Source organism: Colwellia chukchiensis (assembly GCF_002104455.1).
Taxonomy (GTDB): Bacteria; Pseudomonadota; Gammaproteobacteria; order Enterobacterales; family Alteromonadaceae; genus Cognaticolwellia; species Cognaticolwellia chukchiensis.
This window is the reverse complement of record NZ_NBOC01000002.1, coordinates 1-394782: the sequence shown is the minus strand read 5'-3', so window position 1 is coordinate 394782 and position 394782 is coordinate 1. Positions and strand designations below refer to the sequence as shown.

The window sequence follows — 394782 nt, the reverse complement described above, 5'->3', positions numbered from 1 at the left end:
GAGCAGATATAAAACACTTCATACTTCCAGATAAAAGAAAGCACCGAACGTTTCCACGTTCGGTGCTTTATATTCCGAGCCGATATCCGTTGCGATATAAGGAATGATCCTTATCCGAACGGCATTAACTCAATGAGTGGCTTTATATGCATTTAAATACTGTCTAGCGAGAAAACTGACTAGCCTTAAATATCGGGAAACAGTCAAGTGAGAGGTTACTGGCCTTTAACTTCTGATAAACCATTAAATACCGCTTTATCACCCAAAAATTCTTCAATACGTAGCAACTGATTGTATTTAGCAACACGGTCTGAGCGACATAGCGAACCGGTTTTAATTTGTCCTGCCGCTGTACCTACCGCTAAATCAGCAATGGTTGCATCTTCAGTTTCACCACTGCGATGTGAAATAACGGCAGTAAAGCCGGCATCTTTTGCCATTTTAATGGCGGCAAGCGTTTCTGTTAATGAACCAATTTGGTTAAATTTGATCAAGATAGAGTTGCCAATACCTTGCTCAATACCGCGGGCTAAAATTTTGGTGTTCGTCACAAATAGGTCGTCACCAACAATTTGCACTTTATCGCCAATAAGATCGGTTTGGTATTTAAAACCATCCCAGTCTGACTCGTCTAAACCATCTTCAATTGACACTATCGGGTATTGCTCACACAGACTCGCTAAGAAGTCTGAGAATTCATTAGCGGTAAATTGCTTACCTTCGCCAGTCAGGTCATAAATACCTTTTTCCGCGTTGTAAAACTCAGAGGCCGCACAATCAAGCGCAAGCGTTACATCTTTCCCTAATTCATAACCAGCATCTGCTGTCGCGACTTTAATTACCGCTAGCGCTTCCGCGTTTGATGCTAGGTTTGGCGCAAAGCCGCCTTCATCACCAACGGCTGTGCTCATGCCTTTTGACGATAATACTTTTTTCAAAGCATGGAATATTTCAGCGCCCATTCGTAAGGCTTCAGAAAAGCTTTTTGCACCAACTGGTTGGATCATAAACTCTTGAATATCCACATTGTTATCAGCATGCTCACCACCATTAATGATATTCATCATAGGTAAAGGTAATGAGTATTGACCCGAGGTACCGTTCAGATCAGCTATATGTTCAAATAACTGTACTTTTTTCTCCATTGCTGCCGCTTTCGCGTTCGCGAGCGACACTGCAAGAATAGCATTGGCACCAAAGTTTTCTTTGTTTTCCGTGCCATCTAAGTCAATCATGATTTGGTCAATATTCGCTTGCTCAAGGGCATTTTTACCTATCAGCGCTTTAGCAATATCATTATTAACGGCAGCAACGGCTTTTAATACGCCTTTGCCTAAGTAACGGCCTTTATCACCGTCACGTAATTCTAGAGCTTCACGAGAGCCGGTTGATGCGCCAGAAGGAGCAGCTGCGCGTCCCCATGCGCCAGAGGCTAAATAAACGTCGGCTTCTACGGTTGGGTTACCACGAGAATCCATGATTTCGCGAGCGATTATTTTACTGATGTTCGACATTATGTTCCCTATTCCTTATTTACTGCCATTGGCAGGCTATAAACGATAAATTAAAAAGTTAAATTCAGTGATTTTCTTAGCGGTTAACCGGAATCAAAACTCACGGCAACTAAAAACAAAACCGCAGCAATAAGCTACGGTTTTGGTCAATACTTGTTAACGGGTTTGTTGCTTTTGATGCGCAAAGGCGGCAGCAATAAAGCCCGTAAACAGTGGGTGGCCATCGCGAGGTGTCGAGTTAAACTCAGGATGAAATTGCCCAGCAATAAACCAAGGGTGATCGGGATTTTCAATCACCTCGACTAAACTCTTATCGGTAGATAAACCCGAGAACACTAACCCTGCTTGGCTTAATTGTTCACGGTAGTTATTATTTACCTCAAAACGATGACGGTGTCTTTCATAAATGGTTTCACTACCATAAACGTCATAAGCTTTAGTACCTTTTAAGATATGACACAGCTGTGAGCCTAAGCGCATCGTGCCGCCTAAATCAGAATCGGCACTGCGATATTCAATTTTACCTTCATCATCTAGCCATTCATTAATTAAACCCACGACAGGGTGCGCTGTTTCAGCGTCGAACTCTGTGCTGTGAGCGTCACTTAAACCAGCAACATTACGCGCATAATCGATTAAGGCTACTTGCATTCCTAAACAAATACCTAAATAGGGTATTTTGTTTTCACGGGCATATTGCGCGGTTAATATTTTACCTTCAACTCCACGCTCGCCAAAACCACCAGGGACTAATATAGCGTCAAGGCCGTCAAAAACTTCAACCCCTTTCGATTCAACATCTTGTGAGTCAATATAGCGTATTTTAACTTTTATTTGGTTTTGAATACCGGCATGCTTTAAGGCTTCATTGACCGACTTGTAAGCATCGGGTAACTCAGTATATTTACCCACCATACCAATGACTACTTCACCCGATGGGTTCGCTTCTTTATATAGTACCTGCTCCCAATCGGACAAGTCTGCTTCTGGAACATCAAGGCCAAAACGATTAACCACTAACTCATCCGCACCTTGAGCCTTAAGGAGCGCCGGCACTTTGTAGATGGAGTCAACATCGCGCATCGAAATAACGGCTTTATTCTCAACGTTAGTAAATAACGAAATTTTAGTACGCTCGTTGGCTGGGATTGCACGCTCGCTTCGACAAACAAGAATATCAGGAAAAATACCAATCGAGCGTAATTCTTTAACCGAGTGCTGTGTTGGCTTAGTCTTAATTTCACCAGCGGCGGCAATATAAGGCACTAAGGTTAAATGCATAAACATTGCTCGTTCACGCCCTAGTTCAACACCTAATTGACGAATTGCTTCTAAGAATGGTTGCGACTCAATATCACCAACAGTGCCGCCAATTTCTACCATGGCGATATCATAGCCTTCTGCCCCTTCAATGACGCGACGCTTAATATCATTGGTAATATGTGGGATCACTTGAATGGTAGCACCGAGAAATTCACCTTTGCGCTCACGAGCCAGAATATCTTGATAGATACGACCGGTAGTGAAGTTATTGCGTTTGGTCATTTTGGTGCGAATAAAACGCTCATAGTGGCCTAAGTCAAGATCTGTCTCTGCTCCGTCTTCGGTAACAAACACTTCACCATGCTGAATTGGGCTCATCGTCCCTGGATCCACATTAATATAAGGGTCAAGCTTTAGCATGGTAACTTTTAAACCACGTGCTTCGAGAATTGCCGCCAATGATGCTGCAGCAATACCTTTACCAAGAGACGATACAACGCCGCCAGTAACAAAAATATATCTAGTTGTCATGCGATACCCAGAGTCAGGAAAAACAGAAATTTTGCACTAAATTAAGTTAGTTTTTGATAAACCAATCAATTTAGTAGGACGGGAAAACATTATACTTAAAAGCCATGTTAACGACAATATCAATGTCGCATCTAGTTGCACATAATTTACAATCAAAACAGATTTTAGCCGACAATGGTATTTATCTGTAGAAAAAACCAGTAGACTACAGGCTTTGTTAAACCGTTTTCGTTACCTATTTACATGTCCCAATTAAATTACATGTCCCAATTAAAAAATGTTTTTCACGCCATAGATGCCATCAACCAAGCGGATACCAACACCACAGTTGTTGACGGTGTTAGCCACCCTAAAGAATTGTTATATGGTCAATATATGTCGGCTTGCCTCGACACCTACTGGCCAAATGCCAGCGAGCAGTTAAAAATTGCCGCTCGTGCCCAACATGTAAAACGTTGGCAATTAAAGCGCGCTGACTTTCCTAGTGGCAAATCAGGCTACCTTGCTTGGCGCAAAGCCTTAGGGATTTATCACGGCGCTACCGCAAAAGCGGTTATGTTAGAGCACGGCTACAGTGAAGAAGATGCCAATGCCACTGCTCGCATTATCCGAAAAGAAAACTTAAAGTCTGATCCTGATACGCAAACCTTGGAAGATGTCGCTTGCTTAGTATTTTTACAATATTACTTCGAAGCATTTGCTGCCAAGCACAAAGAAGAAAAAATCATTCGCATTCTGCAATTAACTTGGCGAAAAATGTCTACCCAAGGTCAAGAAATTGCGTTGAGTTTATCGCTACCAACACAAACCGGTAAATTAATAGCTCAAGCCTTAGCCTAACCTTGATTTATCAGGCGTTATCATGGGCGCAAGTTATTCTCTCGCTGAGCTTGTGCCCGCTTTGTTTTCGCTGAAATTGGCGCATTATTGCCATCTGAGATAGGTAAGCGCCAGAGAAAGATAAAAGGCCATAGCACTAAGCCGACAACGAGCAGTTTCAGCCATAGTGCTGGCAGAACATAGCAGGACCAAGCTACCGCAATTATCATAGAGCTAAGGGCAATTATTTTCGCACGCTTTGGAATACTGCGTGACTGCTGCCAATGGTAAATCATAGGTCCAAAAACTTTATTGGCCAATAACATTTTATGCATACGCGGTGACGACTTTGCAAAACAAGCCGCAGCCACCAGTAAAAACGGTGTGGTAGGTAGCAAAGGTAAAAAAGCACCAATAAAGGCCAAGGCGACAAAAAACACCCCCGCTATTTTTAATAACATTTTTAACCTCATAGTACGTTGTGCACAAATAAAAAGCGTCATCGTTAGTAAAAGATGATACTAACATAGACCACACGGCTTTACTCAAGTACTAAAGGTTTTCCCGATAAGCTGCCGCGCCACTTTTGTCGACCTTTTACTAACAGCAGCTCGCCATATTGGCCATGTTTAATACTGCTATCAATGGCAATAACTTTGCCCTGATATCGCGTTGTGACCTGTGACTGGGAAGTATGCCCTACCACTAAGTGCTCTACGTCAAAGTGCTTAAGTAAGAGCGCGATTTCTGCTGCACTGGCGCCTTTATCGCTTTCGCTGCCTTTAAAATAGCCCCGATACCAAATAGGCCCATTGCGCTTGTGCAGGTACTCACTCCAACCACTTCTGGGCGTCGTTAACTCAGCTTTAACAAGGTTGGCTTTAAAAACTTGATTTATCGCTTGTAATGAACGTTGTTCAGTCACTAACGATGGATGAAAACCACCATGGGTAAATAACATATTATTAATTTTCACCAGTACGGCTTTGGTGCGCAACCAATCGCCTAGCACAGTACCTTTACCATAGAGCTGTTGATAAGCGATATTTAAACGCTTGCTGACGTGTAGATATTTGTCATGTACATAACGCAGGTCACCGTTTAGCACCATTACCTCATGATTACCCAATAATAAGTGAAGTTTACCGCCGGCTTGCTCTGCTTCTTGCTCAAGACGATACAAAAACCATAAGATTTCGGTAACTTTATCTCCACGGTCAAATACATCACCTGTGATAACAAAATGGCCATTGCCAAACGACCAATGCCCTTGCTGATCAACAATGTTGTTATTTTTTAATAAGCGTAACATCAGTTGATATTGGCCATGAAAATCACTGCTAGCAGCAACGGAAAAATCACCTTGATATTCAAGTACTGTCTGCTCTAAAAAATGGCTGCGATCTAATGTCACCGGCTCTTGACAATAGGCCAGTACCAGAGGCAAAGTTTGCGGGTCAAAATATTGCGTTACTTTTTCACCGTTACATACCCATAACGCGGTTAGCTTATCGTTATCTTTAAAGACAAACGGCCCATCATTAAGATCTGATACCAGCGCCTGAATTGGCTGGCTGTCGGCGGCCAAAACGGATAATGGCTGTTGCTGTGCCTTTATCGACTTACTTGCCACCGTTAACGTTACGGCATTTGCAGCAGCGGCACAGGCCAAAAGCACAAACAAAGTAACTAAGGTGACGCTATTTTTATTGAAAAGCATACGCTCTCCAGAACTGAGGTTTTGAAAAGGTAAACTTCGTTTAATCGCGAAGTTTAACGTGTTGGCGCTTTCCCGTTACGGAAAACCGCCATATGTATAAATGTGCACTTCCATGTGCTTAAGTTGGTTGAATTAAGTGCTCATGTTAAAACTTAACTTCAGCACCAGCATAAAAGAAACGCCCCATGCCACCGCCATACTCACTGTCATAATTACCACGACCACCCAAAATAAACGCGCCATTTTCATCAAAAAGGTTGTTAACACCAGCAAACATGCGTAACTCGGCGCCATTTGATAGGTCTGTCGCGTAAGAAACTGACAAGCTATGTTTAATATAGGAGCTGATTTTATAAAATGCCGGATCTTCAGGATTCTCAACACATGACGCCTCACCGGCTAAACATGCGGCTTCATTTTCAAGAAAAATTCCCCCTTCGCCAGCTTCATCTAATGCGCCATAGTAGCTTTCTTTTCGATCTAAGCTGTCAATAACACGACCTTTAAACTTAGTGCTCCAGCGAATGCGCCATGCATCATCGTAATACCAAGTAAATGACACTGACGCCTTGTCCGCAAAAATACCGTTTTCTAAGTCGCCAACGTAGTGGTTAGTTTGCGTGCCATCATTGGTCTGAAAGGTTTTTGAATGCTCAATAACATGGGTGTAATCTAACTTAACTTTTAAGTCCCCCATATCGCCTAGGTTGTAGTCATAAGCTGCAGCAATGTCATAACCACGAGTTTGCACTTGATCGACATTGTAAGAACGTTGCAGTATTTCAATAATGTTACCTTCACTGTCACGGGTAATGTCATTACAAAAATTATTCTCTGGGCCAAATGCCAGTTCAGAGTTATAACATTGCTCAATAATGTCGGCATTATCAATTTGGGCAATAGCATCATCAATCTTAATATTATAATAATCTATGGCTAGGCGAAAACCGGTTAAAAATTCTGGTGCGATAGAAATACCTAAGGTATAGGTATCGGCGGTTTCTTCGCTTAGCTCAGTATTACCGGTATTAGGTGAGTAACTATTGTTAGCATCTTCAAAGACAAAATTGGCATCTTCTGCTATTAATGCGGCAATGGCGGGTTCTAATCGACAATTATCATGCCCGGTACTGGTTGATGTTGCACTCACACCATCACAAATATCGTCAAAGCTGTCATAGTCTCCACGCGGCGGCGACAATAATTCGGTAATTGTCGGTGCTCGTTGTGCACGTGAGTAATTTGCGCGCAACATATAACCTTCCACTACTTCCCAGGTTACGCCGGTTTTATAACTTTTAACTAAGTCTGAGCCTGACCAACTGTAATCAGCAACACGCGCCGAAAGTTCTGCGGTGAGGTGCTTCGCTAATGGTTGATCTTTTAACAGCGGTACGGCCGCCTCGGCAAACGCCTCTGTGACCTTAACTTCGCCATAAAATGCCGGTACCACATTGAAGGTAATGCCGCCATATTGCTGCTCAGCACTGGTTTGAAGATCTTGCTTGTCTTTGCGGTACTCAACGCCAAATACCGTTGCTACCGGCCCTGCGGGCATGTCAAATAAGTCTCCTGCGATATAGCCGAGCACATTTATTTGTTCTATCTCTGTGCTTATGGTTGGGTTTGAGCGAATATAATCTGCCGCTTCTGGGGTAATTGCGCCTTCACCAAACAAGTTTAGCGGAACACAACCCGCCGCTCTAGCGGCCTCATCTTTACATTGAATTGTGCCATCAGCTAATTTCTCCGCTTGTAAAGCGGCATTAACTCTGATGGTGTTTAATTCGTTATAACGGGTTTGATCTTGTGTTGTACGCCCATAACCTAACGAAAGATCCCAGTCCCAGTCACCGTCAAATATTGTCCCTTGCAAACCCGCCCACGAGCGAAGTGTGGTGCGCTTATTATCGGTTTGAATTTCACCCACCTCGCCAAAACGTCGGTCCCAATAGATGCGATCTTTATATAAGCCACTATTGGCAATTTCATCAGGTACAAACGGATTATCAATTGGAATATAACCCGGCCTTACCCGCCCTGGAGCGCCGGTTTCTGGATCTATGGTTAATGCATAAGCACTTTCATATTCATCTTCTGGTGACTTATTATTAAGGGATTTATTTTCACTGTACTGCACCTGAAAGTTAGCTTGAATATCATTAGGTAGTTGATAGTCAAATTTGAACGCCGCCGACGCAGCTTGATCTGGCACTTTTAACATCACGTACTGCGCTGAGTTTATTCCAAACTTTTCTTCATTACCTTTCCAGTCATCTCGCAATGTTTGCCCGTCATACCAAAACTGAGTGTCGTTGCGACTTGACTCACCAAATACGCCGCCTAAAGTGCCATCACTTCTGTTACGCCAGTCGGCTTTAGTAATATCTCGCATACATTGGAAACCATTTTCAGTCAGCATTTGATTACACATTTGCTTAGCATCGTAACGATAAGCATCTTCTTGTTGCGCGCGTTTTCGATCATAAAAGCTAAGGCCTCGCTGCTTTTCGAAACTGGAGCTGAAATACATATAACCTAAGCCATCAGCAAACTCGGTGCCATAATCTAAATCAATAGAGTACTCTTCACCACCGCCTTTAGCGCTTTCACCTGCCCTGACTTTAAACTCAAAACCTTCTTTGTCTTGTTGGGTAATAATATTAACCACACCTGCAACTGCATCTGAGCCATAGGCGGCAGAAGCGCCACCAGTGATCACTTCCACACGCTCTACCATACCCGAGGGAATGGTACTTAAACTGACATAATTACCACTGTAACTGTTTGAAACGGTACGACGTCCATCAATCAAGGTGAGTGTTCGGCTGGTACCTAAATCACGCAAGTTTATAGTCGATAACCCTGTTGCCGAAACATTAGACTGACTATTAGAGTTACTTACGCCTTCTGAGATTTGTGGCAACTCTTCAACTAGCATTTCAGATAGCGAACCTAAGCCAGTATCCTCAATGGCATCTTTGCTCATCACTGCTAATGGAGTCGCGACACTAAAACTATCACGGCGCAAACGTGAGCCAGTTACCGTGATTCTTTCTTCAGCATCTTTTTTCCCGACAGTTTCGCGTTCTGTCGATGCGATTGTCGATTTTTCAATTGCTTGCAGTGCTTGGGCATTTTCTGCCAAAGTACTGGGTATAAAAGTGGTTGCAGCACTAAAGATAGTACTTTGAATTGCTATGGTGAGAAGTTTCTTATTCATCTCGGCTCCCGTATTTCATGTTTTATTTTTTTAATTTGTCTGCATAACCTGTTAATTAAACGACATTAACATTGATTTTTTATGCCTTGGTTCACCAGTGTTTGCCCGAGTTAGCGATAACACACAGCTAAAGTTTTCCAGGCAAACTTTGTTTTATGAAATATCACCACTAACTACAATCTGCGCTAGCTCGTTTCTATATCTATTTAACATCTACCTACATATTAATATTTATATTCAATGACTTACGGTTAATCCTTGCTAGTTTTTCTCGACAATTAATATTTTGATTATTGACACCTTATGACGATTAAAAACATGAATTTGATTGTACAAACTGCCGCAAATGGTTATGCTTAAATTCACAGTATTGTTAGCCATATCGCTAGCTCTCATCGCTTGCTTTAGCCATTTTAAATTATCAGGACCGCTATTTTTTAATGAAGTATGAGCAACCCTTCTCCATTGCTAATTACCAAATTCAACCACTAGAATATGCCATTCAGTTGGCTGATGGCGAAAAGCAATCACTGCAACCAAAGTTTGTTGAAGTCTTGTGCTATTTAGCCGAGCAATATCCACGAATTATTCCTCGAAGTGAGCTCATTGACGCCGTTTGGGCGGGAAATAGTTATGTGGGTGAAAAAGCCTTAACCAATGCCATTTGGCATTTAAGACAAAGCTTAAAAGATGATAACAATGAAGTCATTGAGACCATACGCAAAGTGGGCTATCGACTATTGATAGAGCCAATATGGCTAGATAAAGTTGTGCTAAAATCTCAGCGACCAGACAGTACTCAAGCAACGCCATTGGTTAAGTTTAGCCAGACGTTGCAACGTAAGTACGCGGCCGTGTTTTTGGCCTGTGCCATTGCGCTTGTCGCCTTTTACGTTAATAAAAATAATAAAGGTCACTACCATGGCGCGCCAACCGTAACACAAATTACCAAATCTCCAGGCAGTGAATTATTTGCCTCTCCTTCACCGGATGGCAGATATATCGTCTACAGCTGGTCTGACAATAACGGTGCAGCAAATTTATATATGAAGGATACGCTCCAGCCCGAACTACCCGCTAAGCAACTAACCTTTGACAGTGATAAGGAAGGCTTGTCAGCCTGGGGTAAAAAGGGTGAGTATTTATATTTCGCTCGCAAAGGCCGAGGTAAGTGTGACATCATCAAAATGCATGTCACCAGCCAACAAGAGCAGGTACTAGCAACCTGCTCTAGAAAAGGAGGCTATTATTATTTAGATGTATCTGCGGATAATAAAATACTGGCTTTTCATGGCTTTGAAGCGCCCGCCGATACCCCTGGCATTTATTTTATTGAACTTGATAACCCCGCGGCAAAAGCCGTACGTTTTTCTTGTTCGAATAACTGTGGTTATAGTGATCGTGACATGGCTTTCTCACCTGATGGGAAAAGCATCGCGGTATCAAGGCGAAAAAATCGTTTTAGTGAAAATATATTTTTGGTGGATTTAAAAACTAAAAATGCCCGAGCATTAACCGAAAACGAAGAAGATATTGTCGGCTTAACTTGGCACCCTGACGGCAAAAAGCTGGTTTACGCCGCACAAAGATCCGATGTTAGAGACGGTTATATTGTCGATACGTCATCGCTGCATGTAGACAAGTTAGGCTTGGTTGGCTTTAGTTACCCAGCCATTGCCAAAGCCAGCGGCCAACTTTATTATCAGCAAAGAAAAGAACAATATTATATTGCGAGCCTAACATTAAATAGCGACACCACCACCTCGCCTTTTCCCGTAATTCAATCAGAATTTAATCATCTCTACCCTGACTATTCTAGGGCAGCGAACAAAATGGCTTATGTATCCAATGAATCAGGAAATTACGAGCTTTGGGTAGCAAATAGTGATGGCAGTGAGCGCAAAAAACTTACCCATTTACAGCAAACAATTCGCTACCCAAAATGGTCTTTTGATGGTAAAAAAATTGCATTTTTGGCTCCGACAGCATCAGGTGACGGTGATCGTATTTATATTTTTGACTTAATCAGCAATACCCTTAAGGACGTACCAAGCCCATTTAAAAAACACAACCTGCCAACTTGGAGCTTTGATGATAGTGCCATCATTTCTGCCATTTATACTCAGGAATTTACCGATCTTTTTAAAATTGACATTAACACTGGTCTGGCACAGCGGCTCACCTATGATGGCGGCCGCTATGGGCTAATGATAGCTGAAGATACTTTACTCTATACCAACTTAAAAGCCGGCTTATGGCAAAGGCAACTAGACTTACCAGCGTCAAGTAAGCCGATAATTAAAATTGCTGCTGAGCTTTTTGATACCCGTTATACTTGGAGCTACTATGATAATAAGGTTTATTTTGGCCAGAAGCAGTCACATCATCTACAAGTCGCCTCTTATGATGTTATAGCACAGCAGCTAACCCCGATAGTGCGCTTGCCATTAAAGGCTTTTGATGACTCAAGTGCACTGTCGTTAGTTGCTGAGCAAAATACCTTATTGTTCACTCATGCCTTGTCACCACAATCAGATATCAAAATGCTAACTCATCCATTACTTGATCAGCCTTAGAGGCGAAACAAACAGGATTTAATCATTATTCGCGGGCGTTACTTTCTTTTATAGCCCACTAGCTGTATTTGATTAGCCGCACGTTGGCTTAGGCTATTTCATGATTGGCGCACCGAAAACACTAACAATAGCGCGGGTCTTTTAATCGAATACCAATAAAAATAATCAAGAACTTTCGCCGTGCCGGAGTGTCAGATGGCGATAGTTCCTAACGCAGTAATTACGTCTTCGCCTAACGTCATACTTGCCCTGCTGATAATAAACGTAGCGCCTAATCAAAGCGGCCTGAACTTTTTTGCACAACACAAACACTAATCGCCAATTCTTTTAGCTGTCTTGTTGTGCCACTGAGCCTTTAACGCTCGGTATTCCAACTAAAAAAATACGCGCCTAAGCTTAAAAATAATGTACTCATGATCACTAAAATACCTAGGTGATAACTAATATCGGCTAAGCTTGCCCCTTCAGTGATAATTTTTCGCGCGCCAACAACTAAATGCGTTAATGGTAAAAAGTCTGCAAAAACTTGTATTGCTTTTGGCGCCCCCTCTAAGCTAAACCAAACCCCTGAAAGCAGCATCATTGGCCAAGAGCTTAAATTTAATAAGCCCCCGATAAGCTCCTCACTTTTACTGCGACTGGCCACTAATAAGCCTAAGGTTATTAAGCTAAATGCACCCAGTAGCGCAATAATAAACAAGTCTAGATAACTGCCTAACATGTAAAAATCAAAGAAAAAGTTACAGCCAATATAGACCACAATAGCCATAAACATCACAATAAACAGTCGCGACACGAGTTGTGCTGAAACAAACTCTAGCGCGGTAAGGGGAGTTGCTTTCAGCCGTTTTAATACTGCATTTTTTCTATACCTAACAATAACATAGCCAACACCAAATAAGCTGCTAAACATCATGTTCATACCTAAAATGCCAGGCAATACCCAATCCAAGTAGCGAATTGGTCTACCTTGAGTTTCAAGGCGCTGAAAGTCTAGATGACTATTTAACAATATTTTTTCGACTAAGTAGCTTTTTGGCGCTTCTGCATTTACCCAGTATTGTTGACGATTAAAATCTACTAACAAATCAATTTTGTGTTGTGCTAGTTTGATTTTCGCGGTTGAGGACTCGGTATAGTCAATAAATTGAATATATTTTGTCGTTAAAAACGGTGACGGATGCTCAACCAAATTAACAACACCAACCTTATAAGCCGCTTTATCATTGTCTGAAAACACCAATGACAATCCCAACAGCATTAAGATAGGGAAAAATAAATTCCATCCCAATGACGCGCGATCGCGAAAAAACTCAATATTGCGAGCTTTAACAACCGCATAAAAACGTGAAATATTTAGCATATTAATCCCGTAATGAATGGCCAGTGAGCTTTAAAAATAAGTCATCTAAATTAGGCGACTTAATGTGCAACCCAGTTAGTGAAATTTTTTTTGCTAGCAATAACGATAAGGTTGCTTCAACATCAGCGGTGGTAATTTCAACTTGTTGCGCATTGATATGCCAACCGTAGTGCTCAACAAGTGCATCAGGTACCTGTATGGCAGGTAAAGAGATAAACACCTCTTGAAAATGTTGGTTTAGTAACTGCCTAGGTGAGCCTCGCGCAATAACCTTACCGTGATCCATAATCAACACATCGTCACATAACTGTTGCGCCTCATCCATATAATGAGTGGTTAACACTACGGTTTTATCACGCGCTTTGATATTTTTAATTAATTGCCAAAAGTTTCGCCTAGCTTGTGGGTCAAGCCCAGTTGTTGGCTCATCTAGAAAAACAATATCAGGATCATTAATTAACGCTAATGCCAGCAATAGGCGTTGGCGTTGACCGCCTGATAGCAGCCGATTATCGCGATTTAAAAATTCACTTAAATCACACAACTCAACCAACTCACTAATGGCAATTGTATGCTGATAAAAAGAGGTAAATAAATTTAACGTTTCTTGTACGCTTAAAAAGTCTTGTAATGCCGTGTGTTGAAACTGAATACCTATTTGCTGTGACATTGCAGCATTAATGGCTTTATCGTAATAATAGACCTGTCCTTCGCTTGCCTTGATTATGCCTTCCATGATTTCAATGGTAGTGGTTTTGCCCGCACCGTTTGGCCCAAGTAAGCCAAAGCAAGTCCCTTTTTTTATGGTAAAGTTAACTCCGTCAACCGCAATGACATCTTTATATTTCTTCGTTAAATTTTCAACGCGAATTACGTCTTGCATGACCAACTCCACAACCTTGCTTAACTGAGTATTCACTAAAATACTAATGCAGGCTTACACCTTACCCTTAACAAGAAACCTAAGTAAATCGAAAGTTATTGTTTTTTTACTTAACCGCTAATTCACCCATAAGATGAAATAACTAAGGCATTGCGTACACCACAAACCTTGCACACCCTAGATGCAAATAATTATCATTTGCAATTAAGTATAATTTTTATTAAAGTGATTTATAGGCTCATTCTACAAGGACAAAATCATGGGATTTAGACAATACAGTGCAGGCGTTAATGGCAATGCTCAGCTTGAAATTCCAGCAAGTTTATTCGCGCAATTAATTCGCTCTGGTGCCTTAACAGGAAACAATGTTAAGTGCTTAGATAACAATGCTCGAAAAACCTTATGGCAGTCACTACTTAACTTAAGTGTCACGTTGCCGCGCACGGAGTCACAGTATGAGTACTAGGCTTAATACTATTGATATCAATGAATTAGAAAAGCGTCTAGTGGCAACTATCGTGAGCTATCGCCAGTGCTATAATCAAGCCTTATTAAGCAAAATATGCGTCATTATTAATGCCATCATGCAACATCAAGATTTTATCGATCTCAGCAAAACACCAGGCAGTTACTATAAAGTGAGGGCTTATTGGTTATCCCAATGTCGCTAGACACTAGGATAAACGCGGCGCCTGGTGGCGACTTATATAGTTGATCAGATGCTGCGTTAAGGCCTTTTTGCCGCTAAAGCCATATTGCTGACAAACCTGCGCAACGCTATGCTTTTGCAATATGCGCGCAATTAGGGGTAATACATCGGGATCAAATGCTGTGGTGCAATGCTTTAGCAACCAGCTATGTAGGCTATAAACACAGCTACTAAACTGTCGCTGCGCTAAAATAAAGTCGCTGACACTGTGCAGCACACTCGGACTAAGCGTTTTGGCTTTTAACGCTTGATTGGCGTTTAGTATTTGCCAAACTAAAGTTGGCGCTAACTGCTTAAACTCATCGGTAAGCCAATGGTCAAATTGCATATAGAAAGCTTCAACGACAGTCGTTTGAAACACTTGTGCATTGTTATCGAGTGCTTTTAGCACTAAACAAGAATGCTCACCACTGGCTTGATCTTTATTAAAACCAAGCCGCGCTACAGCAAAACCTGCTTGTATCCAAAACGACACTAAACTGGCATTAGCCGCAAAGCTCGCACCGATAAAATGACCCGCTTGTGCGCATATATCTTGCTCAATTTGCCTTAAAAAATACTGGCCTAAACCGTTACGCTGCCACTGTGGATGAATAGCAATACGCATTATACGTTGATAGCAATAATTAAAACTATCTTTAGTACCGCAATGAACCAATAACGACTGCGGGATAAATTGATCGCGCAATCGTCGCTGACTAGCCTGAACGCTTTGGATCTGTTTTTCACTCGCCTGCCCTTCTTGCATCAACAATGCCACCCCGAGCACAGCATTTGCGCGTGTTAAAACAAATAACGACACTGCCGAGTTATTTAACAACAACCTTAAATCACTGGGCGATGTTTGGTAATGGGCGGTGACCAGTACTGCAAATATTTGCCGCAGCAGACCTTCATTGTCGAGCAACTTGGCGACATCTAACCGCTGAACACTCACATCGCCAGTGCTTACGCGCGTAGTTTCTAGCTGGTCATAAATCGGCAACTGTGCGTTTAGCAAACAACTATCAAATATAAACTGCTCTAAAGGGTCATCATTGGCCCAGCGAATTGGCTCTTGAATATGTAATTGCCGCCAGTTTGGCCTGAGCTTTTGTAATACACGGCGAAATTGTATGGCAAAACCACGCCCAGCACCTTCATAACCGTGAATCGTGCTGGCAAATATCAAGCGGTGGTAATGGGCTAACAATTGTTGTAATAGATAAACAGGTAACGCAGCTGCCTCATCAACCATAACAATACCGGCTTTAGGGTGCTGCTGTAACAGTGCATCAAACGCATGAAATTCAATGCAACCATTGGCATGTTTGATGCGGTTTTTTTCGTGTTCAATATTGCCTAGTTGCTGTTCAAGTTGAGAATAAAATACTCGTAACGCTTGTTTATTGGCGGCGGTAATAATAATAGTTAATGGTTGCTTAGCGTTAAGTAACATTTGCGTCGCCGCCAGCGCTAAGGCAGTTGATTTTCCTCGGCCGCGATCTGCAGTCAATACTAGCGGTCTATCTCTGTGTCCCGTCAGCACTTTTAACATTGCCTCAACTGCGCACACTTGCTCTTGAGTAACACAGCCATACGGCAACTTTTGCTTGAGCGAAGTGTCGTTGCCAGCGCGTTTTGAACCTGTAAAGCCTTTGCTATCCCCCCCCATTATGGTGGGTAGCTCAATATCTTGTTGACGTATTAAATAACAATGATTGCTTTGTATTTGCCGGTAAAATCGTTGGAAAAAGTAGTCATTACTAAATACTGTATTACTTACTTGCCCCTGTACTTGACTCATTAATAGTAACAACACACCGCCAGCGACTATCGTGCCAGACAACGCCGCAACCGCGTCAATATCAACGTTTTTTTCAGCACCTTCGCCTTGGCTCGATACCTTAAACACCACAGCCTGTTGCTCTGTACCCAAATATTGACGATAGCTTTTGCTATCAACCGCCGTTAATTTTGCGCCAGCATGACCTAGCGTTAGATCACCGTAAACAAGACCTTCTTTATTACTGCTATCATTTGACGATGCCAAAAAGCACTGACGAATGCTGAGTTCAACGTGCGCTACTAGCCAGTTTTCATCTCCTTGCAATACCACTAAATTTCGCCATCGACGGGCTAACGCTTGTTGCTGTAGTTGTTGATACCAGATTGAGTATTGTGTTATCGACATTAACCTTTAACCATTCGCTGTATATCGGGTGAGAGCAAGTAAGACAAGTCTAACAGAGCACTGTACAAAGCTAAATAACTCACCATGAGTATATTTGGCTCATAAAATCAGCAGCTAGCACAAACCGGTAAATATTTTTGTTGAAATGAATATTTAATTAGTTGAAAATCCGCCGCGAGTTGCCTATGTTCAATGAAGAAGTCGTCAATTTATAGCCGCGATATAGCAATTGCTAATCTTTAAATCTCGTGACGATCACATTCGATGCAATATTGGTAATAATTCCCCTGTATATCACATTTGACGAGAATTAAACGGCCACTTAGCCACTACAGACTGGCATTGCAGCAAGCACTGCAATGGCGTAGGTATAAAAATATGACTGATGAATTAATAGACGAAACGCCCCCAGAAGACGAGCCTGATGGTTTCGAGCAAGATTTACCTAAGAGCGAAAAAGCCGCCCATACCTGCGAAGTTAGAAAACGCATCGATGAGTTACTCGAGCGAAAACGCCTAAAAGCCTTACTCGATGACTCTGAAGACTGGGAGCTGTAATTATTAGCTGAATGGAGCAATAAATTGACACAAATAAATGCCAATTTATTGTTAACATTCATCCAATATTACCCTAGGCTTCAGCCCTAAAACTGCTATTATAACCCCCTATATCCGACACTTAATTACCGCCATTATGACATTTATTGAAAAATTGCGTTGCTTATTCACCTTTGGCCAGGGTGTAGCCTTACCTTTACCAGAAATCGACACAAATGCCGATCCTATGGCTTTATTCAAACTCTGGTTTGATGAAGCAAATAAATCCGGTATTTTATTACCTGAAGCTATGTCAGTAAGCAGTGTAAACCAAGCAGGACAGCCCAGTTGCCGTATGGTATTACTCAAAGAATATGATGACGATGGTTTTGTCTTTTATAGCAATTATGGCAGCCGAAAAAGTGCTGAATTAAATGCTAATGCTAAGGTGGCACTGCTGTTTCACTGGAATGTTCTACAACGCCAAATTCGTATTGAAGGCAGTGTAGAAAAAGTCAGTGCTGAGCAGTCAGCAACGTATTTCCACAGCCGTGATCGCGGCAGTCAAATTGGCGCATGGGCATCACGACAAAGCCATACGCTTGAATCAGACACTGAGTTAGCAGCGCGAGTTGATTATTATACCAAAAAATTTGCCGGTAAAGCGGTGCCGTTACCTGAGTTTTGGGGTGGGTGGCGAGTTAAAGCACATTACCTAGAGTTTTGGCAAGGACGTGCAAATCGCTTACATGATAGAGTGTGTTTTGAGCGCACGGATAATGCTTGGCGTAACTTCAAATTGCAACCTTAAACACGGTAAAACAACAATAAAAAAGGCAGCTTAGCTGCCTTTTTTCTGCTTAATTAACCGTTAACCTACCAACGCCAATAAGATGCCCGCCGCTACCGCCGAGCCCAAGACACCGGCAACGTTTGGCCCCATGGCATGCATTAACAAAAAGTTATGAGGGTTGGCTTCTAGCCCTACTTTATTCGCAACACGCGCTGCCATAGGTACAGCTGAAACACCAGCCGCACCGATCAGTGGGTTCACTTTTTCTTTTGAAAGCTTGTTCATCAATTTCGCCATTAATACCCCTGTTGCCGTGCCAATAGAAAATGCCACCGCCCCTAAGGCGAGAATACCTAAGGTTTTTGTATTAAGAAATTGCTCGGCACTTAATTTAGAGCCGACACCTAGGCCTAAAAATATCGTCACAATATTGATCAACTCATTTTGTGCAGTTGAACTTAAACGGTCAACCACGCCACACTCTCGCATTAAGTTACCTAAACAAAACATCCCCACTAACGGCGTGGCGGCTGGCAAGAAAAATATCGTCATTAATAATACGCCAAGAGGAAAAATTACTTTCTCAACTTTCGTAACATGGCGTAATTGCGCCATCTCAATTTTACGTTCCTGCTCTGTGGTTAATGCCCGCATAATTGGGGGTTGTATAATGGGCACCAAAGCCATATAAGAGTATGCTGCAACCGCTATCGCGCCGAGTAAATCTGGCGCTAATTTTGATGCTAAAAATATTGCCGTTGGACCATCAGCACCACCAATAATGGCAATAGCTGAGGCATCTTTCATAGAAAAATCTAAGCCGACAAAGTTAAGTGCGATAGCGCCAAATAAGGTCGCAAAAATACCAAATTGTGCCGCTGCACCTAACAAGAGTGTTTTCGGGTTAGCAATCAGCGCGCCAAAATCCGTCATGGCACCTACCCCCATAAAAATCAATAATGGGAAGATGCCGGTATCAATACCGACATAGTAGATATAGTGTAATAGCCCACCAACTTCAGAAAAGCCGGCAACTGGAATATTGGTTAAAATGGCACCAAAGCCCATAGGCACTAATAATAACGGTTCAAAATTACGGGCTATCGCCAAATAAAGTAAACTACTACCCACCAACATCATGATCACTTGACCTAATTCAAAGTTAGCTAGGCCAGTGGACATCCACAATACTTTTAATGATTCCATCAGTTATCCTATTTCATGCTTAGCAATGTATCACCGACAGCAACAGCGTCACCTTCACGGGTATGAATGGCTGCAATTTCACCTGCGACACTGGCGCGGATTTCAGTTTCCATTTTCATTGCTTCCATGATGATCACAACTTCCCCAGCCGCTACTTCATCCCCTTCATTAACCAAAACCTTAAAAATATTGCCGGCTAATGGTGCCTTTAATGTTTCACCGTTGGCGGTACTTTCCGTGCTAGTCGGCGCAGCAGTGCTCGTTTGAATATTTTCAATGGCGCCGCCGGCAGCAACCACAACATCATAAACTTTGCCGTCAACACTAACCGAATAACTTTCTGGTCCAGTATTGGGACTATTTTTACCTTGTGCTGGTGCGGGGGTTGTATTTGCCGCTGCTTTAGTTGGTGCTGGTTCAAAAGCATCAGGATTATTACGGTTTTCTAAAAATTTCAAGCCAATTTGTGGGAATAACGCATAAGTAAGCACATCGTCTATGCTGTCATTGGCTAGGCTAATATTTTTCTCATCCGCAATTTGCTGTAACTCAACCGTTAACTTATCCATTTCAGGATCAAGTAAATCGGCTGGGCGGCAGGTAATTGCTTCTTTTCCATCGAGTACACGCGCTTGTAAATCTGGGCTAACCTCAGCAGCAGTTTTACCGTATTCACCTTTTAACACCCCGGCAGTTTCCTTGGTGATTGACTTATAGCGCTCACCCGTTAAAACATTCAAAACCGCTTGCGTGCCAACGATTTGCGAGGTTGGTGTCACTAACGGAATATAACCAAGATCTTTTCTCACTTTAGGTATTTCAGTTAATACCTGATCGAGTTTATCTGCAGCACCTTGCTCTTTTAATTGGCTTTCCATATTCGTTAACATGCCACCGGGCACTTGAGCTAATAATATCCGCGCATCTATGCCCTTTAAGCTGCCTTCAAACTGTGCATATTTTTCGCGAACTTCGCGAAAATATGCCGCTACTTCTGCTAACTTAACCATATCTAGACCAGTATCACGCTCAGTGCCCTCTACAATTGACACTACCGTTTCTGTGGGTGAGTGACCATAAGTCATACTCATTGAAGAGATCGCGGTATCAATAACATCAATATCACTGTCAATGGCTTTCATATGTGTGGCAATGCTTAGCCCGGTTGTGGCATGACAATGCAATGCTATGGGTAAAGCGACAGTTTCTTTTAAGCGCCCGATCAACTCTGCCGCGTCATAAGGTTTTAACAAGCCGGCCATGTCTTTAATGCATAAAGAGTGCGCGCCCATATCTTCAAGCTGTTTCGCCATCGTTAACCAACCTTCAAGCGTATGTACTGGGCTTTCGGTATAACTAAGCGTACCTTGGGCATGGGCACCAACTTTTACCGCTGCTTTAATCGAGGTTTGTAGGTTTCTAACATCATTCATGGCATCAAAAATACGAAATACGTCAATACCATTAACATGTGCACGTTCAACAAATTTCTCCACCACATCATCGGCGTAATGGCGGTAACCTAAAATATTTTGTCCGCGAAATAACATTTGTTGCTTAGTTTTTGGCATTGCCTTTTTTAAGGCACGAATACGTTGCCAAGGATCTTCACCTAAATAGCGGATACATGAGTCAAAGGTCGCACCACCCCAGGACTCAATGGACCAAAAACCAATTTCATCCATTTTAGCAGCGATGGGTAGCATATCCTCCAATCGCAAGCGAGTAGCAAGTAACGATTGATGGCCGTCACGTAAAACAACTTCTGTGATTCCTAAGGGCTTGGTCATGATTAAATCCTATTTCTGTGTTGATTGTTGTTGACGATATTGCGAAACAGCAGCAGAAATGGCAGCCACTACTGCTGGATTAATGCTACCGTCTGTTTTGTTATTGTTTTTTTTACTTGTAGGCCGGCTTTTTACTATGGTATCTGGATATTTTTTAGCTAACTTAACTAGTACAACGTTAATAAAAACAATCAGTAAGCCTAAAAAAGCAAAGACAAATATCATACCGGCCAACATTAACGTGCCAGCTTCAAGAAATAGCGCTTGATGATTTTCCATTTCATACTCTCTAGTAGTTTTTATATAATTAGAATAATCACTCCAATGTACAAAAAGCAAACACATTTTCAAAAATGTGTTAAATATAATAATGTCAAGTGATAAATACCGATAAAAAGCGCTAAATTTAATAACATTTCGCTATTTTTGTATAAAAAATAGTATATCAAGCATTTTGTATACATATGAAAAGTCTTTCTTCATAACTATGTTAAGAAGAAAAAACAACACGTTATACTGTATGCAATATTCGATAACATAACCAGTTCGTCAACTTCTTACTAGCTAAAAACTTTGGGCAATATTGAGAATGTTTCGTTAAGGAGGTGCGACATTAAGCGCAATAACTCAGCAATGTGAGTATAGATGAAAAAAAACCAGTCATAAGACTGGTTTTTTCAAGGTGGCGGACGCGGCAGGAGTCGAACCTGCGACCGCCTGGTTCGTAGCCAGGTACTCTATCCAGCTGAGCTACGCGTCCGCAATAAACATATTTATTTTTTATATCTCATATTTAGGAGATAACAAACCTTAATTATCGTCGAGTTCGTCGCTATTTGCGTTAGATAAGTTATCTAGCGCAAATAGCAACTACTAGTCAGTGCTTGAAGGTTAAGCACTTAAATATCAACACTAGCAAGCAGTAGACGAAAAAAAACCAGCCATAAGACTGGTTTCTTCAAGGTGGCGGACGCGGCAGGAGTCGAACCTGCGACCGCCTGGTTCGTAGCCAGGTACTCTATCCAGCTGAGCTACGCGTCCGCGGTCAATCGTTATTTTATATCTTGATTCAAGATAGACAAACATTAAATTACTATTCAATATATGTCACATATTTATTTTTTAATTAGCTTTAATACTAGCTAATCTTTTTTCTTTAGCCACTTAAAGAAAAGTGGCGGACGCGGCAGGAGTCGAACCTGCGACCGCCTGGTTCGTAGCCAGGTACTCTATCCAGCTGAGCTACGCGTCCTAATTTAAACTTATTTTTTATATCTCTAGTTTAATAGATAATGAACTAGCTACTATTTCCTTAGGTAAACGACCTAGTAAATAGTCTTTACGTTCATACGAGCTATTGTAATATCGATGCTCCAACGATGCCAAACAAAAAGAATGGCGGAGAGGGAGGGATTCGAACCCTCGATCCGGGATAAACCAGATACTCCCTTAGCAGGGGAGCGCCTTCGGCCACTCGGCCACCTCTCCAATGGGTGCGAATAATAAGGGATTAAAAAAATAAGTCAAACTTTTTTCGGCATTTATTTCTATTTTTTAACTGTTTGACGAGAATTCAAACAACACGCTCATTTTTCAAACATTCATTGACAAAAAAGTGATAAATAAAATCACAATATATTTAAATGACAAGATCAAAAAAGCCGACTATCGTCGGCTTTTTTAAGTAAAGATACTAATCGAATTTATTGCCTGATGGCTCTGACTCGCCTTTCTCAGATTGTATTCTCATATATATTTCTTCACGATGAACTGATACTTCCTTGGGTGCATTGACACCAATGCGAACTTGGTTTCCTTTTACCCCTAACACTGTCACTGTGACGTCGTCTCCGATCATCAAAGTTTCACCAACTCGACGAGTTAAAATTAACATCTTAATTTCCTTTATGTATAAAAACGAGATCCACTAAATATATATAAGCTAGTCACAAATTAAATTTAGTCTAATTTTTACAAAAGCGCACTAAATATCACAATAAGTTACTAAAATTCATATCGAACATGGCAAGCCTGCACACTTTTGAAGTGAACTGTGAATAAAAAAATAACTTATTTTAAAACTTAGTCGGCATTTGTAGTAATAAGTGTGCATTTTAACAATCTTGTTGAAACAATAAACACTCTATTCGTAGTTTTTTGTAATTATAAGTAAGTTTATTTCAATAAAATGACTTGTTTTTACATTTATTAACACACTGTTTACAAATAGTTCAAATTAGGTATTTAATAGCGCTTAAGCAGACAAGGTATTTTCAAGGTTAATAGTCAGCTAATCTAACCAATCTACTTTTTACTTGCTAAGCAAGTTTGATCACCCTTGATAACGTAAAGCCTAAATTAATTACTATTTCAGGTGCGTAGAGGCCTAAAATAGACAAATAAATATCACTTATCGATAAATTGTTTATAAAAAAGCAGCGTAAACGCTGCTTTTAAATAATACATAGTTTTTCGCGCTCAAGCGCGCCAAAGCATGACTTTAGTTTAACTTATCTTTTAACCAAGTTTCTGCGGCGGTTAGCGCTGCCGCAATGTTTTCTGGTTGACTACCGCCAGCTTGCGCCATATCTGGGCGGCCACCACCTTTGCCGCCAACTTCTTGTGCGGCGATATTAACGAGTTCACCGGCTTTAACTTGTGAAACTAAATCTTTACTCACCCCAGCAATTAAGCTGACTTTATTATCATTGGCAGTTGCGAGTAAAATGATGCCAGAGCTCATTTTATTTTTTAACTCATCAACCATACCGCGCAATGATTTAGCTTCTACACCGTTTAAATTAGCGATCAACACCTTCACACCGGCTATTTCTGCTGCTTGACTGATAAGGTCAGCGCCCGCGTGACTGGCAAGCTTTTGTTTGTATTGAGCTATTTCTTTTTCTAACTGCTTATTGCGTAAGATAACTTGCTCAACTTTACTTGCCACATTGTTTTGGTCAGCCTTAACTAAGGTGGCAATAGCGTTAAGCGTTTGCTCTTGTTGCGCTAAGTAGTTTAGTGCCGCGATGCCAGTAACGGCCTCAATTCGGCGCACACCTGCAGCGATACCTGACTCTGCCACTATCTTAAATAAACCAATATCGCCCGTTCTTTCAACATGGACACCACCACAAAGCTCAGTGGAAAAATCACCTAAGGTTACAACGCGCACTTCATCGTCATATTTCTCACCAAATAAAGCCATTGCGCCCTTTGCTTTAGCTTCGTCAATTGCCATTAAGCTAGTTTCGCGCGCTAAATTACAGCGAATTTGTTCATTCACCATGTTTTCAATGGTGCTTAATTCTTCTGCTGTTACAGCTTCAAAGTGCGAGAAATCAAAACGGAGCTTTTCAGCGTCACATAATGAGCCTTTTTGCGTCACATGCTCACCTAAAACTTTACGCAAGGTAGCGTGAAGTATATGGGTAGCCGTATGGTTTTTAACGATTGCCGCACGACGTTCGGTATTGATTTGTGCTTTAACACTCTGGTTGAGGCCAATGTCATGATGAGCAATACCTTGATGGGCAAAAGCATTACCTAATTTAAAGGTGTCTGTAACTTCAAATTTACCGTCACCAATAAATAGCACTCCGCTATCACCCACTTGACCACCCGACTCAGCATAAAAAGGCGTTTTATCTAACACCACTATGCCACTGTCACCGGCATTTAACTGGGTAACTGAGGACTCACTGTTAAAAAGCTCAATAACTGTCGCTGTCATATCACTTTGGGTATAGCCGTTAAATTCCGTATGATGTGCTGATTTTAACGCTTCATTGTAATCTGTACCAAATTGACTCGCTTTCTGGGCGCGTGTACGTTGCTCAGCCATCGCGGCATCAAAGCCGTCATGATCTATTTTAATATCGCGCTCACGGGCAATATCGGCGGTTAAATCGGCTGGAAAACCATACGTATCATACAATTTAAAAACGTCAGCACCGGCGATGGTATCCCCTTTAAGCGTAGCGAGAATGTCTTCTAATAGCGTCATCCCCCGATCAAGTGTACGGCCAAATTGTTCTTCTTCAATGCGTAAGATTTTGGCAATCGTTTCCTGTTGCTGGACCAATTCTGGGTACGCTTGCCCCATTTGCTCGGCGAGAGAGGCTACCAATTTGTGAAAGAAGAATGACTTGGCTTCTAATTTGTGGCCATGGCGAACAGCGCGGCGAATGATGCGGCGCAACACATATCCGCGCCCTTCATTTGACGGCATAACACCATCAGTGATCAAAAAGCTACATGAGCGGATATGATCGGCAATAACACGCAACGACTTATGTTCTAAATCATCACACGCAAGCAATTTAGCGGTATCGCGTATCAATGCTTGGAAGATGTCTATCTCATAGTTGCTGTGTACTCCTTGCATTATCGCCGAAATACGCTCTAACCCCATTCCTGTATCTACTGACGGTTTGGGTAAGTTTTCCATGGTGCCGTCAGCGTGACGGTTATATTGCATAAAAACTAAATTCCAAATCTCGATAAAGCGATCACCATCTTCATCGGCAGAGCCAGGCGGTCCACCGAAAATATCTTCACCGTGATCATAGAATATTTCTGAGCATGGGCCGCAAGGGCCGGTATCACCCATCGACCAAAAGTTATCCGATTCATACTTTTTATCCGCTGACTTATCACCAATACGGATAATTTTTTCTGCTGGTACACCTATGTTATTTAACCAATAATTATACGCTTCATCATCACTTTCGTAGACGGTCACCAAAAGCTTTTCTTTTGGTAAAGCTAAAACTGTTGTTAAAAACTCCCACGCATAAGTAATGGCTTCTTCTTTAAAGTAATCACCAAAACTAAAATTGCCGAGCATTTCAAAAAAAGTATGATGACGCGCGGTATAGCCAACATTTTCTAAGTCATTATGTTTGCCGCCGGCACGCACACAGCGTTGTGAGGAAGTCGCGCGACTATAGCTGCGCTTGTCAGTACCAAGGAAAACATCCTTAAAAGGCACCATGCCAGCGTTTGTGAATAATAAAGTTGCATCATTACCTGGCACAAGCGAGCTACTCGCTACGATTTGGTGCTGTTTAGCTGCATAAAAATCTAAAAATGCCTGACGCAATTGGGCACTAGTCTCAATCATTTGAATTTCCAACTTTTCGAAAAATTAATTCTGTTTACGCGTGTAATAGTGTCATGATCTCATCTAATGAGAAACCACGCTGTTGCATAAAGCGCAATCTTTTTGCTTTATCTTTTTGATCTTTTATCAGGGACGCACCAAAGCGCTTATTATACGCAAGCTCTGCTTGAAGATACCAATCTATTTGATAATTTCTTGCTAATTCTTGGGCAATATTTTCACTAACGCCCTTTTGCACTAATTCATTTTTTATATAGGTGTAACCATAACCTTTCTCGACTCGGCGCCGAAACACGCTGTCGGCAAAGCGCTTATCATTCACATAGTTTCTGGCTATCAGGTCGTCTAAAACAACGTTTATTTCATCACTTGAATAGTCACGCAAGCGCAGTTTTTGCGCTAACTCGTAATATGAATGCTCTCGACGAGATATTAACGCCATCGCTGTTTTTAAAAGTGCTTTATTCAATGATAAAAGGCTCTAAATGTTTTGATTAACTTAGTATAATTTTGCGCAACATTTTACCTGTTATTGGCCCGCAAACAACCACAGTAAACTTTTTGTTGTTTTCATAACAGGTAAAAAGATTGTAATCAGGGTGATAAGTTTTTACATTATGTTAATGATCGCGCAAACTAAAGTTAACGTGCGGCGATAAACAAAAGCAATAGTAGTACTCAAAAGCTAGTATTTGCTCTTAATAAAAAACAGGGACCTGTATGACGGGACAAATTAACAACATGCGTTTAATTTTGGTTATTTTATTTAGCTCACTATTTTTACAAGCTTGCGGCGGCTCAGATGAAAAGGCGCCAGTATATAGTGTCAGTACATCCATATCATCGGTAGCCTTTACCAATGAGTTTTTACAGCAAGAAACTCACAGCATTAGCATTGAGGTAAATTTTGATGGTAATGGCTTATTACTCGGCTTTGCACCCACAGCAAATCCCGTCAGTTGGCTTGAGTATCGTGTTGAAAACTTAACCGACAACTCGGCCACTATTCATATTGATGTGGTGAATGCTCATCGAGTAGCTCCCGATCTCTACGCGACTACCTTAAGGCTATCAAGCGGCGATACAACAACCACAAACCTTGCCCATGCCGATATAAACGTTTCATTATTGGTTTGGCAGATGCTCAGTTTTGCGGATACTTATGGTGTCGACAGTATAGCTAGCAAGTCAATTCAATTAAGTGCTAGCGAAGATAATTTAACGTTAACAAGTTCGGTTCCTTGGCTTAATGTTGAAAAAAGCTTTGCTGATGGCGTTACCACAATATTAGCAACCCCTAAACTCAGTGACTTAACTAGTGCCGGCTTGTACGCTGGTACTATCGACATCACAAGCCCATTAGGAACTACCAGTTACCCTGTTGAATTAGCGTTAGATAATATTCATTTATTTGCCGATAGCGCCACGATTGCCTTAGCTGAAACCGCGAACATTAGTAACAAACAAACCACCATCCATATCAATTCAAACAGTGTTTTACCTTGGGGTTGGCAAGCAAGCACCGACGCTAATTGGTTAACCTTAACGCCAAGCCCTGAAACCAATCAATTAACTATCCTTGTCGATAGTACCAATTTAGCCAATAATAGTACTAGCCTAGCCAGTATATCCATTACACCAAATCAACAAACCACGGCGATTGGCGACACCATAAACGTTAGTTTTTATAAGTCAGATAAGGTAACTGAAAACACCACACTTGAGCTTGACGTCAATAATAATGGCATAGTGATCGACCCCTTATTACCACAATATTATGTCGCAACAAGCAATGAACTTCGCAGTTATCACTTATACAGTAATGAATTACTCTCTACTACGGTGATCGCACCAGAAGAAACCCTGTTAGAACAACTAATTATTCACCCTGACGCGAGCATGCTGTTAGCAAAAGCCGTTGAAACTAAGGTTGTTGATGAAGATACCAATGAAATAATTACCCATAGGTACCAAATAGATTTAGCCGATATGAGCGTTGTTGAATTAGACGACGTAAATATCAATAGCGAACCCGTGAAGTTCATCCGAATTGACGGTCGTTACTTTGTCACCACGTCAATCTTAGAATATGCTGACCAAAACCTTAACCGGCTAGGGTTTAATAATGCCAACGCCTTTTTGGCCCGTGCGTTTAATGTTGCTGAGCAAACACAAAATTTATTTGCCCTTGATATCAGCACGCCTGAAGAACAGATGTCAATCAAACGCATAAAAGCTAAGGTTAATGATTTTGGCCGTATTCCTATCACTACTGAAATTAGCCACAGTTATCGTCCTGAGCTGTTAGCAGAAACCGATCAAATTAGTGATTTTTTTGTAACTGCTGATGAAAAAGATATTTACGCAATAAGCCCAACTAGCCAGTGGATAAGTTTTAATGGTGACACCTTTACTGATAATGGCGTGCTAACTAGCGATGAAGCAATCACTAATTTAGCGCTCGCTTATAGTAAAAACGATCGCCCGCATTATGTTAGGTTTGAGGCTGAGCAAGGTTTCAAGATTGACGTTTATAATCAACAACAAACCATTGCTAATAGCATTGATTTAGGCACTAAACAGCCAAGTCAATTACTGATTGCCAATGGTGATAGTCGAGCGTTATTACCATCAGCGGCCGCTAACAGCATCGATGTTATTACCTTAAGTCAATTTAGCAGCTCAGCAGATACCTTATTATTTAGCAGTAATTTTGGTGACACTAATATCCCACAACAAGAGCTGATACTCGCAAATATTGGTGCAGGATGGCAGGCAACAGCAAGTGCACCTTGGTTAATACTAACAACACAAAGTGATGAAAATGGCGAGTCAATACTAATAGATATTGATGAAAGTTTAATCACCGGCTGGGGCTTAATGACCGCAAGTATCACCATTTTTGACCCAGAAAGTGGCACAACAAAAGTGATCACGGTTGAGCTAGCCATAGATGCAATTAGGTTAAGCAGTAATTACCCTGCGCTTGCTTTCAATAGCTTAGCCACTGAACAAACACTAACCCATACGGTGAATATATTATCAAACAGTGAAAGTAACATTGCCTGGCAAGCCAACACTGACGTCAATTGGTTATCTTTAGCTGCCGATGCCGACAATAACACTTTAACCATAACCGGCGTGCCCGCTAATATCCCAACAGATGGCTTACATACTGCAGTTATCACACTGTCATCGATTGACGCAGATGCAGCGCTATCAGGCAGCATTAATGTTACTTTCAATAAAGGTGCCGATGATAGTACCGACATTGATATTTCAGATATTAGCTATAATAACGCCGGCATAGTACTCGACCCCATGAGGCCTTATGTTTACATTGCTAGCGGTGACAAACTCAACACTTATCATGTCATTACCGGCGCCTTAGTCAATTCGACCGCATCACCGTTAGCCAATGTTGATTTAACGCATTTAGTTATTCACCCTGATGGCTCAATGTTATTAGCCTCAAATAGCGAGAGCTATTTCGATGAAGACGGTAATGAGCAAAGCCGAGTTAATCATTATCAATTTGACTTAAGCACTTACCAGTTTAATCAAATTGACAGTGATCTTATCACGATTGAATATCGTCCTATCATGATCAAAATGGTTGCAGGTGCGCCAGTAGTGATCACCCAAACTCTGGAATTTGCTGACCTTAACTTAGTGCGTCAATATTGGGATCGAGAAAATACTTTTTTCGCCTCGACTATCGCCCAAGCAAGCAACACCGACCTAGTAATGGCCTTGAACCCTTCAACAACCTCACTCGAGCGCTTTAAGTTAACTTATAATGCTTATGCAAGTGATATGGTCACCGCTATTAAACAGCCTAGCTACGTCAATAGCGCGTTTACTAACTTAGCAGCATTTGCTTTAAGTGCTAATGGTTTGACCATTTATACCGCTAATAGTGTAAGTGAATGGGCGGTGTTTGATGGCAGCAACTACACTGATAATGGCCTTCTGCATGGCAATGCAAATGTGCAAACGTTTAATACCACCATAGATACAAGTGACAATAGCTATTACTACCGTTTTGATCCGAATCAAGGGCTTACTTACAGTAAATATAATGGAGCGCAAGTCGAGCTTTGGTCTGAGGTCATTGCCAGTGGTTCAGCAGAAAGTTACCTCATGCCTGATTTTCAGCGACTGCTAATTTATGACGCAGCGACAGCGACGTTAAGTTTACGTTCCCACCCCTAACCCCGAGTAGCTAATAAAACAAACTACACTCCTGCATAAAAAACCGCAATCGCAATAATGCGGTTTTTTTTATGCTTAATGACCTAGCTCCAACGCCTTTAACACTGGCGATTTAAAGCAAATAAAAACAATTTCAATCAGAGTTATCACCAGTAATTTCATCAACATACTGGCTAATCATTAAGGCTTAACTATACTGAATAAAATTACTTAATTGTTTACGAGCTATAGGTAAATTCTGCGGCTAAATACATACTCAAGCAGCGATTAGTATTTTTTGAGAAACAGAGCTAAGTCAGTACTTAACTTTTTTGATTTTTTTAACTTTTTTTGATTGAAATCAATAGACCATGCTGATATATTCGTGCCCATAGCCCACAGTTTAAAATTATGCCTGACACTTGTATTGAAATGTTAGGTACAGGGCTTTAAAAAATAGGTGTTTTTTTGCATGACGATTTTTTCATCTTTACCTGTTAGTCAACAGGTTGTTGCGGAATCCGGACATCGCTTTGATGCCAACCGCCATTGGGCCGCTTCGTTAACACTAGGTTTTGGTAGCCACCCTACAAATAACAGTAATACTCGCATTACCCGCATGAACCATGCCCGCCATTATGGGCCTTTACGCGTGCAACGACCTTTTTATCCAGAAGGCCGTGCCGGATGCTGCCATGTTTATTTATTGCATCCACCCGGCGGCTTAGTGAGCGGCGATGCTCTGAAAGTAGAAGTCAATGTCGCCGAAAATGCACATACCTTACTGACAACACCGTCAGCTAATAAGCTGTATAAAGCCGACAGTAATGATGTTGCTTGGAGCCAGAATACCATTTTAAAAGTGGCTGACGGCGCTATTCTAGAATGGCTGCCACAAGAAACACTGGCTTTTGACGGCTCTATTGGCGTACAAAACTTTAATATTGATTTAGCGCAACATGCAAAATGCATAGGTTGGGAAATTCTTTGTTTGGGCCGCCCGGCAAGTGATCTACCTTTTGTCAAGGGGCATATAGAGCAGCGCTTTCAGCTTAGTCAAAACGATCGACCATTATGGCTAGAGCGTCAGGCGTTAGATCCAAACCATCGCCGGTTTTCCGGTAAATGGGGACAAGGCGGCACTACAGTGCACGCAACTTTGTGGACTGTTGGCTTAGACGATCCGAACGAAGCCATTATGGCATTACGAGAACAACTACCTGCCACTAATCAATGGGCGGTAACCTTTAGGCGTGGCGTACTGTTATTGCGTTACCTTGGTCATGAGCGGAACCAAGTCTGGGACTTGTTCCAACAAGCTAGAAACATTCTTCGCCCTTTACTTACTGGGCATCAAGCGACCACTCCACGCATTTGGTTGACATAGTTTTACAGCACAAGCTTCTCTTGGCTGTAGTAGAGAAAGCCCTGCGCATCACAGCCTAGGGTATTAACAAATGACACAATCGATTACGACTAAGTAACGATAATAGTAACAGTAAAGTTAGTTTAAAATTTTTGCACTTACTGTTGCGCAATTGCTTTAACACCGCAAACTTTCAATATAGCGGATATGACGAATTTTATTTTTACGCCGTTGCCTTAGATGTTGGCAAGTACTCGTTGCGTCTACAAAACAATGACCCTTAACAAAGTGACATCGAAAACAAAGGAGTTAGCGATGGAATTGACACCCAGAGATAAAGATAAATTAATGTTATTTACGGCCGGGCTGCTAGCCGAACGCCGCAAAGCCAAAGGATTAAAACTCAATTATCCAGAGGCGGTAGCTTTGATCAGCTGTACCATCATGGAAGGTGCACGAGAAGGTTGCACCGTCGCCGAAATGATGTGCGCAGGACGTGAGATTTTAACCCGTGATGACGTTATGGACGGTGTCGCGGAAATGGTCGAGTCTGTGCAGGTTGAAGCAACTTTTCCTGACGGTACTAAACTAGTTACTGTTCACAACCCTATTGTCTAAGGAGACCATCATGATCCCTGGTGAATATCAGTTACAAAGTGGAGACATTGAGTTATGCGTTGGCCGCGAAAGCATTTCAATTAGTGTCGCAAATACAGGAGATCGCGCTGTGCAGGTTGGCTCTCATTATCATTTTGCCGAAACCAATCACGCGCTGCGTTTTGATCGTGAAAAAGCCTATGGCTACCGCTTAGCAATTGCTGCAGGTTTAGCTATCCGATTTGAACCGGGCCAAAGTCGCGAAGTCGCTTTGATCCCATTTTCAGGTGCTCGCCAACTTTATGGTTTTCATGGTGATGTAATGGGGCCAATAGATAAAACGCCGACACAGGAGAAAGAATAATGAAAGTTTCCCGTCAAACGTACGCCGATTTATATGGTCCAACAACAGGTGACAAAATCCGCCTAGGTGATACTGAGCTTTGGATAGAAATAGAACACGACCATACGCATTATGGTGAAGAAGTGGTTTTCGGTGGCGGTAAAGTCATCCGTGATGGTATGGGGCAAAGCCAACGCTGTGACGATGCAGTAATGGATACCGTGATCACCAATGCGATTATTATTGATTGGTGGGGTATAGTCAAAGCCGATGTCGGCTTAAAAAACGGCCGCATTGCTGCCATAGGTAAAGCGGGTAATCCAGACACCCAGCCTGATATTGATATTGTCATTGGTCCAGGTACTGAGATTATTGCCGGCGAAGGCAAAATTCTTACCGCGGGCGGAGTAGATACTCATGTGCATTACATTTGCCCGCAACAAGTTGATGAAGCGCTAATGAGTGGTCTCACCACTATGATTGGCGGTGGCACAGGGCCGGCAACAGGCTCGGTAGCAACAACCCATACCCCAGGGCCTTGGCATTTGGGCAAAATGATGCAAGCGGTTGATGATTTACCGATTAATATCGGTTTTCTTGGCAAAGGCAGCGCCAGTACGCCAGAAGCTTTAGAGCAACAAGTCGAAGCGGGTGCCATGAGCTTAAAGATTCACGAAGATTGGGGCGCAACCCCTGCCGCTATAAGCAATGCGCTTGATGTCGCTGACCGGTATGACATACAAATCGCGATCCATGCCGATAGCCTTAATGAAGGCGGCTTTGTGCAAGATACGATTGCAGCATTTAAAGGCCGCTGTATCCACACTTACCATAGCGAAGGTGCTGGTGGTGGTCATGCCCCAGATATCATCGTCGCTTGTTCTATGCCTAACGTTTTGCCTTCGTCAACCAATCCAACTCGGCCATACACTATTAACACCATTGATGAACATCTAGATATGTTAATGGAATGTCACCATTTAGACCCTAATATTCCAGAAGACGTAGCTTTTGCTGATTCTCGTATTCGTCGTGAAACTATCGCTGCCGAGGATATCCTTCATGATATGGGGGTAATTTCTATGATGTCATCAGACTCACAAGCAATGGGACGTATCGGTGAAGTAGTTTGTCGCACTTGGCAAACGGCACATAAAATGCGTGTTCAGCGTGGTCTATTACCAGAGGATGAAGCTCGCGGTACCGATAATTTTCGCGTCAAACGCTACATTGCAAAATACACCATCAACCCCGCCATTACCCACGGTATAGGCCATGAAGTAGGCTCTATTGAAGTGGATAAGTTGGCTGATTTAGTGCTTTGGGATCCGGCATTTTTTGGCGTTAAACCGGCTATTATTTTAAAAGGCGGCATGATAGCTGGCGCCGCTATGGGGGATCCAAACGCCGCCATTTCGACACCACAACCTGTACACTATCGTCGCATGTTTGGTGCCCTCGGTAGAGCAGCTGCCGCAACGCGCATTACCTTTGTCAGCCAAGCGGCAATGAACACTGGATTAGAGGAAAAGCTCGGCCTTAAAAGCCAGCTCGTCGCAGCAAAAAATGTTCGACAAATGCGTAAAAGCGACATGAAGCTTAATGATGCTTGTCCAGAGATCACTGTCGATCCACAAACCTATGAAGTACACGCCGATGGCGTATTACTGACTTGCGAACCTTCGACTGAGTTACCACTAACTCAGCGTTATCACTTGTTTTAAATCGTTGTTAGGATAAAAAATGCTTGAATTAATCAAAAGGCTTGATGCCGATATTCAGTGTGACATAGCTGATACTTTAACTTTGCCTTATGAGTTGCGAATTAGAGGCCGCCTAAAAGCGACAACTGACGCCAATCGCGACGTTGGCTTGTTTTTGGACCGAGGCCCAGTACTGCGACACGGTGCGTTATTACAAGCACGCAATGGCGAAGTGATTAAAGTTTGTGCTGCTAATGAAGATGTTACCACAGCCTATATCGACAATGGTTTGCCATTAGCACGACTATGTTATCACTTGGGTAACCGTCATGTATCACTGGCCATTGGTGTCGACGATGACGGCAGACATTGGGTGCGCTTTCCACCCGATCATGTACTTGAAGAATTAGCGACTTTACTGGGTGCCTCATTGGTACACCATCAAGCGCCTTTTGATCCTGAGTCTGGCGCCTATGCTCACGCAGGTCGGGAGCATAGTCATGATCACACATCTGCTAGGGCCCATGATCATGCACACTAACCACCAAGCCAATAAGGCCGACGACTTAGCATTATTAGGGTTAATGCAACTTATAAGTCCTGCACTACCGATAGGGGCTTTTGCTTGGTCTCAAGGTTTAGAAAGTGCTTTAGAGCTTGGTTGGGTGCGTAATGAACAAGAGTTAGGGCAATGGCTTGAAGGTGTGTTAGATGATGGCTTAAGTCGTTGTGAATTACCTATATTAGCGCGACTACAAAGTTGCTGGGCCAAAGGCGATAGCAAGGGCCTAGCTTATTGGAATGAATACTTACATGCCAATCGAGAAACCGCAGAGTTAACTGATGAGGATACCCGACTTGGTCTAGCGTTAATGCGACTACTCACTAGCTTAGCGATAGCCCCTAAAACAAGTGATGGCCTGCCTTCGTCACCTGGCTATGTCACCGTTTTTGCTTGGGCAGCACACAAAAGGCAAATACCTGTACGCCAGAGTATTCTGGGCTTTGCTTGGGCTTGGTTAGAAAATCAATTATCGGTGGCATGTAAAGCTATGCCATTAGGTCATACTGCAGCGCAAATTTTAACCGAGCAATTACGTCCTAAGTTAGTGCTTGCTGTCGATTCAGCCTTAGCATTACCTGACAATGAAATTGGCCCAATAATGCCTGGTTTAGCGCTAGGCAGTGCTTTGCATGAAACCCAATACTCAAGATTATTTCGAAGTTAACAAATTACACTTATAGAAGGATAATAACTATGACACACTGTTTAAGAATTGGCGTTGGCGGGCCAGTTGGCTCAGGCAAAACTGCCCTACTGCGTCAGTTATGTAAAGCCCTTAAAGATCACTACAACATTGCCGTGGTCACCAATGATATCTATACCCGAGAAGATGCTGATTTTTTACTTAAACATGATGCATTGCCAGCTGATCGTATTTTGGGCGTAGAAACCGGTGGTTGTCCCCATACGGCTATTCGCGAAGACGCCTCAATGAACCTAGCCGCGATTGACGATTTACAAGCGCGTCACCCAAAACTAGAGTTAGTGTTAGTGGAGTCTGGCGGTGATAATTTATCAGCCACCTTTAGCCCTGAACTCTCCGACCTCACCTTATATGTTATTGACGTTTCCGCAGGCGATAAAATTCCACGTAAAGGCGGACCAGGCATTACTAAATCCGATTTACTAATCATCAATAAAATTGATATCGCCGACTATGTCCATGCCTCATTAGATGTTATGGAACGAGACTCTAAAAAAATGCGCGGTGAACGCCCATTTGTCTTTACCAATCTATACGATGGCGTTGGCTTAGAAGAAATCATCAGTTTTATCTTAAAGCAAGGTATGTTGCCAGAACGTAGGCCTGAAAAAATGGACTGTACCGCCTAAAGCGCTATCACTTAAAAAATAACAATTTAATAACTTTTTAGTCAATAGAATAAATATTTGGAGAACACCATGAAAGTCATCAACAAAGTAATCATGTCGCTAGCCTTTTTGCTAACTGCAAGTACCGCAATTGCACATCCAGGACATGGCGCAGATATTCACAGCAACTTTTTCAGTGGCTTATTACACCCGCTTATGGGACTTGATCACCTGCTTGCCATGGCAGCCATTGGATTTTGGAGTATTCGTCAAAATGCCGTGATGAAACGCAATACACCGTTATTTGTCGTCGGTGGTATGGTGTTAGGTGCAGCGCTCGCTTGGGGCGGCTTGAACTTAGCTGGCATTGAAATGGGTATTGCCATGTCGGTACTACTAGCGGGCATTTTAATTGCCACCATGACCAGACTACCTACCGCAATTGGTGGTGTGTTGGTAGTGATGTTTATGATCACACACGGTTATGCCCATGGCACAGAAATGGCAGTAGGCTCTAGCTTAGTTAGCTATATGGCTGGCTTTGTCATCGCCACTTTAGTCATTACCTTTATTGGTCGCGGTTTAGGTGCTCTGATGTTAAAAGCCGACAATCGCATCAGTCGCACGCTAGGTGGTGTTGTTGCGGTTATTGGTGGCGTACTCGCAGCGGGATAAAACTTAGCCATTAATCCTTTACTCCCCATGAGGATAATTTGATGGCTAGCATGTTACTAACAAGAGTAACGCTAGCCAGTTAAATTCAATCTTTATCGACTAATCGCGGGTTATCGACTGCCGTTTGATCAGCCGCGATTAGAATTCCTTAACTATTTTTTAATGACATAACCTTGCGTCTGAATTGTGCGTGGCGATAAAGCCGCATGTAATGGCTGCAACGTGGAGCGAGCAAAAATGACTGCCAAGATCATAAAAGTATCAAGAAATACAGACCATGCCCCCAAAAGCGCTGTCGCAACGCAGTCGGTAGCATTTTCCCATTACAATAATATTTCAGCGCAACTGCCGCTTGACCCTAATACCAATAAGCTTGTGGCAGGTGATATTAGCGCACAAACTAAGCAGTGCCTAAGCAACCTTAAAGCGATCGTTGCCAATATCGACCATAGTATGGATGATGTTGTGAAAGTGAATATTTTTTTACAAAACATCGCAGATCTCGAGGCCGTAGATAAAGTTTATCAAACTTTCTTTTCCAACTACCTACCAACGCGTAGCGCAATTGCAGTGGCCGCATTACCCCTCGACGGTGCGCTAATACAAATAGATGCCGTGATCTCAAATGGTGAAGGTACACCGCCGCAAGAACCCAGTGCGTTAATAAAGCTCGACCGCAATACCACAAGCGCCCCGCAAAGCTCAGTATCAACACAATCGGTCGCTTTTTCTCATTACAATAACCTGTCTGCACAATTACCAATAGATGCTAAAACAGGCCAACTCATCGCCGGCGATGTTAGCGCGCAAGCGGAGCAATGTTTAAAAAATATCCACGCTATTTTAACCAATATCGAGGTGCCGTTTGATGACATTGTAAAAATTAACATAGTGCTGACTAAGGCCTCAGATATTGACGCCGTCAATCAAGTCTATCGCACTTTTTTTCCAGACTCGGCTATTGCCAGAACACTAAACTATCTACCAGCGCGAACGATTACCATAGCGTCAGCCTTACCTATGGGCGCATTAGTGCAAATTGACGCTGTAGTGGCTCATGGCGATGGTACACCTCCGCAAGCGGTTGAAGACAGACACAACATAGTGATCCGAGCACATAATACCGACAAAGCAGCTCAGTGCTCATTATCAACTCAAAGTGTTGCCTTTTCTCATTACAATCATATTTCAGCACAGCTTCCCCTAGATGCAAAAGCAGCTCAGTTGGTAACAGGCGATACGCAAGCACAAGCAAAACAATGCTTAAGTCAGCTCAAGGCAATAATCGAAAGCATTGACCACGAAATGGACGATATCGTTAAATTAAATATTCAGCTGCAAAACATTACAGACTTGGCAGCCATAAACGAAATTTGCCCCAGCTTTTTTAGCCATGAGTTACCGGCAATCACCACCTTTGCGGTTGCCGAAATTGCACTAGGTGCGCAGGTACAAATGGATGCCGTTGTTGCAAATGCCGAGGGCACGCCCCCTGGTTAAAAACAGCGCTGATAGCGCGCAATATTATTTCCAATACCGCTATACTGTGTTAATTTATACTGCTATTTATTATTACTGGTAACAATTATGCAATGGGAAGGTATTAGCGAGTTTGTTTATGTCGCCGAAAACGAGAGCTTTACCCTCGCGTCAAAAAAAATGGCAATCTCAACCGCGCAAGTAAGCCGCCAAATTAGTGCTTTGGAAAAGCGCCTGAATATAAAACTATTCTATCGAACCACACGCAAAGTATCTTTAACCGAAGAAGGCCGTGTTTTTTATCAACATTGTCGCAGTGTACTTGACGGTTTAGATGCCGCCGAGCGAGCTATCACTAACTTACAATCCAAGCCACAAGGTAAAATTAAACTGACTGCTCCCGTGACCTACGGAGAGCAGCAAATATTACCTTTAGTCAATAACTTTATGCAGCAATATAACGAAATAGAGGTGAACGCCTACCTTAGCAACCAACAAATAGATTTAGTCGAGGGAGGCTATGATTTAGCCATTCGTCTGGGTAAGTTAAACGATTCAACTATGATGGCTAAAAAGCTCAGTACACGCACAAACTACCTTTGTGCTTCACCCGCTTATTTAGCTAAACATGGTAGTCCACATTCATTGTCTGAACTCAGTAGCCATAGCTGTCTATTAGGTACCTTAGACTTTTGGCACTTTCAGGGGGCAAAAAAAGAAAAAAACCTGCGCGTCTCTGGCAGGCTACGCTATAACAATGGGCTTGGCTTAGTCGATGCAGCTTTAAAAGGTTTAGGTATAGTGCAACTACCTGATTATTATGTACAAGATTATTTAAGTAGCGGCGCTTTAGTTTCTTTACTAGATAATTATCGAGTGCCAGATGAGGGAATTTGGGCCGTCTATCCACAAAACCGGCATTTATCACCAAAAATAAGACTGCTAGTTGATTATCTAACTGAGCAATTGATTTAGCATGAGTCAGAGCTAGCGCAAATCCGCAATCAGCGTTTTTAGCCACTTTTCTTCACTAATAAATGCCCACGACAAGTGTTGATACTGCTCGCCGATACCTTGAGCAATAATATCCTGCTCTGACATCCCTGCGGCAAGTGCCACTTTGACTTTATCAATACTAAAGGCAATCATAGTGGCAAACGCTTGTAAGTCCGCTTTAGTGCTCAGTCGGCCATGCCCGGGAATAATAACCACATCATCAGGCACACTGTCTAACATCTGTAATACATTCGCTAAATAGCCACTGACACTACCACCACTGTTGAGATCAACGTAAGGAAAGCCAACTTGAAAAAACAAATCACCGGTATGTAATACATTGGCTGTTTTAAAGTATACATAAGTATCGCCGTCAGTATGCCCTTGCGGTAAGTGTTTTAACTGCACTTCTTCTTGAGCAAGATATATTGTCAGCCCCTCTTGATAGGTTACAACAGGTAAGCTCGAAGCTTGATGCTCACTTGGTTGACTTAAACGCTGGCGAACATTTTCATGAGCAAAAATAGGTGCATGCGCGCCAAAGTAGCTATTTCCCCCCGTATGGTCGCCATGATAGTGGGTATTGATGACGTATTTAACCGGCTTATCTTCGATGCTTTTCATTGCAGCCGCTATTTTTTCCGCTAACGGAGCAAATTTGTCATCAATTAAGATTAAGCCTTGCTCGGTAGCTAACACACCAATATTGCCACCGGGCCCTTGTAGCATATAGACATTATTGGCTGCAGGCTGCACTGTGATCACTGCATCTGCCATATTGGCAGCGCTCGTTGACGCACTTAATAATAAGAGCAACAACACTTGGGCTTTTTTCAGCATAGTTTCCTCGTAATATATTCGGCAGCAGCTAAACACTTTGCAACATTCTATTTAGCTCTTAGCCTAGATAAATTATGTAACATTCAATAGTCTTGTCACTGTACTTAAGCATAGCGACAATATGGCAATAAACAATATTGTTTCGGCATAAGCACTGTCACGCAGTAACCCCACTTATAAAGATGCTAGTCTTGCTTAAAAATGCCTTACCAAGCAAACGCGACTTGCTCAGCATTATTTTGTGCTGTTGTTAAACCAAGGTGCAAACCTAGCAACCTTACCGATTTCCCCTGTCCTCGCGCCACTGCAATGCTGAGTAATTGTTGTAATATTTTAATGTTCAACTCAGCGATAGCATAATCTTTGGTGGTTTGTTGAAAATCTGAAAACTTAACCTTGACGCCAATCCTTGCTATGCCTTTGTGCTGAAGGTGCTGCTGGGCTCGCCGCTTTAACTCTGGCAATAATATATGCTGTAATACCTCCATAAGAGTTGAAAGCTGATCAATATCTTGCGCAAATGTCCTTTCAACGCCAACCGATTTTCGTACTCGGTTGGTTACCACAGTGCGTTCATCAACTCCGTGACAGCGCTGCCAGAGTAGTGCCCCTAGCTTACCGTATCTCGATATTAAATACGCTTGAGAAGAGTTTTTAATATCTTGGCCAAGTCGGAAGTTATCTTTTATTAGCTTTTCATTAGTGACTTTACCAACGCCAGGAATTTTCTTTAACGCCATAGTATCAATAAAGTTGTCGATCTGATCAGGAGCGATGACATAAATACCATTGGGTTTATTTAAATCTGAGGCGATTTTAGCTAGAAACTTTAATGATGACACCCCTGCCGAGGCGGTTAGCTTTAACTCTTGAAATATGCGGCGGCAAATATCTTTTGCGATGAGAGTTGCAGAGCCGGCAAACATTTTACAGTCAGTGACATCTAAATAGGCTTCATCTAAGCTCAATGGCTCAATAAGATCAGTGTAGCATTGAAAAATTTTTCTTATCTCAGAGCTTACCGACCGATACACTTGCATGCGCGCGGGTAGTAAAACTAAATGCGGGCATTTTTTTAACGCTAATGCAGTCGGCATAGCACTACTGACACCATAAGCTCTAGCAATATAATTGCAAGTTGATAAAACCCCGCGAGCGCCTCGGCTACCACCAACCGCAACGGGTTTATCAGCCAACTCTGGGTTATCTCTAATTTCAACAGACACATAAAATGCGTCCATATCAACATGAATTATTTTTCTCAATTTAGTACTCGACATCACAGCCAAAACACTGTTTAAAAATACAGCTAATTTAACGGATTTTCAATGATAATCTTCTGCCGCTCTTTGCTTGAATCTAGCTGATAGTAAGGCTTGTCTGAGTAACAAATTGCCAATAAAGCTAGCGCGTAGTCGAGCTCTGCCTAGCGAACAGAACTCTCTACACCGTTATTAAACGCTGCGCGGTTAGTAGTAGAGGCTGCGCTCAAGAAAGTGATGCCCTGAGCGCACAGTAAGCTTAGCCATTAATTAGAAAGTGCACGGCTATACTTGCCGCATAGCCTAGTGCTATCACCCAACTCCATTTTAAATGGCCCATAAATGAATAAACGCCTTTAGTCTGCCCCATTAATGCCACACCTGACGCTGACCCTACCGACAACAAGCTGCCGCCGACACCAGCGGTCATGGTGACCAATAACCATTGCTGCAAATCCATGGCTGGGTTCATGCTCAATACCGCAAACACTACAGGAATGTTATCCACTATGGCAGATAATACGCCAACCGCAATATTGGCGTAGGTTGGGCTCCAGTTGCTGTATAGCGCCTCTGACACTAAGCTTAAATAGCCCATAAAGCCCAAACCGCCAACACACATCACCACACCATAAAAAAACAACAAGGTGTCCCACTCGGCACGAGCAATTTTGTCGAAAATATCAAAAGGAATAATGTTGCCAAGCGCTTTTAGTGCTTCTTGATCATTTATTGCCTGTGCTTTGGTGCGTTTTTTATCTAATGAACGCGGCAAACTGATGCGTAAATAAAAGCCTAAAAACTTTAAATAACCTAAGCCCATCATCATACCTAGCACCGGCGGCATATTCACCACACTGTGGCACAAGACCGCCGTAGCTATGGTTAAAATAAACAAGACAACAATACGTTTTGCGCCGCGCTTAACTTTAAAGCCTTCATTAACAACCGGCGTTGATTTAACATTTGAAATAAAAAAGCTCATGATAACGGCAGGCACAAGAAAATTAACCAGCGAAGGAATAAACAGTACAATAAACTGTTCAAACTGGACTATCCCTGACTGCCAAATCATTAAGGTTGTGATATCGCCAAAAGGACTAAAAACGCCGCCCGCATTTGAGGCAACGACAATATTAATACAGGCGATATTAATAAACTTTTTATCGCTTGCCGCCACTTTTAAAACAATGGCACACATCAACATGGCAGTGGTTAAGTTATTCGCAAATGACGATATGGCAAACGCCAGTATGCCAGTTAACCAGAATAACACGCGCAGGCTTAGCCCTTTCGATACCATCCATAATCGCAGGCTATCAAAAATGCCACGCTCTTCCATCGCATTGATATAGGTCATGGCGACGAGCAAAAATAACAGCAATTGCGCGTACTCTAATAAATTATGATTAAAGGCATGCTCTGCCTCTATTGGGATACCATGTTGTGTATATATCCAGCCAATCAACAACCAAATAATACCAGCCGCCACCAACACAGGTTTTGATTTTCGTAAATGAATCACATCTTCACCAATTACCAAAACGTAGGCGATTGAGAAAATAATCAGTGCGGTAAAGCCCATAACGGAATGGGTTAAATCGATACTACCAGGACCTGCAGCCCAAGCAGTCGTAGAAAGAAAAGAAAGCATCAACAGTAGTGGAATTTTTTTCAACATAAGTAATAAGTACCTAAAGAACGAAATAATGTTCTAGCTATTACTGGTAACTAACAATTATAAAATTGTGTATTGCTTTAGTTAGGAGTAATCATTACGTTAGTTGGCGTAATTAACTGCAACCTTAAGCTAAAAAACGACTATGTTGATGGTCAATAGCGAACTAACAAGGAAGCATTATTATAAAGGCAGAGGAGGAATTTTTACTTATATTTTTTTTGATTTTTTTTGCGATAAATCATCATATAAATAATGATTTATCGCCATTGCTATATAGCGCAGCACGAACAGCAGCTCTCAGATAACGAGCGCTTGTTGATATCAAATGTTGTGAAAAACAAACACCTACATCAAGCCGTTATTCATTTACTTTTTGCGTGCATATCCAAGCTATTATTAGCAAACTTTGCTCACGATATTTTTATTGTTATTAAATGTTTTTAACATTAATATCACCCGCCGCTAAGGCCGCTTGGCGTTCACGTTCTTGACGCTTTTCACAAGGATTATCGCAATTGCAGGCTTTTTCAATGCCTACACTCGCTAAACCACCACAGCTGCCGGCAAGTGATTTCTTTTGAAAAATATAACCTACCGCCATTGCCATAACAATAACGAGAAAAAAACCTAACGTGATAAAAAATATGGCCATAATATTTACTTACTGAATTATTCCAATTGAATGATTAACGCACAACACCCTATTTAAGGTATTGCATGAATTTTACCGTGCTTTGCTCAACAAAGCCATCATCGGTTTTAACAATAAAATACGCCGCCAGATCGTTCGCCTTTGCAAAAGCCAGTGCCTTTTCCTCTCCCATCACCATCATCGCGGTTGATAAGCCATCTGCGGTCATGGACGATGGATGTATCACGGTTACCGAAACTAATTTATGATTAATGGGCTTACCTGTAGCAGGATCAATGATATGAGAAAAGCGCTGCCCAGCAACTTGAAAGTAGATGCGATAATCACCCGAGGTTGCCACCGCATTATCTTTTGGTACGATAATTTGATGTACTAAACGCTCATTCGTGATTGGCTTTTCAATGGCAACATGCCACAGCTCACCGGTATGTTTAAAACCTTTTAAGCGCATTTCGCCGCCAATTTCCACCAAATAGTCATTGATGCCATTCGCTTCAATATACTCGGCAACCAAGTCAACCCCATAACCTTTAGCAATGGTTGATAAATCAACATAAAGATCCGGAACCGTTTTCGCTAACATGCCGTTTTCAAAAACTAACTTATCTAAGCCGACGCCGGCTTTGGTGCGCTTTAATAATTCTTGGCTTGGGATGGTTTCTGGGCGAAATTCTGGGCCAAAACCCCATAAATTAACTAATGGTCCAACCGTGACATCTAAAGCGCCATTACTGAGTCGACCAAGACGGATCGCTTCTTTCAGTACTCGTGCTAAGCCCGTAGAGACTTTAATAGGTTCAAGCGAAGTCGCGTGATTAAACTTTGATAGTTCGGAGTCAGCAATATAAGTCGACATCTGCTGATTTAGCTCTAATAGTGCAGCATCAATGCCTTGTTGCAATTTTTCAGCATCAATATTGTCAGCCACGAGCTTAATATTATAAGTCGTGCCCATGGTATTGCCTTGGAGTAAGTACTCTTTACGGCCAAGATCATTACTTGGGAAGCATCCCGCTAATAGTATTAGCGTCACCCAGAGTATAATTACGTTTATTTTTAACATCACTCAATTCCGAAATAATTACTTAACTAAGCCACTTTAAGGAAAGTGGTTTAGCAAAATAATCTGCTAAACTGTCAAGGAAAAAGGCGACCTAGGTCGCCTTTAATTTCAATTGTTGAACAACCATACTTTAACGCTTACGGTTGACTAACTGACCGCCTTGCTCAACCCTAGCGCTAGGCTAGTGTTGATTCGCTTTGCTATAACCTGAACTAGCAAAGTGAGTAAGCGGAGTAATAATTAGCCGCCAAAATCATCCAACATAATGTTTTCATCTTCTACACCTAGGTCTTTCAACATATGAATCACAGCGGCGTTCATCATTGGTGGACCACACATGTAGTATTCACAGTCTTCTGGCGCTTCATGGTCTTTTAAGTATTGCTCGTGCAAGACATTATGAATAAAGCCAGTTAATCCGTCCCAGTTATCTTCAGGTTGTGGATCAGACAAGGCAACATGCCACTCGAAGTTGTCATTTTCAGCCGCAAGACCGTTGTAATCATCTTCGTAGAACATTTCACGCTTAGAGCGTGCGCCATACCAGAACGACATTTTACGCTTAGACTTAAGACGCTTAAGTTGGTCAAAGATATGCGAGCGCATTGGCGCCATACCTGCGCCACCACCGATAAAGACCATTTCATTATCCGTATCTTTCGCGAAGAACTCACCAAATGGGCCTGAAATAGTGACTTTATCACCCGGCTTTAAGCTGAAAATATAAGATGACATTTTACCTGCTGGCAAATGTAAACGACCAGGAGGCGGCGTAGCGATACGCACGTTTAGCATAATAATGCCTTCTTCTTCTGGGTAGTTTGCCATTGAATATGCACGCAAGGTGTCAGTATCAACTTTTGATTCAACATCAAAAAAGCCAAAATGTTCCCAGTCACCGCGGTACTGTTCATCAATATCAAAATCTTTATATTTTACATGATGAGCAGGGGCTTCAATTTGAATATATCCACCGGCGCGAAACGGTACTGACTCGCCATTAGGTATTTTTAATTTAAGCTCTTTAATAAAGGTTGCTTTGTTATCGTTAGAGATAACTTCACATTCCCACTGTTGAACACCGAAGATTTCATCTTCAAGTTCAATATCCATATCTTGCTTAACCGCCACCTGACAAGCTAAACGACAACCTTCTCGGGCTTCACGCTTAGTAATATGGCCTAATTCTGTAGGTAAAATATCACCACCACCAGAATGCACTTCAACGCGACATTGGCCACAGGTACCACCACCACCACAGGCCGAAGGTACGAAAATACCTTGGTCTGCTAGTGCACCTAAAAGCTTACCACCGGCAGCTGTTGTAACGGCTTTTTCTGGATCGCCGTTAATGTTAATCGTAACGTCACCTGAAGACACTAGCTTAGATTTAGCGAATAAAATCACCATTACCAAGGCAAGTACTATCACGGTAAACATCGATACGCCGAGAATAATAATTTCCATCGACTTTTCCTTTAATCTTTTCTAAGGGTTTTAGCTAGCAAAGTAACCTAAATGGCCAAGCTAACTAAAACCGACATTAACCTAAAGTGAAATACCACCGAAAGAAAGAAAGCCAAAGGCCATCAATCCTGCAGTAATAAACGTAATACCTAAACCTTTCAGGCCATCAGGTACATCTGAGTATTTCATTTTCTCGCGCAGACCCGCCATCAGTACAATAGCTAACATCCAACCCACACCTGAGCCAATGCCGTAAACAACACTTTCGCCTAAGGTTAAGTTTTTTGCCACCATAAATGAAACACCACCGAAAATGGCACAGTTAACTGTGATTAGCGGTAAGAAAATACCCAGTGCTTGATATAAAGCCGGGAAGTATTTATCTAACACCATTTCAAGTATTTGTACTAGTGCTGCAATCACACCAATAAAGGTAATGAATGACAAGAAACTTAAGTCGATGGATTTCGCTGGGTCAGTTACCCCCATCAAACCGTCTAATGCACCGGGTGCCAAAATCGCTTGATAAATGATTTGGTTAACAGGAACCGCAATACCAAGTACCACCACAACGGCAACACCTAGGCCAATCGCCGTGCTCACTTTCTTAGAAACCGCTAAGAAAGTACACATACCAAGGAAGAAAGTTAATGCTAAGTTCTCAATAAAGATAGTTTTAATAAATAAACTTAAATAATGTTCCATGACAGCTTAGTCCTTCTCAACTTGTTCAGGTTTGTACTGGCGAATTGCCCAGATAATTAAACCGATAATGAAGAATGAGCTAAATGGTAAAACTAACAAGCCATTACCTTGGTACCAACCGCCATTTTGAATCAAAGAAAACACTTCAAATCCAAATAGAGTACCAAAACCAAATAGTTCACGGAAAAATGCCACAACAATCAATACAGCGCCGTAGCCCATACCGTTACCAATACCATCTAAGAAGCTCACACCTGGCTTTTCTTTCATGGCAAAAGCTTCAGCGCGTCCCATAACAATACAGTTAGTGATGATCAGTCCGATAAAGACCGATAACTCTTTCGATAATTGGTAAGAAAATGCTTTTAGCACTTGGTCAACGACAATTACCAAAGATGCAATAATCGCCATTTGCACGATAATACGCACACTCGATGGTATTTGATTACGGATCAGTGAAATAAACAAGTTTGAAAAACCTGTTACTAACATTACCGCAACCGTCATAACCAAGGCATTCTGTAACGAACTTGTAACCGCTAGCGCAGAACAAACACCAAGCACTTGTAATGCGATTGGGTTGTTATCAATGACCGGCCCAAATAAAACCTTTTTAGTATCTGTCGACATTAGTTCAGTCCTCCAGCGCGATAGTTAGTAATAAACGGGCCATAGCCTTCTTCACCCAACCAAAAGCGCAATGTGTTTTCAACACCGTTACTGGTTAATGTGGCACCAGACAAGCCGTCTACACCGTGCACATCGCCCGCTTTAGCGCCGCCTTTAACAATTTTAATGGCTACATTGTTTTGCTCGTCAAACATTTTTTTACCTGGCCATAATGCTTTCCACTTAGGGTTAAGCACTTCGGCACCAAGACCAGGAGTTTCACTGTGCTCAGAGTAAATTACGCTTTTTACGGTATTTAAATCCGCTTCTAGACCAACAAAGCCATACATTAGGTTCCATAGGCCAGCACCAACAATAGGTAATACTATAGTTTCTACTTTACCTTGTTCATCTTTGACAAAGTAAACTACAGCGTTATCAGCACGGCGATTTAAACCAGCAATGTCATTTTCAGGCTTAGTGCTTTTTGCTGGGTCACGCGCATCAGCACGCTCTTCAAACATATTCACATCACCTTCAACATACTTACCGCTTGCTAAATCAATCATTTTCGCTTCAACGCGCTGGTTGTAAGTACCAACAATATCTTTACCTGCGGCTTCTAAAAGACCCGCAGTTTCAAGAATTTTAGTTTGCTTATCAAGCAATTTGTTTGCGGTTTGTAACGGCTTTAAACTAACAGCCGAAATTGACACTAACGCGGCACAAACTAAACAAACAACAAAAACAAAACCAATCGTTTTGCCAAACGTTTCTTTATTACTAGACATTGCGAGCAAGCCTCCGTTTGATATTCTTTTGCACGACAAAGTAGTCGAAAAGCGGGGCAAATAGGTTAGCAAACAAGATAGCTAACATCATACCTTCTGGGAACGCTGGGTTAACCACACGAACCAGTACCACCATGATACCAACTAAGGCACCAAACCAGTACTTACCAGTATTAGTAAATGACGCCGACACTGGGTCAGTGGCCATAAACATCATACCAAAGGCAAAACCACCGGTTACTAAGTGCCAGTACCATGGCATCGCAAACAAGGCATTCGTATCACTACCAATAGCGTTAAATAGCATTGCTGTAACTACCATACCGCCAAACACACCCAGTACGATGCGCCATGAAGCGATACCTTTATAAAGGATATAAGCACCACCAAGTAAAATCATTGCTGTCGATACTTCACCAACCGAGCCAGGAATATAACCCCAAAACGCATTCCACCAGTCAGCATTGATGCTATATTCAATCATACCTTGGTTAGCAGCACTTAAGGCTGTTGCGCCTGAGAAACCATCTGCAGCAACCCAAACCGCATCGCCAGATATTTCACCCGGGTAAGCAAAGAATAAAAACGCACGGCCCGCTAACGCTGGGTTCAAGAAGTTTTTACCTGTACCACCAAATATTTCTTTCGCAATAACAACACCAAAGGTAATACCAATAGCGGCCTGCCATAAGGGAATTGTCGCTGGTAGGATCAAGGCAAATAGGATCGAGCTAACAAAGAAACCTTCATTAACTTCGTGTTTACGCACAGTGGCAAACAACACTTCCCAGAAGCCACCAACGATAAAGACAGTGGCATAAATAGGTAGGAAAAACACAGCGCCATAAAACATCATACTGAACCAACCAGATTCAGTAGACAAGCTACCGCCTAAAACTTCAAATAAACCTACTTGCCAAGTATCAGGTAAAGCATAACCCGCGGCTAAGGCTTCGGTCGCTTGAAAACCTATGTTGTACATGCCCCAGAACATGGCCGGAAATACGGCTAGCCAGACAGTGATCATAATACGTTTTAAGTCGATACTATCACGAACGTGCGTACGACCTTTACTGACATGACCTGGAGTAAACAAACCTGTGGCAATGGCTTCATAAAGCGCATACCAAGTTTCGTATTTACCGCCTTTTTCAAATTGCGGTTCGATATCTTCAATAAACTTTTTCAAGCCCATGACTAACCTTCCTTCTCAATTGTGGTTAGGCAATCACGAAGAATGACGCCGTAATCTGTTTTGCCTGGGCAAACAAATGTACACAAGGCTAAATCTTCTTCATCAAGCTCTAAGGCACCCAGTTGCTGTGCACCATCGGTATCGCCAGCACATAAATCACGTAATAGCATTGTTGGTAGTATATCTAGTGGCATAACACGCTCAAAGTTGCCAATAGGTACCATAGCTCGTGGACTACCATTACTAGTTGTGGTCATATTGAATAACTTCTTCGGGAAGAAGTGTGACATATAGGCACGTGTGACCGAGAACTTGTTCGGGCCAGGATACATATAACCAACAAACTCTTTTTCTCTGCCTTCAAGGATCAAAGAAATCTGCGTATGGTAGCGGCCTAGGTAGCCGTGAACGCCTGAGGCAGTAGAGCCTAACAACAATGAGCCTGAAACAACACGCAACTCACCATCAATACTCTCACTTGCTGTCAGCTCTGTAGTGCTTGCACCTAAAATGGTGCGAACTAAACGAGGGTTTTTGGCGGCAGGTCCAGCTAAAGAAATGACGCGGTTAGTGTTTAACTCGCCGGTGGTAAACAAGTTACCAATAGCAATTACATCTTGATAACCCGCATGCCATGCCACTCTTTCAGCACTAACTGGCTTTAAAAAGTGCATATGAGTGCCAACAAGACCGGCTGGGTGCTTTCCTGCAAATTCGTTGACAACGGCCGTGGAATTAACAGCAATATCACTGCCTGGAGCTTTACTAACGAACACCTCACCATCGGTTAAACGCGACAGCACGGTTAAGCCATTGACAAAGGCTTCACTTTGTTCAGCAATAATCACAGCTGGATCTGCCGCTAATGGGTTAGTATCCATCGCACTAATAAATATGGCGATAGGCTTGCTCTCAAGCGTTGGCACCTTACTAAAAGGACGGGTACGTAACGCTGTCCACAAACCGGAGTTAACCAAGTTTGTCACGACATCTTCACGGGCAATTGAGTTCAGTTCATTAGCAGCATAACGCGTAAATGTTTCCTGCTCGTTGCCAGCAACCTCGATGACCACCGATTGCAATACGCGCTTTTCACCACGATTAATTTCTTTAACAACACCTGATGCTTGAGCTGTGAATTTAACGCCTGGGTTCTTTTTATCTTCAAAAAGTACCTGGCCTTTTTTTACGCTATCTCCAACCCTAACGAACATGGTTGGACGCATACCCACAAACTCTTCACCTAGTGTTGCAACAGTTTTGATGGACGGACCATCATGGATTACCTGCTGGGGGGCACCTGCTACAGGAACATCCAGACCTTTTTTTATTGTAATCATAAACACTTGCACTACTTTTGATGGGAGTATCAAAACCAAGTATTGCTTCAGTTAACTAGGCTTAGATATTGTCAAATTGCACAATAAATGCCGTTTCCTTAAGCAAACATAGGTTTCAGTGTATTTCAGTAAAGCGTCATTTACGTTAGATAAATTAACGCCTACCGGCTCTAGTTAAAATTTCTGGCGCGATTCTAGCACAAAAGGATATTTTGATTCTATCTATCGCACGACAATAAATACCAATTTAGTCGAATAATCTTTATTTCGCGCAATAATAGCGAAAAATATGCTAAATGCTGAAAATTTCGCGCTAAGAAGTAAACAATTCTTTTTAATTTCGTTTATCTAGCTAGTATTCAAACAACACGGCGCAATAACCAAATTTTGTCGACCGTGGCTATGAATGTTAGAAAAAAACCGACAAGCAGGTCGGTTTTTTTCTATTATTTTCAACGATAATAGGAGAATAGCCACTTACGCGTTTGCATATTCTTACCTTAAAACCTTAGCCTACGAAAGTAAGTTGTTAATGCCAACTTCTGGACTAATATCTGCATCATAGTCGACACCATCTACGCCAAAACCAAACAACTTCAAAAACTCTTGATGATAACCTACATAATCCGTTAATTCGTCAATGGTTTCAGTTTCAACGCTATGCCAAATATCCGTAACACGCTTTTGTACGCTATCTTCAAGCTCTTTGTTGTTTTGGCGTAGGCGTCCCGCTTCATCTAAGGTTGGGTTTTCACCATAAATATTTTCCCTAAATAAGCCTTGAATTTGCTCAATACAGCCTTCATAAGTGCCATCAGCTTTCATGACTTTAAACATGGCTGAAATATATAGTGGCATAATAGGGATCGCTGAACTTGCTTGCGTTACCACAGCATTAAGTGAGGTAACATATGCTTCGCCGTTAATTTCAGCTGTGGTCGCTTTGATGGCCGATGAAGCTCTATCTAAGTCTTCTTTAGCACGACCTATTGTCGCGTGACCATATATTGGCCACGTCAATTCTTTGCCAATATAAGTATACGCAACCGTTTTAAAGCCTTTTGCTAGTACACCTGCATCCTTGAGTGCGTTGATCCATAACTCCCAATCGGCACCGCCCATAACATCAATCGTACCTTGTATCTCAGCTTCTGTTGCCGCTTCTACCGATACTGAGTCAATAATACGCTTGGTCGTATTTAAGTTTTTCGTGGTCACGCTTTCACCGATCGGCTTGAGAGTCGATGAATACACTTCACCGGTATCAGGATCTGTGCGGCGAGGTGATGCCACGCTATAAACAATAAGGTCAATTTCACCTAACTCTGCTTTAATAGTCTCGATCGCTTTGGCTTTTATTTCATGTGAAAACGCATCACCATTAATATTTTTTGACCATAAACCGGCTTCATCAGCAGCCGCTTGAAATGCCGCCGTATTGTACCAACCTGCAGACGCCGTTTTTTTGGCTGTTGGTGGCTTTTCAAAAAACACGCCAAGTGTTTTCGCGCCATTGCCAAACGCTGCAGTTATGCGCGAAGCTAAACCATAGCCGGTCGATGCACCTATAACTAATACATTTTTCGGCTTAGTCGCCGCTTGCGGTTGACTTTTAACATAAGCAATTTGCTCATTAACATGGGCAGCACAACCTGCGGGGTGAGCATTAGTACAAATAAAACCACGAATTTTTGGTTTAATAACCATAACAGTACCTTCTTTAATATTGCGCATAATCCCACCTTATTACCCCAAGGCAATAGGATTATTGATTATGACCAACAACAATGTGAAATTGAAAAACGCTAAGTTAATTAAAAATCAGCGTAATTTACGATCTAAATTTAAAGTCGCTAACTAAAATTGCCGACTAGTTTACTCTTGCTAGCCCCGTTATGAGGTGTGACCAGTGGTCATATTTAGCAATTAAACAAAATAACCATTAAATCCACGTCATTACCTGTGTTGATAATACGCTTGCAAGGTTAATTGATTGTAGTCACGCATCGAGGCTAAAAATTCACTGTATGACTGCCAGACGCGAGCAAAGTCTTGATCTGCTTTGACTTGATCTGCAATCAAGGCATCGGTTTGACGTTTTAGTTCTTGCAGCACTTGAGCTGGAAATTGTCGAACTTTTACCTTATGTTCTGTTATCAAGGTTTTTAGCGCTGCATTATTTCGGGCATTAAACTCAGCTAACGTCGACTCATTAACCGCCTGCGCAGCAACTTCAACAATGGCTTGTAAATCAGCAGGTAAGTCATCAAATGCTTGTTGATTTATTAAAAACTCCAAACCTGTGCCTGGCTCATGCCACACCGATGAATAATAAAACTCGGCCGCCTGATAAAAACCAAACGCTAAATCATTGTATGGGCCTACCCACTCGGTGGCATCAATAGCGCCACTTTGTAACGCCGAAAATATTTCACCACCAGTTAAAGTGACAGGAATGGCGCCAGCATTTTTCAGCACCTCGCCAGCAAGGCCTGGGATACGCATTTTTAAGCCCTGTAGATCGGCCACTGAGTTAATTTCTTTCTTAAACCACCCCCCGAACTGTGGGCCAGAATTACCGCCAGGTAATGGTTTTATGCCAAAGGGTTGGTAAAGCGCTTGCCAAAGCTCCATGCCACCACCGTAATGCAGCCAAGCGTTGAACTCTGTCGCTGTCATACCAAATGGAATGGCACTAAAAATCGGGGCGGCGGGTATTTTTCCTTTCCAATAATAGGCGCCGCTATGTCCCATTTCAACGGTGCCCTGCGACACAGCATCAAACACTTCAAAACCAGGTACTAACTCCCCTGCACCATACACCTTGACTGTTAGTCGGCCATTACTCATCGAATTGACATATTGCGCAAACTTTTCGGGTGCCATACCTAAACCAGGAAAATTCTTGGGCCAAGAGGTAACTAACTTCCAGTTGTAAGTTTTTTGTGTTTGAGCAGAGCTATCAGCATTGCTGTTGCTTTTTTGTTCACCACAAGCGGTTAGAGTTAAAAGCGCGATCACAAGTAAAGCCGATGAAGGGGCAAGGAATTTGATCATAAATTTATCCATATATCTGGTTCGGTAGCCAAGTTACTAACCTTGGCCAATAAGCTAAAATACCCAGTAATATTAACTGGATAATAATAAAAGGCGCAACGCCTTTATAAATGGCCGAGGTAGCGACTGACTTATCTGCTACACCACGCAGATAAAATAACGCAAAACCAAACGGTGGCGTTAAAAATGAAGTTTGTAAATTTACGGCTATCATAATCCCTAACCACACAGGATCTAGTCCCATAGCTAATAACACCGGCGCCACAATCGGCACCACCACAAAGGTAATTTCGATAAAGTCTAAAATAAAGCCCAATAGAAACATCACCAGCATCACGATTATAGTGGCACCAACGACACCGCCAGGCATTTGCTGAAATAAGCCATGTACTAGCTCTTCACCGCCAAAACCGCGAAACACTAACGAGAATAAACTAGCACCAATTAAAATCAAAAATACCATAGAGGTGATTTTAACTGTGGTCTGCATGACTGCATTTAAGTGCGGTTTGGTGAGTTGTTTTTTGTAAATGGCAAGCAGGAGCGCTCCCATGGCACCAACCCCAGCAGCCTCGGTCGGCGTAGCATAACCAAATAAAATTGAGCCAAGCACCACCGACATCAGTAATAGTGGCGGCACAAGTGCAGATAGCAATAAAGCGAGTGTTAACGGCTGCTCGGTAGGTTTTATGGCTACATGCTCAGCTTTGGTAATAACACTTGGCTTAAAGCACGCCACGCCAAGGCAGTATACAATATAAAGTGCCACTAAGATTAAGCCAGGGATAACGGCACCCGCGAATAGGTCGCCTACAGACACGGTTTTTGGGTTAAACACCCCAAGGGATAATTGCGCTTTTTGGTAAGCACTTGCTAACACATCTCCCAATAACACCAACGCGATTGACGGCGGTATAATTTGCCCTAACGTGCCAGTTGCGCATATGATGCCAGACGAGAACGCTGGGCTATAGCCGCGCTTTAACATCGTAGGTAGCGACAATAAGCCCATAGTGACCACAGTAGCGCCAACAATTCCGGTACTCGCGGCGAGCAGCATACCAACTAAAATCACTGAAATCGCTAAGCCAATATTAAAGCGACCAAACAACAGCGCCATGGTATTAAGCAAATCTTCGGCTATTTTTGAACGCTCCAGCATCGCCCCCATAAAAACAAATAACGGCACCGCTAATAGTGTTTGGTTGTTCAATACACCATATAAGCGATTGGGCAACGCATGTAAAAATGAGCTTTCAAAAATACCAAAACTTAAGCCAATACCAGCAAATAATAACGCGGTTCCCGCAAGTGAAAGCGCCACTGGGTAACCTAATAATAAGACGCCACAAACACTGATAAACATCAATAAGGCTAAATATTCCATTAAATCGCCCCTGTGTTGGTGTTGCTGTGCTGAGTCGGTTTTGCCTTAGCTTGACATAAGTACAGCAAGTTACGTGCTATTTCTGCAACGCCCTGTAAGCTTAGCGTGGTGGCTAACACTAAAATAAGCGACTTATTTAGATAAACAATAGCCAAACCACCGGCTTCAGCAGACTGCTCCATGATTTGCCAAGATGAGATAACGTAATCAAAGCTAATAAAAAAGATAAACAGGCAAACCGGCATTAATAAAAACACACTGCCCAATAAGTTTAACCACGCTTTTTGCTGCGCAGAATAACGCTGATAGAAGATATCAACACGCACATGCCCATCATGTTTAAGGGTATAGGCAGCACCGAACATAAAAACTATGCCATGAAAGTATAAAACTGACTCTTGCATGGCAATCCAACCTAAATTAAAGCCATACCTTAGCACCACTATGCTAAAGGTCAGTAACACCATGGCGAGAGTCAACCAAGCCACGGTTTTGCCGAGCATTTCCGTGCTTAGATCTATTATTGTAACTAATTTTTTTGCCACCGTTAAAAACATAACTTTTCACTTTTTATTATTGTTTTAAAGTTAATAGCCCACACCATAGCTGCCATCGCTCATCCTTATTCAGGTTCAAAAGTGCTTAGGCTGACGCAAGATTATTGTGCTAGCGAGTTGCGGCACAGCAACTAAATTGGCGCGTACTTTTGCCGGCATCTAAGCGTCAACAAATGACGCAAACTCTCAAATGGCATAAAATGATGTTACACCGCGCCTTTATCAAGACAAACCATTGCAATAAAAATACCCATAAACTACCCACTTATCTTTGTATAACAGCTTTACTCAAACACGGGCCTTTTACTGACCACCACCTAAACATTTAGGGGATAATGGCGTATGCTCGGCATAATAGGTTTCCCACTCTTTTTCAGTATAGGTATGTAGTGCTAATGCATGAATACTCTCCGCCAGCTCTGCCGCTAATATCGAGTTAATGGCGCGATGGCGTTTAATTAAGCGCTGACCTTCGAACTGCTTGGAAACTATGATCACTTTAAAGTGTGACTCGCTGCCCGGTGGCACATTATGCTGATGACTTTCATTGATAACATCTAGATGAAGCGGTGAAAACGCAGCAAGTAGTTTTTCTTCAATAACAGCGGCTATTGTCATGGTAAATCCCCTGAAATTTGATCGGTTAATGGATCAAAATTAATTTAAATCGTTGCCGTTAATTATGCCATCTATCGTGACGACTAACAGCGTTATTTTTTAATATATTCTTTGCAATTCAGCAAGTGATTATCGCCCCTGTCCCATAATACTGCGAAAACTTAAATTAATACGCGGCGCTATACAATGCGCTCTTTTAGGTAAACAGTGTTGCCAATACTGCTGAGTTTCGTGGCGCATGATCAATAAGCTGCCTGAACTCAAGATCAGTGACTTTTTCAAACCCGACGCTTTATGTTTAAGTTGAAATTCACGGCTAGCCCCCAAGGATAAAGAAGCAATCGTTGGTGCAGTGCCAAGTTCGGGTTCGTTATCACTATGCCAAGCAACACTGTCTTTTTCATGCCGATAGTAATTAGCCAATACCGCATTAAACTCTTGCTGGCAATACTTGCTCACCTTTAGCTTTACATCTAATAAACTGGCGGTCCAAGGTTTGGCTATTAAGCACATTGATGAATAGCAATAGCTTAGATTTTTATTGCCATACCAAGCTTGTAGTCGCGGCAAATGAGTATGTTTACCAAACAGGGTTATGCTGTCTTGACGCCATCGCAAATTATGTTGCAAGTCGGTAAACAGATCAGCGGCCGCTTGTTGAGAATAAAAGTGTTCAATATATTCAATATCAGCATCGGGCAGGGTAATTTTCATCTAATTGACTCCAACCTTGTTTTGCTCTCGCTAAAATTATCACTAATATTCGCTTTGATACTAGCTCACGGTGATAAACTTTGTCACAATATCAGCTACGCCAACCCAGCAGTTACCGCTATGATCAGCCCATTTATTATTAACGACAAAAACCTTTTTCTCGAGCGTTTTCCAACCGGACAAGTGAACCGAAGCCTACAAGCGTGGGATGCAGCAGACGAATATTTGCTCAATTATTTACAACAAGAGCAACTCATTAATAGCCAACAAAAAATCTTAATTTTTAATGATAACTTTGGTGCCTTAAGCTGTAACTTGTCTCAACAACAAGTGTATTGTGTTAATGATTCTTTTTTAAGTCAGCAAGGTATTGCACATAATTTAGCGCAAAATGGCTTATCAGATAATAATATCACGCTTTTAACTAGCCTAGATGCTCTGCCAACAGACATCACAATTGTTTTATTTAAAATTCCAAAAAATAAAGCGCTGCTCTGTTATCAGTTAAGTCAAATTAAACTGCACTTGCCTGCTGAGGTGATTTTTATCGCCGCTGATCGCGCAAAAGAAATTCACAGCTCTACCCTCGCCTTATTTGAAAAGTACTTAGGCAGCACTAAAACATCATTAGCGGTAAAAAAAGCCCGTCTCGTTTTTAGTCAACTCGATAATGAACAAGCCGCTACTGCGCCAACTCTGACCTCATGGCCGCTCGAGCACACGCGCTTTACCATACATAATCACGCTAATGTTTACGCGCGCAGTAAACTGGATATTGGCGCGCGTTACTTTATGCAAAACTTACCTGAAGTGAAGCCTGCAACGCAGGTGATCGATCTTGGGTGTGGTAATGGCGTTATCGGCTTACAGCTATTATCGAAACAGCCGCAGGCACAGGTGCACTTTATTGATGAATCATTTATGGCCATTGCCTCAGCACAGTTAAATATCAGCGAAAACTTACCAACTGCCGTTGCCCAATGCCAGTTTCAAGTAAACGATTGTTTAACCAATATTGACGGTGGCAGTGTCGACTTAGTGTTGTGTAATCCGCCGTTTCATCAACAAACAGCCACCACAGATCACATTGCTTGGCAGATGTTTAAAGATAGCCACAGAGTCTTGAAAAAAGGTGGCGAGTTACGCATTATTGGCAACCGACAGCTAGGTTACCATATCAAGCTAAAGCGCATTTTTGGTAATGAAAAGCTTATTGCAAGCAACGAAAAATTTGTCACTATTTCTGCTATAAAACGTTAATTATTCCGGTAAAAACTCACAATGAAATCAGTTATTCTCAAACTACTTATATTAAGCACGACAGTTACCTTACTTGCCTGTAGTACACCTATACAACAGGTGATTGTTAGCCCTGAATTACAGTTGGCCAACAGTAATGTATTTCAGCGCCAGCCAGTACAGTTGTCGGTGCAAGACTTACGCACCTCTAATCATATTGTGCAAATTTCGCGACCTGATAAAGCCGCGCAACTATATTCTGCTCAACAACCGATTGCAGAAGTGATTAACGCCTCATTATCGACGGCGTTTAAAGCAAACGGTATGCAAATACAAGCACAGGCCAATACACAGCTAGACGTGATTATTGATAGTGCCATCATCAAGGTCGATCAGGCGATGCTAAAATATAACGCCAGTAACCAAATGATATTACGAGTGGTCATAAGTAACCATAAGGGTAACTTAACAAAAACCTTTAAAATTACAGGTAACAGTAACGGGCCATTAACCGCAGACTTGGCAGTACTAGAACGAGACTTTAACCAACAACTTGCTAAGCTCTTAACGCAAATAGTGCAAAATCAAGAATTACAGCAATTTATTCTATAGTTTAGCCAGCAGATGAGAACCCAAACAATGAAAATGCTTTCCTTCATATTCCTGCTTTTTTCTGCCACTTTAACTGCAAAAGAAGCTTTGATTGACCCGGATAATTTATTTCCACAAGTTAAGCTTGAAACTTCTATGGGCACTATTATCGTTGAGCTTGATAGAGTACGAGCTCCCATTACAGTCAATAACTTTTTAAATTATGTGGTTAGCGGTGAGTATGACAACACAATTTTCCACCGTATCGTGCCTGAGTTTATCGTTCAAGGGGGTGGCTACAGCCAAGACTTTGTCATGAAAAAAGTATACTCGAATATAGTTAACGAAGCCGGCAATGGTTTAAAAAATGAAGTCGGTACTATTGCCATGGCCAAAGAAAGCCGGCCTCATAGCGCAAATCGCCAGTTTTTTTTCAACCTTGGTGACAATCGCAGTTTAGATCCCGGCAGAAAATGGGGTTACGCGGTGTTTGGTGCTATTATTGAAGGCCAAGAAGTGCTTGAAGCCATGGCCTTAGTCAAGACCGACTACAATGAGCATATGTCGTGGGAAGACGTACCGGTTGAGCCTGTGATATTAATCAAAGCGAGCTTACTACCAGCAACTTAAAGCACTATTTTTTCGTTATTTTTTGTCTAATCAATGGTGTTTTTATTAAACACTTAGGTACTTTTATCCACTAACAAAGCCCTTGCTGGGTTACATTTTAGTAACACTTTTCACGGCGCATAACTTTGACAACTGGCATTTTATCTACGATAACTAAACCAAGTTAGACTATATATCGACGTCATCCTGTTTGATATTTTCTTTATCAAGTCACATTATGCGTTAGACAGCAAAAAGGAATACCATGATAATTGAGCAGTTTATCAATGAAAAAATTATCCAAATAAAGGCCTATATCACCGCGGTTATCAATCACTCTTTGCACTATACTGAGCTTGATTTATTCGTTGAAAATACCATGGCGGAATGGACCTTACTGCAAGTTTCCGATGAAACGCCAAGTAATGCCAGAGAGCGCGTTTTTTGGCATATTATGCACGCACTGACCCTACACAGCGCCAATGAGCTTGAACATGATTTATATTTAAGAAGTGAAATATCAACCTGTTTAGATTTTTTCACGGGTGTTGGCAGTTATCCCATTGACTGTATTGGCTGGCGACCTATTCCATAAAATACCTTGTTTATGCTGACTTAGGCCAGTAACTAACCAATTTTCCGCCATAAAACAGTCTAGATTTAAGATTAAACTTCTGTTTACTAATACATTTTGATAGCCTAGCAACACGGTTTTCTCGCATTCACTAGGCATTAAGCAATGCAATCATCCCCGCAACCTCCAAGCTTTAAAGCAGCAATATTTAACCGCCGAATGCTGATCTGTATATTTACCGGATTCAGCTCTGGCCTGCCGCTTTTTATCCTCTATCAACTGGTGCCTGGCTGGCTGCGCTCAGAAGGCGTTAGCTTAACGGAAATTGGCTTGTTTTCATTAATTGGTATTCCTTATGTTTGGAAGTTTATCTGGTCTCCTTTAATGGACAGGTATTCGTTACCTATTATTGGTCGACGCCGTAGTTGGATGCTATTAACCCAAGTGCTTTTACTGTTTTCCATCGCTGCCTTTGGTTTTGTTGACCCTGTGATGAACATTTGGAGTGTTGCTTATTTAGCCGCTGCCGTGGCATTTTTTAGCGCCAGTCAAGACATTGTTCTTGATGCATACCGACGTGAGCTTCTGCCAGAGCATGAGCTTGGCTTAGGCAACTCTATTCATGTGCAAGCCTACCGCCTATCGGGCTTAGTTCCCGGCTCTCTCGCCTTTATTTTGGCCGATCATATCAGTTGGCAAGCGGTATTTATTATTGTCGCCGCCTTTATGTTCATTGGCATCATATTAAGCCTAGCGATTAAAGAGCTGGAACATTCAGCACAAACGCCGAAAACCTTACAACAAGCGGTAGTGTTGCCCTTTAAAGACTTTATTAACCGACAGGGGATCAAGTCAGCGTTACAAATTTTACTATTTTTATTTTTATACAAATTAGGTGACAGCATGGCTACCGCATTGCAAACACCGTTTTTTATTGATTTAGGCTTTAGCAAAACTGAAATTGGTGTGGTGGCAAAAACGGCATCTTTAGTCGCCATGACCATAGGATTGGCCGTTGGCGGTATCGTGATGATCAAACTCAGCATCAACCGCGCCCTATGGTTATTTGGCGTCGTACAAATTGTCAGTATTCTGGGTTTTGCGGCACTGGCAGAGATTGGTCATAACACCTACGCTTTGGCTATTGCCATGGCATTTGAATACTTAGGAGTCGGTTTAGGTACCGCAGCATTTACCGCTTTTATTGCCCGGACAACAAACCCAGCCTTTGCCGCTACGCAATTTGCCCTATTTACCGCGCTAACGGCATTACCTAGAACCTTTGCCAATGCCACTACCGGCGTCATTGTTGAGCAAATAGGTTGGACTAACTTTTATTATCTATGCACAGTATTAGCGATCCCAGGTATGCTAATGTTATTAAAAGTAGCCCCGTGGCGCGAAACGGTAAAATCAGACTTGCAGGAGCAAACATAAGCATGATTAAACTCTTTTTTCTTATACCCATTGTCATGTGTGCAATTTGGTATTGGTATTTAAGTAGCCATAATTATACCGTTAAACAAGGCTTAAAAGGCTTTGGCTATATTTTTGCGTTTAATGGCGTGATAATCGCTTTTTTTATTTTGATGCTATTTCTCACGCGTTAGCCGCTGCTCCACAAAAAAAGCTGGCTATGCCAACCAAGTTATCGCCAACAGCACTCTGGCGCGCAAAGCCCGACAACGGCTAAATACATAACGAATAAAGCGCTGATGGCAGCGCTTTGCTAAGGGCATTAACAATAATGGTCTTAAAAAATAGAACGAAAACCTGAACGCGCACCGCCACGACTCGAGCGACGATTTCTGATTCGGCTATGCAGCTCTCGGCGCTTCGCCTCTAACCACTCTTCGCGTGTAACCACCGCCATGCCTCGACGACCTTCTTCTCGCGTTCGGTATTGGCAAAACTCTAAAAACGCTTCAATATCGTCTTTGAGCTCTTCAGCAACCAGTTCGATCATGATGGCATCATCTAAAAAGCCTAAGGCTGGAATATGATCAGGAACTAAGTCTTCCGGATCGCTAAAGTAAGCTAGCGCACTTAAAACATCTGCACGTTCTTCATCGGGTATTTTCCATTCTGCATCCTCAATCATAGCCACCAAGGTTTCCAGTTTTTGAATTCTCTCACTGACAAACGCTGGTACATCACCGTTCACATCTTGGCTGAGCTTTTTTGCATTCGCTAAAATTTCCGCTTCTGTTAATTTTTTTGCTCCTGATTTTGTTTGTCGCATAACATTGCGAAAGTGCTCTAAATCGGACTCTTTCAACTCAAAGGTAACTTCAAATGCCATTTTAACTCTCCTCATATTTCGCTGGTATTTTGCGCAGCAACCTTCTAAATCTAACAGAAGATCATAAATACACCACTTTAGTTATACATTTTATCGCCAAAGCAGCATCTAATTGCCCTATTAGCAGCATGCATTAAGCTGAGTTTCATACTCATACTTACAGCCAGAGACGAAAAAAAAGCACCTACCGGTGCTTTTTTCAAGTCGTTACATAACGCACTTGGCGCTTATTCAGCAAGTGGCCGCATATGTGGGAATAAAATAACGTCTTTAATGGTCGGTGAGTCGGTAAACAGCATCACTAATCTATCAATACCAATACCTTCACCTGCGGTAGGCGGTAAACCGTATTCAAGTGCTTGGATATAATCAGCATCATAATGCATAGCTTCGTCATCACCCGCGTCTTTACCCGCCACTTGATTCTGAAAACGTGCCGCTTGATCTTCTGCATCGTTAAGCTCAGAGAAACCATTCGCTAATTCACGGCCACCGACAAAGAATTCAAACCGGTCGGTAATAAAAGGGTTTTCATCATTGCGACGTGCTAAAGGCGATACTTCCCATGGGTATTCAGTAATGAAGGTGGGCTGGTCAAGCATATGTTCTGCAACTTCTTCGAAGATTTCACAGATATATTTTCCCGCACCCCACACTTTAGAGGCGTCCGTTTCTTTAACACCAACGGATTTGGCCATGGCTTTGAGCCCTTCGAGGTTTTCTTCTGGGTTACGCAATATATTTTCATCTAAGTCTTTGCCGTATTTTAAAATGGCATCAACCATAGATAAACGAGCAAAAGGCTGACCAAAGTCATAAAACTTCTCTTCAATAACCTCGCCATCAGCATTTTTAACCGTATTACGAATAACCGACGTACCCATAACGTCTTCAGCAAGCGTGCGTAGCATTTCTTCGGTTAAGTTCATTAAATCATGATAATCGGCATAGGCTTGATAGAATTCTATCATGGTAAATTCTGGGTTATGGCGCGTTGATAAGCCTTCATTACGGAAGTTACGATTAATTTCAAAGACTTTTTCAAAGCCGCCGACCACCAAACGCTTTAAGTAAAGCTCTGGCGCAATTCGCATATACATTTGTATGTCGAGGGCATTATGATAGGTTTCAAAGGGTTTAGCCGAGGCACCACCTGGAATGGTTTGTAGCATAGGCGTTTCCACTTCCATAAAGTCACGTTCCGTCAAGAATTTACGGATACCATCGACTATTTTTGAGCGAATTTTAAAGGTATTACGCGTATCTTCATTGATGATCATGTCAACATAACGTTGGCGATATTTGGTTTCAACATCGGATAAACCATGGAATTTTTCTGGTAATGGTCGTAACGATTTCGTTAATAACTCATATTTATCCATGTTGACATAGAGATCTCCTTTACCTGACATATGCAGGGTACCCGTTACACCAATAATATCGCCGATATCTAACGTACCCCAACGCTCTTTAATATCTTTTTGCACAGTTTTATGGGCATAGGCTTGAATGCGACCTGTCATGTCTTGTAACACTAAAAATGGACCACGTTTGGCCATAACACGACCAGCAATACTGTACTCTGCTGTTTCAGCTTCAAGCGTTTCTTTGTCTTTCTCACCGTGCTTAGCTTGTAAATCTGCAGCATAGTGTTTTCGATTAAACGTGTTAGGGTGGCCATTGGCCGGACAGTTTTCTCGAATTTTTACTAATTTGCCACGACGCTCGGCAATCAATTTATTTTCGTCTTGGTTTGCTTGATCAGTCATTTTATATCTCGTGTTAAAGTCATATGGCGTTTAACTAAATCATTACATGGTTAAGTTTTACCATTTCGGTTATCTGCTGTGTAAAGTTTATCTTGCCTTGTTTTATAAGCCAGATTTTAAACTCGCTTCTAAAAATTTATTTAAATCACCGTCTAAAACAGCTTGCGTGTTGCGGTTTTCTACGCCGGTGCGTAAATCTTTTATTCGGCTATCGTCTAGCACATAGGAGCGTATTTGACTGCCCCAGCCAATATCGGATTTACCATCCTCTAATTCTTGCTTGCCTTCATTTTGTTTTTGCATTTCCATTTCATACAACTTAGCTTTCAACAGCTTCATTGCTGTGGCGCGGTTTTTATGCTGCGAGCGATCCGCTTGACAAGCTACTACCGCTCCCGTTGGCTCGTGGGTTATACGAATTGCCGAATCTGTTTTGTTGACGTGCTGACCACCAGCGCCCGAGGCACGAAAAGTATCGATGCGTAAATCCGCAGGATTAATCTCGATTTCAATATTGTCATCGATTTCAGGATAGACAAATGCCGAGGCAAATGAGGTGTGACGCCGACCACTAGAGTCAAACGGTGACTTGCGGACTAAGCGGTGTACGCCTGTTTCTGTGCGTAGCCAACCAAATGCGTATTCACCTGTGTATTTAATGGTACAGCCTTTAATACCGGCAACATCACCATCACTAACTTCGATAACTTCGGTTTTAAAGCCATTTGCTTCACCCCAGCGCAAATACATTCGCATCAGCATTTCTGCCCAGTCTTGTGCTTCAGTACCGCCAGAGCCTGATTGAATATCTAAATAACAATTATTGGCATCTTGTTCGCCGGAAAACATACGACGAAACTCTAGCTTCTCTAAGCTTGCGACTAGGGTGTTCGCTTCTGCTTCTGCATCATGAAAGGTTTCTTCATCATCAGCTTCAACGGCCAACTCAACTAAACCTTCAACGTCTTCACAACCAGCGTCCATTTGATCTATGGTGTCAACAACCGTTTCTAATGCTGCTCTTTCTCGTCCAAGCGCTTGAGCACGTTCAGGATCGTTCCACACATCGGCAGATTCTAATTCACGAGTGACTTCAACTAAGCGCTCTGACTTTTGCTCATAGTCAAAGATACCCCCGAAGCAAGTCGGTGCGTTCGCGAATTTCTTTAATTTTATTCAGTACAGGATTAACTTCTAACATACTTATTTTAACTATTACATCGTCATTGGTGAATATGGGGAAAATCAAAGCAAAACAGTCGCGCATTGTAGCCTATGTACAGCATTAAATAAACGTTTACACTCGGCAGAAACAATGATTTTTAATATCTTTTTATACTCGGCTCTGGTGAACCTTCAAGATTACTTTTACAGCGACTTGTTTGCTATTTAGGCAAGGCACAGCCTGTGACGTGTAGTTAACTACACCAACAGCTGATAACCTTGTCTAAATTTTAAGCAAGTGCTGACTTTAGTTTCATTTAAAACGCCTGTAGGCTTTGTTACTCGCTTTTTAACTAGCATAACGATTATTCAAAGCTCACGCCGCGATTAAACCCGTTTTAAATGGCATAAATTTTTACCTTGAAAGATCAACAGCCCCTAACTGTTCAACCATTAATTGTAGCGACTGTTTACCTCGAAATTCATTAATATCGAGCCGAAAAGCCAGCTGTACTTGTTTAGCTTGCTGATCAGGCCAACGCTTAAGGTCGACATTAAAGGCTATGGCATCAAATAGCTGCTGCTCTTTTTCTACTACTAGCTTTAAGTGTTTTTCACCGACAATGCGCTGTTGTACTAGGGTAAAAACATCGTCAAATATTGGCTCCGGAAAATTTTGTCCCCAAGGACCAGCATCACGCAGCAGTTGTGCAAAGCTTATGTTCATCTCTGGCATAGGTAATTTCCCGTCTGAGACGACCACGCCAGTTAACGCTTCTTTCGTTAGCCATCGCTGAGCGTAGCGTTCAAATAGCGTTGAAAATTTCGTAAAGTGCTCTGCGGTAATAGATAAGCCTGCCGCCATGGCATGACCACCAAATTTTAAGATAAGCCCCGGGTGTTGACTGTCAATATGCTCAAGTAAATCACGAATATGCAAACCAGGAATTGAACGCGCTGAGCCTTTAATTTCATTGTTAATGACCGCTTCCGTCTGATCGTCGTCGTTAGCATTGGCAAAAACAATACTGGGCCTGTGATATTTCTCTTTTAAACGCCCGGCAACTATGCCAATAACCCCTTGGTGCCAATCGTTTTGATACAAGCTAATGGCATGCGGTAAGTTGTCTTTGCTAAATGCTAAGCTGGTTAAGATTTTTTCCGCTTCAAATTGCATACCTTGCTCTATTTCTCGACGGGCTTTGTTTAAGTCATCTAAATCAGCCGCCATCACCCGTGCACTTGATAAATCTTTAGCCAACAGACAGTTAATACCCAATGCCATATCATCTAACCGGCCGGCTGCGTTAATACGAGGCCCTAACGCAAAGCCAAAGTCACTTGCTTGTAGTTTTTGCTGATTTTTACCGGCAATTTCAATCAAGGCTTGAATACCCGGTCGCGTTGAGCCGACACGAATGCGCTTCAGTCCTTGTTCAACTAAAATACGGTTATTGGCATCTAACGACACCACGTCTGCGACAGTACCTAAAGCGACCAAGTCCAGCAGTTGTGCTATGTTGGGCTCAACGAGCTGTTGCTGCTCAAACCATTGTTGCTCGCGCAGGTATTTGCGCAATGCCAACATAAAATAAAAAGCAACACCAACCCCGGCTAATGATTTGCTAGCAAAGTTACAACCCACTTGGTTAGGGTTGATAATAGCGTCGGCGGGCGGCGTTTCAGCCCCCGGCAAATGATGATCGGTAATTATCACCTGCAAACCAAGTGCTTTCGCTCTTTTAACCCCGGCCATACAGCTAATACCGTTATCTACAGTAACCAGCACTTGCGCACCTTGCGTTGCCGCAATATCGACAATTTCAGGCGTTAAACCATAACCATATTTAAAGCGATTAGGCACTAAAAACTCATGGTGACGTGAGCCTAACATAGTTAATGCTTCCATCATTAAGGCGGTGCTGGTAGCGCCATCTGCGTCAAAGTCGCCGATAATGGTGATATTTTTTTGCGCTTGTAAGGCCTGATACAAAAGCTGGCAAGCCTCTGTTAAGCCTTTTAAGGTGTCAACGGGGCATATGTTGGACGTGTTCAAGACAAGTTGCTCGTTGCTGCTGACGCCTCGTCGAGCATACAGTTGTCGAATTATCGGGTGTAAACTTTGCGATAAATGTTCGTCATTGACCTGATCACGGCGAATAATTTCTTTGTGCATGCATAAACCTTTGCTGACCATGAGTTGGAAAAAATAAAAACCTAGCAATAAAAAATGGCAAGTGAAATTCTTGCCATTTAGTTATCAGCTAACACTGAAATTAACTGTTTTTTTGCACCGCTTCTAATAGCTGAAACAGTTTATCTGGCGCTTGATAGCCTGGTATCATCATGCCATCTGATAGCATAATAGCTGGCGTGCCGCTCACCCCAACTTGTCGACCAAAGTTAAACTCGGCTTCAATGGGGGCATCACAAATGCGCGCAGCAACGTTCGCGCCGTTTTTTGCTTTCGTTAATGCCGTTTGTGCATCTTCATGGCACCATATCGAACGTAAATCTTTAAAGCCGCGCGAGTAAGCGCCGGTTTGATCTTTAACGCCAGCACGCGGGTAAGCCAAATAACGAACCGTGATACCTTTGTCATTATACTCCGCCATTTGCTGGTGCATTTTACGACAATAGCTACAAGTAATATCGGTAAAAACGGTGATCACATGTTTTTCATTTTTTGCCGGATAAACTATCATGTCATTGGCAAATTTAGCCATACCATCGATGCGCACTTGCGCTAAACTGGCTTCCGTTAAATTACTGACGTTTTTACCTAAACCGTACATTTTGCCGTGCAATAAGAAATTGCCGTCGGCACTGGCATAGAACAAACCTTGCTCAGTGATCACCTCTAATACACCAGCCATAGGTGAGGCTTTGATACTGTCAACATTGAACCCTAACGTTGTCATCAACTTGGCTTTTACCGCGGCATATTCAGTCGATTGAGCGGCAGGTAACATGACACTATTATTTACGGGTGTTGTTGCCTTGGCGTGTACACTGAGGGTGTTGAACAAACTAAGCACAGCTAGCGAAACTAGCCATAAAGATTTCTTAAACATAAAACAATTCCATACCTTTAATTAGCGGAAAGTGAAAGCGGCAATTTATCAGGCCCTATTGTCTGCAACTTTATTAGCGAGCAAAAAAGCCATGATAAAACGTAAAATACAAACTCAATACCTAGACCGCTTTAAGCTGGCTAAAATTACAGTGAATTGTGGTGAATTGCAATATAGTCGCCTACCTTTGCTGATTATTTCTCGGTTAAGTTCGCAATAGATGTTACGGCAACGCTTCTTATTTTTTGAAAGTTTGTTAAAATCTCGCCACTCGCTCACTAGCCACCTTAATTTGGTTTGTCTAAACCTCGGTAATTTATCCATGAACATCGCATTATTTTACGGCTCAACGACTTGTTATACCGAAATAGCCGCAGAAAAAATTCAAGCACAACTTGGCGAACACAAGGTTGAGCTGTTTAATATCAAAGACACGCCACTGGCAACCATGGCAAATCATGACATTTTAATATTAGGCATTTCCACTTGGGATTACGGTGAAATTCAAGAGGACTGGGAGTCGCACTGGCCAGAAATAGCGAATATTGATCTTGAAGGCAAAATCATTGCGTTATATGGCATGGGTGATCAAATTGGCTATACCGATTGGTTTCAAGATGCGCTAGGTATGTTACATGAGCAAGTACTGGCTCAGGGCGGATATGTCATTGGCTATTGGCCTAATCAAGGCTATGAATTTGCGGCATCAAAAGCATTAACCACAGATCAACAACACTTTGTTGGTTTAGCGCTCGATGAGGACAATCAATACCAGCTAAGTGATGAGCGTATTGAAACTTGGTGCCAACAAATTAGCCAAGAAATTGCAGAAATATTAGCGTAATAACAATAATTTCATCTTAAATAAACTATTTCACTAAGATCTTTAGGATAAATCTTGTTTTACCTTTATAATCCGCAGTCATTAATCGTTAAATAAAGTTAGCACATGTTTGAACAGTTTGACCTAGATTCCACATTATTAGGTGGCATTGAAAAAGCCGGTTTTAAAAAGCCAACATCGATTCAAGAGTTAGTCATTCCTGTGGCAATGACAGGTAAAGATGTTTTGGCCTCTGCCCCAACCGGCACGGGAAAAACCGCCGCCTTTATACTTCCTTTGGCACAGCACTTACTCGACTACCCTCGCCGGCGTCCAGGCTTCCCACGGGTGTTGATCTTATCACCGACTCGCGAGCTTGCGATACAAACACACGAACAATGTGAACAGTTAACCGCCCTCACTAACTTAAAGTCTGCCGTGATCACTGGTGGTGTTAACTATGGCAGCCATAAAGATATTCTCACCAGTACCACAGATATTTTAGTGGCAACGCCCGGCCGATTATTAGAGTATATTGAGTCAGAGCAATTTGATAGTCGCGACATTGAAATCCTAGTATTAGATGAAGCAGACCGCATGCTAGATATGGGCTTTGCCCAAACCATTAATAGAATTGTCGCCGAATCTCGCTGGCGTAAACAAACCATGTTATTTTCCGCTACGCTAGAGGGTGCTGGCGTAGTGCGTTTTTCACGCGAAATATTGAACGAGCCCGTATTTTTAGAAGCCAACCCATCGCGGAAAGAAAAAGCCAAAATTCACCAATGGCTTCACCTTGCTGACGATAAAGAACATAAATTCGCATTGTTACTCCATTTATTACAACAAGAAGAGGTCAAACGTGCCGTGGTTTTTGCCAATAAGCGCGAAACCGTGCAATACCTCTCAGGTAAGCTTTATGGCGATAATGTACCCTGTGTTTGGTTAGAAGGTAAAATGCCGCAAGACAAGCGTAACCGCTCAGTTGAACGTTTACGCAATGGCCAAGTAAATGTGTTAGTTGCCACCGACGTTGCCGCGCGTGGCCTAGATATCGATGATATCACCCATGTGATTAACTTTGATATGCCGCGCACCGCAGACATATACTTACATCGCATCGGGCGCAGCGGTCGAGCCGGTAATAAGGGCACGGCTATCTCGTTGGTTGAAGCTCATGATATGGCAGTGATAGGCAAAATTGAGCGTTACATTAAAGAGCGGTTAGCCCGTCGCGTGATTGACGAGCTAAGGCCTAAGTATAAAGAAGCACGGGTAGCAATTAAAAAAGCTAAAGTGAAGCGCAGTAAAGCAGAGAAAAAAGCCAAAGCCAAAAAAATAGCGAAGCGGCAAAAAAAATAACCTCGGTTAGCCATGAGCTAACGGTCACGCACGGTTAGCTCTATTTACATATTTTTTTATCTACTTTGCTCAATTAAACCACCATTGTCTACTTTATACCCATTGAATCGAAAATTATTGATGTTACAATGCTCGCTGCTGTAGTCATAAGATATGTAATCGATGAGCAAAAAGACGTCAAATAACTCCCAAGCGATACAACAACAAGCCAACCTTTGGTTAACCCGTCTAAATAGAGGCTTATCAAAAACAGAAAAGCAACAACTTATTGCTTGGATAAATCAAGACAAAGCGCATTATAGTGCCTTGAAAAAGATCTCCGTGTTATGGGGAGATATAGGTACTAAACATGAGCTAAATGGTTTATTTGCCGCTAAAGTGAGTAAGCCAAGTCAGTACATCAGCCAAGGTTTTTTAGCCGCGGGTATAGTGGCAATAGCATTGCTCGTTAGCAACCTTTTGCACGACATCAATTACTTATGGTCTAGCCCTCAACAAGCCTTAACGCAAGCACCGAGTTATCAAAAATATCGTAGCCAGTTCGGCGAGATCAAACATTTGCAGCTCGCCGATGGCAGTACTGTCGAATTAAATAGCAATACGGTTATTGAAGTCATGTACAGCACATTGCAACGGAAAATCACCCTAATTCGAGGTGAAGCTAAATTCGATGTCGCAAAAGATCCCAATCGACCTTTTACCGTGGTTACGGGTCATAATGCATTTACGGCATTGGGGACTATATTTAACGTTCAACGCGATGATATCAGCTCAGCACAACTGCTAGTAAAAGAAGGCCATGTTTTGGTTGCTAAAGCAGACACCCCCGTCAACGCGCTACTTGAGGCGATAAGCGAAAATCAAAGTCTGTCAGCGTCGACTGCAAGGAGCAATCGCAGCATTTTATCAGCTGGTGAAAAAATTGTTATTAGCAATAATATCAGCGCCGCAACACAAGTCTTATCTGAGCAAGAAATACAACAAGAATTAGCCTGGCAACAAGGGATATTAATTTTTGATGGCGAACCTTTACAACGTGTATTACGAGAGGTTCAACGCTATAACGATGTTGAGTTTTTGCCCATCGATGAGAAGTTAGCCAAACTTAAAGTCTCTGGCTATTTCAAAACTCAGGACTTGCAAGCTTTACTACAAGCACTCCATTATAACTTTGCTATTGAAAGTAAACAGGTAGCAAACAATACCTATGCGTTAAAGCAGGCTTAAATAACACCAAACAATAATAGCGGCTACGGGGATGACTATTTGGTTAAATGCAAGCAACATGTCATAAGTACTCACTTGCAAGGGGGAGTGTGATTGATAAGCCAGTTCAGTTATCTACGTCGCTATAGCTTAATACTGCCGTGTACGCTGCCAACATGGCGCTGCTGTATTTTACTATTAGTATTGCTTTACCCAGCGCTAAAAATACAAGCCAATGAGCTGATCTACTTTGATATCAGTTCAAGTAGTGCTAATCAAGCACTGATCAACTTTGCTGAGCAAAGCCAGCAAACATTAATATTTTCTTTTGAACTAACTAAAGACACTCACAGCCAAGCCATTCAAGGTTATTACACCGCTGATTTTGCCTTAAAAAAGTTGCTACGCGATTCTGGGCTAGACTTTAAAAAACACCAAGATGGCGGTTATGCCATTTTTGCGAAAAAGCTTCCTGATAAAAGTCAAGCAAAGCTGGCTAAAAAGACCCTACAGGCAAACGCCGAAATAGAGCCTAGCATCGAAAAAATTGCCATTGTCGGCAGTCGCACCGCTAGCCATTCAACAATCGACTTACCAGTACCGGTTGATATATTAACTTTCGAGCAGCTAGCGCGTAGCGGTCAAAGTACAGTGGGTGACGCTCTACAAACTCTTGTACCCTCATTTAATGTTTCAACGTCAGCCATCAGCGATGGCAGCGATGTGCTACAACCGGCAACACTCAGGGGCTTAGCACCAGATCAAACCTTAGTGCTGATCAACGGCAAACGTCGCCATCAAGCAAGCTTAATCCATATCAATAATACGGTTGGCAGAGGTACCGCTGGTAGCGATTTAAATGCCATACCTTTGCTAGCAATTAAACGTATTGAAGTGCTGCGCGACGGGGCCGCCGCTCAATACGGCTCTGATGCAATCGCCGGCGTGATTAATATAGTGTTAAATGATGACACGGTTAGCGACTATGGCGAAGTGTACTATGGTCGGTACACAAAAGGTGATGGCACACAGCGTCAAGCCAAGTTAACTAAAACCTTTCACCTTGCCAACCATGGCTTTATTAATACCGCCATTAGTGTTATCGATCAAGACGCAACAAATCGTGCTGGGTTAGATGGGCAGTGCCTATATCAAGGCTGTACTACGCTAACCCCTGGACAGTACCAAACCGAGAATAGTCATGAGATCAACGCCAATCGACGCACTTTCGTCATTGGCAAACCTAAAACGCAACAACAGGCGCTTGTGATCAATGGCAAATATGCGTTTAGTCATGGTGACTTGTACGGTTTTGCAAATTACTCGCAACGGGACAACCGTTCGGCGACGTTTTTTCGAACCAGTCATCATCAAAGTACAAATCCTTTATTAGCTGATGGCGAACCTGTTTTAACGCATGGCTATTTACCCAAAATCGACAGTCGTATTACAGACAGTGCACTTAACATAGGTTATGCATTTACCTTAGCCAATGGTACTGATATCGACAGCTCTTATACCCATGGCGTAAACTCCATCAGTTACCGAACCCAAGACTCACTTAACGCTTCATATGCCAACTTCTTACATAATCAACAAATATTAACGCCTGCGCAAATTCGTGCAAGCATACCTCGCTCCGCCCATGCCTATGACTTATCCTTGTCTTTGCAAACACTTAACCTAGACCTTAGTCATGACTTTACAAAGATTAGCATCGCAGCTGGAATAGAGTTAAGGCGCGATCAATATCGAATTACGCCAGGTGAGCAGTACAGCTATTTTGACTATGACCAGCAGCCAGTTAGGCTCTTATATAGCCAAGATGGCACTGCCGGTATTCAAGGTTTTCCAGGTATTGCGCCAGCGTCAGCGGTTAACGAACAACGAGATGTTCAATCTGGCTATTTCGAAGTGACTCAACAAACAAATGAGCATCTAACACTGAGTTCAGCGGTTAGGCTCGATCACTATGATGACTTTGGCACGGCAACTACCTTTAAAGTTGCAACAAATTGGCGTCTTAATAAATCACTAGCTTTTCGCGCTGCTTATAATACCGGCTTTCGTGCACCAGCGATGCAGCAACTTTATTTTAATAACACCAGTACGCAATTTATAGTGACTGAAGAGCAAGAATTACTTGGTCATAAAGTGGCGACCTTTCGAAATGATAGCACTATTGCAGCTCGACTCGGCATAGCGCAACTAAAAGAAGAAACGTCGAAAAACTTAAGTCTAGGCGCTGTTGCCCACCTTAGCGATAGCTTTAACATCAGCCTAGATTACTACCAGATACACATCAATGATCGCATTGTGCTTAGTAGTGGTTTAACCGCAAGTGATAATGCCTTAATAGCGAAGATGCTCGCCACCGAGCAGGTCGATAGTGCGCAAGTTTTCCTTAATGGTATCGATAGTAAAACCCAAGGAATCGACTTGCTTAGCCAATGGCGATACCCTCTCTACGATGGCACTTTTGCCTTGACGTTAGCGGCTAATTTGACTGACACCAACGTAAGCCGAGTATTTACGCCAAAAGCCAGTGCCTTAGGAAAATTACCGCAAAGCCAAGTTTTTTCAATGCACGACATTGCCATCATTGAAAGCTGGCAACCTAGAAGTCGTATTAATTTAAACCTAGACTATCAGTCACAAGACTGGCGGTTAAACATACAGCTCAATCGTTTTGGCCAATACACAGTAATCGATGGCAAACAACAAACTTATAGTGCTAAGTTGATAACCGACATTCGGGCTGAATATCAAGTCGCGCAACATATGCGCATCTTTATTGGTAGCAATAACTTACTTGACGTTTATCCCGATAAGAATACTATTGGCAACGCACGACAAGGCAGTATTTTTGACAGTGCAGGTAACACCATTGTTAATAGCGACGGCGTTTTTGTCTATTCAAGGCGTTCTGCGCCATTTGGGTACAGTGGCCGTTTTGTTTATGCTGGTATTCGCTTTGAATTTCCATAAACTATCACCTTAATTTAAGCTTGCCTCAGGCCAAAATTTTGTGCCCTTTATCGTCGCCTGTAACGCTAGACCACTTTCTGTAAAGGTATAAACCGTCACATCACCAAAATACGCTTCTCCAGCGACCGCAGCCCCTTTGTTACCCGCCTTCAAAGACGCATCGGCATTACCACCAAAAGTCCAACCATTTTCGATAAAGTGCGTCATCGCGGCTTGGGTGTGAAACACCATAACAATGCGATAATCTTTTACCCCTAACCCAAGTCCAACGCCACCTTCGGCCATATTCATATAGGTATAGCGATGAGTTGCTTGGTCCTTAACAACACCATAACCCGCACCGGCGGCAATAAAGAGCAAATTGATGTTGGCATTTGAAAATACCGCATAGCCGGGGGCCGCCGCAAGTTGCTGACGAGTATCGGGTTTACTGGCAAAGAGTTGTGTTAACACTGTTTCTTTCATTTGCAATATTTTTTGCTGTTGTTCAACTTTAGTACCCGAGCCGGTATTAGCACAAGCCGTCAGTACGAGCGCGACAACAACAAAAAATAGTGTTTTTATGCTTTTTAATGAACGACTTTTCATCTTCACTCCTGTGAGTTAAATTAAGTGCCAATTTAACCTAACGCGTGTTGCCAGGTATCACGATAGCAATAAACAGGCACAATTTGAATTGATTATTATGCAGACTCTTTGCGGGTAAATACCCAGTCATTGCCTTTGCTAAACTCTGTAGAATACTGATAACCAGCGACATCAAAGTCTTTAAGCTTTTCAACATCATTAATTTTATTTTCAATGATATAGCGCGCCATTTGCCCGCGTGCTTTTTTCGCAAAAAAGCTGATCATTTTAAATTGGCCATTTTTCCAATCTTTAAATGCCGGTGTGATCACCTCAGCATTTAACCGTTTTTTATTAACCGCCTTAAAATATTCATTGGACGCTAAGTTGATTAAAATATTATCACCTTGCTCAGCAAGTGCGGTATTTAAATGCTCGGTTATAATATCACCCCAAAACTGATATAAATTGTTGCCTCGCTCATTCGGTAACTTTTTGCCCATTTCGAGGCGGTACGGCTGCATCAAATCGAGTGGCTTTAATAATCCATACAAACCAGACAAAATACGCATATGCTGCTGGGCAAAGTTAAAGTCCTCCTCCGTCAGCGACTTAGCATCTAAGCCGGTATAAACATCACCATTAAATGCTAAAATAGCTTGGCGGGCATTATCTGGGGTAAACGGCGTAGACCACTGGGCAAAACGTGCAGCATTTAATCCAGCTAACTTATCACTAATTGACATCAAGCTGCTGATTTCAGCCGGGGTTAACGCCTGACACTGCTTTATCAATATTTTACTTTCTGCTAACAGTTCGGGCTGCGAAAAACGCTCAGTGGCAAGTGCAGACTCATAATCAAGATTCTTGGCTGGCGAAACAACAAGTAACATTATTTAATATCCATACTGAAAAATTTTTGACACTATAACACAGCCACCATTGAATATAATCTGCCAAGATCAGGATTTATGCTCACCCTGACCATTAAGCCATAGTGAGTAAGGCTACTGTAGAAAAATAATTGCCTACGCCACTTGCTTAATTATGAAAATTTGATACAAATAGACTCTAATAAGGGAGAAAGCTAACTATTTTCAATCAAATTTGCTTGTAAATGTTGTAATATTCCACCAAAACCTACTCAAAATCATCTGATTACATTATCAACGTCAAGGGACATGTTATGACAGATCAACTGACTCAATTAAAAGCTATGACCACAGTGGTTGCCGACACTGGTGATATTGAAGCGATCGCTAAATTTCAACCACAAGACGCCACAACCAATCCATCGTTACTGCTTAAAGCAGCAGCCTTACCAAACTATCAACAACTGCTGAATACTGCCGTCACATGGGCAAAAACACAGTCTGACAGTGCCGAACAGCAAGTAATTGATGCGGCAGATAAACTCTCGGTATTAATAGGCATTGAAATTTTAAAAATTGTCCCTGGCCGTATTTCAACAGAAGTGGATTCTCGCTTATCTTTTGATACTCAAGCTACGATTACTAAAGCACAAAAGCTTATCGCTATGTACAACGAAGCTGGCATTAGTAATGATCGGATTTTGATCAAAATAGCCTCAACATGGGAAGGAATAAAAGCAGCCGAGCAATTAGAGCGAACGGGCATCAACTGTAATTTAACCTTGCTATTTAGCTTTGCCCAAGCGCAGGCTTGTGCCGAAGCCAATGTCTATCTTATTTCGCCTTTTGTTGGTCGCATTTTAGACTGGTATAAAAAAGATACTGGCCGCAATGAGTATCCAGCAAACGAAGATCCTGGGGTATTATCAGTAACACGCATCTACAATTACTACAAAGCACATGGACATAATACTGTCGTGATGGGCGCTAGCTTTAGAAATATTGGTGAAATACTTGAATTAGCTGGCTGTGATCGCTTAACCATTAGCCCTAACTTAATGGATGAATTAGCGAACTCTAACGCCCCCATCAGCCAAAAGCTATTTAGTGAACAAGCACAACAACAAACTGTGCAACCATTAACAGAAGCAGCATTTAGATGGCAAATGAATCAAGACGCCATGGCAACGGAGAAACTTGCTGAAGGCATAAGAAACTTCACTGTAGATCAAGTAAAACTAGAGCAACAATTAGCAAGTTTGCTATAAGCTTTTTGAGCTGAAACTCTGTAAACGTTTAAGGTTGGCAAAATGTTGAAAAAATAGTATTGCAATGGCATTGCTTTCTGTGGTATTTAAATATTGCAGTTGTAGAAAAAAGGAGCATACCATGGATTCATTTCAACAAGTTATGGACGCTTTAGGTACTCAACCTAAAGCCAGTTCAAGTAATAATAAAAAACGAAAGTGGCGTGAAATAGAACAACTGAAAGAGAAGTTCCAACTAGAAAAAGAACTCAAAGCATTTGACGATTCTTTAGAAAGTCTGTTGGAGGAGTTTTAACTAGACAGCAATGCGTTTAACTAAAACCACTAAAAACCCGGACCTGACCGGGTTTTTTATTGGCCATTCGCGAGTTTCTATCAATAACCTTTGGTTTTACTGTGGGAATACCTATGAACAATCAAGCGGTAGGTTTAGGCTCGAGACAAGCCAAGCTGATATTTTACATTGCTAATCGACCGCCGCTACCCGCTTATCAGCAACTTACTAATGTCAATACATTAGCCAAAGGCGATATCGCCAATATTTGCACTGCCACTGGCAATCATTGGCGAAAAGTTTTTAATGTGTATGCAAAGTTACTATTTGAATTAGCGCCAAAGCGTTACGCATCGTGGCAAGCGCTGCGCGATGAAGCGCTATTACAAGCGGGTCACGAGCATTGCTTATTGTTTTCAGCACCTAAGCTTACTTACCATCAAAGTGACAGCCACTCCCCTAAAGCACTGCATATTATCATCGGTAAAGGCTATGCCGAGCAGCTTGGCTTGAGCCAAAACTGCACGTGGTTAAATGAATACTTTGCCATTAATGAAAGCTTGGCGGTCATTATTTGTCCTTATTTTGATTACCGGCAGCTTTCTAATAAGAAAATAAGCCAACTTGTTGCTCTTATTCGACAATTATCAACACACCCATGACATTGTATATGCCTATGGTTATCGGGCAGAACAGCAAGTTAGCGCACGGCCTTCGGTTCAATATCAGCAAGCGCTGGGTTAAACATACGCGATTTGACTGCACATGCGCTAGGGCTATAGTTGCTGAGTATTACGCTGTTCTGGCAATATTTCTTGGCTGCATTAGTGAGCCTAAGAGATGTGCTGGATAGGCGCGAATTGGCTTGGCTGCAGGCGTTGCCAGATAGAAGCCTTGGGCATAGATCATGCCGATAGATTGCAAAAATTCAAACTCTTGCTGAGCTTCAATACCTTCGACAATAACGCTTGCTTTGGCTGCGCTCGCTAAGTTAAAAATCGCTTTTAAAAACTTCTGCTTAAATTTATCTTGATGGCAATTTTCGATAAAATAGCGATCAACTTTAACAATGTCAGGTAACAATTGACTCCATAATTTAAGCCCCGAATAACCTGCGCCTAAATCATCAATTGCCACCTTAAAGCCAAAGCGGCGATATTTAGCCAACGCAGCTTTTAAAATATAATTATTAGGAAATGGATACTTTTCACTTAACTCAATAACAATTTGTTGGCAATTTAAACCGGCCTGCTCGACAAATCTTTTAGTTTCACCTTGTGGATGACTTTTACTGAGTAACACTAAAGGGCTAATATTAAGAAATAGTTTGCCGCTCAGCTTAAGTTCCGAAAAACGCTTAATCGCGTTATCACGACAGAGTATTTCTAGCTCAGATAATAAGCCGGCCTGCATGGCGTGTTGAAACAAGATATCTGGTGCAGATAGCAAACTCCCCTCTGGCCCTCTAGTGAGCGCTTCATAACCAATAATTCGCTGTTCTTGAATATTAAAAATAGCCTGGAAGACAGTACTAATCGACTTAGTGCTGATAATTTCATTGATATTATTGTTCACATAACTCTCCTCATGAATAACTATATTAGTTGAGTTATGTGACGGATTTATGACTGCGCTGTGATTGACTCAGATATTCGCTACCGACCTTGTCATCGAATCGAGAAACCAAGCCCTAAGCTAGCACGGCTAAGGCTTGATTTTAGACTAACGCTCTGATGTTTCTGCGGTTATGTCCTCAGGTGACGGCGCAGGTTGCTCAATCACAATATGATCAACACGCTGTAAACCTCGTGGCAGTTTATTACCTCGACGTCCACGCTCACCGCGATAATGTTCGATATCACTCGCTTTTAGCGTTAGCTTGCGCTTGCCAGCATGCAAGGTCACGGCGCTATCTGGCGGCAGAACCTCTAGCAAGGTCACAAACTCTTCCCGAGCTTTTGCCCTAGCTGCGGGTATATTGATGATCTTATTGCCCTTACCCTTGGTTAAAATGGGCAGATCTTTAATTGGAAAAACTAACATTCGCCCTTCAGAGGTGATCGCCAAGACTAACTCTGTCGCCAAGTGGTTAATACGTTTTGGCGTCATGACTTTAGCAGCTGCTGACAAGCTTAACAGCGCTTTACCATTTTTATTCCGGCTAACAACATCACTAAAGCGAGCAACAAAACCATAACCTGCATCGCTACTAAGCAGGTACTGACTATCATCATCTGCCATCATCACTTGTTCAAAGTTTTCACCACTGGCTAAATTGAAACGTCCCGTTAAGGGCTCCCCTTGACTGCGTGCTGTTGGCAAACTATGGGCATCGGTAGCATATGCACGACCCGACGAGTCAATAAATACCACAGGGCGATTACTCCGCCCTTTGGCGGCACATAAAAACTCATCACCTGATTTGTAACTGAGCGCTTTAGGATCAATATCATGCCCTTTGGCACAGCGTGCCCAGCCTTTTTCGGAGACGACTACCGTGACAGCTTCACTTGGCATCAAATCTTTTTCCGATAAGGCTTTCGCTTCATTGCGTTCCACTAATACGGAGCGACGATCATCGCCATATTGCTCCGCGGCGGCTAATAGCTCTTTTTTCATTAAGGTATTCATGCGCGCTTTCGAACTGAGGGTTTTCTCTAGATATTCACGCTCTTTATTAAGTTCCGCTTGTTCCGCACGAATTTTAATTTCTTCAAGTTTTGCTAATTGGCGTAACTTAATTTCTAAAATAGATTCCGTTTGCCGTTCTGATAAGCCAAAGCGCGCCATTAACTCCGCTTTTGGATTATCATAATTTCTAATAATTTCAATCACTTCATCGATATTCAAGTAAGCAATCAAGAGGCCATCTAAGATGTGTAAACGCGCCAGTACTTTATCTAACCTGTGTTGCAAACGACGACGGACGGTTTCACGACGAAACACCAACCACTCTGACAAAATTGACTTAATATCTTTCACTGCTGGCTTATTGTCTAAACCTATCATGTTTAAATTAACGCGAAAGTTTTTCTCTAAATCTGTGGTGGCAAATAAGTGCTGCATTAATTGCTCAATATCCACTCGATTAGAACGAGGAACAACCACTAATCGAATCGGGTTTTCATGATCAGATTCGTCGCGTAAATCTACCACCATAGGTAGCTTCTTCGCCTGCATTTGACTGGCTATTTGCTCTAAAATTCTGCCACCAGAAGCCTGATGCGGTAAAGCGGTGATCACCACCTCACCGTGTAACTGCTCATAAACCGCGCGCATTTTGATGCTACCCCGGCCGGTTTGGTAAATTTTTTCAATTTCTGCTTTCGGGGTGATAATTTCCGCATCGGTTGGGTAGTCTGGGCCTTGAATAATGTTAATCAAGTCGGCCAATTCCGCTTTTGGATGTTCTATTAAGTGCACACAAGCATTGGCTACTTCACGGGCATTATGGGGCGGGATATCTGTGGCCATACCAACAGCGATACCCGTTATACCATTCAATAGGATATGGGGCAGGCGCGCGGGTAGTGTTTTCGGCTCTTTCATGGTGCCATCAAAGTTTGGCGTCCAATCCACAGTACCTTGCCCTAACTCGGCTAACAATACTTCACTAAATCGTGATAAACGAGCCTCGGTATAACGCATAGCGGCAAAGGATTTTGGATCGTCAGGTGCCCCCCAGTTACCTTGGCCGTCAACTAAAGGATAGCGATAAGAAAACGGCTGTGCCATTAACACCATGGCCTCATAACAGGCTGAGTCACCGTGGGGATGGAACTTACCTAAAACATCACCAACAGTGCGTGCTGATTTTTTATATTTTGCAACGGCAGACAAGCCAAGCTCTGACATGGCATAAACAATACGACGTTGTACCGGTTTTAATCCGTCACCAATATGGGGTAACGCACGGTCCATAATGACATACATCGAATAATTTAAGTAAGCTTCTTCAGTGAACTGTCTTAAAGGGCGCTGTTCAATACCGTCCAGACTAAAGTCGATTGCATCTGACATGAAAATAATTTCCTAAAATCGTCCGCTTAATGCTGAAATATAAAGCGGTTTTTATGATTATTGCTTTTTCGATAGCTTAGCTGATTATGACTATGGAAAGAATAGTTTTAGCGGATTAATGTTGTCAAATTTGCCATAAGCTAGCTTTTTAGTGTGCCGCCATTGTTTTGCTATACACCTGATCACCGCCTTGACTTTTTGCCTGTTGTAGCGCGCTTTCGGCTACTTGTAGCAAATTATCGAAACCTTGGTTTGCCTCATCAACACTGGCTAAGCCTATGCTGACGCAAATATTGACCGTTTGCTGATTAACGTTTATGGCTGCAAGTTTGATTTTTTCTCGTATATGTTCAGCTATAGCACGGGCTTGTTCTAAATCGGCATCTGGCAATATGGCAGCAAACTCTTCGCCATCAATGCGTGCGAGAAAATCGCGTGAACGCATAGCCTCACTCGCTATATTCGCTATTTTAGCTAACACCTGATCTGCAGCATCATGGCCGAAACTATCATTAACCGCGGCAAAATCATCAATATCTAGCATTAAAACACTTAACGTGCGGTTACTTTGCAGTGCTTGGTTATAATAGCTATCACCAAGCGTGAAAAATGTGCCACGATTCGGCAAGCCGGTTAGGGGATCGGTTTTCGCTAGTTGCTTTAACGCTTTGCGAATTTTAAATTGTCGTAATATTAATAAAAATAAGACCACAGCAACGGCAATAAAAATAGTGATACTGCGATTTTGTAATTGTTTTTCTGATGCAGCTCGGATGAGTGCATATTGTTTAATTTGGTTACTTTGTGACAACAATTCATTCTCTTCATGCTGCTTTTCGACATTGTATTTTTCATTAAGACGCTTAACACGCAAGGCTTTTTGCTGCTTTAAATGTGCAAAATACTTTTTAATGTATTGCTTTTTACTGTCATAAGCTTTTTTATGATCGCCTTGTTGCTGGTAAATATCAGCTAAGGTCAAATAGGCGCTGGCAAATAAAGGCGAGTCTAGCTGCTTTTTAGCCAGTGATGGCTCAAGCTTGATCGCTTGATTGAGCCAATTAATAACTTTGTGCTTTTGTCCTTCACTTTCAGCGATATTGGCACGAATTAAGTACAATAAGTATTGCTCTGCGTGATTTAATGACGTTGCTAAGGTCAATAAGGCTGGTAGTTTTTCTTGTGCCGCTTTCGGGTCTTGCTCACTCAAAACTTTTAGTGACAAAATCTCAACATTAATGGTCAATGGTTCAGGCTTAACTGGTGCTGCACTAATACTAAGTTCAAGGTTATTATCAATGTCTTGTTGTTCGAAAAACTCAACTGCTTGGCCACTAAATACAGCCAACAGCAACAGCATACAACAAAGATAAGGCTTACCTAAATTTTTGCTAATCATCATGTTGCCCTTGCCCACTCGTAAACTGACCAACTGAGCTTAGGTTTTGCTCGGCCATTTTCAATAAACTATTAAAGTCACTGTAGTTGTTGGGGCTATGGGTGGCAACGCCGACCCTAATTTTTAATGGTGCTATGGCCGGTGTCGGCCAAGATTTAGCCATCATGCTAGCACACAAGCGTCGCGCCACTTCAGTGACATCATCATGGCCGGTATTGGGTAGCAAAACAATGAACTGTTCACCGCTGAGTCGTCCAAAAATATCCTCTGCTCGCATTAAGCTTTGTCCTAACTGAGCAATGTCTTTTAGCGTTTTATCTGCGGTACTATGGCCAAACTGCCTTTTCAGTTGCTGAAAGTCATCTATATTAAGTAGGCAAATACTGAGTGCTCGTTGCTGGGCAACGGCTTGTATACAATATTTTTGCCCTAATTCAAGCAGCCTACGTCGATTTAATACCCCTGTTAAACTGTCAGTGCGAGAGGCTCTAATGAGGTTTCTTTGTCCGGTAACTACCCGATATAAGAACCACGCTAAGATCAACAAACCAATCGCCAATAAGGCGATAAGCGTTTGCCTATTTTGAGTATCTTGGGTAATTTGCTGTAATGTTAAGTCTTGTAAGCGCTGCTTTTTCTCTAATATATTTTTCTGCCGATGTGCCGTTTCACTCTGGTATTGTAACCTCAGCTCGTCGATTTCGCTGGTTTCTCTTGCTTGGCGATAAGCGATCGCCTGACTAAAGTATTGTGACTGAACATCGTATGCTTGACGATATTGTCCTAAGGCGTAATGTAACTTAGCACGCAATACCAGCACATTCATTGCACTCGTGTCGTAAATATCATTATCTTTACCGGTGAGCAGCATTTCTGCCTGTTCAATATTGGCCAACGCTTCTTGATAACGCTCAATTTTTTCTAAAACATACGCTTTTTCAATTAAGTACTGTAACTGGGTAAAGTGTTGTTCAACATTTTTGACATACTCACCTGCAAGCATAATATAACGGTAAGCACTTTCTTTATCGGCATCTTTTTGATTTAACAACGCCCAAGCTAAATTACGATAAATACTGGCAATAAACTCATGACTGGTATTGGCTTGGATTTCACTTTCTAAAGTGCGATAAACCGCAATTGCCTGCTCGTAACGTTCCTGATTTGCATAATTAATTGCCACATTGTGTAAGCTATTAAGTGCATAGTTAACTTTACCCGCACTTTTAAAGTGTTGATATGCTTGTTGAAAGTAGTTATTGGCTTGCCTGTCGTCACCGAGATACCCATATAAAATACCTAATTCGCTATTAACATCGCCTAACAGTGCATGATCAGCACTGTCTATTGCCAAGCTTAAAGCTTCATTTAACGTAATAAGCGACTGTTTATAATCTTTTCTTAAGTAAAATATCGCACCAATATTAATTAAGCCTCTGGCCGTTAACGTTTGACTTCTCATCGAACGCGCAACATCTAAGCCGTTTTGATACAACTCAATAGCACCATCAAAGTCACCTAAACTTTCTAGGGAAAACCCTTTCGTGTACGCTAACTCTGCGATAAAAATACTTGGATTGCTCATTTGGCGTGAAAGCTTTAACCCTTGCTCAGCCGCAGCCGCACTTTGTGAATAAAGGGCTTGGTCAGCATAAGCCGCAGATTGGATGCGAAAATAGTTCAACTGACTGATAAGAGGCAGCTCTGCCAATGGGGCATTATGATTATTTAACAGCAAAAGTGCGGCTTTGGGATCGCTATCTTTTAAGCGTTCAGCTTGAGATAAAAAAGCGCTAAACGCTTGCTCTGTGGATGATTGGCTTGCAATTGATTTACATGTTATTAACAATAAAAAAGTTAAAATGACGCTAAAATTTCGCCAGTTCAATTTTTTACCGCTTCTTAACAAATTTCGCGCTCCAATCGCCATGCTGTTGTAACTTTATAAAACCTAAACTTAGCCTACTTTCTCGATTGCGTGAGACCAATCAGTAATAATAATTCACTGTGCAGAATAACCACACTGCTGTTAAGCAGTCACTGATTGTGCTTTGCATGGTGCAATAGCTTAGTTTGCCCCTCTTAGCCGATACTCTGACTGAGCTTAAGCTAAGCTCGCGGTTAATAAATCAACTCGAGCTTAAGGTCATACCAACAACAGTATAAAACGAATATCCATCAACAATAAACCGTTTTTTTCATGGTGGGATTATTAAATATTGAGCAAAACCTAGTTTATTTTGCTTTAATTTTCAGTCTGTTGCCAATAACTCGCCTCTATTTTATGGCCATCTAAATCAATGATAAAGCAACCATAATAAGGCGCACCGTATGCAGGTCTCGGCCCTGGAGCGCCATTACAACGACCGCCTAAGGCGATTGCTTGGTGATAAAAGTCATCAACTGCTTGCTGACTTAAAGCAACAAAACCAAAATGCACACCATTACCTACACTTGCTGGCTTTTGATCAAATGCTTGCTGTACCCAAAATTCCGGATACCCTTTCCCGTATGTGATCGCATTGTCGTATTCGCTGACTAAGCTGATCCCTAAGGTGGCCAAAACAGGCGTATAAAACGCTTTGGCGCGGGCAAGATTGTCGCTGCCAAGCGATGCGTGGCATATACTTCGTAAGTGTCGGTGTTCTATCATTACTGATCCTTGACTTAACGACTACAGCGCTGCCTATTAAACCAAAAGATGTCAAAAAGCATAAGCTGGACCCATTGATTTTACTGATGTCTCTGATTCCAATTTTTTAATATTCAACAAGTGCTTTGTCAAAAAAGGGTGAAAATAATGCATATGCTGTCAAAATAATTTGTATGTTATTACCATATTAGCTGACTTCTGAACAACAATCCATTCTGTAATGACGATAATACCCGTGTACAAATTGCTCCATATTACCTCCATGCTTTGGGGTATGTTTTTAATTCGATAGATCCTACTATTAATAAACCAAACCTTAGTTAGTGGGAAGCAATTCATGAACACCGTAGTCTCCGAATGGCAAATCGTCACCGTTATTGATGAAAAAGGTCAATCAGTCGGTGACGTTCTTTTTTGTACGTGTATTATAGATACTCGCAATCGCTTCCAGCCGGGTCATTATATCTGTACTTCACGTATCACCCACTTCAATACTTATACATGTTTGATCAAAACAGTCACAGATAGCGTTTACCAAGTTTTAGGTGAAGGTAAGCGAAGTACCATAGAACTTCGCTATTTTTCTTTACTAAGGCAAGGTTTCAGTCCTGAACAAATTAACGCGTTAAAGGGCTTACCTATTGTTACTATGTAATGGACTTTCAACTTCGAACATTAAGTCCAAATTAATTTGGATATCTCAAATAATAACTGATGACGAGCTTCTAATTCATCAGGACCGAATTGACTGTAATGGCTAAATGGCAACTCATGCTTTGAGATATAACTCGTAAAATCTAACTTACTCTTATAACAATCTTCTCTTAACGTTTCATTCCAATACAAACTATTTCCATAGGTTTTCAATTTTTGACTGAACACTTCATTGTTACTAGAAATATTATCTCTGCCCTTCAATAGAAGTATCCCACCTAACCTATTTCTTTCAGTTTCAAATAGTTCTTCATCACCATTAAAAAGCACTAAGTTTTCATCATTTCTAGATATTATGTGCTCTACATGGAAACCATTTACAGGTCCTGTTTTTCGCACAAGATCTTCCAGTCCGTGACGCATTTTTTGTTTCATCGCATTGGCGACAAAGTTTTCGACACGTGAGAAGAAATAACGAGTAAAGCGTTTATTTAAATTTGCTACAGAAGCATTTTTAAAGAGGGTATATCTAAATGGTTCGGATACGTGATCAGCTAATTGATCACTTAATAACTTTAACAGGGAAGCATCAAAGATATCTCTATATTCACTTATATCAGCAGTGGTTAATTTGTTTGCGATAATCGCAATTTCAACTGCGAATCGATTACTATCATATCCACTTTGTAATTGAGATAAAGTAAATAGCCTATCAAGTTCATTTGCCACAGCTCGGATTTTATCCACTTCTAGTGGGTCATCAACAGCACAGGCCGCAAGTATCAAATGAAACTGACTGTCTAAATCATTTAGCTTATTGTGAAAAACTTCTGGTAGCGAAGTATCAAAGGTTTCGCTTGCTTTCCAAACTTTCGCGTATAGTTCACTAAAATATCTGAAATCATTATTTAGGAATGTTTTTACATTAGATGAATTATGTTCAAGATTAAGCTTGTCATTCATATTTGAAGAGAACATTTCCCGGTGATAATCACCATCAAAAGCCTGACCTTGAGCACGTGTGCTCGTAAATTTCGCCTTAAGATAGTATCGGAAAAAGTTATCTATTTCGTCTTCAGCAAAGGTATTAACTTTTCGAATTTGCCTTTCCCAAAGGCCATTGAAATCATTTTTATCTAACTCGATTTTATCAATTTGCCCCAGCAACTTGCCTTTTAATATTTCATAAGGCTTTAATTTCACACCTCGGTCATTAATTACCTCAAACACCATAGGAACATCTGTTTGTTCCACTGATAAATTGATAATCACTAATCGCAACAAATAAAAGAACACAAATGTTTCAAACTGATGTTTATTATCGAGCTGCTTATCTAAATATGAGCTAATGACTTTATAATTTTTAACCATGTTTTTAGCTGTTATTCCAGAGTTATCTGGAATCTGGCTTAAATCACTGTCATCTTCAAAAAGGCTCTCAAGTGTTACTACATGGTTGATATGATTCATCCAAAATTCTTTATCCATCCCAGAGTAACCAAGAATTTTCTGGCTAACCCAGTTACATGTTGGAGAATCGAACTTTTGTGCTAAATGCTTTAATTTGATCAAAATCAGGGTTAGTGTTGTTAATCGCTGTTGACCATCAACAACAAAAACACGCCCCTCAATTGTATTCGTTACATATGTATTTAAATAATACCAAGGGTACTTAGCTACAATCGTTTCTTTAGAGGGGTCTAGAGCTACATTATCTTGATATGTTTTTGAGAATGGATAAAACAAATCATCGAGAAGTCTTTTGACTGGCACATCGGTCCATTTATAGTCTCTTTGATAAAAGTCGATATGATAAACCGTGCCGCTGAATAGCTTATCTACACTCTGATTATCTGGTTGAACATCCATTTTTTAACTCCAAAATTCACTAATTTTTTCTAAGTAGCCTTTACGCGGCTCGATTCTTTTTAAAATTCTCTGCTTGCTCGAAGATTTCTTTGTAAACCTCATCACGATCAACTGGCGGGTAGCCAAATCTAGCAAGCAAAATAATGAGATCTACTTTTAGCTCAGCCTTGATATCATCACGCTGGCTCCAGTCAGTGTATTTAGCCTTGTCATCAACAACATCTTTCACTGCTTTGGCTAGATCGAGAAGCTTGTCTTCTGGATACTGGAAGTCATACTTGATAGCTAGTGCCAGTAAAATGTCGTAAAAAGCTTTCTCTTCAAGGTTAATACCCATGTCAGCGAATGAACCCATTTCAGACTTGAGATCTTGATACATATTGATGATTTCATCTGAGAAGTCTTCAAGTACTTCACTGACTAAAACATCTTCTTCTTTGCGCTCGTTATACTTATCAACCAATGATTTAAAACGCGCTGAGAAATCGACCGCTTTTAGCTTATTTACTTTCTTAAACTCGCCAATGGCCTTTGCCAACATTTGCTGAAGTAATTTGATTTTGGTATTGGGAAGCTTAATTTTTTCAATTTTTGCTAAGTAATCATCATCGAAAATATCAACACCATCTTCGCCTTGCCCTAGCTTAAAAATCTCTTCTACACCGTCACTCTTTAGTGCTTCTGAAATCATCTCACGTACCTTGGCATTCATTTGTGCAGTATCAGGCGCATTGCCTTTCGTAAGCTTGTAGACAATGGAACGAACAGCTAAATAGAAGTGAATGTAATCACGCTCTTTCTGCGATAGTTTTTCACTACCACAGCACACGTCATAAGCGGTTTTTAATCGCTTTACTAATGCCATAAAACGATGTTCAAGTTTTTGCGTTTGCAATACAAATTCAGCAGCATTATTCAGGCAATTGAGTTGAGCAACTGGTTGCCCAGTAAAGTATGGCGATTCGTCAAATTGATGCATGAGTTTGCCCAATAAATCTAAATGATCCTTCACAACAATGATGGACTGAGCAATATCCTCAAAATTAGTTTCATCCGTTTTTGAATACATGGCTAACGCTTTATTCATCTGCGTTTTGATGCCGATATAGTCAACCACTAGACCTTTATCTTTACCTTCAAACTTACGGTTAACACGCGATATGGTTTGAATTAGATTATGGCGTTGTATTGGCTTATCAATATAGATGGTATCGAGGAATGGCACATCAAAACCCGTTAGCCACATATCAACCACTATGGCGATTTTAAAGTTAGATTTTCCATTTTTGAATTGGCGATCTAACTCTTTACGATACTCTTTAGTGCCTAGTAAATCCCATAGCTCTTTAGGGTCATCTTTACCACGAGTCATCACCATTTTGACTCGTTCCATTGGTTTTATTTTTTTACGTTCTTGCTCGGTTAACTCAAAACCTTCTTCGCATTCAAGTACCTCAAACCATGCAGGGCGAAGGTTTTTTAATTCTTGATAAAATAAATAAGCTACTTCACGCGCAGAGCTAACAAACATAGCCTTGCCTTTTAACGTAGAACCTTCTTCAATGCGCGATTCATAATGAGCAACAAAGTCTTTGGCTAACGCGCTAATACGATCTGGGTCGCCAAGAATCGAAGTCATGTTTGCTGAAGCTTTCTTACTTTCTTCTATCTGGTGTTCATTACTGCCATCATCAGCGCATTGCTGATAGTAAGCTTCAATTTCTTCGAGCTTAGCGTTATCTAAAATGACCTTAGCTGCTCTACCTTCATATACTATTCGAACAGTGATCTCATCTTTCACAGATTCTGTCATGGTGTAGGCATCAACAACCTGACCAAATACGTCTAGCGTTGCGTCAACTGGCGTTCCAGTGAAACCTACAAATGTCGCGTTAGGTAATGAGTCATGGAGGTATTTGGCAAAACCGTAGGTCTTCTTAACACCCTTTTCTGTCACTCGAACCTTCTGGTCTAGATTGGTTTGGCTTCGGTGCGCTTCATCAGAGATACAAATAACATTACTTCTATCAGTGAGTAACTTGGTATCCTCGGTAAACTTGTGGATAGTCGTTAAGAAAACACCACCGCTGTTGCGGCCTTGAAGAAGTTCACGTAAATGGTCGCGGCTTTCAACAGCTACAACAGTTTGATCACCAATATACGTTTTTGCATTAGAAAATTGCTGAGATAGCTGATCATCCAAATCGGTGCGGTCAGTAATTAACACTATGGTTGGACTTTCAAAATCTACACTTTTCATTAGTAAGCGAGATAGAAACTGCATGGTAAAACTCTTACCACAGCCAGTTGCGCCAAAGTATGTGCCGCCTTTACCATCGCCCTCAGGTTTACGCGCGAGTTTAATACTGTGGTAGAGCTTTCTAGCCGCATAATACTGCGGGTAGCGGCAAACTATTTTTACTTCAGCCTTTGATGAATCGGGGAAATAAATAAAATTGCGAATTACATCCCGTAGGCGAGCTTTATTAAATAATCCCTGCAACATAGTATGCAGCGAATTGATACCATCTTTTTCTATCGACTCATTACCCGTTACCTTGCGCCATGCATAGAAGAATTCATAAGGCGCATATAAGCCCCCCATTTTGTTGTTAACACCATCGCTGATAACACAAAATGCGTTGTAGACGAATAGAGCGGGAATGTCCCTGCGATAGCGAGTATTTAACTGAACATAGGCATCATGAATTGAAGCCTCTTCTTCACGAATAGCACTTTTAAACTCGAACACCACTAACGGCAAACCGTTGATATACAAAATACCATCAGGGATACGCTTCTCGCCCTGTCCGTTTGATGAAGAGCCGCCTTCAATTTCAAGCTGATTGACTATCTTGTATATATTGGTGTCGTTATATGTGGCAGGTTGATTTTCGTATTCCGCTGAAGGCTCTGCTACTTTCGGTAGTTCAGGTGCGCTTTCTTTTACTAAATCAGGTAACAGGCTTTGAACAACGTTGGTGTAATCGACTAATTGAATATAGAGATCTTTTTGAGTGTGATCTTCACGTTTTAACAAAAAGCCATCACTTAACCATTTACAGAAGGTTTTATTACTGTCGTACAAATCACTAGCTGGCAAAGACTCAATTTTCTTAATGATTGAATCAATCTCACCAGCAGTAATATTGTCAGCTTCATACTTATCAGATAAAAACTGGCAAAGATCATCTTTAATTAAAACTTCAGTATTACTGCGAGTAAGCTCATTACCGGGCACGTAAGGAAAGCCTTGTTCACCTAGTAATTCAATAATTGCCGCTTCTAGTTGCGCTTCTGTAAACTTGATAGTCATTTCTTAATTTATTCCTTCCATTGATTTTTTATTTCAGCAAATTCGTTTTCGGATTTGCTGATTTGCATCCAAGTGTCAATGATTGGAGGAGTGTCACAGTCTAGTTTTTTATAATGATGCCATAGTTCACAAGCCAATCTAGCCGAAGTTTCCTTCACTGCTAAATTCTCTTCAAATTTTAAATTTTTAAATTCCTTGGCTGCAAGAGCAAGAGAATTCAATACTGACTTTTCTAATTCTGAGTTAGTAACAAAGCGCTCTGCACGTACTACATTTAGCGCGACCTGAAATGCGTTTGTTAAATATTGTCCTCTTGAAAATTTAATAAATGTGCCAAGCACATCATAATACTTAATGTTTATGTCGCCATTACCAGTTAAAAGTCTATTTAGTGCCCAGAACGCATCCATCACTTCACGTTCTTCAAAGGTAGACAGAGCCTCTTCTATTTCTTGTATCAACTGACTTTCATTGTGGTTTAAGTAATGTAACGTTGCGGCTTTCAAATCTAAATAATTAAACCCAATATCTCTAAACTCAGATTCAATCTGTGAAATTGCCCTTTTATATTCAACAAGATCATTTTGTACAACGATGACATCTAATGCATCGACAAAAAGAGTGAACCTTCGTCTCATTTCACCTAAAAAATCACTTTCCTTTTCATATTTCTGAAAAACAACGCTATCTGATTGCCACCAATTTATAAGCTTATTAGCGAAAAGGTGAAGTTCTTCATTAGTCCAGTTGATTGATTTACTACTGCCAATTAATTCATTGGTGTAAGGATCTGAAGTGCCAGAAACCGTATAAGATTTAGGATTGCTAGTTTTAGCTTGAATTAGTGGAGAAGACTCAACTAGAAATTGACGAACTCCTTTCTCAACACCACTTTTACTGCCAAATAAATCAATAAATGCAAATTTATAATAACCAGTATTTTCAGGTAAACCATACTGATCTTGATAAGCTTGTAACTTTGACAATAAGCTTCTAACTTGGTTTTTATTCAATAAGTCCAAACTGTTTAAAGTCATTAGGGTTATGCATGCATTTTGACGAACCTCTTTTCTTTCGGACTCAAGCGCAACTAAGAAAACTCTTATCTTGTCAGATGAGAGTTTGATTCCTAAATTTTCACTTTTATCTCTATCGCCAGCCATGCCAAGGAAAAAATTGAAAGGATTCGGACAAGAAAATTGATCTACTTCTTTACCATCGTTTGCCACAACGTAAAAAGCAATTTCAGTGATTTTCTGAATACGCTCTATTATTTCATTATCACTAAACGAATTAATTAGCCGCTTAACAAGCTTATCTATAGATTGGAATCGCATTCTGGAAGGCTTGTTACTGTATATCTTTAATACTAGATTAAGTAACTCGTCTCTAACTGACAAAGTTGCTTTACAGCAGAGCCTTGAGAGAGCTTCTGGCAAAACTGAACCATATTCATATAAACTAGTTTCTTCATTTAAAAACGTATTTAACAGTTCGATATACCTTTTAGCCAAACTATCGACAAAGTTTGCATCAAAATCAGATAAACTCTCTCGCGTGAATATTAGTTCTGTACTCTTCTTGTCTTGGGTTCGCAACATCGTTGACATCGACCAAAACGGAGAATATTTCGCAACTCTTTTTATTGCATTGTTTGCTCCAGTCACCGCTATATTAATGTGTGGCAGGCTAAATGGCAGTCCAGCATCTTCGAAGAACCTTAAAAATCTAAAGGCGTTAAGTACTTCAATATGCTCAGCAGAAAAGTGATGGGTTGTAGTCTGACTACCGATATCGAATCCGTTAACAACTGAAATTGATTGTAGTGGTGCAGGTTCGTGTTTAATTTCCAATTCAAGGAGCTGTATTTCTTGCCAAGGATTACATTGGTACTGCCTTAAATCATTCAACCTTTCGACATACTCCGGCTTAGACTTTGAAGACCAATCTCCAGACTTAAAAGATATTGCTCGGCTAACGTTGGTGAGTAACACTAGAATATATGACTCAAGAGAAACATTCGCATAATCGTTAATCGATGTGACAGCATTTATTTTCCGTCTGGTTTTTATCAATGCTTTTTCTAAAGTGTCTTGCGCATCCATTAACTTGTTTATTTCTGCTAAAATGCTTGCTTTTCTATACATCCAAATTGCGGATGAATTTCCTGCACTCCACTTTGACAATAAATTAGTTAATTCTGCACTTTTACTGTCAACCAACAAGAATAAAGCTTTTTCATAAGTTAAATAATCAGCGTGAAGCTCCCCATTAGATTTTTTAGTGATCTTAGCGAAGAAGCTTTGCCAATCTTCACGTTTGCCTTCTTCTCTGTAGTACCTCAATAAAGCTAGTGAAATAAAAAGCGTTCTTTCATCACAAGTACCCTCATCACTAAAATCAGGCTCAATTGCTGATAAAACATGTTCAACTTCATTGTCAAAGATTGGCAATAATGACTTTTCTTTACGCCACAAGAATTCATATACAAAATCTTTTAGTACATCGGTTGATATAGAAATTTTTGTATTAAAAATTTCCGACCAATGCTTTGTATATGCCCATAACTTGAGCCTCAATTCATTAGGTGCAACTAACCAGTTAGGGTAAGCACACCTTTCTCCTTCCCATAACTGAATTAGCTCAGAAAGCTCTTGATGAAATTCTTCATCTGAAGGGAGGCTTGTCGTGTTAAAACGTGAATGACTATGCTGACCACTTAACTCCCAGCCCTTTTGTGTCTCATCATCTTTTCGTGATTCACAGTAATCAATAAATGCTTTTATGCCCGCCTGATGATCCTTGTCACCAACGCCTTCACATACTGACATATCAACACATGTAATATTGTATTGAGCTAACGCTTTTTCTTGTGAAGTGGATAAATTTAATACACCTATCAAATATATTTTTGGCGCATTTTGTGCCCCTAGGTTATCCCTAATCCAACCAATCCATTTGAGAAAGTTAGGATCATCTCCAGAAAAGCCTATTAGGCAAAGTGTATTTTCTAATAGCGTTTGTTGAACTGTATTAACGAAAGGTGCAAATTTTTGCGGATAAGTTCTATAGTCTTCTTCACTTATGATCAGCGGAGTTGATGCTGAAAAACAGCCGTGCAATTTAACAATTCTAGGCGGGATTGAATGGACCAAATTATCTTTATGAACAACTACTTTGTAGTTTCGTTCACTTACAGTTTCGGCAGCTCGCTCTAATAAGGTATCGTAATTAGTAGTAAATACATCCGTCCAAGGCAAACTAAGCAATGATTGGTGCAACTCTGACGGTTTATAATCACTATCTGGGATATTTGTTCGCAAAATAGAGTCTAAAACGGGTCGGCCAAAATTTGACTCGACTTCATAAGCCAGTTTTAACGGATCGAAAAAATTATACTTAGCATTTTTTATCTCTTCCCCTCTCACCTTTTCATAAAAAACATTTCCTAAGTCTTGCCAACTAGGAAACCGTTTAGCATTTTCAAACATTGGTTTGGCATTCATGCTAAACCCTGCACCTATCATGATTGACGCATTTTTGCTCCATAGGCATTGAGCTATTTCATCTAAATAAGGCTGAATTGAAGAGGGGATCTTTTCCATAAGTTTTATTCCGATTTTAAAGGTACTTCACCAGAGATTAATTTCGGTAGCAGCGTATCTCTCAATTTTTCTAACTGTTCATTTTGCTCAATTGAAGCAAGCTTTTTAGTAAAAAGAGGAGTTAAATATTGTTCTACAAACAAATCAATTAACTCAGGCCCTTGAGGGAATACGGCTAACACTTTAGCCAACTCTTTAAATGTAATCTGGGGAAATGTACCAGAGCGATGTTCTGCTACATGCTGAAGTTCATTGACAGTCTTGTCTTGAGTTAAAATGAAGTAAGGTAGTAAAGGATTAATGTTTTCTTTTGCTCTAAGAACCATTAGCTTAGTTGAAACAACATATTCTTTTGCATCAAAGTCTACAAAAGCATACCTCTTATTTTTAGGGCGAATCTCACTATATAAAATATCACCCTTGGCTATAGATTTTTTTGCTTGTCCCGGTAAACCAACAGTAGGGGAATAATCTTTGTGAAGAAACTTCCCATCTTCTATATCACCAGTGTTGAGGAAAATAACTTCATCAACTTCTTTTAACTTGTATGTGTCTGAAATTGTATCAACCATGTCATGAATGCTTGTCGGCTTCCAGCCTTCGGGTATCCAGCCAGCAATACCTATAATTGGTTCATCCGTTTGCTCAAATTCGCTTGGGAATAATGCGCGGATATTATCAGGCAGTGGTTTGAAGTCTGGTAGTTTTTGCGCTTGTCTGCGCTGTTCAGCTTTGTGTTGCAGTGCTTCAGGAATATCGCTGCCAGCGGCAAGAGCGTTGTCGATAACAGGATCAAAATCAACAAACCAGCTCTTAAATAACGCCTGTGCCATTTGTTCTAAAGTTTGGTTTAATTTCTGATTTAGTTCTATTTTATCCGAAATGTTGGTTAGAACCTTTGCTATTTTAATTTGAACATCTTTAGGTGGCTCAGGAATTTCAAATTTGGGTATATCAGCACATTTTAAACTTTCAAAAATAGCACCCGGATTTAGGTATTTAGCAACTTCACTCCACCATTCTCTTCCATGAACAGCCCAGCGAAAATACTCTGGATGTAAACGGTCTCCTTCAGGACGTAACAAAACTAAGTTTTGCCCTAAAGCAAATTTAGAATTCTTTGGAACATAGACAGTTTCTCCAGAATTACATCTTCTAGATAGGATAACATCGCCGTATTGAGGGTTAGCTTTTCTAGTCCATTTGATAAAATCTTCCTCGGAAATTAGCCTTGGATTTGCATCAAAATTTATCCTGCCATTATCCATTTGAGGTATTCCAATATACGGAACTCCCTCTTCAACAGCTTTAGGAGTTTTGTGATCACAATCTATTAACTTTACTCCAAGGTCTTGCAGAGAAGTCTTTTTCCATTTACTTCCCATAACCCAAAACCTCCAAATTTTGACGAATTGCTTTATCCAGATCTTCGCCCTGTTCCATTTGGTTATACAAAGTATGGCTTAGTTCTTTCATTTTGACTTCAAATGGAATGCCATCATCTTCCAATTCGGCTGCACCAACGTAGCGGCCCGGTGTTAATACAAAGTCGTTAGCTTTAATTTCTTCTAATGTTGCTGATTTACAAAAGCCAGCGATATCTTGATACCCGCTTTGGTCGATAATTGCTCCTGCATTATCGACACTTCCGCCATCCGTGGCGGTCGTCTTCATATCACCATCTTTTTTCTCGCCACGCCATGCATGATACGTTTTGGCAATTTCAGCGATATCATCTGTGGTGAGTTCTTTATGAACACGGCTGACCATAGTGCCCATTTCACGGGCATCGATAAATAAGGTTTCACCTTGGCGGTCACGATAGCCAAGTTCGGTATTTTCTTTTTTGTTCTTGGTGATAAACCACAAACAGACTGGAATTTGCGTGGTGTAGAAGAGTTGCCCCGGTAACGCGATCATGCAATCTACCAAGTCATTTTCGATAATCTTTTGACGAATAGTGCCTTCACCACCCGTGTTAGAACTCATTGAGCCATTAGCAAGTACAAAACCTGCTGTACCGTTTTCGCTAAGCTTTGAAATCATATGCATGATCCACGCATAGTTAGCGTTGCCAGTAGGCGGTACTTCAAAACCAGCCCAACGCGGATCGTCTACTAATTCGTTTTCTGCACGCCATTGTTTCTGGTTGAACGGTGGATTACTTAGAATATAATCAGCTTTCAAATCCGGATGCTGATCTTTAAAGAAAGTGTCACCTGCAACATCACCTAAATTACCGTTAATACCACGCACAGCAAGGTTCATTTTGGCTAATTTATGAGTTGTGCTGGTGTATTCCTGACCATAGATTGAGATGTTTTTCTTACTGCCTTTGTGACTATCAATAAACTTAAGCGATTGAACAAACATACCGCCACTGCCGCAGCACGGGTCGTATATCTTACCTTTGTAGGGTTCTAGCATTTCTGCAATCAAGGTTACTACCGATTTGGGTGTATAGAACTCACCACCACCTTTGCCTTCGTTTGCGGCAAATTTACCGAGGAAATATTCATAGACACGCCCAACCAAGTCTTCTTCGGTCATATGACATTCGTTAGCAACGGTATCGATGTTATTGATCGTATCTATCAGGGCGGCTAATTTACTGCTATCAAGCCCTAAACGAGAAAAGTAATTGTCAGGTAATGCGCCTTTAAGTGATGCGTTGTTTTTCTCAACCGTATGTAAGGCCGTATCAATTTTTACTGCGATGTCATCTTGCTTGGTTTGCTTTTGAATAAACGACCAACGCGCCTCTTCTGGCAAATAAAACACATTGTCTTTGGCATAGAACTCAACCATATCAACGTAATCGCCCATACCTTCAGCAATTAGCTTTTCACGCTGCTTTTCAAACTTATCGCTAATGAACTTTAAGAAGATGAGACTCAGAACAATGTGCTTGTACTCTGATGATTCAACGCTACCACGAAGTTTGTTGGCCGCATCCCAAAGCGACTCTTCGAAACCTATTTGTTTTTTGTTTTCTTTTGCCATGTGCCTAAATTCCTTAGATTCTTTATGCCGCAATAAGTGGGATTAAAACCGAGACGATAATTGTGGCTATTGCTACCCGCAGTGTTTTTACTGCTAGGTGATTTGATTTTTCTGATTCTTTAACCGAAAGGTATGACAGGTAGCCAAAGTAAGTACTAGCGTTCAGTTGCCAGTTACCTGATTGATTATGCGAGTAATCATTGGATACGCGAGTTAACTCTTCAATGCTATTTGGACCGTTTGGCTCTAAACAGATATCTCGCATTATCTCTGCAATACGATATTCATTAATGCCGTTTAGCTCTGGTGTTTTAGCGGCTTCACAAACACTGAACCTGTCACCTGATTTATTTTTATCTAAAATAAATTCCGTCACCCTAAGTACATCAGGTTTGGTTTTAACTATTTTGCTCATTCACTTTCCTTGTATCCGGGCGCTATCTTCAAGCAAGACAGACCACCTAGCTCAACTATATTTTTGAGCCATAAATGGTGTTCACCACCAGTAAGCATTGCATTACTACTACAATCTACATTCCATTGACGCATTAAGTAGCCTAAAAGCGCTTCTCGCACCTCTAAATGCAAAATGCCACCCGACATACCGAAATCTAATTCGATAGCTTTAGGATGCTTTACAGTCGGATGTACGGCTAAATCAATACTGATAATGTTGTGCCACTGTTTGTCATATTCACCAGCTTGCATAGTAGCGATTGGCTTTTGAATTTCAGTTACGTTTTGTAATCGCGTACAAACAAAGTCACGAAACTCCTTTGATTTCTTATCAAACGCACGCACATGCCAACGCTGACCGTTATTAGCTATCGCGTGAGGAATGATCTCACGAGAACTTTCACCTGAAGTTAATGAAATATAATCGCACGAGATAGCGTGGCGGTTGTTGATCGCACGCATTAGCGTAGCGATAACGTCAGAGTCAGGGTGTATTAATCTAGTGGCATCAATACATTTTTCTGATGGGTTAATGCCTTGCGATATACCGTCACCGAAACCACGACACAAACTTCCTAAAATAGCCTCTGGATTATGCTCAAAAACTGGTTGGAATTCGTTAGTGCGGTAATACTGTTTTGTCTCATGTTTTAGCGTCATGTTATTTGGCGCTAATTCTTTGTAAAGCGTTAGGTCACGTGAACAAGACGCTAATCCCGTTTTAAAGTGATTGACAAGATCAGCCCTCGCCAATTGCCCAATAAACTGTAGGCAAAAGTCGATAAATGCTAGTCGCTCTCTTTGTGCGTAGTTGAGTTCTGCGAGTTCAGTCACTTTCAATTTTAATTATTTTTATGTTTATTAATTATCACCTTAATACCAATCCAAACAACTTGCAATCAAAATAGTAATATCATTTAGATGATATCATTTTGATTTGATCTATCGTAATTTACTGCTTAACTGAAAAGTAACTTACTTAGACAAGCTCACACCATGCTACTTATTCGCCCCTATACAAAAGCCACTGACACTTTGCCCAACTATCTACTCCGCTTAACTGCTGCTAACTATTATCAAAACTCGATGCAACTTTTGCGTGATGAGCATTACTTGTTAACCAACAACAGGCTACCGGGTAAAAAAATTTTCTTTGGTAATTTTAATCTTGATCGAGTAGCAAAGTTGGCAAATATTAATGCTGACCAATTAAGGGAGTTAAGCTTCAAGCATACATTTAGCACACGATGTTTAGCTTTCGGGCAAGAGTTTTTGACCAAGACAATTAACTTTTCTAATGTTCGAGTATGCCCTTTTTGCTATCAAGAACAACAATCGATTCCATTCGCTAACAGCTTGTTTGCCAAAACTTACTGCACAGAGCACAGTTGCTTGCTTCTATCTATTCACCCTCAGACAAGACGCAGACTCAATTGGGCTACTCACTTCCTTTGGCGCGATGCTTCTGATTGGAAACCTCAAGAATTGGTAAACGGCATTTGTGACGCTGAACTAGCAATAAACGAACAATTAGAAACGTTAACAAGAAATAAGTTAGTAATGGCGGACCAAGTTTTAGATCTTGCTGAGTACTGTGACTTGTTAGAGTTTTTTGCTAGGTTTCATCAGCTAGCTCATACTTCAAGCTGCAATTCAAAATATGATTTCAATACTTGCCGACATTATTACGCTCCTGCTCACTATTACTTAGCAAAATGGCCTGAGCGCTATTTTGAGTTACTAGAGCACTTTGAAACTCATCCAATGGCTTCTTCTCGCTTAACTGGAGTGCGTAAGTGCTTTAGAGATCTCTATGATGATCTTTACAGTCCTGAAAATAAAAACTCAGGCGCTTATAAATTGCTTAAATCAAGGTTTGAGCAGTATCTGAAAGATCATTATTCGACTGGTTTGTTGATGTCATCACTATCAATTGTTAGCGACGAAGTAAAAGCTGAGTCTAGCTACATGAGCAAAGAACAAATATCTAAGATATTAAACTGCCGCGTATCGAGAGTTAACCTTTATATACGGGAAGGCTTGCTATCAGTGAGTAATTCATTGATTAATGGCACCGATTTATTTCAACGAAAGGAAGTGTTGAAGCTTAAGACACAATTAAACGAATGCTTATCTCTAGAGCAATGTGCAAGATCACTATGCATAAGCACATATCACCTGAGACAACTACTGCGCTCTGGTGTTATTAAGCCATTGCTTATACCAAGTAAAAACAACCGTGATTGGCTGGTACAGATAACGCTAATTAAAAAAGTTATTAACAAGCTTAAAAGTCGTGCTGATAACAAAAATGATAATACTAAAAATAAGTCAGCAGTTAAGCGGTTTACATTCGCTAAATTCAACTTAGCTAACTTAATCTCAGAAATGCTTAACGGTAAAATTAAGTTTAACTTTGACCTAGATAAACACAACCCTTTATCGCTTAAGCAATTTACACCACATTTTGAGATTGCGGATGACAAAATAGAAGAATACATATCTCCAGCAGAAGCAGTACAACAGCTTGGTGTTAATAAAAATGCTATCTATGACTTCATAAAATTGGGCTATTTAAATTGCGATAAAATTCAAGTTAAGCGCACACCGCGCCCGATTAAAATGATACCTAAAAAGTCGATAGATAATTTTAAATCTAAGTATCGGCTATCAAGCCAACTTAAAAAATCTAGTGGGAAGTTAACGCTTGTATCTGGTCCTAGAGTTGATGGATGTTGCGTAAACCTTTATTCAGCTTAGATTGCCCTTGAAATCAATCACTATAGTTTTTGCCATATTCAATGGAACACTCTGTTTAAATACAAGGCTCGGATATTTATCGATGATAAAATTCTTAAACATCTTTGATTCAAACCCAAATAAATTATTCAGCCATGTTACGCCTACTCTCTGATCTTCAGTAAATTCACTTGTCAAAACAAAGGTTCTGATTGCAGACGTCATCATAGGAAATTTCTCATTACCAATATAACTCTTAAATTTAACTAACACCTTTCCTAAGTCATATAGTTTTTCTTCCAGAGCTAAATTAACGTAACGCCCGATAGCTGAGACTAATTTATTCTCATTTTCTACTAGCTCGGCAACCTGCATTTGGTGATGATACTTTTCTTCTATCGAATAAGCCTGTTTTTTTTTCCATAAAGCCTGACCATCTTGATAGATAAATGAGGAACACGCTTCAAGTTTAGTGTAAATAATCAATAGCTTATTAATTAAATCAACAGTTGTATCAAATATTTGATTTTGAGCTGCTCGTGCTAACTCAAGAGAAAAGCTGTCAGGTGCTACAACTTCAGTCTCAAACGTTGTAACTTCTTTAACGCATGAACCGCATTTACCTTGAAGAATCGTATTTTCGGTTATGGCGGAATTGCATTTGGAGCATTTATCAACTAAAAGAGTGTCATGTTTGGTGCAGACTAAATAGTATCTTAGTGCCCAAAGAGATAGGATTTTACCCTTATTTTCTGCGAAACAAAGTGGGCATACCTTTATTGACTTGTAATCAAAGTGTCGCTTGTCTTTATTATAAAATTGCCATTGGTCAAATAAATTAAAAACATTATCCATTCCAGTAACTGAATGTAAGTATGATGTCAGTAACTCTCGACTTTTAGCATCTCTTTGCCGAAGTGATATGCTTTGCTGAGAAAGGTGTTGCGACCAATGTTCAAATTGATAATGGTTGAACTTCGCGAGTCTTATGACATAACTTTGTAATGTTTCTTGTTCATCTGGATAAGGACGAATTAACATCATAGCACTCTATCCTAACGAAAAACTTTGGATAAATCGGCTTCATCTGACAGGGTGAAATAGACTCTAGTTTTTTTTCTGTCCTTAAAAAAGGTGTCCTCTTCCTCAGTTAAAAAGTGCTTCACTTGCAGAGTATCAATAGCGATATTATTTGATAAAGGGTTGTACTCTTCGGGTACACCTAGGTGCTTCCTTGCTGCCGCTAATAACCTATGCACACCAAGACTATTTTCATTTGCAAAAATTGCCTTACGAGCAGCAGGCTTTATAACTTTTTTCATCAGTTTGGATAAATTCCCACCAGTTAAAGTCATTAACCGCAAAGCAAATTGAGGGTCATCTAAGTTAGCTTTATTATCAAAAGGAAGCTGTTCATCAATTTGTCGTAGTAATTCTATCCATTCTGCAAAGCTTTCTTCTTCACGACCAAACGTATCAATATGATGTATATTGTCAAAGCGATTATTCAGTTCGCTGCTTCTTTTAATGATATCCAGACACCAAGGCATACCAAAAAGAACCACTGGTATTTTGCTTTGGTTGATAAGATTCTTTATCCAATCTGCGGCACCTGCTTTTTGATTATCATTGGAGACAGAAAACGCATGTTGAAATTCATCAATGAATATACACTGAGTTTTTAAATCTTTTATAAGCCCTACATATCGATCACCAAGTACAGAGCGAATACCTTTTTCGCCTTTTAAAGGGTCTCCTATATCTCGCAACATTTTACCGGGGGCCGCTCTAGGGTTTTTGTCGTCAGTTAAAGTAGTCGATACAATTGGAATAATCTCTTGTTCTTTTTCATCATCTCTATGTACAGTTTGAGGGTATTTACTTTTAAAATGCTCCATCAATGACGTTTTGCCAACACCACTTAGCCCCAGTATTAATGTGCTAATTGGTTGACTGACATAGTTAGATGCTTTTCCAACCAATATAGCTTCTTCAATATCTTCAATAATTTCATTTAATTGTTGGGTTTTGGCAAAAATTGTTTCTAATTGGGCAATTTTTTCTTCGATAATTTTATTTTCTGCCATCATTTTTATCCTTGAAGGCTGCAAGAAACTCTGAGTTTGATATTGGAGGGGTAATGTCCCCCTTAGGTGTACTTATCTTAGAAGGTCTGGATTTTTCGCTACTACTGTTAACTAGTGTATTCTCACCCACCTTATTCTGCCCCAGATCATTGAATCTAGCAGCCGCTTTGCTATGCGCTAATTTTTTCTTTCGACTAGACAAAACTGAATTATTAAAAATTTCTCTAATTTTTTGTCTAGCTAATGCTAGTGAAACTTCATCCGTTGATTCTTTTGCCAATTTATCCCTATATCTACGACAAATGTTATTTTGAAAGTAAGTTAACCCTTTGGTGTATTCTTGGTCTACCGCTTCAACTGGATAAAACTTTTCATCAGCGGGGTTCAAAACGTGAATGACAGATAAGTCTTCTCTGTTCCTTTTACAGGTTAATAATTGATTTCCATATTGTTTGCGAAGAGCTAACAAGAAACCGTTGTCATACTTTATGGTATCCCAGACGATTCCATCCCCCCGATTTGTTCTAGTTTTATTTTCAGATAAAGCTAAATCTAATTTTTTAGGAGGAATTGGTTCTATATCGACATATTTTTCTTCTAATTTCCACACTGCATAAGGTACAACCTTGTCTTTACCATGCGGTGAACGCATATATACATCCACTACCCAAACATAAAATGCCTCTAAAAAATCAGATAGTGAAATGACTGCATTTTTCTCAGGGTCATATTCATTTGAAACAAATAAATTTGAAAACACTTTTCCCGGTTTATTATCCAAAAACTTTTTATTTAATGTATAGAAAAAGCTTTCTACTGCACCTTTATACCAAGGCATCCCGGCTGGGTTCCCTCTTCCAGTAATATTAAGATCATATAGCGCATCTTCTAATAAATCGCTGTCAAATTCTTTTCCTCTATCATATGCGATCTCAATAAATGCACCTCTACAGGGCCAATCTCCTTCAACAGATGAAAACTGTTTGAGAAAAGCTGACTTATCTGAAATAGCATGTTTCATTGCCCTAGCCACGCTCACAAAGCTTGGCGACTCAAAGCCTATATAACAACCTAAAATACATTCAGATTTCTTGTCCAACACTGCGGAAACATATGGGCGACCTAACGGTAGAGCAGTAACGTCATCAACAACAAAGCAATCTCCTGTTGTATGATCTATTTCTGCTCGATCTAGGATATAGAGGGCTTCATCAGGTTTACGAGAAACCCTGTTCTTTTTAGATGCTTCCGACTTACCAACATATGCCTCCAATAGAGATGCAGGGGCTATCTTTTTGGCTCTTAAAATAAAACTTTGATAACTAAAAGAGGGTAATCGCTCGTCTTCTCTCTCTCCATCATCGATCTCTTTGTTGTGAAGGATAATTTGATCACTCAAATATTCATGTGCAGTTGTGAAAGTTGGCCTTGTTTTGTTTTTATACTCTTCAAGTGCTTCAACGATTAATTCTTCAATTTTGTTGGGCTTACGAGGTTTACGATTTCCTTTCTTCTTTGTTTGGGGTACTAGTCCCCTTATCCCATAAACATCATGTTGGTCTACCCACCTTTTTAATGTGCGCCAACTAATAATTTCATGACCTATTTCCATAGCTACATCAGCAATTAGATCTCTTATAGGCTTTTTATTAGAACAACCTTTAATGCCACTTTCTTGAAATGCTCTAACAAATTTAAACCTGTCACGAGCTATTTTTTTATCTTCCTCTGAATAACTGTGAAAATCTTTGGCGTTTTCAGAATGCAAGTCATTGTATCTAGGATCTGAAGAAACAACCTCCGCCCTTCCTAAAAAAAGAAGATCATTCAAATCACGTTTCGAATACTTTAGTTTGGCATTCGTGAACGTATCCTCTAGAAAAACGAAGTTTTGCTTGTTGATATTCGTAATTTGATATTGATGGTCATCCTTGATTATAAAATCACCTACGTTATAACTAGCCATTAGAGTTACTCCACAAAATCATCTCAGGCCCAAATGGTTCATCAAAGTCAGCTTCTAACACTTTGAAAAAAATTAATTGATAAATTTCTCCAATGCTGAGATCGGCTTCATTTATTAAGTCTTGGGCTGACATGCTTTCAAAATGGTGAAAAGCTTCCTTTACCTTAATAATTAATGAATGTTCTGGTTGCTCTCGTCTTTTTGCAGCGTAAACACGTTTCAAGTTTGATAGCCGAGGTTGTTGTCTTATAAATAAGTCATCTACAAGAATTAGCTCAATTCCAACATTTTGAGGAGGCCACTGTTTCGCTTCAAACTCTATACTGAAGTCATCAGCTAAATACTTTCTTTCCTTTATTTCGTAATAAACTATGGCTATACCACTATCTGTCTTCACCTGTACTTTGAAGTCTGGGGTGTAGCTGTGTCTACCATCTTCCATGTAATAGTAATAACCCAATGGTTGACACTGGTATTCAATAACATCGTCATCAAACTCTAAATAGTAACAAAAATCCTTTTCAAGAGTGCCCTCAGCAAGAACCACAGGTACATCACCTTTTATTGAAGGAAATTTACAAATAGTTTTCTTCTTGAGCTTATTGAGATCTCTTCTTTTTGAAATGTGTTGCATAAAGCTGATTGATGAATTGAGTTAATAGAAGATCTATAGGTGAGAAAAAAGTTGTTGTCAACATATGCTTTATTTTGACAACAACTTTTATAATTTTGACAGCTTTTGATTTAACTCATAAGCGCTAATTCCACTAGGTCGCCCTTGGCTTGTAACCAGTCTTTGCGATCGCCGGCACGCTTTTTAGATAACAACATATCCATCAACTCCATCGTTTCGGCATGCTCGTCAACCGTAAGCTGCACTAAACGACGAGTGTTTGGATCCATGGTGGTTTCACGCAGTTGCAGCGGGTTCATTTCCCCTAGGCCTTTAAATCGTTGTACGTTGACTTTACCACGTTTTTTTTCTGCTTCTATTCGGTCCAGTATGCCATCTTTTTCTGCATCATCTAAGGCATAAAACACTTCTTTACCGACATCAATACGATACAAAGGCGGCATAGCTACATAGACATGCCCGGCTTGTACTAAGGGTAAAAAATGTTGAGTAAATAATGCGCATAATAAGGTTGCTATATGTAGCCCGTCTGAGTCAGCATCGGCCAAGATACAAATTTTTCCGTAACGTAATCCTGATAAATCGTCTGAATCTGGGTCAATCCCCAGGGCAATCGAAATGTTGTGCACTTCTTGCGACGCTAATATTTGTCCAGACTCCACTTCCCAAGTATTTAGTATCTTGCCTCGAAGCGGCATAATGGCTTGAAATTCTCGATCGCGCGCCTGTTTAGCACTACCACCGGCTGAGTCCCCTTCCACTAGAAACAACTCTGACTTTGCACTGTCTTGGCTACCACAATCGGTCAACTTACCTGGTAGCGCGGGTCCTTGGGTGATTTTCTTTCGAATGATCTTTTTACTGGCGCGTAAACGCCGCTGTGCATTTGAAATACAAAGTTCGGCTAACGTTTCAGCAATGGCGGTATGTTCGTTCAGCCATAAACTAAATGAGTCTTTGACAACACCGCCAACAAACGCTGCGCACTGGCGTGATGATAATCGCTCTTTCGTTTGACCAGCAAATTGTGGATCTTCCATTTTTACCGATAAGATATAAGAGCATTTATCCCAGATATCGTCTGGCGTTAATTTAACTCCTCGTGGCAACAAGTTTCTAAACTCGCAAAACTCGCGCATTGACTCTAATAAGCCTTGTCGCAACCCGTTAACATGCGTACCACCTTGCACTGTGGGAATTAAGTTAACATAGCTCTCACCAACCGACTCCCCTCCTTCTGGCAGCCAAGTTACTGCCCAGTCAACGGCTTCATGTTGAGAGCTAAAACAACCAATAAACGGCTCTTCGGGTAAGCTTTGAAAGCCCTTCACTGACTCTTTTAAATAGTCGACTAAACCATCTTGGTAACACCATTGATATTTATTATCTTCATTTTTGTCATGAAATTTAATGGTAAGGCCAGGACAAAGAACGGCTTTGGCTTTTAATAAATGCACTAAACGACGGGCCGAAAATTTTACACTGTCAAAGTATTTAGCATCTGGCCAAAACTTTACCCGGGTACCTGTATTACGTCGCCCTACCGTGCCCGTTGCCCTTAACTCTTCAACTTTATGACCATGTTCAAACGCCATTTCATAAACTTTACTGTCTCGGCGCACCGCAACATCGACGCGAGTTGATAAGGCATTAACCACTGAGATGCCAACACCATGTAAACCACCTGAGAATTGATAATTTTTGTTGGAGAACTTGCCACCAGCGTGCAATTTACAAAAAATAAGTTCAACCCCTGATACACCTTCTTCGGGGTGAATGTCTATCGGCATGCCTCGACCATCATCAATGATCTCTAGCGATTGGTCTTTATCTAAAATGACGGTAATATTTTGGGCATGCCCTGCTAACGCTTCATCAACAGAGTTATCGATAACTTCTTGGCCTAAGTGATTAGGGCGGGCAGTATCTGTGTACATGCCCGGACGATGACGCACTGGGTCAAGGCCACTTAAGACCTCAATGGCATCTGAGTTATATTGTTCGCTCATTTAATAGTTCTGATCATTATTTAGCTAAGGTTAAGGTTAAATTGAAAAAAGATGCCGTATCATCCAAGGTTGCTGCGTAGTTAACAAAACTATGATCGCCACCTTGACTGATCTTTAACTGGCACTGGTGATATTTTTCAACTGCTTGTTGGTAATCTAACACTTCATCACCGGTTTGTACCATGACCAAGTAATTATTTTTTGATATCTTGACCTGCTCAAGTGCCTTTAAGTCGCTAATATGCTGCCTCTTAACTTGGTAGCGCTCTTGCGTATAAGGGTTTATTTGCGGGCCGATGTAGTCTTCTAGTAACTCATAAGGTTTCACTGCAGGGTTAATTAACACCGCTTTTAATTGATATTTTTCGGCTAAATAAGTCGCAAAATATCCTCCTAATGACGAGCCCATTAATAGCCACTTAGCGTTAGGCTCACTGGCAATAATGGCGTCTAACTGGTCAATAGCGGCGTTAGGCGACGTCGCTATTTGTGGGCAATAAAAGGTTATTTCAGGGTGATGTTGCTGAAAATAATGACGACTAAGCTCTGCTTTCATTGACTGGGGTGACGAGTTAAAACCATGAATATACAAGATATTGATCACTATGCTTTATTTCCTTTTATTAGACTTCAACATAACACACGGTTGTAGTTATTTGGCCACAATCTGCCAAGGTAAATAACCGAAAACCTGGCGGCTGACCATTGTTTTTCACACCGTCAGCTTGACGATCAAATTGTATTGAAGTTGCCGGGCAAGTATACAAATTAACGCTACGCTTAGGCAAGGTGATGGGTAAGGTTAGACCTTGATGAATATGACCACATGCAACCGCTTGAATTGATGGGTGGGCACTAAGAAACTGTTGAAACTCTAGTGGATTTTCTAAGCCATGACGATCAATAAAATACCCCGCATCAACCGCATGATGATGCATTAGCACCAGCTGAAATTTGTTCGGGTTAATCACGCTGTCAGCAAACTCTACTTGCGATTGCGCAAATACCCCTGCGGGTGTCGCACTTTTAGTCGCAAGTAATAAAAGTTGCCATTGCCCTCGCTCAATAAGTTTTTCTTTTCGAAACGGTGCTTTAGATAAATAACGCTCAAGTAGCTCAGGCTCATCATGGTTACCCGCCAAGAAATAAACCGGTAGATTAATCTTGCTCTCAGTAAAGGCTTGTACAAACAGTTGGTATGACGCATCACTATGATCTTGTGTTAAGTCACCGGTAAATACAATGGCATCAATGACCGGCTGATTTTTTATCGCCAGTAATACCGCCGTTAAATTTTCATAAACATTGGCCTGATGGTGGCAACCGCTACGCTGGGCAAATAGGTGGCTATCACTAATTTGCGCCAAAACAAAGGCTTGACTCATGAGAGCTTACTCAAGTTCACTTTTACTTGCCCTAACTGCAAGCACAACTGTAGCCATTCTTTCAAAAAATAATGTACTTGTTGCTTCTCGTCCGGCAAGTGCATGTGTTGATTCGGATAGTCATAACGAGGCTTAATGTTACTTACCCCTTGATTGCTGATAATTTCAACCATGCGCGCATCATGATATAAACGCAACTGCATAGACGGACGCAAGGCTGCTGACCAGCTGTAGCCGGTGAAATTGGCCATTTGCTCAATTGTGACTAGGCTAGTGTATTGGGTGACTTCCATCACCTGTAAATGGTAACTTAAAAAGTCTGATATAAAAAAACTCCGTCGCTGACCCACTTGCTCTTTATCGGCTAATAGCCGCAGCAGCAACATATAGTTAACCTCTGATAAGGCCATTAATGTTGGTAAATGAGGACGATATTTTTTAACCACAACAGCCATTTAGTTCCAGCTTGCTTTTAACTTTTCGAGGTTTAGAAACAACCATTGTAACGCAATTATGGTCGCGGCATTAGTGATCTTTCCTTGCGCCAATAAAATTTCAGCGGTTTGGCGCGAAACAGCATGTACTAAAATATCTTCATTTTCACTCGCTAAACCGTAGTTTCCGGCAACATCCGCGCTATCTACATTGGCACAATACAAATGTATGCACTCGCTACAACCGCCAGAACTTGATAGGTAATCCATCACTTTCACCACCTGCGAAGCGGCAATGGTTAAGTTGGCTTCTTCCTTGGCTTCTCTAATTGCAACATCTAGCGGCATTTCACCTTTTGTAAACATGCCGGCAATTAGCTCCAGTTGCCATGGTCCGCTATGGCTATTTAACGCCCCCGGTCGAAACTGCTCAATTAAAACAACGGCATCGGCTTTAATATCGTATGGCAATATCGCCACCGCATCACCACGTTCAAAAACCTCACGAGTGATGACTTTACTGTATCCGCCGCGGTATAATTTATGACGAAATTGGTATTCATCTAACGCAAAGAAGCCTTGATACTTTCTTGATTTATTTATCACTTCGACATCATCGCGGGTAAATTGGAGTAAGGGTGCGGGTTTAATAGCCATAGCTGCCTTGTCTTTGTGAACTGTTGCGAATTTCGAGATACACTAGCAGTTAATATTTTGTTACACTAGAATACTTTCCTAAACACTTATTTTATTTGGCTAATTCTTTAATGCCGTTAAGATAGTTACAATAAAAAATAAAACGGATACTGAACTGGCTAGCAAAGTTATCAATTTAGTATATGTTCATTATGACAGGAACCGCCTTAATATGAAAAAAACAATAACCGCACTACTTATTGGTTTTACCTGTGCTGCAAGTAGCACGTTCGCACATGCCGAAGATCTCTTATCTGTCTATCAGCAAGCACAAGCCAATGACCCGGTTGTTCTGAGAGCGCAGGCACAATTTCAAGCCTCTAAAGAAGGTATAGAGCAAGCTGGAGCAGTATTATTGCCGCAATTAAGCGCATCGGCCAGTTATAGCAAAAGTGAAAATGAATTTATTCCTACTTCAGATTCTGGGCAATCTTTAGGGCAAATTCTAACCAATAAAAGTGATACCACACGTTATGGTATCAACTTAGAAATGCAGCTCTACCACCATAACTCGTGGTTAACGCTCGATAACGCGAAAAAACGAGCACACCAAAGTGATGTTGCTTACCAACTGGCCAAACAAGACTTAATCGTTCGCGTCACGCAAGCTTATTTTAATGTGTTAAGAGCAAAAGATGATTTAGAGTTTTCTATTGCCGAAAAAACCGCGATTGAACGTCAGCTAGAACAAACCAAACAGCGTTTCTCGGTTGGCTTAACGGCAATTACCGATGTTCATGAAGCCCAAGCCCAGTTCGATAATGCTATTACGGCGGAAATTCGTGCTGAAAACAACGTTTATAACGCTGAAGAAGCGCTACGTTTGATCACCAATGTCTACCCGCGTGATTTAAATCCGTTAAATACCGACCGCTTTACCACCTCACGCCCATTTCCTGATAGTGCTAATGAGTGGCAACAAACCGCTGAGGCGAAAAACCTAGAGCTAATTGCAGAACGGATCAATATTGATATCGCCAAAGAAAATATCAATATTGCAAAAGCGGGTCATTACCCAACCTTAAGTTTGTCAGGGAGTTATGGTAGTAGCGACCAAGATAACGAAGTCAATGGCGTTGACTTTAATAACCCAGCGCTCGATAGCCACTCTATTGGCATCTCGCTCAATGTGCCTATATATTCTGGTGGAGCAGTGACAAGCCGGGTACGCCAAGCACAAAACAATTATGTTGCCGCGAGTCAAACAATGGCACAAACCCATCGCAATGTCGTGCGCAATACTCGCAACGCCTACAACACTGTCATTGCTGCAGTGTCAGCAATTAAATCGTTAGAGCAATCTGAAATCAGTGCCCAAAGTGCGCTAAAAGCCACTGAAGCTGGCTTTGAAGTTGGTACGCGTACCATTGTCGATGTGCTAAACAGTACCAGAAACCTCTACAATGCTAAACGTAATTTATCGTCTACCCGCTATGACTATATTGAAAATGTCTTAGCACTAAAACGCGCAGGCGGCACAATTACTGAGCAAGACTTAAAAGATATTAATCAAGGTTTAGTCGCTGAATAACCACCTTAGCGCACACAATCTATCCAGCAAAAAGGGAGCTAAATAGCTCCCTTTTTATTCTGCCGACTATCAACAATTGATGTCTTAACTCGCAGCAATCATTAATACGCATTAAAACATGCAAACGTCTACCATTTAATTTTGGCGTTAGAGATAGCCAATAATAAAGCTAAAGTAACGATGATCAATATCGAATGCATAACAAGCCAAAGACCGCCAATAATAATGACCGCTATAGTAGCATAGCGAATAATACCCCATACAATAACCAAAATAGCGCTGACAATTTCGCCAATAGAGTGTCCTTGATTCATCATTGTTTATAGTCCTTTATTTATTAATTTTGCCAGAATGGGTAACTATTACATATCAAGAGCACCCATTTAAAGCGACTTACCCCAGAGCTAAGCATTCAGCCCTTAGTCTTCTTTTTTGATGGCATTGATAATTTTTGTTGTTGAGATACCATCTTCAAAGTTGAGCACTTTTACTTCCCCGCCTGCGGCAATAACTTCAGCGCCACCGGCAATATCTTCAACTTTGTAATCACCACCTTTAACTAAGGTATTGGGTAAAATGTCAGCAATTAAACGCTGCGGTGTATCCTCACTAAAGGCAACGACCCAATCAACCGCTGCTAAACCTGCTAATACCGCCATACGCCTTTCTAACGGATTAACAGGGCGTCCAGCACCTTTTAAGCGCGTTACCGAAGCATCATCATTAACGGCAACGATCAAGCGGTTGCCTAACGTATGAGCACTATTTAAATACGAAACATGGCCAGCATGCAAAATATCAAAACAACCATTCGTCATAACAATTTTTTCACCGCGCGCTTGTGCTAATTGCACAGCAATTTTTAATTGCTCTGGTGACATCACCCCAAAGCCACTTTCTTGTCCAGACGACAACTCTGCCATTAATTCTGCTTCACTGACGGTCGAGGTACCTAGCTTGCCAACGACAATACCTGCCGCTAGATTAGCTAAAGCACTGGCTTGGTCAAACTCAGCTTTCGCAGCAATAGCTAATGCTAAGGTTGCAATTACTGTGTCACCCGCACCGGTAACGTCGTAAACCTCTTTTGCCTGTGTCGGCAAATGAAATTCCGCTTGGTTATGGCGCAACAACGTCATTCCCTGCTCGCTGCGAGTGATCAACATCGCGGTTAAGTCTAACTCACTTAATAAGGCCTGACCTTTACTCACTATCTCGGCTTCGCTGTTACAAGCACCAACCACAGCTTCAAATTCTGCTAAATTTGGCGTAATCAAGGTAGCACCACGATAACGTGAAAAGTCTGTTCCTTTAGGATCGACTAACACGGGTACTTGCTGCCGCTTGGCCGCTTCAATTAATGCTTGTACATCAGATAAGGTACCTTTGTTGTAATCTGACAACAAGAGTAAATCATGCTGTGCCACTAATGCTTCAGTGCGTTCACGCAAGGACGTTTTATCAAAAGCTTGAAACGACTCCTCAAAGTCTAAACGTAGCAATTGCTGGTTACGGCTGAGGATACGCAATTTGGTGATGGTAGGGTGCTGCGTCGAGGCAATAAATTGACAATCAATTTTCATGGCGCTGAGCTGAGTTGCTAATGTGTTCGCGGCTTCATCTTGCCCGGTAATGCCCAATAATGTCACTTGTCCATTTAATGACGCTATGTTCAAGGCAACATTGGCCGCGCCGCCAGGGCGGTCTTCATCTTGGTGTATTTTAACTACCGGCACGGGTGCCTCAGGTGAAATACGTTGGGTTGGCCCATACCAATAGCGATCTAGCATGATATCGCCAACAACTAAAACACGCGCTTGCTCAAAAGCGGGAATATCTACTTTCATCCTGTGCCCTATAACAGATATAATAGTAAATATTGTATCACAAGCACTTCCTTGAGTTGAAATCATCCCGTGAGTAAAAATAAAGTTTTACAGCCAAATTTTAAAATGTCCTTTCTGTTACCTAAGTATTGGCCGACATGGGTTGGGGTTTTTATCCTCTATACCATTTCATGGCTGCCCTATCGGTTACAACTTTTGCTCGGCAAGATGATAGGTCGTTTACTCTTTAAAATAGGCTCAAGTCGTAAGAAAGTGGCATTGCGCAATTTAGAGCTTTGTTTTCCAGACATGTCTGATGCCGAGCGGCAGATAATGCTAAAACGTAATTTTGAAAACACTGGTATAGCATTATTAGAGACGGGAATGGGTTGGTGGTGGCCCGACTGGCGCGTTAAGCGTAAAACTAAAGTTATAGGGCTTGAACATATAGCAGCAGCGCAACAACAAGGCAAAGGCGTACTTTTATTGGCTATGCACTACCTGAGCGCAGAAATTAATTGTCGCGGTATCGGTACCGAACATCCTATGGTGGTATTTTATCGACCACATAACAATCAGTTGATGGAATACTTTCAATTTCGCGGTCGCGGTCGTTCTAATAAATACATGTTAGGTAAGCGTGACGTCAAAGGTTTGCTAAAAGCTTTACAAGACGGTGAAGCTTGTGTGTATTTGCCTGATCAAGATTATGGTCGAAATCGCAGCGTTTTTGTGCCATTTTTCGCGGTACCTGATGCCGCAACCACCACAGGCACCTTAATTTTTGCACGACAAAAAAATTGCCAAACCCATATGTTAATTCCTACCCGCAACGATGACGGCAGTGGTTATACATTAGAGATAAAGCCAATGTTAGAAAACTTTCCGTCCGGCGACGATGTAGCGGATGTCACTCGAATTAATCAAGAATTAGAAAAAGCAATCTTGGTTAAACCAGAGCAGTATATGTGGTTACATCGACGTTTTAAAACACGGCCCAATGAGCACGACCCTTCATTGTATAAATAGTGATAGTTGGTTATGGTATGACATAGGAACTAAAATTAACGATATTAAACATTTATGAACTTTTGGATACGCAACATTGTTTTGGCTGTGATTTTATCCGCCTTAGCAATCGCCTTACTGTACAACCAAGACCTCTTGTTTTCTATGAGCCAAGAGGCGGCGGATGACATCATGGCAGCTGACTCGCATCAACATACCCAGCAGCAAACGCCGACTAAGCCCATAGCGCCCGTCACTGAAAGTAGCAAACCCAGCAAGCGTAAAAATGCTGCGGCGGAAGGCTTATCCCGCTTTTATGCAAATTTACATGGCGATATGAATGCTGATGGTCCAAAAATTCGTAATAATATTGTTTATTTACCTGAGCCTAGTGGCGACTTAGTACAACAACTTGAAGCCAAGCGCATGACCACAAGGCCCTTACCTAAAACTTGGTTAGGCAGTACTGACAACCACCCGTTTCGCCAAGGTGAAACCTTACTGCAAAAGTTGTCTGAATACGCACAGCAAAATGGTCTTGAAGTCATTTGGTGGCTTAACCTAGACTTTTTAGTGAAAGATCCGTTTCGAGTTAACAAAAATATTATTACCACTGCCTACCAAGTGGGAAAAGCCATTGAAGGACACTTTCAAAACGGCCTAACTATTTATTTCTGTTATCAACAACGCACCATAGTTTTAATCGAACATGACATTGACTACTTAGCACGAGAGTGTTTGCTGTTGCCGCAATAAAGCCATCAAAGCAATTGCGCTCAATGTAATGTCCGACTATTTATCAGCTTGCAAAAGTTGCTTAACAACCACCATCACGTCACTGTGCTGATCAATAAAAGTTTGCTGCGCTATCATCGCCGGCATATTTTTTAACGTGGCATGATGACCAAAGTCGCGTAATTGGCAATAATTTGTCTCTAACGTTTGTTGCTGCGTTTGATTTATAACACCAACATTCGCTAAATATTTTAATAAATTGATATTATCGGAATAACAGCTTAAGTTAGGATGCTCGGCACAATGCGCTAAGACTAAATACTGTACTAGAAACTCAATATCAACTAGCCCTCCTCGCCCTTGCTTTATATCAATTAACCCTTCACTCGATTTATCTAAATGCTGACGCATTTTTAGACGCATTTTTGTCACATCTTCGCGTAAACTTACTTTATCGCGTTCCTTCATTAACACGCGACGTTTAATGTCATTAAACGTTGCAGTTAAGGTTGAGTGCCCATAAATTACCCGCGCACGCACTAAGGCTTGATGCTCCCATGTCCAGGCATCCTGCTCTTGATATTGCGCAAAACTATCAATATGAATCATCAACAAACCCGCATTACCTGAAGGCCTTAAACGCATATCAAGTTCGTATAAAATACCGTTGTTCATGCGCGTATTAAATAAGTGCATCATACGTTGCGCTAATTTTAAATAAAATTGCCCAGCGGTGATCGCCTTCGCTCCTGTGGTCATGGCATTTAAATTGGCATCATGCACAAAAACTAAATCTAAGTCTGAGCTATAGCCAAGCTCTATGCCACCTAATTTACCATAACCAATAATGGCAAAACCTTTGTCTAAAGTATCGACTTTACTGCTAGGTACGCCAAAGCGCAGCACTACCTGCTGCCAAGCTAAATTGGCCACTTCTGCAATAATCGCTTCAGCCAGCGCAGTTAAATGATCACTGACCTTAGTAATGGCTAAGATGCCGGTAATATCGGCAGCAGCAATACGCAATTGTTTGGCTTGTTTAAACTCGCGCAGCGTGATCATTTGTGTTTCTTGATCATCCTCAGGTACGCGCAACATAATTTCGCGCAATTCGGCTGCATAAGAGGACAGCAAAGGCGGCTGATGAAATAATTTAGGGTCGATCAGCTCATCGAGCAAGATGGGAAACTTGGCAATATGCTCTGCCACCCAACTACTGTTATCACATAAATGAATTAATTGTTTTAGCGCACCTTCATTTTCAAATAGTAACTCTAAATAAGCCGTACGCGTTGCTATGGTTGTCAGCACAGTTAAAACCCGTGCCAGCGTCTGGTCGGTTAACTTCATTTCCGCAAGGTGCCATAGCAACGTTGGTACCAGTTTATCCAATACTTGCCGGCCACGGTTGCCCATGCTGCGCTTAGACATTTCCTGCCTAAAGTCGCGTAACGACATCCAAATAGTTTCACTTTGCCAATAATGATCGCCATCCGCCATCACAACTAATTGCGGCGCTTGCTCAATCCAAGCAATCGCTTCTTCATCGCTCCACTGACTATCCCATAAGGTACTCCAATATTGATCAATGGCTTTGCGGTTCGGGCTTTCTTCGCCGATCAACTCATCGAACTCTCGATGAACACCTTGCATGTGCATAGCAAGCTGCTCTATAAAAGCCGGCCAATCAGCACACTCTGGCGCCGCCAATGCGGCTAAGATCCGTGCTTGGTCCAAAGCATTGTCTGGCAAAGTTTGCGTCTGTTGATCGTTTAGGGCTTGCATGATGTTTTCTACCCGTCGTAAAAATCGATAACTGGCGGTTAATATCTGTGCACTGTGCTGACTAATTTCACTGTGCTTTACCAGTAATGGCAGAACTGTTAATAAATTTCTATGCTGTAACTCTCTAACTCGCCCACCACGGATCATTTGAAAGACTTGTACGATAAACTCTACTTCTCGAATGCCACCAGCGCCCAACTTAATATTATTTTTCAACTGTTTCCGCCGCACTTCTTGCGCTATCATGGCTTTCATACGGCGCAAACTATCAATGACACTAAAATCGATATACCGCCGGTATACAAACGGGCGTAACATATTGGATAATTGCCCATGATATTTGCCTTCACCGATTAATCTCGCCTTTAACATGGCATAGCGTTCCCAATCGCGACCTTGATCTTGATAGTAATTTTCCAGTGCATTAAATGACATCACCAAAGGTCCACTTTCACCAAAAGGACGTAAACGCATATCAACACGATAAACAAAGCCATCAGCCGTTTGCTGATTTAACGCCGTGATCAACTTTTGCCCTAAACGAGTGAAAAACAATTGATTATCAATACTGCGCCTTAATCCCTGTGTTTCACCCGCCTCTGGATAGGCAAAAATTAAGTCTATATCTGAGGAAAAGTTTAATTCTTTACCGCCTAACTTGCCCATGCCATAAACCAGTAGACTTTGCCTTTCACCGGCAGAATTTACCGGCACGCCCCATTTGCTATGACAAAGTTTTTCTAGCCAATGATTGCTCGCAATTATAATGTTGTCGGCCAAGGAGGACAGCCGCTGCAATGACTCATCGAGACTACGCTTGAGTAATAAATCCCCAACGGCAATATCAACCATGTGTTCTAATCTAAATAATCGCAAGCATTGATGTAATTGCGCTTCACTGCTGCACAATTGCAGCTTTTCGCTGAGTAGTTGCTTATAATTTGGGGCCTTTTCTGCTAGTAACTGCTCACTAGCGAAAAGCTTGATCACTATCTCAGGCGCTTGTATGGCGCTACGCAATATAAAGTCACTTAACATGATGGCATTTTTAAACAAAGCCAATTGCGCTGCTGTCAGTTGCTCTGCACTGTTGGGATGTTGCTGTGAAAATTGCTGCCAGCTTTTTTCCTGCTGCTCGGCAAGTAAGGGAGAGTGTAGCAAAGGCGATGAATTAGGCACGTTGTTCCTCGATAATACCAAAATGGCAAGCTAAGCTCATAGCGTAATATATTTAACACACTAATTTCACTTAATCTTGGTAAAAAAATAGACATAATATGTCGTAAGTGATATTAATACATGATCACCATAGCATTTTTGAGGACTCTATGGCAGAAGTGCAGCCCCTTAAATCAATTATACTCTTATTTACACTCATGCTTTTTGCTTGCACAGATCCAGTAAAAGAGCAAATTACCCAGCAAATCCCGCTTACGGAACAACGTATTGACTTGTTAGCACAAGCCTTAGCAAACGGCCAAGTACGCAATGCTAATTTAATTAAACAATACGCGGCAAGGCTCAAACAAGAAAAGCCCAGTTATAAGCCGCTGATTGATGAATTTTTAAAAGATGCTACCAGCCAAGGACCAATGTTTTTAGCCTTGGTTGATCGACTCAATACGGTAAAGAATCAACCGCAAATGTTTGCGAATTCACAAGCCGTATACGAGGAGCTGTTAAATCTTTACCAAGCAGCCGATCCGGTTTTATTTTCCGACGCATTAAGTGATCCTTTAAATGTCTTAGCAGATATGTCAGAGGGCAAACTCCCCCGCGTTAATGCCATGTCAAAAGCGCAAAGTCTTGCCGCTAACAAGGCCCAAGACTTTGGTGTGGGTGAGCAACTCATTGGTAACCCAGCCTACGGCAGCTGGACCACAGGTGCTAATGGCATGTCATTTTGGGCTTGGTATGGAATGTACGCCATGATGGGGGATTTATTTGGCTCTCGTCGCACATCTTATAGTGATTGGGGCCGCGGCCGTAACTACAGTTACTATAATGATTATGGTCGCAAACGCTATAGCTCACCCAGCCAATTACGTCAACAAACCGACTTAGACACACGCACACGAAAGTCTTTTCAACGCCGTGGTGAGAAATTCACTAGCGCTTACAGTAAAAATAGAACCGGCGCATCTAGCATATCGAGCCAAAGCAAAAGTGCACAAAGCAGCGCTAATCGCTTTGCCCGTCAAGCAAGTAATAAAAGTGCCTATGCAAAGGCAAATAAAAACGCAAAAAATGCGAGTTTTAGAAACAGTAGAAGTACAACCTCACGCAGTTTTAGACGTGGTAAGTAGGAATTGATATGAATACAATGATTGAATTAACTGGCCTCAACCAAGAGCTATTAGTGTTTTTGGCCATCGACATTACAATTGCCATTATTTTACTTGGCGCCATGCGCTTTATTAGCGGCGTATCTGCAAAGGTTAACTCGACCGACGAGCTTGCCAAAGAGGATAACTTTGCTTTTGGTATCAGTGTAGCAGGTAGTGTGGCTGCGCTAGGTATTGTACTTACCGGAGCAATTAGCGGCGAAAGCGCCGATAGCTATTTAATGGAAATGATTGGCATGGCAAGCTACGGAGTTTTTGGTCTAATACTGATTAAAATTGGCCGTATCTTCCATGATCGCCTCGCTTTAAACCAAATCGACAAAACAACAGAAATTAAAGCCCGTAATATCGCGGTAGGCATTGTTGATGCAGCAGGTGCTATCGCCACGGCAATTGTTATTCGCGCGGTATTGCTCTGGGTATATGGATTAGATATCAACACCTTTATTGCCATTAGTGCTGGGTTTATTGTTTCTCAAGCTATGTTGGTATTAGTAACGCGATTGAAAGAACACCAGTACGCGGCTAATAATGCCAATAACAGCATGCAAAATGCGTTTGCTCAAGGGCAAGTTGCCTTAGCAATTCGCTATGCAGGCCAAGTTATTAGCACCGCGTTGGCCGTTACCGCTGCCAGCCACTTCCTCACTTATAGCCCTGATACCTTAATGGTTAATTTAATGGCTTGGTTGCTGTTTGGTATTGTCATGACTTTGCTGGTGGCTATTTTAACGACCATTGCCAAGCGCTTAGTATTGATGGGCATCAATTTGGTTGAGGAAGTTGATCAACAACATAATATTGGTGTCGCCAGCGTTGAAATGGCTATCAGTATTTCTATCGCCCTCATTTTAACAGCATTAATGGCGTAGTATTCATTACCACTAACTTGCATCTTCAAGCCCTGCCCTTGGGCTTGAATATTCCCCTTGTCATTTATCAGCGATAAAAAAACATGGTTGAAAACCACAGCTTAGCAAGCACTAACAACCGCAATAAACGCCTGCTCTGGGACGATATATTATTAATTTTAACTATGGCGGTATTAGCAGGTTGCGGCTTAGTTTACGAATATTTACTGTCCCACTACGCTGGCCGTGTACTTGGCATTATGGAAAGCACAATTTACGCCATGATAGGCCTTATGATTGTTGCTATGGGCTTAGGTGCCTTTGCCGCACGCAAAGTAACATGTGCCTTTAACGGCTTTGTTTGTCTTGAGCTTATTATTGCTTTTCTGGGCAGCAGCTCCATCTTGATCATTGGTGCGCTTATTGCACTTACCCAAACCTTTCCTGAGCTGTTGGGCACTATGTTTAACCTACCCCCCGACGCCTATCCACGCGGTGGTTTGTTTAAACAGTTGAGCTTTATTGCCTTTAACAGCCCTTACTTTTTTGGTCTAATTTTGGGTTTTTTTATTGGTATGGAAATTCCGCTTATTGCCCGCATTCGCGAAGAAATTCATCAAAAGCATTTAAAAAATAACCTCGGCACTATTTATGGAGCTGACTATGTTGGTGCTGGCATTGGCGCAGCGATATGGGTGGTGTTCTTATTATCGATAGATATCAGTAAAGCTAGCGCGTTAACGGCGGCCTTAAACCTAATTGCTGGCAGCATTTTTATCATTTACTACTGGCAAAAGCTCACCTGGCGCAAAACCTTAATTAGCGCCCACGGTGTGTTGTTTTTAATGATCCTTGCCATTTATCAGTACGGTAACAGTTGGTTAAGCCAAATGAGCAACCTACTGTATCTTGATAAAGTGGTATATAGCGATAAAACGCGTTATCAACAATTAACTTTTACTCAGCGCAATATGGGGCCGTTACAAGGCAATATCATTAATTTTTATTTAAATGGCCGTTTACAATTTTCCTCATCTGACGAGTTTATTTACCATAGCTATTTAGTCAGCCCTGCCTTAGCTGGCTCGGCGCGTCATGATAATATTCTCATTATCGGGGGCGGTGATGGCTTAGCGCTGCGCGACGTTCTAACTTGGCCTGTTAAAAAGGTTACCTTAGTCGATTTAGATGCTGAGCTAATCGCGCTATTTAAAGCACCTCATGAAAAACTGCCTCGGCCATTAGCTGACGCTATCAGCACGTTAACCGCAGCCAGTTTACAAGATCCACGTGTAGAAATTATTGCCGATGATGCCTTTATTGCAATCGACAAGTTACTGCAAAACCAACACAACTACGATGCCATTATTGTCGACCTACCAGATCCGAGCCATCCGGATCTTAATAAGCTTTATTCGGTTAACTTTTATGCGCGATTAAAACAATTACTGGTGGGCGACGGATTAATCACTATTCAGTCTGCAAGCCCTTATCACGCCAAAAGTGCTTTTATCGCTATTGGCAAAACCGTTAAAGCGGCAGGATTTTCAAGTGTGCAACAGTATCACGACAATGTGCCTAGCTTTGGCGAGTGGGGCTGGACAATCGCTAGCAAAGCCGGCGCGGCACCTCTACGCCGTTTACAGCAATTGCCTGAATTGCCAATCCAACACCATTGGCTAAGCTTGGCAATGATGATCAATGCCTTTGAGTTTTCGCGAAACTTTTACCAACATAGCGACAGCGTGCCGATTAACTACCTTGGCAGCCATGTTATCTATCAGCTACATCAACAAGCATGGCAAGATCAACAAGGATTGAATGATGCCCATTTACAGTCTGGCACTATACGCTAAGCTGTAGTGAGAAATTAAAATTAGCACTTGACATAATATGTCACGATGATAAATTAACCCAACTCGACATAATATGTCGTTGCGTAACTAGCCTAACCACGACTTGTTACGTTATTTACTAGAACATAAGGAATAACATGAATATTCATACGCTAGCTGACTACCTCAACACCTTAGCCGATGAATCAGATACAGGTATGGTGTTTGATTGCCAACCGATATCAGGTGAAGTTGATGTTTTGCAAATTACCGTACTGGGACGTGAAGAGTTACCTATTTTTGTTTCTGTCACTGATGATCAAGTGCTTTGTATTACTTACTTATGGGACAAATCAGAAGTAAAAGAAAATAAGATGAACGATATGCATGTCAGCATGTTAGAAATGAACATTCCAATGCCTTTATCTTCTTTTTCAAAAATTGGCGATAAATATGTCATTTTTGGTGCACTAGCCATTAGCTCAACATTTAACGATATCGAACATGAACTTGCGGTATTAAGCAATAACGCCTTAGAAATTATTGACGACATGAGTGATTACTTAATTTAAGCAACCACCTTAGGAGTATTATTATGAGTATTTTTAAAAAAATTATGACAGCCATTCGCGGTGGTGCCACAGAAGTAGGTGAATCAATTGTCGACGCCAATGCCACCCGAATTTTTGAACAAGAAATTCGCGATGCAGAAAACCACCTCACCAAAGCAAAGCGTGAATTAACTGGGGTTATGGCGCAACAAATGTCATCAAGTCGTGATGTTGATCGTATTAAACGCGAGATCATCGAACACGAAGGCTATGCCGTGCAGGCATTAGAAAAAGGCGACGAAGCGTTAGCCCTTGCAGTGGCGGAAAAAATATCAGCCCTAGAAAGCGAGTTAAGCACCCAGCAGCAAGCACTCGATAGTTTTGAAGGTAACGCACAACGCCTGAAAGAGTTAGTTAAGAAAAGTGAGCGTCAAGTTGCTGAATATAAACGTCAATTATCTATGGTGAAGACTACCGAAAGCGTTCAAAAAGCAACCTCGGCTATCACAGATAATTTCTCATCAAGCAACTCGAAGTTATTAAGCGCGAAAGACTCGTTAGAGCGCATCAAAGCTAAACAGCAAAAGTTTGATGATCGTATGAAAGCTGCAGAGGTGCTTGAGTCTGAAAACTCTGACAACTCACTAGAAGCTAAGCTTAAAGAAGCCGGTATTGGTGCCACAAATAACAACGCCAACTCAGTATTAGAGCGTTTAAAGGCAAAGCAAAAATAACCCGTACCATCCACCTTACCGCTTAGCACCGAAAATGCTAAGCGGTTTTTTGGTTTTAGCGAGTGCTGTATTTAGGAGCAACGAGTGAGCTTTTTTAAAAATATTTTTAGTAAACCCAAAGCCGAGCGCACGCTTGATAACGTTAAAGACCTCTCCTTAGGTGATATTATTGTTATCTCTGATAGCTTTGCCTTACCTGCCGAGCTGCGCGCACAGGAGCTACAAGTAACTGCGGTCAATAGTTACGAATTTGAGCGAAAAAACCAACTAGAATGGGTATTGCAAGGCAACAGTGATACTGAACTCTATTTAAGTTTGGATGAAGATGATAAAACCTATCTCAAGTTTTCCTTGAAAATAACACCGCAAGACGTTGAAACGCTTTTTGACCTTGACAGCTTTGCAGAAATTTTTGAGGAAACGGCGCAAGTTCAATTACAGCGACAAGCGGATAATGAGACAACAACTGGCTGGAGTAGTGAGCGTTACCAGCAAAGTGGCTCGGTTCAAGTAGGCTATTTTCATCGTAAAGATCACCGCGAAAACACAATTTCGCCCTATCAAGACCAAGACAGTGGTGAGCCATTTGAGCTATTTTGCTTGTATAATGAAGACCAAGCTTATGGCATTGATATCGAAGTATGGCAAGATGGCGATACCGATGTATTTTTAACCTTATTTAGACCAACAACCGACCTTGTTGACATGTACCCAGGAAGTTAATTGTGACACGAAAACTCCCCGAAAAATGGCAATCGTCTGTCAAAGCGGTTAAAGCCGTACAAGTGGCTTTTGATATGGACGAAAAAATTCAACTGGCCATCAGAAAACAAGCGCTCGAGGCGGGTATTAGCCCCTCAGAGCAAATTAGAGATATATTAGGGCTACCGACCAATAAACGCCCTAAACGTCCGCGCTTAACGGTTAGCTTATCGGCTAGCGATTATGAGTTGCTTGGAGAAAAATACGCTTTATCTGCAGAGCAGCAGCTTGAAATCAAAAAAAAACTGATGGATGACTTAATTAACTATGTTAATCAAGGCTTAAAAAATAACGACCAAAGCTAGCCATAGTTATCGTTATCTAACGTGATAAAAAGCCTGATAGTCTCGTTAGGCTTACACTTAACTCGACAGTATAAATAATCAGTAAACTTGCCCTCATCACATTTAATCATCCCCTAATGTCACAACGGCTACTGGGCGATACGTCAAGCGTTGCAACCCTCGCTACTGAGTATAAACATTCCGGCAGTAATCCATTTACCCTTAAGGTGATATTTACGGTTTCATCAATATCGCTACCGTTATATTATTTGCAACGCAACACATCGAATTAAAAAGAGAATAGTTATGTCATTTGTATTTCAAAACATCGCGAATAAATCTGGACTTTGCTCGGTAGATGAATTTGGCGTGGTAAACTATAAAACTCGCTTTATTGCCTTAATGTCAATTTTATTAATGCTCAGCTTTGTACTGTTATTTGGTTACATTACCTATCATGCTGAAATGGGCGTTGCCGGCGCCACCATAAGCGATTTTTCAGACGCCATATGGTTAATGGTTATGGCTAGCACCACTATAGGCTTTGGTGACCATTATCCGGTAACGACACTTGGCCGTACCATGGTAACGCTAATGTTTATATTTGGGGTAGGTATTATCGGTGGTTTAGGCGCCTTAATTGCTGCAAAAATATTTGGCTTTTCAGATACTAATGTAAAAAATAGAGAGCTTCGAAAACAAAACGCGGAAATTTATCAAAAGCTATTAACGCTAGAGCAACTGTTATTAAAAGATAAGTAATGTGCACAAGTATAAGCTATAGCACAAACACTTTTTTATAATAACATAATATATTCAGTAACTTAGTTTTAGGTATTTTTTAGAAAATGTTTTTATCTTGTGCCATACTAAACAATGATATGTAAGGTTGGCTGAGTTCAATAGCTTGCCAGTAAAACAATAAACGACCTAAAACACAGGGAAAATATTATGCTATTAAAGAAATTAACCATAGTTACATTCGTTGCAGTTCTTAGCGGTTGTGCTAACAACAGCGCTTTAGAAGAAAATATATCTCGCCTTAACCAAAAAGTTGATAGCCTTTCTGAGCAGGTCAATAGCTTAAATTCAAAAACACAGAAACTATCGGGTAAAGTTAACGACTTAAGTGCGGCGCAAAAACAAACTAGCAAAGCTGTTAATGCCACCCAAATGGCAGTCGACAAAACGAATGAGCGAATCGATAACATGGTTGCCAGTTATAAAAAATAAGCAACCAATAGCCAGGAAATATACGCCGATAAAGTCGCCAACGGCGTAGTCACTTCAAGGCAAGAGGCACAATCCAAGCGTGATAAGCGCTTGGATTTTTTATTGTTTAGTTAGCAAAAACTCCAATTAACTTAGCTAACTTAGCGATGATAAACGACGTGTTATTAGCAGTGAAATGTCTCTGCATAAAACAAGCTGCTTTATAGCTGCGCGTGCAGGCAAATAGCCACAACTCACCTTAGCTAAAACGCCAACGGCGAAGTGTCAGTTAGTGCTCAGTGTGATAACTAGGCCGGTAGGCGACGCTATTTGTTGTGAGAGTAGCGCTTTATTAGCCGCTAAATTACCAACAAAGTCTCTTACGGCAGGTGTTGGCTTTAACCGCGTAGGCTCGCCTTCTTCACCTGTTAATGGGCTATGCACTTCCATTAAACGATGCGCAGCTTCATAGGATAATTTTATCGGTTGCTCAACAATGCGTACTGGCGTGTTAATGTCGACATTTTTATATAACCACTCGATATCATCGTCATAAAGGCGAATACAGCCTGAGCTTGAGCGCATACCAATACCAAAACGCTGATTAGAGCCATGTAATAAATAGACACTGCGCCCTAACCTTAGAGCATACTTCCCAAATGGGTTGTTGGCACCGGCAGGTATTTCATCTGCAAGCTGTTTGCCGTGTTCCTTAAAATACCGAGCTTTAGTTTCTGCGGTAGGTCGCCACACCGGATCTTTTCGCTTTTCACTTATATAGCTGACCGTTTTCGGGGTTGCTAAACCCTGTCGGCCTATGCCCACCGGAAAAACATGTACTTGCGTGCCATTTTTGGGAAAGTAATAAAGACGTAATTCAGGCAGGTTAATAACGATCCCTTCACGCTTTGTGTATGGCAGCAGCATTTGGCTTGGAATAAGCAAGGATGTTCCTGGCTCAGGTAAAAATGGATCAACCCCTGGGTTGGCTGCCATTAACGCCAGAAAACCCACGTTATATTGCTCTGCAATCGCTTGGAAATAATCGCCTTTGACGATTTGATGGGTTTGCAGCTCACCTATCAAACGAGAACCCGGCGCCGGTAGCGGATAAGCTTTTGCTAGCACATGCTCCGCCCTAAGCAATAACAACAGCAAAACGATCACTGTCAACAAATTAACGAATCGCACCCTGCGAATGATGGAGCAGCAATCACTATAACTCATCACTAGGCTAACTATACAGGGCACAAGATTTAATATCATAAAGTCACCACAAGCTCATTACTGCTCTTCTAACCAATATGGCGCCATAGTGACGGCAATGGCTTTAGAGTTATTTAATGCTATTAACAAACCTTCCATTTTAGTTTGCTGCCATTGCACTAGCCTTGCTGGTGCTTGGTTTAATTTTGCCAATTGCTGCTGAATAATCCACAGTGATTGCAATTCGCTGATCCCTTGTTGTAGATCTAACCAAGGTCGCCGAAACTTGTCGCGTAACTCATTATCAAATAGTCCAGCAAGCCAAGCTCCGGTCAACGAGCTTCGGTATAAGGGCTTGCTTTGCGCTATATATTGCTGACTCGTTAGCTGCTCGACACTGTTCATTTCGCTGCTCATTTCACTTAAGCTTGATTGAATTTTTTGTTGTGCGAAATTCATCAATTCAGCGCTAAGAACTTTGTCAGCTTGCTGCTGACTTTCGGTGCGGCATAAATACAATTTTAAGATGGCAAGTTGCAACTGATTAAATCGAGAGCTGTGTAATAATTGACTAATATCGTCAGGGCTAGGAAAACGTCGTTCCTCTATTTTTAATTGCTTGATCAGTTGCTTACTATAGTCGAGCTTTTTGCGATAATTACCAGTTTTGTTGGTTAGCTCTTGTAAATGTAGGGCATTATCTACCCAAGCTAATAAGTGTACGAAGTGGCTTAGCTCATCACGCAAGGTCAACTCGTTTGCCGTTAAATGTTGTTCAAACAACCAAAAGCCGTGACGCATTAAAGCTAAATTTGCTTTAATGTCGGCTAATTGCCGTAAATTTTTTGTCTGTAAGTACACTTCGACACTGTCTTGCAGTTGCGCCAGCGTACGGTTTAGACCAAGCGTAAAGGCACTGGCTATAGAGCCCGAGTCCTGCTGGCAAACATAGTTTGCTACAACAGGCGTTGCATTGGCATGACGAGATTGCAAAAGTGCATAGCCTCTCGCTGCTTTACTTTTTATGCCCGGGCGCATTTGCAATCGTTGAAATAATAACGATGCTAGGGCAAATAATGCGCTTTTATCACCTTTAACCAGTTCAAGTTCTATTTCATTGATGGGGGTTGATTGGCCTGCACGACTAATTTGCCCCTGATCATAAGCTAATTCGATAATATTATTGTTGTCATCACTTAATAACCAAGTACAACGGGTAAAATCTGTGCTAAATAACGTAATTAAATGTTTTTGTATATCAGCAATGTTTTGATCTGCCTGCCAAACCGAAGCAGGAAACAGAGATAAGTCAGGCGCTAAGGTACTAATATCGACATTATACTCTGGGCGTGCATGCAAACCACCAACCACTTGCCCCGCGGTTTTTAACGTTTGTTCAATATGCTGTTTATTTTTTCGAACTCGCAAGCCCATATCATGCTGTCGCAAGTTTAAATCTGCGGTGTCAAAGTAACGATTGAGCAATGACGTTTCTTGATATGAATATTGCATATTTTCATCGCGAAACAGTTGCTCTATTTTTTCTACGACATTAACATCTAAAACTAAATATTTAAGCTCTATCTCTGTGCTCATACTCTTCCAAAACTGGTTAAAACTCTGACGCTTTATCTGCAGTGATAAAACTTTTTGTTATTGGTATAAGATAATAACGACAATTTTACATGATTGATATTTTATCGCAAAAATCTTGCGAATCTAGCCAACTGCACTTGCTATCACTGTGGCAAAGCCCTACTATTCTTGCCAATCTTTGTTTAAATGGCGCTTTTGGTTATTTCATGATGAACCTAAAAAATACACTTGTTGCTTTACTTTTCTTTACTTCTTTATTTTCTTTCGCCCAAGAAACTGACACCACCACTACTGCCGGCTATATTTCTGAAGATCTGATTGTTTATATGCATACTGGTGCAGGCAAGAATTACCGGATTATGGGCACGGTTAGCTCAGGCGAAAAAGTACAGCTAACAGGCGCCACTAAAAATGATTACAGTGAAATTATTACTGATAAAGATCGCACCGGTTGGATAGAAAGCCAGCATGTATCAACGACACCAGGTATGCGTTATGTTATCGCAGACTTAAACGAGAAGCTCGCCAGCATGCAAGAAAACCAACGCCAACTTTCCGCACAACTTGACGAAGCAACGAAAACTATTAGCTCATTAACAAGCGATCGCAGCGATCTACAAAATAACATAGCGGCGCTGAATATGGAGTTAACCGAAACCAAATCGCAGTTAAAAAACCAAGACACCAATATCAAAAAACAATGGTTTTTTAATGGCGCCATTGTATTAGGTGTCGGCTTGTTGCTGGGCTTAATTTTACCGCGTTTATTCACTAAACGCCGAGCCAGTATGGAAAACTGGGGCTAACGTACCAACCATTATTAGCACTAATTTTATTACCTTAAATTTAAGACGAAAACAGATATTTTGAAATTACATAATTTATTTTACGGCTTACTTTGCTGCAGCTTTATTAGCTCAGCTGAGCCTTGGATTGATAGCTCTGATATTTACCTAAGACACAGTATTCAAAACTTAGCGGATGCTGGCTATATAAATACCCCAGTAACCACATTTCCCTTAATGTGGTTAGATATTGCCCGTGATTTAAAGCAAATAAACTACGCATCGCTTAGCAACACCAACAAAGAAGCCTTTAACTATATCAATCATCAGCTTAGACTGGCGAAAAACAACAGTAAAACTGTCGAATTACTCACCGCAAGCAAAGACAAACGCTTCACCAGTTTTGGTGAAGATTTTCGCGATAAAAACAGCCTAAAAATTCAAGCTAGCTATATGACAGATGCCCTAGCTTTTAAGTTATCATCAAGTATTGTTAACGATCCAATCGACGGTGATAAAACACGATTTGATGGCAGTTATGTGGCCGGGTTTATTGGCAACTGGGTTTTATCGCTTGGCAAACAAGACAGATGGTGGGGCCCTGGCTGGGACAGTAATTTAAGCTTAACGAATAACGCGAGACCCATGCCAGCGCTATCGCTATCTAGGCGTTCAGCCATACCGGTCAACATCCCTTTTACCGAGGTAAAAGTGCCATGGACCATGAGCACTTTTATGGGCGTCATGGACGATAACCGTGTGATAAAAAACACCTTACTTTGGGGCTTTCGCCTAAACTTTACGCCAATAAAAGGTTTAGAAGTAGGTGTAACGCGCCTCGCACAATGGGGTGGTGATGGCCGTTCTCAAAGCTTACATACTTTTGGTAATGTCCTGCTTGGCAAAGATAATTGCGGTGCTGGCGGTTTAGATTGCGGCGAAAATAAAGAAAACGAACCGGGTAATCAACAAGCCGGCTATGACTTGCGTTACTCATTCACAATGTTTAATAGACCTATGGCTATTTACGGTCAATATTTTGCTGAAGACGGTGACAATGATAACTCGCTAGGTTTTTTAACTGAGCCACAAGTGCAAATTGGCGTCGATAGCCAAATAGAAATTTTTTCTGCGCCAACCACGGTTTATTTAGAGTTTACCGATACCTATGCTGACTGCCGAGACATCCCAAACAGTAACATTGGCAATTGTTATTATGAACACCATATTTACCAAACTGGCATGCGTTATCAGCAAAAAACCTTAGGTAACTTGTATGACAATGATGCCAGCAGCTTAGTATTAGGGTTGATATCTACGCTTGATGCCAATACCCATCTCAGCACGAAGGTAAGGCATTTACAACTGAACAAAGACAACAACGATAAAGCCCCGAACAGTGCCATTATTGGCAACCCGTTAACCAAGGTGGCAGAAGATATGCTGGTGATATCGAGTAGCGTGCGCCACAGTTATAAAAACTGGCGTTATACTCTTGGGTTTGAGCATAGTCGCTCATCCTATGAAAATGATATTGCTGATAACAATCAAACCAATATTTTTGCCAAAGTTGAATATAACTTGTAACCATTTACTTTGCTTATGAATAAAATCAATGCCTGTCCAGTATATGTCGTTAATTTAGACGCTGCTCCTGCCCGCATGAGCACTATGGCTGCGCAACTTAATACCCTTGGTATAGCTTACCAGCGTATTACTGCGGTTAATGGTCTAGACTTGTCTGCCCAGGAAATAGCAAGCAGTTACTCAAAAACACTAAATCGTCAACACTTTCGCTATAATTTATCCTTAGGTGAAATAGGCTGTTATATGAGTCATAGAAAGATATGGCAATTAATGCTTGATGAGGGTATTGAGTTTGCTGTGGTGTTAGAAGACGACTTAGTGATAAAGGATAAATTTCGCCAACTTTTTGCTCAAATCGACACCTTAAAACAGTTTGATTTGATCAAACTTGCCGACAATCGAAACTACCCAGCAGCACAAAAACTCGGGCTTGCCAACGACTTGCAATTAGTGAATTATCATACCATACCTAACTGCACCACTGGCTATACCATCAGCCTCAACGGTGCTAAGAAGCTACTGGCACGAAAAAAATTCTATCGCCCCGTTGATATTGATATCCAATTTTGCAAAGAATTAAACTTGTCAGTGTACGGTTTACAGCCCTACCCTATTTCCGAAAACCGCAGTTTTGAAAGCGATATCGCCGCATTTAATGGTGGTCGACACGGTAAGAAAACCACCAGCTTAATCCGAAATATAAAATATCGCTTAGCACTATGGTATTTACGAAAATCGCACTTATCTGGAAGATTTTAAATTAGGCTAATAAGCCCTATCTCCCCCAATAACCTAGGCTACGACGCATTTTAAATGCCCGTAGCAAGTTAAGCGGTTTCTTTTTGCGATTAATGAGCTGCCCAGCCAACATACTATCTACGGCATCTAAAACGCGCTGCGCTGAATGCCCATCTTGTTTTGGGTGGGTTTCACAAATAAAGCGCTCAATATTAGCCATTAACGCCTTGGGCCGAGTAAGTGCTTTTTCTAGGGCCGGCGCTAGTTGCTCAGCTTGGCTAATATTTAACATATAATCACGGGGCGAAATGTTGTTAAATGTCACCACGGGCTTTCCTTGCAGCACAAACATTATCAGCACCGATGAAGTATCACATAGCATCACATCAGCTTCTTGCAATAGTGGGATGACATTATCGGTTTCAACAAACGTTAAATGCTCGCTTTCAATCGCTTTATACTGCTTAACAATTTCTGCATCCATTTTTGGGTGAAACTGTATTTTCCATTGCCACCTGCCCGTGCTACTTAATTGCTTGATGGTTTCAAGTAAAATAGGCGCGCAAGTTAAGTTGCGTGAAAATGTCGAACACATCAAGATGTTGGCTTTGTTATTCGCTTTTATCTTATCGTGCTCAACATCAGTAAAAAGCGGATCTAATGCCGGCCAACCAGTTTCAACAACCGAAAAATGTCCATGCTGCTGTGCTAATGCATGAAATTTATTAGTGGTATTGGGACCCTGCGTACAATACAGATCAAAGCAGCCTCTGATATTAAAATGATCTTCAAAACCACGCCGATTTAACTTACCCGAATTAAAGCCATGAAAAACAGCCACTTTTAAACCAGGAATAAAACTTGGCACCGTATTACCCGGTACAAAAACCGCAATAGGCTGGTATTGCTTGATTGCTTTTATTGATGTTAAGGCGAGTTCATTGTCATGTAAAAATGCATGATTTATTTCATCACCGTATAAAAACCATCGAACCTCACCACCACGTTCTATAATCGCTTTTTGCAAGGGTCTCAAGATGGCAAAACTGTAGTTCTGGCTAATGAAGAATAGATACTTTTTAACTGTCATTAAATAAAATCTCTGTGCTGATGCCACATTCGTTTTAACTTGTTATGGTGCGCGCGTATATTTAAGCTGCTCGCTCAATGCAGATTTCCCGCGACTTTGCTCATTAGGCTACGTCACTAATGCTTACCACATAAAAGCTAAATCTCTGTTTGCTATCATAATACCACGGTTAAATAGGAGTTAAATCTACAATTAGCTCTAATAATATTCGAGACAGCGTTCAAAGGTGCTGCTTTAACAACAATAACTGTGCTTAAACTATTATTTGTATATTTTTTATTGACAACTCAACCCCTGTTGGGCTAATAATACCCCATCAACTATTGAAACCAACTAACAACAGCGTATTAACTTAGAACAATGAATATTTATACTCACATTATTCGAATTAACCTCCTCCTCGCATTACTGATGCGCGGTGAGTTGTTGTTGTTAAAAAGTTAAATAGATAACCTAATAAACACTAAACCCGCGCTAATTATCGCGGGTTTTTTTATGCCCGCCACTTTACGCACTAGATATAATTCAGGATAAAACATGGGCACTGCAAACGATAAAGTTATAATATTTGACACCACATTACGTGACGGCGAACAAGCATTAAACGCTAGCTTATCGGTACATGAAAAGCTACAAATAGCCCACGCTATCGAACGTTTAGGTGTCGATGTCATGGAAGTGGGTTTTCCTGTTTCTTCTCCTGGCGACTTTCAGTCAGTACAAGCCATTGCGCAAACTGTAAAAAACTCGCGTGTTTGTGCCCTAGCTCGCGCCGTGGAAGCCGATATCAAAGCCTGCGCCGACGCATTAAAACCGGCTAAAGACTTTCGTATTCATACCTTTATTTCTACGTCAGATGTTCATGTTCAACAAAAATTAAAAAAGAGCTTTAGTGATGTGCAAGCCATGGCCGTTCATGCGGTAAAGTATGCACGCCAATTTACCGACGATGTCGAATTTTCTTGCGAAGATGCCGGTAGAACACCAATTGATAACCTTTGTCGTATGGTAGAGCAAGCCATAAAAGCCGGTGCAACAACGGTCAATATCCCAGATACCGTCGGTTATACTTTGCCGGGTGAGTTTGGCGGTATCATTGAAACTTTATTTAATCGTGTACCTAATATAGACCAGGCAGTGATCTCAGTACATTGTCATAATGACTTAGGCTTGGCAGTGGCTAACTCTATGGCTGCCGTGCAAGCTGGCGCAAGACAAATTGAATGTACTGTCAATGGTATTGGCGAGCGCGCGGGTAATTGTTCACTAGAAGAGGTGGCCATGATCATGAAAACTCGCCAAGAGCTATTAAGGGTTCACAGCCAAATAAACCACCAAGAAATTGCACGCACGTCAAAATTAGTCAGTCAGCTTTGCAATATGCCAGTACAGCTTAATAAAGCCATTGTTGGTGGCAATGCCTTTAGTCATTCGTCAGGTATCCATCAAGATGGCATGTTAAAAGCCAGTAATACCTATGAAATTATGACCCCTGAAAGCGTTGGTATCAGTAAAACTAAATTAAATTTAACCTCGCGCAGCGGTCGCCATGTCATTAAACATCGCATGGAAAGTTTAGGCTATCAAGCGTCTGATTATGACTTAGAAACCTTATACAGTGACTTTTTGGCATTAGCAGATAAAAAAGGTCAAGTGTTTGATGATGACCTAGAGGCGTTGCTGTTTAATATTCAACAGCAAGACCAACAAGACTTTTACCGCTTAGACACCTTAAATGTGCAAAGTGGCGGTAGCGAATTTGCCACCTCCAGCATCAAGCTTGCTTTAGGTGATGAGCATAAAATCGTTTCCGCCACTGGTAATGGCCCGGTTGACGCCTTATATCGCGCCATTAAAAAAGCCATTGATATCGACTTTGAAGTTAGCGATTACAAAATTTCCAACAAAGGTGAAGGTGAAGACGGCTTAGGTAAGGCGGATATTGTGGTTGCTTGGCAAGGGCGTAACTTTCACGGCTATGGCTTAGATACCGACGTCATAAAAGCCTCTGGTAACGCCTTAGTGAATGCGCTAAACGGTATTCGTCGCGCAATGACAATCGCGGAATTGAAAACAGACTTTAAGCAACAAGCGGCAATTGACGGTCAAGGTCAAGTTTAGCCTTAAGGTCAGCAATAAATAACAAAACTCTTATACAACATATAATTACAGGTTTAAAAATACTATGTCGAACATTGCAATATTAGCCGGGGACGGAATTGGCCCAGAAGTTATGGCCCAAGCAGAAAAAGTTTTAGCGACAGTCGCCAAGCAGTATCAGTTTTCAGTGCAGACTAAACATTATGACGTGGGCGGTTGTGCGATCGACAAGCACGGCAAAGCACTACCGGCAAGCACTATTGAAGGTTGTGAACAAGCAGATGCCATTTTATTTGGCTCCGTTGGCGGCCCTAAATGGAGTCACTTACCGCCTGCAGAGCAACCAGAGCGGGCCTCTTTATTAGACTTGCGCAGCCATTTTGGCCTATTTTGCAACATGCGACCAGCACAGCTGCAAGCGGCTATGAGTCATCTTTCGCCATTACGCGCCGATATTTCGCAAGCCGGCTTTGATATTTTAGTGATACGCGAGTTAACCGGCGGGATTTATTTTGGCGAGCCTAAAGGTCGTCAAAATCAAGGGCAAGAAAATGAAGCGGCCTTCGATACCATGATTTATTCTCGCAAAGAAATTAGCCGCATTGCTCACTTAGCGTTTCAATCAGCAGAAAAACGCAATAACCGATTGACCTCTATCGATAAAGCTAACGTATTAGCCTCATCACAATTATGGCGAGAGGTGGTGAATGAAGTCGCCAAAGATTACCCGAAAGTTACACTGGAGCATATGTATATTGATAATGCTGCAATGCAGCTAGTGCGCGACCCAGCGCAGTTCGATGTCATGTTATGTTCAAATTTATTTGGCGATGTTTTATCTGATATTTGCGCTATGATCACCGGCTCCATGGGCTTATTGCCCTCTGCCAGCTTAAATGAGCAAGGTTTTGGTATGTATGAGCCTGCAGGTGGCACAGCGCCGGATATCGCTGGTAAAAACATTGCCAATCCGATCGCGCAAATTTTATCTGTGGCCTTAATGTTGCGTTATAGCTTAAATCAAGGCGATGCCGCCGATGCGATAGAAAATGCGGTCTCTGCAGCCCTTAATGCCGGCCACTTTACCGGTGATCTACTGACTGCAGAGCAACGCCACAATGCCAAGTCAACCGACGAAATGGGCGATATTATTTGCCAATATATTAGCGCACAACAAAACACCTCAGGAGCAAACTAGCATGGCCAGCACCTTATACGAAAAATTATGGCAAAATCATGTCATTGAAGAAAAAGCCGATGAAACCCCGTTAATTTATGTCGATCGTCACCTGATCCACGAAGTTACCTCACCACAGGCCTTTGCTAACTTAAAGTTTCATAATCGTGTGTTACGTCATCCTGAGCGCACTATTGCCACAATGGACCATAATATCTCTACCCGCTCGATTGAAATTAACGCCGCTGGCGAAGGCGCTGCAAATCAATTACGCACGTTAGAAAAGAACTGTAAAGAGTTCGGAATTCAACTCTTTGGCATGGGTCATAAAAACCAAGGCATAGTACATGTGATTGGTCCAGAATTAGGTTTAACACTACCCGGTACCGTGATTGTCTGCGGAGATTCACACACCGCCACTCACGGTGCCTTTGGTGCCCTAGCCTTTGGCATTGGCACTTCTGAAGTTGAGCATGTTTTTGCCACGCAAACCTTACGCCAAACCAAAGCTAAAACCATGAAAATAGAAGTAAAAGGACAAGTAGCTCCGGGTATCAGCGCTAAAGACATTATTTTAGCTATTATCGGTAAAACGGGTAGTGCTGGCGCAACGGGTTATGTGGTGGAATATTGCGGTGAAGCCATTGAGCGCTTGAGTATGGAAGAACGAATGACCATATGTAACATGAGCATAGAGTTTGGTGCCAAAGCCGGCCTTATTGTCCCCGATGAAACAACATTTGCTTACCTAAAAGATAAAGAATACGCCCCTAAAGGTGAGTTATGGCAACAAGCCATCGCCGATTGGCAGCAATTAAAGTCTGATGCCGATGCGCAGTTTGATAGCTACTTAACCCTAGATGCCAAAGACATCAAACCTCAAATTACTTGGGGCACAACACCAGGACAAGTCACACAAATTGATAGTGTTGTGCCTTCACCTGACGACTTTACCGACCCAGTAGAAAAAGAGTCTTGTATTGCGGCGTTAAAATATATGGACTTAACACCAGGTACTAAAATTACTGATATCAGCATCAACAAAGTTTTTATAGGCTCTTGCACCAACTCAAGAATTGAAGATCTTCGCGCCGCCGCAGCTATTGCCAAAGGTAAACAAGTATCACCGAATGTAAATGCCATTGTGGTGCCCGGCTCATATCGGGTGAAGGCCCAAGCAGAAGCAGAAGGCTTAGCACAGATATTTATTGATGCCGGTTTTGAGTGGCGTTTACCTGGCTGCTCTATGTGTTTAGGCATGAATGATGATGTACTTGCACAAGGCGATCGCTGCGCTTCTACCAGTAACCGTAACTTTGAAGGACGTCAAGGCCGCGGCAGTCGTACACACTTAGTCAGCCCAGCACTTGCAGCAGCGTCTGCTATTGCCGGACATTTTGTTGACTTAAGCCAATTAGATTCGCACGTTCAAGGAGCATAACATGGAAAAATTTACCCAACATACAGGTTTAGTTGCCCCATTAGACGCGGCTAATGTCGATACCGATCAGATCATTCCTAAACAATTTTTACAAAAAACCACCCGAACTGGCTTTGGCCAACATCTTTTTCATAGCTGGCGCTATTTAGATGCCGCAGGTGAAAAAGACAACCCTGAGTTTGTTTTGAACCAGCCGCAATATCAAGGCGCCAGTATATTACTAACACGGGAAAACTTCGGTTGTGGCTCGAGCCGCGAACATGCGCCTTGGGCATTACAAGAATATGGCTTTAAAGTGATTATCGCTTCAAGTTTTGCCGATATTTTTTATGCTAACTGTATCAATATTGGTATTTTACCTATTGTGTTGGCCGAAGATGTCATTGAAACCTTATTTCAGCAAGTCAAAGCTAGCCCGCAACATTTTACCCTTGATTTGGCGGCAAAGTCCGTTGCAACCGCCAACGCTCGTTTTGAATTTGAGCTTGCACCTTTTCACCAGTATTGTTTAGAAAACGGTGTTGATAGTGTCGGTTGGACGTTAAATAAGCTCGCAAAAATTGAAGATTACGAAGCAAAAATGCCCGCTTGGCAGTAACCATCATACGTTAACCATCAGCACCGCGCTGATGGTTAACGTGCAGAGGTTACGAATATAATTATTGCCATGATGAAAGCGCGGCCATGGTAAATTTTTCACCACGAAAACTGAGCACCACCTGTTGTGGTTGTATTTCATGCAACAAGAGCTCACGCGCAATATAATCTCCCTCGTAGCGATCTCGACCATTGACGCGCACCCAACCTTGACCATCACTGGCATAAATATGCATTTCAAACGCCAGTGCAGGTACCGAGTCTTGGATCCAAGTTGGCATTTGGCTTAAGGGCGCTAAATCGCTCGGCGGCGTTGCGGTTGTGGTTGGGGAGTTTTCAATTGCCGTGGTTTCAGCAATGGCTGATTGAAAACTGGCCAGTAACTCATCTGAAACGCCTTCGCTGGCTTCTAGCACAAAATTTGTTGTAGGCTTAGTGTCTGTGTTTGTTGGCGCTGGTGTTGCTGTGTTATTTTCAGTGACCTCAAGTCTACTGCTTGACCTATCGGTACTACTATTGTTCTCTGTCGCAATATTTTCAAGCGCAGCGCTTTGCCCTGGCTCGTGGTTCACTTGCAACTCTGTGTTTGCAGTTATCGGCTGCGCACTAGTATCATCTGAGCCACTATTAGTTAGCTTGCTTTGCGATTTCTCGACCTGAGCGGCACTTGTTAATGGTACGCTAGCAGTCGTTGCTGGTGCTGATTGCTGATGACTGGTCAATGGCGGTGTGCTTAATCTATTGCCATTAATAAGCTGCGCACCCCACCACATGCCCATAGCTAAAAAAAGCGCTAGTAATGTCACACCAGCGCCTACTTTAAGCCATGCACTTTGCCACCATGCTTGGGTATGAAATTCATCACTAAGTGCATCCCGTGCTGCTTGTCGAACAATTTTCCCATTAACCACAGCATTATTACTGTTATAGGCATTCATTAACGAGCGCTCAGCTAATAAGTTCATTAAGCGAGGTATGCCATTGCAGGTTTTGTGTATGGCCTTGATGGCACTTTTATCAAAAATATTACGAAAACACTTGGCTACCGACAACCTGTGCTTTAAGTACTGTTCGACTTCTTGCTTATTTAACGGTAACAAATGATAGCGTGCGGTGATGCGCTGTGCTAATTGTCGTAAATCTCTACGCTGTAGTAATTGCTGTAATTCCGGCTGACCAATTAATATCACTTGCAATAGTTTTTTGGTATTGGTCTCTAAATTAGTCAATAAACGCAATTGCTCCAACACTTCTGGCTGCAGGTGCTGGGCCTCGTCTATGATCAGCAAGGTATTAATATTACTTTCATGATTTTTAAGTAATTTTTGCTGTATTTTATCGGTTAAGGTTTTTAAGGTTGCCCCAGTTTTTCGGTAACGAATTTTTAATTCGTCACACAATGTTGCCAGCAGCTCTTGGCTAGATAACGTTGGATTTAGAATAAATGCGGCTTGGGTATTTTCCGGCAAATTGGCCATTAAACGGCGGCTAATGGTGGTTTTGCCCGTGCCAACCTCGCCGGTGAGTAGCACAAAGCCGCCGGTATCGCCTAAGCCGTAAGTTAAATGATTTAGCGCCTCACGATGGCGATCGCTCATAAACAGGTAGTCGGGGTTTGGCGCAATGGAAAACGGCTTTTCTTCTAGACCAAAATAACTTGTATACATAGGTAATCTTAACTAATGAATTAACAGTATCGAAATTAACCTGAAGACGATGATATGTCAAAACGCAGCGAATATTTATGCTAAACTTGCGCTGATTTTATCGCTATATTATTGACTTGTCGGGGTTTACGCAGCTAATGAAAAACTTAACAAAACAATTAAATTACTTTTTAGTTGGCGGCGCTGTCCGAGATGCTTTACTGAACCGAGTCGCTGTTGATCACGACTATGTGGTTGTAGGGGCCAGCGTTGAGGAAATGCTTAGCCGTGGCTTTTTGCAAGTCGGTAAAGACTTTCCGGTATTTTTACACCCTGAAAGTAAACAAGAATACGCTTTAGCGCGTACGGAAAAGAAATCCGGCCAAGGCTATAGCGGTTTTGCCTGCTATGCTGCCCCTGATGTAACCCTTGAGCAAGACTTACTGCGCAGAGACTTAACCATCAATGCCATGGCAAGGGCGAGCGATGGCACCATTATCGACCCCTACCAAGGGCAAAGCGATCTAAAAAAACGCATTCTACGCCACGTTTCACCGGCTTTTGTTGAAGACCCGCTTAGGGTACTGCGTGTTGCCCGCTTTGCGGCAAGGTATCATGAGTATGGTTTTGAAATTGCCCCTGAAACCTTGCGCTTGATGACTGAAATTAGCGAAAGTGGCGAGTTAAGCACACTTTCGGGTGAACGCATTTGGCAAGAAATGCAGCGCAGCCTGACTGAGCCCCATCCGGCAGTGTTTTTTCACACCCTTGAACAGTGCCACGCGATACAAGCACTGTGGCCTGAGTTACAGACCTTATCAACAGATATGAGCTCTCATAACTCGCACCATAACGACCTTAGTATTCAAGGCACTATGAGGGCACTAACACAAGCGGTATTGTTATCGGAAAAAACCACCATAAAGTTTGCCTGTGCTTGTTATGACTTAGGCATGACAACAGCACAGTCAACAAACTCAGTTGAGACTTCAGTTGCAAATGATGTACAGAGCAATATCATCGAGAACTTTTGTCAGCGCATGCGCGTGCCTAATGCATACAAGAGCTTGGCAATTAAAGTTTGCCAATTTCATCTGCAGATTGATAATGCCTTAGAATTAGCACCACAAGTATTATTATCACTCTTTACGCATCTTGACGTGTGGCGAAAGCCAGAGCAATTTGCCGATGTTTTACTGTCTTGCCAAGCAATATTTACCGCTCGCCTAGACGCTAACAACACCAGCTACCCGCAACGAGACTTTCTGTTAAGCGCCTCTGATCTGCTGGCTCAAGTCACGGCACAAAAGTTTATTGCGCAAGGTATGCAAGGTGCTGCGATAAAAGCAGCCATCACACAGCAACGACTTATTGAGTTAAGCCAGTTTCAACAACAGTTTATTGCACAACAGCGCGATAGTTAATGAAATTGCTGAGTAGGTAAGAAAGTTAATTGCATAGCGCTGTCAGCTCAAGGTTAAGGCTTAAAGTGAGCGTTACGCAAAACACAGTTATGAATTGTTTTGCATTTAGTTACGCCAAGGCGACTTGCACAAACAGAGAAAACAATAGCGCGTTAGGCAAAGCATCCGTTACCCGCTTACGTGCAGGAGTTAATACTTTTGCTAGCGATGTTATTACAATAGCTCGAAAACGCGTATCATAAAAAAAGCCATATCAATTGATATGGCTTTGTAAACTAAACTTTAGTTAATTTAAAAGTTATAAGTTGCTTTAACGTAGTAGTAACCACCGTTGTAATCAAATGGACCACTTTCGTAGTATTGTGCACCAAGCACACCGTAAGAGTCTGCTGGTAGTTTTTGCGCTTTTTGGTCGAAAATGTTATTCGCCCCTGCTGATAAAGTAATACTATCATTTAAGAAGTAGCTTACTTCCGCATCAACGGTTACCGCTGAGTCAGCAATTTCATTCCAACAACCGATAGCACAATCATCATCCGCATGGGTAGCAAAGTATTCACCAAAGTAGTTCACACGCACAAAGCTGGTTACGTTTTCCCAAGATTGAGAAATGGTAAAGGTGGCTCGGTGATCTGGCATACCTTCTTCTAAGCGATGCACTTTACCTTCACTGGTTGTTGCTTCGTTGAACTTATCAACTGTGGTTTCATTCCAGTTGTAGGCTAATGATAACAAGGTATCACCCCCTAACAGCTCCATGGTGTAGTTTGCAACAACATCAACACCTTGAGTGGTAGTGTCAAAATCATTGGTAAAGTAAGTTACCGCTGAAATCAACTCTGGGTTAACAACACCAAGTGCTTCAAGTGCAGCATGATCTTCTGCTCGTACTGAAATTTGACTTGACTGCGCTAAACGATCCGTAACTTCGATATTGTAGTAATCGACAGTAAAGAAGAATGCACCATCTTGATAAACTAAACCACCTGCAAAACTGCGTGACTCTTCTGGAGTCAATTCTTCACCGCCATAAAATGACGATAATGGATTAGTCGGCGGCGCTAGGAATGTTTGTATTAAATTACCATTAACAATCGAAGTCTGTGTGTTAGTCACGTTCGCTTGACCAACCGTTGGTGCTCTAAAGCCAGTACTGTGAGAGGCTCGAACTGACACTTCATCATTAACAGTATATTGCGCGGTTAATTTATAGTTAGTGGTGTTACCAAAAGTGTTGAAATCTTCATAACGCACCGCACCACCGACTAACAAGTCTTCGGTTAATTGTGCTTCAACATCAACATAAGCCGCAACATTGCGTCGATCATTACGACCTTGCGTTTCTGGGCCAAAGCCTTTAAAACCATGTGAACCTATGTTGAAGCCTTGGTCTGCGTAAATACCCGCTTTCCATGACGCTTCTTCGCCCGATACTATTTCAAAGCTTTCTTCACGCCACTCTATACCCATAGCCACATTAACCAGCTCATCAAGGCCCATTTCAATGCCTTTGACTAAGTCAAAGTTAAAGGTTTTTTCCATTTGGATATAACTACCGGTTTGAAAGTCGACCGGTGTTTCTAAACCTAGTGACGGGTTTAAAGAGTTTTTCAAATTGAATTTCGATTCATTACGACCTACTGAACCGGTTAAATCAAAAAACCAGCCTTCAAGCATGCCGCTATTAATGTCACCTTTGGTACCAATAGTTAATGAGGTATCAGTAATATTGCCACCAAATTGTGGTGTGTAACCACCGGGCATAATTTGGTTCATTGAGAAACAATTAGGATCTGCAACCATAGCTTGATAATCAGGCGAGTCTAAAACATTACCAACATTGGCAGCAACATTTGATGGCGTTAATGGGTTGTCTGCCGTTGCATTTGACCAAGAACAACTGGGTACGCCTGTAGTCGCTAAACCAACATCACCTACCAATAATGTTTCACCACCATCAATTGAGAAGACATTGCCACGGTTGTGAGGGTTACGATAATAAAAGCCACCGGTAACATCACGCTCTGAATAGTTACCAAACATGTAAAACTCTTTATCATCGCCTAAATCTAAGCCAACATTACCAAACAAGGTAATATCATCTTCAATTTCTGGATTACCCCAGATTTGGGCTGGATTTTGAATTGAGCTATTGCCCGCGGCAGCAATTGCGGCTGCATCTGGACGTTGAACACTACGACTAGTGGCATCAGCATTTTTTAACTGGAAACTTAAGTTGGCAAAGCCATCTTTAGTAAACGGTAAGCCTACGTTACCGTCGATCACGGTAGAGTCACCGTCACCTTCATAATAAGAGCCTTTTCTTACTGAGATTGAACCGCCATCAGCATCGTCTTTTAAAACAAAGTTCATCACCCCAGCTATAGCATCTGAGCCATATTGTGCGGCAGCACCATCGCGCAGTACTTCCACTTGTTTTAATGCCGCACTAGGAATAACCGAAATATCAGGGCCTTGAGCACCATCATTGATACCACCACCTTGGAAGGCAATAACCGAGGCACGGTGACGACGCTTACCATTTAATAATATTAAGGTTGAGTCTGATGGCAGGCCACGCAAGTTAACAGGTCGAATCAAAGATGCGGCATCACTGATCGGCTGTGTACGCGCGTTAAAAGATGGGATTGCACCAATTAACATATCTAACATATCTGATGAGGCATTTTTGCCAAGTTCATCACCACCTATGATATCAACGGGTACCGGAGATTCTGCGACTGAACGCGGTGCTGAGCGTGAACCAACAACGGCAATGCGTTCAATATTTTTTGTTTTGGCTTCTGCCTCGCCTTCGGCGGCAAAGCTAGGAGCAGTTCCTAGTGCTAGCCCCACGGCAAGGGCTATCGTACCTGTGCGAAATGTTGTAGACATGTATTACCTTCCTAATATTTTTAATATGATTTTTTCATCGTCATTTTTTTTATAATTTTGCCTTTGACATTTTATGCAGAACGACTAGAGGTCTGTAGCTAGTTATATGCTGCTTGCTGTTAAGGCTAGATTATTTATAAAACAGCTTGCTAAGCTTTACAAGTAGTGATTTTTTCGTTTTGTTAGCACAAAGTTAACAAAATGTATTGCTATGCAAAGTGAGTAGAGACAAGGAATTAACCGAATTAACAAATGTAACCAAGCTGTAACTACTATTTTATCTGCGCTGTAGCAAATGATTCAAACAAAGAGAGTGCGAAATGATTCGTATAATAGACGTGCTAAGCTTGCATAAATAGTCGAAAAAAAAACTTAAAAAAAATTGAACTTTTTTGAAATTGACTTTTTTATCGTCAATTATATTGATTAAATCATTAGAAATTATGCTATCGAGGTACGAATTTGACCAATAATGTTAACATTCGTCATAGGTTTAGCTCAGGTAAGCCATTAAATATTTAAAAGCCCCAAACATTTTGGGGCTAAGCTATCAGCATGTGGTTTTAATCGGCGGCTAATACCGTGGCATTCACTTCGCCAAATCCAATGCGCACGGCACCTGGCTTTTGACACCAAGCTTTCATAATCACGCAATCACCATCGACTAGGAAGGTTCGCGTTTCACCGTTTGGCAAGGTGATCGGCTCAGCGCCTGCATTTGACAACTCAAGCAGTGAGCCCGCTTCTTCAGGGTTTGGCCCTGATTGCGTACCACTACCAAACATATCGCCGGCCCGTAAATTACAACCATTAACCGTATGATGCGCTACCATTTGCGCTATGGTCCAATAAGAGTCTTTAAAGTTAGATTGTGACAATTGCACAGGCGCTTGCTTAGCATCTCGCATCGCTGCGGTTTCCAGCAACACCTGCAATTGCATATTTAACGCGCCAAGCGCACGATTATGACTTGACTCTAAATAAGGTAAAGGTTGTGGGTCGGATGCCTCACGAGTCCATTGCTCACGAAAAGGTGCCAACGCTTCTGAGGTAACAATCCAAGGTGAAATTGTTGAGGCAAAGCTTTTTGATAAAAACGGCCCTAAGGGTTGATATTCCCACCCTTGAATGTCACGGGCAGACCAGTCATTAAACAAACAGACACCAAATACATGATCATCAGCGTCATCAATGCTAATCGGTGCGCCTAAGTCATTACCCTTACCAATAAAAATACCCACTTCTAATTCATAATCTAAACGCTTACATGGGCCAAATGAAGGCTCTGTTGCCGTTGGCGCTTTAGTTTGCCCTTTAGGGCGCTTAAAATCACGGCCAGACACTTCAATTGATGATGCACGGCCGTGATAACCAATTGGCACCCACTTGTAATTAGGTAATAACGGGTTGTCAGGACGAAACTTACTGCCCACTGAGGTTGCATGGTGAATTGAAGTATAAAAGTCGGTGTAGTCACCAATTTGACAAGGCAGTGCGTATTCAACATCACTTTGGGCTACTAAGCATGACGTGATATCTGCTTGCATGCTAGAGCCTTGCGCTAGTGCTTGTGACAACGCCAGACGTAATGCACTCCAATAACGTTTACCCATCGCCATAAAGTCATTTAATTGCGCTTTACAACACGCAGCTAATGCATCTTGTGCATCGTCGGTAAATAGGCCTAATGCATGTAATGCTTTTAAATCAACAATTTGCTCACCAATGGCCACACCAACGCGAAATTCCTCACTGCTGCCTTTGCGCTTAAAGCTTGCAAACGGTAAATTTTGAATGGGAAAATCACTATGCTCGATATTAGCGGAGCTAACCCAGCTGGTTAACTTTGGATCATGGGTTTCATTGAGTAAATTGGGTGTAGTCATGGGCTAAACAACTCCAGAAAGAAAAATAAAATGACAATTAGCCCATAGTATAACAAGCGTTACGACAATGGCTATGGCAATAAAATATACTTGATTATCAACTGTCAACAATATGTTGCAGCAAAGACTTTACAGGCTAAGTTCCCAGTATTGAGCATCAAAAAAAACTGACCAAGACACAACAGCCTTTGTTGTTGGAAAAATACGCAAAACACTATCACCGCTTCGTAACTTTTGCTAGAATGCCGCCGTTTTTTATTAGAATTAAAAACAATATCACCGCTGTGAAACTCAGCGCTACTTTCAATCTACAGCTCCTGACTTACTATCAGGCTCGCTCAATGGGTCAATAACACCATGAATAACATCACAGTTTGTGCACTATATAAATTTGTGCGTTTAGAAAACTTTGCCGATATTAAACAACCGTTACTGCAAGTGATGACAGATAACGCCGTCAAAGGTACTCTGCTTTTAGCCCTTGAAGGCATCAATGGCACCATAGCAGGGCCGCAAGAAGGTATCGACGCGGTTCTTGCGTTTATTAATAGTGACTCTCGCCTAGCAGGCGTATCAACCAAGTCATCATTTCATCAAGAAAACCCATTTCAACGCACCAAGGTGAAGCTGAAAAAAGAAATCGTCACTATGGGCGTGCAAGGCATAGACCCTACTTTAACGGTCGGCACTTATGTTAAACCAAAAGACTGGAATGCTTTGATCAGCGACCCTGAAGTATTACTTATTGATACTCGCAATGATTACGAAGTAGAAATAGGCACCTTTGAAAATGCCGTCAACCCAAATACCGAAACTTTTCGCGAATTCCCTGAGTATGTCGCTAAGCATTTAGATAAAAACAAACACAAAAAAGTCGCAATGTTTTGTACTGGTGGTATTCGCTGTGAAAAATCAACAGCCTATCTAAAAGAGCAAGGTTTTGAAGACGTTTATCATCTAGAAGGTGGCGTATTAAAGTACCTTGAAGAGGTACCAGAACAAGAAACCATGTGGCAAGGTGAATGCTTTGTTTTTGATGGCAGAGTCGCAGTAAACCATAACTTAGAGCGTGGTCAATACGATCAATGTTTTGCCTGTCGATACCCAATCACTGAAGCAGATAAGCAAAGTGAACATTATGTGCAAGGGGTCAGCTGTCCGCGCTGTCACGACAAATATACTGATGAGCAACGTAGTCGTTTTCAAGAGCGTGAAAAGCAAATTAATCTCGCGAAAGCCCGTGGTGAAGAGCACATAGGTGGTGAAATTCAGCAAATAATCACTCAGCGTCGCGCCTCAAAAAGCGCAGAAAAACAAGCGCAAAAAACATAAGACATTTGATTGAGCACTAAGCAATGGCTATGGAGCTAAAAAGGCTGCTACTTTTTTCTTAACACAAATAAGTAGCCAATGATATCAATGGTTAACAATCGCCCGCTCACTCAGCGGGCTTTTTTATGTACAGGAAGTACGGTATCCGCGGGTACATGGATGTACAAGAGCGGGCATGTACAGGAAGTACGGTATTCGCGGGTACATGGATGTACAGGAGCGTGCATGTACAGGAAGTACGGTATTCGCGGGTACATGAATGTACAAGAGCGTGCATGTACAGGAAGTACGGTATTCGCGGGTACATAGATGTACAGGAGCGTGCATGTACAGGAAGTACGGTATTCGCGGGTACATGGTCGCTCTATGACAATATACGCCAACAAAAAAGGCCTGCAATTAATTGCAGGCCTTTATTATATGGTGCCTTGACCCGGAATCGAACCAGGGACACGAGGATTTTCAATCCTCTGCTCTACCGACTGAGCTATCAAGGCATAATTTTATTTCGCCAATAAAGCAAATGCATTCATTGGCAAAGAGGCGACATAATATAGTGATTTGTTCATGCTCGCAAGCCATTTTATTGTCTTGCTCTGTATTAATATCAAATCACATTATTTTGCTACTGTTTTTAAGATCTTAATAATGAATATCTAGCGTTCCCTGCACGCGCAATAAAAAAGCCAGTAACATTACTGGCTTAATTTAACTGGCTTTACCGCAGTGCCTTAACTAAATATCGCTTTAATTATCCAGAAGAAGATAATAGAAAGACCTGCACCTACGGGCAATGTGATCACCCAAGAAATAACAATATTACGCACTACGCCTAAGTTAATGGCGGCAATACCGCGCGCCATACCCACACCTAATACAGCTCCCACTAATGTTTGCGTGGTAGATATAGGTAAGCCCGCTCCAGAGGCAATCACCACAGTACAGGCGGCAGCTAATTCTGCGGCAAAACCTCGACTCGGCGTTAAGTGGGTAATGCCTTTACCTATGGTGGCAATAACGCGATGACCAAATATGGCTAAGCCAGCTACAATACCAAAACCACCTAAGGGTAAAATCCACCAAACGAGTTCGGCTTTTTTAGCAATTTCGCCACCATGGTCAACAATACTTACAACGGCAGCTAATGGACCTATGGCATTAGCGACGTCATTTGAGCCATGAGCAAACGCCATACAGCAAGCTGTGACCACCATAAGTACCGCGAATACTTTTTCTACGTTGGCATAATGAGTGTTTTTTTCGGCTTTATCATCAAACTGCAGTTGGTTGATAAAGTACTTTCCAACCAAAGCCACCACAACGGCAACAATAAAGGCCAGATAATAACCACCAGCACCGGCAATCTCAATGTTGTAAAAACCTAAATTAATATTGTCTAAACCAATATGCTTAAGGCCTTTTTTAATGGTTACTAAAGATAAAACAAAACCTGCCAAAAACATATAAAACGGCACATAGCGCTTGGCTTGTTCAAGCGGCTTATCGGTATCAAAAATAAGCTTTTGCGCACTATTAAAGATCACAAAAGCAATCACACCTGATATTAATGGCGTAATTATCCAACTACCAACAATACCGCCAACTTTAGCCCAAGCCACAGTATCTGCGCTGACACCTAGTGCCGCAAAACCAATAATCGCACCAACAATAGAGTGCGTGGTTGATACCGGCCAGCCTAAAATTGACGCCACTAATAACCAAGTTGCCGCCGCTAATAACGCTGAAATCATACCAAAGACCAAAAGCTCTGGGATATCAACAAATAATGTCGGATCAATGATACCTTTCCGTATCGTTGAGGTGACTTCACCACCGGCTAAATAGGCGCCAGCGAATTCAAATACCATCGCTATAATGATAGCTTGTTTAATTGTTAGGGCTTTTGAGCCAACTGAAGTGCCCATGGCATTGGCAACGTCGTTTGCACCTATACCCCAAGCCATAAAAAAGCCGACAATAGCGGCGATCATGACTAATGTTGAGCCATGCGTGAGTAAAATTTCCATGAATAAGCCTTATTTTCTAGCTAAAAGAATTTCTAAACGCGCGCCAACACGTTCGGCAAGATCAGCTAAGTCGCCAACCCAATCAATGATTTGATATAAAAACATGACATCAACGCAGTTTAAATCCTTCTCAATCGTTAAAAGATCTTTGCGCAGTTTCACTTGCATATCATCGGTATCATCTTCAATGTCATCAAGCTGACCAATCATTTTATTGATTAGTTCTACTTCACGACCACGAAAGCCGGTTTCTAATAAACCATCCAATTCATTGATGGCATCAGCGGCTTTTTCAGCAGCGTCTATGCTGCGAGCAAGGTAAGCAAGAAAAGGGGCTTGTAATTCTGTTGGTATGGTTAATTTGCGGCCAAAAATGCGTCCAGCGATATCTTTGGCACGGTTGGCTATTTTATCTTGTTGGGTTAATAGTTCTAATAAATCTGCACGTTCAATCGGCATAAAAAGACCGCCTGGCAGCTCTAAACGTATTTCCCGCTTTAAGTCATCAGCATCGCGCTCTAACTTTGAAATTTTAGTACGTATTTTGCCGGCGCTACTCCAATCTTCTTCGGTAACAGCGGCGAAGAATGGTACTAGCTGGTTGCAGCATTTATATACAATACGGATATGTTTTTCTAGAGGTTTTATTGGCGATTTTGCAAATATGCCGAGTATGGAGTTTCTGGCCATAATTAATTTCCAGGAGCTTTTGCTCTTTGTTTTTTATTCGCCGCGGATATTAAAGCATTTGAACATTAATTCAAAGGCTTTATCACAACAACACGGCCCATTATCGAGTAATTTTTTCGTATCCATTCATTGTTCTGACATTCTTATAGTAGCCAATCAAGACTTACTATGGCAAACCAATCACAACAAATAATAGTACTGAGTTAGTTAGAGTATTGCCTGTACATCTTCTGGCGTCGTATGACGCACCACTTTACCTTTAACAAAATAAATAATGTACTCGCAAATGTTTTGGCAGCGATCGCCAATACGCTCTAACGCGCGCGCCGACCAGATCACACTCATCACTTGAGGGATAGAGCGTGGATCTTCCATCATATAAGTCATTAATTGCCTCATCAGGGCTTCATATTCTCTGTCTATTTTGTCATCACTTTTATGTGTTTTTACCGCTGCATCAAGATCCATTCGAGTAAAAGCGTCTAAAGTGGCTTGCAAAAACGTTAGTACATGCCGGCCTAAATTGTCTAGGTTAGCTAACAAGTCTTTATGCTGTGTGGTTAAACTTTCTAAGGTGACATTCGCTATTTTCTCGGCTTCGTCACCGATACGCTCTAAATCGGTAATGGTTTTAACAATCGCCATCACCAACCGCAAATCACCAGCAGCAGGCTGACGTTTCGCAATAATACGGGTGCATTCATCATCAATACTGACCTCGGCACTGTTCACTAAATAATCATTTTGTATCACTTGCTTGGCCAAGGCTTCATCGGCATCACACACTGATGTTAAGGCATCTGTGAGTTGTTTTTCGACTAGCCCGCCCATGTGCATGACATGATTAATGATGCGCTCTAAGTCTTCATTGAATTGGCCTGATATATGACGACCAATATTTAAATTATCCACGTTGTAATCCCCTGTTTATTGTCAGTGATTCGTTTAACCGTAACGGCCAGTAATATAATCTTCTGTTTTCTTTTGCCTAGGCGTCGTAAACAGAGTATTGGTGTCACTATATTCAATCAAATCCCCCATATACATAAAGGCCGTTTGATCCGACACCCGTGCCGCTTGTTGCATATTATGGGTGACAATCACCACAGTAAACTGCTGCTTTAAATCGTTAATGAGCTCTTCAATGGTCAAGGTTGAAATGGGATCCAATGCTGATGTAGGTTCATCTAACAAAAGTACTTCTGGTTCAATGGCAATAGCACGCGCGATCACCAAGCGTTGCTGCTGCCCCCCCGATAGTCCTAAGGCGCTTTCGTGCAGCCTATCTTTAACTTCATTCCATAACGCCGCGCTACGCAATGACGTCTCTACGGCCTCATCGAGTACCCGACGATTATTCTCGCCTGTAATGCGTAAACCATAAACGACATTTTCATAAATTGACTTGGGAAATGGGTTCGGCCGTTGAAATACCATCCCCACTTTACGTCTTAGCGCAGCAACATCGGTATGACGATGAAATATATTTTCGCCATTAAGCTTGATTTGTCCCGTTATTTTACAACTATCAACCAAATCATTCATACGATTAATACAACGTAACAATGTTGACTTTCCACAACCACTGGGGCCAATAAAAGCGGTGACTTGCCCCTTAGGGATCGACATAGAAATATTTTGCAGCGCTTGTTTGTTGCCATAATATAAGTCTAAGTTTTTAATTTCCAACGCCACTTGTTCCGGCGAAAGATTATTAAGATCGAGCTTAACATTGTGTGCTGATAAATTTTTGGGGGTAACAGAAATCATAGTGTTCTCTTTAAATCTTTCTCATAAGCTGGGCAGTAACTCCCATGCATCTGGTAAATTTCAGTATATTGTCTTGGTTAACTTAGTGCTCTAACAGACGATATTTTTCGCGCAAGCGGTTTCGAATCGAGACCGCGGTCATATTTAACGCCACAATAATACTTACTAACAATAATGCCGTGGCATAAACCAATGGCCGAGCTGCTTCAACATTCGGACTTTGAAAGCCAACATCATAGATATGAAAGCCTAAGTGCATAAATTTACGGTCTAAGTGCAAAAATGGAAAGTTACCATCAAGCGGCAAGTTGGGTGCCATTTTCACCACCCCCACCAACATCAAGGGCGCAACTTCGCCGGCAGCACGCGCAATTGCTAAGATAATGCCGGTCATGATGGCTGGACTGGCAATCGGTAAAATAATGCGCCATAGGGTTTCTGCTTTCGTGGCACCAAGTGCTAAGCTACCGTGACGCATCGCCGATGGAATGCGTGATAAACCTTCTTCGGTTGAAACGATCACCACAGGTAAGGTCAAAATTGCCAGGGTGATTGCAGACCACATTACCCCAGGCGTGCCAAAAGTGGGGCTTGGCAGGGTTTCTTGGTAAAATAACTGATCTAAACTGCCGCCCACCATATAGACAAAAAAACCTAAACCAAACACGCCATAAACAATGGACGGTACGCCAGCAAGGTTGATCACCGCAATACGCAATAGCTTGGTCAAGGCATTGTTGCCGGCATACTCATGCAGGTATATCGCCGCCATTACCCCTAACGGCGACACTATCACTGTCATCAGCAAGACCATTAACACTGTGCCGAAAATCGCCGGAAAGACGCCACCTTCTGTGTTTGCCTCGCGTGGGTCATCGGTCACAAATGCGGCGACTTGACTGAAAAACAATTTTAATTTGCCAAAAAAGCTGAGTTGATTATTAAAGGTAACTTGTAAAACATCTGCCAAATTAATGTTAACTTTCTGGCCGTCCATTGCACGCACAACAATTTGGTCGCGCGCGACTTGTTCGCGTAATACCAGCAACTGACGCTCTAAGACTTGGTATTCTGCTTGCAACTTGCTGACGTTACTGCTGATTTCTTTTTGTAATTCATCAGTTAAAGTGCCATCAAGTTTATGTTTGCGCTCTTGTAAACGAGCCCGTTCGATCTGATAGTTAATTGCACCAATATCGCTAGATTGTAACCTTGCTATTTGTTTTTGAAAGGCACTAACTCGCGCCAGCAACTCAGGCATCTTATCTAAACTCACCGATTGGCCATCAAGAATAATATCATCGATATAGCCGTAGAAATTACCGTTAGTACGACGTTCAATCACCACTAATGCTTCGGGTAATAAGGTTTCATTAATTTGTGGCACTAAAATCCAGCGAAAGTCTAAGCTTACCAGCTCGCGGTTACCGGTCTTAATTAACAATCGTTCTATGGTCTTTGTTATTGGGTCGATATTTAGCTCAAGGTGCGCTAACTGCGCGACCGGTATACTTTCCCTGTCATAAATTTCACCGATCACGGTTAAGTTTTTACCATCTGCAGCCGTCATTTCGAACTGATATAAGTCCGCCGGCCAAAAATAACTTAAACCACGCGAGGCAATTAACCAAAGTAAACCTAAAACCGATATCAAGCTAATGCTAACGCCACCTGCTGACAACCACACCCAAGGCGCGCCAGATTTAAACCAATTATTCATGCTACTGCGCCTTCCTTACAATGAGCTATATTTTTCACGCAAACGCTGACGAACAAACTCAGCAAGCGTGTTAAATACAAAAGTAAATACAAATAAAACAAATGCCGCTAAAAACAGAATACGATAGTGAGAACTACCAACTTCAGACTCTGGCATTTCCACAGCAATATTCGCCGCCAGTGTTCTCATTCCTTGGAAGATACTCCAATCGAGGATCGGCGTATTACCCGTGGCCATCAACACAATCATGGTTTCACCAACCGCGCGACCAAGTCCCATCATTACCGCCGAAAAAATACCTGGGCTTGCGGTTAACAAGACCACTTTTACCAAGGTTTGCCATTGTGTGGCTCCTAAGGCCAATGACCCACTGGTGAGGTGTTTAGGGACACTAAAGATGGCATCTTCTGCCATGGAGAAAATGGTCGGAATAACGGCAAACCCCATGGCAATGCCAACCACTAAGGCGTTACGCTGGTCAAAATCTATCCCCAAATCGTTGGTGATAAATTGCCTTACATCACCAGCAAATAAATGTAATTCCAACACTGGTGAAAGTGTAAACGCTGCATAGGCTGCAATAGCAATGGCTGGGATCAAGATAATCGGTGCCCATGTTTCAGGAATACGCGCTTTATAGTTACGCGGTAGTTTGTGCCACGCCAAGGCGGTAGTAAACACTGATAACGGAATGAAGACCAACAATAAAACAATAGCGGGTAAGTAAACTTCAATAATCGGTGCCAACCAAAGCCCGGCTAAAAAGCCAAGAATGACGGTCGGTAACGCCTCCATCAATTCAATAGTCGGCTTTACTTTTCGGCGCAAGCCTGGGGTCATAAAATAAGCGGTATAAATTGCCGCTGTTAAGGCAATAGGTACCGCAAACATCATGGCATACATAGCTGCTTTTATGGTACCAAATGAAATGGGTACTAAAGAAAACTTTGCTTCAAAGTCATCGGTTCCTGAGGTGGATTGCCATATAAAGTCGGGCTCTGGGTAACCTTCATACCAAACTTCTTGCCAAAGTGCTTGCCAAGTAACTTCTGGGTGCTCATTGTCAACAGTAAAAGTTGCCAGTTTTTTTTCCGAATACAGTATTAAAGCATCAGAGCGTGGTGCAATAGCAAACGCTTGTGCCTTGCCTTGGTGCAGAGTACCTCGCCATAAGTCCGCAGCACTAGTGGTATAAAATAGCCCTATTTCACCTGAGGGGGTTTGAGTATAAAAGCTTTTTCGATACTGCTCAGTATAAATCGCCACCACAGGCTCATGGTCACTGGCTTTAAATCGTCGTATTTCTTTAAACGCTCGTCCTTTGTCGGTCGCCACTTCAAACCATTGACTGACGTTGCCCCTGTCATCCCCTAATAAGAGAGAGCTGCCCCCTGACAATAACGCCATACTCGTGAGGCGACTCTGGCTCGAACTATTTTGCTCCAATTGCGGAATGATAGTGGCCTTTAATTCTGCATCTTCATCTAATGAAAAAACCGCGACTTGATCGCTGTGCCGAATAAACGCCATCGCTAAGTCCGGCGTCAACAAAATATCATCAACCGCATTGACAGCATAATCAACAACTTGATACTGCACCTGATAAGCACTGTCGTAACTAAAGTCATCTTCTGCGAATAAGGTGGTTTTGATCAGGCGTTGGTCGTGGCTAAAGCCAACAAAAATGGCCTTTTCATCATCCATGGCAAAGCCAAGCTTGCTCAAGGGCATGTTGCTTTCATCAATGGGTAAGTACGCCCGACCTAGAGGGTAGTGAACACTTGGCTTGATCAAGCGCTCTCCGGTATCAAAGCTGGCGCTAAAACTAGGGACCACCAACTGAATATGACCACCACTATCAAGTAAAAGCTTTTGCTCTTGTCCGACATCAACGACTTGTGTTAATTTTTCGCCATCGGCTACTAGCTGTTGGGAGAGTATTTTATCACCGGCTTGATAGCGACCGCCGTCCACTAATTGATAAAAATTAATCATGCCCTGTGCTGTAATGGTGTAGGCAACCTCTTTTAATTCATCTACGCCAGTGGCCAACACTTGCTCACTTTCTGCGATAGCAAACTGGGTATCAGGTGTGACCTTTACAGACTCAAAAATAGGCTTGATGACATAGAGTAAATACATGAATATTAACACTAAGGTAAATAAAACACTGATCCCCCCTAATGAAATAATCCATTTTGCCAATGAATTTTTTACCTTACGGGCGTTGGCTGATTTAGACGCTATGGCCACTTAACAATCCCTTAACTGAGTTGATTTTGATAATGGTGGTGATTATAAGACAGTTAGATGACAGTTTTGTGACAACAGAGGTTTATCTTAAGCCGTCTGGCATTGACAAGGATATGACGACACAGCAAGATGTGAATATAAGCCTTCTATATCAAAATAATAGAAAAATATCAGCGCCTGTAATGTGCCAATAGCCCCAGTAATGTCAGTGCTAGTTGGCACCTTATGCCAGCAAATAGAACATCATTACTCTAAGCCATGATTGAGTCAGTGTTTTACCGAAAAAATCAGCATACAAAGTTAAGAGCTACAGGATAACATAGAGCAACCCGCTTTATGTTTTGCCCATGCAGGACGTTTCGCGGCAAAGTGCTCAAACTCTGGTTGTTCATCATAGGGCTTAGTTAGCAGCTGCTGTAACTGATGCAGTAAGCGGTAATCTTGCTGCTCTGCTTGCTCGATTGCTTGTTGAGCTAAATAATTACGCAGCACATATTTAGGGTTGGTGGCGTTCATTTGTTGACGAATTTCTGCGCGCGTTTTCGAGCTGGCATCACGCAAAGCAATATAACGCTCAAGCCAGTTATGTAAGCGGTCTTGGTAGTCGCTGCTAATATCCTCTTCATTATAATAACAAGCGTGCAAGTGTGTTAACCACTGCGACTGTTCTTCAGGCAAATCTGCTAAACGCCGATAAAAGATGGTCATATCTGTGTCGATACAGCTCAGTATTTCTTCAATCTCAAGCAATAACTTAAGCTCATCTTCATTAGCAAGCTCACCAGCAAGCGTGAGCCCAAGCTTGGCCGCCATCATTTGTTGCCATAGTCGTTGATAGTTTTGTGCAAAGTCATTTAAGGCTTGCTGTAAAGGCTCTGCCTGATTGATTAACGGAAATATAGCATTCGCTAGTTGGAATAAGTTCCATTGGGCAATTTCACCTTGGGCGCCAAAGCGATAGCGTTTACCTTGCGCGTCAGTGGTGTTCGGCGTCCAATCTAAATCAAAATTATCAATCCAGCCGTAAGGGCCATAATCTATGGTTTCGCCAATAATCGACATGTTATCGGTATTCATCACCCCGTGCACAAAACCAACTCGCATCCAATCGACAACCAGTTGACAGGTGCGATCAGATACTTCATTAAACCATTTAAGATAAACCGCTGGGCTAGGCGCACCTAAATGTGGAAAATCACGAGTGATAACGTAATCAACAAGCTGGGTCAGTAAGCGAATATCTTGTCGTGCTGCCGGCAACTGAAAACTGCCAAAACGGATAAAAGATGACGACACGCGACATACCACAGCGCCTGGCTCTGACTGAGCATTACCATCATAAAACATATCACGCACTACATTCTCGCCGGTTAAGGATAAACTTAACGCTCGCGTAGTGGCGATCCCTAAATGAAACATGGCTTCTGAGCAGAGAAATTCTCGTATCGATGAGCGCAAAACCGCAAAGCCATCAGCGCTGCGTGAATACGGCGTGGGTCCCGCCCCTTTAAGTTGCAAGGTTTTATGCCCCTTAGCAGGAGTTAAAATTTCCGCCAGATTAATGGCTCGACCATCACCTAACTGCCCTGCCCAATGGCCAAATTGATGCCCGCCATAGCACATAGCAAACGGTTGCATGCCTGCTAACAGCTTACTGCCAGAAAATACCTGCAAAAACTCGGCGGTTTCTGCTTGTTTTTTTGTCCAGCCAAGTTGCTGCAACACACTGTCGCTATAGGCAATTAGCGTCGGATTTTGACAAGCTTTAGGGGTAACATAAGAATATGCCGCCAGCACTTGCCGTGGGTAGTTGTCGGCAATATCATCAGCCACAAAGTTCGCCGTGAACTGGTTATCTAAAGTAAAAGTTAAATCTGACAAAGCATGCACACTCATTAAAACGTTAATGGTTAAGTATCGGCGTAAGCGACCTTGAATTCAACTGGACAAAGCACCCGCTGCCTAAAAATTGATTAAGCAGGCATAAAAAGTATTAACCGCAAGCTTTACATCCACTTACTGTCGCCACATTGCACAAGCGCACAAACTCATTTGCTTGCCCATCGGCTTTCACCTAAAATATCAACATTAATGTTTTCCTAAATAAATCAAAAGGTTTTTCATGGCACAACCATTACCCGATAAATTCATCATGTCGATGAACCGCGTTTCTAAGGTAGTCCCACCTAAACGCACAATTTTAAAAGACATTTCTCTTTCTTTTTTCCCAGGCGCTAAGATTGGCGTACTGGGCTTAAATGGCTCAGGTAAATCTACTTTGTTGCGCATTATGGCCGGTGTTGATACCGAGTTTGAAGGTGAAGCAAAAGCCCTAGCGGGTACCAATATCGGTTACTTACCGCAAGAGCCTGTGTTAGATGAAGAAAAAACTGTGCGCGAGATCGTTGAAGAAGCAGTGGCAGAGGTGAAAAATGCCATGGCGCGCTTAGATCAAGTCTACGCCGAATATGCTGAGCCCGATGCCGACTTTGACGCCTTAGCAAAAGAGCAAGGCCAACTGGAAGACATCATTAACAGCCAAGATGGTCATAACATTGACAACGTGCTTGAACGTGCTGCTGACGCGCTGCGCTTGCCGCCATGGGAGCAAAAAGTCGCTGTACTGAGTGGTGGTGAACGCCGTCGTGTTGCCTTGTGTCGCTTATTGCTGCAAAAACCCGACATGCTACTTCTAGATGAGCCAACCAACCACTTAGATGCCGAGTCAGTAGCTTGGTTGGAGCGTTTCTTACATGACTATTCAGGCACTGTAGTCGCCATTACCCATGATAGATACTTCTTAGATAACGTCGCTGGCTGGATTTTAGAGCTTGACCGTGGCCATGGTATTCCATATGAAGGAAACTATTCTTCATGGTTAGCACAAAAAGATGCCCGTCTTGAGCAAGAAAGCAAAAGTGAGAGTGCACTCCAAAAAACCATTAAGCAAGAGCTTGAGTGGGTGCGCTCAAACCCGAAAGCACGACAATCAAAAAACAAAGCCCGTATGGCTCGTTTTGAAGAGCTTAACAGCCAAGATCATCAAAAGCGCAATGAAACCAATGAGCTGTACATTCCACCTGGACCGCGTTTAGGCGATAAAGTGTTAGATGTCGAAAACTTAACCAAGTCATTTGGCGATAGAGTGTTAATTGATGACTTAAGCTTTAGTGTCCCTAAAGGCGCCATTGTTGGCATTATCGGACCAAACGGTGCTGGTAAGTCAACCTTATTTAAAATTATGTCAGGTGCCGAACAGCCAGATTCAGGGTCAGTTACATTAGGTGACACGGTGAAGCTTGCCAGTGTTGATCAGTTTCGCGACGATATGGATGACAAAAAAACCGTCTATCAAGAAATTTCACAAGGCAATGAATTGTTAACGATTGGTAATTTTGAAATACCCAGTCGCGCCTACGCCAGTCGCTTTAACTTTAAAGGCAATGATCAACAAAAGCTTATCGGTGAACTATCCGGTGGTGAGCGCAACCGCGTGCATTTAGCCAAGTTAGTGCAAACCGGGGGTAACCTGTTATTACTGGATGAGCCAACCAACGATCTTGACGTAGAAACACTGCGTGCACTGGAAGAGGCCTTATTAGAATTTCCAGGTTGTGCCATGGTTATTTCACATGACCGCTGGTTCCTTGACCGCATTGCCACGCACATTTTAGATTACCGTGATGAAGGTAAAATCAACTTCTATGAAGGTAACTTTACCGATTACGAAGCCTGGTTAAAGAAAACCTATGGCCCAGCAGCGGTTGAGCCGCACCGCATCAAGTACAAAAAAATTGGCTAGCTAGTTGCGCTAACTAATTAGTTAATAACAAGATAAAGGCACCTTAATGATTTATTTAAGGTGCCTTTTTTTTAAAAGCACGCTATGCTGAAAAGACCAAGGTAGTTAAAGTTAATTGCAATGCAAAACCGACGTCAATACACGCGAGTATTATACTCTATGCCAGCAATACTGACGGTAAATGAGCAACAATATTCAGCAAAAATAGATGATATATCACTTAATGGGGCCTTACTAAAGCTTGAAGGCCAAGCTATGCCACTAACCAGGCAGCTAGGTTCATTATCATCTCAGTTAGCCGATAGTGAGGCAGAAATATTTATGCATATTGCTGTTGTTCATCAAAAAGGCAATGAAATTGGCGTGCAATGCAATGCAATTGACATTGAGAGTGTCAGTTTATTACGACGTTTAATTGAGCTTAATTTAGGCGACGATGCGCAACTGCATAAAGAGTTAGTGCAACTAAATCGCCAGTAAAATGTCGCTAACGGCCTTGCAAAGTTAACTAGCTAAAAAACTTCATCTCACTTATTGCAAAGGATTAACCATGAACCAGCTTATTGTATCGTTTATCACCGCCGACCGCCCTGGCATAGTAGAGGTTTTATCTGATCTGATCACACAACATAAAGGCAATTGGCAAAAATCCAGTTTGCACCAAATGTCTGGCGTATTTGCCGGTGTGGTGGAAATTGCCGTAAGTCCCGAAAACTCTCAGTTGTTGGCCGACAAGCTTGCCACGTTAGCGGGTTTTAAAATACAAATAGAACAAGTCAGCCCAGAGCAAGAGCCGAGTCAATCTCAGTTAGTGTTAGAACTGACCGCCAACGACCGTGTTGGTATAGTACAAGAAATTTCAAGCGCCATACATCATCATGGCGGTAACTTGCTGAAACTGGTCAGCACGCAAGAAAGCGCCCCCCATGCTGGCCATGAGTTATTTAAAGCCAAAGTTACTATTGCTGTTTCGCCACAAGACATTGATGCCATGATTGTGGCACTTGAAAACCTTGCTGACGACCTCATGGTGGATATTTCTCGATAAATTAAGCCCTTAAACAAAAAAGTCCACCCATTTACTAGAGGGTGGACTTTTTTGACTTGTAAACGATTATATTATAAAGACTTACAATCCTAATCTTTTCAACTCTTTCTCTACCACTGATGCAGGTAGCGGGATATAGCCGTCTTTTTCTACGATATATTGCCCCGTTTTAGATAGTATTAAACGTAAAAACTCTGCTTCCATTGGCGCAAGCGGCTTGTTTGGGTGTTTATTAACATAAACATATAAAAACCGTGAAAGTGGGTAGGTATTCGCGACCGCATTCTCCATATTAGCAGCAACAAAGTTATCACCAGTTTTTGCTAAAGGTAACGCCCTAACGCCCGATGTTTGATAGCCAATACCTGAATAGCCAATACTATTTAACGAGGCAGATACTGATTGCACCACAGAGGCCGAGCCGGGTTGCTCATTTACACTATTTTTAAAGTCGCCTTTACATAACGCCTTCTTTTTAAAGTAACCATAAGTGCCCGACACCGAATTGCGGCCATATAGCTGGATATCTTTACCTGACCAATCGCCCGATAAGCCTAGATCTCCCCAGCGTTTCGCATCTTTTACCGCACCACACTTGCGGTTACTTGAAAAAATCGCATCCACTTGCTCAATGCGCAAACCTTTAATGGGGTTATCTTTATGAACAAATACTGCCAAGGCATCAATGGCGACTCTCACCGCTGTTGGCTTATAACCATAGCGCTTTTCAAAGGCTTGAATTTCTCGTGACTTCATCTTGCGACTCATCGGCCCAAGGTTTGACGTTGCCTCGGTTAACGCCGGTGGCGCAGTTGATGAACCCGCCGCCTGAATTTGCACATTAACATTCGGGTAGTGGCGCTTAAACTCTTCCGCCCAAAAGGTCATCATATTCGCTAAGGTATCTGAGCCAACCGATGATACATTACCAGATATGCCACTGACTTTTTTATATTCGGGTAATGCTGTATCTGCAGCTAATGCTGAGAAATTGAACAAACTCGCTACGCCTATTATGCCTAAAGCACGTTTTACACTCATATTACGCTCCGATGAGAACTTTAATTAATTTCAACTCATTTTAAAATGTGAATATGACAAGAATACGAAAACTATGTGACACTTAGATGACAAGCAAACATTGCCGCTAGTTATAGACAAAAGCACGTATTGCAGCCTCTGCTTTTGCCTAAGCGAAAAATAGCAAAAGCGTATAAGCAAATAGCGCAACGCTAAATGCTCACTACCGTGATTTTTCAATCAACCGCCACAGGGGCGACTGAAGGTTTTGCCGCCAGTTCTTGCGTAAAATGGATAATAAATTCACTGCCACTTTTACCATCACTAATAATACTCAACTCGCCTTGGTGATGATTGAGCACATGCTTTACTATCGCCAAACCTAAGCCAGAGCCGCCAGTATCGCGAGAACGCGATTTATCAACCCGAAAAAATCGCTCCGTTAAACGATTAATGTGCGCGGCCTGAATACCCGGGCCATTATCTTTAACGCTAAAACGTATCTTCTGTGCTGTCGCCGTAAGCGACACCGAAATAACACCGCGCGCTGGCGTATAGGCAATGGCATTTGCAATTATATTTAACAATGCACTTTTCAGTTCATGCTCGTTACCTTTTATTTTTAGATCTGGTGTTATGTTGTGCACTATCTCGTGCTGTGGCTCTTGATTTAGCCATAATATGTCTTCCATGATACTAAAAAGCAAAGCAGATAAATTCACGGTTTGCTGGTGTTCGGTTTCAATATTATTTTCGACACGTGATAATACCAATAACTGATCCACTAACCTGTCCATGCGTGACACTTGCGAGGCAATGCTGGTAAAGGCTTTTTGCCACTGCGGTGCAAGTTCAGTGTTGCTGCTTTGCATCATTTCTACATAACCGCGCACTACCGTTAAGGGCGTTTTTAATTCGTGCGATACATTAGCAACAAAATCACGACGCATCACTTCTAAGCGGCGCAACTTACTGACATCGCGTGCTAACAGCAATATTTGATCGCTGCCGTATGGCATTAATCGTAATTCAAGCTCTAGCTCATGGTTAATAGGTGATCTGATTAAACAAGGCGCGCTGTAGTCAGCTTTTTTTAAATATTTTGAAAATTCTGGAAAACGAATTAAGTTATCAATACGTTGGCCAATATCTATCGGCCAACGTACACCTAAAAAAGACGAGGCTTTACTATTACCCCATAAAATATTTAACTCGGTTGTTAGCACTAACGCGGCATCAGGCAATGCTTCCGAGCCATCTCGAAATTTTCGAATACGTTCATTTAATTGCTTTTGCTTTAACCTTTGTTTACGAATTCTACGGTAAAGCCCATCATAGATATGTCCCCAGACTCCCGCGGCTTGGGGCGGCGCAATCGATTTACCTTGCCACAACCATTGCATTAACTTGTATAAATGACTGTAATGCCACGCTAGTAAAGCCAATGAAACAAAACTGAGCACTAGAAATGTTTGCCCTAATAAGTAACCAACAAGCGCACTGATCACCAGGATACTAGCCATACGAGTAAACAAGGTACGCGCTGAGGTGCGAAAATACATAATTTAGTGCTTAACCTGTACTAGTAACTTGGTGAGAAAAGCGATAGCCTGAGCCTCGCACCGTTTGAATAAAGTTTTCATGGCCAGCGCCGGAAATCGCTTTTCGCAAGCGGCGTATGTGAACATCCACGGTTCTATCTTCCACATAGACATTGGTGCCCCAAACATTATCAAGCAGTTGCTCGCGGCTATAGACGCGCTCGGTATGGGTGAGAAAAAAATGTAACAAGCGGAACTCGGTTGGCCCCAACTCAATACTTTGCCCATTAATACTCACTCGATGGGCAACAGGATCTAAACTTAGCCCGTGGAAGTTTATCACCTCGTCTATGGCTGTTGGCGTTACCCGTCGGATCACCGCTTTAATGCGGGCAATTAACTCTTTCGGTGAAAAGGGTTTAGTCACATAGTCATCAACGCCTGCATCAAACCCTCTAACTTTATCATCTTCATCCGAGCGCGCTGTTATCATGATGATGGGAATATTACGCGTCTGTTCATGCTGTTGTAATGCTTTAGCAAACTTCACGCCTGAGCCACCAGGTAACATCCAATCTAGCAGTATTAAGTCAGGATAAGGCTCTTTCATTTTTGCCTGCGCTTGGGCTGTGGTGCTTGCTTCTACAACCTTAAATCCATGTTGTAATAATACAAAGCTGATCATTTCTCTAATTGATGCTTCGTCTTCCACCACCAAAATTTGTTTATTCATCTATTACTTCCTGAGAGCGAACCACAAAACTGCATTGTGCTAGTCAATTATGACAGTTTCATGACAAGGGTTAAAATATTGCGCTCTATACTTTGCTATTTTTATATCACGCGAGTGTGCAATGTGTGCCACTCGCAAGAAATTATTACTATAGCATGGACAAGTTGTGCTTAAAGGTTAGCTAGAAGTCTTGACTCGTTAACCATAAAACAAGAAAAAAGCCGCCTGTTGCGACTTTTTTCCTCTTGTTATCTTGCACTTTTAAAACTTGTATTCAATACCTGCTGCTAAATAATCTTGGTCGGCGTCCGTATCCATATCAAAGCTGGTATAAAATGCATATAGTTTAGTGCTTTTTGCTAACGCATAATCAGCGCCTAGGGTGATACCAGATTTATCGTCGCCAGCTTTAAAGTCAGCGGCTTGGTATTGGCCTTTAAAGGTGATGCTGTCCATTTTATACTTTGCTGACACCATATAACCATCCATTTCAGCGCTACCATCCACTTTTTCTTGTGTTTGAATCATAGCACCTAAAATGATCTTACCGACTTTACCTTGCACCGTTGCCCGCGTGATATCATAACCTTTGACCTCAGCATCATGTGCCACTGAGGCATAAATTGATGATTTTTTTAATTTTGCATCACCGTAAAATACTGCTACAGACACACCATCTTCTGCATCAACAGCATCTTCAGCTATATAAGTTACACCCAGTTGCAAATGATTGAACTTTGGCGACTTATAAGAAAGCGTATCCGCCATGCGATTTTCACCTTTCCACAAGCTTTTTATATCGGCATTATAGTCACTAAATAAATCTACTTTACCTTGTGACTGTTTCAGCATAGTGTCATTTTTACCTAACAACACTTCACCAAAGCTGCCCGCTAAGCCGACATACTGATTACGATCAGTAATACTATCACCCTTAGCACTATCACCATCTAAGTCTACTTGAAATTCTGCTTTATAAATAACCGTTAAGTCATCATTAAGTGCATGTGTGCCTTTTAAGCCGATGCGTGAAGCGTTACTTTTTATCTCAGTAAATGAGCCTTCACCTTCATCAGATAATTGTAATGACAAATTCGCTTTACCATAAATTTCAACATCCGCAGCAGATACTGACAGTGATAAAGAAGAGAATAAAGCGGCGACAATTTTGCTATATCTATATTTCATTTTGAACCCTTTAACAGTTTTCGAGGCTAAACATTAATTGTCTGTAGTTTGCCAAAGCTTTATGACAGTTTAGTGACAAAATGGCGTTATATTATTTTGCTGGTCAAAATTAAAATGCTACTTTTAGCCTTAATTGACTTTGCATTAACTGAAATGTTTAAACGCCAACTTTTTTATACGTCAGATTAGTGCCTAGTGCTATTTATAATAAATAATTGATATCTAATGGCAATTCTATTAAGTTTATGATTAGTGAAAATCGCATTACAGGCTTAACATTGGTATAAGTTTAACTATCATACATAGGGTAAGGCAAAATAAATTGCCTAAACTTTCGCATGCAACTTAAAAGAAGTCGTTAATGAACACAACCAGTCTGTCACGAAAACTACTTACGCGCGTCTTGTCATTTTATTTTCTCCTGACATTTCTTGTCACTTGTATCCAAATTGGCGCTGAGTACATCAACACTAAAAGTCACATCACGAGTGAGTTATTAACGCTTGAAAAAACCTTTAGTGGCAGTTTAACGCGGGCGGTATGGGAGCTTAACACTCAACAAGCAATTGATATTGCCAACGGTTTAATCGCTATTCCTATGATTCAAGGCATCACGGTTAGCGATGAAAACAATCAGATTATTGCCCAACAAGGTATAGAAATTGATTCGAATCGACTTAATATGGAGCCCTTTAGCTCGGAGGAAAATAGTAATGATTATTTCAACGTAAGCATGGAGCGCGATGGCTTGTTCGGTCATTCCTTTCCGTTAATTTTTGAATTTTCAGGCCGCACCACAAAAGTTGGCTCTGTTACATTATTGTCAAGCAACGAGGTCATTTTTAACCGTATTCAAGTCGGTATTTATTTTCTTATCGGTAATGCCATGTTGAAAACAGCGGCCTTGGTATTATTATTTTCCTATGCGTTTTCCAACTTATTAACCTCGCCACTTAATAAACTGACGGAACAAATTAATCAGTTTGACATTGATGATCCTGAAGCATCTAAACTACATGTCATTAGTTATGAAAATAACGAATTACAAGTCTTGCAAAATGCTTACAACAAACTCATCGATGAGTTAGTACTCTACAAAGAGCAGTTGGCGCTCGCGCAAGGGAAAATTATATCAGCCAATAGCAAACTGGATGAACAAAACTTAATGTTAGAGCAAGAAGTCGCTCGCAAAACCTCATCGCTCAGTACCACAATGTTAAAAATGGAAGTTCAGCAACGTGAATTATTAGCGCAACAGCAAAAATTAAAAGCTGAAAACAGCCATAGAAGCGTCACGGAGAAAACCCTAATCGCCACAAACCGAGAGTTAAAAAATTACATTTTAGAATTAAACAAAGCACAAGAACGTTTACTCGATGCGGAAAAGATGGCGATTTTAGGCGGTATGTCGGCGGAGGTGTGCCACGAAATAAACACCCCAATTGGCATCGGCATCACGTCAACATCTTATATGGCTGATTTAGTCGCCAATTTTAAAGACAATATCAATGCCAATAAGCTCTCCAAACGTGTGCTTGAAGACTTTACCACCAACGTTGATAAGGGCTTAGCACTTGTTCTAAATAATCTTGAGCGCGCATCGGAACTAGTATCAAGCTTTAAACAGGTTGCGGTTGATCAAATTAGCGATAAAATCCGTAAAGTTGATTTAGCCAAGTATCTCGATGAAATTATTCACTCGCTACACCCTAAGCTAAAAAAGAGTAATCATACGATTAAAATCAACTGCCCGCAAAACGCGGAGGTTTACTGCCACGCAGGTGCCATTTCACAAATTTTCACTAACCTAATCCTTAACGCCATCGAGCATGGCTTTAAAAACATTAACCGTGGAGTTATCACTATCACAGTGCGACTCACAGGTGAACAAGTGCACATTACCTTTACTGATAATGGTCATGGCGTGTCAGCAACACAGTTAGAACATCTTTTTGACGCATTTTACACTACAGCTGAGCACCAAGGCGGTACGGGCTTGGGCACACATATAGTGCATAGCCTAGTACAAGACACACTTAATGGTAAAATAAGCGCAAGCTCAACCCCGGGCAAAGGCCTGCGTTTTGATATCAAGTTCAACAGCATGGCATAGTTCAAAGTCAATTAATGCAATTATCTAAGACGTGCGCACAGTGCATAAGTAAGGTAATATGGCCGTCGTTTTTTCAATTATTCGCCCAAAACTATCGGGCATAGGATCTATTCAATGTGGTTTAAAAACCTATACTTTTTTGCGTTTACTCGCCCTTTTGAATGTTCTGAAGCAGATTTAGAGCAGCAGTTGTCGGAGCATTTATTTACCCCATGTGCATCTACTGAACAATCTCACTTTGGTTGGGTTAATGCCCTAGGTAAGCATGGCCACTCAATTGTACATTCGGTCAATGGCAATTACTTATTATGCGCCCGCAAAGAAGAAAAAATACTGCCGGCACCTGTTGTCAAAGATATGCTTGAACAAAAAATAGCACAGTTAGAAGCTGAGCAATCGCGTAGTGCCACTAAAAAAGAGAAAGAGCAATTTAAAGAAGACATAATTTTTGAATTGTTACCACGAGCATTTTCTCGTTATAGCGACACCCGCGCATATATTAATGCCGCCCATAACCTCATTGTTATTGATACCAGTAGCCGTAGTAAGGCTGAAGACTTTTTAGCCTTATTACGAAAATCTTTAGGCACCTTGCCGGTTACTAGCACCTCGCCAGAAAAAGCACCAGATGAGATAATGACCGATTGGTTAACTGAGCATAATTTAGGCAGTAACTTTCAGCTCGGTATGGAAGCCGAGTTTAATGCCCTTGGCGACGACGGCGCTGTAGTGAGAGTTAAAAATCAAGATCTTACTAGCGAAGAAATCAAAGCGCACTTAGACGCCGACAAGTATGTGGTGAAAGTGGCTCTTGAGTGGGATGAGTCTTTATCATTTATCTTATGTGATGATTTAGCCATAAAACGCTTAAAGTTTTTTGATGTTATTCATGAGCAAAATGATGATATTGATGCCGACGATGTCTTAGCGAAACTCGACGCTGACTTTGCCTTAATGGCGGGTGAATTAAATCGCTTTATTGAGCACTTATTGGCTGAATTTTCATTAAAAGCCAGTGATTATTTAGATAGCTAGTTCAGCACCCAGTATCACAAGGTGGCGCAAGTTGCCTTGTGATACTAGCGATTAAAACATGGCTCTTACTTGCGCCACACGCTCAGTAAATTCAGTTGATGAGAGATAGTCCACACTCGGTAAAATTCCTTTTTTAACATAACTTTTCAGTAACGTATCGCGCGTTGAAATACTTTTAAATATTTCGTGGTATATAGCGCCAGCTCGAATAAAATCTAAATAATGCACCGCTTTAGGTAAAAACGTTAAATCATTCCACGACTTCACTATATGTGTTAGTTCTTCTGGAAATTCCCATGCTTTAGTCACTTCTGCGCCAATCTCATTTGCAAGTTTAATAATAGCTTGTTGTAAAAAGGCCGAGGTAGCAAAAACTTTCGGGTGACTTTCTGCTTCTGCCAGTATTGGCAAGACACCTATATTATGAATAATTGCGGCTAAGGTAATGGTATCTAGTGTAAATGGCGTATTTTTATTGTTTTCTAAGTACTTCACCATCAATGCAATTGCCACCGACGCGACATCGACGGTTTTTTGCCATGACCTGCGCATATATTGCGCTACAACCTGATTGTTTGAAACAAACATCTGCTCCACCGCCATGGCCGTCGCTATGCTTTTAATTTGCTTTAAGCCAATACGGGTCACGGCTTGTGCTACTGATTCAACTTTAACTGCACGACCAAAAGCAACACTATTAGCCACTTTGAGTATCCCTAAAGATAACGCAGGATCATGAGCAATAATATCACTCATTTTCGCTAAACTAATGTCTGGATCGTCAGCCGCTTGCCTGACTTTCATCGCTATTTCTGGCAACGTAGGTAGCACCAATGCATCTTGTCTAATTTTCTCTACGAGTATGATATGCAATGCATTTTCTGCGCTCATGAACAATCCTTATTATTGGCTTAGGCGGTAACTATCCATTACACAATACCTTGATTTTTGGTCAATTAAAAGCCAGTTCTGGCCTCTATTGCACTTTTTTTCATCTCTTGATTGAGATCAATATATGCGCATAAAGCCCAATACACGCGCTGAGATTTCATTATAATGCGCAACCCATTTTACTATCAGACACCTTGATATGCTTAAGCCAGAATTATTATCGCCAGCCGGTAGCTTAAAAAACATGCGTTACGCCTTTGCCTATGGCGCTGATGCCGTCTACGCCGGCCAACCTCGTTACTCATTGCGGGTTCGCAATAACGAATTTAGTTTAGAAAATATTAAACTTGCGATCGATGAAGCCCATACGCTTGGCAAAAAGTTTTATCTCGTAAATAACATTGCACCTCACAACAGTAAGTTAACCACTTTTTTACGCGATATAAAGCCAATTATCGCCATGCAGCCAGACGCCTTGATCATGTCTGATCCTGGTTTGATCATGCTAGTGCGCGAAAACTTTCCTGAGATGGCAATTCACCTGTCTGTGCAAGCCAATGCCGTCAATTGGGCCACCGTTAAATTTTGGCATCAACAAGGCGTTGAACGAGTCATTCTGTCGCGCGAACTATCACTTGATGAAATAGAAGAAATTCGTTTTCGCTGTCCCGACATGGAGCTAGAGGTGTTTGTACATGGCGCTCTTTGTATGGCGTATTCTGGCCGCTGTTTATTGTCCGGCTACATCAATAAACGCGATCCCAACCAAGGCACCTGCACTAATGCTTGCCGCTGGAAATACGACGTTCATGCCGCTAAAGAAACCGCTACCGGTGATATTATAGCAACTGACGCCAGTGGAATTTACCCACCAAAACAAAAACCTATTCAAGACGTAGTTTTACTGCAAGAGCAAGGTCGCCCTGGTGAATATATGCCGGCTTTTGAAGATGAGCACGGTACTTATATCATGAATTCAAAAGATTTGCGTGCAGTAGAGCATGTGGCGCGCTTAGTTAAAATGGGGGTACATTCTTTAAAAATTGAAGGCCGTACAAAATCTTTTTATTACTGCGCGCGCACCGCTCAGGTTTACCACCAAGCCATGTTAGATGCGATAAATCATAAACCCTTTAATCAAACCCTTAGTCGTGACTTAGAGCACTTAGCACACCGCGGTTATACCGAAGGCTTTTTACAACGTCATCGCCCCAGTGATACCCAAAATTATGACTATGGTTACTCTAAAAGTGATACTCAACAATTTGTTGGTGAAGTCATTGGCCGAAACCAAGCCACAGGCTTAGTTGAAATTGACGTAAAAAATAAGTTTCTTGTCGGAGACAAGTTAGAGCTAATGACCCCCAAAGGCAACATTAATTTTACCTTGCAAGCCATGCAAAACCTCAAGGGTGAGTCCATTAAAGACGCCAAAGGCTCAGGGCATAAAGTAGCCATTGCGCTAGCGACAGATATTGACTTATCGTTTGCTATTATCATGCGCTACTTAACTGACGGTGGCACAACGCGACACCCTTTTGCACAAAACCAGAGTGCTTAAAGATGGCGTTACTCATTGAAAGTGCCTGCATTAATTGTGATATGTGTGCGCCAGAATGCCCAAACGGTGCCATTGCTATGGCGGAAGAAATTTATGAAATTGACAGTGACAAATGCACCGAATGCCTAGGCCACTACGACAAACCCACATGCATCTCAGTTTGTCCAATTGATTGTATTATTAGCGACCCCAAGCAGGTTGAAAGCGAAGAGCAATTACTGGCAAAATTTTTCCGACTGCATGGATAACTGCGTTTAGATTAATCACAACAAAGGAGTGCGACCACGCTCTCCTTTGTTGTATTAGTCGTGATAATTTGGCGGCAGCGCTATACCGAAATAGGGGCTTTAATATGCGGGTGCGCTTGATAGTTTTGTAACTCAAAATCGCTAAATGTGAAATCAAAAATACTTTTGACGTCTGGATTAATCCACATTTTAGGTAATGGCAAGGGCTCGCGTGATAATTGCTCGTCAACTTGCTCAAGGTGGTTTAAGTACAAATGCGCATCACCAAAAGTATGCACAAAGTCACCAAGCTCTAAATCGCAAACCTGCGCTATCATCATAGTAAATAAGGCATAGCTAGCAATATTAAATGGAACCCCCAGAAAAATATCAGCGCTACGTTGATAAAGCTGACAGCTTAATTTGCCATTTAACACATAAAATTGAAATAAAGTATGGCATGGCGGTAACGCTTGCTTACCTTTTGCAGCATTAGCTGCTGGGCTAAGCGCGGTATCAGGTAATAACGCAGGGTTCCATGCCGTAATAATATGGCGGCGTGAATCTGGATTTTGCTTTAAGTCGGTAATTAATTGCGCTAATTGGTCTATGGTTTCACCATTATGAGCTGGCCAGTTTCGCCACTGCACGCCATAAACCGGGCCTAATTCACCGTCTTCTGTCGCCCAATCATCCCAAATTTTTACGCCATTTTGCTGTAAATAGGCAATATTAGACTCGCCTTTGATGAACCATAACAGCTCATGAATAATGGATTTTAAATGGCACTTTTTGGTGGTAACTAGCGGAAAGCCTTTGGCTAAATCAAAGCGCATTTGATAACCAAATATACTTTTAGTGCCTGTACCTGTGCGATCAGACTTTTCTACACCTTCATCACGAACATGACGCATTAAATCAAGATAGGCTTTCACTCGGCTTTCCTTTTGCTGTTTTCAAAGAACAAATTAACAATGGATTGGCACTGAATTTTTACACTTTTCAAATCACAGTGACCGCTAAATTATCTCATAAATGCAGACAATGACAAAGTGCTGTCAATAAGTTTTGCCGCGGTAAATTACCACCAAATCATTTTTAACGCTACTAACATTAAAAACAATGCAAAGCCTTTTTTAAGATAACGCAAAGGTAAGTTTGCCCCGGCTTTAACCCCTAACGGCGCAAATAAAGATGAGGTTAATACGATACCTAATAAAGCCGGTAAATAGATGTAACCTATACTCCAAGGGGGCAACTCTTCCCGTCCGAAGCCGATAACGACATAACCTAATGCCCCAAACAGCGCGACAATAATACCACTCGCGGTAGCTACGCCAATCGCCTGGCGCATGGTTAATGAACAGTACATCAAAATGGGCACAAGTATTGCGCCACCAGCAATTCCCATTAAACTGGCTAAGACCCCTGTAATTAAACCAATAATTTTTAATACCCAGTTATTAGGTAAGGCAACACTACGCTCGACTTTAATAGATAAAAACATATATGCCGCTAGAATTAGCACCGCACTAGCAAAGATGATAGTCAAAGCTTTTAATGACAATAGCCCAGCAATAATAGCGCCAAGCACAGCGCCTATCGCGACAGTTACCACTAACTTTTTCGCAATTGACCACGGAATATTACCGTTTTTATGGTGAGCAAACGCCGCAGACGACGAGGTAAATATAATCGATGCTAGCGAGGTGGCTAATGCCATCGGAAAGGCAAGCTCGGCGCTAATACCTAATAGTGGTAACAAATACACCAATACAGGCACAATAATAAGCCCACCACCTATGCCCAGTAAGCCAGCAAAGAAACCCACTATAGCCCCTAATAATGCACAGGCGACAAAAACACTAATAAACATTAGATTCACTTAAATACATTATGACGTAATTCCTAATTGCCAATGGTTATTCCCACTTGCCATGAACAAAGTCTTCTAAACCCAGTTTAACAAATTGCTGGTGCAAATAACGATGCACGTTTAAAACATCTGTTTGGCGTAACACCGCTGCTAACATAGATTCTAGTTGCTGCATTTCAACATGGCGAATAGCCCACTTAACTTTTGCAATGCTATGCGCACTCATACTTAGGTTTTGATAGCCCATTGCCATTAGTAATAACGCCCCGGTAGGCTCATTGGCTAATTCACCACAAATACTTAATGGCATCTTTAGCTGCGAGCTATGCTCAGCAATATAATTAAGCGCGCGCAGCACAGCGGGATGGTAAAAATCATATAAACTTGCAACCCGACTATTATTGCGATCAACGGCTAACAGATACTGAGTTAGATCGTTACTGCCAACCGAGAAAAAATCCACTTTATCAGCCAGCTCCGGCAACTGAAACATAACACTGGGCACTTCAATCATCACGCCGATTTTAGGACGTGCTAAACAGTCAGCTTGATCATTTAATAGTTCAGATCTGAGTTCATAATGTGCTTGATTTATTAATTTAATCGCTTCATCCACTTCTGAAATGCTGGAGATCATAGGCAACATAATTGCCAAGTTATCCAATTGGTAATTTGCTCTTAACATAGCCCGAATTTGTACTAAAAATATTTCAGGATGATCCAAAGTAATGCGAATACCACGCCAGCCCAAAAATGGATTGGTTTCAATTATAGGAAAATAAGGCAACGACTTATCGCCACCAACATCTAAGGTGCGCATAGTCACAGGCTTACCAGCGAACGAACTTAACACAGTGTGATAAAGCGCTGTTTGCGCGTTTTCTGAAGGAAAGCAATTACGATTCATAAAGGGAATTTCGGTGCGATAAAGGCCAACGCCATCTGCACCAACATTTTGTGAATATTCCAAACCCGCTGATAAACCGCTATTGACCATCAAATTCATCGCATGGCCATCTAAGGTTACAGCAGGTAAATGAGCAGCTTGTTTAACCTGGGTTTGCAGCTCAAGCTCTGTTGCTAAAATATGTTGATATTCAGTGACTAACGCCGCACCTGGGCTAACATACAACTGATAGGCGTATCCATCAATAATCGCACGTTTTTGATTAAGTTGACGTATCGCTAAATAATCTATCCCCATAATGGCCGGAATATTAAGTGCTTTTGCTAAAATGGCCGCGTGAGAATTATTAGAACCATTAACCGAAACCACACCTAACAATCCACTGTGTTGATATTCCGCCAGTAATGTGGCGCTAACATCTTCAGCAACCAAAATAAATTTTGCTGGTAAGTCTTGCTCTGGCTCAGTCTGGTTTTGAATATGATTTAGCAGTCGGTTACCTAAATCTTTAATATCATAAGCCCGCTCTCGCAAATACTCATCGTCGAGCGCTTCAAATTGAATAACATAGCCATCAACCACTAGTTTCAATGCACTTTGAGCATTAAAACCCTGTTTAATCTTGGCGATAACTTCCACCTTGAAGCTATCGTTATCTAACAACTGCTTATAAACATCAAAAATATCTAGGCTACTATCTGATATCACAGACTTAAGTTTTTCACTTAATTGGCAAAACTCAGCTAACGTGCGCACAACCGCATCGTGAAATATCTGTAACTGCAGCGTAATATCATCGGTTTGATTAACCGCAATCGCCGACAAATCAGCTTTCGGCTGAATAACCACCATTTCACCAATGGCAATACCTGGCGCACCACCTATGCCTTTATGCTGTTGACCTATGTTTTGCTGACCACGCCCTAAAATCGCCCCTTGCGCTTCCCTGCTAGCCAATGCCATTGCAAGTTGTGCTGACAAGGTAACCAAAAAGGCTTCTTCATGCTCGCTGAAAACTCGTGCTTGCGTTTGTTGAACGGTTAACACACCTAAAACTTTACGTTGGTGAATGATAGGAGTACCTAAAAACGCCTGAAATTTTTCTTCTTCTACTTCTGGCGCATACATAAAGTCGGGGTGCTGATGGGCATTGGCAATATTAATCGGCTCTTCACGTTGGCCCACCAAGCCAACTAAGCCTTCGGTAAAGCCAATACTGGTTAAACCCACGGTATCTGGCGCTAAACCATTGGACGCCATTAAAAGAAAATGTTGTTGCTGATGATCAGCTAAGTAGATAGAGCAGCATTGAGTGGCAAGCGTTTCTTTAACCTGTGTGACTAAACGCATCAGTGCTTGGTCAAGTACCGAGGCTTGACTAAACTCTAAAACAATTCGGCGCAAAATAGTAAGCATTAAAATCCCTCTTGATTATTTTTAGCAACGCAATTATGACTAGCGGTAAATGAAATAGCTCACCGTAGTGAGCTATTTAACAAGACATACTAATAATCTATGAGACTATATTTAAGCTCGACGTCGGCGACGTTCTTGGCGGTAATTGGGCATTGCCGCTAAGGCAAACTCTTTCATCACCTTTCGATAAACTTCACGTTTAAATGACACCACTTGTCGGACAGGGTACCAATAAGAAACCCAACGCCAGTCATCAAATTCAGGGTGGTTTGACTGCAATAAGTCAACCGCTGATTCTGCTGCCGTTAGTTTAAGTAAAAACCATTTCTGCTTTTGACCAATACAAACGGGTAAACTTTCGTGCCTAATTAACCTTTTTGGTAATTTGTATTTCAACCAATGTTTAGTCGACGCCACAATTTTAACATGTTCAGGCTTTAAACCGACTTCTTCGGTTAGCTCCCGGTACATAGTTTGCTCTGCAGTTTCACCCTCATCAACACCACCTTGTGGAAATTGCCAAGAATGCTGACCAAAACGCCTGGCCCAAAATACTTGTCCCCTGTCATTGATTATTACTATGCCGACATTGGCTCGATAGCCTTCAGCATCTATCACAGGAACTCCTGAGCGCATTAAATAATGCTTTGATTCTTCCACACTCTACAGTTTTGGGCAAACATTTATTATGACTAATGATAACTTGTAGTAGCAGCGCTCACCCGTTTGCATAGAAAATAGCCAAGGCAAGCTAGGCGCGATATCAATAATTCCCTTGCTCAAAGGCTAAGGGCTGGCCGATAATAGACAAAAATCATTTTAGGCAAGGTACACATTGACTAAACCAAAGATCCCAAAAAGTGAAGCTGAATTGCTAAACAGAGCACAAAATCTTGCCGGCATGACCTTAGGGGAGATAGCCGCGTCGATTAATGTTGTGGTGCCAAAAGATCTTAAGCGGGAAAAAGGTTGGATCGGCTTACTCCTAGAGCAAGTCTTAGGTGCTAGCGCCGGCTCGCGCCCAGAGCCTGATTTTCCGCATTTAGGGATTGAATTAAAATCTCTACCAATAAATGCGCAAGGTAAACCGTTAGAAACGACGTTTATTTGTGTTGCCCCATTAACCGGCTTAGTTGGCGCACAATGGCAGACTAGCCATATTCGAAATAAACTTGCCCGCGTATTATGGATCCCAGTGATCTCCGAGCGCACTATTCCCGTTGCCGATCGCATGGTAGGTAGCGCTTTTATTTGGTCACCGTCTGCAGAAGAAGAGCAGCTACTAGCGCTAGACTGGCAAGAACTTACCGATATGATCGTTTTAGGTCATGTCGAAAATATTCATGGCAAGCATGGCCAAGTATTACAGTTACGACCGAAAGGTGCTAATAGCCAGGCTAAAACACAAGCATATAACCGTCACGGCCAACCCTTTATGACCTTGCCTCGGGGCTTCTATTTGAAAACCAATTTCACCCAAGCCTTACTAAATAAACACCTGAGAATAAACTAGGGTCTATTGAACTTTCAGGGTTAATATTTATTCAACGTAAAACGGATTTAATCGCAGCGCGAGCATAGAATAATAGTTAGGCGATATAAAAAGCGAACAACAAAGTGTAGGTTCGTTTTAAATCAGCCTAAAGGCAGCACTTGTTTGAAATTTAAACCGTGTTATCACCTGTTCGTATCGCAAGCTACACCTCACATGCGCTGCCGAGTATAAATACCAAACAAGTCGATGTAAAAGTCCTCTCCAGCGATTAATAAACACTTATATTTGGGCGCTACTATCAAAGCAGCTTGCCAATAGCTATCAACAAAGTCATAGCCAAATATGCAGAATCACGCTATAAATAACACTAACAAAATCACTTAACGATTCGTTTTCATTTATGAGTTTTGGTAATAAATTTGATCGCTACATTGCGGTGCTATTTTTTGTGACGATAGTAACGGTTATTTTAACCTCCTATTACACATTAAAAGATGTGATCAACAGTCATAACAAGCAAGTACAAAGTGCTATCACGCCATTATTTTCGCTAGTCACCAGTGAAATATTGCGACCGTTACGCGTGGCAAACTTCATGGCGAATAACATTTTTGTTCTGGACTACGTTGATCAAGAGCAAATAGAAAAGCAAACCATAGTAGATTATTTAAATAGTATTTCTACTTCGTATAACATGGTCACCTTTATCGCCCTAGAAAAGCATAATATTATGCTGGACTCAAATAACAAACAAGCGACGTTAGACAGCAAAGCTACTGAGTGGTTTCACCGCTTAAAAGTGCTACCTGCAGAACAATTTACTGACATTGGCAATGCCGATAACCCTCATTTATATTTTGACAATAAATTGCGCAACTCAAAGGGTGAGTTTATCGGTTTTACGGGTGTGGCTATTGACTTAGATTACTTTTCTGAAAAGTTTAAAGAGTACAGTGATCGTTTTGGCTTTGAGTTACTGTTTGTCGATAGTAATAATGTCATTACATTATCGTCGAGCAATATTCTCAAGTCAGAAAGCTTGCACCGTGATGCCCTAATGACACACTTAAGCGATTTACCTTGGTATCAGTCGCTGCGCAAAAACAATCATGCTAATACTGATTTAAGCAACGAAGTGATGTACACCACAGACCAAGGCTTGTTAATCTCTCAAATGCCGATACAAGAGTTAAATTGGCGCATGTTTATTGTGTCTCCACCCGCGGTTGAGCAAAGTGAATACTGGCGAATATTTTTAAGTCGATTTGTGCTCTTTTTTATTATTGCCATTGTTTTTTATCTGGCACTACTCAACAGTATTACTTACTTAAAAGCACGCTTAATAAAACAATCTGAAACTGACTATTTAACGCAATTGCCAAACCGAAGCCATATTCACTATCGCTTTGACCAGCTTGCTAAGAAAGAGCAAAATCTCTGTGTCGTGTTAGCTGATATTGATAATTTTAAACAAATTAATGATACATATGGCCACCTCGTTGGCGACGATGTTTTAAAAATTATCGCTGAGCAATTATCTGCAACGCTACGAAAAGTGGATGTGGTTGGCAGATGGGGAGGCGAAGAATTTATCATGCTCTTGCCTGACACTAGTGCTCAACAAGCTCATCATATTGTTGAACGAATAAGAAAAAACATTGCTGAGCTTTCATTCCCTATTTCCAGCACCAGTGGTACCTTTACCACCACTATCAGTTTCGGCATTTGTCAGTTACCGCTGCCAACCACGCCACTTGAAGAGTATATAGAAGGGGCTGATAAAGCCTTATACGAAGCGAAAAACAACGGCCGAAATCAAAGTGTTATCTTTAATTAGTTAGCTTAACTTTCGCTCAGCAAGCTGTTCATATATTCGGCTAAGCTATCGGCAATACCTGCTGCGGCACTACCTCTGGTTAACCTTAACCACTTGGCTTATTTGACGAGTGGCTTGACTTGCGAGCGTTTGCCATTGAGTGTTTGCGGCTTCTAAGCAGACAAATTCATTTTCACCTTGGGCATGAATATCTGTCATCGCCTGCGCGTTAACACCCGGGTTCCACAATACCCACTGTTGGCAATCGTCACTGCATATTGCAATTTCTCTTTGCCACTGGTGATCAACAATTACTAGATTATTTTGTTGGTTTTGTTCACGATGATAAATGCGATCAATTGGCCCTTGGCAATTAACCAGCGGCGATCTTTGTTGTCGCTTGCCGGTTACTTTATCATCAAAAATTAAGTGATTTAACGCCGAAAAATTAGTATCTTTTGCGTGGCCAACGCAAAAATAGCTATGTAAAGCACACGTATAGGCCACTGGCTGTGGCGATAAATTTGTTATGGATAGTTGCTGCGAAAACGCCTCAGAAAACTGCAAGTTTTGGCGTAATTGAAAAGCGCCAGGCCAATATTTACTGAGTTGCTCGCCCCTTAGCGATAAGGTGATGCTAACCCCCTCTGCAGCGATAGTAAAAGCATCCAGTTGCCATTGGCTTTGTCGCGCAAAGCCATGGTTGCTAGTGCTAATAATACTGCCATCGGCGAGCTTTACTTTATCGCCAAACCAAGGCCAGCATATGGGAATACCACCACGAATTGCCTTACCCTGACGATAGGCGCTGTCTTTGCTCAGCCAAAATACAGGCTGCTGAGCGTGTGGTTGCCAAGTCAATACTTGCCCAGCATATAAACTGATCGTACCTTGGCCCTTTTGATGAACAAAACGCAGGGCTTGTAGGCCATCGCCAAGCAGAAACTGCTCAATTCGGCCAAATTCATTTTCAAGTAATAACTGCGGCATAAGCCATTCTCATTATCGTTAGGTAATATTTGAAATATTTTAGGCGCTAACATGCCTGAAAGAAAGCCTAAAATTTTTCATCACTTTCCCCTCAGATCTGTTGATATTTCAGGGTTAAAATTTATTCAACTTAAAACGGACTTAATCGCGGCGCGAGCTTTGAATAAGCATTATGCTATTTAAAAAATAAGCAACAAAGCGAACATTTTTTAAAATCTCGTTGGCGTTATTTCCTGTTCGTGTAGCGAGCGACACGTCACATGTTCTACCTTGTCTAAATAGCAAACAAGTCGCTGTAAATGTCATCTCGACAGGTCAACAAACCTGAGAATAGCGTCATAAAAAAACCACGCATTGCGTGGTTTTTTATTTAGGCAGCGTTAAAACTCAAGGCTACTTTGTATAGGCTCTAGGCATATCGCTGTCGGTAGTGTAGCGGTCTCGTAACGCATCTTGACGGCTGGTGGTAGAGTATTGCTTACCATCAATCCACATTTGACTGACTTGTGTACTCAGTTCAAAAGGATCGGCACTCCACAAAACTAAGTCTGCACGTTTACCTACCGCAATACGGCCGCTATCAAGATTAAAGGCATCAGCAACATTGGCGGTTACTGAAGCCAAAGCCTGATCGCGTGATAAACCATTGGCAACGGCATTACCTGCATGATAGCGCAGTTGATATAAGTTATGGGTATCACCATTAACCGCTAATGCAACGCTAACGCCGGCTTGACTTAGTGCTGCAGCGTTTTCTAACGATGCATGTAATGAATCAAAACTCCCCGGCAAATTATCGAGTGCGGCTAACACCACAGGCACATTAGCTTGAGCAATTTGCTCAGCCACTAAAACGGCATCCGCAGCACCCACAATAACCAAATCCAGTGAATATTCCGCTTTAATTTTCAATAGCGTTAAAATGTCGCTTGCTCGGTCTACATAGGCCACTAAAGCTTTGTCACCTGCCAATAACGCATTCACTATTAAGTCTTGACGACTCGGATCTTTTGCCTCGTTTTTATTTTTTTGCTTTGTCTTCGCTAACTTTTTACTGGCATCTGCAAAGGTTTGTTGTAGTGTTTGCAAGCTTAAGGCACGCGAGCCTTTGCTTTTCGCACTTAAGTCAACAATAACATTGTGATTACTTAAACGAACACTTTCAAACTCACCTGACAAGTCAACGACAAAGCTTTGACCTTTAAAAATATCTTCGCCACCTCTGGGGGCTACAATATTACTGGTAATGCCACCTTTACGGCTGTATGGAATTACCGACGAGCGCGGGTTAAACGCTAAGCTGGCATCAAAAGTGATATCGGCTTTTTTATCACTCGCATCACGGCTTCTTGAAACCGCGCCCACTTCAACTAAACCCAATTGATTCATAGCACCAATAAAACCTGGTGTTAAAATTTTGCCTTTGGCATCTATAATAGTGTCAGCCTGTACTGTTTTTGGGTTAATAGCAGTGATTTTACCGTTTTCAATGACAACCGTGGCATTCTCAAGCACGCCTTGCTGAGTAACGGTATGTACAGTTGCATTGGTTATTGCAAAGCTTTCGGCAACACTTGCTGTTGAACTCGCCATTGCCAAAGCCATTAGCGATGATGTAAATAATTTAAAATGCTTCATCTTTTTCACCTTATCTTTGACCTAGCATGAAATCGCTTTTCGCTTGATATTTTTCATCAAAACGATCGTAAACTTTCGCACCGTCAATAAACACTTGTTCTGCTTGTGCATAAACACTAAATGGGTTTTGGTTCCAAATCACCACATCGGCATTTTTACCTGACTCTAAGCTGCCAGTTTTATCGGCTAGGCCTAATGACTTTGCGGCATTCGCTGTGATCCAAGTAATGGCTAGTTCAGGCGTAACCTCAAAACCATTGTCATTTGCACGGTACATGACCTTGCCCGCCTCTTGGTTTAAGCGCTGAATAGTACTAGCCGAGTCAGAGTGTACAACCGCACACGAGTTTTTCACTGCATCAACAATAGCGACATTTTCATGCACCATATCGTAGGCTTCCATCTTAAAGCCCCACCAATCTGGCCACATAGCGGCACAGTTACCATTTTCTGCTAGCAAATCAGCAATTTTGTACGCTTCTATGGCGTGATGAAAGGTACCCGCATGATAGTTAAACTCTTTACTTAGGTCGATCATCATGGCCATTTCTTCAGCTTTGTAGCAATGGTTATGAATTAAAATATCACCATCAAGCACACCTTTTAAGGTATCTAACTCAATATCTCTCACGGGTGCTGTTGGGTTCTTACCAGCAGCATAGTCTGCTTCATATTGCTCCCATGCACGCTTATATTCTGTGGCTTCAGCCCACGCCATGCGATAGCCGGCCATATTACCCATACGGGTTGACGGCAGAACTTTACGATTGCCATAAACACGTTTTGGGTTCTCACCACAAGCCATTTTTAAGCCATAGGGTGCATCTGGAAACTTCATGCCTTGCATGGTGTGGCTAGGCACGTTACGCAAAGTGACGCCGCGACCACCAAATAAGTTGGCTGAGCCGGGTAAGATTTGTAAAGTGGTAATACCGCCTGCTCGTGCTGCTTGAAAACCAGGGTCTTGCGGCCAAACACTGTGCTCGGCCCACACTTCAGAGGTGTTAGGTGAACTCATTTCGTTACCATCAGAGTGGGATTCTACTGATGGGCTTGGATACACGCCTAAGTGAGAATGTACATCGATAATACCCGGGGTTAACCATTTTCCTTTGGCATCAACTTCCACCGCGCCTTCTACAGCAAGGTTCTGACCTACTTTATTGATTTTTCCATCAACCATTAATACATCGGCGTTATCTAGACGGGTGCCCGTTCCCGTAAGCACAGTAGCATTTTTAATTAATGTAGTTTGCGAGGGTAGTACTTTATATGTGCTAGGGTATGGATTATCGTTAAACACCACTTTTTCATTTTGCTGCTCGCTTTGCAAACAGCCAGTCAAAGCAACAGTAAGTGCTGCCATCACCACGGATGGGAAAAACTTTTGCATAGAAATATTCCTGTATTGTACATTGCTGAATACAACAAAATGATCCAAGCAATTTTACATTTTTATTAAGCATTTATGGAAATGGCTAACGGGTTAGCATTAGCCAGATAGGCTAGCACAATATTATGATTTGTTGCGAACAACAAGTCGGAGCAGGAGCGGAATTATCTAATTGCGTTGAATGGTCAACTATCTGCGATAAGCGGATCAGAGTTCAAAGTCGCCAAAGTCAATTTCATCGCTTTCATCAAATTTTGGCTTGCTTGGCGGGTCCAGTAATGACGGCTGTATGGGTTCAGCAATAACCTCGGCGTCTACGACTTTTGACGGTTTATTTTTTCGTTTTTTTCTTTGTTGACAACGTTTTATAACTTTTTGCCGGTTAGCCGCGTCAAATGACAACCAGTTCAAGCGTTCATCTCGAGTACGAAAACAGCCCAAGCATTGACCTTTATCATCTGACTGACAAATACCGATACATGGGCTAGGTACATCAAAAAATTCTAATTGCATGTCATTATACAGCTTGGTAAAAGCTAACTTCGTTTAACAGATATCCTTGAGTATAACGCATTAATTACCTCTACATTAGCGCTCAATACTAACCGAGCTGATCCGAAGCAATATGATATTCAGGATCTTCAATAACATCAATTTCAACTAAACTACCAGCTTTAGTTAATAATTGTCGGCATTCTTTACTCAAATGTCGTAAATGCATTTTCTTGCCACGACTAATATAACGCTCAGCTAGCGTGTCTATCGCTTCAATTGCTGAGTGATCAGCCACGCGAGAGTTTTTAAACTCGACTATAACGTCTTGGCCATCTGCCTCAGTATCAAACTGCTCTAAAAAGCTCGCAATTGAGCCGAAAAATAATGGACCGTTAACATCATAGACGGTTGAGCCTTGTTCATCTACCGAACGCGTTACTGCAATATGTTTCGCATGCTCCCAAGCAAACACTAACGCAGAGACGATAACACCAACAATTACCGCAATGGCTAAGTCGGTGGCAACGGTCACCGCTGATACTAAAATAATCACAAAGGCATCGGCTTTTGGTACTTTATTGATAATGCGAAAACTAGACCATTCAAAAGTGCCAATCACGACAATAAACATCACTCCCACTAACGCCGCCAATGGAATTTGTTCAATAAGGCCAGAGGCAAACAAAATAAAGCCGAGTAATGCCAGCGCTGCCGTTACCCCTGACATACGACCGCGACCGCCAGAGTTAACATTAATCATCGACTGACCTATCATGGCACAGCCGCCCATGCCACCAAAAAATCCGGTCACTGTATTGGCAGCACCTTGGGCTAAACACTCTTTATTGCCTTTGCCACGTGTACCGGTCAATTCATCAATTAATGTTAGGGTCAATAAGGACTCAATTAAACCAATGGCAGCTAACACTAAGGCAAACGGCAAAATAACTTGTAAGGTTGCCCAGTTAAACGGCACATTAGGGATACTAAATTGTGGTAGGCCTCCGGCAATTGACGCGGCCGGGTTATTGGTCATATCGCGAACAAAATCTACGACTGTTCTGGCATCTAAATTAAAGCTTTGCACTATGATAGTCACCACAACAATCGCCACCAAAGAAGAAGGAACAGCTTTGGTTAGTTTAGGTAAAAAGTAAATAATCGCCATGGTTAAGGCAATTAAACTTGCCATGGTTGCCATTTGACTACCTTGCATCCACACTAGCTCACCGGCCTCGTTGGTGACCTTAAATTGCCCCAGTTGTGCCAGAAAAATCACAATCGCTAAACCATTAACAAAGCCTAACATTACAGGATGCGGCACTAAACGGATAAACTTACCGAGCTTAAATAGCCCTGCCATTATTTGCAATAAGCCGGTCAGTACCACAGTGGCAAATAAGTATTCAACACCATGAATAGCCACTAAGCTGACCATAACGACTGCCATGGCACCTGTGGCTCCCGAGATCATCCCCGGTCGACCGCCAAATATTGAGGTGATTAAACCCACCATAAAAGCGGCATATAAGCCAACCAATGGCTCAACACCGGCAACAAAGGCAAAGGCGACGGCTTCCGGAACTAATGCTAAAGCAACCGTTAAGCCCGACAAGACATCATTTTTTAAGTTTGCCACTTTACTGGCATGTAATTCGAACATTCTTTTCTCAACTTTCAATTTTGATTTCGGGTTACTTTATTTCAGCAGCAAAAATTGACACTAAAACAACCTATAACCTACATTTACTGTTTGCCAAATAAGCAACCGTTTTGTACTGACTACCCCGGTGAACTTTAGCCACTGTGACGTGTATTTTAATTAGGCACAATACCAACAGGCACTATCAACAGAACGCGTATCTATTGATAAAGGTGAACTGACGAGCCCTAAAACTAAAGGCTAACAACGCCCTATCTAAATCGCTGGTTTGTAGGTTGAACACTACTTTATAGAACACAGTAAAAATAGGTAAATGGCAGATAAGTTACAGCAAATTTGCGAAATTCTAGGTAGTTTTTAGGGCGCGAGAATACTATAGATTTATAGTAAACAAGTCAATACGGGTATGAAATTTAACCACTTTATTGTGGTTAAATTTAACGGTTGAAAATCGCCAGAAAATTTGGCTAATCAGCTACTAATGATGGCTTCACGTTCATTAAGAAAAGCTTTAATTTCGTCGCGAGAGCCCAAGATATGTTGTTTTAACAAGCCAACAGCTTTGTCAATATTACGTTCTTGACACAATATCAGTAATTCATTGTGCTCTGTACCGGCTTTAGACATACCACCAGCCCATAATAAATGCATGCGAATATAGCGATCGGCATTTTTATTAAGGGTGTTTACCAAATCTTGGGTTTGTGGCCGTCGCGCGGCTGAATATAAACAATTGTGATAATTTGAGTTTAGCTCACTCCATGTGTTAACCGCATTCTCTTTGCCTAAGGCTTCATCAAGCTGCTTCAACACTTTTGCCGCTTGCTGTAACGTTTCATCACTTATATGTAATAGCGAACTTGCTAATAAATCTGCCTCTAACATGGCGCGCAACTCAAAAAGCTCATCTACTTGATGCGCATTTAACTCGGTTGCAGTGGCCCCTTTATGAGGCTCGAAGGCAACAAGCCCCTCTCCCTCTAATTGCAGCAGTGCTTCCCTGATGGGAATACGACTAACACTTAACTCATTGGCTAATGCTGCTTGACGTAATGGTTGCCCCGCTTTGATCTCGCCACTTAAAATCTTTTCTCTAAGGGTTTCAACGACTAATTGAGTTCTGGTTTTGTAAACTATGCTCATACTGGGCTTCCCTAAAAATAATACGGCTATTATAAAGATCCAGGCGATAAACACAAAAAAAAAGAGTTATTGTACATAACTCTTTTATATTTTCTTGCTAATTTTTACCTAACTTAGTGCAACAGGGCCACGCCGGCTGCATTTTTATTATTGGTTTAAATTAATGATTTACTCACATTAACCTTGTAACAATGTTGGTAATAGCTCGCTGGGCATATTTTGATAACAAATTGGTCGTTGCCAACGCTTAATCGCTTCGCTGCCTACCGAGGTACTACGAATATTAGTAGACGCTGGGAAAGGGCCACCGTGGTTCATAGACGCACAAACTTCAACGCCGGTTGGCATTTGATTATAAATCAAACGACCAACTTTATGGACCAAGTTATTGGCGATAATTTTCGCATCGTCAAGATCGTCAGGCAAGGCGTGAATGCTAGCGGTTAAATTGCCTTTAATTACGCTAATCGCTTGTAACATCTCATTTACGTCGGCACATTTCACTATCAATGCCGCAGAGCCAAATAACTCTGTTTGTAGTGCGGGGTTCGCGGCAAATGTCGCAAAATCTGTGCTAAATAAAGCCGCTTGACACAAGTGTGTTGCACCAGCTTGCCCTGACGCTAGTAACTCAACACCGGCAGTGCTTTGCCAGCTGGCGACACCATCTTTATATGCTTGCGCGATAGCAGGTGTTAGCATAACACCAGCTTCAGTTTGCGCAACAGCCTGTGCAGCAGCGGCTGCAAAATCTTGATATTGTGCATTATCGGGTAATAACCAAACTCCCGGGCTAGTACAAAACTGGCCTTGCCCCATCATCAAAGACGCCACTAACTCATTCGCAATGGTTTTCGCGTCATGGGTCAGTTTATGCGGCATAATAAATTGCGGGTTGATACTGCCAAGCTCACCATAAAATGGAATTGGCTCAGGTCGTTGATTAATTTGTTGTTGTAAAATCATGCCAACCCGCTCTGAGCCAGTAAAGCCAACGCCCTTAATTAAAGGGTGCGTAACAATTTGGCTCGAAATAGCATGATTTTCGCCCTGTATTAAGGCAAAAACACCCGGATCAATGTCACATGATAGTATGGCTTTTAAAATCGCTTGTGCAATTAACTCAGCTGTTGCGGGGTGAGCGGTGTGAGCTTTCATAATCACAGGACAACCTGCAGCTAGCGCAGAGGCGGTATCACCACCAGCAGTAGAAAATGCTAACGGAAAGTTACTAGCGCCAAACACAGCAACTACACCTAATGGTAAATAACCTAAACGCGTGTCTGGTTTAGGTAATGGTGAGCGCGAAGGGTCTGCTAAATCAATAACCCCTTGATACTCTCCTTGCTCTAATAACGAGGCAAATAAATTAAGTTGGCCAACCGTGCGACCACGCTCCCCTTGAATGCGCATAGCTGGTAAACCCGTCTCCGCACTTGCTGTACTGATCAGCTCTTCACCTAATGCTTCGATTTCTGTACCTATAGCGCGCAAAAACTTGGCGCGCTGATCAGCGCTCAATTGATGGTAGCTTTTAAACGCGTTTTGGCCGGCATTAATAGCTTGCTCAACTTCTTGCTCAGTCGCGTCAGCAAAGCGGTTTGTCATCGCTTTATTTTCAAGGGCATTAAAAGCAACAAAGCCTTGTTTTGTTTCACCAAGCCATTGCCCAGCGATTAAATGTCTACCTGATATTGTCATAATATTCTCTTAAACTTGTGTTTCAATTATCAAACGAATAAATACCCACTGAGCCAATAACGCCAGTTAAGTCACGACAAAGCCCATTGCATACGGGTCTTGATCATCAATCGTAATACAGTTACTACCAAATACATGTGCCCAGCCTTCAATACTTGGTTTAATGGCGGTAATAGGACCATGTGCAGATTGCAGTTCGACAACCGCTTCAATTTTGCCAATAAACTGACTACCAATGTAGCTTTCATGCACAAATTTATCACCTAATTTTAGCTGCCCCTTAGCAAAAAGCTGAGCCATGCGAGCACTAGTGCCTGTGCCACAAGGTGAGCGGTCAATTGCTTTATCACCATAAAATACAGCATTAGCGGCGTCAGAGCCGTCAGTTTGAGTTTTTCCTGTCCACAATACATGAGAGACACCGCAAACCGTTTCATCTTCTGGGTGAATACATTGCAAACTTTCAGCGGCAACTTTGCGCACGATAGGGCTCCAGCGTAAAATATCGTCTGCGCTCCACTGTTCTATACCGGGAAAGTGTTCTTGTGGTTCAACTATTACATAAAAATTACCGCCGTAAGAAACATCAACCTTTAGCTTGCCTAAGCCAGGTATATCTAGCGTGACATCTTGATGGGCTAAGTAAGAAGCAACGTTATATAAGCGCACCGCTGTGACTTTGTCCCCTTGGGTTTGATAATCAATGTTAATTTGCCCTGCAGGCACATCTAGCACTAATTTACCGGCGGTTTTTGGCTTTATTAAGCCTTTTTCTAAACCGGCAGTAACGGTTCCTATAGTGCCGTGTCCACACATAGGCAGGCAACCAGAGGTTTCGATAAACAGAATAGCTGCATCAGCAGAGGGTGAGCATGGCGGATATAAAAATGCGCCAGACATCATGTCATGACCTCTAGGTTCAAACATTAAGCCTTGGCGGATCCAATCATAATTTTGCAAAAAGTCCTGTCGCTTTTCGCTCATGGTATTGCCCTTTAAGTTAGGGTGACCGCTGGTAACCAAACGAACTGGGTTGCCGCAGGTATGGGCGTCAATACAAAAAAAAGTTCCTTTAATCATTTCTTTAAGGCTTCCAATGTTTTATTTATTTATTATGGCGGTAGACAAAAAACTTATGCTTAACTCACTTAATGATTGTGCCACACTAAGGAGCTTTAACGGTAACTTTCTTGGTACTTGAAGACTGTAACTTATGGGCTAATCTTAATGCTGGTAATAAGCAACGTAAACTAAACTTCTATTAACGATAAACTTACATTTTTACAACACGCTAATCCGCTATTGACTTGCTCTCTTCTTCGCTGTGCGAACAGTTTTTACCAACAATATCGAAAGCTATAATGCCATCTACACCTCTTTAATCAGGCTTTCAACCATTCATTACGTTACTTGAAAGTTAATTGACATATCGTCGAATTATTAAATCGTTACGAAAGCACAAACGCCTTGCCAATTTATATTTTTCATCTGTCATTATCTGTAAAGTAAAATTAAGTAATTAAACTAAATGCTAGAAAGCACTTGATATATTGTATACAATTATTTCTATCATACAAGTACCCTTGTAAATTTTATTTTTCGCGTGAAGTTTAACCTAAAATAGGCTTTAATTTTTTTTACTATTTATTAATGGTTTATATGTCTACCGTTAATAGTTAGGCGTTATAGTAGCGAGTAACTATTTTTGGTTAACGCATTATTTTACTTTACGCATTGAGATAATTTTTCACAAACTTTAATTAATTTAGCACCGTAATTTTATAAAATTTCGCCTGTTTTTAGTGAGTCGTTTATATGAAAAACAATCAAAATAGTAGTAACCCACAAACAAAACACGTTGCCGTTATTGGTGCTGGTATTGTTGGTGTCAATTGTGCCCTTGAGCTGCAATCCCTCGGTTTCCAAGTAACATTAATCGACCCAGAGGGTATCGGTGAAGGCTGTTCAAAAGGCAATGCAGGTCACTTTGCTACCGAACAAGTGTTTCCTTTAGCAGAAGTGAACCTACTATGGCAGTTTCCAAAGCTTTTACTTGATCCTTTAGGGCCGATGGCCTTATCTCCTCGATATTTTGTCAAAGCTCTGCCATGGTTTTGGCAGTTTATGACCAATATGTTGGCCAGTAAAAGGGCAAGGAATACCGCGGCATTACAAGCATTAAATAAAAACGCTATAGCGTACTACCAGCCGTTATTGCGTGCGGCAAACGCTGAACATTTGCTCACATGTAACGGCAGCTTATTAGTTTTTGAAAGCAGCAACCGTCAAGATGCTGTCGCGATGTTGGAAAAATATCAACAAGCGGGTGTAGCGGTAAAGCTATTAGATCGCGAGCAAACCTTATTGCTAGAGCCAAACCTCAGTAAAAAAATTAATTTCGCTTTATATTTTACTGAAGTTGCCCATACTGCTAACCCTTATGAAATTTGCCAAGTATTAGCAGCGCAGGCAAAGCAACTAGGTATGACATTTTTAGCCGCCAAGGTAAGCCATATCCATTATGGTGATGACAAAATTAATCTTGAGTTTTGTCCACAGCACATGGCGCAGCAGAGTTCAGCGCTTAGCGAGCAAAGCTTTGATCACCTTGTTATTGCCACTGGCGCTTGGTCACAATCATTATTAGCGCAACTCGGTTATAAATTACCAATCGAAGCGGAACGAGGTTATAGCCTAGATTTATCGCCAACAACTAAGGATAGCTTAACGCGGCCTGTGGCTTCTGCCGAGCGTAAATTTATTATCACGCCTATGGCCCATGGACTGAGATTAGCCGGTACCGTTGAGTTTGCCGGCTTAAAGCAAAAAGCGAATATGAAGCGAGCCCATATGCTTTATAAAAATGCTTTACATTTATTAGATGACATACCTAAGCTAGCGCAAAAAAACGCTGCCGAGCAAGCAGGCTGGTTAGGCTGTAGACCATCGTTACCCGACTCTTTGCCTGTGATCGGTCGAGCGCCAAATCATCCTAACATACAGTTTGCTCTTGGGCATCAGCACCTAGGTCTGACCTTAGGAGCGATTACCGGTAAACTTATCGGCCAAGAGCTGACCAATCAACGCCCTGATATTGATTTACAGCCGTACTCAATTAGTCGCTTCAATTAATTATAATATGTAAAAACAAAGCACTAGCACTCAATAGCCGCTAAGCTCTGGCATAGCTGTGCTATTGTTGCTTTTGTATAGCCATATAATTTTCTCAGCCAAACTAATATCATTGCTTGGCTGCGTTCTAGGCCTACTTTTTGCACAAATAAGCCGACATAAATTTTCTTCATTCTCCACATATTTCTGTTATCGTAGCCATAGCAACATTGAGCTAAGTATGGTCGGTCGTACGAAATTACACCGCTATTTTTTGACTCAGATAAAAACAATAACAGAGTTGTGTTATGCCGATAAAACAAAACGCTATCGCCTTAGTCAGCTTTATTTTTGCCGTATTATTAGCCATTTATGTTAAAAACTTTATCCCGGCACAATGGATGGAGCAAGGCTATAACTATGACGTAAAAGTGAGCGCGGACCATGTTTTAAGTTATGTCTACCAAGAGCAAGAGATTATTATTGATACTGTGGTCGACTATCAAAGTTCGCCACTTAATCAGCAGCATCTCAACCAACTTACCGGCGCGCCAGAGCTAAAACAACAATGGGTCGTTGATAAAGATCAGCAGTTTAAGTTACTTAAGCCCGCGTTTCACTTTGGCATATGGTCATTACTGCCCGCCGTGATCACCATAATACTGTGCTTACTCACCCGTGAGCCGCTAACGGCGTTACTTGCCGGTATAGTAGTTGGTGCAATCATGTTAGGACGTTACGACTTAACTGATGCAGTGATCATCCCTAACTTAGCGAAAGAAGGCACTGCCGCCTTGTTATTATTATATTTATGGTTGTTAGGGGGACTACTCGGGATTTGGTCAAAAACTGGTGCCGCCCAAGCATTTGCCAATTATATGACCCAGCATTTTGTTAAAGGCCGAAAATCCGCCAAGTTAGTCACTTGGTTTTTAGGGGTCTTGTTTTTTCAAGGTGGTACTATGAGTACTGTCTTGGTAGGTACAACCGTGCGCCCTTTAGCAGATAAAGCAAAAGTAAGTCATGAAGAGATGAGCTATATTGTTGACTCAACTGCCTCTCCTATTGCGTCTGTACTCGCATTTAATGCATGGCCAGCGTATGTTCAAGCATTAATATTTATCCCTGGCGTTTCGTTTTTAGCCACAGAAGCTGACCGGATCGCGTTTTTCTTTAAAAGTATTCCGTTTAGTTTTTATAGTATTTTTGCTGTACTTGGTACTTTATTACTAAGCCTCAATATTACCACCTTTGCGGGTAAACGTATTCGCGCCGCAAAATTGCGAGCAGAAAAGTACCAACAACTTGATGCGGCAACAGCTAAACCCATGAGCGCTAAAGAATTACAAAGCGCTGACGTGCCTGATGGTTATCAACCCCATGTACTTGAATTTATTTTACCTTTAATCACTTTAACGGCAATTGCCGTTGCTAGCTTTATTTTTTTAGGCTCACCTAAAATTAACTGGGCGTTTGCTGCCGCTTTATTCTTATCTGCCATGATGGCACTTTTAAAAGGCATGTCGTTAGCACAAGTTATCGAGGGCTTTAGCAATGGTTTGAAGGGGGTCGTATTCGCTTCTGTAATATTAATGTTGGCGGTTATTATTGGCAGTATCAGTAAAGAAACTGGTGGTGGCCTATTTTTAGTTTCTTTACTAAGTCAGCAACTGCCCTTTTGGTGCTTACCCGTCATGTTGCAGTTGCTGACAATGATGATTGCATTTTCTACCGGTACCAGCTGGGGCACCTATGCTATCGCCTTTCCTTTAGCCATGCCATTAGCTTGGGCGATTGCGCAAAATCAAGCGCTACAAAGCCCAGAGTTATTTATGATGTTATGTTTTGCTAGCGTCTTAAACGGCAGTGTGTTTGGCGATCAATGCTCACCTATCTCAGATACCACTATACTCAGTGCCATGACCACAGGCTGTGATTTAATGGACCATGTAAAATCACAATTGTTTCCGGCAATTTTGGCGGCATCAATGGCTGGCCTATTGTGGACCTTGATTTGCTACTTTTTTGTCTAACCCTCTTCGCTTTTAGGTCACAAACCATGCAATGCAAAGTTTAAATAATGATAAATAGTTACTTTAACCTTATGCTACAAAAAAAACGTAATAAACGAAAAGTTAAGGATTAACCTTTAGCTCAGAGATGTTTGTTTCTGCTGGCGGCTGTGCTTTTTCTATCGGCACGGTAATGACAAAGCAACAACCTGGGGTTTTATCTTTTACTTCAATGCTGCCTGCAAGCTTAGTGCTGACTAAATTATAAACAATATTCATACCTAAACCTGAGCCACCAACGCCGCGTTTTGTGGTCACAAAAGGCTCAAATATTTTATCTTTTATATCAGCGGCTAAGCCCTTGCCATTATCTTGATAAGTTAATATTAGGTTATCTTCATTGCGTTGAAACGCTATTGTAATATCACCGTCTATTTTGCCCTCAAAACCATGAATATGTGAATTAGTTAATAAGTTAGTGAGAATTTGATTCCAAGCGCTTGGGTAGGTCACCAAGTGTAACTCTTCATCCACTTGTATCTCGATACGATAATTTTTTTGTTTAAATAACGTTTTTACGGTGTTAACAATATCTTTTACATGTTGAGCTAAATTTATGTTGAGCTTAGGATCGGTATGGTATTCAACCGCAACAGATTTAAAACCTCGGATCAAATCGACAGCTTTTGTCAAACTACGCTCTATTATTTGCTCATATTCGGAAAATAACTGTAACGCTGCCGATAATTGTTTTTTAGTTAAAGTCTGCTCTGTTAATGCTTGTTCCAACTCTGCGAGTTTTTCTTTTAATGCACTCGCTGAGGTTATACAAATACCCAGTGGCGTATTCACTTCATGCGCTACACCAGCGACAAGCTGACCCAGCGAGGCCATTTTTTCTGACTGCACCAGTTGATCTTTTGCAAGCGTTAATTTATCCAAAGACTGCTGCAATTGCTGGTTACTTTCTGCAAGTTTTGCCGTGCGCTCATAAACTTTTATTTCTAAATCACCATTTAAGTCAATTAACGCATTTTCGGCGTCTTCTAATTTAATAATGTCGTTTTTAAGCGTTAAACGCATGGCATTGATAGCAGCAACTAGCTCATCAAGTTCGTCTGGCTGCTTCGTACGATTTTCCAAGGAAAGCTGAGTATCAAGGTTTTCACCGGACAAGGCCTTTGAATACAAAGTAATACGAAATAAATGGCGGGTGATCATCCAATGCACAATAAAAAATGTCGACAGCGCGACAATAAATATTTTAATAAACTCAGAGACAATGATAAAACCCGCTTTTTGCCATAACTGCTGATATATATCTTGATAATCGGCAGAAATGACCATTTCTCCGATACTATTGCCTTGAAAAGCGATGGCATAAGTTTTGATTTTTTTAGCATCGAGTTGGGCGTTACCAACTTGGTAAACTTTGCCAAAACTCGTGGTTATTTTCACATGACGAATGTCAGGTAAGCGAAGAATGCCGGAAATTTGTTGTTCTACTAACGCCTCATTAAAGTCCCATAAGCTCGTCGATATTGATTGATTAAAACTTAATTCAATATTATCAAAGCGTTTATCTAAAGCGGTTAGGCCATCTTTAAAGTCACCATATAAGTGTAATAGCGTAGAGCACACAGATAAAAAAGCACTACAGAGAAAAATATAAATAAATACCCGTCGAGAAAGCTTGCTATTAAAAGCACCTTTATCATCCATCACATTGACCACGCAATATTTTTTGACACGTATTTAAAAACCTTGAAATAGCTTAGTCCTATTAAAATAGTAGCGCAGCATAAAGTCAAATGACAATGTCGGTAAATACCTTATCTTAGAAGAATATTTTAAGCATTGAACAGACATAATTTAAAAACCGCGATGGCAAAGAACATTAGCAAAACAGCACGCACCTTGTTTATTTAGTCACATAACTTAGTCACATAACTTAGTCACGAAATGTTTCTAAAACATTAATGCTTTCTGCTAGTGCCATCACTAATAGCGCATAGTGGTGCGACGTATTTTTTATTGCTGTCTGAATATCGCTAGTTATTTCTCAGCGCTTAGGTATGATTTAGTTAAATTAGACTCTGAGCATGTAAAAATGAAGCAAGCGGAATTAAGTATTGCGGTGTGTGAGAGTGCAAGGCTCAGTCGTGATGCGCGCTTTGATGGTAAATTTTTTACCGCGGTTTTAACAACGGGTATTTTTTGTCGTCCCATATGCCCAGCAAGAGCGCCAAAACCAGAAAACGTTAGGTATTTCCACAATGCTGAACTCGCTCAGCAGGCTGGCTTTCGACCATGTAAACGCTGTTTTCCTCAGCTAGCGCCGAACATACCGTTACCAAATAAAATTAAAAAAATTACCCAAGCGTATTATGAAAATAACTATAGCGTAAAACAGTGCGCGAAAGTTTTAGCGATCAACGAGCGGCAAATCCATCGCACCTTCGTTAAGTATTATGGCTTAGCACCGAGTGATTTTTTTCATCAACAACGCTTGTTACTTGCCCATAAACTTTTGGTATCTACCAACTTAAGCATTACCAATGTTGCATTTGCCGCTGGCTTTAAAAGCATTCGCCGCTTTAATGAAGTTATAATGGCAAATTATCAAACCACACCGCGCGCTATTCGTGGCAACAACACCATTAAGGCTGAGCACTTTGTTACGGTTTTATTACCCTATAAGCCACCATTTGACTGGCCTTTAATGTTAAGTTTTTTCCGGTCAAGACAGTTAACATCTATAGAAAATATTACTGAAAACCATTATTTTCGCACTATTAAGCTCGATCACTGCCATGGTTGGATTAAGGTGACAAAAAATGCCAATAACTGTGCCTTAGATTTAACCGTAAAACTTAGTGATTACAGCTACTTGCACCAAGTAATTAGCAGAGTGAGAACTATGTTCGATTTAGACACCGACATGCAAATTATCCACGAAAAACTCTGCTACCATAAAAAGCTCGCTCAGGTGATAAAAAAACATCCCGGTTTGCGATTACCAGGCTGTTGGGATGTCTTTGAATTCTCAATTCGAGCCATATTAGGTCAACAAATATCCGTGAAAGGTGCCACAACTCTCGCGCAACGCATTACAGAAAAATATGGCGAAGATGTGCCAAGTAACGACCTAGAAAAAGAAAGCAAAACAAGTAAATACTTCCCAACCATCAAGGCACTGATAGACGCAGACTATCAGGATATTGGGCTAACACGCTCGCGCATTGCCACCTTGCAAACTTGGGTTCAGTACTACCAAAGCCATCAAGCGCTATTTTCTCAAGGGTTAAGCACAGAAGAATTGGAAGCAAACTTGACTCAGCTAAAAGGTATAGGCCCGTGGACGGTAAACTATCTTGCCATGCGCGGCTTGAGCGAACCCGACGCATTTCCAAGTGCTGACTTAGGCATAATCAAAGCCTTGACTGACAATGAAGTTAAGCCAAAAAACAAAGCCATCTTAGCCCTAGCAGAAAGCTGGCGACCCTGGCGCACTTATGCCGCGATATATTTGTGGCAATGGCTGCATTTGACTAGTGAAAAAAATAACATTAAGGACTAACACGCTATGTACTATTATATTTATCAATCGCCACTGGGCGAAATTGCGCTCACTGCTAATGATAACGGCTTAACATCATTAGCTTTTCAGCAAGGAAAATCGCCAATTTCACTGTCTGGTTTATGTTTAGCAGAAGCTAAGTTTACGCAAGTGATCCAGCAATTAAATGAATATTTTGCCGGCGAAAGAAAACGTTTTCAGTTAGCGCTAGACCCCAAAGGCACTAGCTTTCAAAAGCAAGTTTGGCAGGCACTAACAAACATTCCCTGTGGTGAAACGAAAAGCTACGGTTGGATAGCAAAAAGCATCAATAACGCAAAAGCAGTGCGCGCGGTTGGTACTGCAAATGGTGCCAACCCCATTGCCTTAATCGTACCTTGTCACCGCGTAATAGGGAGCAATGGAAAGTTAACTGGCTATGCCGGTGGTTTAGCATTAAAAGCTAAGCTATTGATGCATGAAGGTGCACAATTTCGAGTGTAACCTAGTATCAACAACTGAAAGCTCTACGCAAAGTTCAACATAACTTGTATTTACTGCTAGAATAGCGCCGTGATCTATTTTTTGCTCAATTAAGAAGTGTCATTGTGGAACTTATTGTTGTTATCGCCGCCTGCGCGGTTAGTTTTTTAGCTTGGTTAATTTGGCAACTCATGCGAGCTAGGCAGTTTAATCGGTTTAAACGCCAAATCATTCAAGAACTAAAGCCTAAAGTTATTGCCAGTATCATTGAAGAAATGGCCAGTAGTCGTTCAGCTATGCTGCCCAATACTCTGGCGCATCAAGAAGCGACTATTCAATATTGGTGCGCTGCCAGTTCACGCATTTTACAAGCGGCATTAAAGCGCGAAATTATTGATGAGCAGTGGTTAAAAACAAGTGGAAACTTACGAAATAGCCAGCACTTATTTCATATTGAACGAGATAAACTGCATCGTTAGTCTGGCTTGCAAATCGTTGTTTTATTAACGCTAACAGTTAGCGCACTTGGCGATGCCAAAGCTGAGACAGAGCAATAACAAAAAAAGAGCTAATTAGCTCTTTTTTCAACGACATATTTGACAAACACCACTATCCGAGCTTCTCAAACTGTAAGTCCCAAACACCATGTCCCAAGTTTTGACCACGATGTTCAAACTTAGTTAACGGACGCGAATCAGGGCGTGGAACATAATCATTAGTAGCCGATAAGTTTTTATAACCTGGCGCTGAGCTCATATCTGCTAACATACATTCTGCGTAGTTTTCCCAATCTGTCGCCATATGAAAAACACCACCGACTTGCAGCTTTTCACGAATGGCTTCGACAAAACTTGCTTGCACAATGCGACGCTTATGGTGTTTTTTCTTATGCCAAGGATCTGGAAAAAACAACTGAACTTTCGCTAAACAAGCGTCAGGAATACAGTCAGCTAAAATTTCGATCGCATCATGTTCGTATACCTTTAAGTTAGTAACACCTTGCTCTTGCGCTAAGGCAATACAGGCACCAACGCCCGGGCGATGCACTTCAACACCAATAAAATTAAGCTCAGGCGCATTTTTTGCCATTTCAACTAATGACTTACCCATACCAAAGCCAATCTCTAATACCAGCGGATTATTATTGCCAAATAATGTATGCGGGTTAATCATACCGTCTTGGTGGTTTAATCCCATGATTGGCCAAAATTGCTCTAACGCTTTTGCCTGCGCCTTAGTCAGACGACCTTCACGCTTAACAAAGCTACGCACTTTTCTAATGTACTTGCCTTCTTGCTCGGCTTGTTCAATGGTTTTATGGGTTCGTTCAGTCATAGTGGTTCTTTAAGAAAAATCAGGCCGCATATTATCCCTGTTTCAGCCAATAAATTCAAACCTAAACATTAACCGAAAATGATGTAATTCAATGCGACTAACTTAAACCTATATCTGTAAACAGCTAAAAGAATCCGTGACCCAAATGGCACAACACATTAAAATATCTTAAGCGGCATTTACGCAAGCCTATGTGTGCAAACAGCAGCAAAAATAAGGTCAAAACTAACTTACAAGCTCGTTAGAGGCTTGAGCTAGAGCGTTAGATAACTTTTTCATTACGATAATCAAACAAATAAGGAAACGATATGAAGCCTATTGCAGCGGCATTTTTGGCACTAATTACCATCACCAGTTTTAATGGTATTGCCCAAACGCTATGGTCTGATAGCAGCGCTACATTCTTGCGCGGTAACCATTATGAGGTGGGTGATAACAGTCGCACTGTTTTTACGTTTGAACATGCTGGCGGTTATAGCTGGGGCGACAGTTTTCTGTTTATTGACCGACTACACTCGGACAACGGTGATAAAGAAACTTACGCAGAAATAGCACCAAGATTTCAAATTTCTGCTTATAAAAATCAATTTTTCGAGAACATCTATATCGCCACTACGGCAGAAATAGGCGACAATTTCACTCATTACTTAGTGGGTTTAGGCACCAGCTTAAATTTACCTAATTTCAACTATTTTAATGTCAATATCTATCATAGAAATAACGACTCAGCAAAAAGCAATCAGCAAGTCACGGTAACTTGGGCCTTACCCCTTGGTCCGTTAGTGTATGATGGTTTTATGGATTACGTTATTGCTAAAGGCGATCAACATTCAAACATGAATTTCACTTCACAATTAAAATATAATCTAGGTCAACATCTAAATTTAAAAACCAAGTTATTTGTTGGTGTTGAATATGCGTTTTGGTTGAACAAGTTTGGCATTGACGGTGTAGACGAGAAAAATTTGAATTTACTGGTGAAATATCACTTTTAAATTGCTTAATATTCAAGCTAGCAAGTGCTAGCTTGAATTACATAATAGCGGCTAAGTTATTACTCAGCCCACCAAACATCATACAATGGCCCAACATCTACCGCCTTAGCGCCGTTATCGGTTAACCACTTTTCTACCAATTTACGATCTTCTTCTGTACATTTTCCGATTTTTTGCGTGCACACTAAGCCATGCCACAAGGTGTCACCTTCACCGCCAAAACCTAAGCCATTGGGCTCAATCACTTGCTCAAAAAAGTTATTTAAAAAGTCATCAATAGCGTCACCCGCTAAATTTTCATCTAGTTGCCAAGCAATATCAAAACCTAATTCTTGATATTCGTCGACGCGTAATTTTTTTCGTAATCGCTTACTTCGATTTTTTGCTTCTATTTTCATCATTAGCTCCTTAAAGCTTATATCAATTCACATTAAGCCTACCTGTTATGGGCGAGAGCTTAGTGCTAATAGAAATTTTTGCAATGAAAATCTTAATTTTATTCGTTACACTGGCGCCGCTATGACAAATAAAACTCAAATTTCAGCCAGATCTGCGCAAGTATTTAGTGATCAAGTGTTATCTTGGTTTCAAGTACAAGGTAGAAAACACTTGCCTTGGCAGCAAGAAAAAACTCCATACCGAGTCTGGATCTCAGAAATTATGCTACAGCAAACGCAAGTGGCTACTGTGATCCCCTATTATCAACGTTTTATGGCAAGTTTTCCTAATATTGTCGACCTAGCCAATGCTGATGAAGACACAGTATTACATCATTGGACAGGTTTGGGTTACTACGCCCGCGCGCGTAATTTACACAAAACAGCTAAAATCATTCGTGATCAATACCAAGGTATTTTCCCAGAACAAATTGATGATGTTATTGCGCTGCCCGGCATTGGCCGTTCAACTGCCGGCGCAATATTAAGTTTAGCGCTCAATAAACATCACCCGATACTAGATGGCAATGTTAAACGCGTATTAGCACGCTGCTATAAGGTGCAAGGCCATGCTGGCCAAGCCATATATGAAAAAACCTTATGGCCAATCACTGAAACGCTGACCCCAAAAGAAGGTGTGGCACAGTTTAACCAAGCCATGATGGACTTAGGGGCTATGGTCTGTACACGCGCTAAGCCTAAGTGTGATATTTGCCCACTACAAGCAAGCTGTTTAGCACGCGCCAGTGACGAGCAAACTCAATACCCGCAAAAGAAACCGAAAAAAGCCATACCCGCAAAAAGTACCATTATGGTGATCCCACGCGTAAATCAACAAGTGTTAATGGAAAAGCGTCCACCGGCAGGTATTTGGGGTGGTTTATGGTGCTTTTTAGAGTTGTCAGATAGAGCAAATTTGCCTGATTTATTAGCACAACTAAACCTCAAACCAACCGAGACATTTGCCTTAGATAAATTTCGCCATACCTTTAGCCACTTTCATCTCGATATTGAAGCCATTGTCGTCGACTGTCGCAAGTTACCAGCAAAAGAAATTAGCGAAAATAGCAATTTGCAGTGGTATAATTTAGCTAAAGTCGCGTCCGTAGGTTTAGCGGCCTCGACGCAAAGGTTAATTAAACAACTTGAGCAACTCGCTGTTTAAATTAACTTTCCTTACACCAATAAAAGAGAGCTTATTATGAGTCGTACCGTTTTCTGCCAAAATTTACAAAAAGAAGCCGAAGGCCTTGGTTTTCAACTTTACCCTGGCGAAGTAGGTAAACGTATTTTCGATAACATCAGTAAAGAGGCCTGGGGCAACTGGCAAAAAAAGCAAACCATGCTGATAAACGAAAATAAAATGAACATGATGAACCCAGATGATCGGGCATTTCTCGAAGCAGCCATGGTTGCCTATCTATTTGAAGGTAAAGAGCCGAAAATTGAAGGCTACACCCCGGAGCAAAAATAAGTGGAACTGGCCATAAACTGGAAAATATTCGCCACTATTTTTGCTTCCGTATTTATTGCCGAACTTGGCGATAAAACCCAACTTGCGACTATGCTGTTTGCTGCCGATAAAGACGTCAGCAAATGGCTAGTTTTCGGCGCCGCTTCTGCCGCGTTAATTGTCGCAACCGCGGTTGGCGTATTGGTGGGGAGTTTTTTGTCTGCCTATATTGATGAAAAAGTGCTGTCTTATATTGCCGGCTGCGGATTTATCATCATAGGCGCATATACTTTATACACAGCGTAATGACGATAAACTGTCAGCAAAGTAGAAAAACTTCAGCGAAATTGCGCTATAAAAGCACAATCCGCTGAAAAAAACGGCAAACAAACATTTAATTAAAAAAAAGGGTTGACGGGATAAAGGAAAAACAGTTTAATACGCCCCGTCTTCAAGGCACGGCCAAGAAGATAAAGTACAAGACAATCAATTGCATTGTTAATGTGCCTCGATAGCTCAGTCGGTAGAGCAGAGGATTGAAAATCCTCGTGTCCCTGGTTCGATTCCGGGTCGAGGCACCATTTTAGAGTCAACCTATTCCGACGTTGATTCGGTGCCAAGATAAATCATTCAGTAGAATAGTTTTATCGCACACAAAGCTTTGTGTGCCGACTTAGCTCAGTTGGTAGAGCAACTGACTTGTAATCAGTAGGTCGCCAGTTCGACTCCGGCAGTCGGCACCATTTATTCCGCAAGGAAGAAACAAACCTTAACAGCAATGTTAAGGTTTTTTTTCGTCTGTTAGTTAACATAAATGCTAGTCAACTGTTCGCTATTTTTGTTACCCCATCATGATTTAATAGCGCATATTAACTATAGTTAAAGTATCTTTTTGCTCATTAACTTCAACTATGCGTATATTTTTAAAATTTGTCGCTGTCATCGCCGTTATTATTGCCTTATTAACGCTCGCCGCGACGCAGCTGATATCGACACAAGATATAGTTAAACAAGTCAGTACTAAAGTCGAACAAACAACAGGACGGGCATTAACAGTTAATGGCGAGCTTAATTTGCAGGTGTTCCCTTCGCTGTTGCTAGAGTTGAACGATGTGCACTTTGCCAATGCATTAGGGGGCTCAAGAGCAGAGATGGCAAAAATTGACGAATTGGAGCTCCATATCCCATGGTTGTCATTATTCTCAGGTCAACTCACCATTGAAAAGTTCGTCATCAACAATCCCGATATTTTATTGGAAAAAACCGCTGAAGGTAAAGTGAACTGGCAGTTTTCACCAATAACAAGTGCAGCGGATAAAGTGGCTAGTAACACTAAAACCTTACCTGAACAGCCTGCTAATAATGACGGAAATTTGGCTTTACCTGAGTCTTTTGATCTAAGGCTAGATCAGGTCGAGATAAATGGCGGCACACTCACCTATATTGATCATGAAATGAATGACAGCAAAACTCTAGATCAACTCAGCTTAGCCATCGCGCTACCCTCGTTGCAAGAAACACTAAATATTGCCGGCAGTGTCCGTTATATGGCACAAGTATTTGAACTTGAGTCAAGTATTACTACCCCTGCTAAGGCTATTAATAACCAAGCATTTTCCGTTAATTTAGCCTTAAGCTCAGCACTGGCAAAATTAAATTACTCAGGTGAATTATTACAACAAGGACAAGAAATAACAGGCAAACTATCGCTAGCAGGTGATTCAGTCAAACAATTACTAAATTGGCAAAACATAAAGTTAGAGGCTAAAGAAAACGCCTTTAATCAATTTTCATTAAACACCAATATACGCTTTGTTAACAACACGCTCGCAATGAATGAGTTAGTGGTTAAACTCGACGCCTTAGCGTTCAAAGGCTCATCAGCTATTACTTTATCTACGCCACTAAAAGTTGTTAGTAATATTGACTTAGGGGTATTAGATCTAAACCCTTATTTACCTGCAATAAGCGCAACAGAGCCGACGCAGAAGGAAAATAGCGCTGAGCCGATAGTGTGGGACAACACCGCATTGGATTTATCAGTTTTGAAGGCATTAAATGCCGAGATAGCAATACAGTCAACTCAGCTGTTCGCTCGAGAAATTAAGCTTGGCGAAAACGAGCTTGCCCTTACTTTAGATAACGGCATGGCTACTGTGCAACTAAAAAGCTTCGAAGGTTATGAAGGTAAAGGGAGCGGCGTAGTAACACTTAATGCCACGACTAAGCCATATCAATTTAGCAGTAACTTTAAATTAACCGATATTAACGCCGAGCCCCTACTTACCGATGCCATAGGGTTTAACAAATTAATGGGCAAAGGACATTTAGTATGGCAACTTTCAAGCCAAGGTAGGAGTCAAGCTGATTTTATTTCTCAGCTTCAAGGTGACTTAAGTTTGAATTTTATTGATGGCGCAATAAAAGGCCTTAACTTAGCAGCGATAGCCAAAAGTGCCAGTAATATTATGCAAGGCAATTTAGCATCGGTAAGTTTAGACAGTGATTTTAGCCACGCAGAGCAAACCGACTTTGCCGCTTTAACCGCTGAGTTTACCGTCAAAGATGGTATCGCACAGAGTAAAAACCTATCCTTGCTGAACCCATTTATTAGAGTCGCTGGCGTTGGCGATATTGATTTGCCTAAAACAACCGTTAACCTACAGGTAAAATCAAAAATTGTGGCATCAGTTCAAGGACAAGCCGCCAATAACGAAAGCTCGGGTGTTGAGATCCCAATCAAAATAACTGGGCCGTTTCATGATATTAAAATTCGTCCCGATGTCAGCTCAGGGGCAAAAGATAAGCTCAAAAACAAAGTAAAAGATAAGCTTAAGGATAAATTAAAAGGCTTGTTAGGCTAATTCACCAATTTACATGCCGCTTGCTAGGAGATATCCCGATGTCGAACACCAAAGTTATTGTTAAATTGACACTTTTTTGCTCGTTACTTTTTGTTTCATCCGTTTATGCTCAGGAGAGTTGGTGGCAAAAAGCAAAAGAGCTATTTAACCGTGAGAATAAAGTAGCAGATGTAATGTTAAATGATGAGCAAATTGCCAAGGGCCTTAAACAAGCCTTATCGGTCGGCTCTGAGTCGGTGATTAACACCTTGCAACAAAGTGGCGCTTTTGCCGATAATCCCAACTTAAGGATTAAACTGCCTTCAACCTTAGCGCGTGTTGGCAGTGCTCTAGATAAAATAGGTATGGGGCAATGGACAAATGAACTCGAAGACAAATTAAATGAGGCCGCAGAGCAAGCTATTCCCGCCGCCGGCCCTATTTTAGCAACGGCAATAAACAATTTAACGCTCGAAGATATTCAAGCTATTTACCAGGGTGAAAATGATGCTGCTACGCAATACTTTAAAGCCCAAATGTCTGAGCCAATTGCCCAAGCAATGGATCCTATTATCAAGCAAAACTTAGAGAGTGTCGGCGCATTAAAGTTATACGAGAATATTATGTCAAAATATAACGCTCTACCTTTTATGCCCGATGTCAGTAGCAACTTAGTCGCGCTTGTTAAATCCCAGACCATCTCAAGTGTTTTTGAATATCTAGCCAAAGAAGAAGCCGCAATACGTGCCAATCCAGAGAAACGAACCACTGAGCTGCTTAAAAAAATGTTTGCTAAACCTTAAACAGCAGGATCTACCTTACGCCTTATGACACTCCAGCAAGCCAATGCATGTATGTCATAATCATTATTTTAACACTGGCGTTTTGTTCGATAGTAGGCACAAAGCTATTAAGTACTTGTTGTACTTTGTTAGTGTTATAACCGCCCTTTTCGACAAAAATCGAAGCGGTTTATTTTATTCTGCGTAATGATAAGGCAAGTAGCGCAATCGCAAAAATAGCCAGTGTTGTGGGCTCGGGCACAGACTTACTACGATACATTAGCCAACCAATAGTTTCACCACTGGTGTTAGCGGGCGTATTAGCATAAAAATCGGTTTCAGCTATCGTACCAAAACTGTTGTATTTTTCATTGACACTGCCTTGTTGTAAGCGCAAATAGCCCGCCTTACCGTCAATGGCTTGATCATCGTAAAACCATGCAGCATCGACACTACTCAAACCTAGCTCGAAAGAGTCGCCCAATAGTGCGGTATATTGCGCACTGGTGAATACACCATTATCTGCACAAAAAGTATTGCTGGTATTGTTATCAGCACAGCCATGATTTGCCCCGCCATAAAGGGCATCAAGAAATAAATTAGCATCTAGTACGCCTGCAATCGTCCACCCCCTATGTGAACCCGCTGCAGACGTAGCCAATAGTGTTTCTGTATAGGTTAAATCAGCTAGTTGATCCCACCTTAACCACTCGCGGTCATTTAACGAGTCACTAATAACGCTCGTACTGCCATCATCATTGCTGGTTAGCGCGCCTATACTGATCAAACCAGCATGGGCAATGTTGACGCCACCGCTTACCAGCAATACTGTTGAGATCACAAACTTGTTAATGGCTTTAATTGTCATAATGGCTCACCTTAATCGTATATTGTCTTGCTCATTGTAGTGGGTTAATAGACATGTGTTTTGACATGCTTTGGATAAAAAGCCCACCTAAAACCAACCGGTGGGCTTTGCTTCCAGAGAAATGTAACTGACTAATAGTTATTAAAAAATCGTGTTGCCGCTACGGCATAATCGGCCCGTGTTACCACATTATCACCATAGAAATGGGCAATGATAGTTGGCTCTAAATCATAAGGCGCTTGTTCAATGGCAAAGTGCGCATTTAAAATGCCAAGGTCTAATGCTAATTGTACATAGCCTTTTAACTCAGCAGGTATTTGCTCTTGGTCAGCTAACGTTACCCGTTGCTGTTGAAAAATCGCGGTAATGTCGCCACTAAAGCTTTCAGCTAAAGGCTGCAACGCTAGCGACTGTACTAAAGAGTAAGCAAGCTGGTTTCGATCAACCGCCTGTTGAGAGTTAAAGTCACCACCACTAGTTAGCATGACTGGGGCTTGATCTTGTGCCGTATTACGCAACGCGGCGCCTTGGGTGAACACTGCATTTGCAGCCGCCGCATATTGGTCATCGACATCAGCAAAAGTATGCGTTGACGCTAAGTTAGACTGACGAATACCGGCTCCTAAGCTTAAAAAGTCTGCTAGAACTTGACGGGTCAACACGGCATCAGGCTGAAAGCCACTGCTATTAGCATCCACGAGCTCTTCACTGACTGCATATTCGATAAAGGCTTTAGCAGGGTGGTTTTCTACATCAGCTAAACCGGTATACCCATCTGTTTTAATGATTTTTACCGTCACATCGATATCGCCAGGGGCCGCATAGCCATTAGTAGCACCTGTAGGGTCAACATCAACACCTGAAATTCCGCCAATGCCATGCGCTTGCAATATCCAATCACCCGCTTCAGCAGGCGCTGTTACCGCAATATTTTGTCCTAACACGGGTAATGCAATGCTTGAGCCATAACGTTTACCGCTCGGGCTTGTTAACGATAAACCGACAGTATTGTCGTCAATATTTGCCCGCACCATCAACATAGACGCATCAGGCTGAACAGGAATAACAGTGCCTTCATTATCGCCTACTGGGCTAAAGGTTACCGTATCGGCATATTCTGCTTGTACTGAGGTCACTGCTTTGGCATTAAAACTACGTTCAATTTTAGTGGTGCTACCAAAGTTTAAACTGTCGTCAACAACCGACTTAACTGCCGCATAAGCATTAACATACCCTGCGCCAGCTTCCCAAGCTTCACGGCCTGGCATATTGGTTGCGGTTTCTTGTAATATGGCTTTCACTTCCCGCCAAGTTAAATTAGGGTTAGCTTCTAGCATTAATGCGACAATACCTGCAACATGAGGTGCTGACATTGATGTGCCACTCATTGAGGTATAATAAGGTACATGATTTGGTGCCATGACTTCGCTGTCATCAGCAACACTCAAAGCACTCAAGCTTGATAGCGAAGCACGTGTTGAAATAATATCGACACCAGGGCCTGTTACTGTTGGTCGGTCTTGCCATTGAAATGTTTCATGACCTACCTTGACTTCACCGCCTTTACCTTTAACCCCGCGAGAACTAAAGTCGGCTAAATTACCCGATTTATCGCCGGCAGCAACTGTGATCACCCAAGGTGCTTTTTTGAAGTTACCGGTTATAGTAGCTTCACCACTGCCAGAATTACCCGCAGAAAACACCACAATGACGCCATTGTCGGAAAGAGCCTTAGTAGCAACGTTGGTTGGGTGATCAGGATTAAAATCGGTACCAGTATCACTGGTGCTACCAAATGAGTTTGAAATGACCCGAATATTGTAGTCATATTGATGCGTTAAGGCATAATCAAAGCCACCGATAGTATCTAAGATAAATAAGCCCGCACCTGAGCCATAACCAATAATTTTAGCGCCGGGTGCCACACCTTGGTATTTACCCACTGACATAGCACCATTACCGCCAATAATACCCGCGACATGAGAGCCGTGGCCGCCGGCAATATCGGTGTTGGCGGTATCTTCTTGGTAAGTAATAGGTAATAAGTCAGAAAGTGAGTGTAAATTAGTTTGTGCCAATACATTTTGCACGACATGGTTTGGGTATTTAATATCAGTATGTGTACCATCAACACCTGAATCATTAACCACGACACCTATGCCGCGACCTGAAAATGGCATGCCTAAATTACGCATTGATGGATCAGAGCGTAAACGGTCAACACCCGTAATTTGTGTCGCTCCGTCGTTCTCAAGTGCTAACGGTGCGTTGTAATAAACTGAGCGCACCTGCTCGGCCGCATAAATTTGTTCAATTTGTGCCTTGGTGGCGGTAATGCCAACAATGGGTAATTGCTTAAAGCTAACCCCACCCGTAACTCCGGCCATTTCTAGAATATTTGAACGCTCTGGGGTTATTGCCCCTTCGCCTTCAAATGTCACAATAACTTCGAAAACATCTTGTACAGCAGCGTTTGAGATCAAGCTTTGTAGTTCAGGACCAAAAGATTTGGCAGAAAGACTAGGAGACATCAAACCTAACCCAGCGCCCATAAGACCTGCGATTAGCAATTTATTTTTTAATTTAGTTTTAAGCATTGGAGACACCTTAATTAATTCAACATAAGCAGCATGTCAAACATTAAGGTGATAAAGAATCAGGGGAAACCCCTATAGGCGACAAGGTAAAACACCTGAGAGAAAGGCAAATTAAGCGTTATGCCCCTTAGCAGCTTAAATTTTACATTAGCAGGTGCTTTTTCGCCGCATATCGAACTAGCTCTGCAGCATTGGCAACATTAAGTTTATCTAAGACCTTGCCACGATGGTTCTCCGCAGTTTTAACACTAATTTCTAACGAGCGCGCAATCTCTTTGGTGGTTTTCCCTTCAATAATTAAATGAAAAACTTCACGTTCACGGTTAGTCAAATTTTTATAAGGGTCTTGCCAGTTTTCTGCTGGCTTATTGTACTGGGTTGCTAAAACACTCGCCGCATACTGACTAAAATAGGTTTTCCCAGCAGCCAGAGCCTTGACGGCATCAATAAGTTCATCACTGGCACTATCTTTTAGCAGATAACCAGACGCTCCCGCCCTTACCATATGAATAACGTATTCTTGTTCTTCATGCATAGTAAGTACTAACACCTTGGCATCAGGCAATTGCTCATGTAAGCGCTTAACCGCTTCCATGCCATTAAGCTCTGGCATGCTAATGTCAATCACAATAACATTTGGCTTAAGCTCTAGCGCCTTTTGTACCGCTTCCAAACCATCTGCAGCTTCTGCTACCACGCGAATACCTTCATCCTTGCTTAGTAAGCTCACTAAACCATGACGTAAAATCGTGTGGTCATCGGCAATGAGAACACTGATCATGGCCCCTCCCGCCCTGTCACTAATACTTTAATTTCACAGCCTTGGTTAGGTGCTGAATTAATGGTGAGTTGGCCGCCAAAGGCGCTAACGCGATCGCGCATTGCACCTAGGCCAAAACCATCAGGGTTTTCCGCCGTGCCAGCGGCCATACCAACGCCATCGTCTTGAATTTTAATCATTAGCAGTTTATTGGTTGCAATAAGGTTTAACGTAATCGTACTCGCCTGAGCATGTTTAATGGCATTGGTCAGTGCTTCTTGAATGACGCGAAACGCTAATGTTTGGCTATCGCTGTCGATGTCAGCCGTCACTTGCTGGTGAAACTCTATCACCACATCTTCTGGCTCAGCCATAATCCTAACCAGCCATTCTAGAGCTGGAATTAAGCCTAGGTCATCTAAAATCCGTGGCCGCATTAGTCGGGAAATAACCCGCGTATCTGACAAGGCTTGTCGTGCCAAGTCTATACTTTCATTTAATGCTATCTTAGGCTCGCTTTTTTGTACTTGCTGCAACTGATTGATCAAAGCTGTTAACAATTGCCCAACACCATCGTGCAGTTCGCGTGCAATATGCTTTCGCTCATCTTCTTGTACTCGCCAAACTCGCTTGGCTAAACCACGCATTTGTTCATTACCAAAGTAAAGTTGCTGCGATATTTGTTTTTGCTTTTCGTTCAGTTGCGCAACCAACTTAGCCACATCCGTATTATTGGTCATTACGCTGAAATTCCTGTAGTGAGTCATTTAATTGATAGTAGTTTTGTTTTGCCAAGAAGCTGACTAACAATTCTGCGGGTAGATTCCTGGCTAAGTTTTGCAGCTTGCTATGCACCTTGTCATGGTATTTTTTGGGGTCTTGTTGTTGCACTATAGCCAGCTGTGCTCGTAAACGGTCAAATTGAAAGCTGCGCCAATAGTCGCCCATTTTTCTCAGTAACAGCTCAGCCTCGCGCAAGGTCTGGCTTAATGCCGTCCAGTCTTTTGTATAATATTGCTGCACCGCTAATAACTCGAGGTACTCAATGTTTTGATATTGATATAAGCCAAAATCAATCACTGATAACGGTAATAAATAGTGACTAATATCTTGCGCTCCGGCGCGCAATGCATTTCGCGCTTGCAAAATAAGTTGTCGAATATAGATCACTTGATGCGCATGATCATTAACCAGTTTTTCGCTATCAAAATTGCTATTAGTGACATTGTTACGACTTTGTGATCGCAAAAATTGCAACGTAGTTTTGTACTCTTTATTACCATATTTACCGACTAAAACAGCAATATGATTTAAGTGTTCGGTTGCAGATTTATCATCACCTAATTGCAAAAACCAGTCTGCAAGCCAAAGCCCGAGTTGTGCTATAACTCTGACATCATGTAACTTCTCAGCTTCCGCATATAAGGCCTTTAACTCAGTAATACTTGCTTGAAAGTTACCTTGCAAGAAGGCCAATTTGGTCAAATAACTATGTGATACCAGTAATTCTTCTGCGCTGTTAAGTTGTTTAGCATCGGTTAAGGTATTATTAAAAAGATGATAAGCATTACGCCAATTGCCTTTTGCTAACTCTAATTGCGCTAAATTTTGCCTAACATGAATAATACCAATGGGAAATTTAACTTGCTGATAGAGTTGTTCTGCTTGTCGCCAAAAAACCAAGGCATTGTCAGCATCAAGCAACATAAAGTAACTAAAGCCTATGTTATTCATACTCTCGGCTTGTAGCATTAAGTGGCCTAAATCAATACGAATATTTAATGCTTGGCGATAGTTTTCTAGGGCATTTTGGTACAACGCTTGCTCTTCAGCTAATTTACCAAGCTCGTTGTAAGTATTTGACAAGCCTTCTTGAGCTGATAGTTTTTGATAAATGGTTAAACTTTGCTGTAGATATTGCTCTGTTTGTTGATATTCTCCTATAGCAAGGTGCATAGCCGCTAGATTGAGCATAGTGGTCGCTGCCCCCATAAGATCTTCAGCTTGTTTGCGCATTGCTAGCGCTTGTTGGTAATAGTCAAACGCTAGGTTAGTTTCCCCGAGCTGCTCATAAACAACGCCAAAGGCATTTAACGCTTCTCCTTCTTTGGTGGGGTTTTTTAACTTTTTAGCTGTCACTAAAGCTTTAACAAAGTATTCGTTTAATGCCTGCTCAAAGTTACCTTGTAAAAAAGCGGCCCTTCCTAACATAAACCAAGCTTTTGGGTGATTAGCATCAATCGCCACCACGTCTAATAACAAGCTTTCCATTTTCTGATGCTGCTCTATTAAAAAATAAAACTCCGCTAACATCAATTTCAACTCAGTGTTATACGGAAACGCCTGTACTAAGGATAAATAATCAGCTTGTGCTTGTTCAACTTTACCCGCTAAATCATTTAATCGAGCACTCGCAAGCTTAGCAGTATAAGTGTTTTTTTCGGCAAACTCGGCGGCCTTGGCATACGCTTGCTCAGCTTCTAATATTAGCTGTTGAATTAAGTATAATTCTCCTTGTTGTAACCAAGCTTGTGCCGAATGCGGGTGTAGATTAAGTATGGGCGTTAGTGCCTTTTGCGCCTTATCGTATTGCCCTTGGGCAATTAATGTTGTGATGGTGAACAAATCAACAATAGGCGTTTTAGAATGAGTTAGCTGCGCCGTTGTACTTGCGACAATATTTAGCCGTCGTTTCACACTTTCAACAAAGCTTGCACTAATATCTTGCCAATCTTTATTATTAAATGCTGCGCGTAACAGGCTTTCATGTTGGACTTTAAAGCCATCAACGAATGTAAGCTCAAACATCACTTCATGGCTTTGGGTTCCGGCAACCACCATCTTAGGACTGATCAACACGTCCACTTGCAATAAATCGGTGATCAACTCAGTTTTACTGTCGTCTAGTGGTAATGTTATACCAAGTTGTTGAAACAACTGCTTTAAACGCGGTTGCTCTATTACGCGTAAGTTGCTGACTTCACTTAACTGGTAATTCAAGTAATTGGCAAAGGACTCAGCAAGTTCTTGCTCTTGGTTAGCCAATGGCAATATCGCAACGCCATAATGACTTTTGGCATTCGCTTTAATCTCGCTTGGTTGTTCAATAAACCACCACATTGCAACAACTAGCCCCAATAGCAATGCAAAAGCACTATAATAAATCGCTATTTTTCTGGATGTTTTTTGCGTCGAAGTTAAGGCGATATATTGTTGTTGTGCTTGGTTAACATTGGCTGGTCGTGAAGCACTATGTGGAGAAATTAAAGATAGCACCCAGCTTTCAAGTGGCTTTAAATCTTTATTAATTGGTGTGAACTTGGCTTTATTAACAAGTTTATTTTCAGTAATTTCATCTATGCTTGCACCCGTATATGGCAAGCGTTGACAACAGAGTTGGTAGATAACAATGCCCGCGGCATATAAGTCTGTACTGGCATTGGTTTTACCTAATTGCAAATACTCTGGTGGCGCGTAAAAAGGTGTACCTAAAATGCTTGCTGAGGTCATTTCGTTGTTGAGCACAGATAAACCAAAATCTGCAATATAAAGCCGCCCTGAAGTGTCTAACATGATATTTTCAGGCTTAATGTCTTTATGGGTCACGCCTGCTTGCTGGGCAAAAGCTAAACCACTTAATAACTGTGCAATGATATGGTGAATTTGCGTGCTCGACATTGCTTGCTGAGCCATTAAGGCTTCTAAGCTGCAACCCTCTATCCAATCCATGGTGATAAAATGCAAATTTTGTTGTTGATAGTATTCATGAACGCGAATGATATTAGGGTGACTTAGTTGGCGAACCAGCAGCAACTCATTTTTAAAGTTTGCTAGGTTTTTCGCGTTTTCGCTCAACGCCGGTGCCAATACTTTAATGGCGATTATGGTATCAAGTTGCTGATCATAAGCACTATAAACACAACCATAGCGCCCCCGCCCTTGCAGGCTTTTTATAATAAAGCGCCCTACTAGGCACTCTCCTGCTGCCAAGGCATTAGCTGGTTGAATAATTTGGGTTGTCTGTTGCGCATTGGCAACAGACTGGCTTAGTGTTGGCTCATCAGAAGTGCTCATACAGCCTATTTTTCAATAAAAATTAGTGGCACAAATTAAGCAAATTATAGTCTATTATACCCGTTAACTGTTTTGTGTTCTGATCAAGAATCCCCTGCAGTGAGTCTATCGACTTTTGCAGTAAAATCGCTTGCACAGATGCTTGAATTTGCTGACTCATGGTACTCAGTATTTCAATATCTAATTCGGTCAGCACTTTATCAGATAGTTTACTATCGGTATAAACAACGCCCACCACGCTATTTTCATAAAATAACGGAATGCAGGCTAAGGCTGATATTTTTTTCAATTCAATACTTTTTCGGGCGCTCAAGCGCTCATGCTGACTAATATCCATGGCAATAACGGCTTGCCCTGATTGAAAGCATTGCGAAATAGCACCGACACTACCTTCAAACTTGGCCAATTTAAAGTCCTGTAATTGCATGCCATGCGCAATACTAACTTGTAAAGTGGATAGCGTATCCCCCAACAAAATAATGCCGCGCTGGGTACCGGTTAACATGATGATATTTTGCAATTGTGCCGACAAATTTTGTTGTAAGTGCTCACTCATTGGAAGTGCTGACATCGACTTGCTATTTGATAACCGCCATTGATTATGACTGTGAATGGCGTCAAGCTGAGCGACTGATTTAGTTTCAAATAAACAGTCGAGTTCACCAACAGAAATTAAAGCATCGGTTTTTAATGTCGATTGAGTGATGGCTATGCCATTGACTTTTGTGCCATTGCGGCTGCGTTGATCTTCAAGCTGCCAAATATCATTGGTGTGCGCCACTTTCGCATGTTGGCGAGACACAGTGGGGTGATCAAGCAGCAACTCACATTCGTTGGCACGCCCTATACGGTAGCCACTGCCTTCGTAGAGAAAACTCTCTACAGCAGGTTGGTTTGGATAACAAACCGTAATTCTAGCTGGCATAATAACACCTCTAAATAGCCGTTTGTCGTGTTACTTAATAAGACGTAAACTAAAACGTAGGGTATTGGCAAAAGCGATCAACTCTCCGGCAACATTGCGAATATCGCGACTTGAGCGCCATACATCGGGAATACTAACGCCACGGTTGTCATTTATACGACGGTTAAAAGCACTCAGTTTATTGCTTGCTTTGTTATATTTTTGTAATAATATTAATTGCTTAACATCATTAACATCTTGCAATAAGGCAGAATATACTGCGGCATTAATGTCTGGTGAAAAATCACTCAGTGCCGATTCAAGATCAGTAAGCTTTTGCTCAACTACCAACAAGGGAGCTCGTAAGTCAGCAACAATAATGAACTGAGAAAAACGCCCTGTTGAACCGCGGCTACGCAAACTACCTGAGCCTAAGGTTTGGGTAATGTCTTTAAACTCGCCATTTAGCGGCGCTTTAAAGAATCGAAAAGGCGTACCAGCAGTGTACTCAAGGTTGTGGGTATGAATATCAACGGTTGCAACTCCAGAAAACGAAAAGCCACTGTCAGCTTTGGGCTCTATGGTGATCATCATGGGAAAGGCTGCTGCTGGCGTTATATTTAAACCGTCAGGCAGGCGATCGAGTAAATTTAACGAGGTAACGTCAATCAATTCTGCACTTAAGCCTAAGCTTTCTTGGGTTAAGCCAACCGCGTTTTCAAATTGTAAAGTCAGATCGGCAGAAATATCGCCGGGCAATTCAATTAACACTTCAACTTTATTACCTTGAATATCGATTGCTAGAGGTTGTGAAGCGAAAGATAAGTTACTCACTAATAGCGCTGTGGCGGCTAGCACTATCGTAGTTATATTTTTTATGTGCGACATGGTATTTCCTCTGGATACGAACCTAAACATTAAGTCTGGTTGTTTTACGCCTTTACTTACTAGAAACTACGTTGAAATGAAAAAATTAGCAAGCACTAAGGCTTTTTAAGTAGCAACAAAACCAACCGCTATTCTGGTTGGTTTTGTTTACAAGCTACACGATATTAACGCAAGTAGTTATCAAAAGTACGACCTATGATTACCGCATAATCACCACGTTTTACGCTGGCTGTTGGCTCAAAATAAGCCACAACTTTAGGTGTTAAATCATAAGGCCCTTGCTCAAGCGCATAGCGTACACCAATCAATGACATATCAATGGCTGCTTGTACATAGCCTTTTAATACCGGTGTTATAGAGCCTGAGTCCTTAACCTCAATGCGCTCACCTTTATAATCAACGGTTAACTCTCCAGCAAAGCTTAATGCTTGGCTTTCAAGCCCTAAACCCTGCACCAGTGAATACGCTAACTCTTGTTTGCTAACTTTGGCGCGAGGGAAAAACTCATTATCATTAGATAACATTACCGGCCATTGCGTTTGCGTTCTGTCTTTTAATGCTGAGCCTAGGGTAGTAACTGCATCAACAAAGGGTGCATAACGGTTATTAACATCAGTAAAGGCCACTTTTTGCTCATTTAATACGTCACGTTGCTGCCTAATGGCTAAGCCCATAACTAAAAACTGAGCTAACTCTTGGCGCTTTAAATAGGCGTCTGGACGAAAGACACGATCATTTTTGCTATCAACTAAGCGCTCACTAACGGCAAACTCTATCGCTTTCTCTGCTGGGTGCCCTGCAATATCGTCTAATCCTTGGTAACCGCCAGAATTCAAAATGGCTATTTCGCCGCTTATATATTCAGGAATGCCAGGACCATTAGTTGTACCAGTTGGATCAGCTTGCACACCTGATAGTGACGTTATGCCATAGGCAGAAAGTTTCCACTCACCCGGTTGTGCGGGCGCAGATACACGCATGGTGCTACTAAGTACCGGTGTTGTTAAGTTGCCAAAGTAAATACTGCCATCTGGTGCTTCTAGTTTCAATTTAACAAGATTAGCAAGCGTTTCTGACGATGCACTGATCCATGCAGCTTCATCATCTACCATAAAGGTATGCACTTCAGGCTCACCTATGGGTGAAAATAGCACTTCAAATGCCTCGGGCTCACCACCAGCAACCAAAATTGCATTCGCATTAAACTCATTAAGGTTATTTACCGTCACACTATTTTGCTCATCATAGCCCAACGCTCCCGCTACTGCGGCATAAGCATTAACATAGCCGGCACCAACTTCCCATGATTGATAGCCAGGCATATTGGTCGCTGTTTCTTGAATGATTTGCTTGATTTGTAACGGTGTTAAATTAGGGTTAGCTTCTAGCATTAAGGCAATAATACCGGCAACATGAGGTGTTGCCATCGAAGTACCTGAAATCATGGTATAAAATGGCAGGTATTCATTTTCGATCACGCCGACATCATTAGCGCCACCATTTGACGCCACATTAGTTTTCGCTCGTGTTGAAATAATATCAACACCTGGGGCCACGATAGTCACTTCATTTTTATAAGTCCAAGACGTGCCATCAGGCATGGTAAAGTCACCTTGCTCACCCCGTTTGCCCCGCGATGAAAAATCAATTAAATCACCTGACTTTGTACCGGCACCAACAGACATGCCCCATGGAATTTGCGCATAAGGGTTATGGGTATCTTCACCTGCACCACTGTTACCCGCGGCAAACACCGAGATCATACCTAATTTATGGGCTTTATATGACGCTAATGAAATAGGCCCAGCTGGTTCATATTTTCCACTTGAACCCCAAGAGTTACTCATAACACGAATTGGCGAATTAAAATCCCAAATGTGGCTAATTGCATAATCATAACCACCAAGTGCATCTAAAATAGATAAACCTGCGCCTGAGCCATAACCGACAATATCCGCACCTGTTGCCGCACCTTTATATTTGCCATCTGAGTGTGAACCCCAGCCCCCAACAGTACCGGCACAATGGGTGCCATGGCCTACGTTTAAGTCGGTATTGATTTGACCTTCAATCCAAACGCCATCAACTCCCGTTAATGAAATGGCTTGTGCATGTGTTACACCTTGCACATTTTCAACAACTTTCTCACCAAACGCTAAGTCATCTAAGCTGGCATCAATACCAGAGTCATTAACAATGACAGTAACGCCTTTACCGGTAAATGTCATACCATTGTTAGTCACGAACTCATCAGACTGCAGCTTTTCAACCCCAGTTAACTCTCGTGCCTCAGCATTAAAGTAGCTCAATTGGCGATTTGCAAAAACCGAGCGAACACCAGGTAATTCCGCTAACTGAGTGATCTGCGTTGGGCTTGCCATAACGCCAATAATAGGCAAAGACTTAAACTGCACGCCTTGCGTTAAACCTAGATTAAGCAATGCTTGTAACTGTGTTGTATTCAAAGCGTCTAATTGGTCATAAGAAACTACAACCATGGCACTGTCTGTAGCTGCCATGCTTTGTAACTTTTGCTCTAATTGAGAGCCGATCACGGCAGCGGCAGTTGCATTTAAGCTGATACCTGCAATTGACATGGTCAATGCCATATTCTTAATTAATGATTTCATTTCTTGTCTCCACCCATCTCTGGAAGTCGTGTATTTACGTCATTAATTGCACAATAATTATCAATGGCTGACTATCAGGATCTGTCCTCATAGCGCACAGGGGAAAACCCCTAGAGACGTTACTTTTGGTATAATGTATGCACAAAAAAGTACTATAAAGTATTGAGCATTTGTGCATAATGACCGTCCATTAACGCTTAGTTTCCTATGCCACCTAAGAGAGTAAAAAACTGATATGTTTAAAGACCTCGCTCGCTTACAAGCTAAATTAAAAGCTTTAGTTACCGAACAAGAAAATTTATGCCAGCAAGGAAAAGTCGCCGACTATATTCCCGCCTTGGCAAAAGTGCCGGCTACAAAAATTGCTGCGTGTGTTGCCAATATAAATGGCAGCAGTGTCGGTGCAGGTGATTATCAAGAGCCTTTTTCAATTCAAAGTATTTCCAAGGTTTTTGGTTTGGTGATGGCTATGAACCGCATTGGTGATGATTTATGGCAACGGGTCAATATGGAGCCGTCAGGACAACCTTTTAATTCCATTATTCAGTTAGAATGGGAAAAAGGTATACCACGCAACCCAGTGATCAACGCCGGCGCCTTATTAGTTGCTGATGTGCTCACCAGTCATTTTTCTACCAGTAAGCTGGCATTTTTATGCTTTATGCGAACATTAGCGCACGACGACAACATTTATATCGATCAAGACGTTTATCAATCAGAACTTGAGCATGGCAACAGAAACGCAGCATTAGCCTACTTAATGAAAAGCTTTGGCAATATTGAAGCAGAAATTCCGGCTGTACTTAGCCATTACTTTACCCAATGTGCCGTTGCCATGAGTTGTGAGCAACTAGCGAAGAGTTTGCTGTTTCTAGCCAATAAAGGCGTTGACCCTATTTCTAAACAAGTTATTTGCACACCCAGAGATGCGCACAGGGTCAATGCCATATTGTCTACTAGTGGCATGTACGATCAATCGGGAGAGTTTGCGTTCTCCATTGGCTTACCGGCTAAAAGTGGCGTTGGCGGTGGTGTGGTGGCTATCGTGCCAAACTATGGCGTTATTTGTACTTGGAGCCCTCCGCTCAATAGTTTTGGTAACTCTGTTATTGGTACTAACTTACTGGCAAATTTAGCTCAAGAGTTAGGGCTGTCAATTTATCACTAATGACATAGCGGTTTCCGGTGCCACAGCGTGGTTAACCGTAAGTTGCTAACAAAAAAAGCATAGCGCTGGCTATGCTTTTTGATACCTTTGTCTCGACCTAACATGTATTGACACTTGTTAGGACTTATTAGGACAAATAAAAGTTAAAGCACGCTTTATTGCCTGTCTTGCAAACGACGACTTTTAAAGTCTGAATCGGCTAGCCACTTAGGCCAATCATCATTATTAGCGAGCTTGCGAGCAATAGCTGCAATTAATTGAATATCTTGCTCCATACCGCCTAACGACCACAGCGGTGAATAATCATCGGCTTCTTTATGGTATTTATGGGCGATATAGTCTGGGTCAGTATCCCCTAAGCTCATAAAAAGTAAGCTCGGTACACCTTGTTTTGCGAGCGAGAAATGATCTGAACGAAAAAACAAGCCATTTTGCGGTCGTGGGTCCATTTTTACCTTACGTTGCTGCTGCGCGGCCGCATCGGCTAAATAAGTTTCCATTTCAGACATACCTTGGCCATATTGTAGAATATAATCCACTGCAGCTAAGGCATTCATACCGTCAATATTGAGCAGCGCCACCATATTTTTTGTTGGCACTACGCCCCCTAAGGCAAATAATTCAGAGCCGATCAGGCCGGTTTCTTCGGCGGTAAAGTTAACAAATAATATTGAGCGTTGAAATGGCTTAACTTTATGTTGCGCCATCAAAATACGCGCTAGCTCGACAGTCGCGGCAGTGCCAGTGGCATTATCAATGGCGCCATTATAAATTTTCGCCCCTTGCTCGGTTTGTTTAGTACCAAAGTGATCCCAATGGGCACCAATCACAATATACTCATCAGCTCGACTCTCACCTGGGATCATCGCAAGGACGTTATTTGATTCTGCATATTCAACCTTATTGTTTAAGGTCAAATTTGCACTTTGTTGCAAATCAATGGCACTAAAGTCACGGCGTAACGCAAGTGCTTGCAGCTCATTTAAAGATAAACCAGCGGCTGAGAATATTGTTTCTGCCACTTGCTGCTGGATCCACCCCATAATCGGCAGCTTACTTTGGTTGTTGTCGTTATCCACTAAGGTATATTTGCTGCCGGTATTCGAGCTTTCAACCACACTCCACGGATAGGCTGCCGGTGCGGTTTGATGAATAATAAACACCGCTTTAGCCCCTTGTCGCGCCGCTTCTTCGTATTTATAAGTCCAACGGCCATAGTAGGTCATGGCATTACCGGTAAATAGCGCCTGATCTTGGGTAGCAAAGCCGGGATCATTGACTAAAACCACCACAGTTTTACCTTTAACATCGACATCAGCGTAGTCATTCCATTGGTATTCTGGGGCGTTAATACCATAGCCAACAAAAACTAACTCTGAATCGACTAAGCTAATGGTCTCACCCACTTGCTGAGTGCGGGCAGTAAAGTCACGCCCTGCGCTGAAGGTATGCTCGCCAACCACTAACTGCATGCTTTGATCTGCTGTGACTTTTGCCATAGGCACAGCTTGATAATAACTTTCTTGGTTACCTGGCATAAGGCCTAGCGCTTGATATTGCTTGGCTAAATAAGCGATGGTTAAATCTTCTCCTACCGTCAACGGGCCACGGCCTGCAAATTCGTCTGATGCTAGGGCTTTAATGTCTCGGTGTAAGTTGGTCAAATTAACCTCAACTTTGGCTAGCGATGGCGCAGAACTTGGCTGCTCAGCTTGTTGACAGGCGCTCAGGCTAATTAAGCTTAATAAAGCAAAGGGCAGTAATATATTTAGTTTCATAAGATGCTACGATTTAAAATGAGATAAAGTTATATAATATACACTTTATCTGTACTTGCAGCTAAGAAAATAGCTACACGAAAATAAAGTTTGACGTTCATCTACTTAACGGCCATTGCTTACCTTGTATTTTCGCTGCTAACAGGCTTAGCAATTTTTCGCTATATTCATGATAACCATTTAAGTCAAAATGGCTCGACAAATGATTCATAAAGCCATGCTGGTACTGACTGCGCTCTACGCTGACATTAGCTTTAGTGGCTAACTTGGTTTGTAAGTCAGTGATGGAAAAATGTTGCTCTGTCGCCGGCATGATCATATAGCTTGCTATATTTGGGCTAAGCTCACAAAAGTGTCGTATTTGACTGCTATAAAAACAAATAGCGGCGAGGTTTTTGAGATCAACATGCGTTGATGATAACTGCCAAATTGCGCTGCCACCGACACTAAAGCCCACTAGCAATTTCTGGCCTGATAGCGCTGCCAAACGCTGCTTTAGCTGTTGCGTATAGCGCTCAAGGCCAACATTTTCACTAAAATAGTGATAGGCTTCTTGCTCATTGGCAAACCGTTTGCGCTCTTGATAGGGGCCGATCAATAGATAACTTAGGCCAGCACTTTGCTTTGTTGATAGGCGCTGGCTAAGCGCTAGCATGGTTTGTTGGCATAACTGTTCAAACTCATAACTGATACCAAAAATGTCGGCGACAAAAATAACTTGCAAACTCTGATCCTAACGAAAACTATGGCCAATACTGCCAATCTTTACATGCGTGACAAAAAATTAAAAGTTCATCTGGGTGCAGCACTAGCAATAGCAGGCGCTAGCCGTTAGAATCTAGCGCATCAAATTTTTAATCATTAGCAACGAGACGTATTAAGATGGGCAGAGCATACCAAAACCGTAAATTATCTATGGCCAAAACTGCAGGCCAAAAAACTAAAGTCTATTCAAAGTACGGTAAAGAAATTTATGTTATAGCAAAAAATGGCGGTGTTGATCCCGACAGTAATCTCGCCTTACGCCGCACCATTGAAAAGGCGAAAAAAGACCAAGTTCCTAGTCATGTTATTGAAAAAGCCATTGATAAAGCTAAAGGCACAGGCGGCGAAGATTATGTTGAAGCCCGCTATGAAGGCTTTGGTCCGGGTAACTGCATGGTGATCATTGATTGTTTAACCGATAATGGCAATCGTACCATTAAAGATGTCCGTCAGTGTTTTACCAAAACGCACTCTAAAATTGGCTCATCAGGCACAGTTTCACATATGTTTGATCATCAAGCAGTTTTTGCTTTTAAAGGCGACGATGATGAAAGCGTATTAGAAAACTTAATGATGGCCGATATTGATGTCACCGACGTTGAACTTGAAGATGGCATAGTTACTGTGTACGCACCACACACTGAGTTTTTCAAAATTAAAACTGAATTTGCCAACAGCATGCCAGAGTACGAACTTGAAGTAGAAGAAATTACTTGGGTACCACAAACCTATACTGAAATTACCGCTGAAGAAGATCTCGCTAACTTTGAAAAATTCATTACTATGTTAGAAGACTGTGATGACGTACAAAATATTTATCACAATGCTGACCTTGCCCAGTAACGGCTGAGCAAACTTGGCATCCACATGAAAAGGCATCCATTTCGATGCCTTTTTTCACGCTTTCATTGACTTATGATAAAGGTCTAGCATGATTGATTTTCGTTCTGATACGGTTACCCGCCCTTGCCAACAAATGCGCCAAGCTATGGCAAATGCCGAGGTAGGCGACGATGTTTATGGTGATGACCCTAGCGTTAACGCACTGGAGTCTTGGGCGGCACAGCGTCATGGTTTTGCCGCGGCACTGTTTTGTAGCTCAGGCACACAAGCTAATTTATTAGCCTTGATGGCACATTGTCAGCGCGGTGATGAATACCTTTGCGGCCAGCAAGCCCACAATTATAAGTTCGAAGGTGGCGGCGCCGCCGTTTTAGGCTCCATTCAGCCACAACCTATTGCTAATGAAGAAGATGGTAGTTTGTGCTTTGACAAACTTGCCGCTGCCATCAAGCCGGACGACGCTCATTTTGCCCGTACCACGTTACTCAGTATTGAAAACACCATTAATGGTAAAGTGTTACCGCTAAGCTATATGACTAAAGCGCGTGACTTTACCCGCCAGCATCAGCTACAACTGCACTTAGACGGTGCCCGCATTTACAATGCCGCAACAGCGCTCAAGGTCGATATTAGCGATATTTGTCAGTATGTTGATTCGATGTCAATTTGTTTATCTAAGGGCCTTGGTGCCCCCGTAGGCTCATTATTACTGGGCTCAAGCGCAGTTATAAAGTCAGCGCGACGATGGCGCAAGGTGCTCGGCGGCGGTATGCGGCAAGCGGGTATTTTAGCCGCTGCGGCCAACATTGCGTTGCAGCAAAACCCGAACAAGTTACAGCAAGATCATGACAACGCAAAATATTTAGCAACACAGTTACAGCAGTTTGCTGACATAAGCCTTGACCTTAACCAGGTTGAAACCAACATGGTTTTTGCCCACTTTGCTGACTCGGTTGATTTGCCGCTTGTCGTCAATAAACTTAACGAAAACGGCATATTAATCAGTGCCGGTAAGCCGGTGCGCTTGGTAACTCATTTAGATATTAATAAAGCCGATATAGATCACTTTATCGCCCAATTGCGGCATATATTAACCTAGTCACTACGGCAACCTTAGCGTTAATATTTCGCTACCACTGGCATGCAATTTACGACTTATCGACAATACAACGCGCTAAGTTTGCCGAATTGCCGCTTGATTGAAGCGCTTTATTTCGCCAGTTTTTCCAGCATGGCATTTACCGCCGTTAAATGCTCTGGATTGTTATGGCACATACCTTGAAATACCGCACATATATCTAGAAAATCAGGTAGCTCAGTACGTTGTGCTAACTTCATTAAGCGTTTTGTTAAGCGCAGTGAGGCCACAGGTTTGGCGGCAATAGTTTTTGCTAAGGCATTAACTTCATTGAGCAAGTTCTCTGGCGTGGTAACGTCTAATACCACCCCAATTGCTTTCGCTTCTTGCGCATCTATAACCCGACCGGTAAAGGTTAATTCCGCCGCCTTTTGATAGCCAATTAAGCGTTGCATAAACCACGCGCCACCATCGCCAGGAATTATGCCTAAGTTGACAAAGGTCTCGCCAAATTTCGCTTTATTTGAGGCAATACGAATATCACACATGTTGGCAATATCAAACCCAGCGCCTATGGCTGGGCCGTTAATTGCGGCAATTACGGGCACTTCTAACTTATGCAAAGCTAATGGAATGCGCTGTATTCCTTCACGGTAACGTCGCTCTAGTGTTTGCACGTCGCCGGCAAAGTCCCCTGCTCGCTCTGCCATGTCTTTAATATTACCACCAGAAGAAAATGCCGAGCCTGCGCCAGTAATGATCAGCACCGCGATTTCAGGTGTGCGGTTAATCCACTCGACCGTATTTACGATATCGTCTGTGATGGCGGTGCCGGTTAACGCATTACGCACATCGTGACGATTAAAGGTTAGGGTCACTATGTTATTTTCTAGGCTTAGGGTACTGTCGACTAATTTGGGCAATGCATTCATTTTAACCTCAAAGATATTGAATTATTTACTTGCGTAAACCTTGCTTAAGACTTTTCCGCCGCTTTTACTTGTTGCCAATAGGTTTCAAGTTCGGCCAAGGTGTGTTGTTGAAAGCTTTTATTAGCTTGTTGTACTTGTGCTTCAACGCCATTAAAACGTTGACTGAATTTTTGATTTGCCTGACGTAATAAGCTTTCAGGATCTTGCTTGGCATGACGACATAAGTTAACCACCGCAAACATTAAATCCCCTAACTCGGCTGCTAAAGCTTGGTCATCATGATGTAACTCTGCCTTAACTTCTCGCAGCTCTTCTTCAACTTTTGCAACAACATCATCAATGTTATGCCAGTCAAAGCCAACATGGGCACAACGCTTTTGAATTTTTGCTGCTTGCGATAATGCCGGTAAATTGCGCGGAATATCAGCAAGCACGCTGAGGTTTGTGTCGTTATTTTTGGCCTGTCGCTCTTTGCTTTTTTCATTTTCCCAATTAGCTTTTATTTCTGCATCGCTTTGTAAGTCACTATTAGCAAATACATGTGGGTGTCGACGAATAAGCTTTTCACAAACCGCGCTGACCACGCTGTCAAAATCAAAACGTTTTTCTTCAGCGCCCAGTTGGCTATAAAACACCACTTGAAATAATAAATCACCGAGCTCTTTTTCTAACTCGCTAAAATCTTCCCGTTCAATAGCATCAGCAACTTCATATGCTTCTTCTATAGTATGGGGAATTATAGAAGCAAAGGTTTGCTTGAGATCCCACGGACAACCCGTATCAGGGTTGCGTAACTCCGCCATGATCCAACGCAGCTTAGCAAGCGAGGGTTTATCATTTAACATATTTATTTTACCTATAATCGTTTCGCTTCAACTACGTCATCAAGTTGCTTTAGTTTCGCCAGTAGTCGCGTCAGTGCTTGGTTATTACTGATCTCAATTTTGATGGTCATACTCATGCTTTGTTTTACATGATCGGTATTGCTTTCAATGCCAATAATACTCACCCTGTCATTAGAAATAATGGTGGAAATATCTCTGAGTAGGCCTTGACGATCGCCACCAATAATATTGATACTCACTTGATAACTTTTGTTATTTTCACCGCCCCATTGCACTTCAACTTCGCGCTCAGGCTGTTGTTCAAGGGCGTTGGCAAGCTGTTCACAATCAAGGCGATGTACGGAAATACCGCGCCCTTGGGTAATAAAACCAGAAATTTCATCACCGGGTACGGGTTGGCAACATTTCGCCATGTGCGTTAATAAGTTACCAACCCCTGAAACCGTAATACCATTGTTATCACCGGCTTGGCTATCCGCTTGCTGAGGCTGGCGAACCAAGCTTTGTGGGTCTATTTCTACTTCAGGCTTAGCACTTATTTCTTGTTGTTGAATACAGTGCACCACTTGTAATAATCGGGTATTACCTGAGCCAATGGCAGCAAACAAGTCATCCTTGGTGGTGAAGTTAAAGCGTTCGATTGCAGCTGACAAATCGACTTTCGCCAAGGATAACTGTAACTTAGCTAATGCGGCTTCTAACATTTCTTTACCCGCGGCTAAGTTTTTATCGCGATCGAGTAAACGGAAAAAATGCTGAACTTTAGCCCGCGCCCGCGGTGTGTGCAGATAGTTTAGACTCGGGTTCAACCAGTCTCTGCTCGGGTTAAGCTTTTTACTACGCAATATTTCAACTTTATCACCGGTTTGTAAAGTATGGGTAAACGGCACGATACGGCCAAATACTTTCGCGCCAATGCAGCTATGGCCGACATTAGAGTGAATATAATAAGCAAAGTCGAGTGGCGTAGCCCCTGTAGGTAAGTCAACCACATCACCTTTAGGGGTAAACACATAAATTCTATCTTCAAATACTTGGCTGCGTAACTCATCAAGTAACTCACCACTTTCTGAAACGTCCTCTTGCCATTGCAATATTTTTCTTAACCAACTGACTTTTTCATCAAAGCCTGAGCTTTTGCCACTGGTACTGCCTTCTTTATAACGCCAATGGGCGGCCACACCGAGTTCAGCATCGTCATGCATTTGTTGCGTTCTAATTTGCACTTCAATTGCTTTGCCTTCTGGACCTATAACTACAGTGTGAATAGATTGATAGCCATTGGCTTTTGGTGTGGCAACATAGTCGTCGAACTCTTTGGGTAAATGCTTCCAACTGGTGTGTACTAGCCCTAAAGCACCATAGCAACCTTGCAGTTCATCAACAATAATACGCACCGCACGAACATCAAATAACTGTTCAAAGTCGAGTGACTTTTGCTGCATTTTTTTCCAAATACTGTAAATGTGCTTAGGCCGACCCACCACTGTGCCTTTGATCCCTGCCGCTTGCAGTTGCTCTGAAATATTCTTTACAAAGTCAGCCATGTAGCGTTCACGGTCTAAGCGCTTTTCGTCAAGTTGTTTGGCAATTTTTTTATAAACATCAGGGTGTAAATAACGAAAAGATAGATCTTCAAGCTCCCACTTTAGTTGCCCTATACCTAAGCGGTTCGCTAACGGCGCATAAATATTACTGGTTTCTTTGGCCGCTAATACCCGGGTTTCTTCATCACTGTTTTTTACCAAACGTAAATGGCATAAGCGCTCAGCGAGCTTGATAACCACAGCGCGCACATCTTCCACCATTGCCAACAGCATACGGCGAATATTATCGATTTGATTGCTGCTAACATGGCTGGCCTGTGACTGTTGTAAAGCTTTGATGGCTTCCATCTGACCAACACCTTTACAGAGCAAATATATTTGCTGGGAGAAATGCTCTGCAATGTATTCTAAGCTTATTATCTCGCTTTCATATAGTGGACAAACAAATGCTGCACATAAGGAGTCGGTATCTAGGTTTAAAGCGGCAAGTATCTCTACCATCTCTAATGATTTTGCTTGGCATGAGCTTGTATCATCAAATAAGTGATGTACTTGTTGATACAAAGCTTCTAGGGCATTTTTTTTGTCTGACTCTAATTCAAGCGAGCCTAACCACTGTTCAAAGTTTGCTGCCGACATCTGATGTGACTTGCGTACAGAAACCATAGGACTCCTTACCTCCGTTCCATTTTCAACCGTTTATATTAAACAATATATCAAGCGATCTACAGGCTAAACATTACCATAGTTTCCACATGCTTTGTTTGAGAAAACATATCGATTAAGGCAATTTTTTCAACTTTATAGCCATGGGATAGCAGTAGTTTGGCATCTCGGGCTAGTGTTGCAGGATCGCAACTCACATACAGTATGGATTTAATGTTTAGCAGTAATAATTGCCTAATGGCTTGATATGCTCCTGCACGCGCGGGGTCGAGTAACGCTTTTGTGTATTTGACGGTTACCCAAGGCTGTGCATGCCAATCACTGTTGAGATCGGCTTGATAAAATTGACAATTATCAATGCCATTACGCTTAGCGTTATTTTGCGCTTTAGCGACCATAGCTGGAACACCTTCAATACCCACCACGGCCTGAACTTGCTGAGCAATTGGCAAACTAAAGTTACCTAAGCCAGAAAACAAGTCTAACACCCTATCCTGTGGCTTTAACGCTAACCAAGCTTGCGCTTGCGCCACCATCTGCTGATTAACTTTATGGTTAATTTGAATAAAGTCATTAACTGAAAATTCAATTGTAAGTGTGTCTGTGACGCGATAGTGTAACGGCTGATCATCACTTAATGCTGTCAGTTGTTTACCGTCATCCAAATATACTAAATAATTATTTTTCTTAGCAAAGTCTTGCCAATGCTGCTTATCCTGAGGGCTAGCATTGAGCAACTGACGCACAACCACTACATTGGCATTTGCGGCAATAACTTCAACATGACCAATGGCGTTTTTTCCGGATAACTTGGGCAGCAATGCTGTTAACTCAGTGAATATATCAGCAAACGCAGCGTCTAAAACAGGACAAGATGTAATGGTGGTTAAGTCGTTACTCGCGCGCCGACGAAAGCCTATTATGGCATTGCCCTGCTTATTGTATTGCACGCCTATTCTTGCTTTACGACGGTATTGCCATGGTTGGCTGGTAATGTGACTTTGCCAAGGCAGCGCTATGTTTATGCCTTCACGAGCAAACAATTGACTGACTTTATCTTGCTTATAGGTCAGTTGCTGTTGATAGGCAAGATGTTGCAGGTTACAACCGCCACAATGATAAAAGTGCCGACACTTTACTGCAACTCGGGCTTCGCTCTCGGTGATCACTTGTTGCAACTTGGCTTTTAAAAACTTACTTTTTTGCTCATAGACTTGCACTTGCACAGTTTCACCAGGTAAAGCTCCGTCAATAAACACAGCTTTTTTGCCCTGCACAGCAACACCACAGCCATGTTGATCTAAGCGCTGCACTGTTACGGTCAAGTTTTGTTTTACTTGTGTTTTTTTCGAACTTGCTTTAAATATTTGCACCATAACATTGTTACCACTATTTTGTTGGCGTGAAGGGTTAATAAGCCACTGACAGACTGTAATATTCTCGGCTTTGCTGCGCTAGTGAACGATTTCTTATTTGGTATTGTTCGCTTCTGTGCCATTATAGCGTTATTCATTGGATGATTTTACCCTATAGCTCAACTAAAAATGCATAAAATAAGCCTGAAAGATTGGGGGATTTTATTAACAATCGTACCAACAACTATAATCAGTTTAGTTATTGCAAGTTACTTGTCTTACAGTCGCTATAGCGAGCTTGAGCAATTTCTTTATCAACGTGCCACCAGTATTATTGCACCGTTAGCCATTAGTAGTGCCGCGCCTTTATTAGCTAAGGAGCGTGCAGATTTAAGATCCCTTATCGGCTTCAGCCATCGTAGCCAGTCAAATATCATCAAAAGCATTGCTGTTTTTACCCAAGATAATCAAATATTTGTTACCAGCGCCTACCATGGTGATACGCATACTATGCGTATTAAAGCCGGTCAAAGCATACCCAATCGTATTGTTTTTGATGACTTTGGTGATTATTTAGTGTTTCGCGCACCTATTATTAATGAAAGCAATGCTCAAAACACGAATAGCGTCTTGGGCGTGGAAAGCGATATTATTGGTTATATTGCCATGCAAATCGACAAAAGTAATATTCAATATGCTCAACAAAAATTATTGGTGCATGTCTTTATCATTGTCCTTGCCGGTGTAATTGCCAGTGCTTTTTTTGCCTTCAAACTGATTAACAGTGTTGCACGCCCCGTTTCTTCTATGGTGACGGCCATAGATCGAATCCGAGAAGGTAAAATTGAAAGTCGTATTAGTGGGCAGTTAATTGGCGAATTAAACTTTTTAAAAAATGGCGTTAACGCCATGGCGCAATCGCTAGGTGACTATCAAGATGAGATGCAACGTAGTATAGATCAAGCCACCATAGATCTCAGAGAAAGCTTAGAGCAATTTGAAATTCAGAACGTTGAGCTTGATATTGCCAAGCGTAAAGCGTAAGATGCAAACAAAGTAAAATCGGAATTCTTGGCCAATATGAGTCACGAATTACGCACACCGCTAAACGGGGTTATTGGCTTTACCCGACAAGTGCTAAAAACGCCGTTAAGTGATACGCAAAGAGATCACTTGCAAACTATCGAGCGATCCGCGGGCCATTTGTTATCAATTATTAACGATATTTTAGACTTTTCTAAACTTGATGCTGGTAAGTTAGTCATTGAAAACATTCCATTTTCACTGCGTGAATCAGTGGAAGAAACCCTCACCTTACTCGCTCCGAGCGCCCATAAAAAGAATATCGAGTTATCATTACGCGTTAGCCCACAATTGCCAGACTCGCTGATTGGTGACGCAATGCGCATTAAACAGGTAATGGTAAACCTTGCCAATAATGCGATTAAGTTTACTGACACTGGCGCGGTTGATATTAACCTTGAAGGTCATGTAGTTGGCAAGAATTTATACAAAATAAGAGTAACCGTGCAAGATACCGGCATAGGCATTCCAAGCCAACAACAAAACTCGCTCTTTGAAGCCTTCAGCCAAGGTGATAAAAGTGTAACGCGCCTATATGGTGGCACAGGCTTAGGTTTAGTTATTTCGCAGCGATTAGCACAAGAATTACAAGGCAGTATAGGCTTTGAAAGCGTTGAAGGAGATGGCTCTACTTTCTGGTTCACCTTTCAATGTGAACTGAACCCTTTACCAGCACTACAACCAGCAGCGCCACAATCATTAAAAAATCGTACAATATTATATTACGAGCCACATCTTGCCAGCCGAGTGGCGACTAGTGAGATCCTTGCGGCATGGCATATGCAAGTAACCTGTATTAGTCAAGCCAGTGAGTTAGCATGCATAGTTGCCGATAAAGAACGGCTGGCTGGCTTTGATTTTGCACTGATTGGCCACGATGTCACCCCGGCAGCACTTGATGATGCGAAAACACTCATTTCACACTTAAAACAACACATAGCAGCTATACACCTTGCGGTAAATAGTAACTCGCCAAGTTTACATCAAGCCATAGTGGCAAGCGGCGCAAAGTCCTGTATTAGTAAACCTATTACTATGCAGCGCTTATTAAAAGCCTTAATACCTGCAACCGTTGATGATGCCCAACACAGTCAACTGGTGGAGCATAAACTACCAATAAAAGTGCTGGCAGTAGATGACAACGAAGCAAACTTAAAACTCATTAATGCCATGTTACTTGAGCAAGTAACTAGCGTTGCTACAGCAACGGATGGCGCACAAGCCGTAGAATTATGTCGTCATGAAAAATTTGCGATTATCTTTATGGATATACAAATGCCAGTTCTCGATGGTATTTCTGCTTTGCAGCAGATTCGTCAACAAACCTTACATGAAACCACGCCTATTATCGCGGTTACCGCACACGCTTTTGGCGAAGAAAAAGATAGGTTACTCGAGCTCGGCTTCAATTCATTTATAACGAAACCAATTGACGAAGCCATGCTACACCATAGTATTTACGAATATTGTGATCCGACCTTACTTGGCCTGCGCCCCGAGCCTAATGCCATAACTGAGCGAGTGATGGCTAATGTCAATGCAAAAACCATTGATTGGCCACTGGCATTACAACGTGCGGGACAAAAGCCAGTATTAGCCAAAGATATGTTCATTGGCTTAGTCAATAGCCTACCGGAAAGTAAAGCAAATATTGCCGAAGCCTTGATATCACAAGATATTGAGCAATTAAAAGCCTTAATCCACAAACTCAATGGCGCCTGCTGTTACTCGGGTGTGCCAAAACTTGGTAAAGTTACACATGAATTAGAAACCGAACTCAAGCGCGGCTTGAGTTTAGCCGATCTTGAGCCAGAGTTTTTTGAATTTTTTGAACAAATAGATTTGGTGCTAGAAGATGCAGCTGACTTTGTAAAAACGCTTGAAAATGAATAGCTAACGATAAATATTACTTGTTAGCTGTCACTCTTCATCACGCGACATAGAACGATGACACTCGCTATGTTGAAGCACTAAAGGCGAATATGGGTAGGTTATAAATACGAGCAGGTTAACGTACTTTGATATCTGGAGAGGTATTAATATCGCCATCTTCCGTGATCACAGCAATGCCTGAGTTACACATTAATACCGCTAAGCTATGGCCGTGTTCATTGCGAACAAACTTTAGCTCGTAGCCAAACTTACCTAAACTACTTGCTGAGAATTTTTGCGCCAATGAAAGTTTAGACCAAGCAGCAGCTTGCTCTGATGACTCTTTTCGCCGATCAATAATAGGTTGTTTTTGCAACGGCATCACTACTCCTTTATGTTCAGGTATTGACAACAATCTTCAGCCTGATCTTATTTCAGTATAGAGCATTTAATCAAACTAGCACGTAAATTTTATGATGTCGTGAGAATATTAGCCTTATTATTGTGACAAAACGACTTATTGTGATAATACAACGAAAGCCGTCGCGTAATTTTTTTCATCAGATAAGGAAATATGCCAAGTGTTGGCACCCAAGCCTGTCGCTAAAGCTAACGCTTGCAAGCTTAACACTAGCGTGGGTTGACCGGAAGCTAAGGATACTATCTCGATATGTTGAAATGACACTCCTGATGCAATGCCAGTTCCTATCGCTTTTGCCATCGCTTCTTTACCCGCCCAGCGCTTTGCAAGAAAGCGCTCAGGTTGTTTTAAGGTAAAATAATATTGTTGTTCGTTTGGCGTCAATATACGTTTTGCCAAGCGAAGCTGAGCATTATCAGACATCTTGGCGATGCGACGAATATCAACAATATCGGTACCAATACCTACCACTGACACAACAAAACCCTCAATTTAATACGTTTATATGCCTCGTGCTTCAAGCATTAGTTGTTTCATATCTCTGGTCGCTTTTTCTAAGCCATCAATAGCGGCACGGGCAATAATAGCATGACCAATATTGAGCTCAATAATTTCAGGGATTTCCGCGATTGGCTTAACGTTAAAGTAGTTCAGACCATGGCCCGCATTCACCTTTAACCCTAAACCATGGGCATAGGTTGTGCCTTCAACAATACGAGCTAATTCAACTTGTTGCTGAGCTTCAGTTTCTGCCTCGGCGTATTGTCCGGTATGGATTTCGATATAACTGGCTTTACTGGCAACTGCGGCATCAATTTGGGCCTTATCTGCATCAATAAATAAGCTAGTTTCAATACCAACAGCGGCTAGCCGTGCCACAGCCGCATTTATTTTCTCTTGTTGCCCAGCAACATCTAAGCCACCTTCAGTGGTTAACTCTTCACGCTTCTCGGGCACAAGACAGCAAAACCTAGGCTTAACATCACAAGCTATGGCCAACATTTCTTCAGTCACCGCCATCTCAAAGTTCATGCGGGTATGTAACGTTTGTTTAAGTAGGTAAATATCTCGGTCTTGAATATGGCGACGATCTTCTCTTAAATGCACGGTAATGCCATCTGCGCCAGCATGTTCTGCCACTGAGGCAGCATAAACAGGATCCGGATAGTTTGTACCACGCGCCTGACGCAAGGTGGCAATATGATCGACGTTTACGCCTAATAAAATATCTTTCATTGTTAATCTCTTATTTGCTTCATTGTTCTCTATTGGTTCAGCGGAGAATTGAGCGCTTGTTACCGCCATCACCTTAGGGTTCGATTAAAATATTAACGCCTACTTTTGCCTAGCTCGTTACTAAATAACTTTCTGCTATTGAGCGGTACGCCCTTGAGTAAGTGATTTATTACTTGCCGCATTAAGGCTTTAAAGGTGCTACGCACCTGTGAGCATGATAAATCGCGCTTAGCAATGGCTTGCAGGTGTTGGCGATCATAGCAGCTTTGTTTTAATTTGGTATAGGCTGGCATAAAGCCGTCATCTGGCAAATAATAAAAACCGCTAGCTTGATGCTCAAAAACAATGGAAAAATCAAAGGCTACCCCCAGTTCATCCATCAAGATTAGCTCAAACTCTCGCAATGACACTTCTATGTTATCGGTAGCTGCTAACGCCTGTAAACACAGGCTGTATTGCTGATATAGCGCACTACAAGCGATATTTTCAGGCAGTAATTTCACTAATAGTTCATTGATATAAAAGCCACTGAACAACGCCTGCTTTTGTAATAAAAATGATTTACCTGCAGGCTCGACTCGCAACAAGTTTTTTAAACTGTGTTGGCCTTTTAAAGTTACGCTAATCGGCAAAAAAGGTTGCAATAAAGCTTTTCGACTCGACTTAGTTGTATGACCAATGTAGCTGAGCGCGGCAAGTTTGCCATGGTGCTGGGTAAATAAATCAACCAGTAGCTGGTTTTCTCGGTAAGGCCGAGTATGAAGTACAAATGCTGCTTGCGAATACTCTTGCATTGCAATTTCCAAATACACTATCTCGCGTTAATTCATAGGTAGTAGGCTAACACGCTGCACCGCCGCCGATAAAATTACCCCGAGTAGTCATCACCATAGCCTAAACTTCTTAAGGCTCTTTCGTCATCAGCCCAACCTGATTTAACTTTCACCCAAGTTTCTAAAAACACCTTGCGCTCAAATAAGTTTTCCATGTCTCGTCGCGCCTCTTGGCCGATAACTTTTAACTTTTCACCTTTATTACCTATGATCATGCGTTTTTGACTACTTCGCTCCACTAACACTAACGCATTTATATGCAAAATACCTTTTTCATCCAGCTTAAATTGTTCTATTTCTACAGTTGTTGAATAAGGCAGTTCGTCACCGGTAAAACGGATCAGTTTTTCACGCATAATTTCTGAGGCCATAAACCGGCTTGAGCGATCGGTAATATAGTCTTCTGGAAACCAAAACTCTCCGGCGGGCAATGCCTGAAAGCAAAGCTTTTTAATGGTGCTGATGTTATCGCCTTTGCTGGCGGAAATCGGCACGATATCGGCAAAGTCGTGTTTTGCCCCAAGCTTTTGTAAATGCGGTAGCAAACTGTCTCTATCTTGAATATTATCAATTTTATTAACCGCTAAAACACAAGGCGCTGAGCTTGCTTTAATTTTTGCTAACACCATTTCATCATCGCTCGTCCAGTGGGTGCCTTCGACAAGAAATACAATCATCTCCACTTCGGCTAACGTGCTGCTGGCCGCCCGATTCATTAAACGGTTGATAGCGCGTTTTTCCTCACTATGTAAACCTGGAGTGTCAACAAGGACCGCTTGATGATGATCTTCGCTTAAAATACCTAGTATCCGATGACGTGTCGTTTGTGGTTTACGCGATGTGATACTGACTTTTTGGCCAAGTAAGCTGTTTAATAGTGTCGACTTACCCACGTTGGGTCGACCAACGATGGCAATAAGGCCGCAATGCTTTTGTTCTGTTGTCATGATGTTAAGTTCAACTTATTGGTCGGGCAAGCTATGTTGTTTGCTCGATTAATGCTAAAACCTGCAACGCAGCTGCTTGCTCTGCTTTACGCCGACTACTACCTTTGGTGATCACTGCTTGCTCAAGCACGCTGGTGGTACAACAAACAGTAAATTGCTGGTTGTGTGATTGCCCTGTGGTATTGATGACTTCATACTTAGGTAGGGCTATTTTGCGTCCTTGTAAATACTCTTGTAAGCGAGTTTTCGGGTCTTTTTGCTCATTGCCTGGCTTAATTTTCGCTAAGCGCTGCTCAAACCAACTCAAGATCAAGCGCTGACAGGTTGCTAAGTCTGCGTCTAAATAAACCGCACCAATTATTGCTTCTACCGCATCTTCTAGGATAGAGTCACGTCGATGTCCGCCGCTTTTTAATTCACCTGGCCCTAGTATTAAGTATTGCCCTAAATCAAAGCTTCGCCCAAGCTCTGCTAATGTCACACCTTTAACTAAACTCGAGCGCATACGGGTTAAGTCACCTTCTGCTTGCTTAGGAAACTTTTGATATAAAGACTCTGCAATGACAAAGCCTAAAATCGAATCACCTAAAAACTCTAGTCGTTCATTATGCGCTCCCTTGGCACTTCTGTGGGTCAGAGCTTGCATTAACAACTGAGGATCGTTAAACCGATAACCTATTTTTTTTGAAAGTCGCGCAATAGCGCTAGGATTATGTAGCACGGTTATTCTATTCCACCAATGCGAGAAAACCTAACGCCTGTCGGCACCCAACTGGGTAATAAACTGTCTTCGCCACGTTCAAAATCAAAACTCATCCAAATAGCGACCGCTTGCCCTACTAAATTTTCTTCTGGTACAAAGCCCCAAAATCGACCATCTAAACTATTGTCTCGATTATCACCCATAACAAAGTACTGGCCTTTTGGCACAACAAATTCATTGGCTTGACTACCCGCTTGTTTATAGTAATGGCGTGTTCTAGGCAGTACCTGCTCGTTCACTAAAAAGTCGTGCTGCTTACCACCCAGCGTTGAACTGTAACGAGATAACGGCATACCATTATCAAAATAATCATCTTTGTTTTTAAAGTCTTGTGGCACTTGTTCAAAATCAGGACATTGCTCATCTGTGGCCTGACAGGCACGCTTGATATATAAAATTTTATTTTTATATATCACCCTATCGCCCGGTAAGCCTATTACACGTTTAATATAGTCTATTTGTGGCTCAAGTGGGTATTTAAAAACCACGATATCGCCACGCTCTGGTAAACCCACTTCCAGAAACTTCTTCCGTGCGACAGGATCACGCAGGCCATAATTAAACTTATTCACCAAAATAAAATCACCATCCAATAAGGTTGGCATCATTGAACCAGACGGTATTTGAAAAGGCTCATAGATAAACGAGCGCAGCACAAGTACAAATGCTATCACTGGAAAAATTTGTACTGAGGTATCAACCAGTGCATTGGGCTCAGCTAATTTAGCTGTCGCTTCCTCACTAAGTGGTTGCTCGCATTGCGCTTGTGCATCGGCTACTTTACGTTGTCGTTGCGGTGCTAGATAAAATTTATCTGCTAGCCAAATAATACCCGTAACTAGGGTCACTATGACTAAAAATATTGAAAAGTAAACTGCCATTTTATTCCTATTTTGTTCTCAGTTTAGTAAGAAGTTAACTACGTTATTTGTCCAGTTTTAACACAGCTAAAAACGCTTCTTGTGGTACTTCAACGTTACCCACTTGTTTCATGCGCTTCTTACCTTCTTTTTGTTTTTGTAGCAGCTTTTTCTTACGCGAAATATCGCCACCGTAACATTTAGCGGTCACGTTTTTCCGCAATTGTTTCACTGTAGTACGCGCGATAACATTGTTACCTATCGCCGCTTGAATGGCGATATCAAACATTTGACGGTGAATAAGCTCTTTCAATTTCTCCACCAACATGCGGCCACGAGACACAGAATTAGAGCGATGTGTGATCATGGCTAAGGCATCAACACGATCACCATTAATCATAACATCCACCCGCACCATATCTGCCGCTTCAAAGCGTACAAAGTGATAATCAAGTGAGGCATAACCACGACTGGTTGACTTTAACTTATCAAAAAAGTCCATCACCACTTCTGCCATAGGTAACTCATAAGTGACCGCCACTTGTTTACCATGATAGATAATATCTTTTTGTACACCACGTTTTTCTATGCATAAGGTAATGACATTACCTAAATGCTCTTGCGGCACTAAAATATTCGCTTGTACTATCGGCTCACGGATCTCATCAATGTTATTAATGGCGGGTAAATCGCTTGGATTATCAATCGAGAGTAAGTCGCCATTAGTACAGGCAATTTCATAATTTACGGTTGGTGCTGTGGTGATCAAGTCGAGATCATATTCACGCGCCAAGCGCTCTTGAATGATCTCCATGTGTAACATACCTAAAAAGCCAATACGGAAACCAAAACCTAGTGCCGAGGAGTTCTCTGGTTCAAAAAATAATGAAGCATCATTTAGGCTGAGTTTGTTTAGCGCTTCGCGAAAGTTTTCATAGTCATCTGAACTGATGGGGAAAACGCCAGCATACACTTGTGGTTGTACTTTTTTAAAGCCAGGTAATGCCTGGGGCGCTTCTTTTTTCAAGATAGTAATGGTATCACCGACAGGGGCACCGTGTATTTCTTTAATACCGGCGATAATAAAGCCAACTTCGCCGGTTTTGAGTATTCCGGTATCGGTTTGCTTGGGGGTAAAAATACCCACTTTGTCAATGATGTGGCTTTGTCCGGTCGACATTACCACCATTTTATCGCCTTTTTTCACTTCGCCATTCATGATACGCACCAATGACACAACGCCTTGGTAATTATCAAACCATGAATCTATGATTAGCGCCTGTAACGGTGCATCAGGGTCACCTTCTGGCGCAGGAATATTTTCAACAATAGTCTCTAATACATCATCAATACCTAAACCGGTTTTCGCAGAGCAGGTCACGGCTCCGGTGGCATCAATACCAATAATGTCTTCAATTTCCTCGCTGACACGCTCAGGATCCGCTTGTGGCAAGTCTATTTTATTTAAAATGGGAATGACTTCTAAGTCCATTTCAATCGCGGTGTAACAGTTTGCCACGGTTTGCGCCTCAACACCTTGGCCAGCATCAACCACCAGCAAGGCGCCTTCACAAGAGGCAAGTGAACGAGAAACTTCATAAGAAAAGTCAACATGTCCAGGTGTATCGATGAAGTTTAATTGGTATACCTCGCCATCTTTCGCTTGATAGTCTAAGGTGACACTTTGCGCTTTGATGGTAATGCCACGCTCGCGCTCGATATCCATAGAATCAAGTACTTGGGCTTCCATCTCACGCTCTTGCAGACCACCACAGTGTTGAATTAGGCGATCCGATAACGTCGATTTACCGTGATCAATATGGGCAATAATAGAAAAATTTCGAATATGTTTCATAAATAGGCAGTCAAATAAGCTTGTGGTTAATTCTATAATGGCGAGATTTTAGCTAATTTAGCGCGCTGGGGCTATCTTTATGTGCGCTTTCAGTCGTTGATTTCTGCAATCGTAATAGATTGGCTTTCGAGCCGGACAATTTTTGGCGCTAGCTTGGCACAATTAGCACTACTAATTTGCTGGCGCTTGGCTAACAAAAAGCCTGCAACACCACCTAGCCCGCCAAATAACAAGGCAAATGCTTCATGGCTAAATATGGCGTTAATCACTAACCACTGGCTTATACCTGAGGCTAATATCAGACCAATTAAAGGCCATATATAAACTTGCCATGCCGCTTGTAACATAGCACTTTCTTGTAAGCCAATCACCACAGTATCGCCCGGCTTTAGCGCTAGCGAAGACTTGAGCGTTAATGATAAATTTTTTTGTGGAAAAGCTTTGGCTACTTGGCCACTGCCACAGTTATCAACTTGCTGGCAGCCACTACAGGCAGATTTTATTTTGCTGGTGACTGTCACCCTATCATGGTCAACGGCTACAACGGTTGCTTGCTCTTCGATCATGGGGCTGCACTGGCGGTTAGTACCACAGAGTCAGCAATCACTTTTGCTGTTTTTGCGGGAATTTTGCCAACAACACTGACTTCGAAACTATTAACCACTTGATTCAAAACAACCGTGGCACCGTCCATCACATAATCCGTTGCACGTTGTCGATCTTCACTTGGGTTAACATAGACTGAAACATCCACTAAACCATCGTTAAATAACATAAACTCTACTGGCTTTTTCGTTGCCGCTATCCGATGGCGATTAGCATTTACCTTAGTAAACCCTGCGGGTAACCAGCTAACCTGCCATTGTAGGGATTGCGCTTGATAACCCTCTGGAATTTCGATCACTTTTGGCAACTGCGTCTGTTGTAGTTGCCGTAAACTTTCACTGAGTTCTTTCGTGATGTCTAAATGGGTAAATTGCACCTGCTCAAGTAGTTGTCCCGCTCGGTTAGCTAAAGCCAACTTTAATAACATGCCCGTTTTTTGGTCTAACCATAACCAGTGACCATAGCGGTGCGGATCTTTTGACACTATACGGATCAATTGTGCTGGTCGCCCTAATACACGGCTGCGTCCAACCGATATAAAATCATAAGTCTGAGCGAGTGAGTTAACATCACCGCGCAATATTGCCGGAATAGGGCCTGTGATTTGCTGAGAAACCACAGAGTATGGTGGTAACTCAGGCTCGATATAACTAACAATATTCTTTTTACGAAGCACGTCTCGACGTGGCCCATTTAACAAGGACAATATTTCTAGTTCATCGCCGTTATCATCAACACCATGAAACCAATGATAAGGTTCAGCTTGGTTATTTTTAACGACAACAAAAGATGTACTAAAGTTAAGTGATTGTAGCGATTGTGCAAGGCGTTCCAGCCAAGGCTCAGCTTTTTCATTTTCAGTGGCTGCCACTGAAGTGCTAACGGTGATCAGTAGCAACAAACTCGGAATTAATTTCATTTAGCTGGATCTTCAGCCTTATTTTGTATTGAACTAGTACTGCTATCAACAGAGCTTAATTTTATTTGTTGTTGGTGATCTGCCAATAACGCTTGAAATCGTCGCTGCTGCGCAATAAATGCTTGTTTTTCGCTGGTACGACTTACCGGCTGAAAATTCAAACTCACCGGCTCAGCAACACCACCTAACGGCATAGTTTTCACCACTTGGGTCGCAGGCAATAATGTTTCATTATCGGTGCTATTTTGTTGAACACCTAACACCATTAATCCAGCCGCTGAGGCCGCAATGGCCACTTGCGCAAAAGGTTTAGTAAACTGTAACAAGGTTGCTTTAACTTTATTAACTTGCCGTTGCGCGGTTGCAGAACTTACTGGTGCGACGATACTGGGTTCTTTATCAATTGCCGTAGCAATTTGCGCTGCTATATCAAGGTTGATAGTGGCTGACGTTTCGCCACGCATTACATCGCCGACAAGATGATAACGTTCCCATGTTGCAGACAAGTGAGCGTCATTAAGTAATTCCTCAATGAATTCATCATTGGCTTGATAACTATCAGCTACCGATGACACTGTCTCTAACTTATTTTCACTCATAACGACACCTTAAAACTCACTCATGATTTATTACTAAAGTAATATACTAGCTACGACTGCTGCAACAATGGCCTGATCTTTTTGTCCACTGCATCTCGTGCCCTAAATATTCTCGAACGTACGGTACCTACAGGACAATCCATAACCGTAGCTATTTCTTCGTAACTTAAGCCTTCTAGCTCTCTTAAGTTAATGGCCGTGCGTAAATCTTCTGGCAATTGCTCAATGGTTTTAAACACCACATGCTTTATCTCATCTGTGAGTAACAATTTTTCTGGTGAGGCATTTTCTCGTAATGCATCGCCAGAATCATACATCTGAGCATCTTCAACTTCAATATCCGACCCGGGTGGTTTACGCCCCCCCGCAACTAAATGATTCTTCGCACAATTTACCGCAATACGATACAACCAAGTATAAAACGCACTATCACCTCGAAAGTTCGGTAACGCTCGATACGCCTTGATAAACGCCTCTTGCACTATATCGGGCACATCACTATGGTTTTTTACATAGCGTGAAACCAAATTGGCTACTTTATGTTGATACTTAATGACCAGCAGGTTATATGCGTTTTTATCACCACGTTGCACCCGCTCAACCAATTTTTGGTCAACGTTCTGTTCGCTCATTTGAGCCGTATCTCCTACTCACCATTTTCATCTTATCTACATCTGATTTACATCTGGCTCACGGCAAACGCAACAAGTAGGACTAGCCTAGCAATAAAAAGTTCGATAAATATTGAAAAAATTAAAATTTATTTATAAACATAGTTTTCTGCTGTTCTGTCACAGCAATAAAAGCTAATATTGTGCTATCTATAAGTGTACCTTAATTTCAAGACTATATGAATCAACAACACAATTGTGACGTTTTAATTATCGGCAGTGGTGCTGCGGGCTTATCACTTGCGCTACATTTAGCAAAAAATGCCGATGTGATCATTCTGAGCAAGGGACAAATTAATGATGGCTCAACATTCTATGCACAAGGTGGGGTTGCTGCCGTGTTTGACGAGAATGATAGTGTTGCATCACATGTCACAGATACTTTAGTTGCAGGTGCTGGATTATGTGACCAAGCCATAGTGCAATATACCGCTGAAAATGCTAAAGGCTGCCTAGAGTGGCTGATTGATAAAGGCGTGCACTTTGATCAAGATAAGCCAGCAAAGAATGGCGATATTCGTTATCACCTCACCCGAGAAGGTGGTCATAGTCACCGGAGAATTTTACATTCAGCTGATGCCACGGGCCAAGCCATTCAAACCACGCTCGTCTCCCAAGTGAAGAATCACCAGCGCATTCGTATTTTTGAACGTTATAATGCTATTGATTTAGTTTGTAATGAAAGCGACACAAAAAAAAGCTGTTTAGGCGCCTATGTTTGGAACCGAAACGACGAGCATGTTGAGCGGATATTTGCCAAAAAAACCATTTTAGCAACCGGTGGTGCCAGCAAAGTTTATCAATACACTTCTAATCCAGATGTTGCCAGTGGCGATGGTATTGCTATGGCTTGGCGAGCAGGCTGTCGTGTGGCTAACATGGAATTTAATCAGTTTCACCCTACCTGTTTATTTCACCCTGAAGCTGGCACATTTTTATTAACCGAAGCACTTCGGGGTGAAGGCGCTATTTTAAGGCGTCCTGACGGCAGTCGCTTTATGCCCAAATTTGATGAACGCGCTGAACTTGCACCCAGAGACATAGTTGCGCGTGCCATTGACTTTGAAATGAAACGCTTAGGCGCTGATTGCATGTATTTAGATATCAGCCATAAATCTAGCGACTTTATCAAACAACATTTTCCCACCATTTACGAACGTACCTTAGCCTTAGGTATCGACATTACCAAGCAACCTATGCCCGTTGTCCCCGCTGCCCATTACACTTGCGGCGGCGTGATGATTAATAAACAGGGTAAAACCGACATCAATAATTTATATGCCATTGGCGAAGTCGCTTATACTGGCTTGCATGGTGCTAATCGCATGGCCAGTAACTCATTATTAGAATGCTTGGTTTTTGCCCGTGCAGCGGCACTAGATATTGAACAAACTCTAGATTTTCAACAACCTAATATCGACTTACCGCCTTGGGATGAAAGCCGCGTTACTGATTCAGATGAAGAAGTGGTTATTCAACATAACTGGCATGAATTACGGCTGTTTATGTGGGATTATGTAGGCATAGTGCGAACCACCAAACGGCTGGAGCGCGCGTTACATCGAGTCGAACTACTACAAAGTGAAATTAATGAATATTACCGTCACTTTAGAGTCAGTAATAACCTTTTAGAGTTAAGAAACTTAGTGCAAGTGGCTGAATTAATCATACGCTCGGCACTGTTGCGCAAAGAGAGTCGAGGCTTACACTATACTTTAGATTATCCAGAGCAAAACAGCGCTACTGAAATTACAGTGCTGACACCTTAACTTAAACACGAATTATCAACTGACGTTTGTACGCGCAATATGGCGCGTGCTAGCCGCGCCTGATCCTGCACAGTTAAGCTATCTTTAAAAATAAACCTATTGGCAGGTGCATTGTCATTAACGTGAAAAATTAACCAATAACCCCATAAGTAAAGCTGTGAGTCTCTTGATAATTGCCCGAGCTGGTGTTCATTGAAACGACATTGACCTGACGATGATAAAAGAAAATTTGCAGTCGCTAGGTCACTTTTTCTAAAAAAATACGCTAACCATTGCTGCTGAACAGGCTTAGTTGCATAGTGATATAATAGCGCCGACGCCAAAAACAGAAGCGTAAAAATCACCAATAACCACAATGTAAAACCAACCACGATCGCCACGCATAAATAACCGACGCTCAGATAAAATAACAGCGTAAATAATGCGCAGTACAATGACGGCGACAGCTCAATGTTATACTTTAACTCGTTGTAATATAAGTTGCACCATGGCGTTGAGCTCTGGATCTTCACAAACTTCATGTCCCATAAACCACGCAAATAACTCTGGGTCTTGGCAAACTAACAAGCGTTCAAACGTGGCTTTATCTTTTGCCGATAGGTCATCATAGGCTTCATTAACAAAGGGTAAAAAAAGCACATCTAACTCTAGCATCCCACGTCGACACGCCCAGCGTAATCTCGGTTTATTATCCGTTAATGTCATACTAAATTCTCATCAATCAAGTTTGCGCGTATTCTATCAAAGCCCAAGTCACAATAGCCATGCATTGATGATAAAATTAGTCACTTTCTCCATATTAAGTGCTATTAAAAATAGCACATTAGCTTGAAATTGATAGAAACGTCCTCATTTACCAAGGTAAATGATATTTTCAGCATAACCGCAAGATGAGAATAAAAAATGACCAACGCTTTACCCGCTTATAATGAATTACCAGCACTGTTCGCTATAGAGTTAGATAACTTAGGCGCAATTACCTTATCTGGTGAAGAGCAAATAAAATACTTGCAAGGGCAAGTAACGTGTGACGTAGAGGATTTGAAACAACAAAAGCTGCTCGCTGGGGGTCACTGTAACGCCAAAGGTAAAGTGTTTTCAGTATTTCGCTTGATTGAACGTCAAGAAAAATTTTTCTTAATTCAAGCAAGCAGTTCAATCGCTGATTCGCTAGCAGAATTGAAAAAGTTTGGCGTTTTTGCCAAAGTTGACATAGCACAAGATACAGAAAATGCCTACCTCGCCATTGCAGGTCAAAATGCGGCAGAAAAAATTGCTGCACTATTTCAAGTGACTCCTGATAGCGAAACGCCTGTGGTGCATGATAACGGGGCCACCATTATTTATCTTGCCGGTAAAATCGCTCGTTACTTGATTATCGATAACAGTGAAAAACTCACTGAGCTCGTTAATACCACGGCAATTCCTACTTTTACCCAACCTGTGTGGGACATGATGGAAATAGCCGATGGTTTTCCTATGCTCAAAGCCCCTTATATTGCCGAATATGTGCCGCAAATGCTCAATCTACAAGCTATCAAAGGTATTAGCTTTACTAAAGGCTGTTACTTAGGGCAAGAAACGGTCGCCCGTATGCAATATTTAGGCAAAAACAAACGTGCACTTTTCGCACTCTCTGGCGCAGACAGCTCAGCGAAAGTCGGTGATATTATTGAGAAAAAACTTGGTGAAAACTGGCGCAAAGCTGGCGACGTATTAGCAGCTTATCATGCCGATAATAAGCAGTGTTATTTGCAAGCTGTGTTAGCCAATGATATTGACGAAAACACGGAACTGCGAATTAAAAACCAACAGCAGGCATTAACCTTAATGCCCTTACCTTATTCACTAAATACAGACCTTGACTAGGATAAAATATGAAAATTACCGATAACAAAGTAGTAGTACTGCATTACGCGGTATCCGATAGCGAAGACACCTTAATAGATAGCTCATATGATCACAGCCCGTTAGCGGTAATTCAAGGTTCCCACTATTTAATTCCAGGCTTAGAAGCCGCACTTATTGGCCACCAAGCAGGCGATAAATTTGACGTTGCCGTCAGTGCTGATGACGCTTATGGTCAACGTGAAGACGGCTTTGTACAAAGTGTACCTAAAGCAATGTTTGCCGGCATTGAAGATTTAGAAGTTGGTAGCCAATTGCGCGCTACCACCGATGATGGCGAGCAAACAGTGATTGTTATTGACGTCAATGACGATGAAATTACCGTTGATGGTAATCACCCTTTAGCCGGCATTGATTTAAAATTTGATGTTGAAATACTTGAAGTGCGCGATGCTACCGAAGAAGAGCTTGCCCACGGTCATGTTCATGGTGAAGGCGGCTGTGGCCACAATCACGACTAACCATTCGCAACAACAATACTTGTCTGCATTAGGTCATAAACACAATGCAGGCAAGCGACACTTACCAACGTTTTAACAGCTTAACTCACCCGTTATTTATCACAGATTTTCTCTTGCAAGGCATGCCTGTACTTGCGCTTTAATATCGCCATAGCGCATCTGCTGACACAACCCAAAGTAGCTCAATTTCCGCACTTTTGCGCGGGTAAATAGCGGCACTGTCATGCCCGATAAAAAACGACAAATAGTGGCCAGCGAAAGGTGGCTAACTTGCTCAAGCGAAGCACCTGCATACGCCGATAAGTGTTGTTGTAATTGCTTAATTGCTAATATTAGGGTGTCTTGGCTTATTTCTTGATGTTGCCTTGAGTTTGGCAATCGCGCCACTTGCCCACGACACACTGAGCAATGACCACATTTTGTCGGTGCCTGCGAGTCAGCAAAGTAATGACAAAGCTGCTGCATTAAACAAACATCACTTTGGAAAAATGCTACCAAGTGTTGAATACGCAAAATTTCTGCTTGCTCTTTTTCGAGAAAGTACTGCTCAAGCCGTGTCGCTAAACTTTTATCTGCCAACGCCGCCATATTCACTGCATACACTTCAGTGTTTTTTTGAGTTGCTAATTCAATATGCTGTTGCTCAGCCAAATACTCTAATGCCGCAATAATACGCTTTCTTGGCGTTTGGTAACGCTGATACATAAGTTCAAAGTCAGGCTCAGCCCATACTTTTTTCATTTTTGCACTTGCAAATAACTGCTGTAAAAACTCACTTCGTTCACCAGCAAAGGCACTGATGATTTGCGCTTTTGGGCTAATAAATTTAAATTTAAATTCAGCAAAATAACTATATTGGGCACTGATCACACCCAGCAGCTCGAGTTGTACTAATAAGGTTTTCAACGCTAGTTGCTTAATATTGCTGGCATTAGATAACGCCAGTAATTGCAACTGCCACTGACCATTTTGCACTTCTGAGCTGATATTTTGCAGTACATAGTCAATACTAGATTTTTCAGGTGTATCAGCATAGACAAAGTTTTCAACGGTAGCTATACCATCGAGATTAGCTAATACAAAGCAATCCGCTGGGGCTTTATCCCTGCCGGCACGACCAATTTCTTGACTATAGTTTTCAATCGATTTCGGTAGGTCATAATGAATCACAAAACGAATATCTGACTTATCTATCCCCATTCCAAAAGCAATGGTCGCGACAATAATGGCGGTTTGCCCTTGCATAAAGTCTTGCTGAATTTTTTTCCGAACATCATCTTTAAAGCCCGCATGGTATGCTTGTGCAGATAGCCCTTGTTGCTGGAGAAATGTCGCAACGTTTTCTGCACTTTGCTGCAAAGTCACATAAACAATACCACTGCCTTGACGTTGCTTAAGTAACTGTAACAACGCTTGATTTTTATCCCGCTCTGGCACCGGTAGCACTGCCAAGTCCAAGTTGCTACGATAAAAGCCCGTTTGCACTATATGTTGCGGGGCAATGGCAAATTTTTCCGCCATATCTTGCTGTACTTTTTTCGTTGCCGTGGCAGTCAGTAACAACACCAAAGGGATATCTAGCGCTTGTCGATACTCTGGCAGCTTTAAATAATCAGGGCGAAAATTATGCCCCCACTCAGAAATACAGTGCGCTTCATCCACCACCAACATAGAGATAGCAATAGATTCGATAAACTCCCGAAAGCGCTCATTTTTAAAACGCTCAACTGAAACCATTAAAATTTTGATCTCGCCAGAGCGTACCTTACGGCTAATATGCTGACTTTCTTGATACGATAAAGTCGAATCTATACTTGCTGCCGCCATGCCTTTGGCATGTAAAAATGCTAACTGATCTTTCATCAACGCTAAAAGTGGCGATACCACTAAAGTTAAATGTGGTAGATTAATCGCCGCTAATTGATAGCATAAGGACTTACCCGCGCCCGTTGGGAAAATAGCTAACGAAGAGTCACCATGAAGCAACTGACTTACCGTTTGTTCTTGACCGGCTCTAAATTGCTCAAAGCCGAAATGTTTTTGTAATGACTGCTGCAAATTCAACATATTTACCTTAGAGTTAAAACCCGTGTCGCCTTGTCAAGTTACAACGCGATAAAGTGCGATAGCCTGTGACTAACAATAGCGCTGTGGTCAACTTAACTAAAGCACAACTTGCGCTAATGTGTTACCGCGTAGTAGCCTCGCATTTTCAATGCACCTAAATTACCACAACGCCACTATAGCGTTAGCTGAGCGAACAGCAAAAACCTACAAAGATAAATACACGCTCGTAATATCTCGACCAAACCGCTGCTGCGCTTATGGCTTGCTGCACGTTTAATGCATGCTTTTTCTTATCTATTAAAAAACCTCAATGCCTTTCAACATTGAGGTTTTATCAAAATATCACGCTTGATTTATATGTAAACACCGTAGATATTGGCTCCCCCAAAAACGCTGTTGGTTAACAACCTTGTTGTCTTCGCTTTAAGCATGAGCTTGCCAATACCTGCACGTTTACATAGCGGCTACAGGTTTACTCCCACTCAATCGTGGCCGGCGGCTTACCTGAGATATCGTAAACAACCCGAGAAATACCGTCAATTTCATTAATAATACGGTTTGAAACTAAACCTAAGAAATCATAAGGCAAATGAGACCAACGCGCCGTCATAAAGTCTATGGTTTCAACACAACGTAACGACACCACCCAGTCATATTTACGCGCATCACCCATTACGCCCACAGAGCGAACCGGTAAAAATACCGTAAAGGCTTGGCTGACTTTAGTGTATAAATCGTGTTTACGTAGCTCTTCGATAAAAATATGATCCGCTCGACGTAATAAATCCGCATATTCTTTTTTCACTTCACCGAGAATACGCACCCCTAAGCCTGGTCCAGGAAATGGATGGCGATAAAGCATATCGTACGGCAAACCTAACTCTAAGCCGATTTTACGCACTTCATCTTTAAACAGTTCACGTAATGGCTCAACTAAGCCCAACTCCATATCTTCTGGCAAGCCACCGACATTATGGTGTGACTTAATAACATGGGCCTTACCCGTTGCCGATGCAGCAGATTCAATCACATCTGGATAAATAGTCCCTTGGGCTAGCCACTTGGCATTTTTTAGTTTGCTGGCTTGTTCATCGAAAATTTCAACAAAAACATTGCCGATTATTTTGCGCTTTCTCTCAGGATCATCTTCACCAGCTAAACGCTCTAGGAAACGATTTTCCGCATCCACATGAATAATATTCAAACCAAAGTGATCGCCAAACATATCCATCACTTGTTGACCTTCGTTTAAGCGCAATAAACCATTATCAACAAATACACAGGTTAGCTTATCGCCAATTGCACGATGTAACAGCATAGCAACAACAGATGAATCTACTCCACCTGATAGACCAAGCACCACCTCATCATCACCAACTTGGGCTTTCATTTTTGCAATGGCATCTTCAATAATAGACGCTGAGGTCCATAATTTTTCACATTGGCAAATATCCACCACGAAATGCTCTAAAATGCGCATCCCTTGCTTTGTGTGCGTTACTTCAGGATGAAATTGCACACCATAGAATTGTTTCTCTTCGTTGGCCATAGCGGCATATTTACAGCTTGGTGTTTGTGCTAGGGTGACGAATCCCGCTGGAATTTCAGACACTTTATCACCATGACTCATCCAAACATCAAGTGAAGCATTACCATTGTCATTAACACTATCTTCAATAGCATTAAACAACGCAGATTTAGCAATAATTTCCACCGCGGCATAACCAAATTCTTTATGCTCAGAGCCTTCAACACCGCCACCTAACTGCTCTGCCATGGTTTGCATTCCGTAACAAATACCTAACACAGGTACACCTGCATTAAATACATATTCAGGCGCACGCGGTGAGTTGTGCTCTGTTACTGACTCGGGTCCGCCGGCTAATATAATACCTGTTGGGTTAAAGTCTTTGATTTGTGCTTCGGTCACGTCCCATGCCCACAGTTCACAGTAAACGCCAATTTCACGCACACGGCGAGCAATAAGTTGTGTGTATTGTGAACCAAAATCTAGAATTAGTATGCGGTGATCATGAATGTCTTTACTCATGGTTGTTTTCCTACTTTTTACCATCAAAGGTATTGTTTATAAATAACAACACCCTGAACTTAACACGAGTACAGGGTGTTTGAATTTTCATTGCTTTACCTGCAACAACAGCACAAGGATATTTTATCCAATGTGCATTAACGTTAGATATCAACTACTATCATCAAAACATTAATCGCAAGGCAATTACATATCCGACTACCCCATACGGTAGTTAGGTGCTTCTTTGGTAATGGTGACGTCATGTACATGCGATTCACCCATACCGGCCGATGTAATTTTCATAAATTCAGGTTTAGTGCGCATTTCTTCAATGGTTGCCGAGCCCGTTAAGCCCATTGACGAGCGTAAGCCCCCCATTTGCTGATGAATAATCGCCGCAACTGGGCCTTTATAAGCAACGCGACCTTCTATGCCTTCTGGTACTAACTTATCGGCTTCGCCATCAGATTTTTGGAAGTAGCGGTCACTTGAACCTTCTTTTTGGCTCATCGCACCAAGCGACCCCATACCACGATAAGATTTGTAATAACGTCCTTGGTAAAGCTCAACTTCGCCAGGAGCTTCTTCAGTGCCAGCAAACATGCTGCCCACCATAACGCTATGTGCCCCCGCAACTAAAGCTTTAGCAATATCACCTGAAAAACGAATACCACCATCGGCAATCACGGGAATACCTGTGCCTTTTAACGCTTCAACGGCATTAGAAATCGCCGTTAATTGCGGCACACCAACCCCAGTAACAATACGCGTAGTACAAATAGAGCCTGGACCAATACCCACTTTCACAGCATCTACACCAACATCGGCCAACGCTTTCGCCCCTGCACCTGTGGCGACATTACCCGCAATTATCTGTAGATCAGGGTATTTGGCACGCGTTTCTGCAACACGATCAAGTACCCCTTGAGAATGACCATGAGAGGTATCAATTAACAAAACATCAACACCAGCAGCGACCAAGGCATCAATTCGCTCATCCGTGCCCGCACCGACACCAACTGCAGCACCTACACGCAAACGACCAAACTCATCTTTACAAGCGTTAGGCTTGCTTTCTGCTTTTTGATAATCACGAACCGTGATTAAGCCTTTCAAGGTAAAGGCATCATCAACCATAAGGATCTTTTCAATACGATGTTCATGCATTAAGCGTAAAATTTCTTCCCGCGACGCTCCTTCTTTGACGGTTACCAATTTTTCTTTTTTAGTCATCAACGCAGTAACAGGCTTAGTTAAGTCAGTTTCAAAACGCAAATCACGACCAGTAACAATACCAATCAGTTTGTTATTATCATCAACCACAGGAAAGCCAGAAAAACCAAGATCATCGGCAAGACGCATGGTGTTTTCTATGGTTGCCGTTGGGCTGACCGTTACTGGATCTGAAACGATACCACTTTCGTATTTTTTCACTAATGACACATGTTTTGCCTGTTCAGCTATGGTCATATTTTTATGGATAAAACCTAAGCCACCTTCTTGGGCTAAGGTAATAGCTAACGGTGCTTCTGTGACTGTGTCCATAGACGCAGAAACCATAGGTACATTTAAATTGATTTTTCGAGTTAATTTGGTTTTTAAATCGGCAGTATGGGGCAGTACCTTAGAATGGGCAGGTACCAGTAAAACATCGTCAAAAGTTAGCGCTTCTTGGGCAATTCTTAGCATCGCAACATCTCTCTAAATTGAGTGGTTAGGGAGGGAATATTGCGGCAGAATTTTAACCGTTTTGTCTACCAAGGTAAACTTATAATTACGATAAAATGAAAATAAACTGTCGATAGTATTTAAAACAAATATATAATGCCTGATACTTAGCCCCGCCATGACATCTTAATGACAGAGAAAGTAACGCATTCATGACTCAACAGCATATTTTACAAGTCAGTGAGCTGACAAAAAAAGTTCGCTTTATTTTAGAAAGTGAACTCAGCACCGTCTGGTTATGTGGTGAAATTTCAAACTTTATTGCCGCAAGCTCAGGTCATTGGTATTTGTCGTTAAAAGATGAAAAATCGCAAGTACGTTGCGCCATGTTTAAAGGAAATAACCGTCGCGTCCGTATTAAGCCTGCAAACGGTCAGCAAGTACTGGTGCGCGCGAAAGTGTCACTATACGAGCCGCGCGGCGACTTTCAACTGATTATCGAGCATATGGAGCCCGCGGGTGAGGGCTTATTGCGTCAACAGTATGAAATGCTAAAGGAAAAGTTACAGCGCGAAGGTTTATTCGCGCTTCATCATAAGCAAACAATCGCAAAATCGATACAAACCGTCGGCATAGTCACCTCACCTACTGGCGCGGCGGTTAAAGATATCATTACCGTTTTAAAGCGGCGCAACCCCCTGATAAAAATCATTATTTACCCAACGTTAGTGCAAGGTGAACAGGCAAAACAGGATATTGCTGCAGCGATTGCTATTGCCAACCAACGCCAGGAAGTTGATGTATTACTTATTGGTCGTGGCGGCGGTTCACTTGAAGACTTGTGGGCATTTAATGAAGAAGTTGTGGTCCGAGCTATTTTTCAATCACGCCTACCAACAATCAGCGCTGTAGGGCATGAAATAGATACCACCTTGGCCGATTTTGTTGCCGACTTAAGAGCAGCTACGCCATCAGCAGCAGCAGAAATCGTGGCCGCCGATATTGATGAGCGTATTGCCACCATGTTTGAGTTAATTAAACGCGGACAGCGCGCCCTAGCTCAACAACTGATACAAGCCAGGCAAGCGCTTGCGGCGCTCAGCCATAGGTTAGGTCAAGTACACCCAGAGCAACAATTACAGAGCAAACAGCAACGAGCGGATGAACTTAACATACGTTTACAAAGCGTTATTAGCAACCGACTAAAACAGGCGCAGCAGCAACCGCAATATCTTCAACAAAGATTATTGCAGGCTTCACCTGTAAACTTGCTCAACCAAGGCAACCAGCAAGCGATACAATTACATCAGCAATTACTTAAAGCCCAGCAAAACATCTTAGTGGCTAAAGCAGATAGGTTTGCACAACAATGTCAACAATTGCATATGGTTAGCCCATTAGCGACCATTGCTCGCGGCTACAGTATAGCGCGCGATGAACAAGGAAAGGTGCTCAAAAGTATCAAAGAAATTAGCCACCAAGATAAGGTGAGCATAGAAGTGAGTGATGGCATTATCAATACCAAAGTGACCGCCATTACCCCCTCTTAGTGAGGCGTGACAACCGCTTGTTGCAATACTTTTGTTACTTCACTTTTGCTAGCATCAGCAAATTTCATACCCAACATAACGCCTTCGGCTTGCGTTCGATTGTTACAAATTATCGCTTGTAACTTAAGGTTTTTTAAGCCTTGAAAGTCTTCAATAATTATCTCTACCGCTTGTTCGCCAGTTAGTGTTAACTTTTCGCCATTGCTCACCAATAACTGGCACCCTGTTTCAGAGATATTGGCGATCACTGCACTCCAATGCTCATCTTTAATTTTAAGTTTTGCTTTAATATGGGTTTCAATACGCATCGCCGAGCGTAAATTTTGCAAGCTAACCTCGCGCGGAAACTCAAGCACAATCAAGCGAGAAGGCAGCTGAACCGTTTGTTTGACATGTGAAATAAAGGCCACCACCGCACCTTCATGCCCTTCAATTAAGCCGCGAACTGTAACCCCCATACCTTGGGTAATATATTGAGCGAAATTGCCAAGTTTTGAGCTATCTGGGTATTGTACTAAGACATAATTTTTGGGCAAATAACCGACAAACTTTGAACGAAACTTGCCACGTTGACCCGCTGGAGTCGACATATCTAATGTGATTGTAGCGCCAGGTGGTAACAAAGCTAAGTTACGGTTTAAGCGAGATACCGTGTCCATTTTTACTGAATTATCAACCATAACATCCTAATATTTACGCTAAAATCATCTAACAGCAAACAAGCTACCCTACTTTAAGTTAGCGAAAGATGCGCTTGAATGCAAACGGATATAGCGCTATTTTTATTCTAAATCATCAAGGTCAAGCATATTCGCTCGTAGGCCATTGACGCTAACTGGATTCGTCTTTTTTATAACCTTGCGTGGCTCGTGCTAATTTTTTTTGCTCTGTGTAAGTCAGCTTTTTCTTGCCGGCAAATGGGTTAGCGGTTTCTCTAAACTCTATACGGATCGGCGTGCCCATAATTTTTAATGACTTGCGATAATAGTTCATCAAGTAACGCTTATATGAAATGGGGAGTTTTTTCGCTAAATTTCCATGAATCACTATCAGTGGTGGATTATAGCCACCCGCATGCGCGTACTTTAATTTTATACGGCGACCTTGGTGCATAGGTGGCTGGTGATCAAATACCGCCATATCTAATATTTTTGTCACCATAGCCGTCGAGATGCGCTTAGTGGCAGAAACAAACGCTTCTTCGACTGACTCATATAAATGCCCCACCCCTGTGCCATGCAAGGCTGAGATAAAGTGAATACGGGCAAAGTCAATAAAGCCGAGTCGTCTGTCTATTTCTGACTTGATGCGTTCTTTAACGTGCTCGTCTAAACCATCCCATTTATTTACCGCTAATACCAGTGAGCGCCCCGCGTCGAGAATAAAACCCAGTAAGCTTAAGTCTTGTTCACTAAGCCCTTCTTGCGCATCAACAACTAATAAACATACATTGGCATCTTCGATAGCACGCAGGGTTTTTATCACCGAGTACTTTTCAACGATATCAGTCACATTTTTACGACGGCGTATGCCTGCTGTATCAATTAAGGTATAGGGTCGACCGTTATGCTCCATGGGAATATAAACGCTATCGCGAGTTGTGCCAGGCATGTCATAAACGACTACCCTATCTTCACCAAGAATACGGTTGGTTAACGTTGACTTGCCGACATTAGGTTTACCTATAATCGCTAATTTAATGGTGTCAGTTTCATGTGCCGCTGTATCAATCGCACTTTCATCTGAGCTAGCGTCATCATGGCTTACTAAAGACTCACTGGCAAATTCATCATTGTCTAAGCTGCTAGTTTGGCCAAGCGCTTCAATATGCGGCGTCAGTGCTAACGTTAGTAGCTGGGTAACACCACGGCCATGAGCCGCTGCAATTTGATGTACCACATCGCCTAAACCAAGAGAATAAAAGTCAGCAACAGCAGAGTCAGCGTCTATGCCATCTACTTTATTTGCCACTAAAAACACTTTTTTATCTTGTTTGCGTAAGTGATTGGCAATGCCTTGATCAGCGGACGTTAACCCTGCTCTTGCATCAACCATAAATAATACTGCATCAGCTTCATCTATTGCGATTAGCGACTGTTCGGCCATTAACGCATCTATACCTTTTTCATCTCCTTCAATACCACCGGTATCAATGACAATAAAGGGATGCGTTTCCACCTCAGCTTTACCGTATTGGCGATCACGCGTCAAACCTGGGTAATCGGCAACGAGTGCATCGCGACTACGGGTTAATCGATTAAATAGTGTTGATTTACCGACATTGGGTCGACCAACAAGTGCTACTACTGGCAGCATGTTCACCTCAAATTTCTCTTACAGCGTAATACAACCCAAAGTTATATACGTTTAAATAATCAACAACGGCCCCAGTGCATTTTACACTGGAGCCGTTTATCATTTTAGTCTAATTCGCTCATTAACCCAGATTTTATTAAGCCAAACTCAGTTCGCTTATTCTGGAATAATAATCGCTTCTAAGTCACCATCTCGCGACTGACTATACACTACACCGTTGGCAACCACTGGCGTGGTGTAAATACCACTACTATCAACTTGATGACGTGCAACAATTTCACCACTTGCTTGGTCTAACCAATGCAAATATCCTTCAAAGTCACCAACTACAATATAATTATCCATCACTGCGGGCCCAGTAACACCTCGATTTGTCAGTGCAAGCTGGCTCCAAAGTTCTAAACCGTTGTTACGATCAATGGCATAAACATGCCCTTTAACATCCGTTAAAAACAAGCTATTACCACCGATAGCAAGTTCACGATATGACGAGTATTGACGTTGCCATAACACCCGACCTGAACGTAATTCCACCGCAGATAAGTTTCCGCGTGACGACACAGTATAAACGACTTCACCGTAAATTAATGGCGTTGCATCGACATCGATCACTCGCTCTAACTCAGTTGAGCCAGTCGCTTCACCAATATCAACTGTCCAGCCTTGACGCCCTTGCTCAAGCAGATATACCGATAAAGAGCCATCGGCAGCGCCAACAATAACACCACCTCCAGCAATAACTGGCGCACTGATGCCACGCAAGGAAAGCGGCGGAACATCTTGCTCGATTTGCCAATCATCTTGCCCATTGGAAGCATTAAATGCTTTCATAAGGCCAGAAACTGTATTAACAACTAGCTTGCCTGAGTCTAGCGCTGGCGCAGCAATTACTTCACCTTTAACTTTACCACGCCAAGCTAATTGCCCATTTTCTGCATCTAGGGCTATCACATCGCCGTTTTCACTGCCCATAAACACTTTATTGATGCCAGCAACAAGGCCACCACTAATTAATGCCGATTCTTTATCGGCAAAAAAGCCACGCTTGTTATCCAGATCGCTTAAGTCTGTATACCAAACTCGCTTACCTGTACTTTCATCGAACGCATAAGCTTCGCCGTCTCGACTGACACTAAAGACTTTGGCATAGGCTATCGCCGGTTGTAAGCGTGAGAAATAGTCACCAACGCCATCACCAACACTGGCATCCCATTTTACCTTGGGGGTAAAAACTGCGTTAATATCAGTTAAAGGAGCAACTTTTAAATCTTCGTCTTCATCGTCAGTCGAAGAACAGGCTGAAATACCTACTGCTAGCAAACAAATAGCCAAGAGCTTTTTGTTAAAGCGTTTACTCGTAAACATGCTTATACCACTCTCTAATTGCTTAAATTAACGGCTTGAGCTAAGTCATCTAATTTCATTTGTAATGCTGGATTAGCACCATCGGTCGCCGCATCAATAGCTGCTTGATAGGCATTTCGCGCAAGCTCTGTTTTGCCTTGCTTGGTGTATATATCACCCTTAATCTCTTCGACACTGGCATCAAATGAGGCAGGGAGTTTAGTTGCCAACGTCGCAAGCGCTTGCTCATAAGCCGCCAATTGCAGCTGAACGCGCGCCAAGCGCACTGTGGCAATGGCTTTCATGCCATCATCAACCGACTCCGCAATAGCAGTAGTTAAGTAGCCTTGCGCTTGTGCCCAATCTTGATTTTCAGCAGCCGTTTTCGCTAACGCCATCGCGGTTAGCATGGCATAACTTGATGCTTTATGTTCAGCCATAAACGCTTCGCCAGCGCTGGTAAATGTGGCGCTGTCTTGACCGGCAATTTCCAGCATGTTTTGGTATGCTTCCGACGCATTTAGCTCTTGTTGTAATTTATGATCTTTATAATAATTTAGGCCAATAAAGCCGCCTAAACCAATGACTAAACCGGCAATAATTGCATTACCATTGTCTTGCCAAAACTTTTTAATTGCTTCGACTTGTTGTTCTTCTGTTTGATGTATATCCAAAACTAACCCTTAACCTAAGTTTGATAAAAGACTCGGCACTTGCGCAAGTGGCAGACTTTCTTGTTCTTGTTGTCCACGCAAATACTTTACCGTCACTGTTTGTTGAGCAATTTCATCTTCACCGAGAATCAATGCTATTTTTGCACCCGATTTATCCGCGCGTTTCATTTGCTTTTTCATGTTACCGCCACCGCAATGGCATTGTAAGCGAATATCTGGCACTAGATCGCGCCATTGTTCTGCTAAGTTGTTGGCAATAATTTCTACATCACTGCCAAGCATAATGACATAGGCGTCTACTTGAGCTCGTATCTGTTCGGCTTTATGTAAGCTCGTTAGCATCAAGACTAAACGCTCAATACCTAAGGCAAAACCAATTCCTGGTGTTGCTTTGCCGCCAAGTTGCGCCACTAAGCCGTCATATCGGCCACCGGCACAAACCGTGCCCTGAGCACCTAAACTCGACGTTACCCATTCAAAAACGGTACGGTTGTAATAATCTAAACCCCGTACTAGCCGATCGTTAATTACATATTTGATGCCGGCCGCATCCAAGCGTTGACAGACCGAAGCAAAATGCGCCCGTGATTCTTCAGCAAAATAATCTGCTAATTTAGGTGCATCCGCCAAAGCTGCTTGCACATCTGGATTTTTACTATCTAAAACTCTTAGTGGGTTGGTATGCATCCGACGCTTACTGTCTTCATCTAATAAGTCAGCTTTGGCAGTTAAAAATTCCACTAAGGCATCTCGATAAGCCGCTCGCTCTTCATTCGAGCCTAACGAATTCAGTTCAAGTGTGACAAATTCATTGATGCCAAGTTCCCGCCAAAGTCGTGCACTTAGCATAATAATTTCGGCATCTATGTCGGGTGTCGCAATACCAAAGGCTTCAAGGCCAAATTGATGAAATTGACGGTAGCGACCTTTTTGCGGCCGCTCATGGCGAAACATAGGCCCCATATACCATAAACGCTGCTCTTGGTTATACAGCAAACCATGCTGTATACCGGCGCGTACACAACTTGCTGTTCCTTCAGGTCGCAGTGTTAGACTGTCGCCATTGCGATCGTCAAAAGTGTACATTTCTTTTTCAACAATATCAGTGACTTCACCAATTGAACGTTTAAAAAGCGCGGTTGGCTCAACAATCGGCATCCGTATTTCGCCAAAGCCATAATTGCTAGCAACACGGCGTAATGTGGCTTCGACCATTTGCCAAATGCCGGTTTCTGTTGGTAAACAGTCGTTCATACCTCTAATTGCTTGAATTGCTTTGCTCACGTATTCAGTTCTCGCTAGTGTGTAATATGAAATAATTTTTTATGGCTTACTTTGCACTTATTTTTACGCGCTTGGCCGCGCATTATAGGCAGTTTGCATTGAAACGTAAATAACACCATAACTTGCTTAATATTTGCCTGAAACTAATCTAGCTCTCGAATGGCAATTTTATTGGCAGCATCTAGCATTTTAGCCTTGGCACGGATACGCTGTTCGAGTTGATCAACTAAGTTATTATTATCAAAGCGCTCCTTTTGACGAATACCATCGAGGTAAAAACCACTCTTTTTGCTACTACCGGTTAAACCCAGATCTGACACTGTCGCCTCACCTGGCCCGTTAACGATACAACCGATAATAGAAACATCCATCGGGGTCATAATATCTTCAATGCGCTCTTCCAAGGCGTTCACCGTAGCAATGACATCAAACTCCTGTCTTGAACAGCTTGGGCAAGCTATTAAGTTTATTCCGCGGCTACGCAGCTTTAAGGACTTTAAAATATCGAACCCAACTTTGACTTCTTCAATCGGATTCGCAGCTAATGAAACGCGTAGGGTATCACCTATACCTTCCGCTAATAACAAACCTAACCCTACCGATGACTTTACTGAGCCCGAACGCAGGCCACCGGCTTCAGTGATCCCTAAATGTAGTGGGTTATCGATTTGCTGTGCTAATAAACGATAAGCACCAACGGCCAAAAATACGTCAGAGGCTTTAACACTGACTTTAAACTCATGAAAATTTAATCGGTCAAGAATATCAACATGGCGCATAGCTGACTCTAACAGCGCTTCTGGCGTAGGTTCATGATATTTTTCTTGTATGTCTTTTTCTAGAGAGCCGCCATTAACACCAATACGAATCGGAATATTTTTATCTCGTGCGCACTCTACCACAGCTCGAACTCTATCTTCCCGGCCAATATTGCCTGGGTTAATACGCAAACAATCAACGCCATATTCCGCCACTTTAAGCGCGATTCGGTAATCAAAATGAATATCAGCGACTAAGGGAACATTGGTTTGCCGTTTGATTTCCCGAAACGCTTCTGCCGCATCCATGGTGGGCACGCTGACTCTAACAATATCAGCACCAACCGCTTCTAAAGCTTTAATTTGTGCAACCGTTGCTGCAACATCTGTGGTTAAGGTATTGGTCATTGATTGCACGCTAATGGGCGCATCGCCACCAACGGCAACATTACCCACCATAATTTGGCGAGACTTGCGGCGAATAATCGGAGATTCTTTAAACATAATAAAAGTTCAATACTGTTACGTTAATTAAATGGAATGTTACCGTATTAAGGCGTTAATGGTAATGAGAATTTAGCAATATTTCCGGCGCTAAACATACTGGTGTCAACCGTTACATCATTGTACGCTATTTTTACTAATTCCGGCTTACCCAAAGTAATACTAAAAGGCGGCTGGCCAGAAATGCGCATAATATAGCCGGACTTTTTCACTCCCCAAGCAATGCGCTCACCAGTTGCGTCATAAATATTTACCCAGCAGTCGCCAGCAAAGGTAAAAACCAAATCGTCTTGCGTATCATGCACCTTAGTTTGTTGCGTTTGGGCAATAGGCTCTGGCAGCACTGTGCTTGGTTGGTCATCAGTAGTTGAGACGAGTGTTAGCTGCTCATCATTAGCTGGCTTAAGCGCGTTTTCGCTTTCATCTGTTACCACGGGTTGCGGCTTGGTTAATAAGGGTAAACTGGCCTCACTTGCACCACTTTGCTTAGCGGCTAAGACTTCATTAACCGGTGCGACAGTCTCACTTAGCTGAGCATTGCTGGCAATAGGCTCTGGCTGCACGGAAGGAGTTTGTAGCCACCAAACCACAGTTGCGGCAATAAAAATTGCTAATATCAGGTAGGTAACCCACATCAGCATATTGTGCTCTGCTTGTTTTTCTGTGCCCTTAGAAAAACTTTGCATTTTGCTACTTTGCTTTTGACTCATATCGAGTTGTTCGTAGCTATGTAAAACACTTTGATGACAAATATTAACCAACTTCGCGTAGTTTTTGAGATAGCCACGATTAAAGGTTTCTGGCAAACCAAAATTAAACTTATTGGCTTCGATATTCTGTACAAAACTAGTGCTAAGGTTTAACTTCTCAGCAACCTGTTGTTGGCTTAAGCCATGCGCCTCTCGGGCTTGGCTAAGCATGGTGCCTGGGTTTGGCAATTCTGCTTGTTGTTCTTGGTGGTTCAATGTGTTCTGCTCTTGCTTCATCAAGCGTTTCTCTTAGCGTTTTGCTGCTGACTTAGGATCAGCAAGATAAAGTACGTCGCCAATTTTTAGGGTAAAAGGAGGACGAATTTTATTCCAACGCTTTAAACTTTTCATAACAATGTTGTACTGTTTAGATATTGCAAATAAGCTGTCGCCTTTTTTCACCACATGAATCGGCAATGATACCGTCGCCGTATTTTGCTGTGGTGTTGCTGTTTGTTGCTCTTCTTTAGCTGGTAGCGCTATTTTTTCACGCTTATGTTCAACCGGTTTTACTAATTGTTCATCAGCCGCTTGGTTTTGCCGCCTGTTATCGGCTGTTACGGCTGGTGGCATAACTGAGTTTGCCATAATAGGCTTTAACCCATGCTGACTTAGGTTAGCATTAGCTTTATTGTCGTTTGATTTTGGCGACAATACCACGATGCGCTTTTTCGCCTTGGCGTTATCAGTGCCTGATTGCAATGCTTGGTATTGCGCTGCTAGTTTGTCTGCTTCTATTTGATAAAGTTCATTTAAAATGTATTGTTTCGCCAATATTGAATTAGGGAACATTTTAACCAGCATATTAGCGTAGTTTTTAGCGGTTACCTTATTGCCCTGTTTAGCAAATATTTTAAATGCCAACGCCAGAGCTTCATCACTAAAACGTCGTGTAGATTTCTCATAGCGATACAAGTAAGTTTGCGCTAGCTTATAGTCACCTTTAGCGTACTGCAAACGCATCATCTGTAATAATGAACTGGCACGGTTTGGACTATGGGCAATGGCTTTTTCGAGGTAAATCTCCGCCTTGGAAAATTGTGCGGCTTTTAATTGGCATAACGCCAAGTTTTCATAACTTTGCGCCACCAAAATATAGCTTGGTATCGCGATCGCCTGTAAAATTCTCTGCTCAGCAGCGGCATATTTTTCATGTCGACATAAAAACACACCGTAGTTATTTAGCGTATCTGCATCTTGATTATCAATACTTAGCGCATGCTCGTAGGCTTGCGTCGCTAGATCAGGCTCGCCAACGGTATCGTAATAATGCGCAAAGGCGGTGTATACTTGCACTAAGTTAGGTGCAAAGCGTTTCGCTTTTTCTAGGTTCAGTTTTGCCTGCTGGGTATTGCCCATTTTTAAATAACCTAGACCCAATGAAATCCTGGTCATGGCGATTTCATTTCTGCTTGCTTCGTTTTCAATTAACGGGGTGTCTTTGTCATTGCCATAGTTTTGCGTTACACAGGCAGTCAACGAACTTGCAACAAGCCATACGGTTAACAACGGTACTAATTTTTTCATAATATTAAGGCAGTCACTTAGTTATTATTGCTTTTTACTGTCATTAAACCATTTTTACTGAAATCGCCTCAGCTTTCACCTCTTTTTTTCCGGCTCGTTTAGTGCGATCAAGAACATCGCCGGCTAATTGTCCACAAGCAGCATCAATATCGTCACCACGGGTTCGGCGAGTGATCACGGTTAGGCCGTAGCTTTGCAATACTTTATCGAAGCGATCAATACGAGAGTTACTAGAACGTTTATAAGGCGAACCTGGGTATGGATTAAACGGGATCAGGTTAATTTTACTCGGTAAGTCTTTTAACGCGCGCGCTAATTCATGCGCTTGTTCTGTGCTGTCGTTAACATGATCAAGCATGACATACTCTATAGTTGCTTGTTTGTTGGCTTTAGAGCCCTCTATATATCGACCTGCCGCGGCTAAAAACTCTTCCAGTGGGTATTTTTTGTTAATAGGCACTAATTCATCGCGTAGTTCATTATTCGGCGCATGTACTGAAATCGCCAACGCGCAATCAATTTTTTCTTTTAACATATCTAACGCTGGCACAACGCCTGACGTACTGACGGTAACACGGCGCTTGGACAAGCCATAACCTAAGTCATTTAACATGGTATCTAAGGCTGGGATCAGGTTTTTCATGTTCAATAACGGCTCGCCCATGCCCATCATGACGATATTGGTAATGGGTCGTATGCCGGCAATGCGTGTTGCGCCAATATCATTGGCCACGCGCCATACTTGACCAATAATTTCTGCCATTGATAAGTTACGGTTAAAGCCTTGTTGCGCTGTTGAGCAGAAGGTGCATTCGAGCGCACAACCCACTTGCGATGAGACGCACAAAGTCGCGCGCCCGTTTTCTGGGATCCAAACGGTTTCAATTTCTTGGCCACCTTCTAAACGTAACGCATATTTTATCGTGCCATCGTTTGAGACTTGTTTCTCAGAAATTTCTGGTGCTTTGATTTCCGTTTCACGTTGTAGCTTTTCCCGTAACTTTTTATTTAAGTTGGTCATTAACTCAAAATCGTCATAACCAAAATGATACATCCACTTCATAATTTGATCGGCACGGAACGGCTTTTCGCCTATGGAGGCAAAATACTCGCGCATACCTTGATGATCCAAGTTGAGTAAGTTGATTTTTTTCTTCACTGGGGTTACTTCGGTTACGTTACTCATAATAAAAAAGCTTCTCAAAACGACAATACATACCAACTCAAATTGTACGCTTTTTGTGCAAAACAAACAATTTAATGGCGCTAAACTAAACAAAAATCAATGTTCTCAACTGTCTAGCGAAAGTTGAAAACCGTCATTTTTATCAAGTCTTAAAATAGAGAAAGGATTTTACCGATAATTCGGTAAAATCCTTCAAATTAATCTTTAACGGCGATTAGCTAAGCAATGATTTGCCGCTTAATCGACCCTAGTTAAAATTAACGAGTACGAGGGCAAATTTCTTCATCTGAGAAGAAGTAAGCAATTTCGCGTGCAGCTGACTCTAAAGCATCAGAACCATGTGCAGCATTTTCATCAATGCTATCAGCTAGGTCAGCACGAATGGTGCCCGCTAGCGCTTCAGCTGGGTTAGTTGCGCCCATGATTTCACGGTTTTTAAGTACGGCGTTTTCACCTTCTAAAACTTGTACCATGACTGGACCAGAAGTCATAAATTCAACTAAAGCACCAAAGAAAGGACGCTCGCTATGCTCAGCATAGAAACCTTCTGCTTTTTCTTTTGATAAATGGATCATTTTAGCAGCAACAATTTTTAAACCAGCAGTTTCAAAGCGGTTATAAATTTGACCAATTAAGTTTTTAGCCACTGCGTCAGGTTTTACGATAGAAAATGTACGTTCGATAGCCATGATAGCCCTCTCAATAAAATAGAATTAAAATACAGGATAAATTTTGGCGCGATTATAGACGAATTACGGACAAATGCCTAGGCTTATCATTAATTGTCTTAACGCTCATTACTCAGAGTCCTTTCAGCGAAATAGACGGCTATGGCCTGCATTTTTACTGTGCTAGCTTTGCTAAAGCGCGGCACTAGCTTGCAACCAAATCGATAGCGACTATTAAAACCTTGATAAAAAATTTAACATTACCGGCGGATGTCGAGGGTATTATTTATCTTAAAAGCTTTAACGCATCAGCGACGTAAAAACGCCTAGCTAACTGAGCGCTAGCTAGGCGTTAAATTGTTGCAAGCCATCGTTGGCGCATGCTGAACGCTACACTTAGATACTTATGCGGCGATATTGGCGATAGGCTGGCGTCCAAAAATTAGCGTTAATACGCTCTGTTAACTGGGCTTCAGAAAGTGGTAAAGCTAAGTTTTGTTCGAACGCTACTTTCGCCACCGCAAAGGCTATTTTTTTACTTAAGTCAGCTATTTCCACCAAAGGTGGCAACAGTTCACCAGTCGCTGAATTTGCTAACGGCGAAGCAAGCGCTAACATTTCGCTAGCTGCCATTAACATCTCATCAGTAATACGACTAATATTGGCTGATACCACCCCTAAACCAATCCCTGGGAAAACATAGCTGTTATTACATTGGGCAATTGGAAATACTTTACCTTTATATTCTACCGGCTTAAATGGACTACCTGTGGCAATAATAACCTCGCCTTCGGTCCAGTTAATCACTTGCTCTGGTGTTGCTTCAACCTGTCGACTTGGGTTGCTTAGTGGAAAAACTATCGGCAGCGAACAATGCTTTTTCATGGTTTTAATGACAGCTTCGGTGAACAAACCAGGGACACCGGACACGCCAATTAAAATAGTGGCTTTTGCATGCTCAACCACCTCGAGTAAAGAAGCATAATCACCGCTGATTTGCCATGACTGCAACGCAGCTTTTTTCTGAATTAGCTTAGACTGAAAATCACGTAAATTTGTCATACCTTCAGTAAGTAAACCAAATTGATCCACCATAAAGACTTGGCTTCTTGCTTGTTGTTCAGTGATGCCTTCGCTGACCATATGGGAAATGATTTGCTCGGCAATGCCACAGCCCGCCGAGCCAGCACCAACAAACACCACACGTTGTGCCGATAACTTAGCATTTTTGGTACGACAAGCCGCTAATAGCGTGCCCACGGTTACAGATGCTGTGCCTTGAATATCATCATTAAAACAACAAATTTCATCGCGATAACGATTTAACAGCGGGGTGGCATTAGGTTGCGCAAAGTCTTCAAACTGCAATAAAACTTGCGGCCAACGACGCTTAACCGCGCTAATAAACATGGCTAAAAATTCATCATATTGCGCTTGTTCAATGCGCGGATGACGACAGCCCATATACATGGGATCGTTTAACAGTTTTTCATTATTGGTCCCGACATCTAGCATCACGGGTAAGGTATAGGCGGGGCTAATACCACCACAGGCGGTATAAAGTGACAACTTACCAATGGGGATGCCCATGCCGCCAATGCCTTGGTCGCCTAAACCTAAAATACGCTCACCGTCGGTTACCACTATCACTTTCACTTTGTTCTTTGTGGCATTGCGCAAAATATCATCTAGCTGATGACGTTGATCATAAGAGACAAATAAACCACGCGAGCTGCGATAGATATCAGAAAACTGCTCACAGGCATCACCAACGGTTGGGGTATAAATAATCGGCATCATTTCCGCTAAATGTGCCTGTACTAACTTAAAAAATAAGGTTTCATTATTATCATGGATGGCGCGCAAATAAATATGCTTATTTAAATTCGTTTCAAAACTACTATATTGCATATATGCTCGCTCAACCTGCTCGTCTATGGTTTCAAAACGTGGCGGCAATAAGCCCGTCAAGTTGAAGTGAGAACGCTCTTCTTCAGTAAAAGCACTACCTTTGTTCAACAATGGCGTTTCAAGTAAGCTAGGCCCTGCATAGGGGATATATAGGGGACGTTGATTATTTTCAGGTGTCATAGTGGCCGTATGCTCTTTAAATTTGAATTGGTTGGAGAAAACTCATCACAGGAGTAATCAGCCATTATAGTCAAATGCACACTTTTGAAAAGCGCTAAACGCTAATCTCGCACTTTTGATTGTATATTGTCTACTTTTACCCATCGGCGCTAATTTAATCCGCCTCGGCAATCCAAGCTAACTGAATAGCTTCGAGTACTCGCTCACCGCAGTGCTTGGGATCATCGTCAAAGTTTTCTAACGCTAATACCCACTGCATTAACTCAGGAAAGTGAAGTTTCATCGGGTCAACATCTGGATGCTGCTCAATTAAATCAAGCGCGATATCCAATGAATCTGTCCAACGATAGCCCATGTTTATCTCCTTTTATGCTTCACAACAATTTATAAATTTAAGTTTAGTAAATAATTAAACCAAACCATAACGCATCAGCAAGCAACATTAATAATAACCATAAAATCAGCATTCTTGCTTTACGGCAAAATTGACACTGTGTGTGCCACCATTGCAATAACCAGGATTTTTTCAAAACATTTTCTTAACTTAAATGACCCATAAACAGTATCATAGCAACTTGATTGCAAATTTACCTATCAAGGAGCGCTACTCATGTCGCCAATAAACTTTACCGCTGCTGAAAAGTCACTACTCATCGACAAGCTACAGGCTTATTTTAGCAAAGAGCTAGATCAAGAACTTGGGCAGTTTGATGCTGACTTTTTGCTCGATTTTTTCAGTCAAGAATTAGGCGCACTGTATTACAATCGGGGCTTATACGACGCGCAAGCCTTAATGTCAGAGAAGATAGATTTAATTGCCGAGCAAATTGTTGAATTGGAACTACCCGTTACATCAGGTTAAGCTTCCAAGTGCAGCGCTAAATTACTTGATATATAGCAAAGTAATTATTTTTATTTAGCTTATTATCACCATAATATAAATAGTATAGGTTGTCGCTATGATGCAAATTACCGATTTAAACAAAGAGCAACAAATAACGCCATTTTTAAGATTAGGCTTTCGGCCGTTTTTTCTTAGCGGCGCGTTATTTAGTGTGATTGCCATTCTATTGTGGCTATTACTTTATCGTGGTGTTATTAGCACACAACCCTTAGGTGGTGGTTACTGGTGGCACATTCACGAAATGGTATTTGGTTTTGCCAGTGCCATTATCGCCGGCTTTTTATTAACTGCGGTGCAAAACTGGACTGGCTTACCTGGCGTGCGCGGCAAGGTACTACTTGGATTATGGTTGTTATGGCTAGCAGCCCGACTAGCTTTGCTGTTTCCAACTCTCCTTGGGCCCGCGTTAAGCACTGTGCTTGATTTAGCTTTTTTACCTTTTGTAGCCTTAATCTTAGCTAAACCTATAGTCGCCATTAAGCAATACCGTAATTTATTTTTTGTGCCGTTATTATTGGTGTTTACCCTCGCCAATGCGCAAATGCACCTCAGTATTTATTACCCCGAGTTAATATCTAGCCAATACGCCGGCTACGGCGCGGTAATGTTAGTAACCTTACTGATCTCTGTGATGGCAGGCCGAGTCACGCCTATGTTTACCGCCAACGGCACCAAAACGCCAAAAGCAACACCATTGCCTTGGCTTGATAAACTAACCAATGGCTCATTGGCACTACTCACCATTTTATTATTGCTACACCCTATGATTGGCATAAACCACTTTTACATTGGTTTTATTTTAATTTTTGCTGGTATTTTTCAAGCCATGCGTTGGTTAAGATGGCGACCATGGATCACCTTAGGTGTCCCCCTTTTATGGTCGTTGCACTTTGCCATTAAAGCCATGGCGTTTGGTTTAATCTTACTCGGCATCAGCTATTTAATACCTGAAGTGCCCAGTAACCACATTTGGCATTTACTCACGGTTGGCGGTATTGGCGGTGTGATTTTGGCGATGATTGCTCGGGTTTCGCTGGGCCATACCGGCAGAAACTTGCAAGCGCCAAAATTAATGTCAATAGCTTTTATCGCCATGGCATTAGCCAGTGTCATCCGCAGCTTCGGCCCATGGGGCTTACCGCAAAAAACGCTAATTTTTATTGATATTAGTGGCTTGCTTTGGTTGATCAGCTTTGCCTTGTTTGCGCTAATTTATGGCCCTATGTTATTTAAAGCCCGCATCGATGGCCGACCAGGCTAAACCAAGCACGCAGCAAAGGCGCTGCATAGTTATCCCTGACAACGTCTTAACCTAATCTGGTTAAGGCGTTAATTTTAATAAAAAGCCATTACTTTCATCGAACTATTGATTAGCTTACGATAAACTAGCCGCAACATTTTATCTGAGTGAGTGCCATGAACAGCGTATTTTTAGACTATCAAACGTTTAGCCCAGATCTTAGCTTGTCACGGCTAGAGCAAACCCTGACAGATCTCACTTTATATGAGACAACAACTCAGGCACAAGTGATTGAGCGCTGTAAAAATGCCAGCATTATCTTAACCAATAAAGTGCAACTTAGCGCTGAAACCTTACAACAATTACCCCAGTTAAAACTGATTTGTATTACCGCAACTGGCATTAATAATGTCGACATTGCAGCGGCACGAGCGCTTAATATCGCCGTTACCAATGTCAGTGGTTATGCAAAAAACTCAGTGGCACAATATGTTTTTGCGCAGCTGTTATTGTACTTTAGCCACATTGACCATCACAAGGCGAATTGCCAAAACGGCTTATGGCAGCAAAGCGACACCTTCTGTTTACATGGCCGAGGCAGTGTTGAACTTGCGGGCAAATCAATTGCAATTATAGGTTATGGCGCTTTAGGTCAAAAAGTTGCTGACATTGCCCGTGCTTTTGACATGAATGTTCTCATTGCCGAGCGCAAAGACGCCAGCGAGGTTCGACAGCAGCGAGTACCGTTTTTATCCGCCATCGCCCAAGCCGATATCATTAGTTTGCATTGCCCACAAACAACACAAACCCAAGGCATGTTTAATGCTGAGCTTTTTAGTCAAATGCAACCTAACGCGGTCTTGATCAATACCGCCCGCGGCGCATTAATTAACAATGCTGACTTACTTAGCGCCCTCAAAAATCAACAACTTGCCTGCGCTATTTTAGATGTGCTAGAGCAAGAGCCGCCAAGGCAGGATCACCCCCTATTAGCCGCACAGTCAGATAAATTAATAATTACTGCGCATATCGCTTGGGCCAGTCGACAGGCACAGCAAGCGTTACTCAATTTAGTGGCAGATAACATTCAGGCATTTTTACAAGGCCAGCGCCTAAATCGTGTTGACTAACACTAGCTAGCAAACGCCAACACTAGTTGCGAGTACAGTGTAATTAACTGCGCCACTCGATAAGCAGCCAGCGTATTAATCGCCTTGATCATTACGCTGACAAAAGGGCAGTTAAAAAAACTCGTCTTTAATTTTTCCGTAATGGAAGTAGCCCCATTGCCCTACCCGCCGCAGAGGCGCAAAAGGAAACTTCGGTAGTGCTTTATTCTATAACGGTAAATTAGGCACAGGTTTTCCGCTACTTTTTCGGCTAAACGCTTACCAGCTTGTACTGAAAACGATACTCCGCTGCCACAATAGCCCATACTATAAAATACAGATTGCTGCTGGTTTTGGTGAATATGGGGTAAATCGTCTAACGCCATACAAATCCAACCCGACCTAGCATAGCTATAATTGAGGCCAGCTAAGGCAGGAAAGCTGGTTTTAAGCACCGATAATAAGCGCTGTGCGTAATAAGGATCATCCGCACTTTTACCGGTAATCGCCCCACGACCACCAAACAAAATGCGGTTATCGGGTAGTTTACGGTAGTAATATTTTAATGCTCGCGTGTCCATCACCACATTTGCTGTCAAAAAGTTACAGGCAGCAAGTTGCTCAGGCGTTAATGGCTCGGTGACAATAATTTGTGACAATACTGGCAAGGTTCTGTCTGTCGTTAAATGATGAAAGTTTTTCGGTGTATAACCATTCGTGGCGATCACCACTTTGTCAGCGCGAACAATCCCGTTAGGGGTATGTAATACTTGCTTGTTTGCATCGGTTTGCCAGTCAGTAACCGGCGATGCGCAATGGATTTTTGCGCCCGCTTGCCGTGCTAATTTTTGATTAATTCTCGACCTAATCGAGACCTGTCACTTAACATGGTTTTGGTTTTTGGCTTTTACTGTGCAATAGCCAAAACCAATACGCTAATATTAACCAAAGAGTTTCTGAAACACTGACGGACTCACTGGTGCCGCTGTATCTGTTAATGGCGTCTGTTTCGCTAGCGGGTCAAAGCCGGCTAAGCTTGGCAATTCCACCTGCGCTTGTTTATGCTCAAAGTCGCCCGTTGCTGGGTTAAAACGATAGGCTTGACTCCATTGCGCTACGTTTTCGGTTACTTGCTTGATCGCATCAACAACGAATGCCACTTCCTGATCTGATGTAGTCGGATGAAAAGAAGCCCTGATCCAGCCCGGTTTTTCAGCAAAATCACCTAAGTCAATTTGCTGCGTTATTTTACTTGAGGTGTCTTGGTCAACATTTAACAAAATATGACCATAGGTGCCAGCACATGAGCAACCGCCGCGCGTTTGCACGCCAAACTTATCATTTAATAGCCGCACCACTAAATTATAATGCACACCAGGGACATAAAAAGAGACAATGGCTAGGCGCTGGCGCTGATTAGGCTCAAGCATCACCACCCGTTCATTTTTAGCTAAATTATCCATCACATAATGGGTGATTTCTGCTTCACGTTGTTGGATCTTGTCTACCCCCATTGCCTCTTTTAATTTGATCGCTAACGCGGTTTTTATACATTGTAAAAATCCAGGAGTACCACCGTCTTCGCGCAGTTCAATATTATTCAAAAAACTATGTTTTCCCCACGGGTTAGTCCAAGTGACTGTGCCCCCGCCAGGATGGTCTGGTACTTTATTTTTATAAAGCAGCTTATTAAAAACTAATACCCCTGAGCTGCCAGGGCCACCTAAAAACTTGTGTGGTGAAAAATAAATGGCATCAAGTGCTTGCTTTGGGTTACTGGGGTGCATATCAATATCGACATAGGGCGCTGATGCGGCAAAATCAACAAAACACAAACCACCATGTTGATGCATAATTTCTGCGAGCTGATAATAGGGTGTTTTAATACCGGTGACATTAGAGCAAGCAGAAAATGAGCCTATTTTGAGCTTACGATCTTGATACTGCACCAACAGCTCGGCTAAATGTGCCAACGAAGGTAAGCCCTTGCTATCAGGCTCGATGATCTCTAATGTCACGTCACATTCATACCAAGACGTTTGATTGGAGTGGTGCTCCATATGAGTAATAAATACCACCGGCCGTTCATGTTCGGGAAATGAGACTTGCTCTTGCATACGCTCTGGAATACGCAAACCTAAAATGCGCTGAAACTTGTTCACCACAGCAGTCATGCCAGCACCTGCAGTGATCAATACGTCATTTTCACAAGCGTTAACATGGCGCTTAATAATATGCTGGGCATCATGATAAGCTTGGGTCATGGCACTGCCAGTTAAGTTGGTTTCAGTGTGAGTATTGGCGACATATGGGCCTAGTTCATGACTCAAGTATTCCTCAATAGGCTGATACAAGCGGCCACTTGCCGTCCAATCAGCATAGATGATATCTAAGCATTGCCCCTGTATCTTATGTTGCAAATTTTGACCAATGATATGCTCTCTAAAAGGTAAAAAATATTCTTGCAATGACATACTGGCGCGCCTCTAAAATTCAATAATAAAGAATACTAGCAGCATAGACTTTCATAGCAATTTAAAACTCCAAAACCATAGTAATAAGCAAACAATAACTACAAATATATTAGAAAATAAAATATTTACCTAAATAGAAAGTCTGGTAGTTAGCGAAGCGAAAATTATTTTTAATGATCAGCCAATTGCGAAAAAAATATTTTCCTAAACAGCAATTATTCTGGGATGTGCCAGTCAATAACTGACTTATGGTGCGCTTTCAGCCATCGGTTAGCTTTGGAAAAATGCTGACAACCGAAAAAGCCACGATAGGCGGAAAGTGGTGAGGGATGTGGCGCGGTTAATACTAAGTGCTTGTCTTGATTAATGTCTTTGCCTTTTTTTTGTGCGTGACTGCCCCACAGCAAAAAGACACAGCCAGCATTATGCTGATTGAGGGCGGCAATAATGCTATCGGTAAATGTTTCCCAGCCTAATTTAGCGTGTGAGTGCGCTTGCCCTTGCTTTACCGTTAGTACGGTATTAAGCAACAATACCCCTTGTTGTGCCCAGGTAGATAAATTACCGTGCTTAGGTTGGGTAAAGTCAGCAATATCTTGGCTAAGCTCCTTATAAATATTAACCAGAGACGGTGGGACTTTAATACCCTTTCTTACTGAGAAGGCCAAGCCATGGGCCTGTGATTCGCCACTTGCTCCGATACCGTGATAAGGGTCTTGCCCTAAGATCACCACTTTTACATCAGCTAAATCAACAGAGCTAAAGGCATTAAAGACATCACTGGCAGCAGGAAAAATAACCTCACCGGTGTCACGTTGCCGCTCAATTTGTTGTAAGAGTGTTTGAAAGTACGCAAGTTGTTGCTGTTGAGCAATCACTTTTTGCCATTGAGGTTTTACTGTTGTCATATTTGCTACTTACTCAGTTAATTGATGATGATATTTTTGCGCTATTAACCTTGAGTGGCCATGCCTAAGCTAACAAGCGCTGGCTAATGCCGCAATTTTTACCACTCAATTGCAACTAAAAAAGGCAGTAAGTTACTGCCTTTTCATTATCATTGCAATTGTCTTAACTAGCTAAGTAAGTATGCTTTAAGCTCGGCAAAGTCGGTCGAACTTGTGGTTGATAAAATAGTTTCGCTGGCACAATCTGCAAGCTCTTTTGGCAAGCCTATGGGTTGTCCTAACGTGCTTTCCACCACATCTTTAAACTTCGCCGGATGCGCGGTTCCTAAAAACACCCCAAACTCACTATCAAGCGCATTATATTGCAGTGCTCGGTAAGCAACAGCCGCATGTGGCTCACTGATATAACCCAGTTTCGCTAGTTGGATCATGGTCATTTGGGTTTGCTCTTCGTCAATAGAAACTGAGCTCACACAATCTTGGGCGACTAAACCCGCTTTTAGCATATGCTCGACTCGCGGCCAGTTATTAGGGTTACTGACATCCATAGCATTGGAAATAGTGGCAACAGTTTCATTAGGCGACCACTGACCTGTTTGCAAGTAACGCGGCACAGTGTCATTAGCATTGGTCGCGGCAATAAAACGCTTAATCGGCAAGCCTAACGCTTTTGCAAACAATCCTGCCGTTAAGTTACCAAAATTTCCGCTCGGAATTGAAAATACCACTTCCTTAAGTGCCTGCGCTCCTTGTTGTCGATAAAGTTGAGCAACGGCTTCAAAATAATAACAAATTTGCGCTAATAAACGACTAATATTAATAGAGTTAGCCGAGTTTAACCCGAGCGCTTCTTTTAATGCCTGATCGTCAAAAGACTGTTTAACAAGTGCTTGGCAATCATCAAACGTGCCTTCGACCGCAACCGTGCGAATATTGTCACCTAAGGTGGTAAACATTTTTTCTTGCAGCAAGCTGATTTTACCTTTGGGGTATAAAATCACCACATCAATGTTAGCAATCCCATGAAAGGCATGAGCAACCGCAGCCCCCGTATCGCCAGAAGTTGCCGTTAGTATGGTTACCTTTTTTCCTTTACTAAAGGCTTGTAAGCACTTCGCCATAAAACGAGCGCCAAAGTCTTTAAACGCCAGTGTTGGCCCATGAAATAACTCTAAAATGGCGCGGTTTTCACTGATCGGCTGAATTTGTGCAGGAAAATTAAAGGCTTCGGTGACTATTTCGGTTAACTCTGTTTCTGTTAAATCTTCACTGACAAACGGGTACAGTACTTTGACGCTACGCTCCACCATAGGCAACGCCAGTAAGGCTTCAATATTATCAAATTGAGGAATGGATTCAGGAAAAAACAACCCTTGGTTTCGCCCTAATCCTTGTTTTACCGCGCCGGCAAAACTGACCTGTTCATCGTTCTCTTTTAAATTATAAAATTTCACACACTTTTCCTATATTAGCTTTATTTTCAAGGTGCTAAGGTATTAGCTTGTTATGGTAAAGTTACCGCACCTTGACTATCAGTCTGACAAATATGCACAAAACCTTCGCTAGTGCCAGTCGCTGAGGTTTGTAAATAGTTTTCGTTTAACCAGCTTGCAAATTGCTGTGCTTTATTAAAATCATCGGTAACACAAAACAGTGTTGGTCCTGAGCCAGATATGCCCACCGCTAAACAACCGGACTCGGTTAAGTATTTAACGGCGTCGCTATAACCAGGTAATATTGCTTGCCGGTAAGGCTCAGCTATAACATCTTTAAGCACAGAGAAAGCCTGTGCTTTATCATGGCGATGACAAGCGTCAACAAAGGTCGCTAAATTCTGTCCAAAACTTATCACATCTGCTCTAGCATAGGCTACTGGTAATATTTCTCGCGCCGCTTTGGTCGACACTTCTATGCCGGGGTAAGCCATAATATAATAGCAGTCTTCAAACGCAGGCAACGACCGGCTTATGATGGTGTGATCTGGCACCATTAATTGCATGCCCCCTAAAAAACAAGGGGCAACATTATCATAATGCAGGCTACCACTAATTTTCGCTTCCATTTTGCCCATCATTTCTAATAGCTCTTGTTCGGCAAAACTAAAATCATGATATTTTTGATAAAAAGCGTTTAATCCAGCTACTGCAGCAACGACTGAACAGGCACTCGAGCCTAAGCCACTACCAACCGGCATGCGTTTATCTAAGGTAATTTTAACCTGAGCAACGTCTTGTTGATGTGCAACAAGTTGCTGATTAAACAACAGCAAACACTGCCAGACAATATTGTCTTTACTATCACTCGGGAGCTTCTGGGCAAAATCGCCAATAACCGTTAATTGATCTCCACTGTTACTGTGGGTAACTGTCACTACATCCCCCAGTAATGTGCCGTCAATGGGTCGAACGGCTAAACCTAAAACATCAAAGCCAACACTGACATTGCCAATTGATGCAGGTGCAAATACTGAAACACTCATTAATGCTGTTGCTCCCATGCTAAGGTACGTAATAAGTCACCAAAAACGCCGGCCGCTGTTACTGCCGCCCCTGCGCCATAACCACGCAAGACAAAAGGGAGTGGCTGATAATAACGACTATGAACGGCTAAGGCGTTTTCGCCATCTTTAATGCTATATAGTGGATGATCTTTGCCAACCGCGGCTATCACCACCTGACATTTACCATCAAGAATATTACCTATGTAGCGTAACACTTTTCCTTCGGCCTGTGCCTGCTCGATACGAGCAGCAAACGCTTGATCTAGCTCAGGTAGCTTAGCCATAAAGCGAGTGACGTCACCGCTGGCGTCAAAGCTATCGGGTAATACTGATTCAACCGTGATATCGCTCAACTCCAAAGCCATGCCAGCTTCACGCGCCATGATCAATAGTTTCCGCGCCACATCCATACCACTTAAGTCATCGCGCGGATCGGGCTCAGTAAAACCTTGCTCTTTTGCTAATGCCGTTGCTTGCGATAAAGTCATGCCTTCATCAAGCTTACCAAATATATAAGATAACGAACCAGATAACACCCCTTCAAAACGCTGTAACTCGTCGCCTGCTTTTAACAAGTTTTGTAAGGTGTCAATTACCGGTAAACCTGCCCCTACCGTAGTTTCATACAAGAAACGACGATTGGTTTTTTGCGCTGCGTTACGCAGTGCTTGATAATATTGCCACGAGTCGGTGTTGGCTTTTTTGTTAGGTGTGACAACATTAAAGCCGGCTTCTAAATAATCAACATATTGCAATGCTAGGCTTTCATTCGATGTACAATCAACTAATACTGGGTTAATCAGATGGTTTTCACGAACAAATTGCTTAATGTTCTCAACGCTTACCGGCACGGCTTGTGCACTTAGGTGTTGCTGCCAATTTGCCGCATCAATACCATCAGAATTAAAAACCATGCCCTGACTATTCGCTAAACCATAAACCTTAAGGGAAATATTATCTGCCTTGAGCTTGGCTTGTTGGCGTGCAATTTGCGCCAGTAACTCACTGCCGACCACTCCACAACCCACTAAGAACACATCGATACTTTGTTTATGAGAAAAGAAGTTTTGATGACTGACTTTCATGGCATCGGTACATTTTCGACTTTCTAATACCACTGAGATACTGCGCTCGGAAGAGTCTTGTGCAATCGCAACCACATTAACCCGTGCCTGTGCCAGTGAGCTGAAAAACTTAGCGGCAACGCCTTGCTGATGGTGCATGCCATCGCCAACAAGAGACACAATAGACAACTGGTGTGTTAAACTTAACGGCTCTAATAAGCCATTGAGTAACTCTAATTCAAACTCTTCTTTTAGACTTTGCTCTGCTTTGTCGGCATCATTAGAATATATACAAAAGCTGATGCAATATTCACTGGACGACTGACTGATCAAAATTAACGAAATATTTTCTCGGCTCATGGTGGCAAAAACACGACTAGCCATGCCAACCATACCTTTCATCCCCGGACCAGATACGTTAACCATAGTTAAGTTATCAAGGTTAGAAATAGCTTTAACCCGCTTTTGTTGATCGTTTTCATTGGCTATGCGTGTCCCTGGCGCGTCGGGGTTTCCGGTGTTTTTAATTAAGCAAGGGATATGATGCTGGGCAATCGGGCCGATAGTTTTCGGATGTAAAACACTCGCGCCAAAGTAAGATAACTCCATTGCCTCTTGATAAGACAAGTAGTCCAGCAACTGGGCTTCTTTGATCAAACGCGGATCGGCATTATAAACACCATCAACATCGGTCCAAATTTCACAGTACTCGGCCTCGCTGCATACCGCTAGCACAGCTGCAGAATAGTCAGAGCCATTGCGCCCTAAAGTAGTAACATTGCCAACACTGTCAACACCAATAAAGCCCGGCATTAACGCAATAGCATTAAGCTCGTTGTAAACGCTTTGGTATTGCTCTTTACACAACACTAAATCTGCAACCGCATTTAAGGCGACATCATTAGTGCGTAAAAAACGTTCAGGCTCAATCACGCTCACAACTGTGTTGTCAACAGATAACACAGATTGTAATAAAGCGACACTGAGGCGTTCGCCGATACTAATAATACGAGCCCTAACATGCTCAGGACAGTATGAAAGTAGTGTTGCGCCATGCAAGTAACGACTTAATTGTTGCTCCCAAGTGGCTAATACTTGCTCGCTATGTTGCGAACAAAACCCAGGAAGTGATGCCGACAAATCGTTAATAATGTTTTCAATAGCTTGTTTAAAGTGCAGTAGATCACTGGCTAGTTTTTCTTCATTGGAAATGTTTTCTGCCATTGCAACCAAGTGGTTTGTCACCCCCTGCGGCGCGGAAACCACAACCGCAAGACGAGATGACTGACTTTTATTTTTGATGATATTGGCCACTTCTATAAAGCGTTGACCCGAAGCTAAAGAGGAACCACCGAATTTTAATACACGCATTTCTACTCCCATAAAAACAAAAAAAGCCCGTAACCTTGTCGGTCACGGGCTTGATAAAAATTAATAAATTCTACACGTCAGCCAATGACCACCATCCCAATGAGGGTGGTAGTTGTGGTAATAATAATAATTTGGCTACGAAGAATACTCATGCAAGATAAAATGCCTGATCAGCATTTCGCTGTCAACTGATTTTTACATTTTTTAAAAAACTAGTTTAGTAGAAAAAATAGTAAGGCTTGATTGTCACAAGGAATTAGACTAGGAGGCGTCTGCTAACGATACGCGATTTCGACCAGAAAACTTCGCTTTATATAAGGCATTATCAGCTCTGCTGATCAAATCTTCATAGCGCTTGTCTTGTTGAGCTAAAACCGCAACCCCCAAGCTAACCGTTATGCCGATATTCTGTCCTTGATAGTCAACCGCTTTTAGTGCAATCGTTTGTCGTATGCGTTCAGCGACTTCTTCTGCGCCACTGAGCTCGGTATTAGGTAAAATAACCGCAAATTCTTCACCGCCGTAACGGCCAAATAAGTCGCCCATTCGTAATAGTTCATTAATCGCTTTCGCCGTTTCAATCAAAACCTTATCACCACCTTGGTGGCCATGAGTATCATTTAGTAACTTAAAGTGATCTAAATCTAGCATCACTAAGGCTAAGCTACTGTGATGGCGACGGGCACGCGAAAACTCTGCCGCTAAACACTCTTCCCAGTGTTTACGGTTAAATGCTTGGGTTAAGCCATCAATACGGTTTGACAACGCCAATTCTTGGAGCGTTTTTTTCAGCTGTGTTTGGTAGTGATAAATATCGGTGACATCTTCGATTAAAATGCAGATTTGTGTCACTTGACCATGTTCTTCAATCGGTAAAAATGTACAATTTTGTGCCATAAAGTCACTATCAGTAGTGATAGGGCGAGAGTGAGCCAATTCAAATAAATGGTGACGTTGCTCCCAACCGCAAAACGACTGATTTTTTAGTTGAATCACACTTGATAGTTTACGTTCAAGCCATTTTCTAGGTAGCTCAGGAAAGACCTGAAAAATATTTTTCCCAATCACCTGCTCATCGTGTTGATTTGCATGTACGGCTAAAAATCGATTCCACATTAAAATATTAAAGTTGCGATCAAGCAGCAACACGCCGGTATTCAAACGATTAATTATCTTGTCGCACAAACCATCTAGCATAGTTAAAACTCTGCCAAAATTCGATCAAGCACGGCTTTAATATTGGTGATGGCTGCCTCGGGGATCAGCAACACCATATCGCAATTAAAAGAGTAGTCGGTTACTTGATAACTAATACGCACTTTCAGCGCTAAATCCCAATTAAAGGCTTGCTGTTGTATATGCTCATTAACTTTGCCTATATTAGCTGACAATAAGCGCGGGGCGCTATACGACATTTGGTTGTCGATTTGACTGGCAAAAACATTTAAAAAGGTTGTAGTTAATATAGAACTTAAGTCGATGATTTGTTCATCAAATGTTAATTCGTCAGCTTCATAACCCAGTAGATCTGCTAGGCGGTGTGAATCTTTTGGCTGATACATTAATAATGCTTCACCACGAATACCTTCATAACCAAAAAAGCCTTGGCTGACAATGGCTGTAGCATCAGACTCATAATTGAGCGTATCAAAAAGGTGTTCGGCTTTAACTTGTTCTATGCTCGGCACTTTTAAATACACAAAGGTATCTAAATAACGTGCAAGCTGATCACTCGCTTGCCCCATAGCGACATTAATTAACTCTTGCAAGCAATCTTGTTGATCTTCAGTTAAATCAAAGGCATTCATAGGAAACCATGCCTTTTTAAGTGCTCATATAATACGTCAATTTGAATTGGTTTGCGCAGGAAAGCTTTTGCCCCTAACGCCAGCACTTTACTTTGCATTTCTGGTTGCACATCAGCAGAAATAACAAACACAGGTAATTGTTTATTTTGCTCTTTTAATGCTGCTAGCACACCTAGCCCGTCAATAATTGGCATGGTTAAATCAAGAAACAGTATGTCTATATTTTCACTACTTAGTATTGCTAACGCTTCCTCACCATTACTGGCTAGCTTGACATCTGTGGATAAACTTTCAGGTAGGCTTCTAAGAACTTGCTTTCTCGCTAAGTTAGAGTCATCACAAATAAGAACATTTGTACTCATTTGACACTAAATCCTTTATTATTATTCTATTAACAGTTAATTTACCTTAAATTTTTGCTGCTGTTAATTAATAATGCGAATAAAAATTACACTTTAGGCGCTTTTTAGCCCTAAAAATGAATAAAGTTATTGGTTTTCATACAACTGCGATGAGCTAACGACTGATTATTAAGTAATAAATACTGCAATGAATATTACGAGTAGTGAGCTTTAGTGCCAAGATAAGTAGGCTTGATGTTGTTTTATCCAGTGTTTCGCATCTTGAAATGTCGGGCAATAGCTTGCAACTAGCTGCCAAAACTTTGCTGAGTGATTCATATGCTTAAGGTGGCAAAGTTCATGAATAATAACATAATCCACCACCCAAGGTGGCAGCTGCTTTAATAAGAAATTAAAGCTTAACTCTCGCCGACTATTGCAACTGCCCCAACGGGCTTTGTATTTTCGAACTTTAAACGCAGCTGGCTGGTAGGGGATTGAAGCTGAAAAGCATGCTAACTTTTGGGCAACATAGCTTTCAATACTGCTCTTAAACCAAGCTTCTATTTGTGCCTTTACTTTCGTTAAAATGAGCTCTGACTGCAATGGTAGTTGTTGGTAACGTGGATTAAGCACAACGGTTAAATCTTGCTGGCTTTTATTATGCATCACAGTTGCTGGGCCAAACGCCACCTTGACCTTATGTGCGATACCATCAATATATACGGTTGGCGCATTGCCCGGCGTCTGCGTTAAAAATGCTTGAGAAAAATCTACGCTTTGCAATGATCTTTGCTTTTGCTGTGCAAGTTTTTGCGCTAGCCAAGGTGATTTTAATTGCAGTAATTGTTCAATATAAGCCAAGTCCACTCGTGTCGGCGCTCGCACGATCACTTCACCATTGCGAACTTGCAAGGCAATGGTTTTTCGACGCTCACTGCGTATTAATTGATATTCCAAAACCACACCAAAAGCTTAGTTAAACACACCTAATATCCATCACTATATTGGCTCAAGCTTACCGCCACTCTTTAACTAAGCTAATGCCGCTTTAGCTTTACTGGCCGGCTTGGTTTTGGCCGCTTTTTTGGCGCTCGATTTAGCACTTGTTTTAGGCTCACTTTCAGCAGGTATTGCCCTTTGCGCATCATCCGGATTATCAGAAACTCGTTGGTTTTTACTAACCTGCGCCACTTTCTTAGTTACGGCTTTGGCTTTTTTCGCTTGCAGTGCAACCAACACATGGTCACGGTTTTGAGCTAAATAAATACTGAGCTCTTCACGGATCCCCTCAGACAGATCGACTGGCGCTTGCGCAAACATTTCAGCTAAGTTATCTGCCATGTCGAGCATTTTATCGTATTCATCTGCGGCTTTTTTATCCATGAATGTTTCTACCTCCACACCTTGTCTTATTACGACAAATCGACTTTCAACGGCCATTGTTATCCCTTATTCATACTATTTATTGCAAAATTTTTATTTACAGTGCCTAGTTTTCACTCAAATTGGCAAACCCTAAAAAACACTGTACATACAGTCAGTATCATACGCATAATTTGATAAATTACTACTTAAATTTATAGCTTAAGCTTTAGCACTGATTATCCAGTTAAGGTATGAGTTACTGATATCAATTAACCCAATCACGCGCCCATACACCTGTGCAAACACATCTCTGCGTAATGCAAAAGCGGTTATAATTCGCGTACTCTAAATTTACGCCCTTTTAGCTTACCCTGACTTAATTTATTCAGGGCTTTTCTCGCCACGCTTTTATCAACCGCAACATAAGCCCAATTTGCCCCCAGTTGAATTTTACCCACCTGTTCAAATTTAATGCCATTGTCTCCGGTTAGGGCTCCAACAATATCACCAGCCCTAACTTTTTGTTTTTTGCCTCCATCAATTTGTATGGTGGTCATTTTCGCGGTAAAGGCACTTTCAGATAATACTTGGTTATTAGGTAAGACTTCCCCTTCAATTTGGCGACCTAAGTTATCTTCAAGCAGGCCAATTTTGTAACTGTCTTTATTGCTAAATAAGGAAAATGCATAACCCGTACTACCAGCCCGCCCAGTGCGGCCAATGCGATGAATATGTACTTCGGTGTCATGGGCTAAGTGATAGTTAAACACTGCATCGAGCGCTTCAATATCTAAGCCACGCGCGGCAACATCCGTTGCCACCAAGATAGAGGCACTTTTATTAGCAAAGCGCACTAAGGTTTGATCGCGCTCTCTTTGTTCTAAGTCGCCATGTAATGCTACGACGCTAAAGCCATAAGCGGCTAACTTATTAGCGACGTTTTGGGTTTCTATTTTGGTATTACAAAATATTACGCTAGATTCTGGTTGGTGTGTTAACAACAACAAACGAATGGCCATGAGTCGGTCGTCGTCGTTTTCAACCTGATAAAAGTGCTGCGCTATGCTACTGGCTTGGTGGCTTGCTTCAACCTTTATTAAGGCTGGCGATTGTAGGTATCTATCGGCAATGGCTTGAATTTGTTGTGGAAAAGTCGCACTAAATAATAATGTTTGTCGTTGCTTTGGCATTTTTTCAACAATATTATCTAATGCGGTCACAAACCCCATGTCTAACATACGATCGGCTTCATCAAGCACTAAAGTATCAACATGCTGCAAAGACAAAGTTCCACGACCTAAGTGATCTTCAATGCGTCCCGGCGTACCAACAATAATATGAGCACCATGCTCTAATGACCCCACTTGCGGACCAAATGGCGTACCACCGCATAAGGTCAACACCTTTATATTGTGTATTGCTCGTGCTAGCTTTCTAATTTCTTTTGCCACTTGATCGGCTAACTCGCGGGTTGGGCAAAGTACCAAGGTTTGAATTCTAAACTTTTTCACCTGTAATTTGTTTAACAGCCCTAAGCCAAAAGCTGCGGTTTTGCCTGAGCCGGTTTTTCCTTGCCCGATAACATCTTGCCCCTTTAAAATTGCCGGCAGGCTTTTAGCTTGAATTTCTGTCATCTCGTGATAACCCAATGATGAAAGGTTATCTAAAATGGCGGTTTGTAAGCTAAGAGATGAGAATTTGTTGTCGTTCAAGGTGAAAATCCTAAGGTAAAATCTAATTGCCGCTATTTTACACGCTTCGCCTTGGCAAACACAGCGTTGCGTGGTTTTTATTCTTGAGCAGAATTATTCAGCAAAATATCTGAGTCTGTGATTAGGCCATGCAGTACACTCGCTAGCGCCTGCGGTGCCTCTAATGGTAACATGTGGCCGGTATTCGCCACGTTAATCAGCTTCATATTATCTGTGCCAGCACAGGCTTTTTTTAGCTCAGCACTTACAACCAAATTATCGGCATCGCCAACCATAAAACTTATCGGCAAGTTCAATTTCGCTAACGCTGGCAATAAGTTCGGCCGCTGCACCGAAACAGCCAGTTGCTGTAATAACACCTTAACGCCAAGAGTTTGGTCCATGGCAATAATAGTTTGCTTGATCTCTTGGTAGCCATTGCTATTGAACTGTTGAATATCAGGGTGGAGTAAGTCATCCACCCGCTTTTTTGGGATACCCGCGTAACCCCGCTGTTTTATCCAAGCAAGGGTACGTTGGCGTTGCTTGATTTCCGCGCTTGGTAAGTTTTTAGGGCAATTTGATAGCACTAAAAGCTGTTTAAGCCGATCGCCAAGCCTTAACGCGATGGCACTGGCTAGGTAACCACCTAAAGAAAACCCCACTAATATTGCCTGCTCGGCAACCATGTTATTTGCCATGGCACGCACTATGTCATCCATGCTGCCAGAAGTGGGAATAACCAAAGGGATAAACTGTACATCTTCATGGCATTGTTGAGTCAGCAGCTGCCACGTGGGCAGCCACAAGTTTTGATCACACATAGTGCCTGGAATAAAATACAGCGTCTTTGCCAACTTGTTACCTAGTTATTTCAGATTGATTATTTAAGAGAAAAAGCGCTCAAACAAGCGCACATCAACCGTTTCACCGGCGAGCACCTTGCCTTGTTCAGCCGCTAATACAATATAACAATTTGCCGCGGCAATACTGGTTAAAATACCTGAGCCTTGGCTGCCGGTGCTAGAAACTGTTAACTCACCATTGCTGTCTTGAGACAATATGCCACGCTGAAAATCCATACGTCCTGGCGACTTTCTTAAATCACTACTACATTTTGCTTTTAAGGTGATTGCTGGGGCAGCATGACAATGTTGCAGTTTCATTAAGGCTGGCATGGCCAATAAATCAGCCGTTACCATAGCGGAAACCGGATTACCCGGTAAGCCAAAAAATATACTATTGGGTAGCTTGCCAAAGGCAAAAGGCTTGCCCGGTTTCATGGCTATTTTCCAAAAGCCAACTTCACCAATTTGCTCCAGAACCAATTTGGTATAGTCAGCATCTCCAACCGAAACACCGCCAGAGGAAATAACGGCATCTGCTTGCTCGTCAGCCTGTAAAAAGGCTTTTTTGATGGCACTTTCATCATCAATAATAACGCCAAAGTTGATTACCTCGACATTAAGGTTTTTTAACATGCCTGCTAAGGCATAACTGTTACTTTCAAAAATATCGCCTTCGCTTAATGGCTCTCCTAATGCTTTTAACTCATCACCAGTGGCAATTAACGCCACCTTGAGTTTGCGAAACACCTGCAGCTGATTAATTCCCAAGGACGCTAAAACGCCAAGATCAATGGCAGATAAACGCCGACCTTTGGCAAACACAACTTGCCCTTGTTTAATATCTTCACCTGCATAACGTACGTTCGCACCAACTTTAGGCTGAGCCAAAAACTCTACCTTATCATCCGAAACGGCACAGTTTTCTTGCATTTGCACGGTATCACAACCCGCCGGCATTTTTGCTCCGGTCATAATACGGATACATTGCCCCGCTTGGCAGTCGCCTTGAAAGGGCTGACCTGCCATGGATCGGCCAACTAAATGCAAGCTATCTTGCTCGGCTAAGCTTGCCTGTGCAAACGCATAGCCATCCATTGCAGAATTGTTATGTGGCGGCACATTAATCGGGCTACTCAGGTCTGACGATAAAATCCGACCCAAGCCCTCTGACAGGGTGATCGTTTCAGTATCGGTAATCGGCTCGATCGCCGCAAGCATAGTTTCTAACGCTTGCTGAAAAGGCATTAACCCAGGGGCGGAACAACAATCAACCATAATAAACGCTTCCAATTTAATTTGTGTTTTGAATTCTCTTGCTATGTGAACGGCGGCAATGAAGCGCTATTTTGCGCTTATTCACCTGCACTGCAAAAAATTTATTTTTTATTACAAGCTGCTAACATAACTAAGGTCTTTAACTATTATATTGACACTAATCATACTATCCTTGGATTATATGATATAAAATACGAAATCATAAGAGTCAGTTGAACTTAGCTCGCGAGCCATCGCTTTCGAAACAACCTCAACCGACAAAATTTTCGCCGAGCTATCTTAGCTAAATTTGAGCATTAGGTTCAGACATGCTGCTATAGCCGCAAACCCATTGAAAATGCGCGTTTGCCAGGGTTAACAAGGAAACTTGTTTGCCTCCCGACATTGGAAAGGTGACATGTTAACAGACAACTTCGGACGCAAGTTTTATTACTTGCGCCTATCTATTACTGACGTATGCAATTTCCGTTGTAACTATTGTTTACCCGACGGCTATCAATGTGATCACGATAGAAAATTCCTCACTCTGCCTGAAATTAGCCGTATAGCGATGGCATTTTCACAACTGGGCACTGAAAAAATTCGTATCACCGGCGGTGAGCCTTCGCTGCGCAAAGACCTGCCAGAAATTATTACACAATGTAAGCAAACGCCAGGCATTAAAAAAGTTGCCATCACGAGTAACGGCTACAAGCTACCTGAACACTTACCCGCTTGGCTCGATGCCGGCATTGATGCCATCAACATCAGCATAGACAGCTTAGATCCGAGACAATTTCACGCCATTACCGGTCATGACAAGCTCAACCATATTCTTAAAGGCGTTGATATGGCGCTGGCAGCGGGCAATACCGAGATTAAAATTAATACCGTGTTAATGCGCGAATACAATGGCTATGACATTGCCAGTTATCTGGCTTGGTTAAAAGACACCCCGGTTACCTTGCGCTTTATTGAATTAATGCAAACCGGTGATAACCAAGCGTTTTTTGATGCCCAGCATGTGCAAGGCTCTCGGATAAAGCAAAATCTGATCTTAGATGGCTGGCTACCTGTGATTAACGGCAAAGCGGCTGGGCCGGCACAAGAGTTTTACCACCCAGAGTATGCCGGAAAAATTGGCTTAATCATGCCTTATTCGAAAGACTTTTGTCACAGCTGTAACCGCTTACGGATCAGCTCTTTAGGTAAGTTGCATTTATGTTTATTTACTGAGCAAGGCTTATCATTAAAAGACTATTTACAAAGTGACGATGTCGAGCCGTTAAAAGCGGCGATCACAGCCATGATGACAGATAAAAAACAAACCCACTTTTTACATGAAAAACTTACCGGTGCCACGAAAAACTTGGCCATGTTGGGTGGTTAATGAACGTAGCAACACCTGTATTACAATCCTGCTTAGGGGTGGTGTTGGCTGGGGGTAAGTCCTCGCGTATGGGGCAAAACAAAGCCAAATTGCAACGCCATAACCAAGACATGCTCAGCTATAGTAAGTCAGTACTAACTGGCGCTGGCTGCTCGCAGGTGGTGGTCAGTGGTGGTGAGCATGGTATTGACGATCTTGTGGCAAACCTGGGTCCCTTGGGCGGCATTCAAAGTATTATTAGCCAGTGTCAACCACAAGCATTATTAATTTTACCCGTTGATTTACCGCTTATGACAGCTACTGAACTTAGCGCCTTAAAACAAGCCGGTGAACTAAGCCAACGCGCCTGTTATTTTAATGACCATTACCTGCCGTTATATTTACCGGTAAATGCATTCGTAGCGCAATTTTTTCAACAGCGGCTAACACAAGCGTTAAACAAAACGGTTGCGAGAAACAATCACGCTCCATCAAGAGCCAACGGCGAACTAGGCAAGCAAAAACGTAATTTATCGGGCCCATCGGTGCGCAGTTTATTGGCGCAAGTGCCTCACACTGTTTTGGCGCCTAAAAACAGCCAAACCTTATTTAACACTAACACGCCTGAGCAATGGCAGCAGGCAACCCATTTATTATCTTTGCAAAGGAAATCTCATGTCTAGCAATTCCTCTATTCACTGCGGCGACGCATTCGTAGCACTTAATATCGCAGTCTTAACCGTGTCTGATACCCGAGAAGAGCATAACGATACTTCAGGGCAAGCACTGGTTGAACGTTTACAAGCCGCCGGTCATCACTTAGCGGCAAAAGCAATTTCAAAAGACGATGTTTACCAACTACGCGCTGTGGTATCACAATGGATCGCAGATGAGAATATACAAGTGATCTTAACTACAGGTGGCACAGGTTTTACCGCCAGAGACAACACCCCTGAAGCGCTACTGCCGTTATTTGACAAAAACATTGAAGGCTTTGGCGAAGTATTTCGCACTATTTCGTTAGCAGAAATTGGCACCTCGACTATTCAATCGCGCGCCTTTGGCGGCATGGCCAATGGCACCGTTATTTTATCTGTGCCTGGGTCAACAAACGCCTGTAAAACCGCATGGGACAAATTAATTGCCGAGCAGCTTGATGCTAGCCATCGCCCATGTAACTTTGTACCCCACCTTAACCTAAGTAACTGAAAAAACAATCGCTAGTTGCTATGACCACTTTATTGTCTCTGTTATCTACAATACGCGCTCGCTTGCTAGCCGCGCTCTGCATAACGGCGCTGCTACTGCCCACACCTCAGCTAAGCGCCATTGAGCAATCACAGCAAAGTAAGCCCTTACGCATTGCGGTAGCAGCCAACTTTGCCGCCACATTAGAGCTGTTAATGGCTGACTTACCCAATAAAGACCAGTTTCAGCTGCAAATTATCAGCGCGGCAACTGGCACCATTTATCAACAAATAAAACATGGCGCGCCGTTTGATATATTTTTATCTGCCGACGCCTTACGTCCTGAGCTGCTAGAAAGAGCAGGTTTGATCTTAGCCGATAGCCGAAAAACCTATGCTTACGGGCAAATTGCTTTATGGTCAGCCACCGACCGCATTGACAGCTTTGCCGTGCTTGATAATTATCATCAACATTTCGCCATTGCCAATCCTGACACTGCACCCTATGGCAAAGCGGCGCAACAAGCCTTAATGCATTTATCACGTTGGCAACCGCTTAAAGCCCAGTTGATCACCGGCATCAATATCAGCCAAACGTTTCAACAAGTGCGCAGTCAGGCAGTACCACTGGGTATAGTGGCGTATAGTCAGTTGCTGATGAACAACTATCAAGGCTTGCTGATCCCAACGTCTTATTATCAACCGATTGCCCAGCAATTAGTGATCTTAAAATCAAGCCAACAGCAGGCGCTTGCCGAAAAAATTACCGCCTTTATTTTACAAGCCAATAGCCAAGAAAAACTGCAACAACTAGGCTACTTGCCAGCCAACACCCAAGTTGCTATTGAGGGCCATCATTGATATGACAGATCTGTCTGCTGATTTACTGGCACTGACCACAACCTTAAAAATGGCCGCCATCTCCACCATTATTTTACTGGTGTTAGGCACACCACTAGCCTGGTACTTAGCAAAGTGGCAAAGCCGCTGGAAAGTGTTTTTCGAAGCCATTGTTGCCTTGCCTTTAGTATTGCCGCCAACTGTGTTGGGCTTTTATTTACTATTGGCGTTTTCACCAAACGCGTTACCAGGCCAACTTTGGCAAAGCGCCACCGGCAACCAATTAGCTTTTAGTTTTAGCGCCATTGTCATCGGCTCAATACTCTACTCCTTACCTTTTGTGGTTCAGCCATTACAAAAAGCTTTTGAGCAGCTTGGCGAGCAACAACTTGAAGCCGCCGCTATGTTAGGCGCGGGGCCCATAGATAGGTTTTTTACTGTGGTGTTACCGTTAACCAAAGCCAGCTTTGTTACTGCAACCGTATTAGGTTTTGCCCATACCGTTGGTGAATTTGGCGTGGTATTAATGATAGGTGGCAATATTCCCGGTGAAACGCGAGTGTTATCAATCGCCTTATTCGACCATGTGGAAGCTTTTAACTATACCAATGCTCATATCCTGTCAGCTGGGTTGCTAATTGCCTCATTAGTGCTGTTATCACTGGTGTATTTATTAGGCAATAATGCCGATAAAAAAACACGCAGAGCGAAAAAGTCATGACTATGAGTTTGGCAAGTAAAAGTCTGCAACATCAAACCAGTGATCAAGCAGCGGCACTGGCACAGCTACAATTGACGCTTCAGTTGCGCTTTGAAAGTATCACCCTAGACGTTGAGCAAACGCTTGGCATAACCGGTATTACCGGTATTTACGGACCTTCTGGCTCAGGTAAATCAACTTTGCTGCGAGTTATTGCGGGACTAGAGCAACGCGCAACTGGCCAAGTCTCATTAAGTGAACGCCAATTACAAGATAGCGATACCAAGCTGTTTGTTAAACCAGAAAGAAGACAGGTTGGCTTGGTCTTTCAAGACAGTCGCTTATTTCCCCATTTGACGGTTTACCAAAACCTAGCCTATGGTGCAAAGCGGCAAAAGCATCGGCAATTAAGCATAGCAAACATATTATCGTTAACACAGTTAACCGCGATGCAGCATCAAAACGTTAATCAGTTATCTGGCGGTGAAAAACAACGTGTTTCTATTGCTCGTGCTTTACTGGCCGAGCCAAAATTACTGCTGTTGGACGAACCCTTTAGCGCCTTAGATAAAAACACTAAATCGCAGATGTTAACCATAGTAAAAAATATTCAACAACAAATGAAGCTTCCAATGCTTTATGTCAGCCATAGCTTAAGTGAATTACAATATATTGCTGATCAGCTCGTAACGGTAAATGCTGGTAAAATCAGTCCGTCGGTGACAATTCATCGAGCCATTGATGACTTAAACAGTCGCGGCGAAATTAACCCACTAACCAGTATCTCAGCCACGGTCGCTGAGCATCTGGTCGAGTATGGTTTAAGCCGGTTACAGTTAGCAACAGCTGAAAGTCTAACGCAAAGCATTTACTTACCGCTACTTGAAGCACAGGAAAACTCCCCCTTAATCGGTCAACAGCTACCCTGCATTATTTACGCGCGCGATATTAGTATCAGCACCACCAAACCCGAGCACAGCTCAATTGTCAATCATCTATCAGCCACCATCACCGCCATACACTATCGACATCGTCATGCGTTAGTGACCTTAAAAGTCGCCGAGCAAGTGTTTTACGCCCAAATCAGCTTATGGTCTGCAAAACGTATGGCACTTGCCGTTGAGCACAACGTCTATCTGCAATTTAAGGCCAACGCGGTGCATAGTTATCATTATACGGAGCCCTCTATCAATGCTTAGTCCGCAAGAGCAAATACGCTATAGTCGTCAAACCATGTTAAAAGGCATAGGCAATCAAGGCCAACAAGCAATAAAAAATGCTCGAGTTTTAATTATTGGTCTGGGTGGCTTAGGTAATCCTGTCAGCTTGTACTTAAATGCCGCAGGCGTTGGCACGATTTATCTTGTTGATGGCGACCAAATTGAGCTCTCTAACTTACATCGGCAGATACAATTTAGTGAACAAGATATTGGCGCCAACAAAGCAGACATAAGCGCAGAGAAGTTGCAGCAACTCAATGACAATACCAATATTGAAGTGCTGGATGAAATGCTCGATGATGAGCTTGCCGATTACTATCTGCCCTTAGTTGACTTAGTACTTGACTGCACCGATAACATCAACAGCCGCTACCTGATCAACCGTAAATGTATTGAGCATAAGAAACCGCTGATTATTGGCGCAGCAACCGGCTTTGACGGTCAACACCTGTTCGTAGACCCTAATTGTGCCGACAGTGCCTGTTACCAATGCTTGTTTCCTAGCGACAAAAAAGCGCCGGTTAATAACTGTCAAAGCATCGGAATTTTAGGCCCAGTACTGGGTATCATTGGTGGCATGCAAGCCTTACAAGCACTGAAACTTTTAACCGGAAACCCTGTTGCCACAAACCAACTGCACATGTTTGATGGTTTAACGAACAGCTGGCAAAAGTTTTCTTTGAAAAAGCAAGCAACATGCCCCGTTTGTGCGGGCTAACATTGACCATAGCTTTTGGCTCGTTTAGTGTTTGAACGCGGGGTTTAGATTCGCAACCGATTGACAAAATAAAAGCCCTCTACCTTGAGGGCTTTGGGTTAACAATTATTTAAATAATCCCATATTTTTATCGGTTAACGCTTCTCGCCAACCGCCTAGCCATTCTGACTTGGCATTGGTATTTTGGTAGGGACAATTTTCTTTGGTTCGGCCACTAAGTCCTGCTTGATAGCCATTAGAATAGGCTCTACCTAATTTATCTCTTTTCTGTCTTCTCATGCATAACACCTCAACGCTTATTTAGTAAATAAGTATATGAAATTATTGCTAATAAGTTTATTTAGCGCGTCAAGTAATGCCAGTAGCATTGCCTTGAACACCATTAATTTAAGAACAAGATAGTGCGAAATGCAAGCGGCTAAAAGGCGATTTTAATCGCCAATATTAAAGCCATATTTAAATCAAATTGTTAGCACACATTAGGAATAATGATTTCTATAATTCACCATTATCATTGCCGCCTTGTCGATGACAATTACGGCAATTAAGACTTAAGCAACGGCCTTAACATCTCTTCTAAACCGTTAAGTTTAACTTCATAAATTAGTGCTAATTGCTCACCCAGTTTACCTTCAGGAAAACCCTTAGCGTGAAACCAGACTAAATAAGGCTCGGGTAACTGTAATAGCTTGCGACCGGCATATTTACCAAACGGCATTACTTGATTGATGGCGGCAATTAAGTGGTCATTATTGGCTGGATTCATAATCCTCCTGTGCGAAAACGCGCGTTAATTAAGGGGATGCTATCTGATGGCGATTAAATTACAGATTATCGTTAACTGCGTCAGTATATTGCGCTTGCCTTGGTTTGCAAAGCACTTAACCAAGCTAGCAGACAACTGCAAAAACATATAGACATCTAAATGGCTAAGTGTTACCTTAATAATCGAAACACTAATAGACGTCTAAACGTCTTTTAAATTAATGAGATGATAGCAAATAGAAGGACGAAAAAAATGAGCTTAGAAACCATTACCTTAGGGGCCGGCTGTTTTTGGTGTGTAGAAAATATATTTGCCCGTATCAAAGGCGTGGTTTCCGTCATCAGTGGTTATGCGGACGGCAATATTGCCGAGCCTAGCTATCAGCAAGTGTGTCAAGGGCTTGGCGATTATGCCGAAGTGGTACAAATTACCTTTGCGCCAAACCAAATTACACTCGAGCAATTATTAACCGTATTTTTTGCTATACACGATGCTAGCTCTTTGGATCGTCAAGGTGATGATATCGGTCGTCAATATCGCTCAACTATTTTATACCACCACCCTGAGCAGCAACTCATTGCCGAGCGCTTAATTGCGCAATTAAGCGCTGAGCAAAGCTTTGAGCAGCCAATAGTGACCTTAGTCAAAGCTGTTAACAATTTTTACCGCGCCGAAGACTACCATCAAGACTATGTAAGCAATAACCCCGAAAACCAGTATTGTCAGCTAGTGGTGGCAAAGAAAATTGCCAAGTTTTTGCAAGAGTTTCCACATTTATTGGCGGCCGAAAACGCATTAGCTCCTGTGGCTTAAAACGAGGTAGCCACCAAAAAAGGCAGCAACTTACTCAGTTGATGCCTTTTGTTTTTTACGGCGTTAATAATGCATACGCAAACTAAGTTTAGCGCCATTAATACATCAAAGTATAAAGTTTACGTCGGTACTGGCTTGCCAATGCATCACCATCAGGTAATGATTTTAATACATCCAACAATAAATCTTTACTGGTGGTGTCGGCACCGTCTTTTTGCACTAACTGAAATAATATCGCTAAGGCATCCTCATTGCGATTAACCTGGCTATACTGTGCCGCTAATTTATGTTGCAAGGCAATATTTTCTGGGTCGGCTTTTAGCTCTTGTTCGAGTGCTTGAATTTCCGGTGAGTCTGCTGCTTGCGCGGCAAGCTCAAGTTTCGCCATGAGTGACTTGTACTCGCTGTCTTGATCGATCATTTTAATGCTATTAAGTAAGGTTTCTGCGTCAGCAATCTTACCGGTTTGAATATAAACATTGGCGAGCACCAACTTAATATCTGCCCGCTCACTGTCAAGCTGATAGGCTTGGTTGATGATCGGAAATGCCGCTGCGATGTTATTTTCTGCCACCAAGGCTTGTGCTTGCGCCAACAAAAGATCTTGCGGTTTGGGTAAATATTTCGTTAAAAACTCATCAATTGACTCATCGGTTTGCGGGCCGCTTAAGCCATCAAGTGGTTGACCATCTTTGACCAAAACCGCTGTGGGTAAGCCCTGAATACCAAATTGTTGCGCAATCTGACCTTGGCTTTCACAGTCAACAGTCGCAAACACCATAGTGTCACTATGATTGGCAAGTGCAGTTGCCAATTTATCGCGCAATTCAACACTTTCTGGAATGCTTTGTGCCCAGAAGCCGACCAACACCAGTTGGTTTTTTGATTGTTCAAGAATAACCTGTTGAAAGTTTTCTAAGGTGATCGCAAGAGAATTTGTCATCAATGCCGTCCCAATAATAAAGTAATATGCTTTTATTTGGGGGCAAACAGCAAAGATACAAGCAACGAGGCAAATTATTTATTATGCTCAATAGTTAAATGCCAATAACCGTAACACCGAACGTCACGACGTTAATTTGTCGCTGGCGTTAGTAATGGAGCTAATATGTCAAAAAACACTGCCGTTGATGAATATATCAATTCAAAGCCGCCATTTGCCCAAGAAATTTTACGCCAGTTGCGCACGGTTATACACAGCGCTTCGCCAGCGTTAACAGAAACCATTAAGTGGCGTCAGCCGTGTTTTGAACAACATGGCGTAGTGTGCGCGATGGCCGCCTTTAAGCACCATGTCAGTTTGTCATTCTTTAAAGGCAAGTTAATCAACGATAGTGCCGGCATTTTTGCCGACAGCGACAACAACGAGTTAACATCACTAAAGTTTAACCGCCTTGCTTATGTGCCAGAGCAAGCACTGCTGATCGACTATATACAACAAGCGATTGCCATTAATAATGACAGCACGGTGAAAAAAACCTCCAACGCCAGAAAAGATAAAAGCACCTTAATCATCCCAGAAGATTTAGCGCAAGCGCTCGCCAAAGCGCCTAAAGCCTATGCGGTTTTTCACGACTTTAGCTACTCCAAACAAAAAGACTATATTGATTGGCTGAACACGGCAAAGCGCGACGCAACCCGCAACTCGCGCCTAACCACTACATTACAATGGCTCAGTGAAGGTAAAGCGCGTAACTGGAAGTATGAAAACTGCTAGCCAGTTAGATATTTTGCAGTAGCTCGCGCGCAATGATCACTTTTTGAATTTCGCTAGTGCCTTCATAAATCGAGGTAACCCTAACATCGCGCGCTAAACGCTCAAGCGGGTACTCTTTAATATAGCCGGCCCCACCCATGAGCTGCAGCGCATCATAACAGGCTTTATTGGCATGCTCGGTTGCAAATAACTTTGCCATTGACGCGGCCATGCCAAAAGGTTGCCCTTGCTCTTTAGTATAAGCGGCTTGCATTAACAATAAACGCGCCGCCTCCATTTCGGTATAACGCTCGGCAAGTTGCCATTGTAATCCCTGAAAATTCGACAGTGCTTGGCCAAATTGCTTACGCTCAACAATATGTGCTTTGGCATAATCAAGCGCTGCCAGACCAACACCTAACGCTAGCGAGCCAATACCTATTCGACCGCCTGCCAGTTCACCAACCGCAACCGCAAAACCCTTATTTTCAGCGCCCATTAGCGCTGAAGCAGGCACGCGACAGTTATCAAAATGCACCTCATTGGTGGGCGAAGCTTTTTGGCCCATTTTCTCTTCTGCTTTGCCGATAGTAATACCGGCGGTATCTGCTTCAACAATAAAGCAAGATATGCCCTTGCCTTTTTTCGCGCTAGGATCTGTTACTGCCCAAACCACAAACACATCGGCAAATGAACCACTGGTGATATACAGCTTACTGCCATTAATGACATAGTCATCACCGTCTTTTACCGCTTGGGTTTTCATACCCGCCGGATCAGAGCCAGCGGTGGCTTCAGTTAAACAAAAGCCACCAGCACGGTATTCGCCGCTGCAAAGTTTAGGTAAGTATTTGCGCTTTTGCGCTTCATTACCAACCGCTTGGATCACTTCTGCCACCATGTTCGTCACCGAGGTGGTGACCGCCGTTGAGGCACAAGCTCGGGCTATTTCAGTGATCGCTAAACTAAAGGCAACACTACCGGCTTCGACACCGCCATATTCTGCTTTAATATTTAAGCCCATAAAACCAAGCTCAGTTAATTGCGCTAAGTTCTTTAAAAACAAGGTTTGGTCCCTAGTGTCATCAAGTTGCGCGGCAACGGGTGCTAATTCACTTTCAGCAAACTTGCGCGCCATATCTTGGATCATTATTTGTTCTTCTGTTAACGACAAATCCATTAAATCTCTCACTTTTTATCACTGAATGTCTAAAACCCTACCGCTGAAAACACGCGGTTAAAATCAACCTTTGCAAGCTTGCGATAGGTCTCTATAGCAAAAACGCGCCAATGCGCGCTTAAAAATTAAAAATATTGTAGCAATTATCCAAGCACAAACCAAAGTAGACCAGCGCCTAATAACAAACGGTAAACAACAAAAGGCATCATGCCAACTTTACCCACTAAAATGAGAAAGTAATGAATACAGGCATAGGCACTAACAAATGCTAATACACTCCCTAGCCCCATGGCTGACCAGTCAACTGCCTGTGCTTCTAACGCTAACTTTAAGGTGAGGTAACTGCCCGCCATCGCAATGGCAGGAATTGATAATAAAAACGAAAAACGTGCGGCATTTTCTCTGCTTAAGCCTAACATCAAGCCAATAGTCATGGTGATACCTGAACGTGAGGTACCTGGAATAAGCGCTAGCGCCTGAGCAAGGCCGATTAACATAGCACCTTTAAAGCCAAGCTTTTCAATACTGACATTTTGTTTTGCTTTAATATCGGCAAAGCCCAATAACACACCAAATAAGAGCGTAGTGCCAGCAATCACTAGGGCACTGCGAAAGTGGGCTTCGATAAAGTCTTTACCAAATAAACCAAATAATCCTGCGGGTATGGTGGCGAAAATAATCCACCAAGCTAGCTGACCATCAAAGTTATCTCGCTGACCTTTTAACGTGTTAAACCAAGCTATAGCCATATTGGCAACTTCTTGGCGAAAATACAGCACAACCGCTAACAAGGTACCTACATGAACAGCAACATCAAACGCCAAACCCTGATCTTGCCAGCCCAATATTGCTGACGGTAAAATCAAGTGCGCTGAACTCGAGATCGGTAAAAACTCGGTTAACCCTTGAATGATGGCTAAGATAAAAACTTCTACTGTGCTCATTTTAGCGTTACTTCCTTATTTTTTCTGGCCCATGTTAAAGGCACCTTGGTTAATTGTTGCTGGCTTTTATCATATGCTTGCCAGAGTTGCTGATAACTTTTCCCTAATATGGGGTGCACTAACTGCGGTGCAACCTCGGCTAATGGCCACAAAACGAAGGCATTTTGGGTAATTTCATCTCGGGGAATTTGTGCGGGCGCATCGGCAATAATTTGATCGTACAGTAATAAGTCCAAATCTAAAGTGCGCGGACTGAATTTTTTAGCGTTTTGACAGCGACCGTTGGCAAACTCTATGGTGCGCAAAGCGCTCGCGACTTGGCTTAATGTGTGCTCTGTCTGAGCTCCAACCACCATGTTATAAAACGCCTTACCGGCAAAGCCCACCGCTGCGCTCTCGAATAACGACGAAAGTGTTAAAGGCCCATATAACGCTGTTAAAGCATCAAGCCCCTGCTCTATATAATGCTGGCGATTAATATTACTGCCAAGCGATATATATATTTTTGCCATTAGCGCTGCTGGCCGGTCAAAGGTTGACCACGTTCAATTTCAACTCCAACGGTACTGGCATTATGTACCGCATGAGGTTTCATTAACTTTAACCGCAGCCAAGGAATATGGTATTTGGCCATTAAAAAAGCGGCAATACGCTCGGCTAGGGTTTCAATTAAGTCTACGGGGTTGGCGTTGGCGAACTCAACTATTGCCTCTGAGATTTCTGCATAATCCAGTGTTTTGCTTAAGTCATCATTTTCCGCCGCTGGCGCTATTTGCCAACCCATGGCTAAATCTATAACTAACGTTTGCTTTATTTCTTTTTCCCACGCATAAAAACCTATTGTTGCTTGAAAAGTTAACCCTTCGATATAGACTTTATCCACTCTATGATCCTTAGCTTGCGCTGTTATATTCTACCGTTGTGATGATGCCAGTAGCAGCAAATATTTATTACTTTTATAAAATAAATGGCGAGTTTACCTGTGCAGGTCTAGAAAAACTAGTAATCATCACGCTACAATGACAAAAAAACACCTCTGCATGAATGTTACGCTTGCGCTAAGCGCTGTCGTTAAAAGGAACGAAATATCACGAGTTTACTGCTGACGCTAATCATGGTTATTTTGGCTTACTTGATGGGTTCAATTTCTAGTGCCATTTTACTTTGTAAACTCTTTAAGCTACCTGATCCGCGCAGCACAGGCTCAAAAAACCCCGGTGCCACCAATGTGTTACGCATCAGCAATAAGTATATCGCCAGTTGTGTATTGTTGTTTGACATCCTCAAAGGAACATTACCGGTTTGGAGCAGCTACTTTCTGGGGCTAGAGCCAGTTTCGCTTGGTATTGTCGCGGTTGCCGCCTGTTTAGGACATATGTATCCGATATTTTTTAATTTTAATGGCGGTAAAGCGGTAGCCACGGCTTTTGGCGTGCTACTTCCCATAGGGTTAGATTTAGGGGGCTTGTTGGTACTAACTTGGATTTTTGTCGCTAAAGCAACACGCTATTCAAGTTTAGCCGCCATAGTCACTGTGGCTATGGCGCCTTTGTATACTTGGTTGCTTAAGCCCATTTATGTTTACCCGGTTTTAATGTTGTCTGGCTTAATTATATTTCGTCACAAAGACAACATTATTCGGCTACTGCAAGGTAAAGAAAGTAAGATTTCTTTTTCTAAAAAGTTGTAAGCGAGCTAACTTTATACCGGCGCTAAGGTATCTAACGGCCAACGGGGTTTAGCTTTAAAACTGAGATCTGTATCTACCCCTGCTTTTAATCGCTGCAGCCCCGCATAAGCAATCATAGCGCCATTATCAGTACAAAACTCAGGGCGCGGATAAAACACTTCACCGCCTAGTTTTTTCGTTATCTGCGCCAGTTTCTCTCTTAAGGCACTATTGGCACTGACCCCACCGGCAATCACTAATCGGTTTAATTGGCATTGTTTTAATGCCCGTTTGCATTTAATGGCCAATGTATCAACCACAGCTTCTTGAAAAGCATAGGCAATATCCGCTTTTACTTGGCTAACTTGTGCAGGTGTTAATTGCTCGGTTATTTCTTGTCGTATGGTATTGGCGGCTGAGGTTTTTAAGCCGCTAAAGCTAAAATCTAAGCCCGGTCTGTCCGTCATTGGTCGCGGAAACTTATAACGTCCTTTACGACCCGTTTCAGCCATTTTTGCCAATACAGGGCCACCAGGATAATCAAGACCAAGTAACTTTGCTGTTTTATCAAATGCTTCACCAGCGGCGTCGTCAACCGACTCACCAAGTAATTGATACTGACCAATGCCATCAACACGCACCAACATGGTATGCCCCCCCGATACCAATAAGGCAACGAAAGGAAAATCAGGTACGTTATCTTCTAACATCGGCGCTAATAAGTGTCCTTCCATATGATGCACAGGCACCGCAGGTAAGTTCCAGCCATACGCTAAACTGCGACCAATAGAGCAACCCACCAATAAGGCGCCAACTAAACCTGGTCCTGCCGTATACGCAACACCGTCTAAATCTGCCGGTGTCAACTTAGCTTCAGCTAATACTTCTTTAATTAACGGAATGGTTTTACGGACATGATCACGGGATGCTAGCTCTGGTACCACACCGCCATAATCTGCATGTACTGCAATTTGGCTATATAGTCGATGCGCCACTATGCCAGCGGGTAAATCTGCCATACCATCATCATAAATTGCGATACCGGTTTCATCGCAAGAGGTTTCAATACCTAAAATTCGCATCGTTTTATATCTACCTAGCCGTTTATCAAACATTTCATTAACACAGACAGTGGTAGCACTTACTGCACCCACTAAAGAACTGCCGAGAGTTTACAGGTGCAGACAACAAGTTTCAATTTTTAGTCTGCCGCTCGCAAAGCCTATTTAGTAGCGCGTCCCCTAAGTACACCACCTTAGCGAGCCAAAGCTAAAGCTCGAAAAAACAACGCAAGCTGTTATTGCTGTTAGCTAATATTATTGTCCGCTAACCACTTAACCAAGCAAGCTGCTAGAACACGAATAAATTTCTATATTATTCATTATGTTAATAAGCTTATAAAAAACAAATAAGCGACAATCGCGCTAATAATGTCAACTATAGTGTATTACTGCTTTACATCACTAGGGTGTTCGCATTAGAATACGGCACCAATTTTTGAATAGAGCGGGTGAAGATGAGGCTATTTAGCTGAAATCAGACACCGATTTATATAGATATATAACTAAGGTAAAACATTACATGCCAGTAATTAAAGTAAGAGAAAACGAACCATTTGACGTAGCATTACGTCGTTTCAAACGTTCATGTGAAAAAGCAGGTATCCTTTCTGAAGTTCGTCGTCGCGAATCTTATGAAAAGCCAACTTGGGAACGTAAGCGCAAAAAAGCAGCCGCTGTTAAACGTGCCGCTAAAAAAGTTTCTCGTGAGAACGCTCGTCGCGTTCGCATGTACTAAGATACCTTAGTTACATCTAAGCTAACTAAGTCCACTTAAGCGAAAGTTAATCACATTATGAGTTTACTTAGTCAACTTAATGATGAAATGAAAAGTGCTATGCGCGCCAAAGACAAATTACGTCTTGGCGTTATCCGCATGGCACTATCAGCAATAAAGCAAGCCGAAATAGACCACAACACCGAAGCAACCGATGAAAATATCATTGCCTTGTTAACCAAAATGGTCAAACAACGCAAAGAATCCATCAAAATGTTTACTGACGGTGGTCGCGATGAGTTAGCCGCAAAAGAAGCGGTTGAAGTCGAGGTGATTGCAAGCTTTCTACCCCAACCGCTAAAAGCTGAAGAAATTCAGCAATTGATCACTAAAGCCATTACCGATGCAGGTGCCAGTTCAATGGCGGATATGGGTAAAGTTATGGCGATATTAAAACCCTTAATGCAAGGTAAAGCAGATATGGGCGCAGTCAGCGGTCAAGTCAGAGCTATTTTAAATAGTTAAATAAGCTTACTTTTAAACCTGAGTGTTTATGCTGAATGTGAAACCGCGATAGCCTTAGCCTCGCGGTTTTATTTTTACTAACGTTTCAAAAAATTGACTATTTTTAGCAAGTTTATTGTGTAAAATAGTGTTTTATCTGGATGTAAACATACTTTATGGCAGGCATGATCCCTCGACAGTTTATTGATGATTTGTTGGCTCGCGCTGATATTGTCGAACTCATTGATTCTCGAGTGCCACTAAAAAAAGCCGGCAAGAACTACCAAGCTTGCTGCCCATTTCATACCGAAAAATCTCCCTCGTTTAGTGTTAGCCAAGATAAACAATTTTATCACTGCTTTGGCTGTGGCGAACACGGTAATGCCATTTCATTTTTAATGGAATTTGACCGTTTAGAGTTTCCAGACGCTGTCGAAGAACTCGCCGCTCATTACAATATGGATGTGCCAAGAGAGCAAACAAATCGCTCGCCTGCCCAGCAAAAACAAGCGCAACAAGCCTATCTGCAAAAGCAAGACGACTATGAGTTAATGCTACAAATTAGCCGCTTTTATCAGCAGCAATTAAAAGTAGCGGTTGATAAGGATAATGCCATAGCGTATTTAAAAGGCCGCGGCTTAAGTGGTGAGATCGTCAAGCGCTTTGGCATAGGCTATATCAGCGACACTTGGGAGGGCATGATGAAAGTGTTTGGCGGTAATGGCGAAACAAATCAACAACTTGTTGACTTAGGCATGGCAATTCAAGGTGATAAAAATAAGCCTTATGATAGATTTCGTGGCCGTATTCAGTTTCCCATTCGTGATAAACGCGGCCGTGTTGTTGGCTTTGGCGGGCGCGTACTCAGCGATGGAACGCCAAAATACTTAAACTCGCCGGAAACAAGAATTTACCATAAAGGTCAAGAGTTATATGGTCTTTATGAAGCCAAACAAGCCAATAAACAGTTAACACGTTTAGTGGTGGTAGAAGGTTATATGGATGTGGTAGCACTGGCTCAACATGGCGTTGATTACGCCGTTGCAGCCCTTGGCACAGCCACCACCCCAGAACAACTTCAAACCTTATTTAGAACCGTAAAAGAAGTCATTTGTTGTTATGATGGAGATCGCGCTGGCCGTGATGCTGCTTGGCGCGCCATGGATAATGCCTTACCACTCATACAAGATGGCTACAGCTTAAAGTTTGTTTTTTTACCTGATGGTGAAGACCCTGACTCTTTGATCCGAGAACAAGGCCAAGCAGCCTTTGAAGCGATGCTAAATACGGCTACCCCTTTATCGCAATTTTTATTTGATCACTTACTCTCGCAAATTGACATGAGCTCACCGGAAGGCAAAGGCGCTGCCATTGGCGCCTTTCAGCCTTATTTAGCTAAGCTCCCCGATAGCAACCTTAAAGACGCTTTAGTAACTAAACTCGCGAACCAATTTGGTGCAAGTAACGAGTTACAATTAAAAAAATTACAAGCAAGCTTCACGCATGTTACTAGCCCAAAAGCAGCGATCAAACGTCCAAAAATCACACCAGTGCGACTTGCTATTGCATTATTACTTGAGCATCCCCATATAGTAGAAATATTACCGGACCCAAGCATCTTAAAAGATTTAAATTTGCCAGGGATTCCTCTACTTAATTCGTTATTAAGCTTGTGTAAACAAAACCCTAAGGTGAGTGGCGCACAATTAATAGAACACTTTAGAGGTCAAGAAGCCGGCAAGCAATTAACTAAACTCATGTGTTTAGAGCATCATGTACAAGCCGAAAACGCGGAAGACACTTTTCTTGATATAATTGAAAATTTTTTGAATAAATTTTTAGAAAATCGTTCCAACGAATTATTAGAAAAACAACGCAGCGTCGGATTAACTAAAGCTGAAATGGGCGAGCTACACGGCCTATTAAGTGAACAGAAATAATGAAAAAAATTTGTCGCGAAATATAAATTTTCGCATAGTATTAACAAACACAGCCGCAGTTTAGCACTGGTAATTTAGTAAACATTTCGCTATAATTTCCGGCTTACTGTTGTATTTTTGATAGCCATAAATAGGTGGACACTCGTCAATGGATCAAGCCCCACAATCTAGACTTAAAGAGTTAATAACCAAAGGTAAAGAGCAAGGTTATTTAACTTTTGCAGAAGTTAACGATCATCTCCCTCAGGATATTATCGATTCCGATCAAGTTGAAGACATCATTCGAATGATTAACGACATGGGTATTCAGGTGTTTGAAAACGCACCGGATAACGACACGTTAATGATGAGTGAAGCCAATACTGATGAAGACGCTGCAGAAGCTGCGGCGCAAGCACTTGCCACGGTTGAAAGCGAAATTGGCCGCACCACTGACCCTGTGCGTATGTACATGCGTGAAATGGGTACGGTGGAGCTGCTGACGCGTAAAGGCGAAATTGTTATCGCCAAACGTATCGAAGAAGGTATCAAAGAAGTGCAACGCAGCGTTTCTGAATACCCGCCAGCCATTAATTACTTGCTTGAACAGTGGGATAACTTTGAAGCTGAAGAAGTACGTTTAAGTGATATCGTTGTTGGTTTCTTAGATCCAGACGCAATCGATGAAGAGATCCCTGCTGCAGCAACTCATATCGGCTCAGAGTTATCTAAAGAAGATTTAGCGGATGAAGACGAGACCGATGAAGACGATGATGAAGAAGAAATAGACACGGGTCCTTGTCCTGAAGAAGCCCGTGAAAAATTTACTGCCTTGCGCGAAGCCTATGAGCATGCCAATAGCGTCATCAAAGCTAAAGGTCGCGGCCATGCAGATGCTCAAGCAGCAATTGACGCCTTAGCAGAAGTATTTAAAGAATTTAGAATTGTACCGAAAGTATTCGACCGCTTAGTGAAAAACATGCGCAGTGTCATGGACAGGTTACGAGTGCAAGAGCGCTTAATCATGAAGCACTGTGTCGTTGGTGCCGGTATGCCCAAAACCACTTTCATCAAAATATTTCCAGGCAATGAAACCTCGAAAGACTGGTTTGATGAACAAAAAGCCGCTGGTTTACCACATTCGAAAAAAATGGCCGATATCGAATTGGACGTTGAGCGCTGTATCTACAAATTGAACATGTTAGAGGAAGAAACCTACCTTAATGTGCACGGCATAAAAGACATTAACCGTCGTATGTCGATCGGTGAAGCGAAAGCTCGCCGCGCGAAAAAAGAAATGGTGGAAGCTAACTTACGTTTGGTTATCTCAATTGCGAAAAAATACACCAACCGTGGCTTACAATTCTTGGATCTCATTCAAGAAGGTAACATTGGTTTGATGAAAGCGGTTGATAAATTCGAATACCGTCGTGGCTATAAGTTTTCTACTTATGCAACCTGGTGGATCCGTCAAGCTATTACCCGCTCAATTGCCGATCAGGCGCGTACTATACGAATCCCTGTACACATGATAGAAACGATTAACAAACTTAATCGTATTTCTCGTCAAATGTTACAAGAAATGGGCCGCGAGCCAACACCTGAAGAATTAGCTGAACGCATGATCATGCCGGAAGATAAAATTCGTAAAGTGTTGAAAATCGCTAAAGAGCCGATTTCAATGGAAACACCTATTGGTGATGACGAAGACTCGCACTTAGGTGACTTTATTGAAGACGGTAGCGGTGAGTTACCCGTTGACTCTGCCACGTCAGAAAACTTAAAAGATGCGACGCATGAAGTATTAGCAGGCTTAACGGCCCGTGAAGCAAAAGTATTGAGAATGCGCTTTGGTATCGATATGAACACTGATCATACTTTAGAAGAGGTAGGCAAACAGTTTGATGTAACACGCGAACGTATTCGTCAAATTGAAGCTAAAGCGTTACGCAAGTTACGCCACCCTTCGCGCTCTGAGCAGCTTAAGAGTTTCTTAGATGGTGAATAAGCCACATTAGCATAGCGCTAATTGGCCAGTGAAAAATCCAGCATAAGCTGGATTTTTTGTTTTCTATCGCATGCAAATTTAATTACGCAGCTATGTCCGCTATGTTCTCAATACTGGCCCAATATCGACAGTGTTAGGACAATGCTAGTTAGCTTTAATCAGTCTAGAGTCGCATAAGCTTCAAATGACAAAAAAAGCCGCCAAAGATTACGTTTTTAGCCCTACAAACTTTAACTCAACAAAGGGTAAGAAACAGCGCTCACTCACTATGCACACGTTAACGCCTAACTTACTACTAGCACATAGCCTTACCTATAAAATGGCGACACCAAGGCACCTATACTCATCCGTAACAAGTTTCAATAACCCATAACCTAAGCGACTTTCGCAGCGATATGCATTAATCGCTCAACTATTGAACTATCAGCCTGATTTATTAAATTAATTAGCATTATAGTGGTGACAACAAAATAAAAAATGCTTATACTTCCCGCCGCTTGGAAAACCTTTCTAGGTTGTCGATAGCAAAAATTCAAATGGCCCCTTAGCTCAGTTGGTTAGAGCACCCGACTCATAATCGGTAGGTCCCCCGTTCAAGTCGGGGAGGGGCCACCACTCCTAACAAACCTTTCAATGTAATTAACCACTTACATATAACCTTTAAAAAATTCCTTTGTAGCAAATTTGTAGCTTAATCTAGAAAAATTCAACTCATCGTATTTAATAATAAATATCTGCCTTATCGGGCGTCTGAAGCGACATTAAGCATAATATTATAGATAACCTACACATTAGCCCTATTTCAAACAAATAAACTGATGCTTGGTTATACGCACAAACCGCTTAATAAAATAACAATAAAATTAAGCACTATAAAGACGACAAGATAGCTATTATCTGGCTTTTTGTGTAGACGTTTTTTGGTCACCAAAACCTAAGTAAACGCTTAAATTTTATTAGCATAAACACAGCGTACAGAGGAAACTCTTTTCGGTTCATTATCAAAGTGTTAACTTCCTCTATCTGGAGTAATTGGCAAAATTTAACCTACCCCATTTATTTTCAAATAGCTTCAGTATCTTTAGCATCACTCCTTTCGATTTATCGATACGGGAGCACAAATTTAGACGCCATAATGCGAAAAACATGACCTATTTTGGTAAATTCCCGTGTCCAATAGTGTGCGCCTGAGCTTGCTTTCATGCCATTAATACAAGGCGGCAGTTAAGTTATGTCTACTAACAGCTTGTTTATTTTAATAGTTTTACGTAGTTAACACTTGTCATATTCATCCATACCGTGAATACTAAAAACAAGTTTGGCTAAACCAATGCCAACAGCTTTAATTAAAGTCATATGAACTCTCCTTTAATTGAATGTTTTAGCGCCTTTCAATTTGGCACATAGATGCTGTTTGGTAAAGGGAGTTCATATCATTCGTTATACTTATCAAAAGGTACATATGGAGTTTGTATGCTTTTCAGAAACACAATAAAAATAATGGCCATATCTTTATTACTTTCATTAAGTGGTTGTTCCACAACTAAATCGTCACATATTACCTGTGATTTTATCGCAGGTGCCGCAGGGAATGCGATTGAGCGACATGACAATAAAGGTGGCAGTGATATGCATGGTAACATTGTTAGACGTAATGAAAATTCAGATTTCTTGGAAGGTGTTTTAAACATTATTGGCGGTATGCTCACTAGAGCTGTTAACGATAAAGAAACTGAGCTGTGTACATAACACATTTGGTCCTTATTCCCGTCAATAAACAGTCGATGAGCCATTAAGTAAACGTTTGTCGGTTTAGCATACGCTACTAGTATTCAAGCAAGGTAACTCAGTGTCAGTGCAATATTTTAAAGTATGATAGAAATAGCCAAAACAAAGTAGTCTCATAGCTCTTATTTATCTGCTCAAGCCTTTAAAATAACTGAGTAACCCGAACCTGACATATAAATATGCTACTTTAAGATCTAAAAAGCTCCATAAAAATGGAGCTTTGTATGTTTGAAAAATTTGAAAGTATCAGTCGACTAAATCAAGAAGTTCAAGTCTTTCTTTCGCTAGAATGTACCTAGCACGAACATCATCAATTTGCTCTTGAGTTAATTTTACACCCAAGGTGCGTAGCCCACCAGCTTCATCATTATGGTGAATGCCAAAAGCAAACTTAAGGTATTCCATAAGCAGCGGCTGAGCATCAAGGTATGAGATGGAGTTCATCGCCTGAGAAATTTTGTTTGCCTCAGCCCATTCGCCCTTATTAACATGCTCCTGCATAGTAACACTAGCTTTTGGGAATATAGAGCCTACACCGGTAATTCCACCGCATGCGCCAGCAAGTCCTGCATGTATAGTTACCGTGTCAACACCTGCCAAGATTTCTAAATCTTTGTTCTCTAACATCAAGGTTTCTATAATTGAAACATCTATAGTCGATATTTTAAGCGCCGTTACTTCAGGTAGCGCAGCAAGCCTGAGCAGAATATCTGTTGAAATTGCATGATACCCGGCTGCATCTGGGTTGTTATAAGGCATAATGGTTACGCCTGCCTCTTTTGCAGCTATTGCTGAAAACTCATAGTAGGCATACATTTCTTCATCAGAAGGCGCTTCTTTAGTTGCTGGTGGCATCACCATGACGGTATCTACGCCAACCGTGGCGAGTTCTTTAACGATTTGGGCAATCCCTTCTTTCGTTTCCGCCGCAGCACCACTAACTAATGGCACATTGTACTCTTTAGCAACAACAGAAAAGGCTTTAAGTAAAGAAAGACGCTGTTCAGAGCTTAGGTAGCTATTCTCACCTAGGGTACCAGAGCCGACCAGTCCACCCATTCTGGTTCCGCCTTTACCTTGAACTTTTAAAATATCAGCAGCATATTTTTGTGTTGCATCAAAATCAATTTCAAGGGCACCCGATTCCGACTCTTTAAACCATGTAAATACCGCCGGCATAATCTTGTTTCGCCAATCCGTACTATTTGCTTTCATTATATTTCCTCTTGGTTAAAGCAATATTGTATACAGTATACCAAACAAATAACATAAGTTAAATCATCTTTGCTAAATCAGGATAATTTGGGGATTAAGCCCTCAAATCGTTTTACCTGACATACTTAATTTTTGCCCTAAGCTATTCATTTTGCAATTGTTCTCAGGTGTATACAACCATCATTCCTTTCATTCACCTGGGTGCTGAAACAACGCCCCTCTCGCAGAAAAGCGTGCTCCATTGAGTTTACACTGCCTACTTCAAGGTTTTTTATTAAACGCTAAATTAGTGTAACTATATGACGACGTTAAAGCAGGGCTTAATCCTCCTCCCACTTTAGTGAACACTTCCTGATTACTTTAATTAAGCTAAAGTGCCTATGTATCGCCAATATAAATAAATTCACAACTCGTTAACTGATATTAAATTAACATTGTGGGGGAATAGTTAGTACTAAAAAAGCACTTGAAATAACTTGTCAGCGCTAACACATCTTCACGATTGCTTTTTAATATGCACTAAAAATTGCTTAAATATTTCAGCTACTGTGTCTATTGAACTGTTTAGTCTATGGTCGCCATCAATTAAGTGAAGGCGGTGGCGGTGCAATTTAGCAAACGTAATGGCATTTTCTACAGGGATAACATCATCCGACCAACCATGAATAATTTCAATAAACTTGCCCTGTACATCAAAGGTTTGCACCTTATAGTTTGGCATATATAGCGCTGGGGCCAATAAAAGCACCCCGCTAACGTTTCGGCTTTTTGATGCAACTAACGACACATAGCCGCCCATACTTGAACCTACGAGTATAATGTTATTTTCGCTTTCACGCTCAAGCATGTCATTTAATTTATTTACCCTGAGATCAGGGTTGGCAATGCCTGAGTAATCAATACTATCAACGTCAAAACCTTGCTGCTTAGCGATATTTGCCAAACGCTTTATTTTACTGCCCCAAGGGCCACTTTCTTTGCCGTGCGAAAAAATAACTTTCATGGTATTCCTTAAACGATGTTTATATTGCCTTGTTGAGTCAGTTATTAGCAACAAACCTTTATATATTGATAGTACATTTTATCTGGGACAATACTCGTCCTAGCTGTTTATTATTATGACCTTCTTTCAATGACAGTGAGGATAGTATGAATAGCATTCAATTACGCAATAATCAGGGCTTGCTGATTGGTTGGATTGAAACAGTCCACGATGGCAGAAAACAAATCAGAGACAGCAAAGGCACATTACTTGGCTGGTATGACGCATATGCTGATAAAACCACCTGTGCTAAAACTGGTCGCTGGTTTGGCACCGGCGAGCAATTAACCGCTTTATTGTAAGCCGTTTATATTAACGTTTTTAGCGTTTTTGTTTTATCGCTTTGCTGCTGCCACGACGAAAGTTGAGCAAACTGCATTGATAGGTAGCTGCATTCATTGCATGATGACTGCAGCTAAAACAAGAACTTAGGCGCTAGACGCTGCATTAAAGCTTGCTTAACGGCTGGTTGCACCTGTACTGCGCCTAAACAATAGCCTTTGACATTAGCAAAGCATTACCCCCCTTGGTTATGGTTTTGTTTGATACTTCATTAAAAGGTCAAAGGATATATCTTTTGGCGCTAAGGCAAACAGTAGCATTTCGATATCTGTTGTGGTTGCCGACAAGTTATTTGCAATATCCGCAATTAACTTTACATAAATAGCGTAGGTTTCATTGTTGCTTGTGGTGTATTTTTTTACTAACTTAGATGCAAACTGTTTATGCTCAAAATCGCTTATCACTAGGCTGCCATTTTTCAGCTTTTCCTGTAAAAACAAGGTATTTATATCCAGTAATTTTAACCTTGAACTTCGCCCTTCTACCATTTGAAAGAAAATATCGGTATGACCAGACATAAAGTTAATAGTGTTTAATGAATACGCGACTCTAGAATCGTATATAGGAGCCCAGTCACAAATCAAACTCAGGTACTTTGACCATGAACTAACCCCTTTAATATTTAGCTGCGCTGCCGCGTTGCTGTCTTTTCCTTTAAAATTCGCATAATAAGAAACAAGCTCTCGTAATGGCGTTTCTTGAATTTTTACTCCCCCCCAATCTTTGATGAAATATCGTGCTAACGCTACTTCAGATTCAAAGCTCGTTTGGCTGTTTAATTTTTCTTGCAGCACGGTTTTCAGTACTTTAGTTTTTTGATAGTAGTTTTTTTCTCCTGAGAAATCATAACCCGTAAACTGTGACGCTTTTGCTTCATCGAACGACCAATGGTAATGCTTTTCAACATTTTTAACATAAGGCTCCAAGTAGTTTGCAACATTAATACTCGTTTTCTCTAAATTATTCATTAATTCTCTCTTACCAAGCTTTATTTAACAGTAACACGCTCATAGGCTTGTTGAGCAATAGCGCCGTCGTTTTTGTTCAATGTTACACTGCCGTATTGCTAATGCCTAAAATCAGCGCTGTTACATCCGAGTTGCCATTTATCATTTGAACACTAAGTGCCAAGTTAACACCCACCTAAGACAATGGCTGTCTCAGTTAAGTGTTTCACGTTTAGTTTTTAGCTATGTCGGTTAGCTTTTTAGCGTTGCCGGTTTGTAGATGTGGGCTTTTACTAATAATTGCATAGCTTTGTTTCGGGTCTGCATATAACTTGGCTAAAGCCTCTGCGCGCCTTTTCATTTCATTGCTTAAAAACTCAGGCTTAAGCACTATCATTGCATCCGCAAATCCAGCAAGAAAATTAGCAAGCGCAAAGGGATCGGGACCAGCTTTATCTTTTGAAAAGTGCTCAGGTACCTTTATGGTTGCCTTAACTAGCCATGTATCCCCCTTGACATGGGTTGACGTTAGCCCTTCACCAAACTTAACACTGTGGAAATAGTCTTTAACACCAACATTTACTATGGCCTCAAATTGATGGCGTTGTTCAACGTCTTCAAAATATACCTGCTTAAACTTTCTGCCTTTAACCTTTGCAACCTTTAATAACCGCGACACTTCAAAGGCTTTAACACAAGCAGCCTCATGCACATAACACAGCAGCACCACTTTATGATTGCTATATTGCACGCGTTGAGGTGACAAATGAAGTCGCTCAATGCTTGAGCTATGTAGTGACTTATAATCTGCTTGTATAACAAATTCGTCTTTTAAGGCTTGGTAAGCGAGTTGCCAATCTGCGGGGTTTCTTTCATCAAGATCAAATGCCGGACAGATCTCGACACCTGAAGGAATAAATTGCATTTTTCCTGCAATACCGTTGAGCAAGTCAAACTCATTGTAAGCGTTATTTAGATCTTTTTTTAAGCTTGCCATAATATCAGGCGGAAAAAACTCGCGTAAATTTTCTTCGATAAAACTAAACACCACAGCACGGGCAAAATATCGTTGTTGTGAAATTCCTTCGCCATGTATTGCCTCGTGTTTATCTTCTGCACTTGCCCAAAAATAATAGTGCTCACGGCCCGCCTTTGACTTAAGTTCGACAAGTTTATTGTGCCCACTATGCTCAGATTTACCTAGTTTGGTAATTAAGTGACGAATTTCACGTCTTATAAACTTATTAAATTCAGCTAAGGCAATATGCTCAGTTTTCAAGCCAAACTCGGGGTGCTTAATAATGTCAGCTAACGTAAGCTTGTTTTGCTCACCAATATTGATAATTTTTTTAATCGCATCATGATAACACGCATACTTCCTAGGCATTCTTACGTCCTTTGCAACGTGCGACTATGCTGTCGCTATTGTTATTATGGTTACGGGTTAATAAAGTATGAACTTTGGTGTAAGTAATAATCGATAACACAATCCCGATGCCACTACCTAACGCTGAGCAAAGGTAGGTCAACATAAAGTCATCACTCAGGACAAATACTTTGATGTAAAGCATATTGGATAACGAAATAAACCAGGCAAGTGAAAATGCTCCAATACAGTTCTTATCACGCACCAGTTGAGAGTTGATACCAAGCATGTAAACCGTTAATAACGAACCAAAAAATACTGTAATAAACTCCATTCATTCCTCACATTAATAATAAACTTAAGTCATGTAAATAAAAAACCACCACAGGGTAACAGCAGTCACTTACGCCCTTTACGACACTGGCTATTAGTGCCGATTAGCACTTGCCTGTAAAAACGCCTGAAATAAGGCAATTTCTTCAAGTTTGGCATTAATGTCTTTTTGCAGCGTTTGCTCTGCGTTCATAAACGCGGTTAGTGTTGCCTGAAACAAACCATCACTAAGCTCTTGAATAATAATGCTCTCGCTTGCTGATATTTCACACCATGCATGCGAAAGCTTATTGATCGCCGCTTTAATGTCGTTAAATAGGCTTTCGCTTTGCCACATTTTGCCATCAAGCCAAAAGTTCAGCATATAAACTACGTTGGCAAATGGCTCGCTAGCTTTCCTTTCGACTGCGGTGATGGTTGATTTTCGTTCGCTTGATGAATACAACATATGTGCTCCAAATAATTGCCCAGCTTAGCCGCTGGCCTGATTTATGGGTGTAGGCGCATTATTTTACACAGCACTAAGACACTTTTTGTCTTAGTAAAGCTATTGATTTAAGTGTTGGCACTTATTTAGCCGATTCCGCGTTATTCAAGTTTAACCTTTGCTTTATGATGGTGAGCTAAGTCGAGCAAATATTGCTCGCTGCTATGCTTTATAGCCGCTTCAAGCACGAATAAAACGGTTATTCATCATGCGATAATTGACATAAAATCGGCTAAATTATTTTATTTTGTCAGCCAATGTAAATATTCTTGTCAGCAAGAATAGTCTTCAAATAATGATATGTTTATTAATGAACTAGTTAGCTATAAATGGCGCTAAATACTGTGGTTTTTTTTGTTACATCGCGCCGCGTTTTACTTACAACTTTTTTTTACTTTTCAGCCACTATTACTATGTACATTTAAGTACAGCATTAAAAAAATATTAATTTGGAGAGTACTAATGAGAAATTTAAACGTAATAAAATACACCGCGATTGCTTTACTACCATTATTTTTTGCTAGCAATGCAAGCGCAGCTAAAATGGATCCAACCTTAGAGCGAGCATTAGTCAAAATTTGTGTGGCTGCTGCCAGTGATAAGCCGGTCAAATTAAAAAATGCAATTTCAAACTACAACTTAACTGAGTATCAAGTTGCGTTAAATTTGATGTGTAATAACGTTGATGTGATCAGTTTTGCTGAGCAACACGATGCCACAAAAACAGCGTCTCGTTTACAAAACAGTATTGGTCAAGTTAGTATTATTGATGTTGCCTCAATCGCGAAGGTTAATGTTAACTTTTAGTGGTTGGCCTATCGCTAACCTTGTTTTGCCTCACAATATATTTACAGCTAAGCTAGCGCTAATTTTTATCCCTATTGCAGAGTTAATGCTTTGTCAATAAAGGCCTTTGAATACTCAAAGGCCTTTTTATCATTTACCTTACATTCAGGTTGTTAAGCGTTTAAAACTTATAACTGGCTTTAACGTAAACAAAACGACCTTGGCTATTATGGGTGCTATTCACAAAGCCCATAAAGTCATGATAAGCAAATGGTGGCTCTTCATTAAATAAGTTAGTGGCACCAATACTTAAGGTGGTGTTTTCTATCCCTATGTAGTTCACTGTGGTATCCACCGTGGTCCAAGAATCAACATCACTCATGCCTTCAGTCGCTACCGAAGCGTCTTGCTCAAATGCGCCAATATAGTTAATGGCCATGCTGGCATTCCAGTTGCCTTTCATCCAAGCTGCATTTAAGCTCCAGCGAACCTCCGGCTGTTCAAAGTCACCTTCTTGAGTATCAATGCGCATTGAACCATCAGCATTCGGACGTGCATCTTCATAAGATAAAACATAGTTAACCACATAGCTGAAGTTAAAATCACCTAAGTCGGTTTCTAAGCCATAGTTGGCCTCGATATCTAAACCGGAAGTTGTCACATTACCGATATTTTCAAACTGGTCAAAAATACGCACTACTTCACCTGGGTCGCCAGGAATCGCAGACGGTAAACGCTCTACAACACTTGGATCGTTACCTAAGGTACTGAACTTAAATTGAGTATCTTTGGTGATCACGTTTTCAATATCATAGTCATAATAATCAATTGAGAAATCTAAGTTATCCGCTACTTCATAGATCAAACCTAAGTTATAACTTTTCGACTCTTCTGGACCTAAATCATCATTACCTGATAACACCGCTGTATACTCTTGTGGTTCACAGGCTTTGTTGATATTACCAACGGCTGCACAACGTACGGTATCAACAAGGTTAGGTGATTCATCGGTATTACCTAAGCCAATTTGATGTAATGAAGGCGCTCTAAAGGCTGTACCGTAAGAACCGCGCAATGATAACGAGTCGGTTGGTTGCCAAATAAAGGCGATTTTTGGATCTGTAGTCGTGCCAAAGTCACTATAGTCTTCGTGACGCAATGCCACTTGTACTTCTAAGGTGTCTAACACAGGTATCGCCACTTCGGCAAAAATAGCGGTATTATCGCGTTTACCATTGGCTTGCGTAGCTTCGGTACCAAATACTTCTCCGCGTAAAAACTGATCATCAGGGTTATCGCTAATGCTTTCTTCTCGGTACTCAAAACCTACCGCTAGGCCCAGATCACCATGACTCATTTCCATTAACGAGCCGCTGATTTTACCGTCGAATGATTTGCTGGTTGATTTACCTATTCGCGTGGTGGTGGTTTCAATAAAGTCGAGCGCTTCTTGTGAGTTGCTTGATGGTTCAAACGGGTTCCACAAGCCACTGTCTATCGCTTCTTGAGTGCGACGAGAGTTTGGAAAACCATTAACGCCACGCTCTGTTGAGCTACTTTTAATGTAGTTATAGGCAATTTCCCAGCTCCAGTCGTTCAGCTCGCCTTGTAAACCGATAATCGAGCGATAATAGTCTGAGCTAACGCGCTTTTCTCGGTTACCAATATCAACCATACGTCGACGCATGGTTAAGTCTTGTTGATAAAACTCATGTGTTGGCATAGTCGCGAACGGGTGATTAACATTATCTCCCGCCATAAATAGCTCGTTAAAGCTTGGGCTACCAGCACCGCGAATAGTAGTTTTAGAGTGCTGGCCGTTTAATTCGGCGAATGCGCGTAAACGGTCGTTAATTTCATATTTACCCATGTAAATAAAACTAGCACGCTCGGTTGCCGGCACTGAGGTCATGACTGGCGCGTAATCATAACGACATAAGTTACCGACAATATCTTCGGCGGCACAGACATCGTTACCGAAAGTATCAGGCATACGGTTGGTAGAGTCACTTGCTAATGCAATTGTGCCCGGAAACCCTGAAGAGCTTCTAAAGTCAGTCGCAAAGGGGTCGTTAGGACGCAATGCCACTTGGTTTGCTGATTTAGAATAATCGCGATCACCATATAAGATTTCTTCACGGTCAAAATAATCTAAGGCAAAAGTGTGGCTCGTTTTCGCGGTTGAATTACCCCATACTAAGCTGATATTGGTCTCTTCGCCACCACCATCTGCGGTGTCGCCAAACTTACCCGCCAACTCAACACCTTCAATATCATCGCGTAAGACAATATTAATTACGCCAGCAACGGCGTCAGAGCCGTAAGTCGCAGAGGCACCATCTTTTAAGATATCAACACGCTTTATTGCGGCCAGCGGAATATTGTTAATATCGACAAACGCGGTATCGATATTATTGGCAAACGGAGATACAGATACGCGTCTGCCGTTCACCAGTATTAAAGTTGAGTCAGCCCCTAAACCACGCAAAGATACACTAGAGCCACCATTACTGGTGTTATCACTGCTGTTGCCTTGGGTTGAAAACGTCCCTTGTCCTGCCATCGGCAGTTTTGTAAATAAACCGATTAAATCAGTAACCCCTGTATTGGCAATATCTTCTGCACTAATTGATGTCAGTGGCGAAGGCCCTTCCATATCGGTTCGTTTAATGTGTGAGCCGGTAACTTCAATGCGCTCAATTTGTTCGGCTTCTGCTGCGCTTACTAACTGACTTTGGCTCGCTAATAACCCAGCAGCAATACTCATCGCCAATGCGTTTTTACGGCTTGGTAAGACTTTCATATTTAATTCCTTGTGTATTTTATGATTTTGTCGTTATTTCTTACTTATACTTATTTTGACTTTACTGTTTAAATTAAAAAATCAGCGCTTTTTTTATAGCAAATTAACCTTGTTAATGACAGACAGTTACGGTTTGAGGCTGAAGTTAAATGTAAACTTTTGTTAACCACAATGAGATTGATTAGCAGTTAACCACGGGTATTAATCTGAAGGGGGATAGAGAAATCATAATGAAACACCCAAACAAACTGCAACGGTGTAGCATAAAAAAATCTATAAGCGGCGCAATTAAAACAAAAAAAGGAGCGATTAAATTAATCACTCCTGATATTTTCCGCGATGACGGCATTAAGCTTTAATAAAGTATTTATTTAATAATCTAAATAATGCGGCACTTAACGCTAATGTTGCCACAATGGCCGCGCCACTGGGCAAATCAAAGCTGGCAGATAAATACAAGCCAAACAAATAGCCGAACAAACCAACACCATAGGCATACATCAAGCTGTGTTTGCTGGTTAATTTATTAATAGCTAATGCGGGCAGTATTAAGGTACTAAACACTAAGTAGACGCCAACCAGTTCCACCGACAAGGTGATCACTAAGGCAAATAACAAGTAAAAATAACCACCATTAAGGATCCTAGGTCGATAAAATATTAATGCTAAAATGGCGCTATAAGCAATGGCCGGAAACAACAGTTGTTGCCAGCTTACCCAGAGGATTTGCCCCGACATGAGCTGTTTCAATAACTCACTGCCATGAGGATCATTAGACAAAAGTAACATTGCCGCCACAGCAGATAATACATAAAAGCAGCCGATCATGGCTTCAAGCTCTTCGGCAACATGATTTGCCAACCAAGCAATGATGCCGGCACCAGCTAAGGCAAACAGCGCTGGCATCCAAATATTAACAAAAGCAATTTCAGCAAGTTCAGGTGCCATATGAACAACAATGGCACCCATAGCAGCAATTTGCGCTATCGCTAAGTCAATAAAAATAATGCCGCGTTTTAATACTTGTTTGCCTAAAACCACATGCGTTGAAAGTACTAAAACGCCGGCAGCAAATGCCGGCAATAAAATTGTTAGTAAGTCTAAATCCATCATAGTAACCTATTTTAACTTGCTTGCTGCGCAGTATGGGCTTGCGTTAATAACGTCAACACACTGTCGTATAAACTAAATAAATCACCGCTTTGCTTATTGCCACCTACGGAAAATGGCAGTACCAGCACAGGTAAGTCAGCTTTATCGGCTAACCACTTAGCACCACGAGGATCTTGATACGAGGCAACGATAATCGTGTCAATATCACCTTCGTTGGCACGATGTAATAGCTTAGTTAAATGACTACTGGTCGGGGCTAAGCCGGGCTTAGGCTCCAAATCAGCAACTTGCTCTATACCCGCAAAATCAAATAAATAGCGAAAGCTTGAGTGGTAGGCGATCACTTTCATCCCCTGTAACTGACTTGCGCGTTGTTGCCATTGTTTGCTCGCCGCTTGCCAGCGCTCACTAAAACTTGCAAAGTGCTGCTGGTAGCGCGCACTATTTTGTGGCTCAAGTTGTATTAACTTATTGGTTAACGCTTGAGCAATCGTTAGCATGCGTGTTGGCGAAAAGTGTAAATGCGGGTTGCCTTGCGTGTGTACATCCCCCATGCTGCGGTCAACAAAGTCTAATTGGTCTAAGGTTTCCACATGATCGGCGGCAAAAAATAGCCCTTTGTCTGTGCTACGCACATTGGCATTAGCAGCTTTCATTTGCAGCATAGGTAGCCAGCCAATCTCTAGCTCTGCGCCGGCACAAACCACCAAGTCTGCGCGTCGCATTTTCGCTATTAAGCTAGGCCGCGCTTGCACTTGATGTGGATCTTGCATGGCGGTAGTTGCCGAATAAATACTCGCCTCAGGTGCTAGCTCTTTTGCTAACGCCGCGTACTCTGGCTCGCAGGCAAAAATGTTCATTTGCGCAAACGCGCTATGACTTAAAGATAATAAAATACTGCTAATGATAACTTTAAAATTGATGCGCACTGTGAGCTCCTAACGTCATAACATATTGTAAGGTGATAACATTTTCATTGTTAGCGTGTTCAAAGCCAAGGTTGCTTTGATGGCTTAACTCAAATCGTACTGTAGAAAAATGGCTATTATGCCAAGCAATACTCAACTCAGTTTCTTTTAGTGTTTGTGGTTCAAAATGATCGTCATGCTGAACATGGCTAGCAAGCTTGCCATAGCGTAGCCCTGCCGACCAATGCGGGGTAAACTGGTAAACTCCGCTAACATACCATGCTTGATGATAGTCTTGAGTATAGTTGGCTTCTTCGCCATGATGATCGTCATGGTCGCTATGCTCATGCTCAGCTAGGGTAAAAAAATCTGCAACTCTAAAATACTCTGCACTTAGGGTTAAATGCTGGTATTTATAGTTGCCATTAGGCGCCCACTTATAAACGAAATCAGCGATGTAAGTGTGTTTTCCGGTATAGGCTGCAGCGTGACCATGACCGTGCTCATCATGGCCTGCACTATGTTCGTCTTCATGATGTTCGTCTTCATGCTCTGCCAGAGTTGTTAGCTGACCATTTTCATTACGCATATAACTCAGACCAAATTGCCATGAGCTTTCAATGCCAATATCACCGCCAATTTTAGTAAAAGCAGTATAAACGCCGGTACTGCTATACTCGCGCTCAGCAGACTCGTCAGCAGCGCGCAGGTTTTTCCCCGCAAACGCTTCCGCACCTAATAGCCAATACATATCAGTCGGTGCAATATAACTGAGCCTTATTCCGTCATCAAAATAATGACCACCTAAAAATGCGCGATAGGCACTGGGTCGGCTTGTAAACGCGTCGGTATGTAGGTGCTGATTATTTAAATAACCTATATCAGATAAAAAGCGACCAGCCCGCACCGTAAAACCGTTGGGTAGCGCCATGGTTTGCATAAAGGCTTCCTCTACTAATATCTCACTTTCACCTTCATGAAACTCAAAAACACTGGTAAATTTTCCATAAAACATATCATCAATACTGGCACTTAAGGCTAGCTCTGTGCCCCCTAAACCAAAACCTTTCGCGCGTTCGGTCATTACCCGATCATCACTTTGGTAGTAGCCATCTAGCACCACGCTGACCGCGGGGTTCGACAAAGTCGGTGCTTGTGCGTGTGCAAAAAGCGGTAATAATGCCGACATTAAAATGGCGTTTTTTACGTTAGGTACAGGTCGTTGCGCCGCCAAACGGGCAGCAAAAACTGGCAAATTTTTCATGCGTTAAATTTCTCTAAAACTAATTAAATACAATTACATAGTCAAAATGCTATTGCACAAATTGACTGGTTAATATCAACTAAAGGGTACTGTGTTGTTAAGAAACTACGGGAGGAGCGCGACTAAGGTAAATAGCGCATGGCGCGAACGCTAAGCATGTTTGAGGTGTTATAGTTGGCTGGAAAAGCTGAGAGACAATCTCAATATTGGCGTCTTGTTGCGGCAAAGCATTTTGATATTGATGCTGATGAAAACACAAAGTACAGTGTGTTTTAGCACCTTCATCTATATGTTCCACACTATGCGCAGAAGCAGCCACAGACAAAATGATCAATATAGCGCTTAGCCATATCGCAATTCGTTGTCTGTTAGTAAGTGAAAGGTACATTGTTGCTGCCCAATATAAAGGATGAAGTATAAAAATTCCCAGACAGTCTACGCGAAAGCTAACTCGGCTTGCAAGTAGCCTTGACGCCATTTAACGCGATAAATCACATTTCTGTCGCATCTTAAGTTAGGCTTTTAGCGACCCGGTTAAGTTAATGTTGACGAGTCTGTGCGTTAATAAGCTCGTAAGCGGCTTGAATATCTTGCGCTTTTTGTTTTGCCGACTCCATCATTTCTGGTGGTAAGCCCTTGGCGACTAATTTATCAGGGTGGTGTTGCGACATTAATTTACGGTAAGCTTTTTTAATATCACTGGCAGAGCTTTGCTCGGTTACGCCGAGCACTTTATAAGCATTGGCGAGTTGCTGACCTGACTGCGCAAAGCTGGCATTACCGGCATTTTTCCCTTGCTGATGAAATTGGGCACCAGCGATGATCATTTCTAAAAGTTTATCAAGCTCGGTTGCCGAGTAGCCTAGGTTTTGTGCGATTTTATGTAACACTTCTCGCTCGCTTTGATCTAGACGACCATCAGCAAAGGCTACTTGGATTTGAATTTCCAAAAACAATAATAGCAAATCTTGCCGATTATTTACCGCTGACTTGAGTTGTCTAAGGCGCTCCTCAAGCGGAAAGCCGGTGGTTTTGCCATCTCGAAAAGCGTCTTGAGCTTGGCGACGTAAATCTGCATTTAGTCCAAGTTTATCCATGTACGCACTGGCAAAAGCTATTTCATGATGCGTGACTTGGCCGCTCGCTTTGGCAATATAACCCATCACTGAAAAGGTGCTATAAAAAAATGCCGCTTGACGTTCGGTATCACTTTTAGCGCCACCTAAACCACTAAAGTCTAACCCAATCCCTTTGTCGAACCTATGTCCGAGCCAAGCGCCAAATAGTGCACCAATAATATTCTTGGTCAACATAAGACCAAATAAAAACCCTAAAACTTTGCCCCAAATTCGCATGCTAAAACTCAATAATTAATGAATGGTAAATGGTTTATTTCGTGTTTAATCTTGCTAAGCGCTCAGGCGTACCAACATCTGTCCAAGCTACATCAATAACGCTTGCAGATATTTTGCCCTGCTTCGCCGCTGACCTTAACATGGGTGCTAACGGCTGTACCTTATCAGTTGGTGTTAATCGCTTTGCATGATAGTGACTAAAAAAGCTTTTTCGATACAGTGCGATACCACTAAAAGTATAAGTGCTATCTTCTGGGCCTTGCGGATTAGTCAAGATACCTGCTTGCACGGTAAAGTCGCCGGCAAGATTATGCTCAGGATTGGTCACTAAAAATAAGTGTGCCTGATGCTGTGCTTTTAATTCAGGTAAGTGATGAAAATCAAAATCGCAATAAATGTCACCATTAAGGACTAAAAACACTTCGTTTTCATCGGCTGCGAGCAAGGCTAACGCTTTGATAATACCGCCAGCCGTTTCCAGTGCAATAGGCTCTTTGCTGTAACAAATACTGGCACCAAATTGTCCACCATCGCCAAGTTGCTGAACAATTTGCTCGCCAAGCCAAGCATGATTGATGACAATTTCAGTGATACCCGCTGCCACCAAATTGTTGATATGATGTTCGATTAACGAAGTACCCGCAACTTTAAGTAACGGTTTAGGACAATGGTCAGTAAGTGGCCGCATGCGCTCGCCACGCCCTGCGGCTAGTATCATAGCTTTCATGCACTTGGTTCCCCGTTAGTCATGATGTGATTGCTTGCTCGCTAATGCCGGGATAACACGTTCAGTCACTAGCTGATAAAGAAAGCTCAATTGTGGGTATTGCTGACTAACATCTTGTATGTAGCGCAAAGTCAGCGGAATATCAGCCAAATAAGCTGGCTTGTTATCTCGGTGATGTAAACGGGCAAAAATGCCACTGGCTTTTATGTGTCGCTGCAAACCTGTCAAGTCAAACCAATATTGCCATTGCTGCTTGCTAATACTTAACTCGGGGACTAACTTTTGTGCGCGCTGACGATAATCTTCTAACAGCGGCTCAATTAGTGCATTCGGCCAACGTAAATAGCAATCTCTTAACAGTGAAACAAGATCATAGATGATGGGTCCTTTCACCGCATCCTGAAAATCAATAATACCGAGCCTGTCATCTGCGAGTAACATAATGTTGCGGCTATGATAATCTCGGTGCATAAACACCTTAGGTTGCTCAACAATGGCAGACACCAGCAGCGAGAAGCAATGCTCTAGTTGAGCTTGCTCTGCTAGCGTTAATTCAATATCTAAATGTTCTATCAGCAGCCATTGCGAAAATAGTGCCAGCTCGGTGCGAATAAATGCCTCATCATACAAAGGTAGTGCGTCCAATACGGCGTTTGGACAGCCTTGCATTTTATTCAACTCAGTTAAGGCAAGTTGGTAATAATGACGCATATTTTTTTGATTTAGTGTTGTCGCCAATAAATCATCACCGAAATCGCTCAAGCACATAAAACCGTGCGTTAAGTCAAGGGCAATGATCGCGGGTACATTAATATTGGCTTGTTGCAGTGATTGTTGCACCGACACAAAGGCTTGATTATTCGATAGTTTTACAGGAGCGTCCACCGCAATATACGAGCGTCCATGAATGCTAAAGCGAAAGTAGCGGCGAAAACCCGCATCTCCGGTTAATGGCGTTAAATGAATGTTTTGCGCGTTAAAGTGCGCAGTTAACCAATCTAATAATTCGACCGTGCGTTTTTGCTTCAAGGCGCGAGTTCTCTTAATGTTGTATTTTTACAGTGCTGCTGGTTATTAGCAATTGTGCTATTTTTACTGGGCAAAGTTAACAAAAACTTAGCCGAATATCCGCCATAATATCATGCTAACTTGCGCCTAAATAGCCCAGAAAAATGACCAGCTTTTCGTTGTTTTGAGTATAACGAAATAGCAGGCTAAAGAAAATTGCTATATTATTATGATCTTTAGCGGTAAAATGCCGTTTAGAATCTAGGCTTAGTCTTTTAAAAGTTAATTATCCGGACCATAAATGCGTTTTTCCTTAACCTATTCCCCTTTACTGTGCCCGATACTTTTTTCCTTTGCCAGTCAGCTCCATGCCGCTGAAACCACACCGCCTTTGGCGTCTCAATGCCCGATTCCAAGTTATGCAAATATTGCCAATACCGCAGGCAAGCAGGTTGACGAAAACTTTATTATTTTGTCGTCAATCGCCAGTATCAAAAAAGGCGCTTACGCAAAATTTACCGGTGGCGTGACCTTATTGAATCAAAATAACACGGTAGTCGCTGAACAATTATCTGTCAATCGTGCCAACTCAACCGTTGACGCCAATGGCAATATTCACTTTCAAAACAATAATATAGATATTTTTGCTGATGCACTAAATATCAACCAATTACAACGAACTACGTCCCTTAACAATACCTCGTATCAACTCAATGGTACCGCTGGCCATGGCAGTGCGGCAGCCATTAATATAGCGAGTGATAGTTTAAGTCTCATCGACTCAAGTTTTTCCACTTGTTATGGTCCGGCGCCCGATTGGCAAATGCGCGCCAGTGAAATTAAAATCTCCGCGGATAAAAAGTCACTGCAAGCTTATCATGCCCGTTTTAGGCTGTTCGATGTGCCGATTTTATATGTGCCCTATTTAAGCATACCGCTGAGCAATGAAAGAGTGTCTGGTTTTTTATACCCTAAGATCAGTTCTTCCAATAATTCAGGGTTAGAAATTGAAACACCATATTATGTCAATATTGCCGATAATATGGATGCCACTATTACCCCTCGCTATATGTCCGATCGAGGCACGCAACTGCTCACTGAGTTTCGATATTTGCATGGCTTACAAGCAGGTCAATTAGACATTGAGTACTTAAATCGAGATAAAAAAATTAGTGGCAATAATGACGCACGTTATTTAGCGCGAGTGCAACATATTGGCACCTTTTCTGAGCGCTTTCGGGCACATGTTGATTACACCACTATCAGTGATGATAACTATTTGGTGGATTTAGGCAGTAGCCAATTTAATGCTAATGACGCCTACTTGTATCAAATAGGGGAACTTGCCTACTTTGCTGAAAACTGGCAAACGACATTAAAACTACAAGATTTTGAGCTGTTAGGTAACCACCAACGCAGCTATAAAACCGTGCCTCAACTAGAAATTAGCAGCCAGCAAAAGTTAGCTAATTTTGCTGGCATTATTGATCTTTACTCCGAGCTTTCAAGCTTTGATAGCACAGATAAGTCCAAGCCAACCGCGCAACGCTATCATGTAGAGGCTGGCTTGCTGTACCCAATTACCACACCAGCTTGGTTTTTGAACTCTGAATTAAAGTTGTTACAAACCAATTATCGGCAAAAGAACCTCAGCGACGACAGCTTATTAGCAAGAAACGTTAGCCGAACTTTACCGAAGTTTCGTATCCACGGTGGTGTCAACTTTGATCGCAACTTATCCTTGTTAAACCGCGACTTCAACCAAACATTAGAGCCGCAATTACAATACTTATATATACCAGAAAAAGAACAAAGCCAGATTGGGCTTTACGACACCACTACCTTACAAGATGATTACAGTGGTTTATTCCGTGATCGCCGCTTTAGTGGTATTGATAGAATTGCCCAAGCCAACCAAGTTTCATGGGGGGTTACCAGTCGCTTGTTAACAGCAGAAAATACCGAAGTTTTACGCTTTAGCTTAGGTCGTATTTTATACCTAGATGAAGGTAGCTTTAATGATAGTGATGAAAATGCCTTAGTCGATAAGTCTGCCTTAGCAGCCGATATTTTTATGCAACTTAGTCGTCAATGGCAATTTAGCGCAGATATTCAGTATAATACCGATTTAGGGGTTACCAATAAAAGCCAAACCACCATAGATTATTTATTTGCCAACAATCAAACAATTCAATTGAACCATCGCTATGCTCGTGATGTCTCAGGAGAGTCATTAGAACAAATGTCGTTAGCAACGAATATTAGCATTGCTAGCCGCTGGCAGTTCGTTGGTAGATTCACCCAAGACCTACAAGGGAAGCGTAGTATCGAAACTTACGCGGGCCTAGAATACAGTAGTTGTTGTTGGGGAATTCGTTTTACTTATCACCGCAATATTAACTCAAGAATTGACGATAATAAGCAGATCAACGAAAATCGCAATGCATTTGATAGCAGTTTTAACATTCAATTTGTATATAATGGTATAAATAGCAATAAGTCATCCAACAGTGTCGATGATATGTTTAATTCAAGTATATTTGGCTATAAACGCCCTTACTTCCTCAATAACTAATTAGAAGAAATTTACGTTACATGAAAAATTCATTGAAATTACTACTGCTAAGCACCCTATTCATGTTTAGCTCAGCCCAACAATCTTTAGCGAACGAGGTTGAACTAGACCGAATAGCTGCTGTGGTTAACAGCGGTGTGGTTTTAGAGTCTGAAGTGCAAGACCTCATTGAGTCTGTCACCTTACAAGCGAAAAAAAATAACCAAACTTTGCCATCAGATCGTGCCCTGCGCATCCAAGTTATGGAAAAGTTAATTAATGATGCCATTATCATGCAGCTAGGTGAGCGCATGGGTGTGCAAATTAGTGATGCACAGCTTGATGAAACCCTCGCCAATATGGCGCGCGAAAATAATTTAACCTTAGATCAATTTCGCCAAGCCCTGATTGCGGATGGCGTTGATTATGAAAAGTACCGGGAAAGTGCCCGTAACGAACTGATCTCCGGCGAAGTTCGTCGTGCTAGTTTACGTCGTAGAATTTATATTTCGCCACAAGAAGTTGCCAACTTATTGGCCGCAATGAAAGAGCAAACCAATGCCGATGTAGAATACCGACTAGGTCATATCCTAATTGAATTTCCCACTAACCCAAAACAAGCAGACATTAATGCTGCCAAAGAGCGTGCTGAAAAAGTATTAGAACTACTAAATGAAGGCAGTGACTTTACTAATATAGCCATGACTTCATCAAGTGGCGCTAATGCCTTACAAGGTGGTGATTTAGGTTGGAAAACTATTAATGAAATGCCAACACTATTTTCTGAATTAGTCGACGGTCAAGCCAAAGGCAGTATTTTTGGCCCGATCCGTACCGGCTTAGGATTTAGTATTGTTAAATTGGTCGATGTTCGCGGTCGCCAAACCGTTGAAATCGAAGAAGTCAAAGCCAGTCATATCTTAATAAAACCTTCAATCATACTCAGTGAAGCGAAAGCTGAGGCGTTATTACAAGGCTTCATTGATAAAATCAATGCCGGTGAAGCCGACTTTGCCGAACTTGCCAAAGAGCACTCTGAAGGCCCAACGTCTGTTCGTGGTGGTGATTTAGGTTGGTCAGAGCCAAGCAAATATGATCCCGCCTTTGCCGACGCCTTAGCCAGCTTAGATATTAACGAAATACATAAACCGTTTCGCTCATCGTTTGGTTGGCACATCGCCAAGTTAACGGGGCGTAGAACGCTAGATGCAACCGCACAAATGAATGAAAACCGTGCCTACCAATTGCTTTATAACCGTAAATTTAACATGGAAGGCACACGCTGGATCAAAGAATTACGTGACGAAGCATACATAGAAGTACTTGAATCAGGAAATAGCAAATAAGTGGGTAAAATAATAGCAATCACCCCCGGAGAGCCGGCAGGTATAGGTCCCGATCTATTAATTAAAATCGCGCAGCAAGATTGGCCGACACAAATTGTCGCGGTTGCGTCACCCGAGTTACTGAGCGAAAGAGCAGCATTGTTAAATTTGCCGCTCAACATCAAGCTCTACAATGCCAACGACGCCTTTGCGCCGCACCAAGCCGGTACGCTGATTGTATTACCCGTGGCGCTAGGCGATGACTGTCAAGCTGGCGTTCTCAATCCAAACAATGGCCACTATGTGGTAGAAACCTTACGCATCGCCAGTGAAAAAAATATCTCGGGAGAGTTTGATGCCGTGGTAACAGGGCCAGTGCATAAAGGCTTAATCAATCAAGCGGGTATTGCTTTTAGTGGTCATACTGAATACTTTGCCCATCAAGCAAATTGCTCAGACGTGGTTATGATGTTAGCAACCGAAGGTTTAAGAGTGGCGTTGGTAACCACGCATATTCCCTTAGCCTATGTTTCTAAAGCCATCACTCATGAGCGGCTACAAAAAGTTACTCGTATATTGCATCATGATTTAATTGAAAAGTTCGGTATTGCACACCCTAAAATTTATGTGTGTGGTATCAACCCGCACGCTGGCGAAGACGGCCATTTAGGCAGTGAAGAAATCGACGTTATGATCCCTGCCCTTGACGAGTTACGCGCCGAAGGCATGAACTTAATTGGGCCATTACCGGCCGATACCATATTCCAAGCAAAATACCTTGATGATGCTGATGCCATTTTGAGTATGTTTCATGATCAAGGTTTACCTGTGCTTAAATTTAAGGGCTTTGGCGCTTCAGTTAACATCACCTTAGGCTTGCCATTTATTAGAACCTCGGTAGACCATGGCACAGCTTTAGACTTAGCGGGCACTAATCAGGCCGATGTCGGTAGCTTTAATGAAGCAATTAATAGCGCCATAGCGCTAGCGAATAATCAAGCATAAGGGCTACTCAAGTAAAACACTATGAGCAATAATAAACATTTAGGTCATCAAGCGAAAAAGCGCTTTGGGCAAAACTTTTTACATGATGAAGGCATCATTAGTAATATTGTCGACGCCATCAACCCTGAGCCCGGCGATAATTTAATTGAAATTGGCCCTGGACTCGGCGCACTGACCGAGCCTGTGATCGAGCGTGCTGGTCAACTGAGTGTGGTGGAGTTAGATCGTGATTTAGCCCATCGACTTCGTCATCACCCATTTTTAGCTAAACACCTCACTATTTATGAAGAAGATGCGTTAAAGTTCGACTTTGCACAATTAGCTAGCGCTGAAAAGCCACTGCGTATTTTTGGCAATTTACCTTATAACATTTCTACACCGCTTATTTTTCACTTGTTAAGCTTTAAAGCGCAAGTGAAAGACATGCACTTTATGCTACAAAAAGAGGTGGTGCAGCGCATGGCATCTGGCGAAAACTGTAAATCTTATGGTCGCTTATCGATCATGACCCAGTACCAATGCCAAGTGATCCCTGTGATGGAAATTGCCCCTGAAGCGTTTAAACCGGCACCAAAAGTTGACTCGGCTATCGTCCGATTAGTACCACATAAAACCATTAAAAACCCTGTCAAAGACATCAAGGTACTAAATAGCGTTTGTTTAGCCGCCTTTAATCAGCGCCGAAAAACCATTCGCAATAGTTTTAAAAAGTTACTGTCTGTAGAAACCATAACCAGTTTGGGCATAGATCCAAGTTTACGCCCAGAAAATTTAGTTTTAGCAGACTTTGTACGACTGGCAAATTACCTTTCAGATAACCCGGTAACATCAAAAAATGACTGATAAGTGCACCTTAACCACCGCAGAGATAGAAGTTGCGGTGATCACGGATTACATCGCGCAACAATCGCTTGAAGCTGAACATCAATTTGTTTTCAGCTACACCATTACCATATCTAACCACAGCCAAGAAACGGTGCAACTGCTCAGTCGTTACTGGTTGATCACAGACGCGAACGGTGACACAAATGTCGTTACCGGTGAGGGCGTAGTTGGCCAACAACCTTTTATACGCAGCAATGAAAGTTTTACCTATACCAGTGGCTGTTTACTCAAGTCACCACTTGGCAATATGCAAGGGCATTATCAAATGCAATCGAGCAATGGCCAGTTAATTCAAGTGGATATTCCCGTTTTTCGATTAGCTAAACCTAATATTTTAAACTAGCACTGATTCATGGCTATCTATTTCATCGGAGATATACAAGGCTGCTACCGCGAACTCGATGCGCTATTAGCCCAAGTTAACTTTTCAGTTCAACATGATCAGCTTTATATCGCCGGCGATCTTGTCGCCCGTGGGCCACAGTCATTGGAAACGCTGCGGTTAATTATATCTTTAGGTGATAGCGCTAAGGTGGTGCTGGGCAATCACGACCTGCATTTACTGGCGGTTTATCATGGTATCAAACAGGCAAAGCCACAAGATAAGCTAACATCCCTATTAGCAGCACCTGACGTTTCTGAGCTTATGGCGTGGTTAATTCAACAACCGCTAATTGCCAAATTACCACAAGAAGAAACCTATCTTAGCCACGCTGGACTATCGCCACAATGGAGCCCTAGTATTGCCGTTAGCCAAGCCAAGATTGCACAGCAACACTTAAATTCAACAAACGCTAGCGAATGGCTAACCCAGATGTATGGTAATCAGCCAGCCAATTGGCATGATGCCCAAGATGAGGTGAGCCGTTTTCGCTTTACCATTAACGCACTGACTCGTATGCGTTATTGTTATCATGATGGCAGCTTAGACTTTGCTTGCAAAGACAGCCCTGAACAGGCTCCTAGCACATTGCGACCTTGGTTTGACTTTGCACACCTTGATAACAAAACCCAATGGCTGTTTGGTCACTGGGCGACATTAATGGGCAATTGCCCACCTAAAAATATCTATGCACTTGATACCGGCTGCGTTTGGGGGCACTATTTGAGCATGCTCAGGTGGCATGATAAAAAACTTTTTACTGAGCACGCACATAAAAAATAAAGATTGCGTAGGACTTTAGTTTAAAAAGTAACTCAGGTTGTTATACTAGCAGCGAGACTGGCATACATGTCTCTGTAGTCTAATAATAATTAACGATTATTTTCCAAGTAGTCAAATAACGATAAAATATATATTGGTGGGATCTATGAAATTAACAGTAGCAATGAAAATAATCGGTGGTTTCACCATTATTTCGCTTTTACTCTTTTTAACGAGCGCAATATCTTGGAATAGCTTAAATACCATTGGTGATGCAACCAAACAACAAAATGAACTTGCTATTCCGACGTTAAAAGGCAGTAACACGCTTGCTAACGATTTAACTGCAATAGGCAACTTAACGCTGCGTGCTTATTATCAAACCCAGTTACCACCATTGGCCGAAAATCAACAGGCGTTTGATGCGGGTAAAAGCAATTTTCGCGCACAGCTGCAACAGCTAAAAGGGATCGTTGAAAACGAAACCACTTTGATCACCAATCTTCGTAAGTTTGATTCGGTTTACGATAGTTTAGAGCAAGAAATTACCAGCGTACTAAGCAACCGCAAACAAGCGATTGAACAGCGCTTAACTTTAATCGAAAAGATAGATGTCCTAGAAGAAACCGCAGACGACACTGCCACCATTTTGCTCGATTTAGCTGACCACGACCTAGCATCAACTAAGTTACAACGCGCTGTCAGCCTCTCAGAACGCTTAGAAACATTATTGAACAATATGGTAAGCTCTTCATTAGAGTATCGAGAAATTACTGATCGACAATCAGCCGATTTAGTCAGTAATGAAATTGAAAACACCTTCAGCGATATTACCCAATCCATTAACGATGTCGTTAGCGAGTTAAACAACCAAGGTGTTGGCGGTATTGCTAGTGAACTTTTAGCTAGCTATGCAGCGCTACAAAACTATGTTACCGGTGATGAGCGTATTTTCAACCATAAGAACAACCAGTTAAATGCAATGGCGGCGGCAACCGAAAGCTTAGCCTTAGCAGAAAGCGCTATCGCTAGCGCCAACGCAATACTCGACACCCAAGTAGATTTAGCCAATAAAACCACGGTTGCCACAGGTGCGTTAGTGGAAGAATCTGTTGCTGACGGCACGCGCAACACCCTAGTTATAACTTTAATCTCTGTGATCCTCGCGATCGCAATAGCCTGGGTGACGTTAACCAGTATTACCCGCCCATTAAGACGAGTAAATGAAATGCTTAATGTCGTAGCTTCAGGTGATTTATCTCGACAATTAGATGAAAGCGGTAAAGATGAGTTTGCGCAACTTTCACGAAACTGCAACTTATTAATCGACAGTTTACGCACTTTAATACAAAGTATTGTTAGCCGTTCAACTCAATTAGCAACCGCGGCTGAACAAACCTCTGCCGTAACCGCGCAAAGTACCACCGCCATAGAAGAGCAACGCGCGCAAGTTGAGCAAGCGGCATCAGCCACCACAGAAATGAGCAGTACTGCGCAGAGCGTACTATCGAGCGCCAATGACGCATTAGGTGAAATTAAACAAGCTGATGATGAAGCTGAGCGTGTGAAAGTGATTTCTGGCCGTAATCGTGAAACCATCGAGCTATTAGCCAATGAAGTTGAATCTGCCTCGCAAGTCATTAATAAACTTCAACAAGATAGTGCGTCCATCGGCGGTATTCTTGATGTTATTAGAAGTATTGCCGATCAAACCAACCTACTTGCATTAAACGCAGCAATTGAAGCGGCACGTGCTGGTGAACATGGTCGCGGTTTTGCGGTTGTTGCTGACGAAGTAAGAACCTTGGCAAGCCGAACCCAAGAGTCGACACAAGAAATTCAAAATATGATAGAAGTATTACAAACCGGTGCAGAAAAAGCCGTATCGGTAATGGATACAGGTAAAAACCAAGCAACGAATTGTGTTGAGCAAAGCGTACAAGCAGAGCAAGCGCTTGATACTATTACCCACGCGGTTCATGAAGCCTTTGATCGCAGTTCGCAAATTGCCAGTGCCGCAGAAGAGCAAAGCGTAGTTGCCCACGAGATAAGTGAAAACTTAGAGTCGATTGTCGCTATCGCCGAGCAGACTACCGCAGGCTCTAAGCAGACCGCCGAGTCCAGTGGTGAAGTAGCACGTTTAGCAGAAGAGCTACAGCAATCAGTTCAAGAGTTTAAGCTTTAGATTCTCTTAAACTTCTGATAAACAAAAAAAGAGCGCTTAGCGCTCTTTTTTTATACCCAAAAATAAAGCAAGCCTTACATTTTTTCATAGACCGAAAAATCTAAGCGGTACTGATTTTTTTCATCGCTGGGGCGAATTTCACTCGCTACCTTTTTCCATACCGCTAAATCATATTCAGGAAAAAAAGTATCGCCATCAATATCCGCGTCAATATGGGTAATATATAAACGCTGTGCTTTCGCTAAACAATGCTGATAAATCGCGCCACCACCGATAACCATCACTTCTGCACTATCGCTGACCAAAGTTAATGCTGCTTCTACCGAATCAACAACCTCAACACCGTCACCTTGAAATGCTGTCGAGCGTGAAATGACTATATTTTTACGGCCGGGTAAGGCCCTACCAATAGACTGATAGGTTTTTCGGCCCATGATAATTGGCTTGCCCAAGGTCATTTTTTTAAAATAGGCTAAATCTGCAGGCAAGTGCCAAGGCATAGTGTTATTTTTGCCAATAACACGGTTATTGGCGTGGGCCACAATCATTGAAAGTATGGTCATATACTTGACTTAATATCTAAAAGAAGTGAAATTTCGCCTATTATAGCCTCATCATCGAAGCTTTTGCGAATGCTATGCAGATAAGTGCTATGCAGATAATGGTTAGCGTTATCAAGCTAATGCTTGCTAGCCAAGATTTCATGCTAGTTTGTGCCCGTTGCTTTATCTTGCTCACGGGCACATCTTAATCGCTATCCTAGCCTTATGCGACAATTTAAACCTTGTGCTGCTTTTCTTGCTCAAGTGCCGCTATTTGTTCATTGACTATGGCAAGCGTGGCGCGTTGAGTTACCATGGCCGCGTCAAAAGCCGCTTGTGGTTTTTTATTTTTGATATGTTCGTAAATATCAACATGTGCTTGATATTCTGCCACGGTCACCGCAATCATTCGATTAGTAAAACGTAAGTTCACCTTCAACGCTGTGGTAATAAAATTCTTTAACTGTATAAAAAACGGGTTATTACTCGCTGACAGCACACTTTGGTGATAGGCGATGTCAGCTTCATGCGTGTCGTCCATACCATTAGTAGCATTTTTCATGCGTGCTAACGCACTCGCAATGGCTATTAAATCATCATCGCTGGCATACAAGGCTGCTAAATAGGCCGCTTCTGCCTCTAGCGCTAAGCGTAATTGTAAAAAATGCCTAAGCAAGTATAAATCTGGCTTTCCTAATAAAATCCAATTTAATACATCAACATCAAACAAATTCCAGTGCTTAGACTCTACAACCGTAATGCCTTGTCTGGGCCTTGAGCTGATCAAGCCTTTGGCGGTTAACATTTTTACCGCTTCTCGGGTTGCAGTACGACTAATATTAAATTGTTGGCACAAATCCGCTTCGGAAGGTAAGCGTTCGCCAATTTTGTAGTTGCCTTGTAAAATTTTTTTACCTAACTCATGGACAACTTGTTGGGTCAGGTTACGGTGTGATGATTCCATGATACTGCAATACTCTTTTATTATCGTTTCTACTTACAAAACGTTTATTGATTGAATTTTATCTGCCATCTACTTAATTGTATGATAAATGAGTTCAAGTAAATACACTAGTTTAATTTTACTTTGTTAAATACAATGTAAAAATTAAAGCTAACACCCAATAAAGCCCGCTATTTTGCTTACTTTAATAACTTTTAGCGACAAAGTTTCATTATCTGTCATTTGAACTATCACTAGCTTGAGGTTCAGCATGAGTGATTTTTTCCACCGTAAATTCGCGACGTCTGCTATAGAAAGTACTTGCTTAAATAAACATTAATTGTATTATAAATAGTATTGTTAAATTAATTAAGATATTTGTTTCATGATAAAATCATTACAACTTATTTCGTTAGCTTTACTATTGTCGTTAAGTACTAATGCAAATAGCCAATCACGTGAACCATGGGAAGACCATCAAGTCTTTGCCATTAATAAGCAAGATCCTCGGGCATCTTTTTTTCCATTCCAATCGCGTGATGCTGCGTTAATTAATGACAAACAACAAAGTGATAACTTTTTATTACTGAATGGCTTGTGGAAGTTTGATTGGCAGCGTTCACCAAAAAATAAGCCGGAAAACTTTCAAGCAAATAATTTTGATGACAGCAATTGGCAGCAGATACCGGTACCAGGCAATTGGGAAACAGAAGGCTTTGGTTATCCCATCTATTTAGATGAACGCTTCCCGTTTACCACCACTTGGCCTGATGCCCCAAAAGACTACAACCCTGTAGGCTCTTACCGTAAGCCTTTCACACTGCCAAGCTCATGGAAAAACAAGCAAGTATTTCTGCATGTTGGCGCGGCAAAATCTTCATTAGATGTCTGGTTAAATGGCGAAAAGGTGGGTTTTAGCCAAGGCGCAAAAACCCCGGCAGAATTTGATATTACCCCATACCTAAATGACAGTGAAAACTTACTGGCATTTCAAATTAGACGCTGGACCGATGCCAGCTACTTAGAAAGCCAAGATATGCTGCGTATTTCAGGTATTGAGCGCGATGTATACCTCTATGCCACGCCCAAGCAGCGCATTTTTGACTTCCACGCCAAGCCAACCTTAAATAACAACTACAGCCAAGGTAAGTTAGCGCTAGAAGTAACCTTAAACAACTTTACTGATAAAAGATCTACTCAAAAAGTTGCCGTGCAATTATTAGATCCACGTAATAATATGCAGGTAATTCTGGATAAAGAAACAAAAGTTAGAGTTTCCGCTCAGGGCACTAGCAAAGTTAGCCTTGATGGTAAGATCAAACAACCAGCCTTATGGTCAGCAGAAACGCCAAATTTATACACGCTATTGATCAGCTTAAAAGATCGTAAAGGCAACATCATTGAAACTGCCCGCCATGAAATTGGTTTTAGGCATTTAGCTGTAGTTAATAGCCAACTAACCATTAACGGTAAAGCCATTACCATCCGCGGTGTTGACCGTCATGAAACCGACCCACACCACGGCCACGTAGTGACAAGAGCGTCAATGGAACAAGATATTAAACTAATGAAAGAGTTTAATATCAACGCCGTCCGTGCCAGCCACTACCCTAACGACCCTTATTGGTACGAGTTAACCGATAAATATGGCATGTATGTGGTTGATGAAGCGAATATCGAGTCGCACCCGCTAGCAATTAATGAAAAAACCCAACTTGGTAATGAAATGAGCTGGTTGCCAGCGCATTTAGATCGCACCCAACGTATGTTTGAACGCGATAAAAACCACCCATCAATTATTATTTGGTCGCTAGGTAATGAAGCCGGTAAAGGTAAAATCTTTGAAGCCACTTATCAATGGCTAAAAGATAATGACAATAGCCGTCTGGTACAATATGAGCCGGCCGGTGAAGAGCACTACACCGACGTATTTGCACCTATGTACCCGTCAATCGAGCGCTTAGTTAAATACGCTGAGTCTAAGCCAAGTCGCCCAGGTATTATGATTGAATATGCCCATGCTATGGGTAACTCAGTGGGTAACTTAGCTGACTACTGGCAAGCCATTGAAAAGTACGACGTGCTACAAGGTGGCTTTATTTGGGATTGGGTTGACCAATCACTAGAATACACCAACGAAAATGGCGTTAAATATTGGGCCTACGGTAAAGACTTTCACCCTGATTTACCCAGCGATGGTAACTTCTTAAATAACGGCTTAATGTCAGCTGATCGTCAGCCGCATCCACACGCGTTTGAAGTGAAAAAAGTCTATCAAGCGATTCGCTTCAGTGAAGCTAACAGCAGCAAAGGCGAGTTTATTGTCGAAAACCGTTATGACTTCATTGATTTAGCCATGTTTGATTTACAGTGGCGCATTGAAGCTGACGGTGAAGTGATTGCACACGGCCACCAAGCACTACCGCAAGTATTGCCCAGTGAAAAAGCCAACATTACGATAGCATTACCTGCGTTACCGCAAGCAGACAGTAAAGAGTACTTTATTACCTTAAGTGCTGTGGTACGCCAACCATACGGTTTACTAACAAGCGGACATGAACTGGCCTTTGAGCAATTTCAATTACCAGTGCAGTTAGTCGCGAAGAAAGCGCCAACAAGCTCTGTAGCTATGGTGATTAAACAAGATAACCAGCAAGTGTTAAGCTTTAGCAATAACAGCACAACCGCCACCTTTGATAAGAAAAGTGGTTGGTTAAGCCAATACCGTCACCAAGATAGTGACCTGCTTAAATCATCGTTGCGTGCTAACTTCTGGCGTGCCCCTACCGATAATGATTTAGGTAATGGCATGCAAAAGTGGGCGGCAATCTGGCAAAGCGCCAGTGATAAGTTAGCACTAACATCACTGACCAAACAAAAAACAGCTCAAGGTTATCAAGTAACGAGTAAGTATAAAGTTGCCGACTTTAACGGTGCTTATCAGGTGCAATATAGCGTTAATGATAATGGTCAAGTTCATGTGCAAAGCCAATTAACTATTGCCCCTGGCCAAACATTACCAAACTTACCGCGTTTTGGTATGCAACTGACTATGCCGGGACAATTCCAACAAATGGCTTGGTTTGGCCGTGGACCTCATGAAAGCTATGCCGACAGAAAAACCTCGGCTAAGGTTTCATTATATAAAAGCTTAGTAAGAGACCAAATTCATCACTATGTGCGCCCACAAGAAAATGCCAACAAAACCGATGTACGTTGGATGGCATTAAAAGCTGACAATGGCTTAGGGCTGCTAGTCGTTGGCGATCAAGTGCTTAACACCAGTGCTTGGCCTTATAAACAAAGTGATATTGACTTTATCGCTGGCAAAGACGGTGAAGAGTCAGCGTCAGGGTTAGTGCCGGTTACCACGGCGCGTGGCGCAGAAGTTCCTATGCGAGACTTAGTGACGGTTAATATCGACCATAAACAAATGGGTGTAGGTGGTGACACCTCTTGGGGTCGCTTAGTGCATGCACAATACACTATCCCTGCACAAAGCTATCAGTACGGTTTTACCTTAGTGCCTTTTAACCAAGCTAAGATAAAGCCAGCAGCACTTGCTCGCACTATTGAAACCATCAATCAGTAAGCAAATGATGATTCTCATGCCACCCAAGCTGTCGCGCTTAATTAGCAGCTTGAGTGGCTTGAGCACAACTACAGCAACCCGCTAGCATTGCACGTTAAAGAGGCAACCATGAGTACAGATCAAACACCGTCGTTTTCTGAAATTGAAATCAATCAATTACTAACTCAGCAATATCAACTATCTGGGCAACTAAAAAGCTTAGCTGGCTATTGCGACCAAAACCTACTACTAACCACAGACAATCAACAACAATACATAGTTAAAATTGCCAACTCTGCTGAGCCAAAGCTTGAGTTAGCGATGCAAAATGCCGCCATGGCACACCTTAGCGCTAAGCAATGCGCGGTACCTCATGCCTTAGCGAATCAAGACGGCGACACCATCAGCACTATTATCAACGCCAAACAACAAACATTTTATTTACGGGTTTTAACCTTTTTACCGGGCAAGTTCTATGCTGACGCCGACAGCCTGACGCACAATGAGTCGCTTTGGTCTGACTTAGGCAAGTTTGTCGCAAACATTGACTTAGCTTTAGCGGATTTTGACCATCCGGGTGCTTATCGCTATTTAGATTGGGATTTAGCGCAAGGCTATCGTGTTTGTATGAGCAAAAAGCATTTGCTTAACCCTAGCCAAGCACCTTTAGTAGACAAATTTTTAACCCTTTATCAAACACAAACCATGCCGCTGCTGGCAAAACTGCCACAAGGCGTGATTCATAACGACGCCAACGATTACAACTTATTAGTCGATGATATCGCCGCGCCGAAAAAAATAACCGGTTTAATTGATTTTGGCGACATGGTACACAGCCATATTGTCAATGAATTAGCCGTTGCCTGTGCTTATGCGCTCATGGGCGAAAAAGTGGCTGAAAATGGCGTACTTGCAGCCTTTAAAACCCTAGTGGCGGGCTACCATCAAGTACGACCTTTATCCGACAGTGAACTAGAAGTACTCTACTCACTAGTGGCCTTGCGTTTATGTACCACGGTTTGTAACTCCGCCTTGGCTATTTCGCAACAGCCAGACAACGAGTACTTATTAGTATCAGTTAAGCCGGCATGGGCGCTACTTGAGCAACTGAGCGCGTTAAATCCATTCGCCGTACTGTGTCAATTACGTCACGCTTGTCAGCTACCAATCGATAGTGGCAAAGCACCTGCAGATATTATCCGTTACCGTAAACAACACTTAGGTAAAACTTTAAGTTTAAGCTACCAAGAGCCATTAAAAATGGTGCGTGGACAAGGTGCATATTTATTTACCGAACAAGGTGTGCCCTACTTAGATATGGTTAACAATGTTTGTCATGTTGGTCATTGTCACCCGAAAGTCGTGGCTGCCGGACAAGCGCAACTGGCGAAACTTAACACCAACACCCGTTATTTACACGACAATATTGTCAACTACACCGACAAATTGCTCGCCACCATGCCAGAAAAGTTATCCGTTTGTATGTTAGTTAACTCTGGCAGTGAAGCGAATGAATTAGCCTTTCGCTTAGCCCGCTGCTTCACTAAATCCAAAGAATTATTAGTGGTTGATGGTGCTTATCATGGCAATACCAATGCCTGTATCGAAGCCAGCCCGTATAAATTTGACGGTCCGGGCGGTGAAGGTGCACCCGCTTATGTTCACAAAGTCACTTTACCCGACCCTTACCGCGGTGAATTTCAAGGCACAGGTACTGACACTGCTGAGCTTTATGCCAATAGCGTCAAAGCAACCCTTGCCGAGTTAGCGCAAGATGGTAAAAAGCCCAGTGCCTTTATTTGTGAGTCATTACAAGGTGTGGCCGGTCAAATCATTATGCCTGACGGTTATCTGGCTAATGTTTATCAGCAGGTGCGCGCCGCAGGTGGCGTGTGTATCGCCGATGAAGTACAAGTGGGTTTTGGCCGCGTCGGTAGCCATATGTGGGCATTTGAAACGCAAAATGTGGTGCCGGATATTGTCACCTTAGGTAAGCCGATTGGTAATGGTCATCCGATGGCCGCCGTTATTACCACTCAAGAAATTGCCGATGCCTTTGTTACTGGCATGGAATACTTTAATACCTTTGGCGGCAACCCAGTGTCGTGTGCCATAGGTATGGCGGTACTTGATGTCATTGAACAAGAGCAGCTACAAGCGCATGCCTTAACTACCGGCGCTTATTTTCAAGAGCAATTAACCTTGTTGCAACAACGTTTTGCGCTGATTGGTGATGTGCGTGGTTTAGGGCTATTTATTGGTGTCGAGCTAGTTGAAGATCGCACCAGTAAAGCACCAGCAACCGAGCAAACGTCATGGTTGGTAGAGTTCTTCAAACAGCATCATATTTTGCTCAGCACTGAAGGTCCCTTCTACAATATTTTGAAAATTAAACCGCCATTAGCGTTTAGCAAAGCCGACGCCGATAAGTTTATCAAAGTACTTGAGTTAGGGCTGACTGAGCTAGCCGCGCAATAGCGCGGCACAGCGACAACTTCAACATTAAAGACAAGAAGGTTAATATGAAATTTTTAAATGAATTAGGCATTAATGCCCTCAACTACGGCGCTTCAACGGGTATTAACTGGTTGCAAACCACAAGCAACGGTCAGTTTGATATTGCCTCGCCAGCAGACGGCAAAGCCATTGCCAGCGTTTATAAATGCTCTAGCGATGATTATGAACAAGTGGTCAATACTGCGCAAGCCGCCTTTAAAACCTGGCGCAAAATGCCCGCACCTCACCGTGGTGAAATCGTCCGTCAAATTGGTAATAAACTACGCGACTTTAAACAACCGCTGGGTGAGCTTGTTGCCTATGAAATGGGTAAATCATTACAAGAAGGCCTAGGCGAAGTGCAAGAAATGATCGACATTTGTGACTTTGCCGTGGGCTTATCGCGCCAACTTGACGGCTCTACCTTACACTCAGAGCGTCCATTACATAGAATGTACGATCAATACCACCCGCTCGGCATTGTTGGCGTAGTATCTGCGTTTAACTTCCCGGTTGCGGTATGGGCATGGAATGCGATGATTTCTGCCATTTGTGGTAACGTTACGCTGTGGAAACCGTCAGAGAAAACGCCATTAACAGCCATTGCTTGTCAAAATATCTTAAACGAGGTGTTAACGGCAAACGAGCTACCTGAAGGGATATTCTCGTTAGTAATTGGTGACGGTAATGTACTTGGTGAAGGCATGCTACATGATAAACGTATTCCGTTGATGTCAGTTACCGGCTCAACCCGTGTTGGTCGTCACGCTGGTACTAGCGTTGCCGCAAGATTTGGTAAATCTATCCTAGAGTTAGGCGGTAATAACGCCATTATTTTAACGCCACAAGCCGACTTAAAGCTGGCAATTCCCGGCACAGTATTTGGCGCAGTCGGTACTGCAGGTCAACGCTGTACGACCACGCGACGTGTGATCATTCATGAAAGCATTTATCAACAGGTCAAAGATATTTTAGTTAAGGCCTATGCCGGCTTAAAAATTGGTAACCCATTAGATGAAAGTAACCATGTCGGCCCGTTAATTGATCAACAAGCAGTCGCCATGTTTAGTAATGCACTCGAGCAAGTACAAGCACAAGGCGGTAAATTGTTATGTGGTGGTGAGGTGTTATCAGGTGCAGGCTATGAGTCAGGCTGTTATGTTAAACCAGCCATTGTTGAAGCGGAAAATCATTATGACATGGTTCAAAATGAAACCTTTGCACCGATTTTATACTTAATTAAGTACTCAGGTGATGTGCATGACGCCCTCGCGATACAAAACGATGTTGTGCAAGGGTTATCTTCAGCAATCTTTACCGATAGCTTACGAGAAGCGGAAAACTTCCTTTCTCACTGGGGCTCAGATTGTGGTATTGCTAACGTCAATATTGGCACCTCAGGGGCAGAAATTGGCGGCGCTTTTGGCGGTGAGAAAGAAACCGGCGGCGGGCGTGAATCGGGCTCAGATGCATGGAAAGCGTACATGCGTCGTCAAACCAATACCATCAACTACTCAACAGAATTGCCTTTAGCGCAAGGGATTAAATTCGATATTTAATGTCTGAGCAAGGGTCAATTGATTTAAAGCCACGTAATGACGTGGCTTTTTTTTGCCGATTGATCCTGCCAAGCTTTGTCAAAGCAGCCTAAGCCGCGCTTACATAACCTCGCCTAATGCAGCGGACTTAATTAAAGAATTTCCACCGCTTGTTCCGCGGTAAGTCTTGGCCCTCTAGGGTAATTTTTACTGGCGTCGCCGTAACCTATATTGAGCAAAAAATTTGACTTATAGCGACCATCCGCAAAAAACTCTGCATCAACGGCTTGGTTATCAAAACCGCTCATTGGGCCGCAATCTAAACCAAGCATGCGAGCAGCTAAGATTAAATAGCCGCCTTGAAGGGTGCTATTTCTCAGCGCGGTTTGCTCTGTTAAGTCCGCATTGGACTCGAACATGCTTTGTGCGTTCGGGTTGGCCGGAAACTGCGTTGGCATATGTTGATAAAACTGCATGTCAGTGGCAACAATGATGGTTGCAGGTGCAGCCATGGTTTTTTCCTGATTGCCGGGCATCAAGGCTGGCTGTAATCTTTTTTTCGCCGCCGGACTTTTCACCACCAGATAATGCCCCGGTTGACAGTTCATGGAAGTGGGCCCCCACTTCATTAAATCATAAAGCTTGATAATCAGCGCATCAGGCACTGCTTGTTCGGTAAATTTATTAAAAGTACGCGCGTTAAGAAATACTTGCGCTAAGGCATGGGTATCCAAAGGTGTAGGCATAATAAAACTCCATTACAATTAAATTAAAGCTTGAATAAAGGCTAAATTAACAAGTTACTCGCAACTAAGCATAGCAACGTCCGTCTAAATGTTCGTCTAAATAGGAGAAATGCTAGCGCTTTACTCGACCGGCATCTGATACGTCAGCCATTGCGTTTTATCAGCTAACTTATCGTAAACATTGCGACCACGATAGTTGTTATCGGCTGTGATCCAACGAACAAATGGCCAAGCATGTTTCGCCGCCGCGGCATTTAATGCTTGATATAGGGCATCAACTACACCAGTGCCCCTTGCGAACGGCGTAACATAAAGATCATCAAGAAAGCCCACTAGCTTGCCCCTAAGCGGTGAAGGCATGGCTCTATAGTGCATTAGGCCTAAATAATTACCAGCATCATCTTTTGCGATCAAGGCGTAGAATTGATTGTCTTCATCAAAAATCCATGACCAGACGGTATCCAGTATTTCCTGCTGCATCGGTACTTGGTAAAATTCAGCATATTGCTGGTAAAGACTCTGCCAACCGGCCCGATCAGATAACGATAATTCACTAACAACCATATTCATTTATACCTCTTGTGTTGAAATGCCCACCTTCATACCTGTACATATAAAGGAACTTATACAGCAACTTTTACAGCAACTTTTACAGCAACTTATACCGAAAATGATACGAGCTTGCTTAGCTTGGCAAGTAACGAGCACGCGCGCGATTTGACTAAAATTTCGTAAAGTTAATATGGCTATAAAAGTCCTCTGCGTCCTTATCAAGTAACGCATATGCAGTGTCAGTAAAGTGGCGTAGCAAATATTCCTCCTTCACCCCAGCAGACTTTTTATTTGGGTGTATACAGTTAATGCTGAAAAACGGCGACTGTCATTGTTCTTTAACGTTCTTATTAAGCTCGGCTTGAGAGCTCATCAGCAAGATCACACCCAACCAAACAAACCAAACGATTTGTCCTAAGCCAAAAATTTCAGTCAATACTTCAGCAGGATAGATAGTGAGAATGCCAACAACGCCAATAAACAAGCTGAAATAACTGAGCAATTTAGGCAATGCATTAATTTTTAACGCGGCAATAGCAAGTAAAAGCAGCCATAGCCCTCCGACAACTTCGTTACCTCCGCCTAAACCTTCAACAATAGTATTTACCGTTATCCAGAGGGTCATTGCTTGCTCGGCATCTTTGGCCGAGAGCGTAATCGCAACCGCTAAACCAATATTGGCAATCATGCCACTCGCAATGACCAGACCAACCCAAATAATTCCAAAGGTAGCCGCCAATTGTGATAATACCGGCGCTTTGCTTTTTAACCGTTGATGAAGTGCTAGCACTAACACCGCCAAAAGCACACCAAAAACCACATACATGGTCAAATTAACCAGCGATAAAATTGTTTGATGATGCGTTAAAAAAGCAAATTTTTCTGTCGCATCTGCATCGGTGGGAAAAGCCCAAAAAGCGCCAAAAAAAGCAAAAGCTGCGATATAAATAAGCGCTTGAAAAAGTGCGGCAACGCCGGCTATTTTTTGTAAATGATTCACCATGATCGCCTTTTATGTGCAAAAAATTTAACTTAACACAATACCATGGCTGTTAACGACTACAATATGTAACAAAAACTAAGCGCTGAAAAAACAGCACATAGCACTTTAATTTATATGAACAACTGAACTAAAATTGCGGCAATCAGTACACTCAATACCATAAGCGAAAATCAACGTTGCGGGTCGCGCTATGTGGCTTAGGTTTGGCATAGTTTGGCGTAGGTTTGGCGTATTTAAATTTACTCACCCCTAGTGCAAACGAGAGCATTACGACATGTTCAAATGCCACTGAGCAGCCCAACAAGTAGTGGAAAATAGTCCAAAGTATCTGACCGCGATGACAACAAAGTCGACTACGTTAGGGTTCATCACCATAACTTCAGTTATTTGTAGCTAAGCGCTGCATAGTTCCAGCCTGTCACTGCAAGGTTGCATTGAACTGGAATTAGTTAAGTATCACTCTTCTTGTGCTTTCCACTCTAATGTTTCAAGAGGATAACCACCAAACCATTTTGCTGTATCTAGTACAAAATGACTGGTGATTTTTTCAATACCTAAGGCACCTTGCATCATGTCATTGCAGACACGGTTAAAGTCTTCAATTGTTGAACACATCATAAAAGCAATGTAATTAATGCTGCCATTAACCTTCATACAATCAACCACTTCAATATATTTTCGAATGCCCTTTTCAAATACAGCACAATGCTCATAGGTATTACTTTTTAAGGTAAAATGAGCGTAAGCTTTAACATTAATACATAACTTATCAACATTAGTCACCATAGTGTAGCCAATAATAAAACCTGCATCTTCAAGTGCTTTCACACGTTGTAAACAAGCGCTTGGCGACAAACCTATTATTTCAGATAAGTCATGATTACTAATACGGGCATTGCTTTGAAGCTCTGACAAAATACGGCGATTCATTCGGTCTAATTTGATATGTTTTTTTGCCATGTTTTCCTCATATGAAAATATATATTCAAGCTACTTGAAAATAAGCAGATTATTGTGTTTCAAGCCTTAAATACTAAATTATATTCACTGAAGATACATCATAATAGCCATTAACCTAGCTAAATTATTTATTACTATTGGAATTATTATGAATATTTACCCTACCGTTTTACTGCAAACGCCATTAGGCAATATTACGATCAAATTATTTTTGCAAGCAGCGCCTATAACGGTGACTAATTTCCTACATTATGTTGATAAGCACTTATTTGATGGGAGTAGTATTTTCAGGATCGTAACCGATAATAATGCTAACCAAAGTGAGGACGCTAACGCTAAAATAAATGTTATTCAGGCAGGTTTACCCCCTGAACACCCAGATTTGTTAGCGGGTATAGCGCATGAAACAACAAAAGAGACAGGTATTTCACACTTAGACGGGACAATTTCAATGGCGAGATTTGAGCCGGGTACGGCTGATGGCAGTTTCTTTTTCTGTATAAATAACCAACCTGAACTAGATTATGGTGGTAGACGATACGATGATGGGCTTGGCTTCGCCGCTTTCGGTCGAATTACTAAAGGCAGAGAGGTACTTGATTTAATTTATCAAAAAGCTGAACAGCAAGAATACTTAAAAGATGAAATTACAATAATAGCTATTACTCGCTGTTAAGCGGCGGTATTGAGCAACTAAGCACCGCTTGAGCTGAGTATTATTAGTTGGATATCATCACCATAGCAAGATTAGCTAGTCTTAATGCGCGCCAAAGGTAATATAAAAATAAACGATAGGCCAAATAACACGGTACCCATCATAATAACGTCAGTGTAGCCGGCATTGTTGACTAGGGTTGACGCCAATATTGGCCCGAGAATATAGCCCACACCTACCACTGTCTGTGCCGCACTGATGTATTTTCCTGAATGATCAACGTCTGAAATAACCGCGAATAATCGCGCTCCAGCAATACTCCAGAAGAAACTAAATACACATAAAGAAACAAGGTAGCGCATTTCAGTTAAACCTTGGTTTAATGCCCATAACGATAAAGCCATCAGCAATAAAGAGAAAAACAATAACCCTGTGTGTTTACCCAGCTCGCCAATAAATGCAAAAAATAAAGCACCAAGCAGTCCGGCAATCATGGCAATGGCAAGCGCTTGGGAAACATAAGACAGCGTTAAATCAGCACTGGTGCCCATCAAAGACATATAAGTCCACACGCCACCTATGCTCATATAAAAAAAGAGTAAGCTTAACAGCCCTAAATTCAAGGGTTTGCTTGGCTGCTTTTTCGGGTAAGTCTCATTGCCCTGTGCGACTTTATAGTCATCACTTTTATGGGGTAATAACTTAATAACCACCAGAGGAATTAAGTAAAATAAAGCCATGGCGATAAATACGCCAGACAAGGACAGCTGTGCATAAATAATGGGCACTAATGCTAGCCCAATAGCCTGAACGACCACAATGGCTGCAGTATAATAGCCGAACCAGCGATTAGGGTTTTTGGTCATGCCTATGGCGCTTATTCCTACGGCAACAATGACCCCTTCACCTAAACCGGTTATAGATCTTATAAAGCAGAGTATTAAAAAGTTGTGTGTCAGTGCAGAAAGCAAGTTTCCAACAACCGTAACCACAACGCCAACAAGTAGCACTTTTCTGAAATTTAGTTGTTTAATAAAAATAGAAAAAATAAACGCTGCTAGCGCCAAGCCAACAGAATCAGTAGCCGCTAACCAACCAACTTGTTGCTCGGTCAATGATAAATTGATACCAACGACTTCTAAATACACAGGTAAAAACAATAAAACAAGGTAGCCTATGGGCGCTGTTGCTAAGCCACTTAGTCCATAATTCAAGTCTGAGTTAGTTGTCTTAAATAGCTTATACTGCATTAATTATTTCCACTTATTTCAAAAGTCTGTTGGCTAAATCAGTTAATTTACTCGTAATGAGGCTATTTAACATTATAAATAGCCTGCGCATCTTGCGCTGAAATGAAGCCATTTTTAACATCATTTAGCACATCTGCTTTAGATCTTTTGCTGGGGTTGCCCCAACCGCCACCATTACCTGTTACTAATCGCAGTAAGTCGCCTTTTTTCAAAGGATAACGGCTTGCCCTACTAAATCGTGCTTTTGCATTCCCTTGTTGGTCAAAAACTTCGACGTAATTACATGACCCCGCCGCTCCTTCATCAATTCCCCACGGCGCTGTGATACCTCGGCCAAAAAAACTAGAAATGTCAGCGTTATCAGATAATATGCGATAATCGAGCACGACACCATTACCACCTCTAAATTCACCTGCGCCGGCAGAGTCATTATTAAATGCATACTGCTCAACCAACACCCCGTAGCGTGCTTCCGTGATTTCAATCGGGATATTACTAGTTTCGCCATTACCCACACAAAATTGCCCTGACTCACCATCTTTTCCAACAGCCGCTCCCCAACCGCCTACTAAAGGTTCAACTAACAAGTAAGGTTCGTTTGTTTCAGGCATTGTCCCTGATAAGTTCATTGTACAAACTGAGCCAAACTGTCCTGCGGTAACAATACCGGGCAACACATCTGCGAGTGCTTTACGGGTAACATCTGCGGCACAAACCATGGCTTCAAAATATGAAGATACTGGTGCTGGGCGTTGCGCGGTTAATAGCGTTCCTGCTGGACAAATAACCTCTAATCGGCGAAAACAGCCGTCCGTTGCAGGCGCATCTGGTTGAACAATCCCCATAAAAACTTCACGAGCTGCAGAAATTAACACCCCCATAGTACAATTGATAGGACCTGGGGCTTGCGCAGATGAGCCAGTAAAGTCGAGCGTAAATAATTTATCCGTAATGGTAACTTTTACTTTTACCGCAAAAGGACCATTGCCCATACCGTCTTCATCTATAACATCTTCGGCTTCAAAAGTGCCTTTAGGCAGGGTTTTAAATTTTTCTAATACCATTAAATCACCATGTTCAAGCAATTTATCAATGGCTGTTAAGGTAACGTCCCGACTGTATTTTTCCATAACCGCAAGAAAGCGTTGCTCTCCCACTTTCAATGAAGCCGCACAGGCTTGTAAGTCACCTAATGTCATTTCTGGTAAACGAACGTTAACCTCGATTAAGTCAAGCAGGGCTTGATTAGCAATGCCTTTTTCAAAAACTTTAATGCCGGGAAACTGTAAGCCTTCTTGGTAAATTTCAGTGGCATCTGCGCTATAACTACCGGGATCTTTTCCACCAATCTCGGTCCAATGAGCTTTGTTCGCTGTCCATGCCACAAGTTCATTTTCAAAAAAAACCGGTCGGATCATACAAACATCTGATAAATGTGTACCGCCACCAGCGTAGGGATCATTTAGAATAAAAACATCGCCTGGATAAATATTTTTTGCATCAAATTTAGCAATTATATTTTGCACACCAGCATCTAAGGTACCAATAAAGCCCGGAATACCATTGCCTTGAGAAATAAGCCTGCCTTTAGCATCGGTAACACCAATGCCATAATCTAAAGACTCATAAATAATCGGGCTTTTGCTGCTACGCTTTAACGCTAAAAACATTTCTTCACCGATAGCAACAAGCGCGTTTTTAATAATTTCTATGGTAAATATATCAACTTGTTTTTTCATAACTTTGTACTCAACTTAGTAAACTTTAACAACCACGGGTTAATCGCGAAGATAGATATGAAGACCACCAAAGTCATCCACTTCTACTCTGTTGCCGGGTAGTACTACGGTAGTTGTCGTGCTTTCTTCAATAATCGCTGGTCCTTTAAACATCATGCCCGGCTGTAATTTTTCACGGTCATAAATCGCCGCTGCTCGCTGCGTATTATTGTCAAAATCAACCAAGCGCTTGCCTATTAAAGCCATACTTGCATTGGTTGACGTGCTTGACGGCAGTTTCTCTAATTTTGCTTTGTCTAAGATGCCAAAGGCAACTAAGTGAATGTTTACCACTTCAATTGCTGAATCATTTAACCTAAACGTATATTCTTGCTGGTGGCCGGTATGAAAACGTTCCGATAGTTCACAGATAAAGTCACTATCATCAAGCTCAGTATCGGGTAGACGAATTTTTACGGTATGTTCTTGTCCGCTATATCGAGCATCAACATACAATTCATGCTTAACTTTATTTTCTGCAATACCATCATTTTTATAGTCCATGTTCGCTTTTGAAATAACCGCTTCAAAAGCGTTAATCACTGCAGCTTTACTTTGCTTATTGATACTGAATCTATGGGTTTGAATATAGTCTCTGCGCAAGTCGATCATTAACATGCCCCATGCAGAAAAAACGCCAGCAAATGGCGGGATGATGACTTTACGAGCATTTAACTCTTGCGCTAACGCGGTTGCGTGCAATGCGCCGCCACCACCAAAGGCCATTAAAGAAAAATCACGGGGATCATAACCACGGTTTACGGATATTAATTTCAGCGCATTAACCATATTAGCGTTGGCGATATTAAGTACGCCATGCGCAACATCCATTGCGGTTACATTGAGCTGTTGCGCTAACCTATCAAAAGATGCTTCAACAACACTAATATCTGGCTGTATCGCTCCGCCGGCAAAGTTTTCACTATTAATGCGACCGGTAATTAAGTTGGCATCGGTTGTTGTTGGCGCACTACCTCCTCGACCGTAAGCAACAGGCCCTGGTGTAGAACCTGCACTTTCTGGCCCCACATGTAGGCTGTTAGCTGCATCAATCCAAGCGATACTGCCTCCGCCATTTCCAATTTCGACAATATCTATGACAGGTGTTTTAATGGGATAACCGGCTTTTTTAGCGGTTTTTTCTAATACATATTCTGTGGTAATGCGTGTTTCGCCGTTATGGATCAGCGAACACTTTGCTGTGGTTCCTCCAATATCTAGTGCCATAATATTGCCATCACCAATCACTTCACCGTAGGCGGCTGCACCTAAAATACCACCCACAGGCCCTGACTCAACTAATGTTATCGGATTGTCACGCGCAGACTGCAATGTGGCAATACCACCATTGGATTGCATGATAAAAGGATCGTTATTTAAACCATTCGCGCGTAGCTTATGTTTTAATTTATCCAAGTATTGTTGGGTGGGAGGCAAAACATAAGCTGACAGAACTGTGGTACTGGTTCTTTCATATTCACGCCATTCACTTGATATTTCATGTGAAGCAATAACATTAACTTCTGGCCATAAGCGTTTAAGCTCGGCTACGGCTTTAATCTCATGTTCAGGATTTAAATACGCGTGTAGAAAACACACGCCAATGGCTTCAACTTGTTGTGACTTAAAATAATCAACCAGCTTTTGTAAATTAGCCAATTTAATTTTCGTGACCACGTTTCCTTTATAATCAAGGCGTTCTTCAAGCTCTAACCGCAAATGGCGCTCAACAAAAGGGCTGGGTTTTTGATAGGTATTATTAAAAATATCAGGGGTATTACCACGCGCGATTTCTAATACATCGCGGAAGCCTTTTGTCGTTATCAATCCGGTTTTAACGCCTTTTCTCTCAGTAATGGCATTAATAACAACCGTAGAACCATGGGCAAAAAAGTCCACCTCTGACAAGTTAATATCAGCTTTAATGGCAGCATTAACTACGCCTTGTTCGAAATTTGGCGGTGTAGTATCGCTTTTCACAGCTTTAACATTACCCTCATCAATATAGACAAGATCAGTGAAGGTTCCACCAACGTCTGTTGCTACTCTTACGGTCATAATTTGTACCTTACTTTGCCAAGGTTAATTGAAATTCATCGACAATTAACCCTATCTAGTTCGCCATAAATTTTTCTTGCTGAACTAAACAGATAAATTAAAAAAACAATTAATTTTCGATGACAAATAATGTATTTGTCATCGCCAGAAAGGCTAGCGATTACTATCGCTAGCCTTGACTATTGCTAGAAGTTATACCGCACTTGTGCGCCAACTTGACGAGGTTGGTTACGCATACGGATTAATGGATTGAATAAAAATACCGTTTCAGGAGAAGCTTCATCGGTTAAGTTAGAAACAAATAGTGACGCTGACCATTGCTCATTTTCTAAGGTAAGGTTGGCATTCAAAAATGTATGTTTATCCGATTCGCCCGTGTCGTCATTAAAAATATCAAATGAACGAGGTCCTAACGTATTAAAGGCAAGGCGGGCTTTAAATACATAATCTGCAAATGCCTCTGTTGAGTAATCAATTGAACCATTGATGTTGAAATCTGATACATACGGCATAGTACCGCCTTCTGTTTCAGCTAAATTTCTTCCCGAAAGAATGTCAGTGCCTTTATTTTTAGTAATTTCATTGTCGATTAAACCAAGACCAAAATTGATGCTTAAGTTGTCCGTTATTGATGCCGACATTTCTAGCTCAAAACCATCAATTGCCACTTCATCAATATTTAAATTTTCTAAGGTAAAGGTATCTGGATTTAAGCGAGTAAATTGTGCATCTTGTTGCTCAATATGAAATAACGACATATTCAACCATACTTTGCCATCAAGCCACGTTGTTTTAAGGCCTAACTCTACGGTATCTGAAACTTCCTGATCATATTTACGAATAACGCTTGGCGAATATTCATTAAAACCGCCGGATCTAAAGCCCTTTGAGTAAGTGCTATAAAGCAGGTGTTGTTCGGTCATTTGCCAAGCAATTGACGCTTTCGGTTGCAACTCACTAAAAGTCTCACTCACTTGTGAAGCGGCTGGGTCACGCTCATCAAATGCGTCTCGTTCTTCAGAGTCATAGCGCAGCGCAACGGTTAACTCTACATCATCTCTCATGTCATAGTTTGCTTGACCAAACACAGCATAAGCCGTGCTTTCCTGTACGGTTTTTTCACCGACAAAAACCAAGCTTGGATCAGCTGAAATATTGGTTAAAACATCTTGATAAGTTACGCGCTCTGTCGGGGTTAAATCCCATACTTGATCATAAGATACTTCTCGATTCTTTGACTCATAAAATGTTCCCACTACCCAACGTAAACGTTCATCACTTGGTGAAGTAAAGCGAGCCTCTACACTGCTAGCATCTTCTGTTATCGGGTTAATTTGCGTGATTGGAAAGTAAAAGTTATCTTCACTAGCCTCTTGATGAGTGAAATCACCATCAGAGAAAAACATAATGTCTGAATCATTTGCCGACGCAATCAGCGTCAACTCACCAAAATCAGTTTCATGATCGAGCTTTGCAGAAACAGACCAAAGTGTAGATTCATCAAGACCAACAGCATTCGCATCTGGCTTTACTGAAAAATCTTCTAACTCAGCTTTAGCAATATAGGCCATGTAGTTACTACCCTGAGTTTTTTCAGAATAGTTACCATGGAAAGTCAGCGACGTATAATCACTTAAATAAAACTCTAACATGCCTTGCGTGCCAAACGCCCCATCGACATAGTCTACTTTTTCATTTAAGTACGGGTTGTCAATTAAACCATCAAAGTCTTGATAGTTAGCTGAAACTCTAAAGTACGCTTTATCCTGAACAATGGGCCCGCTCATGGCGACATTTAACTTTTGATCATTACCTTCTGCAATGGATACTTGCATACTACCTTCAATGTCGTCGGATGCTTGTTTAGTAACAATATTTATTGCACCACCAATGGCGTTCTTGCCATACAATGCACCTTGTGGGCCTCTTAGTACTTCAATTCGCTCAATATCATGTAAACCTTGGTTAATAAATTCTAAGTTAGGTACGGTAATACCATCAACAACATAAGCGATAGGGGCTTCGCCAACTTGCGGTGTGATCAAACCTCGAACCGTGACAAAATTTAGCCCTGAACGAAAGTTGCTTGATACATTTAAATTAGGTGTCAGCGCTGAAAAGTCTTTAATCGACGTTATACGGGCAGCTTTGATGTCGTCATCATTAAACACAGTGACTGAGTCTGGAATTTGTTGCAAGGTTTCAGTTCGTCCACGCGCGGTCACAACAATTTTTTCAATTTCTTCTATATTACTTTTACTGTCTGACTCATTCGCATAGACTGCGCTGTTTCCTGATATCGCGACGAGAACCGCCAAGGTAATTTTCTTAGGAAGAAACTGGTTGATTAATGACATATGACTACCCTCTAAGTTTAGTGTTAGGCACTTTATTATATTTGTTATAAGTACCTGTTATATTTTCAACACTTTTAATACTACGGAATAAGTAAAAAATCTTTGATTCAAAAACACTTAAAAAGCGCAAGATCTTTTGTATTTGTCAGCTAAAACTGCATATTCAACACTAAACTAAGTACCGCACTCGCCTTTACATCGCGCTCAGTGTTTGAGAACAGCCAGTTTTTACGGCCGATAACAAATGGCTTTACTGCTCGCTCTGCACGATTATTATCCATGTTGAACCCCCATCTTTAAGATAGCTCTCACGTTTGTGAGCTTGGTTGTGCCAATAAGTTAAGGCTTCGCCTAGTTTGCTTTTCGGCGGTTTTTTTGCTGTCTTGTTCACCGCCCACGTATTTATTTTATCGAATACTACTGCTGACTTCTCTTGCCGTACTTGGTGTTTTTTATCCGCATTTTTTGGTTTGACAGTCGCTTCAATCCCATAGAGCTTACCGATTAAATTCAAGACCACATCCACTTTACCTGTTTTGTTTTTTTCCTTGCACGGTTTTCGCCTCAATAAACTTACGACGCGCATGCGCCATGCAGCCTGCCAATATGGCGATTTTGGGCGACAGCCCTTGTTAATTCAATTGATTAATCGAGTGAAATTAGGTGTAATGGAGACAAAATAAAACGCTGAGCATGCAGGGATGATGCAAGAAAGCCAAGTGATCTAATTAAATTAGTTGTTTGGCGGTGTAGTTCAAAAAAGCAAATCCCCAAGGCATAAATAATACCAACGCTGATATTCCGAGCAGGTATCGCCTCAGCTCAACAAGCGATTATGCAACACAAACTACGTGTCGCATAAATACTAAATTGTTAGCTGCCTAAGGAACATTTGTGAAACATTCAACATTTCTTTTAGCAATCGTTGCTTTACTGGGCATCATTATTTTCTCAGTTATGTTTCGGTACGAGTACCTTGGAACAAGGTTAGGTTTTGAAGTCAGAGCTGATCGTTGGACTGGTTGCATTCAAACTTGGAACAATAATGACAAAGCATACAAACCGTTGAGTAAATCATGCCAATAGATTATCAACTCCAAAAACCGAGCCTTCAGAACATTCCTTTCATGGGCTCTGGAAACAGACTGGAAAAAAAGGAAGTATCTGTTGGCTCAAAAGTCATAGTCAAAGAACTGTCCGGTCAGGAACATAAAGTACTTGTTATTGGCTTTGAGTCAAATCAGTATTTTGGTGAAAATGAAACTGGTAAGAAAATAAAGTTCAGCAAAGAAAACGTATTTCTTATTTTATAGTACAAGTAATTGGCAGCTAACACATATGAACCTTCTCTCCGTCAATAGGCAATAGCACCTTTTTTAGCTGCCGCGAGGCAGCTAATTTTTATCGTCAATCAGCAAAAATATTTACTTCATCTGTCGTGCAGCGCTATTAAACAAATTGTTTACAGCAAACACATATTGAGGCTCTCTTATTGTGATCTCATCACTGCCTGAATTCTTCAATCCATTAGTCGTTCAGGGGCACTAGACATTTATCGGTTAACCTCAATCTGGCACTACTCAAGCAAATGACTTCTAATCGTTGAACTAGGTTCAGTTAGTTTCAGGCTCAGCTAAGGTGTAAACAATTTTGCTCATTGTTAATGCGCACCAGCGGGATGTCTAATCAAGACCAACGAGCTTACACTGCGACTATATTTATCTGTAAGAAGTTACTTAACGCAAATAGGCCACAAATAACGCGCGATAGTTCTTTTTTATCTAGTTAGACGTTCAGCTCACCCCGCTGGGCGACTTAAGATTTTAAAAATCGCTCGTCATCAAACACCGTTTTATTTTTTAGCATGAAATAAACACTACGCCCGAGTTTATGTGCCAGCGCTGATAAGGCTTTGGCTTTACTCATTCGTTTTTGTAGTTTATTGAGGTAACGACGCGCTTTATCATTACCTCGTAAATATAATACGGCGGCTTCACTGAATGCCCATTTTAGATGACCATTCCCAATTTTATTGCCACTGGTGCCATAGGTTTTACCTGCGGATTCAGCCTTACATTTGACTAACCGCGAGTAAGACGCAAAGTTTTTAACGGACTTAAATCGATTTATATCGCCAATTTCATAAAGGATCGTCATCGCTAAAATTAATCCAATACCAGGCACTGTTCGTAGCTGAGCGTAATAATCAGCACGATGTTGCTTTGCTTTGTTTTCTAAAAAGTATTCAAGCTTTTTTAATTCTAGGGCGTAACTTTCAAGAATAACTAAATCGAAGCTTACGTTTCGTTGCACAACTTCATCATCATATCGAGATTTAAACGCTTCTCTGACACCTTTGTTTTTCATGTTTAAATCAAGCGGAGGGTAGTTGTATTGGCTATTCGTATTAACAATATGTGCTTTGAGCTGCGCACCGTGTTGAACGAGCTTAGTTCGTCGTCTTAATAAGTCTCTTGTCGCCCGCATTTCTTTTGGGTAGTTGTAGGCTAAAGGGAAGTTACCGCCTTTTAACAAACGCGCTATTTTGTATGAATCGATTTTATCGTTTTTAGCTTTCCCCCCATGAATCGCCTTCATATACAAAGCATGGCCCAAAACAAATTTGATATTATATTCATCACATAAATCACTAACCCAATACCAACAATGCATACACTCAACACCAATCACGATGTGGTCAAGGTAAGGTTTAATTAATTCAATAAATGCTTTTTTATTAGCGCCAATCTTTTGATGCACGAGCTTCTTATTCTGGTCATCGATAATGCAGACATAAAGAATTCGTGCATGTAAATCGATTCCACAATAATATTTGTGTAAAGTAGTATAGAATTTCATTGAGCTTTCTCCTTTTGGGTTTGGTCGCCTTGAAGTTTAGTTAATCGCTAAACTTCGGGGAGAAGGTTCAATAAGTATCAAGTCATTCCAGGTGACTCCTACGGCGCACCTGAATGAGGCGTTAAATGCTACTCAGCCTTCGGAGTATGAATGAAAAATAAGACTAATATCGTCATAGGGATTGTTGTTGTCTTGGTTGGCATAATTATCCTTATGTGGGGCTCCTACTATGATGGCAAGCCTTTGGTAGAAAATGCAAAGGCTTTTGCCCAAGCTTTAGGCTGCTCAATTATTCTTGCAGGCGTCTTTGGGGTTGTCCTTGAGTGGAAATCCACGAGAGATTATTTCGGCAAAAGGCTTTCGAAATCTGCGGGGTCAGAGCCTTTGAATTTAGTGATACCAAATTCAGCGAGTAAACCACGAAGGCGATTGATACGTGCAACAGCGTAGCAATTTATTTTGCTCAGCGCTTATGCCAACCGCCGCTACGTCTACTTATATCGGCTGGAAACACTCGGTTTTGCGGCGGCGATAATAACCATGCATGAATAATGCACTGAGTAATAAGCTGAACAGCGTCAGGCTAGCGGGCTCAGGCAAAGCTGTCGCGTTATTAATGACATTAGTGCTAGTTATTTGTGGCTTACTACTAATAAATACACTCTCCGCTTTGGCAACACGATAGGTATAAAAGGCTTGAATAGGCTTACCCTGTGCCACGCGGTGATAATCGCCAAAAGCAACAATACCTAAGCTTTGGTTTTTATTGTAATAGGCCATAAACTGCTCGTGGGCACCATTAATATTATCGCGAGTAAAGCCTTTAATCCCATATAAGGATGAGCCAGCACTCATCGACTCCCCCAATAAAGTCAAGGCATTAACATCGCTGATAAACGTTTGGTTAGGGTTTTTATAATAGTAATAACCTGAGCCAGGCTTGGCATCACCATAAATTGCACTTTGATTACTTGCAAAGGCAAATTTAGCCAATAAATTGCTCACTTGTTGACTGTTAGCAAATAGCCAGCCATCGTCAAGCGATGCTAAGTAATCATGATAATTATTACAGCCATTATTGAGCGTGTCTTGTAAACACATAGAACGTGTATAAGTGAGATCTAACCATTCGTAACCACTATCGGTATCGTAGGTGATCGCGCCATCGCCATTGGCTAAATAATCTCTTGCTATTAATGAGGCGAATACGGTGTTTGATAGTGTCATAACAACTATCACCATAAAGGGTTTTAAAAAACGTCGTGCGTGCATCAATGGAGTTCCAACTTTATTGTTATTATTTTTATCGGTGTCTTCGAAATACTTAATCCATTAACATTTCTCTTACAAATTTACAGGTATTTAACTTGGGATACAATTTAAATTTTTTGAAAATCAATTGACTATATGGTCAAGTAAGGTGGAGAAATCGCGTACTAGCCATGCGGCTAGTTGCCTTACATTATCGTATGGATGCAAGTCAAAACGACCATAATTAGCTGATTTAATCGCGCCTATTACAGCGTTTAACCGTTTAGCAACTACTGAGATTAGCGGATGGCGCAATAAAGGCTGTTAGCGATTGAAAAGCAAGTTAGTTTTTTTATACTATAGCGGCTCATGATCTCGTCAAGTGACGCTGCTGATTAATGATAATAACGACAGATAAAAAGGATTAGATTTGTGTTTTTAAAGGTATTTGACCGCTATCAGACTCGGCGTCAAGGCACTGGTTTAGCCAAGCTATTGCTCTTATTACTTTTGCTAAGTACCAATAGTATTGCCAAAATCAATACCGTATATGTCTGCTCGCCTTATAAGTCTGCGCCCTTTATTATCGATGCCCAGCAGCGCTTAGGTTTAATCTATACATTTACCGATTTTTTAAATCAGCAAGCACAAGGCGCCTATCATTTTGAGGTGTTAATATTGCCCCGAGCGCGTTTACTCAAAACCCTTGCTATGAGTACTGACTGCATTGTGCCTTTCGTCTCTCACCAATGGTTTGACCCTGATAAGCAGCAATATTATTGGAGCCAAGCGATTATAAAAGATGCCAACGTGATCTTATCCAGACATGACTTAAAATTAGAGAGTATCGCCAAAGCACAAGTAAGTGGTTTAATCACCAGTCAAGTAATTGGATTTTTAGATGGACAAATTGAGGCATTAGTCGCTGCAGGCAACCTAGTAGCCGTTAACGCAACATCGTTAGAGCAAAGTGTCAAAATGTTAGCTTCTCAGCGTATAGACTTTCTGGTTTCTGGGCAAATGCCACTACAGTATTTAGTGCAGAAACTGCAATTGCAAGATCAGCTCTATATCAGTAACAATGCCACCCTCTACTTTGATCGTGCGGTGTTAATAGCAAAATCAAAGCCGCGATTAAGTACATTTATAGAGCAGAAAATTAGTGACTTAAAAGCAGCGAGCCATTGGCAGAACACGCTGCAAGCGCTGGGCATTAATAACTAAATTTTGCCGCCTAACTTGTGCTGCTGAGCTGGGCAATACCTGCCGTACTCAAGCACCTTAACCTTGTTGCTTTAAGCGGTTTTTAATATCAATCAAGGTGCTCACATGACTTACCGAGGACATAGCCGCACTGAGTAAGGCAATATAGCCCTGCTGTTCAAAGTGTTTTTGTCTTTCGCTCGGCACTTTAACTAGTTGCTCCTTATTAATGGTATACAAGCCGGTTAACTGCTGCGCTTGACCATCTTGGTACTGAATATCTAAGGTTACAGGCTCAAGCAAATTATTATCTAACAGGTCGTTAATAAAAGCGCTATTGAGCACAAAACCTTGTGTTAGCTCTGACAAAATAACGCTTTGTTGCTCTAAGTAAGGGCTGGCTTTGCCGTTAATAAACAATGCGTCACCCTGTTGCGTTTGCACACGGCTATCTTTGATATCGATAGCAAGGCTAGGCCGCTGCGTTTGTGGGTCTTGACGTAAATAAAAAGGTTGGCTTTGTAGCTTTAACGGTAAATAGCATTTTTCCCATAAGCCACTGTCATGATAAAGATTTTCATCAACCGATAAACCAAATAAAGCCACTGGCTGAAATTGTCCGGTATCGCTATCTTTAGCAAAAAATATCGGATAAAACTGTGCCGCTTGCTCTAGCTCTGCTAACACAATATGGCACAGGTGTAGTTGCGCATTATTTTCGCGCAGCCCTGATGGTAATACTTTAAGCTTGCTGTGATGCTCGCTACTGACGGTTTCTAATTGCTGCATATTTACCTTACTCGGATTTAAATCTTACTAAAGCCAAATTCATGAATTTTATCAATTAAGTCACGGTTTTTTGGTAGCGCACTAACATACTTTTGCGTTATCTGTTTATTTTCCGTAAACATGCGTTGTGCCATTTTTTCTTCCGTTTCAGTTGCCCCTCGATCATTGGGCGTAAAATCAAAGTCCATGCCATATAACACATATTGATAACTGGCCGCGGAAAACACTTCGCGTTTATGGTGAAAGTCATATTCAGACGGTGAGCGGTGCTGCCATAACGTCATCAAGGACTTTAAGCTGTCAGGAATTGTCGCCGGATCGCGGTTATCACGCCAAAACGCGGTGTCTTCGCGCTTACTGGCAATATAATGTAGTTTCAGAAAATCAATTATGCGATCCCAGTTATAGTTAAAACGCTCATTAAAGCTTTGCGCCACTATGTCCATGCATTCGCGGTTTGCCGGCAATTGCTCTGCAATGGTAGCTACGGCAAGTTCAATCATCACCAAGGCAGACGCTTCAAGCGGCTCTAAAAAGCCTGCAGAAATACCCACGGCAACACAATTATTGACCCAGAATTTTTCTCGAATCCCCGGATTAATATCGATTTTTCGCAAGCTCAAAGACTCACTTTTTTCGCCAATGGAGTCTTTTAAATAGCGGCGCAGGGCTTTTTCAGCCTCTGCTTGCGTGGTATGTCGGCTTGAATAAACATGACCAACACCTCGACGCGACGGTAAGCCTATGTCCCAGATCCAGCCGGCATCTTGCGCGGTAGAAATGGTGTGCGAGGCAATCTCATCAGCGCCATCTTCATAAGGCACTTGCACGGCCAGTGCGGTATCAATAAATAAAATATCTTTTTTACTGATAAAAGGCACTTGATAATGTTGGCCAATTAACAAGGCAGAAAAACCGGTGCAATCAACAAACAAATCGCCAGTAATATCACCATGTTTTTTAGTGCTTAAGCTGGCAATATCACCCGTTTCGGTACTGTTTATCTTGCCAACATGGTCACTTATATAATTTACGCCGAGTTTATTAATACAATGCGCTTTTAAAAACTCGGCAAATTTTCCGGCATTTAAATGATAAGCATAGTTTGCGACAGCGGCGTATTCAGGCGAGGTAATTAATTTCGGCGCTAAGCCGTTTTCGCACACTTGCTCTTGAAAGCATACCGCCTCGGAAAATGACTTACCTTGCTGATCTTTTTGCCAATATTTAAATAAATCAATATCAAAGTAGCCTTGTGGTAACACTAAAGGATGATAATAAAAGTCATCATCAGCCCCAGTTACCCACTTGGCAAATTTTGCACCTTGTTTAAAACTGACATCGCATTCGCGAATAAAGTCGGTTTCTGATATGCCCATTTTTTGCAATGTGGTGCGCATGGTGGGCCATGTGCCTTCACCAACACCAATACTTTTCACATCAGGTGATTCAATTAAGGTTACTTTTAGCCCTTGCGCTGATTGGGTATTGTGCATTGCTGCAATACTGCCTGCGGCAATCCAACCGGCGCTACCGCCGCCTACAATAACAACATGTTTTAATGGTTTGCTCATAACGTACTCTTTATATTTTTCAACTTAAATATTTTATTTTATTGGCGCTGGGCTTAAACCTGCGGTGTTAGTTAGTGTTTTTGTTACTAATGTTTTTACTTTAAAACCGGTTACAGCGCAAGCCATGCCAATGATCGGTGACAGCCAATTAAAGAAACAAAAAACCGCATACTCTAACGGGTTGATCAACAATACCGATTGCATATAGGCACCACAGGTATTCCAAGGGATAAGGGGCGCTGTTACTGTGCCACCATCTTCTAATGCTCGCGATAGGTTTTCAGGTGCTAATTTAGCGTCTTGATAAGCGTCTTTGAACATACGGCCCGGCATTACAATTGCTATGTATTGGTCGGCGGCAATGCAGTTGGTACCAAAAGCGGTGACGATAGTGGTTGAAATTAAAGACGCTGCGCTACTAGTTACCCGCACCAAGCTTTCCACAACCCGCCTTAATAAGCCCACTTTTTCCATGATTGAGCCAAAAGTCATGGCGGTAATAATTAACCAGATGGTATTTAGCATCGAGCCCATGCCACCACCGCTTAATAAGCTGTCTACCGCGGCGTTACCTGTATCTAACGACACGCCTGAATACATCACCTGCCACACCACCATAGTGTTGGCCTGTATTGCCGATACTCCCTCATTTGCATAGGCAAGAATAAGTTCTTGCTGAAACAGTATTGCCCAAACAGCGCCAACAATAGCGCCGATACCAATGGCAGGAAAAGCCGGCATTTTTCGCACCGCTAAAAACAAAGTGACAAACAAGGGCAATAGTAAGTACCAGGCAATAAAGAATTCTTGCTCTAAACTCAATAATAGCTGCTGAATTTGCGCATTAGATGCTTGCTCTTGAGCTTTTAAGCCTAAAAAGAAAAAGATCACTAAGGTGATAATAAAACTAGGAATAGTGCTCCACAGCATGTGTTTAATATGCATAAACAATTCCGTGCCAGCAACAGCTGACGCCAAATTGGTGGTATCAGATAACGGCGATAACTTATCACCAAAATACGCGCCACTGATGATAGCCCCGGCGGTCATAGCACCTGAGGCGCCAATACCCGTTGCAACCCCCATTAATGCAACACCTATGGTGGCGGCAACTGTCCAACTACTACCGACACAAAATGCCACTAGGGCACAGATAATACAACAACTAACATAGAAATATTGTGGCTCAAGTATTTGTAAGCCAAAGTAAATCATGGTGGGTACTGTACCCGCGAGCAGCCAAGTACCGATCAGAGAACCAACCGCCAATAAAATTAATATCGCACCTAAGGTTAAGCTAATGCCCTTGGTGATGCCGGCCTCAATTTCATCGCAATTATAACCATTTTTTAAGCCGATCAAACAAGCAATACCGGCACATAACATTAGCGCAATTTGATTAGGGCCTGATGATGAGTCATCACCGAAAAAATACACGGCGAGAAAAAGCAAACACAGTAAAATAACAATGGGAAACAAGGCGTCAAATAACGACGGTTTTAATTTTTTTTCTAACATGATTATCCCTTTATTGTTAGCAGCCAACGCACTCGCAAGGTAAAAGCTTGTACTTTGCTGGCCGATCGCAGCTTTATTTTTCGTGGCTAAGTTCATCACCGCATAACCGCCCGTTAAAGCGCTTACTACCTGTTGCGAGCCTAGTATTTTGATGCTGCGTTATTATTTAAGGTAATACCAATCTCAATACTTATATGATCATTTCTACTGGCTAAAACAATCAACGATTACGTGCTTTATTTAATAATTATTGCTACAAGGAGGTAGCTTATGTGGACAATGCTGAAGCATAAGTGTCCTGAACAACGAGTTATTTAAATAAATGCCTTGTATTGAGCAGTTTTTTTTTGCGTATAAAATAGATCTTCTTATTAATGAAACCGGTATAAGTTGTACTTCCTGCAACCATTGTTAATGGCTATACAACTACAGACAAAAACGGCGGTTAAATAACTAAATGTTGTTAGTCAATAACCGCCGTTGGCTTTATCTTGCTATGTGGTCGTGATGACCGATGGACTCTCCGAGCCCGGTTAATTTACTTAACCATTGATGGATTTGTTCCGGCTTTTCTGGCGCCGCGCTAACCCCTGGTGCGATTTCATTATTGAGTACCGACGTTATCGCTAAACCTACCGGATAAGACACTAAACGTGCCATCGCTTGTCCTTGCGCATTGCCGTGGCTATCAAGCTGGTAACTTTGATGCCAAATAACTTGACCGGCGCGGCGTACTTCTAGCTCAACACACATCACCACGCGATCTGCTTCACCGTCCTCATAGCTATACTTTTGCTCTAGCTCTTGACTAATTTGCTGTAAACGTTGTTCGCTTTCGCTGCCCTCTAAGCTAGCAATCTCGTCAAATAGTCCTTGCCATGCCGTAGACCAACCATTTAACCGTAAAGTACCACGAACAAATTCTTGTACATCCCAGTTATCTTGAAAGTTGTATTGCTTGATAAAGGGAATAGAGTCTCGGTTAGGGTATGCCTGAAATGTTTCTTGGCGATCAAATAACTGCGCTTGATACTCACTTAATGCTTCCCAAGGCGCATTTGAGTTTTGCACCGTGCCATCTGCTTGCCATTGCGCTTTCGAGCGTAAGGCTTTTAATACTCCTAATGGCGACCAACTAAATTTATATTTAAAGTCATTGGCCACTTTCGGGAAGCCACCACAGTATGAGCGAAAATAAAGTTGGTTATCGGCTGAGTACTGCTCGCTTGCTTGATAACTGTCTACCAACAAATGCGCAAACAAATGATCAATACCGGGATCTAAGCCAACTTCATTGACAAAACATAAGTTAGCCGCCTTAGCTTTGGCATCTAGCGCTGCCATTTCTGGTGCGATGTAGCTACTAGAAACAAAATGTGCTTGCTGCTTTAAACAAAACTCGGCCACCGTTAAGTGCATGGTCGCAGGTAACATGGATACTAAGACATCACCCGGCTTAACCACATTAGCTAACGCAGCCCAATCGAGCTCACGAATATCAAGTTCAATGTCATCATTTTTTAGCAGTTGTTGCGCTTTGGCTAAGCTACGGTTCCAAACAATAATCGGTGTACTTTGTTTTGCCAGTTCAATAATGCCTGGCGCTGACGATAAACCCGCTCCTAGCCAATGTATAGTATGTGTCATAGATATCCTGTTTAAATTTCGTTAATTTTACGCTTGAATAAGGCCAGTGCCGCAGGCCAAACCCCCTGAGATTTGTCATCTAGCGTTAGTAAGTGTTTCACTAATTGTTCGCCGTAGTCTTCACTACTTTCTTTTGGTAATAGTGACGGTAGATGATCGATAGCAATCAGATCAAGAATGTTGCTCTCATCTAGGCGTAAACATGGTGTTTTAAAAGTGGTACATTGTTGATAAATCGGTAATGGATTATAGCTACCGTAAGGGTCACAACTAACATCAACAATCACCGACAATTTTCGCTCCGGCTGTTTAAGTAGCTCTTTGGTAATAAAAGGCGGTAAGTCTTGATTCACCAAGACACAGTTGACAAAAATATCAGCTTGCGTGATCTCAACAAACGGGCCGCCTTTTTTGGTTTCTGCTAAGTCCCATTCCAATACATCTAACGACAGCGCTTTTGCTAAGTCGACTGCCCCGCTACCACTGCGCCCTTTCGCGCCAATCACTAATAATTGTGGCTGAGTGTCTACTTGGCTGATGGCTTGTTTAAGTACCGTTAGCAGCTGCTCTTTATCTTGATAAGAGTGAATATCCGCTAAAGGTGGTGTCATGCCTTGTTGCTGATTCGCCCAGGCTAACACCGATAAGGCTGCACCTGCAAAACCCGCCCAGTAGCCAAACGCCGCCACTCGACGTTGCTGCTCATCAACTAGGTACTCTAAATCGTATAACTCGCCGCCGCCACGCTTAAAGCGTGATAATAAATCTTGCCAGCCAGCTTGCTCTTTATAGGCGTGAGCAAAATAAATATGTTGATGAATAAGTGGAAAGTCATCTTCAGGCAATTCTTTTAAACCCAAAACTATTGCGTCTTTGGGGGCATTAATCCAACTACCTTGCTCGACAATTTCTGCATTCACTTGTCGGTAAAGCGCTTGGTCAAAAATGTTTTGTGATGAACATTCAACACTCACTTTAAAACCGGCGTCAACTAACGTTTTTGCACCTTGTGGAGACAGTGCGGTACGTTGTTCATGTGGTTTTGTTTCAGCGCGTAGCCAAATATGTGCTTTAGTCATAATATAAATGTTCAGTTGTTAGGTAAAAAAGTGACGCTAAAAAAGCAAAAGCCAATTAGCGTCAAAGGTATTTAGCAAATCCTTTTGCTCACTAGGAAGTTAGAAAGTGCCACGAACACCAATTGAGTAACGTGGACCTGTCTCTATCGTGTACAAGGCATGACTGCTGTATAAGCCACGCTTTTTAGTGACTTCATTGGTAACATTGATACCTTCAAAAAATACCGTAAAGTCATCTGTGATATCATAGCTACCACTAACATCAACTTGGTAGTAATCTTCAACGTAGATTGGTGCTCCGCCCGCCCAGTTAGAGGTTACTTGCATAAACTCGTCACGGTTGTTGTAAGCAATACGGAATTGCACAGCGTCTTTTTCATAGAATAACACCGCATTTTGCGAGTCACCTAAACCCGGTAAAGGTAATGGATTTTCCGCAGTATCAGCACTTGACTCACTGTCAACAAAAGTCATATTTGCCATCACACCTAAGCCATCAAATGGCGCAGGTAGGTAGGTAAATCTATGTTGTAAAGCAAGCTCAACACCGTCGATTTTTGTTGAATTAAGGTTCATTGGACGGCTCACTCGAATATCAAACTCACCGTTTGGTACGGTTACTGACTCTTGTGAGATGCCACCGTCAATAAAGTTATCAACATCTTTAGTGTAATAAGAGATGGCTGCATAACTTGCATCATCAAAGTACCACTCAAGACTTAAATCAAAGTTATCTGACTCGTATGGTTCAAGATTAGGGTTACCGCCTGAAGCTGATAAACTGTCAATCTTACCTTCGCTATAGCTAGTTGCAGGCGACAATTCAGTTAACGTTGGGCGCGTAATACTCTTTGACCATGCGGCACGAATAATAACGTCTTCAACCACTTCGATATTGGCGTTAATGCTTGGTAGTACATTACTGTAATCAGCTTTTTCACTAATACGCGTTAGGTTATCTGAGGTAATTGGCACATATTTACCTAAAGCATCTGGGCCTGTGATATCAACTAACTCATTGCCATAACCTGATGATGTGGTATCGGTTTTCACATAGCGCACACCAGCAACTACTTGCCAAGGCATAGCACTTAGCTCACCTTCAAAATAGGCATCAACATATAATGCGGTTAACTCTTCTTTCACTTCATAAGAATCAGATAAAACATTTTGTGCAGTATGACCACCATTATTATCCATGGCAGCTTTCATGCGCGCCGCAGAGTCAGGATCTAATTGGGTATAACCTTGGTCACTTTCTAAAAAGTTCATAAATTCATACGAATCAAAAATAAGCCATTGGCTCACTGGGTCGCCACCTGCTGCTGATAAGAAGCCATCAGCGTCAAAATCAGTAAATAAGCTGCTAGGTAACTGCACCACATAACCACCCCAACCATTACGCACGGTACGGTCGGTGTTGGTTGGCATAGTTGATAAAGTGCGGCTTGAGTGTGAGGTACCAAAATTAACTTTAGATAAGCTACCTTGGTCAACAATCCACTCAGCATCTAAACGCGCTTCAACAATTTTATCTTCGATATCATCACCAAAGATACTGGCCCAGTTAGCGCCTAAAATATCTTTGCTTAAGTTTTCTTCAAAACCTAACTCAGGTACATCGCCACCTTTTGTTGTATCAAAGGTATAGCTGTTGAAAAAACCAGCTACTGTATCAGTAGTGCCATTTCCGCCATCAGATTTTGCATTTGAGTAAGACACATCCGCGGTGACATTTAGCTCATCACTTAATTGCCAATCCATATTCACGCCAAGCGCTTTAGTGGTGGTTGGACGGTAAGATAAACGATTTAAGTAATCGGTGGCACTGTTATTGCCTGTTGCTAATTGCACAATAGTTCGGTTTTCATCCAATGTGGCATCAACGATATTACCTGGCTCAAACCAATGCGCTAGGATGTCTTCGCGATAGCTAACATCGTACTTTGAGTACAAGGCATCAGCAGTGAACAATAGGTCATCATTCGCGCGGTATTGCAACACTAGGCTACCGCTGGTACGTTCACGGTTTTCAGTTTTAACGATTTGATCATAGTTTCGTGGCATAAAAACATTTTCAAGCGTTTCGCCACTGTTTAATGAATCAAGTGTTTCAGATAAATAGCCGGCAGTTTGTGCAACATCACTGCGGCTGTCTTTATCGCTATAAGCAAGAGAGGCTAAGACACCGAATTTACCGTCATCGAAGGTATTACTGATTAGACCAGAGAATGTTGGGTTATTGGAGTCTGACAACTTATCGTAAGTATTTTTGACACTGGCTACGGCTTTAAATTCGCCAATAGACAACGGACGATGGGTAGTAATGTTAATCGTGGCACCAATACTGCCATCTTGTAGCTTAGCTGATTGCGTTTTATGCACTTCAGCGCCACTGATTAATTCTGAGGCTAGGGTATCAAAGCTGAATGCTCTACCACCACTGACCGTCGACATAGTACGACCATTAACCAGCACAGCATTAAATTCTGGCCCTAAGCCACGGACACTGACCAATTGCCCTTCACCGCCATCACGGTCAATAGCAACACCAGAGATACGCTGCAAAGACTCAGCCACGTTTTGATCCGGAAACTTACCAATATCTTCTGCTACGATGGCATCAACCACACCGTCAGAAGACTTTTTAATATCCATTGATTTGACCATACTGGCATGAATACCCGATACCGTGATCACTTCAATGTCTTTATTAGCACTTTGGCTACCTTCTGCAGCGCTTGCGGTTGTTGCTACGCCCAGATTTAACATCACTAACATTGATAGATAGCTTAGCTTTGGTTTTTTAATTTGCATTTACACTCCCCTCTGACGGTGTTTTTCGTGCCTCTAACGGCTACTTATATTTTGCGGTTATTAGTGGCCGAAAAATAATCAGCCCAGTTAACACTATAATTGTAAATTTCTTAATTGCAACATTTATCATACAAATAATACTATATCAATTATCGCATAATATAGTTTTATTTGGCATACTTTGCCATTAAGACAAGGTATTTTTAACGGAATTTAAAAATAAAATACGACTAAGTTACTATTAGATAGGTAGTTTTCATGATTAAGGGTTTACGTTTATTTAGTATAGGTTTTTGCATGTCACTGCTGTGCACTTTGCCGGCGATGGCAAGTGCTGACCGACAAGAAAAGATAACCGCTGAGCACCCTAGTGCGCACAATGTTATTGATCGCACGGGCATGCCAAAACAGCACAAAGATTACGATAGTTATCAAAATCAAAAGTTTAATCCATTTTTTGATTTAGGCGCTTGGCACGGTTTTTTATTACCTGCTAATAAAGCAGGTTATGGTGGCTTTACCGGCCCAATGATTATTGCCCAAGAGTATGGCTTGTTTATCGCTGAGCTACTCGAGCAATTGCAAATCGTTAACTTAGAAACTCAGCAAAGCTTTGACTTATCAACGGCTCAATCAAGCATTTACTCTCAGCCTGGTGCCCTAGTACAACATTATGTTTTTGCTGAATTAGACCTAACGCTGACGTTGCACTTTATCAGTAATAGAACAGCACTGATCAGCACAAAAATCAGCAATAAAACCAGCGAAAACTTACCTTTACAACTAAGTTGGCACGGTGCTTTATTGTCGCAATGGGATGATAAACAAAGTGTAAAAAATGCACTCCCAACCTGGAGCCGAAAACTAACTAGCCATCAATATGGTCTGAACATTAACTTTGGTGAAATAAGGTCAACGTGGGACATTCTCACCAGTGACAGTGCGCAGTATCAAATTCACCGTAACTTAGCCACCAACACGAAAATTGACCCCAAGCAACTGAGTTACACTAGCCGTGCGCAAGTCAACATTGCTAAAAACAGCACTCTTGCGCTACATAGCACCCAAAGCTACTTTCATAACCAAGCCGAAGCCAATATAGAGCAGCCATTTATCGTGCAAGCGCTTACCGCTCCTAAACAGTTTATTCAAGCGACTCAAGCGCGATGGCAAAGCTATTTAGACCATGGCGTTAATCTGGCCGATAAAAGCGATCAGCAAAAACTAGTGGCGATAAAGTCAATTGAAACCTTAATCGGCAATTGGCGCAGTGCTGCAGGTAGTTTGTTACATGACAGTGTTACCCCCTCTGTAACGGCTCGCTGGTTTAATGGTACTTGGGCATGGGATACTTGGAAGCACGCTTATGCTATGGCCAGCTTTAACCCTGAACTAGCCAAAAATAACATTCGCGCCATGTTTGATTATCAAATTCAGCCTAATGATTCGCTTCGACCAGAAGACTACGGCATGGTGACCGATGCGGTATTTTATAACAAAGATCTGCCTCGAAATGGTGATGGGGGTAATTGGAACGAACGTAACAGTAAACCACCACTTGCCAGCTGGGCAGTATGGCAAGTCTACCTGAAAACCCAAGATATCGACTTCATTAAAGAAATGTTGCCAAAACTTGAACAATATCATCAGTGGTGGTATCGCAACCGCGACCATAACCAAAACGGGCTAGTCGAATATGGCGCTACCAAACACAGGTTTCACAATGATGAACACGGCAATATCAGTTTTAAAGTTCAATATAGCAACGACCAAGCACGCCAAGCAGCGAACTTAAGTAGTTGTACTGCGGCAAAAGATCACTGGTACCAATGTGCAGGCATGGCGTTATATCAACAAGTACTGAGCCGTGGCGACTATGACGACATTGATATTGGCGCTCAGCATGGCGCTGCATGGGAGTCAGGCATGGATAATGCCGCGCGTTTTGGCTTTATTAATCAAGAACAACTTAAAACTTACGCCAAGCAACACTATCAAGGCAATATCGAGCAAGCCCGTAAAGACTGGCAGGTGATGTTTTTTGAGAACAGAAATGCTCAAGGCGAACTACTCGGTTTTTCAATTAACCAAGAGTCAGTTGAACTTAACACCTATTTAGCGCATGAAAAAAACCTGTTAGCGAACATGGCAGAGCTACTTGGCAATAGCCAATTAGCAACACAATATCGACAAGCAGCAACAAGGCTTGCGGCGCGAATTAATCAATGCTTTTTTGATCCAGAAAGCGGTTTTTACTACGACCGAGCCATAACAAATGCAAATCAAAGCTCAAGCCAAGTTTGCACAGGTAAACTGTTGACCGAGCGCGGCAGAGGTCCAGAAGGTTGGAGTCCTCTTTGGGCTAATATTGCCGATAAAGATAAAGCGGCACAGGTAAAAGCGGTGATGTTATCGCCAGATGAATTTAATAGCACAGTACCATTAGGTACAGCGGCTTTATCTAACCCTGCTTATGATCAAGATATTTATTGGCGCGGTCGGGTCTGGCTTGACCAAGTATACTTTGGCTTAATCGCTTTAGATAATTATGGCTATGCTAGTGATGCTAAAGCCTTAGCGAACAAGCTATTAGTGAACGCCCAAGGGTTAAGTGAGAATGGCGCTATTCGCGAAAACTACAACCCAGAAACCGGTGCAGTACAAGGGGCGAGTAATTTTAGTTGGAGTGCCGCGCATTTATTGATGCTCTACCATGAGTTTTTCAGCGCAGAGCGTGCTAAAAACCATTAGCGATAATAACAGCTACTTTACTGCAATACGTTGGGTGCTGCTCTGGTAGCGCACCCAATATTAGTTGATGCAAATGCCGGTATTACTCCTGCCTGCAGCGCTATTATTCGTCGTCAAAGTCGTCGCTATCAGCGGCGACATCGTCATCAAACACTGCAACTTTACTGCGCCCAAATAAGGTATGAAACTGCTTAGGCGTTAAAATTTTATTGTGATACTTCAGCCAAGCTTTTTCCTCTGCTGTAGTCGGTAGGATCTCCCCCTGACAAACTTTGATAAATTGCTGCTCAACCTCGGTAACAGGCGCTCTTTTGCCACTGGCTAAATCAAGAAAGGCAATACCATGGTTTTCTATAATGGCGACTTCTTTAAGTGAATAATCCCCTGAGCGGCTTAAGCCTCTAGGGTAGTTTTTATCATCGTAAAACTTACGATCGGTTTGGAAACTCTGCAAAGAATTGTTAGTTGTGCTCATATGCGTGCTCAAACAAAATCAACAAATGTGGAAGGCAAATTTTTTATCAATTCTGGCAAAAAATCAATATTAAAATTAAGCAAAAATGCGTTATCGCCGTAACCTTGGGCGCAGCCAAACGCTGTAATCAAATTATTCGCTTGAAAACGATTTATTTATTAATGCTTTACCTTTTAAAACTCATTAATAGCCTAACAATAAAAAAGTGCAAGGGTATAACTACCATTGCACTTTTTTGTTACGACATTGACACGCTAATTATTGACGATATTCCACTTCAACATCGTAATCATCTTTAAGCACCGTTACACTTCCTGAACTGTGAAAATTGTGAATAACCATAAATAACGGTACATGTAGCTAATCTATCATATTCTCATTATTTTTAATTAAAAACATGAGAATTTTGAGAGGTTAGGCATGATTATTCTCACATTTAGCAAAAATACCTATCTAGATGTTCTACTAAAGTTGATAAAGAACGCTAGTTACTAATTTTAATAATTATACTCTACTTATTATTTCAGGTAACGTTAAAATTTTAGGGCGTGTGTTCTGCCCTTTTGTCCACTGAAGATAAGGTTGAACATAATTTCGTTCTAGGTGATCCGTTGCATATTCACTAAAGCCCAACATTCTCTCCTTATATAGAACGAATTTAATTCCAGATGGGGCAACCCATTCAAACTTATCTTGGCTTTGAGCAATATGATGCAAACTCATTATTGTTTCAGATAATTTGACTGAATCTACGTCCTTATGTGTGCAATTCATAAATATTCTATATCTAATGATTCTTTGATCTTCTGTATTAGGCAAACGTAATATTGCCCATGCTTCAGGGATTAAAAAATTTACTTCACTGTCCTCAACTTTAAAGTCAAATTTAAACCTGAAAAGGCGTGTTAAGTCTATTTCATCTTTATCTATTTGTTGAATGCCTGCTAAGCCAAATTTATTTAATTGATACTTTAAAAATTTATAGCATTTAGCAATATTAATATTGTTGTTATGAAACCGCGCATTATCACGGTGAAGTTGCTCTGCTAAGCCGTTCAAGGCCGGTTCTCCAATTTTAATATTAAGTAAAATACGAAGAGCCCCTGAACCTAGCATATGCTTGAACTCTTTGAACATCTCTTTTTTTTCTTGATTCATGTATACCTCAGCCGTCTGATACCTAATGACATTAGCTATTAATTTTTAATATAGTATGGCAACAAAATAGCACCAAAGTGTCATCATACCTTGGTGCTATTTTGTTGCCAAGAGGGTTCTACAATAGAGTTGATGCCATGATTAAGCATATAAACGATTCTCGTTATAAAGCCTTGATAGATTGGCTAAAAGCTGCTCGTAAAGAGCAGGGATTAACTGTACGTGATCTTGGTGAATTATTAGGTGAGCCTCACCAGTTTGTGGTAAGAATAGAAACCTGTGAAAGAAAACTAAATGTATTTGAGTACGTACAATATTGCGAAGCTCTAAAACTTGATACTTCTGTTGGGCTAAGCAAATTAAAAGAATTAAGTTTTATTTCTAGAGCTTAATCAAAACCTTAAAGTTACTCCTATTGCCAACTACGAGCATTGACACTATTCTATAAAATTGTTCGAATTAGTCAGCTAGCAACTCTTAGGGCATAGAAAAACAATATGTAAATGTCATTTCTTAGCCAATAGCAGACATTAGCTTTTGAGTTATAAACAATCACTCATAGCCAATTTATGAGATTAACATTATTCAACGAAAAGTTTATTCTAATGTACCTAAACAATTCTCAATGAAAATTGTTTAGGTACAATACTAGACAAAGAGTAACCAGAGCATTTCATTATTGGTTTGATATCGTTGTATTTAGTGGGTTAGACTTTCTGAATTTTTTTGATAAAACCTTGAGGAAAGTTGATTGTTTGAAGTGTTAATTCTTGCTATTGCCTTAAGTATGGATGCCTTTGCTGTGTCGATCGGCTTAGGCTCTAAACAGGCAACTAGTTTAAATAAACTAGCTTTTAAGGCTGCTTTCTACTTTGGCTTTTTTCAAGGAGTAATGCCGCTATTCGGTTATTTTAGTGGCAAAGGGATATCATCATGGGTAAACGATTATGCGCCTTGGATAGCATTTGCTTTGTTGATCTTCATCGGGGGAAAAATGATTTATGAATCATTTGCTGAAGGTATTGAAGAAGACATATCTCAAGTCACTCACCGCGTTTTACTGACTTTAGCTATTGCAACGAGCATTGATGCTATGGCCGCAGGTTATGCAATCACTTTAATGGACGTAAATGTACTAATAGCTTGTTTGACTATCGGTGTGACCACAGCTGCTTTTAGTTGGCTGGGTGTGAAAATAGGTGCTAAAAGCGGAACTTTACTTGAAAGTAAGGCTGAGCTATTAGGTGGCATTGTGCTAATTCTTATTGGTTTTAAAGTGTTGCTGTAATCTTAACGGTTGTAATTTAGCACTAAACATTAAGATTTTAATGATTTATTAGCCAGAGCAGCAATTTTGCCCTTCCTGAATAGGAGGACACTTAACTGTTCCGAACGAACAATAAACACAGCAGTCACCCTTTAAAGGCTTTAACAAAACTTTGCACGATTCACATTCATAATACCACTGACAAGCGTTTGTCGGCATTTCTTCAATTTGACTATACCCACATTCTGGACATGTAATAGTCGACTTTAGCTCTATACGTTGCATGTTTGCTCCCTTACTGGTTTTACGATATCCAAAACCGACATAACGATCATTAAGCAAATACCAAAGTAAAATAGGTATGTGCTCCAATCATATTGCCAAAGAGGATAAAGCGTTAATAGCACTGCTACAGGCCCTAGAATGCTGAAGACAGCTCTGGTATGGTTTTTATTTTTGTGCCAGTTGTATAAGTTTACTAGTAGCGCCAGAGTTGCAAATATAGGTAACAAGGTATTTACAGCAATCCCCTCAAAGTGAGAAAGAAAACCTAACCCCAACGCTGATGCTAATGAACCGAGTGCAGGGAAACACCCTGTACAACTAAGTGCTGCAAGCCAAACCCCGCCTGAGCCAACTTTATCTAAAATTTTATTTATCATTTGAAAGTCTATTGGTTGATATTACCAGCACTTTAAACTCCGTATATAAGTACGGAGTCAATCATTTTAATGAATCAATTATGGGGCAATGTGTTGGATCTTCGTTTTGCATACAGGTATTTGTCATATCCACAATTACTTTCTCTAAACGTTGAAGGTCATTAATTTTGTCTCGAATGATTACTAACTTTTGTCGGCTTAATAGCTCAACTTGAGCGCAGTTGCTGTCCATAGACATTAGCGATTTTATTTCTCTTAACGTAAAGCCGAGCGCTTTGGCTTTTGTGATAAACCTAAGTTGTCCTGCTATTGTTTCGTCATATTGTCTATAACCAGATATTGGTTTTTCAGGTTGTGTAATCAGCCCTTCTCGTTCATAAAAACGAATGGTTTCTACATTTAAATTTAATGATTGTGCTAATTTGCCAATGGTTTTCATTATTGCCTTTGTGAATACTAATAATCTAAAGTTATATTTAGTTTAACTATCCAATGTTTTAATGATCCCGCAGGCTTCAATTGTATTATCTGACCCACAAGCACTTGCCATCTGTTGTAATTCAGCTTTAAGCGCCCTTAATTCTTTCATGCGTTTATTCACTAGTGCAAGTTGCTGATCAATTAATGCGTTAACGCTAGAGCAGCTTTCTTCGGGGGTATTTTTTAGTTCGATAAGACGTTTAATATCATTGAGTGATATATCTAGGCTGCGACAATGTTTTACGAATTCCAATTGTTTTAGTGCTTTACTATCATACAGCCTGAAATTACCTTCTGAACGGTTTGGATTTAATAGCAATCCTTCTCTTTCATAATATCTAATTGTCTGTATTGAACAGCCTGATTTTTTTGAGAACTCACCTATTTTCATAAAATTCCTTAACGCTATTGACTCTATAGTTACTATAGATTCTATAGTGTTAGTATACAAGTTGAATGGAGAATAAAATGACAAAAAAATATTTAAATAATACGACAATTGTTAATTTTGAACATAAGAATATCCAATCTCTCATTAATCAACGAGGGTGGAAAAACTTGGATAACTTCAACAAAATTGGTGCAGCCTACCAATTCGTTAAAGATGAAATATTATTTGGTTACAATGAGAGTGATGATATTTCAGCAAGCAGTGTTTTATCCGATGGTTACGGACAATGTAATACCAAAGGCAACTTGCTGATGGCATTGTTGCGAGGGTTAGGCATTCAATGTCGTTTTCACGGTTTTACTATTGATCAGCAATTACAAAAAGGTGCTATTCCAACCTATGTGTTTTGGTTAGCGCCTAAATACATCATCCATAGTTGGGTGGAAGTTTATTTCGATGGACGCTGGATAAACTTAGAGGGCTTTATATTGGATGAGCAATACTTAAGCTCACTACAGCAAAAATTTGACCAAGCAAAAGGTGAGTTTTGTGGTTATGGTGTTGCAACAAAGTGCTTATCTTCACCCGGTACGGATTGGCGTGGAGAGGATACCTATATTCAAAAAGAAGGTATTCATGACGACTTTGGGCTTTATGATTCCCCTGATGAGTTTTATCTTGAAAAGGGTACTAATTTGTCGGGAGTAAAACGTTGGATATATCAACGCGTGATACGTCACTTGATTAATATGAATGTATCAAGACTAAGAAATAAAAAAGTACTAGAGGTACAAAATGCACAACCATAGTCACAGTCATCAGCATGGTAAAGGCGATCGTATTGGTTGGGCATTTTTTCTGAATGTGACATTTACTATTATCGAGTTTATTGGTGGATGGCTTACCAACAGTACCGCGATAATGGCAGATGCTGTACATGATTTAGGTGATAGCCTGTCTATCGGCTTTGCATGGATTTTAAGTCGTTTTTCAGATAAAGAAGCATCAGACAAATTCAGCTATGGTTATCGCCGTCTTACACTTTTTGGTGCATTGGTAAATAGTATTGTTTTGATTATTGGTTCTATTTGGGTTTTATTTGAAGCCATTCCAAGGTTGTCCAATCCTGAAATGCCTGTAGTTGAGGGGATGCTGGGACTTGCCATACTCGGTGTTGCCGTGAATGGATATGCAGTTTTCAAATTAAAAGCGGGTGAAACATTAAATGAAAAAGTACTGACATGGCATCTACTTGAAGATGTACTTGGCTGGGTTGCTGTTCTTATTGTTTCTGTCGTACTTCTTTTTGTTGAACTGCCAATTTTAGACCCTTTATTATCAATTGGCTTCACGCTATTTATCTTATTTAACGTTTTTAGAAACTTGAAATCAACGTTGGTGCTTTTTCTTCAAGCGGCACCAGATAGAGAGACCCAAGAACGAATTAAACAATCATTACTGGAATTTCCAGAAGTTAATGGTATCCACCACATGCACTTTTGGTCACTAGATGGTGAAAGTCACGTTTTAACAGCGCATCTTGAGCTTAGAGACAACTTTGAAGTTGAAGACCTAATTAGACTTAAACAAGAAGTTGCAACTAAATTAGCTTCCTATCATTTATCGCATACGACGATAGAGTTTGAGTTTCTAAATGAAAGTTGCCGAGATGATACGAATTAAACTTTAAAAATTAAAATAAAAAGATTAAATATAAAAGCAGCTTAAACATAAATTAAGCTGCTTTATTGTTTTTAAATTTCGTCGGACTGCTGTTTGCTACTCTCAGAGCCATGCGCCCATTGATATAAAATAGGCAATACAAACAAAGTTAAAATTGTAGAAGATACAATACCGCCAATAACAACTGTTGCTAGTGGTCTTTGTACTTCTGCACCAATTCCAGTGTTTAACGCCATTGGAATAAAACCTAAACTAGCAACCAGTGCCGTCATTAAAATAGGTCTTAAACGAATGATGGCACCTTCAATGATTGCTACGTAAAGGTCGCCTTTTTCATGCCAAAGATCTCGAATAAAAGCCAACATAACCAAGCCATTTAATACGGCGACACCTGACAATGCTATGAAGCCGACACCTGCCGAAATTGATAAGGGCATGTCTCTTAAATAAAGTGAAAATACGCCCCCAGTTAATGCTAACGGTACGCCACTGAAAATGATTAATGCATCTTTTAATGAACCAAATGCTATAATCAAAATACCTAAGATAACAACCAATGTTATCGGTACAACTAGGCTTAATCGCTTACTTGCTGACTCTAGTTGTTCAAACGTTCCACCATAATCAAGCCAGTATCCTGCTGGGACTTCTCCTTCCTGATTAATTTTAGCTTTCACTTCTTTTACAAAGCCGCCTAAATCTCTGCCACGAACATTGACGGTAACCACAACTCTTCTTTTTCCGTTCTCACGGCTAATTTGAGCAGGTAAAGACTCTGATTTAAGCTCTGCAACTTCTTCAAGTGGCACATAGTTACCGCCCTCAAGTGGAAGCGGCAGGTGCTTCAAGCCATCGATATCTGTTCTTGTTTGCTCTGGTAGGCGAACAACTAACTCAAATCGTCTGTCACCTTCATAAATGATCCCCGCTGATTCACCGCCAATCGCAGTAGCAACCCAGTCTTGCAATTCGGTAACGTTCAATCCATACCTACCAAGCGCTTCTCGTTTAGGAATTACTGATAAAGATGGAACACCTGTGACCTGTTCCATTCGGGCATCAGCAGCACCGTCCACGGTTTTCACAATATTTAGAATATCTTTTGCGGTAAGTAATAACCGATCCAAATCATCACCAAATACTTTGATACCCACGTCAGCTCTAACACCAGAAATCAATTCGTTGAAACGCATTTGAATAGGCTGAGTGAATTCATAGTTGTTGCCCGGAATGTTTTTCAGTACCTCTTCCATTTCTTCAACTAATTCACTCTTTGGCTTTGAAGGTTCGGCCCAATCTTTACGTGGTTTTAAAATAACAAAGATATCAGCAATACTCGGTGGCATTGGATCAGTTGCTACTTCTGGTGTGCCGATGCGCGAGAATACTTTATCAACTTCAGGAAACGCTTTAATACGTTGCTCAAGTACTTCTTGCATTTCTACTGATTGCTCTAGGCCAGTCGATGGAATTCTTAATGCCTGTAGTGCAATATCACCTTCATTTAATTGTGGAACAAATTCTGTCCCAAGCGTAGTTGCTAACCAAAGGCTATACCCCATTAACAGCGTTGCAAATGAAACAATAATCCAACGAAATTTCATCGCCATTTTTAACAATGGTTCATAAATAGACTTGGTTGAACGAATAACTACACTTTCTTTTTCGCTGATTTTACCTTTCATAAATATCGCAACAGCAGCAGGAACCAGTGTAACTGAAAGGATCATGGCCGATATTAACGCCATAACGACTGTTGCCGCCATAGGGTGGAACATTTTCCCTTCAACACCAGTTAAAGTAAAAATAGGTATGTAAACAACTGTGATAATAGCTACACCAAACAGGCTTGGGCGTATGACTTCTGAAGTGGCTTCAAAAACAGTATTTAGTCGCTCCCTTAAGTCTTGCCTATGGCCGTTGTGTTGCGCCTCTGCTAACCGACGAACAGAGTTTTCAACGATGATGACAGCCCCGTCCACTATCAAACCAAAGTCCAATGCGCCGAGACTCATTAAGTTGGCAGATACTCCCGCTTGTACCATACCTGTGATTGTCATTAACATTGATAGTGGTATTACAGCGGCGGTTATTAATGCAGCGCGTAAATTTCCAAGCAATAAGAAAAGTACAACGATAACTAATAGCGCACCTTCAACGAGGTTTTTGGTAACGGTTGTAATCGCTTTATCTACTAACGTTGTTCTGTCGTAAACAGGCTCTGCGGTAATGCCCTTTGGCAGAGATTTTTGTATTTCGCTGAGCTTCTGTTCCACTGCTAAGGCAACAGTACGAGAATTCTCACCAATCAGCATCATGGTTGTACCAAGCACTGTCTCAATGCCATTACGAGTAGCAGCCCCTGTTCTAAGTTCTTTGCCAATAGCAACATTGGCAACATCACTTATTTTTACAGGAATACCATCGTTCTTTTTGATGATGACATTGAGGATCTCATCTATTGTCGCAAGTTGCCCAATGGAGCGCACTAACACTTGCTGTCCGTTTTGTTCGATATAACCTGCGCCACGGTTATCATTGTTTTTACGTAATGCATCAGATATTTCTTCAAAGCTTACCTGATGAAAAAGTAATTTTTCAGGTTTCGGTGTTATATGATATTGCTTGTTGTAGCCGCCGATACTGTTGACCTCAATGACGCCTTTAACTTGAGCCAATTGCGGTTTAATGATCCAGTCTTGAATTTCCCTCAGGGCAATAGCGGTGTAAGGCTCTCCATTAGGCATTTTAGCGTCAGGAGAAGCTTGTACGGTATACATAAATATTTCGCCAAGCCCTGTGGAAATAGGACCCATTTCTGGCTCTAAGCCAGAGGGAATAACGCCTTTTATCGCAGCTAATCTTGCATTGATTAAGTTGCGAGCAAAATAAATATCGGTTCCCTCTTCAAAGATAACGGTTACTTGAGATAATCCATATCTTGACAGGGAGCGGGTGTGAGACAGCCTTGGCAATCCAGCTAAGGCGGTTTCTACAGGAAAGGTTACCCTTTGCTCTGCTTCTAAAGGTGAATAACCGGGGGCAGAGGTATTTATTTGTACCTGCACGTTTGTTATATCTGGAACAGCATCAATAGGAAGTTTTTGATAACTCCACATGCCAATGCCGATGATTACCATCAGCAGACTTAGTATTAAATAGCGTCTATTTATTGCTAGACGCAAAATTGATTCAATCATATTGCGTCTCCTAATCGTCGTCTTCTACTTCAGATTTCAAAATATCTGCTTTGATCAGATAACTGTTTTTGCTCACATATTCAGCGCCTTTACTGAGGCCATCAATGACCTCTATATAGTTCTTATCTGAACGCCCTAATACAAGCGGCGCAAATTCGTACTCTTCACCTTCTTTAACAAATACACCTAATTGTCCACCTAGTTCTTGTATAGCAACTTTCTCAACGGCTAAATCCACCTCAAATTGATTTATTTTAACGTTGCCTTTTAATAATTGACCTGACGTTAGGCTTAACTCAGCATTGTTTAAACGTACCCGCGCTAATACATAAGGTTGATCTTTAGCTGGAATAATATTAGTGATAACGGAGTTGAATGCGTGTTCACCATGCTCAATATCAACATGCTGACCGACTTTGATTTGATTATATTGGCTGGTAAACACCTTAAATTCAGCCCACAAGGTGTCAAAATTTACGATTTCAAACAAGCTGGTGTTTTGCGTGATACCGCCAATATTTCCATTTCGCTGTAAAACAGTCCCAGAAACAGGCGATGTTATTTTATAAGTATTTAAGCTCTCATTAGATTCAATAACGGCTAATAGATCGCCTTTTTTTACCTTATCACCAACAGTGGAGTTTATTGTCTTTATAACGCCGTTATATCTAGCGCCAACTTGAAATAATTGTTCAGCGCCTATCGTCGTAGCGCCGTATACAGGGATAGTTTGGTTCAACGTTTTTGAAGCTAAATAGGCTGTTTCAACACCAACCTTTTTTGCCATGTTATTGTCGATTTTGCTTATGCCTTCTTCGCCTTCATGTTCATCTTCACTAGCGAAACCACTTTGAATGGGTGACAAATACCCAATAAAAATCAATAGTGCGAGTAAATAGTTTTTCATTTTGAATTCCTAAACGATTCAGTTAATAACTGAATCAATAAATTGTTATTAAGCTTAAAGTGATGCTTTTTTTAGAGTGACAGCGCTTCGTTTGTTAGTTTTTCTATCTCTGCGCCATAAATTAGGGCAGCAGATGCCGCATCAATGAGGGTTCGCCGAGCATTTAACAGCTCTTGTCTAGCCGATACATAATCAAGATATCCATATCGACCTTTTTGATAGGCGTCTTGAGTATCTTCCAGTGCATCTTCAAGCATTGGGATAACCGACTGCTTTAATGAATTAACTGTTAATATGGCTTGTTTTCTATTGGAGTATGCTCGTAGTAAGTGATTTCTAAACCTCAACTTAGTCGCCTCTTTCTCTATGGCAACTTGGTCACGCTCTGCTAGCGCACTAGCGATTGCACCAGAATTTCGCTTTTCAGCAAACAAAGGTAAGCTAAAGCCAGCGACCAGTGCAGTATCATTGGCTTCTTGAGAACGCCTAACACCAACAGACCATTTTATATTGGCATTGACCTCTGTTTTCGCTAAACGTATTTCAGCCTCTTTTAGTCGCTGTTCGCTTGCATAGATTTGAATTGCTGGATTTTTTTCTAACTTCGCAAAGAGAGTGTTAAAGTCACTATCATTGCCAAACTGAAAAAGATCACCTTGTACTTCAGAGAAAGTTACAGAGTTTTCTCCCCAGAAAGCTGCTAAAGAAAGTTTTAAATATTCCAAACGCTTTCGTTCAGATTGAACGGTTAAATTTGCCTGAGCAATAACTGCTTTTGAACGTTTCACTTCAGCCTCAGGGGTAGCACCTGCGCGGTTACGCTGAGATACAATCTCTAACGTTTCTTGTGCTAACTTCAATGCATTATCTGCCAATATCACTCTTTGTTGGGCAGCAAGTACTTCTACGTACTTCTCAGTGACTTGAGCCATCAAGTTTAGCGCTATTACCTCTTTTTCAGCAGTGAGTAGTGCTCTTGAATTTGAAACAAGCCCAATTCGCGCTGAGCGTTTATCCCCCATTTCAATAACCGAAGATAGAGCGATGGTTAATTCTGCGCTGTCGAATGCAGAGAATTCACCTGAGCCTGCAAAGTTCTCGGCTTCAAGTTCTAGTTCATAAGAGGGATTTAAACTTGCTGTTTGTTCTCGTCCTGTTAATGCGGTTTGTTTGAAATTAAATATTTTGAGTTCAGGGTTGTGTTTAAGCGTCTGCTGAATTGCCTCTTGAAGATTTAACTGCTTTTCAAAGGCATAAACATTAAATGTAAAAAGTGACAAAGCGAGAAACGCGATATATTTAAGCCGAGGTGTTACACACCTCAAAATTACTATCTTGCGATGCGCACAGGTATTAAGTGCCATGTATACTTTCCTATAAATTTATATTGTTATTTAGGCCAATAATGTTGACCTCTTTAAATTTGATATAAAATTAGGCGTGTTTAGGGGGACGAAATGGCACCGACATATAGCCTTTTAGCTCAGGAGAAACTAAGGCGTAGGTGGGAAATTGATCTATTGCTTGTAAAACATTACAAGAAGAATCTGCATTTAAAAATAGGTGACAACAGCAACAAAAATTACAATCATCAATTGAAGTGTAGCTATTATTTACTTCAAATACATTGGAGGTTTCTGAAGCTTTTAATGGGGTAATTGACTCAGTTAGTGATGTGTTAAAAGAACTCTCGTTTAAGTTTATTTCAAGTTCTTCTAGCGAAAAAAATACAGACTGCACCGCGATTAAAATCATTATCACGTATGATATATTTGATTTTATATACGAGGAGTGCACTATTTTCATTTCTCTGCTTAATACTTTAGCTGTAAGATGCGGCGAGCACCGTTTAAAACGACAAGGGCAATTATCAAACCAATCACTAAATCTGGATAACGGCTGCTTGTTACTGTAACTAATAAACCAGCTAAGATTACGCCAACGTTTGCGATAACGTCATTTGCGGAAAAAATCCAGCTCGCTTTCATATGAGCGCCGTCTTCTTTGTTGCCAAATATTAAAAACAGACAAGCAATGTTAGCGATTAGTGCTATTCCACCAAATATCATCATTAAAGATGACATAGGCTCACTACCATAAATAAAGCGTCTTACGACTTCACTCAAAGCACCTAGCGCTAGAATAATTTGAAGTACACCAGATATATGTGCCGCTCTAAGTTTCATGCTGATACTTTTACCTACGGCATAAATAGCTAAACCATACACCGCAGCATCAGCAAACATATCTAATGAGTCGGCAATAAGGCCAGCAGACTGCGCAATAATCCCGGCAATTATCTCTACAAAAAACATGACTCCGTTAATAGCCAACAACCATTTTAGTGTTGATGCTTCTTTCATCTCATTTTTTTGGGCTAGATCTTTTGCTTTTGCAGCTTCTGTGCTGCAACTTTCTTTAGTTGATGCTAACTCTGCACCGAGTTTAAGTTGTTGTAACTTTTTTGTTATTTCATCTAAATTTTCATCATGAAAAACTTTCACTAAGCGATTAGGAATATCAAATTGCAAGCCAACAGAAGGTTCCACACCATCTAGTGCTAACCTGATCAACCTTTCTTCTGAAGGACAGTCCATTTGAGGCACTTTATATGTACTGACAAACCCGCCACTATAGTTATCTAATTGCGCATCAATTTTTACATCTTCATTGGTAGAAGATGATTGACACTGACCACTACATTTTTCTGACATATTTAACATTCCGTAATAATATTAAAATAAGTATAAAATCTATAGTGGCTATAGAGTCAAATATAAAAATTATTTAATGTAAAAGCGTGGAAACTGAATTGAAAAGCTAGTTTAAGAAAATAGTTTCTGCTAGTATTTTAAATACTATATTTAACTGGTGATAACTTTGAACCTTAATGTTGTACTAAAAATGCTCTTAGTCTTTTCGATTGTTTTACAATCGTTAACTGCTGTTGCATCTTCAACATCTGAGAATCACCAAATAGATATAGAGCACCTTCAAACTCAACATGATCATGCAGATGATCGAAATGCCTTAAATGATAATACAGATGATGAACAGCACGATGTAAAGGATTGTCATCACTGTGGTCATTGCAGTGGCAGCCACTTATCTTGGATTTTAGTCAGTAATTCCAATGTCGATGGTAAGCTAAATATTATCAATAAAACGCCTTATCAAATTGATCAAACAAGTACCTTTCTTGAAGCTATACTTCGTCCGCCTATTTCTTAATTAGATTAATTTTTAATGACCTATTTATCCTTTAATAATGGATAAAGGGTTCGTGTTTATTAATTTTAAAATTAAGATTTTTTATGTATATATATTTAAAAAATACAGGTTTAGTCCTGTCTTTATGCATGGTTGTGAGTTTTTCAGCTGCCAGTTATGGCAAAGAGAAAAATATTTCATGGCTTGATAGTCAAATAAATAAAGATCCCGAAGTTATAGCAGCGAAAGAGTTACTCAATGCAAGTAGTCATAGAGCCAATGGTTTAACTCAAGCCGTTTATAACCCAGAGCTAGAAGCTAGTTATGAAAAAGAAGGTGATTTTGATAATTACTCCATTGGTATCAGCCAAACAATTGATTTCTGGGATAAGCAATCAGCAAATAAAAGCATTGGTGAAATTGATGTCTATGTAAACCAGCAACAATTGTTATCTTTACTCGATTCTAAAAAGGCTAACGCTTTAACTGCATTAGTTAATTGGCAAGCAGCAAAAGAAGCTGCTCAGTTACTTTCAGAAAGAGAAGAGCAATTGCAAACGCTCGTTGGCATTGTTGAAGATAAGCGAAAAGCCGGACTTTTAGAGCCACTTGACGCTGAATTGGTCTATTTAAACTTGTCCCAAATTTTCAGTGAAATATCTGAGTCGCAAATAGCATTGAAAAATGCAGAGGTAAAGGTTCAGGAGTTATTGCCTGATTGGACGCCTAATACTACAAATTTGTTTTCATTTACTTTTGGGGCAACAAGCTATTCATTTAACTCCCAGTGGGTTGAGGATCATCCAAAAGTTAAACTCGCTAGAGCGCAATGGAAGGGACAACAATCTAAGGCTCAGCTAACCACTATGGAATCTAAAGCTAATCCAACCATTGGCGTTAGCGCAGGGAAAAGTGGAGATGAAGACTTGGTTGGTGTGACTTTATCAATTCCTTTAAACATCAGAAATAACTATTCAGATACGGTTAAAGCCGCTTATTCAGAAGCCATTGCAGCAGAAGCTAACTTTCGATCGGTATATCGAAAGCAGTCTTTTGAAGCAAAAGCTAAATATGAATCGCTTAATATCAGTAAAAAATACTATGAGCAATGGCGAAAACTCACACAAGGCAGATTAGATAGCAGTGCAAATTTATTAAATAAGCGCTGGGAAGCTGGTGACATTAATACGTCTGACTACCTACTTGCATTAAATCAACGCGCGGAAGGGCTTCATGCAGGAATACGTTTGGAAAATCAATTCAAGCTTGCAGAAATATCCTTCGTTTTAAGTATGGGTCAGTTATCAAAATTTGAGATTTGAACGCTTTATTTTTTCAGTAGCGAAAAACGAAATCTTAAATTTATCAAAATATAGGTTAAAAAAATGAATACAATATTTAGTAAAAAATTATTAGCCGTAGTAATTAGCAGCCTGTTAGTTGGGTTTACTACAAATCATGACGCTTTTGCACAGTCGTCAGATGGTACTGGCTCTGTCACAAAAGTTTCGAAGCAAGATGTAAAAGAACATAAAGATGATCATGGCGAACATGGTCACGATAAAGGACATAAAGAAGAAAAAGATGACCATGACGAGCATGATCACGAAAAGGAAAATAGGGAAGAAAAAGATGACCATGACGAACATGATCACGAAAAAGTAAATAAGGAAGGAAAAGATGAAGAGCATGAAGAAGGTATCACTATTGATCCAAAGAAGATGTCGCTTGCTAACATTAAAGTGGAAAGTGTTAAGCCTGAATATCAATTTAGCACCGTATATGCACCAGGCGAAATAAAAGCTAATGGCTATAAAAGTTATGTGGTATCGCCACGTACAGAGTCAGTCATTATTAGTCGCCATGCAGCGCTTGGAGAGCATGTAGAAATAGGTCAGAAGTTAGTTACATTATTTAGTGAAGCAATGGCACAAGCACAGGCTGACTATTTAATCGCTTCAACCGAATGGCAACGTGTGAAAAAGCTGGGTAACAAGACGGTGAGTGAAAGTAGATTATTACAAGCAGAGACTACATACAATGCGAGTTACGGGAAGCTTATTGCTTTAGGGTTAACTGAAAAAGCAATAGATGGCATTTCTAACAAAGACATAAAAGCGTTTGGGCAATATACATTAATTGCTCAGCGTGAAGGGGTTGTACTTCAAGACGATTTTATCCAAGGGCAACGTGTTGATGCTGGTGATTCAGTAATGTTGTTAGCAGATGAAAAACAACTATGGGTTGAAGCAAAAGTTTCTCCAAATAAAAAGCTGAATTTATCAATTGATTCTCCTGCGGTACTTAAATTAGAAGGCCAGAGTTACAATGCCAAAGTTATCCAAGAAGCCCATACAATTGACCCTATTACTCGTACTCGAATTATTAGGTTAGGAGTAGATAATTCGGATGATAATCTTCATTCAGGCATGTTTGTAAAAGTTTACTTTCAGTTTGCCACAAAGCAGAAAGTGATGGCTGTGCCAGAAGAAGCATTGATCCGCAGCGCAGATGGTGATTGGACAGTATTTGTCGAAGACCACCCTGGAGAATTTAAAGCTGTAGAAATAGAACTAGGCCGAGCCTTAGGTGGTTTTAGAGAAATCATTGGCCTTGATAGTGGAACGCGAATTGTAACTAAAGGCGCATTTTTTGTTGCGTCTGAAATCGCTAAAGGCGGATTTGATCCGCACAACCACTAGGGAGCAAGACTATGTTTAATAAAATAATAGATTGGTCTGTTAATAATAGACTCCTGATTTTGATTGCGCTGTTTGCCACTATGGTTGGTGCAGTTATGGTGATTCCAAAATTAAATTTGGATGCCTTTCCTGATGTTACTAATGTTCAAGTTGCTGTAAATACTGAAGCGCCAGGACTGGCTGCTGAAGAAGTTGAACAACTCATTACGTACCCCATTGAAGCGGTAATGTATGCCCTACCTGATGTAGAACAAGTGCGCTCAATTTCTAAAACAGGCTTGTCTGGCGTTACGGTTGTTTTCAAAGAAGGCACCGACATTTACTTTGCAAGACAACTCGTATTTGAGCGTCTTCAAGCCGCAAAAGAACTGATACCAGAAGGTGTTGGGACACCCGAAATGGGACCAAACACCTCTGGGCTGGGCCAAGTATTTCAGTATCTTCTTATTTCAGATAAAGGTGCAGGTTATGATGCTATGGCGCTTCGAAGCCTTAACGATTGGATTGTTAAGTTACTCGTTATGCCTGTCGATGGAGTCACTGATGTATTATCTTTTGGTGGTAATGTTAGGCAATACCAAGTCAATGTCGATCCATCTAAGCTCTTAGCATATGAACTAACGCAAGAAGACGTTGTTGGTGCCCTAGATAACAACAATGCGAATGTTGGCGGATGGTACATGAACCGTGGGCAAGAGCAGCTTGTGATTAGAGGCACAGGCTGGTTTGAGAGTGGTGAGGCTGGCATCAGTAATATCAAACAAGTTCCCGTTAAAACAGTCGATGGTACGGTTGTTACGGTTTCAGATATTGCTAAAGTTGAAATGGGCAGTGAAATTCGTCAAGGTGCTGTCACCATGACGCGCAAAACCGAAGACGGTAAAGTCGAAAATTTAGGCGAAGTTGTCTCTGGCATTGTCTTAAAACGCATGGGTTCAAATACTAAAGCCACCATTGATGGTATCAATGCAAGAATTCCATTAATTAGTCAAGCATTGCCAAAAGGTGTTCGCTTTGAGCCTTTTTATGATCAGGCTGATTTGATTGAAAAAGCGGTAAATACAGTGGTTGATGCACTATTACTAGCATTTATTTTCATCTGTATTGTATTGGCTCTATTTTTAATGAATTTACGTGCAACCTTCTTGGTATTAATATCTATTCCAATTTCTATTGGTATCGCGTTAATGATCATGGCTTGGTGGGGCATTTCTGCAAACCTTATGTCACTGGGTGGCATAGCGGTCGCTATTGGTATGCTTGTAGATGGCTCAGTGGTTATGGTTGAAAATATGTTTAAACATTTAAATAGACCTGACGCGACACATTCGAAATCGGTAAAGGAACGTGTTCCAACTTCTGACGCAGATCCGCACGATGTAGAACACGATGAGCACGGCATTAAATTACGTCTGCAAAATGCAGGTAAAGAAGTGGCTCGTCCCGTCTTTTTTGCTGCCTCGATTATTTTAGTCGTATTTGCGCCATTGTTCAGCTTTGAAGGGGTTGAAGCAAAGTTATTCCAACCTATGGCAATAAGCATCATCTTAGCCGTTGTATCTGCGATTGTGGTTGCGTTGTTTATCGTACCTGCACTGGCAACTTATTTATTTAAGTCAGGTGTAAAAGAGAGGGAAAGCTTTGTTCTTAGGCCATTAGACAAACTCTACAGAAAAGGGCTTACATTCGCACTAAAACGCACCAAGTTAGTCATTTCAGCCGCACTTATATTAGTTTTCTCTGCCTTTGCATTAGTTCCATTAATTGGTACTGAATTTGTACCTGAGTTAGAAGAAGGGACGATAAACTTAAGAGCAACGCTGGCACCTTCTTCCAGTTTAGATACCGCGCTCACTGTGGCACCAATTCTAGAAGAAAAACTAATGGCTTTTCCTGAAGTAACCTATGCATTAAGCCGAATTGGTCGAGCCGAAATAGGTGGAGATCCAGAGCCTGTGAATAACATAGAAATTTACATAGGGTTGAAGCCTGTTTCTGAGTGGACCAGTGCATCTAATCGATATGAACTTCAAGGGAAAATGGAGAGATCTTTAGAGGAGTTTCCTGGCTTACTACTAAACTTTTCTCAACCTATTGCGACTCGTGTTGATGAGTTACTATCTGGCGTAAAAGCTCAGTTGGCGATAAAGTTATTTGGCCCTGAGTTAGACGTTTTAGCAGCTAAAGGACAAGAGATCGAAGCGGCTATAAAGAGTGTTGATGGTGCAAGAGATGTTGCTCTTGAGCAAATTGCAGGTGAAGCGCAACTTGTCGTAAAACCTAATAGGCAAGAGCTATCGCGCTTTGGACTTTCAGTTGTTGATATAATGGAAGTTGTGCGAGATGGTATTGGAGGGGTTGAAGCTGGACAAATCATCAAAGGCAATGAACGTTATGATATTTACGTGCGTATTGAAGAAGAGTACCGACAAAATAAGGAAGCTATTTCAGATATTCGAATTCAGTCACCAACAGGCGCCTGGGTACGCTTAGGTGATGTTGCAACTGTTTCATTTGAATCAGGTCCTCCTCAAGTAAGGCGCGATGATGTTCAAAGGCGTGTCGTTATTCAAGCAAACGTTCAGAATAGAGATATGGGTAGTGTAGTAGCCGACATCAGAAAAGTTATTGCTGAGAAAGTTGACCTACCTTCAGGCTACTCGGTAGCAATAGGTGGACAATTCGAAAGCCAACAGCGTGCTCAAAAAAGACTAGCTATCGTTGTACCTTTATCTTTAGCGCTAATTGCATTGTTACTTTACTTTGCTTTTAGCTCTGTTGGTCAAGCTATGCTGATTTTAGTTAATGTGCCACTTGCCGTTATTGGTGGCGTATTTTCTTTGTACATATCAGGACAATATCTATCCGTACCAAGCTCCGTTGGCTTTATTACCTTATTTGGTGTAGCGGTATTGAATGGGGTCGTTATGGTAGAAAGTATCAACCAACGTATTAAAGACGGACTTGACGCATCTAAAGCCGTTTTTGAAGGTGCTACTTCAAGATTAAGACCTGTACTAATGACTGCTATAACATCTGCATTAGGCTTAATCCCAATGCTAATGTCGAATGGTGTAGGTGCAGAAATACAACGTCCACTTGCCAGTGTTATTGTAGGTGGCTTGGTAACGGCCACGCTGTTAACACTGTTCGTATTACCTGTTTTATATGGCTGGTTTTCAAGGAAAAAAATAGAAGAGCTATCCAGATAAAATAACTGAGACCTCTAACCCCACGCTAAAGTCACGTTTAGCGTGGGATTAGTCGTGTGCATATGCGCTAGAACAAAGATTATATTTAACAATATAACTAATAGTCATGACTGCTTTGTCGCAACATTTGTCCTTAGACAGGCCAAAGCTAACTTCCGCTTTCGTATCTAAGCAGCCCAATCTGAGGTTTTTTATTTCACTAAAAAATGATTGGTTTGGTGTATAAGTGATCATATGAGGGATTTATTTCAAAGATTAAGGACGATCTTAAAACGTAACTAATTAAGATAAATTTTCTTATCTGGTGTCGTATGTATCATTCTTTGTGGCGATCCACATGTTGTAAGCACAATACCTTTGTTCTGAGCTTGTTTTTTAACAAAATAGAGCCTTTAAGAGCGTCCCCCCATAATTTATCGAAACCCTCCAAAGGGTTATTGCTGTTACTTAAACTTGCTCGTTTAATCATTTTATATTCACTAATTATGTATGTTACTTAATACCAACATAGTATTAATTTACTGCTTTTGACTATAATAAATACTACAAACAATAAATTTATCCATATAAAAAATTTAAAAGAAGAGCCATGATTGATTTAAAGGAAAATGAAATTGAAATAATGATTTGCCCGGCCAATGAATCAAAAACTGGAAGTGCTGAAGTGGGTTTAAAAATCAAACACATACCAACGAATATCAGAGTCGAGTCATTAACTGAAAAAACACAACATAGAAACAAAATCATTACTATTGATAAACTAGAAAGAGAAATATGCAAACAAGTAAATAATACATTAGAAAAAAATCAAAATTTGCATGATGAGCTTCTTAATGTATTTAAAATAGAGGCAAAGGCTATCAGCTGGTTAACTAACCCAAAAAACCTTTGGAAAGTTCAACCCCTTTATCTTTAATCGCTAAAGTCGATGGTAAAAAGAAAGTTCTAGATATACTTTATATATTTAAAACTGGGGATTTTAATAAGCGGGTTCATAATGATTAAAATTAAAGTAAACACAACAAACACACCTCACTATATTTTAAGCTCAGATATTAAATCAGCAATAGATAATGAATTTTCTGCTGAAAATGCAATAAAAATTGGCAAGAAATATTCTAACCTTATTTATGGTTCATCTGCCCATGTGATTAGTCAAAATCCAAAGAAAATCGGGCTATATCCACACGACATTGCGGCAATATTTAAAGCCATCAATATAGATGTTGAATTTTCTAATGAAAAGGGTTCAATTTTAAGTATCGACCACACCATATCAGGAATTTTTCAAAGAAATATAGGCAATTAAATCGTATTGATATTTAGGTGTGACATGGTCACATCAACAACACACAAAAAGCTGTATGCCGTTAATATTAACAATCAATCGCTACGAACTATTTAAAGGTGAAATTGTTTAAAATGTGTATTCTTGAGGGGTTAAGCTAATTAGTGAGGTCAGCTATCATATCAGAGCAGACGTTTTATAAGTTAATTACCAATACTAGGCCGACTATAAACTAAACTGAAAAAATAGTAAGTTCAAGTATGGGTTAGACAGCAAATAGATTTTATGCTTTAGTGTTGATTAAGGTCATCATTACTTAAATCTCAAATTTATGCCTAATCAAAACTCCAAATTTTCTGTAGAAAAACTTACTTATTCACCTGAGCTAGAATTTTTAAAAACTGAGCATTTTGGAATTTATCAGGAATTGATGAAACAATTTAAATTTGATGATCGGATATGCCAGGAATGGCTGACTAAACCTAAACCTTTTTTACAAGGAAAGTCACCGTTTGAGATGCTAACTATTGATGTTGATGCAGTGAAGGCCATGCTGGTTCGCATGAGGACAGGGGATTTTTCATAAAAGGTAAATGCAAATGAATATCCTCTTTCTATGTACTGCTAATATACAACGCAGCAAAACAGCCGAAGTGTTGTTTCATGCTGCAAATAATAACTATCAGTACTTCCAGCGAGAGCTTGCTTAATCATTTGGCTTTAAGGCTGTCCAAAAAATAAAGTCTATTTCGAACCGCTGTCGCTCTGCAAACATTGCGGTAAACAAAACTGTTTACTCTATATGAATGGTTTAAAACTCTATATTCGAGGCATACCTGATTACTATTAATATTTGACTCTCGAAAAAACCAAACAAGATCAAAGTATCACTATTAATTCATTGAATATGTTTTTGTCGGCTGATAACTTACTAAAATAATTAAATAAAGTTAGCGATGAAACCGAAGTTAATTATGGGTCATTTGGTTAAGCGTGAACTACCTATAAAAACTATTATTACGCGTTATTTGCCATCTTTCTTACAGCTCTATTAAAGGGAAAAAGAAATGGATGATTTGATTGATAATGAGTTGTTCCTGCAAATTGAGGAGCACCTAAAGTGTAGTGAACAAAGCTGGCTTCTAGGTGCAGGGATTAGCTTCGATGCTAAATTACCTTTAATGTACCCTTTGACCAATAAGGTTAAAAAAGATGTCGAAAGTAGTCACAAGAAATTATTTGACGAAGTAATCACTCCGCTCTTTCAAGAGTTGCCTAACAACTGCCATATAGAACACGTCCTTAGCCACCTTGGTGACTATGCTGCACTAGCTGAAAGAAACAAAGATAATAAAACGGTAATTAATGGCAGCGAAGTTGAGTTATTAACCCTAGAAGAAGCACATAATACAATTCTTGAATCTATCTCAAATGTGATCCGGTGTGGGTATGTTGAGGACAAGGATGGAAATACAGTTGAAGAAGGTTCTTTATCTAAGCCAATCGTTGACATCAATGCACATATAGAATTTATTGATACTCTATTTAACCACGCCTCCGCTGGTGTTTTTGAACGAAGAAAAGCAGTAAACATATTCACAACTAACTACGACACTCTTTTGGAAGATTCACTAGCACTTAATAGGGTTCCATATTGGGATGGTTTTGCAGGAGGAGCTGTAGCGCATCGTATACAAAAATATGGAGAACCCACACCAGCAAATGGACAGCGTGCGAACTTAATTAAAATGCATGGTTCGATAGATTGGTTTCTTTGTGACAAAGGGTATGTATGGCGAGTGAGAGATAACGACCTCTATCCAAAGGCAGAACGGCGAGTTTTAATTTACCCACAAGCTACAAAATATATTGCGACTCAACAAGATCCCTTTTCTACGCAATTTGATTTATTCAGAAAATCGCTAAATTCCTCCAATAGTAATATTTTAGCTGTGTGCGGCTATAGTTTTGGCGATGATCACATCAACAACGAAATAGAGTTTGCTTTATCAAAAGAAGAGAATAAAACTGTATTGCTTGCTTTCTTGGAGTGTAAGGATGCAATTCCTCCATGTCTAGAAAAGTGGCGTAATGGTAGTTTTGGCTCAAGCGTAATTATTGCCTCCATACATGGCCTGTATATTGGAAAAGAAGGCCCATTTAAAAGGAAAGGCGAAGATGATTATTGGTGGACATTCAACGGTGTAACATCAGTATTAAAGAATGGATGCGAGGTTTAATTATGTTTACACCATCTGAAGAACTAAAAATAGGTCAAGTTGTCGAGGTATCTGGAACCAACATAAAAGTTGAGATTTCCGATAAAATATCAGAATTAACAAGAACTTTTAATGGCCGTGTTTACCCGATTGGTCAAATAGGTAGCATGGTTAAAATTCACTATGGTCGTAAAATAATTTTTGGCTTGGTGACAATGCTAAGAATGCGTTCAGAAGAGTTAATTGAAGCTGGAATGCCTGTAACTCCTGATTCTGATCAACGTGTAATGGAAGTCCAACTGCTGGCTGAAGGAAGCTGGAATAATACAAAATCAACTTTGGCTTTTAAACGCGGAATTAAAACTTACCCTTTACCTCAACAAGGCGTATTCCTTCTAACCAACGAAGAAATTTCTTTTGTCTATCGCTCAGCTGAAGGTACAAGAAATGATGAAGTAGATCCATTAGTTCCTTTTGCTGTTTATAGTGCTTCTGAATCTACAGCCTGTCGAACTAACATTAATAAAATGTTTGGTATGCACTGTGCTGTTCTTGGTTCAACTGGATCAGGTAAATCTGGTACAGTTGCTGCAATTATTCATAGTGTACTTTCCCATAAAAATAACGATAAAGAGTTGTCACCTCAGATAGTGGTCATTGATCCTCACGGAGAGTACGGCTCAGCCTTTAAGACTAGAGCGGTCCAATATCGTGCATATGACAGTAAACGTCCGGCCAACTGCACATTTCCTGAATTAACCTTTCAATTTAAAGTTGCTCTAATATTTTTTCTTGGAGCAACCTATGCAACGCAGAACACTTGATGATTGGAAATCCCTTGTTGATAAACNGTAAACGTCCGGCCAACTGCACATTTCCTGAATTAACCTTTCAATTTAAAGTTGCTCTAATATTTTTTCTTGGAGCAACCTATGCAACGCAGAACACTTGATGATTGGAAATCCCTTGTTGATAAACAAATAGCCAGCGGGTTATCGGTGCCTAAGTTTTGCCAACAACACCAGCTGAACCCTAAATATTTCTATGGTCGCAAGGCGACTATTGTTAAAAATGAATCGCAAACTGGTTTTATGCAAGCCCATGTCGTGACTCAACATACAATGATGGTCAGTGAACATCAAAAAGCCAACTTCAGCTTAACAACCTCAGCCGGCGAATTATCGTTACCTGGTACAACGTCTGCGCCATTTTTAATTGAACTGCTTAACGGGCTAGCACCATGAAAATGTTTACCAGCGTGCCTGATGTTTTTCTCTATCGTGATTTTGTCGACTTTAGAAAATCAATTAATGGCTTAGCTGCGATTGTTGAGCAACAAATGCGGCTGTCAGCGCTTAATGGCAGCGTTTACGTTTTTTGCAATAAAGGCCGCGATAAACTTAAAATTTTGTACTGGGATAAGACGGGATTTGCGCTTTGGTACAAACGCCTTGAAAAAGACACCTTTAAATGGCCTAAAAAGCTAGAGCAACAATCCATGAATTTAACTGAACAACAATTACATTGGCTACTCAACGGCTTTGATGTCCTGGGACATCAAGCGGTAAGCTATGCGTCTGTCGCCTTATAACGGATGATCATAAGTAAGTTTTATCGATCACGAAATAATCTAAATATAACCAACAAGTTAGCGGTGTTCTTTGATAAAATAACGGCATGACTGATGATATTAATTCACTACCCGATGATCCGGTATTACTCAAAAAGCTACTTGCTAAACAAGCCGCTAGACTGGTTTTTTTAGAAGAGCAGTTTCGCCTTGCGCAGCAGCAACGTTTTGGTGCGAGCAGTGAAGGCCATCCCGCCCAAGGTGACTTATTTAATGAAGCCGAAGCCGAGCTTGATGTTGCGGTCGATACTTCAGAAACAACAGTGACTACGGTTAAAAAAAAGCCGGTACGTAAAAAATTGCCCAGCGATTTACCACGAGAAATTGTCGTTCATGATATTACCGATAAAACCTGTGCTTGTTGTGGTCATGAATTGCATCATATGGGTGATGAACGTAGCGAAAAGCTTGAGTTCATACCAGCGCAAGTGAAAGTCATTGAGCATGTTCGCTTGAAATACAGTTGCCGCGCTTGTGAAAAACAAGGTACATCAACCAATATTCAATTAGCGCCAGTACCCGCGAGCCCAATCCCTAAAGGCATTGCAACAGCAAGCTTGCTGAGCCAAATCATCACCAGCAAATACCAATATGCACTGCCGCTGTACCGCCAAGAAAGCTTGTTTAAACAATACAGCATTGCGCTCAGCCGCAAAACCATGGCTGACTGGGTGATGAAAAGTGCTCAGTTATTTACGCCGCTTTATGCACGGTTGCAAGAAACGTTATTACAACAACCCGTAATACAAGCGGATGAAACCACGTTAAAAGTGATTGAAGAAGATAAAATCAAAAGTTATATGTGGCTTTATTGTACGGGCACCGATTCACCGAAGAATACGCCGATACCCAACATTGTGCTTTATGACTATCAATCCGGTCGGGCTGGTCAGTGCGCGGTTGATTATTTGGATGGTTTCAGTGGTTATCTGCAAGTTGATGGCTATGCGGGTTATGAAAAAACATCTGCAACCTTGGTCGGTTGTTGGGCGCACGCACGCCGAAACTTTATCGACGCGCAAACTGCTCAACCTAAAGGTAAAACGGGCAAAGCCGATATGGCTTTAAGCATGATACAAAGACTCTATCGTCTAGAAGCAAGCTTAAAAGATAAAAGCCCCGTGGAAAAATATCAACGTCGCCAAGAAAAAGCGAAGCCACTGTTAGATAAATTTGCTCAATGGTTAACCAAAGCCAATGTACCACCAAAAACGGCAATAGGAAAAGCAATAACCTATTGCAAAAATCAATGGTATAAACTGATTCGTTACATTGATGATGGCAACCTATCCATCGACAACAATCGGGCAGAGCGTGCGGTTAAACCGTTTGTGATAGGCCGTAAAAACTGGCTGTTCTCAAAAACAGCGAATGGCGCTAACGCCAGTGCCATGCTGTATTCAATAATCGAAACAGCGAAAGCCAATGGTTTAACTCCTTTCGACTATGTTGCTTATTGTCTTGAACAACTCAGTGATCAAAATGTTGATGTTGAAGCTCTGCTACCTTGGAATGTAAAGCTTAGCTAGGTGCTGATCACCGGACGCTTAC

Annotated in this window: 338 protein-coding genes, 8 tRNA genes, 2 pseudogenes and 1 riboswitch; of the genes and pseudogenes, 136 read left to right on the top strand and 212 right to left on the bottom strand. The window is 41.7% G+C overall.

The window, feature by feature from the left end; all coding sequences use genetic code 11:
* Nucleotides 1-215: 215 nt before the first annotated feature.
* Both eno and B6K83_RS05230 read right to left on the bottom strand, forming a co-directional pair.
* Entirely contained in the window at nt 216-1514 is a 1299-nt protein-coding gene (gene eno / locus B6K83_RS05235; protein WP_085283900.1) for a phosphopyruvate hydratase, read from the bottom strand.
* Nucleotides 1515-1670: 156 nt separating this feature from the next.
* The gene (locus B6K83_RS05230; protein ID WP_085283899.1) at nt 1671-3308 is read right to left on the bottom strand and encodes a CTP synthase; all 1638 of its coding nucleotides are present in this window, start codon (nt 3306-3308) and stop codon (nt 1671-1673) included.
* Between the two features lie 261 nt (nt 3309-3569).
* On the opposite strand from B6K83_RS05230, the gene B6K83_RS05225 reads away from it, so the two are divergent.
* Nucleotides 3570-4148 carry a DUF4202 domain-containing protein gene (locus tag B6K83_RS05225; protein ID WP_085283921.1) on the top strand — a complete coding sequence of 193 codons (579 nt, stop codon included), beginning with the start codon at nt 3570-3572 and terminating at the stop codon, nt 4146-4148.
* A 20-nt stretch (nt 4149-4168) separates the two neighbouring features.
* Here the strand turns inward: B6K83_RS05225 and B6K83_RS05220 are convergent, their stop codons facing one another.
* The 3 genes from B6K83_RS05220 to B6K83_RS05210 form a co-directional block, all read right to left on the bottom strand.
* Entirely contained in the window at nt 4169-4588 is a 420-nt protein-coding gene (locus B6K83_RS05220) for a YbaN family protein (RefSeq protein ID WP_233143797.1), read from the bottom strand.
* Between the two features lie 80 nt (nt 4589-4668).
* The gene (locus B6K83_RS05215) at nt 4669-5847 is read right to left on the bottom strand and encodes a metallophosphoesterase (protein WP_085283897.1); all 1179 of its coding nucleotides are present in this window, start codon (nt 5845-5847) and stop codon (nt 4669-4671) included.
* A 145-nt stretch (nt 5848-5992) separates the two neighbouring features.
* Complete coding sequence (locus B6K83_RS05210) at nt 5993-9070, bottom strand: TonB-dependent receptor domain-containing protein (protein WP_085283896.1); 3078 nt, start codon at nt 9068-9070, stop codon at nt 5993-5995.
* 440 nt (nt 9071-9510) lie between these two features.
* Between B6K83_RS05210 and B6K83_RS05205 the strand changes: the two genes are divergently transcribed.
* Nucleotides 9511-11646, top strand: coding sequence for a winged helix-turn-helix domain-containing protein (locus tag B6K83_RS05205; protein ID WP_085283895.1), 2136 nt, complete (start codon nt 9511-9513; stop codon nt 11644-11646).
* 355 nt (nt 11647-12001) lie between these two features.
* On the opposite strand, the gene B6K83_RS05200 is transcribed toward B6K83_RS05205, so the two are convergent.
* Together B6K83_RS05200 and B6K83_RS05195 are read right to left on the bottom strand one after the other, a co-directional pair.
* Nucleotides 12002-13009: an ABC transporter permease gene (locus tag B6K83_RS05200; protein WP_085283894.1), complete on the bottom strand. Its 1008-nt coding sequence runs from the start codon at nt 13007-13009 to the stop codon at nt 12002-12004.
* A gap of 1 nt (nt 13010) precedes the next feature.
* Nucleotides 13011-13892: an ABC transporter ATP-binding protein gene (locus tag B6K83_RS05195; protein WP_085283920.1), complete on the bottom strand. Its 882-nt coding sequence runs from the start codon at nt 13890-13892 to the stop codon at nt 13011-13013.
* A 259-nt stretch (nt 13893-14151) separates the two neighbouring features.
* Between B6K83_RS05195 and B6K83_RS05190 the strand changes: the two genes are divergently transcribed.
* Together B6K83_RS05190 and B6K83_RS05185 are read left to right on the top strand one after the other, a co-directional pair.
* On the top strand, nt 14152-14358 hold the full coding sequence (locus B6K83_RS05190) for a hypothetical protein (RefSeq protein ID WP_085283893.1): 207 nt from the start codon (nt 14152-14154) through the stop codon (nt 14356-14358).
* The gene (locus B6K83_RS05185) at nt 14348-14563 is read left to right on the top strand and encodes a hypothetical protein (protein ID WP_085283892.1); all 216 of its coding nucleotides are present in this window, start codon (nt 14348-14350) and stop codon (nt 14561-14563) included. Before B6K83_RS05190 ends, B6K83_RS05185 begins: the two co-directional genes overlap by 11 nt.
* Nucleotides 14564-14566: 3 nt before the next feature.
* Here B6K83_RS05185 and B6K83_RS05180 read toward each other — a convergent pair whose 3' ends face one another.
* Nucleotides 14567-16774, bottom strand: coding sequence for a GNAT family N-acetyltransferase (locus B6K83_RS05180; RefSeq protein WP_085283891.1), 2208 nt, complete (start codon nt 16772-16774; stop codon nt 14567-14569).
* Nucleotides 16775-17152: 378 nt separating this feature from the next.
* On the opposite strand from B6K83_RS05180, the gene B6K83_RS05175 reads away from it, so the two are divergent.
* Entirely contained in the window at nt 17153-17332 is a 180-nt protein-coding gene (locus B6K83_RS05175) for a PA3496 family putative envelope integrity protein (protein ID WP_085283890.1), read from the top strand.
* 136 nt (nt 17333-17468) lie between these two features.
* A complete protein-coding gene (gene pdxH / locus B6K83_RS05170) occupies nt 17469-18122 on the top strand; it encodes a pyridoxamine 5'-phosphate oxidase (protein WP_085283889.1) in 654 nt (217 codons plus the stop codon).
* A 60-nt stretch (nt 18123-18182) separates the two neighbouring features.
* Here the strand turns inward: pdxH and B6K83_RS05165 are convergent, their stop codons facing one another.
* From B6K83_RS05165 to B6K83_RS05120, 10 genes are all read right to left on the bottom strand, one after another.
* Nucleotides 18183-19310, bottom strand: coding sequence for a sodium ion-translocating decarboxylase subunit beta (locus B6K83_RS05165; RefSeq protein ID WP_085283888.1), 1128 nt, complete (start codon nt 19308-19310; stop codon nt 18183-18185).
* A gap of 8 nt (nt 19311-19318) precedes the next feature.
* Nucleotides 19319-21100 (bottom strand): sodium-extruding oxaloacetate decarboxylase subunit alpha, encoded by a 1782-nt coding sequence (gene oadA, locus B6K83_RS05160; protein ID WP_085283887.1) that lies wholly within the window; start codon nt 21098-21100, stop codon nt 19319-19321.
* A gap of 9 nt (nt 21101-21109) precedes the next feature.
* Entirely contained in the window at nt 21110-21379 is a 270-nt protein-coding gene (locus B6K83_RS05155; RefSeq protein WP_085283886.1) for an OadG family protein, read from the bottom strand.
* A gap of 404 nt (nt 21380-21783) precedes the next feature.
* Nucleotides 21784-21860 (bottom strand) — tRNA-Arg (locus B6K83_RS05150).
* A gap of 204 nt (nt 21861-22064) precedes the next feature.
* Nucleotides 22065-22141 (bottom strand) — tRNA-Arg (locus B6K83_RS05145).
* 134 nt (nt 22142-22275) lie between these two features.
* A tRNA-Arg gene (locus B6K83_RS05140) sits at nt 22276-22352 on the bottom strand.
* A gap of 144 nt (nt 22353-22496) precedes the next feature.
* Nucleotides 22497-22588, bottom strand: a tRNA-Ser gene (locus B6K83_RS05135).
* 205 nt (nt 22589-22793) lie between these two features.
* Nucleotides 22794-22994, bottom strand: coding sequence for a carbon storage regulator CsrA (csrA, locus tag B6K83_RS05130; RefSeq protein WP_085283885.1), 201 nt, complete (start codon nt 22992-22994; stop codon nt 22794-22796).
* A 606-nt stretch (nt 22995-23600) separates the two neighbouring features.
* Nucleotides 23601-26225, bottom strand: a complete 2625-nt coding sequence (gene alaS, locus B6K83_RS05125; RefSeq protein WP_085283884.1) for an alanine--tRNA ligase — start codon at nt 26223-26225, stop codon at nt 23601-23603.
* Nucleotides 26226-26259: 34 nt separating this feature from the next.
* Nucleotides 26260-26694 carry a regulatory protein RecX gene (locus tag B6K83_RS05120; RefSeq protein WP_085283883.1) on the bottom strand — a complete coding sequence of 145 codons (435 nt, stop codon included), beginning with the start codon at nt 26692-26694 and terminating at the stop codon, nt 26260-26262.
* Between the two features lie 251 nt (nt 26695-26945).
* Here B6K83_RS05120 and B6K83_RS05115 point away from each other — a divergent pair, with 251 nt between their 5' ends.
* The 11 genes from B6K83_RS05115 to B6K83_RS05065 all read left to right on the top strand — a co-directional run bounded on the left by B6K83_RS05115 (nt 26946) and on the right by B6K83_RS05065 (nt 39433).
* A complete protein-coding gene (locus B6K83_RS05115) occupies nt 26946-30440 on the top strand; it encodes a hypothetical protein (protein ID WP_085283882.1) in 3495 nt (1164 codons plus the stop codon).
* 451 nt (nt 30441-30891) lie between these two features.
* Nucleotides 30892-31806 carry an urease accessory protein UreD gene (locus tag B6K83_RS05110; protein WP_085283881.1) on the top strand — a complete coding sequence of 305 codons (915 nt, stop codon included), beginning with the start codon at nt 30892-30894 and terminating at the stop codon, nt 31804-31806.
* Nucleotides 31807-32100: 294 nt separating this feature from the next.
* Nucleotides 32101-32403: an urease subunit gamma gene (gene ureA, locus B6K83_RS05105; RefSeq protein WP_085283880.1), complete on the top strand. Its 303-nt coding sequence runs from the start codon at nt 32101-32103 to the stop codon at nt 32401-32403.
* A 10-nt stretch (nt 32404-32413) separates the two neighbouring features.
* Nucleotides 32414-32746, top strand: a complete 333-nt coding sequence (locus B6K83_RS05100; protein ID WP_085283879.1) for an urease subunit beta — start codon at nt 32414-32416, stop codon at nt 32744-32746.
* Nucleotides 32746-34449, top strand: a complete 1704-nt coding sequence (gene ureC / locus B6K83_RS05095; protein ID WP_085283878.1) for an urease subunit alpha — start codon at nt 32746-32748, stop codon at nt 34447-34449. Before B6K83_RS05100 ends, ureC begins: the two co-directional genes overlap by 1 nt.
* Before the next feature lie 19 nt (nt 34450-34468).
* Nucleotides 34469-34969, top strand: coding sequence for an urease accessory protein UreE (ureE, locus tag B6K83_RS05090; RefSeq protein ID WP_085283877.1), 501 nt, complete (start codon nt 34469-34471; stop codon nt 34967-34969).
* The gene (locus tag B6K83_RS05085) at nt 34929-35657 is read left to right on the top strand and encodes an urease accessory protein UreF (RefSeq protein WP_233143796.1); all 729 of its coding nucleotides are present in this window, start codon (nt 34929-34931) and stop codon (nt 35655-35657) included. The genes ureE and B6K83_RS05085 overlap by 41 nt, the downstream gene beginning before the upstream one ends.
* 29 nt (nt 35658-35686) lie before the next feature.
* Entirely contained in the window at nt 35687-36325 is a 639-nt protein-coding gene (gene ureG / locus B6K83_RS05080) for an urease accessory protein UreG (RefSeq protein WP_085283875.1), read from the top strand.
* Nucleotides 36326-36394: 69 nt separating this feature from the next.
* Entirely contained in the window at nt 36395-36979 is a 585-nt protein-coding gene (locus tag B6K83_RS05075; RefSeq protein WP_085283874.1) for a HupE/UreJ family protein, read from the top strand.
* Nucleotides 36980-37216: 237 nt separating this feature from the next.
* A complete protein-coding gene (locus B6K83_RS05070) occupies nt 37217-38479 on the top strand; it encodes a RidA family protein (RefSeq protein ID WP_085283919.1) in 1263 nt (420 codons plus the stop codon).
* Nucleotides 38480-38566: 87 nt separating this feature from the next.
* Entirely contained in the window at nt 38567-39433 is an 867-nt protein-coding gene (locus B6K83_RS05065; RefSeq protein ID WP_085283873.1) for a LysR family transcriptional regulator, read from the top strand.
* A gap of 12 nt (nt 39434-39445) precedes the next feature.
* Here B6K83_RS05065 and B6K83_RS05060 read toward each other — a convergent pair whose 3' ends face one another.
* The 17 genes from B6K83_RS05060 to B6K83_RS04975 form a co-directional block, all read right to left on the bottom strand.
* Complete coding sequence (locus B6K83_RS05060; protein WP_085283872.1) at nt 39446-40294, bottom strand: MBL fold metallo-hydrolase; 849 nt, start codon at nt 40292-40294, stop codon at nt 39446-39448.
* Nucleotides 40295-40500: 206 nt separating this feature from the next.
* The gene (gene dinB / locus B6K83_RS05055; protein WP_198951659.1) at nt 40501-41559 is read right to left on the bottom strand and encodes a DNA polymerase IV; all 1059 of its coding nucleotides are present in this window, start codon (nt 41557-41559) and stop codon (nt 40501-40503) included.
* Nucleotides 41560-41815: 256 nt separating this feature from the next.
* Complete coding sequence (nhaD, locus tag B6K83_RS05050) at nt 41816-43237, bottom strand: sodium:proton antiporter NhaD (RefSeq protein WP_085283870.1); 1422 nt, start codon at nt 43235-43237, stop codon at nt 41816-41818.
* 430 nt (nt 43238-43667) lie between these two features.
* Nucleotides 43668-43889, bottom strand: coding sequence for a (Na+)-NQR maturation NqrM (gene nqrM, locus B6K83_RS05040; protein ID WP_085283868.1), 222 nt, complete (start codon nt 43887-43889; stop codon nt 43668-43670).
* Nucleotides 43890-43938: 49 nt separating this feature from the next.
* Nucleotides 43939-44952 carry an FAD:protein FMN transferase gene (locus B6K83_RS05035; protein ID WP_085283867.1) on the bottom strand — a complete coding sequence of 338 codons (1014 nt, stop codon included), beginning with the start codon at nt 44950-44952 and terminating at the stop codon, nt 43939-43941.
* 240 nt (nt 44953-45192) lie between these two features.
* Nucleotides 45193-46419, bottom strand: coding sequence for an NADH:ubiquinone reductase (Na(+)-transporting) subunit F (gene nqrF, locus B6K83_RS05030; protein ID WP_085283866.1), 1227 nt, complete (start codon nt 46417-46419; stop codon nt 45193-45195).
* An 81-nt stretch (nt 46420-46500) separates the two neighbouring features.
* Nucleotides 46501-47124: an NADH:ubiquinone reductase (Na(+)-transporting) subunit E gene (nqrE, locus tag B6K83_RS05025; RefSeq protein WP_085283865.1), complete on the bottom strand. Its 624-nt coding sequence runs from the start codon at nt 47122-47124 to the stop codon at nt 46501-46503.
* Between the two features lie 6 nt (nt 47125-47130).
* On the bottom strand, nt 47131-47754 hold the full coding sequence (locus B6K83_RS05020; protein ID WP_085283864.1) for an NADH:ubiquinone reductase (Na(+)-transporting) subunit D: 624 nt from the start codon (nt 47752-47754) through the stop codon (nt 47131-47133).
* A complete protein-coding gene (locus B6K83_RS05015; protein WP_085283863.1) occupies nt 47754-48524 on the bottom strand; it encodes a Na(+)-translocating NADH-quinone reductase subunit C in 771 nt (256 codons plus the stop codon). Before B6K83_RS05015 ends, B6K83_RS05020 begins: the two co-directional genes overlap by 1 nt.
* A complete protein-coding gene (locus tag B6K83_RS05010) occupies nt 48517-49719 on the bottom strand; it encodes an NADH:ubiquinone reductase (Na(+)-transporting) subunit B (protein WP_085283862.1) in 1203 nt (400 codons plus the stop codon). The genes B6K83_RS05015 and B6K83_RS05010 overlap by 8 nt, the downstream gene beginning before the upstream one ends.
* Nucleotides 49720-49721: 2 nt before the next feature.
* A complete protein-coding gene (locus B6K83_RS05005) occupies nt 49722-51059 on the bottom strand; it encodes a Na(+)-translocating NADH-quinone reductase subunit A (protein WP_085283918.1) in 1338 nt (445 codons plus the stop codon).
* A 513-nt stretch (nt 51060-51572) separates the two neighbouring features.
* Nucleotides 51573-52766 (bottom strand): enoyl-ACP reductase FabV, encoded by a 1194-nt coding sequence (gene fabV / locus B6K83_RS05000; protein ID WP_085283917.1) that lies wholly within the window; start codon nt 52764-52766, stop codon nt 51573-51575.
* A 249-nt stretch (nt 52767-53015) separates the two neighbouring features.
* On the bottom strand, nt 53016-54116 hold the full coding sequence (locus B6K83_RS04995) for a TRAP transporter substrate-binding protein (protein WP_092251247.1): 1101 nt from the start codon (nt 54114-54116) through the stop codon (nt 53016-53018).
* 4 nt (nt 54117-54120) lie between these two features.
* Nucleotides 54121-55503 (bottom strand): TRAP transporter large permease, encoded by a 1383-nt coding sequence (locus B6K83_RS04990; protein WP_085283861.1) that lies wholly within the window; start codon nt 55501-55503, stop codon nt 54121-54123.
* Entirely contained in the window at nt 55503-56060 is a 558-nt protein-coding gene (locus B6K83_RS04985; protein ID WP_085283860.1) for a TRAP transporter small permease subunit, read from the bottom strand. Before B6K83_RS04985 ends, B6K83_RS04990 begins: the two co-directional genes overlap by 1 nt.
* 303 nt (nt 56061-56363) lie before the next feature.
* Nucleotides 56364-56678 (bottom strand): transcriptional regulator BolA, encoded by a 315-nt coding sequence (bolA, locus tag B6K83_RS04980; protein ID WP_085283859.1) that lies wholly within the window; start codon nt 56676-56678, stop codon nt 56364-56366.
* A gap of 129 nt (nt 56679-56807) precedes the next feature.
* Nucleotides 56808-57392 (bottom strand): alpha-ketoglutarate-dependent dioxygenase AlkB family protein, encoded by a 585-nt coding sequence (locus tag B6K83_RS04975; RefSeq protein WP_085283858.1) that lies wholly within the window; start codon nt 57390-57392, stop codon nt 56808-56810.
* 120 nt (nt 57393-57512) lie between these two features.
* Between B6K83_RS04975 and B6K83_RS04970 the strand changes: the two genes are divergently transcribed.
* From B6K83_RS04970 to B6K83_RS18400, 6 genes are all read left to right on the top strand, one after another.
* Entirely contained in the window at nt 57513-58652 is a 1140-nt protein-coding gene (locus B6K83_RS04970) for a methyltransferase (RefSeq protein ID WP_085283857.1), read from the top strand.
* A 21-nt stretch (nt 58653-58673) separates the two neighbouring features.
* Nucleotides 58674-59243: a YajG family lipoprotein gene (locus B6K83_RS04965; protein WP_085283855.1), complete on the top strand. Its 570-nt coding sequence runs from the start codon at nt 58674-58676 to the stop codon at nt 59241-59243.
* Between the two features lie 33 nt (nt 59244-59276).
* The gene (locus tag B6K83_RS04960) at nt 59277-59852 is read left to right on the top strand and encodes a peptidylprolyl isomerase (protein ID WP_233143800.1); all 576 of its coding nucleotides are present in this window, start codon (nt 59277-59279) and stop codon (nt 59850-59852) included.
* 244 nt (nt 59853-60096) lie between these two features.
* Entirely contained in the window at nt 60097-60426 is a 330-nt protein-coding gene (locus tag B6K83_RS04955; RefSeq protein ID WP_085283851.1) for a hypothetical protein, read from the top strand.
* A gap of 144 nt (nt 60427-60570) precedes the next feature.
* A complete protein-coding gene (locus B6K83_RS04950) occupies nt 60571-61842 on the top strand; it encodes an AmpG family muropeptide MFS transporter (RefSeq protein ID WP_085283849.1) in 1272 nt (423 codons plus the stop codon).
* Between the two features lie 2 nt (nt 61843-61844).
* Nucleotides 61845-62015: a hypothetical protein gene (locus B6K83_RS18400; RefSeq protein WP_175474813.1), complete on the top strand. Its 171-nt coding sequence runs from the start codon at nt 61845-61847 to the stop codon at nt 62013-62015.
* A gap of 143 nt (nt 62016-62158) precedes the next feature.
* On the opposite strand, the gene B6K83_RS04945 is transcribed toward B6K83_RS18400, so the two are convergent.
* The 5 genes from B6K83_RS04945 to dsbC all read right to left on the bottom strand — a co-directional run bounded on the left by B6K83_RS04945 (nt 62159) and on the right by dsbC (nt 68714).
* On the bottom strand, nt 62159-62707 hold the full coding sequence (locus B6K83_RS04945) for a YkvA family protein (RefSeq protein ID WP_085283847.1): 549 nt from the start codon (nt 62705-62707) through the stop codon (nt 62159-62161).
* Nucleotides 62708-62934: 227 nt separating this feature from the next.
* The gene (lysS, locus tag B6K83_RS04940) at nt 62935-64476 is read right to left on the bottom strand and encodes a lysine--tRNA ligase (protein ID WP_085283845.1); all 1542 of its coding nucleotides are present in this window, start codon (nt 64474-64476) and stop codon (nt 62935-62937) included.
* A gap of 102 nt (nt 64477-64578) precedes the next feature.
* Nucleotides 64579-65677, bottom strand: a protein-coding gene (prfB, locus tag B6K83_RS04935; RefSeq protein ID WP_175474814.1) for a peptide chain release factor 2 whose coding sequence is annotated in 2 segments (ribosomal slippage) — nt 64579-65601 and nt 65603-65677 — 1098 coding nt in all. Because the reading frame shifts where the segments join, the coding sequence is not laid out codon by codon here.
* Nucleotides 65678-66055: 378 nt separating this feature from the next.
* A complete protein-coding gene (gene recJ, locus B6K83_RS04930; RefSeq protein ID WP_085283843.1) occupies nt 66056-67816 on the bottom strand; it encodes a single-stranded-DNA-specific exonuclease RecJ in 1761 nt (586 codons plus the stop codon).
* Between the two features lie 100 nt (nt 67817-67916).
* Nucleotides 67917-68714, bottom strand: coding sequence for a bifunctional protein-disulfide isomerase/oxidoreductase DsbC (dsbC, locus tag B6K83_RS04925; protein ID WP_085283841.1), 798 nt, complete (start codon nt 68712-68714; stop codon nt 67917-67919).
* A gap of 322 nt (nt 68715-69036) precedes the next feature.
* Between dsbC and fldB the strand changes: the two genes are divergently transcribed.
* The 4 genes from fldB to B6K83_RS04900 all read left to right on the top strand — a co-directional run bounded on the left by fldB (nt 69037) and on the right by B6K83_RS04900 (nt 75093).
* A complete protein-coding gene (fldB, locus tag B6K83_RS04915) occupies nt 69037-69558 on the top strand; it encodes a flavodoxin FldB (RefSeq protein WP_085283915.1) in 522 nt (173 codons plus the stop codon).
* Between the two features lie 105 nt (nt 69559-69663).
* Complete coding sequence (gene srmB, locus B6K83_RS04910) at nt 69664-70899, top strand: ATP-dependent RNA helicase SrmB (protein ID WP_085283837.1); 1236 nt, start codon at nt 69664-69666, stop codon at nt 70897-70899.
* A gap of 162 nt (nt 70900-71061) precedes the next feature.
* Nucleotides 71062-72126: a FecR family protein gene (locus B6K83_RS04905; protein ID WP_085283835.1), complete on the top strand. Its 1065-nt coding sequence runs from the start codon at nt 71062-71064 to the stop codon at nt 72124-72126.
* Nucleotides 72127-72219: 93 nt separating this feature from the next.
* On the top strand, nt 72220-75093 hold the full coding sequence (locus B6K83_RS04900; protein WP_092251236.1) for a TonB-dependent receptor: 2874 nt from the start codon (nt 72220-72222) through the stop codon (nt 75091-75093).
* A gap of 9 nt (nt 75094-75102) precedes the next feature.
* Here B6K83_RS04900 and B6K83_RS04895 read toward each other — a convergent pair whose 3' ends face one another.
* Nucleotides 75103-75681, bottom strand: coding sequence for a lipid-binding SYLF domain-containing protein (locus B6K83_RS04895; RefSeq protein ID WP_085283832.1), 579 nt, complete (start codon nt 75679-75681; stop codon nt 75103-75105).
* Nucleotides 75682-75776: 95 nt separating this feature from the next.
* Nucleotides 75777-76553, bottom strand: a complete 777-nt coding sequence (gene yaaA / locus B6K83_RS04890; protein WP_085283830.1) for a peroxide stress protein YaaA — start codon at nt 76551-76553, stop codon at nt 75777-75779.
* A gap of 293 nt (nt 76554-76846) precedes the next feature.
* On the opposite strand from yaaA, the gene tal reads away from it, so the two are divergent.
* From tal to B6K83_RS04875, 3 genes are all read left to right on the top strand, one after another.
* Complete coding sequence (gene tal / locus B6K83_RS04885) at nt 76847-77800, top strand: transaldolase (RefSeq protein WP_085283828.1); 954 nt, start codon at nt 76847-76849, stop codon at nt 77798-77800.
* Between the two features lie 121 nt (nt 77801-77921).
* Entirely contained in the window at nt 77922-78095 is a 174-nt protein-coding gene (locus B6K83_RS04880) for a DUF3545 family protein (RefSeq protein WP_092251237.1), read from the top strand.
* 113 nt (nt 78096-78208) lie between these two features.
* On the top strand, nt 78209-78736 hold the full coding sequence (locus tag B6K83_RS04875; protein WP_085283824.1) for a DUF6942 family protein: 528 nt from the start codon (nt 78209-78211) through the stop codon (nt 78734-78736).
* Nucleotides 78737-78866: 130 nt separating this feature from the next.
* Here the strand turns inward: B6K83_RS04875 and B6K83_RS04870 are convergent, their stop codons facing one another.
* From B6K83_RS04870 to B6K83_RS04850, 5 genes are all read right to left on the bottom strand, one after another.
* Complete coding sequence (locus B6K83_RS04870; RefSeq protein WP_158088318.1) at nt 78867-79649, bottom strand: EAL domain-containing protein; 783 nt, start codon at nt 79647-79649, stop codon at nt 78867-78869.
* Nucleotides 79650-79796: 147 nt separating this feature from the next.
* Nucleotides 79797-82094, bottom strand: coding sequence for a DNA topoisomerase IV subunit A (parC, locus tag B6K83_RS04865; RefSeq protein WP_085283820.1), 2298 nt, complete (start codon nt 82092-82094; stop codon nt 79797-79799).
* Nucleotides 82095-82242: 148 nt separating this feature from the next.
* Entirely contained in the window at nt 82243-83496 is a 1254-nt protein-coding gene (locus tag B6K83_RS04860; protein WP_085283818.1) for a GGDEF domain-containing protein, read from the bottom strand.
* Complete coding sequence (locus tag B6K83_RS04855) at nt 83486-85342, bottom strand: GGDEF domain-containing protein (protein WP_158088317.1); 1857 nt, start codon at nt 85340-85342, stop codon at nt 83486-83488. The genes B6K83_RS04860 and B6K83_RS04855 overlap by 11 nt, the downstream gene beginning before the upstream one ends.
* A 396-nt stretch (nt 85343-85738) precedes the next feature.
* Nucleotides 85739-86146 (bottom strand): VOC family protein, encoded by a 408-nt coding sequence (locus B6K83_RS04850; protein ID WP_085283813.1) that lies wholly within the window; start codon nt 86144-86146, stop codon nt 85739-85741.
* 337 nt (nt 86147-86483) lie between these two features.
* On the opposite strand from B6K83_RS04850, the gene B6K83_RS04845 reads away from it, so the two are divergent.
* A complete protein-coding gene (locus tag B6K83_RS04845; RefSeq protein WP_085283811.1) occupies nt 86484-86801 on the top strand; it encodes a DUF6957 family protein in 318 nt (105 codons plus the stop codon).
* Nucleotides 86802-86821: 20 nt separating this feature from the next.
* Here B6K83_RS04845 and B6K83_RS04840 read toward each other — a convergent pair whose 3' ends face one another.
* Genes B6K83_RS04840 through B6K83_RS04810 form a run of 7 tightly spaced genes read right to left on the bottom strand, consistent with a single transcriptional unit; the run spans nt 86822 to nt 99883 of the window.
* Nucleotides 86822-88669: a DUF262 domain-containing protein gene (locus tag B6K83_RS04840; RefSeq protein WP_085283809.1), complete on the bottom strand. Its 1848-nt coding sequence runs from the start codon at nt 88667-88669 to the stop codon at nt 86822-86824.
* 40 nt (nt 88670-88709) lie between these two features.
* On the bottom strand, nt 88710-91979 hold the full coding sequence (locus tag B6K83_RS04835; RefSeq protein ID WP_085283913.1) for a type I restriction endonuclease subunit R: 3270 nt from the start codon (nt 91977-91979) through the stop codon (nt 88710-88712).
* Between the two features lie 14 nt (nt 91980-91993).
* A complete protein-coding gene (gene dsr2 / locus B6K83_RS04830; RefSeq protein WP_085283807.1) occupies nt 91994-95590 on the bottom strand; it encodes an anti-phage defense-associated sirtuin Dsr2 in 3597 nt (1198 codons plus the stop codon).
* A 5-nt stretch (nt 95591-95595) separates the two neighbouring features.
* Complete coding sequence (locus B6K83_RS04825; RefSeq protein WP_085283805.1) at nt 95596-96975, bottom strand: restriction endonuclease subunit S; 1380 nt, start codon at nt 96973-96975, stop codon at nt 95596-95598.
* Nucleotides 96965-98593, bottom strand: a complete 1629-nt coding sequence (locus B6K83_RS04820) for a class I SAM-dependent DNA methyltransferase (protein WP_085283803.1) — start codon at nt 98591-98593, stop codon at nt 96965-96967. The genes B6K83_RS04825 and B6K83_RS04820 overlap by 11 nt, the downstream gene beginning before the upstream one ends.
* Before the next feature lie 22 nt (nt 98594-98615).
* Nucleotides 98616-99008 (bottom strand): hypothetical protein, encoded by a 393-nt coding sequence (locus B6K83_RS04815; RefSeq protein ID WP_085283801.1) that lies wholly within the window; start codon nt 99006-99008, stop codon nt 98616-98618.
* The gene (locus B6K83_RS04810) at nt 99005-99883 is read right to left on the bottom strand and encodes a WYL domain-containing protein (protein ID WP_092251238.1); all 879 of its coding nucleotides are present in this window, start codon (nt 99881-99883) and stop codon (nt 99005-99007) included. The genes B6K83_RS04815 and B6K83_RS04810 overlap by 4 nt, the downstream gene beginning before the upstream one ends.
* A gap of 162 nt (nt 99884-100045) precedes the next feature.
* Between B6K83_RS04810 and B6K83_RS04805 the strand changes: the two genes are divergently transcribed.
* On the top strand, nt 100046-101809 hold the full coding sequence (locus B6K83_RS04805) for a TniQ family protein (protein WP_085283797.1): 1764 nt from the start codon (nt 100046-100048) through the stop codon (nt 101807-101809).
* Here B6K83_RS04805 and B6K83_RS04800 read toward each other — a convergent pair.
* The 9 genes from B6K83_RS04800 to B6K83_RS04760 all read right to left on the bottom strand — a co-directional run bounded on the left by B6K83_RS04800 (nt 101801) and on the right by B6K83_RS04760 (nt 110960).
* The gene (locus B6K83_RS04800; RefSeq protein WP_085283795.1) at nt 101801-102832 is read right to left on the bottom strand and encodes a TniQ family protein; all 1032 of its coding nucleotides are present in this window, start codon (nt 102830-102832) and stop codon (nt 101801-101803) included. The two genes, B6K83_RS04805 and B6K83_RS04800, sit on opposite strands and share 9 nt — an antisense overlap.
* 11 nt (nt 102833-102843) lie before the next feature.
* Nucleotides 102844-103878, bottom strand: a complete 1035-nt coding sequence (locus B6K83_RS04795; protein WP_085283793.1) for a TniB family NTP-binding protein — start codon at nt 103876-103878, stop codon at nt 102844-102846.
* The gene (locus B6K83_RS04790) at nt 103862-105841 is read right to left on the bottom strand and encodes a COG3415 family protein (protein WP_085283791.1); all 1980 of its coding nucleotides are present in this window, start codon (nt 105839-105841) and stop codon (nt 103862-103864) included. Before B6K83_RS04790 ends, B6K83_RS04795 begins: the two co-directional genes overlap by 17 nt.
* Entirely contained in the window at nt 105834-106475 is a 642-nt protein-coding gene (locus B6K83_RS04785; RefSeq protein WP_085283789.1) for a TnsA endonuclease N-terminal domain-containing protein, read from the bottom strand. Before B6K83_RS04785 ends, B6K83_RS04790 begins: the two co-directional genes overlap by 8 nt.
* Nucleotides 106476-106585: 110 nt before the next feature.
* On the bottom strand, nt 106586-108484 hold the full coding sequence (gene parE, locus B6K83_RS04780; protein WP_085283787.1) for a DNA topoisomerase IV subunit B: 1899 nt from the start codon (nt 108482-108484) through the stop codon (nt 106586-106588).
* 16 nt (nt 108485-108500) lie between these two features.
* Nucleotides 108501-109088 carry a YqiA/YcfP family alpha/beta fold hydrolase gene (locus B6K83_RS04775; protein WP_408607175.1) on the bottom strand — a complete coding sequence of 196 codons (588 nt, stop codon included), beginning with the start codon at nt 109086-109088 and terminating at the stop codon, nt 108501-108503.
* 19 nt (nt 109089-109107) lie between these two features.
* Complete coding sequence (locus B6K83_RS04770) at nt 109108-109869, bottom strand: metallophosphoesterase (RefSeq protein ID WP_085283785.1); 762 nt, start codon at nt 109867-109869, stop codon at nt 109108-109110.
* Complete coding sequence (locus B6K83_RS04765; RefSeq protein ID WP_085283783.1) at nt 109866-110324, bottom strand: DUF1249 domain-containing protein; 459 nt, start codon at nt 110322-110324, stop codon at nt 109866-109868. The genes B6K83_RS04770 and B6K83_RS04765 overlap by 4 nt, the downstream gene beginning before the upstream one ends.
* A complete protein-coding gene (locus tag B6K83_RS04760; RefSeq protein ID WP_085283781.1) occupies nt 110325-110960 on the bottom strand; it encodes an NUDIX domain-containing protein in 636 nt (211 codons plus the stop codon).
* A 211-nt stretch (nt 110961-111171) separates the two neighbouring features.
* Between B6K83_RS04760 and tolC the strand changes: the two genes are divergently transcribed.
* On the top strand, nt 111172-112530 hold the full coding sequence (gene tolC, locus B6K83_RS04755) for an outer membrane channel protein TolC (protein ID WP_085283779.1): 1359 nt from the start codon (nt 111172-111174) through the stop codon (nt 112528-112530).
* A gap of 128 nt (nt 112531-112658) precedes the next feature.
* Here the strand turns inward: tolC and B6K83_RS04750 are convergent, their stop codons facing one another.
* Complete coding sequence (locus B6K83_RS04750) at nt 112659-112847, bottom strand: hypothetical protein (protein WP_085283777.1); 189 nt, start codon at nt 112845-112847, stop codon at nt 112659-112661.
* A 102-nt stretch (nt 112848-112949) separates the two neighbouring features.
* A complete protein-coding gene (hldE, locus tag B6K83_RS04745) occupies nt 112950-114377 on the bottom strand; it encodes a bifunctional D-glycero-beta-D-manno-heptose-7-phosphate kinase/D-glycero-beta-D-manno-heptose 1-phosphate adenylyltransferase HldE (RefSeq protein WP_085283775.1) in 1428 nt (475 codons plus the stop codon).
* Nucleotides 114378-114446: 69 nt separating this feature from the next.
* Here hldE and lpxL point away from each other — a divergent pair, with 69 nt between their 5' ends.
* Nucleotides 114447-115385: an LpxL/LpxP family Kdo(2)-lipid IV(A) lauroyl/palmitoleoyl acyltransferase gene (lpxL, locus tag B6K83_RS04740; RefSeq protein WP_085283773.1), complete on the top strand. Its 939-nt coding sequence runs from the start codon at nt 114447-114449 to the stop codon at nt 115383-115385.
* A 54-nt stretch (nt 115386-115439) separates the two neighbouring features.
* The gene (locus B6K83_RS04735; RefSeq protein WP_085283771.1) at nt 115440-116120 is read left to right on the top strand and encodes a TcpQ domain-containing protein; all 681 of its coding nucleotides are present in this window, start codon (nt 115440-115442) and stop codon (nt 116118-116120) included.
* 36 nt (nt 116121-116156) lie between these two features.
* On the opposite strand, the gene glnE is transcribed toward B6K83_RS04735, so the two are convergent.
* Nucleotides 116157-119063 (bottom strand): bifunctional [glutamate--ammonia ligase]-adenylyl-L-tyrosine phosphorylase/[glutamate--ammonia-ligase] adenylyltransferase, encoded by a 2907-nt coding sequence (gene glnE / locus B6K83_RS04730; protein ID WP_233143795.1) that lies wholly within the window; start codon nt 119061-119063, stop codon nt 116157-116159.
* A gap of 149 nt (nt 119064-119212) precedes the next feature.
* Here glnE and B6K83_RS04725 point away from each other — a divergent pair, with 149 nt between their 5' ends.
* The 9 genes from B6K83_RS04725 (at nt 119213) to B6K83_RS04685 (ending at nt 126479) form a co-directional block, all read left to right on the top strand.
* Nucleotides 119213-120190: a hypothetical protein gene (locus B6K83_RS04725; protein WP_085283769.1), complete on the top strand. Its 978-nt coding sequence runs from the start codon at nt 119213-119215 to the stop codon at nt 120188-120190.
* Nucleotides 120191-120198: 8 nt separating this feature from the next.
* Nucleotides 120199-121101 (top strand): DUF350 domain-containing protein, encoded by a 903-nt coding sequence (locus B6K83_RS04720; RefSeq protein ID WP_085283767.1) that lies wholly within the window; start codon nt 120199-120201, stop codon nt 121099-121101.
* Nucleotides 121102-121184: 83 nt separating this feature from the next.
* Nucleotides 121185-122936: a polyamine aminopropyltransferase gene (locus B6K83_RS04715; RefSeq protein ID WP_085283765.1), complete on the top strand. Its 1752-nt coding sequence runs from the start codon at nt 121185-121187 to the stop codon at nt 122934-122936.
* 137 nt (nt 122937-123073) lie between these two features.
* The gene (locus B6K83_RS04710) at nt 123074-123487 is read left to right on the top strand and encodes a YjfI family protein (RefSeq protein WP_085283763.1); all 414 of its coding nucleotides are present in this window, start codon (nt 123074-123076) and stop codon (nt 123485-123487) included.
* Nucleotides 123488-123510: 23 nt separating this feature from the next.
* Complete coding sequence (locus B6K83_RS04705; protein WP_085283761.1) at nt 123511-124200, top strand: PspA/IM30 family protein; 690 nt, start codon at nt 123511-123513, stop codon at nt 124198-124200.
* Nucleotides 124201-124284: 84 nt separating this feature from the next.
* Nucleotides 124285-124923 carry a hypothetical protein gene (locus tag B6K83_RS04700; protein WP_085283759.1) on the top strand — a complete coding sequence of 213 codons (639 nt, stop codon included), beginning with the start codon at nt 124285-124287 and terminating at the stop codon, nt 124921-124923.
* A gap of 2 nt (nt 124924-124925) precedes the next feature.
* Nucleotides 124926-125267 (top strand): hypothetical protein, encoded by a 342-nt coding sequence (locus B6K83_RS04695; RefSeq protein WP_085283757.1) that lies wholly within the window; start codon nt 124926-124928, stop codon nt 125265-125267.
* Nucleotides 125268-125552: 285 nt separating this feature from the next.
* On the top strand, nt 125553-126008 hold the full coding sequence (locus B6K83_RS04690; protein WP_085283755.1) for a potassium channel family protein: 456 nt from the start codon (nt 125553-125555) through the stop codon (nt 126006-126008).
* A 189-nt stretch (nt 126009-126197) separates the two neighbouring features.
* Entirely contained in the window at nt 126198-126479 is a 282-nt protein-coding gene (locus B6K83_RS04685) for an Lpp/OprI family alanine-zipper lipoprotein (RefSeq protein WP_085283753.1), read from the top strand.
* 264 nt (nt 126480-126743) lie between these two features.
* On the opposite strand, the gene B6K83_RS04680 is transcribed toward B6K83_RS04685, so the two are convergent.
* Nucleotides 126744-127724 (bottom strand): L,D-transpeptidase family protein, encoded by a 981-nt coding sequence (locus B6K83_RS04680; RefSeq protein WP_233143794.1) that lies wholly within the window; start codon nt 127722-127724, stop codon nt 126744-126746.
* An 18-nt stretch (nt 127725-127742) separates the two neighbouring features.
* A complete protein-coding gene (locus B6K83_RS04675; protein ID WP_085283749.1) occupies nt 127743-129260 on the bottom strand; it encodes a CYTH domain-containing protein in 1518 nt (505 codons plus the stop codon).
* Between the two features lie 206 nt (nt 129261-129466).
* Here B6K83_RS04675 and B6K83_RS04670 point away from each other — a divergent pair, with 206 nt between their 5' ends.
* From B6K83_RS04670 to B6K83_RS04660, 3 genes are read left to right on the top strand one after another with little or no spacing between them, the layout of a single operon-like run.
* Nucleotides 129467-130066 carry a TIGR04211 family SH3 domain-containing protein gene (locus B6K83_RS04670; RefSeq protein WP_158088316.1) on the top strand — a complete coding sequence of 200 codons (600 nt, stop codon included), beginning with the start codon at nt 129467-129469 and terminating at the stop codon, nt 130064-130066.
* 60 nt (nt 130067-130126) lie between these two features.
* The gene (locus B6K83_RS04665; protein WP_158088315.1) at nt 130127-131632 is read left to right on the top strand and encodes a capsule assembly Wzi family protein; all 1506 of its coding nucleotides are present in this window, start codon (nt 130127-130129) and stop codon (nt 131630-131632) included.
* Nucleotides 131633-131647: 15 nt separating this feature from the next.
* On the top strand, nt 131648-132391 hold the full coding sequence (locus B6K83_RS04660; protein ID WP_085283743.1) for a glycosyltransferase family 25 protein: 744 nt from the start codon (nt 131648-131650) through the stop codon (nt 132389-132391).
* A 16-nt stretch (nt 132392-132407) separates the two neighbouring features.
* Here the strand turns inward: B6K83_RS04660 and B6K83_RS04655 are convergent, their stop codons facing one another.
* Nucleotides 132408-133460 (bottom strand): CDP-glycerol--glycerophosphate glycerophosphotransferase, encoded by a 1053-nt coding sequence (locus B6K83_RS04655; protein WP_085283741.1) that lies wholly within the window; start codon nt 133458-133460, stop codon nt 132408-132410.
* Between the two features lie 537 nt (nt 133461-133997).
* On the opposite strand from B6K83_RS04655, the gene leuA reads away from it, so the two are divergent.
* From leuA to leuD, 4 genes are all read left to right on the top strand, one after another.
* Nucleotides 133998-135581, top strand: coding sequence for a 2-isopropylmalate synthase (gene leuA, locus B6K83_RS04650; protein WP_085283739.1), 1584 nt, complete (start codon nt 133998-134000; stop codon nt 135579-135581).
* Between the two features lie 64 nt (nt 135582-135645).
* Nucleotides 135646-136758 carry a 3-isopropylmalate dehydrogenase gene (leuB, locus tag B6K83_RS04645; RefSeq protein ID WP_085283737.1) on the top strand — a complete coding sequence of 371 codons (1113 nt, stop codon included), beginning with the start codon at nt 135646-135648 and terminating at the stop codon, nt 136756-136758.
* 1 nt (nt 136759) lies between these two features.
* The gene (gene leuC / locus B6K83_RS04640) at nt 136760-138178 is read left to right on the top strand and encodes a 3-isopropylmalate dehydratase large subunit (protein ID WP_085283735.1); all 1419 of its coding nucleotides are present in this window, start codon (nt 136760-136762) and stop codon (nt 138176-138178) included.
* A gap of 1 nt (nt 138179) precedes the next feature.
* A complete protein-coding gene (gene leuD, locus B6K83_RS04635) occupies nt 138180-138776 on the top strand; it encodes a 3-isopropylmalate dehydratase small subunit (protein ID WP_085283733.1) in 597 nt (198 codons plus the stop codon).
* A gap of 61 nt (nt 138777-138837) precedes the next feature.
* On the opposite strand, the gene B6K83_RS04630 is transcribed toward leuD, so the two are convergent.
* Complete coding sequence (locus B6K83_RS04630; RefSeq protein ID WP_085283731.1) at nt 138838-140442, bottom strand: AAA family ATPase; 1605 nt, start codon at nt 140440-140442, stop codon at nt 138838-138840.
* 137 nt (nt 140443-140579) lie between these two features.
* Here B6K83_RS04630 and B6K83_RS04625 point away from each other — a divergent pair, with 137 nt between their 5' ends.
* Nucleotides 140580-141845 carry a multifunctional CCA addition/repair protein gene (locus tag B6K83_RS04625; protein WP_085283729.1) on the top strand — a complete coding sequence of 422 codons (1266 nt, stop codon included), beginning with the start codon at nt 140580-140582 and terminating at the stop codon, nt 141843-141845.
* A gap of 291 nt (nt 141846-142136) precedes the next feature.
* On the opposite strand, the gene B6K83_RS04620 is transcribed toward B6K83_RS04625, so the two are convergent.
* Both B6K83_RS04620 and fahA read right to left on the bottom strand, forming a co-directional pair.
* Nucleotides 142137-144740 carry a TonB-dependent receptor plug domain-containing protein gene (locus B6K83_RS04620; RefSeq protein WP_085283727.1) on the bottom strand — a complete coding sequence of 868 codons (2604 nt, stop codon included), beginning with the start codon at nt 144738-144740 and terminating at the stop codon, nt 142137-142139.
* 563 nt (nt 144741-145303) lie between these two features.
* Nucleotides 145304-146626, bottom strand: coding sequence for a fumarylacetoacetase (fahA, locus tag B6K83_RS04615; protein ID WP_085283725.1), 1323 nt, complete (start codon nt 146624-146626; stop codon nt 145304-145306).
* Between the two features lie 357 nt (nt 146627-146983).
* On the opposite strand from fahA, the gene trhO reads away from it, so the two are divergent.
* The gene (trhO, locus tag B6K83_RS04610) at nt 146984-147958 is read left to right on the top strand and encodes an oxygen-dependent tRNA uridine(34) hydroxylase TrhO (protein WP_085283723.1); all 975 of its coding nucleotides are present in this window, start codon (nt 146984-146986) and stop codon (nt 147956-147958) included.
* Nucleotides 147959-148379: 421 nt separating this feature from the next.
* On the opposite strand, the gene B6K83_RS04605 is transcribed toward trhO, so the two are convergent.
* The 8 genes from B6K83_RS04605 to B6K83_RS04570 all read right to left on the bottom strand — a co-directional run bounded on the left by B6K83_RS04605 (nt 148380) and on the right by B6K83_RS04570 (nt 158314).
* A tRNA-Phe gene (locus tag B6K83_RS04605) sits at nt 148380-148455 on the bottom strand.
* A 234-nt stretch (nt 148456-148689) separates the two neighbouring features.
* Nucleotides 148690-149985: an inorganic phosphate transporter gene (locus B6K83_RS04600; protein WP_085283721.1), complete on the bottom strand. Its 1296-nt coding sequence runs from the start codon at nt 149983-149985 to the stop codon at nt 148690-148692.
* 9 nt (nt 149986-149994) lie between these two features.
* Nucleotides 149995-150675, bottom strand: coding sequence for a TIGR00153 family protein (locus tag B6K83_RS04595; RefSeq protein ID WP_085283719.1), 681 nt, complete (start codon nt 150673-150675; stop codon nt 149995-149997).
* 207 nt (nt 150676-150882) lie between these two features.
* Nucleotides 150883-151587: a phosphate signaling complex protein PhoU gene (gene phoU / locus B6K83_RS04590; protein WP_085283717.1), complete on the bottom strand. Its 705-nt coding sequence runs from the start codon at nt 151585-151587 to the stop codon at nt 150883-150885.
* A 33-nt stretch (nt 151588-151620) separates the two neighbouring features.
* On the bottom strand, nt 151621-152445 hold the full coding sequence (gene pstB / locus B6K83_RS04585; RefSeq protein ID WP_085283716.1) for a phosphate ABC transporter ATP-binding protein PstB: 825 nt from the start codon (nt 152443-152445) through the stop codon (nt 151621-151623).
* A gap of 82 nt (nt 152446-152527) precedes the next feature.
* Entirely contained in the window at nt 152528-154165 is a 1638-nt protein-coding gene (gene pstA, locus B6K83_RS04580) for a phosphate ABC transporter permease PstA (protein WP_085283714.1), read from the bottom strand.
* Between the two features lie 15 nt (nt 154166-154180).
* Nucleotides 154181-156307 (bottom strand): ABC transporter permease subunit, encoded by a 2127-nt coding sequence (locus B6K83_RS04575; RefSeq protein ID WP_085283910.1) that lies wholly within the window; start codon nt 156305-156307, stop codon nt 154181-154183.
* 411 nt (nt 156308-156718) lie between these two features.
* On the bottom strand, nt 156719-158314 hold the full coding sequence (locus tag B6K83_RS04570; protein ID WP_085283712.1) for a protein adenylyltransferase SelO: 1596 nt from the start codon (nt 158312-158314) through the stop codon (nt 156719-156721).
* A 226-nt stretch (nt 158315-158540) separates the two neighbouring features.
* Between B6K83_RS04570 and ettA the strand changes: the two genes are divergently transcribed.
* From ettA to B6K83_RS04555, 3 genes are all read left to right on the top strand, one after another.
* Entirely contained in the window at nt 158541-160220 is a 1680-nt protein-coding gene (gene ettA, locus B6K83_RS04565; protein WP_085283710.1) for an energy-dependent translational throttle protein EttA, read from the top strand.
* Between the two features lie 120 nt (nt 160221-160340).
* A complete protein-coding gene (locus tag B6K83_RS04560; protein WP_085283708.1) occupies nt 160341-160700 on the top strand; it encodes a PilZ domain-containing protein in 360 nt (119 codons plus the stop codon).
* 70 nt (nt 160701-160770) lie between these two features.
* A complete protein-coding gene (locus tag B6K83_RS04555) occupies nt 160771-161268 on the top strand; it encodes a glycine cleavage system protein R (RefSeq protein WP_085283706.1) in 498 nt (165 codons plus the stop codon).
* Between the two features lie 81 nt (nt 161269-161349).
* Here B6K83_RS04555 and B6K83_RS04550 read toward each other — a convergent pair whose 3' ends face one another.
* From B6K83_RS04550 to B6K83_RS04535, 4 genes are all read right to left on the bottom strand, one after another.
* A complete protein-coding gene (locus tag B6K83_RS04550; protein WP_085283703.1) occupies nt 161350-162309 on the bottom strand; it encodes a PstS family phosphate ABC transporter substrate-binding protein in 960 nt (319 codons plus the stop codon).
* A 215-nt stretch (nt 162310-162524) separates the two neighbouring features.
* Nucleotides 162525-163850, bottom strand: coding sequence for a phosphate regulon sensor histidine kinase PhoR (phoR, locus tag B6K83_RS04545; RefSeq protein WP_085283701.1), 1326 nt, complete (start codon nt 163848-163850; stop codon nt 162525-162527).
* Nucleotides 163851-163860: 10 nt separating this feature from the next.
* Nucleotides 163861-164562 carry a phosphate regulon transcriptional regulator PhoB gene (gene phoB / locus B6K83_RS04540; RefSeq protein ID WP_085283699.1) on the bottom strand — a complete coding sequence of 234 codons (702 nt, stop codon included), beginning with the start codon at nt 164560-164562 and terminating at the stop codon, nt 163861-163863.
* A 261-nt stretch (nt 164563-164823) separates the two neighbouring features.
* The gene (locus B6K83_RS04535; protein ID WP_085283697.1) at nt 164824-165750 is read right to left on the bottom strand and encodes a porin; all 927 of its coding nucleotides are present in this window, start codon (nt 165748-165750) and stop codon (nt 164824-164826) included.
* Between the two features lie 361 nt (nt 165751-166111).
* Between B6K83_RS04535 and B6K83_RS04530 the strand changes: the two genes are divergently transcribed.
* Both B6K83_RS04530 and rdgC read left to right on the top strand, forming a co-directional pair.
* A complete protein-coding gene (locus B6K83_RS04530) occupies nt 166112-167863 on the top strand; it encodes a sensor histidine kinase (protein ID WP_085283695.1) in 1752 nt (583 codons plus the stop codon).
* A 114-nt stretch (nt 167864-167977) separates the two neighbouring features.
* Nucleotides 167978-168898, top strand: coding sequence for a recombination-associated protein RdgC (gene rdgC / locus B6K83_RS04525; RefSeq protein WP_085283693.1), 921 nt, complete (start codon nt 167978-167980; stop codon nt 168896-168898).
* Nucleotides 168899-168949: 51 nt separating this feature from the next.
* Here rdgC and B6K83_RS04520 read toward each other — a convergent pair whose 3' ends face one another.
* Nucleotides 168950-169789 (bottom strand): HDOD domain-containing protein, encoded by an 840-nt coding sequence (locus B6K83_RS04520; protein ID WP_085283691.1) that lies wholly within the window; start codon nt 169787-169789, stop codon nt 168950-168952.
* Nucleotides 169790-169988: 199 nt separating this feature from the next.
* On the opposite strand from B6K83_RS04520, the gene trhP reads away from it, so the two are divergent.
* Together trhP and B6K83_RS04510 are read left to right on the top strand one after the other, a co-directional pair.
* The gene (trhP, locus tag B6K83_RS04515; RefSeq protein ID WP_085283689.1) at nt 169989-171350 is read left to right on the top strand and encodes a prephenate-dependent tRNA uridine(34) hydroxylase TrhP; all 1362 of its coding nucleotides are present in this window, start codon (nt 169989-169991) and stop codon (nt 171348-171350) included.
* A 2-nt stretch (nt 171351-171352) separates the two neighbouring features.
* Entirely contained in the window at nt 171353-171598 is a 246-nt protein-coding gene (locus tag B6K83_RS04510; RefSeq protein ID WP_085283687.1) for a YfhL family 4Fe-4S dicluster ferredoxin, read from the top strand.
* 80 nt (nt 171599-171678) lie between these two features.
* Here B6K83_RS04510 and B6K83_RS04505 read toward each other — a convergent pair whose 3' ends face one another.
* From B6K83_RS04505 to rppH, 4 genes are all read right to left on the bottom strand, one after another.
* Nucleotides 171679-172512: a thymidylate synthase gene (locus B6K83_RS04505; RefSeq protein ID WP_085283685.1), complete on the bottom strand. Its 834-nt coding sequence runs from the start codon at nt 172510-172512 to the stop codon at nt 171679-171681.
* Between the two features lie 146 nt (nt 172513-172658).
* Complete coding sequence (locus B6K83_RS04500) at nt 172659-173453, bottom strand: sulfite exporter TauE/SafE family protein (protein WP_085283683.1); 795 nt, start codon at nt 173451-173453, stop codon at nt 172659-172661.
* A 46-nt stretch (nt 173454-173499) separates the two neighbouring features.
* On the bottom strand, nt 173500-175776 hold the full coding sequence (gene ptsP / locus B6K83_RS04495; RefSeq protein WP_085283681.1) for a phosphoenolpyruvate--protein phosphotransferase: 2277 nt from the start codon (nt 175774-175776) through the stop codon (nt 173500-173502).
* 111 nt (nt 175777-175887) lie between these two features.
* Nucleotides 175888-176394: an RNA pyrophosphohydrolase gene (gene rppH, locus B6K83_RS04490; protein WP_085283909.1), complete on the bottom strand. Its 507-nt coding sequence runs from the start codon at nt 176392-176394 to the stop codon at nt 175888-175890.
* A 217-nt stretch (nt 176395-176611) separates the two neighbouring features.
* Here rppH and mutH point away from each other — a divergent pair, with 217 nt between their 5' ends.
* Together mutH and B6K83_RS04480 are read left to right on the top strand one after the other, a co-directional pair.
* Nucleotides 176612-177289: a DNA mismatch repair endonuclease MutH gene (gene mutH / locus B6K83_RS04485; RefSeq protein WP_085283679.1), complete on the top strand. Its 678-nt coding sequence runs from the start codon at nt 176612-176614 to the stop codon at nt 177287-177289.
* 382 nt (nt 177290-177671) lie between these two features.
* Nucleotides 177672-179108, top strand: a complete 1437-nt coding sequence (locus B6K83_RS04480; RefSeq protein ID WP_085283677.1) for a sensor domain-containing diguanylate cyclase — start codon at nt 177672-177674, stop codon at nt 179106-179108.
* Nucleotides 179109-179177: 69 nt separating this feature from the next.
* Here B6K83_RS04480 and B6K83_RS04475 read toward each other — a convergent pair whose 3' ends face one another.
* The 8 genes from B6K83_RS04475 to B6K83_RS04440 form a co-directional block, all read right to left on the bottom strand.
* Nucleotides 179178-180077 (bottom strand): D-hexose-6-phosphate mutarotase, encoded by a 900-nt coding sequence (locus B6K83_RS04475; RefSeq protein WP_085283675.1) that lies wholly within the window; start codon nt 180075-180077, stop codon nt 179178-179180.
* A gap of 393 nt (nt 180078-180470) precedes the next feature.
* Entirely contained in the window at nt 180471-181715 is a 1245-nt protein-coding gene (locus tag B6K83_RS04470) for an amidohydrolase family protein (RefSeq protein WP_408607174.1), read from the bottom strand.
* 10 nt (nt 181716-181725) lie between these two features.
* Nucleotides 181726-183108, bottom strand: coding sequence for an amidohydrolase (locus B6K83_RS04465; RefSeq protein WP_085283671.1), 1383 nt, complete (start codon nt 183106-183108; stop codon nt 181726-181728).
* A 207-nt stretch (nt 183109-183315) separates the two neighbouring features.
* Nucleotides 183316-183621, bottom strand: coding sequence for a DUF1289 domain-containing protein (locus B6K83_RS04460; protein WP_085283669.1), 306 nt, complete (start codon nt 183619-183621; stop codon nt 183316-183318).
* A gap of 88 nt (nt 183622-183709) precedes the next feature.
* Nucleotides 183710-185266, bottom strand: coding sequence for a SulP family inorganic anion transporter (locus B6K83_RS04455; RefSeq protein WP_085283650.1), 1557 nt, complete (start codon nt 185264-185266; stop codon nt 183710-183712).
* Nucleotides 185267-185737: 471 nt separating this feature from the next.
* Nucleotides 185738-186409 carry a GntR family transcriptional regulator gene (locus tag B6K83_RS04450; RefSeq protein WP_085283648.1) on the bottom strand — a complete coding sequence of 224 codons (672 nt, stop codon included), beginning with the start codon at nt 186407-186409 and terminating at the stop codon, nt 185738-185740.
* A gap of 177 nt (nt 186410-186586) precedes the next feature.
* Nucleotides 186587-188110: an aldehyde dehydrogenase (NADP(+)) gene (locus tag B6K83_RS04445; RefSeq protein ID WP_085283646.1), complete on the bottom strand. Its 1524-nt coding sequence runs from the start codon at nt 188108-188110 to the stop codon at nt 186587-186589.
* Nucleotides 188111-188176: 66 nt separating this feature from the next.
* Nucleotides 188177-189190 carry a 4-hydroxyproline epimerase gene (locus B6K83_RS04440; RefSeq protein ID WP_085283644.1) on the bottom strand — a complete coding sequence of 338 codons (1014 nt, stop codon included), beginning with the start codon at nt 189188-189190 and terminating at the stop codon, nt 188177-188179.
* Between the two features lie 735 nt (nt 189191-189925).
* On the opposite strand from B6K83_RS04440, the gene B6K83_RS04435 reads away from it, so the two are divergent.
* Together B6K83_RS04435 and B6K83_RS04430 are read left to right on the top strand one after the other, a co-directional pair.
* A complete protein-coding gene (locus tag B6K83_RS04435; RefSeq protein WP_085283642.1) occupies nt 189926-191242 on the top strand; it encodes an NAD(P)/FAD-dependent oxidoreductase in 1317 nt (438 codons plus the stop codon).
* Nucleotides 191243-191529: 287 nt separating this feature from the next.
* Complete coding sequence (locus B6K83_RS04430) at nt 191530-193254, top strand: Na+/H+ antiporter NhaC family protein (protein WP_085283640.1); 1725 nt, start codon at nt 191530-191532, stop codon at nt 193252-193254.
* A gap of 102 nt (nt 193255-193356) precedes the next feature.
* Here B6K83_RS04430 and B6K83_RS04425 read toward each other — a convergent pair whose 3' ends face one another.
* Complete coding sequence (locus tag B6K83_RS04425; RefSeq protein ID WP_085283638.1) at nt 193357-194955, bottom strand: ATP-binding protein; 1599 nt, start codon at nt 194953-194955, stop codon at nt 193357-193359.
* Between the two features lie 388 nt (nt 194956-195343).
* Here B6K83_RS04425 and B6K83_RS04420 point away from each other — a divergent pair, with 388 nt between their 5' ends.
* From B6K83_RS04420 to B6K83_RS04410, 3 genes are all read left to right on the top strand, one after another.
* Entirely contained in the window at nt 195344-196813 is a 1470-nt protein-coding gene (locus B6K83_RS04420) for a DNA-3-methyladenine glycosylase 2 family protein (RefSeq protein WP_085283636.1), read from the top strand.
* A 6-nt stretch (nt 196814-196819) separates the two neighbouring features.
* Nucleotides 196820-197296 (top strand): methylated-DNA--[protein]-cysteine S-methyltransferase, encoded by a 477-nt coding sequence (locus B6K83_RS04415; protein ID WP_085283634.1) that lies wholly within the window; start codon nt 196820-196822, stop codon nt 197294-197296.
* 104 nt (nt 197297-197400) lie between these two features.
* Nucleotides 197401-197754: a hypothetical protein gene (locus B6K83_RS04410; protein ID WP_233143793.1), complete on the top strand. Its 354-nt coding sequence runs from the start codon at nt 197401-197403 to the stop codon at nt 197752-197754.
* Nucleotides 197755-197884: 130 nt separating this feature from the next.
* Here the strand turns inward: B6K83_RS04410 and trmB are convergent, their stop codons facing one another.
* The gene (trmB, locus tag B6K83_RS04405; RefSeq protein ID WP_085283632.1) at nt 197885-198610 is read right to left on the bottom strand and encodes a tRNA (guanosine(46)-N7)-methyltransferase TrmB; all 726 of its coding nucleotides are present in this window, start codon (nt 198608-198610) and stop codon (nt 197885-197887) included.
* Between the two features lie 308 nt (nt 198611-198918).
* On the opposite strand from trmB, the gene B6K83_RS04400 reads away from it, so the two are divergent.
* A complete protein-coding gene (locus B6K83_RS04400) occupies nt 198919-199605 on the top strand; it encodes an outer membrane protein OmpK (RefSeq protein ID WP_085283630.1) in 687 nt (228 codons plus the stop codon).
* Nucleotides 199606-199664: 59 nt separating this feature from the next.
* On the opposite strand, the gene B6K83_RS04395 is transcribed toward B6K83_RS04400, so the two are convergent.
* Complete coding sequence (locus B6K83_RS04395) at nt 199665-200006, bottom strand: YggL family protein (protein WP_233143792.1); 342 nt, start codon at nt 200004-200006, stop codon at nt 199665-199667.
* A gap of 118 nt (nt 200007-200124) precedes the next feature.
* Here B6K83_RS04395 and mutY point away from each other — a divergent pair, with 118 nt between their 5' ends.
* The 7 genes from mutY to B6K83_RS04360 all read left to right on the top strand — a co-directional run bounded on the left by mutY (nt 200125) and on the right by B6K83_RS04360 (nt 205141).
* Nucleotides 200125-201207 (top strand): A/G-specific adenine glycosylase, encoded by a 1083-nt coding sequence (mutY, locus tag B6K83_RS04390; RefSeq protein WP_085283626.1) that lies wholly within the window; start codon nt 200125-200127, stop codon nt 201205-201207.
* Between the two features lie 36 nt (nt 201208-201243).
* On the top strand, nt 201244-201516 hold the full coding sequence (locus tag B6K83_RS04385; RefSeq protein WP_085283624.1) for an oxidative damage protection protein: 273 nt from the start codon (nt 201244-201246) through the stop codon (nt 201514-201516).
* The gene (locus tag B6K83_RS04380) at nt 201517-201801 is read left to right on the top strand and encodes a TMEM165/GDT1 family protein (protein ID WP_198951657.1); all 285 of its coding nucleotides are present in this window, start codon (nt 201517-201519) and stop codon (nt 201799-201801) included.
* A gap of 199 nt (nt 201802-202000) precedes the next feature.
* Nucleotides 202001-202076, top strand: a tRNA-Phe gene (locus tag B6K83_RS04375).
* An 86-nt stretch (nt 202077-202162) separates the two neighbouring features.
* Nucleotides 202163-202238: transfer RNA gene (locus B6K83_RS04370), tRNA-Thr, on the top strand.
* A gap of 168 nt (nt 202239-202406) precedes the next feature.
* Nucleotides 202407-204359, top strand: a complete 1953-nt coding sequence (locus B6K83_RS04365) for an AsmA family protein (RefSeq protein WP_085283622.1) — start codon at nt 202407-202409, stop codon at nt 204357-204359.
* Nucleotides 204360-204397: 38 nt separating this feature from the next.
* Complete coding sequence (locus B6K83_RS04360) at nt 204398-205141, top strand: DUF4197 domain-containing protein (protein ID WP_085283620.1); 744 nt, start codon at nt 204398-204400, stop codon at nt 205139-205141.
* 169 nt (nt 205142-205310) lie between these two features.
* Here the strand turns inward: B6K83_RS04360 and B6K83_RS04355 are convergent, their stop codons facing one another.
* The 8 genes from B6K83_RS04355 to B6K83_RS04320 all read right to left on the bottom strand — a co-directional run bounded on the left by B6K83_RS04355 (nt 205311) and on the right by B6K83_RS04320 (nt 217841).
* Nucleotides 205311-205988: a PEP-CTERM sorting domain-containing protein gene (locus tag B6K83_RS04355; RefSeq protein WP_085283617.1), complete on the bottom strand. Its 678-nt coding sequence runs from the start codon at nt 205986-205988 to the stop codon at nt 205311-205313.
* 131 nt (nt 205989-206119) lie between these two features.
* A complete protein-coding gene (locus B6K83_RS04350) occupies nt 206120-208585 on the bottom strand; it encodes a S8 family serine peptidase (protein ID WP_085283615.1) in 2466 nt (821 codons plus the stop codon).
* Between the two features lie 142 nt (nt 208586-208727).
* On the bottom strand, nt 208728-209366 hold the full coding sequence (locus B6K83_RS04345) for a response regulator transcription factor (protein WP_085283613.1): 639 nt from the start codon (nt 209364-209366) through the stop codon (nt 208728-208730).
* Entirely contained in the window at nt 209363-210085 is a 723-nt protein-coding gene (locus tag B6K83_RS04340; RefSeq protein WP_085283611.1) for a sensor histidine kinase, read from the bottom strand. Before B6K83_RS04340 ends, B6K83_RS04345 begins: the two co-directional genes overlap by 4 nt.
* A complete protein-coding gene (locus B6K83_RS04335) occupies nt 210075-213419 on the bottom strand; it encodes a protein kinase domain-containing protein (protein ID WP_085283609.1) in 3345 nt (1114 codons plus the stop codon). Before B6K83_RS04335 ends, B6K83_RS04340 begins: the two co-directional genes overlap by 11 nt.
* 22 nt (nt 213420-213441) lie before the next feature.
* Nucleotides 213442-214344, bottom strand: a complete 903-nt coding sequence (locus B6K83_RS04330) for an FHA domain-containing protein (RefSeq protein WP_085283607.1) — start codon at nt 214342-214344, stop codon at nt 213442-213444.
* Nucleotides 214345-214374: 30 nt separating this feature from the next.
* Nucleotides 214375-215211, bottom strand: coding sequence for a DUF6689 family protein (locus B6K83_RS04325; RefSeq protein ID WP_085283605.1), 837 nt, complete (start codon nt 215209-215211; stop codon nt 214375-214377).
* A gap of 164 nt (nt 215212-215375) precedes the next feature.
* Nucleotides 215376-217841 (bottom strand): S8 family peptidase, encoded by a 2466-nt coding sequence (locus B6K83_RS04320; RefSeq protein ID WP_085283603.1) that lies wholly within the window; start codon nt 217839-217841, stop codon nt 215376-215378.
* Between the two features lie 235 nt (nt 217842-218076).
* Here B6K83_RS04320 and glsB point away from each other — a divergent pair, with 235 nt between their 5' ends.
* Complete coding sequence (gene glsB / locus B6K83_RS04315) at nt 218077-219009, top strand: glutaminase B (RefSeq protein WP_085283602.1); 933 nt, start codon at nt 218077-218079, stop codon at nt 219007-219009.
* Between the two features lie 155 nt (nt 219010-219164).
* Here the strand turns inward: glsB and B6K83_RS04310 are convergent, their stop codons facing one another.
* Together B6K83_RS04310 and B6K83_RS04305 are read right to left on the bottom strand one after the other, a co-directional pair.
* Nucleotides 219165-220787 (bottom strand): M28 family metallopeptidase, encoded by a 1623-nt coding sequence (locus tag B6K83_RS04310; RefSeq protein WP_085283599.1) that lies wholly within the window; start codon nt 220785-220787, stop codon nt 219165-219167.
* A 97-nt stretch (nt 220788-220884) separates the two neighbouring features.
* The gene (locus tag B6K83_RS04305) at nt 220885-221511 is read right to left on the bottom strand and encodes a dienelactone hydrolase family protein (RefSeq protein ID WP_085283597.1); all 627 of its coding nucleotides are present in this window, start codon (nt 221509-221511) and stop codon (nt 220885-220887) included.
* Between the two features lie 158 nt (nt 221512-221669).
* Between B6K83_RS04305 and B6K83_RS04300 the strand changes: the two genes are divergently transcribed.
* Nucleotides 221670-222395: a YebC/PmpR family DNA-binding transcriptional regulator gene (locus B6K83_RS04300; RefSeq protein WP_085283595.1), complete on the top strand. Its 726-nt coding sequence runs from the start codon at nt 221670-221672 to the stop codon at nt 222393-222395.
* Between the two features lie 88 nt (nt 222396-222483).
* Nucleotides 222484-223494: a low-specificity L-threonine aldolase gene (gene ltaE / locus B6K83_RS04295; protein ID WP_175474815.1), complete on the top strand. Its 1011-nt coding sequence runs from the start codon at nt 222484-222486 to the stop codon at nt 223492-223494.
* Between the two features lie 110 nt (nt 223495-223604).
* Here ltaE and B6K83_RS04290 read toward each other — a convergent pair whose 3' ends face one another.
* Genes B6K83_RS04290 through rlmD form a run of 4 tightly spaced genes read right to left on the bottom strand, consistent with a single transcriptional unit; the run spans nt 223605 to nt 228839 of the window.
* Nucleotides 223605-224405 carry an enoyl-CoA hydratase-related protein gene (locus B6K83_RS04290; RefSeq protein ID WP_085283593.1) on the bottom strand — a complete coding sequence of 267 codons (801 nt, stop codon included), beginning with the start codon at nt 224403-224405 and terminating at the stop codon, nt 223605-223607.
* A gap of 44 nt (nt 224406-224449) precedes the next feature.
* Nucleotides 224450-225250, bottom strand: a complete 801-nt coding sequence (gene mazG, locus B6K83_RS04285) for a nucleoside triphosphate pyrophosphohydrolase (RefSeq protein WP_085283591.1) — start codon at nt 225248-225250, stop codon at nt 224450-224452.
* An 11-nt stretch (nt 225251-225261) separates the two neighbouring features.
* The gene (gene relA / locus B6K83_RS04280; RefSeq protein WP_085283589.1) at nt 225262-227463 is read right to left on the bottom strand and encodes a GTP diphosphokinase; all 2202 of its coding nucleotides are present in this window, start codon (nt 227461-227463) and stop codon (nt 225262-225264) included.
* A 59-nt stretch (nt 227464-227522) separates the two neighbouring features.
* A complete protein-coding gene (gene rlmD / locus B6K83_RS04275) occupies nt 227523-228839 on the bottom strand; it encodes a 23S rRNA (uracil(1939)-C(5))-methyltransferase RlmD (RefSeq protein ID WP_085283587.1) in 1317 nt (438 codons plus the stop codon).
* 168 nt (nt 228840-229007) lie between these two features.
* On the opposite strand from rlmD, the gene B6K83_RS18525 reads away from it, so the two are divergent.
* On the top strand, nt 229008-229862 hold the full coding sequence (locus tag B6K83_RS18525) for a HAMP domain-containing protein (protein WP_233143791.1): 855 nt from the start codon (nt 229008-229010) through the stop codon (nt 229860-229862).
* A gap of 27 nt (nt 229863-229889) precedes the next feature.
* Nucleotides 229890-231794 carry a response regulator gene (locus tag B6K83_RS04270; RefSeq protein WP_269843988.1) on the top strand — a complete coding sequence of 635 codons (1905 nt, stop codon included), beginning with the start codon at nt 229890-229892 and terminating at the stop codon, nt 231792-231794.
* 115 nt (nt 231795-231909) lie between these two features.
* Here B6K83_RS04270 and B6K83_RS04265 read toward each other — a convergent pair whose 3' ends face one another.
* From B6K83_RS04265 to rpoE, 12 genes are all read right to left on the bottom strand, one after another.
* Nucleotides 231910-232155 (bottom strand): hypothetical protein, encoded by a 246-nt coding sequence (locus B6K83_RS04265; RefSeq protein WP_175474816.1) that lies wholly within the window; start codon nt 232153-232155, stop codon nt 231910-231912.
* A 135-nt stretch (nt 232156-232290) separates the two neighbouring features.
* Nucleotides 232291-232671: a holo-ACP synthase gene (acpS, locus tag B6K83_RS04260; protein WP_085283583.1), complete on the bottom strand. Its 381-nt coding sequence runs from the start codon at nt 232669-232671 to the stop codon at nt 232291-232293.
* Between the two features lie 24 nt (nt 232672-232695).
* Complete coding sequence (gene pdxJ, locus B6K83_RS04255; RefSeq protein ID WP_085283581.1) at nt 232696-233430, bottom strand: pyridoxine 5'-phosphate synthase; 735 nt, start codon at nt 233428-233430, stop codon at nt 232696-232698.
* Nucleotides 233431-233522: 92 nt separating this feature from the next.
* Nucleotides 233523-234224, bottom strand: a complete 702-nt coding sequence (gene recO, locus B6K83_RS04250; RefSeq protein ID WP_085283579.1) for a DNA repair protein RecO — start codon at nt 234222-234224, stop codon at nt 233523-233525.
* Nucleotides 234225-234298: 74 nt separating this feature from the next.
* The gene (gene era, locus B6K83_RS04245) at nt 234299-235210 is read right to left on the bottom strand and encodes a GTPase Era (RefSeq protein WP_085283578.1); all 912 of its coding nucleotides are present in this window, start codon (nt 235208-235210) and stop codon (nt 234299-234301) included.
* Between the two features lie 31 nt (nt 235211-235241).
* On the bottom strand, nt 235242-235931 hold the full coding sequence (rnc, locus tag B6K83_RS04240) for a ribonuclease III (protein WP_092251240.1): 690 nt from the start codon (nt 235929-235931) through the stop codon (nt 235242-235244).
* Between the two features lie 2 nt (nt 235932-235933).
* Entirely contained in the window at nt 235934-236854 is a 921-nt protein-coding gene (gene lepB / locus B6K83_RS04235) for a signal peptidase I (RefSeq protein WP_085283576.1), read from the bottom strand.
* Nucleotides 236855-236897: 43 nt separating this feature from the next.
* Nucleotides 236898-238688 carry a translation elongation factor 4 gene (gene lepA / locus B6K83_RS04230; protein ID WP_085283574.1) on the bottom strand — a complete coding sequence of 597 codons (1791 nt, stop codon included), beginning with the start codon at nt 238686-238688 and terminating at the stop codon, nt 236898-236900.
* 89 nt (nt 238689-238777) lie between these two features.
* Nucleotides 238778-239254 (bottom strand): SoxR reducing system RseC family protein, encoded by a 477-nt coding sequence (locus tag B6K83_RS04225; protein ID WP_085283572.1) that lies wholly within the window; start codon nt 239252-239254, stop codon nt 238778-238780.
* Nucleotides 239251-240213 carry a MucB/RseB C-terminal domain-containing protein gene (locus tag B6K83_RS04220; protein WP_085283570.1) on the bottom strand — a complete coding sequence of 321 codons (963 nt, stop codon included), beginning with the start codon at nt 240211-240213 and terminating at the stop codon, nt 239251-239253. The genes B6K83_RS04225 and B6K83_RS04220 overlap by 4 nt, the downstream gene beginning before the upstream one ends.
* Nucleotides 240210-240812 (bottom strand): sigma-E factor negative regulatory protein, encoded by a 603-nt coding sequence (locus B6K83_RS04215; RefSeq protein ID WP_085283568.1) that lies wholly within the window; start codon nt 240810-240812, stop codon nt 240210-240212. The genes B6K83_RS04220 and B6K83_RS04215 overlap by 4 nt, the downstream gene beginning before the upstream one ends.
* A 50-nt stretch (nt 240813-240862) precedes the next feature.
* On the bottom strand, nt 240863-241444 hold the full coding sequence (rpoE, locus tag B6K83_RS04210; RefSeq protein ID WP_085283566.1) for an RNA polymerase sigma factor RpoE: 582 nt from the start codon (nt 241442-241444) through the stop codon (nt 240863-240865).
* A gap of 218 nt (nt 241445-241662) precedes the next feature.
* On the opposite strand from rpoE, the gene nadB reads away from it, so the two are divergent.
* The gene (gene nadB, locus B6K83_RS04205; protein WP_085283564.1) at nt 241663-243252 is read left to right on the top strand and encodes an L-aspartate oxidase; all 1590 of its coding nucleotides are present in this window, start codon (nt 241663-241665) and stop codon (nt 243250-243252) included.
* Here nadB and B6K83_RS04200 read toward each other — a convergent pair.
* Together B6K83_RS04200 and B6K83_RS04195 are read right to left on the bottom strand one after the other, a co-directional pair.
* The gene (locus B6K83_RS04200; RefSeq protein ID WP_085283562.1) at nt 243249-243632 is read right to left on the bottom strand and encodes a hypothetical protein; all 384 of its coding nucleotides are present in this window, start codon (nt 243630-243632) and stop codon (nt 243249-243251) included. The genes nadB and B6K83_RS04200 overlap by 4 nt on opposite strands.
* 73 nt (nt 243633-243705) lie before the next feature.
* The gene (locus B6K83_RS04195) at nt 243706-243957 is read right to left on the bottom strand and encodes an FAD assembly factor SdhE (RefSeq protein ID WP_085283560.1); all 252 of its coding nucleotides are present in this window, start codon (nt 243955-243957) and stop codon (nt 243706-243708) included.
* Between the two features lie 198 nt (nt 243958-244155).
* Here B6K83_RS04195 and ygfZ point away from each other — a divergent pair, with 198 nt between their 5' ends.
* Both ygfZ and B6K83_RS04185 read left to right on the top strand, forming a co-directional pair.
* A complete protein-coding gene (ygfZ, locus tag B6K83_RS04190) occupies nt 244156-245121 on the top strand; it encodes a tRNA-modifying protein YgfZ (protein ID WP_085283558.1) in 966 nt (321 codons plus the stop codon).
* A gap of 8 nt (nt 245122-245129) precedes the next feature.
* Nucleotides 245130-245621, top strand: coding sequence for an FKBP-type peptidyl-prolyl cis-trans isomerase (locus tag B6K83_RS04185; protein ID WP_085283555.1), 492 nt, complete (start codon nt 245130-245132; stop codon nt 245619-245621).
* 99 nt (nt 245622-245720) lie between these two features.
* On the opposite strand, the gene B6K83_RS04180 is transcribed toward B6K83_RS04185, so the two are convergent.
* The 3 genes from B6K83_RS04180 to guaB form a co-directional block, all read right to left on the bottom strand.
* Nucleotides 245721-247688 (bottom strand): RecQ family ATP-dependent DNA helicase, encoded by a 1968-nt coding sequence (locus tag B6K83_RS04180; protein ID WP_085283553.1) that lies wholly within the window; start codon nt 247686-247688, stop codon nt 245721-245723.
* A gap of 472 nt (nt 247689-248160) precedes the next feature.
* On the bottom strand, nt 248161-249738 hold the full coding sequence (gene guaA, locus B6K83_RS04175) for a glutamine-hydrolyzing GMP synthase (RefSeq protein WP_085283551.1): 1578 nt from the start codon (nt 249736-249738) through the stop codon (nt 248161-248163).
* 198 nt (nt 249739-249936) lie between these two features.
* On the bottom strand, nt 249937-251409 hold the full coding sequence (guaB, locus tag B6K83_RS04170; protein ID WP_085283549.1) for an IMP dehydrogenase: 1473 nt from the start codon (nt 251407-251409) through the stop codon (nt 249937-249939).
* 191 nt (nt 251410-251600) lie between these two features.
* On the opposite strand from guaB, the gene xseA reads away from it, so the two are divergent.
* Nucleotides 251601-252938 carry an exodeoxyribonuclease VII large subunit gene (xseA, locus tag B6K83_RS04165; RefSeq protein ID WP_085283547.1) on the top strand — a complete coding sequence of 446 codons (1338 nt, stop codon included), beginning with the start codon at nt 251601-251603 and terminating at the stop codon, nt 252936-252938.
* Here xseA and B6K83_RS04160 read toward each other — a convergent pair.
* From B6K83_RS04160 to iscX, 12 genes are all read right to left on the bottom strand, one after another.
* A complete protein-coding gene (locus B6K83_RS04160) occupies nt 252935-253618 on the bottom strand; it encodes a PilZ domain-containing protein (protein WP_085283545.1) in 684 nt (227 codons plus the stop codon). The genes xseA and B6K83_RS04160 overlap by 4 nt on opposite strands.
* 151 nt (nt 253619-253769) lie before the next feature.
* Nucleotides 253770-255254: a ribosome biogenesis GTPase Der gene (gene der / locus B6K83_RS04155; RefSeq protein WP_085283543.1), complete on the bottom strand. Its 1485-nt coding sequence runs from the start codon at nt 255252-255254 to the stop codon at nt 253770-253772.
* A gap of 156 nt (nt 255255-255410) precedes the next feature.
* Entirely contained in the window at nt 255411-256619 is a 1209-nt protein-coding gene (gene bamB / locus B6K83_RS04150) for an outer membrane protein assembly factor BamB (RefSeq protein ID WP_085283541.1), read from the bottom strand.
* Between the two features lie 14 nt (nt 256620-256633).
* A complete protein-coding gene (locus tag B6K83_RS04145; RefSeq protein WP_085283539.1) occupies nt 256634-257272 on the bottom strand; it encodes a YfgM family protein in 639 nt (212 codons plus the stop codon).
* A 9-nt stretch (nt 257273-257281) separates the two neighbouring features.
* Nucleotides 257282-258556: a histidine--tRNA ligase gene (gene hisS / locus B6K83_RS04140; RefSeq protein WP_085283537.1), complete on the bottom strand. Its 1275-nt coding sequence runs from the start codon at nt 258554-258556 to the stop codon at nt 257282-257284.
* 143 nt (nt 258557-258699) lie between these two features.
* Nucleotides 258700-259818: a flavodoxin-dependent (E)-4-hydroxy-3-methylbut-2-enyl-diphosphate synthase gene (ispG, locus tag B6K83_RS04135; protein WP_085283535.1), complete on the bottom strand. Its 1119-nt coding sequence runs from the start codon at nt 259816-259818 to the stop codon at nt 258700-258702.
* A gap of 47 nt (nt 259819-259865) precedes the next feature.
* A complete protein-coding gene (locus tag B6K83_RS04130; RefSeq protein ID WP_085283533.1) occupies nt 259866-260804 on the bottom strand; it encodes a RodZ domain-containing protein in 939 nt (312 codons plus the stop codon).
* Nucleotides 260805-260816: 12 nt separating this feature from the next.
* The gene (gene pilW, locus B6K83_RS04125) at nt 260817-262094 is read right to left on the bottom strand and encodes a type IV pilus biogenesis/stability protein PilW (RefSeq protein ID WP_085283531.1); all 1278 of its coding nucleotides are present in this window, start codon (nt 262092-262094) and stop codon (nt 260817-260819) included.
* Nucleotides 262095-262137: 43 nt separating this feature from the next.
* The gene (locus B6K83_RS04120) at nt 262138-263280 is read right to left on the bottom strand and encodes a bifunctional tRNA (adenosine(37)-C2)-methyltransferase TrmG/ribosomal RNA large subunit methyltransferase RlmN (RefSeq protein WP_085283529.1); all 1143 of its coding nucleotides are present in this window, start codon (nt 263278-263280) and stop codon (nt 262138-262140) included.
* Nucleotides 263281-263537: 257 nt separating this feature from the next.
* Nucleotides 263538-263969, bottom strand: coding sequence for a nucleoside-diphosphate kinase (ndk, locus tag B6K83_RS04115; protein WP_085283527.1), 432 nt, complete (start codon nt 263967-263969; stop codon nt 263538-263540).
* 375 nt (nt 263970-264344) lie between these two features.
* Nucleotides 264345-266039 carry an NAD-dependent malic enzyme gene (locus B6K83_RS04110; protein WP_085283525.1) on the bottom strand — a complete coding sequence of 565 codons (1695 nt, stop codon included), beginning with the start codon at nt 266037-266039 and terminating at the stop codon, nt 264345-264347.
* Nucleotides 266040-266193: 154 nt separating this feature from the next.
* Nucleotides 266194-266394: a Fe-S cluster assembly protein IscX gene (iscX, locus tag B6K83_RS04105; RefSeq protein WP_085283523.1), complete on the bottom strand. Its 201-nt coding sequence runs from the start codon at nt 266392-266394 to the stop codon at nt 266194-266196.
* 255 nt (nt 266395-266649) lie between these two features.
* Here iscX and B6K83_RS04100 point away from each other — a divergent pair, with 255 nt between their 5' ends.
* The 3 genes from B6K83_RS04100 to B6K83_RS04090 all read left to right on the top strand — a co-directional run bounded on the left by B6K83_RS04100 (nt 266650) and on the right by B6K83_RS04090 (nt 269313).
* Nucleotides 266650-266901 carry a DUF2164 domain-containing protein gene (locus B6K83_RS04100; RefSeq protein ID WP_085283521.1) on the top strand — a complete coding sequence of 84 codons (252 nt, stop codon included), beginning with the start codon at nt 266650-266652 and terminating at the stop codon, nt 266899-266901.
* 97 nt (nt 266902-266998) lie between these two features.
* On the top strand, nt 266999-268204 hold the full coding sequence (locus tag B6K83_RS04095; protein WP_085283519.1) for an NnrS family protein: 1206 nt from the start codon (nt 266999-267001) through the stop codon (nt 268202-268204).
* Nucleotides 268205-268359: 155 nt separating this feature from the next.
* Nucleotides 268360-269313, top strand: coding sequence for a D-2-hydroxyacid dehydrogenase (locus B6K83_RS04090; RefSeq protein ID WP_085283517.1), 954 nt, complete (start codon nt 268360-268362; stop codon nt 269311-269313).
* 161 nt (nt 269314-269474) lie between these two features.
* Here B6K83_RS04090 and B6K83_RS04085 read toward each other — a convergent pair whose 3' ends face one another.
* The 14 genes from B6K83_RS04085 to moeA all read right to left on the bottom strand — a co-directional run bounded on the left by B6K83_RS04085 (nt 269475) and on the right by moeA (nt 284940).
* Nucleotides 269475-270113, bottom strand: a complete 639-nt coding sequence (locus B6K83_RS04085) for an NAD(P)/FAD-dependent oxidoreductase (RefSeq protein WP_233143798.1) — start codon at nt 270111-270113, stop codon at nt 269475-269477.
* Between the two features lie 120 nt (nt 270114-270233).
* Complete coding sequence (locus B6K83_RS04080; RefSeq protein WP_085283515.1) at nt 270234-271766, bottom strand: aminotransferase class V-fold PLP-dependent enzyme; 1533 nt, start codon at nt 271764-271766, stop codon at nt 270234-270236.
* A gap of 215 nt (nt 271767-271981) precedes the next feature.
* Nucleotides 271982-272674: a uracil-DNA glycosylase gene (gene ung, locus B6K83_RS04075; protein ID WP_085283513.1), complete on the bottom strand. Its 693-nt coding sequence runs from the start codon at nt 272672-272674 to the stop codon at nt 271982-271984.
* A gap of 167 nt (nt 272675-272841) precedes the next feature.
* Nucleotides 272842-274128 carry a threonine synthase gene (gene thrC / locus B6K83_RS04070; RefSeq protein WP_085283510.1) on the bottom strand — a complete coding sequence of 429 codons (1287 nt, stop codon included), beginning with the start codon at nt 274126-274128 and terminating at the stop codon, nt 272842-272844.
* A gap of 50 nt (nt 274129-274178) precedes the next feature.
* Nucleotides 274179-275153: a homoserine kinase gene (gene thrB / locus B6K83_RS04065; protein ID WP_085283508.1), complete on the bottom strand. Its 975-nt coding sequence runs from the start codon at nt 275151-275153 to the stop codon at nt 274179-274181.
* Nucleotides 275153-277609, bottom strand: coding sequence for a bifunctional aspartate kinase/homoserine dehydrogenase I (gene thrA, locus B6K83_RS04060; protein ID WP_085283506.1), 2457 nt, complete (start codon nt 277607-277609; stop codon nt 275153-275155). Before thrA ends, thrB begins: the two co-directional genes overlap by 1 nt.
* A gap of 261 nt (nt 277610-277870) precedes the next feature.
* A complete protein-coding gene (locus B6K83_RS04055) occupies nt 277871-278806 on the bottom strand; it encodes a sensor domain-containing diguanylate cyclase (RefSeq protein WP_085283504.1) in 936 nt (311 codons plus the stop codon).
* A gap of 2 nt (nt 278807-278808) precedes the next feature.
* Entirely contained in the window at nt 278809-279417 is a 609-nt protein-coding gene (locus B6K83_RS04050) for a chemotaxis protein (protein WP_085283502.1), read from the bottom strand.
* Entirely contained in the window at nt 279414-279779 is a 366-nt protein-coding gene (locus tag B6K83_RS04045; protein ID WP_085283500.1) for a response regulator, read from the bottom strand. The genes B6K83_RS04050 and B6K83_RS04045 overlap by 4 nt, the downstream gene beginning before the upstream one ends.
* Before the next feature lie 210 nt (nt 279780-279989).
* Nucleotides 279990-280718 carry a M48 family metallopeptidase gene (locus B6K83_RS04040; RefSeq protein WP_158088314.1) on the bottom strand — a complete coding sequence of 243 codons (729 nt, stop codon included), beginning with the start codon at nt 280716-280718 and terminating at the stop codon, nt 279990-279992.
* A gap of 75 nt (nt 280719-280793) precedes the next feature.
* Nucleotides 280794-281201: a YebG family protein gene (locus B6K83_RS04035; protein ID WP_085283496.1), complete on the bottom strand. Its 408-nt coding sequence runs from the start codon at nt 281199-281201 to the stop codon at nt 280794-280796.
* Nucleotides 281202-281455: 254 nt separating this feature from the next.
* Nucleotides 281456-282838: an ATP-dependent RNA helicase DbpA gene (dbpA, locus tag B6K83_RS04030; RefSeq protein ID WP_085283494.1), complete on the bottom strand. Its 1383-nt coding sequence runs from the start codon at nt 282836-282838 to the stop codon at nt 281456-281458.
* 77 nt (nt 282839-282915) lie between these two features.
* Nucleotides 282916-283674: an alpha/beta fold hydrolase gene (locus B6K83_RS04025; RefSeq protein ID WP_139175491.1), complete on the bottom strand. Its 759-nt coding sequence runs from the start codon at nt 283672-283674 to the stop codon at nt 282916-282918.
* A gap of 30 nt (nt 283675-283704) precedes the next feature.
* Nucleotides 283705-284940: a molybdopterin molybdotransferase MoeA gene (gene moeA / locus B6K83_RS04020; RefSeq protein WP_085283490.1), complete on the bottom strand. Its 1236-nt coding sequence runs from the start codon at nt 284938-284940 to the stop codon at nt 283705-283707.
* Nucleotides 284941-285195: 255 nt separating this feature from the next.
* Nucleotides 285196-285351: riboswitch (molybdenum cofactor riboswitch) on the top strand.
* Here moeA and moaA point away from each other — a divergent pair.
* The 7 genes from moaA (at nt 285338) to B6K83_RS03985 (ending at nt 290953) form a co-directional block, all read left to right on the top strand.
* Complete coding sequence (moaA, locus tag B6K83_RS04015; protein WP_085283488.1) at nt 285338-286309, top strand: GTP 3',8-cyclase MoaA; 972 nt, start codon at nt 285338-285340, stop codon at nt 286307-286309. Its footprint overlaps the riboswitch before it by 14 nt.
* On the top strand, nt 286309-286971 hold the full coding sequence (gene mobA, locus B6K83_RS04010) for a molybdenum cofactor guanylyltransferase (protein ID WP_085283486.1): 663 nt from the start codon (nt 286309-286311) through the stop codon (nt 286969-286971). The genes moaA and mobA overlap by 1 nt, the downstream gene beginning before the upstream one ends.
* Nucleotides 286964-287497 (top strand): molybdenum cofactor biosynthesis protein B, encoded by a 534-nt coding sequence (moaB, locus tag B6K83_RS04005; protein ID WP_085283484.1) that lies wholly within the window; start codon nt 286964-286966, stop codon nt 287495-287497. Before mobA ends, moaB begins: the two co-directional genes overlap by 8 nt.
* A 20-nt stretch (nt 287498-287517) precedes the next feature.
* Nucleotides 287518-288336 carry a molybdate ABC transporter substrate-binding protein gene (gene modA / locus B6K83_RS04000; protein ID WP_085283482.1) on the top strand — a complete coding sequence of 273 codons (819 nt, stop codon included), beginning with the start codon at nt 287518-287520 and terminating at the stop codon, nt 288334-288336.
* A gap of 1 nt (nt 288337) precedes the next feature.
* Nucleotides 288338-289036, top strand: a complete 699-nt coding sequence (gene modB, locus B6K83_RS03995) for a molybdate ABC transporter permease subunit (RefSeq protein WP_085283480.1) — start codon at nt 288338-288340, stop codon at nt 289034-289036.
* A complete protein-coding gene (modC, locus tag B6K83_RS03990) occupies nt 289033-290214 on the top strand; it encodes a molybdenum ABC transporter ATP-binding protein (protein ID WP_085283478.1) in 1182 nt (393 codons plus the stop codon). Before modB ends, modC begins: the two co-directional genes overlap by 4 nt.
* Entirely contained in the window at nt 290207-290953 is a 747-nt protein-coding gene (locus B6K83_RS03985) for a HesA/MoeB/ThiF family protein (RefSeq protein WP_085283476.1), read from the top strand. The genes modC and B6K83_RS03985 overlap by 8 nt, the downstream gene beginning before the upstream one ends.
* Nucleotides 290954-291058: 105 nt before the next feature.
* On the opposite strand, the gene rmf is transcribed toward B6K83_RS03985, so the two are convergent.
* Together rmf and B6K83_RS03975 are read right to left on the bottom strand one after the other, a co-directional pair.
* Complete coding sequence (rmf, locus tag B6K83_RS03980; protein ID WP_085283474.1) at nt 291059-291232, bottom strand: ribosome modulation factor; 174 nt, start codon at nt 291230-291232, stop codon at nt 291059-291061.
* A gap of 265 nt (nt 291233-291497) precedes the next feature.
* Complete coding sequence (locus B6K83_RS03975; protein ID WP_085283472.1) at nt 291498-291719, bottom strand: DUF3820 family protein; 222 nt, start codon at nt 291717-291719, stop codon at nt 291498-291500.
* Between the two features lie 252 nt (nt 291720-291971).
* Between B6K83_RS03975 and msrA the strand changes: the two genes are divergently transcribed.
* Complete coding sequence (gene msrA / locus B6K83_RS03970; RefSeq protein ID WP_085283470.1) at nt 291972-292532, top strand: peptide-methionine (S)-S-oxide reductase MsrA; 561 nt, start codon at nt 291972-291974, stop codon at nt 292530-292532.
* Nucleotides 292533-292629: 97 nt separating this feature from the next.
* On the opposite strand, the gene B6K83_RS03965 is transcribed toward msrA, so the two are convergent.
* A complete protein-coding gene (locus B6K83_RS03965; protein WP_085283468.1) occupies nt 292630-293475 on the bottom strand; it encodes a tetratricopeptide repeat protein in 846 nt (281 codons plus the stop codon).
* A 165-nt stretch (nt 293476-293640) separates the two neighbouring features.
* Here B6K83_RS03965 and B6K83_RS03960 point away from each other — a divergent pair, with 165 nt between their 5' ends.
* Nucleotides 293641-294249 (top strand): YdeI/OmpD-associated family protein, encoded by a 609-nt coding sequence (locus B6K83_RS03960; protein WP_085283466.1) that lies wholly within the window; start codon nt 293641-293643, stop codon nt 294247-294249.
* 4 nt (nt 294250-294253) lie between these two features.
* Here B6K83_RS03960 and B6K83_RS03955 read toward each other — a convergent pair whose 3' ends face one another.
* The 4 genes from B6K83_RS03955 to folB all read right to left on the bottom strand — a co-directional run bounded on the left by B6K83_RS03955 (nt 294254) and on the right by folB (nt 297235).
* Nucleotides 294254-295408, bottom strand: coding sequence for an acyl-CoA dehydrogenase family protein (locus tag B6K83_RS03955; protein WP_085283464.1), 1155 nt, complete (start codon nt 295406-295408; stop codon nt 294254-294256).
* Nucleotides 295409-295551: 143 nt separating this feature from the next.
* Nucleotides 295552-296352 (bottom strand): undecaprenyl-diphosphate phosphatase, encoded by an 801-nt coding sequence (locus tag B6K83_RS03950; RefSeq protein WP_085283463.1) that lies wholly within the window; start codon nt 296350-296352, stop codon nt 295552-295554.
* Nucleotides 296349-296864, bottom strand: a complete 516-nt coding sequence (folK, locus tag B6K83_RS03945) for a 2-amino-4-hydroxy-6-hydroxymethyldihydropteridine diphosphokinase (RefSeq protein ID WP_085283461.1) — start codon at nt 296862-296864, stop codon at nt 296349-296351. The genes B6K83_RS03950 and folK overlap by 4 nt, the downstream gene beginning before the upstream one ends.
* On the bottom strand, nt 296864-297235 hold the full coding sequence (folB, locus tag B6K83_RS03940) for a dihydroneopterin aldolase (RefSeq protein WP_085283459.1): 372 nt from the start codon (nt 297233-297235) through the stop codon (nt 296864-296866). The genes folK and folB overlap by 1 nt, the downstream gene beginning before the upstream one ends.
* Nucleotides 297236-297451: 216 nt before the next feature.
* Between folB and plsY the strand changes: the two genes are divergently transcribed.
* Entirely contained in the window at nt 297452-298042 is a 591-nt protein-coding gene (plsY, locus tag B6K83_RS03935; protein ID WP_085283457.1) for a glycerol-3-phosphate 1-O-acyltransferase PlsY, read from the top strand.
* 11 nt (nt 298043-298053) lie between these two features.
* Here plsY and tsaD read toward each other — a convergent pair whose 3' ends face one another.
* Nucleotides 298054-299103, bottom strand: coding sequence for a tRNA (adenosine(37)-N6)-threonylcarbamoyltransferase complex transferase subunit TsaD (gene tsaD / locus B6K83_RS03930; protein ID WP_085283455.1), 1050 nt, complete (start codon nt 299101-299103; stop codon nt 298054-298056).
* 499 nt (nt 299104-299602) lie between these two features.
* Between tsaD and rpsU the strand changes: the two genes are divergently transcribed.
* The 5 genes from rpsU (at nt 299603) to B6K83_RS03905 (ending at nt 304843) form a co-directional block, all read left to right on the top strand.
* The gene (gene rpsU, locus B6K83_RS03925) at nt 299603-299818 is read left to right on the top strand and encodes a 30S ribosomal protein S21 (protein ID WP_011045067.1); all 216 of its coding nucleotides are present in this window, start codon (nt 299603-299605) and stop codon (nt 299816-299818) included.
* Between the two features lie 57 nt (nt 299819-299875).
* Entirely contained in the window at nt 299876-300322 is a 447-nt protein-coding gene (locus B6K83_RS03920) for a GatB/YqeY domain-containing protein (protein ID WP_085283453.1), read from the top strand.
* A 155-nt stretch (nt 300323-300477) separates the two neighbouring features.
* Nucleotides 300478-302241, top strand: coding sequence for a DNA primase (gene dnaG / locus B6K83_RS03915; protein ID WP_085283451.1), 1764 nt, complete (start codon nt 300478-300480; stop codon nt 302239-302241).
* Nucleotides 302242-302389: 148 nt separating this feature from the next.
* A complete protein-coding gene (gene rpoD / locus B6K83_RS03910) occupies nt 302390-304228 on the top strand; it encodes an RNA polymerase sigma factor RpoD (RefSeq protein WP_085283449.1) in 1839 nt (612 codons plus the stop codon).
* A gap of 538 nt (nt 304229-304766) precedes the next feature.
* Nucleotides 304767-304843 (top strand) — tRNA-Ile (locus B6K83_RS03905).
* 489 nt (nt 304844-305332) lie between these two features.
* On the opposite strand, the pseudogene B6K83_RS03900 reads toward B6K83_RS03905, so the two are convergent.
* Nucleotides 305333-305584, bottom strand: a pseudogene (locus tag B6K83_RS03900) (IS110 family transposase); the annotation flags it as partial.
* Nucleotides 305585-305701: 117 nt separating this feature from the next.
* Here B6K83_RS03900 and B6K83_RS03895 point away from each other — a divergent pair.
* Nucleotides 305702-305977: a hypothetical protein gene (locus B6K83_RS03895; protein WP_139175493.1), complete on the top strand. Its 276-nt coding sequence runs from the start codon at nt 305702-305704 to the stop codon at nt 305975-305977.
* Nucleotides 305978-306262: 285 nt separating this feature from the next.
* On the opposite strand, the gene B6K83_RS03890 is transcribed toward B6K83_RS03895, so the two are convergent.
* Both B6K83_RS03890 and B6K83_RS03885 read right to left on the bottom strand, forming a co-directional pair.
* Entirely contained in the window at nt 306263-307231 is a 969-nt protein-coding gene (locus B6K83_RS03890) for a dihydrodipicolinate synthase family protein (protein WP_085283445.1), read from the bottom strand.
* Nucleotides 307232-307727: 496 nt separating this feature from the next.
* Nucleotides 307728-308234, bottom strand: a complete 507-nt coding sequence (locus B6K83_RS03885) for a YqiA/YcfP family alpha/beta fold hydrolase (protein ID WP_085283443.1) — start codon at nt 308232-308234, stop codon at nt 307728-307730.
* 146 nt (nt 308235-308380) lie between these two features.
* Between B6K83_RS03885 and B6K83_RS03880 the strand changes: the two genes are divergently transcribed.
* A complete protein-coding gene (locus B6K83_RS03880) occupies nt 308381-308575 on the top strand; it encodes a hypothetical protein (protein WP_085283442.1) in 195 nt (64 codons plus the stop codon).
* Between the two features lie 228 nt (nt 308576-308803).
* Here B6K83_RS03880 and B6K83_RS03875 read toward each other — a convergent pair whose 3' ends face one another.
* From B6K83_RS03875 to B6K83_RS03860, 4 genes are all read right to left on the bottom strand, one after another.
* Nucleotides 308804-309583 carry a hypothetical protein gene (locus B6K83_RS03875; protein ID WP_085283440.1) on the bottom strand — a complete coding sequence of 260 codons (780 nt, stop codon included), beginning with the start codon at nt 309581-309583 and terminating at the stop codon, nt 308804-308806.
* Nucleotides 309584-309794: 211 nt separating this feature from the next.
* A complete protein-coding gene (locus B6K83_RS03870; protein ID WP_085283438.1) occupies nt 309795-310949 on the bottom strand; it encodes a WYL domain-containing protein in 1155 nt (384 codons plus the stop codon).
* On the bottom strand, nt 310942-311262 hold the full coding sequence (locus tag B6K83_RS03865; protein ID WP_085283435.1) for a hypothetical protein: 321 nt from the start codon (nt 311260-311262) through the stop codon (nt 310942-310944). The genes B6K83_RS03870 and B6K83_RS03865 overlap by 8 nt, the downstream gene beginning before the upstream one ends.
* A gap of 93 nt (nt 311263-311355) precedes the next feature.
* The gene (locus tag B6K83_RS03860) at nt 311356-311709 is read right to left on the bottom strand and encodes a hypothetical protein (protein WP_085283433.1); all 354 of its coding nucleotides are present in this window, start codon (nt 311707-311709) and stop codon (nt 311356-311358) included.
* A gap of 501 nt (nt 311710-312210) precedes the next feature.
* Here B6K83_RS03860 and B6K83_RS03855 point away from each other — a divergent pair.
* Complete coding sequence (locus tag B6K83_RS03855; protein ID WP_085283431.1) at nt 312211-312555, top strand: DUF3718 domain-containing protein; 345 nt, start codon at nt 312211-312213, stop codon at nt 312553-312555.
* Nucleotides 312556-312715: 160 nt separating this feature from the next.
* Here B6K83_RS03855 and B6K83_RS03850 read toward each other — a convergent pair whose 3' ends face one another.
* The 8 genes and pseudogenes from B6K83_RS03850 to B6K83_RS03815 form a co-directional block, all read right to left on the bottom strand.
* Entirely contained in the window at nt 312716-315337 is a 2622-nt protein-coding gene (locus tag B6K83_RS03850) for a TonB-dependent receptor plug domain-containing protein (protein ID WP_085283428.1), read from the bottom strand.
* Nucleotides 315338-315685: 348 nt separating this feature from the next.
* Nucleotides 315686-316450, bottom strand: a complete 765-nt coding sequence (locus tag B6K83_RS03845; protein WP_085283426.1) for a metal ABC transporter permease — start codon at nt 316448-316450, stop codon at nt 315686-315688.
* A gap of 11 nt (nt 316451-316461) precedes the next feature.
* Nucleotides 316462-317379 carry a metal ABC transporter solute-binding protein, Zn/Mn family gene (locus B6K83_RS03840; protein WP_085283424.1) on the bottom strand — a complete coding sequence of 306 codons (918 nt, stop codon included), beginning with the start codon at nt 317377-317379 and terminating at the stop codon, nt 316462-316464.
* A complete protein-coding gene (locus B6K83_RS03835; RefSeq protein WP_085283904.1) occupies nt 317363-318547 on the bottom strand; it encodes a hypothetical protein in 1185 nt (394 codons plus the stop codon). The genes B6K83_RS03840 and B6K83_RS03835 overlap by 17 nt, the downstream gene beginning before the upstream one ends.
* Nucleotides 318548-318853: 306 nt before the next feature.
* A pseudogene (locus tag B6K83_RS18520) lies at nt 318854-319010 on the bottom strand (DUF2946 domain-containing protein); the annotation flags it as partial.
* A 151-nt stretch (nt 319011-319161) separates the two neighbouring features.
* Nucleotides 319162-319977, bottom strand: coding sequence for a co-chaperone DjlA (gene djlA / locus B6K83_RS03825; RefSeq protein WP_085283420.1), 816 nt, complete (start codon nt 319975-319977; stop codon nt 319162-319164).
* 34 nt (nt 319978-320011) lie between these two features.
* On the bottom strand, nt 320012-320704 hold the full coding sequence (murU, locus tag B6K83_RS03820) for an N-acetylmuramate alpha-1-phosphate uridylyltransferase MurU (protein WP_085283419.1): 693 nt from the start codon (nt 320702-320704) through the stop codon (nt 320012-320014).
* Between the two features lie 15 nt (nt 320705-320719).
* Nucleotides 320720-321733, bottom strand: a complete 1014-nt coding sequence (locus B6K83_RS03815; RefSeq protein ID WP_092251244.1) for an aminoglycoside phosphotransferase family protein — start codon at nt 321731-321733, stop codon at nt 320720-320722.
* Between the two features lie 280 nt (nt 321734-322013).
* On the opposite strand from B6K83_RS03815, the gene lptD reads away from it, so the two are divergent.
* The 7 genes from lptD to B6K83_RS03780 all read left to right on the top strand — a co-directional run bounded on the left by lptD (nt 322014) and on the right by B6K83_RS03780 (nt 330810).
* Nucleotides 322014-324287: an LPS assembly protein LptD gene (gene lptD / locus B6K83_RS03810; protein WP_085283416.1), complete on the top strand. Its 2274-nt coding sequence runs from the start codon at nt 322014-322016 to the stop codon at nt 324285-324287.
* A complete protein-coding gene (surA, locus tag B6K83_RS03805; protein ID WP_269843993.1) occupies nt 324287-325612 on the top strand; it encodes a peptidylprolyl isomerase SurA in 1326 nt (441 codons plus the stop codon). The genes lptD and surA overlap by 1 nt, the downstream gene beginning before the upstream one ends.
* Nucleotides 325613-326596, top strand: coding sequence for a 4-hydroxythreonine-4-phosphate dehydrogenase PdxA (gene pdxA / locus B6K83_RS03800; protein ID WP_085283412.1), 984 nt, complete (start codon nt 325613-325615; stop codon nt 326594-326596).
* A gap of 21 nt (nt 326597-326617) precedes the next feature.
* Complete coding sequence (gene rsmA, locus B6K83_RS03795; RefSeq protein ID WP_085283410.1) at nt 326618-327439, top strand: 16S rRNA (adenine(1518)-N(6)/adenine(1519)-N(6))-dimethyltransferase RsmA; 822 nt, start codon at nt 326618-326620, stop codon at nt 327437-327439.
* Complete coding sequence (gene apaG / locus B6K83_RS03790) at nt 327432-327824, top strand: Co2+/Mg2+ efflux protein ApaG (protein ID WP_085283408.1); 393 nt, start codon at nt 327432-327434, stop codon at nt 327822-327824. Before rsmA ends, apaG begins: the two co-directional genes overlap by 8 nt.
* Before the next feature lie 9 nt (nt 327825-327833).
* On the top strand, nt 327834-328646 hold the full coding sequence (locus tag B6K83_RS03785) for a symmetrical bis(5'-nucleosyl)-tetraphosphatase (RefSeq protein ID WP_085283406.1): 813 nt from the start codon (nt 327834-327836) through the stop codon (nt 328644-328646).
* A gap of 145 nt (nt 328647-328791) precedes the next feature.
* On the top strand, nt 328792-330810 hold the full coding sequence (locus B6K83_RS03780; RefSeq protein ID WP_085283404.1) for a methyl-accepting chemotaxis protein: 2019 nt from the start codon (nt 328792-328794) through the stop codon (nt 330808-330810).
* Between the two features lie 74 nt (nt 330811-330884).
* On the opposite strand, the gene folA is transcribed toward B6K83_RS03780, so the two are convergent.
* Together folA and B6K83_RS03770 are read right to left on the bottom strand one after the other, a co-directional pair.
* Nucleotides 330885-331373: a type 3 dihydrofolate reductase gene (folA, locus tag B6K83_RS03775; RefSeq protein WP_085283402.1), complete on the bottom strand. Its 489-nt coding sequence runs from the start codon at nt 331371-331373 to the stop codon at nt 330885-330887.
* 214 nt (nt 331374-331587) lie between these two features.
* The gene (locus B6K83_RS03770; RefSeq protein WP_085283400.1) at nt 331588-332316 is read right to left on the bottom strand and encodes a FadR/GntR family transcriptional regulator; all 729 of its coding nucleotides are present in this window, start codon (nt 332314-332316) and stop codon (nt 331588-331590) included.
* A gap of 364 nt (nt 332317-332680) precedes the next feature.
* Here B6K83_RS03770 and B6K83_RS03765 point away from each other — a divergent pair, with 364 nt between their 5' ends.
* The 3 genes from B6K83_RS03765 to amaB all read left to right on the top strand — a co-directional run bounded on the left by B6K83_RS03765 (nt 332681) and on the right by amaB (nt 339921).
* Nucleotides 332681-335887, top strand: a complete 3207-nt coding sequence (locus B6K83_RS03765; protein ID WP_085283398.1) for a glycoside hydrolase family 2 TIM barrel-domain containing protein — start codon at nt 332681-332683, stop codon at nt 335885-335887.
* Nucleotides 335888-335995: 108 nt separating this feature from the next.
* Nucleotides 335996-338344 carry an aminotransferase class III-fold pyridoxal phosphate-dependent enzyme gene (locus tag B6K83_RS03760; protein WP_085283396.1) on the top strand — a complete coding sequence of 783 codons (2349 nt, stop codon included), beginning with the start codon at nt 335996-335998 and terminating at the stop codon, nt 338342-338344.
* 44 nt (nt 338345-338388) lie between these two features.
* Nucleotides 338389-339921: an L-piperidine-6-carboxylate dehydrogenase gene (amaB, locus tag B6K83_RS03755; RefSeq protein ID WP_085283394.1), complete on the top strand. Its 1533-nt coding sequence runs from the start codon at nt 338389-338391 to the stop codon at nt 339919-339921.
* Between the two features lie 131 nt (nt 339922-340052).
* Here amaB and B6K83_RS03750 read toward each other — a convergent pair whose 3' ends face one another.
* The 4 genes from B6K83_RS03750 to B6K83_RS03735 all read right to left on the bottom strand — a co-directional run bounded on the left by B6K83_RS03750 (nt 340053) and on the right by B6K83_RS03735 (nt 343161).
* Nucleotides 340053-340646: a malonic semialdehyde reductase gene (locus B6K83_RS03750; protein WP_085283392.1), complete on the bottom strand. Its 594-nt coding sequence runs from the start codon at nt 340644-340646 to the stop codon at nt 340053-340055.
* A gap of 120 nt (nt 340647-340766) precedes the next feature.
* A complete protein-coding gene (locus B6K83_RS03745; RefSeq protein WP_085283390.1) occupies nt 340767-341216 on the bottom strand; it encodes a GNAT family N-acetyltransferase in 450 nt (149 codons plus the stop codon).
* A gap of 310 nt (nt 341217-341526) precedes the next feature.
* On the bottom strand, nt 341527-342201 hold the full coding sequence (locus B6K83_RS03740) for a hypothetical protein (RefSeq protein ID WP_332888832.1): 675 nt from the start codon (nt 342199-342201) through the stop codon (nt 341527-341529).
* 456 nt (nt 342202-342657) lie between these two features.
* Nucleotides 342658-343161: an Lrp/AsnC family transcriptional regulator gene (locus B6K83_RS03735; RefSeq protein ID WP_085283388.1), complete on the bottom strand. Its 504-nt coding sequence runs from the start codon at nt 343159-343161 to the stop codon at nt 342658-342660.
* A gap of 148 nt (nt 343162-343309) precedes the next feature.
* Here B6K83_RS03735 and B6K83_RS03730 point away from each other — a divergent pair, with 148 nt between their 5' ends.
* On the top strand, nt 343310-343837 hold the full coding sequence (locus tag B6K83_RS03730; RefSeq protein ID WP_085283386.1) for a peptidylprolyl isomerase: 528 nt from the start codon (nt 343310-343312) through the stop codon (nt 343835-343837).
* 71 nt (nt 343838-343908) lie between these two features.
* Here B6K83_RS03730 and B6K83_RS03725 read toward each other — a convergent pair whose 3' ends face one another.
* From B6K83_RS03725 to B6K83_RS18685, 7 genes are all read right to left on the bottom strand, one after another.
* Nucleotides 343909-345066, bottom strand: a complete 1158-nt coding sequence (locus B6K83_RS03725) for an MFS transporter (protein WP_085283384.1) — start codon at nt 345064-345066, stop codon at nt 343909-343911.
* Between the two features lie 62 nt (nt 345067-345128).
* Entirely contained in the window at nt 345129-346805 is a 1677-nt protein-coding gene (locus tag B6K83_RS03720) for a hydantoinase B/oxoprolinase family protein (protein WP_085283382.1), read from the bottom strand.
* 39 nt (nt 346806-346844) lie between these two features.
* Complete coding sequence (locus B6K83_RS03715) at nt 346845-348902, bottom strand: hydantoinase/oxoprolinase family protein (RefSeq protein WP_085283380.1); 2058 nt, start codon at nt 348900-348902, stop codon at nt 346845-346847.
* 185 nt (nt 348903-349087) lie between these two features.
* Entirely contained in the window at nt 349088-351259 is a 2172-nt protein-coding gene (locus tag B6K83_RS03710; protein WP_085283378.1) for a TonB-dependent receptor, read from the bottom strand.
* A 149-nt stretch (nt 351260-351408) separates the two neighbouring features.
* Complete coding sequence (locus tag B6K83_RS18695) at nt 351409-351540, bottom strand: IS66 family transposase (protein ID WP_085283376.1); 132 nt, start codon at nt 351538-351540, stop codon at nt 351409-351411.
* Nucleotides 351510-351779: an IS66 family transposase gene (locus tag B6K83_RS18690; protein ID WP_408607184.1), complete on the bottom strand. Its 270-nt coding sequence runs from the start codon at nt 351777-351779 to the stop codon at nt 351510-351512. Before B6K83_RS18690 ends, B6K83_RS18695 begins: the two co-directional genes overlap by 31 nt.
* 7 nt (nt 351780-351786) lie before the next feature.
* A complete protein-coding gene (locus B6K83_RS18685; protein ID WP_408607183.1) occupies nt 351787-351852 on the bottom strand; it encodes a hypothetical protein in 66 nt (21 codons plus the stop codon).
* Nucleotides 351853-352335: 483 nt separating this feature from the next.
* On the opposite strand from B6K83_RS18685, the gene B6K83_RS03695 reads away from it, so the two are divergent.
* Nucleotides 352336-352572, top strand: coding sequence for a hypothetical protein (locus B6K83_RS03695; RefSeq protein WP_085283372.1), 237 nt, complete (start codon nt 352336-352338; stop codon nt 352570-352572).
* A gap of 502 nt (nt 352573-353074) precedes the next feature.
* Here B6K83_RS03695 and B6K83_RS03690 read toward each other — a convergent pair.
* Nucleotides 353075-354118, bottom strand: a complete 1044-nt coding sequence (locus tag B6K83_RS03690; protein ID WP_085283370.1) for an IS110 family RNA-guided transposase — start codon at nt 354116-354118, stop codon at nt 353075-353077.
* Between the two features lie 150 nt (nt 354119-354268).
* Between B6K83_RS03690 and B6K83_RS03685 the strand changes: the two genes are divergently transcribed.
* Nucleotides 354269-354568 carry a hypothetical protein gene (locus B6K83_RS03685; RefSeq protein WP_085283368.1) on the top strand — a complete coding sequence of 100 codons (300 nt, stop codon included), beginning with the start codon at nt 354269-354271 and terminating at the stop codon, nt 354566-354568.
* Between the two features lie 45 nt (nt 354569-354613).
* Here B6K83_RS03685 and B6K83_RS03680 read toward each other — a convergent pair whose 3' ends face one another.
* Nucleotides 354614-355345, bottom strand: a complete 732-nt coding sequence (locus B6K83_RS03680) for a hypothetical protein (RefSeq protein ID WP_139175495.1) — start codon at nt 355343-355345, stop codon at nt 354614-354616.
* Between the two features lie 456 nt (nt 355346-355801).
* On the opposite strand from B6K83_RS03680, the gene B6K83_RS03675 reads away from it, so the two are divergent.
* Nucleotides 355802-356593 (top strand): type 2 periplasmic-binding domain-containing protein, encoded by a 792-nt coding sequence (locus B6K83_RS03675; protein ID WP_085283364.1) that lies wholly within the window; start codon nt 355802-355804, stop codon nt 356591-356593.
* A gap of 57 nt (nt 356594-356650) precedes the next feature.
* On the opposite strand, the gene B6K83_RS03670 is transcribed toward B6K83_RS03675, so the two are convergent.
* From B6K83_RS03670 to B6K83_RS03645, 6 genes are all read right to left on the bottom strand, one after another.
* Nucleotides 356651-357361, bottom strand: a complete 711-nt coding sequence (locus B6K83_RS03670) for a SapC family protein (RefSeq protein WP_085283362.1) — start codon at nt 357359-357361, stop codon at nt 356651-356653.
* Between the two features lie 17 nt (nt 357362-357378).
* Nucleotides 357379-358935 (bottom strand): tryptophan halogenase family protein, encoded by a 1557-nt coding sequence (locus tag B6K83_RS03665; RefSeq protein ID WP_085283360.1) that lies wholly within the window; start codon nt 358933-358935, stop codon nt 357379-357381.
* A 33-nt stretch (nt 358936-358968) separates the two neighbouring features.
* Nucleotides 358969-360453, bottom strand: coding sequence for a Na+/H+ antiporter NhaC (gene nhaC, locus B6K83_RS03660; protein WP_085283902.1), 1485 nt, complete (start codon nt 360451-360453; stop codon nt 358969-358971).
* A gap of 486 nt (nt 360454-360939) precedes the next feature.
* Nucleotides 360940-362100, bottom strand: coding sequence for a saccharopine dehydrogenase family protein (locus B6K83_RS03655; RefSeq protein WP_085283358.1), 1161 nt, complete (start codon nt 362098-362100; stop codon nt 360940-360942).
* Nucleotides 362101-362111: 11 nt separating this feature from the next.
* On the bottom strand, nt 362112-363179 hold the full coding sequence (locus B6K83_RS03650; RefSeq protein ID WP_085283356.1) for a saccharopine dehydrogenase: 1068 nt from the start codon (nt 363177-363179) through the stop codon (nt 362112-362114).
* Nucleotides 363180-363278: 99 nt separating this feature from the next.
* Nucleotides 363279-365996 carry a TonB-dependent receptor gene (locus tag B6K83_RS03645; RefSeq protein ID WP_085283355.1) on the bottom strand — a complete coding sequence of 906 codons (2718 nt, stop codon included), beginning with the start codon at nt 365994-365996 and terminating at the stop codon, nt 363279-363281.
* A gap of 297 nt (nt 365997-366293) precedes the next feature.
* Here B6K83_RS03645 and ygjK point away from each other — a divergent pair, with 297 nt between their 5' ends.
* A complete protein-coding gene (ygjK, locus tag B6K83_RS03640) occupies nt 366294-368747 on the top strand; it encodes an alpha-glucosidase (protein ID WP_085283901.1) in 2454 nt (817 codons plus the stop codon).
* A gap of 103 nt (nt 368748-368850) precedes the next feature.
* Here the strand turns inward: ygjK and B6K83_RS03635 are convergent, their stop codons facing one another.
* Nucleotides 368851-369222, bottom strand: a complete 372-nt coding sequence (locus B6K83_RS03635; protein WP_085283353.1) for a DUF413 domain-containing protein — start codon at nt 369220-369222, stop codon at nt 368851-368853.
* A 504-nt stretch (nt 369223-369726) separates the two neighbouring features.
* Nucleotides 369727-370380 (bottom strand): hypothetical protein, encoded by a 654-nt coding sequence (locus B6K83_RS03625; RefSeq protein WP_085283349.1) that lies wholly within the window; start codon nt 370378-370380, stop codon nt 369727-369729.
* Nucleotides 370381-370517: 137 nt separating this feature from the next.
* Here B6K83_RS03625 and B6K83_RS03620 point away from each other — a divergent pair, with 137 nt between their 5' ends.
* On the top strand, nt 370518-370772 hold the full coding sequence (locus tag B6K83_RS03620; RefSeq protein WP_074498695.1) for a helix-turn-helix domain-containing protein: 255 nt from the start codon (nt 370518-370520) through the stop codon (nt 370770-370772).
* Nucleotides 370773-371131: 359 nt separating this feature from the next.
* Nucleotides 371132-371668: a manganese efflux pump MntP gene (locus tag B6K83_RS03615; protein ID WP_074498696.1), complete on the top strand. Its 537-nt coding sequence runs from the start codon at nt 371132-371134 to the stop codon at nt 371666-371668.
* 48 nt (nt 371669-371716) lie between these two features.
* On the opposite strand, the gene B6K83_RS18515 is transcribed toward B6K83_RS03615, so the two are convergent.
* The 4 genes from B6K83_RS18515 to cadR form a co-directional block, all read right to left on the bottom strand.
* Nucleotides 371717-371932, bottom strand: a complete 216-nt coding sequence (locus B6K83_RS18515) for a GDCCVxC domain-containing (seleno)protein (RefSeq protein WP_085283347.1) — start codon at nt 371930-371932, stop codon at nt 371717-371719.
* Nucleotides 371920-372309 (bottom strand): organomercurial transporter MerC, encoded by a 390-nt coding sequence (gene merC / locus B6K83_RS03605; protein WP_085283345.1) that lies wholly within the window; start codon nt 372307-372309, stop codon nt 371920-371922. The genes B6K83_RS18515 and merC overlap by 13 nt, the downstream gene beginning before the upstream one ends.
* Nucleotides 372310-372370: 61 nt before the next feature.
* Nucleotides 372371-372748, bottom strand: coding sequence for a MerR family transcriptional regulator (locus B6K83_RS03600; RefSeq protein ID WP_085283343.1), 378 nt, complete (start codon nt 372746-372748; stop codon nt 372371-372373).
* Nucleotides 372749-372790: 42 nt separating this feature from the next.
* Nucleotides 372791-373180 (bottom strand): Cd(II)/Pb(II)-responsive transcriptional regulator, encoded by a 390-nt coding sequence (gene cadR / locus B6K83_RS03595; protein ID WP_074498700.1) that lies wholly within the window; start codon nt 373178-373180, stop codon nt 372791-372793.
* A 77-nt stretch (nt 373181-373257) separates the two neighbouring features.
* On the opposite strand from cadR, the gene B6K83_RS03590 reads away from it, so the two are divergent.
* Both B6K83_RS03590 and B6K83_RS03585 read left to right on the top strand, forming a co-directional pair.
* Nucleotides 373258-373989: a transglutaminase-like domain-containing protein gene (locus B6K83_RS03590; RefSeq protein ID WP_074498701.1), complete on the top strand. Its 732-nt coding sequence runs from the start codon at nt 373258-373260 to the stop codon at nt 373987-373989.
* The gene (locus tag B6K83_RS03585; RefSeq protein WP_074498702.1) at nt 373976-374863 is read left to right on the top strand and encodes a cation diffusion facilitator family transporter; all 888 of its coding nucleotides are present in this window, start codon (nt 373976-373978) and stop codon (nt 374861-374863) included. The genes B6K83_RS03590 and B6K83_RS03585 overlap by 14 nt, the downstream gene beginning before the upstream one ends.
* A 71-nt stretch (nt 374864-374934) precedes the next feature.
* Here B6K83_RS03585 and B6K83_RS03580 read toward each other — a convergent pair whose 3' ends face one another.
* From B6K83_RS03580 to B6K83_RS03560, 5 genes are all read right to left on the bottom strand, one after another.
* A complete protein-coding gene (locus B6K83_RS03580) occupies nt 374935-378063 on the bottom strand; it encodes an efflux RND transporter permease subunit (protein WP_085283341.1) in 3129 nt (1042 codons plus the stop codon).
* A 10-nt stretch (nt 378064-378073) separates the two neighbouring features.
* Complete coding sequence (locus tag B6K83_RS03575) at nt 378074-378970, bottom strand: efflux RND transporter periplasmic adaptor subunit (RefSeq protein ID WP_074498704.1); 897 nt, start codon at nt 378968-378970, stop codon at nt 378074-378076.
* A 71-nt stretch (nt 378971-379041) separates the two neighbouring features.
* Nucleotides 379042-380334, bottom strand: a complete 1293-nt coding sequence (locus tag B6K83_RS03570) for a TolC family protein (RefSeq protein WP_074498705.1) — start codon at nt 380332-380334, stop codon at nt 379042-379044.
* Between the two features lie 70 nt (nt 380335-380404).
* On the bottom strand, nt 380405-380725 hold the full coding sequence (locus B6K83_RS03565; RefSeq protein ID WP_074498706.1) for a hypothetical protein: 321 nt from the start codon (nt 380723-380725) through the stop codon (nt 380405-380407).
* A 59-nt stretch (nt 380726-380784) separates the two neighbouring features.
* Complete coding sequence (locus tag B6K83_RS03560) at nt 380785-381684, bottom strand: cation transporter (protein WP_074498707.1); 900 nt, start codon at nt 381682-381684, stop codon at nt 380785-380787.
* Nucleotides 381685-381874: 190 nt separating this feature from the next.
* Here B6K83_RS03560 and B6K83_RS03555 point away from each other — a divergent pair, with 190 nt between their 5' ends.
* From B6K83_RS03555 to tnpC, 12 genes are all read left to right on the top strand, one after another.
* Nucleotides 381875-382201, top strand: coding sequence for a hypothetical protein (locus B6K83_RS03555; RefSeq protein ID WP_074498798.1), 327 nt, complete (start codon nt 381875-381877; stop codon nt 382199-382201).
* A gap of 83 nt (nt 382202-382284) precedes the next feature.
* Nucleotides 382285-383502, top strand: coding sequence for a TolC family protein (locus B6K83_RS03550; protein WP_074498708.1), 1218 nt, complete (start codon nt 382285-382287; stop codon nt 383500-383502).
* Nucleotides 383503-383565: 63 nt separating this feature from the next.
* Nucleotides 383566-384882 carry an efflux RND transporter periplasmic adaptor subunit gene (locus B6K83_RS03545; RefSeq protein WP_074498709.1) on the top strand — a complete coding sequence of 439 codons (1317 nt, stop codon included), beginning with the start codon at nt 383566-383568 and terminating at the stop codon, nt 384880-384882.
* A gap of 11 nt (nt 384883-384893) precedes the next feature.
* On the top strand, nt 384894-388094 hold the full coding sequence (locus tag B6K83_RS03540; RefSeq protein WP_074498710.1) for an efflux RND transporter permease subunit: 3201 nt from the start codon (nt 384894-384896) through the stop codon (nt 388092-388094).
* Nucleotides 388095-388683: 589 nt separating this feature from the next.
* Nucleotides 388684-389010: a peptide chain release factor family protein gene (locus tag B6K83_RS03535; RefSeq protein ID WP_074498711.1), complete on the top strand. Its 327-nt coding sequence runs from the start codon at nt 388684-388686 to the stop codon at nt 389008-389010.
* Nucleotides 389011-389091: 81 nt separating this feature from the next.
* Nucleotides 389092-389403 (top strand): hypothetical protein, encoded by a 312-nt coding sequence (locus B6K83_RS03530; RefSeq protein WP_074498712.1) that lies wholly within the window; start codon nt 389092-389094, stop codon nt 389401-389403.
* 310 nt (nt 389404-389713) lie between these two features.
* Entirely contained in the window at nt 389714-389968 is a 255-nt protein-coding gene (locus tag B6K83_RS18395) for an antitoxin Xre/MbcA/ParS toxin-binding domain-containing protein (protein WP_074498713.1), read from the top strand.
* Between the two features lie 481 nt (nt 389969-390449).
* Entirely contained in the window at nt 390450-391622 is a 1173-nt protein-coding gene (locus B6K83_RS03520) for an SIR2 family protein (RefSeq protein WP_074498714.1), read from the top strand.
* Between the two features lie 2 nt (nt 391623-391624).
* Nucleotides 391625-392425: a helicase HerA domain-containing protein gene (locus B6K83_RS03515; RefSeq protein ID WP_198951656.1), complete on the top strand. Its 801-nt coding sequence runs from the start codon at nt 391625-391627 to the stop codon at nt 392423-392425.
* Nucleotides 392426-392533: 108 nt separating this feature from the next.
* Nucleotides 392534-392845 carry an IS66 family insertion sequence element accessory protein TnpA gene (gene tnpA, locus B6K83_RS03510; RefSeq protein ID WP_085283339.1) on the top strand — a complete coding sequence of 104 codons (312 nt, stop codon included), beginning with the start codon at nt 392534-392536 and terminating at the stop codon, nt 392843-392845.
* Nucleotides 392842-393192: an IS66 family insertion sequence element accessory protein TnpB gene (gene tnpB, locus B6K83_RS03505; protein ID WP_085283337.1), complete on the top strand. Its 351-nt coding sequence runs from the start codon at nt 392842-392844 to the stop codon at nt 393190-393192. Before tnpA ends, tnpB begins: the two co-directional genes overlap by 4 nt.
* A gap of 86 nt (nt 393193-393278) precedes the next feature.
* Nucleotides 393279-394760 (top strand): IS66 family transposase, encoded by a 1482-nt coding sequence (gene tnpC / locus B6K83_RS03500; RefSeq protein ID WP_085283334.1) that lies wholly within the window; start codon nt 393279-393281, stop codon nt 394758-394760.
* Nucleotides 394761-394782 lie beyond the last annotated feature (22 nt).

Coding starts and splice junctions, on each gene's coding strand:
- B6K83_RS03850 (WP_085283428.1), bottom strand. CDS start 315,337: ATGAAAGTCTTACCAAGCCGTAAAAACGCATTGGCGATGAGTATTGCT.
- B6K83_RS04600 (WP_085283721.1), bottom strand. CDS start 149,985: ATGGAAATTTTACTCACGCATGGCTCAACATTAGTCATGATCGCCGCT.
- B6K83_RS04400 (WP_085283630.1), top strand. CDS start 198,919: ATGAAGCCTATTGCAGCGGCATTTTTGGCACTAATTACCATCACCAGT.
- B6K83_RS04470 (WP_408607174.1), bottom strand. CDS start 181,715: ATGAAGCATTTTAAATTATTTACATCATCGCTAATGGCTTTGGCAATG.
- B6K83_RS03725 (WP_085283384.1), bottom strand. CDS start 345,066: ATGCAGTATAAGCTATTTAAGACAACTAACTCAGACTTGAATTATGGA.
- glsB (WP_085283602.1), top strand. CDS start 218,077: ATGTTTAAAGACCTCGCTCGCTTACAAGCTAAATTAAAAGCTTTAGTT.
- B6K83_RS04875 (WP_085283824.1), top strand. CDS start 78,209: ATGAACAATCAAGCGGTAGGTTTAGGCTCGAGACAAGCCAAGCTGATA.
- rpoD (WP_085283449.1), top strand. CDS start 302,390: ATGGATCAAGCCCCACAATCTAGACTTAAAGAGTTAATAACCAAAGGT.
- B6K83_RS04445 (WP_085283646.1), bottom strand. CDS start 188,110: ATGACAATATCAGGTAGACATTTAATCGCTGGGCAATGGCTTGGTGAA.
- B6K83_RS05185 (WP_085283892.1), top strand. CDS start 14,348: ATGAGTACTAGGCTTAATACTATTGATATCAATGAATTAGAAAAGCGT.
- B6K83_RS04055 (WP_085283504.1), bottom strand. CDS start 278,806: ATGCTAGATGGTTTGTGCGACAAGATAATTAATCGTTTGAATACCGGC.
- folA (WP_085283402.1), bottom strand. CDS start 331,373: ATGACCATACTTTCAATGATTGTGGCCCACGCCAATAACCGTGTTATT.
- B6K83_RS03570 (WP_074498705.1), bottom strand. CDS start 380,334: ATGGCACTTAATACCTGTGCGCATCGCAAGATAGTAATTTTGAGGTGT.
- B6K83_RS05220 (WP_233143797.1), bottom strand. CDS start 4,588: ATGTTATTAAAAATAGCGGGGGTGTTTTTTGTCGCCTTGGCCTTTATT.
- rdgC (WP_085283693.1), top strand. CDS start 167,978: ATGTGGTTTAAAAACCTATACTTTTTTGCGTTTACTCGCCCTTTTGAA.
- B6K83_RS04130 (WP_085283533.1), bottom strand. CDS start 260,804: ATGAAGCAAGAGCAGAACACATTGAACCACCAAGAACAACAAGCAGAA.
- cadR (WP_074498700.1), bottom strand. CDS start 373,180: ATGAAAATAGGTGAGTTCTCAAAAAAATCAGGCTGTTCAATACAGACA.
- ygfZ (WP_085283558.1), top strand. CDS start 244,156: ATGACCAACGCTTTACCCGCTTATAATGAATTACCAGCACTGTTCGCT.
- leuA (WP_085283739.1), top strand. CDS start 133,998: ATGGGCACTGCAAACGATAAAGTTATAATATTTGACACCACATTACGT.
- murU (WP_085283419.1), bottom strand. CDS start 320,704: ATGAAAGCTATGATACTAGCCGCAGGGCGTGGCGAGCGCATGCGGCCA.
- dnaG (WP_085283451.1), top strand. CDS start 300,478: ATGGCAGGCATGATCCCTCGACAGTTTATTGATGATTTGTTGGCTCGC.
- B6K83_RS04265 (WP_175474816.1), bottom strand. CDS start 232,155: ATGCCGTTGCAAAAACAACCTATTATTGATCGGCGAAAAGAGTCATCA.
- B6K83_RS03965 (WP_085283468.1), bottom strand. CDS start 293,475: ATGACAAATTCTCTTGCGATCACCTTAGAAAACTTTCAACAGGTTATT.
- ygjK (WP_085283901.1), top strand. CDS start 366,294: ATGTCACTGCTGTGCACTTTGCCGGCGATGGCAAGTGCTGACCGACAA.
- B6K83_RS04575 (WP_085283910.1), bottom strand. CDS start 156,307: ATGTATTTACTCTATGTCATCAAGCCTATTTTTGAGTCTGTAAAGGTC.
- B6K83_RS04475 (WP_085283675.1), bottom strand. CDS start 180,077: ATGCCGCAGTTATTACTTGAAAATGAATTTGGCCGAATTGAGCAGTTT.
- B6K83_RS03710 (WP_085283378.1), bottom strand. CDS start 351,259: ATGTCATTAATCAACCAGTTTCTTCCTAAGAAAATTACCTTGGCGGTT.
- B6K83_RS03895 (WP_139175493.1), top strand. CDS start 305,702: ATGCTTTTCAGAAACACAATAAAAATAATGGCCATATCTTTATTACTT.
- relA (WP_085283589.1), bottom strand. CDS start 227,463: ATGGTTTCTGTACGCAAGTCACATCAGATGTCGGCAGCAAACTTTGAA.
- B6K83_RS03920 (WP_085283453.1), top strand. CDS start 299,876: ATGAGTTTACTTAGTCAACTTAATGATGAAATGAAAAGTGCTATGCGC.
- B6K83_RS04320 (WP_085283603.1), bottom strand. CDS start 217,841: ATGAAATCATTAATTAAGAATATGGCATTGACCATGTCAATTGCAGGT.
- B6K83_RS03855 (WP_085283431.1), top strand. CDS start 312,211: ATGAGAAATTTAAACGTAATAAAATACACCGCGATTGCTTTACTACCA.
- B6K83_RS03875 (WP_085283440.1), bottom strand. CDS start 309,583: ATGAATAATTTAGAGAAAACGAGTATTAATGTTGCAAACTACTTGGAG.
- B6K83_RS05075 (WP_085283874.1), top strand. CDS start 36,395: ATGAAAGTCATCAACAAAGTAATCATGTCGCTAGCCTTTTTGCTAACT.
- modB (WP_085283480.1), top strand. CDS start 288,338: ATGACAGATCTGTCTGCTGATTTACTGGCACTGACCACAACCTTAAAA.
- B6K83_RS04325 (WP_085283605.1), bottom strand. CDS start 215,211: ATGTCGCACATAAAAAATATAACTACGATAGTGCTAGCCGCCACAGCG.
- ispG (WP_085283535.1), bottom strand. CDS start 259,818: ATGTTTAAAGAATCTCCGATTATTCGCCGCAAGTCTCGCCAAATTATG.
- B6K83_RS04620 (WP_085283727.1), bottom strand. CDS start 144,740: ATGTCTACAACATTTCGCACAGGTACGATAGCCCTTGCCGTGGGGCTA.
- pstB (WP_085283716.1), bottom strand. CDS start 152,445: ATGATTTCTGTTACCCCCAAAAATTTATCAGCACACAATGTTAAGCTC.
- B6K83_RS05085 (WP_233143796.1), top strand. CDS start 34,929: ATGATCACACATCTGCTAGGGCCCATGATCATGCACACTAACCACCAA.
- oadA (WP_085283887.1), bottom strand. CDS start 21,100: ATGACCAAGCCCTTAGGAATCACAGAAGTTGTTTTACGTGACGGCCAT.
- hldE (WP_085283775.1), bottom strand. CDS start 114,377: ATGAAAGTAGATATTCCCGCTTTTGAGCAAGCGCGTGTTTTAGTTGTT.
- folK (WP_085283461.1), bottom strand. CDS start 296,864: ATGGCAAAAATATATATATCGCTTGGCAGTAATATTAATCGCCAGCAT.
- B6K83_RS04385 (WP_085283624.1), top strand. CDS start 201,244: ATGAGTCGTACCGTTTTCTGCCAAAATTTACAAAAAGAAGCCGAAGGC.
- B6K83_RS04975 (WP_085283858.1), bottom strand. CDS start 57,392: ATGAAAATTACCCTGCCCGATGCTGATATTGAATATATTGAACACTTT.
- parC (WP_085283820.1), bottom strand. CDS start 82,094: ATGTCAGATGCAATCGACTTTAGTCTGGACGGTATTGAACAGCGCCCT.
- B6K83_RS05060 (WP_085283872.1), bottom strand. CDS start 40,294: ATGCTGAAAAAAGCCCAAGTGTTGTTGCTCTTATTATTAAGTGCGTCA.
- tolC (WP_085283779.1), top strand. CDS start 111,172: ATGAAAAAAACAATAACCGCACTACTTATTGGTTTTACCTGTGCTGCA.
- B6K83_RS03745 (WP_085283390.1), bottom strand. CDS start 341,216: ATGAATATGGTTGTTAGTGAATTATCGTTATCTGATCGGGCCGGTTGG.
- B6K83_RS03765 (WP_085283398.1), top strand. CDS start 332,681: ATGATAAAATCATTACAACTTATTTCGTTAGCTTTACTATTGTCGTTA.
- parE (WP_085283787.1), bottom strand. CDS start 108,484: ATGAGCGAACAATATAACTCAGATGCCATTGAGGTCTTAAGTGGCCTT.
- B6K83_RS03870 (WP_085283438.1), bottom strand. CDS start 310,949: ATGCCTAGGAAGTATGCGTGTTATCATGATGCGATTAAAAAAATTATC.
- trhP (WP_085283689.1), top strand. CDS start 169,989: ATGCTTAAGCCAGAATTATTATCGCCAGCCGGTAGCTTAAAAAACATG.
- nqrE (WP_085283865.1), bottom strand. CDS start 47,124: ATGGAACATTATTTAAGTTTATTTATTAAAACTATCTTTATTGAGAAC.
- B6K83_RS04340 (WP_085283611.1), bottom strand. CDS start 210,085: ATGACCAATAATACGGATGTGGCTAAGTTGGTTGCGCAACTGAACGAA.
- nhaC (WP_085283902.1), bottom strand. CDS start 360,453: ATGTTAGAAAAAAAATTAAAACCGTCGTTATTTGACGCCTTGTTTCCC.
- B6K83_RS04355 (WP_085283617.1), bottom strand. CDS start 205,988: ATGACAATTAAAGCCATTAACAAGTTTGTGATCTCAACAGTATTGCTG.
- B6K83_RS04345 (WP_085283613.1), bottom strand. CDS start 209,366: ATGATCAGTGTTCTCATTGCCGATGACCACACGATTTTACGTCATGGT.
- B6K83_RS03590 (WP_074498701.1), top strand. CDS start 373,258: ATGACAAAAAAATATTTAAATAATACGACAATTGTTAATTTTGAACAT.
- B6K83_RS04395 (WP_233143792.1), bottom strand. CDS start 200,006: ATGATGAAAATAGAAGCAAAAAATCGAAGTAAGCGATTACGAAAAAAA.
- B6K83_RS04550 (WP_085283703.1), bottom strand. CDS start 162,309: ATGAGTGTAAAACGTGCTTTAGGCATAATAGGCGTAGCGAGTTTGTTC.
- B6K83_RS04680 (WP_233143794.1), bottom strand. CDS start 127,724: ATGATATTAAATCTTGTGCCCTGTATAGTTAGCCTAGTGATGAGTTAT.
- mutY (WP_085283626.1), top strand. CDS start 200,125: ATGACAAATAAAACTCAAATTTCAGCCAGATCTGCGCAAGTATTTAGT.
- modC (WP_085283478.1), top strand. CDS start 289,033: ATGACTATGAGTTTGGCAAGTAAAAGTCTGCAACATCAAACCAGTGAT.
- B6K83_RS04570 (WP_085283712.1), bottom strand. CDS start 158,314: ATGAGTGTGCATGCTTTGTCAGATTTAACTTTTACTTTAGATAACCAG.
- B6K83_RS03625 (WP_085283349.1), bottom strand. CDS start 370,380: ATGAATCAAGAAAAAAAAGAGATGTTCAAAGAGTTCAAGCATATGCTA.
- B6K83_RS04725 (WP_085283769.1), top strand. CDS start 119,213: ATGGCAGAAGTGCAGCCCCTTAAATCAATTATACTCTTATTTACACTC.
- B6K83_RS04660 (WP_085283743.1), top strand. CDS start 131,648: ATGAATAAAATCAATGCCTGTCCAGTATATGTCGTTAATTTAGACGCT.
- lptD (WP_085283416.1), top strand. CDS start 322,014: ATGCGTTTTTCCTTAACCTATTCCCCTTTACTGTGCCCGATACTTTTT.
- B6K83_RS03695 (WP_085283372.1), top strand. CDS start 352,336: ATGCCAATAGATTATCAACTCCAAAAACCGAGCCTTCAGAACATTCCT.
- B6K83_RS04530 (WP_085283695.1), top strand. CDS start 166,112: ATGAACACAACCAGTCTGTCACGAAAACTACTTACGCGCGTCTTGTCA.
- B6K83_RS03720 (WP_085283382.1), bottom strand. CDS start 346,805: ATGAAAAAACAAGTTGATATATTTACCATAGAAATTATTAAAAACGCG.
- trhO (WP_085283723.1), top strand. CDS start 146,984: ATGAATAACATCACAGTTTGTGCACTATATAAATTTGTGCGTTTAGAA.
- B6K83_RS05175 (WP_085283890.1), top strand. CDS start 17,153: ATGACTGATGAATTAATAGACGAAACGCCCCCAGAAGACGAGCCTGAT.
- recJ (WP_085283843.1), bottom strand. CDS start 67,816: ATGCACAAAGAAATTATTCGCCGTGATCAGGTCAATGACGAACATTTA.
- B6K83_RS04465 (WP_085283671.1), bottom strand. CDS start 183,108: ATGCAAAAGTTTTTCCCATCCGTGGTGATGGCAGCACTTACTGTTGCT.
- pdxJ (WP_085283581.1), bottom strand. CDS start 233,430: ATGAAAGATATTTTATTAGGCGTAAACGTCGATCATATTGCCACCTTG.
- guaB (WP_085283549.1), bottom strand. CDS start 251,409: ATGCTAAGAATTGCCCAAGAAGCGCTAACTTTTGACGATGTTTTACTG.
- B6K83_RS04675 (WP_085283749.1), bottom strand. CDS start 129,260: ATGAGCACAGAGATAGAGCTTAAATATTTAGTTTTAGATGTTAATGTC.
- B6K83_RS04510 (WP_085283687.1), top strand. CDS start 171,353: ATGGCGTTACTCATTGAAAGTGCCTGCATTAATTGTGATATGTGTGCG.
- pstA (WP_085283714.1), bottom strand. CDS start 154,165: ATGAATAATTGGTTTAAATCTGGCGCGCCTTGGGTGTGGTTGTCAGCA.
- B6K83_RS04990 (WP_085283861.1), bottom strand. CDS start 55,503: ATGGAATATTTAGCCTTATTGATGTTTATCAGTGTTTGTGGCGTCTTA.
- yaaA (WP_085283830.1), bottom strand. CDS start 76,553: ATGTTACTTGTTGTTTCGCCAGCCAAGAATCTTGATTATGAGTCTGCA.
- B6K83_RS04750 (WP_085283777.1), bottom strand. CDS start 112,847: ATGATGAATCAAGGACACTCTATTGGCGAAATTGTCAGCGCTATTTTG.
- fldB (WP_085283915.1), top strand. CDS start 69,037: ATGAACATCGCATTATTTTACGGCTCAACGACTTGTTATACCGAAATA.
- B6K83_RS04735 (WP_085283771.1), top strand. CDS start 115,440: ATGAACTTTTGGATACGCAACATTGTTTTGGCTGTGATTTTATCCGCC.
- B6K83_RS04970 (WP_085283857.1), top strand. CDS start 57,513: ATGATCAGCCCATTTATTATTAACGACAAAAACCTTTTTCTCGAGCGT.
- djlA (WP_085283420.1), bottom strand. CDS start 319,977: ATGCGAATTTGGGGCAAAGTTTTAGGGTTTTTATTTGGTCTTATGTTG.
- B6K83_RS03535 (WP_074498711.1), top strand. CDS start 388,684: ATGATTGATTTAAAGGAAAATGAAATTGAAATAATGATTTGCCCGGCC.
- mobA (WP_085283486.1), top strand. CDS start 286,309: ATGAACGTAGCAACACCTGTATTACAATCCTGCTTAGGGGTGGTGTTG.
- B6K83_RS18695 (WP_085283376.1), bottom strand. CDS start 351,540: ATGGATAATAATCGTGCAGAGCGAGCAGTAAAGCCATTTGTTATCGGC.
- msrA (WP_085283470.1), top strand. CDS start 291,972: ATGAGCTTAGAAACCATTACCTTAGGGGCCGGCTGTTTTTGGTGTGTA.
- B6K83_RS03865 (WP_085283435.1), bottom strand. CDS start 311,262: ATGGAGTTTATTACAGTATTTTTTGGTTCGTTATTAACGGTTTACATG.
- B6K83_RS03975 (WP_085283472.1), bottom strand. CDS start 291,719: ATGAATCCAGCCAATAATGACCACTTAATTGCCGCCATCAATCAAGTA.
- B6K83_RS05115 (WP_085283882.1), top strand. CDS start 26,946: ATGACGGGACAAATTAACAACATGCGTTTAATTTTGGTTATTTTATTT.
- B6K83_RS03785 (WP_085283406.1), top strand. CDS start 327,834: ATGGCTATCTATTTCATCGGAGATATACAAGGCTGCTACCGCGAACTC.
- phoB (WP_085283699.1), bottom strand. CDS start 164,562: ATGAATAAACAAATTTTGGTGGTGGAAGACGAAGCATCAATTAGAGAA.
- B6K83_RS04455 (WP_085283650.1), bottom strand. CDS start 185,266: ATGTTCGAATTACATGCCAGTAAAGTGGCAAACTTAAAAAATGATGTC.
- B6K83_RS04415 (WP_085283634.1), top strand. CDS start 196,820: ATGTACTATTATATTTATCAATCGCCACTGGGCGAAATTGCGCTCACT.
- B6K83_RS03860 (WP_085283433.1), bottom strand. CDS start 311,709: ATGTTGTATTCATCAAGCGAACGAAAATCAACCATCACCGCAGTCGAA.
- rsmA (WP_085283410.1), top strand. CDS start 326,618: ATGAGCAATAATAAACATTTAGGTCATCAAGCGAAAAAGCGCTTTGGG.
- B6K83_RS04720 (WP_085283767.1), top strand. CDS start 120,199: ATGAATACAATGATTGAATTAACTGGCCTCAACCAAGAGCTATTAGTG.
- B6K83_RS04300 (WP_085283595.1), top strand. CDS start 221,670: ATGGGCAGAGCATACCAAAACCGTAAATTATCTATGGCCAAAACTGCA.
- B6K83_RS03585 (WP_074498702.1), top strand. CDS start 373,976: ATGCACAACCATAGTCACAGTCATCAGCATGGTAAAGGCGATCGTATT.
- B6K83_RS03540 (WP_074498710.1), top strand. CDS start 384,894: ATGTTTAATAAAATAATAGATTGGTCTGTTAATAATAGACTCCTGATT.
- B6K83_RS04790 (WP_085283791.1), bottom strand. CDS start 105,841: ATGGCTAGTTATAACGTAGGTGATTTTATAATCAAGGATGACCATCAA.
- B6K83_RS04330 (WP_085283607.1), bottom strand. CDS start 214,344: ATGCCAGCTAGAATTACGGTTTGTTATCCAAACCAACCTGCTGTAGAG.
- B6K83_RS04850 (WP_085283813.1), bottom strand. CDS start 86,146: ATGATAGAACACCGACACTTACGAAGTATATGCCACGCATCGCTTGGC.
- B6K83_RS04860 (WP_085283818.1), bottom strand. CDS start 83,496: ATGATGATTAGCAAAAATTTAGGTAAGCCTTATCTTTGTTGTATGCTG.
- B6K83_RS04690 (WP_085283755.1), top strand. CDS start 125,553: ATGTCATTTGTATTTCAAAACATCGCGAATAAATCTGGACTTTGCTCG.
- nqrF (WP_085283866.1), bottom strand. CDS start 46,419: ATGGAAATTATTATTCTCGGCGTATCGATGTTTACCGTGATAGTACTT.
- B6K83_RS03600 (WP_085283343.1), bottom strand. CDS start 372,748: ATGAAAACCATTGGCAAATTAGCACAATCATTAAATTTAAATGTAGAA.
- B6K83_RS04090 (WP_085283517.1), top strand. CDS start 268,360: ATGAACAGCGTATTTTTAGACTATCAAACGTTTAGCCCAGATCTTAGC.
- B6K83_RS03550 (WP_074498708.1), top strand. CDS start 382,285: ATGTATATATATTTAAAAAATACAGGTTTAGTCCTGTCTTTATGCATG.
- B6K83_RS05165 (WP_085283888.1), bottom strand. CDS start 19,310: ATGGAATCATTAAAAGTATTGTGGATGTCCACTGGCCTAGCTAACTTT.
- B6K83_RS04960 (WP_233143800.1), top strand. CDS start 59,277: ATGCTTTCCTTCATATTCCTGCTTTTTTCTGCCACTTTAACTGCAAAA.
- recO (WP_085283579.1), bottom strand. CDS start 234,224: ATGCAAGAGTATTCGCAAGCAGCATTTGTACTTCATACTCGGCCTTAC.
- tsaD (WP_085283455.1), bottom strand. CDS start 299,103: ATGCGAATTTTAGGTATTGAAACCTCTTGCGATGAAACCGGTATCGCA.
- B6K83_RS04480 (WP_085283677.1), top strand. CDS start 177,672: ATGAGTTTTGGTAATAAATTTGATCGCTACATTGCGGTGCTATTTTTT.
- B6K83_RS03645 (WP_085283355.1), bottom strand. CDS start 365,996: ATGCAAATTAAAAAACCAAAGCTAAGCTATCTATCAATGTTAGTGATG.
- bolA (WP_085283859.1), bottom strand. CDS start 56,678: ATGACAATAGCCGCTGTTATTGAAGAAAAACTACTTGCTGCGTTTTCA.
- nqrM (WP_085283868.1), bottom strand. CDS start 43,889: ATGGCCATATTTTTTATCACGTTAGGTTTTTTTCTCGTTATTGTTATG.
- xseA (WP_085283547.1), top strand. CDS start 251,601: ATGACTCAACAGCATATTTTACAAGTCAGTGAGCTGACAAAAAAAGTT.
- B6K83_RS04655 (WP_085283741.1), bottom strand. CDS start 133,460: ATGACAGTTAAAAAGTATCTATTCTTCATTAGCCAGAACTACAGTTTT.
- tnpA (WP_085283339.1), top strand. CDS start 392,534: ATGCAACGCAGAACACTTGATGATTGGAAATCCCTTGTTGATAAACAA.
- B6K83_RS05015 (WP_085283863.1), bottom strand. CDS start 48,524: ATGTCTAGTAATAAAGAAACGTTTGGCAAAACGATTGGTTTTGTTTTT.
- B6K83_RS03680 (WP_139175495.1), bottom strand. CDS start 355,345: ATGACACTATCAAACACCGTATTCGCCTCATTAATAGCAAGAGATTAT.
- lysS (WP_085283845.1), bottom strand. CDS start 64,476: ATGACTGATCAAGCAAACCAAGACGAAAATAAATTGATTGCCGAGCGT.
- B6K83_RS04985 (WP_085283860.1), bottom strand. CDS start 56,060: ATGTTTTTAACGGTGGCAAAAAAATTAGTTACAATAATAGATCTAAGC.
- ung (WP_085283513.1), bottom strand. CDS start 272,674: ATGACAACAGTAAAACCTCAATGGCAAAAAGTGATTGCTCAACAGCAA.
- B6K83_RS03715 (WP_085283380.1), bottom strand. CDS start 348,902: ATGACCGTAAGAGTAGCAACAGACGTTGGTGGAACCTTCACTGATCTT.
- era (WP_085283578.1), bottom strand. CDS start 235,210: ATGACAACAGAACAAAAGCATTGCGGCCTTATTGCCATCGTTGGTCGA.
- tnpC (WP_085283334.1), top strand. CDS start 393,279: ATGACTGATGATATTAATTCACTACCCGATGATCCGGTATTACTCAAA.
- B6K83_RS04555 (WP_085283706.1), top strand. CDS start 160,771: ATGAACCAGCTTATTGTATCGTTTATCACCGCCGACCGCCCTGGCATA.
- B6K83_RS05070 (WP_085283919.1), top strand. CDS start 37,217: ATGACTGCCAAGATCATAAAAGTATCAAGAAATACAGACCATGCCCCC.
- B6K83_RS03885 (WP_085283443.1), bottom strand. CDS start 308,234: ATGAAAGTTATTTTTTCGCACGGCAAAGAAAGTGGCCCTTGGGGCAGT.
- B6K83_RS04425 (WP_085283638.1), bottom strand. CDS start 194,955: ATGGATGATAAAGGTGCTTTTAATAGCAAGCTTTCTCGACGGGTATTT.
- B6K83_RS05020 (WP_085283864.1), bottom strand. CDS start 47,754: ATGTCGACAGATACTAAAAAGGTTTTATTTGGGCCGGTCATTGATAAC.
- B6K83_RS04435 (WP_085283642.1), top strand. CDS start 189,926: ATGAAAAACAATCAAAATAGTAGTAACCCACAAACAAAACACGTTGCC.
- B6K83_RS04050 (WP_085283502.1), bottom strand. CDS start 279,417: ATGAATGCCTTTGATTTAACTGAAGATCAACAAGATTGCTTGCAAGAG.
- alaS (WP_085283884.1), bottom strand. CDS start 26,225: ATGATTGAGACTAGTGCCCAATTGCGTCAGGCATTTTTAGATTTTTAT.
- bamB (WP_085283541.1), bottom strand. CDS start 256,619: ATGTTTACGAGTAAACGCTTTAACAAAAAGCTCTTGGCTATTTGTTTG.
- B6K83_RS05065 (WP_085283873.1), top strand. CDS start 38,567: ATGCAATGGGAAGGTATTAGCGAGTTTGTTTATGTCGCCGAAAACGAG.
- B6K83_RS04450 (WP_085283648.1), bottom strand. CDS start 186,409: ATGAGCATAGTTTACAAAACCAGAACTCAATTAGTCGTTGAAACCCTT.
- lepA (WP_085283574.1), bottom strand. CDS start 238,688: ATGAAACATATTCGAAATTTTTCTATTATTGCCCATATTGATCACGGT.
- B6K83_RS03685 (WP_085283368.1), top strand. CDS start 354,269: ATGAAAAATAAGACTAATATCGTCATAGGGATTGTTGTTGTCTTGGTT.
- B6K83_RS04820 (WP_085283803.1), bottom strand. CDS start 98,593: ATGGCAAAAGAAAACAAAAAACAAATAGGTTTCGAAGAGTCGCTTTGG.
- B6K83_RS03560 (WP_074498707.1), bottom strand. CDS start 381,684: ATGTCAGAAAAATGTAGTGGTCAGTGTCAATCATCTTCTACCAATGAA.
- B6K83_RS04120 (WP_085283529.1), bottom strand. CDS start 263,280: ATGAGTAACGTAACCGAAGTAACCCCAGTGAAGAAAAAAATCAACTTA.
- leuC (WP_085283735.1), top strand. CDS start 136,760: ATGGCCAGCACCTTATACGAAAAATTATGGCAAAATCATGTCATTGAA.
- B6K83_RS04685 (WP_085283753.1), top strand. CDS start 126,198: ATGCTATTAAAGAAATTAACCATAGTTACATTCGTTGCAGTTCTTAGC.
- B6K83_RS03985 (WP_085283476.1), top strand. CDS start 290,207: ATGCTTAGTCCGCAAGAGCAAATACGCTATAGTCGTCAAACCATGTTA.
- rlmD (WP_085283587.1), bottom strand. CDS start 228,839: ATGGTGCAAATATTTAAAGCAAGTTCGAAAAAAACACAAGTAAAACAA.
- moaB (WP_085283484.1), top strand. CDS start 286,964: ATGTCTAGCAATTCCTCTATTCACTGCGGCGACGCATTCGTAGCACTT.
- B6K83_RS03750 (WP_085283392.1), bottom strand. CDS start 340,646: ATGCCTACACCTTTGGATACCCATGCCTTAGCGCAAGTATTTCTTAAC.
- ptsP (WP_085283681.1), bottom strand. CDS start 175,776: ATGCTTACTATTTTGCGCCGAATTGTTTTAGAGTTTAGTCAAGCCTCG.
- B6K83_RS04950 (WP_085283849.1), top strand. CDS start 60,571: ATGCAATCATCCCCGCAACCTCCAAGCTTTAAAGCAGCAATATTTAAC.
- B6K83_RS05110 (WP_085283881.1), top strand. CDS start 30,892: ATGACGATTTTTTCATCTTTACCTGTTAGTCAACAGGTTGTTGCGGAA.
- B6K83_RS03530 (WP_074498712.1), top strand. CDS start 389,092: ATGATTAAAATTAAAGTAAACACAACAAACACACCTCACTATATTTTA.
- moeA (WP_085283490.1), bottom strand. CDS start 284,940: ATGGTTGATTGTTGTTCCGCCCCTGGGTTAATGCCTTTTCAGCAAGCG.
- B6K83_RS04815 (WP_085283801.1), bottom strand. CDS start 99,008: ATGAGCAAAATAGTTAAAACCAAACCTGATGTACTTAGGGTGACGGAA.
- B6K83_RS03620 (WP_074498695.1), top strand. CDS start 370,518: ATGATTAAGCATATAAACGATTCTCGTTATAAAGCCTTGATAGATTGG.
- B6K83_RS04995 (WP_092251247.1), bottom strand. CDS start 54,116: ATGATCAAATTCCTTGCCCCTTCATCGGCTTTACTTGTGATCGCGCTT.
- modA (WP_085283482.1), top strand. CDS start 287,518: ATGACCACTTTATTGTCTCTGTTATCTACAATACGCGCTCGCTTGCTA.
- csrA (WP_085283885.1), bottom strand. CDS start 22,994: ATGTTAATTTTAACTCGTCGAGTTGGTGAAACTTTGATGATCGGAGAC.
- B6K83_RS04035 (WP_085283496.1), bottom strand. CDS start 281,201: ATGGCCGTTGAAAGTCGATTTGTCGTAATAAGACAAGGTGTGGAGGTA.
- guaA (WP_085283551.1), bottom strand. CDS start 249,738: ATGAGTAAAGACATTCATGATCACCGCATACTAATTCTAGATTTTGGT.
- B6K83_RS04215 (WP_085283568.1), bottom strand. CDS start 240,812: ATGAGTGAAAATAAGTTAGAGACAGTGTCATCGGTAGCTGATAGTTAT.
- fahA (WP_085283725.1), bottom strand. CDS start 146,626: ATGACTACACCCAATTTACTCAATGAAACCCATGATCCAAAGTTAACC.
- B6K83_RS04160 (WP_085283545.1), bottom strand. CDS start 253,618: ATGGTTGATAATTCAGTAAAAATGGACACGGTATCTCGCTTAAACCGT.
- dsbC (WP_085283841.1), bottom strand. CDS start 68,714: ATGTTTAAGAAATCTTTATGGCTAGTTTCGCTAGCTGTGCTTAGTTTG.
- B6K83_RS03890 (WP_085283445.1), bottom strand. CDS start 307,231: ATGAAAGCAAATAGTACGGATTGGCGAAACAAGATTATGCCGGCGGTA.
- B6K83_RS04760 (WP_085283781.1), bottom strand. CDS start 110,960: ATGGCTATTAAACCCGCACCCTTACTCCAATTTACCCGCGATGATGTC.
- B6K83_RS04880 (WP_092251237.1), top strand. CDS start 77,922: ATGGATTCATTTCAACAAGTTATGGACGCTTTAGGTACTCAACCTAAA.
- B6K83_RS04965 (WP_085283855.1), top strand. CDS start 58,674: ATGAAATCAGTTATTCTCAAACTACTTATATTAAGCACGACAGTTACC.
- eno (WP_085283900.1), bottom strand. CDS start 1,514: ATGTCGAACATCAGTAAAATAATCGCTCGCGAAATCATGGATTCTCGT.
- B6K83_RS05215 (WP_085283897.1), bottom strand. CDS start 5,847: ATGCTTTTCAATAAAAATAGCGTCACCTTAGTTACTTTGTTTGTGCTT.
- B6K83_RS04560 (WP_085283708.1), top strand. CDS start 160,341: ATGCAAAACCGACGTCAATACACGCGAGTATTATACTCTATGCCAGCA.
- B6K83_RS04845 (WP_085283811.1), top strand. CDS start 86,484: ATGAACACCGTAGTCTCCGAATGGCAAATCGTCACCGTTATTGATGAA.
- B6K83_RS04110 (WP_085283525.1), bottom strand. CDS start 266,039: ATGACACCTGAAAATAATCAACGTCCCCTATATATCCCCTATGCAGGG.
- der (WP_085283543.1), bottom strand. CDS start 255,254: ATGCTGCCAGTAGTAGCACTTGTTGGTCGACCCAATGTCGGTAAATCA.
- B6K83_RS04100 (WP_085283521.1), top strand. CDS start 266,650: ATGTCGCCAATAAACTTTACCGCTGCTGAAAAGTCACTACTCATCGAC.
- B6K83_RS03635 (WP_085283353.1), bottom strand. CDS start 369,222: ATGAGCACAACTAACAATTCTTTGCAGAGTTTCCAAACCGATCGTAAG.
- leuD (WP_085283733.1), top strand. CDS start 138,180: ATGGAAAAATTTACCCAACATACAGGTTTAGTTGCCCCATTAGACGCG.
- B6K83_RS05155 (WP_085283886.1), bottom strand. CDS start 21,379: ATGGAAAATCATCAAGCGCTATTTCTTGAAGCTGGCACGTTAATGTTG.
- ureA (WP_085283880.1), top strand. CDS start 32,101: ATGGAATTGACACCCAGAGATAAAGATAAATTAATGTTATTTACGGCC.
- pdxH (WP_085283889.1), top strand. CDS start 17,469: ATGACATTTATTGAAAAATTGCGTTGCTTATTCACCTTTGGCCAGGGT.
- pilW (WP_085283531.1), bottom strand. CDS start 262,094: ATGAAAAAATTAGTACCGTTGTTAACCGTATGGCTTGTTGCAAGTTCG.
- B6K83_RS05225 (WP_085283921.1), top strand. CDS start 3,570: ATGTCCCAATTAAAAAATGTTTTTCACGCCATAGATGCCATCAACCAA.
- B6K83_RS04905 (WP_085283835.1), top strand. CDS start 71,062: ATGAGCAAAAAGACGTCAAATAACTCCCAAGCGATACAACAACAAGCC.
- B6K83_RS04785 (WP_085283789.1), bottom strand. CDS start 106,475: ATGCAACACATTTCAAAAAGAAGAGATCTCAATAAGCTCAAGAAGAAA.
- B6K83_RS04430 (WP_085283640.1), top strand. CDS start 191,530: ATGCCGATAAAACAAAACGCTATCGCCTTAGTCAGCTTTATTTTTGCC.
- B6K83_RS04595 (WP_085283719.1), bottom strand. CDS start 150,675: ATGGCCAGAAACTCCATACTCGGCATATTTGCAAAATCGCCAATAAAA.
- B6K83_RS04310 (WP_085283599.1), bottom strand. CDS start 220,787: ATGAAACTAAATATATTACTGCCCTTTGCTTTATTAAGCTTAATTAGC.
- B6K83_RS05230 (WP_085283899.1), bottom strand. CDS start 3,308: ATGACAACTAGATATATTTTTGTTACTGGCGGCGTTGTATCGTCTCTT.
- B6K83_RS04765 (WP_085283783.1), bottom strand. CDS start 110,324: ATGGCTGTTGTGGTTAAAAAATATCGTCCTCATTTACCAACATTAATG.
- B6K83_RS03665 (WP_085283360.1), bottom strand. CDS start 358,935: ATGAGCAAACCATTAAAACATGTTGTTATTGTAGGCGGCGGTAGCGCC.
- B6K83_RS03650 (WP_085283356.1), bottom strand. CDS start 363,179: ATGACTAAAGCACATATTTGGCTACGCGCTGAAACAAAACCACATGAA.
- nadB (WP_085283564.1), top strand. CDS start 241,663: ATGAATCAACAACACAATTGTGACGTTTTAATTATCGGCAGTGGTGCT.
- B6K83_RS04440 (WP_085283644.1), bottom strand. CDS start 189,190: ATGATTAAAGGAACTTTTTTTTGTATTGACGCCCATACCTGCGGCAAC.
- tal (WP_085283828.1), top strand. CDS start 76,847: ATGACAGATCAACTGACTCAATTAAAAGCTATGACCACAGTGGTTGCC.
- B6K83_RS04350 (WP_085283615.1), bottom strand. CDS start 208,585: ATGCTTAAAACTAAATTAAAAAATAAATTGCTAATCGCAGGTCTTATG.
- B6K83_RS04420 (WP_085283636.1), top strand. CDS start 195,344: ATGAAGCAAGCGGAATTAAGTATTGCGGTGTGTGAGAGTGCAAGGCTC.
- thrB (WP_085283508.1), bottom strand. CDS start 275,153: ATGAGTGTTTCAGTATTTGCACCTGCATCAATTGGCAATGTCAGTGTT.
- B6K83_RS18395 (WP_074498713.1), top strand. CDS start 389,714: ATGCCTAATCAAAACTCCAAATTTTCTGTAGAAAAACTTACTTATTCA.
- B6K83_RS03950 (WP_085283463.1), bottom strand. CDS start 296,352: ATGAGCACAGTAGAAGTTTTTATCTTAGCCATCATTCAAGGGTTAACC.
- dsr2 (WP_085283807.1), bottom strand. CDS start 95,590: ATGGAAAAGATCCCCTCTTCAATTCAGCCTTATTTAGATGAAATAGCT.
- B6K83_RS03565 (WP_074498706.1), bottom strand. CDS start 380,725: ATGATTTTAATCGCGGTGCAGTCTGTATTTTTTTCGCTAGAAGAACTT.
- B6K83_RS04840 (WP_085283809.1), bottom strand. CDS start 88,669: ATGGATGTTCAACCAGATAATCAGAGTGTAGATAAGCTATTCAGCGGC.
- B6K83_RS18515 (WP_085283347.1), bottom strand. CDS start 371,932: ATGCAACGTATAGAGCTAAAGTCGACTATTACATGTCCAGAATGTGGG.
- moaA (WP_085283488.1), top strand. CDS start 285,338: ATGTTAACAGACAACTTCGGACGCAAGTTTTATTACTTGCGCCTATCT.
- B6K83_RS05195 (WP_085283920.1), bottom strand. CDS start 13,892: ATGCAAGACGTAATTCGCGTTGAAAATTTAACGAAGAAATATAAAGAT.
- thrA (WP_085283506.1), bottom strand. CDS start 277,609: ATGCGTGTATTAAAATTCGGTGGTTCCTCTTTAGCTTCGGGTCAACGC.
- B6K83_RS04500 (WP_085283683.1), bottom strand. CDS start 173,453: ATGTTTATTAGTGTTTTTGTCGCCTGTGCATTATTAGGGGCTATAGTG.
- B6K83_RS05205 (WP_085283895.1), top strand. CDS start 9,511: ATGAAGTATGAGCAACCCTTCTCCATTGCTAATTACCAAATTCAACCA.
- B6K83_RS04195 (WP_085283560.1), bottom strand. CDS start 243,957: ATGACATTAACGGATAATAAACCGAGATTACGCTGGGCGTGTCGACGT.
- B6K83_RS04225 (WP_085283572.1), bottom strand. CDS start 239,254: ATGATCGAAGAGCAAGCAACCGTTGTAGCCGTTGACCATGATAGGGTG.
- B6K83_RS03655 (WP_085283358.1), bottom strand. CDS start 362,100: ATGACACATACTATACATTGGCTAGGAGCGGGTTTATCGTCAGCGCCA.
- tnpB (WP_085283337.1), top strand. CDS start 392,842: ATGAAAATGTTTACCAGCGTGCCTGATGTTTTTCTCTATCGTGATTTT.
- B6K83_RS03580 (WP_085283341.1), bottom strand. CDS start 378,063: ATGATTGAATCAATTTTGCGTCTAGCAATAAATAGACGCTATTTAATA.
- ltaE (WP_175474815.1), top strand. CDS start 222,484: ATGATTGATTTTCGTTCTGATACGGTTACCCGCCCTTGCCAACAAATG.
- B6K83_RS04705 (WP_085283761.1), top strand. CDS start 123,511: ATGAGTATTTTTAAAAAAATTATGACAGCCATTCGCGGTGGTGCCACA.
- ettA (WP_085283710.1), top strand. CDS start 158,541: ATGGCACAACCATTACCCGATAAATTCATCATGTCGATGAACCGCGTT.
- lepB (WP_085283576.1), bottom strand. CDS start 236,854: ATGGCAGTTTACTTTTCAATATTTTTAGTCATAGTGACCCTAGTTACG.
- mazG (WP_085283591.1), bottom strand. CDS start 225,250: ATGTTAAATGATAAACCCTCGCTTGCTAAGCTGCGTTGGATCATGGCG.
- B6K83_RS04770 (WP_085283785.1), bottom strand. CDS start 109,869: ATGAGTCAAGCCTTTGTTTTGGCGCAAATTAGTGATAGCCACCTATTT.
- merC (WP_085283345.1), bottom strand. CDS start 372,309: ATGATAAATAAAATTTTAGATAAAGTTGGCTCAGGCGGGGTTTGGCTT.
- B6K83_RS03555 (WP_074498798.1), top strand. CDS start 381,875: ATGCTCTTAGTCTTTTCGATTGTTTTACAATCGTTAACTGCTGTTGCA.
- B6K83_RS04335 (WP_085283609.1), bottom strand. CDS start 213,419: ATGAGCACTTCTGATGAGCCAACACTAAGCCAGTCTGTTGCCAATGCG.
- B6K83_RS03740 (WP_332888832.1), bottom strand. CDS start 342,201: ATGGTGAATCATTTACAAAAAATAGCCGGCGTTGCCGCACTTTTTCAA.
- B6K83_RS03960 (WP_085283466.1), top strand. CDS start 293,641: ATGTCAAAAAACACTGCCGTTGATGAATATATCAATTCAAAGCCGCCA.
- B6K83_RS04185 (WP_085283555.1), top strand. CDS start 245,130: ATGAAAATTACCGATAACAAAGTAGTAGTACTGCATTACGCGGTATCC.
- B6K83_RS18525 (WP_233143791.1), top strand. CDS start 229,008: ATGCATAAAATAAGCCTGAAAGATTGGGGGATTTTATTAACAATCGTA.
- rpoE (WP_085283566.1), bottom strand. CDS start 241,444: ATGAGCGAACAGAACGTTGACCAAAAATTGGTTGAGCGGGTGCAACGT.
- ndk (WP_085283527.1), bottom strand. CDS start 263,969: ATGGCTATCGAACGTACATTTTCTATCGTAAAACCTGACGCAGTGGCT.
- B6K83_RS05005 (WP_085283918.1), bottom strand. CDS start 51,059: ATGATTACAATAAAAAAAGGTCTGGATGTTCCTGTAGCAGGTGCCCCC.
- B6K83_RS05210 (WP_085283896.1), bottom strand. CDS start 9,070: ATGAATAAGAAACTTCTCACCATAGCAATTCAAAGTACTATCTTTAGT.
- B6K83_RS03780 (WP_085283404.1), top strand. CDS start 328,792: ATGAAATTAACAGTAGCAATGAAAATAATCGGTGGTTTCACCATTATT.
- B6K83_RS03760 (WP_085283396.1), top strand. CDS start 335,996: ATGAGTACAGATCAAACACCGTCGTTTTCTGAAATTGAAATCAATCAA.
- B6K83_RS04715 (WP_085283765.1), top strand. CDS start 121,185: ATGGTTGAAAACCACAGCTTAGCAAGCACTAACAACCGCAATAAACGC.
- B6K83_RS04520 (WP_085283691.1), bottom strand. CDS start 169,789: ATGAGCGCAGAAAATGCATTGCATATCATACTCGTAGAGAAAATTAGA.
- phoR (WP_085283701.1), bottom strand. CDS start 163,850: ATGTATTTTCGCACCTCAGCGCGTACCTTGTTTACTCGTATGGCTAGT.
- apaG (WP_085283408.1), top strand. CDS start 327,432: ATGACTGATAAGTGCACCTTAACCACCGCAGAGATAGAAGTTGCGGTG.
- fabV (WP_085283917.1), bottom strand. CDS start 52,766: ATGGTTATTAAACCAAAAATTCGTGGTTTTATTTGTACTAATGCTCAC.
- amaB (WP_085283394.1), top strand. CDS start 338,389: ATGAAATTTTTAAATGAATTAGGCATTAATGCCCTCAACTACGGCGCT.
- B6K83_RS03690 (WP_085283370.1), bottom strand. CDS start 354,118: ATGAAATTCTATACTACTTTACACAAATATTATTGTGGAATCGATTTA.
- rmf (WP_085283474.1), bottom strand. CDS start 291,232: ATGAGAAGACAGAAAAGAGATAAATTAGGTAGAGCCTATTCTAATGGC.
- B6K83_RS03545 (WP_074498709.1), top strand. CDS start 383,566: ATGAATACAATATTTAGTAAAAAATTATTAGCCGTAGTAATTAGCAGC.
- leuB (WP_085283737.1), top strand. CDS start 135,646: ATGTCGAACATTGCAATATTAGCCGGGGACGGAATTGGCCCAGAAGTT.
- B6K83_RS04360 (WP_085283620.1), top strand. CDS start 204,398: ATGTCGAACACCAAAGTTATTGTTAAATTGACACTTTTTTGCTCGTTA.
- B6K83_RS04045 (WP_085283500.1), bottom strand. CDS start 279,779: ATGAGTACAAATGTTCTTATTTGTGATGACTCTAACTTAGCGAGAAAG.
- B6K83_RS04630 (WP_085283731.1), bottom strand. CDS start 140,442: ATGTATACAAGTTATTTTGGTCTAGAAGAAAAGCCGTTTTCCATTGCG.
- B6K83_RS04825 (WP_085283805.1), bottom strand. CDS start 96,975: ATGGGAAGTAAATGGAAAAAGACTTCTCTGCAAGACCTTGGAGTAAAG.
- B6K83_RS04800 (WP_085283795.1), bottom strand. CDS start 102,832: ATGATGTTAATTCGTCCTTATCCAGATGAACAAGAAACATTACAAAGT.
- iscX (WP_085283523.1), bottom strand. CDS start 266,394: ATGGGCTATCGTTGGACAGATTCATTGGATATCGCGCTTGATTTAATT.
- B6K83_RS03515 (WP_198951656.1), top strand. CDS start 391,625: ATGTTTACACCATCTGAAGAACTAAAAATAGGTCAAGTTGTCGAGGTA.
- B6K83_RS04535 (WP_085283697.1), bottom strand. CDS start 165,750: ATGAAATATAGATATAGCAAAATTGTCGCCGCTTTATTCTCTTCTTTA.
- B6K83_RS03835 (WP_085283904.1), bottom strand. CDS start 318,547: ATGTCGGCATTATTACCGCTTTTTGCACACGCACAAGCACCGACTTTG.
- ureC (WP_085283878.1), top strand. CDS start 32,746: ATGAAAGTTTCCCGTCAAACGTACGCCGATTTATATGGTCCAACAACA.
- B6K83_RS05200 (WP_085283894.1), bottom strand. CDS start 13,009: ATGCTAAATATTTCACGTTTTTATGCGGTTGTTAAAGCTCGCAATATT.
- B6K83_RS04625 (WP_085283729.1), top strand. CDS start 140,580: ATGAAAAACTTAACAAAACAATTAAATTACTTTTTAGTTGGCGGCGCT.
- B6K83_RS04955 (WP_085283851.1), top strand. CDS start 60,097: ATGATAATTGAGCAGTTTATCAATGAAAAAATTATCCAAATAAAGGCC.
- B6K83_RS04945 (WP_085283847.1), bottom strand. CDS start 62,707: ATGGCATTTGAAGTTACCTTTGAGTTGAAAGAGTCCGATTTAGAGCAC.
- B6K83_RS03880 (WP_085283442.1), top strand. CDS start 308,381: ATGAATAGCATTCAATTACGCAATAATCAGGGCTTGCTGATTGGTTGG.
- B6K83_RS04795 (WP_085283793.1), bottom strand. CDS start 103,878: ATGATGGCAGAAAATAAAATTATCGAAGAAAAAATTGCCCAATTAGAA.
- B6K83_RS04670 (WP_158088316.1), top strand. CDS start 129,467: ATGATGAACCTAAAAAATACACTTGTTGCTTTACTTTTCTTTACTTCT.
- B6K83_RS18400 (WP_175474813.1), top strand. CDS start 61,845: ATGATTAAACTCTTTTTTCTTATACCCATTGTCATGTGTGCAATTTGG.
- B6K83_RS05035 (WP_085283867.1), bottom strand. CDS start 44,952: ATGTTAAAAATAAACGTAATTATACTCTGGGTGACGCTAATACTATTA.
- B6K83_RS05100 (WP_085283879.1), top strand. CDS start 32,414: ATGATCCCTGGTGAATATCAGTTACAAAGTGGAGACATTGAGTTATGC.
- rpsU (WP_011045067.1), top strand. CDS start 299,603: ATGCCAGTAATTAAAGTAAGAGAAAACGAACCATTTGACGTAGCATTA.
- B6K83_RS04180 (WP_085283553.1), bottom strand. CDS start 247,688: ATGTTGAATTTGCAGCAGTCATTACAAAAACATTTCGGCTTTGAGCAA.
- B6K83_RS03955 (WP_085283464.1), bottom strand. CDS start 295,408: ATGGATTTGTCGTTAACAGAAGAACAAATAATGATCCAAGATATGGCG.
- B6K83_RS03845 (WP_085283426.1), bottom strand. CDS start 316,450: ATGATGGATTTAGACTTACTAACAATTTTATTGCCGGCATTTGCTGCC.
- B6K83_RS04460 (WP_085283669.1), bottom strand. CDS start 183,621: ATGCAATTAGAATTTTTTGATGTACCTAGCCCATGTATCGGTATTTGT.
- B6K83_RS03730 (WP_085283386.1), top strand. CDS start 343,310: ATGAATATTTACCCTACCGTTTTACTGCAAACGCCATTAGGCAATATT.
- B6K83_RS04080 (WP_085283515.1), bottom strand. CDS start 271,766: ATGTCATTGCAAGAATATTTTTTACCTTTTAGAGAGCATATCATTGGT.
- srmB (WP_085283837.1), top strand. CDS start 69,664: ATGTTTGAACAGTTTGACCTAGATTCCACATTATTAGGTGGCATTGAA.
- B6K83_RS04290 (WP_085283593.1), bottom strand. CDS start 224,405: ATGAATGCATTGCCCAAATTAGTCGACAGTACCCTAAGCCTAGAAAAT.
- B6K83_RS04220 (WP_085283570.1), bottom strand. CDS start 240,213: ATGAAATTAATTCCGAGTTTGTTGCTACTGATCACCGTTAGCACTTCA.
- B6K83_RS04710 (WP_085283763.1), top strand. CDS start 123,074: ATGAATATTCATACGCTAGCTGACTACCTCAACACCTTAGCCGATGAA.
- B6K83_RS05010 (WP_085283862.1), bottom strand. CDS start 49,719: ATGGGCTTGAAAAAGTTTATTGAAGATATCGAACCGCAATTTGAAAAA.
- B6K83_RS03770 (WP_085283400.1), bottom strand. CDS start 332,316: ATGGAATCATCACACCGTAACCTGACCCAACAAGTTGTCCATGAGTTA.
- ureG (WP_085283875.1), top strand. CDS start 35,687: ATGACACACTGTTTAAGAATTGGCGTTGGCGGGCCAGTTGGCTCAGGC.
- nhaD (WP_085283870.1), bottom strand. CDS start 43,237: ATGTTGAAAAAAATTCCACTACTGTTGATGCTTTCTTTTCTTTCTACG.
- B6K83_RS03575 (WP_074498704.1), bottom strand. CDS start 378,970: ATGAAAAACTATTTACTCGCACTATTGATTTTTATTGGGTATTTGTCA.
- B6K83_RS04095 (WP_085283519.1), top strand. CDS start 266,999: ATGATGCAAATTACCGATTTAAACAAAGAGCAACAAATAACGCCATTT.
- B6K83_RS03520 (WP_074498714.1), top strand. CDS start 390,450: ATGGATGATTTGATTGATAATGAGTTGTTCCTGCAAATTGAGGAGCAC.
- B6K83_RS04365 (WP_085283622.1), top strand. CDS start 202,407: ATGCGTATATTTTTAAAATTTGTCGCTGTCATCGCCGTTATTATTGCC.
- ureE (WP_085283877.1), top strand. CDS start 34,469: ATGCTTGAATTAATCAAAAGGCTTGATGCCGATATTCAGTGTGACATA.
- B6K83_RS04805 (WP_085283797.1), top strand. CDS start 100,046: ATGCTACTTATTCGCCCCTATACAAAAGCCACTGACACTTTGCCCAAC.
- B6K83_RS04895 (WP_085283832.1), bottom strand. CDS start 75,681: ATGAAAAGTCGTTCATTAAAAAGCATAAAAACACTATTTTTTGTTGTT.
- B6K83_RS05190 (WP_085283893.1), top strand. CDS start 14,152: ATGGGATTTAGACAATACAGTGCAGGCGTTAATGGCAATGCTCAGCTT.
- B6K83_RS03670 (WP_085283362.1), bottom strand. CDS start 357,361: ATGCAGCAATTAGAAACCGTCAGTAGCGAGCATCACAGCAAGCTTAAA.
- trmB (WP_085283632.1), bottom strand. CDS start 198,610: ATGACTGAACGAACCCATAAAACCATTGAACAAGCCGAGCAAGAAGGC.
- B6K83_RS05180 (WP_085283891.1), bottom strand. CDS start 16,774: ATGTCGATAACACAATACTCAATCTGGTATCAACAACTACAGCAACAA.
- B6K83_RS03735 (WP_085283388.1), bottom strand. CDS start 343,161: ATGGCAAAAAAACATATCAAATTAGACCGAATGAATCGCCGTATTTTG.